This is a genomic window from Kitasatospora sp. NPDC096147, assembly GCF_044763225.1.
In the GTDB taxonomy this organism is placed as follows: domain Bacteria; phylum Actinomycetota; class Actinomycetes; order Streptomycetales; family Streptomycetaceae; genus Kitasatospora.
In genome coordinates, this window is sequence record NZ_JBIWFX010000001.1 from 44,785 (window position 1) to 373,737 (window position 328,953).

At 74.3% G+C, this 328,953-nt stretch carries 235 protein-coding genes and 4 pseudogenes; 101 read left to right on the top strand and 138 right to left on the bottom strand.

Features of this window, described 5'->3' with window-relative positions; translation table 11 throughout:
- Positions 1–164: 164 nt before the first annotated feature.
- Positions 165–335, bottom strand: a complete 171-nt coding sequence (locus ACIRBX_RS00210) for a hydrophobic protein (protein WP_402292803.1) — start codon at positions 333–335, stop codon at positions 165–167.
- A 1,234-nt stretch (positions 336–1,569) separates the two neighbouring features.
- Between ACIRBX_RS00210 and ACIRBX_RS00215 the strand changes: the two genes are divergently transcribed.
- On the top strand, positions 1,570–3,057 hold the full coding sequence (locus tag ACIRBX_RS00215) for an MFS transporter (protein ID WP_402292804.1): 1,488 nt from the start codon (positions 1,570–1,572) through the stop codon (positions 3,055–3,057).
- A 552-nt stretch (positions 3,058–3,609) separates the two neighbouring features.
- Positions 3,610–4,173 (top strand): YceI family protein, encoded by a 564-nt coding sequence (locus ACIRBX_RS00220; protein ID WP_402292805.1) that lies wholly within the window; start codon positions 3,610–3,612, stop codon positions 4,171–4,173.
- A gap of 511 nt (positions 4,174–4,684) precedes the next feature.
- On the opposite strand, the gene ACIRBX_RS00225 is transcribed toward ACIRBX_RS00220, so the two are convergent.
- From ACIRBX_RS00225 to ACIRBX_RS00235, 3 genes are all read right to left on the bottom strand, one after another.
- Positions 4,685–5,170 carry a hypothetical protein gene (locus ACIRBX_RS00225; protein WP_402292806.1) on the bottom strand — a complete coding sequence of 162 codons (486 nt, stop codon included), beginning with the start codon at positions 5,168–5,170 and terminating at the stop codon, positions 4,685–4,687.
- Between the two features lie 499 nt (positions 5,171–5,669).
- Positions 5,670–5,969: a DUF4193 domain-containing protein gene (locus ACIRBX_RS00230; RefSeq protein ID WP_402292807.1), complete on the bottom strand. Its 300-nt coding sequence runs from the start codon at positions 5,967–5,969 to the stop codon at positions 5,670–5,672.
- Positions 5,970–6,165: 196 nt separating this feature from the next.
- Positions 6,166–7,398: an alpha/beta hydrolase family protein gene (locus tag ACIRBX_RS00235; protein ID WP_402292808.1), complete on the bottom strand. Its 1,233-nt coding sequence runs from the start codon at positions 7,396–7,398 to the stop codon at positions 6,166–6,168.
- 263 nt (positions 7,399–7,661) lie between these two features.
- On the opposite strand from ACIRBX_RS00235, the gene ACIRBX_RS00240 reads away from it, so the two are divergent.
- From ACIRBX_RS00240 to ACIRBX_RS00250, 3 genes are all read left to right on the top strand, one after another.
- On the top strand, positions 7,662–8,858 hold the full coding sequence (locus tag ACIRBX_RS00240) for a sensor histidine kinase (RefSeq protein WP_402292809.1): 1,197 nt from the start codon (positions 7,662–7,664) through the stop codon (positions 8,856–8,858).
- Positions 8,855–9,556, top strand: coding sequence for a response regulator (locus ACIRBX_RS00245; protein WP_402292810.1), 702 nt, complete (start codon positions 8,855–8,857; stop codon positions 9,554–9,556). The genes ACIRBX_RS00240 and ACIRBX_RS00245 overlap by 4 nt, the downstream gene beginning before the upstream one ends.
- Before the next feature lie 102 nt (positions 9,557–9,658).
- On the top strand, positions 9,659–10,015 hold the full coding sequence (locus tag ACIRBX_RS00250) for a hypothetical protein (RefSeq protein ID WP_402292811.1): 357 nt from the start codon (positions 9,659–9,661) through the stop codon (positions 10,013–10,015).
- 48 nt (positions 10,016–10,063) lie between these two features.
- Here the strand turns inward: ACIRBX_RS00250 and ACIRBX_RS00255 are convergent, their stop codons facing one another.
- Positions 10,064–10,411, bottom strand: a complete 348-nt coding sequence (locus ACIRBX_RS00255; RefSeq protein WP_402292812.1) for a hypothetical protein — start codon at positions 10,409–10,411, stop codon at positions 10,064–10,066.
- 226 nt (positions 10,412–10,637) lie between these two features.
- Between ACIRBX_RS00255 and ACIRBX_RS00260 the strand changes: the two genes are divergently transcribed.
- Together ACIRBX_RS00260 and ACIRBX_RS00265 are read left to right on the top strand one after the other, a co-directional pair.
- Positions 10,638–10,943: a hypothetical protein gene (locus ACIRBX_RS00260; protein ID WP_402292813.1), complete on the top strand. Its 306-nt coding sequence runs from the start codon at positions 10,638–10,640 to the stop codon at positions 10,941–10,943.
- 272 nt (positions 10,944–11,215) lie between these two features.
- Positions 11,216–12,427 (top strand): MFS transporter, encoded by a 1,212-nt coding sequence (locus ACIRBX_RS00265; protein WP_402292814.1) that lies wholly within the window; start codon positions 11,216–11,218, stop codon positions 12,425–12,427.
- Between the two features lie 71 nt (positions 12,428–12,498).
- Here ACIRBX_RS00265 and ACIRBX_RS00270 read toward each other — a convergent pair whose 3' ends face one another.
- Together ACIRBX_RS00270 and ACIRBX_RS00275 are read right to left on the bottom strand one after the other, a co-directional pair.
- On the bottom strand, positions 12,499–12,933 hold the full coding sequence (locus ACIRBX_RS00270) for a DUF6210 family protein (protein WP_402292815.1): 435 nt from the start codon (positions 12,931–12,933) through the stop codon (positions 12,499–12,501).
- Positions 12,934–12,964: 31 nt separating this feature from the next.
- Positions 12,965–13,417: a VOC family protein gene (locus ACIRBX_RS00275; protein ID WP_402292816.1), complete on the bottom strand. Its 453-nt coding sequence runs from the start codon at positions 13,415–13,417 to the stop codon at positions 12,965–12,967.
- Between the two features lie 311 nt (positions 13,418–13,728).
- On the opposite strand from ACIRBX_RS00275, the gene ACIRBX_RS00280 reads away from it, so the two are divergent.
- Complete coding sequence (locus ACIRBX_RS00280) at positions 13,729–14,991, top strand: serine hydrolase domain-containing protein (protein ID WP_402292817.1); 1,263 nt, start codon at positions 13,729–13,731, stop codon at positions 14,989–14,991.
- Positions 14,992–15,423: 432 nt separating this feature from the next.
- Here ACIRBX_RS00280 and ACIRBX_RS00285 read toward each other — a convergent pair whose 3' ends face one another.
- The 9 genes from ACIRBX_RS00285 to ACIRBX_RS00325 all read right to left on the bottom strand — a co-directional run bounded on the left by ACIRBX_RS00285 (position 15,424) and on the right by ACIRBX_RS00325 (position 24,096).
- Positions 15,424–16,446, bottom strand: a complete 1,023-nt coding sequence (locus ACIRBX_RS00285; protein WP_402292818.1) for an SDR family oxidoreductase — start codon at positions 16,444–16,446, stop codon at positions 15,424–15,426.
- A gap of 38 nt (positions 16,447–16,484) precedes the next feature.
- Positions 16,485–17,741, bottom strand: coding sequence for a beta-ketoacyl-[acyl-carrier-protein] synthase family protein (locus tag ACIRBX_RS00290; protein ID WP_402292819.1), 1,257 nt, complete (start codon positions 17,739–17,741; stop codon positions 16,485–16,487).
- A gap of 11 nt (positions 17,742–17,752) precedes the next feature.
- Positions 17,753–18,022 (bottom strand): acyl carrier protein, encoded by a 270-nt coding sequence (locus tag ACIRBX_RS00295; RefSeq protein ID WP_402292820.1) that lies wholly within the window; start codon positions 18,020–18,022, stop codon positions 17,753–17,755.
- 26 nt (positions 18,023–18,048) lie between these two features.
- A complete protein-coding gene (locus ACIRBX_RS00300) occupies positions 18,049–19,341 on the bottom strand; it encodes an aspartate aminotransferase family protein (protein ID WP_402292821.1) in 1,293 nt (430 codons plus the stop codon).
- The gene (locus ACIRBX_RS00305) at positions 19,338–19,796 is read right to left on the bottom strand and encodes a type II toxin-antitoxin system RatA family toxin (protein ID WP_402292822.1); all 459 of its coding nucleotides are present in this window, start codon (positions 19,794–19,796) and stop codon (positions 19,338–19,340) included. Before ACIRBX_RS00305 ends, ACIRBX_RS00300 begins: the two co-directional genes overlap by 4 nt.
- Positions 19,783–21,066 carry a GNAT family N-acetyltransferase gene (locus ACIRBX_RS00310; RefSeq protein WP_402292823.1) on the bottom strand — a complete coding sequence of 428 codons (1,284 nt, stop codon included), beginning with the start codon at positions 21,064–21,066 and terminating at the stop codon, positions 19,783–19,785. Before ACIRBX_RS00310 ends, ACIRBX_RS00305 begins: the two co-directional genes overlap by 14 nt.
- A 5-nt stretch (positions 21,067–21,071) precedes the next feature.
- The gene (locus tag ACIRBX_RS00315; protein ID WP_402292824.1) at positions 21,072–22,205 is read right to left on the bottom strand and encodes an acyl-CoA dehydrogenase; all 1,134 of its coding nucleotides are present in this window, start codon (positions 22,203–22,205) and stop codon (positions 21,072–21,074) included.
- Between the two features lie 125 nt (positions 22,206–22,330).
- The gene (locus ACIRBX_RS00320; RefSeq protein ID WP_402292825.1) at positions 22,331–23,410 is read right to left on the bottom strand and encodes a cytochrome P450; all 1,080 of its coding nucleotides are present in this window, start codon (positions 23,408–23,410) and stop codon (positions 22,331–22,333) included.
- Between the two features lie 425 nt (positions 23,411–23,835).
- On the bottom strand, positions 23,836–24,096 hold the full coding sequence (locus ACIRBX_RS00325; protein WP_402292826.1) for a hypothetical protein: 261 nt from the start codon (positions 24,094–24,096) through the stop codon (positions 23,836–23,838).
- A gap of 164 nt (positions 24,097–24,260) precedes the next feature.
- On the opposite strand from ACIRBX_RS00325, the gene ACIRBX_RS00330 reads away from it, so the two are divergent.
- Positions 24,261–24,470, top strand: a complete 210-nt coding sequence (locus ACIRBX_RS00330) for a hypothetical protein (protein WP_402292827.1) — start codon at positions 24,261–24,263, stop codon at positions 24,468–24,470.
- 290 nt (positions 24,471–24,760) lie between these two features.
- Here ACIRBX_RS00330 and ACIRBX_RS00335 read toward each other — a convergent pair whose 3' ends face one another.
- From ACIRBX_RS00335 to ACIRBX_RS00345, 3 genes are all read right to left on the bottom strand, one after another.
- A complete protein-coding gene (locus ACIRBX_RS00335) occupies positions 24,761–26,029 on the bottom strand; it encodes a sugar ABC transporter permease (RefSeq protein WP_402293866.1) in 1,269 nt (422 codons plus the stop codon).
- A gap of 74 nt (positions 26,030–26,103) precedes the next feature.
- The gene (locus tag ACIRBX_RS00340) at positions 26,104–26,883 is read right to left on the bottom strand and encodes an ATP-binding cassette domain-containing protein (RefSeq protein ID WP_402292828.1); all 780 of its coding nucleotides are present in this window, start codon (positions 26,881–26,883) and stop codon (positions 26,104–26,106) included.
- A 14-nt stretch (positions 26,884–26,897) separates the two neighbouring features.
- Positions 26,898–28,001: a sugar ABC transporter substrate-binding protein gene (locus ACIRBX_RS00345; RefSeq protein WP_402292829.1), complete on the bottom strand. Its 1,104-nt coding sequence runs from the start codon at positions 27,999–28,001 to the stop codon at positions 26,898–26,900.
- Between the two features lie 265 nt (positions 28,002–28,266).
- Here ACIRBX_RS00345 and ACIRBX_RS00350 point away from each other — a divergent pair, with 265 nt between their 5' ends.
- Entirely contained in the window at positions 28,267–29,157 is an 891-nt protein-coding gene (locus ACIRBX_RS00350) for an aminoglycoside phosphotransferase family protein (RefSeq protein WP_402292830.1), read from the top strand.
- Between the two features lie 75 nt (positions 29,158–29,232).
- Here ACIRBX_RS00350 and ACIRBX_RS00355 read toward each other — a convergent pair whose 3' ends face one another.
- On the bottom strand, positions 29,233–30,456 hold the full coding sequence (locus ACIRBX_RS00355) for an endonuclease/exonuclease/phosphatase family protein (RefSeq protein ID WP_402292831.1): 1,224 nt from the start codon (positions 30,454–30,456) through the stop codon (positions 29,233–29,235).
- The gene (locus tag ACIRBX_RS00360; RefSeq protein ID WP_402292832.1) at positions 30,453–31,109 is read right to left on the bottom strand and encodes a M15 family metallopeptidase; all 657 of its coding nucleotides are present in this window, start codon (positions 31,107–31,109) and stop codon (positions 30,453–30,455) included. Before ACIRBX_RS00360 ends, ACIRBX_RS00355 begins: the two co-directional genes overlap by 4 nt.
- Positions 31,110–31,270: 161 nt before the next feature.
- On the opposite strand from ACIRBX_RS00360, the gene ACIRBX_RS00365 reads away from it, so the two are divergent.
- The 3 genes from ACIRBX_RS00365 to ACIRBX_RS00375 all read left to right on the top strand — a co-directional run bounded on the left by ACIRBX_RS00365 (position 31,271) and on the right by ACIRBX_RS00375 (position 34,491).
- Positions 31,271–31,957 carry a response regulator transcription factor gene (locus tag ACIRBX_RS00365; RefSeq protein WP_402292833.1) on the top strand — a complete coding sequence of 229 codons (687 nt, stop codon included), beginning with the start codon at positions 31,271–31,273 and terminating at the stop codon, positions 31,955–31,957.
- Positions 31,954–33,120 (top strand): sensor histidine kinase, encoded by a 1,167-nt coding sequence (locus ACIRBX_RS00370; RefSeq protein ID WP_402292834.1) that lies wholly within the window; start codon positions 31,954–31,956, stop codon positions 33,118–33,120. The genes ACIRBX_RS00365 and ACIRBX_RS00370 overlap by 4 nt, the downstream gene beginning before the upstream one ends.
- A 120-nt stretch (positions 33,121–33,240) precedes the next feature.
- Positions 33,241–34,491 carry a hypothetical protein gene (locus ACIRBX_RS00375; RefSeq protein ID WP_402292835.1) on the top strand — a complete coding sequence of 417 codons (1,251 nt, stop codon included), beginning with the start codon at positions 33,241–33,243 and terminating at the stop codon, positions 34,489–34,491.
- Between the two features lie 39 nt (positions 34,492–34,530).
- On the opposite strand, the gene ACIRBX_RS00380 is transcribed toward ACIRBX_RS00375, so the two are convergent.
- The 4 genes from ACIRBX_RS00380 to ACIRBX_RS00395 form a co-directional block, all read right to left on the bottom strand.
- Positions 34,531–35,901 carry a VWA domain-containing protein gene (locus tag ACIRBX_RS00380; protein WP_402292836.1) on the bottom strand — a complete coding sequence of 457 codons (1,371 nt, stop codon included), beginning with the start codon at positions 35,899–35,901 and terminating at the stop codon, positions 34,531–34,533.
- A 72-nt stretch (positions 35,902–35,973) separates the two neighbouring features.
- The gene (locus ACIRBX_RS00385; protein ID WP_402292837.1) at positions 35,974–36,255 is read right to left on the bottom strand and encodes a hypothetical protein; all 282 of its coding nucleotides are present in this window, start codon (positions 36,253–36,255) and stop codon (positions 35,974–35,976) included.
- Between the two features lie 188 nt (positions 36,256–36,443).
- The gene (locus ACIRBX_RS00390) at positions 36,444–37,535 is read right to left on the bottom strand and encodes a VWA domain-containing protein (RefSeq protein ID WP_402292838.1); all 1,092 of its coding nucleotides are present in this window, start codon (positions 37,533–37,535) and stop codon (positions 36,444–36,446) included.
- Between the two features lie 77 nt (positions 37,536–37,612).
- On the bottom strand, positions 37,613–39,037 hold the full coding sequence (locus ACIRBX_RS00395) for an MFS transporter (RefSeq protein ID WP_402292839.1): 1,425 nt from the start codon (positions 39,035–39,037) through the stop codon (positions 37,613–37,615).
- Between the two features lie 142 nt (positions 39,038–39,179).
- On the opposite strand from ACIRBX_RS00395, the gene ACIRBX_RS00400 reads away from it, so the two are divergent.
- The 5 genes from ACIRBX_RS00400 (at position 39,180) to ACIRBX_RS00420 (ending at position 43,455) form a co-directional block, all read left to right on the top strand.
- Positions 39,180–40,121, top strand: coding sequence for a LysR family transcriptional regulator (locus ACIRBX_RS00400; protein ID WP_402292840.1), 942 nt, complete (start codon positions 39,180–39,182; stop codon positions 40,119–40,121).
- Positions 40,122–40,151: 30 nt separating this feature from the next.
- Positions 40,152–40,595 carry a hypothetical protein gene (locus ACIRBX_RS00405; RefSeq protein WP_402292841.1) on the top strand — a complete coding sequence of 148 codons (444 nt, stop codon included), beginning with the start codon at positions 40,152–40,154 and terminating at the stop codon, positions 40,593–40,595.
- A gap of 238 nt (positions 40,596–40,833) precedes the next feature.
- A complete protein-coding gene (locus tag ACIRBX_RS00410; protein WP_402292842.1) occupies positions 40,834–41,058 on the top strand; it encodes a ferredoxin in 225 nt (74 codons plus the stop codon).
- A gap of 60 nt (positions 41,059–41,118) precedes the next feature.
- On the top strand, positions 41,119–42,339 hold the full coding sequence (locus tag ACIRBX_RS00415; RefSeq protein ID WP_402293867.1) for a cytochrome P450: 1,221 nt from the start codon (positions 41,119–41,121) through the stop codon (positions 42,337–42,339).
- Positions 42,340–42,522: 183 nt separating this feature from the next.
- A complete protein-coding gene (locus ACIRBX_RS00420) occupies positions 42,523–43,455 on the top strand; it encodes an aminoglycoside phosphotransferase family protein (protein WP_402292843.1) in 933 nt (310 codons plus the stop codon).
- A gap of 57 nt (positions 43,456–43,512) precedes the next feature.
- Here the strand turns inward: ACIRBX_RS00420 and ACIRBX_RS00425 are convergent, their stop codons facing one another.
- The gene (locus ACIRBX_RS00425) at positions 43,513–44,661 is read right to left on the bottom strand and encodes a DUF3103 family protein (protein ID WP_402292844.1); all 1,149 of its coding nucleotides are present in this window, start codon (positions 44,659–44,661) and stop codon (positions 43,513–43,515) included.
- A gap of 267 nt (positions 44,662–44,928) precedes the next feature.
- Between ACIRBX_RS00425 and ACIRBX_RS00430 the strand changes: the two genes are divergently transcribed.
- The 4 genes from ACIRBX_RS00430 (at position 44,929) to ACIRBX_RS00445 (ending at position 49,140) form a co-directional block, all read left to right on the top strand.
- Entirely contained in the window at positions 44,929–45,405 is a 477-nt protein-coding gene (locus ACIRBX_RS00430) for a YfbM family protein (RefSeq protein ID WP_402292845.1), read from the top strand.
- 296 nt (positions 45,406–45,701) lie between these two features.
- Complete coding sequence (locus tag ACIRBX_RS00435; protein WP_402292846.1) at positions 45,702–46,019, top strand: hypothetical protein; 318 nt, start codon at positions 45,702–45,704, stop codon at positions 46,017–46,019.
- 846 nt (positions 46,020–46,865) lie between these two features.
- Entirely contained in the window at positions 46,866–48,245 is a 1,380-nt protein-coding gene (locus ACIRBX_RS00440) for a CHAP domain-containing protein (protein ID WP_402292847.1), read from the top strand.
- Positions 48,246–48,618: 373 nt separating this feature from the next.
- Entirely contained in the window at positions 48,619–49,140 is a 522-nt protein-coding gene (locus ACIRBX_RS00445; RefSeq protein WP_402292848.1) for a GNAT family N-acetyltransferase, read from the top strand.
- A gap of 23 nt (positions 49,141–49,163) precedes the next feature.
- Here ACIRBX_RS00445 and ACIRBX_RS00450 read toward each other — a convergent pair whose 3' ends face one another.
- From ACIRBX_RS00450 to ACIRBX_RS00475, 6 genes are all read right to left on the bottom strand, one after another.
- Positions 49,164–49,448, bottom strand: coding sequence for a hypothetical protein (locus ACIRBX_RS00450; RefSeq protein WP_402292849.1), 285 nt, complete (start codon positions 49,446–49,448; stop codon positions 49,164–49,166).
- Positions 49,445–49,981: an RNA polymerase sigma factor gene (locus ACIRBX_RS00455; RefSeq protein ID WP_402292850.1), complete on the bottom strand. Its 537-nt coding sequence runs from the start codon at positions 49,979–49,981 to the stop codon at positions 49,445–49,447. Before ACIRBX_RS00455 ends, ACIRBX_RS00450 begins: the two co-directional genes overlap by 4 nt.
- A gap of 207 nt (positions 49,982–50,188) precedes the next feature.
- Positions 50,189–51,928, bottom strand: a complete 1,740-nt coding sequence (gene abc-f / locus ACIRBX_RS00460; protein ID WP_402292851.1) for a ribosomal protection-like ABC-F family protein — start codon at positions 51,926–51,928, stop codon at positions 50,189–50,191.
- A 221-nt stretch (positions 51,929–52,149) separates the two neighbouring features.
- A complete protein-coding gene (locus tag ACIRBX_RS00465) occupies positions 52,150–53,253 on the bottom strand; it encodes a C45 family autoproteolytic acyltransferase/hydolase (RefSeq protein WP_402292852.1) in 1,104 nt (367 codons plus the stop codon).
- A 52-nt stretch (positions 53,254–53,305) separates the two neighbouring features.
- Positions 53,306–55,144, bottom strand: coding sequence for an amidohydrolase (locus ACIRBX_RS00470; RefSeq protein WP_402292853.1), 1,839 nt, complete (start codon positions 55,142–55,144; stop codon positions 53,306–53,308).
- Positions 55,145–55,289: 145 nt separating this feature from the next.
- Complete coding sequence (locus ACIRBX_RS00475) at positions 55,290–56,729, bottom strand: purine-cytosine permease family protein (protein ID WP_402292854.1); 1,440 nt, start codon at positions 56,727–56,729, stop codon at positions 55,290–55,292.
- A gap of 146 nt (positions 56,730–56,875) precedes the next feature.
- Between ACIRBX_RS00475 and ACIRBX_RS00480 the strand changes: the two genes are divergently transcribed.
- Both ACIRBX_RS00480 and ACIRBX_RS00485 read left to right on the top strand, forming a co-directional pair.
- Positions 56,876–57,565, top strand: coding sequence for a TetR/AcrR family transcriptional regulator (locus tag ACIRBX_RS00480; protein ID WP_402292855.1), 690 nt, complete (start codon positions 56,876–56,878; stop codon positions 57,563–57,565).
- A gap of 355 nt (positions 57,566–57,920) precedes the next feature.
- Positions 57,921–58,460, top strand: coding sequence for an HAD domain-containing protein (locus ACIRBX_RS00485; protein ID WP_402292856.1), 540 nt, complete (start codon positions 57,921–57,923; stop codon positions 58,458–58,460).
- Between the two features lie 520 nt (positions 58,461–58,980).
- Here the strand turns inward: ACIRBX_RS00485 and ACIRBX_RS00490 are convergent.
- The 3 genes from ACIRBX_RS00490 to ACIRBX_RS00500 form a co-directional block, all read right to left on the bottom strand.
- The gene (locus tag ACIRBX_RS00490; RefSeq protein ID WP_402292857.1) at positions 58,981–59,262 is read right to left on the bottom strand and encodes a hypothetical protein; all 282 of its coding nucleotides are present in this window, start codon (positions 59,260–59,262) and stop codon (positions 58,981–58,983) included.
- A 256-nt stretch (positions 59,263–59,518) separates the two neighbouring features.
- Complete coding sequence (locus ACIRBX_RS00495; RefSeq protein ID WP_402293868.1) at positions 59,519–59,728, bottom strand: transposase; 210 nt, start codon at positions 59,726–59,728, stop codon at positions 59,519–59,521.
- Positions 59,650–60,312 (bottom strand): helix-turn-helix domain-containing protein, encoded by a 663-nt coding sequence (locus tag ACIRBX_RS00500; RefSeq protein ID WP_402292858.1) that lies wholly within the window; start codon positions 60,310–60,312, stop codon positions 59,650–59,652. Before ACIRBX_RS00500 ends, ACIRBX_RS00495 begins: the two co-directional genes overlap by 79 nt.
- 300 nt (positions 60,313–60,612) lie before the next feature.
- On the opposite strand from ACIRBX_RS00500, the gene ACIRBX_RS00505 reads away from it, so the two are divergent.
- Positions 60,613–61,320, top strand: coding sequence for a hypothetical protein (locus tag ACIRBX_RS00505; RefSeq protein ID WP_402292859.1), 708 nt, complete (start codon positions 60,613–60,615; stop codon positions 61,318–61,320).
- A 456-nt stretch (positions 61,321–61,776) separates the two neighbouring features.
- Entirely contained in the window at positions 61,777–62,397 is a 621-nt protein-coding gene (locus ACIRBX_RS00510) for an L-threonylcarbamoyladenylate synthase (protein WP_402292860.1), read from the top strand.
- 46 nt (positions 62,398–62,443) lie between these two features.
- On the opposite strand, the gene ACIRBX_RS00515 is transcribed toward ACIRBX_RS00510, so the two are convergent.
- The gene (locus tag ACIRBX_RS00515; RefSeq protein WP_402292861.1) at positions 62,444–64,021 is read right to left on the bottom strand and encodes a cytochrome P450; all 1,578 of its coding nucleotides are present in this window, start codon (positions 64,019–64,021) and stop codon (positions 62,444–62,446) included.
- 237 nt (positions 64,022–64,258) lie between these two features.
- Between ACIRBX_RS00515 and ACIRBX_RS00520 the strand changes: the two genes are divergently transcribed.
- The 8 genes from ACIRBX_RS00520 to ACIRBX_RS00555 all read left to right on the top strand — a co-directional run bounded on the left by ACIRBX_RS00520 (position 64,259) and on the right by ACIRBX_RS00555 (position 73,551).
- A complete protein-coding gene (locus ACIRBX_RS00520) occupies positions 64,259–65,863 on the top strand; it encodes a Re/Si-specific NAD(P)(+) transhydrogenase subunit alpha (RefSeq protein ID WP_402292862.1) in 1,605 nt (534 codons plus the stop codon).
- Between the two features lie 5 nt (positions 65,864–65,868).
- Positions 65,869–67,311 carry a Re/Si-specific NAD(P)(+) transhydrogenase subunit beta gene (pntB, locus tag ACIRBX_RS00525; protein WP_402292863.1) on the top strand — a complete coding sequence of 481 codons (1,443 nt, stop codon included), beginning with the start codon at positions 65,869–65,871 and terminating at the stop codon, positions 67,309–67,311.
- 550 nt (positions 67,312–67,861) lie between these two features.
- Positions 67,862–68,014 carry a hypothetical protein gene (locus ACIRBX_RS00530; protein ID WP_402292864.1) on the top strand — a complete coding sequence of 51 codons (153 nt, stop codon included), beginning with the start codon at positions 67,862–67,864 and terminating at the stop codon, positions 68,012–68,014.
- A gap of 454 nt (positions 68,015–68,468) precedes the next feature.
- Positions 68,469–69,218: a 2,3-dihydro-2,3-dihydroxybenzoate dehydrogenase gene (locus ACIRBX_RS00535; protein WP_402292865.1), complete on the top strand. Its 750-nt coding sequence runs from the start codon at positions 68,469–68,471 to the stop codon at positions 69,216–69,218.
- Between the two features lie 161 nt (positions 69,219–69,379).
- Positions 69,380–70,642 (top strand): isochorismate synthase, encoded by a 1,263-nt coding sequence (locus tag ACIRBX_RS00540; RefSeq protein WP_402292866.1) that lies wholly within the window; start codon positions 69,380–69,382, stop codon positions 70,640–70,642.
- A complete protein-coding gene (locus tag ACIRBX_RS00545) occupies positions 70,639–72,267 on the top strand; it encodes a (2,3-dihydroxybenzoyl)adenylate synthase (RefSeq protein WP_402292867.1) in 1,629 nt (542 codons plus the stop codon). Before ACIRBX_RS00540 ends, ACIRBX_RS00545 begins: the two co-directional genes overlap by 4 nt.
- Before the next feature lie 136 nt (positions 72,268–72,403).
- Positions 72,404–73,039, top strand: a complete 636-nt coding sequence (locus ACIRBX_RS00550; RefSeq protein ID WP_402292868.1) for an isochorismatase family protein — start codon at positions 72,404–72,406, stop codon at positions 73,037–73,039.
- The gene (locus ACIRBX_RS00555) at positions 73,036–73,551 is read left to right on the top strand and encodes a GNAT family N-acetyltransferase (RefSeq protein ID WP_402292869.1); all 516 of its coding nucleotides are present in this window, start codon (positions 73,036–73,038) and stop codon (positions 73,549–73,551) included. The genes ACIRBX_RS00550 and ACIRBX_RS00555 overlap by 4 nt, the downstream gene beginning before the upstream one ends.
- A 94-nt stretch (positions 73,552–73,645) precedes the next feature.
- Here ACIRBX_RS00555 and ACIRBX_RS00560 read toward each other — a convergent pair whose 3' ends face one another.
- Positions 73,646–74,344, bottom strand: coding sequence for a DUF6215 domain-containing protein (locus tag ACIRBX_RS00560; protein ID WP_402292870.1), 699 nt, complete (start codon positions 74,342–74,344; stop codon positions 73,646–73,648).
- 144 nt (positions 74,345–74,488) lie between these two features.
- Between ACIRBX_RS00560 and ACIRBX_RS00565 the strand changes: the two genes are divergently transcribed.
- Both ACIRBX_RS00565 and ACIRBX_RS00570 read left to right on the top strand, forming a co-directional pair.
- Positions 74,489–74,845, top strand: a complete 357-nt coding sequence (locus ACIRBX_RS00565; RefSeq protein WP_402292871.1) for a cyclic-phosphate processing receiver domain-containing protein — start codon at positions 74,489–74,491, stop codon at positions 74,843–74,845.
- Positions 74,846–75,089: 244 nt separating this feature from the next.
- Positions 75,090–75,659 carry an RICIN domain-containing protein gene (locus ACIRBX_RS00570; RefSeq protein ID WP_402292873.1) on the top strand — a complete coding sequence of 190 codons (570 nt, stop codon included), beginning with the start codon at positions 75,090–75,092 and terminating at the stop codon, positions 75,657–75,659.
- A gap of 60 nt (positions 75,660–75,719) precedes the next feature.
- Here ACIRBX_RS00570 and ACIRBX_RS00575 read toward each other — a convergent pair whose 3' ends face one another.
- Complete coding sequence (locus ACIRBX_RS00575) at positions 75,720–77,072, bottom strand: ABC transporter substrate-binding protein (protein ID WP_402292874.1); 1,353 nt, start codon at positions 77,070–77,072, stop codon at positions 75,720–75,722.
- 203 nt (positions 77,073–77,275) lie between these two features.
- Here ACIRBX_RS00575 and ACIRBX_RS00580 point away from each other — a divergent pair, with 203 nt between their 5' ends.
- Positions 77,276–79,636, top strand: coding sequence for a carbohydrate-binding protein (locus tag ACIRBX_RS00580; protein ID WP_402292876.1), 2,361 nt, complete (start codon positions 77,276–77,278; stop codon positions 79,634–79,636).
- A gap of 252 nt (positions 79,637–79,888) precedes the next feature.
- Here ACIRBX_RS00580 and ACIRBX_RS00585 read toward each other — a convergent pair whose 3' ends face one another.
- A complete protein-coding gene (locus ACIRBX_RS00585) occupies positions 79,889–81,088 on the bottom strand; it encodes a hypothetical protein (protein ID WP_402292877.1) in 1,200 nt (399 codons plus the stop codon).
- Positions 81,089–81,186: 98 nt separating this feature from the next.
- On the bottom strand, positions 81,187–81,756 hold the full coding sequence (locus ACIRBX_RS00590; protein WP_402292878.1) for an SMI1/KNR4 family protein: 570 nt from the start codon (positions 81,754–81,756) through the stop codon (positions 81,187–81,189).
- A gap of 142 nt (positions 81,757–81,898) precedes the next feature.
- Between ACIRBX_RS00590 and ACIRBX_RS00595 the strand changes: the two genes are divergently transcribed.
- The 5 genes from ACIRBX_RS00595 (at position 81,899) to ACIRBX_RS00615 (ending at position 94,195) form a co-directional block, all read left to right on the top strand.
- Positions 81,899–82,486 (top strand): hypothetical protein, encoded by a 588-nt coding sequence (locus ACIRBX_RS00595; RefSeq protein ID WP_402292879.1) that lies wholly within the window; start codon positions 81,899–81,901, stop codon positions 82,484–82,486.
- Positions 82,487–82,490: 4 nt separating this feature from the next.
- Positions 82,491–91,628 (top strand): hypothetical protein, encoded by a 9,138-nt coding sequence (locus tag ACIRBX_RS00600; protein ID WP_402292880.1) that lies wholly within the window; start codon positions 82,491–82,493, stop codon positions 91,626–91,628.
- A 93-nt stretch (positions 91,629–91,721) separates the two neighbouring features.
- Positions 91,722–92,486, top strand: coding sequence for a maleylpyruvate isomerase family mycothiol-dependent enzyme (locus tag ACIRBX_RS00605; protein ID WP_402292881.1), 765 nt, complete (start codon positions 91,722–91,724; stop codon positions 92,484–92,486).
- A gap of 513 nt (positions 92,487–92,999) precedes the next feature.
- Positions 93,000–93,554: a hypothetical protein gene (locus ACIRBX_RS00610; protein ID WP_402292882.1), complete on the top strand. Its 555-nt coding sequence runs from the start codon at positions 93,000–93,002 to the stop codon at positions 93,552–93,554.
- A 68-nt stretch (positions 93,555–93,622) separates the two neighbouring features.
- Complete coding sequence (locus ACIRBX_RS00615) at positions 93,623–94,195, top strand: DUF4240 domain-containing protein (RefSeq protein ID WP_402292883.1); 573 nt, start codon at positions 93,623–93,625, stop codon at positions 94,193–94,195.
- 28 nt (positions 94,196–94,223) lie between these two features.
- On the opposite strand, the gene ACIRBX_RS00620 is transcribed toward ACIRBX_RS00615, so the two are convergent.
- The 22 genes and pseudogenes from ACIRBX_RS00620 to ACIRBX_RS00725 form a co-directional block, all read right to left on the bottom strand.
- Positions 94,224–95,324 carry a FecCD family ABC transporter permease gene (locus ACIRBX_RS00620; RefSeq protein ID WP_402292885.1) on the bottom strand — a complete coding sequence of 367 codons (1,101 nt, stop codon included), beginning with the start codon at positions 95,322–95,324 and terminating at the stop codon, positions 94,224–94,226.
- On the bottom strand, positions 95,321–96,385 hold the full coding sequence (locus ACIRBX_RS00625) for a FecCD family ABC transporter permease (RefSeq protein WP_402292886.1): 1,065 nt from the start codon (positions 96,383–96,385) through the stop codon (positions 95,321–95,323). Before ACIRBX_RS00625 ends, ACIRBX_RS00620 begins: the two co-directional genes overlap by 4 nt.
- Before the next feature lie 67 nt (positions 96,386–96,452).
- The gene (locus ACIRBX_RS00630) at positions 96,453–97,310 is read right to left on the bottom strand and encodes a siderophore-interacting protein (RefSeq protein WP_402292887.1); all 858 of its coding nucleotides are present in this window, start codon (positions 97,308–97,310) and stop codon (positions 96,453–96,455) included.
- 89 nt (positions 97,311–97,399) lie between these two features.
- Complete coding sequence (locus tag ACIRBX_RS00635) at positions 97,400–99,118, bottom strand: ABC transporter ATP-binding protein (RefSeq protein WP_402292888.1); 1,719 nt, start codon at positions 99,116–99,118, stop codon at positions 97,400–97,402.
- Positions 99,111–100,937 carry an ABC transporter ATP-binding protein gene (locus tag ACIRBX_RS00640; protein WP_402292889.1) on the bottom strand — a complete coding sequence of 609 codons (1,827 nt, stop codon included), beginning with the start codon at positions 100,935–100,937 and terminating at the stop codon, positions 99,111–99,113. The genes ACIRBX_RS00635 and ACIRBX_RS00640 overlap by 8 nt, the downstream gene beginning before the upstream one ends.
- 98 nt (positions 100,938–101,035) lie before the next feature.
- Positions 101,036–101,260 (bottom strand): MbtH family protein, encoded by a 225-nt coding sequence (locus tag ACIRBX_RS00645; protein WP_402292890.1) that lies wholly within the window; start codon positions 101,258–101,260, stop codon positions 101,036–101,038.
- A gap of 36 nt (positions 101,261–101,296) precedes the next feature.
- Entirely contained in the window at positions 101,297–110,968 is a 9,672-nt protein-coding gene (locus tag ACIRBX_RS00650) for an amino acid adenylation domain-containing protein (protein ID WP_402292891.1), read from the bottom strand.
- On the bottom strand, positions 110,965–122,142 hold the full coding sequence (locus ACIRBX_RS00655) for an amino acid adenylation domain-containing protein (RefSeq protein ID WP_402292892.1): 11,178 nt from the start codon (positions 122,140–122,142) through the stop codon (positions 110,965–110,967). The genes ACIRBX_RS00650 and ACIRBX_RS00655 overlap by 4 nt, the downstream gene beginning before the upstream one ends.
- Positions 122,143–122,303: 161 nt before the next feature.
- Entirely contained in the window at positions 122,304–123,296 is a 993-nt protein-coding gene (locus ACIRBX_RS00660; protein WP_402292893.1) for an ABC transporter substrate-binding protein, read from the bottom strand.
- An 87-nt stretch (positions 123,297–123,383) separates the two neighbouring features.
- Positions 123,384–123,629: a phosphopantetheine-binding protein gene (locus ACIRBX_RS00665; protein WP_402292894.1), complete on the bottom strand. Its 246-nt coding sequence runs from the start codon at positions 123,627–123,629 to the stop codon at positions 123,384–123,386.
- Positions 123,630–123,667: 38 nt separating this feature from the next.
- The gene (locus tag ACIRBX_RS00670) at positions 123,668–124,999 is read right to left on the bottom strand and encodes a lysine N(6)-hydroxylase/L-ornithine N(5)-oxygenase family protein (protein ID WP_402292895.1); all 1,332 of its coding nucleotides are present in this window, start codon (positions 124,997–124,999) and stop codon (positions 123,668–123,670) included.
- Positions 125,000–125,116: 117 nt separating this feature from the next.
- A complete protein-coding gene (gene argB, locus ACIRBX_RS00675; RefSeq protein WP_402293869.1) occupies positions 125,117–125,917 on the bottom strand; it encodes an acetylglutamate kinase in 801 nt (266 codons plus the stop codon).
- A 229-nt stretch (positions 125,918–126,146) separates the two neighbouring features.
- Complete coding sequence (locus tag ACIRBX_RS00680; protein WP_402292896.1) at positions 126,147–128,459, bottom strand: collagenase; 2,313 nt, start codon at positions 128,457–128,459, stop codon at positions 126,147–126,149.
- Between the two features lie 889 nt (positions 128,460–129,348).
- Positions 129,349–130,695, bottom strand: coding sequence for an MFS transporter (locus ACIRBX_RS00685; protein WP_402292897.1), 1,347 nt, complete (start codon positions 130,693–130,695; stop codon positions 129,349–129,351).
- An 81-nt stretch (positions 130,696–130,776) separates the two neighbouring features.
- Positions 130,777–131,130 (bottom strand): ArsR/SmtB family transcription factor, encoded by a 354-nt coding sequence (locus tag ACIRBX_RS00690; protein ID WP_402292898.1) that lies wholly within the window; start codon positions 131,128–131,130, stop codon positions 130,777–130,779.
- 57 nt (positions 131,131–131,187) lie between these two features.
- The gene (locus ACIRBX_RS00695; protein ID WP_402292899.1) at positions 131,188–131,865 is read right to left on the bottom strand and encodes a hypothetical protein; all 678 of its coding nucleotides are present in this window, start codon (positions 131,863–131,865) and stop codon (positions 131,188–131,190) included.
- Between the two features lie 204 nt (positions 131,866–132,069).
- Positions 132,070–132,654 carry a hypothetical protein gene (locus ACIRBX_RS00700; RefSeq protein WP_402292900.1) on the bottom strand — a complete coding sequence of 195 codons (585 nt, stop codon included), beginning with the start codon at positions 132,652–132,654 and terminating at the stop codon, positions 132,070–132,072.
- A gap of 105 nt (positions 132,655–132,759) precedes the next feature.
- Positions 132,760–133,632, bottom strand: a pseudogene (locus ACIRBX_RS00705) (DUF1996 domain-containing protein); the annotation flags it as partial.
- Between the two features lie 48 nt (positions 133,633–133,680).
- Positions 133,681–134,451 (bottom strand): annotated as a pseudogene (locus tag ACIRBX_RS00710) (discoidin domain-containing protein); the annotation flags it as partial.
- 165 nt (positions 134,452–134,616) lie between these two features.
- The gene (locus tag ACIRBX_RS00715) at positions 134,617–135,297 is read right to left on the bottom strand and encodes a Tat pathway signal sequence domain protein (protein WP_402292901.1); all 681 of its coding nucleotides are present in this window, start codon (positions 135,295–135,297) and stop codon (positions 134,617–134,619) included.
- A 153-nt stretch (positions 135,298–135,450) separates the two neighbouring features.
- A complete protein-coding gene (locus tag ACIRBX_RS00720; protein ID WP_402292902.1) occupies positions 135,451–135,669 on the bottom strand; it encodes a hypothetical protein in 219 nt (72 codons plus the stop codon).
- 55 nt (positions 135,670–135,724) lie between these two features.
- The gene (locus ACIRBX_RS00725; protein ID WP_402292903.1) at positions 135,725–138,748 is read right to left on the bottom strand and encodes an ATP-binding protein; all 3,024 of its coding nucleotides are present in this window, start codon (positions 138,746–138,748) and stop codon (positions 135,725–135,727) included.
- 95 nt (positions 138,749–138,843) lie between these two features.
- On the opposite strand from ACIRBX_RS00725, the pseudogene ACIRBX_RS00730 reads away from it, so the two are divergent.
- Positions 138,844–139,527: pseudogene (locus tag ACIRBX_RS00730) on the top strand (aspartate/glutamate racemase family protein); the annotation flags it as partial.
- A 332-nt stretch (positions 139,528–139,859) separates the two neighbouring features.
- Here the strand turns inward: ACIRBX_RS00730 and ACIRBX_RS00735 are convergent.
- The 13 genes and pseudogenes from ACIRBX_RS00735 to ACIRBX_RS00795 form a co-directional block, all read right to left on the bottom strand.
- Positions 139,860–140,090 (bottom strand): annotated as a pseudogene (locus tag ACIRBX_RS00735) (VOC family protein); the annotation flags it as partial.
- A complete protein-coding gene (locus ACIRBX_RS00740; protein WP_402292904.1) occupies positions 140,015–140,431 on the bottom strand; it encodes a VOC family protein in 417 nt (138 codons plus the stop codon). The pseudogene ACIRBX_RS00735 and the gene ACIRBX_RS00740, both read right to left, overlap by 76 nt.
- Before the next feature lie 25 nt (positions 140,432–140,456).
- Entirely contained in the window at positions 140,457–140,882 is a 426-nt protein-coding gene (locus ACIRBX_RS00745; RefSeq protein ID WP_402292905.1) for an ATP-binding protein, read from the bottom strand.
- Between the two features lie 163 nt (positions 140,883–141,045).
- Positions 141,046–141,999 carry a LysR family transcriptional regulator gene (locus tag ACIRBX_RS00750; protein WP_402292906.1) on the bottom strand — a complete coding sequence of 318 codons (954 nt, stop codon included), beginning with the start codon at positions 141,997–141,999 and terminating at the stop codon, positions 141,046–141,048.
- Positions 142,000–142,337: 338 nt separating this feature from the next.
- On the bottom strand, positions 142,338–144,614 hold the full coding sequence (locus tag ACIRBX_RS00755; protein WP_402292907.1) for a M9 family metallopeptidase: 2,277 nt from the start codon (positions 144,612–144,614) through the stop codon (positions 142,338–142,340).
- A 799-nt stretch (positions 144,615–145,413) separates the two neighbouring features.
- Positions 145,414–149,616, bottom strand: coding sequence for a beta strand repeat-containing protein (locus ACIRBX_RS00760; protein WP_402292908.1), 4,203 nt, complete (start codon positions 149,614–149,616; stop codon positions 145,414–145,416).
- A gap of 226 nt (positions 149,617–149,842) precedes the next feature.
- Positions 149,843–150,286, bottom strand: coding sequence for an ATP-binding protein (locus tag ACIRBX_RS00765; protein ID WP_402292909.1), 444 nt, complete (start codon positions 150,284–150,286; stop codon positions 149,843–149,845).
- A gap of 113 nt (positions 150,287–150,399) precedes the next feature.
- Complete coding sequence (locus ACIRBX_RS00770; protein WP_402292910.1) at positions 150,400–150,795, bottom strand: STAS domain-containing protein; 396 nt, start codon at positions 150,793–150,795, stop codon at positions 150,400–150,402.
- A gap of 60 nt (positions 150,796–150,855) precedes the next feature.
- A complete protein-coding gene (locus ACIRBX_RS00775) occupies positions 150,856–151,749 on the bottom strand; it encodes a SigB/SigF/SigG family RNA polymerase sigma factor (protein ID WP_402292911.1) in 894 nt (297 codons plus the stop codon).
- 297 nt (positions 151,750–152,046) lie between these two features.
- Positions 152,047–152,253 carry a hypothetical protein gene (locus ACIRBX_RS00780; protein ID WP_402292912.1) on the bottom strand — a complete coding sequence of 69 codons (207 nt, stop codon included), beginning with the start codon at positions 152,251–152,253 and terminating at the stop codon, positions 152,047–152,049.
- A gap of 468 nt (positions 152,254–152,721) precedes the next feature.
- Positions 152,722–153,018 (bottom strand): hypothetical protein, encoded by a 297-nt coding sequence (locus ACIRBX_RS00785; protein ID WP_402292913.1) that lies wholly within the window; start codon positions 153,016–153,018, stop codon positions 152,722–152,724.
- 115 nt (positions 153,019–153,133) lie between these two features.
- Positions 153,134–153,457 carry a hypothetical protein gene (locus ACIRBX_RS00790; RefSeq protein WP_402292914.1) on the bottom strand — a complete coding sequence of 108 codons (324 nt, stop codon included), beginning with the start codon at positions 153,455–153,457 and terminating at the stop codon, positions 153,134–153,136.
- Positions 153,458–153,485: 28 nt separating this feature from the next.
- Entirely contained in the window at positions 153,486–155,201 is a 1,716-nt protein-coding gene (locus ACIRBX_RS00795) for a high frequency lysogenization protein HflD (RefSeq protein ID WP_402292915.1), read from the bottom strand.
- A gap of 437 nt (positions 155,202–155,638) precedes the next feature.
- Between ACIRBX_RS00795 and ACIRBX_RS00800 the strand changes: the two genes are divergently transcribed.
- Positions 155,639–157,087, top strand: a complete 1,449-nt coding sequence (locus ACIRBX_RS00800; protein WP_402292916.1) for a DUF4331 domain-containing protein — start codon at positions 155,639–155,641, stop codon at positions 157,085–157,087.
- 115 nt (positions 157,088–157,202) lie between these two features.
- Positions 157,203–158,513 (top strand): tetratricopeptide repeat protein, encoded by a 1,311-nt coding sequence (locus ACIRBX_RS00805; protein WP_402292917.1) that lies wholly within the window; start codon positions 157,203–157,205, stop codon positions 158,511–158,513.
- Here the strand turns inward: ACIRBX_RS00805 and ACIRBX_RS00810 are convergent.
- Both ACIRBX_RS00810 and ACIRBX_RS00815 read right to left on the bottom strand, forming a co-directional pair.
- Positions 158,503–159,858, bottom strand: a complete 1,356-nt coding sequence (locus ACIRBX_RS00810; protein WP_402292918.1) for a class I SAM-dependent methyltransferase — start codon at positions 159,856–159,858, stop codon at positions 158,503–158,505. The genes ACIRBX_RS00805 and ACIRBX_RS00810 overlap by 11 nt on opposite strands.
- Positions 159,859–159,984: 126 nt before the next feature.
- Positions 159,985–160,527 carry a hypothetical protein gene (locus tag ACIRBX_RS00815; protein ID WP_402292919.1) on the bottom strand — a complete coding sequence of 181 codons (543 nt, stop codon included), beginning with the start codon at positions 160,525–160,527 and terminating at the stop codon, positions 159,985–159,987.
- Between the two features lie 127 nt (positions 160,528–160,654).
- On the opposite strand from ACIRBX_RS00815, the gene ACIRBX_RS00820 reads away from it, so the two are divergent.
- Together ACIRBX_RS00820 and ACIRBX_RS00825 are read left to right on the top strand one after the other, a co-directional pair.
- Positions 160,655–160,900 carry a hypothetical protein gene (locus ACIRBX_RS00820; protein ID WP_402292921.1) on the top strand — a complete coding sequence of 82 codons (246 nt, stop codon included), beginning with the start codon at positions 160,655–160,657 and terminating at the stop codon, positions 160,898–160,900.
- Between the two features lie 243 nt (positions 160,901–161,143).
- On the top strand, positions 161,144–161,644 hold the full coding sequence (locus ACIRBX_RS00825) for a hypothetical protein (RefSeq protein WP_402292922.1): 501 nt from the start codon (positions 161,144–161,146) through the stop codon (positions 161,642–161,644).
- 110 nt (positions 161,645–161,754) lie between these two features.
- On the opposite strand, the gene ACIRBX_RS00830 is transcribed toward ACIRBX_RS00825, so the two are convergent.
- Entirely contained in the window at positions 161,755–162,702 is a 948-nt protein-coding gene (locus tag ACIRBX_RS00830; RefSeq protein ID WP_402292923.1) for an AraC family transcriptional regulator, read from the bottom strand.
- A 96-nt stretch (positions 162,703–162,798) separates the two neighbouring features.
- Between ACIRBX_RS00830 and ACIRBX_RS00835 the strand changes: the two genes are divergently transcribed.
- Entirely contained in the window at positions 162,799–163,539 is a 741-nt protein-coding gene (locus ACIRBX_RS00835; protein WP_402292925.1) for an SDR family oxidoreductase, read from the top strand.
- A 248-nt stretch (positions 163,540–163,787) separates the two neighbouring features.
- Here ACIRBX_RS00835 and ACIRBX_RS00840 read toward each other — a convergent pair whose 3' ends face one another.
- Complete coding sequence (locus tag ACIRBX_RS00840; protein WP_402292926.1) at positions 163,788–165,293, bottom strand: NAD(P)-dependent oxidoreductase; 1,506 nt, start codon at positions 165,291–165,293, stop codon at positions 163,788–163,790.
- A gap of 267 nt (positions 165,294–165,560) precedes the next feature.
- On the opposite strand from ACIRBX_RS00840, the gene ACIRBX_RS00845 reads away from it, so the two are divergent.
- Positions 165,561–166,634 (top strand): EcsC family protein, encoded by a 1,074-nt coding sequence (locus ACIRBX_RS00845; RefSeq protein ID WP_402292927.1) that lies wholly within the window; start codon positions 165,561–165,563, stop codon positions 166,632–166,634.
- 7 nt (positions 166,635–166,641) lie between these two features.
- Here the strand turns inward: ACIRBX_RS00845 and ACIRBX_RS00850 are convergent, their stop codons facing one another.
- A complete protein-coding gene (locus tag ACIRBX_RS00850) occupies positions 166,642–168,180 on the bottom strand; it encodes an AMP-binding protein (RefSeq protein WP_402292928.1) in 1,539 nt (512 codons plus the stop codon).
- A 133-nt stretch (positions 168,181–168,313) separates the two neighbouring features.
- Positions 168,314–169,045: a PIG-L deacetylase family protein gene (locus tag ACIRBX_RS00855; RefSeq protein ID WP_402292929.1), complete on the bottom strand. Its 732-nt coding sequence runs from the start codon at positions 169,043–169,045 to the stop codon at positions 168,314–168,316.
- A gap of 208 nt (positions 169,046–169,253) precedes the next feature.
- On the opposite strand from ACIRBX_RS00855, the gene ACIRBX_RS00860 reads away from it, so the two are divergent.
- The 3 genes from ACIRBX_RS00860 to ACIRBX_RS00870 all read left to right on the top strand — a co-directional run bounded on the left by ACIRBX_RS00860 (position 169,254) and on the right by ACIRBX_RS00870 (position 171,460).
- On the top strand, positions 169,254–169,790 hold the full coding sequence (locus ACIRBX_RS00860; RefSeq protein ID WP_402292930.1) for a DUF4240 domain-containing protein: 537 nt from the start codon (positions 169,254–169,256) through the stop codon (positions 169,788–169,790).
- Positions 169,791–169,843: 53 nt separating this feature from the next.
- A complete protein-coding gene (locus tag ACIRBX_RS00865; protein WP_402292931.1) occupies positions 169,844–170,389 on the top strand; it encodes an OsmC family protein in 546 nt (181 codons plus the stop codon).
- A 324-nt stretch (positions 170,390–170,713) separates the two neighbouring features.
- Positions 170,714–171,460, top strand: a complete 747-nt coding sequence (locus ACIRBX_RS00870) for a DUF6193 family natural product biosynthesis protein (RefSeq protein ID WP_402292932.1) — start codon at positions 170,714–170,716, stop codon at positions 171,458–171,460.
- Between the two features lie 137 nt (positions 171,461–171,597).
- On the opposite strand, the gene ACIRBX_RS00875 is transcribed toward ACIRBX_RS00870, so the two are convergent.
- Positions 171,598–173,418: a glycosyl hydrolase family 18 protein gene (locus tag ACIRBX_RS00875; RefSeq protein WP_402293870.1), complete on the bottom strand. Its 1,821-nt coding sequence runs from the start codon at positions 173,416–173,418 to the stop codon at positions 171,598–171,600.
- Between the two features lie 605 nt (positions 173,419–174,023).
- Here ACIRBX_RS00875 and ACIRBX_RS00880 point away from each other — a divergent pair.
- The 5 genes from ACIRBX_RS00880 (at position 174,024) to ACIRBX_RS00900 (ending at position 187,356) form a co-directional block, all read left to right on the top strand.
- Positions 174,024–174,896, top strand: coding sequence for a DUF4132 domain-containing protein (locus tag ACIRBX_RS00880; RefSeq protein WP_402292933.1), 873 nt, complete (start codon positions 174,024–174,026; stop codon positions 174,894–174,896).
- The gene (locus ACIRBX_RS00885; protein WP_402292934.1) at positions 174,893–179,833 is read left to right on the top strand and encodes a DNA-binding protein; all 4,941 of its coding nucleotides are present in this window, start codon (positions 174,893–174,895) and stop codon (positions 179,831–179,833) included. Before ACIRBX_RS00880 ends, ACIRBX_RS00885 begins: the two co-directional genes overlap by 4 nt.
- Before the next feature lie 73 nt (positions 179,834–179,906).
- A complete protein-coding gene (locus tag ACIRBX_RS00890; RefSeq protein WP_402292935.1) occupies positions 179,907–181,097 on the top strand; it encodes an AAA family ATPase in 1,191 nt (396 codons plus the stop codon).
- Between the two features lie 434 nt (positions 181,098–181,531).
- On the top strand, positions 181,532–185,215 hold the full coding sequence (locus ACIRBX_RS00895) for a DUF5682 family protein (protein WP_402293871.1): 3,684 nt from the start codon (positions 181,532–181,534) through the stop codon (positions 185,213–185,215).
- A complete protein-coding gene (locus ACIRBX_RS00900) occupies positions 185,212–187,356 on the top strand; it encodes a hypothetical protein (RefSeq protein ID WP_402292936.1) in 2,145 nt (714 codons plus the stop codon). The genes ACIRBX_RS00895 and ACIRBX_RS00900 overlap by 4 nt, the downstream gene beginning before the upstream one ends.
- 67 nt (positions 187,357–187,423) lie before the next feature.
- Here ACIRBX_RS00900 and ACIRBX_RS00905 read toward each other — a convergent pair whose 3' ends face one another.
- Positions 187,424–187,855, bottom strand: coding sequence for a VOC family protein (locus tag ACIRBX_RS00905; RefSeq protein ID WP_402292937.1), 432 nt, complete (start codon positions 187,853–187,855; stop codon positions 187,424–187,426).
- A gap of 277 nt (positions 187,856–188,132) precedes the next feature.
- On the opposite strand from ACIRBX_RS00905, the gene ACIRBX_RS00910 reads away from it, so the two are divergent.
- Complete coding sequence (locus tag ACIRBX_RS00910; protein ID WP_402292938.1) at positions 188,133–189,398, top strand: family 16 glycosylhydrolase; 1,266 nt, start codon at positions 188,133–188,135, stop codon at positions 189,396–189,398.
- A 101-nt stretch (positions 189,399–189,499) separates the two neighbouring features.
- Positions 189,500–191,194, top strand: a complete 1,695-nt coding sequence (locus ACIRBX_RS00915; RefSeq protein ID WP_402292939.1) for a beta-1,3-glucanase family protein — start codon at positions 189,500–189,502, stop codon at positions 191,192–191,194.
- A gap of 115 nt (positions 191,195–191,309) precedes the next feature.
- Here ACIRBX_RS00915 and ACIRBX_RS00920 read toward each other — a convergent pair whose 3' ends face one another.
- The 5 genes from ACIRBX_RS00920 to ACIRBX_RS00940 form a co-directional block, all read right to left on the bottom strand.
- Complete coding sequence (locus ACIRBX_RS00920) at positions 191,310–192,722, bottom strand: cellulose binding domain-containing protein (protein ID WP_402293872.1); 1,413 nt, start codon at positions 192,720–192,722, stop codon at positions 191,310–191,312.
- 75 nt (positions 192,723–192,797) lie between these two features.
- Positions 192,798–194,345: a beta-N-acetylhexosaminidase gene (locus tag ACIRBX_RS00925; protein ID WP_402292940.1), complete on the bottom strand. Its 1,548-nt coding sequence runs from the start codon at positions 194,343–194,345 to the stop codon at positions 192,798–192,800.
- A gap of 41 nt (positions 194,346–194,386) precedes the next feature.
- On the bottom strand, positions 194,387–195,136 hold the full coding sequence (locus ACIRBX_RS00930) for a carbohydrate ABC transporter permease (protein ID WP_402293873.1): 750 nt from the start codon (positions 195,134–195,136) through the stop codon (positions 194,387–194,389).
- Between the two features lie 92 nt (positions 195,137–195,228).
- Positions 195,229–196,200: a carbohydrate ABC transporter permease gene (locus ACIRBX_RS00935; protein ID WP_402292941.1), complete on the bottom strand. Its 972-nt coding sequence runs from the start codon at positions 196,198–196,200 to the stop codon at positions 195,229–195,231.
- Positions 196,201–196,234: 34 nt separating this feature from the next.
- Positions 196,235–197,539, bottom strand: a complete 1,305-nt coding sequence (locus ACIRBX_RS00940) for an extracellular solute-binding protein (protein ID WP_402292942.1) — start codon at positions 197,537–197,539, stop codon at positions 196,235–196,237.
- A gap of 313 nt (positions 197,540–197,852) precedes the next feature.
- On the opposite strand from ACIRBX_RS00940, the gene ACIRBX_RS00945 reads away from it, so the two are divergent.
- Positions 197,853–198,716 carry a GntR family transcriptional regulator gene (locus tag ACIRBX_RS00945; protein ID WP_402292943.1) on the top strand — a complete coding sequence of 288 codons (864 nt, stop codon included), beginning with the start codon at positions 197,853–197,855 and terminating at the stop codon, positions 198,714–198,716.
- 269 nt (positions 198,717–198,985) lie between these two features.
- Here the strand turns inward: ACIRBX_RS00945 and ACIRBX_RS00950 are convergent, their stop codons facing one another.
- The 8 genes from ACIRBX_RS00950 to ACIRBX_RS00985 all read right to left on the bottom strand — a co-directional run bounded on the left by ACIRBX_RS00950 (position 198,986) and on the right by ACIRBX_RS00985 (position 207,610).
- A complete protein-coding gene (locus tag ACIRBX_RS00950) occupies positions 198,986–199,933 on the bottom strand; it encodes a hypothetical protein (RefSeq protein ID WP_402292944.1) in 948 nt (315 codons plus the stop codon).
- A 118-nt stretch (positions 199,934–200,051) separates the two neighbouring features.
- Entirely contained in the window at positions 200,052–201,107 is a 1,056-nt protein-coding gene (locus ACIRBX_RS00955) for a methyltransferase domain-containing protein (RefSeq protein WP_402292945.1), read from the bottom strand.
- A 502-nt stretch (positions 201,108–201,609) separates the two neighbouring features.
- Positions 201,610–202,695 (bottom strand): HD domain-containing protein, encoded by a 1,086-nt coding sequence (locus tag ACIRBX_RS00960; protein ID WP_402292946.1) that lies wholly within the window; start codon positions 202,693–202,695, stop codon positions 201,610–201,612.
- Positions 202,696–203,075: 380 nt separating this feature from the next.
- Complete coding sequence (gene argB, locus ACIRBX_RS00965; RefSeq protein ID WP_402292947.1) at positions 203,076–203,945, bottom strand: acetylglutamate kinase; 870 nt, start codon at positions 203,943–203,945, stop codon at positions 203,076–203,078.
- A gap of 161 nt (positions 203,946–204,106) precedes the next feature.
- Positions 204,107–204,517, bottom strand: coding sequence for a MarR family winged helix-turn-helix transcriptional regulator (locus ACIRBX_RS00970; protein ID WP_402292948.1), 411 nt, complete (start codon positions 204,515–204,517; stop codon positions 204,107–204,109).
- Complete coding sequence (locus tag ACIRBX_RS00975) at positions 204,514–205,473, bottom strand: ABC transporter ATP-binding protein (RefSeq protein WP_402292949.1); 960 nt, start codon at positions 205,471–205,473, stop codon at positions 204,514–204,516. The genes ACIRBX_RS00970 and ACIRBX_RS00975 overlap by 4 nt, the downstream gene beginning before the upstream one ends.
- Positions 205,470–206,573 (bottom strand): FecCD family ABC transporter permease, encoded by a 1,104-nt coding sequence (locus ACIRBX_RS00980; protein WP_402292950.1) that lies wholly within the window; start codon positions 206,571–206,573, stop codon positions 205,470–205,472. Before ACIRBX_RS00980 ends, ACIRBX_RS00975 begins: the two co-directional genes overlap by 4 nt.
- Complete coding sequence (locus tag ACIRBX_RS00985) at positions 206,570–207,610, bottom strand: FecCD family ABC transporter permease (RefSeq protein WP_402292951.1); 1,041 nt, start codon at positions 207,608–207,610, stop codon at positions 206,570–206,572. The genes ACIRBX_RS00980 and ACIRBX_RS00985 overlap by 4 nt, the downstream gene beginning before the upstream one ends.
- 172 nt (positions 207,611–207,782) lie before the next feature.
- Between ACIRBX_RS00985 and ACIRBX_RS00990 the strand changes: the two genes are divergently transcribed.
- A complete protein-coding gene (locus ACIRBX_RS00990) occupies positions 207,783–209,531 on the top strand; it encodes an ABC transporter ATP-binding protein (RefSeq protein ID WP_402292952.1) in 1,749 nt (582 codons plus the stop codon).
- Positions 209,528–211,357: an ABC transporter ATP-binding protein gene (locus ACIRBX_RS00995; RefSeq protein ID WP_402292953.1), complete on the top strand. Its 1,830-nt coding sequence runs from the start codon at positions 209,528–209,530 to the stop codon at positions 211,355–211,357. Before ACIRBX_RS00990 ends, ACIRBX_RS00995 begins: the two co-directional genes overlap by 4 nt.
- A 16-nt stretch (positions 211,358–211,373) precedes the next feature.
- Here ACIRBX_RS00995 and ACIRBX_RS01000 read toward each other — a convergent pair whose 3' ends face one another.
- On the bottom strand, positions 211,374–211,832 hold the full coding sequence (locus tag ACIRBX_RS01000; protein WP_402292954.1) for a hypothetical protein: 459 nt from the start codon (positions 211,830–211,832) through the stop codon (positions 211,374–211,376).
- 78 nt (positions 211,833–211,910) lie between these two features.
- Positions 211,911–212,339, bottom strand: a complete 429-nt coding sequence (locus ACIRBX_RS01005; RefSeq protein ID WP_402292955.1) for a pyridoxamine 5'-phosphate oxidase family protein — start codon at positions 212,337–212,339, stop codon at positions 211,911–211,913.
- Between the two features lie 122 nt (positions 212,340–212,461).
- Between ACIRBX_RS01005 and ACIRBX_RS01010 the strand changes: the two genes are divergently transcribed.
- From ACIRBX_RS01010 to ACIRBX_RS01025, 4 genes are all read left to right on the top strand, one after another.
- Positions 212,462–213,241: a maleylpyruvate isomerase family mycothiol-dependent enzyme gene (locus ACIRBX_RS01010; RefSeq protein WP_402292956.1), complete on the top strand. Its 780-nt coding sequence runs from the start codon at positions 212,462–212,464 to the stop codon at positions 213,239–213,241.
- An 85-nt stretch (positions 213,242–213,326) separates the two neighbouring features.
- Positions 213,327–213,635, top strand: coding sequence for a DUF6980 family protein (locus tag ACIRBX_RS01015; RefSeq protein WP_402292957.1), 309 nt, complete (start codon positions 213,327–213,329; stop codon positions 213,633–213,635).
- Between the two features lie 81 nt (positions 213,636–213,716).
- Positions 213,717–214,967 carry a cation:proton antiporter gene (locus tag ACIRBX_RS01020; RefSeq protein WP_402292958.1) on the top strand — a complete coding sequence of 417 codons (1,251 nt, stop codon included), beginning with the start codon at positions 213,717–213,719 and terminating at the stop codon, positions 214,965–214,967.
- A 398-nt stretch (positions 214,968–215,365) separates the two neighbouring features.
- Positions 215,366–216,109, top strand: a complete 744-nt coding sequence (locus tag ACIRBX_RS01025) for an alpha/beta hydrolase (protein WP_402293874.1) — start codon at positions 215,366–215,368, stop codon at positions 216,107–216,109.
- 306 nt (positions 216,110–216,415) lie between these two features.
- On the opposite strand, the gene argJ is transcribed toward ACIRBX_RS01025, so the two are convergent.
- The 5 genes from argJ to ACIRBX_RS01050 all read right to left on the bottom strand — a co-directional run bounded on the left by argJ (position 216,416) and on the right by ACIRBX_RS01050 (position 236,107).
- Positions 216,416–217,561 (bottom strand): bifunctional glutamate N-acetyltransferase/amino-acid acetyltransferase ArgJ, encoded by a 1,146-nt coding sequence (gene argJ, locus ACIRBX_RS01030; RefSeq protein WP_402292959.1) that lies wholly within the window; start codon positions 217,559–217,561, stop codon positions 216,416–216,418.
- Positions 217,562–217,582: 21 nt separating this feature from the next.
- Complete coding sequence (locus ACIRBX_RS01035; protein ID WP_402292960.1) at positions 217,583–218,275, bottom strand: HAD family hydrolase; 693 nt, start codon at positions 218,273–218,275, stop codon at positions 217,583–217,585.
- Between the two features lie 98 nt (positions 218,276–218,373).
- Complete coding sequence (locus ACIRBX_RS01040; RefSeq protein WP_402292961.1) at positions 218,374–233,520, bottom strand: amino acid adenylation domain-containing protein; 15,147 nt, start codon at positions 233,518–233,520, stop codon at positions 218,374–218,376.
- A 99-nt stretch (positions 233,521–233,619) separates the two neighbouring features.
- Positions 233,620–234,654: an iron-siderophore ABC transporter substrate-binding protein gene (locus ACIRBX_RS01045; protein WP_402292963.1), complete on the bottom strand. Its 1,035-nt coding sequence runs from the start codon at positions 234,652–234,654 to the stop codon at positions 233,620–233,622.
- A gap of 88 nt (positions 234,655–234,742) precedes the next feature.
- A complete protein-coding gene (locus ACIRBX_RS01050) occupies positions 234,743–236,107 on the bottom strand; it encodes a lysine N(6)-hydroxylase/L-ornithine N(5)-oxygenase family protein (RefSeq protein WP_402292965.1) in 1,365 nt (454 codons plus the stop codon).
- A gap of 216 nt (positions 236,108–236,323) precedes the next feature.
- On the opposite strand from ACIRBX_RS01050, the gene ACIRBX_RS01055 reads away from it, so the two are divergent.
- The 3 genes from ACIRBX_RS01055 (at position 236,324) to ACIRBX_RS01065 (ending at position 239,021) form a co-directional block, all read left to right on the top strand.
- The gene (locus ACIRBX_RS01055) at positions 236,324–237,271 is read left to right on the top strand and encodes a methionyl-tRNA formyltransferase (RefSeq protein ID WP_402292966.1); all 948 of its coding nucleotides are present in this window, start codon (positions 236,324–236,326) and stop codon (positions 237,269–237,271) included.
- Between the two features lie 171 nt (positions 237,272–237,442).
- Entirely contained in the window at positions 237,443–238,498 is a 1,056-nt protein-coding gene (locus tag ACIRBX_RS01060) for an SMP-30/gluconolactonase/LRE family protein (RefSeq protein ID WP_402292967.1), read from the top strand.
- A 73-nt stretch (positions 238,499–238,571) separates the two neighbouring features.
- The gene (locus ACIRBX_RS01065; protein ID WP_402292968.1) at positions 238,572–239,021 is read left to right on the top strand and encodes a DUF5990 family protein; all 450 of its coding nucleotides are present in this window, start codon (positions 238,572–238,574) and stop codon (positions 239,019–239,021) included.
- A 235-nt stretch (positions 239,022–239,256) separates the two neighbouring features.
- Here the strand turns inward: ACIRBX_RS01065 and ACIRBX_RS01070 are convergent, their stop codons facing one another.
- Positions 239,257–241,311: a phosphocholine-specific phospholipase C gene (locus tag ACIRBX_RS01070; protein WP_402292969.1), complete on the bottom strand. Its 2,055-nt coding sequence runs from the start codon at positions 241,309–241,311 to the stop codon at positions 239,257–239,259.
- Between the two features lie 300 nt (positions 241,312–241,611).
- Here ACIRBX_RS01070 and ACIRBX_RS01075 point away from each other — a divergent pair, with 300 nt between their 5' ends.
- Together ACIRBX_RS01075 and ACIRBX_RS01080 are read left to right on the top strand one after the other, a co-directional pair.
- Entirely contained in the window at positions 241,612–242,121 is a 510-nt protein-coding gene (locus ACIRBX_RS01075) for an SgcJ/EcaC family oxidoreductase (protein WP_402292970.1), read from the top strand.
- A 149-nt stretch (positions 242,122–242,270) separates the two neighbouring features.
- Positions 242,271–242,417, top strand: a complete 147-nt coding sequence (locus ACIRBX_RS01080) for a hypothetical protein (protein ID WP_402292971.1) — start codon at positions 242,271–242,273, stop codon at positions 242,415–242,417.
- A 228-nt stretch (positions 242,418–242,645) separates the two neighbouring features.
- Here ACIRBX_RS01080 and ACIRBX_RS01085 read toward each other — a convergent pair whose 3' ends face one another.
- Positions 242,646–244,286, bottom strand: coding sequence for an AMP-binding protein (locus ACIRBX_RS01085; protein WP_402292972.1), 1,641 nt, complete (start codon positions 244,284–244,286; stop codon positions 242,646–242,648).
- A gap of 412 nt (positions 244,287–244,698) precedes the next feature.
- On the opposite strand from ACIRBX_RS01085, the gene ACIRBX_RS01090 reads away from it, so the two are divergent.
- The 7 genes from ACIRBX_RS01090 to ACIRBX_RS01120 all read left to right on the top strand — a co-directional run bounded on the left by ACIRBX_RS01090 (position 244,699) and on the right by ACIRBX_RS01120 (position 257,036).
- Complete coding sequence (locus ACIRBX_RS01090) at positions 244,699–246,036, top strand: hypothetical protein (RefSeq protein WP_402292973.1); 1,338 nt, start codon at positions 244,699–244,701, stop codon at positions 246,034–246,036.
- On the top strand, positions 246,033–246,617 hold the full coding sequence (locus ACIRBX_RS01095) for a hypothetical protein (protein WP_402292974.1): 585 nt from the start codon (positions 246,033–246,035) through the stop codon (positions 246,615–246,617). Before ACIRBX_RS01090 ends, ACIRBX_RS01095 begins: the two co-directional genes overlap by 4 nt.
- A gap of 201 nt (positions 246,618–246,818) precedes the next feature.
- Positions 246,819–249,449, top strand: a complete 2,631-nt coding sequence (locus ACIRBX_RS01100) for a hypothetical protein (protein ID WP_402292975.1) — start codon at positions 246,819–246,821, stop codon at positions 249,447–249,449.
- 5 nt (positions 249,450–249,454) lie between these two features.
- The gene (locus tag ACIRBX_RS01105) at positions 249,455–252,934 is read left to right on the top strand and encodes a hypothetical protein (protein ID WP_402292976.1); all 3,480 of its coding nucleotides are present in this window, start codon (positions 249,455–249,457) and stop codon (positions 252,932–252,934) included.
- Positions 252,934–254,826, top strand: coding sequence for a hypothetical protein (locus tag ACIRBX_RS01110; protein WP_402292977.1), 1,893 nt, complete (start codon positions 252,934–252,936; stop codon positions 254,824–254,826). Before ACIRBX_RS01105 ends, ACIRBX_RS01110 begins: the two co-directional genes overlap by 1 nt.
- Positions 254,827–254,914: 88 nt before the next feature.
- Positions 254,915–255,799 carry a hypothetical protein gene (locus tag ACIRBX_RS01115; protein ID WP_402292978.1) on the top strand — a complete coding sequence of 295 codons (885 nt, stop codon included), beginning with the start codon at positions 254,915–254,917 and terminating at the stop codon, positions 255,797–255,799.
- A gap of 7 nt (positions 255,800–255,806) precedes the next feature.
- Positions 255,807–257,036, top strand: coding sequence for a protein phosphatase 2C domain-containing protein (locus ACIRBX_RS01120; RefSeq protein ID WP_402292979.1), 1,230 nt, complete (start codon positions 255,807–255,809; stop codon positions 257,034–257,036).
- A gap of 78 nt (positions 257,037–257,114) precedes the next feature.
- Here the strand turns inward: ACIRBX_RS01120 and ACIRBX_RS01125 are convergent, their stop codons facing one another.
- The 5 genes from ACIRBX_RS01125 to ACIRBX_RS01145 form a co-directional block, all read right to left on the bottom strand.
- Entirely contained in the window at positions 257,115–258,749 is a 1,635-nt protein-coding gene (locus ACIRBX_RS01125; RefSeq protein ID WP_402292981.1) for an AMP-binding protein, read from the bottom strand.
- Between the two features lie 303 nt (positions 258,750–259,052).
- Positions 259,053–260,285 (bottom strand): hypothetical protein, encoded by a 1,233-nt coding sequence (locus tag ACIRBX_RS01130; RefSeq protein WP_402292982.1) that lies wholly within the window; start codon positions 260,283–260,285, stop codon positions 259,053–259,055.
- 228 nt (positions 260,286–260,513) lie between these two features.
- A complete protein-coding gene (locus tag ACIRBX_RS01135) occupies positions 260,514–262,439 on the bottom strand; it encodes a helix-turn-helix domain-containing protein (RefSeq protein WP_402292983.1) in 1,926 nt (641 codons plus the stop codon).
- 104 nt (positions 262,440–262,543) lie between these two features.
- Positions 262,544–265,351, bottom strand: coding sequence for a molybdopterin-dependent oxidoreductase (locus tag ACIRBX_RS01140; protein ID WP_402292984.1), 2,808 nt, complete (start codon positions 265,349–265,351; stop codon positions 262,544–262,546).
- Complete coding sequence (locus ACIRBX_RS01145; RefSeq protein ID WP_402292985.1) at positions 265,348–266,172, bottom strand: FAD binding domain-containing protein; 825 nt, start codon at positions 266,170–266,172, stop codon at positions 265,348–265,350. Before ACIRBX_RS01145 ends, ACIRBX_RS01140 begins: the two co-directional genes overlap by 4 nt.
- 273 nt (positions 266,173–266,445) lie before the next feature.
- On the opposite strand from ACIRBX_RS01145, the gene ACIRBX_RS01150 reads away from it, so the two are divergent.
- Together ACIRBX_RS01150 and ACIRBX_RS01155 are read left to right on the top strand one after the other, a co-directional pair.
- Positions 266,446–266,985 carry a hypothetical protein gene (locus tag ACIRBX_RS01150; RefSeq protein WP_402292986.1) on the top strand — a complete coding sequence of 180 codons (540 nt, stop codon included), beginning with the start codon at positions 266,446–266,448 and terminating at the stop codon, positions 266,983–266,985.
- A gap of 13 nt (positions 266,986–266,998) precedes the next feature.
- Complete coding sequence (locus ACIRBX_RS01155) at positions 266,999–267,715, top strand: DUF402 domain-containing protein (protein WP_402292987.1); 717 nt, start codon at positions 266,999–267,001, stop codon at positions 267,713–267,715.
- Here ACIRBX_RS01155 and ACIRBX_RS01160 read toward each other — a convergent pair.
- The 3 genes from ACIRBX_RS01160 to ACIRBX_RS01170 all read right to left on the bottom strand — a co-directional run bounded on the left by ACIRBX_RS01160 (position 267,683) and on the right by ACIRBX_RS01170 (position 271,578).
- Positions 267,683–268,225, bottom strand: coding sequence for a hypothetical protein (locus ACIRBX_RS01160; protein WP_402292988.1), 543 nt, complete (start codon positions 268,223–268,225; stop codon positions 267,683–267,685). The two genes, ACIRBX_RS01155 and ACIRBX_RS01160, sit on opposite strands and share 33 nt — an antisense overlap.
- A gap of 79 nt (positions 268,226–268,304) precedes the next feature.
- The gene (locus ACIRBX_RS01165) at positions 268,305–270,809 is read right to left on the bottom strand and encodes an FtsX-like permease family protein (RefSeq protein ID WP_402292989.1); all 2,505 of its coding nucleotides are present in this window, start codon (positions 270,807–270,809) and stop codon (positions 268,305–268,307) included.
- A gap of 1 nt (position 270,810) precedes the next feature.
- Positions 270,811–271,578 (bottom strand): ABC transporter ATP-binding protein, encoded by a 768-nt coding sequence (locus ACIRBX_RS01170; RefSeq protein WP_402292990.1) that lies wholly within the window; start codon positions 271,576–271,578, stop codon positions 270,811–270,813.
- Between the two features lie 111 nt (positions 271,579–271,689).
- Between ACIRBX_RS01170 and ACIRBX_RS01175 the strand changes: the two genes are divergently transcribed.
- A complete protein-coding gene (locus ACIRBX_RS01175) occupies positions 271,690–272,931 on the top strand; it encodes a sensor histidine kinase (RefSeq protein WP_402292991.1) in 1,242 nt (413 codons plus the stop codon).
- A gap of 56 nt (positions 272,932–272,987) precedes the next feature.
- A complete protein-coding gene (locus ACIRBX_RS01180; RefSeq protein ID WP_402293875.1) occupies positions 272,988–273,587 on the top strand; it encodes a LuxR C-terminal-related transcriptional regulator in 600 nt (199 codons plus the stop codon).
- 64 nt (positions 273,588–273,651) lie between these two features.
- On the opposite strand, the gene ACIRBX_RS01185 is transcribed toward ACIRBX_RS01180, so the two are convergent.
- The 3 genes from ACIRBX_RS01185 to ACIRBX_RS01195 all read right to left on the bottom strand — a co-directional run bounded on the left by ACIRBX_RS01185 (position 273,652) and on the right by ACIRBX_RS01195 (position 281,289).
- Positions 273,652–274,680 (bottom strand): ABC transporter ATP-binding protein, encoded by a 1,029-nt coding sequence (locus tag ACIRBX_RS01185; protein WP_402292992.1) that lies wholly within the window; start codon positions 274,678–274,680, stop codon positions 273,652–273,654.
- On the bottom strand, positions 274,677–277,685 hold the full coding sequence (locus tag ACIRBX_RS01190) for a hypothetical protein (protein ID WP_402292993.1): 3,009 nt from the start codon (positions 277,683–277,685) through the stop codon (positions 274,677–274,679). Before ACIRBX_RS01190 ends, ACIRBX_RS01185 begins: the two co-directional genes overlap by 4 nt.
- A gap of 100 nt (positions 277,686–277,785) precedes the next feature.
- Positions 277,786–281,289 carry an FtsX-like permease family protein gene (locus ACIRBX_RS01195; protein WP_402292994.1) on the bottom strand — a complete coding sequence of 1,168 codons (3,504 nt, stop codon included), beginning with the start codon at positions 281,287–281,289 and terminating at the stop codon, positions 277,786–277,788.
- Between the two features lie 394 nt (positions 281,290–281,683).
- On the opposite strand from ACIRBX_RS01195, the gene ACIRBX_RS01200 reads away from it, so the two are divergent.
- Positions 281,684–282,613, top strand: coding sequence for a hypothetical protein (locus ACIRBX_RS01200; RefSeq protein WP_402292995.1), 930 nt, complete (start codon positions 281,684–281,686; stop codon positions 282,611–282,613).
- Between the two features lie 54 nt (positions 282,614–282,667).
- Positions 282,668–283,876, top strand: a complete 1,209-nt coding sequence (locus tag ACIRBX_RS01205; RefSeq protein WP_402292996.1) for an IS701 family transposase — start codon at positions 282,668–282,670, stop codon at positions 283,874–283,876.
- A 136-nt stretch (positions 283,877–284,012) separates the two neighbouring features.
- Here the strand turns inward: ACIRBX_RS01205 and ACIRBX_RS01210 are convergent.
- Positions 284,013–284,886, bottom strand: a protein-coding gene (locus tag ACIRBX_RS01210; protein ID WP_402292997.1) for an IS5 family transposase whose coding sequence is annotated in 2 segments (ribosomal slippage) — positions 284,013–284,078 and positions 284,080–284,886 — 873 coding nt in all. Because the reading frame shifts where the segments join, the coding sequence is not laid out codon by codon here.
- A 411-nt stretch (positions 284,887–285,297) separates the two neighbouring features.
- Between ACIRBX_RS01210 and ACIRBX_RS01215 the strand changes: the two genes are divergently transcribed.
- Entirely contained in the window at positions 285,298–285,462 is a 165-nt protein-coding gene (locus tag ACIRBX_RS01215; RefSeq protein WP_402292998.1) for a hypothetical protein, read from the top strand.
- Between the two features lie 220 nt (positions 285,463–285,682).
- Here ACIRBX_RS01215 and ACIRBX_RS01220 read toward each other — a convergent pair whose 3' ends face one another.
- The 4 genes from ACIRBX_RS01220 to ACIRBX_RS01235 all read right to left on the bottom strand — a co-directional run bounded on the left by ACIRBX_RS01220 (position 285,683) and on the right by ACIRBX_RS01235 (position 288,613).
- A complete protein-coding gene (locus ACIRBX_RS01220; protein WP_402292999.1) occupies positions 285,683–286,075 on the bottom strand; it encodes a DUF6193 family natural product biosynthesis protein in 393 nt (130 codons plus the stop codon).
- Positions 286,076–286,884: 809 nt separating this feature from the next.
- Complete coding sequence (locus tag ACIRBX_RS01225) at positions 286,885–287,397, bottom strand: DUF4328 domain-containing protein (protein WP_402293000.1); 513 nt, start codon at positions 287,395–287,397, stop codon at positions 286,885–286,887.
- Between the two features lie 470 nt (positions 287,398–287,867).
- Positions 287,868–288,368 (bottom strand): hypothetical protein, encoded by a 501-nt coding sequence (locus tag ACIRBX_RS01230; protein ID WP_402293001.1) that lies wholly within the window; start codon positions 288,366–288,368, stop codon positions 287,868–287,870.
- A gap of 95 nt (positions 288,369–288,463) precedes the next feature.
- Entirely contained in the window at positions 288,464–288,613 is a 150-nt protein-coding gene (locus ACIRBX_RS01235) for a hypothetical protein (RefSeq protein WP_402293002.1), read from the bottom strand.
- A gap of 282 nt (positions 288,614–288,895) precedes the next feature.
- Here ACIRBX_RS01235 and ACIRBX_RS01240 point away from each other — a divergent pair, with 282 nt between their 5' ends.
- Entirely contained in the window at positions 288,896–289,558 is a 663-nt protein-coding gene (locus ACIRBX_RS01240) for a DUF6985 domain-containing protein (RefSeq protein WP_402293003.1), read from the top strand.
- Here ACIRBX_RS01240 and ACIRBX_RS01245 read toward each other — a convergent pair.
- A complete protein-coding gene (locus ACIRBX_RS01245) occupies positions 289,497–289,961 on the bottom strand; it encodes an ATP-binding protein (protein ID WP_402293005.1) in 465 nt (154 codons plus the stop codon). The genes ACIRBX_RS01240 and ACIRBX_RS01245 overlap by 62 nt on opposite strands.
- 132 nt (positions 289,962–290,093) lie before the next feature.
- Between ACIRBX_RS01245 and ACIRBX_RS01250 the strand changes: the two genes are divergently transcribed.
- Together ACIRBX_RS01250 and ACIRBX_RS01255 are read left to right on the top strand one after the other, a co-directional pair.
- Complete coding sequence (locus ACIRBX_RS01250; protein ID WP_402293006.1) at positions 290,094–293,234, top strand: AAA family ATPase; 3,141 nt, start codon at positions 290,094–290,096, stop codon at positions 293,232–293,234.
- A gap of 55 nt (positions 293,235–293,289) precedes the next feature.
- The gene (locus ACIRBX_RS01255; protein ID WP_402293007.1) at positions 293,290–293,886 is read left to right on the top strand and encodes a hypothetical protein; all 597 of its coding nucleotides are present in this window, start codon (positions 293,290–293,292) and stop codon (positions 293,884–293,886) included.
- 7 nt (positions 293,887–293,893) lie between these two features.
- Here the strand turns inward: ACIRBX_RS01255 and ACIRBX_RS01260 are convergent, their stop codons facing one another.
- Together ACIRBX_RS01260 and ACIRBX_RS01265 are read right to left on the bottom strand one after the other, a co-directional pair.
- On the bottom strand, positions 293,894–295,225 hold the full coding sequence (locus tag ACIRBX_RS01260; RefSeq protein ID WP_402293008.1) for a hypothetical protein: 1,332 nt from the start codon (positions 295,223–295,225) through the stop codon (positions 293,894–293,896).
- 125 nt (positions 295,226–295,350) lie between these two features.
- Entirely contained in the window at positions 295,351–296,550 is a 1,200-nt protein-coding gene (locus tag ACIRBX_RS01265; protein ID WP_402293009.1) for an ATP-grasp domain-containing protein, read from the bottom strand.
- Between the two features lie 504 nt (positions 296,551–297,054).
- Here ACIRBX_RS01265 and ACIRBX_RS01270 point away from each other — a divergent pair.
- Both ACIRBX_RS01270 and ACIRBX_RS01275 read left to right on the top strand, forming a co-directional pair.
- Positions 297,055–298,092: a cation diffusion facilitator family transporter gene (locus ACIRBX_RS01270; protein ID WP_402293010.1), complete on the top strand. Its 1,038-nt coding sequence runs from the start codon at positions 297,055–297,057 to the stop codon at positions 298,090–298,092.
- 182 nt (positions 298,093–298,274) lie between these two features.
- Positions 298,275–298,754, top strand: a complete 480-nt coding sequence (locus tag ACIRBX_RS01275) for a hypothetical protein (RefSeq protein WP_402293011.1) — start codon at positions 298,275–298,277, stop codon at positions 298,752–298,754.
- Between the two features lie 102 nt (positions 298,755–298,856).
- On the opposite strand, the gene ACIRBX_RS01280 is transcribed toward ACIRBX_RS01275, so the two are convergent.
- A complete protein-coding gene (locus ACIRBX_RS01280; protein ID WP_402293012.1) occupies positions 298,857–301,928 on the bottom strand; it encodes an AfsR/SARP family transcriptional regulator in 3,072 nt (1,023 codons plus the stop codon).
- A 487-nt stretch (positions 301,929–302,415) separates the two neighbouring features.
- Entirely contained in the window at positions 302,416–304,797 is a 2,382-nt protein-coding gene (locus tag ACIRBX_RS01285) for an excinuclease ABC subunit UvrA (RefSeq protein ID WP_402293013.1), read from the bottom strand.
- 214 nt (positions 304,798–305,011) lie between these two features.
- Here ACIRBX_RS01285 and ACIRBX_RS01290 point away from each other — a divergent pair, with 214 nt between their 5' ends.
- Positions 305,012–306,097 carry an S-(hydroxymethyl)mycothiol dehydrogenase gene (locus ACIRBX_RS01290; RefSeq protein WP_402293014.1) on the top strand — a complete coding sequence of 362 codons (1,086 nt, stop codon included), beginning with the start codon at positions 305,012–305,014 and terminating at the stop codon, positions 306,095–306,097.
- Positions 306,097–306,726, top strand: a complete 630-nt coding sequence (locus tag ACIRBX_RS01295; protein WP_402293015.1) for an MBL fold metallo-hydrolase — start codon at positions 306,097–306,099, stop codon at positions 306,724–306,726. Before ACIRBX_RS01290 ends, ACIRBX_RS01295 begins: the two co-directional genes overlap by 1 nt.
- A gap of 50 nt (positions 306,727–306,776) precedes the next feature.
- On the opposite strand, the gene ACIRBX_RS01300 is transcribed toward ACIRBX_RS01295, so the two are convergent.
- Both ACIRBX_RS01300 and ACIRBX_RS01305 read right to left on the bottom strand, forming a co-directional pair.
- On the bottom strand, positions 306,777–308,144 hold the full coding sequence (locus ACIRBX_RS01300; RefSeq protein ID WP_402293016.1) for a serine/threonine-protein kinase: 1,368 nt from the start codon (positions 308,142–308,144) through the stop codon (positions 306,777–306,779).
- 455 nt (positions 308,145–308,599) lie between these two features.
- A complete protein-coding gene (locus ACIRBX_RS01305) occupies positions 308,600–309,514 on the bottom strand; it encodes an SDR family oxidoreductase (protein ID WP_402293017.1) in 915 nt (304 codons plus the stop codon).
- 328 nt (positions 309,515–309,842) lie between these two features.
- Between ACIRBX_RS01305 and ACIRBX_RS01310 the strand changes: the two genes are divergently transcribed.
- From ACIRBX_RS01310 to ACIRBX_RS01330, 5 genes are all read left to right on the top strand, one after another.
- Positions 309,843–310,328, top strand: coding sequence for a hypothetical protein (locus ACIRBX_RS01310; protein ID WP_402293018.1), 486 nt, complete (start codon positions 309,843–309,845; stop codon positions 310,326–310,328).
- A gap of 88 nt (positions 310,329–310,416) precedes the next feature.
- A complete protein-coding gene (locus tag ACIRBX_RS01315) occupies positions 310,417–311,391 on the top strand; it encodes a hypothetical protein (protein ID WP_402293019.1) in 975 nt (324 codons plus the stop codon).
- Between the two features lie 389 nt (positions 311,392–311,780).
- Positions 311,781–312,287, top strand: coding sequence for a hypothetical protein (locus tag ACIRBX_RS01320; protein WP_402293020.1), 507 nt, complete (start codon positions 311,781–311,783; stop codon positions 312,285–312,287).
- A 268-nt stretch (positions 312,288–312,555) separates the two neighbouring features.
- The gene (locus ACIRBX_RS01325; RefSeq protein ID WP_402293022.1) at positions 312,556–313,842 is read left to right on the top strand and encodes a hypothetical protein; all 1,287 of its coding nucleotides are present in this window, start codon (positions 312,556–312,558) and stop codon (positions 313,840–313,842) included.
- 269 nt (positions 313,843–314,111) lie between these two features.
- A complete protein-coding gene (locus tag ACIRBX_RS01330; protein ID WP_402293023.1) occupies positions 314,112–316,145 on the top strand; it encodes a BTAD domain-containing putative transcriptional regulator in 2,034 nt (677 codons plus the stop codon).
- A 4-nt stretch (positions 316,146–316,149) separates the two neighbouring features.
- Here ACIRBX_RS01330 and ACIRBX_RS01335 read toward each other — a convergent pair whose 3' ends face one another.
- The 3 genes from ACIRBX_RS01335 to ACIRBX_RS01345 form a co-directional block, all read right to left on the bottom strand.
- The gene (locus tag ACIRBX_RS01335) at positions 316,150–316,566 is read right to left on the bottom strand and encodes a spore-associated protein A (protein ID WP_402293024.1); all 417 of its coding nucleotides are present in this window, start codon (positions 316,564–316,566) and stop codon (positions 316,150–316,152) included.
- A 65-nt stretch (positions 316,567–316,631) separates the two neighbouring features.
- Positions 316,632–317,021, bottom strand: coding sequence for a peptidase inhibitor family I36 protein (locus ACIRBX_RS01340; protein ID WP_402293025.1), 390 nt, complete (start codon positions 317,019–317,021; stop codon positions 316,632–316,634).
- 70 nt (positions 317,022–317,091) lie between these two features.
- Entirely contained in the window at positions 317,092–318,042 is a 951-nt protein-coding gene (locus tag ACIRBX_RS01345; RefSeq protein WP_402293026.1) for a hypothetical protein, read from the bottom strand.
- Between the two features lie 239 nt (positions 318,043–318,281).
- Between ACIRBX_RS01345 and ACIRBX_RS01350 the strand changes: the two genes are divergently transcribed.
- The gene (locus tag ACIRBX_RS01350; protein ID WP_402293027.1) at positions 318,282–318,605 is read left to right on the top strand and encodes a hypothetical protein; all 324 of its coding nucleotides are present in this window, start codon (positions 318,282–318,284) and stop codon (positions 318,603–318,605) included.
- A 33-nt stretch (positions 318,606–318,638) separates the two neighbouring features.
- Positions 318,639–320,345: a serine/threonine protein kinase gene (locus ACIRBX_RS01355; RefSeq protein WP_402293028.1), complete on the top strand. Its 1,707-nt coding sequence runs from the start codon at positions 318,639–318,641 to the stop codon at positions 320,343–320,345.
- Between the two features lie 24 nt (positions 320,346–320,369).
- On the opposite strand, the gene ACIRBX_RS01360 is transcribed toward ACIRBX_RS01355, so the two are convergent.
- The 3 genes from ACIRBX_RS01360 to ACIRBX_RS01370 form a co-directional block, all read right to left on the bottom strand.
- The gene (locus ACIRBX_RS01360; RefSeq protein WP_402293029.1) at positions 320,370–320,789 is read right to left on the bottom strand and encodes a VOC family protein; all 420 of its coding nucleotides are present in this window, start codon (positions 320,787–320,789) and stop codon (positions 320,370–320,372) included.
- A gap of 64 nt (positions 320,790–320,853) precedes the next feature.
- Positions 320,854–321,762 carry a GlxA family transcriptional regulator gene (locus tag ACIRBX_RS01365; RefSeq protein ID WP_402293030.1) on the bottom strand — a complete coding sequence of 303 codons (909 nt, stop codon included), beginning with the start codon at positions 321,760–321,762 and terminating at the stop codon, positions 320,854–320,856.
- Positions 321,759–322,343, bottom strand: coding sequence for a cysteine hydrolase family protein (locus ACIRBX_RS01370; RefSeq protein WP_402293031.1), 585 nt, complete (start codon positions 322,341–322,343; stop codon positions 321,759–321,761). The genes ACIRBX_RS01365 and ACIRBX_RS01370 overlap by 4 nt, the downstream gene beginning before the upstream one ends.
- A 238-nt stretch (positions 322,344–322,581) precedes the next feature.
- Here ACIRBX_RS01370 and ACIRBX_RS01375 point away from each other — a divergent pair, with 238 nt between their 5' ends.
- Positions 322,582–324,123, top strand: coding sequence for a putative Ig domain-containing protein (locus tag ACIRBX_RS01375; RefSeq protein ID WP_402293032.1), 1,542 nt, complete (start codon positions 322,582–322,584; stop codon positions 324,121–324,123).
- A gap of 62 nt (positions 324,124–324,185) precedes the next feature.
- Positions 324,186–324,749, top strand: coding sequence for a DUF6245 family protein (locus tag ACIRBX_RS01380; RefSeq protein ID WP_402293033.1), 564 nt, complete (start codon positions 324,186–324,188; stop codon positions 324,747–324,749).
- Between the two features lie 148 nt (positions 324,750–324,897).
- Here ACIRBX_RS01380 and ACIRBX_RS01385 read toward each other — a convergent pair whose 3' ends face one another.
- Genes ACIRBX_RS01385 through ACIRBX_RS01400 form a run of 4 tightly spaced genes read right to left on the bottom strand, consistent with a single transcriptional unit; the run spans position 324,898 to position 328,878 of the window.
- Positions 324,898–325,548 (bottom strand): 4'-phosphopantetheinyl transferase, encoded by a 651-nt coding sequence (locus ACIRBX_RS01385; protein WP_402293034.1) that lies wholly within the window; start codon positions 325,546–325,548, stop codon positions 324,898–324,900.
- Positions 325,545–326,387 (bottom strand): metallophosphoesterase family protein, encoded by an 843-nt coding sequence (locus ACIRBX_RS01390; RefSeq protein WP_402293035.1) that lies wholly within the window; start codon positions 326,385–326,387, stop codon positions 325,545–325,547. The genes ACIRBX_RS01385 and ACIRBX_RS01390 overlap by 4 nt, the downstream gene beginning before the upstream one ends.
- On the bottom strand, positions 326,384–328,639 hold the full coding sequence (locus ACIRBX_RS01395; RefSeq protein ID WP_402293036.1) for a dipeptide ABC transporter ATP-binding protein: 2,256 nt from the start codon (positions 328,637–328,639) through the stop codon (positions 326,384–326,386). Before ACIRBX_RS01395 ends, ACIRBX_RS01390 begins: the two co-directional genes overlap by 4 nt.
- Complete coding sequence (locus tag ACIRBX_RS01400) at positions 328,636–328,878, bottom strand: hypothetical protein (protein WP_402293037.1); 243 nt, start codon at positions 328,876–328,878, stop codon at positions 328,636–328,638. Before ACIRBX_RS01400 ends, ACIRBX_RS01395 begins: the two co-directional genes overlap by 4 nt.
- Positions 328,879–328,953: the final 75 nt, after the last annotated feature.

Consider the following 328,953-nt stretch of genomic DNA (forward strand, 5'->3'; position numbering starts at 1 on the left):
GGCGGGGGGCCGGCCCCCCCCCCCACCCCCGTTTTGGCCCCGCTCTGGCGGGGTTCTTGGCGCCGCGGGGGGGGGGGGGGCGCGGCGCGGCGGGGGGGGGGGGCCCCCGGGGGCCCCCCCCCCGCTCGATCCGGCCGGCGCCGGCGGTGGATTCGGGCCTGCTGCTACCAGCGGTACCAGCGGCCCCGGCTGCCCGAGGCCCCGGTACCGCGGGCCACGAACCCGACCAGCCACACCACCAGCACGATGATCGCGACCCACCACAGGGCCTTCAGCGCGAAGCCCGCCCCGAACAGCAGCAGGGCGAGCAGCAGGACGAGAAGAAGGGGAACCATCGTGACCTCCAGAGTCTGTGTCAGAGCTCCGGCTGCCCCGGCCCACGAGGACTATTCACACGAATGTTCCCACTGGTGGTGGGCAGGCGACCGTCGTACCCGCAGGTCCGCGAACGGTGCGGGCTGGTGCCAGGTGGTCCGCACGGAGGTGCCACCGAGCATTCGGTGGTCCGGGTCCGGCAACAGCCGGGTGGGCGCTTGCTACCGGACGCGGCGTTCGGTGCACGATTCCCGAGCCTACCGACCGGGCCCGGGTCTGCTTGCGGTGAGCGCACCGGTGGGGCCGGGTGTCGGAGTTCGGGCTGTGGCCTGGGCGGATGGGCTCTTCCGGTGTGGCCTGGTGGTCATCGGAAGTCCCGGCCGGCGGGGCTGGGGCGGGGGCGAGCGGGGTCAGGCGCGTGGCGACGAGGGTGACGGCGCCGTCGCGGCACTCCGCCGTGCCGTGGACGAGCAGCCCGGCCTTGCCGAGCGCGACCTTGCACCGGGGCCGCAGTCCCAGAGGTGGGCCTCGACTGCGACCGGGCGCCCGGCGGGCGTGTCGGCCAAGTCGGCGGCGGTCAGGGCACCGCAGGTACGGGCGGGCATGCTCGACGTACGGCCCTCCCGCCGGTACCGCGCCGGCAGATGCTCCACCGACCCGGCGAAGGCTGCGGCATGGGCGACCTCCTCGGCAAGCCGGGTGGCAGGGAACTGACGATCGGTCATGCAGGGCCCCTCGCAAGGGGTGTGGACGGGCCACGCGCAAGGAGCACGGACCGGCCAGTCTCCCCCCGCCCAGAGGACAACCGGAGTCCGGGCGGCGTCGGCAGCGAGCACGGGCGCTGCTTGCCTCCGCCGGGACCAGCGGAATTGCGCAGCCGACGACGAGGGGACTGCGGCACCGTGGCCGCTGTTCGACGAGTGCACCTCAGGGGAGAGCGTGACCGGGTTCGACAGCGCAGGCACGGTTCCTGCTGCACTGCGCGCCGCACTGTCAGTCGGTGGCGATCGCGGCAGCGCCCTGGCTCTGCGAGCCTCCACACTGCTTCTCCTCGGCTACTCCTGCGACGCCACCCCGATGGAGCTGTCCGTGCCGGTGCCGCCCTCGGCCTGGTGGCCGCGCGCAGGTAGGCGGGCGGAAAACTCGCCGGGCGGCAGCGCCTGGGCGCCGACGCGTGTGCCCGCAGCTTGGCCGGGCACACGCCTGGGCGGCGCCCGGAGGCACCGGGTGCGCGTCCGCTGGACGGAGGCCGCGATGTCCTCATCACAACGCCGAACCGCCGGTCCTGGCCCGGCCCCGGTCGAGACGGATGTGCCGGGCCGGCTCGACCGGCTGCCGTGGTCGCCGTGGCACTGGCGGATCCTGATCGGTCTAGGCACGGTGTGGATCCTGGACGGCCTGGAAGTCACCGTGGTCGGCAACCTGGCCGCCCGGCTCGCCGAGCCCGGCAGCGGCATCGCGATCAGTACCGCCCAGGTCACCACGGTGGCCGCCGCGCTGTACGTGGCGGGCGCCTGCTGCGGCGCGCTGTTCTTCGGCTGGCTGACCGACCGGCTGGGCCGCAAGAAGCTGTTCATGATCACCTTGGCGGTGTACCTGGCGGCGACGGCGGTCACCGCGCTGTCGTGGACGGCCTGGTTCTTCTTCCTCTGCCGGTTCTTCACCGGATTCGGCATCGGCGGCGAGTACGCGGCGATCAACTCGGCGATCGACGAGCTGATCCCGGCCCGGGTCCGCGGCCGGATCGACCTGATCGTCAACGGCAGTTTCTGGATCGGCGCCGCCCTGGGCGCGTTCGCCTCGATCGCGCTGCTGAACACCTCGCTGTTCGCGACCGACGTCGGCTGGCGGCTCGCGTTCGGGATCGGCGTGGTGCTGGGCCTGGTGATCCTGCTGGTGCGCCGGCACGTCCCGGAGAGCCCGCGCTGGCTGTTCACCCACGGCCGCGGGGAGGAGGCAGAGGAGATCGTCGCGGAGGCCGAGCGGATCGTCGAGCGGGAGACCGGCAAGCCGCTGCCGCCGGTGGACGAGCCGCCGATCCGGATCCGCGACCGCGGCCCGATCGGGTTCGTCACCATCGCCCGCACCCTGGTGACGACCTATCCGCGGCGCACGATCCTGGGCCTGTCCCTGTTCATCGGGCAGTCGTTCCTCTACAACTCGGTCACCTTCGGCTACGCCGCGATCCTGACCGGGTTCTTCGACGTCCCGGCCGGCGACACCGGCTACTACTTCGCGGTGATCGCGGTCGGCAACTTCCTCGGCCCGCTGCTGCTCGGCCACCTCTTCGACTCGGTCGGCCGCCGTCCGATGATCGCCGGCACGTACATCGGCTCCGGTGTCCTCCTGTTCGGCACCGCCTGGCTGTTCCAGCGCGGCTCGCTGGACGCCACCACGATGACCGCCTGCTGGACCGCGGTGCTGTTCCTCGCCTCCGCGGGCGCCAGCGCGGCCTATCTGACGGTCAGCGAGATCTTCCCGCTGGAGACCCGGGCGATGTGCATCGCGTTCTTCTACGCGGTGGGCACAGCGGCCGGCGGCATCTCCGGTCCGCTGCTGTTCAACGGCCTGGTGAGCAGCGGCCAGGTGGGAGACGCCTCACTCGCGTTCTGCATCGGCGCCGGCCTGATGGCGGCTGCCGGCCTGGTCGAGGCCGCGATCGGGGTGAAGGCGGAACGCCGGAGTCTGGAGTCCATCGCGGCCCCGCTCAGTCAGGTTGCCGAGCCCACGGCCAAGCGCTGACCACGCCGTGGCGGAGCGTCTCGGACGGGAGATCCTCGAACCGGATCGAGCACTGCTGCCCCTGCGCCTTCGCGGTACGGCTGAGTGGTGACGGCCGGCAGGTGACCGCAGCCGTGTCCCCCGCAGGCGAGGGACACGGCTGCGGGTGGAATCCCGTCCGACGCGCCGTCCGACGCGCCGTCAGGCGCGGGGCGGGCTGGTGGCGGTGTGGAGATGAGGTCGAACAACGCCCGGTCCACCGGACTCAAGCGGCCCGGTAGGGGCCGGAAGGACACCGGCGACGTGCTCGATCGACGGCTTCTCCGGCGTCCGGCCGAGCACTGCGGCCGGCTCCCGCAGGATCTGCGCCTCCACCGAGGATGCGGCGACCGAGCACTGTGGCCCGCCGGGGCCAGGGGGCGGTTGCGGGCCGGCGATCCGCACGAGCTCCCCGGTCGGGTGCAACTTCCGGTGGTCCCGCGCGTCGGTCCGGTCAGATGTCCGCCTCGCCCTACCGTGCTTCGTGAGCGATCCGGGCGGACCGCCGGGATCCCGAGCCAACCGGGAGAAGCCTTGACCACGACGACTGGCATCGGCCTTGCCGAGCTCACCGGGGACTACGTCCTCGACCCCACCCACACCCGCATCGGCTTCGTCGCCCGCCACGCGATGGTCACCAAGGTCCGCGGCGCGTTCCACCAGTTCGAGGGCACCGCACACCTCGACGGGACCGACCCGTCCAAGTCCACCGCCCAGGTGGTCATCAAGACCGAGAGCATCGACACCGGCGTCGAACAGCGCGATCAGCACCTGCGCACCAACGACTTCCTGGACGCACCGAACTTCCCCGACATCACCTTCCGCACCACCAAGGTCGAGCGGAAATCCGACACTGACTACCGGGTCACCGGCGACCTCACCATCAAGGAGACCACCAAGCCGGTCACCATCGACTTCGAGTACACCGGCAACGCCGTCGACCCGTACGGCAACCTGCGCGTCGGGTTGGAAGGCCAGGTGACCATCTCCCGCAAGGAGTTCGGCGTGACCTGGAACGCCGCCCTCGAAGGCGGCGGCGTCCTGGTCGGAGACAAGGTCGTCCTCGAGTTCGACGTCTCCGCGATCAAGCAGAGCTGACAGACCCACCACGCCCGGACTGCACAGCCCCGATCGCTCGGCGACAGCCTCAGGACCGTACGCCCCCGAGGTTGTCGCCCGGCCGGCTCCGGCAGGATCTGCGCCGCGACCCCGGACACCCTGACGGAGGCGGTGATGGCCGACGGGTTCCGGTGGGGGGCGAGTCCGGGCTGAGGACTCATCGGGTCCTCCTTGGTGCGGCGGCCCGCCGTGGCAACGGCCCGCCGTACGACGGCAGCGGCTGACGGGCAGTCAACGGGCCACGCAGTACCTTGCACTGTGGCGCGTCCGTAGGGCAGCCGGCCCAAGCCCTCCCTGTAGCCGAGCCATCCGAGGATCGACGCCAGGTGCCCGCACACCACGGCCCGCGGGCGCTCGCTCGACCCGGTGGCCGGCCACCACCTGCTCGCACCGGATGCCGTGGCCGGCCACGAGGTGCGGCGCCGAACCCGGTGCTGCGCGGTGCGCGTCCGCCCCGCGCTCGCGGGGACAACTTGGTAAGAGATGGCCGCTACGGCCGCCAGATGACGACGCCATCACGCACCACCAGCGGCACCGGCCGACGTGATTCGTAGAACCGGATGCTCCCCAGGTCCACGATGTCCGCACCGCCGACGGTGTTCCGACGGCTGTCGCCGGCCTTGGTCGCGAGCCAGCCGAGCAGCCGGCCCGTCAGGTCGAAGTCGTCCGGGTGGATCTCCTGCCGGCTGGTGAGGGCCCACACGCCGAACCAGGTGGTGCGCTCTCGGCGAAGGAGCACCGAGACGAGCGCGCCGTCGATCTTGAAGGCCTCGCCGTGGCCGGCCAGAAGGGGCCGGGGTTCGTCCTCGATGACGAGGTGGCCGTCATCGTCGTGGTACGCGTTCGGAAACTCCGTCACGATGCGAAGGGTCTCCGGCCTGGGGCCGAGACCGAGGTGCCATCGGAGCTCGGCGAGTTCCTCCTCCGACAGTTCGTCGAGGTCCAGTGCGAGCGTGAGTTCGTAGATGTCGGCCATGGCCGCAGACGCTAGTACCTGCCTCTGACCGTCCTCCCTCGCGGCTGGATCCGGCCGGTGCCGGGCGTCAGGCAATGGCCCGAGTTCGGTCCTCTGCCTGATGGACTCGGACTCTTCGCCAGAACGGCCTGAGCACCCGGAGGACGAGCCCCGGGCGCCACGTCGCTCGGCGGTGTCCGGCCGGCCGTCCTCCTCCGACCCCCTCCGCCACCGGGCCGGCACGGTGCCCTGCGGGTTCGGTGGGCGCGCCGGGTGCGGCCGCGCGGCGGCGCTTCCGGGCCGCCTCCACCTGACGGATCGTCATCTCCTCGACGGCGAGGTCGGCGGCGCTCGGTCCGAGGCCGTCTCCCTGAGGGTGGAACCGGGCGCGGTTGCGCCGCCACGCCCGGCTCTCCAGGACGCCGCGCACCGGGGCCGGACACCGCGACGGGACGGCCCGTGGGCCGTCCCGTCCTCCGCCGCGCCCCGGCCGACCGGGCCGCCGCCGCCCGTGGGTCACTCAGTCGCAGTCCCGGCAGATCGGCTGGTCGTTCTTGTACCGGGCGAGCCTGCTGCGGTGGTGGACGAGGAAGCAGCTGACGCAGGTAAACTCGTCACTCATCATCGGCTGCACCGCGACGGTGAGCTCCTCCCCCGACAGGTCGGCACCAGGCAGCTCCACGCCGTCGGCCGACTCGAGCACGTCCAGGGCATCGATGCTGGAGGCCGACTTGTCACTGCGGTGGGCCTTCAGCTCCTCGATGCTGTCGGTCGAACTGTCGTCATCGCCCTTGCGCGGAGCGTCGTAATCGGTTGCCACAGAAAAGGGGTCCTTGTCATCGAGAAACACTGGCCCGGGCCGGTTCGCGGAATCCGCGCCCCGGCCCGCGCCGAGTCCGGTACCGGACGGTGTGCGGAGTGTAACCGAGACGGGGCGGGCGGAACGGCCGACCACCCACAGACGCCCCCGGCAGCCTGCGCCCGCTGCCGGAGGGCAGGGGCCCGGGCGGGGCGGCTCAGCGCAGGACGTCCAGCTCCGGCCAGTCGTCGCCGGGCCGATCGAGGAAGCTGGTGGGCCGCCCCGCCAGGTACCGGGCGAAGAAAGCGGCGACGGCGGTGCGTTGGGCGGCCAGGGAGCGGCAGGGGTCGATGGTGCCGATGAGTGCGGCCACGTCGGGGAGTCGGAGGTGGCGGGCGATCCGGGGCAGGAGGACCTGGAGGTCGGTGTACGAGCCGTGGGCCGCGTCGCGCAGTCGCAGGGCGTGCCGGGGGCCGGTGGAGGCCGCCCAGCAGGTGGCCCAACTCGGTTCGTTCTGCAGGGTCTTGGCCCCGGAGGCCATCAGCAGGAAGGGCTTGGCGAGACCGCTGGTGGCGACGGGTCCGAGGAGGGCGCCGTCGAGGTCGGCCGCCGCGCGGACACCAGGTTCGTCGTGGGCGAGCTGGGCCGCGACGGAGCCGCCGAGGGACTGCCCGAGCACGCCGGTCCGGCCAGGGTCGGCGGCTTCGGCGAGACCGTCCGGGAGAGGACCGGTGACGGCACCGGGGCGGTCGCCGCGAGCGAGGGCGTCGAGTGTGCCGAGGACGAAGCGGGCGTCGGCGAGGCGGGCCTCGGAGTGCCGGGCGAGCAGCGCGGCGATGACGTCCGGGGTGAGGTCGTCGGGGAGCGGGAGGGCGCGTTCGACCCGGCCGCCGGGGAACTCGACCTGCTCGGTCTCGTAGGTGGAGTCGAGGGCGACCACGAGGTGGCCACGGCTCGCCAGTTCCTCGACCAAGGCGGTGCCGAGGGCACGCGAGCCGCCGTCGCCGGAGGAGAACAGGATCACGGGCAGCCGGCCGGCACGGCGGGCGACGGGCGCGCCGGTGCGGGCGTGGGTCCTGATCCCCCGCCAGTCGACGGCACCGGTCGGGACGCCGAGAGCCGGTGCGGAGTACGTGTCCCAGTCGGCCGCCGCAGCGGGGGGCAGCCAGCGAGCCACGGGCTCTCCGGCACCGGGCTGCGCCGGGTACCAGAGGGTGGCCATCAGCTCCCGGTAGGGCTTGCCGGGAAGCAAGGGGTCGGGGCGGCTGCGGTCGACCAGGTGCAGGGCGACGGTACCGATCGGCCAGGGCCCGGTCGGCGCGGGCAGGCGCAGCGGGATGGGCGGGCGAGGGACGGACCCGGGGCCGTGTCCCCGGGCAGGGGCGGCGGCCAGGGTGGTGAGCGCGGCGGCGCCGAGCGTGCCGAGCAGGACGCGGCGGGTCGGGGGCATGGGCGGGCTCCTTCGGTGGGGCGGATGCGAGGTCGCCACCAGGGTCCCGTCGCCGGGGGTACGGGGGCGCCCTGCCCGGGGACGATCGCGCGGGTGGGCGCGGGTCGCCCCGGGGCGGGTCCGCTCCTCCGCGCGGAGGAGGCCCCGGTATCCCGGAGTCTCCCCCGGTCTCCGCCGGTGGGCGGACGCCCCTGCGGGCGCGGAGCCCTAGCGTGGGCCTGCGGCGACGACCGCCGGACGACGTGAACGCGAGGAGGGGCACGATGGCCGAGGCCGGTGGGCTGCGGACGGGCCTGGCAGGTGCGCTCACCCAACTGCCTGCGCGGGTGCCGCCGTTGGTGGCGGACGCCCTACTCGCGGCGGCCCTGTTCGTGGTGACGCTCGGGCCGGGGCGGGTGGCGGACGGTCGGGGCTTCGCGTTGCAGTGTGCTCTGGTGCTGCCGCTGGTGTGGCGGCGGCGGGCGCCCCGGGCCGTGTTCGGGGTGATCGCGGCTGCGGCGCTCGTGCAGTGGCTGCTGGGTGTCCAACTGCCGGCCGATGCGGCGTTGCTGGTCGCCCTCGGGACGGTGACCGCGCGGGCTCCGTCGCGGTCGGGGTGGGTGGCGGCTGCGGTGGCGGTGGCCGGGGCGGTGCTGGCCGCGGCGCGCTGGGCACCCGAGGGGCGCTTCCTCGCCTCGGGCGCCGCGATGACGGCGGCGGTGGTCGCGAGCGCACTGCTCGGGGCGAACGCCCGGATCCGGCGGGCCGCGCGGGCACAGCGGCTGGCATGGCTGGTACGGGACCGCGACGAGCGGGAACGCCGGGCGGTGGAGGAGGAACGCGCACGGATGGCAAGGGAGTTGCACGACAGCGTGACCCACGGTCTGTCGGTGGTGGTGGCGCTGGCGGACGCGCTCGGGCACGCGCGGCCGGACGACGCCCGCGCCGTGACGGCCCGGATCGCGGAGACCGGGCGGCAGGCCCTGACCGACATGCGGCGGGCACTCGGCCTGCTCCAGGACACCCCTCCCCACACCGGAGCGGGCTTCGACGCGGGGCCCGGGGATGACCGGCGGTCGCCACCGGGGATCGGGCAACTCGCCGCGCTGTGCGAACGCACGCAGGCGGCCGGCCTGGTGACCCGCCTGCGGGTGGACGGCGAGAGCGCCGGGGTGCCGGCCGCAGCCCAGCTGACGGTGCATCGGATCGTCCAGGAGTCACTGACCAACGTGCTCCGCCACGCGCCGCAGGGGACGCGGGCCGAGGTGCGGGTGACCTGTGCACCGGCGGAGGTCACGGTCGAGGTGACCGACGACGGCCAGGCCACCGGGCGCAGAGGACCGGGCACGGGCGGGACCGGCCGGGGTCTGGCGGGGATGCGCGAGCGCACCGCGGCGTTCGGCGGGGAGCTGGAGGCTGGCCCGCGGCCGGGCGGCGGCTGGCGGGTCTTCGCCCGGCTGGATCCCGGGGGCACGCCGTGAGCGTCCGGGTGCTGCTGGTGGACGACGAGGAGCTGCTGCGGCTGGCCTTCGGCATGATCCTGCGCGCCGAACCGGACATGGAGCCGGTCGGGGAGGCAGCCGACGGGGCGGCAGCGGTGGAGCTGGCACGGCGGTTGCGGCCGGACGTGGTGCTGATGGACGTGCGGATGCCGGGCACCGACGGCATCGAGGCGACCCGGCGGCTGCTGCGCGAGGCACCCGAGGCGCGGGTCCTGGTGCTCACGACCTTCGACCTGGACGACTACGCCTTCGACGCGCTGCGGGCCGGGGCGTCCGGCTTCCTGCTGAAGAACAGCCGGCCGGAGGAACTGCTGCGGGCGATCCGCGACGTGGCCCGGGGCGACGCCGTACTCTCCCCCCGGATCACCCGGCGGCTGCTGGACCGCTACGCCCACGGGCTTCCCACCACCGGCCACCACGCAGGCGGCGGGGGCGGCACGGACGACGCAAACGGCGGGACCGGCGCGGGGCCGCTGAGCGCCCTGACCGCCCGCGAACGCGAGGTCCTGCTGGGAGCCGCCCACGGCCTGACCAACTCCGAACTCGCCACCACCCTCGGTCTCGCGGAACCGACGGTGAAGAAGCACCTCGGCCGGGTCATGGCCAAACTGCAGCTGCGGGATCGGGTACAGGCGGTGATCTTCGCCTACGAATCCGGTCTCGTCCGCCCCGGATAGGCGCGGACGGCCGTCGACCCGCGCACGTCCGTACCGTCAGGCGCCCACCGCGGCCGACCTTCGCTCGTCGACAGCCGGGAGCCGGGACGGCAGAATTCCGAGGTGACGAATCTGACCGATCTGAGCGAGCGCGAGTACTTCGCCCTGTTGTCCCGGCGGACCGGCCTGTACGTCGGCCGTCCGTCCTTCAGCAGCGTGGCCGCCTTCCTGGTGGGCTACGACCAGGCGGCGCGACGGCACGGCGGGCCGGGGCTGGACGGCTGGCGCGAATGGCTCATGGCGAACCATCAGGCCGCCGGCAACCTCGTCTGGCAGGCCCAGGTCCGGCAGATCGCCCTGCCGGACGAGGAAGCCGGCCGGGACCTGACGCCGGATCAGGAAGCACACCTTCTCCAGGTGCTCTTCGAGCTGCTCGACGGGTTCCTCGCCGAACGGGACGGTGCTGCCTCGGGGTCGTAGGCACCGTCCACGGCTTCCGGGGTCCGGGCGACGGCAGGACGCACGCCGTCAGGAGGACTCCGCCGGAGGGAAGAAGCGGGCGGCCCGGCGCAGCTCGTGCAGGCGCTCCAGGAGCACCGGCGGCCAGAGGCTGCCGTCGTACTGCGCCAGCGGGACGCCGGGCACCGGGCCCGGGTAGCAGGCGCGTTGCAGCCACTGCTCGTCGGCCGGGTACGCCCGCCGGGCCTGGGCCCCGATCTCGTCGCACCACCACGCGGCGGCGGCCAGCGACGCGCGGGGGCAGTCGGCGTCGTACGGGGCGGGGACCGGCATCACGAAGTCCGGGTGCAGCGCGGGCCCTTCGGGCGCTTCGGCGGCGTCGGTGCAGGTCGCGGCGGGGGCGAGGGTGGAGGACACGGCGGGAGCGTAGGCGCCGGTGGCGGCGGTGGGGCGGACGGCCCGCCGGGCGGTCGGGTGACGTGGCCCGGTCGGCGCAACGCGGGCGGGACGTGCCCGGGGACGTGGTGCCGGTGCGATGCCGGGACGGTGCCGGTTCGGTGCGGGCTGCTGCGAGGGTCGTGCCGGGCCGGACGGACAGGTGGCCGGCCCGGACCGTGGACAGCGTTCTCCGAGGAGTGGTCGCATGACGAAGTACGTGGGTTCCTCCCGTTCCGGGCAGCGCCGGTCGAGCCGCTGGGCCGGCCTCGCGCTCGCAGCCGCCCTGGCCTCGGCCGGGCTGGTCTCGATCGGCGCCGCGCCCGCCTCGGCGCAGACCTGCTGGGTCGAGGTGTTCTACGAGGGCCACTGGATCAGGGTCCAGGTGCCGTGCGGCACGTCGACCTGCACCGTCGAGGGCGACGCCGTGCAGCCGGGGTTGGCGCCGCGTCAGATCGGCGCCACCGTCCCGGGGAACGGACGGCAGGTGGGCTCGGCAGCACCCTGCGCCTGACGGCCGGGCACCGGAACGACGGTCGGGTGCCCCGCCGCAGTGCGGACTGCGGCGAGGCACCCGGCAGCCCCGCACCCCACACTCCCGCGCGACCTCCCCCGCCGGCTCGCCCGGCTGGTCACCGCCGCCCTCCGGGCCTGAACCGCGACCGGACCGGCCGCCGCTGCTCCGTTCGGCGGAGACCGGCACCCGCGGGCGCGGCGCTGCCCTCCCCCGGGCGGGGGCCACTGCTCTGATGGACCGTCAGCACGGCCGACGGAGAGGGGCCCGCAGTGGCAGCGGCAGGCAATGCGCAGGAGCGGGAGCGGGTCTCGACCGCCGCGTACGTGAACCTCGTGACGGCGACCGTCGGCTTCACCCTCACCTTCTGGGCGTGGAACCTGATCGCACCGCTGGCCGGTGAGTTCGACAAGACCCTGCACATGTCCTCGTTCGCCCAGTCCCTGCTGGTCGCGGTGCCGGTGCTGGTCGGCTCGCTCGGGCGGGTGCCGGTCGGAGCGCTGACCGACCGGTTCGGGGCGCGGCTGATGTTCCCGCTGGTCTCGGGTCTGACGATCATTCCGGTGCTGCTGCTGATCCCGGCCCGGAGTTCGTACGGGGCTCTGCTGGCCGTCGGCTTCCTGCTGGGGCTGGGCGGCACCACATTCGCGATCGGCGTGCCGTTGGTGAACTCCTGGTTCCCGCCGCACAAGCGCGGCCTGGGCGTCGGCGTGTTCGGCATGGGCATGGGCGGGGTGGCCCTGTCCGGGTACTTCACCCCCCGGCTGTGGAAGCACGGCGAGAACCTGCCCTTCACCGTGCTGGCGGTGGCCCTCGCCGTCTACGTGGTGCTCGCCCTGCTCCTCGTCCGCGACCGGCCCGGCCGGGCGGTGCCGACCGCCCCGCTCACCGCCCGGCTGGCGGCGGCGGGAAGGCTCCGGGTCACCTGGGAGCTCTCGGCCCTCTACGCGATCGGGTTCGGCGGCATCGTCGCGTTCGGCGTCTACCTGCCGACCTACCTGAAGACCTGGTACGAGCTCTCGCCCACCGACGCGGGCACCCGGGCGGCCGGCTTCGCCCTGGTGACGGTGGTGTTCCGCCCCATCGGCGGCTGGCTGTCGGACCGCGTGCACGCCGCCGTGGTCACCGCCTGGTCGCTCGCCCTCACCGCGCTGTTCGCGATCGTCCAGGCCTTCGACCCGGCACTGGCACCCGTCGGCACCATCGCCTTCCTGCTGATGGCGGCCGGGCTCGGCACCAGCAGCGGCGCGGTCTTCGCCCTCGTCTCCCAGGTCACCCCGCCGGCCCAGGTCGGCAGCGTGACGGGCATCGTCGGCGCGGTCGGCGGGCTCGGGGGCTTCGTGCCGCCGCTGGTGATGGGCGCGATCTACAGCGCCGAGGGCAGCTACTCGATCGGCTTCATGCTGCTCTCCGACCTCGCCCTCGCGGGCTGCGTGTACGCGGCGGTCCGGATGCGCTCGGTCCGCACCGACTCCCCCACCTGAGCCTCCCGGGGGGGCGACGGGCCCGGCCGTCAGGGCAGCGGGCCTGACGGACGGTCAGCGGCGCCGCCGGGTCAGTCGGAGTTGAACCACACCAACACCCCCGGACCGTCCGGCGTGACGACCGGCAACCACGCCTCGTCAGCCTCACCGATCCGGCTCTCGTCCAACCGCAGGGGGTACGGAGCCTCGACCGTCCCGTCGGACGCCCAGTACTGCACGGCCTCGACGGCCGCCCGCAGCCGGCCGCCCTCGGCATCGCCCTCCGGCCACCGGTACCCCCACGTGCCGGCGCCCCCGAAGTGCCCCTCGAACAGCTCGCGCAGGGCGGCCAGTTGCTCGGGCCCGTGCAGCGGCACCAGAAAGCCTTCGACCTGCCCCTGTCGGCACGTAACAACGCCGTACTGCTGGTGGTAGACGACCCTGGTGCCCGCTTCGACCACCACGAACAGCCAGCCACCGGCGCTCATGCCGTCGGGATCGAGGGCTACGTGGCGTCGGGGGCTCATGGCGCCAGTCTCCCGGGCCACCGCTGCGGGCTCAACGGGTTTGCGGTCCGGTGGCCGTGGCCTCGGGGAGAGCGACGAGCTCGATCTCGAAGGCGTCCTCGTTCGCCAGGTAGGCCGCGTAGTGCGACGGGCCCCCGGCGTACGGGTGGCGGCGCGGGAAGAGCAGGTGCCACCCGTGCTCGGGGGCCTCGGCGGTGAGGGCGTCCACGGTGGCGCGGTCGCGGACGTGGAAGGCCAGGTGGTTGAGGCCCGGGCGGTGGCGGTCGTGATGACCGGCACTGAGCGCCGGGGACTGCTCGACCACCAGGTAGGTGGAGCCGCTCAGCCAGCTGCGGCCGAGCGGCCAGTCCTGGTGGACGGTGTGGCCGAGGGCCTCCAGCAACCAGCCGAACGACCTCACGGCGCGGGAGAGGTCGGGGACCCAGAGTTCGACGTGGTGCAGGGCGCCGTGGGCCGGACGCGCCTGCGGGTGCGGCGTGGTCATCGGGTCACGGTAGCCGGGGGCATCGGCCGCACCCGACCGGGGGTGGCCGGGCCGGTGGGCGCGGAGGGAATCGGCACCGATGCGCCGTCGGTCCCGCCATCCATCCGCCGCGCCGCCCGGGCAAGGGAACGAACAGCGCCGAATTGTCTGTCACTCGACGGCTCAAGTCAATGGTCTTGGGGAGGATTTGACGTGCCGTCAGCGTAGTCCTCGCAGCCGGGCCGGTCCACCCCCGGAGGGGGACGTCCGGCACCGGGGGCGGTGCGAGGGTGGTACTCCGGGCCGGGAGGCGGACCGGGGAGAGGAACGTCATGGGTGGGATCGGCAAGCGGCGGCGGATCGGGGTACGGCTCGCCGCCGTGGCCCTGGCGGGGGCGAGCGTGGTGGCGGTCGCCCCGACCGCCGGGGCGGTGGACCTGGCGGGGACCGAGGCGGAGCGGCGGGCCCGGGTCGAAGGGCAGCAGGAGCTGCGGGAGTTAGTGGAGCACGGCGGGATGACCGCCGCGCTGGCGGAGATCCGGATCGGGCGCTCCACCTGGCGCGGTGCGGTCGGGGTGGCGGAGCTGGGCAGCGGCCGGCCGGCCCGGGCGGACGGCCGGTTCCGGATCGGGAGCGTGACCAAGACCTTCGTGGCCACGGTGGTACTCCAGCTGGCCGGGGAGCGCCGGCTGCGGCTGGACGACCCGGTGGAGCGCTACCTGCCGGGCGTGGTGCCGAACGGCGCGGCCATCACCGTGCGGCAGCTGCTGAACCACACCAGCGGCCTGTACAACTTCACCGAGGACGACCGCTTCCTGGTGAACGACGAGGCCGAGCTGGAGGACTACGCCTACGGCCGCTGGCGCTACCAGGACCACCGCGCCCGGCAGTTGGTCGCGGTAGCGGCCGAGCACGCGCCGTACTTCCCGCCGGGGCAGGGCTGGAAGTACTCCAACACCAACTACGTGCTGGCCGGGATGATCATCCAGAAGGTCACCGGCCGCAGCTGGCAGCGCGAGACGGAGCGGCGCATCGTCGAGCCGCTCGGCCTGCACGACACCCTCTTCCCCACCTCACAGACCGGGCTCGGCGGACCGTCCGCGCACGCCTACCTGGCCATGCCCGCCGGACCGGCCGACATCACCCGGTTCAACCCGAGCGTGGTGGACTCGGCCGGCAACGGCATCTCCACCACCGCCGACCTGAACCGCTTCCACGCCGCGCTGTTCGGCGGCAAGCTGCTGCGCCCGGCCCAGATGGCGGATCTGACCACCACCGTGCCGACCGGCACCCCGGGCGGCAGCTACGGGCTCGGCGTGCTCCGGATCGACCTCGGTCCGAGCTGCGAGCCGGCCTGGGGCCACGACGGCGGACTGCCCGGCTGGAGCACGCTGCTGCTCGGCAGCCGCGACGGGAAGCGGCAGTTCGCGCTCTCGCACAACCCGTTCGTCGGCACGGACGACTCGGCGAGCGGGCCCGCCATCGGCTCGCTGATCGTCAAGACGCTCTGCGACGAGCAGCGGCCGGCCGCACGCGGCACGGCGCCGTGGACGCCGCCCAGCACCGGGCCGGACCTGCTGGTCACCCCGCGCTGATCGCGGCGCACGACGCCGCCCTGACGGAGCCTCAGGGATCGTCCCGGGGCGAGCGAACGGGCGGGGCCGACGCAAGGTGGTCATCGAGTCCCGACCGGGCACGACGAGGTCGTCGCAGCCCCGGAGCACCGGCACGTCGGCACGTCGGCCACGGTGAACTCCCGTCCGCCGGAACGGTGGTGGACCGGGAGGTCCCGCTCCGCGACGATCACCTCGACGTCCTCGGTGCGGTGCCCCGCCGGCGAGCCGGTGGGGCACCGCACCGAGGAGCAGCTCGGCGCCGACCCGGACCCCGACGCCCGGTCCCGAGTCCTCGCCGTGCTCACCGCAGGGCTGCGGGCCCGCTGATCCGCCCGCGCCCGACGGACCGCCGCCGCGCCGGACCGCCTGCCCGCCGGACCGCCCGCTGACGCGGTGCCGCCCGACGGACCGTCAGGACCTCCCCGCGAGCAGCGTCCACGGCTGCGGGCGGGCCAGCGCGAGGCGCGGCTTGGCCTCCGCCCAGTGCCGGACGGCGGTGGCCAGGGCCGCGCCCGGATCGTCGACCCGGTGGGTGGGGACGAACGGCTCGGTCATCGAGGTGTAGCTCTGGAACATCGCCAGCAGCTTCACCGCCTGCGCCTGGAACGGCGAGAGGTAGCGGTCCGCCAGCGGCAGGAAGAACCGCTCCCAGCGCTCCACCGGCACCAGCGGGGGCGGCTCGACCGGAGCCACCCCGTGGGCGGCCCGGTACTCGTTGACGGTCTCCCGGACGACGTCCACCAGGGCGGACAGCCGCAGGCAGGAGGCACCCGCCGCGAGCACCTCGGTGCGCGGGGCGGCGGGCGGCTCGGCCAGCGCGGCGGCGGCGATCACCTCGGCGACCCGGTCGACCGGGCTGATCTCGGCGTGGCCGTCCGGGGCGCCGACCACCACGGCGGCCAGGCCGGAGACCAGCGCCTGGAAGATGGTGTACGGGCCCGAGAAGCGCGCGATCCGCCCGTCCGTGCTGCGGCCGACCACCAGCGGCGGGCGCACCACGGTGACCGGGCCCGGGTGTTCGGTGCGCGCCACCTCCTCGCAGCGGGCCTTGGACCACTCGTAGCCGTTGCGGTACCCCTCGAACTCCGCGCCGCGCAGGTCCTCCGGATTACGGGTACCGCCGACGTAGGCGGTGGAGACCTGCACCAGGTGGGTGTCCCGGTCCGCCAGCGCCAGGACCGCGCGCAGCGGGTCGATGTTCGCGGCCTCCGCCTCCGGGCGGCTGAGCGTCCACCGGGTGGAGGCCGCGGCGTGCACGATCACGTCCCAGTGGCCGGCCAGCTCGGCGGGCGGCGGCTGCTCGCCGATCCGCCAGGACAGCACGTCGTCGGCGGGGCGGCGGGCCACCGGCACCAGGGTGTGGCCGGAGGTCCGGAGCAGGTCGCCGAGCTCGGTGCCGACCACACCGGTGGCACCGGTCAGGAGGATTCGCATCGCGGGGTCCCAGGGGTAGCAGGGGAGGTGAGGGCGGGTCAGGCCGGGGTGAGCACCAGGCAGGCATTCTGGCCGCCGAAGCCGAAGGAGTTGGAGAGCACCGGTCCGGGGGCGATCGAGCGGGGCACCGAGCGGACCAGGTCCACCAGGCCGGCCTCCGGGCTGCTGCCCAGGTTGGCGATCGGCGGCACCTCGCCCCGGGCCGCGCAGAGCAGCCCGAGCGCCGCCTCCAGGGCGCCGGAGCCGCCGATCAGATGGCCCGTCACGCCCTTCATCGCCGTCACCGGCAGCGCCCCCGCGCCGAAGCACCGCTCGATCGCCCGGGCCTCGGCCCGGTCGTTGAGCACCGTGGAGGTGCCGTGCGCGTTGACGTGGCCGATGTCCGCCGGGCTCAACCCGGCGTCCGCGACCGCCCGTTGCATGCAGCGGGCGGCCATCCCGCCGTCCTCGATCGGGGCCACGATGTGGAAGGCGTCGCAGTTGTCCGCGTACCCGGCCACCTCGCCGAGGATCGGCGCGCCGCGCCGGACGGCCGCGTCCCAGCGCTCCAGCACCAGCACGGCGGCGCCCTCGGCCATCACGAAGCCGTCCCGCTCGGCGTCGAACGGGCGGCTGGCCAGCGCCGGTTCGTCGTTGCGCGCCGACATCGCCCGCATCTTGGCGAAGGCACCGACGATGACGGTCGTGACGGGGGCGTCCACTCCCCCGGCCAGCGCCGCGTCCAACTCCCCGTACCGGATCCGCCGGGCGGCCTCGCCGATCGCGGTGGTGCCGCTGGCGCAGGCCGAGGAGTACGTGGTGCAGGCGCCCCGGTAGCCGTAGCGCAGCGCCAGCCGGGAGGCGGCCGAGTTGGCCATGGTGCGCGGCACGGTGTGCACCGGCAGGTCACCGGGGCTGTCCCAGTGGTCGGTGGTGACCTGCTCCATGCTGGCCAGCCCGCCCATCCCGGTGCCGATCTGCACCCCGACCCGCTCGGGCGAGTGGCCGCCGCAGTCGGTGAAGCCGGCCGCCGCGACGGCGTCCGAGGCGGCGCAGAGCAGCAGGGTGGCGGCCCGGTCGATCTGCCGGAGCTCACGCCGGGTCAGGTACGCCTCCACGTCGAACGGCGGCACCAGCGAGGCGATCCGCACCGAGACCCCGCGCCGCACCAGCAGCTCGACCACGGCGGCGGTGGGCCGGGCCTTGAGCACCGACTCGTACGCCTCCTGCGGGCTGGTGCCGGCCGGGGTCTTCAGGCCGATGCCGGTGACCGCGACCCGGTGGCCGCCGTCCTCGCGCCGATGGTCCCGGGGCACCCGACGGGCCGTCACCGGGTGGCTGCCGTGCGGTGGTCGAGCAGCCGCAGGGCCAGCAGGTCGATCGCCCGGCCGACGTCCTCCGCGCCGGTCAGGTCCTCGACCGCGATCCGCAGCGCGAGCGCGCGCTCCAGCCGGGAGCCGATCTCCATCAGCTCCAGACTGTCGATGCCGTAGTCGGTCAGCAGGCTGGTGTGCTCCTGCACCTCCTCGACCTCGGTGCCGAGCACGTCGGAGATGGTCGTCCTGACCACCAGGGCCAGTTCCTCACGGGTGGGCATGTCCGTCCTTCCTGACGGTGCGGGGATCATCGGCCGGCCACCGCCGTCAGGGCAGCGTCCAGGATGCCGAGCCCCTCGGCGAGTTCGGCCTCGGTGGTGACCAGCGGGGGCAGCAGCCGGATGGTGGTCGGGCGGCCGAGACAGGGTGAGACCAGCAGGCCCAGGGCCGAGAGCTCCAGCACCATCGCGCCCGCCCGGGCCGGGGTGTCCAGGTCCAGGCCGCGCAGCAGGCCCCGGCCCCGGACCTCGCGGACCGTCGCCGGGTGCCGCGCCCGCAGCGCGTCGAGGCCGTCGGCGAGCAGCGCGGTGAGGGCCAGGCCGTGTCCGGCCTGACGTTCCATCACCGCCAGCGCGGGCGGCAGCGCCGCGCAGCTCAGCGGGTGGCCGCCGAAGGTGGCGGAGTGCAGGAACGGATCGGCGTCCAGCGGGGCGTAGAGCCGCTCGGAGCAGACCAGCGCGGAGAGCGGGACCACGCCCCCGCCGAGCGGCTTGCCCAGCAGCACGCCGTCCACCGGCAGGCCCTCGGCCAGCGCCACCGAGGGCGGGCCGCAGCGGCCCAGGCCGCACTGGATCTCGTCGGCGATCACCATCGCGCCGTGCGCGACGGCCGCCGCGCACCAGCTGCGCAGCACGTCCGGCGGGAGCGGGACGGCGCCGTTCTCGCCCTGTACCGGCTCGAAGACCAGCGCCGCCACCGGGCCGGCCGCCGCCTCCCGGGCGAACGCCTGCGGATCGTCCGGGTCCAGGTGGGCAACCTCCACGGCGCAGCCGCGCAGGCCCACCCGGTAGAGCGGACTGTGCGTCAGGGCGAGGGCGCCGAGCGACTTCCCGTGGAAGCCGCCGCGCACCGCCAGCACCTTGTCGCGGCCGGTGGCGAGGCGGGCGAGCTTGACGGCCACCTCCACGGCGTCCGAGCCGTTCAGCCCGAAGTGCACCTTGGGCAGCGTGCCGCCGAGGTGGGCGGCGAGCAGGCCGGCCGCCCGGGCCGCGACCGGATTGGCCAGGCTGCGGGTGGCGGTCGGCATGGTGTCGAGCTGCCGGTGGACGGCGGCCACCACCTCGGGGTGGCGGTGGCCGAGCAGGGTGACGGCGTAGGAGCCGAAGTCCAGGACCCGGCGGCCGTCCGAGAGGGTGACCCCGGCCCCCTCGGCGGCGGCCTCCACGGCTCCCCGGCCGGCGAAGCTGCCGGTCAGCGCGAGCTTGGCGGACAGGTGGCGGCGGAGCTGGTCGAACACCTCGGCGGCGTCGGTGGTGGCGGCGTCGGTGGCGGCAGCGTCGCCCTCCGTCGTCCCCGCGCTCGTGGCAGCGACCGTGGTCATGCCGGGACCACCTCCGCCGTGACCAGCCGGGCCCGGAGAGCGGCGATCATCTGCGCCGCATTGTCCCGCAGGGCGTCGGCCGCGAGCGGGTTGAGCATCTCCGAGAGCAGCGGGATGCCGATGTCGAAGTCGGCGTGGAGCGTCACCGTGCTGCCGCCGTCCGGTGTCTCCCGCACCGTCCAGTGGCCGGAGAACTCGCCGAGGTCACCGGTCAGTTGGTCGAAGGTGAAGCGCCGGGCCGCCGGGTCGATCACCTCCGCCTCGGTCCAGCGCAGCACCGAGCCCTCCAGCCGCACCGACCAGGAGGTGGTGCGGTGCAGCGCGTCGCGCTGCTCGACCACCCGCACCTCGTCCACGCTCTCCATGCAGTGCTGGTACGACTCGACGTCCACCACCGCCGCCCAGACCAGGTCCGGCGGTGCGGCGATCGGCAGTTCCACCTCAACGTGCGGCACGGGGTGACCTCTCTGATGCGGGGGTGTGGGTGTGGGCGGGCGCGGCGGCGTGCGGGCCGAGGGCCCGGCTCCGGGCGGCGGCCAGGGCCGGGGGCAGTGCGCGGCGCAGTACGGCCCGCCGGAGCGGGCCGACGTGCGTCATCGCGTACCACTGCTCGACCAGCTCGCAGCCGAGTTCGAGCTTCGGCTGGTAGGCGGTCTGGGCGAACCGGATGTGGGTGCAGCCGGCCTCGATGGCGTACCGGATCGCCGCGTGGTGCACCGCGTGGTACAGCCCGGCCTGGTGGGCGATCCGGTAGTCCAGGCCGATCCGGGCACCGGTGGCACCGGTCCCGGCGAACAGGCAGAGCAGGAAGGCGACCAGCCGCCCGTCTTCGAAGCAGGCCACCAGCCGCCGCCCGGCCGGGTCGCCGTCGTGCACGGCGGCCAGGAAGGCGGCGTCCAGCACGTCGAGCCGCTGGTCGGCGCGGTCCATCACCTGCCGGTAGAGGCCCAGCACCTCGGGCAGCAGGTGGGCGAAGTCGGTCAGCACCTCGGTCCGCAGCCCCGGCCAGCCGGCCGAGCGGCGCAGCTTGGCGCGCGCGTTGCGCCGGGCCTTCGCGGGCAGCCGGGCCAGGTAGTCCTCGAACCCGCCGTCGCCCAGCCGGAGTTCGGTGTCGGGGAGGGCGGGCACCGGGAAGAATCCGGCACCCTCCAGGGCCGGCCGCAGCCCGGCCAGCTCGATGGCGGCGAAGTCCTTGAAGACCACGGTGCCGAGCCGCTCGCGGCGGGCCAGCGCCAGCACGCCGCCGAGCAGGGCGTCCAGGGCGGGCCGGGGCAGCCGACGGTCGGTCAGCAGGTGCCCCTGCCCGAGCAGATGGCCGCAGAACAGCATCGGCACCCGCAGCAGCCCGGGGGCCGACCGCCGGACGGGGGCCAGTCGGCGCCGGTCCTCGGCCCCGACCACCTCGTCCAGCCGCAGCCGGGGGAACAGGCTGACGGGGAGCACCGCGAGGACCTCCGGCCCCGGGCTCGGGCCGTCTCCCGGTCCGCTCCCCCGCCCGGCCCGCGCCGCCCCACCGTCGTCCTGACGGAGCACCAGGTACCCGTAGCCGTCCGGGCCGATCGCGGACGCCTCCATCGCGCGCAGCACGTCCCGGGACCACATCGGGTCGTCCGGGGGCGCCAGGCGCTCCCACAGGCCCGCCGGGAGCCGGTCCACACCGCGCACCAGCTCGGTCCGGTACCGGGCGCGGACCGCCGTCACCGCCGCTGCCGCCGTCGCCGCCACCCCGGTCAGCCGATCCGCAGCGGACGGCCGTCCAGGTACTCGCGCAGCGGGCCGGCCATCCGGGCCCGGGCCGGCGGGTGGAAGGCGAGGGCCCCGGCCGCCGAGGCCAGGTAGCTGCCCTCGGTCGAGCTGACGAACGACATCCCGCCGAGCGCGGTCAGGCAGCTCCGGGTGGTCCGGGCGATGGCGTCCTCGGCGGCGTAACGGGCGGTCAGGGCGGAGACCAACAGGCCGTCGTCCCACGGCTGTTCCTCATCGGCCAGGGCTCGGGCCACCGCCTCGACCGCCAGCATCGCGGCCTCCGTCCCGCCGATCAGCGCGGCGGCGTCCTCCGGCGGGCCGGCCGGCCGGGTCAGCACCCGCTCGACCAGGGCGGAGGCGACGCCCAGGTACCCGGCGGTCAGCAGGAGTTCGAACCAGAGGAAGCCGGCCGTGTTGAGGTCGTCCGGCACCGCGTCGGCGGTCACCTCGGTCAGCAGCACCATCTCCGGGTCGATCGCGACCTCGGTCAGCACCACCTGCTCGCTCTCCGCCCCGGCCAGCACCGGATTGCGCCAGAACGGGCGCACCTCGATGCCCGGGGTCCCGGCCGGGATCAGCGCGACGGCCAGCCGCTCGACGCCGTCCTGGTCGGCCAGCAGCACCGAGGCGGTCAGCAGGTCCATCGAACGGGCCAGGCTGCAGGGCATCTTGCTGCCGTTCAGCACCACCCGGTCGCCCCGGCGTTCGGCGGTGATGTGGGGCTTGAGGATGTTCTGGCCGGCCCGGCCCTCGGCGAAGCCGGAGGCCAGCAGCAGGCCGTCGGCGGCGATCGCGGTGAGCAGCTGCTCCTCCGCCCCGCCGGGGACGGCGGACCGGACCAGGCCGGCCACCGAGAAGTGGTGCATCGTGCTGCCCACCGCGAGCGAGGGACAGCGGGCGCCGACCGCGCGCTGGATCCGGACCGCCTCCAGGGCGCTGATGCCCCGTCCGCCGAGGGCCCTGGGGACCAGCAGGCCGGGGCCGCCGGCCGTCCGGAAGGCCGCGAGGGCGGGGCTCGGGGCGGTCTCCAGCCGGTCCAGCGGGTGGGCCGCCAGGGCTGCGTCCAGGCCGGGCAAGTGGGCTTCCAGGACGGCTCGTTCACGCTGCAGGAAGGGCACGGAGAGCTCCTTGCGAGGGAGGGGGGAGGGTGACGGGGCCACGGCAGGTGGCCGGCCCCGCGAACGGCCGGAACCTGCGGGCGACCTCAGGAGGCCGCGGGGGCCACCGGGGCTGCGGGGGCGGGTCAGACGGTCAACGGCAGGCGGGTGAAGCCGCGCAGGCCGTCCCCGGTCCGTCTGCCCGGCGGCCCGGCGGCCCGCAGCTCCGGGAAGCGGCGCAGCATCGCGCGCAGCAGCACGGCGCCCTCCAGGCGGGCCAGTGCGGCGCCCACGCAGTAGTGCACCCCGGCGCTGAAGCCCAGCACCCGGCCGTCCACCCGGCCCACCACGAAGGCGTCCGGGTCGGCGAACCACTCCGGGTCCCGGTGGGCGGCGGCCATCACGGTGATCACGCTGGCCCCGGCCGGCAGCGGCAGCCCGCCGAGCTCGGTCGGCCGGGCGGCGATCCGTTCGGTCATCGGCACCGGGCCGTCCCAGCGCAGCGACTCCTCCAGCGCGGCGGGCACCAGATCGGGACGGCGGCGCAGCAGGGCCCACTGTCCGGGCTGGGTGAGCAGGGCGTGCACGGCCTGCCCGAGCAGGCCGGCGGTGGTCTCGAAGCCGGCCGCGAAGACCAGCACCAGGATGTCCACCAGCTCCCCCTCGGTCAGCCCCGCACCGTCCGACTCCCCGGCGCCGTCGGTCCGTTGGCCCCGGGCCAGGGCGGAGGCCAGGTCGTCGGCGGGCCGGGCCCGGCGCTCGCGCAGCAGTGCGGTGAAGTACTCCCGCAGTCCGCTGACGCCCCGGTCCGCGCGGGCCCAGTCCTCGGGGCTGCGGACGGGCTCCAGCAGCCGGCCGGCGTCGTCGCCGAGCTGCCGCAGCCGGAGCCGGTCGGCCGCCGGCACACCGATCAGGTCGCCGACCACGGCGACCGGGAGCGGCAGCGCGACCAGGTCCTGGAAGTCGGCGTCCGCACCGTCGGCGGCGGCCTCGGCGAAGTCGTCCAGCAGTCCGGCGACCGTCTCCTCGACCCGGAGCCCCAGTGCGGCGACCCGACGGGCGCTCAGTTCGCGGACCACCAGGCGGCGGAGGCGGTCGTGGGCGCCGTGGTTGGTGCCCAGCATGGAGGAGTAGAAGAAATCGGCGGCGGGGCGTCCCGCACCGTCCGGGATTCTCCGCTCGCACCATTCCCGGTCGGGCACCAGGAAGTCCGGGCTGGTGAGCACGGACTGGCAGTCGGCGAAATTGGTCAGGAAATGGGAGCCGATCGTCGGACTGTAATACACCGGGGCGCTCTCCCGGAGTCGGGCCAGCGCGGGGTAGGGATCCTCCCTGCCCTCGGGAGTGAAAACCGACAAGAGGATCGCCTCTGCATTCACCGGTCCGGCCTCGGGTCCCATCGATCGGAAAAGGCGTCAGACGCCCTCTCTGGTGCGGTTGCTGCGCAGCGTACCGGAATTTTCCCCCGGCATTTCCCGAGTCGCGGGAAGCGGTGACGCCCATCAGTTCGAGTACGTTCCCGCATTTCCCCGCAGGCCCGGCCCAGCGGAGGGGCGCCCGGGGCGGCGTGCGGCGGCGCGCACGCCTCCGGCACGCAACGGGTCCCGGCCGGAGCGCTCCGGTCGGGACCCGTCAGAGGGGATTTCGGTGGTCAGTGACCGGTCGGGACGACCAGCACCGCGCCGGGCCAGAGGTCGAGCTTGTTGCCGACGTTGGAGTCGGCGGCGGTCACCGAGGTGACGTTGGCGTAGTTCGAGGAGACCCCGCCGTTGTCGGCCCGGGAGCCCTGACCGATGGCGACGTTCCCGCTACCGGACTGACCGGTGGCGTTGGCCGCGAAGGCGGCGGTGGGGAGGGAGACCAGGGCGCATGCAGCAATGAAGGCGCCGAACGCCTTACCGAAGGTTCGCATGGGACCGATCATGGCAAACGGCCCACCCTCCGGGTCACGCCCGCTCACCCGTCCGGCCGGATCCTCAGACCGCAGGACGGCCGATGCCACCCGCATGGCGGAACCGAATACCCGTGCGGCGTAGTGGAGGTGACGCCCCGTCAGGCCGGGCCGTTGGGCCGGTCATGACCACTCCCCTGCGTCTCCTCGCGGTGCTCGGCACGGCCGCCACCGTCCTCCCCCTGCTCTCCGGGGCCGCTGCCGCCGCTCCGGCTCCGCGCGGGGTCCACGCGAGTACGGACGACACCGTGCTCAGCCGCAACGACGACGGCTCCGGCACCGGCTGGCTGATCGCCGCACAGCACACCACGGCCGCCGAGTACCTCCTCGGCTGACCGGGCCTGGCCGGGCCGGGCCGGAGGCTGACCAGGCCGGAGACTGGGCGCTCCGAGAGACCGGTCGGGATCGCAGCAGTCCTCCGGCGCGGTGGTCCTGACGACCACCGCCACCCCCGGACCGGCGCTCCCGGCCCTTCCCACCCGCCGTCGGCCTGGACCACCGCGTCCGCCTGCCGGTCGCCCGGAACGCCACCGGCTTCCGGGGCTCTCCCGTCGCCCTCACTGTGGCCGGTCCGACGACCGTCGACGGCTTCTTCCGACTGACCGCCCGGTGGCCCGACGGGCCGTCAGGCACGCCCCGCCGCGCGCTGGGTGCGGCGGGCCAGCGAGTCGACCACCACGGCGGCCAGCAGCACCGCACCGGTGATCATGAACTGGATCGCGTTGCTCAGGCCCTGGATGTTCATGCCCGACTGGATCGAGCCGATCACCAGCGCACCCAGCAGCGCCGACCAGGTCGAGCCGCGTCCGCCGAACAGGCTGGTGCCGCCGATCACGGCTGCCGCGATGGCGTTCATCAACAGGTTGCCGCCGCCGGAGGTCTGACTGGCCGACTGGATCTGCGCGGCCAGGAACAGCCCGCCGACGGCCGCCATGGTGGAGCAGATCGCGAAGACGCTGATCCGGATCCAGGACACGTTGATGCCGGCCCGCCGGGCGCCCTCGATGTTGCCGCCGAGCGCGAAGACCTGCCGCCCGTAGGAGGTGCGGCGGAGCACGAAGTCCAGCACCACGATGACCACCAGGAAGATCAGCAGCGCCAGCGGCAGGCCCTTGTACTGGTTGAGGGTGTAGGCGGCCAGGAAGGCGACCACCGCCAACAGCGCGGTGCGCAGCGCGATGTCGGCGGCCGGCCGGGACGGCACGCCCGCGCTCCTGCGGCGGCGGGCCTCCAGCAGGGAGGCGCCGAGGAAGAGCAGCACGGCCACGGCGGCGGCTCCGTAGGCGGCGGCCTGCTGGCCGTAGACGGTGCTGTACAGCCGGGAGACGATGTCGTCGCCGGAGAGGTTGACGGTGCCGCTGGAGCCGAGGATCTGCAGCATCGCGCCGTTCCACCCGAGGTTGCCGGCCAGGGTGACCACGAAGGCCGGCACCCCGACCTTGGCGAAGAACAGGCCCTGGATCACGCCGACCACCGCACCGCCGGCCACCGCGCAGAGCAGCGCCACCCAGGCGTTGACGCCGTGGGTGACGTTCATGACGGCGAAGATCGCGGCGCACAGGCCGCTGACCGAGCCGACCGAGAGGTCGATCTCGCCCAGCAGCAGCACGAAGACCACGCCGATGGCGATCATGCCGGTGCCGACGATCTGCTGCGAGAGGTTGGAGAGGTTCTGCGCGGAGAGGAAGCTGCTGTCCAGGCTGCCGAACACCGCCCAGATCACCACCAGGGCCAACACCACCGGCAGCGAGCCGAGTTCACCGCTGTGCAGCCGGCGGCGGAACTCGCCCAGATAGCCCCGGAGCCCCTCCTGACGGACGATCAGCCGCGGGTCGACGGCGGGGGTCGCACGGGCCGCGACGGGGACGGGGGCGTTGACCCCGCCCTTGGACATCCGGTCCTCGGGCAACGGACGGCGCTCACCGCGACCACCGCCACCGCCATTACCGCCACTGGGAGCCTGCTCGGTCATGACGCACCCTCCGTACCACGGGCCTGCCGACGGGTGACCGCGTTGTCGGTGGCCCCCGTGATGGCCGAGACGATCTCCTCCCGGCTGGTCGAACGCCGGTCGAAGACACCGTTGTTGCGCCCCAGCCGGAGCACCGCCACGGTGTCGGCCACCGCCATCACGTCCGCCATGTTGTGACTGATCAGCAGCACGCCGAGGTCCTGCTCGCGCAGCCGCTCGACCAGGTCCAGCACCTGGGCGGTCTGCTCGACGCCGAGCGCGGCGGTCGGCTCGTCCAGCAGCACCACCTTCGGCGAGCCGATCAACGCCCGCGCGATGGCGACCACTTGACGCTGGCCGCCGGAGAGCGAGGCGACCGGGATGCGCACGCTCGGGATCCTGATCGACAGGGTGTCCAGCAGGGCCCGGGAGCGCTGCTCCATCGCCACCTCGTCCAGCACGGTGAACCGGCGCAGCTCCCGGCCGAGGAAGAGGTTCCCCACCACGTCGAGGTTGTCGCAGAGCGCCAGGTCCTGGTAGACGGTCGCGATGCCCAGGTGCTGGGCGTCCTGCGGCCGGTGCACGGTGACCGGGCGGCCCTGCCACTCGATCCGGCCCTGGTCCACCTGGTGCACCCCGGCCACCGCCTTGACCAGGGTGGACTTGCCGGCCCCGTTGTCCCCGACCAGGGCCAGCACCTCCCCCGCCCGGACCTCCAGCTCGATGTCGGTCAACGCCTGCACCGCGCCGAACCGCTTGGAGACCCCGCGCAGGGCCAGTACGGTCTCGCCCGCCATGACGCCCGGCTCCCCTACTGGAGACCGGCGGCCTTGCAGGCGGCGGCGTAGTCGGCAGTGCAGATCTTGTCGACGGAGTACAGGCCGTCGGCGACCACGGTGGTCTTGATGTTGTCCTTGGTGAGCACCACCGGGGTGATCAGGTCGGCCTTGACCTGGTTGCCACTGCCGTTGGTGACCTCGACCGGGGTCAGCCCGGCGTCCGGCGTCCGGCCCTGGGCGAAGGCGACGGCGAGCTGGGCCGCCTTGTCGGTCTCCGGTTTGAACGGCTTGTAGATCGACATGGTCTGGGTGCCCGCCAGGATCCGCTGCACGGCGTCGAGTTGGGCGTCCTGCCCGGTCAGCGGCACGCTCAGGCCGGCCGCCTTGAGGGCGGTGGCGATGCCGGCCGCCATGCCGTCGTTGGCGGAGTAGACGCCGACCACGTTCGGTCCGCCGATCGCGGTGATCGCGGCGGCGGCCTCCTGGTTGGCGTTGTTCGGGTCCCAGTTGGGGGTGTCGTACTCCTTGCCGACCTTCAGCTTCCCGTCGATCGCGCTGTGCGCGCCGGCCTTGAAGTCGGCGGCGTTCGGGTCGGTGGGCGAGCCGTTGACCATGATGATCTGGCCGGCTCCGGCCTTGTCGCCGACGGCCGTGACCAGGGCCTGGCCCTGGAGTTCGCCGACCTTGCGGTTGTCGAAGGAGACGTAGGCGTCCACCGGGCCCTGCGCCAGGCGGTCGTAGGCGATCACCTTGACGCCCGCGTCGTGCGCCTTCTGCACCGAGGACTGGATCGCCTTGGCGTCCACCGCGTCCAGGATCAGCACCTTGTCGCCCTTGGTCAGGGCGGTGTCGACCTGGGTCTGCTGGGTGGTCGCGTTCTCGTTGGCGTTGTAGTAGTCGATCTGCGCGTCCGGGGCCAGCTCCTTGATCTTCTGCTCGATCAGCGGCCGGTCGAACTGCTCGTACCGGGTGGTCTTGGTCTCCGGCAGCAGCAACCCGATCCGCACCGTGCCCGGGTTCTCGGAGCCTCCTCCGCCTCCGGACGACTCCTTCGCGTCTCCGCAGGACGCGAGTCCGATGCCCAAGGTGACCGCTGCCGCTGCCGCACCCAGGCGGCGAAGCCCTCTGCTGCTCATGACGAAGCCTCTTCGGTTCGGGGCCGCCCCCACCACCCAGTGTCACCCCGTCCCGGCTACTCAGCGAAACCACCCTTGGGAGCACTGCACCGTCCGCCGCCGGACGTCACTGCGGGTGACCGGACCGGGCGGCGCCGAGGCGGAGCAGGACACCCCCCGGGCGCCTCCACCAGGCGGGCCCGCACGCTAATTCGCTCGCCGCGACCGCCCGTGACCTGCTCTGCTTCTGCCGACGGCACCGGAACGGCAGGAGCACGACACACCCATGCACGAGGACCAGGTGGATCTGACCACCGACGCGGCAGCCGCGCTGATCCTGGATCAGTTCCCGCAGTGGGGCGACCGGCCGATCCGGCTCCTGCGGTCGACGGGCACCGACAACGCGATCTTCCGGATCGGCGACGACCTGGCCGCGCGCTTCCCGCTCCGGCTGACCGACCCCGCCACCGCGCTGGCGACCCTCGAACGGGAGGCCCGGGCGGGTGCCGAACTCGCCGAGGTCTCGCCCGTCCCCGTGCCGCACCCCGTCGCCCTCGGCGAGCCCGGCGCCGGGTACCCGATGCCCTGGTCGGTCCAGACCTGGCTGCCCGGCACCGTCGCCACCGAGACCGACCCCGGTGCCTCGGTCGCCTTCGCCGAGGACCTGGCGTCCTTCGTCGCCGCGCTCCGCCGGGCCGACACCCGGGGGCGGACCTTCGACGGCGCGGGCCGCGGCGGGGTGCTGACCGACCACGACGAGTGGATCGGGATCTGCCTGACGGAGAGTCAGGGGCTGCTCGACGTGCCCAGGCTCCGCGACACCTGGGCCCGACTGCGCGAGTTGCCCCGCACGGGCGCCGACGCGATGTGCCACGGCGACCTGATCCTCGGCAACGTCCTGGTCGCCGACGGCCGCCTCGGCGGCGTGCTGGACACCGGCGGATTCGCCCCCGCCGACCCCGCACTCGACCTGGTCGGCGCCTGGCACCTGCTGGACCGGGAGCCACGGCGCGTGCTGCGGGCGGCGCTCGGCTGCGACGACCTCGAGTGGGAGCGCGGCAAGGCCTGGGCCTTCCAGCAGGCCATGGGCCTGGTCTGGTACTACGTCGAGAGCAATCCGGCGATGAGCGCCATGGGCCGCCGCACCCTCGACCGCCTGCTGGAGCCGGGCGCCTGACGCCGCCTCGGCTGCGGGCCGGACCTCCCACCGGCCGAGCCTCCCACCGGGCGATCCGACCACGAGCGGATCCGGCTACGGGCGGATCCGGCCCGCCAGCGGGAGGTGGTCGCTGCCGGTGGCGGGCAGCGTCCAGGTGCTGGCGTTCAGCTCGCGGGTCAGCACGTGGTCGATCCGGGCCACCGGGAAGGCGGCGGGCCAGGTGAAGCCGAAGCCGTCGCGGGCCAGCGTGAGCCGGTCGGTGAGCGGGGCCAGGGCGTGGTCGTCGGGGGCGGTGTTGAGGTCGCCGAGTACCAGCACCCGGGGCAGCCGCTCCGCCTCGACGGCCCGGCCGAGCTCCGCGATGTTCCCGTCGCGCTGGCCGGTGACGAAGCCGGAGAGGTGCGGCCGGACGGACTGCAGGTGGGCCACGTAGACCGCCAACGGGCCGAAGGGGGCCTGGACTTCGGCCCGCAGCGAGCGGTTCCAGCCCGGGTCGATGATCAGCCGGCCGGCCTCCGTCAGCGGGTAGCGGCTCCACAGGCCGACCGTGCCGGTGCTGATGTGGTGCGGCAGCTCCGCGCCGAGCACCTCCCGGTACGGCCGCCAGGCCGGCTCGGTCACCTCCTGGAGCGCGACCAGGTCCGGGTGCGCGGCCAGCAGCGCGCGGGCGGTGCCGGCCGGGTCCCGGTTGTCGGCGAGCACGTTGTGGGTGACCACCGTCAGCCCGGCGCCGCCCTGCGGCCCGCCCGGCCCGCCCGACGCGTCCGGCCCCTGAGCCGCCGTCAGCAGCGGGCCGAACATCGCTCCCCAGACCAGTGCCGCCGCCCCGCCCGCGCAGGCCACCGCGGGGGCCCGGCGCAGCGCGGCCCAGAGCAGCAGACCGAGGGCCGGCACCCCGCTCCACGGCAGCAGGCTCTCACCGAGGCTGCGCAGCCCGAAGCCCGGGTCCGGCAGCCAGCGGTGACAGGCGAGCGAGGCCGCCGTCAGCACGCCGAGCGCGGCCGGGAGCAGGTCCCGCCGCCAACGGGACACCGGGGAACCGGTCTTGGCGGCCACCGGGGCACCCGGCCCGGCCGGGTCCGAGTCGGAGACGTCCGCGCCGATGCCCTCCGGACCGTCGGCGTGCGAGCCGACGACGTCCTGGCCGACGCCGGGTGAGCCTGTGGTGTCCGGGCTGACGGCGTGTGAGCCGACCGTGTACGGGCGGACGCCGTGCGAGCCGACCGTGTACGGGCGGACGGTGTACGGGATCCTCGGGTCGAGGGCGACGGCGTCCTCTTCCCGCAGCAGACGGCTCCCCGCCGTACCGCCCCTCATCCGGCCGCGTCCGGGAGCATCGCCGGGCAGGTGCCGCCGGGGGTGGTGAGCAGTTCGTAGTGCCAGATCTCGTTCGCGTAGACCTGGCACAGCCCGAACTCCGGGCCGTACTGGGCCATCCAGTAGGCCGCGTCCGTCGCACCCACGTCCACCGCCTTGCCCGACACGTGGGTGGAGGCGTCCGGGGTGTTGACGTACTGCCGGGCCCGGTCCAGCGTCCCGTGCTCGACCACCGCACGGTCCAGCAGCCCCTGCTGGTAGTCCCGGCTGCGCCAGCCGGAGGTGACGAAGATCTCGATCTTCTTGGCGCGGGCGGCGACGGTGGCCTTCTGCAGGGCCTCCAGCAGCGCCGGATCCAGCTTGCCGACCGCCGGGACCTCCTTGTCGAAGGGGCTCACCCGGCCACTGCCGGGCATCGCGCCGTCGGCCACGCCCGCCGACGCCCCGCTCACCATCGCGGTGATCCCGCGCAGCCCGGCCTGGCCCGAACTCGCCACCCAGGCACCCGTGGTGCCCAGCACCGCCACCGCGACCGTACCGACCACCAGCCTGGTGCGCCGGCTCCGGCCGACGCGGGCGCCGCCCCCACCGGCCCTGTCGCAGGTGGGCCGCAGGCCCGCTCCGCCGTCCGTCCGCTGCGTGTCCGCTGCCATCCCGGCCTCCGTTCTCCTTCGGTCTGTGACTACGGGAGCCATTCGATCCGGAGGCGTGTTGCGTGGACGTACGCGCAGGCCGATACGTTTTCGATACGTCCGATGAGGTCCAATGGACCCTGTCGACAACGGTGTGAGCAGGGAAGACGGGAGAACGGCACGTGCGGGTCCTGGTGGTCGAGGACGAGATCTACCTCGCCGAGGCGGTCCAAGCCGGACTGCGGCTGGAGGCGATCGCCGCCGACGTGGTGGGCGACGGGGACGCCGCGCTGGAGCGCCTGGCCCTCCACGCGTACGACGTGGTGGTGCTGGACCGGGACATCCCCGGCACCCATGGGGACGAGGTCTGCCGGATCATCGTCGACCGCGGCCTGGGCTGCCGGGTGCTGATGCTGACCGCCGCCGCCCGGCTGAACGACAAGGTCGGCGGCTTCGAGCTGGGCGCCGACGACTACCTCACCAAGCCCTTCGACCTGGCCGAACTCGTGGTCCGGCTGCGGGCGCTGGCCCGCCGCCCGGCCGAGTCGGCCCCGCCGGTGGTGGAGCAGGCCGGGCTGCGGCTGGACGCGTTCCGCCGCGAGGTCTACCGGGACGGACGGTACGTCGCACTGTCCCGCAAGCAGTTCGCCGTGCTGGAGGTGCTGGTGGCCGCACGCGGTGGGGTGATCAGCTCCGAGGAGCTGCTGGAGCGGGCCTGGGACGAGAACGCCGACCCGTTCACCAACGCCGTCCGGATCACCATCTCCGGCCTGCGCAAGCGGCTCGGCGACCCCTGGCTCATCCACACCGTCCCCGGCGTCGGCTACCGCTTCGGCGAGCCCGCAGCCGGCGAGGGAGATCCCCGGTGACCCCGCGAGGCACCACCCGGCCCCGCCGGCTGACCGCCCGGATGCGGCTGACGCTCAGTTACACGATCTTCACGGTGGCCGCCGGGACGCTCTCGCTGGCGGTGATCTTCCTCGTCATGCGGTACTTCCCCAACTACCCGCTGATGTCCTCCAACCCGCGCTACCGCGCGGACGCGCCGTCCCGTCAGGAGATCCTCGACTCGGTGCTGCAGGCCGGCGGCTACGCGCTGGCGCTGATGACGGCCGTCGGCCTGGCCGGTGGCTGGTTCATCGCCGGGCGGGTGCTGCAACCGCTCCAGGACCTCACCACGGCCGCCCGGCGGGCGGCCGACGGAGCGCTCGGCCACCGGGTCGCCCTGCGCGGGCCGCGCGACGAGTTCACCGAACTCTCCGACGCCTTCGACGAGATGCTGGAGCGGCTCCAGCGCTCCTTCGAGGCCCAGCAGCGGTTCGCGGCCAACGCCTCGCACGAGCTGCGCACCCCGCTGGCCATCACCCGCACCATGCTCCAGGTCGCCGCCGCCGACCCCGGTGGCCAGGACTGGGGGCGGCTGGTCGGCCGGCTCCAGGACACCAACCAGCGCGGCATCGAGATCAGCGAGGCGCTGCTCCAGCTCGCCGAGCTCGACCAGGCCCCGCCCGAACTCGTCCCCACCGACCTGGCCGACGCTGCCCGGGACGCCCTGGCCACCGTCCGGGACGAGGCAGCCGCCCACCGCACCACCGTCACGGCCTCGGTCGCCCCGGCGCCCGTCACCGGCAATCCGGTGCTGCTCCGGCAGGCCGCGCTGAACCTGCTGCACAACGCGCTGCGCCACAACCACCCCACCGACGGCACCGTCGCCCTCACCACCGGCCCGTCCCCCGACGCACCCGACCGGATCCGACTCACCGTCACCAACACCGGCCCGCCGCTCACCCCCGAGACGGTCGCCACCCTCACCGAGCCCTTCCTGCGTGCCAAGGGCCGGACCGCCTCCACCGATCCGGCCCGCCGCAGCCACGGCCTCGGTCTGACCATCGTCAGCGCCGTCGCCGACGCCCACCACGGCACCCTCCGGCTCACCCCGCGCCCCGACGGCGGCCTCACCGTCACCCTCGACCTGCCCGCCGCACCCGCCCCCGTCGGCGGCGCCGCCCCGGACGTACGTCCGCCCGGGTGATCCCCGGGCCTCCGCAGCCGGTGGCCGGGGCCCGCGGCCCTACCCTGAGGAGCCGGCACCGACCCGGGCACCGGCCCCCGGTGCCGGTGCCGACAGCCGGACGCCCGGAGGGACCACGCCATGCGCGCTGCCCGCGTCACGCTCGCCCTGGCTCTGACCGCCGCTGCGGCGGCGGCCGTCGGTGCGGCTGCCGCCGAGCCCCCGGGCAGCGGCGGTGACCCGGCCCTGGGGGTGACCGGCGAGTCCCTGGTGTCGACCGCCGAGCCGCTGACCCAGCGTCACCTGCACACCGTCACCGACGCGGTGCAGGACTGGGCCGAATCCGGGCTGCCCGGCAGCGGCGGCTACGCGGGCACCGTGATCGATGCCGCCGAGGGCCGGGCCCGGGTCTACTGGAAGGGCGACGTACCCGGTGAGATCCGGGAGTTGGTGCAGCGGCTGACCCCGCCCGGCCTGGCCGTCGACCTCCGGAGCGGTCCGTACTCCCGGGCCGAGATGACGGCGGCGGTCGACCGCTTCACCGCCGCCGCGGCCCCGGACTCCTGGTCCTCGGTTGGGCCGAACGAGGACGGCAGCGGCATCACCGTCACCGGACCCCCGGCCGGCCCCGGAGACCGGTCCGCCGAGCGGGCCTCCGCCGTCGCGGGCCTACCGGTCACCCTCCGCCCCGGCGGCCCCGCCCTCCCGCTGGCCGGCAGCCGCGGGGGCGACGACTCCCCCTACTACGCGGGCGCGCAGGTGCGCACCGACAAGGCGGCGTTCTGCTCGACGGCCTTCACCGGGTGGAAGGGCTCGGCCCGGGTGGTCCTCACCGCCGCCCACTGCGGCCCGGGCCGGTACTACAACGGCTCCGACCGCTACGTCGGCGACCGGATCGCCGCCCACCAGGCCTTCGACATCGGCCTGATCGGCGTGAACGGCGAGGGCTCCGGCCGGGTCTACGACGGCGGCTGGGCGGACGGCCGGGGCAGCTCGCGCCGGGTCTACGGGCCGGGGCGCAACAACGTCGGCGACCTGGTCTGCCTGAGCGGCGCGCAGACCGGCTGGATCTGCGACGTCCGGGTGACGGCGGTGGACGTCCGGGCGAAGGGCGCGGACGGCGCCGTCATCCGGCCGGTGGACGTGGCGGAGTCCCGGGGCGGGGACCACCGGGCGATCGTCGCCAAGGGCGACAGCGGCGGCCCGGTGCTGGCCAACCCCTACGGACCGGAGCAGGACATGGAGGCCCGGGGCGTCGTGGTGGCCGGCGGCTCCGCCACCACGGTCCCCTGCCCACCCCGCTCCACCGCCACCCCGACCACCTGCTACTGGCAGGTCCTGTACGTCCCGATGACCCCGATCGTCCGGGAGACGGGCTTCACCCTCTCCTGAGCCCGCCGCCCGAGCGTCCCTGACGACCCGTCGGGCCCGTCAGCGGAGGATGCCGGCCCGGCGGGCGGCGGTGATCCAGCGGGGGAACTCGGAGAGCAGGCGGTCGTAGAGCTCGGCGTCCGGCAGGGTGGCGATGTCGTCCACCGCGAAGAAGCCGACGTTGTCGACCCGGCGGCCCGGGAGGCGGTCGAAGTGCTCCAGGACGCCGTAGTCCCCCCGGCCCAGACCGACGAACTGCCAGAACACCGGCTCCTCGACGGCCGCGCGCAGCTCCCGTTCGATCGCCTCGTTGCGGTAGACCCCGCCGTCGGAGAAGAACAGCACCAGGGTCGGCACCGGCAGCGGGTGACGCCGGACGTGGGCGCGGACCTCGGCGATCACCTTCTGCTCCTCGTTCTGGATGCCGACCGCCTTCATGTCCACCCGCCCGTCGGGCAGCGGCAGCCGCCGCCGACGGAACAGGCTCATCTCGCCGACCCGGACGTGCAGCCCGATCCACTGCGGCAGTTCACCGATCGTCAGGTCCGGCAGCCGGGCCGGGGCGGTGGCGAAGGTCCACGCCTGCATGGTGCCGTCGTCGTCCAACTGGGCGGCCACGGCGGCCATCCGCTCGACCACCTCGCCCACCACGCCCCGGGCGTAGAGCCGGGTCATCGAGCCGGAGGCGTCCAGCACCAGCAGCACCCGGGCCGTCAGGTCCTGGGCCCCGTGCTTGCGCAGGCTGACCGCGACCTGTTCCTTGCGCAGGTTCAGCCGCTTGCGCAGGTCCACCGGCAGCCGCTCCTCCCCCGGCAGCGTACGCGGCGCCCGGACGGGGGGCGGCGGTGCCTGAGGGCGGGTCAGGACCAGGGTCGGGGTCGGCGCCGGCGGTGGGACCGGCAGCGGGGCGGCCCGGACGGTGGTGCCGTAGGCGGCGGCCAGCCCGGCCGGGCCCTCGGTGTAGCCCTGCGCCACGGCGCGGAACTTCCAGCCGCCGCCCCGGCGGTAGAACTCCCCTGCCACCAAGGCCGTTTCGCGGTCGGCGGTCATCTCGAAGCGGGCGATCCCGGCGCCCGTCGCGGTGTCCGTCAGCAGCAGGGTGAGGCCCGGCACCCGGCCGAAGGCACCGCCCCGGGTACAGGCGGTGATCATGATCCGCTGCACCTCCGGTTCCACCGACGGGAGTTCGAGCTCGATCCGCTCGCCGCCGGGGCCGGTCCGCCCCCGGTGGTGGACGGCACCGGACGGGTGCCGGGGCCGGTCGTAGCAGACCTCGTCGGCCTCGCCCCGGACCCGGTCGGCAGCCGCGAGCAGCAGCGCGGAGACCTCGACCGCCGGCACCCCGGGGCCCGCCGTCCAGCGGAGTTCGGCCCGGACGGTGGTGGGCCCGATCGGCAGGTTGGCACCCTTGGTCAGCGATCTCGCGCTCATCGCCCCAGTGTGGCGCACCACCGCCCGCTGACAAGGGTGGGCGCAGCACGCGCCCACCCTCGCCCGGACCGGTCAGGCGGTGCAGACCACGGTGACCCCGGCGGCCCAGCCGTCCACCGCGTTCCCGGAGACCCAGCTGACCCCGCCGGCCGTGCACCGGCTGCGCGGATAGCCCGCCACGGCAGCCGAGTTGTACGCCGCGACGTAGGCGGACTGCACGGCCTGCCCGGAGTTGGCCCTGCCGCCGGAGGTGCCGGAGAAGGTCGCCGTGGTGGTGGCTGCGGCGGGTAGGGCGGCGGCCAGCAGGAAGGCGCCGGTGGCGGTCGCGGTCAGCAGGTGGCGGAGCGGCTTCACGAGTGTGTCCCTTCGGTGGTCTTCCGGTGCGGACGAGCGCACTCATTCAGGCACTCCTGGGGCGCGATGTCACCGGGTGGGACGTGAGTGGCGCCCGCATTGGCCGGATCCCGCCACCTCGCCGCTCGGTCACCCGACCCGAAGCTGCCACCGCCGCCGTCCACCCAGCCGCCCGCGCCGGACGGCGCCTACCGCATCACGAGCAGCTTGGTGCCGGGCACCAGCTTGCGGTTCACCGAGGTGGACTGGACGAAGACGGTGAAGTTCGGGTTGTCCCCCGGCTTCACCGTGGTCTCGGCGGCGGGCAGGCCGAGCAGCCGGCGCGCGGCGGGGCCGGAGTACACCCGGCCGGTCATCCGGCCGGTGGCCGGGTCCTTCTCGGCGACGGCGAGCTGCTTGCCGGCCTGGATCTTCTCCCGCTTGGAGAGCTCGTAGTAGGCGCAGCCGGTCCGGTAGGGGTGGCCGGCGGTGGTGACGAACTGACGGATCGGCAGCTGCTCGTCGACCGGGACGAGGATGTACGCGCCCGGGTCGAGGGCGTCCAGGGTGGCGTTCACCTCGTCGGCCTGGAGGTCCTGGCCCATCGCGAACAGGTTCTTGGTGCCGCGCACGCCCTTCTCCCGGCCGCGCAGGAAGCTGGTGGCGGCCGACTTGACGGTGCCGATCGCCTCCTCGACGCCCTCGGTGGAGTCGGCGTCCCAGATCGCGATGTTCCCCGCCGGGAAGCCGTACTCCTGGGCGGTGCGCTTGGCCAGCGAGTTGGGCACCAGGATGGCCGAGGTCCAGTGCTCCGGCAGTGCGGCCATCGCGCCGTGGATCCGCTCGGTCCAGGAGCGCAGCACCGAGGCGCCCCTACCGGCGGGCAGGTGGACGTGCATCGAGCCGATCTCGGTGAATCCGGAGGCGTTCTCCTCGCCGTCGGTGACGACCACCTGGAGGAAGGAGTGCTCGCCGTATCCCTCCCAGATGTTCTTCAGGTCGTCGACGGATTTCACCGCCGCCTCGATCAGGGCGGTGGCGCCGTTGTCCACCCGGTAAAGGCCCTGGAGGGACGGGAGGTGCTTCACGTCCATGTCCCAGACCAGATTGTGCACCTCGTGGTCGAATGCGTAGAGGCTGATCCGCGTCTCGTGCCCGAGCCGGTCGGACTCCTCCTGCAGGCCCTTCACGAACTCGTCCACCACGCGGATCAGTTGGGCCTCGTGCTGCCGCATCGAGCCGGACTTGTCGACCACCAGCGAGACGTGGTTGACCTTGTGCTTGATCCTGTTGACGGACATGTCTCTCCCCCGATGCGCAGATATCCGGAATTCCGCTTGGGCGCCTTTCCGGCGCTCCCTTCAGCGTTGGTTCCACCTTACGGCCGACCACTGACAGAAAGGGCCCGCCGGACGGCCCGGGGAAGCCTCCGGAGAATTCCGCGCACCGGTTTTCCGAAAGGCAGCAGCAGGGGCACCGCCAGCAGCAGCACTCCCCCGGCACCGAGCGCCGCGCGGGGGCCGAACAGACTGCCCAGCACGCCCCAGCCGGCCGTCAGGACGGCGGTGGCGGTCCGGGTGGTGACCGACCAGGCGGCCAGCACCCGGGTGGTGTGGCCGGGGTCGGTACGGCGCAGCCGCCAGGTGGCGGACAGCGGGTTGAACACGGCGCAGCACAGGATCAACCCGGCCTCGACGACCAGCACCACCAGCAGCCCACCGGTGCCCGGGCCGACCAGCACCAGGCCGAGCGGCCAGAGTGCGCGCAGCGTCCCGGACACCAGCAGCACCCTCCGCTCGCCGTACCGGGCGGCCAGCGGCCGGGCCAGCCGGGCCCCGAGCAGGCCGCCGAGCGCGGGCAGCGCGAAGGCGAGGCCGTACTGCCAGCCGGCGAAGCCGAGCTGACCGAGCATCAGCACGGCGAGCAGCGGCTCGGTGGCGGTCACCAGACCGTTGAAGAGGGCGGTGTGCAGCAGCAGCCTCCACAGCACCGGGTCGGCCCGCAGCAGCCGCCACCCCTCGAACAGCTCGGCGAGCGGAGCCCACCCCGACACCGGCGCCGGCACCGGAGCCGCTCCCGGGCCAGGAGCCGTCACCGTGGCCGAGGCGCTGGCCGAAGCGATGCCGGCTGGTCCGACCACGGCCGCTCGGTCCGCCACACCGCCCCGCCCCCGGCCCATCCACCGACGCCCCGCCCACCCACGCCCCGACTGCCGACGACCCGACCGCCGACGACCCGTCAGCCCGCACGGCGCAACCAGCACCAGCGCCGACGCCGAGAGCAGGTAGCTGACCGCGTCGGCAGCCACCGTCGCGACCGGCCCCAGCAGGGCGACCAGCGCGCCGCCGAGCGGCGGCCCGACCGCCGTGGCGGTCCAACCGGTGGCCTCCAGCCGGGCGTTGGCGCGCAGCAGCCGATCCGTCGGAAGCAGGTCCCGCAGGTACGCGCCCGAGGCGGCGCGGAAGGTGATGTCGGCCGCCGCGACCAGTGCCGCGACGGGTGCCAGCCACCACAGCCGGAGCACGCCGAGCGCGTACCCCAGCGGCACGGTCAGCAGGGCGGCGCACCGCACCAGGTCCGCCGCGACCAGCACCGGCCGCCTGCGCCGGTGCTCCACCCACGCCCCGAGCGGCACCGCCGCCGCGGCGCCGACCAGGGTCGCCGTGGCCGAGAGCAGCGCCACCTGGGCCGGCCCGGCGTGCAGCACCTGCACCGCGATCAGCGGGAACGCGCCGAAGGCCAGCCAGGTGCCCAGCGCACTCACCCCGTACCCGCCCCAGAACCACCCGAACCGACGCCCCATCAGCCCTCAGCACCCCCAGCCCGCTCCACTCCGCACAACCATCAGGCGACCTGCGGCATCAGAACTCACCGGATCCTCGGAGGTCAAACAACGGTCTCGCCCTCAGCCACAACCACCAGTTGTTGCCGTACAGTCTCCGAGCATGGACCTCGACACCGTCCGCACCTTCGTCTCCGCCGCCGACACCGGACGGTTCCAGGAGGCCGCCACCGAGCTGACGCTCACCCAGCAGGCGGTCTCCAAACGGATCGCCGCCCTGGAGCGGAGCCTCGGCGTGCGGCTGTTCACCCGCACGCCGCGCGGCGCGGCGCTGACCATCGACGGGCGGGCCTTCCTCCCGCACGCCCGCGAGCTGCTGCGCACCGCCGACCGCGCCCTGGCCTCCGTCCGCCCCGGCCGACGGGCTCTGCGGATCGACGTGCTGAACTCACGCGGCGCGGGCTCGGGGCTGATGCGCGGCTTCCACGCCGCCCATCCGGACACCGAGTTGGACGTGCTGATGCTGCTCGGCATCGAGGAGGCCGTCGAGGCGATCCGCTCCGGGGCGCTCGACGGCTCGTTCCGCGCGGTGACGATGCCGGGCCGGCCGCTGCCGCCGGACCTGCTCTCGCTCCGGGTGCTCGACGAACCGCTGTACCTGCTCACCGGCCCCGGCCACCCACTGGCCCGGGCCCGCTCGGTCACCCTCGCCGAGCTGACCGGCCACCGGATCTGGATGCCCGGCCTGCTGCCCGGCAGCGAGTGGGCGGCCTACTACGCCGAGCTCACCGCCGAGTTCGGCCTCACCATCGAGGCGACCGGTCCCAACTTCGGCTCGGACGCCCTGCTGGACACCATCGCGGACACCCCGGCCCTGGCCACCTTCATGGGCGACCACACCCGGCTGATCTGGCCGGCCGGCCACGACCTGCGCCGCATCCCGGTCACCGACCCGACCCCGGTCTACCCCCACTCCCTCCTCTGGCACCGCGACAACGCCCACCCCGCCCTGGCCGCCCTCCGGGCCCACCTCACCACCGGGGCCGGAGCGGCGGGCCACGACGCGCCGGGGACCTGGACCCCGGGCTGGACCCGCCGCACCTGAGACTCCCGGCCCGCCCGCTACGGTGCGCCCATGCACCCCGACATGACCCCCGATCAGATGCTCCGGGCCGTCAACGCCCTGGAGGCGGCCTGGAAGCAGGACGACCGCGCACTCACCACCCTGGCCCGCACCGGCCCCGGCGAGCCGATGCTCGCCCGCCTGGTCGCCCGCTACTGCGCCCAGGCCCTGGAACTGCTGCTGTCCGAGCGCCTGGGTCTGGCCGACCGGCCACCCGCCGAACGGGAGGGCGCCCTCGCCACGCTGGAGGAGGGCGTCTCCTCCCGGCTGCTGATCCAGTGGGGCTACCTGCTGGAGAGCTGGGCCCGGGCCACCCCCGACACCCCGGCGGGCAACGGCGGCCTCGCCCGCGCCGCCCTCCAGAGCCTGACCGCCTTCACCCACAACGGCGACCCCGGCAACGACGTACCCGCCCTCCTCGCACACCTTCGGGCGAACGCCACCACCCTCGGCTGACCGCTCCCGGACCGGCCCGGGCCGACCGAGCGGGCTGCTCTTCACGGGCCCAGCGGGCTAGGGATCGGTCCCAGGCATCCCAGGGCCGGGGAGTGACGGTGCCTCAGGAGCCGTCCGGGGACGGTTTCACGCCATTTCCGGTGTGATGCGCACAGGACCGTCGTATGCGATGCGTCCTGAGCTAGGGTGATTTGGTTGCCTAGGGAAACCGATTCACGAGACGGACCGAGGTGCCGCCATGAAGGTGACCGTTGATCAGGACCGGTGCTGCGGCTCCGGCCAGTGCGTGCTGACCGCCCCCGCCGTCTTCGACCAGAGCGAGGACGACGGCCTGGTCCGCCTGCTCGACCCCACCCCGGGCCCCGCCGACCACGCGGCCGTGCGGCTCGCCACCGCCCTCTGCCCGGGCGGTGCCATCACCCTGCCCGACCAGCCCGACCAGCCCGCGCCGACCACCGCCTAGCCCCGCACAGACCACCGCTCCACCCCCGCCGGATGCCGGAAGGAACGCTGCCCCGTGAGCATCGACACCCCCGCCCCGCAGCAGAGCCACGCCCGCCCCGCCCCCACCGAGCTGCCGGCCGCCACCGGCCGCTGCCCCTTCGACCCGCTGCCCGCCTACCGCGAGGCCGACCGCGTCGCCCCGGTCACCGAGGCCCGCCTCTGGGACGGCACCACCTGCCACCTGCTGACCGGCTACCAGGAGGTCCGCGCCGCCTTCGCCGACAAGCGCTTCAGCGCCGACGCCCGCCATCCCGGCTTCCCGTTCCTCTCCCCCGGCCGGCGCGAACTGACCAACCGCACGACCCCCAGCTTCATCCGCCTGGACGACCCCGAGCACGCCCGCCAACGCCGCCTGCTCACGGGCGACTTCATCATCAAGCGGGTCGAGGCGATGCGCCCGGAGATCCAGCGGATCGTGGACGAGACGCTGGACCGGATGATCGCCGGCGGCGGACCGGCCGACCTGGTCACCGCCTTCGCGCTCCCGGTGCCCTCCCTGGTGATCTGCCTGCTGCTCGGCGTGCCCTACGAGGACCACGACTTCTTCCAGCAGCAGAGCCGCAAGCTGCTCGACCTCACCTCGGACGTCGAGGAGGTGTCGGGTGCGGTCCAGTCGCTGACCGACTACCTGACCGGCCTCGCCGAGTCGAAGCAGCGCGAGCCCGACGGCGGCCTGCTGAGCCGCCTGGTCGCCCGCGACGAGGTCACCCTGGACGAGGCCGCCGCGATGGGCCTGCTCCTGCTGGTGGCCGGCCACGAGACCACCGCCAACATGACCGCCCTCGGCACCCTGGCCCTGCTCCGCCATCCGGAGCAGGCCGAACTCTGGCGCCGGGAGCCCGAGTTGACCAACGGCGCGGTGGAGGAGCTGCTCCGCTACCTGACCATCATCCAGCACGGCCTGCCCCGGGTCGCCCTGGAGGACATCGAGATCGGCGGCACCCGGATCCGGGCCGGTGAGGGCGTGATCCTGATGCTCTCCACCGCGAACCGGGACGAGGAGCTGTTCGCCGATCCGGACACCCTCGACCTCACCAGGGAGGCCCGCCGCCACCTCGCCTTCGGCTTCGGCGTCCACCAGTGCCTGGGCCAGCCGTTGGCCCGCTTCGAGCTCCGGATCGCCCTCTCCACCCTGCTGCGCCGCCTGCCCACCCTCCGGCTGGCCGTGCCCTTCGAGGAGCTGAAGTACCGCGACTCCTCCGCCATCCACGGCCTCCAGGAGCTGCCCGTCACCTGGTGAGCGCCCACCGCCCGAGCCACTGCCCGGCCCTCCGGCCGCGCCCGGCCCCGCCACCACGACGGGCCCGGGCGCGGCCGGACGCCCCGCCCCCTGTCCGGCGCCATCCTGACGCACCGTCACCAGCCCCGGCACCGCCGGGTTCGGGCCGCTCGCCGCACACTCCTTCGAGTACAGTGCACCCCCATGACCGCACCCACCCCGGACGTTCACACCGACGCCACCGAGGCCCTGCTCCGCGAGCTGCTGCGCGACCAGCACCCCGATCTGGCCGAGCTTCCGCTGCACGAGGTGGCGGGCGGCTGGGGCAACCAGATGTGGCGTCTCGGCGGCGAGTTGGCGCTGCGCGTCCAGCGGATGGACACCAGCCCCGCACCCCAGCTCAAGGAGCGCCACTGGCTGCCCCGGCTCGCCCCGCAGCTGCCGCTGCCGATCCCCGTCCCGCTCCGCGACGGAGCGCCGTCCGACCGCTTCCCCAAGCTCTGGACCGTGGTGACCTGGATCGACGGCACCCCGCTGGACCACGGCGGGATCACCCGCACCGACCATGCGGCCGACACCCTCGCGGACTTCCTGCTGGCCCTGCACCGGGAGGCACCCACCGACGCACCACCGGGCGAGGGAGGCTTCGGCGCCCACCCGGCCGACTGCGCCCCGGCCTTCGAGCACTTCCTCCGCGAGGCCGCCCCGCCTGCCGACCTCACCGACCCGATCCGGGCGGTCTGGGCCGACGCGGTCGCGGCCCCGGCCTGGGACCGCCCGCCGGTCTGGGTGCACGGCGACCTGCACCCCGCGAACGTCCTGGTCACGGACGGCACCCTGACGGGCATCGTCGACTTCGGCGCCCTGTTCGCCGGAGACCCGGCCTCCGACCTCGCCGCCGCCTGGCTCCTGCTCCCCGCCGACGGCGCCACCCGCTGCCTCGCCCGGTACGCCGGGTGCGCCCCGTACGACCTGGCCGACTCGGCGACCGTGCGCCGGGCCCGGGGGCTGGCGGTGCTCAAGAGCCTGTTCCTGCTGTCCATGGGCCGGGCCGGCGACCGGGGCCTGCCCGGCGGCAAGCCGCACTGGGGCCCGATCGGCCTCGCCGCCCTCGACCGCGTGCTGCGCTGGCGCTGACCTCCGCGCCGCACGCCGACGGCCCCGCCCCCACCGGGCGGGGCCGTCGGCCACGGGTCAGAGCTGCGAGACGAAGTACGGCTCGACCGTCATCCACCCGTTGCCACGGGCCCCGTTCAGCCGGCCGGAGCTGGTCCGGGCCAGGGTGTACCAGGACTCCACGTAGTCCGGGTCGTCCACCCACCAGGACTCGGGGAGGGCGGCCAGGACGGCGTTCACCAGGGGGATGTAGGCGCCCTGGTCCGCGATGGTGAGCAGGACGGCGGCCACCGCCTGGGCCAGCGCGAGGTAGTTGGTGTCCCCGTCGTCCTCCATCAGGACCACGTCGGCGAGGTTGTACTTGTAGCTCGACCAGTTCACCAGGATCTGGTTCGGGTAGTAGGTGGTGCCGTCGTACTGGAGGTACGGCATGGCCACGGAGTCGACCCGGACCTTGCCGTCCTGACCGAATCCGCTCACCAGGGCGAACATCTCCGCCGCGCCCTTGAACCAGGGCTCCTCGTCGTCGTTCACCCGCACCGAGGTGATCTTCGTGCCCCACCACCCCGCCGCAGCGGCCTGCCCACCGGCCTGCGCACCCGCCGCCGGGCTGACCCCGCGCGCCGTCAACTCCCGCTGCAGCACGGCGATCCCGGCCGTCAGCGCCTTGGCCGAGTCGAGGTCCACCAGGTACACGGGACGGCGCGGCACGGTCGCCGTGGCGAGCTCGTGCACCCGGCCGGTGCCGTCGTACGCCCGCAGGGTGCGGGCCCGGTCGGAGGTGGCGGCGGTCGCCACCAGCGGCGCGGCGCCCGCCGCCAGAGCCCCGCTCATCGAGGCATCGGCCAACTGGACCCGCAGCAGCGGGCCGAGATCGGCGCCGAGGCCCTTGGCGGCGGCGATGTCCCGGTCGGCCCGGGCCGTGGTCCCGGCCAGCCGTGCGGCTGCCGCGCCGGGGACGGCGGCGGCCAGCGGAGCGAGGGCGGCGGGCGCCTCGGCCACACCGCGCAGCCGCTCCCGCAGGGCGGGGTCGGCAAGGGCGATGGCCAGCGTACGGGCCACCTCGTCCTCCAGCACCGCGACCCGGGAGGCCGGGGCCTGGCCGGTGGTGCCGGTGGCAGGGTGCGGGGCCGGGGCGGCCAGGGCCTGACCGGCGCCGAGCGCGAGCAGCGGCAGGGTCGCGAGGGCGACGGCGGCACGGCGCAGGCGGGGGTGACTGCGGGGCATACGGGTTCTCCAGACTCGTCGGGTGAGGGCGTCGGAGCGGTGGAGCGGTGGAGCGGTGGAGCGGTGGAGCGGTGGAGCAGTGGAGCGAACAGCACGGACGACGGCACGGTGTGACCGATGGGTACCACCAAGACCGGCAGCGCCATGACAAGTGAAGGGCCAACCTGACGCCGCATCAACCCCCGCTACGGCGAACGCCTGGCCCGGAACACATGAACGCGCGTAGACCACCGGTCGGCCGACGGTGCCAACGCCTAGCATCCGGCCATGAGCATCAACGGACACTACGCCCGCCTCGCCCCCACCGACCTCGGCCGCGCCCTCGCCGACCCCGACGTGGCCGAGGAGTTGACCGGCCACCTGGCGGCCACCGGCGACCGGCTGCACGAGGTCGGCCCGTACTGGGACGCCATAGCCTTCCTGCTCCGCCGCCACGGCTTCCCCGTCGACCTGGTGGACGGCGGCGCGGAGCTCCCGGGCGTCCCGGGGCTCGGCTACGGCCCGCCGCGCTACCTGACACCCGACCAGGTCCGCTGCGTGGTGGGGGCATTGGACGGCATCAGCGCGGACACCCTCGCCGAAGGACTCAGCGGAGCGGAGCTCACCGCCGCCGAGGTCTACCCGATCGGCTTCTGGGAACGGGACGGCGCCCTGGACTCCGCCGTCGGCGCCTACCAGGACCTCGCCCGCTTCCTCCGCACCGCCGCCCGCTACCGACAGGCGGTCCTGTTCTGGACCGCCTGACCGGCCGTCACCCCCTCGTCCACCCGCACCGCCCCGGCGTGCACACCGGCCTCCGCCACAACCCCTGAACGGGGTAGCCGGCACCCCGACCTCCTGGGGAATGAATGGTCATCAGCATGACCAGCACGAATGACGCGCCCGTGACGCCGTCCGACGGCTGCGGGCGCCACTCCTGCTCACCACCCCGGGCCTGACCCGGATCAACGAGGCGGCCGACAACGGGGACGCACTCCGCCGGGCAACCATCATGTCTTCACGGCTTCACCGTCGTCCCCTCCGCCAAGATCGTGGGTGCGGTGGCCTACCACCGGACCGCGCCGGCCGCCGCTGTGCGGGCCCCTGACACCGCCGAGGGTGGCGCGACCGGTCAGAGCGTGGTGGACAACGGCCACGCCCTCCGCCTGATGCGCACCTTCACCCTGGCTGAGCGTGCCGACGTGCTTCTGACCGACACCCTGTTCGGTACCGCGCCGATCGCCCCGGAGCGGGCTGTGTCGTTCACGGTGGAGGCCGTGGAGGCCCGGAAATCCCTTGAGCGCCCCGACCGGCCTCCAGTCGGAGAGCATGATCGAGACTTCGGCGGTGCTCTCCTGGCAGGCCATGAGCGGGGCTGACAACGACGAGGTGACCGTGAACGGGAAGTCGGACACGGTTCAGACCCTCACTCACGCGGTGTCCGGCCTGACGGCAGCACCAAGCCCGCTGCCGCAGGGACGTCATCAAGGCTGATGACACTGCTGCCGCTGCCGTCGTCCCATTCGATCAGGAGCCCGGAGCGACCCTCGTTCCAAGACTCCGGCGTGTCGGCGTCATCCTCAGGGCCGGGATGCCGCTCTACGCAGCCCTCGCCATGCCGCTATCGCAGATGCAGGTACTGGCCGTCCGCCGTCCAGGCATCCCACTGCGACGGGTATGCGGAACACGTCTGCACGACCGCGTCAGCTTCCGACCCTCATCCGTACTCATCCGTCGATGGTCGCTCAGCACCAGGCGCCGTACCCGGCGCTCCTCGCGCCACCTTCGCCGAACTGCTCGCGGGCTGCACCACCGACCAGGAAGCCCTGGAGTGGCGCGAGGAGCGCCGGGTACGGCGCCTGCTGGCGAGCCTGGCGGCCCCTGCCCTGGCCCGCCCCTCCCTGACGATCCGTCAGGGAGGGGTCCTGGTGTGCGCCTTCGAACAGCCGCTTCGGCGGCCCGCACCCGGGCCGGCGGCGCCGCGTGGTCGTTGCCCGCCGCGCCTGCACCGAGGGCCGACCGCCCACCTTCGGGCAGCCGCACCCCTGGACCTGCCCGCCTGGCCCCGGATCGCGCCGGGCGGCCCAATTCGTCCACGGCCGGTTCGGGCCAACCCGATGGCCTTCCGGGCGTGGGTGGGCGGCGGCGAGAGTAGTGCCCGGCCGGGTCGCCGAGACCGCGGCCGCCACACCGGCCAACTCAACCGCCCTGAGGGGGACGTCGTCATGCCTTCTGCCCGTCTTTCCAAGCTCGCCCGCATCGGCCTGGCCGCTGCCACCGCCGCCCTCCCGCTCTCGTTCGCCTTCGGCACCGGCACGGCCTCCGCGTCCGTGGGCAGCAGCATCATCCAGATCGCCGCCGCGAACCTCGGCAACAGCGGCTCCGGCCTGAACAGCGCCGGAACCTACGGCTACTACAACAGCGCACACGAGGACTGGTGCGCCGACTTCGCGAAGTGGGTCTGGGCCCAGGACGGTGTCGACGTCTCCGGTCTCACCGCCGCTGCGGGTAGCTTCGCGACGTACCGCGGCGGCCTCTCCAGCACTCCTCACGTCGGTGACGCCGTCGTCTTCAACTACGACGGCAACGGCTGGGCCCAGCACGTCGCCCTCGTCTCCGAGATCAACGCGGACGGCAGCATCGGCACCATCGGCGGCAACCAGACCGGCGGCTACGTCACCAAGGGCCTGATCAGGAACGGCATGTACGGCAGCAAGACGGTCAGCGGTTACGCCTCGCCGAAGGGCGGCCGCGACGACACTCCGCCGTCGGGTGCGCCTGTGCAGGCGGGTCAGGTGACGTCGGTGATGATCAACGGGGTGGGACACGTGTTCCAGGTGACAGCGGCGGGTGGGGTGCGAATCAACGACGGCCACTACCCCGCTGGTGGTTGGGAGGGATGGAAGTCACTCGACGGGAGCCAGGTCGCCTCGCTCGCGTCCGCAGCCGAGGGCAACCGCGTCCACCTGTTCGCGGTCATGCAGGACGGCACACTGCGGGAGACGATCGGCGACTACGGCACCAACAGCTGGGGCGGCTGGCACACCCTCCCGGGCAGCCAGGTCGCCGGCCTGGACGCAATCACAGTGGCCGGCAAGATCCGTCTCTACGCCGTCCTCAAGGACGGCACCCCGCGCAGCGCCGACCTCGACCCCACCAGCGACACCTTCACCACCAACTGGTACGACCTGACCGGCGGAAACGTCAAGCAGCTGGCGAGCGTCGCCGTGGGCAACACGGTCCGGCTGTTCGCCCTGACCAACGACGGTCTGCTGCACGAGAACGACGGCAACTACCCCTCCGGAGGATGGAGCGGCTGGTCCAACATCGACGGCAGCGGCGTCAAGACACTGACCGCCGCCACCACCGGCAGCACAGTGCACCTCTACGCCGGCACCAACGACGGCCTCTTCCGCACCGCCGACGGCAACGCCCCCGGCAACTGGAACGGCTGGAGCACCCAATCCGGCAGCCTCATCGACCAACTCGACGCCCTCAGCGACGGCCAGAGCGTCCACCTCTACGCCCACACCACCGACGGCCTCACCCACAGCCAGGACGCCAACTACGGCAACTCCACCTGGGCCGGCTGGTACAACCTCTGACCCCCACCCAACCCACCCGGCCGCCCGACACCCACCGGGCGGCCGGACCCGTACCCACCCCAGGCCCTGTCGGGTCGAGGGTCGGCTCGGCGTTCGCCCGGGAGCCGACCGACGTGCCGCTGCACCCCGACTTCACCATGCCCATCTCCGACCAGAGCCTCGGCCAGCGGGACGCCCTGGACAAGTGGGACGCCGACGTCCCACGGGCCCTGTCATGGGCTTACCCCGGATTGCAGACTCTGGTGTCTGCCACCATGCCTGGCGGAATCCGGAGGTCCGGTGGCGGTCACGCTCCTGGCCCGGCCCGCTGCCCCCGCGTCATGATCGGAGCACTGCCGAGCCACCCCGCCGCATCCCACCGCCAGGAGCCCCGATGACCACCGCCGGCACCCCGTCGATCGCCCCGCACGTCCGCCGGGCCCGCCCCGACGACCTCCCCCGGATCGCCGAACTCGCCACCGAGCACGCCGCCTACGAACGGGCCGCCGCTCCGCCGTCCGACCTCGCCGACCGGCTGGCCGTCCTGCTCTTCGACGGACCGTCACCCCGCCTCCGCTGCTTCGTCGCCGTCCCCGGCACCCCGAGCGCCACCGCCCTCGACGACGCCCCCGGCACCGACCTCGGCCCGATCGGGTACGCCACCTGCTCCCCCGAGCTCTCCACCTGGGACGGCGCCGAGTACCTCCACCTCGACTGCCTCTTCCTCCGCGACGGCCACCGGGGCCACGGGCTGGGCGCCCGGCTGATGGACGCCGTCCTGGCGGAGGCCCGCACCCTCGGCCTCGCCCAGGTCCAGTGGCAGACCCCGCCGTGGAACACCGACGCGATCCGCTTCTACGACCGCCTCGGCGGACGCGCCACCACCAAGCAGCGGTACGCCCTCCCCACCACCTGACCGCCCCCGCCCACCCCTCACGGTCACTCCACCGCCCGCTCCAACCGGCAGGCACCACCCTCCTCACACCGACGTTCGAGCCGCCCGCGCGAGACGGTCTGCACCAGCCCCAGCACCCAGCAGGCCGGGCACCCGCGCAGGGCGACCACCCCGACCGGGAGCAGCAGCAGGCTCGGCCACCCAAGCACCCCCAGCAGCGCGAACGCCGCCACCAGCGAGCCGAAGCCGATCACCCCGCGCACCAGGTGCACGGACACCGAACGGCTGGCGTACGAAGGCGAGTCCGCCGTCACCTCGTCTCCCCTCACCTCGCCTCGCCTCCCGCCGCATCCGGCCCACCGGCCGGCGGGGCGTTCTCCAGCGCGGCCCGCAGCGTGGCGCGGGCGCGGTGCAGCCGGGACTTCATGGCCGGCGTGCTCAGCCCGAGCGCGTCCGCAACGGTCCGGCCCGGCAGGCCGCGCACGTCACGCATGATCAGCACCCGGCGCTGGTCGTCGGGCAGCGCCGCGACGGCAGCCGCCACCCGCTCCACCTCCAGTCCGGCCAGGGCGTCCTCCTCCGCCGAGGGAGCGAGCACCTCGACGCCCGGGCCGTCCACGTGCACCAGGTGGCGGGCCCGCCGAAGGCACTCGTTGCGCACGATCCGGAACATCCACGAGGCGAGCGCCGCGCTGGCCCGCAAGGTACCCACCTTGCGGAACAGCACGATCATCGCGTCCTGCGCGGCGTCCTCCGCGTCCTGGCTGCTGGCGCAGAGCGAGAACGCGAACCGCCGCACGTGCGGATAGGCACCGGCCACCAGGACGGCGATCGACGCCTCGTCACCTTCCTGCGCGGCCACCACCAACCGGTCCGCCGGCCACGCCCCGGCGCCTCCTGCCCTAACCACGCCGACCCTTCCGCTTCGCTGCCCGCAGCACCACCACACAGGTGCACACCAGCACCGCCAACACCACCGCACCCACCACGACTCCGGTCACCGGACCTCCTCCGCTACGGCGGCCCCGTCGACCGCTCGACCATAAGAGGTCGCGGCGGACCGAAGGATTCACCCTCCGGACGAGAACTTTCCCGGTCGGCTCCCCACTGCTCCTCGCCCACCCCCCGATGCCGTCCCCGGCACCGCCCGCCGACCGTCCCGGAGCTCCAGGCGCTCGCCCCCGAAGCGCTCCCGGAAGCCCCGGTCGTGGGAGACCGCGACCACCGCCCCCGGGTACGCGTCGATGGCGGCCAGCAGGTCCTCGACCAGGTCGAGGGCGAGGTGGTTGGTCGGCTCGTCGAGGATCAGCAGTTCTGCGGGCCGGGTGACCAGGGTCGCCAACTGGAGGCGCCGCCGCTGGCCAGCGGAGAGCGCGGCGACCGGCACGTGCAGGTCGGCCTCGCGGAACAGGCCGAGCGACAGCAGCAACTGCGCGTGCTCCTCGGGATGCCCGGGCCGGTCGGCGGCGAAGGCGGCGAGCAGCGGCAGGCCGCTGGAGCGGACCGGTAGCTCCTGCGCCAGGTAGCCCGTCCGGGCCGTACGGCGGACGCTGCCCGCGTCCGGTTCGACCTCCCCGGCCAGCACCCGCAGCAGGGTGCTCTTGCCTGCACCGTTCTCACCGGTGACCAGGAGCCGCTCCCCCGACCGGATCACCAACTCCCCTTCCAGGTAGAGCCGTTGACCCACCACCAGGCCATGCAGCTCGACCAGCGGAGCCTTTTCCCCCTCGACCACCGGGCTCCCCGGCCGCTCGGCCACCGCCGGCGTCGCCACGAACCGCAGCGGCTCGGGCGGGCGCACCACCGGGTGCCGCCGCAGCCAGGCCAACCGCTCCCGGGCCGCGCGCACCTGCCCACCGAGCTTCGACTCGCTGGAGCGCCGGTGCTTGCCGAAGCCCTGCTTCGGATCCGGCCCGGTCCGGGCCAGCCGGTCGCCCGCCGCCGCCACCAGCCGCTCCGTGCCCGCGACTTCCTCCGCCCACTCCGCGTAGCGCTGCTCCGCCCCGCGTCGGGCGGCGGCCTTCGCGGTGCGGTAGCCCGTCCAGCCGTCGCCGTACCGGCGGACGGTGCGCTCGTCACGGTCGACCTCCAGGATGGTGGTGGCGATCCGCTCCAGGAAGCCCCGGTCGTGGGTGACTGCGACCACCGTCCCCCGGTGGGCCCGCAGGTGCTCCTCCAGCCAGCGCACGGCCGCCGCGTCGAGGTGGTTGGTCGGCTCGTCCAGCAGCAGGAGCTCGGGGGCAGCCGCCAACACGCAGGCCAGCGCCAGCCGGGACCTCTCACCGCCGGAGAGCGAACCGAGCGACCGCTCCCGGGTGATCCCGGCCAGCCCGAGCCCGTCCAGCGCGGCGTCCACCCGGGCGTCCGCCAGGTAGCCGCCGCGCTCCTGGTAGCGGATCAACAGCTCGCCGTAGGCGGCGAGTTCGGCCTCGTCGGCGTCCGCGAGGGACGCCTCGGCCGCACCCAGCTCGCGCTCCATGGCGCGCAGCTCCGCCAACGCGAGGTCGACGGCGTCCTGCACGGTGCGGCGCGGATCGAGGTCGAGGGTCTGGGTCAGGTGCCCGATGCCGCCGGGAAAGAGGACGGTGACCTCTCCTGCGTCGGGCGGTTCGACGGCGGCGAGCAGCCGCAGCAGGGTGGACTTGCCGGAGCCGTTCTCCCCGACCACGGCCGCCTTCTCGCCCGGGCGGACGGTGAAGGAGACCTGGTCGAGGACGGTCCGGGTGCCGTAGGACTTGGTGACGTCCCGTACGGACAGCTGCGTCGGAGCGGTGGCAGCAGGCAGGACGGAGCGGGCGCGAGCGCGCATGGGGGATTTCCTCTGGGCGTGCGAAGGGTCGACGGGCTGGAGTGACGGCGGATGTGCCGTGCCCGGACTCAGACGAAGAAGAGGAAAGCCATGCCCTCACCGTAACAGGGCGCCCCGCAGGACCTCGATCCGTTTTCCCCAGCCCCTCCGGTGTGCAGCGAGAGGCCGGTGTGCGGTGGACGAGGTGACGCGCGGCGGCTGCGTGAACCGAACTCCCCTCCTCAGGCCCGCAGTTCGTACCAGGGGCGGGTGGCGTGCTCGGTCGGGGTGCCGTCCAGGACGTGGGCGGTGCGGGCGGCCGGGTCGAGCAGGACGGTGGCCAGGCTCGCCCAGCGCTGGCCGAGCGGGCCGGCCAGGTCGGGGAGGCAGGTGACGGGCGGTTCGCCCGGCCCCGTGACGAGGCAGCCGACCAGCTCGTCGCGCGCGGCCGTCGGGGCGCTCGCGCCGAGCAGCCGATCGGCCAGGAAGGCGTGCCGCTGGCCGGAGTCGGGCTGGTAGAGGTGGGTCTTCTCGTCAGCGGCGGGCGCGGCGGTGAGGAAGTGGTTGGTCCGCAGCCAGGTGCCCTCGGCGAGGGCGGGAGCCTCGAAGACCCCGACCGGGCTGAGGTCGAGCAGCACCGCCTGCTCCCGGTCGAACAGCAGGAAGGAGCCGGAGGAGGTGATCGGCGCGGCCCGCAGCAGCTCGACGGCGTGGGCGGCGCTCTGCGCCTCCTCCAGCACCAGCGCGGCCAGCACGTGCACCGGCACGCCGCCGAGGCGGTCGGCGCGGTGGCCGAGGATGTTGAAGTGCAGGGCGAGGCCGGCGCTGTTGACCCCGATCTTCGCCAGGATGCCGTGCTCGGTGAGGCCCGCGTAGTCGTGGCCGGCTCCGGCCGAGTTGACGGTGTGCCAGTACGGGCTGAGCTCGACGTGCCAGTCCCAGGTCTGGACACCGAGGTGGTTCGTCCCGCCGTCCGGGCCGGCGACCCGCCGCACCACCGTGGAGCACTCACCCGGCGGCACGACCGCCGACCGCGCCAGGATCTCGGTCCGGGCGTTCAGCGCGCCCAGCTGCCACGCCTCCATCCCGGCGCCCTCCGCGACGCCCTCGATCTGCTCCCGCAGGCCCGCGCGATGGGCGCCGACGGCATCCAGTGCCCGCAGGCCGTCGTCCCGCACCTCGGCGGGGGTGAGACCGGAGGCGGCGAACAGCCGGCCGTACGCCGCGAAGGCGCCGGGGAGGGTGGCGGCCAGCTGACGGCCGCGGCGCCGGCCGCGCTCGCGCGGGTCGGTGCCGGTGACGGCGACGTGCGGGCGGTGGTCGGGGCGGGCGAAGGGCTCGGTCATGAGGGTGTGCTCCTGGAGAAGGTGAGGGAACGTCAGCGGATGGAGGCGCCGGTCATCTCGGGCCCTGCCCGGCGGACGGCCCGGCGGTCGACCCGGCGGACGTGACAGCGGTCGGCCCGGCGGACGTCACGGCAGCCTCGGCGGCAGCCGGCTCGCCGACCGCCCCGACCGCCCCGGCGACCGCCCCGATGGCCACTACGGCGACCGCTTCGGCGACCGGTCGGCCGTCGGTCCCCGCCCCGGCCGTGGTGTGCAGCAGCGGCCGACCGTCCACCACGGTGGCCAGGACGGGGTTGGCCGCCTGCTGATCGGGCGTCAGGTCGAGCGGGTCGGCGGCGAAGACGGTGAGGTCGGCCAGGTACCCGGGGGCGATCCGGCCGAGACGGGCCTCCGCACCGGCGGCGACGGCCGTCGCCCTGGTCATCCCCGCGTAGGCCTCGCGGGCGGTGATGCCCTGACCGGGCTGGACGGGGGCGGTGTCCGGGCTGTCCACCGGGCGGCGCAGTTGGGCGTCGGCCAGCGCGGCCCGGGGGTCGCCCTCGCCGATCGGCCAGTCCGAACCGAGCGCGACCACCGCGCCGTGGTCCAGCAGGTCACGGGTGCGCCAGCCCCGGGCGGCGCGTTCGGCCCCGATCCGGGTGGACCAGCCGTCACTGAGGTCGGCCTTGGTCATCCGGGTGCCGTGGACGGGCTGGAGGCTCGCCACCACGCCGAGCTCGGCGAACCGGCCGAGCAGGTCGTCGGGCACCGACTCCAGGTGCTCGATCCGGTGCGGGGCCGAGAGGGGCCGGCCGGCCGCCTCGATCGCGTCCAGCGCGTAGCGGACGGCCCGGTCGCCGATGGCGTGGGTGGCGGTGGGGATGCCGAGGGAGGTGAAGTACCCGACGGCGCGGCGGTAGGCGGAGGGGTCCTTCCAGAGCGGCGCGCGGTTCTGCCCGTGGGTGTCGGGCTGTTCGAACCAGGCGGAGCCGTTGTCGGCGGTGCCGTCGAGCATGAACTTCACGCCCTCCACCCGCCAGCGGCGTCCGCCCCGCCCCTGGAGACCGGCGATCTCGCGCCACGTCTCCGGGGTCGAGTCGGCGGGGACCAGCGGCGAACAGCGGATCCGGAGCGGGAGTTCGCCGGTCCGTTCGATCTCCCGGTAGACCGCCTCGGAGGGGTCGGTGAAGTCGAGGGCGTGCAGGCCGGTCAGGCCGACGGCGGCCAGGCGGTGGAGCTGCTCGGCGACGTAGCGGGCGGCCCGGGGCAGCTCGACCTCGGGGTAGTGGGCGAAGACCAGGTCCATCGCCTGGAGTTCGACCACGTAGCCGGTCGGACGGCCGTCGGCGTCGGTGGCGATCCGGGAGGCGTCGTCGAAGGTCTCGGCGCCGGTCAGCCCGGCCCGCTCCACCCCGGCGGGGCTGACCACCAGCGCGTGGGCGTCCCGGGTCATCAGCGAGACCGGTACCCCGGGGAAGTGACGGCCGAACACCTCGCCGCTGGGCTCACCAGGGGCTTGGTCCGCGAAGACGTCCGGATCGAGGTCGTAACCGGTGACCCAGGCCGCCCCTCCCCCGCCCTCGGCGATCCGCTCCGCGACCCGGGCCAGCACCTGGTCGAGGGTGGTCGCGTCGGCCAGGCCGAGCCCGCTGCCGGTCTCGATCGCACCCCAGACGGGGTGGGCGTGGGCGTCGGTGAGACCGGGGGTGACGGTGGCACCGGGGAGGTCCAGCAGCCGTGTGGCGGGGCCTTGGTGACGGGTCAGCAGTTCCTCGCCGCCGACGGCGAGGATGCGACCGTCCCGGACCGCGACGACCTGGGCTCCGGCCGTGGCTCCGGCTCCGGCTCCGGCTCCGGCGGGGTGGTCGAAGTTCTGGATCCGTCCAGCCCGGAGGATCAGGTCGGCATGCATACGGGGTGCCTTTCGGTGGTGCGGTTCAGCGGGGCCATCAGTTCACCCCACTGAACGATTCACATCGTTCGTACCGTTCGTTCCCTCCGAACGGTTCACTTCATTTCCCGCGCCGGATGCGGCTCACCACCCCACCCGGCGCGGATCAGCGGGCCGGACGAGGAAGCGTCCCGAACACCCGCGCCAGCACCGTGTACGCCACCGCTCCACCGAGGACACCCACCGGCACGGCCAGGTTCACCCCGCCGAGTGCGTCCGCGACCGGCCCCGACCAGGTGCTCGCACCGGCGCAGAGCACGGCGCCACCGATCCCGACCAGCGTGGCGCACACCCCGGCCGGGTTGATCCCGGCCCGGTACCAGTGGGCACTGTCGGGCCGCTCGTCCAGCAGCGCCCGACCGTCGTAGGCGGCGCGCCGCAGCAGGACGTCGGCCGCGAAGACGCCCATGCACGGGCCGGTGACGACCACCACCAGCTCCATCATGGTGTTCACGGCGGTGAGGAAGTCGAAGACCAGCACGGCGAACAGGGTCAGCCCCGCACCCACCGCCCCCACCACCAGCACGGCCGCCGCCCGGGGCAGCCGGACACCGATGGACTGCACGGACAGGCCGGCGCTGTACGCGGTCATCGCGTTGTTGGCCACCGTGTTGCCGACCACCCCGAGCGCGAAGACCGGCACGAACCACCCCGGCATCACGCCCTCCAGGGCCCGCTGAGGATCCGTCATGTCGAGGCTGGTCGCGGCCAGCACGCCGACCACGGTGAACACCACGCTGGGCAGGTACGCACCGGCCGCCGTCCACAGCGCGACCGCCCGGGGGCTGCTCCCCCGGGGCAGGTACCGGGCCAGGTCGGGGCTGTTGGCGTAGGACAGCGGAGCGGAGGCCACCAGGGTGAACCCGCTCGCCAGCGCCGCCAGGTGGGCAGCACCGGTGAGCGGTTCGGCGGGGGCGTAGGACCAGTCTGCGCGCAGCACCACCAACACCGAGACCACCACGAACACCACCGTCAGCAGCACGGTCAGCGCGGGGTACAGCCGGACGATCGTCGCGTGCCCGAACAGCGCGACCAGCACCGTCGCCCCCGCGATCAGACAGACCACCACCGCCTCGACGGCCACCGTCCCGGGCAGGCCCAGGAGTTCGGGCAGGCCGAGGGCCGCGATCGAGGCGGCCGACCAGTTGAGCGCCAGGTAGAGCGAGGAGATCAGCCAGCCGGTGACGGCCACCACCGCCCGGTTCGCCCGGATCCCGTACATGGCCCGCGAGATCACCGACCCGGCGGTCCCGGCCGCCGGCCCGCTGATCGCGACGTATCCGGTGAGCAGCCAGAGCAGGTTCCCGGCCAGCACCACCGCGACGGCCTCGCCGAGCGGGAGTCCGATCAGCACCAGCGCTGCGCCGACCACGAAGCTGAGGTAGCTGACGTTGGGCGCGGCCCAGACGGCGAAGAGTTCGGCGGGGCGGCCGTGCCGTTCGCCGTCGGGCACCTGGTCGATGCCCCGGGTCTCGACCTGACCCGCGCGGTCGCTCCCGCGCCCGGGGCCGGGGCTCGCGTCGCGGGTGATGGGGGGTTGCGCCATGGGGGTGGCTTCCTTCGCTGGGAGGGGAAGACGGCAGTGTCTCCGCTGCCACCGCGCCCGCTGGGGGAGGTACGCGGTGGCCGTCCAGGTCTTATTGGCTTTGCCACCAATAGCCTGTTGGTGCGACATCCAATAGGCTGACCGCCATGACGTCAAGCCCCCGCCGCCCCGCCCGGGCCGCCACCGGCCCGCGCACCCGCAAGGCACCCGCCGAGCGCCGCGCCGAGATCCTGGACGCAGCCGCCCGGCTCGCCCTCACCGAGGGCCTGGAGCGCGTCACCATGCAACTCGTCGCCGACCACCTCGGCGTCCGCCCCGGCCTGATCGGCCACTACTTCCCCACCATCGAGACCCTCCTCGCCGAGGCCTTCACCCACGCCGCCACCCGCGAACGCCGCTCCCTCCTCCCCCCGGCCGAATCCGACCTCCCCCCGCTCCGCCGGCTCGCCCTCTTCCTCCACCGCGTCTCCGGCCCCGACTTCACCGACCTCGACCGCCTCTGGCTCAACGCCCGCCACCTCTCGCGCTACCGCCCGACCCTCCACCAAGCGGTCGCCGACCAGGAGGCCGAGATGCGCACCGAACTCACCACCCTCATCGAAGACGGTGTCGCCGCCGGCGAGTTCACCACCACCGACCCACCGGCCGCCTGCCTCCTGCTCCTCGTCGTCATCGACGGCCTCGGCTCCTACGCCAACGACACCACCGGCTTCACCCACCCGGCCCTGGCGGCCCTCCCCCGCACCACCGCGGAGCAACAACTCGGACTGACGCCGGGGACATTGACTCTCCAGCAGGACGCCGGCCGGGCCCGCCCTTGGCCTTCCGGCGCCTGAATGCTCTACTTCGCGCACCGCTTCCCCGGTAATCTGACGGAGGCTCACACCTCCACCAGATTGTACGAAATGCCCGGTTCTCAGGAAGTTGCACACAACGCCCCGCCCCAGTGACATCACCCCAGCTCACAGAGACTGCTCCCCGCACGCGCCGGGTTGGTCCCGTGGTGTGGGTGCAGGCCCAGCCGGGTTCGCACTGCTCCCCGCACGCGCCGGGTTGGTCCCCCGCCAGGGGGTGCACGGACCCCTCGCCGAACTGCTCCCCGCACGCGCGGGGACTGCCCCGGCGACCGTGTGCCGGACCTGCGTGAACTGCTCCCCGCATGCGAATGGTGCCCGGCGATATCGTGGCCCCGTGATCGGCCCTACGCAGCACCCACTCCTGTTCCTCGACGTCGACGGCCCCCTCATCCCGTTCGGTGCAGCGCCCGAGGAGTATCCGAGGTACACCACCGCTCCCGCTACGAACCCGCTCCTCGGTCGAGTCAACCCCGGACACGGGCCTCGGCTGGCGGAGCTGCCCTGCGAACTGGTCTGGGCGACAACGTGGTTGGAGGACGCGAACGACGACATCTCGCCGATCCTCGGCCTTCCCCGGCTCCCCGTGGTGCGGTGGCCGGAGCCGTCCGAGGTCGACGAACGGGACGAGCGGCTCGGGCTGCACTGGAAGACCCGTACCCTCGTCCAGTGGGCTGCCGGGCGTCCGTTCGCCTGGGTTGACGACGAACTCACCGACACCGATCGGGAGTGGGTGGACGCCCAGCACCCGGGGCCGACATTGCTCCACTGCGTCGATTCCCGCCGTGGGCTGACCGGCGACGACTACCTCACCTTGGACGCATGGCTCCGGCAGTGGGTCGGAGCAGAGGCCCGCAGGTCGCCCACTCGGCCATGACGGAACGCCGACCCCCATAGACCATCGGGAGATGCGCAGCAGGTGATGCCTGAAGCGCCGACCCGGGCGCCGCATGCCGGCCATCGGCCTCCCGGTGACCGGGATGCGACGACGGCGCACGTATCCGAGGTGGCCTCCCGAACCCGCCCGTGCACCAACGCATCACCGACCGGCACCGCGCGGAGAACGACCCGCTCGGACACGGCGATCGGCCAGCCAGGCCGTTTCTTTGCGATCATCGGATCGGTGTTCTGGTCGTGCCGTTGACAGACGCGCAGTCGGCGCGCATGGAGCCATTGCTGCCATACCGGACGCCGAAGAGGGGCGGGCGGTGGCGCGACCACCGGTAGGCAGGGCTTCGGCGTAGTCGGCGGGCATCCGTTTTCTGATGGCTCGAGTTCATAGGTGCGCGAGCTGGCTGCGTAGGTGACAACGGGGTTCTGGCACAGATCTTGGGGAGCGGTCGCGGAGGGTGACAGCTTCGTTCGATTGCAAGGAGGGGCGGCGACTCCGGGGACCGTCAGCGATCACGCATTCTGGTCCACCACCAGCGCGTCGTCGCCCACTCGCTGTAGTTGGGCTCCGGCAAGGTGCGGCGCTCGAATTCTTCATCGATACGCGTGATCAATCGGCCCAAGTCCCTTTGGGCTCCGGGTGGAAGGTGCAGCATCGCCCACTCCAGGTCATCACGGGCATCTCCCACCCCGGGCGAATCAAACGCGGAGGCGTTCAGGTAGCGTCCGGACTCCTCGAAAGCCCACTCGAAACACGAGAGTGCCTTGGCGACCGCGTTGGGCCACATCTCTTGGTCTTCGACCCGGCGGATCGCTGCACGTGTTCGTGCGGAGACACCAGGGACCCTCAGAACCGGATACTGCCATCGTGGCCGCCACCGCTCTGCACGGACGGCCTTGGGACGCCTACGCGGCATCGCCCTTTCGGATCAACATGAGGTCATCCTGCCACGGCCGGGTACCTGCATGCACTGGCGATATGCCAGCTGCCGCAGGGGTTCCTACGATCCGGCTCTCGCAGCTCTCGGGGAAGATCGCGAAGTGTTACTGGAGAAGGATCATCTTGCGGAGCAGTTCGAAGCCGGCGCGGCCGTAGAGCTGCCGCTTGATCTTCTTGATGCGGTTGACGGCGCCCTCGATGCTGCCGGAGCTCCAGTTGAGAGTGAGCCCTGCTGTCACCGCGTCGAGGTCTCGGAGGAGGTGGAGCGCGAAGCCGGTGAGACCCGGTAGCCGGCTGGCGTCGACTGCGTCAATCCAGGTGGGGGTGTGGAGCCAAGGCGGTCGGTGAGGATCTCGCCGAAGTCGCGGACGTGTCCGGCGGCCTGGTCCAGTTCGGGGCAGCGGGCCAGGACCTCCTTCAGGCCGGCCCGGTCCTCCTCGTTCAGAGTCGAGGGATGCCGGGTGAGCCAGCCGGTCACCTGCCGCACCGTCGGTGGCCGCGGCGGCGCCCCAACCGGAGCCCCACGGAGGGTGGCGATGTGGGAGCGGACCATCTGGTAGGTGACGGGCGCGTTGTCGGCGACCAGTTCACTGTGGAGGCGGGTGACGCTGGTGCATCCTGCGGCGAAGCGCCGCTCCAGGTAGGGCTTGTAGGAGTCCAGTCTGCTGGGCCGAGGGCGGTTCTCGCGGAAGGTGTCCTGCCAGCGTGCGGCGTTCGCGTACCGGAGGACAGTGTTGAGGCCCCAGCCCAGGTGTCGGGCGATCGCCCGGCGTGAGTGGCCTTGGGCCAGGAGCTCGTGAACCAGGGCGTGTGCCGCCTTCTTTCGCTCGGCGCGTCGGCCGACGGGCTCCGAGTCGTCGAACACGAGCGATTCCCAGAGCGATGCGTTGATCTGCATGACCAGCACGATCACCGACCACGGCCGACCACGGCCGAGGTCATCAGGAAGCTGATGGAGCGTCACGTTCGACTGCCGGGCAGCCAGGCGTACTCGGTCTCACACAACCCAGCCCCTCACAATCGAACACCACGGTGACGCTCCGCGACCGCTCCCCAAGATCTGTGCCAGAACCCACCACTCACGTATAAAGCCAGCGAGCGGACGGTTTCTACCCCAGGTCTACGCACCTCGGTGGCCTCGTGCCTTCCCGCACTATCGGGTGGAGCTCGTCGACTGCCCTGGGGGATGATCCCCTGCGTGAGTGAAGAGGCAGGTGCAGGCTCGGACGATGCTCGTGCGTGGGATGAGCGGCTGGGTTGGGCCTTCGGGCTGGTAGCGGATGATCCGGCCGCGAGAACCGCGGCGCTTGTGCGTCTGGTTGAGGCCCAGCGGAAGGTCGCGGAAGCACTCGGTCGGTCCAACGAGATGTGGCTGCTGACGCGGCCTCTGGGGGTGGACGAGCAGTACCAGGAGCCGGCCTTTCGGCGGGCGCGACAGAAGTATCAGCGGGCACAGCGGAGTTCGCTGCCTGATGGGGTGTGGAGTAGCGCGGCGAGTGGAGATCTCGCGACGGGGCCAGGGCTGCCCTATGCGCTGCTCTTCTTGGAGTGGGAGGCGAGGTATCCGCAGGAGTGGACCCGGCATGCGAAGTCGTGGGGTACGAAGCAGAGCCTGATCCGGGAAGTGGCCCGAGCCCACCAGGAGGAGGCGGTCAAGGCGAAGCTCACCGACCTGGTCGAGATCGTCGTCCGCCGCGCGTATCGCTGCAAGGACCGGGAGTACGTGCGGGTCGCCCGAGCCGTCGACAGCGCCGACTTGCGCGGCAGGCTCGATCGCGCCGTCGATTCGGACAGCCCATGGGCCAGGTGCCAGGCCGGGTATGTGCTGTGGCTCCTTGACCGCCCCGATCTGCCGAATACCCGTAATGTCTGGCGGGCCTGGGTGGCGGGTCAGGCCACCGTTTGATCCGACCGGGAAGGGTCCCGTGATCATGGAGTGCCCTACGCCCGTGACCCGCGTGGAAATCGTGCGCACGCAGTCACCCCCGCCTGGCTCGCACAGCTGATCCGGGACCACGGGAAGACCGAGGCCCTGCACCACATCGGCGACACCACCTGCGCCGAGGACACCTCCCCCGCACACCACCCGGGACGCGCCGCACCCTCGGCCTGGCCGATACGTCCCACCCGCTGCGGTGCATGTCCTCGGAGGAGACCATGAGCACCACCACCAGACGCACCGTCACCCACACCGGCTCCGGCGGCGCCCCCACCACGGAGCGCCGGGGCACCCCCCACGCCCGAGCCACCACACCACCACCCGGCACCCGGCACCCGCCCGGGCTCACCCGTTCGGAGCCTTGCGGTTCCGGCTGCCGCGCCAGCGCACCCGTCCACCGTCGGCATCCCGTAGGGTCGGGCAATGGCGAAGTACTTCGATGTGCATCCAGATTCCCCCCAGCCGCGGACCATCAGCACCGTGGCGGCCAGTCTGCGGTCCGGGGCCCTCATCGCGTACCCGACCGACTCCTGCTTCGCGTTGGGCTGCCAACTGGGCAACCACGACGGGCTGGAGCGGATCCGGTCGATCCGACGGCTCGACGAGCGGCACCACTTCACCCTGATGTGTGAGGACTTCGCGCAGTTGGGTCAGTTCGTACAGCTCGACAACAACGTCTTCCGTGCCGTCAAGGCGGCGACGCCGGGGAGCTACACCTTCATCCTCCCGGCCACCAAGGAGGTGCCGCGCCGGCTGATGCACCCGAAGAAGAAGACGGTGGGGGTCCGGATCCCGGACCACACCGTCACCAGGGCACTGCTGGCCGAGCTCGGCGAGCCCCTGGTGTCGAGCACGCTCCTGCTGCCCGGGGCGGAGGAGCCGATGACCCAGGGCTGGGAGATCAAGGAGGCGCTCGACCACGTCCTCGACGCCGTCCTGGATTCGGGTGACTGCGGGACCGAACCGACCACCGTCGTCGACTTCTCGGACGGCGAGGCGACGATCGTCCGGCGCGGGGCCGGTGACACCTCCCGCTTCGAGTGACGGCGCGCGATGGCGGCCCGGGACGCAGCGGCGGCGACCGGCCGGGTCACCGCACCCGCACGGGAAGGGACCTGAGGCCGTTCTGGAAGTTGGACACCAACCGGACCGGCTCCCCCGCCGGCTCCAGCTCCGGGAGGGTGGTGGCGATCTCCCGGACCAGGGCACGCATCTGGACCCGGGCCAGTTGCGCGCCCAGGCAGAAGTGCGGCCCGTCGCCGAAACTCACGTGATCCTGCGACGGGCGGGCCGCCCCTCCCGAGCGGGCCGCCCCGCCCCGGTCCGCTCCGAAACGGTCCGACTCGGAGCGCCCGACGTCGAAGCGGTCCGGGTCGAAGCGGTCCGGGTCGGGGAAGACCGCCGGGTCGCGGTTGGCGGCGGCGTGATACACCACCACCTTGTCGCCGCGCCGTAGTCGGCGGCCACCGAGCTCCACGTCGTGGGTGGCGGTGCGGCGGAAGGAGAGCACAGGAGGCCAGTACCGCAGCATCTCCTCCACCACGGCGGGGGTCCGGGCCGGATCGGCCCGTAGGCGCCGGTACTCCTCGGGGTGGGCGAGGAGGACGTGCAGGCCGCCGGGGACGCCGTTGCGCAGGGTCTCGTTACCCGCCACGGCGAAGAGGAAGAAGGTGGTCTCGAACTCCTCCTCGGTGAGCCCGGCTTCGACCATCCGGGCCAGGATGCTGCCGGGCCGCGGGCGCCTCGCGAGGCCGTGGGCGTACGCGAACATGTCGGCCAGGGCCGCCCGCGAACGCGGATTGACGGGGCGTCCGTCCGGTCGTACCAGGTGCTCCGGCCGGGGGCGGACGGCCACCGCGCTGCGGCCCAGCGCGCTCAGACCTGACGGAGCAGCACCGACTTCCGCACCGGCGTCGACCGCACCGGCACCGACCGGGGCCGGGGCGTGGGCGTGGGCAGCGTCCTGGTAGCCGATCACCCGGTCCGCCCAACCGGCCAGCAGGGCGCGATCCTCGTCCGGCACGCCCATGATCCGGGCCAGCGTCCAGACCGGGAGGTCGGCGGCGAGCGGGACCAGGTCGAGCGTCGCCCCGAGGTCCCGGGCTCGCCGGACCACCGCCGTGGCCCGCTCCTCGATGCCCGCCGTCAACTCGCGGAGCGCACGCGGCGTGAAGGCTCCGGCGACGATGCGGCGCAGCCGGGAGTGGTCGGGAGGGTCCTGGTTGAGCATCATGGTGCGGGCGAAGTCGAGGTCGGCGGCGCTGTCGGGATCACGGATCTGGGTGGCGCCCAGGTGTGAGGAGTAGGTGGACGGCGTACGGAGGACGTGCCGGACATCGGCGTGGCGGAGCACCGCCCAGTAGCCGGGACCGGACGGCCAGTCACCCACCGCCGGCTCCTCCACCCAGCGGACCGGCTCCCGTTCGCGGTAGTGCGCGTAGAGGGGGTAGGGCACCCCTTCGGCGTAGGTGGCGGGCAGGAAGATCCGGTTCGCCCGTTCCTGATCCTGCGTCCGCTCCTGGGCCTGCGTCCGCTCCGGGTCCCGCGTCCGGTCCCCCTCCCGAGCCGACACCGTCGAGCCCGCACCGGAGCCCACACCCACCCCTGCAACTGAGCCCGCGTCCGAGCCCAACGCCCGCTCCTCCGCCGGTTCCTGGTCGAGGGTCACGAGGCGAGACGGTACGGCAGTTCCGGCGATTGGTGAAGCACGTCACGGCTATGCCCCGTCCCCAACCGGGGCCCGGACGTGTAGGTTCCTGCACACCCTGAGCGCGCGACCGGCGCGCGCAGGGTCGACTGCTGCGCCCGCGTCGAAGCCACATCGCACTCGAAGCACCTCGCCACACATCGCACTCGAACACCCTCCCCTTTCAACGGCTCCATCCGACGAGAGAGATCACGAGAGATGTCTGCAGACGACTCCGCGCACCACCCTCCCCAGCACATCGGCGTGGCAGCCGAGTCGACGTCCGGGGAGACCCGGGTCGCGGCCACCCCGAGCACCGTCCGAGGCCTGCTCGCGCTCGGCTACCAGGTGGTGGTCGAGGCCGGGGCGGGTACCGGCTCCGGCTTCAGCGACGCGGCGTACGCCGAGGCGGGGGCCGAGATCGGCGACGCCTGGGCGGCCGAGCTGGTGCTGAAGGTGAACGCCCCCTCCCCCGAGGAGATCGCCCGGCTGCGCAAGGGCACCACCGTGGTCGGGATGCTCGCGCCGGCCCAGCGGCCGGAGCTGCTGGAGGCGCTGGCCGAGCGTCAGGTCACCGCGCTGGCGCTGGAGGCGGTGCCGCGGATCTCCCGGGCGCAGTCGATGGACGTGCTGAGCTCGATGGCGAACATCGCGGGCTACCGGGCGGTGATCGAGGCCGCGCACGTCTTCGGGCGGTTCTTCACCGGTCAGGTGACGGCGGCGGGCAAGGTGCCGCCGGCCAAGGTGCTGGTGGCCGGTGCGGGTGTGGCGGGGCTGGCCGCGATCGGGGCGGCCTCCAGCCTCGGGGCGATCGTCCGGGCCACCGACCCGCGCCCCGAGGTGGCCGACCAGGTGAAGTCGCTGGGCGGCGAGTACCTGCCGGTGGAGGTGGAGCAGGAGGCGAGCACCGACGGGTACGCCAAGGCCACCTCGGCGGACTACGACCGGGCGGCGGCCGAGCTCTACCACGCCCAGGCGCAGGACGTGGACATCGTGGTGACCACGGCGCTGATCCCGGGCCGGCCCGCGCCCCGGCTCCTGACGGCCCGTGACGTGGCGGCGATGAAGCCGGGCAGCGTCATCGTGGACATGGCCGCCTCGCAGGGCGGGAACGTCGAGGGCACCGTGGCCGGCCGCACCGTCGTCACCGGGAACGGCGTCACCATCATCGGCTACACCGATCTGGCCTCCCGGCTGCCCGCCCAGGCCTCCCAGCTGTTCGGCACCAACGTGCTCAACCTGCTGAAGCTGCTCACCCCGGCCAAGGACGGCCACCTGACGATCGACTTCGAGGACGTGGTCCAGCGGGCCGTCACGGTGGTCCGCGAGGGCGAGGTCACCTGGCCGCCGCCGCCCGTCGCGGTCTCCGCCGCACCGGCCGCGGCCAGGGCGGCGGTCGCCCCGGTGGCGGCCGAGCCGAAGGTGTCCAGGCTCGCGAACCCGGCGGTGCGGTACGGGCTGATCGGCGCGGGGATGCTGGCGGTGTTCGCGCTGGTCGCCTTCGCCCCGGCCCAACTGGGCCGGAACTTCACGGTGTTCTCGCTCGCCGTGGTGATCGGCTACTACGTGATCGGGCACGTGCACCACGCCCTCCACACCCCGCTGATGTCGGTGACCAACGCCATCTCCGGCATCGTGGTGGTCGGTGCGCTGCTCCAACTCGGGCACGAGAGCACGCTGGTGACGGTGCTCTCCGCCGTCGCGATCCTGCTCACCAGCATCAACGTCTTCGGTGGCTTCGCCGTCACCCGCCGGATGCTCGGCATGTTCTCCGGCTCGACCAGCTCCTCCTCCGCCTCCTCCGACTCCACCGAAAGGCGTTGAGCCCGATGACTTCGCTGACGGCCGCGAACGCCGCCGACCTGGTCGCCGCCCTGCTGTTCATCCTCAGCCTGGCAGGCCTCTCCCAGCACCGCACCGCCCGGTCCGGAGTGGCCTTCGGCATCGCCGGCATGGCCCTGGCGCTGGCCGCCACCGTGATCGTGGCGTCCCGTTCGATCAGCGCCGGCGCGGTGACCCTGATCGTGGTGTCGATGGCGCTCGGCGGGGCGATCGGCCTCTGGCGGGCCAAGCGGGTCGAGATGACCGAGATGCCCGAACTCATCGCGGTGCTGCACAGCTTCGTCGGCCTGGCCGCCGTGCTGGTCGGGTGGAACAGCTACCTGGAGGTGGAGGCGCACGGCGCCGCGCAGACCGCCGTGGCCTCGGACCTGCTGGGCATCCACCACGCCGAGGTGTTCATCGGGATCTTCATCGGCGCAGTCACCTTCACCGGGTCGATCGTCGCCTTCCTCAAGCTCTCCGCGCGGATCGCCTCCAGGCCGCTGATGCTGCCGGGCAAGAACGCGCTCAACCTCGGGGCGCTCGGCGCCTTCGTCGGGCTCACCGTCTGGTTCACCGTCAGCCCGGGCCTGGGCCTGGTCATCGCGGTCACCGTGCTGGCGCTGGCGCTGGGCTGGCACCTGGTGGCCTCGATCGGCGGCGGCGACATGCCGGTGGTGGTCTCGATGCTGAACAGCTACTCGGGGTGGGCGGCGGCGGCTGCGGGCTTCCTGCTGGACAACAACCTGCTGATCGTCACCGGGGCCCTGGTCGGCTCCTCCGGTGCCTACCTCTCCTACATCATGTGCAAGGCGATGAACCGCTCCTTCGTCTCCGTCATCGCGGGCGGTTTCGGCGTCGAGGCGCCGGCCGGTGGCGGCAGCGGCGAGGAGGAGGGCGAGCACCGCGAGGTGCAGGCCGCCGAGGCGGCCGAACTCCTGGCCGGGGCCCGTTCGGTGGTCATCACTCCCGGCTACGGCATGGCGGTCGCCCAGGCCCAGCACCCGGTGGCGGAGCTGACCCGGCGGCTGCGCGAGCGCGGGGTGCAGGTCCGGTTCGGGGTCCACCCGGTGGCCGGGCGGCTGCCGGGGCACATGAACGTGCTGCTGGCCGAGGCCAAGGTGCCGTACGACATCGTGCTGGAGATGGACGAGATCAACGACGACTTCGCGGCCACCGACGTGGTCCTGGTGATCGGCGCCAACGACACCGTCAACCCGGCCGCCGAGGAGGACCCGTCCAGCCCGATCGCCGGGATGCCGGTGCTCAAGGTCTGGGAGGCGGGGCAGGTGATCGTCTTCAAGCGCTCGATGGCCTCCGGCTACGCGGGGGTCCAGAACCCGCTGTTCTTCCGGGAGAACAGCAGCATGCTGTTCGGTGACGCCAAGCAGAGCACGGAGCAGATCCTGACCGCCCTGGACGCGCTCACCCCGGTCGGCGCCGGCCGCTGACCCGCCGGTCCCACCCACCGCCTCCGCCTGGGGCGGACCCCACCCGGGGTCCGCCCCAGGCGGAGGTGTCTTCCGACGGTCCGTCACCTGCTGCCGCCCCGGACCGAAGCCGTGACGAGGGTCACCACCGACGCCGCGGTCATCCGCACCCAGGCCCGGCCGGGCACCGCCGCGACGGTGCGGCAGCAATCCCACCGCACCTCTCCGCGGGTGCCGACGGCATCCGGCCCGCCGTCCACCGCCGTGCCCGTGACCAGCGGCGTCGCACCGATCCGAGCCCGCCCCCGAGGCCGCGCCGCCCCGTCCGATCCTCGTCCGACTCAGGTCCGACGGTCACGGCCGGACGGACGTGCGGAGCGGCGCCCGTGGTTCCGGCCCGTTCACATCCCGGCCCACTTCCCTTCGATACAGAGTCACATCTGCCATACGGGCTGATAATTGAAGGCAAGACAGGGCGATGTGATGTAGAATCAGAAGCACAGCAGGCGATCCGGGGGAACCGGCATCGAGGTGATGCCAACGGACGCCACTGACCCTTGGGGGACCCACCATGACGTACAACCTCGCCACCGCGCAGGCCACCATCGACCAGCGCCTCCAGGAGGCCCGCACCTTCCGGCTGGCCCGCGCACTGAAGCTCCGCGAGCGCGCCAAGCGCACCAACGAGCGCGCCCGTCAGGCACTGACCAGCCTGAACGCGTGAGCACCCCGATCCACGACGGGCCGTCACCAGCACCACGGTGACGGCCCGTCCGCCGTTTCCGGCCCACCCCCTCGACCGCCCCTGACGGGCCTGTCGGGCACGAGGCGGCAGCCCCGCCCCACCCCGCCGGTGAATCCTCCCGGCCACCGCCCATCCCCTCACCGGACGCGGCACCAGCCCGCCGCACACTCCGCCGCACACCCCTCGTGCAGCCCACCACCGACCCGGCGGCGATCCGGCTCCCCAGGCGAGCCGACCAGCGGTTTCCGCCCCTTCGGCCCCGGACGCCCCGCCGGCCCCGCGCGCCTGACGGGCGGTCAATCGACCCCACCCCGATCACCCGAAAACAGTTCGGTTAGGCTAACCTAAGTGCTGCGTCCGACCAGCGGTCCCGGCCCAGCCGGGGCCCGCCGCCCGGGCGCCGAAGCACCACCACCGGGAAAGGGACAGCGGCATGGCCGAGGACATACGTGAACTGGACGGCAGGATCGCCCTGGTGACGGGGGCCGCGCGCGGCATTGGCGCGGCCGTCGCCCGGGTGCTCGCCGACCGGGGCGCCCAGGTGGTGGCCACCGACATCCGCACCCCGCACGACGACGTGACCTACCTCGACGTCACCGACGGCGCCGCCGTGGACGCACTCGTGGACCGGGTCGAACGGGAGACCGGGCCGATCTCGATCCTGGTGAACGTGGCCGGCATCCTGCGCCCCGCGCCGGTGCTGGAGCTCACCGACGAGGACTGGGCGGAGACCTTCGCGGTCAACACCACCGGCGTCTTCCACACCTGCCGGGCCGTCGGCCGCCGGATGGCGGAGCGCGGCAACGGCGTGGTGGTCACCGTCGGGTCCAACGCCGCCGGCGTGCCGCGCACCCGGATGGCCGCCTACGCCGCCTCCAAGGCCGCCGCCGCGATGTTCACCAAGGTGCTCGGGCTGGAGCTGGCCCGCGACGGAGTGCGGTGCAACCTGGTCTCGCCGGGCTCCACCTACACCGAGATGCAGCGGCAGTTCTGGACCGACGAGCAGAGCGAGCGCCGGGTGGTCGACGGCGACCCGGACCAGTACCGGGTCGGCATACCGCTCGGCCGGATCGGCGCCGCCGAGGACGTCGCGGAGGCGGTGGCCTTCCTGGTCAGCGACCGCGCGCGGCAGATCACCATGCACGACCTGTACGTCGACGGCGGCGCCACACTGCGGGCCTGACGGCCCGTGAGCCCGGTGACTGAGCCCCAGCTCGTGAGCCCCGGCCCGTGAGCAGCCGCCCGGAGCGCGCCCCACAGCCGCACCCGGCCGGTCCCGCACCAGCCCCCGTCCACTTCCCTGCCCCCGGCACCGCAGCCACGCCGGACCATGAACGGAGCAGCATGACCACGGCCTACCAGGCCCCCGCCGAAGCCGCCGTCACCCCGGCGGCCACCACCGCGAGCGCCGCCGAGACCGTCGAGACCGCCCGGACCAGCCGGGCCACCGAGAGCGCCGAGACCCCGAGCGGTCTGCTGGCCGCCTATCGGCCCGGTCCCGAGCAGGCGTATCTCACCGGCCCGTACGGCACCCTGCTGGCCCGCGGCGCGGTGCGCCACGTCACCGACCCGGCCGAGGCGCCCGCCGCGCTGGCCGAGGCCCGCCGCACCCTCGGCGGCACCCCGCTGCTGGTCGGCGCCATCCCGTTCGCCCCCGGCCGCCCGGCCCGGCTGTTCGTGCCCGCCGAGGTGCGGCAGGCCGGCCCGGCCGCCGAGGACCCCGCCTTCCTGCTGCCGGCCCGCCGGACGGCCGCCGCCGCCCCGGCCTGGACCCAACGCCCGGTCCCCGACGGCCCGGTGTACGCGGCGGCGGTGGCCGAGGCGGTCCGCCGGATGCGCGCCGGGACCGGCCCGTCCAAGGTGGTGCTGGCCCGCACCCTGGAGCTGACCGCGCCCGGCGGGGCCGACCTGCCCGCGATGCTGGCCCGGCTGATCCACCGCGACCCGAACGGTCACACCTTCGCCGTACCGGCCGGCGGTGCCGCCACCCTGGTCGGCGCCAGCCCGGAGCTGCTGCTCTCCCGCCGGGGCCGCACCGTCGTCTCCAACCCGCTGGCCGGCTCGGCCGCCCGCTCCACCGACCTGGCCGAGGACATCCGCCGGGCCGCCGCACTGCTGGACTCCCCCAAGGACCTGGCCGAGCACGCCTTCGTCACCGACGCGATCCGCCGGGTGCTGGAGCCGTACTGCGAGGAGCTGCACGTCCCCGAGCGTCCCACCCTGCTGCGGACCGCCGCGATGTGGCACCTGTCCACCACCATCACCGCCACCCTGCGCGACCCCGAGGTCTCCGCCCTGGACCTGGCGCTGGCGCTGCACCCGACCCCGGCCATCTGCGGCACCCCGACCGACCGGGCCCGCGAGCTGATCGCCGAGCTGGAGCCCTTCGACCGCGGCCTGTACACCGGCGCGGTCGGCTGGGGCGACGCGAACGGCGACGGCGAGTGGGTGGTGACCCTGCGCTGCGCCGAGGCCGAGGGCGACGGGCTGCGCCTGTTCGCCGGGGCCGGTGTGGTGGAGGCCTCCGACCCGGCGGCCGAACTGGCCGAGACCACCGCGAAGTTCGGCACCTTCCTGCACGCCGTGGGTCTGGAGGACGGCAAGTGAGCAGCGCCTCCCACGAGCCCGACCTGCTCGGCGGCTGGCCCGCCGAGACCGCCGAGCGCTACCGCGCCGCCGGGTACTGGACCGGTGAGCGGCTGGACGAGATGATCCGCCGGCACGCGGCCGACCGGCCGGGCCGGATCGCCGTCACCGACGGCGAACGGCACTGGAGCTACGCCGAGTTGGACCGCCGGGCGGACCTGGTGGCCACCGGGCTGCTGGCCCGGGGGCTGCGCCGGGGCGACCGGGTGGTGCTCCAACTGCCCAACACCGCCGAATTCTTCGAGGTGTTCTTCGGCCTGCTGCGGGCCGGGGTGGTGCCGGTGATGGCGCTGCCCGCGCACCGCCGGGCCGAGCTGACGTACTTCTGCGAGTTCTCCGGGGCCAAGGCGCTGTTCGTGCCGGACCGCCACGCCGGTTACGACCACCGGGAGTTGGCGAGCGAGGTGCTGGCCGCACTGGCCGAGCCGATCGAGGTCTTCGTGGTCGGCGAGCCCGGCCCGCACCTGCCGCTGGACGAGCTGCGGGCCGCCGAGCCGGTGCCGGTCGCCGACCCCCCGGCCTCCACCGGGCTGGCCTTCCTCCAGCTCTCCGGCGGCTCCACCGGCCTGCCCAAGCTGATCCCCCGGGCGCACGACGACTACCTCTACAGCGTCCGCGAGTCGGCCCGGATCTGCGAGCTGACCCCGGCCTCGGTCTACCTCTGCGCACTGCCCGCCGCGCACAACTTCCCGCTCTCCTCCCCCGGTTCGCTCGGCGTCTTCTTCGCCGGCGGCCGGGTGGTGCTGGCACCGGACCCGAGCCCGGGCACCGCGCTGGCGCTGATCGCCCGCGAGCGGGTCACCCTCACCGGCGTGGTGCCGCCGGTCGCGCTGGCCTGGGCGGACGCCGCCCCGACCGCCGGGCACGACCTGTCCAGCCTGGAGCTGCTCCAGGTCGGCGGTGCCAAGCTCAGCGAGGAGGCCGCCCGCCGGCTCGGCCCGGCGCTCGGCTGCCGGCTCCAGCAGGTCTTCGGGATGGCCGAGGGGCTGGTCAACTACACCCGCCCCGAGGACGACGAGCAGACCGTGCTCACCACCCAGGGCCGGCCGATCAGCGACGCCGACGACGAGGTGCGGATCGTCGACGACCGGGACGAGGACCTCCCGGTCGGCACCACCGGCCACCTGCTCACCCGGGGCCCGTACACCATCCGGGGCTACTGGCGGGCCCCCGAGCACAACGCCCGCTCCTTCACCGCCGACGGCTTCTACCGCACGGGCGACCTGGTGCGCCGCACCGCCACCGGCCACCTGGTGGTCGAGGGCCGGGCCAAGGACCAGATCAACCGGGGCGGTGAGAAGGTCGCCGCCGAGGAGGTGGAGAACGTGCTGCTGGCCCACCCCGCCGTGCACGACGCCTCGGTGGTGGCGACCCCGGACGAGTACCTGGGCGAGCGCACCCTCGCCTACGTGATCCTCCGTCAGGACGCCGAGCGGCCCCGCCCCGCCCAGCTGCGCGCCTTCGTCCGGGCGGCCGGGCTGGCCGACTACAAGGTGCCGGACGTGATCGAGTACGTGGACGCCTTCCCGCAGACCGGCATCGGCAAGGTCAGCAAGAAGGACCTGCGCTCCTCCGCCGCCCAGTAGGCACGCCCGGTGGCCACGCACCGACAGCCGCCCGCCCGGCAGCGCCCGCCCGGTGGCCGCCGCCGCGTCGCCGCCGGTGCGTGGCCACCGCCCGCAGCCGCCGCCCTCCGGTACCGAGTCAAGGACCTTCTCCGCCATGGCACTTCCCACCATCGCCCCCTACCCCCTGCCCGGCCCGCAGGACGTCCCGGCACCCCGGGTCCCGTGGACCGTGGACCCGGCCCGGGCGGCCGTGCTGGTGCACGACCTCCAGCACCACTTCCTCTCCCGCTTCGCCCCCGGGGCCGAGCCGCTGGCCCCCGCCCTGGCCAACACCGCCCGGCTGCTCGGCCTGGCCCGGGCCGCCGGGGTGCCGGTGCTGCACTCGCACCAGCGCGGCGGGCAGACCCGCGAGGAGCGCGGGCTGCAGTTCGACTTCTGGGGTCCCGGCATGCCGGACTCCCCCGTCTCGCTGGCCTCGCCGGAGGCGGTCGCCCCGCAGCCCGGTGACGGGCACGTGACCAAGTGGAAGTACAGCGCCTTCGCCCGCACCGACCTGGCCGAGCAGCTGGCCGCCGCGGGGCGGGACCAGTTGGTCATCGTCGGCGTCTACGCCCACATCGGCGTCCAGATGACGGCGGCCGACGCCTGGAGCCACGACGTCCAGGCCTTCGTGGTGGCCGACGCCACCGCCGACTTCAGCGCGCAGCAGCACCTCGGCGCGCTCGGCTGGATCGCCGACAAGTGCGGTGTGGTGGTCACCACCGAGCAGCTCGCGGCGGCCCTGGGATGACGCTCGCCGTCCCGGCCCGGGCCCGGCGGGCATCCGTCCCCGCCGGGCTGCGGCCCCGGCACGCCGTGCCGACCGACGCGGGCCAGCTCTACGCGATCTCCCGGCCGTTCATGCTGACCGGCGAGCTGCGCCACCGCACCCCGCGCGACTACCGGCTGACGGCAGGTCAGTTCCTGCTGCTGACCGGTACGGACGGCACCACCGTGGACGGCTGCGCGGGGCTGCGCCCGCTCCCGCCCGAGACCGGCCGACCGGCCGCCGGGGTGCTGTACAACCTCTGCGTCCGCCCCGGCCGCCAGGGCGCGGGCCTGGGCACCGCCCTGGTCAGCGCGGTGCTCGCCGAGGCCCGCCGCCTCGGCCTGCACACCGTCTGCACCGCCACCACCGGCTCCGGTCTGCTCTTCGAGCGCCACGGCTTCACCGAGGTCGCCCCCGCCCTCGCCCCGGCCGCCTGGACCGCCACCCTGGACCCGTCCCGGGGCTCCCGGACCTACCTGCACGTCCCGCGCTGACCCGGCCGGCCCGCGCCGGGCAGCTGACCGCCCGTCACCCCGCACGGGGGGGGGGTGACGGGCGGTCAGGTGTGTCCGCAGGACGGCCCGCTGGTCAGGCGGACCAGCCCGGGAGGGTGGGGAGCACCGCCTCGGCCAGCCTGCGCAGCACCTCGTCGTCCGGGCTCCAGCCGTCCCGCCGGAAGAGGGCGATCTCGTAGGTGCGCCCGCCCGGGACGCCGGGGCGCTGCTCGACCACCAGGTGGCGGGAGGGACGCGAGTCGGTCGCGGCGGACTCCTGGCCGGGGACGACCATCACGCCCAGCATGCGGTCGCTGTAGGTGGCGGCGGCGTGGCCGAGCAGCGGCTCCGGCTCGGCCCGGTAGCGCTTGCGGAACTCCGTCTCGCCGACCGGGTCCGCACTGTCCGTCAGTAGGACCCCGGTGTCCCCCAGCCGTACCTCCACGACGGGCGTGCCGGTGAACCCGCCGGGCCGCGCACTGATCACCCGGTCGGCCGGACTCCCGAGCAGGGTGGGCAGATCGGCCCGGTTGAGCGCCGCGCAGAGCGCGGGATAGGCGGGGTGGTCCTCCGGCCGGGGCGCGGCGCAGGTGACCGGCTCCGGGGGCCACGCGTCCTCCTCGGCTCCGGACGGGGTCGCCGTCAACCCCCAGACGCCGCCACCGATCCCGACCGCCGCGAGCACCGTGACCATCACCAGCGGGAGCACGTTGCCACCCCGCCTCCGCTCCGCCGCGGCCACCTCGCCGGCCGCGCCCGTCCCGTCCCCGTGCACCGCTTCCCCTGCATCCACCGCTGTGATCGTCGTTCCGTTCCGTCCGCCCCGGCCACCGTGGCCGGGGGCTCCAAGAGCAGAGCGCAGCATACGGCCTGACCACCCGTGACCTGCACCGATTAAATGCCGGCAGGTCCCCGGACGGCGGGGCACAGTGTCCCGATGGACCGGCACCCGACCACCTCCACCGCCCCGAGCACCCCGGCCCCCGTCGTGCTCGGCATCGACGACCTACGCCCGCTCCCCTGGTGCACCCGGATCGCCCGGACCAGCGCGGAGGGCGTCCGGCTGCTGGCGGAGCACCGCGAGGTGGACGTCGACGAGCTGTGGCTGGACCACGACCTCGGCGGCGAGGACAGCATCATGCCGGTGGTGACGGTGCTGGAGGAGGCGGCCTTCCACGGCCGGCCGTTCCGGATCGGGACGGTGCACGTGCACAGCGCCAATCCGACCGGTGCGCAGACCGTGGTCCGCTCCCTGGAGCGCTGGGGCTACCGGGTCCGCCGGTCGGTCGCCTGACCGGACGTCAAGTGGTCGCCTGACCGGGCGTCAAGTCCCGCTCGGCGGAGGCTCGGTGGCCGGTCCCGACCGCCCTGCCGGCCCGGGACCAGGAGCTCTGACGGTCCCGGGACCAGGCCGGGACCGGGGCCTCATGTGCGGGTACTCACGCCGCCCCTACCGTGGAGGAGGCAGTCGGGGGACGGTCGGAAACCCTCCCGGCTGCCGGTCAACGCACACGCGAACCAGACGTTGTGAGGCACAGATGACCAGTCTCCGTATCGGCATCGGCATCGCCGCCGGCCTGAGCTCCCTCTCGCTGGCCCTGGTGGGCGGCAGCACCGCCCGGGCGGCCGACAGCCCGGCCCCGCCGGCCGTGGGCGGCACCGCCCAGGCCGGCCTGGCCGCCACCCAGTACCGGACCACCGCCCTGACCAGCGGCTACAACAACCGCTGCCTGGACGCGGACCTGAACACCATCAACGGGAACGGCACCAAGGTCCAGCTCTGGGACTGCAACGGCTGGTCGAACCAGACCTGGATCTGGACCCCGGTCTCCGGCCAGCCGGTCGGCTACTACTGGATCCAGACCGAGAAGAACTACCGCTGCCTGGACGCCGACCTCAACACCATCGGCGGCAACGGCACCAAGGTCCAGCTCTGGGACTGCAACGGCTGGGACAACCAGATCTGGATCTGGGACGGCCAGACCCTGCAGACCAAGAAGAACGCCCGCGTCCTCGACGCCGACACCAACACCATCAACAACAACGGCACCAAGGTCCAGCTCTGGGACCGCAACGGCTGGTCCAACCAGCGCTGGATCTGGCACTGAGTCACCGGCACCGCACGGCGGCGGGCTCCCCCCACGGGAGTCCGCCGCCTCGGCGTGCCGTCAGCGCACCACCTTGCGGCCGGACTGCTGGGACAGCTGGTCGGCGGCCTTGCGCAGCACCTCGGCCGGGTCGGCGCCCTTGAGCAGCACCTTGGTCTGGGCGTCCGTCACCACCTTGAGGGCGCGGGCGTAGTCGGAGGTGTAGTTGAAGGCCGGGGACGGGGCCTTCAGCGCCTCCAGGAAGACCTCTCCCTTGCGCTGCTCGCGGAAGAACGGCGAGGTGGTGTGGAAGATCGGGTCCTCGTACGCCTTGAGCAGGGCGGGGGCGATGCCCTTGCCCCGGTAGATGGCGACCTGGGACTCGGGGCGGGTCAGCACGTACTCGATGAAGGTCCAGGCGGCGGCCTGCTGGGTGCTGCTGCCGTTGATGGCCAGGTGGGTGGAGTTGACGGTGGCCGAGGTGCTGCCGCCGCGCCGCATGGCCGGGGGCAGCCGGACCGCCCACTTGCCGGCCTCCTCGGGGACGGTCTCCTCGATCACGCCGCCGAACCAGGTGGGCCAGGGCAGCACGGCGGCGGTGCCCTGCTTGATCGAGCCGATCAGGGCGGTCCAGCCGCCGGCCAGGTCGGAGACCAGACCGGCGTCGTTCATCTTCTTGATGATCGTCATCGCCTTGACCGCCTCGGGCGAGTCGAGGGTGATGTTGCCTTCTAGGTTGAAGTAGAAGGCACCCTGGAGCTGGAGCAGCAGCTGGAAGAAGTTGGCCGCGTCGGCCTGCGAGGCGGGCTTGTCGATGCCCAGCAGGTACTTGCCGGTCTTGGCCTTGATCTTCTTGCCGGCCTCGATCGCGTCGTCCCAGGTGTCCAGCGCGTTCGGGTCCACCCCGGCCTGCTCGAAGACGTCGGCGCGGTACCAGAAGCCGCCCGAGTTGGCCTCCCACGGCAGGGCGTTGACCCGGCCCTGGGGCGCGACGGTGGCCCACAGGCCCTGGGCGAACGCCTCCTTGTAGCGGCTGGCGCCGAGCGGGCCGAGGTCGGCCAGGCCGATCGGGAACTTCTCGACGTAGCTCGGCAGGTAGTCCACGCCGATGTGCAGGACGTCGGCCAGGCCGGCGCCGCCGGCCGCCATGCCGGTGTTGATCTTGTCCCAGATGGCCGGGTTGCCGATGTCCTGGACGGTGACCTTGATGTCCGGGTACACCGTGTTGAACGCCGGGACCAGCGCCTTGAGTTGGGCGGCAGGGCCCTGCCAGCTCCAGACCGAGATCTCGCCCTTGGTGGCGGAGCCGGTGTCGCCGGTGGCCTCACCGGCCTTCGGAGTGCCCTTCCCCGCGCAGGCCGCAACGCCCGACAGACCCAGGCCCACGGCGAGCGTTCCCCCGGCCCGCAGCACTCCGCGACGGCTTATGTCCATGTCAGAACCCCTTGACGACTTGCTCGGAGTCGGCTCCATTGCCGACGGGGCAGGAGGCTAGCAACCTTGCAAAGATGCTTGCAAGGTATTCATGGAAGCTTTCTGACGTATATGACATCGCAATCTTGCAAAACTAGGGAAAGCCCGATCCGGACTGCTAGCGTCCGCTCATCGCCTTCCGCCCCCCTCACGACGGAGCCCCCATGCGAGCCGCACGTCCCACCCGCCCCGCCCGTCTGACCACCCTCACCGCGCTCTCCCTGCTGGCCACCCTGGCCCCGCTCACCGCCGCCGCCCCGACCGCCTCGGCCGCCGTCCCCCGACCGACGCTCGCCAACACCGGCTTCGAACAGGGCACCACCGGCTGGAACTTCACCGCCGGCAGCGGCACCGCCACCAACAACCCGCGCACCGGCGCCCGGCTCGCCTACCTGGACGCGGGTGCCGGGAAGAAGATCTGGCAGACCGTCACCCCCGGCACGGCCGGCACCTTCGACTTCACCGCCTGGATCGCCACCGGCGGCTCGGGGGGCACCTTCACCGTCCGGGTCAACGGCGCCGTGGCCGGCACGGCCGCCCTCCCGGGCCAGTCCGCCTACACCCGCTACACCGTGCCCCGGGTTGCGGTGAAGGCCGGCGACAGCGTCGAGATCGCCTTCGAGTCCGGCTCCGCCTGGGTCAACGTCGACGACGTCGCCGTCCACCACAGCGCCCCGATCGCCGTGACCAACCCCGGCTTCGAACAGGGCACCACCGGCTGGAACTTCACCGCGGGCAGCGGTGTCGCCGGCAACAACCCGCACTTCGGCTCCAAGCTCGCCTACCTGGACGCGGGCACCGGTAAGAAGATCTGGCAGACCGTCACCCCGATCGCCGCCGGCAGCTTCGACTTCTCCGCCTGGATCGCCACCGGCGGCTCCGGTGCCGCCTTCACCGTCCGGGTCAACGGCGCCGTGGCCGGCACGGTGGCCCTGCCGAGCCGCTCCACCTACGCCCGCTACACCGTCAGCCGGGTGCCGGTGAAGGCCGGCGACAGCGTCGAGATCGCCTTCGAGTCCGGCTCCGCCTGGGTCAACGTCGACGACCTGATGCTCTCCCCCGCCGCCCCCGCCGACCCGGTGGTCACCTCCTCCGACCCGAAGGTGGCCGCCCTCTTCGACTGGGCCAAGCGCAAGGCCAACAGCTGGGTCCAGGTGCCGGGCACCACCGGCCCGCTGAACGTGGACGAGGGGCAGCCCGGCGGCTCCGGCAGCGCCACCTACGAATCCTCGTACTGGGCCGGCTACGCCCACCGCAGCGCGTACTACTCGCGCGACATGGCCCACCAGGTGGCCGGCGCCTCGGTGCTCGGCCTGAACGACGAGAACCTCACCATGCTCCGCGCCTTCGCCGCCTCGGCGACCCCGGAGCACAAGTACTACCCGGTCTGGGCGCTCAACTTCGACAACCAGACCTACCTGTCGATCGACTACTACAACCCGAACAACTTCGTCCGCGAGGTCCCGGCCGCCTTCGAGCTGGTCGAGAAGGCCGACAAGGCGTACCGCTGGAGCGGCGACTCCGCCTACGTCAACGACAGCGCGCTCTGGGACTTCTACCGGCACGGCACCAAGGAGTTCATCGAGCTGCACGACGGCGCCAAGCCGAACGGCGTCGCCGAGGGCACCGGCAACGGCATCTTCTCCGGCTCCGCCAGCTACGAGGAGCTGGGCAACGACCACTTCGCCGAGGCCGGCGACTCGATCGGCTCGCAGTACCAGGCGTTCCTGGCGATGGCCGCACTGGCCGGCAGCAAGGGCGACTCCGCCCTCGCCGCGCAGTACACCCAGAAGGCCGCCGACCTGAAGAGCTACTTCAACTCCACCTGGAGCGGCTCGGGTTCGGGCTCGGCCATGATCCGGGGCTACTCCACCAGCGGCACCTCCACCACCGGCTGGGGCAAGGAGAACAGCTGGTTCATGCCGATGAAGAAGATCACCACGCCCGGCGCCCGCAACGACGCCTACCTCGACTACATCGACCAGCAGGCGAGCGGCGCCGGCAAGCCGGACAACATCGAGGCCGTCACCTACCTGCCGGACACCTACTTCACCTACAACCGCAACGACACCGCGTGGAAGTGGATGCAGTACGTCTACGACCGCCGCGACGACAAGCACCCCGTGCTCCAGCAGGGCAACAACGGCGACTACCCCGAGGTCTCCTTCACCCTGGTCAGCCAGACCGTCGAGGGCCTGATGGGCGTCGAGCCCGACGCCCCGGCCCGTTCGCTGGCCACCGCCTCCCACCTGCCGACCGGCATGGGCTGGCTGAAGATCGACAACCTCCGCCTGGGCGCCAACTCGCTCTCGCTGCGCCACGACGGTGCCACCCGGTCCACCCTGACCAACACCAGCGGCCCGGACACCTACACCTGGGAGGCCCGCTTCCCCGGCACCGTCTCCTCGATCACCGTGAACGGCGTCGCCAGGCCGGTCTCCACCAAGACCGTCGACGGCACCACCTACAGCTACACCACGGTCGCGGTCGCCCCCGGCACCACCGCGCTCGCCCAGGCTTCCTGACCCCCGGTCAGCCCGCCGGACGAATCAGGCCGGTGACGCCTCCGACGAACGGAGGAGGCGTCACCGGCCTCTTTGACGACGGACCGACCCTCAACGGCCGACGCCAGTGCGTCGCTCGCGGTACCCCGTCCAGCCACCACTCCCATGGGGTGGCCGGGTGCGGCGGGGTCGCTGACGACAATCGAACGATATCAAACTCAAACCATCAGAACCAAACATGCCCAGGCTCGACCCGCCGCACCGGCGAGTCGGTCAGGCACGGCCCGGCTCGTGGCCGGCCTGAGCCCACAGGACCAGCTCGGCGAGGTCGTCGGAGACCTGCCGCCAGCTCTTCCGGGCGCTGCCGAGGGTGCGGATCTCGAACGGGACCACCACCGCCTCCCCCTCCGGGTGCGGGCCGATCTCCCGCATGCCGCCGAAGACCCGCTGCTGGGAGATCGAGGTGTGCCCGTCGAAGGCGGCCCGCGCGTACTCCAGCAGGGTGACCGGCCCCCCGGGCACGGCCTCCCGGGTGGCCCCGTCCTGGAACCCCGACTTCCGGTCCCCGTACGCGTGCTCCTGGAAGCCGGCCAGCGTCGCGATCACGGCGTCCGCCCGCTGCCGCAGGAAGTCCCGTGCCTCGGAGGGGAGTTCGGCGAACACCTCACCGAGCCGGGCCCGGCTCAGCACCACCGTGCCGTCCTTGATCCGCCCCTCGTCCCGCTCGTATCCCTCGTGCCCCTCATCCCCCTCGTGCCCCTCGGTGGCCCCGTCCACCTCGGCGGCCACGTGGTCGGCGAACGCCACCACCTGGGTGAAGGCCAGCTGGAGGTAGCCGTCCAGCTCCCGTCTCGCCCGGGCCCCGCCGACACCGCCCTGCTGCGGCGGGAAGTCCCGCAACACCTCGGCCGCGAAGTCCTTCGCCTGCACCAGCCGGTACCGCGCCGCCGGCCGGGCCGCGCCCTCGTCGACCGGTGCCGCCTCCCGGAGCCGGTCCAGGACGTACGGCAGGCCGCCCAGCGGAACGCCCACCGAGTAGTGCGCGGACAGCCCGTCCCCGTTCCCCTCGGTGCCGGCCTCCTCGCGGTACCCGTTGCCCGGAGTGATCCGCAGCGTGCCGCCGACCCGGGTGTACTTCAGCCGGTCGGCGGCAGCCGTGCTCAGCTCCACCGCGCCCGCCCGGTACAGCAACTCCCGTACCTGGCGGATCTCCTGGAGGGTGCTCTCCAGCGAGACCGCACCGTTGCGCCGGGCGTCGCCGACGCAGCTCCAGGCCGTCGTGACGAACTCGAGGCTGGAGTGGACCCGGCCGTCCGGCAGCGACCGGCGGTCCGACACCACGGTGAAGATCGGGATCTCACCCTGCCCGCTGCGGCGCACGATCCGACTGGTGGCCAGCAGGGCCTCCCCGGCGATCGGGGCTCCCTCCCCGTCCGCGACAGGAAGACAGATCTCGATCTCGAACCCGATCACCCGGTACTCCTCGGTCCCGTTGCACACGCCGGCCGCCACGGCCGGACACACACCGGACCTTCACGTACGGGACTACACGTTCGATAAACGACGGTCCGTCAGTTCCTGTCAGTGGACAGCCAGTTGGCGTACCAGCTCCGGAAATCCGGGTGCACCGGGACGAAGCCGGCCCAGTCGGTGTCCAGCCGCCAGACCTCGCCCGCGCACGGCCCGTTGAGCACCATCCGGAGGTAGACGCCACAGCCCTCCTCGGCCAGCAGCAGGGTGCCGGCGGTGGGCGGGTCGATCGCGTCGATCCGCCCCCGCAGCGGCCCGGCGAGCGGGAACGGCGCCGCCAGCCGTCCGGGCCGCCGGTCGTCGCTCCACTCCCCGTCCACCGCCCACTGGTCCCACTCCGGCAGTCCGACGGCCTCCGGGCGGGGCGAGAGCAGCGGCATCAGCCCGTGACCCGGACCGGCCGGGCCGTCGCCGACCTCCGTGACGAAGGAGCGGTAGTCGGCCGGCAGAGCGATCCCGTGGGCCCGTTCGAAGGCCCGCACCTCGTCCTCCGCCAACCGGGGCCGCAGTGCGTACCGGTGCGTCCCCGCACCGAACCGGCCCAACTCCGGATCCTGCTCCGCCCACTCGGCCAGCCGGCCCCGGATCGCATCCTCGTCCCAGATGTCCACCGCGCCACCGTAGTGACCGGGCGCCCGGCGCTCACCCGAATTTCCCGCGTGGCCAGGGCCGTGGTCGACATGACGGCCCATCAGATGATCAGCCTGCCGGACGCCTGCGGTCCTCCGCCCCGCCATCCGGCGGACACCTCCGGTGGCTACTCTCCCGGCCTGGACGGCCGGTGGGCCCACCGTGCCCGCGCTGCCGCTGGAGGAGACCATGAGCGACGAAGAACCGGCCCGCCGGGTGGCGCAGACCGCCACCAAGCGCCTCGCGGCCACCCAGGCGGTGGAGGGTGGTGGCAGCGCCGGGGCGGGCTTCGAGGTCGATCCGGAGAAGTACCGGGCGGCCGTCTCGCCGATGCTCGCCGCCGCCGAGCAGGTCCGGGCTCTGTACACCTCGTTGAGCGCCTTCCTGCCCTCGGCCGAGGCCGACAACCCGTGGGGCAACGACGACGCGGGCAAGAAGTTCGCCGAGGGCGACGAGGGCTACCTCAAGTTCAGCAGCAGCACCATGGAGGTGCTCAAGGGCCTGCCGGACGCCCTCAAGGGCGTGGCCGACGGGATGAAGGCGATGGCCGAGGGCTACGCCTCCTCCGAGGACGCCATCATCGACGCGTTCGGCTCGCTGGACGCTGTCGAGATCGCGATACCCCAGGCGCCGAACCTGCCCGGCACCGCCCCCGACAACCCCGTGCACATCCCGGTGACCCCGCGGACCATGCAGAGCGGAAGGCACTGACCCGATGGCCGTCGAACTCCCCGAACCCCTCCAGTGGGTACTCCTCCTGCTGGCCGGCTGCCGTTGGCCGGAGGCCGACGAGGACCTGCTCCGCAACATGGCCGAGCGCTGCCGCCAGGCCGCCTCCGACCTGACGGACGCCACGGAGAGTTCGAACGCCACGATCGGGCGGGCCCTCGAAGGACAGCACGGCGTGGCCGCCGAGGCGCTGGCCGCCTACTGGGCCAAGTTCGCCACCGGCAAGGGCACCCAGGAGGAGCCCGGCTACCTGCCCGGTGCCGTCAACTCGCTCAACGGCATGGGCGACATGCTGGAGACGATGGCCAACTCCGCCGAGACCGCGAAGATCCAGATCATCGCCCAACTCGGCATCCTGGCCTTCGAGATCGCCACCGCCGAGGCCGAGGCCCCGTTCACGGCGGGTGCCTCGCTGCTCCAGGTGCCGGTGATGGTCGGGATCAGCCGCACCGTGGTCACCACCATCCTGAAGACCCTGCTCAAGGAAATGATCGAGATGGCGGCCAAGCAGGCCGCCCAGATGGCCGCGATCAACCTGCTCGCCCAGGGCATCCAGATCGCCGAGGGCCACCGCAAGGGCCTCGACATGAAGGAGCTCGGCCAGAACGCGCTGGGCGGCGCGGTGGGCGGCGCCTCCGGTCACCTGATCGGCAAGGGCATCGGCGGCGCGGGCGCCAAGATGGGCGCCGAGCGGGCCCTCAACTCGACGGTCGGCAAGATGGCCACCGGTGCGGCGGTGGGCGTCGGCGCGGACGTCTCCACCCAGCTGATCACCACCGGCAAGGTGGACGGCGAGTCGCTGCTCGGCTCCGGCCTCTCCGGCGGCGCGGGCGCGGGCCTGCACGCGGGTGCGTCCGCCTTCAAGGGGCACATGAACGCCCCGAAGGGCGCCGACCTGCCGAACCTCGACACGGCGGGCACGGGCTCGCGGTCGCTGGACGGCGACGACGGGCAGCCGACCTTCTCCAAGCCCACCCCCCGTTCGGCGGAGGGCAGTTACCAGGGTCCGGGCGGCGAGGGCGGCGGAGGTGGCGGGGGCTCCACCAGCCGCTCGCTCGACGGCGGCGGCAGCAGCAACCATGGCGGCGGCTCGACCAGCCGCTCCCTCGGCGGCGACGACGGCGGCACCGTCGGCGGCGGCTCCAACTCCGCCACCGGCTCCGGCTCCCGCTCGCTCGGCGGCGCCGAGGGCGGTGCCGGTCCCCGGTCCAGCACCGACTCCGGCCCCGGTGAGTCCCGGGTCAACGGCCTGACGCCGTTCGGCTCCGGCCGGCCGGCCGAGGCACCGTCACCGACCGCCTCCCGCGGGGACTTCGGCGCCACCACGCCCACCGACCACGGGCCCACCGCGCGCTCCCTGGACACCTCCGGCCAGCGCTCCGACAGCGGCGAGTCCTCCGCCGTCCGCCCCGCAGTGCCCCGGCAGGACAGCCCCGTCACCGGGCACGAGCCGGTGGCCACCACCCCGGTGACCCCGCGCGAGCAGGCCCAGGTCCACGAGCCCACGCCCGTACGCAGCACCACCCCCGAGTTCACGCCCCGTCAGGAGCAGCCCACCCACCAGGCGGCCACCCCGACGGTGTCCCACGAACCGACAGCCCGCAGCACCACCCCCGAGTTCACCCCCCGCCAGGAACAACCCGTCCACCAGGCGGCCACCCCGACGGTGTCCCACGAACCGACGGTCCGCCAGGAACAGCCCACCGTCCACGAGTCGGTGACCACCCGTCCGGACAGCGGCGGGGTGCCCCCGCGCGAGCAGACGCCGTCGCCCGAGCCCGCGCAGGCCCGGAGCACTCCCGAGAGCGCCCCGCGCCAGGAGCAGCCGGCCCACCAGGCGCCCGCGCCCACGGTGTCCCACGAACCGACGGTCCGCCAGGAACAGCCCACCCTCCACGAGTCACCGGCACCGCGCAGCGCTCCGCCCCAGGAGCACACCCCCGTGGTGGAGCGGAGTGGCAACGAGACCGCGCCGCGCCAGGCACCGCCCGCCGACACCGGCAGCGTCGGCGGCTCCCGGCCCGCGTCGCCCGTCCACGAGCCCCCGGCTCCGGTCACCACCTCGCAGGCGAACGTGCCCTCCCGCGACTCCGTGATGGAGCCGTCCGGGCCGCTCTCCCAGCAGGGCGGTCCGGGGCCGATGCCCAGCCTCACCGGGATGCTCGGCGGTGGCGCACCGGGTCACACCACCCTGGACGGCGGCACCCGGATCGCCGGTGGTCAGTCCACCGTCCGCAGCGAACCGGAAGCGGTGGTGACCGGCCGGACCACGTCCGAGTCGGCCCCGGCGCCGACCCCGACGCCGCAGAACCCGGTCGGTGGCACTCCCCCGGTCCCGGGCGGTTTCGTCCCCGGCCCGGTCGGCGGGACCCACGGCACCCCCACCCCGAGCGGCGGCGGCAGCCGGCCCAACACGCCCGCCCCGGCGCCGAAGCCGCCCACCGCGCAGCCGAGCACCTCCACCACCACCGGCGGTGGCACCCTGCGACCGAACGCCGGCCGGGACGAGGGCAGCGCCCGTCCGCCGCGTCGGACCGCCCCGACGGACGATCAGGTCTTCGACGGCTTCCGCGAGTTCATGGGCCGGGTGGACGGCGACGGCACCCCCACTCCCGAAAGCGTGCCCCCGAAGCCCGCCGACACCACGACCGCAACCACCACGGCCACGACCGCCACGCCGCCCGTGCGCCCCCCGAGCACCGACGAGATCTTCCCGGTGCCCGGCAACCGGGTGCCCGTCACCGGCGACGGCCTCTGCCTGCTCAACTCCCTTGCGGTCAGCGCCCCGGGGCTGCCCGGCACCCAGGGAGCCGGCGCGGTCAGCCCGGCCCGCCGGCTCCAGACGGCGGTGGACCGGTACTTCACCGACACGCCGCCGGCCGACTGGCCGTCCGAGGTGCTGGCCAACTACCGCAACCACCAGCTCGGCCGGAACGACCTCACCGCCAACGACCTGCTCAACTACCTGCCGCGCGACGTCCGGGACGGCTACGCCGGAATGCCGATCGCCGACCTGCGGGAGATCGTCGGCGACCACCTGAACCACAACACCCCGCCGCCGACCCCGCGCGAGCAGGCCGCGCTGATGGGGACCATCCGTGACTGGCGCAACCGCTGGCTGACCACCGAAGGCGAGATGCTGCCGGCCGCTGCCGCCCACGCGCTCGACCTGCGGATGCGGGTGGTCGACCACGACGGGATCACCCTCGCGGTCTTCGGCCCGCCGGACGGTCAGCAGGTGACGGTCTATCACCGGGGCAACCACTACGACGGCAGCGAGCCGGTCGTCCCCGTCCCGCCGGCCCACCCGACGCCGAACGTCACCCCCGAGGGGTCCACGACCCCGGCCCCGGCGGTGAAGACGGAGGAGCCCACGGCTCCCAAGGACCCGGCCCAGCAGAAGAAGGCCGAGGAGCCCACCGCGCCGAAGGACCCGGCGACCGGGAAGAAGGCCGAGGAGCCCACTCCGGAGGTCAAGTCCGAGGAGAAGAAGGCCGAGGAACCGACCCCGGAGGTCAAGTCCGAGGAGAAGAAGGCCGAAGAGCCCACCCCCGAGGTCAAGTCCGAAGAACCGACCCCCGAGGTCAAGTCCGAGGAGCCGACTCCGCCGAAGGGCGACCCCGAGGTCAAGCCCGAGCCGCCCGCAAAGGAGGCCGCTGGCCCCCGGCCAATCGCGGGCAACGACCTGGTGGTCGGGCTCACCGGCAACGAGGCGGCCGTCCGGCAGAAGGTCATCGACGTCCTCACCGGTGTGGTGCCGGGCGACCGGGCCGCCGCCCGGGCCTTCGCCGACGCGCACTTCGGGCCGGCCACCCTGCGCCCGATGCTCAGCGCCCTCTCCCGGGGCGAGACCTGGACCGTCCCGCTGGACGGCAACGGCTTCAGCGGCAGCATCAAGCTCCGTGGCGAGGTCACCGAATCCACCCACCTGCGCACCGAGAAGATCGAGTTCGAGAACGGCGCCGACCGCACCGTCGCGCTCGGCGGCGGGCGGGACAGCCAGTGGCAGTCCAACATCGGGGTACTGGCCCGCCAGTCCGCCACCGGGGTCGAAGGCGCCGAGCTGGCCGCCTACTACCACGACCGGGGCCAGGGCGAGGTCAACCTCGACCTCGGCGGGATGGTGGCCCGCTCCAAGACCTCGGAGCCCGCCGACCTGTTCGAGACCAAGATGAAGCTGGAGCTCGACTTCGGCTCGCTCCGCCACGACCACCAGCCCGTCACGACCGCCCCCACCGGCGAGCACACGGCGGCGGTGGACCTCAGCCTGAACGTCGCGGTGCCGCAGCGCCCCGAGGGCGACGCGGTGGGCGAGCTCCGGACGCCGCCGCAGCGGCTGCTGGACGGCCGGGTCGGCGGTCAGGAGATCGTCCTCGACCTCTCCCCGCACGGCGGCCCGGACGGGAAGCAGCCCGTCGAGGCGCTGCTCGGCCAGGTCGAGAAGGCCGCGCAGCAGGAGTTCGGCAAGGACTGGCCCGCCATGCGGGAGAAGGTCCTCTCGGAGGTCGACTTCGGCCGCCTCCAGCGGGACCTGAAGTCGATGACCGCGGGCGAGCCGACCACCGTCACGCTCACCGACCGGCGCGGGAAGACCCTCGGCACCGTCGAGATCAACGCCAGGGTCGGCGAGCTGAAGCAGACCGGCACCACCAAGGAGACCGAGTTCAACATCGGCACCACCGTCCAGCAGGTCCGCAGCACCGCGAGCAACAAGGGCCACGCCGGTCAGTTCGGCCTCACCGGCGCGCTGCGGCCGGGGCCCGCGATCCTGGGCCTCGGCGGTGCCGGGCGGCTCGGCAAGGACCAGGTGCAGATCTCCGGTGACAGCCGGACCTCCCAGCTGACCAGCAAGTCGAAGGTGCCGGGCGTCCGTTACGAGGGCCCGGTGCACTTCGAGATGACCTTCAACGGGAAGGCCGAGACCCACCAGGCCGGCACGGCGGACGTCAAGCTCCTGGTGGACAAGGCCGACACCACCGCGCCCGAGCCGAAGGCCGAACCCAAGCCGGAACCCACCACCGAGAGCACGACCGACCCCAAGACCGACCCCAAAGCCGAGCCCACGACCGAGCCCACGACCGACGAGTCCGCACCCCCGCCGCCGCCCGCCACCCACGAGGTGACCAGCCCGCCCGCCTCGGTCTGGGACGGCGGCACTGACCGGGGCGGCCTCGGCGAGACCGTCGTGGTCCGCGACCTGGAGAGCACCGCCGCCCTGCGCAAGGCGGTGGACGCCCAGGGCCGGGAGCGGTTCGGCAAGGACTGGGACTCCGTCAGGGACCAGGTGCTCCAGGGCTTCAGCCAGCCCAACCTGGCCGCCAAGCTCACCGCCATGACCCGGGGCGAGCCGCTCCAGATCAAGGTCCCGGGCCGGGAGGACCTGGTGGTCACCGCCACCGCCCGGGTCGAGTCGATGACCTTCCGCCGCGAGGACGGCAAGGCCGAGCTCAACCCCGTCAACGAGACCGGCGCGTTCAGCGTGGACCGCCGACTGCTGTCCCGCACCGCCCTGGTGAACGGCCAGGCGGGCGGCACCGTCGCCAAGGCCGTCCCGGGAGCGCCCGGCGCCGACCTGCTGGGCACCGTGAACGGGCAGCAGCGCGAGCGGGCCGGCGCCCAGGGCCGCCAGGCCGACCGGGTGTTCGCCAACGGCAAGTACTCGGCGCCGCAGGTGATCTACGGTGCCGAGCTCTCCGTCGACATCCACTTCGGCAAGCCCGGCGAGAGCGCCGGCGGCAAGTCCGACACCTCCGCCCCGCTCAAGGTCGAGGTGGGGATGGACGCCCGGGACACCGTCAAGGTGCAGGCACCGCGCTCCGACGACGGGACGGTGGCCTTCCAGCGGCCCGCCGCCGACCCCGCCCCCGCAGGACGTGACGGTGCGTCGGACCGGGGTGGTGACCACGGCGGCGACCGCACCGGGGTCGAGCTCCCCCGGCCGGACGCCACCCACACCGCGCCGCCCCGGATGCTCGACCGGGGCGAGCTGAACGCCTCCTACGTCGTGCACAGCCTGGGCGGCGCCGACAAGGTGCGCACCGAGGTGGAGGGGGCGATCACCTCCAAGTACGGCAAGCCCTCCGAGGAGATGCAGCAGAAGCTGGACGCCACCTTCGACCGGGTCGCGCTCAAGACCCAGCTCTCCCAGCTGACCCGGGGCGGGAAGATCACCGAAACGGTCTCGGGCACCACCTGGAAGGCCGAAGTCACCGTCACCGCACGGGTGTCGGACGCCACCTACCACTCCAAGGCCGACAAGTACGAGTTCGAGTCCGGCACCCGCACCTCGCGCGGCCACGGACAGCTGCGGGACGGCCGCGAGCGCTTCGACGGCGGCGGGCTGCTCCGGATGAAGGCCCCGATCGTGGACGTGGCCGGCGGCTACACCTACCGGATGGACCGCACCTACGGGCACGGCGCCGAGACCGTCGGCTCGGCCTCGAACCGGGGCAAGCACGTCGAGCCCGCCGTCTTCTTCGACGCGCACACCACCTACGACGTGAAGGTGGAGTTCACCCGGCTCGGGGTGAACGACGGCTCGCACACCCAGCAGGTCGAGACGGTGGCCCGGGTGGCCGTCCCGACCCGCGACGCCGTGCCGGTCGGCGGGCCGGTCGAGCGGACCACCGACGCGCAGCCCAAGGGCTTCGTGGAGGGCCGCCGGCTCGACTCCTCGGCCATCGTCACCGACGTCCACGCTCTCCCCGCCCCGACCCCGGCCGCTCCCTCCCCGTCGAAGTCCGGCACCGATCCCGACCCGGCCCCCGGCCCGCGTCCGACCCTCGGCGACTCGATCCTCGGCGAGCTCGACAAGGGTGGGAAGGGCGCCAAGAGCGGCAAGGACTCCAACCCCTTCGGCAGCGACCGGGACGGCATCCACCGCAAGCTGGAGCAGGAGCTGACGCCCGACAAGCTCCAGGCCCGCCTCAAGGGCATGACCGCGGGCGACGAGATCGTGGTGCGCCACGGCCGCACCACCGTCCGGGTCGGCGCCGTGCTCCGCGACACCATGGAGCACCTGGGCGACACCGGCACCACCGAGTTCAACACCGGCACCGAGGTCCAGCGCTCCTTCGCCGACACCTCCGGCACCGCGCACGGCCACCAGGGCCTGCTGGGCGTCACGGCGGCGGTGCCGATCCCCAACACCCCCGTCTCGGTGACGGCCGGTCTGACCGGGACCGGCGGACGGGCCCAGGAGCACACCGAGACCGCCAACAGCAGCACCTCGGCCGGTGCGGCCACCAAGGCCAAGCTGCCGGGCAGTGCCTACCGGGGCGAGGCGGAGCTTCAGTTCACCATCACCCGGCGGCCGTTGATCGGGGCCTCGACCGTCGAGATGCGCACCGCCCCGATCGGCTTCGAGACCATCGTGGAGACCGGCGAGACGGTGCCCGTCCCCACCAAGGCCACTGACGACCCGTCGGCCCCGGCCTCGACCCCCGCGCCGACCTCGACCCCGGCGCCTGCGCAGCCGCCCCGGACGCTTGCCCCGGAGGCACCCGCGACCACCGAGGTGCGGGTGCCGCCGGAGCGGGTCTGGGAGGGCGGCCTGCGCGACGGCGACGTGCTGCGCCACCTCGGCGACGTCGGCGGCGTGCAGGACCTGGCGCGGCTGCGCGGGCCGGAGTTCTTCGGCCGCTCGGAGTGGGAGAAGATGGAGCCGGTGGTCGGGGCGGCGACCTCGCACAGCCAGCTCTCCGCGCTCTTCACCACCGCGAGCCAGGGCACCGAGGTGTCGGCCTCCGTCCCGACCAAGCGGGTGACACTGGGCGGCGGCAAGGGCGTCGAGGTCGGGGTGAAGATCGTCTCGCTGGAGCACCGGGACACCGACAAGGCCAACGAGTCCAGCCCGTCCAACTCCGCCTCCTCCGGCACCGTGCACTCCGAGCCGGTGGCGAAGAACGCCGGCGCGCAGGCCGCGGTCGGCGCCCGGATCACCGGGGACACCACCCACAACCCGGCGCTGACCGGCGGGGCGCAGCGGTTCTGGCGCGAGGGCGGCATCCACGGCGACTCCGGGCAGATCGTCGCCAACGGCAAGTACCCGGTGCCGATGGCCCGGTACCACGGGGCCGCCGAGATGGCGGTGACCTTCTTCGACGGGAAGCAGCAGCCGGTCACCGAGACCGGCGTCGTCCCCTTCACCGTGGACATCCCGCTCGCCGACACCACCAAGGTCGACCTGCCGGGTGACCAGTACCTGGCCTTCACCCCGGACAGCCACGGGGGCGAGTTGCGCTCCTCCGAGGGGTCCGGGCTGCTGGACGGCGTGCACCGCTCGCTCTCCGGCGGCGACGCGCCGTTCGACCACACCACCGCCACGCCCGCCGAGCGCGAGCAGTTGGCGGGCACCGTCCGGGTCGGCCGGGCCGCCTTCGGTGCGGAGTTCACCCCGGGCACCGAGGCCGGTGACGCCCACGTCAAGGCCACCGGCCGGCTGGTGGAGCTCGCCGGAGGCTCCTCCACCGCCACCTCCGCACTGCTCGGTGACCTGCTCGGCGCACCGCAGGGCGACCCGCTGACGGCCGATCAGCTCCGCTCGGTGATCGACTACGTGGAGCGAAAGCAAGCGGACGGCCCGGTCACCCTGGACGACCTGGTGGCCGGGGCGAAGGACGGCTTCCCCGACCACGACCCGTACGAGAGCCACCGCGAGACCTGGACCGACCACGGGCCGGCCAACGAACTGGTCACCGCCGCGATGGCCGAGGCGGCAGCCGCCGCCCGTCCGCTGCTCGAATCCGGCCTGCCGCCGGTCGGCAAGCTCTACCTCACCGTCTCCGGCGAGGGCGCCGGCCTGCCGCTGCGCCAGGAGTTCGACCTGAACGGCGACCCGGCCCAGCAGCTCGGCGCCATCGAGCAGTCCACCTACCTCGGCCCGGGCACCCGCCCCACCGAGGTCGGCGTCCGCCTCGCCGCCGACCCCTCCTCCGGCCACGCCTGGGACTACCGCATCACCGCCCGCCCCGAGGGCAGCCGCGAACTGACGATCCGCCACCACCCCCTCCCGGAGGCCACCCCCGACGACGACCCGCTCCGCACCGCCACCACCGCCGGCCGGACCGCCGCCACCGACTTCGCCACCACCCGGGGCACCGCCCCGGCCCCCGTCGGCGCCTGAGGTGGGCGCACCGACGGGGCCACCGTCAGGGGGCATCTCCCGTACGCGATATATCGGGTGCGGGAGTTCCGGTCCGGGTGATACAAGATCACCGTGACTGAACACCTTCACTTCTCCACCCTGCTGCGGATGATCGACGAGCGGTCCGCCGCGTTCCGCTCCGCCGTCGCCGCGGCCCCCGACCTCGGCGCCGACGTCCCGTCCTGTCCCGGCTGGACGCTGTACGACCTGGCGAACCACCTCAGCGAGGGGGACCGCTTCTGGGCCCACATCGTGCGGGACACCGCGCCGGGCGACGAGCGGCCGACCAAGGACGGGCTGGCGGCGCCGAGGGACCGCGAGGCCCTCCAGGCCTGGCTGGCCGACTCGACCGAGCAGCTGCTCACCGCGCTGCGCGAGGCCGGCCCGGACCGGGGCTGCTGGGCCTGGTGGGAGCCGCTGGCCTCGCCGCACACCGTGGCCGCCGCAGCCCGCCGCCGCGTCCCGGAGTCGATGATCCACACCTACGACGCCCAACTGGCCTCCGGCGCCCCGCAGGAGCTGCCGCCGACCGAAGCGGCCGACGCCGTCGAGGAGTTCCTCGCTACCGTCTGCACCGTCACGGCCCCGTGGCCGGGCGAGCCCGCCACCATGGACTACCACGCCACCGGAGCCGGCTCCTGGCGCCAGACGCTGGACGCCGCCGGCTCCCGCTTCACCCGCCTCAGCGCGACGGAGCCCGCCCCGGACGAGCCGACCGCCGCCGTCCACGGCACGGCGAGCGAGATCGCCCTGCTGATGTACATGCGCATCCCCGCCGACTCGCTCCGGGTCGAGGGCGATGCCGGCCTGATCCAGCGGCTGCAGGAGTGGGACTGAGGCGACGTCACACCCGGAGGCCGGCGGGCACGGCCGCCCCGGAAGCGGCCTGACCGTCGCCCCCGGACCGCCTCGGTGACCGGAGCCCGGCCGGCCCGACCGCTCAACCGCAGGACGGGCCGGCGGCGGTCCCCGGTCCCCCGGCCGGGCGGCCGACGGGTGCCGACGGACTCGCGCCCACCCGCTGCCGGACTCCGGCCTGCCGCCGGGTCAGGAGTTCGACCTGAACGGCGACCCCGCCCGCCGGCTCGGCGCCATCGAGCAGTCCACCGCGGCCCGCCCACCGAGGTCGGCGTCCGCCTCGCCGCCGACCCCTCCCCGGGCCAGGCCCGGGACTGCCGCATCACCGCCCGCCCCGAAGACAGCCGCGAACTGACGATCCACCACCCCCTCCCGGACGGCAAGGCCGGACCGGGGCGGCCGGACCGGGGCGGTCGGGTGCGGACCGCACCGGTCGGGCCGGCCCGTTGGTATCCTCCGGTGCTCGGTCCGTTCGAGTCATCGGGGGAACAGATGGGCCAACCGCCGTACCAGCCACCGCCGTTCAATCCGTACAACCAGGCTCCGCTGCCGCCACCGCCCGCGCCGGGGTGGCTGCCGCCGCAGCCGCAGGCGAGGAGGGCCAATCCGGTCGGTGCGTTCTTCCTCGCGCTGGTGGGGTCCTTCGTCGTCACGGGGCTCTACTGCGCGGTCATCTGGCTCAGCTACCAGGAGTTGACCCCGGACTGGGGGAACCTGCTCTACCTGGTGCACGCCGTGGTCAACGGAGCCGTCGTCGGCCTGCTGACCGGACTGGTGGGCCGCGACAGCGGCGGTGCCCGGGTCGCGGCGGCGGTGATCGCAGCGCTCGGCGCGTTCTTCGCCGTCGTCGACAGCATCCTGCTGGTGGTCCTCGACAGCGCGGGGATGCACGGCCTGGAGTCCTACCTGAGGTACGACCGGCTGGGACCGGTGAAGGCTTGGTGGGGGGCCCACGGCGACACCGAGTGGCTCGCGGTCCTCGGCCTGGTGCTCGCCGCCTCCGCCGCCTGGCTGCTCGCCTACCTGGTCGGCCGCAGGCGCCGCTGACCTCCGCTGCTCCCCGCCGCCCTCCCCGGGTGCCCGGCGTGTCAGTGGTGAGGGCGATCCTGTGCGGCATGGACGACGACACCTTCTGGGCCCTCATGGACGCGCTGAGCAGCCGCCCCGGCGACCGACCGGAGCGGCTGGACTGGCTGCGCGGGGAGCTGCGGCAGGCGCCGCCCGAGGAGGCGGTGGAGTTCCAGGCCCGCCTGGAGGCCGCGTGCGCGGCCGTGGCGACGGACGCCCTGTGGCGGGCGGTGCGCCGGATCGAGGGCGGCCTCTGCTCCGACGACGGCTTCGACTACTTCGCGCTCTGGCTGGTGGGCCAGGGGCGGGAGACGTACCGCGCGGTGCTCGCCGATCCCGACGCCCTGGCCGACGTGGCCGAGGTACGGGCCCTGGTGGGCCGTCACCTGCGCGAGTGGCACGACGACGAGTGGCCGGAGTGGGAGGAGCTCGACTACGTGGCCCAGGAGGTGTTCGAAGAACTGACGGACCGGCAGGACGACGGCCTGGAAGCGTTCCTCGACGCCCTGGACGCCGTCCAGGAGGCATGGGAGGAGGCCGAGGAGGAGGGCGCGACCGTCACGACGGCCGGCACGCCGAGGCTCGACGCCCTCTTCCCTGCTGCGGCGGCCGGTCCGTGACCGATGCCCGGGCGCATCGCGGTACCCGTCAGCGGCGGCGCCACTGGCGGGCGATCAGCCAGACCAGGTAGAGGCCGCCGACCACACCGGTGAGCACGCCGACCGGGAGCTGGGTGGGAGCCAGCAGCCGCTGGGCGGCCAGGTCGCTGAGGGCGAGCAGGACGGCGCCGAGCAGGGCGGAGCCGAGCAGGTTCGGTCCGGTGGCGCGGGTGAGGCGGCGGACGGCCTGCGGGGCGATCAGGGCGACGAACGGGATCGGGCCGGCCGCGGCGGTGGCGGCGGCGGTGAGGCCGACGCCGACCAGGACGACGGCGGCCCGGACGGGCTCCGCGCGGATGCCGAGGGCGGTGGCGGTGTCGTCGCCCATCTCCAGCAGCCGCAGCGAGCGGCCGAGCACCAGGGCGGCCGGCAGCAGCACGACCAGGACCACGGCCAGCGGGCCGCAGTGCTCCCAACCCCGGGCGTTCAGCGAGCCGGTGAGCCAGACGGCGGCGCTCTGGGCGTCGCTGAACGAGGCCCGGGCGATCAGGTAGGCGTTCAGCGAGGCGAGCAGCGAGCTGACGCCGATGCCGATCAGGACCAGGCGGTAGCTCTGGGCGCCGCCCTTGCGGGCCAGCAGGTAGACCGCGACGGAGGTGACCAGGCCGCCGACCACCGCGCCGCCGGCCACCGTCGCCGCGCTGCCGCCGATCACCAGGATGACGGCCAGCGCGCCGGTGGCCGAGCCGACGGTGAAGCCGATCACGTCGGGGCTGCCCAGCGGGTTGCGGGCCAGGGTCTGGAACAGCGAGCCGGCCAGCCCGAGGGCGGCGCCGACCAGCAGGGCGGTGAGCACCCGGGGCAACCGCAGCTCGGTGACGATGTACCGGGTGCCCTTCGGACCGGAGCCGAGCAGCGCATCGACCACGCCGGAGGCCGGGACGGGGAAGTCACCGATGCTCAACGCCCAGACGGTGCAGGCCAGCAGAGCGGCCGTCAGCAGCAGGCAGACCAGCACGGCGCGCGGGTGCAGCCGGAGCGAGTGGCCGCCGGGGAGGCGGAGCGCGCGCAGCGGGGTGGGGGTCTTCGCGGGGGCGGCCTTCACGGGAGCGGCCTCCGGGGGTGCGGCCTCGAGGGTCGTGGTGTTCACAGCTGGGCGATCCTCCGGCCCCGGACCAGGGCGATGAAGAGCGGGGCGCCGAGGAAGGCGGTGACCACGCCGACCTGGAGCTCGGCGGGGTGCAGGACGAGCCGGCCGAGGATGTCGGAGCCGAGCAGCAGGACGGGGGCGAAGACGGCGGAGAGCAGCAGCACCCAGCGCTGGTCGGCCCCGGCCACGTGGCGGGCCAGGTGCGGGACGGCCAGGCCGATGAAGGCGATCGGGCCGACGGCGGCGGTGGCCGCGCCGCAGAGCAGGGTGATGGCGAGCAGGCTGAGCAGCCGGGTGCGCAGCGGCCGGGCGCCGAGTGCCTGGCCGGTCTCGTCGCCGAGCGCGAGGGCGTTCAGCGAGCGGGCCAGGAACAGGGTGATCAGCGTGCCGACCGCGAGGAAGGGCAGGACCTGGCGGAGCACCGAGGAGTCGACCCCGCCGAGGGTGCCGACCTGCCAGAACCGGAAGCGGTTCAGGGTCAGCGGGTCGAGCAGGATCAGGCCGTTGACGAAGGCGGTGAGCACGGCGGTGACGGCGGTGCCGGCCAGCGCGAGGCGGGCCGGGGTGGCGGAGGCCCGCCCGCCGGAGCCGAGCAGCTGCACGACCAGGGCGGCGATCCCGGCTCCGGCCAGGGCGAACCAGACGAAGGAGTTGAAGCCCCGCAGCCCGAACAGCGCGGTGCCGGCCGCCACCGCCGCCGCCGCTCCGCCGTTGACGCCGAGCAGGCCGGGGTCGGCCAGCGGGTTGCGGGTGACGGCCTGCATCAGGGTGCCGGCCAGGCCGAGCGCGACGCCGACCACCACGGCCAGCAGGGTGCGCGGGATGCGGGCGTGGTGGACCACGATCCAGTCCTCGTCGGTGGGCTGACGGTGCAGCAGCACGTCGAGGACCCGGGCGGGCGGCACCCAGCGGGCGCCGACCGCGATCCCCGCCAGGGTCAGCAGGACCAGCAGGACCAGGCCGCCGAGCAGCCAGCCGACCCGCCGTCCGGTCGACTGCCCTCGCCGGACGGCCTCGGCCCGCCGGGGCGGGGTCGGGGCGGTGAGGGTCTCGGTGCTCATGCGGGTCCTAGAGGAGGTGCCGGGCGGAACGGAGCAGGAAGGAACGGAGCGGGGCGGGGTGGACGGCTCAGGCGTGCTGGTGCTCGTCGTCCTCGTGGTGGTCGTGGTTGGCGGTGCCGCGCTTCCAGTAGCCGTCCACGTCGACCTGCTGCTTCAGCAGGCCCCGGTCGTTGCGCAGGTGACGGCGGATCGGCTTGAGGGTGTTGGCCTCACCGGCCACCCAGCAGTAGCCCATGCCCTCGGGGAGGACGGCGGCGCGGATGGCCTGCTCCAGCAGGTCGGTGGTGCCGGCCTGGGCGGAGCCCCGGTGCACCCAGGTCATGGTGAGGTCGGTGGCGGTCTCGAAGACCTGCTCGTCCTCGGGGCCGGGCACCTCGGCGAAGGCGATCACCTTGACGCCGGCCGGCAGCATCTCGATCCAGCGGGCCAGGGCCGGCAGCGCGGTCTCCTCGGCGGCCAGCAGGTACCAGTCGTGGACGAAGTCGATGACCTCGGAGCCGCGCGGGCCGAAGACGCCGAGCTTCATGCCCGGCTGGGCCTGCGCCGCCCAGGTGGAGCCGACGCCGGTGCCGTGCAGCACCATGTCGATGTCCAACTCCTGCTCCGCCCGCCGGTAGTGACGGATGGTGTAGTCGCGGGTCAGCGGCTCGGACATGCCCTCGGGGGCGTCCACCCAGGTGTCGTCCACCACGACCGGCTCGACCGGGACGGTGGCGCCCTCCTCGGCGAAGCAGAGCTTCACGTGGTCGGTGGGCTGCTGCTCGCAGAAGCCCTCCAGGGCCTCGCCGGCGAAGGTGACCCGCACCGTGCCGGGGGTCACCCGGACCACCTGCTTCACTTCCAGGAAGCGGTACTTGAGCGGGTGCCGGACGATCCGCAGCTTGGGCGGGACGGTCACGGCGGGCTCGGCGGAGGCGATGGTCATCTTCGGCCCGTTCGGTGCAGGCGTACGCCGGCCCGCACGGGGCGGACCGGCGTACGAGGTACGGAGGCGATCAGTTCGATTAGGTTAGCCTAACCTTGGACTCCAAGACCAGCCGCAGCCGACGACTCGTCAGCGACCACCCGCCCGCCGTCCATCCGCACCACGCGGGGCAGTCGGGCGATGGTCTCCGGCCGGTGCGCGATCACGATCAGCGTGCAGTCCGCCCGCAGCTCGTCCAGCGCGTGCTCCAGCCGGGCCGCGGTGGCCGGGTCGATGTCGGCGGTGGCCTCGTCCAGCACCAGCACCGCCGGATCGGCCAGCACCGCCCGGACCAGGCCGAGGATCTGACGCTCCCCCGCCGACAGGTTCCCGCCGCGCTGGCCGACCTCGGCGTCGAGGCCGCCGGGCAGGTCGGCGATCCAGTCGGCCAGGCCCAGGTGCTCGACCGTCCGCTCGATCTGCGCCCGGGTCGGCTCGCCCTGCACCAGGGCGAGGTTCTCCGCCACCGTGCCGGTGACCATCCGGACCTCCTGCGGCACCAGCACCACCCGGCGCCGGAGTTCGGCCTCGGGCACCTCGCGCAGGTCGGTGCCGCCGAAGCTCACCGTGCCGCCGTCCGGCTGGTAGAGGCCGCAGAGCAGCTTGGAGAGGGTGGTCTTGCCGGAGCCGGTCTCGCCGACCACGCCCGTCCGGCTGCCGGCCGGGAAGGCCAGCGAGACGGCGTGCAGGGTCTGCCGGTCGGAGCGGTAGTGGTAGTCCAGCGCCTCGCAGCGCAGCTCGCCGTGGTCCGGCAGGGAGGCGGTGCCGGTCCGGCCCGACGGGGCGGTGGCGTCCAGCAGTTCGAGCAGCCGGGCCAGGCCGGTCTTGGCGCCCTGCACCTCGCCGACCAGCTGGGAGAGCTCGGTGAAGGAGTCGAAGAGGTTGCGGCTGGCCACCACGAAGACCACCACGGTGCCGATGGTCAGGGCGTCCTGGGTGACCATCCAGCCGCCGACCGCCAGCAGCACCACCATCGCCACGCCCTCGACCAGCGAGACCAGGTCGATCCGGTTCTCCACCAGCAGCGCCCGCCGGGCGGCGGTGACGGCGTGCGCGTTCTCCCGGTCGAAGCGCTTGGTCCAGCCGGTCAGGCCGCGCGAGGTCTGCAGCGCCTCACGGGCCGTCAGGGTCTCGCTGAAGGTGGCCGCGACGGCCGCCTCGGCGCCCGCCTTGCCGCCGAACGCGGCGCCCGCGTCGCGCTGGAACCAGCGCGTCACCAGCAGGGTGAGCGGCAGGAAGACGGCCAGCTGCACCAGCAGCATCAGCCAGGAGTAGCCGAGCAGCAGCACCAGGGTGAAGACCAGGGTGGCGCCGGAGGAGACCAGGTTGCGCAGGTGCAGCCGGACGAAGGCGGCCAGCGCGGCCACCTCGCCGGTGGCCCGGCGCAGCAGTTCGCCGCTGCGGTGGGTCTCCAGGAAGCGCAGCGGAGCGGTGGCGAGGTTCTCCACCGCCTGCTCGCGCAGCGTGCGGACCACCTCCTCACCGGACTTGATGAGCAGCAGCTCGCCGGCCCGGGCCAGCGCCAGCTGCGCCACCGCGAGCACCACCAGAAGCGCCACCGCGATGCCCAGCACCCGGCGGTCGCCGTCCAGCAGGGCGTCGGTGGCCAGGCCGATCAGCGGGGCGACGGCCACCAGCGCGGCCGAGTCGGCCAGGCCGACGCCGACCGCGACGCCCAGCTTGGTGCGGTGCGGGCGCAGGTACGGCGCCGCGCGGCGGAGCACCTGCTTCTGGTCGGCCTCGTCCTTGAGCACGGTCTGCTCAGCCACGGGCCACCTCCTCGGTACGGATCTCGGTGCGGGCCTCGGTGCGGGCCTCGGTGCCGTCCTCGGAACGCTCCTCAGCGGCGGAGTTGAGCGGGGCGTGCAGGGTGACCACCCGGTCGGCGGCGCCCAGCACGGCCGACCGGTGGGTGCAGAACACCACCGTGCGGTCGGCGGCCCACTCCCGCAGGCGCTCCAGCACCAGCTTCTCGGTGGTGGTGTCCAGGGCCGAGGTGGAGTCGTCCAGCAGCAGCACCTTCGGGTCGCCGAGCAGCGCCCGGGCGATCGCCAGGCGCTGGACCTGACCGCCCGACAGGGCGGTGCCGCCCTCGCCGAGTTCGGTGGCGTAGCCGTCCGGCATGGCGGCCAGCTGGTCGTGGATGCCGGCCGTGCGGCAGGCCTCGATCAGCGCCTCCTCGGGGAGGTCCCGGCCCAGCCGCAGGTTGTCGGCGACCGTGCCCGAGAGCAGCACGGGGCGCTGGGCCACGTACGCGATCCGGCCCCGGACCTCGTCCAGGGCGGCCTCCCGCAGGTCGGTCCCGCCGTAGGCGACGGTGCCGGTGGCCGGGTCGTCCAGCCGGACCAGCAGGCGCAGCAGGGTGGACTTGCCGGAGCCGGTGGCGCCGTCCAGGGCGAGGAACTCGCCGTGCGCGACGGTCAGGTCGAGCGGGGCGAGCACCGTGCGGCCGTCCCGCTCGGCGCTCACGCCGGTCAGGGTGAGCGCGCCGTCGGCGGGCAGCGCCTTCGCGGTGCCGGGGGCGGGCTCGACCACGGTGGGGAGGATGGAGAGCGCCTCGTCGATCCGGGCGGCGGCCACGTCGGCCTGGCCGCGCTCCAGCAGGCGGTCCACCAGGACCCGGGTGGCCAGCGTGACGATGGCCATCCAGGAGGAGAAGGCGACCAGCCCACCGACCGTCAGGGAGCCGTCCAGCACGGCGAGACCGCCGATGCCGACGCCGGCCGCCACCGCGATCCGCGGGACGAACGGCGCCACGGCGGCCCAGCTGGCCTCGATCCGGGCGGCGGTGACGGTGCGGTCCTTGACCTCGGCGCTGACCACGTGGTGACGGTCCACCAGGGGGCGGTGGCCGCCGGTGCCGCGCAGACCGGTGCCGACCTGGAGCAGGTCGGCCACCGCGTCGGCCCGGTCGCCGTGCGCCTTGGAGAGCTCACCGCTGGCGGCGGCGAAGCGCTTGGGGAAGTAGAGGTTGACCCAGACCAGGAACGGCAGGGTGGCCAGGGTGACCAGCAGCAGGCTGAGGTCGAGGGCGGCCAGCGCGGGCAGCACGACCACGAAGGTGGTGCCCAGCACCACCCAGATCGCCAGGCCGTGCACCCACTCGCGGACCAGGTCGGTGTCCCGGGTGGCCCGCATCGCCAGGTCGCCGTGGCCGCGCGAGGCGAGCGCGCCCCGGTCCAGCGAGGAGAGGTGACGCAGCAGGCGCGAGCGCAGGTCGGCGCCGACCTTGCAGTCCGCGTAGGCGGAGAGGAACTGCCAGCCGAACAGCCCGGCGAACTGCACCAGGGTGGTGGCCAGGGTGGCCAGGCTCCAGAACAGCAGCGCGCCGCTGTCGTCCTTGGTCAGGCCCTCGTCCAGCGCCCGCTGGACGCACCAGGGCACCGCCAGCAGGGCGAGCTGGCGGATCGCGGCGGCCACCATCGCGGCGGCCACCAGGCCCCGGTGCGGGCGCAGCGAGGCGCGCAGCAGTGCGCGGGCCCGGCGGCGGCGCTCGGGTGAGAGCGCGGCGGGGTCCAGGTCCTCGTCGGCGAGGTCCTCGGCGGTCAGTCCTCCGGTGTCGGCCGGGGCGATCTGATCGGTGCTCAACTGGTGTCCGTCTGTTCGGGAGCCGGTGCGTGGTGCGGGCTCGGTACGGGGCGGGGGCGGTGAGCCCCGGTGGACTCACCGCCCCCGGGTGCCGGGCGTCAGGAGGCGGCGGCCTCGGTGCGGGCGACCAGGCTGGCCGGGCGCATGTCGGTCCAGTTCGCGTCCACGTAGTCGGAGCAGCCCTGGCGGCTGTCCTCGCCGTGGACGACCGTCCAGCCGGCCGGGATCTCGGCGAAGGCCGGCCACAGCGAGTGCTGGTTCTCCTCGTTGACCAGCACGAAGTACTGGGCGGCGTCGTCCTCGAAGGGGTTGGTCGAGCTCATCGGGTGCTCCTCGGTGGGTAGGGAGGTGAGTGGTGGTCAGTTCTGGCAGGTCGGGGCGTCCGCCACCGGGCCGGCCAGCAGTTCGGCGAGCGCGGCGACCGTGGGCCGGGTGAGCACGTCGCCCAGGCCGACGGTGGTGCCCTCGAAGTCGGCCCGCAGGTGCTGGAGCAGCACCATCGCGAGCAGCGAGTGTCCGCCGAGGTCGAAGAAGTTCTCGTCGATGCCGAGCCCGGGCAGGCCGAGCACGTCCGCGAAGGCGGAGTGCACCAGCACCTCGGCGTGGGTGCGCGGCGCCCGGACGGGCCCGGTGGCGGTGAAGTCCGCACCGGTCGGCGTGGGGAGCGCCTTGCGGTCGAGCTTGCCGTTGACGGTCAGCGGGAGGGCCGGCAGGACCACGAACGCCGAGGGGACCATGTAGTCCGGCAGACGCTCCGTCAGCATACGCCGCACCTCGGCGGGCTCGACCACCGCACCCGGGGCGGGCACCAGGTAGGCGGCCAGCCGCTTGACGCCCGGGGTGTCCTCCCGGACCACCACGGCGGCCTGGGCGACGTCGGGGTGCAGCGCGAGCGCGTCCTCGATCTCGCCCGGCTCGACCCGGTAGCCCCGGATCTTCACCTGGTCGTCGACCCGGCCGAGGAAGTCCAGCAGCCCGTCCGGGCGCCAGGCGACCACGTCCCCGGTGCGGTACATCCGCTCGCCCGGGGCACCGAACGGGTCGGCGACGAAGCGCTCGGCCGTCAGGCCGGGGCGGTTGAGGTAGCCCCGGGCCAGACCGACACCCGCCACGTACAGCTCACCGGGGACGCCGACCGGCACCGGGCGCAGCGACGAATCGAGCACGTGCGCCCGGGTGTTCCAGATCGGACGGCCGACGGTGGCGGTGTCCGAGTCGGTGGTGCCGCCGCCGAGCGTGTTGATGGTGTACTCGGTCGGCCCGTACAGGTTGTAGCCCAGCAGGCCCGGGGTGTCGCGCAGCTTCGACCACAGGGTCTCGGCCACCGCCTCGCCGCCGAGCAGCACCAGCACCGGACGGTGCCGGTCCTCGTCCAGCAGCCCCTGGTCGACCAGGGCCTGGGCGTAGGACGGGGTGACGTTGATGACGTCGACGGCCTGCTCGGCGCAGTAGGCGGCGAGCGCCTCGGCGTCACGGCGCAGTGCCTCGTCCAGGACGTGCACCTCGTGGCCCTCGACCAGCCAGAGCAGTTCCTCCCACGACATGTCGAAGGAGAACGACACCGTGTGGGCGATCCGCAGCCGGCGGCCCTCCGCGAGCGCGACGGTCGGGTCGAAGATCGCCTCGCGGTGGTTCAGCTGCATGTTCGTCAGACCCCGGTACGGAGTGACGACGCCCTTCGGGCGGCCGGTCGAGCCGGAGGTGAAGATCACGTAGGCCGGGGAGTCCTGATCCACCGTCACGCCCAGCGGGCCGGTGGGCAGCGCGGCCAGCTCGGCCGCCACGGCCGGGTCGTCCAGCAGCAGACGGGGTACCCCGGGTGCCTCGGGCATCCGGGAGAGCGCCGTGGAGTCGGTGACCAGCACCACCGGGGCGGTGTCCTCGACCATGAAGGCGAGGCGGTCCTTCGGGTAGTCCAGCTCCAGCGGCAGGTAGGCGGCGCCGCTGCGCAGCACCGCGAACAGCGCGGCGACCATCTCCAGCGAACGCGGCAGCCCGAGCGCCACCACCTTCTCCGGCCCCGCGCCGTGGGCGGCGAACAGCCGCGCCAGCCGGTCGACCTGACCGTCCAGCTCCGCGTAGGTCCAGGAGCGGGAGCCGGAGACCAGGGCGGTCTCACCGGGCACCTGGGCGGCGCGCTCGGCCAGCAGGTCGGCCACCGTGGCGTCCGGCAGCGCGCGGGCCGTGTCCGCCCACTCCCCCAGCACCAGGGCCTGCTCACGGACCGTCAGCACGTCCAGGGTGCCGATCCGGCGGGCCGGGTCGGCGGCGACCTGCTCCAGCACCGCGAGCAGCCGCTCGACCAGCGCCTCGGCGGTGGCCCGCTCGTAGAGGTCGGTGGCGTACTCGAAGGCGATGTCGATCTGCTCCTCGGAGGAGATCTCCTCGAAGTTGAAGTCCAGCTCGAACTTCACCGCGCCCAGCTCGAACGGGAGGATGCGGCTCTTCAGCCCGAGCAGGCTGCCCTCGCCCCCGGCGCTGTGCTGGTAGCCCAGCATCACCTGGAACAGCGGGTGGCGGCCGGGCACCCGGGGCGGGTTGACGGCCTCCACCAGGCGGTCGAACGGGAGATCCTGGTGCGCGAAGGCGGCCAGGTCGGTGTCCCGGGTGCGGGCCAGCAGCTCGGTGAAGGTCGGGTCGCCGGCCAGGTCGTTGCGGAGCACGACGGTGTTGACGAAGAAGCCGACCAGGCCGTCCAGCGCGCTGTCCGAGCGGCCGGCCACCGGGGCGCCGACGGGGATGTCGGTGCCCGCGCCGAGGCGGTGCAGCAGGGTGGCCACGGCCGCCTGGAGCACCATGAAGGTGGTGGTGCCGGTCGCCTGGGCGGCGGCCCGCAGGCCCCGGTAGACGGCCGGGGGCACCTGGGCGTAGACGGTGTCGCCCGCCAGGCGGGCGGTCGGCACGCGCGGGTGGTCGGTCGGCAGCGGCAGCTCCTCGGGGAGCCCGGCCAGCGCCTCGCGCCAGTACCCGGCCTGACGCTCCGCCAGGCCCGGGGTGCTGCCGTCGCCGTCCAGCAGCTCCTGCTGCCAGAGGGTGTAGTCGGCGTACTGCACCGGCAGCGGCGCCCAGCCGGGCTCCGCGCCGGTCAGGTGGGCGGCGTAGGCCGCGTTGAGGTCCTCGATGAACGGGAGCATCGACCACTCGTCACCGGCGATGTGGTGGAACAGCAGCACCACCACCTGCTCGGCCTCGCCCAGCTCCAGCACCGAGACCCGGAGAGGGAGTTCGGTGGCCAGGTCGAAGCCGTACCGCACCTCGGCCTCGATGTCGGCGGTCAGCGTCCGCTCGGAGGACGGGCGGACGTGCACCTCGCCGGCCGGGGCCAGCACGGTCTGGAAGACCCCGCCGTCCCGCTCGGTGAAGACGGTGCGCAGGCTCTCGTGCCGCTCGGTGACGGAGCGGACGGCGGCCCGCAGCGCGGCCTGGTCCAGTGTGCCGCTCGTCCGGACCACCAGCGGCACGTTGTACGTGGCGCCGGAGCCGTCCAGGTTCTGCAGGAACCACATCCGGCGCTGGGCGTGCGACAGCGGCAGGTCGGCCGGGCGCTCGCGGCGGGCCAGCGCGGGGCGGGTGTCGGTGGCGTCGGTGCGCAGCGCCAGCCCGGCCGGGGTCGGCGCCTCGAAGAGGTCACGGACCGTCAGGCGGGTGCCCAGCGCGGCCTTCACCTTGCCGACCAGGCGGGTGGCCAGCAGCGAGTGGCCGCCGAGCTCGAAGAAGTGCTGCTCGGGCCCGACCTCGGCCAGGCCGAGCACCTCGGCGAACAGGCCGCAGAGCAGCTCCTCGCGGGCGTCGCGCGGGGCCCGGCCGGGGCCGGCCCCGGCGGTCTCGGGGGCGGGCAGCGCCGCGCGGTCGAGCTTGCCGTTGACGGTCAGCGGCAGCGCGTCCAGCACCACGAAGGCGGACGGCACCATGTACTCGGGCAGCCGGGCCGCGAGCTCGGCCCGGACCTCGGCCACGTCCACCGTGCCCTCGGGGGCGGGCACCAGGTAGGCGGCCAGCCGCTTGACGCCGGGGGCGTCCTCGCGGACCAGCACGGCGGCCTGGGCGACGGCCGGGTGGAGGGCGAGGGCGTCCTCGATCTCACCGGGCTCGACCCGGTAGCCGCGGATCTTCACCTGGTCGTCGGCGCGGCCGAGGAAGTCCAGCAGTCCGTCGGTGCGCCAGCGGACCACGTCGCCGGTGCGGTACATCCGCTCGCCCGGGGCGCCGAACGGGTCGGCGACGAAGCGCTCGGCCGTCAGGCCGGGGCGGTTGAGGTAGCCCCGGGCCAGACCGACGCCGGCCACGTACAGCTCACCCGGGACGCCGACCGGCACGGGCCGGAGGAAGGCGTCCAGGACGTGGGCCCGGGTGTTCCAGATCGGGCGGCCGACGGTGGCGGTGTCGGAGTCGGTGGTGCCGCCGCCGAGGGTGTTGATGGTGTACTCGGTCGGCCCGTAGAGGTTGTAGCCGAGCACGCCGGGGGTGTCCCGGAGCTTGGACCAGAGGGTCTCGGCCACCGCCTCGCCGCCGAGCAGCACCAGCACCGGACGGTGCCGGTCCTCGTCCAGCAGGCCGCAGTCCACCAGGGCCTGGGCGTAGGACGGCGTCACGTTGATGACGTCGATGGCGTGGGCGTCCAGGTAGTCGGCCAGGCCCTGGGCGTCGCGCCGCTGGGCCTCGTCGAGGACGTGCACCTCGTGGCCCTCGACCAGCCAGAGCAGCTCCTCCCACGACATGTCGAAGGAGAACGACACCGTGTGGGCGATCCGCAGCCGACGGCCCTCGGCCAGCGCCACCGTCGGGTCGAAGATCGCCTCACGGTGGTTCAGCTGCATGTTCGTCAGACCCCGGTACGGGGTGACGACGCCCTTCGGGCGGCCGGTCGAGCCGGAGGTGAAGATCACGTACGCCGGGGAGTCCTGATCCACCGTCACGCCCAGCGGGCCGGCGTCCATCCCGGCCAGCTCGGCCGCCACCGCCGTGTCGTCCAGCAGCAGAGGCGCGGCGTGCTCGGGCATCAGCGCGGCGGCCGTCGAGTCGGTGACCAGCACCACCGGGGCGGTGTCCTCGACCATGAAGGCCAGACGGTCCTTCGGGTAGTCCAGCTCCAGCGGCAGGTAGGCGGCGCCGGTCCGCAGCACCGCGAACAGCGCGGCGACCATCTCCAGCGAACGCGGCAGCCCGAGGGCCACCACCTTCTCCGGCCCCGCACCGCGCGCCGTGAACAGCCGCGCCAGCCGGTTCACCGTGGCGTCCAGCTCCGCGTACGTCCAGGACCGCTCGCCGAAGACCAGCGCCGTCTCGCCCGGCACCAGCGCGGCGCGCTCGGCCAGCAGGTCGGCCACCGTGGCGTCCGGCAGCGCGCGGGCCGTGTCCGCCCACTCCCCCAGCACCAGGGCGCGCTCACGGACCGTCAGCACGTCCACGTCGCGCACCAGCAGGGCGGTGTCCGTGACCAGCGCGGTGAGCAGGGCGGTCATCCGCTCGGCGTGCTGCTCGACGGTCTCCCGGTCGAACACGTCGGGGCGGTACTTGAACTCGAACTCCAGCGTCTCACCGGGGTTGGTGATGAAGATCAGCGGGAGGTGGGTGGCGTCCACGTCGGCGATCTGCTGGACGCCGAGCGCGGCCCGGATGCGGTCGCGCAGCGCGTCGTCGGCGGGGGTGTTGCGGACCACCTGGAGGGTGTCGAACAGCCGGCCGAGGCCGGTGTCCCGCTGGATCTCGCCCAGGCCGGTCTGGTGGTGCGGCAGCAGCTCGGTCTGCTCGCGCTGGAGCCGGGCGAAGAAGTCGGCGACCCGCTCGCCGCCGTCCAGCCGGGCCCGGACCGGCACGGTGTTGAGGAACATGCCGATGGTGGCGTCGATGCCGGGCAGCTCGGCCGGGCGGCCGGAGACGGTGGCGCCGAAGACCACGTCCTGACGGCCGGTCAGGCCGGCCAGCAGCAGCGCCCAGGCACCGGAGACCACCGTGTTCAGGGTCAGGCCGTGGCTGCGGACGTAGCCGGCCAGGCGGGCCGAGAGCTCCGGGGAGAGGCCGAAGGTGACCTGCTCGGGCAGCAGGGCGGCGCGCTCGCGGGCCTGCGGGGCCAGCAGGGTGGCCTCCTCCAGACCGGCCAGCGCGGTGCGCCAGGCTGCCCGGCCCTGCTCCTGGTCCTGGGCGGTCAGCCAGCGCAGGAAGTCCCGGTACGGCAGGCCGGGCTCGGGCAGCGAAGGCCCGTCCACGGTGCCGGTCAGGCCCAGGTGGCAGCGGGTCAGCAGCTCCTGGAGCACCAGGCCGGCCGACCAGCCGTCCCAGAGCAGGGCGTGGTTGGTGAGCAGGATGCGCTGGCCGCCACCGGGGGCGAGCACCGAGACCACCCGGAGCAGCGGCGGGGCGGTCAGGTCGAAGCGGGTGTGCGCCTCGGCCTCCACCAGCCGGGCCAGCTCGGCCTCGAAGGCGGCCTCGTCCAGCGCGGAGAGGTCGGCCTCGGTCAGCGGCACTTCGACCAGGCGCGGCAGGAAGGCCACCGGCCGGTCCAGGGCGTCGGCCAGGAAGCCGGCCCGCAGGTTGGGGTGGCTCTCCAGCAGCCCGGCCAGCGCGCCGTGCAGCACCGCGAGCGGCACCCGGGTGGAGAGCGCGATGACGTCCCGCGAGGTGTAGACGTCGAGGCCCTGGTCGTCGTAGCCGGCCTCGAACAGCAGGCCCTGCTGGAGCGGGGAGACCGGCCAGACCTCGGCCACGTCCAGCTTCGGCACGGTGGCGGCGACCAGTACGGCCTCCGCCTCGGTGACGGCCGGGAGTTCGGGCAGCTCGGGCCCGGCCTCGGCGCTCTCCCGCCGGTCGGCCAGCGCGGCCAGCGCGGCGGGGGTGCGCAGCTCGAAGACGTCGCGCGGGCTGATCGCCAGGCCCTCGGCGCGGGCGGCGCCGACCAGCCGGATGGAGGAGATGGAGTCGCCGCCGAGCCGGAAGAAGTCGGCGTCCGCGCCGGTCTCCGGCAGGCCGAGCACCTCGGCGAAGATCTCGCAGAGCAGCTCCTCGGTCTCGGTCTCGGCGGCCCGGGAGCCGCTGTCGCCGGTGAAGTCGAGGGTCTGCGCGGTGAGCGCGGCGCGGTCCAGCTTGCCGCTGATGTTCAGCGGCAGCTCGGCCAGCACGGCGAAGGCGGACGGCACCATGTACTCGGGCAGCCGGGCGGAGAGCGCGGCGTGCAGCTCGTCGGAGGACGGTGCGGCGGCACCGGCGGCGGGCACCACGTAGGCGGCGATCCGGCGGACGGCGCCGGGCAGCACCAGCACGGCGGCCTGCGCGACGGCGGGCAGCTCGGTGAGCGCGGCCTCGATCTCGCCGGGCTCGATCCGGTGGCCGCGGATCTTCACCTGGTCGTCGGTGCGGCCGAGGTACTCGATCACGCCGTCGGCCCGGCGGCGCACCAGGTCGCCGGTGCGGTACATCCGCTCCCCGGCGGCGAACGGGTCGGCGACGAAGCGCTCGGAGGTCAGGCCGGGGCGGTCCAGGTAGCCCCGGGCCAACTGCGGTCCGCCCAGGTAGAGTTCGCCGACCGAGCCGGCCGGGGCGGGGCGCAGCAGGCCGTCCAGCACGTAGGCCCGGGTGCCGCGCAGCGGGCGGCCGACCACCGGCTCGGCGGTGTCGGCCAGGTCGGCGAGCAGCGCGTCGACGGTGGCCTCGGTCGGGCCGTAGTAGTTGAGCGCGGTCAGGCCGGGCACGGCGCGCAGCTCGGTCCAGAGCTGCTCGGGCAGCGCCTCGCCGCCGAGCAGCAGCACCGAGGGGCGGTGACTGCCCGTCAGCAGGCCGCTGTCGATCAGCTGGCGGGTGTAGCTGGGGGTGTTGTCGAGCACGTCGATCCGCTCGGCGCGGGTGTACGCCACCACGGCCTCGGCGTCCCGGCGGTCGGCCTCGCCGAGCAGGTGCAGCTGGTGGCCGGCGAGCAGCCAGAGCAGCTGGTCCCAGCTGGAGTCGAAGGCGAACGAGGCGGTGCCCAGCACCCGCAGGCGGCGGCCCGCGGTCACCTCGGCGAACGGGCCGCCGAGGTGCTCCTCGGCCAGGGTGGCCAGGCCCCGGTGGGTGATCACCACGCCCTTGGGCTTGCCGGTGGAGCCGGAGGTGTGGATGACGTAGGCGGGGGCGTCCTGATCGACCGTCACAGCCGGGGCGGTGGCGGGGAGTGCGGCCAGCTCGGCGGTGAGGGCCGGGTCGTCCAGCAGCAGCACGGTGGTGCCGGGCACGGCGGGGAGCCGGCCGGCCACGGCGGTGGTGGTCAGCAGCACGGCCGGGCGGGTGTCGGCCAGCAGGTCGGCGAGGCGCTCGTCCGGGTGGTCCAGGTCCAACGGCAGGTAGGCCCCGCCGGCCCGCAGGGTGGCCAGGATCGCGGTGACGGCCTCGGCGGAGCGGGGCAGCGCCAGGGCGGCGATCCGCTCGGCGCCCAGCCCGTGCGCGGTCAGCAGCTGGGCCAGCCGGCTCGCGGCGCCGTCGAGTTCGACGAAGGACAGCTCGGCCGTGCCGCCGGCCAGCGCGGGGGCGGTCAGCGCGCGGTCGTGCGGGGTGGCGGCGGCCTGCGCGGCCAGGCGGTCGGTGACCGGCCCGGCCGGGACCTCCAGCGGGCCGCCGGAGACGGTGGCGGGCAGCGCGGCCCGCTCGTCCCCGGTCAGCAGGTCGAGCCGGGCCAGCGGGGTGGCCGGGTCGGCGGCGAAGGCGGCCAGCAGGGCCAGGAAGCGGCGGGCGGTGGCCTCGGCCTGAGCCGGGCTCAGCACGTCGGTGCGGTGGTCGAGTTCGATCCGCAGCTCGCTGCCGGGCAGCAGGGTCAGGCCGAGCGGGTAGTGGGTGGCGTCCTTGGCGCCCAGGCCGGTGACGGCCAAGCCCTCGGGAGCGCCGAAGGACTCGGCCAGGCCCTCGCCGCTGCCCTGGTAGTTCTCCACCACCAGCAGGGTGTCGAAGAGCGGGCCCTCGACGGCGGTCCGCTTCTGGATCGCGGCCAGGCCCAGGTGCTGATGGGCGATCAGGGCGGCCTGCTCGCGCTGCACCCGGGCGGTGGCCCCGGCCAGCGTGTCGGTGGCGTCCAGCCGGACCCGCACGGGCACGGTGTTGATGAACAGGCCGACCATCGCGTCCGCGCCCGGCAGGTCGTCCGGGCGGCCGGAGACGGTGGTGCCGAAGACCACGTCCGGGCTGCCGGTGAGCGAGCCGAGCAGCACGCCCCAGAGGGTGTGCGCGAGGTTTCCGAGCGTCAGGCCCTGGGCCCGGGCGGCGGCGGTCACGGCGGCCGACAGCTCCGGGCCGGCCGACAGCTCCACGGTGGCGGTCGGCGCGGTGGAGACGGCCGGGCCGACGGGGTGCGGCTGGTCGAAGCCGGCCAGCGCCTCGCCCCAGGCCGCCTCGGCGGCGGCGGTGTCGCGGGTGGCCAGCAGCGCCAGGTGGTCGCGGTACGGGCGGACCGCCGGGAGCGCCGAGGCGTCGCCGTCCGAGCCGTAGAGCGCCAGCAGCTCGCGGACCAGGATCGGCATCGACCAGCCGTCCAGCAGCAGGTGGTGACAGGTGATCACCAGCCGGACGGAGCCGGCGCCGAGCCGGGCCAGGGTGAGCCGGAGCAGCGGCGGGGCGGACAGGTCGAAGCGGTGCTGCCAGTCCTCGGCCATCGCGGCCTCGACGGCGGCCCGCTGGGCCTCGCCGGTGAAGGCGGTCAGGTCCAGCTCGCGCAGCGGGGTGGCCACGGTGCGCGGGACGAACTGGACCACCGCCTCCGGGTCCTCGTACCAGAAGCCGGCCCGCAGGTTGGCGTGCCGGGCCAGCAGCGCGTCCACGGCGGTGGCCAGCCGGGCGGTGTCGAGCTCGCCGGCCAGGTCGAGGTGGGACTGCACCAGGTAGACGTCCCCGGCCTCGTCGTCGTAGAGGGCGTGGAACAGCAGGCCCTCCTGGAGCGAGGACAGCGGGTAGACGTCCTCCAGGTCGGACGGGCCCGGCTGCTGGTCGGTCGGTTCGGCGGAGTTCGTCACGGTGCTCTCGGCGCTCTCGGGGTGCTCGGTGGTCTCGGTACGGGTGGTGTCGTCGGTGCTCACGGGCGGCGCCTCCGGCTCGGGCGGGCGCCGCCGCGCAGGCGGGCCTCCAGGCGGTCGATCTGGGCCTGCTTGAGGTTGACCAGGCCGAGGTCGGACGGGGTCAGGCCGCCCGCCCCGCCGTCGGCGCCGTGCCGGGCCAGCGCGTCCAGCGCGGCGAACCAGGCGTCGGCCAGCGCTTCGGCCTGGTCCTGCGTCAGCAGGGCCTCCGGCCAGCCGAGTTCGACGGCCAGCTCGGGGCGGCCGTCCGGGCCGGCCTGGACGACCGCGTCGATCTCCAGCGGGTACCCGGCGGCCTGGGCGGCGTCCGGGCCGGCGGCGGCGGTGACCACCGCGCGCTCCTCGGCCGGGGCGAACGGCCAGCCGCCGAGCGGGGCGCCCGCGCCGTCCAGGCGGCCCCGGTAGTTGAACAGCACCTCGGAGGCGCGGACCCCGGCCAGCTGGGCGGCGGTCTGCGGGTTGAGGTGGCGCAGCAGGCCGTAGCCGAGCCCCTTGTCCGGGGCGGCCCGGAGCTGCTCCTTGACCTGCTTGAGCACCCGCCCGGCGGCCTCGCCGCCGCCGAGGGCGGCGGCCGGGTCCAGCCCGGCCAGGTCGAGCCGGACGGGGTGCACGGTGGTCAGCCAGCCGACGGTGCGGGCCAGATCAGGCGCGGGGGTGCCGGTCAGCTCGGCGCCCCGGCCGTGGCCCTCCAGGTCGATCTGGAGCGCGGGGGCGGCCTCGGGGTGGGCGGTCGCGGCGCCGAGCGCCAGACCGGCCAGCAGCACCTCGTCCACGCCCGCGTTGAACGCCTGCGGCAGCTCGGTGAGCAGCGGGGCGGTGCGGTCGGCGGGCAGCGTGCGGCGCAGGGTGCGCAGCGTCGAGACGGTGTCCCGCTCCGGGTCGGCGGTCAGCGCGCCGAGCGCCCCGGCCGGGCCGGCCAGCGCGGTGCGCCAGTACGCGGCCTCGGCCACCCGGGGGCGGCGGTGCGCCTCGGCCAGCAGGGCGCGGGCCCAGTCGGCCAGGCCGTACGCCTCCGGCTCGGCGGCCGGGGCCAGCCCGGCGGCGGCCCGGGCGTAGCCGTCGGCCAGCTCGGGCAGCAGGGTGCGCCAGGAGACGCCGTCCACCGCGAGGTGGTGCACCGTCAGCAGCAGGCGGCCGTCCTGCGGTCCGGCGTCGAACCAGACCGCGCGCAGCACCCGGCCGGCGTCCGGGGCGAGCCCGGCGGCGGCCCGGTCGGCCTCGGCCGAGAGCGAGCCGAGGCCGGTGACCACCCGCAGGGTGGCCGGGTCGGTGACGGCCGGGGCCTGGGCGGCGGGCAGCACCTCCTGGGTCCAGACGCCGTCGGTGCGGTCCAGCTTCAGGCGCAGCGCCGGGTGGTTGGCGGCCAGCGCGGCCAGTGCGGTGCGCAGCGCGCGCTCGTCCAGCCCGGCCGGGACGGTGAGCAGGACGGACTGGTTGAAGCGGTCGATCGGGCCGCCGCGCTCGCGCAGCCAGTGCACCACCGGCAGGGCGGGCAGTTCGCCGTCCTGCGGGATCGCCACCGGGGCGGCCGACGGGGCGTCACCGACCGGCACGCCGGTGGCCGCCGCGGCCAGGGTGGCCGGGGTGGGGTGGGTGAAGATGTCCTTCGCGGTGATCTCCAGCCCGGCCTTGCGGGCCCGGCTGACCAGCTGGATGGAGACGATCGAGTCGCCGCCGAGGGCGAAGAAGTTCTCCTCCTCGCCGACCTCGGCCAGGCCGAGCACCTCGGCGAACACCCGGGCCATGGTGGCGGCCGGGCTGCCGCTGCCGCCGGTCGGGGCGGCGGCCGGGGCCGGGGTGCGGGACGGGTCGGGCAGCGCCTTGCGGTCGAGCTTGCCGTTCACGCTGAGCGGCAGTGCGGCCAGCACGGTGACCACGGCGGGCACCAGGTGCTCGGGCAGGGTGGCGGCCAGCGCCGAGCGGACGGCGGCCGGGTCGACGGCGCCGGTGACGTAGCCGAGCAGCTGGCGGGCGCCGCCCTCGGTGAGCGCGCGGGCGGTGACGGCGGCCTGGCCGACCCCGGGGACGGCGGCCAACGCGGCCTCCACCTCGCCGAGTTCGATCCGGAAGCCGCGGATCTTCACCTGGTCGTCGGTGCGGCCAAGGTACTCCACCTCGCCGTCCACCCGGCGGCGCACCAGGTCGCCGGTGCGGTACATCCGGCCGCCGTCAGCGAACGGGTCGGCGACGAACCGGCCGGCGGTCAGGCCGGGGCGGCCGAGGTAGCCCCGGGCCAGCTGGACGCCGGCCAGGTAGAGCTCGCCGGGGACGCCGACCGGGACGGGGCGCAGCCGGGCGTCCAGCACGTACAGCCTGGTGTTCCAGACCGGGCGGCCGATCGGCACGGTGCCGGCGCCGGACCAGGCGCGGTGGTAGGTGACGTCCACGGCGGCCTCGGTGGGGCCGTAGAGGTTGTGCAGCTCGATCTGCGGCCAGAGCGCGCCGAACCGGTCGACGGCGGCGGCCGGCAGCGCCTCGCCGGAGCAGAACACCCGGCGCACGCCGGTGAAGCCGTCCCGCAGCGCGGCGTCCTGCTCAGCGGCGGTGGTGAAGGCGGTCAGCATCGAGGGCACGAAGTGACAGACCGTCACCCCGGCGCGCGCGGCCAGGCCGGCCAGGTAGACCGGGTCGCGGTGGCCGCCGGGGCGGGCCAGTACGACCCGGGCGCCGGTCACCAGCGGGAGGAAGAACTCCCAGACCGAGACGTCGAAGCTGGCCGGGGTCTTCTGCAGGATCCGGTCCTCGGCGGTGACCCGGTAGACCTCGGCCATCCAGTCCAGCCGGTTGACGATCGCCCGGTGGGTGACCAGCACGCCCTTGGGGCGGCCGGTGGAGCCGGAGGTGAAGATCACGTAGGCGGCGTGGTCCGGGCCGGGGGCGGTGGGCTCGGCCTGCGGGCCGTCGGCGTCCACCGCGAGCAGCGGGGCACCGGGCAGCGCCGGGAGGTCGGTGCCGGGCACGGTGAGCACCGCGACGGGCGCGGCGTCCTCGACCATCGCGGCCAGCCGGTCGGCCGGGTACTCGGTGTCCAGCGGCAGGTAGGCCGCGCCGGACTTCAGCACGCCCAGCAGGGCGACCATCAGCTCGGCCGAGCGCGGCACGGCGACGGCCACGATCCGGTCCGGTCCGGCGCCCCGGGCGGCCAGCACCCGGGCCAGCTTCCCGGCCCGCTCGTCCAGCTGACGGTAGGTCAGCGTCGCGCCCTCGAAGTCGACCGCGACGGCCTCGGGGGTGGTGGCCACCCGCTCGGCGATCCGGGTCAGCAGGGTGCCGTCCCGGACCTCCCGGTCGGTGGCGTTCCACTCCCCCGCCAGGCCCCGGCGCTCCTGCGCGGAGAGCGGCTCGATCAGCCCGGCCGGCTGCGCCGGGGCGGCCAGCGCGGTGGTCAGCACGGTGAGCAGCCGCTCGCCGAACAGCCGGGCGGTGGCCCGGTCGAACAGGTCCTCGGCGTGGATCACGGTCAGCTCGGTGCGGGCGCCGTCGGCCGATTCGGCGAAGTTGAACGCCAGGTCGAAGCGGGCCGCGTGCACCGGGTCGGGCAGCAGCTCGGTGCGGGCGCCGAACAACGCGGTGTGCGCCTCGACGGCCTTGCGGTGCTGCACCATCACCTGGAACAGCGGGTGGCGGCCCAGCGAGCGCTCCGGGTTGACGATCTCCACCAGGCGGTCGAACGGCAGGTCCTGGTGGGCCAGCGCGCCGAACACCACGTCCCGGCTGCGCTCCACCAGGGCGTCGAAGCTCGGCGCACCGCTGAGGTCGTGACGGAGCACCAGGGTGTTCACGAAGAAGCCGACCACCGACTCGACGGCCTCGTCGGTGCGCCCCGCGACGGGGGTGCCGAAGGCGACGTCCGGCGTCCCGGCCAGGGTGCCGAGCAGCAGCGCGGCGGCGGCCTGGGTGACCACGAAGGGGGTGACGCCCCGGCGGCGGGCGTAGGCCAGCAGCTCGGTGTGCAGCGTCTCGGGCAGCGGCAGCCGGACGGCGCCGCCCCGGCCGCTCGGCTCGGCCGGCCGGGGCCGGTCGGCGGGCAGGGTCAACTCGGCGGGGAGGTCCGCCAGTTGCCGCGCCCAGTAGGCGCTCTGCTCGACCGCCGGGCCCTCGGTGGCGGCCAGCAACTCGGCCTGCCAGAGCGCGTGGTCGGCGTACTGCACCGGCAGCGGGGCGAAGTCCGGCTCCGCACCGGCCAGCCGGGCCGCGTACGCGTGGTCCAGGTCGCGCAGCAGCACGCCCTCCGACCACTCGTCACCGGCGATGTGGTGCACCGCGATGCTCAGCACGTGCCGCTCGGGCCCGGTGCTGAACAGGGTGGCCCGGACGGGGATCTCCTCGGCCAGCTCGAAGGCGTGCGCCCCGGCGGCGGCCACCGCGCGGGAGAGCCGGTGCACGGTGGTCTCCTCGACCGCGAACGGCACCCCGGCCTGAGCGGGCGTCAGGATCCGCTGGTACGGGCGGCCGTCGTGGTCCGGGAAGACGGTGCGCAGCGCCTCGTGCCGGGCCAGCACGTCGCCGAAGGCGGCGCGCAGGGCCTCGGCGTCCACCGCACCGTGGATCCGCACCGCGCACGGGATGGTGTACGCGGCGGTGGCGCCGTCCAGGCGGTACTGGAACCAGAGCCGGGCCTGCGCGGCGGACAGCGGCAGGTGCTCCGGGCGCGGCCGGGCGGTCGGCCCGGGGCGGCCGGCCGCGGCGGCGGCCAGCCGGGCCGAGAGCGCGGCGGGGGTGCGGGTCTCGAACAGGTCGCGGACGGCGGTCTCCACGCCGAGCCCGGCGCGCAGCCGGCCGGTCACCCGGGTGGCCAGCAGGGAGTGGCCGCCGAGGGCGAAGAAGTCCTCGTCCGGGCCGACGGCGGGCAGGCCGAGCACCTCGGCGAAGACCGAGCAGACCAGCGCCTCGCGCTCGTCCCGGGGCGGGCGGCCGGCCGGCGCCGCGAAGGCGGCGGCGTCCGGCGCGGGCAGCGCCTGGCGGTCCAGCTTGCCGTTGACGTTCAGCGGCAGCCGCTCCAGCGTGACGATCGCCGAGGGCACCAGGTACTCGGGCAGGGTGGCCGCCAGCGCCTTGCGCAGCACGGCGGTGTCCAGCTGCGCGGGGACGGCGTAGCCGACCAGGCGCTTGCCGCCGCCGGGGGCCGGGGCGACCACCACGGCGGCCTGCGCGACGCCGGGCAGGGCGGCCAGCGCGGCCTCGGCCTCGCCGGGCTCGACCCGGAAGCCGCGGATCTTCACCTGGTCGTCGCCGCGCCCGAGGTAGTCCAGCGAGCCGTCCGGGCGGTGCCGGACCAGGTCGCCGGTGCGGTACATCCGGGTGCCGGGCTCGCCGAACGGGTCGGCGGTGAACCGGCCGGCCGTCAGCGCCGGGCGGTTGCCGTAGCCCCGGGCCAGGCCGGGGCCGGCGATGTAGAGCTCGCCGGCCACCCCGGCCGGGACGGGCCGCAGGCGCGCATCCAGCACGTAGACCCGGGTGTTGCCGATCGGGCGGCCGACCGACGGGGTCGGGCTGTCGGCCAGGTCCGCGCCGAGGGTGTCGACGGTGTACTCGGTCGGGCCGTAGAAGTTGTGGCCGATCACGCCCTCGGTCTCCCGCAGCCGGGTCCAGAGCGCCTCGTCCACGGCCTCGCCGCCGACCAGGAAGAGCAGCGGCTTGTGCGCCGGGTCGTCCAGCAGGCCGGCCTCGACCAGCTGGCGGCCGAACGACGGGGTGACGTCCAGGGTGTCGATCCGGTCGGCCAGCAGACGGGCCGTCAGCGCCTCCGGGTCGCGGCGCAGGTCCTCGCCGTAGACGTGCAGCTGGTGGCCGAGGACCAGCCAGAGCAGCTGCTCCCAGGAGGAGTCGAAGGAGAACGAGGCGGTGTGCGCGGCGCGCAGCCGCCGCCTGCCGGCCGCCTCGACGGCGCGGGCGAAGACCGTGCCGCCGTGGTGTTCCAGCATGTTCGCCAGGCCCCGGTGCGGCACCTGGACGCCCTTGGGGCGGCCGGTGGAGCCGGAGGTGTGGATGACGTAGGCCAGGTCGTCGGGGTGCGGGGCCACCGGCTCGGCCGACAGCTCGCCCAGCCGCTCCGTCAGCACCGGGCCGAGGCCGTGCGCGTCCAGCACCGGGAGCTTGGCGGCCACCTCGGCGGTGGTCAGGGTGAGCAGCGGCTCGGCGTCCTCCAGCATCAGCGCGACGCGCTCGGCCGGGTGGTCGAGGTCCACCGGCAGGTAGGCGGCGCCGGAGGCCAGCACGCCCAGCAGGGCGGTGACCAGCTCGGCGGAGCGCGGCAGCGCGAGGGCGACCACGGTGCCCGGGCGGGCGCCCAGGGCGGCCAGGTGACGGGCGGTCAGCTCCACCCGGGCGGCCAGCTCGGCGAAGGTCAGGGTCAGCTCGCCGTCCACCACGGCGACGGCCCCGGGGGTGGCGGCGGCGGTGGCCGCGAGCACCTCCGGCACGGTGCCCTGCGGCAGCGGGCGGGCGGTGGCGTTCCAGCCGTCCAGCAGCTGGGCGCGCTCGGCGGCGTCCAGCACCTCCAGGGCGCCGACCGGGGTCTGCGGGGCCGAGGCGATGGCGGTCAGGAGGCGGAGCAGGCGGGCGCCGACGGTGGCGGCCTGGGTGTCGGTGAAGACGTCGGGGCGGTACTCGACGGTCAGCTGCGGGTGCTCGCCGGGGAGGGTGAGCACGGTCAGCGGGTAGTGGGTGGCGCCCCGATGGGTGAGGCCGGCGACCCGCAGCCCACGGGCCGTCAGGGCGTCCGGGTCCACCGGGTAGTTCTCCACCACGAGCAGGGTGTCGAAGAGCGTGCCCTGGCCGGCCAGCGCCTGGATCTCGGCGAGGCCCAGCAGCTGGTGGTCCAGCAGGGCGGACTGCGCCGCCTGGAGGCGGGCCAGCGCCTCGGCGACGGGCTCCTCCTCGCGCGGCTCGAAGCGCACCGGCACGGTGTTGGAGAACAGGCCGACCATCGACTCCACGCCGGGCAGGTCGGCCGGGCGGCCGGAGACGGTGGCGCCGAAGACCACGTCGGTGCGGCCGGTGAGGCGGCCCAGCAGGATCGCCCAGGCGCCCTGCACCAGGGTGTTGAGGGTCAGTCCGTGGGTGCGGGCGGTGGCGGTCAGCGCGGCGGCCAGCTCCGGGCCGATCGGCAGCTCCAGCTCCCGGCCTACGGCGGCCCCGGCGGCGGGCGCGCCGAGCGCGTCGGCCAGCAGGGTCGGGCCGGGCAGCCCGGCCAGCGCCTCCCGCCAGGCGGCCGCGTCGGCGGCCTCGTCCCGGGCGGCCAGCCGCTCCAGGTGGCGGGCGTAGGGGGTGGTGGCGGGCAGCGCGGCGATCGCGGTGCCGCCGTAGGCGGCCAGCAGCTCGCGCAGCAGGACCGGCATCGACCAGCCGTCAATGACGGTGTGGTGGCGGGTCAGCACCAGGTGGTGGTGGTCGGCGCCGAGGGTGACCAGGGCGCAGCGCACCAGCGGGGCGGCGGCCAGGTCGAAGCGGCGGCCGGCCTCCTGCTGCTCGATCTCGGCGAGGGCGGCGGCCCGCTGCCCGGCGTCGGCGATCGCGGTCAGGTCGTGGTGGGTCCACGGCACGCTGACCTGACGGGCGATCAGCTGCACGGGGCGGCCGAGCGCGTCGGTGGTGAAGGAGGCGCGCAGCGCGGCATGCCGGTTGACCACGCCGTCCACGGCGGCGGCCAGCAGCGCGCGGTCCAGCGGGCCGCGCAGCTGGAGCGAGGTGAGGGAGGTGTAGAGGTCGTCGGCGTCCTCGGCGCGCTGCTGCTCGGCGTGGAACAGCAGGCCCTCCTGGAGCGGGGAGAGCGGCAGGACGTCCTCGGCGCCGGGGTGCTCGGCGAGCAGGCGCTCGCGCTGCTCCGGGTCGAGCAGCGGGGCGGCCTCGGCCGCTGCCTCGACGGGCGCGGCGACGGCGGCGGCGTCCACGGCGGCGGCGATGCCGGCCACCGTGCGGCGCTCGAAGACCACCCGGGGGGTGATCGCGTAGCCGGCCCGGCGGGCCCGGCTGCCCAGCTGGATGGCGGAGATGGAGTCGCCGCCGAGGGCGAAGAAGTTCTCGTCCACGCCCAGGTCGGCGAGGCCGAGCACCTCCTTGACCAGATCGGCCAGCACCCGCTCGGTCTCGGTCCGGGGCGCCCGGCCGGTGGCGGTGGTCAGCTCCGGGTCGGGCAGCGCGCGGCGGTCGATCTTGCCGTTGGCGGTCAGCGGGAAGGCGTCCAGCACCACCATCGCGGCGGGCACCATGTACTCGGGCAGCGCGGCGGCGAGCTCGGCCCGCAGGGCGGCCGGGTCGGCGCCGGGGCCGGTCACGTAGCCGATCAGCTGCGGGCGGCCGGGGGCGCTCTCGCGGACCACGGCCACCGCCCGGGTGACGGTCGGACGGGCCGTCAGGGCGGCCTCCACCTCGCCGAGTTCGATCCGGAAGCCGCGCAGCTTGACCTGGTCGTCGACCCGGGAGAGGAAGTGCAGCGTCCCCTCCGGGGTGCGGCGCACCAGGTCACCGGTGCGGTACATCCGGGCGCCCCGGTCGAAGGGGTCGGCGACGAACCGGCCGGCGGTCAGGCCGGGGCGGCCGAGGTAGCCGCGCGCCAGCTGCCCGCCCGCGAGGTAGAGCTCGCCGGGGACGCCGGGCGGGACGGGCTGCAGGTGCGCGTCCAGGACGTGCGCGCGGGTGCCCACGAACGGGCTGCCGATGCCGGGCACGCCGGTGTGGTCGGCGGCCAGCTCGGCGGAGGTGGCCCAGATGGTCACCTCGGTCGGCCCGTACACGTTGGTCACCCGCCGGGTGGCCCGCGCCAGCCGCTCCGCCAGCTCGGCCGGCAGCGCCTCGCCGCCCACCAGCGCGTGCACCCCGTCCAGCGCGGCGAACGCTCCACCGCTGCGCGGGCCTCGGGCCTCGGCCCGCGTGGCACTGCCGATCCCCGCTTCGGATGCGAACTCGCCTGCGGCGAACGGGCCTTCGGCCGCACCAGGTCCCCGGCCGGATGCCGCCGGGTCGGCACTCGCGGCCGCAGCCTGCGCGGTGGCGGCGCCCGCGGTCGCCGCCAGCTCGGCCGCCTCGGTCAGCAGCAGGTGCCACAGGGTCGGGGTGGCCTGGACGACCTTCGGGCGGTGCTCGTCGATCAGGGCGCCGAGGGCCGCCGGGTCGAGCACGGTGTCGCGGTCGGCCAGCACCAGGGTGGCGCCGGTGGTCAGCGGGCCGTGCAGCTCCAGGCCCGCGATGTCGAAGGAGACCGTGGTGACGGCCACCAGGGCGTCCCCGGCGGTGAGTTCGAGCTGCGGGCGCATCGCGGCCAGGAAGCCGGCCAGCGCGCCGTGCCCGATCACCACGCCCTTGGGCTTGCCGGTGGAGCCGGAGGTGTGGATCACGTAGGCGGGGGCGGCCGGGTCCGGGGCGGTCACGGGGGCCGGGGTGGCGGCGGCCAGTTCGGCGGTCACCGCCGGGTCGTCCAGCACGACCACCGGGAGGCCGGCCGGCACCAGGTGGGCCACGGCGGTGGTGGTGACGGCGCAGACCGGGCGGGCGTCCTCGGCCATGTAGGCGAGGCGGTCGGCCGGGTAGTCCAGGTCCATCGGCAGGTAGGCGCCGCCGGCCCGGAGCACGGCGAGCGCGGCCACCGGCAGGGCGGTGGTGCGCGGCAGGGCCAGCGCGACGAAGCGCTCGGCGGCGACGCCGCGCGCGGCGAGCAGCGCGGCCAGCCGGCCGACCCGCTCGTCCAGCTGACCGTACGTCAGCGAGCCGTCCACGGCGCTCACCGCGACCGCGCCCGGCGCCTCGGCGGCCCGCTCGGCGAACAGCTCCACCACCGACCGGGCATCGGCCGGCGCACCGGTGTCGTTCCAGGTGGCGAGCGCCGCCAGCTCGGCGGCGGTCGGCAGCGGCAGCTCGTACAGCGCCCGCTCCGGCTGCTCCGCCAGCGCGACCAGCAGCGCGGCGCACCGCTCGGCGTGGGCCGCCAGCTCCTCCGCCCCGTACAGCGCGGGGTTGGCGTCGAACTCCAGGGCGAGCACGTCGTCCGGGCTCTTGGTGACGGCCAGCTGGAGGTCGTCCACCGGCCCGGCCGCCAGGTTGACGGTGTGTCCGGCCACCCCGGCGAAGTCCAGCGCCAGGTCGAAGGGCTTGATGTTCAGCAGCGGGCCGTAGAGCCGCTGCTCGGCGCCGACCAGGCCCAGGTCGCGGCGCAGCTCCTCGCCCCGGTGGTGCTGGTGGCGGCGGGCCTCCTTGAGCACGGCGGCGGCCCCGCGCAGCAGCGCGGTGAAGTCCTCGGTGCCGTCCACCGGCAGCCGGACGGGGAGGATGTTCACGGCGGTGGCGGCCACCCGGAGGGTGCCGGGGGCGGTGCGGGCCATGAAGTGCATGCCGATCACCGGCTCGGTGCTGCCGGTCATCCGGTGCAGGTAGGCGGCCCAGCCGGCGGTGGCGGCCTCGGCCCAGGTGGCCTTGGCGGTGCGGGCGGCGGCCAGCACGGCGGCCGACTGATCGGCCGTCAGCTCCAGCCGGTGGCGGATCACCGCGGCGGAGGCGGGAGCGGTCAGCTCGGTCAGGCCCGGGGCCCCGGGCAGGTCGGCGAACCGGGCGCTCCAGAAGGCCCGGTCCTCGGCCGCCTTCGGCGAGGCCAGGTACGCGGCCTCGGCCTCGGCCAGCACGGCGAGCGGGCGCAGCGGCGAGGGAGTGGGCTCGGCGCCGGTCGCCAGCTCGGTGTGGATCTCGGCGGCGCGGCGGGTCAGCATCGCGACCGAGTACCCGTCCACCACCAGGTGGTGGAACCACTGGAGCAGCAGGTGCCGCTGCTCGCCGGTCCGGGCCAGCGTGAGCCGGACCAACGGTGCGTCGGTGCCCAACTCGACCGGGACGGCCAGGCGTTCGCGCAGCACCGCGACGGCGGCGGCGTCCGGGTCGGCGGCGTCCCGGGTGTCCAGCCGCTCCAGCTGCCAGCCGGCCGGGTCGAAGGCGGCCGGCAGGCGGAGGGTGGTGCCGTCCCGCTCGGCGAGCCGGAAGTCCAGGCCCTCGGCCTCGGCCAGGGTCTGACGGAGTGCCGACTCCAGCAGCGCGGCGTCCAGCGGGCCGTCCAGCACCACGTACTGGCCGACGTTGTAGCAGGGGTTCTCCGGGTCGATCCGCTGGGCGGCCAGCACACCCGCCTGGGCGGCGGTCAACGGCAGGGCGGACTGCACGGTGGTCTCCGTCGGCTGGGTGCTCGCGTCGGCCATGGTCGGTCTCTCCCGGGGTGCTGGCGCTGCTCCCCCGGTGGCTGGGGGCGGTGCGGTGCGGTGCGTGTCGTGGTGGTCCGGCCCGGTCCGCGCTGCGGTGCGGAGGCCGGTCCGGGTGGCCGCCACTGCTCGGCGGCCACCCGGGGTCCTGCGGAGGGTGCTTACAGACCCTTGAGGACGGTCTCGATCTGGTTCAGCACGTCGATCGAGGTGCCGTAGCGGTCGGTGGTGGCGTAGCCGACCGGCACGACCTTGCCGGCCTTGACGGCCTTGAGGTTCTGCCAGGAGGGCTGCTTCTCCAGGTCCTTGGTGTCCTGCGGGACCTCACCGGTGGCCACCGTCTTGGGCACCAGGATGATGTCGGCGTCGCCGAGCACGTCGAGCTTCTCGGTCGAGTAGGTGACCTCGTGCTCCTTGTCGTCCGCCGAGGCGGTGGAGAACTGGGCGCCCGCGTCGGCCAGCACCCGGCCGACCCAGCTGCTCTTGGTGTCGACCAGGAACTCGCCGCCGCCGTAGGAGGAGGCGATGGTCCACTTCACCGAGTTGAGCTTGCCGGCGTAGTCGGCCTTGATCTTCGCGGCCTTGGCGTCGTAGTCCGACTTCAGCTTCTTGAACTCGGCCTCCTTGCCCACGGCGGTGGCGATCTTCTCCTGCGCGTTCAGCAGGTCGACCGGCTTGTCCACGGCGAAGTAGAGCACCGGGGCGCCGAGGCCCTCCAGCTTCTTGATGCCCCAGTCGAAGGCGCTGGCGCCCTCGACCACGATCAGGTCGGGGCGGAGCGAGGCGATCTTCTCGATGTTCAGCTCGATGCCGGAGCCGATCGGCTCGATCTTCGCGGCGGCGTCCTTCTGCGAGGGCAGCAGCTCGACCGGGTTGTTCTCGTCCAGGGTGGAGGTGCCGACCGGCTGCACGCCGAGGTCGAGCAGCGCGCCGGTGGCGTACGAGACGGTGACGACCCGCTCGATCTTGGCCGGCACGGTGATGCTGCCGTTGGTGGCCTCGATGGTCTTCGGGCCGGCGGCGGACGCCTTGGCGTCGCCGGCCGGGCTCGCGTCCTTGGCGCCGTCCGAACCGCAGGCGGCCAGCGAGAGCACGGCGGCGGCAGCGGTGGCCGCGGCGGCGATTCTGCGGCTGGTCAGGACACGGGTGTTCATGGTTCTCCTAGAAGGGTGGTGCACGGGGGGCGGTGAGGGGAGGTCAGGTGGTGCGGGGTGGCCCGGCAGGGGCTCAGGCGCAGGGGCTCAGGCGGTGAGCGCGGCGGCCCAGACGGCCAGGGTCGGGACGGGCGCCAGCTCGATCAGGTCGGCGAAGCCGAGCGAGGCGCCCCGGGTCCGCCAGGTCTCCACCAGGCTCATCAGCCGGATCGAGTCCAGGCCGAGGTCGCGCAGGTCGTCCTCGTCGCCGATGTCCTCCGGCTGCTCGCCGAGCACCTCGGCGAGGTCGGCCCGCAGGCTCTCCAGGTCGAGGCCGGGGGTGGTGGTGGGCATGGTGAAGTCCGTTCGCTCTGCGGTGGGGTGAGGAGGGGTCAGCGGACGCCGGCGGCGGCGCGCTGGTCGGCCTGCAGGCCGAGCTGGGTGCGGCGCAGCAGCAGCGAGTCGCTGATCTCGCCGGAGCGCACGGCCAGCGTGGAGAGCAGCGAGGAGGTGATGCCGTGGGTGTGCTCGGTGCCGCCCTGCAGGTAGATGCCGACCTCGACGTCCTCGGTGGTGAGCACCCGGTGGTCGCGGTCCACCCGGAGCCGGCCGGCCGGGTCGGTCAGGCAGTCGGCCGCCAGGTCGCCGAGCAGCTCACGCGGGTCGACGTGGGCGTAGCCGGTGGCCAGCACCACGGCGTCGGACTCCAGGGCGTACTCCTCGCCGGTGGCAAGGTTGCGCACCAGCGCGCGGGCGCCGTCGGCGGTGTGCTCGACGCCGGTCAGGCGGGTGGTGTTGAGCATCCGCAGGCGCTCCCGGCCGGCCACCTTCTCCTGGTAGACGGTGCGGTAGAGCTGCTCGATCAGGTCACCGTCCACCACCGAGTAGTTGGTGTTGGCGTGCAGGTCCAGCAGGCGCTGCTTCACCGGCTCGGGGGCGCCGTAGTAGTGGTCCACGGCCTCCGGGTCGAAGATCCGGTTGGCGAACGGGCTGTCGTCGGCCGGGCTGTAGCCGTAGCGGGTGAAGACCGCGCAGACCTCGGCGTCCGGGAAGGTGCGGTGCAGGTACTCGACGGCCTCGGCGGCGGACTGGCCGGCGCCGACCACGGTGAACCGACGGTGCTTCAGCTCGCCGAGCTGCGGGGCGCGGTGCAGCAGGTCCCGGGTGTGCCAGACCCGCTCGCCGGCCGTGACGCCCTCCGGCAGGCAGGGGGTGAGGCCGGTGCCGACCGAGAGGTTGCGGGCCAGGTGCACCTGGCGGTCGGCCGGGCCGGCCACCGCCTCGGTGACCACCTCGACGGCGACGGTGCGGCCGGCCTCGACCACCGGGCGGACCTCGACCGCGCTGCGGCCGTAGTCGACCGCGTCGGCGAACTCGGCGGCGCACCACTCCAGGTAGTCGTGGAACTCCAGGCGGGTCGGGTAGAACGACTTCTGGTTGATGAAGTCGGCCAGCCGGTCGCGCTCCTGGAGGTAGCAGAGGAAGGAGAACCGGCTGCGCGGGTCGCGCATGGTGACCAGGTCCTTGAGGAAGGCGACCTGCATGGTGGCGCCCTCCAGCAGCATCCCCCGGTGCCAGCCGAAGCGCGCCTGCCGCTCGACGAAGCGGGCGGCCAGCGCCTCCTGCGGGTTCCGCTCGTTGTGCGCCTCCACCGCGATGGCCAGGGCCAGGTTCGCGGGCCCGAAGCCTATGCCGATCAGGTCCTCGGTACGCAGACGCGACATCGTGTTCCTTCCGTTGAAGCCACTCAGAAATATTAAGGTAAGGCTTACCTAATCAACCTCTCGCACGACTGATCGAGAGTCAAATTCGGTAGGTGTACTGACTTTCCACCGCTCCCACTACGGGAGGACCGTGGTCCCCTCGCCGGAGCCCCCGAGGGCGGCCAGCAGGCTGTGGTGCACCCGGCCGTCCAGCACCTGGGCAGCGCCCACCCCGGCGCGCACCGCGCGCAGGCAGGCCTCCATCTTGGGGACCATCCCGCCGGTCAGCGAGGGCAGCAGCCCCTCCAGCTGGCCGGCCGTCAACTCCCCGATCACCTCGGGGGATTCCGGCCAGTTCGCGTAGAGGCCGGGGACGTCGGTGAGCACCACCAGCACCTCGGCGCCGAGCGCCACCGCCATCGCGGCGGCGGCGGTGTCCGCGTTCACGTTGTAGACGTGGCCGTCGGTGCCGCGCGCGATCGAGGAGATGACCGGGATCCGGCCGTCCGCGATCAGCGCGCGCACCGCCCCGACCTCGACCTCGACCACGTCGCCGACCAGGCCGATGTCCACCGGCTCGCCGTCCACCACCGCGTACCGCTTCACCGCGGTCATGGTGTGCGCGTCCTCGCCGGTCAGCCCGACGGCCAGCGGGCCGTGCTCGTTGAGCAACCCGACCAGCTCGCGCTGGACCTGACCGGCCAGCACCATCCGGACCACGTCCATGGTCTCGGGGGTGGTGACCCGCAGACCGGCCGTGAAGCTGGACTCCAGACCGAGCCGGTCCAGCTGCGAGCTGATCTGCGGACCGCCGCCGTGCACCACCACCGGGTGCACCCCGGCCCGGTGCAGGGCGACCACGTCCCGGGCGAACGCGGCCTTCAGGCCCTCGTCCACCATGGCGTTCCCACCGAACTTGACCACCACGATCCGGCCCATGAGCAGCGCGGACGGCGTCGGGCCGGCAGGACCCTCGACCAGTTGGCTGATCAACGAAAACCCCCTCGAAAAGACTTAGGTAAGGTTTACCTTACTGTCTCTTGGGAGCTCCCGTCACCACCCTGACCGTCCGTCATCGGCCGTCGGGCGCCCGCCGGAACGCCCGGTGCCCCGGCGGGCCGCCGGAGCGGCCCGTCGGGGCACGGGTGGGGGTCTTACGGAGCAGGGCTCAGTAGGCGGCCGTGACGGTCACTCCGGAGAAGCCCTGCTTGGCCTGCAGGCTGAAGTACACGTAGCCGGCGGGCGGGTCGGTGACGGTCAGGGTCTCCGCGTTGTCCGGTCCGGCGGATGCCGTGACGTAGGAGTTCTCGTAGGCCCAGCCGTAGGGGTTGTAACGAAGATCACCGTTGCCGGTGCCCCCGCTCGCGGTCACCCGCAGCTGCTTGGTGCCGGGCGGCACCAGGACGTAGAAGTGCGCGTGGTTCCCGGTGCCGGCCGAGACGTTGTTCCGGGCGCAGTCCGGTCCGAGCCGGCGGGTGTCCCCGCCGCACTCCGGCAGCACCGGTCCGGTCGGCACCGTGGCGCAGGCACCGGCTCCGCAGCGGTACAGCCACTGGTCGAAGTCGGCGTCCAGCCGGGTGCCGATGGTGTCCTTCAGGAAGGACCGGGCACCCTGCCAGTCACCGGCCCGGTAGCGGGCCAGCACCGTGTCGGTGTCACCCCGGCGCTGCTCCATCATGTAACGGACCGCCAGGTAGCCCCACCGGTAGGTGCGGTCCTGGTTGCCGTTGGCGTAGGTGGTGTCGAACAGCTCGCTCAGCCGGTAGGCGTGCGGCTCCCGGGCCAGCCGCATCGCGGCCTCGTTGGCCTCCTTGAGGTAGGAGACCGCCAGGTACTCGGCGAAGCCCTCGGTCCACCAGACGGTGGGGGTGGTGGAGCCCTCCTCGAAGGTGCCGTGCATGGTGAACCGGGCGTCCAGGTAGTGGGTGTACTCGTGGTTGAGGTTCCACACCTGGAAGCCGTCCAGCCACTCCGCCTCGTAGGCCACGAAGCGCGCCTGGTTGCCGGCCTTGGCCGGGTCGCCCTCCAGGTACATCCCGCCGTTGTCGGTCGCGATCCCGAAGATCGCCGCCGCCAGGGTGGTGTACTCCCACGAGTCGCCGAAGACGACCACCTCGATCCGGGAGTTGAGGTCACCGGCGACCGGGCCCTTGTCCCGGGCGATCCGGTGGAAGAACGCGTCCTGGGCCGTCAGGCTGGCGCAGGCGGCGGTCAGTTGGGCGGTGGTGGCGGCCTGGGCCCGGATCCGGATGGACGGGCTGCAGGTGAAGGAGACGGTCAGGTTGGCCGCCCCCAGCCGCTCGGGCTCCTCACAGGTGCCCCAGTACCCGCAGTGCTCCGGGTCGGCGTAGCGGATCGAGGCGACCACGGCGGCCCGCTGGTAACGGGTGTCGCCGGTGACCGAGGAGCGGTCCAGCAGGGTGCGCAGCATCGGCTGCAGCCGGGGCCGCAGGTCGGGGTAGGCGACGAACCGGCCCAGCTCGTTGACGGAGTGCCAGAGGACCCGCCGGTCGGGCCCGCCGAGCAGCGCCTGGTTGCGCAGGGTGAAGCCGTACAGTGCGTCCAGCACGCCCTTGTCGGCCCGCACCGCGTCCACGAAGCCGGCCTGGGTGTGGCCGGTGAACAGCAGGGTGAAGACCGGGTTCACGGACCAGGTCAGGCCCTGCTTGCCCCAGGTGGCCACGTCGTAGGAGTTGAGCAGTTCCTTGACGATGCCGAGGTAGCGGGTGCTCTCGCGCAGGCAGTCCAGCAGCACGGCGGCCCGGGCCAGCGGGTCGGCGTTGGCCGCGGTGACGTCGCGGGAGCGGGGGTTGGCGAAGAAGGTCTCCGCCGCCGAGCGGACGGCGGCGCGCACGGCCGTGCCGTAGCCGGGCAGTTCGGTGGTGTGGGTGGACTGCCAGAAGAAGCCGGCCTGGAGGTAGTACAGCAGCTGGACGATCTGGCCGCTGTTGTCACCCCGGTAGGCGGCGGCGGCCTCGCGGGCCGCGTTGGCCACGGCGGTCATCTGCGGCTCGGCGAAGGCGCGCCTGCCCTCGGCGGCCGGCAGCACGAACAGGCCGTTGACGCACCAGAAGTCGACGAACCTGACCAGCTGCACCAGGGCGGCCCCGGTGCGGTTCGCGAAGTCGGCACCGTTGCAGGCGGCGGCCTCCGTGTCCGCCGCTGCGGCGCCCAGGCCCTTGGCGGTCGCCGCCTTCGCGGGCTGCGACTGCTCGGGGGTGAGTTGGACCGGCGCCGGGTGCTCGGACGCCGGAGCGTCGTCCCGGGCCGCCTCGCCCTCGCCGGTGGGCGGGGCCGCGGTGGCCGGGCCGGGCATGGGGGCCTCGGTCCGTCCGGCCGGGGCCGGCGCGGGTGCCGAGGGGAGGGTCGGGGTGGCGGCCCGCCCGCTGGGGGCGAACAGGCCGATGGTCAGGAGCAGGGTCAGGGTGACGGTCAGGAGCCTTGCCAACTGCGGGAGTCGCCAGAGGCGTGAGGTACTCACGTGGGGGTACTCCGGAATGCTCGACCGGCCGCGTCGTGGGGTGCGTCCGGTGCGGTGTAGCGGCCCGGCGCGGGAGCCGCCCGTCGGCGGCCGTCCTCGCTCGGTGGGGATGGAAATAGCATGGCACATGTCACATCCCGTCGGGGTACGGATTTCGGCCACTTGTGTGTGGTTGCGTTCGGATCTGACCCTTGACGACGGCGAATCGCTTCGGATCCCGTGCGGAATAGCGCGATTCGGTGCGGAACCGTCCGTTCGGCACCACGAACCGACGACCGGGCACCGCCCGCCCCGGTGGTGACGGTCCCTCACCCACCGGCACCCGGCAGGCGGCGGAGCGCCAGGCCGCACGGCTCAGCGCCGCACCCGGCACGGCAGGCCCCGCCGGTGACGACCCCTCACACACCGGCCGCCGACACCGGCGAAGCGGCAGGCAACGCCGGAGCCGACCCGGCAGGCCACACCGCACGGCCGACCTCGCCGGTCACGACCCCACCCACCACCAACCCCGCACGCGACGGGACACCGGGGCCACACCCCTCGCCACCACACCGGGCGCACCCGGCCCCGCCGGTGACGACCCCTCACACCCCAGCCGCCGACACCCGCGAAGCAGCAGGCAACACCGAAGCCGACCCGGCAGGCCACACCGCACAGCCGACCTCGCCGGCCACGCCCCCCACCCACCACCAACCCGCACGCGGCGCGACACCGGGGCCACATCCCTCACCACCACACCGAGCGCACCCGGCCCCGGCAGTGACGACCCCTCACACCCCGGCCGCAGGCAACGCCGAAGCCGACCCGACAGGCCACACCGCACGGCCGACTCCGCCGATCGATCACGTGGCGGCGCCCGGCGAGCGGCAGGAGCACCGGGCCGCGCGGCTCAGCGCTGCACCGGGCGCGGCCAGCTCCGGTGGTGACGGTCGATCACGTAGTGGTGCCCGTGGGCGTATCCGGTCTCGTCGGGGTGGGCGTCGGCGAGGTGCGGGTGGCCGGAGGGCAGGTCGGTGTGCCGGTGCGTCAGTACCTCCGGGTCCCCGGCGGGCCAGAGCCGGACCGCCGCCACCGCCCCCACCAGCGCGACCACACCCGATACCCCGGCCGCCACCGGCAGTCCGGCTCCGGCGGCCAGCCGACCGGCCAGCGGGTAGGTCAGCAGCCAGCAGGCGTGCGAGAGCGAGAACTGCGCGGCGAAGGCGGCCGGCAGGTCGACCTCGGCCGCCGACCTGCGCAGCACCCGCCCGCCCGGGGTGAGCACCGCCGAGCCGGCCGCGCCGATCGCCGCCCAGGCCACCAGCAGCGCCGCCCACGCCCAACCCCCCTCCCCGGCCCGGAGGGTGACGGCCGCTCCGCCGAGCGCCACCGGCAGTCCGAACGCGGCGGGCAGCATCACCACCCGGTCGGTCAGCCGGCCCAGCACGCGCGGCAGCAGCAGCGCGGTGACCATCGAGCCCGCGCCGTACGCGGCCAGCGCGAGCGTCACCGCCTCGGCCGGGTGGTGGAAGTGGTCCCGGACCACAACCACCGTGTTCACGTAGACCATCGCCCCGGCCGCCGCCACCGCCAGGTCCAGCGCGAGCAGCGCCCGCAGCCGGGGCGTGGCCCGGAACAGCCGCATGCCGGACACCGCCCGCCCGCGCCGGCTCTCCCCCACCCGCTCCGCCCCGGGCAGCGCCACCGACAGCACCAGCCCGGCCGAGGCCAGGAAGCCGACCGCCGTCCCGGCGAACAGTCCGTGGAAGGAGACCACCGTCAGCAGCGCCCCCGCCAACGCCGGGCTGACCAGCGCCTCCAGGTCGTAGGCCAGCCGGGAGAGCGAGAGCGCGGCGGTGTACTCGCGCTCCTCGGGCAGCAGCTCGGGGATCACCGCCTGGAAGGCCGGGGTGAACACGGCCGAGGCGGCCTGGAGCAGAAGCACCGTCAGGTACACCTGCCAGACCTCGGTGACGAACGGCAGCGCCACCGCCACCCCGGCCCGCACCAGGTCCGCCCCCACCAGCAGCACCCGCCTCGGCACCCGCCGGGCCAGCACCCCCGCCAACGGGGCCACCGTCACGTAGGCGACCATCTTCACCGCCAGCGCGGTGCCCAGGACCACCCCTGCCCCCGCACCGGCCAGGTCGTACGCGAGCAGGGCCAGCGCGACGGTGGCCAGCCCCGTCCCGGCCAGGGCCACCAGCTGGGCGGTGAACAGCCGCCGATAGGCGGGGTGTCGCAGGACGGAGATCATCGGCCGGCCCCCGGAGGTGTGCTGCGGTGCGCTCCCCTCCAGCATAGGGAGATGTGCGCAGCTGCGCACGCATTCGCGCACTCAGTCGTGCGGCGGCAACGCCCCGACCTGATGGTCCGCCACGTTCAGCGCCTCGTCGACCAACCTCCGCAGGTGCCCGTGCCCCAGCGCGTACACCACCCGCCGCCCCTCCTTGCGACCCACCACCAGCCCGGCCGTCCGCAGCTTCGCCAGGTGCTGGCTGACCGCCGTCCGGGCGGCGCCCGTCGACTCGATCAGGGTGGTGACGTCCGCCTCCCCGCGCCCCAGCCGCTCCATCAGCGCCAGCCTGGTCCGGTCCGCCAGCAGCCCCAGCACGCCGGCGGCCACCTCGATCCGGTCCTGGCCGAGCGGGTGCACATGGCTCGCACCTGCGGTGTGCCTGCTACTGCTCATACGCTCCATCCTAGGGCCGCCGACCCGTGCGCACCCGCGCACCCGTCCGGTGCACCGTCAGCCGGTGGTGAGTGCCGCGGAGAGCTCCGAGAGGTCGAAGCCTCCCCAGGTGAACTCCCGCACCAGCTCCAGCCGCTCCTCGGTCAGCCGTGCCTTCGGCCGGCCGGCCCGGAACTCGTCGACCACCTGCCGGGCGGTCCCGGTCAGCCCGAACCGACGTGCCATCAGGTACGCCTTGACCAGCCGGCGTTCGGTGTCCCGGACGTACACGGTCAGATCGATCGGGCCGAATCGCAGCCGGTCCTCCCGGGTCGCCATCAGCTCGACCACCTCACCGGTGGTCAGCACCAGCAGCGGCCGCAGTCGGCGGACGTCCTCGACCAGCTCCGGCGGCAGCCCGTCGCCGCCGCCGTCCGTCCGGTACTGCCCCGGGGCCGGCGGGCCCTTCCTCTCGGAGCGCAGCGCAGTCCGGAGCGAGAACCGGAAGCCGAACTGCCCGAACTCCTCGACCGCCCGGTCCGGGTAGTCGGCCGAGACGTCGACCAGCACCTCCACGCCCGGGAAGTCGACGTGCCCCCGCCCGGGCTCCAGCACGGATGCCTTGGCCGCCTTCACCGTCAGTTCGGAGGTCAGCTCGCCGGGGAACGCACAGGTCCCCTTGCGTACCGTGAAGCCCTCACCGAGGACCTCGGCCGCGAGGCCGCGCGCGACGGCGGGGCCGGTCCACTTCACCATCCCGCACTCCTTCCGGCCGCCCTCACCGACGACACTCCCCGGTCCTGCTCCGGATGATCCCACGCTGCCGGAACCGGGATCCGCCGGTGCCCTTGACCGGCCTGGTCGTCCACACCTCACCGGGCCGGTGGCAGGCGGACGGTGGATGCCCCGAGCCGTGGGTCGGACATCGCGCCCGCTGTGACGCACCGTAGCCCGGCCGGCTCAGCCGCTGTGCTCCTTCCAACAGGTCATCACGGTGGTCGCCGCCATCACCGAGACGTCCGCCCGGCTCCTCGGCGGGACACCGAAGCCCTCCGGCAGGCTACCCACCTCCACCGTCAGCACCATCCCGTCCTTGCGGACCACGGTCGAACCGTCCGCCCCGGTGAAGGCCGCCTCCCCCAGCCCGGTCACCTCCACCGCCCGGCCCGCCGCACTCCGGGCCGCCTCGAAGTCGGCCGTCGCCGCCGCCCGGCCGCCGGACTCCCGCACCGAGAGCACCAACTCCCCCGCCGGGTACCGGTACGGGCACCGGTAGACCCGGCCGTCCCAGCTCCCGACCGGCGTGCTGACCGGCTCGCTGCCGAGCGCACCCGCCAACTGCCGCAGCACGAAACCCCCGCAGACCATCCGCGACGCCTCCGACGGGCCGGCCGCCGAAGCGGAGGGCGGGGCGTCCGCGTGGTGATGCAGTGCGGGGGCCCGGTCGGCGCCGCAGCCGGTCAGGGCGAGCAGTGCGGCCAGGGAGAGCAGTGCGGCCAGGGCGACCGACGGAAGGAGGGCGGCGGCGGGCGGACGACGGACCACGGGGACTCCAGACGGGGATCGACGGGTTGCTGCCGGTACTGCCGCGACCCGCCCGCCCGGACGGTGCGGAGGGCGGGCGGGCCACGGCGGCCGACGGCGGATCGGCTACGGCAGGCGGTACTGCGCGTTCAGAGCGGCGCCCTTCTGCGGCTGGTTCTGGTCGTAACCGCGCGGGTCGCACTGGAGGCCGCCCACGATGCAGTGGTTGACCAGGGCGGCCAGCGTGGCCGGGTCCCAGGCGTTGAAGAAGTCGTAGTGGAAGGTGAAGCCCCGCCCGCTGGAGAGGTGGAGCTGCGCCAGGTGGTTGAGGTCGGCCGGGAAGCCGACCTTGAACTCGATCATCGGCACCGCCACCGGGTGGGTGGCCGGGCAGACCCCGTTGATCGGGTACGCCATGTGGCTCTTGTGGTCGGGGGTGTCCAGGTGGATGCCGTTCCAGCAGCTCGGCGCCTGGTAGCGGATCGCCACGTCACCGCCGCCGGGGCAGGCGGTCGGCAGGTCGACGCTGTGGTAGCCGTCGCCGCACTCCCAACCCGCCACGTAGCCGGGGCTGGTGGCGAACTCGGTGGCACTGGCCGTCGGGCTGCCGACCACGAACCGCAGGCCCGGCGGGAACGGCCGGACGCTGGTGTAGTCGGTGACGGCGCCCTTGTAGTAGATGGTCTGGAGGTTGTTCGGCATCACCGGGGTGTTGCCGTCCAGCACCGTCGGCATCCAGTAGCCCGACTTGTCGCCGGGCGCCAGGCAGGTGGTGCTGCCGGCCTGCAGCGAGGCGAGCGAACTGCCCGCCGTCACCGTCGGGTTGCCCAGGAAGGTGTGCAGGTGCGAGGCACCGGCCCGGCCCGGGTAGACGATCGGGTCGTCCGGGAGGTTGTGCGTCGCGGTGCAGTTGGCCTGGAACTCGTGGAAGTACGCGTGCGGCGGCTGGTAGGTGGAGGGCACCACACCGGTCACCGGCGGATCGGCGAGCACGTAGCCCGTGGTGGGGGTGGTGACCTGCCCGTAGACCTTGAACTCGTAGAGCGAGTAGCCGTACCCGTTGGCCCGCTGGGTCGCGGTCAGCCGGACGTAGCGGCCGGTGCCGGAGACGGCCAGGCTCTGGGTCCCGCCGGTGGCGGCGGCGTTCTCGTACACCGTGCTCCAGCTGACCGCGTCCGGTGAGGTCTGGATCCGGAACGCCTTCGCGTACGCGGCCTCCCACTGGAGCTCGACCCGGCTCACGGTGGCCGGGCCGCCCAGGTCGATCTGGATCCACTGCGGGTCGCTCCACGCACTGGCCCAGCGGCTGGCGGGGTCGTTGTCGACCACCGCCCCCGCCGGGAAGTTGGCACTCTCGATCGAGGACGCCGTCACCGGCTTGGCGAGCGAGATCAGCGGGTCGGCGGCTGCCGCCGCGTGCCAGGTGGCGCCGGTCAGCCCGGCGAAGGCCAGCGCGGCGGTGAACGCCGCGGCCAGCACCGCGCGCGGGGCGCCACGGGAGAGGAATCGGGGTCGCATCGGACCTCCAGGTCGGGTGGGTGGGTGGGGGACTGCTACCTGACCGTTCCGGGAGAGCGCTCTCCCAGCACTGAGAGGGTGCTGCCTGACTGACGTGCTGTCAAGAGTCGTACGCATCGGGCCAGCTGAGGCCACCCCGGCCGACACCTCCTGAACCCGAACGGCCCGGGCGGCTCCGCCGACGCACATCCACATCCAGGCCCCGATCGACACCCCGGTCCACGCCGTCACCCGGGACACCGCCGGCCACGTCGGTGGCGGGTACGGCAACGGCACCCCGGCGGCCGACGCCGACGGCATGGCGTACGTCCACGGCCACCTCGACCCGTGCGGCGTCGACTCCGGCGACACCGAACGCTGCCCGCAGTCCCTGCGGCTCACCCTCCACGAGGGCACCGCCCCGCCCGCGCGCGCCGAAGCCCCGACCGGGAGGTCCGGCCGGGGCTGGGGCCCTTGCGGGGAGAGTCAGTTGACGTGCACCACCGGGCCGCCGGCCTGGCTGGTGTCGGCGACCGGGCCGTAGGAGGCGGAGAAGTAGCCCTCCCCCGGGCAGAGGCCGGAGCCGCCGCTCTTGACGAAGTACTCGTTGCGGAACGCCAGGCCGTGGGTGGTGTTGTCGGCCGCACCGGTGAAGCTGCCGCTCAGCTGGTAGGTGCAGGTGAGCGTGCCGAACCAGGAGTTGAGCACGGCGGTGGCCTGGATCGGCCCGGCCGTCCCGCCGTTCATGGTGACCGGGAGACCGGCCGCGTCGCTGATCGAGACGGTGTAGGGCAGGTTCCCGACCGTCAGGCTCTTCACCGAGGTGACGCCGGTGACGTTGGCCGTGCACGAGCCGAAGGTCTGGCCGGTCAGCGCGGCGGTGGCGACGCCGGGCGCGGCGGGGTTGGCGGTGACCCTGGAGGTGTACTGCGAGACGGCGCAGGTGACGCCGGTCGTGCCGGTGGCGGTGGAGTAGAAGGTGGCCTTGGTGCCGGCGGCGAGCGGGGCGGCGAGGACGTCCCCGACCGCGACGGCCGAGCCGGCGGCGCCGCCGGTGGTCAGCACGGCGGCAGCCGTCAGCGGCGGCGCGGCGGCCGAGGCCGGCAGGGCTCCGAGGGCCAGGGTGGCAGCGGCGGCGGCGAGGGTGAGGTGGGTGCGAGCGCGCATGGGAAAGCCTCTTTCTCGGTAGGGGCGAGAAGGTGAACTTTCATGGCCGGGCCGGGAGTTGGCATGTCCGGGCGGCGTCCCTACGTTGTAAGCCCGTGGCAGGTCGCGGTCAACCCTTGCTGACGAACTGTCAGCATCGCTGGATGGTCACCCTCAGCCCCGTCGGCAGATCCAGTGGCTCCGGCTGGCGGCGTACCTGCGCTGCTCACCGCTCGGTGCGGTCACCACCACCTCACCGTCGTAGTCGAGCCGCTCACCGGCCGCGACGAAGACGGCCCGGTCCAGCTCGACGTGGAAGTCGGGACCGAACGTGAACGCGGAGAGCATCAGCAACCGCGGGACCGGCGCGTTCCGTTCGAGGCGGAGTGTCATCCCGCGAGCCTGGCCCACCGGGCCGCCCGGTGTCGACCGGATTCCGGGCCGGCGGCTACGCCCGCTCCCCCGGGTACACCTCGGCGATGCTGCGGCGGGTGGTGTCGAGCTTCTTCAGCACGTGGGCGACGTGCTGCTCGATGGTGCGCGGGGAGAGGAAGAGGGCCTGGGCGATGGCCTGGTTGGTGGCACCCTCGACCAGCAGCTCGGCGACCTGCCGCTCGCGCGGCGAGAGGGCCGACCCGTAGCCCTGCCGGCCCCTGCCGGACCGGGCCAGGCCGAGCTCGCGGAGCAGGGGGCGGCAGCGGGCGGTGTCGGCGGTGGCACCGAGCCGGGCGAAGGTGTCGGTGGCGGCGGAGAGGTGGGCGGCGGCCCGCTCGCGATCCGGACCGGCGGCCAGCGCGCGGGCCAGCTGCTCGTCGGCCAGTGCGGTGTCGTACGGGCGGCCGACCGCCTGCCAGAGTGTCCGGGCGGCCTCGAACTCGACCGCCGCGCGCTCCGGCTGACGCTCCGCCAGCCACAGGCCCCGGGCCAGCCGGAGTTCGGCATCGGCGCCCGGCCCGTCCCGGCCGCGCAGCCCCTCCGCCGCCCGCTCCACCAGCTCGCCCGCCTCCCGCACCTCGCCGCAGGCCAGCCCGGCGGCCACCGCCACCGGCAGCAGCCCGGTCGCCCGGGCCCAGGCCCCGGCCCGGGCCAGCACGGTGACGGCCGGGGCGGCGGTGGCCCAGGCGTCCGCCGGGGCTCCCTCGGCGAGCCGGGCGGCGGCCAGGCCGGCCGCCGCCCGGACGGCCGAGGTCACCTGGGACTCCCGCTCGCCGGCCTCGACCGCGGCCCGGAACAGCCGCAGGGCCTGGGCGGTCCGGCCCCGGGCCGCGGCCAGCCGACCGAGGGTGAGGCTCTCCTCGGTGCCGGCCATCGCCATGTCCGGGTACTGGTCGCCCAGTTCGGCGAAGCGCTGCTCGATCCCGGTCCACCGGCCGGCCAGCACCTCCAGCCGCAGCAGGGCGATCCGGCTGTAGCACTCCAGGTAGGCGATGTCCGCCCGGCGGGCCAACTCCCGGCTCTCCGCCAGCAGTTCGGCCGCCCTCCGGTCGTGGCCGAGCTCGATGGCCAGCTCGCCGACGTTGTAGACCGCCCGGGTGGTCTGGCGCAGCACGTCGGTGTCGGACGAGCGGCGCGGCAGCCGCTCCAGCTCGGCCCAGACCGTCGGATCGCCGTCCCGGGCCAGCAGGGTGAGCCGGGTGGCCCGGGCGGCGGCCCGGACGGCCTGGTCCGGGCTGCCCTCCAGGGTGCGTTCGGCCCGCTCCAGCCAGCCCCGGGAGGCGGCGGCGGCCTCGTCGCGCTCGTTCATCGCCATCGCGGTCATCGCCCGGGCGGCCTTCTCCGGCATCGAGTCCAGCTCGCCGACGGCGCGGGCGATCTCCAGGTGCCCGGCCCGGTCGCCGCCGTGGTTGACCATCAGCAGGCCGAGGTCCATCCGGATCTCGCCCCGGGTGGCGGTGGGCAGCCGGGGGTCCGCCAGGATCGACCGCAGCACGGCGGCGTTGGCCAGGTGGTCCGGCCCGTTGACCGCGATCCGGCCGAGGGCCAGGGCGGTCCGGGAGCGGGCTTCGGCGGTGAGGTGCGGCTGTTCCAGCGCCTGGTGCAGCAGGGTGGCGGCGGTCCCGGTGTCACCGAGCGCGATGGACTGCTCCGCGGCCTCCTCGACCCGGGGCAGCCAGGCCTCCCGGTCCCCGGCCGCCAGCGTGTGGTGGGCGATCTGCACCAGCGGAGGGGGCGTCAGACGGCGCAGCGCCTCGACCGCCTGACGGTGCAGCCGGGCCCGCTTCGGCCCGGGCACGTGCCGGTAGACGACCTGCTGGGCGAGCACGTGCCGGAAGACGTACCGCCCGGTGTGCCCGGGTGCGCCGGGCCCGGGTCCGCCGGCTCCCGGTGGGCCGGCCACCGGTCCCCCGGGTCCCTCCCCGCCCGGGCCGGCTCCGTGCACCCCCGCCTCCGGGCGCCCGGCCTCGGGTGCGCCCGGCTCCCGTTGGGCGTCCTCGCGCCAGCCGGTCTCGCGCAGCACGGCTGCCTGGAGTGCCTCGGTCAGCCCCGCCGCCCCCCGCTCCGGGTCCAGCCCGGCGACGGCGGCCAGCAGTTCCTCGGTGGCGGGCACCGCGAGCACGGCGGCGGCGTCCACCATGGCGGCGCCGGTGGCCGAGAGGGTGGCCAGGCGTTCGGTGACGGCCTCGCGCAGGCCCCGGGGCACCTCGGCGTGGGCCAGGTCGGCGGCGGCCGCGGCCGAGCGGCCGGGCAGGCTCTGCTCGGCGAGGGTGATCAGGTCCTCCTCGGCGACCAGCGGCAGGCCCTCACTGCGCCGGTGGAGGGCGGCGGTCAGAGCGGGGGTGGCCTGCCCCCCGAGCGCGGCGGCGGCCAGTTCGCCGATCTCGGCCTCGGAGAGCGGGGCCAGCCTGATCACGGCGCCGCTGGTGCCGGGCGGCCGGCGGTAGGCGGCGCCGAGCACCGGGGTGCTCGGCGGCAGGTCCTCGGCACGGTAGGTGCCGATCAGGGCGAGCCGGTCGGGCAGGTCCCGGGCGAGCAGCAGGAGCAGCTCCCGGGTCGCCTCGTCCACCCAGTGCAGGTCCTCGACCACCAGCACGGCCGGGCCGATCGCGGCCAGGAACGCCCGGACCGCGTGGACCAGTTGGTACCGCTCGCCCTGGGCGTCCCGGGCCCGGGGCGGCGGGGGCGGCAGCCGGTCCGCCAGGTCGGGCAGCAGCGGGGCGAGGGCCCCGGCGGTGGGCGGCACGCCCTCGGCGGGCAGCCACCGGCCGCCCTTGCGCAGCGCGTCCATCACCGGGCCGTAGGGGAAGGGCTCGCGCAGCGGGTGACAGTGGCCGGTGAGCACCCGCCGGCCGTCGGCGTCCAGTGCCCGGGCGGCCTCGTGGACCAGCCGGGACTTGCCGATCCCGGCCTCCCCCTCGACCAGCACCACCGCCGGCGGGTGCCGCACGGCCGCGAGCAGGAGCCCGAGCTCCCGCTGACGGCCGACGAACCCGAAGCTCCTGCCGGGGGCCGGTCGCCCGGGGCCTGCTGACACGCGATCACCATCCCTGTTTCGGCCACGCTAGATCGGCCCAGGTCAGGCGGCAAACGGCGGTGCGTGGCGGGTGCGCGGTGTGACAGAGTGTCACGATGAGGACGATCGGACTGCTCGGCGGGATGAGCTGGGAATCGACGGCGGAGTACTACCGGCTGCTCAACGAGCTGACCCGGGAGCGGCTCGGCGGGCTGCACTCGGCGAAGTGCGTACTGCACTCGGTGGACTTCGCCGAGGTGGAGCGGCTCCAGGTGGCGGGCGACTGGGACGCGGCGGGCGAGCTGCTCGCGGCGGCGGCCCGGTCGGTGGAGGCGGGCGGCGCGGATCTGCTGCTGATCTGCACCAACACCATGCACAAGGTCGCCGACCGGGTCGCGGCGGCGGTGTCGATCCCGCTGCTGCACCTGGCCGACGCGACGGCGGAGGCGGTGCTGGCGGCCGGGGTGCGGCGGGTCGGTCTGCTCGGCACGGCGTTCACCATGGAGCAGGACTTCTACCGGGAGCGGCTGGCCGGCCACGGGCTGGAGGTGCTGGTGCCGGACGCGGCCGGGCGGGAGCTGGTGCACCGGGTGATCTACCAGGAGCTCTGCCTCGGCGTGGTCCGCGAGGAGTCCCGCGCCGGGTACCGGGAGGTGATCGCCGCTCTGGTGGCGGCCGGGGCCGAGGGTGTGGTCCTCGGCTGCACCGAGATCGAGCTGCTGGTCGGCCCGGACGACAGCCCGGTGCCGGTCTTCCCGACCACCCGGATCCACGCCGAGGCGGCCGTCACGGCGGCCCTCTGGCCGGGCGGGGCCGTCTTCCGGAAGGGGCAGCGGGTGCGCTTCCGGGCCGCCGAGGACTGGCAGGACCCGCCGCGCTCCGTGCTGCCCGAGCAGGTCGGCGTCCCCGGGGTGGTGCTCGACACCTTCGTCCGCGAGGGGGAGGTGGTCTACCCCCTGGAGCTGACCGGGCCGCCGCGGACGGTCGGCGGGCGTTCGGTGACCGGCCCTCCCGGCACCGACTGGCTGATGCCCGAGCACTTCCTGGAGCCGGACGGCGAGCCGGGCGCGTAGCGTCGCGGCCCACCACGCCGGTGTGACACCGCCGGCGCGGAGTGCCACCCGACGGGCCGTCAGCCGTCGTCGCGGCAGAGGCAGAAGGGGTGACCCGCCAGGTCGAACAGCACCCGGACGTGGCGCTGCGGCTGATGGTCCGCCAGGGTGGCGCCAAGGGCGAGGGCCTCGGCGACGGCCGACTCCGGGTCCCCCGCCTGGAAGTCCAGGTGCATCATCGGGCGCTGCGCGCCCTCGGCCGGGGGCCGTCGTCGCGGCAGAGGCAGAAGGGGTGGGCCGCCGGGTCGAACAGCGCCCGGACGTGGCGCTGCGGCTGATGGTCCGCCAGGGTGGCGCCGAGCGCGAGAGCCTCGGCGACGGCCGACTCCGGGTCCCCCACCTGGAAGCCGAGGTGCATCATCGGGCGCTGCGCGCCCTCGGCCGGGGGCCGGACCGGAGGCCGGTAGCCGTCCGCCTGCTGGAAGCCCGGGAACGCGCCCTGCGGCGAGGAGGCGGACGGCCGTGCCGGGCTCCTCGTGGCCGAGGTGCCGGCCCGGCAGCTGCCCGGGGAACCGGGCCGGCGCGGACGGGTCCGGCGCCTCGATCGTGGTCCCCCACCACGTGCCTGCGGTCCGTGATCCCGTACCCGCACCCAGGCGCGCGCGGCCGGGCCGCGGTCAGGCCGCCTCGGGCACCAGCAGCTCGGCGGTGACCTGGGTGCCGGTGGCCGTGCGGCGGATGGTGCAGCCGGCCGCGTAGGCCTCGACCAGCAGCAGGCCCCGGCCGGTGCAGTCCTCGGGGCCGGTGTCGGCCTGCGGGCGCCAGTGGCCGTTGTCCCGGACCTGGACGACCACGGTCAGGCCGTCGCTGGCGAGCAGCAGGGCGACCTCGGCGCTCCCGCTGTGCCGGACGGCGTTGGCCACCAGCTCGGTGACGATCAGTGCGAGGGCCTCCTCGATGCTGTCCGGCACTCCCCACTGCCGGGCCAGCACCTGGGCGAAGTGCCGCAGGGCCGGGACGGCGGCCGGGTCGGCCGGCATGGCACACGCTGCCGATCCCTCGCGGACGGCGAGGTCGGGGGCGGTCTGGTCGATGGCGATCATCTGCGACTCCTGAAGGCGGGTGGGGCGGGCCTCCTGCCGGACAGCCTCGCCCGAACCCGGCACCGGATCAACCGGGGTCGGCCAAGTCACGGATACCTATTTAATGCGCGGAGGCCCGCGTTCCGGCGCCGCGAACCGTCCGCCCCGGGGCCGCCGGACCCGCTCAGCCGTAGGTGCGGGACATCCAGGTCTGGAAGTGCGGGGCGCTGCTGATCAGCTCCCGGTAGGACTCCACGGCCGAGCGGTAGAGCGTCTCGGCCACCGCGCCGGCCCGGCCGTCCCGGCGCCAGACCAGCAGGTAGCGGGTCCACAGCGGGGTGCCGGTGAGCGGTTTGACCACCACGCCGGGGATGGGCTGGATGGTGGCCTGCACCACCGAGACCCCGAGGCCCTCGGCGATCATCCGCTGGAGCTGCACCTGGTCGCCGAGGAACTCGTGCACCACCGCCGGGGTGAAGCCGGCCGCCGCGCAGGCGGCGTGGAAGAAGCCGGGCCAGCCGGCCCCGTCGTCGGGGGTGAGGAACCACGCCTCGTCCGCCAGGTCGGCGAGCGAGACCTCGGGCCGGTGGCGCAGCCGGTGCCCGGCCGGGAGGGCCAGGAAGACCGGCTCGGTGATGATGCCCCGGTGCTCGACGGCGGCCGAGTGCGGGAGCTCCTGGCCGGGGTAGTCGACCGCGAGGGCGACGTCGATCTCCTCCTGCTCCAGCAGCTCGACGATGGCGGAGGAGGAGTAGACGCTGCTGACGGTCAGCGGCACCTCGGGCAGCTGGCCGCGCAACCGCCGGACCAGGCCGGGCAGGACCGGGGTGTTGGTGGCGGCCAGTCGCAGGGCCCGCCCGGTGGGGGCGGCGGACGGGGTCTCCTCCTCGCGGCGGCCGATCCGCTCCACGGCGGCCAGCACCTCGCGGGCCCGGGCCAGCACCTGCGCCCCGTAGACGGTGGGCTTCACCCCGGCGGGGGTGCGCAGGAACAGATCCTCGCCGAAGTGCCGTTCGATCCGGCCCAGTTGGGTGCTCACCGCCGGTTGGCTGTGCCCGAGCACGGCCGCCGCCCGCCCGAGGCTGCCCGCCTCGGCGATCACGCACAGGGTGCGCAGATGCCGCAGCTCGAGTTCCACGCTTCGGCCCCCTCTCCTCCGGGAGCACGTGCTCCCGCCGGGAGGTTATGGGAGATCCGGCGATTGGCCAAGGGCCCGGAACGAAACGGTTCGCAGGGCCCGGCACCCGCTCCGACCTGGTGAAACACCGGCCGAATCAGAGCGTCGGATTCCTGTTATCCGGACCGTTCCGCTTGGTCTCCTGAGGGACGGCTGCGGCTCCCGGCCGCAGCCGCCGGCGGCGGACGTGGCGGACGGCCCGGCCCACCGTGCTGGGCCGAGCCGTCCTCCTGTTGCCGGGCGGATCGGGTTACCCACGATCCGGTCCGCCCGGAGTACCACGGTGGTGCGGGGTCGGGTCAGAAGCTGGTGGTGACCGTCGCTCCGCTGAACGCCTGCTGGCCGTAGAGGCTGATGTAGTTCCAGCCGGCCTGCGGGTTGGTGATGGTCAGGGTCTCGGCGTTGGTCGGGCCGGTCGAGCGGGTGTAGTACGAGGTGTTGGTGGCCCAGTTGTTGTAGTTGTAGTACAGGTCGGCGTTGCCGGTGCCGCCGCTGCTGGTGATGGTCAGCTTGGGGGTGCCGGCCGGGAGGTAGACGTACAGGTAGGAGATGCCCCCGGCGCCGGCCGACAGGTTGGACCGGCCGCAGTTCTTGTCGAGCTGGCGGCTGTCCGCGTTGGTGCACTGCGGCACCGGCGGGTTGCTGAGGCTGCCGCAGTTGCCGGCGTTGCAGGCGGTCAGCCAGTTGTAGAAGTCGGTGTCGTAGCGGGTGCCGATGGTCGACTTCAGGTAGGTGTAGGCACCGGCGTAGTCACCGGAGCGGTACTTGGCGAGCACGGCGTCCACGTCGGAGCGGTGCGACTGGAGCATGTAACGGGTCGCCAGGTAGCCCCAGTTGTACGTGCGGGTCTGGTCGGTGTTGTCGTAGGTGGTGTCGAACAGGGTGGAGAGCGCGTACCGGTGGGTGCCCGCCTCGGTGATCGCGTCCGAGTAGGTGACGCCCCGGTAGTGGTAGGAGACGTACTCGGCGAAGCCCTCGACCCACCAGATGATCGGCTTCACCTGGCCGGCGTCGAAGTCGCCGTAGGTGTCGTAGCGGCCGTCCAGGTAGTGGGTGTACTCGTGGTTGAGGTTCCAGATCTCGAAGGTCGGGCGGACCCACTCGGCCTCGTAGGCGATGAACCGGGCCTGGTTGCCGGCCACCTCGGGCTTGCCCTCCAGGTACATGCCGCCGTTGTCGGTGTCGATGCCGTAGATGATCCCGGCGTAGGTCTGGTAGTCGCTGCTGGAGTCGAAGACCGAGACCTCGAGGTTGGTGTTGTTGTCGTTGGCCACCGGGCCGTTGTCCCGGACCACGTTGTGGAAGAACGCGTCCTGGTTGGCCAGGCTGGTGCAGGTGGCGGTCAGCTCGGTGGAGCTCATCTGCTGGGCCGCGATCTTCAGGCTCGGGCTGCAGGTGTAACGGACCGTCAGGATCGCGGCCTTGACCCGGTTCGAGAGGTCGCAGGTGCCGTAGTACGAGCAGTTGGCGGCGTCGTACTCGCTGGCCATCTCGGCCAGGCCGGCCCAGAGCGCGGCGGTCCGGCCGGTCATCTGGCTCTGGTCCAGCAGGTGCTTGACCAGCGGCCGGGCGGTCGGCTGGATCGGGGTGTCCTTGAGGAACCGGCCCAGCTCGCGACCGGCGTTGGAGACCAGGTAGCCGGTGTCGCCGCCGAGCTTGGAGTTCCACTTGGTGGCGAAGGCGTCCATCTGGGTCAGCACGCTGGTGTCGTTCTGCACCGCCGTGACGAACTCCGGCATCTGGTGGCCGCGCCAGAGCACCGTGTAGACGTTGTTGACCGCCGCCTTCATGCCCCAGTACGCGTCGTACGAGGTGCCGTAGTTGTTCAGCAGCCGCTTGACGACGTACAGGTAGCGGGCGTTCTCGCCGGAGCTGTCGATCAGCGTGACGGCCTCGCTGAGGATGTCGCCGTTGGCGTCGCTGACGTCGCCGGAGCGCGCGGACGCGTAGAAGGCGTCCAGCGCGGGCCGGATGGCGTTCTTCAGCGCGGTACCGTAGCTGCCGACCGACGCCGAGTCGTAGAACTGCACGTAGTAGCCGGCGCGCAGGTAGAGCACCAGCTGGGCGGTGGACGTGGTGTTGTTGCCGGGGTAGTTGACCGCCACGTCGCGCAGCGCGTTGGCGATGGTGACCATCTGCGCCTCGCGGAACGCCTTGTTGGCGTCGGTGCCCTTGAGGGTGAACAGCGTGTTCACGCAGTCCACCGTGGCGCCCTTGACCGCCGTCACCAGCGCGCTGCCGGTGCGGGAGGTGAAGTCCGAGGTGTTGCAGGCCGCTGCGGCCTGCGCGCTCGGGGCCGCCTGGGCCTTCAGCTTGGTGGTCGCCGCCTCCTGGGTGCGGGGGGCGGTGTGCGGTGCCCGCAGGCTGAGGTCGAGCTTGGCCTCGTCCTCGGCGTGCGCCACCCGGTCGCGTGCCGCGGTGGCCGTGGCCGGCTGCGGCGCGAGGCCGGTCTTGCTGCCGACGCTCGTCGAACTCGGCGCCTGGAACGGGCTGTTGGGGGCAGCCTGGACTTGGGCCGAGAAGGCGCCGAGCGCCATCGTGCAGGAGAGTGCCGCAGTGAACAGCACTCTGGGCATGCGTGTGAAGCGCATGGTGGGAGACCTCCGACAGCAGTGGGGGGTGCTGGGTGACATGTACCATTGCACGGATCTTGGCTGTACAGGAAGGGGATAACCCCCAACTTGTCGGGGCCATAACAGCGTTAGCCCTCGCCGCCGGAGGGGTACCCCGGACGGGGCGAGCGGGCTGCCGCGCACCGGGGCACCCGGCTCACGCACCACCAGCCGGAGTCGCTCGACGGCGCAGCGCGGCGCGTTCGAGTCCGCGCGCCTGGTGCGCGAGGGGCTGGAGGCCGGTCGGACAAGGGCACGCAGCGACGAGTCGAGCCGGGCGGCGGGGCACGCAGCGACGAGTCGAGCCGGGCGGCGGGGCACGCAGCAACGGGGCGCGGCGGTGGCACCGAGCTGGTCCGCGAGCAGGACGAGCGGCTCGCCGAGGGCCGTCGGGGGCGGCGCTGCCATTGGAGGTGCAGGTGTGCCAGCGGGCCACCCGGATGCCGGGGCGGCGGCGTGGACGCTGTACGCCGGTGCGGGCCTCGGGCCGGCGGCGACCGCTCGGACCCTGGGGTGGGGCCCCGGCCGTTCGTCGGCTGGACCGATACCTCAGCAAGGGCAGCGGCTGCCTGGCGTGGAGGAGCGGCACCACGGTCCCGTTCGCGAACCCCACCCCACGTCTCCGCGTGTCCTGCGGGCCGCACGGGAGCCGACCTGACACGGGGGCCGGGACCGCCCCCGCCCAACGCGAGCCGTCCGGATCCCTGCCGTGGTGGCGGGGATCCGGACGGCGATCGAGGACGGCGGGTTCAGGACCGGATGCTCACCCGTGCCGGCCGCGACGTACGCGCCGTCGGGCCAGGTACAGGCCCACGCCGGCCACCGTCAGGCCGAGCGCGTACCAGCCGAGTTCGGCCACCTGGGCGCCGGTGTCGGGCAGCGGCGGCGCACCGGGGCCCTGCGGGTGTCCTGGGGTACCGCCCCCGTCGTGGGGGGTGACGGGGGCGAGGGCCGTCGCACTCGGGGACCCGCTCGGTGCGGGCGACGACGACGGGGACGCCGTGGTGCTCGGGGATGCACTGGGTACGGGTGTGGACGGTGACGGGGACGGGGAGGCCGTGACGATCGGCGGCACCGTGGTCACCGTGGCGGTGGACGGCGGGGAGGTCACCGGCGGGCCGGCGGGCGGGGTGCCCGTCGCCACGGCCGTGTTGGTGATCCGCCCGGCTTCGAGATCCGCCTGGGTCACCGCGTACGAAGCGGTGCACGTCACCGACGCACCCGGCGCCAGGGACGCCGCGCCGACCGGGCAGGTGACGGCCGGGCTCGTCCCCGTCCCGGAGAACGCGGTCTCCGTGACCGCCACGTCCGTCAGGGTCACGTTCCCCGTGTTCGTCACCACGAAGGAGTACGCCACGCTCTGACCCGCGGCCGTGACCGTCGCCGGGCTCGCCGACTTCGCGATGGTCAGTGCCGGGGTCGGCTCCCCCGGCACGCTCGCCGAGGACGGCGGGGAGGTCACCGGCGGACCGACCGGTGGGGTGCCCGTCGCCACGGCCGTGTTGTCGATGGTGCCGCGGTCGATGTCGGCCTGCGTCACCGTGTACGACGCCGTGCAGGTCACCGATGCTCCCGGTGCCAGCGAGGCCGCGCCGGCCGGGCAGGTCACCGTGGGCGCGGTGCCGCTTCCCGTGAAGGCCGTCTCGTCGGCGGAGACACCGGTCAGGGTGACGTTCCCCGTGTTGGTGACCAGGAACGCGTAGGCGAGCGTCTGCCCCGGCGCCGTCAGCTGCGCGGCGTCCACCGACTTCACGATCGTCAGGGCGGGCGTGGGCATGGCGATCACGACCGCGTTGGAGGGCGGGGAGGTGACCGGCGGGCCGGTCGGCGGGGTACCGGTCGCCACGGCCGAGTTGGTCACGCTGCCGGCGTTCACGTCGGCCTGGGTCACGGTGTAGGAGGCGGTGCAGGTCACGGCCGCACCGGGGGCGAGGGAGGCCGCCCCTGCCGGGCAGGTGATGGCCGGAGCCGTGCCGGTCCCGGAGAACGCGCTCTCGGTGACGGCGACGCCGGTCAGCGTCACGTTCCCGGTGTTGGTCACCAGGAACGCGTACGCGACGCTCTGACCGGCGGCGCTGACCGTGCCCGGGTCCACGGACTTCACGATCGTGATCGCCGGCGCCGGGGTGGCCGTGACGATCGCGTCGGAGGGCGGCGTGGTGACCGGCGGACCGGTCGGCGGGGTACCCGTCGCGACGGCCGTGTTGGTGACCTTCCCGGCGTCGATGTCGGCCTGCGTCACCGCGTAGGTCGCCGTGCAGGTGGTCGCGGCACCGGGCGGGAGGGTCGCGACCGGGCAGCCGATGACCGGCGGTGTGCCGGTGCCGGAGAACGCCGTCTCGGTGACCGTCACGGTCCGCAGGGTCACGTTGCCGGTGTTGGTGACGAGGAAGCCGTACGTCACGCTCTGGCCGGCCGCGGTCACCGTGGTGGGGTCGGCGGACTTGACCAGGGTGAGCGCCGGCGCCGGGGTGTTCGGGACGTGCGCGGAGGAGGGCGGGGAGGTCACGGGCGGACCGCCGGGCGGGGTGCCGGTGGCCACGGCCGTGTTGTCGATGGTGCTGCGGTCGATGTCGTCCTGCGTCACCGTGTAGGTGGCCGCGCACAGGACGGACGCCCCGGGGGCGAGTGAGGCGGCGGCGGGCGGGCAGAGCACCGTCGGCGCCGGGCCGCTCCCGGTGAACGAGGTCTCGGAGACGCCGACGTCGGTGAGCGTCACGTTGCCGGTGTTCGTCACCAGGAAGTCGTAGCCGAGGACCTGTCCGGCCGCCGTGAGCCGGGAGGCGTTCACCGACTTCACGATCGTCAGCGCGGGGTTCTGCGCGACGGGCGTGTTGGTGAGCGTGCAGAGGACGGCCGGGCTGTTGAAGCCGTCGACCGTCGGCGGGAACGGCAGGGTAAACGTGCTTCCGCTGCCCGAGGCGACCGGCGCGTTGCCGTTCGCGGTGTCGACACAGCCGTAGGTCGTGGTGTAGTTCGCGAGGCTGCCGCCGGCCGCCCCACTCTCCCCGAGCGTGTACTGGGTGCCGGAGACGGCGATCAGCGGTCCCGCCGAGACGGGCTGGACGCCGGTGGCGGTACCGGTGGTCGTGGCGGTGTTGCCGTCGTCGATGCCGCCTCCGGTGATCGACAGCGTGAACTGGTCGTTCGAGGCGGCCGAGGAGACGAAGCGGCCCACGACGTCCTTCTGCAGCTCCACCGTCGGGTTGGTGGAGCAGGCCCCGAGGTCGACCGAGAGGAAGGCGTTGTCGGAGTACGGCTTCGGCCCGTTGATGAGCGCCCCGGAGTTGGGGTCGAGCTCCTTCAGGAAGGTGCTCGAACCGTCCGTGTACTCGACGAAGAGGTGGCCGCCGTTGTCGAACGCGATCCCGTTGTACGAGGCGGAGCCCGGGTTGTCGATCACACTGACCGTGGTGGAGGTCAGCCGGGTACCGGTGGCCGACCCGGTGGTCGGCAGCGGGCCGTCGACCCGGCCGATGGCGGCGGTGGTGCCCAGCGAGCTGAGGGCGTAGAGGTTGCCCGCCGCGTCGAAGGCGAGGTCGCCGTTGGAGCCGCCGGTGGCGCTGATCGGCAGCGGGAAGGTCGCGACGATCCCGGGGATCGCGGTGTGGGTGGTGGTGTCGAAGCCGTAGAGGGTCGCGGTCCCGTTCGTGTAGTCGGCGTAGTAGTAGATGCCGTTGGCGGGGTCGATCGCGCCGGCGACGAAGTTGTCGGCCGGTCCGGTCGCACTGCCGGTGTACGTGGTCCAGGTGTCCGTGGCCGTGCTGTAGCCGTAGAGGTCGACCGAGCCGGCGGCCAGCGGGGTCTGCCGGACGAGGTACGCGGCTGTGCCGCCTCCTCCGATGCCGAGGGCGTTGGCGAAGCCCGCCCCGGGGACGGTGCTGACCGCCGTGGCCGTCACGGTGGCCGGCGTGGAGCCCGCCAGGCTGGGCGCGCTGAGCGCCAGCAGCGTGCCGTTCGCCGTGGCGTTGGCGCCGCGCTGGTAGGCGTAGATGACCCTGCCGGTGCAGTCGAGCGAGTCCCCCGGGGCCCTGCGCTCGGGCACGGTGCTCGTGGTGCCCGGGGCGGGGGCGGAGCGGGCAGTGCCGTCCGGGGTCTCCGATGCCCGGGCGGAGGGCACCGGCGCGGTGGCGCGGGCGGCGACGGCCGACCACGAGGGCTGCCCACCAGGCTCAGCGGAGGCCGACGCCGAGGCGGACGGCGCTCCCGGGGCACTCGGGGCGCTCGGGGCCGGGGACTCGGCCCGGCCCGGGCCGACCTCGCCGGGCGCGGCACGCCGGGCGCGCTGCCCGGTGGCCACGGCGCCGTTCCACTGCAGGACCACCAGGCCGTTGCCGCCGGCTCCCCCGGCGACCTCGGCGGTGCCACCGGCGGCGGTCCCGGTGACGTACTGGATCTCGTCGCGGTGCGGGGCCTCGGTGGCGGCCCGTGGCTCCGGAGCAGCGCTGCCGCCGTCGGCCACCATCGAGGACTTCGCCGAGCGCCCGTCGGGGCCCGCGCCGCTGTCGGCGATCCGGACCTCGGAGTCTCCCCCGGCCTCGCTCTCGTGTTCGGGGGCGCCTTGGGCGACAGTGATCGCCGCCCGGCCACCCGCGCCGGGGGTGACGGCCAGGACCTGGCCGGCACCGACGGCGAGCTGCCCCGTGGTGTACCCGCCCGAGGCGCCCGTCCGCTCGCGGTTCGCGCCGGCGCCCGCGCCCCAGACCTTGGCGGACACGACGGAGACGCCTTCCGGCACCGTGAAGAGCTGGGGTTCGTCGCCGTACCCGAAGGCCGCGCAGTGCGCGAAGCCCTGGTCGGCCGCGCACTCCGTGGCCAGGGTGGCGGCATGGACTGACGGGCTGTCGGACAGGGCACCGAGGGCCGAGGCGGTCAGCACGGAGGCGATGACCATGCCGGTCAGCGACCGCCGCGCCAGGGCGGCGAGGGAGCGGCCTCGCCGGGCACGGCCTTGATGTGGGGACATCCGGAACTCCCAGGAACGGGGCTGCGCAGAGCGGCGACGATCGCACTGATTTGTACGATCAGCCGCTTATCCCACTCCCATGTGGGATTCGAGCCCCCGGAGCGCTCCCGTCATCCGTCCAGCCCAGGAAGAGAACCGCCAAGGCCGACATCCCGTCAGATCCGGCCGGTGGCCGATCGGCCGCGACATCAGCCCACCGGTGAAGGACCCGTTCCTCGGGAGGCGGTCAGGTGTGGGGCACGTCGATCTCGGCCCAGACGGTCTTGCCCGACGGGTGGGGGGTGGCGCCGGACCGGTCGGCGATCGTGCGCACGATGTGGAGACCGTGGCCGCCGGGAGTGGCCGGCCGGTGCGGTCCGTGCAGGGCGGGTAGGGTCCGGGAGGCGTCGCTGACCTCGACGCGCAGCCGGGACTCGGTCAGCTGGAGTACGAGCTCCTCGGGACCGTCGGCGTGCAGCAGGGCATTGGCGACGAGTTCGGCGACCAGCAGCACGATGTCGTCCGCTCCCGGCCACGACCAGTCGGCCAGGGCACCGGCCGTGAACCGCCGTGCGCGGGTGACCGGCCTGCTCTGCCCGGCGAGCAGCACGGACCGGCGCTGGCCGCCCCGCGGCACCGTCAGCTCGGTACCGGGCCGGCGGTCGTCGAGGGCCTGCCGGCTGATGGTCATTCGGTCGCCCCTTCGAGTTGACGGTCCTCGCCGCACCGCCTGCCCGCTGCGCCGCAGTTGATGCGGACGGGCGGCACGGCCCGTCCGGGCCGGACGGCGAGCGCGGACAGGGGTCAGCACACTTCCTCGACCGCTTCCCGGACGGTGGCGTACAGGTCGAAGGCGGTAGCGGCCCCGGTGATCTCCAGCAGTCGCTTCACCGGCTGCGACACCGCAGCCAGCCGCAGCCCGGTACCGGTGGCGAGCGCACTCGCCCGGGCGACCAGCAGCATGTTCAACCCCGAGGAGTCACAGAACGTGACGTGCTCCAGATCGACCACGACCAGCCGGTTCCCGCGCAGGCCGCTGTCGAGGGCCTCCTTGGCAGGCTCCAGCGATTCGATGTCGAGGTCCCCGGCGATGCGGCAGACCAGGACGCCTGCACCGCCCGGGCTCAGCTCGGTGCCCGGGCCGCCCTGGAGCACGGCCGCAGCGGCCCGGGCCGACGTGATGGGGTCGTACGACTTCATCTTCGACGCCTCTCACCTTCTGGGTGCCGGTCTGTGGCCGGGTGTGCGGGCCGGAGCCGCTCAGGCTGCGTCGAGTCCCTGGCGCAGGTGCTTGAGGATGCGGCTGAGGAGACGGGAGACGTGCATCTGCGACAGGCCGAGGCGCTCGCCGATCTGGGACTGCGTCAGTTCCTCGGTGAAGCGCATCGACAGGATCAGGCGGTCGCGCTCCGGCAGCGCGGCGATCAGCGGCTGGAGCGAGACCAAGCTCTCGACCATGCCCAGACGGTCGTCGGTGCCGCCGATCCGGGCGGCGATCGCCCCCGGGCCGTCGTCGTCCGGCCCGGCCGGTGTGTCGAGGGAGTCGGTGCTGTGCGCGTTCGCGGCCTGGAGTCCTTCGATCACCTCCTCCTGCGCGATGCCCAGGTGCTCGGCCAGCTCGGCCACCGTGGGTGCCCGGTCGAGGCGCTGCGAGAGCGCGTCCTGGGCCTTGGCCAGGGTCAGGCGCAGTTCCTGCAGGCGCCGGGGCACGTGAACCGCCCAGGTGGTGTCCCGGAAGTGCCGGCGCAGTTCGCCGAGGATGGTCGGGATGGCGAAGGTGGTGAACTCCAGGCCCCGTTCGGTCTCGAAGCGGTCGATCGCCTTGATCAGGCCGACCGCGCCGACCTGCATCAGGTCCTCGGTGTTCTCCCGGTGCGAGCCGAAGCGGCGTAGCGCGAAGCGCACCAGCGAGAGGTTCAACTCGACCAGCGAGGACCGCACGTAGGAGTACTCCCGGGTGCCCTCCTCCAGGGCGGCGAGGCGCACCAGGAGCACCCGGGTCAGGTCGCGGGCATCTGACGGCGCGACCTCCGCGAGGTCACCGAGCTCGGCGAGCTCCGGCGCGACCTCCCGCGGACTGCGCGCGGGTGTGACGGATGTGCAGTCCCTCGTCCGGGGCCCTGCTATCAGCAGCGGGTCTGCGCTCACGCCCATGTCGGTCCTCTCCCACAGCAGCACGGTCCGGACACGCCTGCCCCGTCCCGCCCTCCCCATGCCGCCCGGTTCCGTGAAGGAGTCATGGAGATCAGGTGCCCAGGAGGAGCGGCCTTCGCGAGCGCGTACCGACGGCCCGTCAACTCTGCCGCATGACCCGCACCGCGCGTGTCCGAGCACGGCCTGAGGGCCCGTCACCGGCCTGTGGCGGTGGCTCCGTCGGGTGGCCAACGGGCCCAACTGCCGGTCCCGGGCGACTACCTGACGGTGAGGCTGCCGGCCATGAAGGGATGGATGTCACAGAGGTAGGGGTAGCCCCCCCGGAGCGGTGGGGGCGGTCAACGTCGCGGACTTCCCCCCGTCGATGCGACCGGTGTCGAACGCCTTGCCGGTGGCGGTGACGGTGTGCGGGGCACTGTCCTGGTCGGTGACCGAGATCCGGGTGCCGGGGGCGACGGTGAGGTCGGCGGGGACGAACGCGAAGTCCCTGATGGCGATGTTCACGGCCGCCGTGGGGTCGGCGGGTGCGGACGGAGCCGGTTCGGCCGTGTTGGTGGAGGGGTCGCGACGCCGCCGGAGCTCGAACAGCCGACTGCCACCATCAGCCGGGCGGTGACCGCGGCGGCGGTCAGGGATCGGAAGGGCGAGAGGTCGGCCAACTCGTCCGACAAGGGGGTGTCGATGCGCCGATCCTCAGCCATCACGCCCCCATCTCCTCCGGCACCCGCCCACCACGGACGCGTCAGCCACTGCTGCGGCCCGCCCGGACCGGCGGATTTGCCCGCCGGACCCAAGGCTCACCCGTGCGGGTGATATCGCGGCCATGCCCGTGAACCGGAATTCTCGGACGGAATCGGGGGCGCTATTCGGAGCCGTCAACAGGGCGGATTGGTACCGATTCCGGAGCCATTCCGAAAGGGCTGCGGGTGACCCCGAACAGGGATCACCCGCAGTCACGAAAACGGAGGGAAATCAGAGGACGATGACGATTCCGCCGAGCCCGTACCAGAGGCCGTGGTAGTACCAGCCCCAGCCCCACCCGGGGTAGTAGCCCCAGTGGCCGTGGCTGGTGACGCTGACGCTGATGTGGCTGGTACTGGCGGTGAACTGCTGGTTGTAGCCGGTCGAGTAGGAGGACGAGGAGCTCGTGGAGACGCTGACCGAGCGCGCCTGGGCCGCGTCGGCGGACGCGGCGGTGGCGAGCGGGACGGCTGCCGCCGTCACCGCGAGCGAGCAGGCGGCAATCGCCCGCGCGAGGTTTCTGGTCATTGTTGGTCACCTCGAAAAAGGGGTCGGGTCTTTCCCTTCGTCAAATCTATGGCGAGCTCCTCGGAAAGGCCAGCCAGCAGAAATCGAATTCGCCTGGGCCCACTCCTCGGAGATTTCAGGACAGGTACCGGCGGTCTCCCCCGAGGTGTACGTAGAGCTCGGTCCAGCGGCGGTCCACGTCCGTGGGCGGTGCACCGTCGCAGTAGGGCTCGGTGCCGTGGGCGGTGTAGAAGCGCATCATCTCCAGCACCGCGCGCGGGTCGGCCTGCTGCCCGGCGGTGTACGCGGTGCCCGGCCGCTCACCCTGGTGCGGGAGGCAGGTCGGTGACGGCGTGCCGGGCCGGGCGTCGAAGCGTCCGTCCGAGGCCGGGCCGCAGGCGGCAAGCAGCGGGGCCAGGAGGACGGCCAGGCCCAGGGCACGGAGGAGGCGGGCGTTCACGGGGATTCGTCTCCGATCGCGATCGTGGTCACAGCGCGGCCGGCAGGCTGCGGACCACGAGTCCGAGCCCGACGGTCAGCACCAGCAGGGTGGTCAGCAGGCCGCTGTACGGCGCCAGTTGACGGACCGCACGGGCCACCGGTCCGTCCTGCACGGCGCCCAGCCGGTCGCCGACCCGCACCAGGAGCAGCCCCACCGCCGTCAGCGTCGCCGCCATCCCGAGTCCGTACGCCAGCACCAGGGTGGCACCGAACAGGGTGCGGCCGAGTGCGACGGCCCCGAGCAGCACCACCAGCGCGGACGGGCTCGGGACCAAACCGCCGGCGATCCCGAGTCCGATCAGACGGCCCCGGGACGGGGCGTCGGGACCGTGGTGGTGGTGATGGTGCCCACCGAACCAGCCGTGCCGGTGCCCGTGGTCATGGCCGTGGTGGGTGTGATCGTGGTCATGGCCGTCGTGCCCGTGCTCGTGGTCATGGCCGTGGTGGGCGTGGTCGTGGCTCACGGCGACAGGCGTCCGCGCCGCGTGATCGTGATGACCCACGACCGCAGCAGCGTGCGCGAGTTCCCGGTGCGACCCACCCGCACCATGGCCCACGTGCCCGTGCCCGTGCTCATCCCCGTGCCCATGACCGTGCTCATGCCCGTGGTGCCCGTGCCCGTGATCGTGCCGGTGCCCACCACGCGGCAGCCGCCGGACGGCGTCGCGCAACAGACTCACCCCCACCGCGACCACCAGGAGCCCGCTCACCACGCCGAGCCACCCGAGGAGTTCATCCCCCGCCAGCGACGAGAAGGCGGTCAGCGACAGCCCGATCACCAGCACTCCGGCCGTGTGCGTCCCGGTGACGGTCGCTCCCACGATGACCGCGTCCCGGGTCCGGCCGTGCCGCCCCGCCAGGTACGCGGCCATCACGGTCTTGCCGTGCCCGGGCAGCAGCGCGTGGCCGGCACCCAGCACCAGGGAGAGCAGGACGGCCAGCAGCCCCAACGGGACGGTGAGCCGCTGCGCCGCGCCGAGCCGCGCGAGCCGCGCGTCGAGGCCGGCCAGCCAGGCGGCGGGGCCCGAGCCCGCGACCGTGCCGGCGATCGCCCGGGCAGCCGAGCCGTCGCCACCGCCGGGCCGGAGCCGGAAGCGGGCGTGCGTCACACCGCTGGGTGTGTCGAGCAAGTCCCTCGGATAGTCACGCAGTTCGTCGGAGACCGACCGCTCGGGCACGTCGGAGTCCTCGACCGTCACGCCCTCGCCCCGGGCGGTGATCTCGTGCCAGCCGACCCGGGCCGGATCGTTTCCGGCGATCGCACGGATCTCCACCCCGCCGTCCGGGAGCGGCAGTTCGGCGTGCAGCCGGCACTCCACCCGGCTGCTCCGCAGACCTGCCGCACCCTCCTGGTACCCGAACCGGGCCGAGTCGGTGACCCAGGACAGCACAGCCGGCCCGGCGCTCACCCGAAGCGCCGCCGAGGTCCGGGCGCACTGGGCGTCGGCCCAGGCGGCCCGCTCGGTCTCGTCCGCGGTGCCGTCACCGTTCGCATCGACGCGCGACTGCTCCTGAAGGGTGGGGATCTCGGCCGTGTCGGTGAGGGCCAGCAGGTCGAGCCGCTCGGGGTGGGCGGTGAAGCCCAGGTAGTGGTTGACGGAGAAGTTCCCCAGCGGGTGGGCCTGGGCCACCGGAGCGGCGAGCCCGAGCAACAGCAGCGCACCGGAGGTCGCCGCAGCTGTCCGGGCAAGGGGTCGTGGCACGGGCACGGTGGTCCTCCGAGAGGGCTGGCGCCGGGGCCGGGGAGCCCTCGACGGGACGGCCGGGGCCGTGACCGGCCCCGCGCCCACGATTCGGGGCCGGTGGGCCACGGATGGCCACGGCCGTCCCAATGGCCCTGAAGGATCACCCGCCCGGCCCAGACCCGGAGGACATGTCCCACCGGCTCGTACATCCGCCCGAGCAGCTCGCCGAGCACACCCGGCCCGGCTGACACGGGCTCAGGGTCGGTCCTCCGCACGGCCGTACGGGTGGCACGCCTGCGCCGTACGGGTGGCCGGGCCAAGCCGTGCTGCGCCCACGGCCGAAGGTGCGGCGGGATGCCTCAACAGTTCGAAACCACCCGGCTCGCCCCGCATCCCCGGCTCCGCACCCCGACGGTGCGGGGCCGAAGCACCCCACGAACGAGAAACGGACCCAGATGAGCGTCAAGCGCCAACGTGCCCGCACCAGCTCCGCCGCCCGCTCCGCAGCGGTGCTGACCGCCATGGGCCTCGCGCTGGCAAGCACCACCCTGCTCGGGACCGGTGCGGGCGTCAGCACCGCCTCCAGCCACCGCGAGGCCCCGCTGATCGCCGCCGACCCGCAGGTCGACAACACCGACCTCTACGCCTTCACCAGCCCGGACGCCCCGGACACCGTCACCCTGATCGCCAACTGGCTGCCCTTCCAGGAGCCCAACGGCGGGCCGAACTTCTACCCGTGGGCGGAGGGGGCGCACTACGACGTCAACATCGACTCGCAGGGCACCGGCAAGCCCGACGTCACCTACCGCTGGACCTTCCACACCGAGGACGCCCGCGGCACCGACACGTTCCTGTACAACAACGGACCGGTGAACAACCTCACCGACCCGACGCTGCTGTTTCGTCAGTACTACACGCTCCAGGAGCTCCGGCCGGACTGCGACCCGGTCACCCTGGTCGAGCGCGGCCAGGTCGCCCCCTCGCACACCGGCCGGGCCTCGATGCCCGACTACGGGAAGCTCCGCGACCAGGCCACCGTGCAACTCCCGGGCGGTGGCAAGACGGTGGCCACCCAGGCGGCCGACCCGTTCTTCCTCGACCTGCGGGTCTTCGACCTGCTCTACGGCGGCGACCTCTCCGAGGTCGGCCAGAACACCCTGGCCGGCTACAACGTCAACTCGGTGGCGCTGCAGATCCCGAAGAGCCGCCTGGCCTACAAGGGCGACCCGACCCGCAACCCCGTGGTGGGCATCTGGTCCAGCACCGAGAAGCAGACCCTCAAGCTCAGCCCCGGCAAGGCCGATCCGGTCGGCAAGTTCGTCCAGGTCTCCCGCCTCGGCAACCCGCTGGTCAACGAGGTGGTACTGCCCTCCGGCCTCAAGGACGCCTTCAACTCCCTTCCCCCGTCCGAGGACCACAACCAGCCCGCCGTGGTCGCCCGGGTGCTCGAACCCGAGGTGCCCAAGCTGGTCCAGGCGATCTACGGGCTCCCCGCCCCGGCCACCCCGCGCACCGACCTCCAGGAGATCTTCCTGACCGGCATCGCCAAGGCCGCCAACGGTCCGCTCGCCGTCGACCTCAACTCCCAGCTGATGAACCAGGACATCGACCCGAACCGCTTCGTCCCCGCCGAGGAGCTGCGGCTCAACCTGACCACGCCCGTCACCCCGAACCCCGACCGCCTCGGGGTCCTGAACGGCGACTTCCAGGGCTTCCCCAACGGCCGCCGCCTCGGTGACGACGTGGTGGACATCGCCCTCCAGGTCGTCGAGGGTGCCACGCCGGGCAACTTCGTCCAGGCGCTCGCGGCGGGCGACAAGGTCAACACCACCGACAAGCCGTTCGGTGCCACCTTCCCGTACCTGGCGCTGCCCTACGACAAGGCCGTGAACCGGGCCGGCTGACCGGAACGGCGGTGCGGCCGGCCCACCCGACCGGGCTGCGACCGGCCGGCCGCACCGCCGCCCCACCCCGCCCCACCTCCGCCCGACCTGACCCGACCCGACCCCGAAGGCTCCCGTGCGCCGCCTGCCCCTCCTCCTCACCGCCCTCGCACTCGCCGCCGGCCTGACCGCGCTCGGCGGCGTCGACCGGCCCGAAGCCGGCCACCGCGCCCCAGCCCTGACACCGCCTCAGCCCACCGACGCCGCCACCGCCACCGACCCGCTCTCCCGGGCCATCGCCGCCGACCGGCAGCGGCTGCGCCGCCGGCCCGAGGACGCCTCCACCCTGGCCCGGCTCGGCACCGAGTACGTCGAGCAGGCCCGGCTCACCGCCGACTCCGGCCTCTACCCCCGGGCCGAGCAGGCGCTCCGGAGCTCCCTCGCCCTCACCCCGCAGGGCAACGTCGAGGCCCTCACCGGCCTCGGTGCGCTGGCCAACGCGCGCCACCTGTTCGACCAGGCCCGCGACCACGCCGAGCAGGCCATCGCCGCCAATCCGGCCCACTGGCCGGCGTACGCCGTGCTGGCCGACGCCCGGACCCAGCTCGGCGACGACACCGGGGCCACCGAGGCCGTCCAGCAGCTGCTCGACCGCCGGCCCGGCACCGCCTCCTTCACCCGCGCCGCCTACGAGTTCGAGCAGCACGGGCGCCCGGACGAAGCCCGCTCCGCCCTCGGCCAGGCCCTGACGTCCGCGCAGTCACCGGCCGACCGGGCCTTCTGCCGCCACCAGATCGCCGAACTCGACTGGAACGCGGGCCACTTCGAGGAGGCACTGACCGGCTACCGGCAGGCCCTGACCGACGACCCGGCCCACACCCCCGCCCTGGCCGGGCAGGCCCGGGCCGAGGCGGCCCTCGGCCGGACCGAGGAGGCCGTCCGCGACTACACCGCCGCGATCGCCCGCGTCCCGCTCCCGCAGTACCTGCTGGAGCTCGGTGAGTTGCGGGAGGCCACCGGCCACCGGGCCGAGGCCGAGGAGCAGTACCGGGTGCTCGCGGCCGAGCAGCGGTTGGCCGCCGCCAACGGCGTCAACGACGACCTCGCCCTCGGCCAGTACGAGACCGACCACGGCGACCCGGCGCGGGCCGTCGCGCTGCTGCGCGCCGAGTGGTCCCGCCGGCAGCACGTGCTGGTCGCCGATGCCCTGGCCTGGGCGCTGCACCGCACCGGGGCCGATGAGGAGGCACTCGGCCTCGCCGAGCGGAGTCTCCGACTGGGCTGGCACCACGCCCTGTTCGACTTCCACCTCGGCGAGATCGAGCGCTCCCTCGGCCACCCGGACCGGGCCCGCACCCACCTGGCCCGGGCCCTCGCCACCAACCCCGCCTTCCACCCCCTGCACGCCGCCACCGCCCGGGCCGACCTGGCCTCGCTCAGCCGCTGACCCGGGGGTGGCCGTACCACTCGGCCGGCCGGATCACCGGTGCGTCCCCGCCCGGACGACGGGCGAGCAGCTGGTCGACGCCCATCCGGCCTTCGGAGAAGGCCAGCGAACTGCCCGCCAGGTACAGCTCCCAGATCCGCACCGTCACCCGCCCGACCAGCCGGACGAACTCGTCGTGCCGCTCACGCAGCACCGCGGCCCAGTCGTCGATGGTCCGGGCGTAGTGCTCGCGCATCGCCTCCACGTGCACCACCTCCAGCCCGGCCCGCTCCAGCAGCGCGGCGGTCTCGCCGACCGGCCGCATGTGCATGTCCGGGGCGATGTACGTCTCGATGAACGCCCCGCCGCCGGGAGCGTCCGCTCCCCTGGACATCTGCTGGACCAGCAACCGGCCACCCGGGCGCAGCAGTTCGTGCAGCCGGCCGGCGAAGGCCGGGTACTCGTCCCGGCCGACGTGCTCGCCCATCTCGATGCAGCTGACGGCGTCGTGTCCGCCCGGCTCCAGGTCGCGGTAGTCGCACAGCCGCACCTCCACCAGCTCCGCCAGCCCTGCGGCGGCGATGCTGTCGGTGGCGAAGCGGTGCTGCCGGGCCGAGAGCGTGACGGCGGTGACCCGGGCCCCGTAGTGGCGGGCGGCGTGCCGGGCGAGGCCGCCCCAGCCGCAGCCGACGTCCAGCAGCCGGCTGCCCGGCCCGAGCTCCAGCTTCCGGCAGACCAGGTCGAACTTGGCCTGCTGGGCGGCCCGCAGGGTCTGCTCCGGTTCGGTGTAGTAGGCGCAGGAGTACGCCATCGCCGGCCCGAGCAGCAGGGCGTAGAAGTCGTTGGAGAGGTCGTAGTGGTGGCTGATCACCGCCCGGTCGCGGGCCCGGCTGTGCAGGGCGCCGCGCAGCCCGGCCCGCCCGCTCGGGCGCGGCGGCGGGGCGCCGATCGCGCCGAGCCGGGCCGCGGTGGCCAGCAGGCCGGGCAGGTCCCGGGCCGTCAGCCGTACCGGCGGACGGCCCGTCAGGTCGCGCCGCAACTGCGCCAGGACCGACGCGAGGTCGGCCTCCACGTCGATCTCGCCGAGGATGTAGGCGTCCGCCAGGCCGAGTTGGCCGGGCTGCCAGAGCAGCCGCCGCACCGCCCGGGGGTGGCGCAGCACCACGACCGGGGCGTCCTCGGGGCCGGTGACGCTGCCGTCCCAGGCCTTGATGCGCAGTGGCAGCGGCCCGTGCAGCAGTTCCTCCAGCGCCCGCCCGAGCACGGCCGCCACCGTCCTGCCGCCCCCGGCCCGCCGCCGCGCGGGCGCTCGCCCGCCTCCCGGTCCGGGCCCTGCCGTCGTGCTCGTCGTGCTGGTCGCACTCATCCGCCGCTCCGTCGTCCTGGCCCACCGGGGTGGACCGGCCTCTTCCGTCAGCAGCGGTTCGGCGCCGGGGGGCCGGTGGATTGGTCGGCGGATGCGACGACGGTGCGGGTACGGCCCACTCGGGGGTCAACTCCCGGCCCGGCCGCACCACACCGAGACCGGGTCGGCGACGGGCTCGCCCCGCACGTGGTCGTCGTCGCGTTCCAGGCAGAGCGCCGTCCCGTCCGTCGCCAGGACGTCGTACCGGCCGCCCTCCGGTGTGAGCAGGGCACCGAGGTCGGTACGGAACTCGGGCCAGGTCAGCCGCACCGCGACCACCATCGGACCCTCGGCGAAGACCACGGTCAACTCCGCGTCCGGCCCGGTCAGGGCGGGGGCCAGTTCCCTGACGGCCGCTTCGAGTCCGGCGAAGGGCACCACCCGGTCCGGCGCGCGGTCGGGGGCGGCCCGGCGCGCGGCCGCCGTCGCCGTCGGCGGCCCGAGCTCCACCAAGGGCGCGGGCGCGTCGCTCAGCGCGGCACCGAGCAGCCGCAGGGGCGCGTCCATGTGCTCCGCCCACCACTGTGCCAGCCCGTCGGCGTACTGCCGGAGCTCCCGCTCCGCCCGCCACCGGGCCGGCCGCTCCCGGGCCTCGGCCCGCTCCTCGGGCTGCCCTCCGCGTACCGCCATCCCCGTGCTCCGCCTTCCGACCGCCGCGCCCTACCCGTTCCACGCGCCCCGCGCGCGAACCACCATTCTCGCCCCGGCTCCGGGCCGATCCCTGCCCCGGCCTCCGTCACGCGGGTACTGTGACCCCATGACGCTGCGTCAACTGGACCCGCTGCTGCTCGACGCCGACCTCGCGGACTGGCTGGAGGCCACCGCCGCCAAGTCCGGCCTCAGCACGGCCGAGTACCTGACCGGCCTGGTCGCCGCCGACCGTCGGCACGGCGACGAGCAGGACCGCGCCGACCGCGCCGCCGCCCTGGTCCACCGCCGCTGGGTGGAGGCCGGCCGGCCCACTGCGGACGGGCTCGCCCTGGACGAGGTCCTCGGCCCCTGAGGACGTGGACCCGTCGGGCCAACCGGCCGACCGGGCCCGCCCGCTGAGGGTCGGTCAGCTCCCGCGCCCCGCGCTCCGCCGGGACCGCCACCCGACCGGGGCACTCCCCCGCAGCCACCGCCGCACCCCTCTGGCCGAACTGCTCCGCACCCGAAAATTCCCGCCCGCGACCCCTCCTCCGGCTGCCATGCTGTGCGGGCACCGCCGTCGTCACTCCACCGCGCGCCCGCCCGAGGAGCCGTCATGCCCCCCAGCCCCGCCCCGCTCCCCGAGCTACCCGCCTGGCCCGCGCTGCTAAGGGAGTTCGGCCGTCCCGCCGCCGCGCTGGCCCGGCCCCGTCCCGACTGGCTGGCCGTCGCCGGACACGCCGGTACCGACGGTCTGACCTACCAACTCGACCTGGACTACCACCAGGACCGCACCCTGCTGGCCCGGGTCACCACCTTCCGGGTGCCGCCGCCGCACCACCGGGTGTACTTCACCCCCGTACCCGCCTCCCTGCTCCTGGACTTCCTCACCGAAACCGCGCCGACCGGCCCCGGCACCCCGTCCGGCGAGCCGGTGGCCGGCACCGGGTGGCTGTTCGTCGACGGCAGCGCGCTGGAGGGACTGCGGCTGACCCACGGCGAGTACGTCCTCACGGTGGCCACCGTCGCCACCGAGATCGTGGCCGTGGCCAGCAGCGCCGACCTGCACGACGAGGCCGTCCACCTGACCCTGCACACCCCGCCGCTTCCCGGGTGACGCTGCGCCCCCGGGCCCGGCCCGGGCGGCCTCCGCAGACCCCGCCACCCTGACGGCCCGTCCGATCACCGAACTCCCGTTCCCCCGGGCGTGGTCGACCGTCCGGACGGTCAGCTCCGGCCGGTGGGCGAGGCCGCCCGCCGCTCCCGTCGATAAGCCCCGGGCGGGGCGCCGAAGTGCCGTTTGAACGCCTTCGCGAACGCGAACTCCGAGGTGTAGCCGGCCCGCTCCGCTACGGTGCCGAGCGGATCGGCGCTCTCGCGCAGACTGCGCGCCGCGACGGCCATCCGCCAGGTCGTCAGGTAGCTGAGCGGCGGCTCGCCGACCACCGTACTGAACCGCCGGGCGAACGCGGCACGCGACAACCCGGCGCGGCTGCCCAGCGATTCGACGGTCCAGGGGTGGCCGGGGTCGTCGTGGATCGCCTTCAACGCCGGCGCGATCAACGGGTCGTTCAGGGCCGAGGCCCACCCCCGGGTCCGCTCCCCCGGCAGCTCGGCGTACCAGGACCGCAGGATGTAGAGCAGCAGCAGGTCGACCAGCGCCGTGACCACCGAGTCCGAACCCGGCTGCGGCCGGTGCATCTCGGCACAGAGCTGGTCGACCGCCGATCGCAGCGCCGGATGCCGCCCGGGCCCGGCCGGCAGGTGGATGACCTCGGGGAGGTCGCCGAGCAGGGGGTGCGGCCGGGCGACGTCCAGGTGGTAGGCCCCGCAGACCAGCACGCTGCGTGCGCCGTCCTCCGCTCCCTCGATCGCGAACCGGCCCAGCGGCGAGGAGCGGTCGACCCGATCGGGTTCGAAGGCGACCGGCGTGCTGCCGACGGCGTCGCAGATCGCGTGGTCGGTGCCGCGCCGCAGGAACACCACGTCACCCGGCCCCAGCTCGATCTGCTCGCCGCCGACCGGCAGCAGCAGGCACCGCCCCTGGACCACGACGTGGAATCCGGCTCCGGAGACGGGCTGGAAGCGGACGCCCCACGGCGCCCGCGCGTCGGTCCGGACGACGGACGGGCGCCCCGTACGCAGGGCCGCGAGGGTGTCGCTGAGGATGTCCACGCGTCCACCCTAGTGGGCCCCCGGCGAGACGATCGGACAGGGAATCGAGAGTTCCGGCCATTCATCGTCTCTCTCGCTCCCCGTAGCGTCCTCCTCATGAACGACAACACCCCGCACACCACCCAGCACACCACCCAGCGCGTCATCGTCATCGGCGGTACGTCGGGCGTCGGCTTCGCCGTCGCCCGCGCCGCAGCGGACCGGGGCTCGGACGTGGTCGTCGCCTCCAGCAATCCGGAGCGGGTCGACCGCGCGGTGCAGCGGCTCGGCGGCCGGGCCGAGGGCGTCACCCTGGACGTCGCCGACGACACCGCCCTCGCCGCCTTCTTCTCCCGGATCGGCGAGTTCGACCACCTTGTCTACACGGCCGGCGAGCCCCTGGTCCTGAAGCCGCTCGCCGACCTCACCGGCGCGGAGGCCCGGACGTTCTTCGAACGCCGTTTCTGGGGCGCCCTGTTGGCCGCCAAGCACGCCACGCCGCACCTCCGTTCCGGCGGCTCGATCACCTTCACCTCCGGCGCCTTCGCCACCCGCCCCGCGCCCGGTACCTCGCTCGGTGCCGGCATCACGGCGGCCGTCGAGGGCCTGACCCGGGCGCTGGCCGTGGAGTTGGCACCGCTCCGGGTCAACGCGGTCCGCCTCGGCGCGATCCACACCGAACTCTGGGACAGCACCGTGCCCGATCCGGAGGCGTTCCTCCGGGCCCAGGGCAGCGCCCTGCCCGTGCAGCGGGTCGGCACTCCCGACGAGGCGGCTGCCGCCTACCTCCACCTCCTGCACAACGGCTACGCGACCGGCACCGTGCTCACCCTGGACGGCGGCGCGTCACTCGCCTGACCCGCTCCCCCCGTGGGCCGACCCGGCCTCGGGTCGGCCCCGGTCCCCCGTCGGCTCCGGGCTTGTGCCTCCGCCGGCCGATCGGACCGCTCACCCGGCGCGATCCGATCCGCTCCCCCGTCGTCCGTCTCCCTCCTCCGCGTTCCGCGCGGCGATCCGGGCGACGGCCGCCTCAGGCGGGATGACGGTGGCGGTGCCCCGGTCGCCGCCGGTCAGCGTCGAGGAGACCGGGTGCGTGGCGGTGGGGTTCATCCGGTCGGCGAAGGCCCCGGCCCGATCACGGCCAGCCAGCGGCGGCAGAAGTCCGGCGTGATCGGTTCGAAGATCTCCGGGCTGGACGCCTCGACCAGGAACCGGATCACCGCGTCGTCCTCCCCCAGTTCCACACCGTCGTGGAGGTGCACGGACTCGGCCCAGAGCGGGAGTTCGGCCAGCGGCAGCCGTCCGGCCAGCAGCCTGCCGAGGACGTCCGCGACACCGGCCCGGTCCGCCCGGACGAGGGCTCCGGACCAGGCGGGGCCGGGAGTGGCGCGCAGCAGGCCCTCCAGTCCGCCCCTCCAGTGCACCAGGTCGCCCAGGGCCGAGGCTCCGCCAGGATCCGAACCACCCGTCTCCTCACCCGGCCCGTACACCGCGTTGCCCTCACCCTGCTCGGACACCGCGCTCCCCTCCGCCGACACCGGCCCCGGCCCGGGCCCCCGCGCGAGCTCCGCCGCGAACGCGTCCACCAGGCGCCGGGACGCCTCCCGCATGGCCGAGCGCGTCATCCCGGCCGCGTGCGGCGACAGCGTGCAGTACGGGTTCCCGGCGAGCGGCGAGCGGTGGCCCGGGCCCTCCCGGTCGAAGACGTCGACGCCCGCCGCCGCCGGCCCCGCCGACGGGTCGCGCAGCACCCGGTCGAGGGCGGCCTCGTCCACCACACTGGCCCGGGCCGTGTTCACCAGCACCGAGCCCGGCCGCATCAGGCGGAGCTCGGCCTCCCCGATCAGCCCTGCCGTACCGGCCGTGGCCGGGACGTGCACCGAGACCACCTCACACTCCGTCAGCAGCTCCGCCAGCGAGGCGATTCGCCGCCCCGGCCAGCCCGCCGCCCGTTCCGCCGTGAAGCGCTCCGAACCGTGCGCCAGCACCTCCGCCCCGAACGCCCGCGCAAGCAGCGCCACCTGTCGGGCGACGGCGCCGGTGCCGACCACCCCGAAGCGGGCACCGGCCAGGCCGGTCGTGGGCAGGCCGGTCACGGCAGCCGCCCAGTCCCCCGCATGCAGGGCGGCCGAGCGCCGGGCGACACCGCGCAGCGCGTCGAGAGCCAGCGCGAGGGTGAGTTCGGCGACGGCGGCGGCGTTGGCCCCAGGGGTGGTCAGCAGCGTGACGCCCGCCTCCTCCGCCGCCACCCGGTCGAAGGTCTCGGAGCCGCTGGCGGCCCGGCCCGCCAGGGTCAGCCGACGCTCCAGGTCAGGGGCCGTGGCCCGGCCCAGGACGGTGCGGTCCAGCGGTATGCCGGCCCGGCACTTGAGCGCGTCGAAGCCTCGGCCGCCGTCCTCCAGCGCGCTCGCCAGCTGCGCCGCGTCGAAGCCGTCGAAGTCCAGCACGGGCCAGCGTCCGGCGATCCGCTCCCGCAGGGCGGGGTCGGTGAGCCGGCGCAGGTTGACGACCGGCTGGAGGCCGAGCGCCTCGAAGGCCGCCAGTTCGGCCACGGCCAGCTCGGGTGGTGCGGTGTCCACCACCAGCAGCCGCGCGGGGTGACGGGCGGTCATCTCGGCCACTCCTCTCGTCGGTGTCGCACCTTCCAGGTGGGGTGCGGAGTACCGCATCGTGACAGACCGGACCGCCGCCATGCCTGCGGATTCCCCCGCTCGGCCCGGCGCCTCCCACCACCACCGCCTACCGTCCGGGCGCCCTCGGCACGGACCGTCCACCCGGCGCTACCGGATTCCCGGACTCGGTCACGCGTTCGTGGCGGAACTGACAGGGTGTACGCAGCCGTCGCCTCCGGCGATCACGCGCGAATCGGAGTGAGCAGCATGAGCACGCACGCCGTACCGTCCGCCGACGGTACGACCCCGCCGTCGATGAGCGAGTACGAGGCAGAGGTCTGGGAAGGGCTCAACGACCACTGGGAGCGGCGCAACAACCGCCGGGGGATACCCAACTGGGCGAGCACCGCGGTCAGCCGGACCACCGAGGCCGCCGGCAACGCGGTGTCCCGGGTGGCCGGCGCGGTGCCGGAGGCGGTCAAGGCACCGATCCGCCGCGCCGGGGACGCCGTCACCGCGAAGGCGCTCCGGCCCGCCGTGGGGGCGGCGACGGCACTGCTCGGCCTGGTCAACGACTGGGCGCTGGAGCTCAACGACCCCAAGGGCGTCGAGCAGTTGGCCCGTAAGCGGGGCGTCGAGATCGACGGCTTCGCCGAGCTCCGCGAGCAGGACCTCAAGGTGTGCGACCGTCTGCTGACCATGAACACCCTGAAGTGGCGGACGGCCGGCGCCCTCGAAGGCGGCACGATGGGGCTGCTGGCCATGGTGCCGGTGGCGGGCATCCCCGTGGCCATGACGGCGGACGTCCTGGTGATCCAGGTCCTCAGCGCCTCCATCGCCGCCCGGATCGCCTACTCCTACGGCTACGACGCGAAGGATCCCCAGGAGCAGGAGTTCATCCAGCGCTTGGTCCGCCGGTCCTTCGTGGAGCAGGCGGCGAAGGCCAAGTCGCTGCGCGACACCGCCCGTGCGGCGGACGCGTTGAAGGGCCGGACGCGATGGTCGGCCAAGCTCCGCAACGACCACCAACTGATCGCCGCGCTGGAGAAGTTGATGCAGCAGCTCGGCCCGGCCGGCGCCCGGGTGCCGGTCAAGGACGTGGCCAAGGTGGTGCCCTTCATCGGGGTCGTGATCGGTGCCGGGATGAACGCCGCGATCCTCGGCCGGGTGGCCTCCGACGCGCAGCGGTACTGCCAGACCCGCTTCCTCTGCGACAAGTACGGCCTGCCGCTGCCCGCCGCGCTGGCCACCGATCCCGCCGACCCGACGGCCCCGGAGGACGGCCCCGGCGACGTGCGCTACGAGCGCTTCGCGGACGTCCCCGAGGCCGGCGCCGTCTGACGGCGGGTCAGTGCGCGAGGGTGGCGCGCAGGCGCTGCTTGTCCGGCTTTCCGACGGGGGTGAGCGGGATCTCGGCGACCAGGTGCAGCGCCTCCGGTGCGTAGATCCGGCCCTTGTGGGTGGTGACGAAGGCCCGCAGGTCGTCCAGCTGCGGCTGCTGCCCGGCCGCCGGGACCACCACCGCGTGGACGTGCTCGGCCTGCTGGGCGTCCCGCAGGCCGAGCACGGCGCACTGCGCCACGGCCGGGTGGGTGAGCAGCAGGTCCTCCACCTCGGAGGGGTGGACGTGCCCGCCCACCACGATGATCTTGTCCGAGCGGCGGTCGGTGAGGTAGAGGAAGCCGTCCGCGTCGAGGTAGCCGATGTCCCCGGTGTTCAGCCAACCGTCGTGCAGCACCTGGGCGGTGAGGTCCGGCCGCTTCCAGTACCCGGCCATCAGACCGGGCGAGCTGACCTCGATCTCCCCCACCTGCCCGGGCGGGAGCTCGGCACCGTCGGCGTCCCGGACCGCCACCCGCACGCCGGGCAGCGGGCGGCCGACCGGCAGCCGGCCGTCGTGGCCGGTCCGGTCGTGGTCCTCGGGGGTGAGGACGGCGATGTTCTGCGCCTCCGACATCCCGTAGCCGCTCCACAGGATCGGCCCGAACACCCCGATCGCCTCCTTGATCCGGGTCGGCGAGGCGACCGAACCTCCGTAGCTGACCCGGCGCAGGCTGGACAGGTCGGTCCGATCGATCGCCGGGTGGTCCAGCAGCCGGTGGAGCAGCGGCGGCAGGACCCAGAGGTCGGTGATCCGCTCGCGCTCGACAGCGGCCAGCACCTCCCCGGGGTCGAAGGAGCGCTGGAGGATCACCTCACCGCCGTGGTGGAGCGTCAGATCGCTGAGCACGCCGGCCAGGTGGGCGATCGAGCTGGCGGCGAGGAAGCGCGGGCGCCCGTCCACCGGGCCGAAGGTGCCGTCGAACGCCCTGCGGTAGGGGCCGTGCAGGCTGAGGATGCCCTTGGGGATGCCGGTGGTGCCGCCCGTGTGCCGGATGCCCAGCTCGTCGGCCGGGCCGATCGGCACCGTCGGGGGCTCGGCGGGCAGATCGGCCGAGGCGGCGATCACGTCCGCGCCGAGGGCGGCTCCGCCCGGCACCGGACCGAGCGTCAGGACGGTCGGCACGTCGACCAGGGCGAGCAGCCCCGGCGCGTCCGAGGCCCGTTCGGCGTCCACCAGCAGCACGGCGGTGTCCACGCTGGTGACGATCTCGGCGAGCACCTCCGCGCTCATCCCGTCGTAGAGGTTGACCACCCGGGCGCCCGCCACCCCGGCGGCGTGCCGGGCACCGAGCGCCTCGGGGGTGTTTCCCGTGAGCAGCGCGACGGTGGTGCCGGGGCCGACGCCCCGGGCGATCAGCTCGTGGGCGAGCCGGTACGCGGCGGCGGCGTAGGCGCCGGCGGTGATCCTGGTGCCGTCGGCAGCGGTGACGGCCTGCCGGTCGGGGTCCCGGGACAGCGAGCGCAGGACGAGGGCGGGGGCGCTGATGAACTCCGGTTCGGTCACGGCCACTTCACTCCTACTGTCGTCCGGCGTGCTGTCGTCGGTACCCGAATCGACAGCCTAGACCAGTGATCCGGACGGCGGACGGGTTTCCCCGGACCGCCTCCGCCCCGCTCCGCTCCACCTCGTCGACGTCCTAGACCTCGTGGCGGACGTACCACTCGGTGCCGGTCAGCTGCTCCCGCTCCGCGACGCTCACCGCGGCGAGCCGTCCGGGCAGCGCACCGCGCTCCACCTCGCTGCGGTGCGCGAAGATCGCGCAGAGCTTGGTGCGCACCCACGGCCGGACGTCCACGGCGGTGGTCACCTGCTCGTCCGGCATCGCGTACAGCACCCGGCCGGGCGCCAGCCGGCGGCCCAACTCCCGAGCCACGGAAGCCGGGTGGGTGGCTCCGTAGAGGGCGGCCGGCTGCCAGGCCGGTCCGGCCTCCGGGTAGAGCAGGCCGAGCCCGGCGGCCCGGGCCGCGAGCAGGGTGACCCGGTGGGTCTGCCGGTGGTCGGGGTGACCGCTGAGGCCGCCGTACGCGTCGTGGGTGAGCAGCACCTCGGGCCGGAACTCACGGATCTGCGCCACCAGCCGCCCCACCGCCTCGTCCAACGGCACGTCACACCAGCGCACCGCCCCCGGCGCGGACTCCGGCACCTTGGCGTCGGCGTACCCGAGCAGTCGGGGCTTGCCGGCTACCAGGATCCCCACTGCCTCGGTCAACTCCTCGGCCCGGTGGGTCCCTTCGGCCCAGGTGGCGGTGACCACCGCCGTCCGGGCACCGGCGGCGGCCCGCGCGGCCAGCACTCCCCCGGCCACCAGCGATTCGTCGTCCGGGTGTGCGAACACCGCCAGTACGCTGCCGGCCGTCTCGAGCTTCACGGGTCTCCCTGCCGTCGGGGTGGGTGAGCGGGTGGTCGCTCCGTCGGATCACAACGTCCACGAAGCAGCGATCGTGCCACCCCGTCCGACCGACCGGTAGGGTGGCGGCCCGCCCTCACCCGAAGGTGTCGCCCGGTCCGCCGGACCTGTCCGACCTGTGTGGCAGGGTCATGCGTGACCGACCCGACCGAGAGCCGAGCGTGCCACCGTGAATCCCGCGAATGTCCCCACCGCCTCCCCCGAGCACTACGCCCCCGCGATGTCCTGGGACCGCTTCTGGCAGCTGATCGACCGTCTGGGGGTCGCCGAGGACGGCCGGGTGGCGTGCGCGGAGCTGGAGGCCGCCTGCGCTGGACTCACCGAGACGCTGGCCGAGGAGCCGGTCGAGCAGATCCTCGGCTTCGGCGAGCGCCTGGCGGAGGCGCTGTACACCCTCGACCGCGCGGAGTTCGGCACCCTCCCGGTGGCGGGCCTGCGCACCGGCAGCGGGGCGCCCTTCCCGCAGTCCGACGACTCCTTCCTCTACTCCCGCGCCGCCGTGGTCGCGGCCGGCCGGCATACCTACGAGAGCGTGCTGGGCCACCCTGAGCGCTTCGCCCCGTTCACCGCGTTGCAGGCCGAGGAGCTCCTGTACGTCCACGAGGAGGCGTACGAGCGGGCCACCGGCGAGGAGTACGACGAACTGACCTTCCACTGCTACGAGAGCTGCTCGAACGAGGCGGCCTGGCCCGACCTCCACCGCTGACCCCGGCACCGCTCTCCAGCCGCGCCCCACCCGCGGGCCCTACGCTGCGGGCCATGACGCACACACCGACCACGACCACCCACCGCCCCGGCCTGGCCGAGCACCTGCGCGACAAGGGCGCGGCGATGCGCGAGGCCGCCGCCCGGCGGCCGACCGGTGCTGACTGGGACGAGGAGATCGGCGCGGTCTGCGTGGCCGACGACGCGACCGGAGTCCGCAAGGTCCGGATCGGCGACTGGTCGTTCCTCGGTGACGGCGGGCCGGACATCGGCGGCTTCGGCCTCGGACCGTCCTCGCCGGAGCTGCTCTGCGCGGTGATCAGCACCTGCCTCACCCACACCGTCCTCTGCCTGGCCGCGCTGTCCGACGTGCCGCTCGACCGGGCGGAGGTGCGGGTGAGCGCGCGCAACAACGACGCCCGCTTCTTCGGCGTACCGACCGACGCGCCCGCCGTCCCGTACGACCTGACCGCCGTGGTGGAGCTCCGCAGCACGGCCGCGCCGGAGACGCTGGCGCAGCTGCTCGCCGAGGCGGACGCCACCTGCCCAATGCTCCGGATGGTCCGCTCCCAGCACTCCCTGACGGTCAAGCACATCTGAGGCCCGCACTCCGGGGCGGCGCACTCCGCGAACGGCTCGCGAGGTCTCCGCCCCGGACAGTGCGGTCAGCTGCCCCGGACCGGTGCGCCGCCCGGACGCAGCACCGGGGCACCGACGGGGCGAGCGGCCGAGCCGCCCGCCGCGCCCTCGGCCCGACCGGCGAGCGGAGGCGACGGCACCGGCAGCCCCGTCTCCGCCGACCGTCACGCGCGGGTGGGTCGCCTCCCCCGGGCGAGGGGCCGGCGGCCCATCCGCCCGTTCGGCTTCCGGTCCGCCCCACGGGCCACTAGGGTTTCCCCGCCCACTCATGATCGGAGCCCATCGGTGCCGCCAGAACCGCAGCCGGCCACGCTCTACCCCGACGTGGCCGCGCACGGGAGCCTCGCCGCCGCGCTCCGGCCACCGGCCCGTCCCGGCGACCCGACGCCCTCCGCGCCCGCGCCCGCGCCCGCACCCGCACCGGTGGACGACCCCGCCGAGCCGCTGCTCCGCGCCACCCAGGCCAGCGTGCTGCCGCACCGCACCTCCCTCCAGGTGTCGGCCCACCGCTTCGAACGCCTGTGGTCCGTCACCGCCTTCGCGGCCAACGGGCTGGTGCTCTCCGGCAGTACGGCCGACCTCGGCCACCTGCCGCCGGTGCTGGCCGGCTGGGCGGACGGCACCCCGCTCGAACTCATCGGCCGTGCCGCACCGTTCGAGCTCCTCACCGGACGCCCGGAGGTCCCGGGCGGCCGGGCCGCCGACGTCGTCACCGCCGAGTGGGCCTGGCTGCGCCACGAGGCCCGGACGGCCGGACTGCTCGCCCTGGTCGAGGCCGCCCACGCCGCTCCGCAGCTGCGGGAGCTCTACCCCTACCTGGACCACGGCGCGCTGAGCTTCGCCCTCGGCCCCGATGTCCGCGACGCCGCACCGGAGTTCGTCGCACTGGCGGCCCCGCAGGCAGGCGGGCCGTACACCGTCCGGGAGAGCTGGAACGGGCCGGTCGTCGCCCGGGCCGACACCCCGGCCGACGCGATCGCCGTCACGGTCGCCCGCCTGCCCGGCTGGCGGACCCTGCTCTCGCTGCTCTGAGCACCCGCCCAGGGGGTGTCACCGGCCCCGAAGCACGACCGGAACCCGTTCTCCCGCACCGGATTCGATCGCCCTGGACATGCCGACGGCCCGCCGGTCACGGGGACCGACGGGCCGTCAGGTACGAGCGAGGGGGGTTACTTCAGGCCGGTGTTGATCGCGCCGACCAGCTCGCCGTTGGTGGTGTCACCGCTGAACTCCCAGAAGAAGGCGCCCTTCAGGCCCTGCGCCTTGGTCCAGGCCATCTTGGAGTTGATGGTGGCGGGGGTGTCGTAGCTCCACCAGTTGGTGCCGCAGTGGGCGTAGGCGGTGCCGGCCACCGTGCCCGTGGCGGGGCAGGTGTTCTTCAGGACCTTGTAGTCCTCGATGCCGGTCTCGTAGGTGCCGGCCGCCGCACCGGTGGCGGTGCCGCCCGGGGCGGACTGGGTGACGCCGGTCCAGCCGCGGCCGTAGAAGCCGATGCCGAGCAGCAGCTTGTCGGCCGGGACGCCGATCGACTTGAACTTGGCGATCGCCTCGGCGGAGTTGAAGCCCGCCTTCGGGATGCCGTCGTACGAGGTGAGCGGCGAGTGCGGGGCGGTCGGGCCCTTGGCGTTCCAGGCACCGAAGAAGTCGTACGTCATGACGTTGAACCAGTTCATGTACTGGGCGCCGCCGGCGTAGTCCGCCTTGTCGATGTTGCCGCCGGTGGAGGCGTCGGCGGTGACGGCCGCGGTGACGAGGTCGTTGCCGAACTCGGCGCGCATCGCCTGCATCATCTTCTTGAACGAGTCGGCGCCGCTGGTGTCACAGGTCAGGCCGCAGGCGTTCGGGTACTCCCAGTCCAGGTCGATGCCGTCGAAGACGTCGGCCCAGCGCGGGTCCTCGACCAGGTCGTGGCAGGACTTGGCGAAGGCGGCCGGGTTCTGCATCGCCTGGCCGAAGCCGCCGGACCAGGTCCAGCCGCCGAAGGACCAGATCACCTTGATGTGGGGGTACTGCTGCTTGAGCTTGCGCAGCTGGTTGAAGTTGCCGCGCAGCGGCTGGTCCCAGGTGTCGGCCTTGCCGTCCACCGAGAGCTCGGCGGTGTAGGCGCGGTCGTAGTCGGCGTAGGCGTCGCCGATGGTGCACTTGCCGCCCTGGACGTTGCCGAAGGCGTAGTTGATGTGGGTGATCTTCGCGGCCGAGCCGGAGGTCACCAGGTTCTTCACGTGGTAGTTGCGGCCGTAGACGCCCCAGTTGGTGAAGTAGCCGAGCTTGACCTTGTCGCCCGGGTCGATCACCGTGCCGCCGGTCTTGATCGGGCCGGGCGCGCTGGCCGGGCCGGTCAGGTCGGCGTTGTCGCGGGCCACCACGGTGTAGGTGTACGTCGTACCGGCCGTCAGGCCGCTGTCGGCGTAGGAGAGTCCGGTGACGGTGGCGATCTTCACGCCGTCCCGCAGGACGTCGTAGTTCTTGACCGCGACGTCGTCGGTGGCGGCGCCCCAGGAGACCTTGAGCGAGGTCTCGGTGATCTCGGAGCCGGTCGGGGTGCCCGGCGCCGTGGGCGCCTTGTTGGTGCCCGGGTTGTCGGTGCCGTCGCAGGAGCCGCCGTTCAGCTTGCAGCCGCTGGCGGTGCCGGGGCCGACGCCGTTGAAGCCGAAGGTCACGGTCGCGCCGGGGGCCAGGGTGCCGTTCCAGCCCTTGTCCTTGGCGGTCCAGCGGGTGCCGCTGTTGGTGACGGTGGCGTCCCAGGCGGAGCCGACGCTGGTGCCGGCCGGGAAGTCCCACTCGACGGTCCAGGAGGTCAGCGTGGTGGTGCCGGTGTTCTTGATGGTCCACGAGCCGCCGAAGCCGCTGCCCCAGTCGGAGCCCTTCGCGAAGGTGGCCGTGGCCGAGGTGGCCGCCTGGGCGGGGGTGGACAGGCCGACGACTGCGGCCAGCGGAAGCACCAGCGCGGTCAGGCCGGCGGCTGCCGTCCTGAACCTGCTCCTGGGCATGGTGGTTCGAGCGCTCAACGGGGCTCCTCGACGTGGGGGGTACGGACGAGAGGTGGGGAGTCCGAGCAGCCGCGCCACCGGCCCGGCTGCTGCGCCGACCTTAGAAAGGTCCGTACCAACTCGTCAATAGGTCCAGACCACTTGGGCTTTACCGTCCCTTTGCCCCGACCCGTCCCGCCGCCACCCACCCCTGACGGACCGTCAGCCGTCGGCCCGGCCGGCTCCCCGGACATTCCGCACCCCGTCGAACCGGGGGGGACCGGCCGAATTCCGGGGCCGTCCGATCCACCCGGCACCCACCGCTCACCGCCCCCTCGCACACCCTTCCACCAGGCACGGCGGAATTCCTCCCGCCGACACGGACGATCACCGGGCGCATTTCCCGGATTCCCGCGCATTCTCCACCACCCGGTATTTCCCGTTCCCCGCCGACACCCGGCCCGGCACCCGGTGCGGCGCCCACGACCGGCCCCCTGGGGCGCGCACTGTCCGTCCGAGCCGCTAGCTTTGCCGCAACACCGAACGGAGTGTCCGACAACCTCCGTCTCTGCGGTGGTTTTCGACGACTTGACACGTACGTGGCACGAGATCGAGGAGGGGTGCGCATGGGCTGGCTGGCGGCCGGCGAGGGGTACGAGATATCCCTGGTGGAAGGCAAGGTGACGGCGCGTTCGACGGGCGGACGGGCGGCGGGGCGGCAGTTGAAGTCGCTGCCGAAGGCGGTCCGGGAGCATCCGGAGACGGAGAAGCTGCGCCGCTTCGCCGAGTGGCTGGACCGGCACGCGGCCTCCTGCGTGGCGCAGGTGGACGCCTGGATGGTCTCCTCGCTGCCCGTGCCGACCGGGCTGCTGGCCCGGGTCTGGCCGGACTCCGCCTGGCAGGCCGCGCTGCGCGACCTGGTGGTGGTCGGCGCCGACGAGACCGAGGTCGGCCTGCTCCGCGACGTCACCCCCGAGGGTGAGCTGCGCCTGGTGGACCTGGACGGCGAGACCGTCCGGATCTCGCCCGCCACGGTCACCTTCCCGCACCCGGTGCTGCTGCCGGACCTGGCGGACCTGCGGGAGTTCGCCGCCGAGCTGGACGTCGTCCAGGGCGTGGAGCAGATCCACCGCGCCACCTGGGAGCGCCCGGCCGAGTTCGCCGAGAACGCGACCAGCGTCGACGAGTTCTCCGGCGGCCGGTACCCCTCCCGGTTCGGCCTGGCGGCCCGGGCCACCGCACTCGGCTACAAGGTGACCGGCGGCTACGCCTCCACCCGGATCCGGGACGGCCTGCGCACCGTCGAGGCCAACGTCTGGATCGGCGAGCCCTACTGGGACGGCGACTCGGAGACCGGCGGGCTCGGCTGGCACGGCCCGGACGGCCGCTCGCTGCCGCTGCGCGAGGTCGGCGCGGTGGCCTGGTCGGAGGGGATGCGGATGGCCGCGGCGCTCTACGCCGGGCGCTCCGTGGAGCAGCAGGAGGGTGAGGACGCATGACCGGGACCAGCACGAAGGACGGCGGGGCAGTGGGCGAAGGCACGGTGCTGACGGAGGCTCAGGCCGAGGAGCTGCTGCTGGCCGGTGCGGTGCTGCCGCCCGGCACCGAGGGCGCCGGGCGCCGCGCGGTGCCGCTGACCGCACGCACCTACACCCACCCGGCGGTGGACGAGCGGATCGTGGTCCGGCTGGTCGCGGCCGAGCTGGGCTCCGCCGAGGACCTGGCGGCCGGCTACCTCGGCCTGGCGCCGCAGGGCGAGCCCGCCGAGGTCGGCCTCGGGCTGCGCCAGGCGCTCGGCTTCCCGGAGTGGGTGCTCGCCCACCACCCGGCCGACGGGCACCACGCGCTCGGCGTGATGCCCGAGTTGGAGAAGATCGCCCGGCAGGCGAAGTCCAAGCCCAAGGCCGCGCTGGACGCCTACGCGGAGCTGGCCACCCGGCTGGCCGCCGCCGTGCCGCACTTCCTGCCCACCTTCCTGGAGCAGGCCGGCCGGGTCTTCCTGGGCGTGGAGAACGCCACCTACGCCGCGCAGCTCTTCACCAAGGCCCGCCGGGCCGAGGCGCAGCACGGCCTGGAGCTCGACGAGGAGCGCCTCGACGCGGTCTTCCTGGAGTTCGCCCTGGCCGGCGCACTGCCCGTCAAGGTGCTGACCTCGTACGGCAAGGAGCTGGCCGCCCGGGTGCCGGCCGCCGAGGCGTTCGAGCGCTTCCGCGAGCTCTGCGTGCGCCGCACGGCGGGCGGGCTGCAGCCCTCCGCCCAGATGGCCACCGACCTGCGCCGGCTCGCCAAGGCGGCCGGCCTCGACCCGGACACCGCCGAGGGCGAGTACCTCGCGGAGCTGCTGGAGCTGCCGGCCACCCTGCGGGCGGCGGGCGGCTGGTGGAAGGGGCACCGCAGCGCGTTGATCGCCCTGGGCAAGCGGGACGAGGCGGTGCGCGGCCGGCTGCTGAACCTGATGCCGACCGGCGACGACCGCGAACTCCCGGGCCTGTGGCTGGAGATCCTGGCCGAGTCGGGCGCGGACGCCGGTCTGGCCGACGCCGGGCTGCCCGAGGCGCAGCGCCCGGCCGACGGCAGCGTCGGCTGGTTCCGCCGGTTCACCGCCTGGCGGGACCGGGGCTGGCGCCGGGTCTCCCGGATCGCGCCGCTGTACCCGCTGGTGGACCGGATGGCCGACCGGCTGCGGGCCGAGCTGGCGGGCACCGAGGAGGTGCTGCCGCTGATGCTCTCCGACGTCGACCTGGTCGACCAACTCCTCGCCCTGGAGCTCCCCTTGGAGGAGCCGAAGGAGAACCACGCGCTCGCCCTGGAGGAGTGGGCGCAGCACCAGGACGGCCGCCGCGACCTGCTGGCGGTCGGCGCGGACGAGCGCTTCCACCCGGCCTTCCGGCAGGGGCTGAACCGGATCTCCGGCGACTCCGACGGCCTGACCGCCCTCGAGGTGCTGACCGACTCCCCCGGTGGCCGTCCGCTGCTGACCGCCTGGATGGCGAAGGTGGCCCGGGATTCGGCCGCCTCCGGCCTGCCCGGTCTGCCGGAGGCGCTGTCCCGGCTGCGCTGGCTGCCGGGCGGGGTGCTGGCGCTGGCCGAGGAGGAGGTCCGCGCGGCGGCCTCCTTCGACCTCGGGGAGACCCTGGCCAAGGCGCTTCGGGCCGGCATCATGGACGAACTCGGCTGGGGCGCCTGGGACGCGGCCACCTCGGAGCTGGTGCCCCGCAAGGACGTGGACGAGATCATCGTCGCGGACGGCTGGCCCTACCTGATCGCGGCCGGCCCGTCCCAGGCCCGGGTGCTCGGTGCCGACGGGGCGGTGCTCACCCACGACCTGCGGATCCCGGCCGGGGACTCCAGCGACCGGGACCGGGGCTACCTCTACACCGACGGCTCGCTGCTGGTGCAGTGGGAGTCGCGGGCGCAGAACCGCAACGCGGTGGGCTACTGGCACACCGCCGCCGACCACGTCTTCACCTTCGGCGAGCACACCGAGACCCGGGGCATGCGGACCACCTGGCTGGGCTCGCTGCGCAGCTTCGGCCTGCCGGTGGCCGGCGGTGGCTTCACCACCGGCAAGGGCGTGGTGAAGGCCGGGGACACCGCGCTGCCGGGCGACCGCTCGATCATCTCGGACGGCACCTCGTACTGGGTGTGGGCCGACCCGACGGGCGGCCACGCGCACACCTGGCGGGAGTACGACCCGGCGAGCGGCGCCGTCGGCCGGGAGTCGCTCCCCGCCTTCCTGGCCGACGCCACCAAGCACGACCCGGCCGGCACCCGCTGGCTGTCCGGCTGGCTGCTGCCGGCCCCGGACGCGGTGGACGGCCCGTCCTCCGCGCCGGTCGGCGGTCTGGTCGGCTGGCGGTCCGTCAGGCTGCCGGACGGCCGCTTCCGGGGCGAGGACGTGGCGGGCCGTCAGGTCCTCCTGCCGTCCGAGCTGCGGGCGCCCAGCGCGCTGGTGCACTTCCCCGGCGCCGAGGGGCCGACGGCCGTGGTGCGCGAGGGCTACCGGGCCAAGCTGTACACCGAGGACGGCGGGCTGCTCGCCGAGCTGCGCACCGACGACGAGCCGGGCGAGTTCGCCGCGGGCACCCCGCTGCTGCCGCCGATGCGGTACTGGCACCGGCTGCGCCCGCGCGACGAGGCGGGCTCGCTCGCGCTGCGCCGGATGGACGCCGCCACCGCCGGGACGCTGCTCAAGGCGGCCCTGGCGGAGGACCGCGAGCGTCCGACCTACCTGATCTACACCCTCACCCACCTGCTGCCCGAGGTGACCGACCCCGCGCTGCGGGCCGGGATCGCCGGGATCGTCCGCTACGCGGCCGGCCAGCAGAGCGTGCTGGACAAGGTGAGCGAGCGGCTGACCGAGGAGCTGGCGGGCGGCCCGAAGCCCTCCGCCCCGACCGGCCCGGCCGACACCGAGCTCTCGGCCGCACTCAGCGGCACCGGTCTGCTGGCCCGCTGGTGGGGCTACCAGACCACCCACCACGTGGCCGCCCAGCTCGCCGTGCTGACCGAGGCGGCCCGCCCGGAGTCGGCCGCCCGCCCGGCCGGCACCCTGCACGTGGACTGCCCGGAGATCCCCTACGAGGCGGTCTCCTGGACGCGGCTGCCCGCGCTGGCCGAGGTGGCCGCGCTACGGGCCGCCACCGCGCCGGAGGAGGAGCAGCGGACGGCCGCCGCCTGGTTCGCCGGGCGGCTGGTCGAGCTCGGCCTGCACGGCTCGGCGCCGACCTGGCGCAGGGCGGTGCTGCAACTGGCGGGCCGTCACCTGCTCGCCTCCGACGGCACGCACCGGCGCGGCACCGACGACACGCTGCTGGCGCTCGGCGACGGGGCCTTCCTGCTGTTCGCCGACAGCAAGCAGCTGGCGGACGGCTCGACCTCCTCCCAGGTGCTGTTCCACGACCCGGCGCAGCGCTTCGAGGTGCCCGCGCCGTACACCGTGCACACCATCGGCGAGGTCGGCAGCGGCAGCCCGGACGGCACGGCGGCGGCCGTGCTGGCCCTGGCGGCCGAGCGCGGTCCGGTGGAGTGGCGGCCGGAGGCGGCCGAGCGGTTCGCCGCGTTGACCGGCGTCACGCCCACGCTGGCCGCCCTGGTGACGGCCGGTCTGCCGCAGGTGGACTCCAGCGAGCGGAACTTCCTCCCCTCCGAGCTGCGGACCGCGCTCGGGCTGAAGGTGGCCGAGGCCGCCGTCGCCCGGGACGAGCTGCGCGCGCTGGCGACCGAGACCCGCCAGCACCTGGTCCGCTCGCTGCTGCCGGCCGACCCGGCCGGGCTCTGGGCGGACGGCCCGGACGTCGAGGCCGTGGCGGCGGTCTGGATCGGGGCCGTGGGCCGCCGGCTGGCCGTGCCGGAGGCACTGCTGGCCGAGGCGGTCAAGGGCCTGCGCACCTCCTGGGTGGCCGGCCAGGCGCTGGTCGCCGTCCTGGAGCCGGACGCCGCGCCGGAGTTGAACCGGGACCTGGAGTGGACGGTGCGCGGCGACCGCTGCGTGCCGGCCGAGGCGGGCGAGACCGGCTTCAACGCCAACGTGCTGACCGGCGCGGTGTCCACCGCCGCCTGGCTGGCCCACCGGCTGCCCGCCGGTGACCCGCTGCGGGCCGGCCTGCCGGCTGCCCTGGCCGCCGTCCGGGCCCGGCTGGCCCACCCGGGCCTGCTGCTGGACCTCGGACGGTACGTCAGCCTGCCCGACTTCAAGAAGGCGGCCGGTGCCCCGACCGAGGTGACCGACACCCACGAGCGCTACGGCGCGGTCATCATGGCCACCCACGACAACCAGCCCGCACCGGGCATCCGCACCGCGCTGCTGGACGCTTCCGGGCAGGACCCGTACCTGGCGGTGCTGCGCGGAGACGGGCAGCCGTTCGCCGCCGAGGTGGCACTGCGGCTGGCGGCCTCCGCCGACTTCGCCGCCCTGCTGGCCGACCCGGGCGCCCCGGCGGCCGGCGAGGCGGGGGCGGACGGCACCTGGTGGCCGCAGGACCCGTCCCGTTCGGTGCCCGACCTGGTGGGTGAGGTGTCGGCCGCGCACGGGCTGGGCGCGGACGCCGCCGTGCTCTACCTGATGCTGCTCGCCATGCCGGACCCGACGGACAAGAACACCGCCCGCTGGACCGGCTGGCGCCCGGCCCGGCTGAAGGCCGCCCGGGCCGAACTGGCCGCCACCGAGCTGGTGGTGACGGCCACCCGGACCAGGGCGGGGCGCTCGCTCTTCCTGCCCGGCGGCTGGACCGAGCGGCGCTCGCCGTACGTGCCGCTGGAGACCTGGAAGCTCGCGCTGCTCGGCGAGCTCGCCGCCGAGGACGTGCCGCTCGGCGCCCTGGTGCCGACCGCACCGCCGGCCGAGCTGTACCGCCGGGCCTGGCAGCGCATCCAGGACGGCGACCTGCCGCGCTTCGAGCAGCTCAAGGTGAAGCGCGCCGGCCGGCGCCGCTGACCCCCCGTCACACCCCCCCGGCCGGGGTGCGGCCCCCGCCGCACCCCGGCCCCCACCTCCTGAGGAACTCCTGATGACCACCGTCACCGTCACCGACCCGGCCACCGACCCGGCCGGGCAGCCCGCCCGGCAGGTCCTGCCCGCCGAGGAGAAGTACGCCGCCGAGCTGGCCTTCCTGGCCGCCCACGACCACGGCCCCCGCCCGCCCGGCTGGGCGCTCACCCCGTCCGCCGTGGTCACCTTCGTCTGCGGCAGCGACGGCGCGCTGACCCTCACCCCCGCCCGCCGCAAGGGCACCGGGCTGCCCGCCTCACTCACCGTCAGCCGCAAGTTCGTCGGCGAGCGGGCGCTGGTCGAGCGCTGCGTGGTGACCCTGGCCGGTGAGCGCGGCCTGCTGCTGGTCGGCGAGCCCGGCACCGCCAAGTCGATGCTCTCCGAGCTGCTCTCGGCGGCCGTCAGCGGCACCAGCGAGCTGACCGTCCAGGGCACCGCCGGCACCACCGAGGACGCCTTCCGCTACGGCTGGAACTACGCGCTGCTGCTGGCCCAGGGCCCGACCCCGCAGGCGCTGGTCGCCTCGCCGGTGCTCACCGCGATGCGCAGCGGGAAGGTGGCCCGGATCGAGGAGGTGACGCGCTGCCTGCCGGAGGTGCAGGACGCGCTGGTCTCGATCCTCTCCGACCGCCGGGTCTCCGTCCCCGAGCTGTCCGGCACCCCCGACGCCACGGTGCCCGCCGTGCCCGGCTTCACCGTGATCGCCACCGCCAACCTCCGGGACCGGGGCGTCTCGGAGATGTCCGCCGCGCTCAAGCGCCGGTTCAACTTCGAGACGGTGGAGCCGATCGCGGACGCGGCGGCGGAGACCGCGCTGGTGCGCGAGCGCGCGGGCTCCGCCGTGGAGCGGGCCGGGGCCGCGTTCGGCGTGGACGACGCCGTGCTGGACGCCCTGGTCACCGTCTTCCGCGACCTGCGCTCCGGCCGCTCGGCGGAGGGTTGGGACGTGGAGCGGCCCGGCACCGTGATGTCGACCGCCGAGGCCGTCCAGGTCGCCTCCTCCCTCGGCCTGGCCCGCGCCTACCTCCCGGGCACCTCGGCCGACGCGCTCGACCTGATGCCCGGTCACCTGCTCGGCGCCGTCCGCAAGGACGACCCCGCCGACCACGCCCGGCTCCTCGGCTACTGGGACGGCCCGGTCCGCCGCCGCGCCGAGGACGGCTCCGCCCTCTGGCGCCGGCTCTGGGACCTCCGGGAGAACCTCCGGTGACGACCCCTCCCACCTCCCGGCCCCCGACGCCGGGGACCGGCACCCCGGGTCCGGCGGAGCCGCACCCCTCCGCCGGGCCGGGCCCTCTGCACGGAGCACCCCCTGTGACCTCCCCGCACCGCACCCCCGCCCCCCGCGGCCTCACGCCGCCGCGCCCCGGCCCGGCCGCCCCGGCCTCGCCGGGCAACCCCGCCGCACCCGCCGCGACGGCCCGGCCGAACGACACCCCCGCCACCCCACCCGCGCCGACCGAGGCACCCGGACCACGCGCCTCAACAGCCCAACTCACCGACCCTGAGCGGCCGTTCCCCGAGCGACTCGGCACAGCCGCCTTGCGCAGCACCACCGACCACACCGGAGCCACCCTGCGCGACAGCGTGGCCGCACCCGCCGGAACAGCCCATCCGAGTGACACCACCGACACCCCACCCGCGCTGACCGGAGCAGCCGACCCGCGAGCCGCGATGGCCGAACTCACCGACCCGGACGGGCCGTTCCTGATCGGCGTGCGGCACCACAGCCCCGCGCTGGCCGCCGTCGTACCCGAGCTGCTGACGGCTGCCGCACCGAAGGTGCTCTGCGTCGAGCTGCCCGCCGACTTCGACCGCTGGCTGCCGCACCTGGCCGACCCCGGCACCGTCGCCCCCGTGGCGCTGGCCGGGGCCGGAGCGGACGGCCGGCTCGGGTTCTACCCGTTCGCGGACTTCTCCCCCGAGCTGGCCGCGATCCGCTGGGCGCTCCGGGAGGGCGTCGAAGTCCGATGCTGCGACCTGCCGTTGGGCGATCCCGGCTGGTCGGCCACCGGCCCCTCCGAAGGTGCGGGCGACCGCCCCGGCCCGTCCTGGGCCGACGGCCTGGCCGCCGGGAACACCGGGCGGGCCGGTGACGACCTGTGGGACCGCACCGTGGAGGTCCGGGCCCCGGGCAGCACCCCCGAGGCGGTCCGCCGGGCCGCCCTGGCCGTCGGCTGGGCACTGCGCCAGGACGCCGCCGAGCGCGGCGGTGTCCCCGCCGTGGACCTGGCCCGCGAGGCGCACATGCGCGCGGTGATCGCGCGGGCCGCCGAGGGCGACCGACGGGTCGCCGTCCTGGTCGGCTCCTTCCACGCGGCCGCGCTGACCTCTGCGTCCGTGCGCAGCACGGCGGTCGGCGCCGAAGGTGACGGGCTGTCGAGCCCGGCCGCCGTCACCGGCCGCCCCGCCGCCGGCGACCCGGCCCGCGAGGCCGCCTCCGGCACTCCCGGCAAGCCTTCCGGGCAGTCCCGGACCACCCCGCCGGCCGCCCCCTCCGACCCGGCGGGCACCCCGGAGGTGACCACCTCGCTGGTGCCGTACACCTTCGGTCTGCTGGACGCCCGCTCCGGCTACCCCGCCGGCATCCGGGACCCGCGCTGGCAGCAGGCCGTGCTCACGGCCGGCGGCGATCCCGAGCAGGTGCGGCAGGCCGCTGCCCGGACCATCACCGAGGTCTGCCGTGAGCTGCGTGCCGCCGGCCACCCGGCCGGGACCGGCGAGGCTGCCGAGACGCTGCGGCTGGCCGGTGACCTGGCCCGGCTGCGCGGACTGCCCGCGCCCGGCCGGGGCGAGCTGCTGGAGGCCGTCAACACGGCCCTCGGCCAGGGTGAACTGCTCGGCCGGGGGCGGGCCTTGGCCCGCGCTCTGGAGACCGTGATGGTCGGCACCGACCGGGGCCGGACGGCCCCCGGGACGCCGCGCTCGGGCCTCGGCCCCGCCGTGGAGGCCGAGCTCGCCGAGCTACGCCTGCCGCACCCGGACGACCCGGACTCCCGCGAGCTCCGCCTCGACCCGCTGCGGTCCTCCCTCGACCGCCGCCGCGAGACCCTGCTCCAGCGCCTGGAGGTCTGCGGGGCCGGCTACGCCGACGCCGTCGAGGTCTCCGGCACCGGCGACGGCAGCGCCCTGACCACCCGCTGGCGGGCCGCCTGGACGCCCGGCGTCCCGGCCCGGCTGGACCTGGCCGGCGTGCGCGGGGTGACAGTCGAGCAGGCCGCCGCCGGCACCCTGCGCGAGCGGGCCCGGCAGCAGGCCGCCGACGGCGGGCCGAGCTGCGCCCAGCTACTGGACGGGCTGCGCGCGGCGGCCGTCTGCGACCTGCCCGCGCTGGTCGCGGAGCGGCTCGGCGAGGCGGCCGAGGCCCTGCCCGCCGCCGCCTCGCTGCCCGAACTCCTGGCCGCGCTCGACCTGTTGGAGGCGCTGCGGCGGGGCCACCTGCCCGGCACCACCGACGAGAGCCGCGCCGAGTCGGCCACCCTGGCCGAGACCCTCCTCGACGCCGCCGTGCGCGGCCTGCCCGGCCTGGCCGGCAGCGAGGAGCTCGCGGACGCGGCCGCGCTCACCGCGCTGGCCACCCGGGCCGCCGAGCACCGGCTCGGCCTGCGACTGGACGGCGCGCTGGCCGAACTGGCCTCCACCGGCTCGCCGTTGATCCAGGGTGCGGCACTGGCCGCCCGGGTGCTGCTCGACCTGGACGCCCCGGAGCTGATCGGCACCCGCACCGCCGGCTGGATCGACACCGCCACCCACCCCGAGGCCCGGCGTCGGCTCGCCCGGCACCTGGCGGGGCTGCTCACCGCGGGCGGTCCGCTGCTCCAGTACGCCCCCTCCGCCCTCGTCCCGCTGCTCGACCGGGTCGACCTCCTCCCCGACCAGGGCTTCCTGGACCGCCTGCCCGCCCTGCGGGCCGGCTTCGACGCACTCAGCCCGGCCGCCCGTGGCCGGCTGCTGGGCGAGGTCACCGAACGCCTCGGCGAGAAGCCCGACCTCTCGCTGGCGGCGGCACCCGGGCTGCTCGCCCTGTGGACGGCCGCCGACACCGCCGCCACGACCGCCCTGGCCACCCTCGGCCTGAGCAGCCCCGGCCTCGGCACGCTCGGCCTCGGCAGCCCGACCGGACAGGCCGACCGGCCGGGTTCCGAGCCGGCCGACCCCGGAGCGGCCACGGCGGACACCGGGCTGACGGACCGTCCGCACGCCGACCAGAAGGCCCTGCTGGCCCCCGCCGACCGCTGGCGGCTGCTGCTCGGCCGCGAGCCGGAGAAGCTCCCCGACGGCGCCCGCCGCTACGCCAACGCCCTGGACGAGCTCTACGGCGCGGGCCGGGGCGAGGGCTCCGCCGATCTGCCGACCGGTGACGGCGGCGGGAGCGATGCCTCCTTCCCGACCGCCCGCGAGTGGTCGGAGGAGCTGGCGGCGCTGTTCGGCGCCGAGGTCCGCGAGGAGGTGCTCGGCCAGGCGGCCGACGCCGGACGGCTGGACGTGCTGGCCGAGCTGGACCCGGCCTCGGTGCGCCCGTCGGTCGAGCTGCTCAGCTCGGTGCTCAACCTGGCCGGCGGTCTGCCGGAGGCCCGGCTGGCCGCGCTGCGTCCGCTGGTGCGCCGTCTGGTGGAGGAGCTGGCCAAGGAGTTGGCCACCCGGCTGCGTCCGGCCCTGCACGGGCTGGCCAGTCCGCGCCCGACCCACCGGCCGGGCGGGAAGCTCGACCTGCCGCGCACCCTGCGGGCCAATCTGGCGCACACCCAGCGCCTCGCCGACGGCCGCACCGTGGTCCTGCCCGAGCGGCCGGTCTTCTCCACCCGGGCCCGCAAGGAGGCCGACTGGCGGCTGGTGCTGGTGGTGGACGTCTCCGGCTCGATGGAGGCCTCCGTCATCTGGTCCGCCCTGACCGCCGCCGTGCTCGGCGGGGTGCCGACCCTCTCCACCCACTTCCTGGCCTTCTCCACCGAGATCGCCGACCTCACCGAACGGGTGGACGATCCGCTCTCCCTGCTGCTGGAGGTCCGGGTCGGCGGCGGCACCCACATCGCCAAGGCGCTGGCCCACGCCCGCTCCCTGGTGACGGTGCCCAGCCGCACCCTGGTGGTCGTGGTGAGCGACTTCGAGGAGGGCGGATCGGTCGGCGGGCTGCTGGCCGAGGTCCGCGCGCTGGCCTCCTCCGGCGTCCACCTGATGGGCTGCGCGGCGCTGGACGACACCGGCGCCCCGCGCTACTCGGTGCCGATCGCGCGGCAGCTCGTCGCCGCCGGGATGCCGGTGGCCGCCCTCAGTCCCCTCGCCCTGGCCCGCTGGGTCGGCGACCGTCTCCGCGGGGAGCACCGATGACCGCTGCCGACACCACCGTCCTTCCGCCCGCCGCACCGAAGTTGACGGCCGCCGCCGTCGGGGCGCTGACCTCCCGGCTGGCGAAGAAGCTCGACGCCACGGTGGCGCAGTACGCGGCACTCCCGGTGGAGCCGGCCGAGGGCGGCGGGGTCACCGTCCGCTGCGGCGAGGACGCCCTGGTCACCCTGACCCCGGGGCCGGACGGAGTGCTCCGGACCGACGACCAGGCCGCCTGCGGGTGCCTGCTGGCACCGCGCTGCCTGCACCGGGCCGCGCTGCTCCAGCTCTGCCCGCTGGCCGACCCGGCCGCCGAACCCGTTCCCGGGGCCGGTGCCGGCGCTGATGCCGGGGCCGGCGCCGGCGCTGATGGCGGGGCCGGTGCCGGTGCTGATGTCGCGTCAACTGTCGCGCCGGTCACCGCCGATCGGCCGGAGCACGCGGGGACCCCCGGGGCAGCCGCAACCGACGGGGCCGCATCCACCGAGCCCGAGGCCCCCGTGCTCGCCACCCCCGCCCAGATCGCGGCGGCCGACGCCCTGTGGGCAGCCGCCTCGGCAGTGCTCGCCGCCGGACTGCCGTCCGCCGGTGCGGTGCCGCAGGCCGAACTCCTGCGCGCCGCCCACACCGCCCGGCTGGCCGGGCTGCTCCGGGCGGAGGCGGCGGCACTGCGGGTGGTGCGCGGCCTGCGCAGCGCACGGGCCCGTACCGGCAGCCGGCCGCTGGCCGACCTGGCCGCCGCGCTGCGCGAACTCCTGCTCACCACGGCGCTGGTCCGCGCGGGCCGGGGCGATGCCGCGCTAATCGGCACCGCCCGGCGGGCCTACCAGGCGGGCGGTGCACTGCGGGTGCACGGGGTGTTCCGCGAACCGGTGCTGACCGCCACCGGCTACGGCGGCGTGGTCACCCACCTGGTGGACCAGGACGGCGCCTGGTACTCGGTGGCTGACGTCCGCCCGGGCGGGCCGGGCCGGGCCCGGGGTGCGGCGACCGCCCCGGTGGCGATCGGCGCCGCCGCGATGGACCACCGCGGGCTCTCGCACGGCGGTCTGCTGATCTCCGGCGCCACCGTCTCGGCGGACGGCCGGCTCGGCTCCGGCAAGGGCGTCAGGGCCAACGCCGTCCCCGGACTCCCGTGGACCGCAGGCCCGTTGGCCTCGCTCTTCACCCGCCCGCTCCCCGACGCCGCCGCCGACCGTCTCGGCGACGGCCCGTTGGCCGACCCGGCCGACGACGCCCGCCAGCGGACCCCGATCGGCTGCGACGTGGTGCTGCTCGGTGCCGCCGGTGACGCGGTACTGGCCCGCGCCGTCACCCCGGCTCCGGGCGGGGATCCGGACGGCCCCGGCGGCGCACAAACGGCCACCACCCTTGGCGCCGAAGGGAGTTCGGGCAAGCTCGGCGCTCTCGCCGCACCCGGGGAGGGGCCCGCCGGAATCCCGGAGACTCCCGACCCGACCGAGCCGAGCTCGCCGAGCGACCCGACCGGCGAACCGGGCAGCACCGTGTACCACGCCTACGGACCGGTCCTGCGGCTGGCCGCCGCGCACGGCCACCCGGAGCTCTCCCACACCGAGAACCTGCGCCAACTGGCCAGCCACCCCGGCACCTTGGTCCGGGTGCTCGGCCGGGTCGATCCCGACCGGGTGGCCACCCTGCGGGTGCTGGCGGCGGCTCCGGTGCCGGGCGCGGACCCGGGCCTGACGCTGCGCCTGCCCGCCGCCTGGAACGGCCGGGCGGACCTCGGCTACGACCGGCTGGTGGGCAGTCACTTCCCGGCCGACGCCGAGCCGGCCGGGCCGGTCGCCACCGGACCGGACCCGCTGACGGACGCACCGCTCTGGCGGCTGCGGCGCCTGGTCGAGCTGGGCGTGGCCGGCGGTCGCCGGGCGGTCGCCGAGTCGGCCCGGACCGGCGGAGGCGCGGCGGACGCGGCGGCGCTCACCCGCTCCGGCTTCCCGCGGGCGGCGGCCCTGGGCACCGCCCTGGCCGAGGCGGCGGACCGTCGCGGCCGCGACGTGTTCGGCCGGCTGACGGACGACGCGGGCGACGCGTACGCCGAGAGCTGGCTCGCCGCCTCGCTCCACCTCACGCTCGCCGAGCGCGAGTTGGTCCGCAGCTCCTGGCGCACCCCGGAGTACTGAACGGGCCCGGGGCGGGTGGCACCGAGACCCGGTGCCACCCGCCCCGCGTGCTCAGCGTTCTGCGGGCTCAGCGCTCCGACAGCTCCGAGGGCGCCTCCTGCACCGTCCAGCCGTTGCCGTCCGGGTCGGTGAAGGACATGAACGAGTTCCACTCGCCCCCCTTGCCCTCGGCCCAGCCGGTCTCGCCGAGGTGCTGCACCGGGCCGACCGCCACCCCGGCCGCGACCAGCGCGGCGTGTGCCGCCTCGATGTCGGTGACGCAGAACTGCACGCCCTGCAAGGTGCCGGGAGCCATCGCACCCGAGCCGGGGGCGCCGGGCATCCCCGACATCATCACGATCGAACAGCGCGATCCCGGCGGGGTCAGCTGGATGATCCGCACCCCGGGCGCGACCTCGCTGTCCAGGTCGACGGTGAAGCCGATCTTCTCGGCGTAGAACTCCTTGGCCCGGTCCAGGTCGGTGACCGGGACGGGGACGACCTCGAGGGTCCAGTTCACGGCGGTTCTCCTTGCTCGCGCGGGTGGTTGGGCCCACCGTGCCGCAGACCGCACACGGAACGCACGGCGCAACGCCGGACCACGGCACAAGAAAGCGCTCTCAAAGCCACAGAAGCCCCCACTCCCACGCGCCATCTGACGGACTTTCACAGGATGGCAGGTCAGAGCCCTGCTCCTGACGTTGCCATGACGACTCCCCCTCCGTACCATTCAGGCGAACACGGCAAGGCCACGTCTTTTCAGAGAGCGCTCTCACCCCCACAGAGAGGTGCCATCCATGGCTGCCACACTCCGCAGGCACCGCCGGCTGCTCGGCGTCCTGCTGCCCGCCCTCGCCGCCGTCCTCACGCTGGCCGGCCCCACCGCCGCCCGCACCGAGCCGGCCCCCGCCACCGTCGCACCCGCCGCCGCTGCCGCCGTCACCACCTGGGCGGACGAGTTCAACGGCCCCTCCGGCGCCGGGCCCGATCCGGCCAAGTGGACGACGGAGACCGGTGGTTCGGGCTACGGGAACCACGAGCTCCAGTACTACACGGCCGGCAACGCCAACGCCGCCCAGGACGGCCAGGGCAATCTGGTGATCACCGCCCGGCGCAACACCAACACCAACCTCGGCTGCTGGTACGGCACGTGCCAGTACACCTCGGCCCGGCTGAACACCGCACAGACCTTCACCCAGGCGTACGGCCACTTCGAGTCCCGGATCAAGATCCCGCGCGGCCAGGGCATCTGGCCCGCCTTCTGGATGCTCGGCAACGACCTCGGCTCGGTGGGCTGGCCCAACAGCGGCGAGATCGACATCATGGAGAACATCGGCCGCGAGCCCTCCACCGTGCACGGCACCCTGCACGGCCCGGGCTACTCCGGCGCCGGCGGCCTCGGCTCCGCCTACACACTGCCGAACGGTCAGGTCTTCGCCGACGCCTTCCACGTCTTCGCGGTCGACTGGAGCCCGAACTCCATCACCTGGTCGGTGGACGGCCACGCCTACGCCACCCGCACCCCGGCCGACACCAACGGCAACCGCTGGGCCTTCGACCACCCGTTCTTCCTGATCCTCAACCTCGCGGTCGGCGGCGACTGGCCGGGCAGCCCGGACGGCTCCTCCACCTACCCGCAGACCATGACGGTCGACTACGTCCGCGCCTCCACCTCCGCCACCGGCCCCACCCGGACCGGGCAGATCTCCGGCATCGGCGGCATGTGCGTGGACGTGGCCGGCGCCTCCAACGCCGACCGCACCCCGATCCAGCTGCACAACTGCACCGGCAACGCGGCGCAGCAGTGGACCACCGGCGACGGCACCGTCCGCGCGCTCGGCAAGTGCCTGGACGTGAACGCCTCCAACAGCGCCGACGGCACCGCGATCCAGCTCTACACCTGCAACGGCACCGGCGCCCAGCAGTGGAGCATCAACGGCGACGGCACCCTCCGGGCCCTCGGCAAGTGCCTGGACGCGGCGGGCGGTTCCTCCGCCGACGGCACCCGGCTGATCCTCTGGACCTGCAACGGCGGCGCCAACCAGCGCTGGACCCTCGGCTGACCCACCCCCTCCCCCTCCCGCTCCTCCGCTCCGCCTCTTCTTCGCAGCGTCCACCCTCCGCCCTCTTCCCACCCCCACGCGAAGAACGGACACCCCCACCCATGACGCACCGTCACCACCGCCCGCCGCTCTCCCGGCGCGGCGTGCTCACCGCCGCAGGGGCGGCCCTGGCCGTCCCCGCCCTCGGCGGCCTGCTGCGGGCCACCGCCTCCTCCGCCAACGCCGCCACCACCCCCACCCTGGCGCTGGACCTGGCCAACACCACCGGCAGCAACACCGTCTACGCCTACGTGGTCGGCCGCGACCCCTCGGCCGGCGGCAGCTGGGCCTTCCTGCGCTCGGACGGCGTCTCCCTCTACCGGCCGCCGAACCCGCCCGCCAACCAGACCCCGCTCGGCGTGGACTGCGCCATCGCGCTGAACGGCTCCGGCGCCGGGCCGCGCCGGGTCACCCTGCCGCGCCTGGACAGCGGACGGATCTACTTCTCGGTCGGCGCCAAGCTGACCTTCCTGATGAACACGGGCGGCGGCCTGGCCCTGCCCTCGGTCTCCAACCCGAGCGACCCGAACATCGACGTCCGGCACGACTTCTGCGAATTCACCTACAACGCGGACCAGTTGTACGCCAACATCACCTTCGTCGACATGGTCGGCCTGCCCATCTCGTTCCGCCTGGAGACCGGCCAGGGCACCCAGACGGTGGCCGGCCTGCCCACCGACGGCCTGGCCCGGGTGGCCGCCTCGCTCCGCTCGCAGTCCGCCGCCGACGGCAGCGACTGGAGCCGCCTGGTGGTCAACCGCAACGGCGCCGACCTGCGGGTGCTCAGCCCCAACCTGGCCATCCGGGGAAACACCTCGCTCTTCGCCGGGTACTTCGACGCCTACGTGGACCAGGTCTGGAGCAAGTACCGCTCCACCGACCTGCGGATCGACACCCAGTACACCTGGGGCACCGTCACCGGCCGGGTCTCCGGCGAGACCCTGACCTTCCCGGGGGTCGGCTCCTTCGGCCGCCCGTCCACCCTGTCGATCTTCTCCTGCAGCGACGCGCCGTTCACCACCGGCAACGACCTGATGGGCAATCTGAGCGCCCGGCTGGCCGCCGCGTTCAACCGCACCACCCTGCTGGACAACGCGCTCCAGCCGACCAACGAGAACCCGGCCGCCTTCTACACCAAGCCCCGCACCAACCACTACGCCCGGATCCTGCACACCACCACGGCCGACCGGCTCGGCTACGCCTTCCCCTACGACGACGTGCACCCGGCCGGCACCGACTTCGAGGGCAAGGTGCAGTCGGGCGACCCGCGCCTGTTCACCATCACCGTCGGCGGCTCCACCAGCGGGCCCAACCCCTCGCCCAGCCCGACCCCGACCGCCACCGGAGGCACCGTCAGCGCCTTCTCGACCGTCCAGGCCGAGGCGTTCCGGGCACAGAACGGCGCCCAGGTGGAGGCCTGTTCGGACACCGGGGGCGGCTCCGACGTCGGCTGGCTGGCCAACGGCGACTGGCTCCGCTACAGCCTGGACTTCGGCTCCGCCGGAGCCACCCGCTTCTCGGCCCGGGTCGCCTCCGGCGCCGCCGCCGGGGTCAGCGGCCTGGTCCAGGTCCGGCTCGGCAGCCCGACCGCCGCCCCGGTCGGCAGCTTTGCCCTGGCCAACACCGGCGGCTGGCAGGCGTGGCGCACCGTCCCGGCCGACATCACCCGGACCACCGGGGTCCGGGACGTCTACCTGACCTTCGACAGCGGGCAGCCCGCCGACTTCGTCAACCTCAACTGGTTCAGCTTCGCCTGACACCCCCTCAGCGGGACGTCCCGCCCTTCGCTCGGGGCGGGGCGGGGCGTCCTCCCCCGGAACGGGCACTGCCCGCCCCGGCCGTGGTCGGCCGGAGCGGGCAGGCAGGCGGTCGTCAGCTGCCGGGGACCGTGTCGGTGAAGGTGGTGCCGGCCGCGCGGTAGCCGGCGATCTTCGCGGTGACCTGGGCCGGGGTGAGCACCTGGTCCTTGACGAAGTAGACGTAGTCGACCTGCTGGTCGTAGGAGCGCGGGGTGCTGCTGGTCTGGCCGTTCAGGTCGATCAGCCAGTGGTTGAAGTCGATCCACTGCGGCGTCTCGGGCAGGTACGGCTCGCCGTGCTGGGCGAACGGCTGGCCGTCGATGTAGTAGGTGATGCTGGTGTTGTCGACCGTCAACTGCAGGTCGTGCCAGCCGTTGTAGGACTGCCGCGCCTCGCCGTGGGCGTTCACCGCGTTCCACGGGTCCGGGTTGTAGGTCTCCCAGGAGGTGGTGTACATGATGTTGCCCTGCTCGCCCCAGCCGCCGTTGGGCAGGTACTCGAAGTCCTGCTCGCTGTAGTTCGGGTCCATCGGGGCGTTCAGCGGCGTGAAGGTGAAGAAGGTCTGGTTGACGTGGTCGCCGTCCGGACCGCTGACCGGGGTGTCGCTGAACTTGACCCGGGCGGCGTACGTGCCGTTCTTGAACTTCCGTGCCGTGGTCTGGAGTTCGGTCTCCCTCGTACCGGCCGCGGTCCCGTCGGTGGTCAGCCTCAGGTTCATGATGCTGTTGCCGCCGGAGGACTGGAAGGTGATGTCCTGCGGCGACCAGGTGGCGCCGGGGACACCGGGGCCGCCCTGACCGGACTTGACGGTCCAGCCGTGCTGCTGGACGGCCGGCTCGGTGCTCGACCCGTAGTTGAAGTCGTCGAACAGCGCGGGCGCGTTGGGGTCGGTCGGGGGCTGGGTGGTGGGCGGCGGCGTGGTGGGCGGCGTGGTCGGCGGAGCGGTCGGGTCGTTGCCGGCCGGGGCGGTGCCCCAGACCACGGCGCCGCCGCGCTGCACGGTGACCTTCGGCGCGTCCGCCAGGGTGGTCTGCGCACCGTTGAAGGAGTAGTCGTCGGACTGGGTGAGGGTCTGCCAGTCCGCGCGGTAGAAGCGCAGCTGGATGTCCCCGGTGCTCTGGCCGGGGGCCAGCGAGCCGGCGCCGGCCGTGAAGCCGATCTCCAGGTAACGGTCCGCCGTGGCGGTCGGGTTGGCGAGGGTACCGAAGGTGCCGGTGATGTTGCCGCAGCCCTTCACCGCCCAGGAGCAGGCGAAGCGGTAGCTGACGTTCGGGCCGTCCGCCTTGAAGTAGTACCGCAGCGTCACCCCGCTCAGCGGCACCGTGGTGGTGCCGGTGTTGGTGAGCGTCAGCCACGGCTCGGACTGGTCGGCGGTGGCACCGGTCGCACTGGTGCGGTACTGGGCGGAGAGCGAGTCCGTCGCGGCCGAGGCCGGGACGGCGACGAGCGCGGCGCCGGCCAGACCGGCGGCGACGCAGACGGCCATCGCCGTCCGGACGCGGGCGGGGATGCGGAGTCCTGTGGACACGGGAGTTCCTTCGATGTGGGGGGAGTGGGGGGACTACTGCGGGACGGAACTGCGGGTGGTGCGGTTGATCCCCAGCGCGTGCAGGCGGGGCCCGTGGTCGCGCAGGGCGGGCAGGAAGTCGGTGGTCCAGTCGCTGGACGGGTTCCACGCGCGGTCGGCCAGCGCGCAGAGCCGGGGGAAGGTGAGGTAGTCGGCCTGCTCCGGCGTGACCACGAACTCGCTCCACAGCTGCGCCTGGGTGCCCAGCACCCGGGCCCGCTCGGCGGCCGTCCAGTGCTCCGGCGTGGGCTCGTTGTCGTGCACGGCGCGCAGGTCGACGACCGCGTCGGCCTGCCCGAGCGGTTCGTCCGGCGCGTCGGACTGCGGGTAGTCGAGGTAGGTGGAGCGGTGCGGGGCCATCACCACGTCGTGGCCCCGGCGGGCCGCGTCGAGCCCGTGCTCGCCGTCCCGCCAGGCCATCACGGTGAACTCGGGCGGCAGCGCCGAGTCCCCGCCCTCCGCCCAGGCGAGCGGGCGCCGGCCCCGCTCCAGCAGGTGGCGGCCGATCCGGCCGAGGAACCAGCCGTGCAGCTGCGCCGGTGCGGCCAGGCCGAGTTCGGCGGCCCGGCGCCGGGCGGCCGGGCTCCGCTCCCACTCCGTGGTCGGGCACTCGTCGCCGCCGACGTGGACGTACGGGGAGGGGAAGACCTCCAGCACCTCGTCGAGCACGGTGCGGCAGAAGTCGAAGACCTCCTCGTGCACGCCGAGGATGGTGTCGCACACCCCCCACTCGGTCCACACGTCCAGCCGGCGCCCGGGCACGTTCCCCAGGTGGGGGTAGGCGGCGAGGGCCGCCCGGGTGTGGCCCGGCATCTCGATCTCGGGCATCACGGTGACCCCGCGGTCGGCCGCGTACCGCACCAGGGTGCGCAGCTCCCCGACCGTGTAGGAGCCGCCGTGCGGCCGGTCGTCGAAGCGCTCGCTGCCGGCCTGCCCGAGCATCGACCTGGCCCGGCGGCCACCGACCTCGGTGAGCAGCGGGTACGCGGCGCTGGGCATCCGCCAGCCCTGGTCGTCCGTCAGGTGCAGGTGCAGGACGTTCAGCTTGTGGAAGGCCAGCAGGTCGACGGTGCGCAGCAGGAACGGCAGCGGCTGGAAGTGCCGGGCCACGTCGAGCATCGCGCCGCGCCAGCCGAACCTCGGTACGTCGGTGAGCTCCAGGCAGGGGATCCGCCAGGCGGTGCCGCGCACCGGGTGGTCCAGCAGGGCTTCGGACGGCAGGAGTTGACGCAGGGTTTGGATGCCGTGCAGCAGACCGGCCTGGCGGGCGGCGCGCAGCCGGACGGCGTCGGGGGTGACGGTGAGGTGGTAGCCCTCGTCGCCGAGGACGGCCCGGTCGGACGGGGTGAGGCTGAGCTCCACCACGTCGGTGGCGGTGCCGGAGGCGGCCGGGGCGAGCGGCAGGCCGGTGGCGGGGGCCAGCAGGGTGCGCAGCAGGTCCGCCGCGTTCAGGACTCCGCCCGAGGCCCGCACGGTGGTGGCCGGGCCGAGGGTGAAGGCCCCGGGGGCGCGGACGAGCAGGCCGGGCTTCGGGATGATCACGGTGGGGGTTCTCTCCAGGAGGCGGTGGGGGCGGGGCGTGGTCAGCCCTTGACGGCGCCGGCGGTCATTCCGGAGGTGACCTTGTTCTGGAGCACGAGGAAGACCAGCAGCACGGGGAGCATGAAGAGCGAGGAGGCGGCCATCGTGGCGCCCCAGTCGGTGCCGAAGACGTTGGCGAAGGAGGAGAGCCAGACCGGCAGGGTCCGGGCGTCCTGGTTCTTGATGATCAGGGTGTTGGCGAAGGCGAACTCGTTCCAGGCCGTGATGAAGCCGAACAGCGAGGTGGAGAGCAGCCCCGGGGCGAGCAGCGGCAGCGTCACCCGGCGGAACGCACCGGCCCGGCTGCACCCGTCCACCTGGGCGGACTCCTCCAGCTCCACCGGGATGGCGGCCAGGAACCCGCGCAGCGTCACGATGGTGAACGGCAGGGTGGTCATGAAGTAGACCAGGGTGAGCATCGACAGGCTGTCCAGCAGGTCGGTGTCCCGGGCGATCACGTACATCGGGATCAGCAGCGCCTCCCAGGGCGCCATCTGGGCGATGAAGACCATCAGGATGAAGGCCCGGCGGCCCCGCCAGCGCATCCGTCCGACGGCGAACGCCGCGAGCAGCGCAACCACCAGGGACATCAGCACGGCGGCGGCGGTGACCAGCAGGCTGTTGCGCCAGAAGGTGCCGAATCCGGCGGCCCGGACGGCGGTGCGGAAGTGGTCGAGCGTGGGGTGCAGCGGGAGGAACGAGGGGGTGTCGGCCTGGATGTCGGCGGTGGGCTTGAGGGCGGTGATCGCCATCCAGTACACCGGGAAGACCGAGACCGCGAGGACGGCCAGCGCGGCGGCGTTGAGCGGGATGCGCCGCAGGGCGTGACGGATGGTCAGGGCGGTCACAGCGCCTCTCCTTCCTGACGGAACATCCGGCGCAGGTTGAACACCAGGGCCCCGGCGAGGATCAGCACGGTGAGGGTGGAGACGGCCGAGCCGAGGTCGTACTTGTGCAGGGACTGGGCGATCTGGAACGCGTACACCGGGAGCGTGGTGGTGGCGTCGCCCGGGCCGCCCTGGCTGATCACCCAGATCTGGGCGAAGCACTTGAAGGTCCAGATCACCTCGAGCGAGGTGACCAGGGCGAACAACGGCCGCAGCACGGGGAAGGTGACCAGGCGGAAGGTCTGCCAGGCTCCGGCGCCGTCGAGGCGGGCCGCCTCGTACAGCTCGGCGGGGATGGTGGTGAGGCCGCCGTACAGGGTGAGGGCGGCGAACGGGACGGACTGCCAGACCACCAGGGCGACCAGGATGGCGAAGGTCGAGCCGCTGTGCGCGAACCAGGCGTAGTCCCGGAACGAGCTGAAGCCGAGCTGGTCAAGTGTCCAGTTGACCACTCCGAACCGGGACTGGAACAGCCACTGGAAGATCGTGGTGGCGGCGATCACCGGCGTCGCCCAGGTGAGTACCAGGGCGCTCATCACCGCGAACCGCATCCGGCGGCCCAACCGGGCCAGCATCAGGGCGATCAGGGCGCCGAACAGCATGATCAGCGCGGTGTTGAGGGCCGTCCACCCCACGGTGCGGCGGACCACCGTCCAGAACTCCGGATCGGACAGCACCTGGCGGTAGTTGGCGAAGCCGACCGAGCCGGCCCCGCCGTGGATGAGCTCGGCCATCCTGAAGTGCTGGAAGGACATCAGGACGTTCCGGGCCAGCGGGTAGAGCAGCAGGAACGCCGTGCCCACCAGCGTCGGTGCGATCAACAGGTACGGCCAGGCCGTGGCGAGCCGGCTGCGCCCCGTGGGGCGGCGGGCCGGCGGTGGTGCCGTGGGGGCGGTCGGCCGGGGGACGGCCTCGGGTGCGGTGAGCACGGCGTGCGACTCCCGTCTGGGGTGCGGTCGGGGGTCAGTGCGAGCTGTTGAGCGCCTTGGTGACGGCGGCCGAAGCGGTCTTGCCGGCCACCGCGGGGTCGGCGCCGGTGAGCACCTGGGTCATGTACTGCTTGATCGGGTTGTTGGCCTCGACCGCCGCCCAGTTGGGCGAGTTGGGGGTGGCGTGGCCGTTGACGGCGCCGGCGGCCATCGCCGAGGCGCCCTCGTTGCCGGCCAGCACGCCCGCCAGCGAGGTCCGGTTCGGGACGTAGCTCATCTCCTTGGCCATGTCCGTCTGCCACTTCTCGCCGGCCAGCGCCTTGACCACCTCGTAGGCGCCGGCCTGGTGGCGGGACGACTCGGGGATGACCAGGTCGGAGCCGCCGGTGAAGACCGCACCGGGCTTGGCCGCGGTCTTGCCGGGGATCGGGAAGAAGCCGAGCTTGTCCTTCAGCGCCGGGTTGGCCTTGACGATCGCGGCCGCGCCGCCGGGGGTCGAGATGAGCTGCGCGGTCTTGCCCTTGGCGAACACCTCGGCCTGCAGCGGCTTGGCCTCGTCGGCGTCCTTGGGGCCGCTGCCGAGGGCCTGGAGCTGCTGGTAGAAGGCCATGCCGGCCTTGGCCTCCGGGGTGTCCAGCGAGCCGGCCCACTTCCCGTCGGCGCCCTTGACCGCCAGGTCGCCGCCCTCGTCCCAGACGAAGCCGGCCAGCGCGTACCAGGTCTGGCCGCTGAGGTAGATGCCGTCGTTGCCACCGGAGTTGAGCTTGGTGGTGGTGGCGATCCACTCCTCCCGGGTCTTCGGCGGGGTGGTGATGCCGGCCTGCGCGAAGAGGTCCTTGTGGTAGATCACCACCCGGTTCGCCGCGTACCACGGGATGCCGTACTGCTTGCCGTCGATCTTGCCCGGCTCGGCCAGGCCCGGGATCCAGTCGCCGCCCTGGAGGTCGGCGGTCCGGTCGGTCAGGTCCTTCACCCCGCCGCTGGCCGCGTACTGGGCGACCTGGGTGTTGCCGACCTCGATGACGTCGGGGGCGTCCTTGCTGGCCAGCGCGCTGGTGATCTTCTGGCCGATGCCGTCCCACTCCTGGATCTGGACCTTCAGGGTGGTGCCCGGGTGGGTGCTCTCGAAGTCGGCCTCGAAGCGCTGGAGGAAGCCGTCGGTGACGCTGTCCCGCATGATCCAGACGGTCAGCTCGGACGGCGCACCGGCCGAGTCCCCGCCGCCCGCGTCGGCGGAGGAGCCGCACGCGGAGAGGGCGGACAGTGCCAGGACGGCGGCCGAGGCACGGAGCGCGGCGGTGGGGCGGGAGCCGGAGGGGGAGGACGCGGGGGATCTCACGGGGAACGTCACCTCGAATGGGAGCTACGGAACTTACCAGTTGCCGACTGGACCGGCACTGGTAAGAGAAGTTCGCAGATACCAGTAGGTGCGTCAAGGCCCCTGCACCCCAAGAAATTTGACTCCCCGTCCCGAAGTCGGGGCTCACTGGTAAGACGCTGGTCACGAACGGACCGCGCCACAGCTGGCCGGCAACCGGCCGGACCGCGCCGGTGAACGGGGCCCCGGCGGTGCTCCTGGGGCAGCTGGCCAACTGGTCAACATCTGGCTAGTCTCGGCTGGACACGTCCGACCGCACGAAGGGGGAGCAGGCATGGGCGGCGAGGACCCCGGTCCCGTTCTCAAGCGCACCCGCGTCCGCGAGTACCTCAGGAACCTCGTGGAGTCCCACGCCCCCGGTGACCCGATCCCCTCCGAGCGCACCCTGTGCGAGCAGTTGAGGGTCTCCCGCCCCACCCTGCGCGCCGCCGTGGACGAACTCGTCACCAGCGGCCTGATCGTGCGCGAGCACGGCCGCGGCATGTTCGTCGCCCCCGCGAAGATCACCCAGGAACTCGCGATGGCCGAGGACGCCGGTGCCTTCGCCCTCCCCCGGGCCGCCGGCGTCTGGGCCAGCCGGGTGCTGGAGTTCTCGGTGGTCCAGGCCGGTGCCCGGGTCGGCCGGAAGCTGCACCTCTCCCCCGCCGCCGACATCGCCTACATCGCCCGGCTGCGCCTGGTGGACGGCGAGCCGATGGCCATCGAGTACCTGCACGTGCCGGCCTCGCTGGTACCGGGCCTCAGCCCCGCCGACATGGAGAGCGGAGACTTCTACGAGCTGCTCCGCGACCAGCACGGCGTCCGGGTGCACCAGGCCGTCCAGTCCATCGAACCCACCGTCACCAGCGACCGGGAGGCCCGGCTGCTCGACGTGCCGGTGCTCTCGCCCGCCCTGCTCTTCGAGCGCCTGACCACCGACCGGACGGGCCGGCCCGTCGAGTACGTCCACTCGCTCTACCGGGGCGACCGCTACCGCATCGTCTCCCAGATCTCCCTCGCCGGCCCGGACGGCCCCACCCCCGCGACGGCGCCGGACGCCTCCCGGCACCACCCGGGCATCCCGCCCGGCGACCTGACGAGCGGCCTGGGCGGCCTGACCGTCACCGTCGGCGCCTCCAGCCGGCCGTCCGCCGGCTAGGGCGTCTGCTCCGGATCACCGTGCCGGCCGGGGACGGCGGCGAGGCGGCTGACCGGGTCGGAGTCCGGCGAGGTCGACGGTGGCGGTCTCGTCGTGGCGGATGGCAAAGCCGCGCCACTGCTCGGGTCTGCTGACGCACCGTTCGACGGTGGTGCGGCGCTCATGCGGTGACACGGTAGTGGCCGATGGGTCCGCCGAGGCGTGTGCGGTGGGCGACCCCGTCTGCGGTCTGACGGTCCGTCGGCCGGACGCCCGACGGGCCGGGCGGCTCAGCCGCAGTGGCTCCAGCCGCTGGTCCAGCTGGCGCCCTGGTAGGAGCCGCCCCACTGGACGCAGGTGTCCGGAGCCCGCTTGGTCACCGGACCGGCGTACGAGGCGAAGGAGCCCGGGTTGCTACCCGAGGCTCCGCCCTTGACGGCCAGCGTGGCGTTCATCGGCACCGGGCCGGCCGGCTTGTTCACCACCGTGGTCACGCAGTTGTCGCCGGTCGCCGCCTTGTACATCAGGTAGATGGTGGCGCCGCCGAGGCTGTGCGAGTCGATCACGTTGAACCCGCTGCCGCAGATCTGCGCCGGGGTGTACGACTTGCCGGGCGTGGGCGTGGTCTGCGGCGGCGTGCCGGTGGTCGGGGTCGGCTGGGGCTGACCGGCCGTCGGCTGGGGCGCGGACGGGGCCGGCGGCGCGGGCGGCTGGGGAACCGACGGTGCGGCCGTGCCGGGCTGTGGTGCCGCGCCGGTCCCGGGCTGGGTGGGCTGGCCGGCCGGGCGGGAGGAGGTCGCCGAGGCCGGGCCGCTCGTCCGGGCGGACGGCGTGGCGGTGGCCGGCGCCCCGGTGGCGGACGGGGTGGCCCCCGGCGTGCCCGAGGGCTCCGCCACGGCCGTCGGCGCCCCGGACGGCAGTGACGACCCGGGCGGTCCCGGCTCCGCCATGGCACCCGACGGGGCGTCACTCCCGTCCGCCGCCGATCCGGTGTCCTCCCCGGCGGCCACCGCACGCCCGCCGCCCGTCCCGGCGTGCTTCCCGCCGGGCAGCGCCAGTGCCACCATCCCACCGACCGCGGCGGTGGCGACCACGCCGACCGCCACCGCACGGATCTGCCGACGGCGGCGGCGCTGCTCCTCGTGACGGTCGGCCATCGCCTGCCAGTCGGGCTCGGCGGTGGTGGTCACCACCGGCTCACCGATGCCGCTCGGCCAGGGTCCCCGTTGCTCCGTCATGGGCCGAAATAATAGAACACCCGTCAGTTGCCGCAGCTCGCGGGCCCTTTGGAGAGCCTGTGCGGACCTGGTGAAGCCGCTGCCCGCAGCCTCCCGGTGATCCGTCAGCGGGGCGTCCTCAGGCGAGTTCGTTCGGCCAGCGCGGTCCGCTCTCGGGGTCGTTCGCCCAGACGTACTGCCGGTGCGGGGTGACCGTCATGCCGTAGTCGTACAGCATCGGACTCCCGTACAGCTCCCACCGCTCCCAGGCTTCGGCGACCTCCTGGACGAGCCGCCTCGGTCCGCCCTGGCGGGACTCCTTCCCCAGCACGGCCCACGACCGTTCGTTGTCGTGCAGCCGCACCTCACCCCCGGCGTCCACCGCGATCCGGAGGTCCGGAAGCGCCACCCGCAGCGCGAACCGCAGGTGCCAGTCCCGGCCGAGCGGCTCCGGATCGTACGGGAGGACCGCCGCCGCCCCGGGCTGCCCGCGCCGCACCGCGTCGAAGTCCCGCTCCGCGTCCGGGGATTCGGTCCGCGAGGCCATGAACTGGGCCAGCCCCTGCACCCACCCCGTGGCCGAGCCGTGGTCCTCGGCGACGGTCAGCGCGAGGTGCCCGAGGCGGCCCCAGGGGGTGACGATCCGTCCGCCCGGGCGGCACTGCTCCACCCAGGCCCAGGGCACCCGCCCCACCGCATAGGTGGCGATCACCCGGTCGAACGGCGCAGCGTCCGGCGCTCCGGCCGTCCCGTCCCCCACCCGGACCTCCACCCGGCGGCCGGCCAGCCGTCGGCGCGCGGCGGCGGCGATCCCCGCGTCCCATTCGACGCTCACCACCCGCCCCGGGCCGACCCGCTCGGCGGTCAGCGCCGCGTTCCACCCCGTGCCGGTGCCCAACTCCAGGACCCGGTGACCCGGTTCGAGCAGTGCCGAATCGAGCATGTCCACCACCACGGCCTGGCAGGACAGGCTGGAGCTGGGCAGCCCACCGGTCACCTGGGTCACCGCCGCCGCGTTCGGGTCCCCGTACACCAGATCCGTCCACCCCGGCCCGTCCACCCCGGCCTCGACCGGCCGGTACTCCCGCCCGTCCCACCGGTACAGCACCTCGGGCGCGTACTCCGCCCGGGGCACCGCCGCCACCGCCGCCCGGACCCACGGCGACCGCTCGGGCCAGGCACCGGCCCGCTCCATCCGCGCGTCCAGCGACGCCTGTGCCCCACCCGGACCGACCGTCACCACGTGCGCGGGCCCTACTTCTTGTGCTTGCCGTCACCCGGGGGCGGGGGCGGTACCTGCCCGTCCGAATTCCCGGGCGGCGGCGTGCCCTTCCCGGGGTCGACCGGTGCCTTCTCGTGCTTTCCGTCACCCATGATTTCTCCCCCACTCCGTCCACCAACCACCCGCTGCGGCCGGGGCCTTCATCATGCCGGGCGGACGGGTCGCACGGTAGGGCGCACAGGGGTGGACCGGGCTCCGCCGGATTGACGGACAACCCGATCGAGTGAGCGGACCCTTTCATTCCCCCCACCGCGCCGCATTCCCCACCAGCACGCCGGGTCGGAATTCGGCGCCGGGGCGCACGGAGCTCGGACAGGCGTGAGCCCCACCGGGAGGGAGTCGTAGGCGGCGACGACGTCGGAGGCCCTCCGCACCGGCGGCCCGAGCAGCACGAAGGACTCCACCCCGGAGCCGGTCAGCCGCCCGCCCCGGGACGTCGTGCCCGGTCTCCCGGTGGTGGCCCGTCCTGCCAGCGGATGCGGAACTCGGTCGGGAGGCGGCGCAGTCGGGCCAGTTCGGCGGCCAGGTCGGGGGCGGCGGTCCCGACCGGTTCGCCGTCGACCAGGGGTGCCGAGACGTAGATCTTGCGCAGGGCGTGGCCCCACTCGTCCTCGTCCCCCGCCGCGCCGCCGGTCCGCACGGCGAGGCGGTGGGCCTGGTAGCGCACCAGCCGGCCCTCCGCCCCGGTGGCGGGGCAGGCGTCGAGGGCGGTCCAGAACTGAGCGTCGGTCAGCCGGGCCAGCCCGGCCGGGGTGAGCGGGGTCCGGTCGAGGAGCCGCTCCGCCAGCCGACGGACCACCGAGACCGGGCCCACGTTCTCCCAGGAGGTGTGCAGCCGGGCCTCCCCGGCGACCAGCCCGACCAGCACCCCGGCGCTCTCGCGGTCGGCCGACACCGCCTCACCCGCCTCACCCGCCAGGCGCAGCCGGGCGAGCAGCACGGCCGGGTCGGCGTCGAACCGGCCGGCCGCCCGGCCGCTGCGGACGAAGGAGTCCAGGTGGTCGAGGTTCATCAGGCCCGGCCGACCGGTGAGCGGCGTGACCGGCTCGCCGTCGAGGACGGCCACCACGGCCTCCGGGTCGATCCCGTGCCGCTCCAGGAGGCCCCGCAGCGGCTCCGCCCGGAGCAGCTCCGCCCCGAGGGCGTGGTGCTCCAGGCCGCCGACGCCCTCGAAGGTGTGACTGAGCGGCAGGTGGCCGATGTCGTGCACCAGCGCGGCCACCCGCAGCAGTTCGTCCCGGGGACGGAAGTGGGCGACCAGCGAGAGCACCCCGAGGGAGTGCTCCAGCCGGGAGTAGGACTGCAAGGTGCAGAGGGAGGAGGCCCCGGCGTGCGCGACGAAGTGCAGCCGCCGCACCGGCTCACTGCGCAGCAGCTCCACCTCCACCGGCGCCAGCCGCACGGGCACCCGCCACAGCGGGTCGCTGAACTCCGCTGCCAGGCCCAGCACCCCGCTCCGCACCGGTCGGACGGTCTCGCTCTGCTCCGGGTGATCGGTCATCGACTCACCCTAGGGACCGCGCGGCGGCGGAGCGACGGCTTTCCGCCCGGGCGGCAGAGCTGACAGCCGCCGGCTCGGAGGGGACACCCTGCGTCAGGGGCTCGCTCCCGACGACGACCACCGCCTCACCCCGCACTCGGCCGAACGCACGGCGGCCCTCCGGGCCATGGTCGCGGTCGATCCGCCCCGGAGCCGCCGCGCGCTCCTCCTGGGCCGGTGGGACCGCCAGTCGGGCGTCCGCCTACTGGGCACCCGTCAAGTGCCGCTCCTCCCACCGGCCGTGGCCCGGCTCGCGGCGCCGGGTGACGCCCCGCCGGGGCGCGTCGAGGTCCGCGCGGGCGGCCACCGAACGGCCGGCCACCGCCCGCGCGGGCCGAACCTCAGACCGGTACCGGTACCGATACGGGAGCAGGAGCCGCCGCCGGCTCGGGCAGGATCAGGGTGCCGCCGCAGTCCGGCGCGAAGGCGTCCAGCACGGCGTGCGGCTGCCGGCCGTCCAGGATGCGGGCGGCGGGGACGCCGGAGCGGACGGCGTCCAGGCAGGCCTCCGCCTTCGGGACCATCCCGGCGCTCAACTGCGGGAGCAGCGAGGCCAGTCGGCCCGTGGTCAACCGGTCGATCAGGCTCTCCGGGTGCGGCCAGTCGGCGTACAGGCCGGCCACGTCGGTGAGCATCAGCAGCAGCTCCGCCCCGAGGGCGACCGCCACGGCGGAGGCGGCGGTGTCCGCGTTGACGTTGTACACCCGGCCGTCCACTCCTCCGGCGACGGAGGAGAGCACCGGGATGCGCCCGTCCGCCAGCAGGGTGCGCAGCAGGCCGGGCTCGACCGCCGCCACGTCGCCGACCAGGCCGATGTCCACCCGCTCGCCGCCCACCACCGCGTACCGCTTGACCGCCGTCATCGTCCGGGCGTCCTCGCCGGTCAGCCCCACCGCGTACGGGCCGTGGGCGTTCAACAGCCCGACCAGCTCACGCTGCACCCGGCCCGCGAGCACCATCCGGACCACGTCCATGGCCTCCGGGGTGGTCACCCGCAGCCCGGCGGTGAAGCTGGACTCCAGCCCTTCCCTGGCCAGTTGGGCACTGATCTGCGGTCCCCCACCGTGCACCACCACCGGCCGCAGCCCGGCCTCCCGCAGGGTCACCACGTCCCGGGCGAAGGCCGCCTTCAGCTCCTCGTCCACCATGGCGTTCCCGCCGAACTTCACCACCACCACACGGCCCTGGTAACGCGACAGCGACGACGGCACGGCGGGGCCTCCTACGGCTCACGGGCCGGAACGACATCCGGGCGGCCCCTTTATCCCGCCGCCGGATGACCGGCTGCGGACGCCGTGCTGTCGCCGAGGCAGGCGCTCCCTGAACAGCCGGGGCCACCACCCGACCCGGCGCCGCCCTGCCCCGGCGCCCGCTACGCCAACCGGCCGAGCAGATCGGCGAGTTGGGCCCGTTCGTCGCCGCTGAGCGGGGCGAGCACCGAATCCTCGACCGCCGTGAGTTCGGCGGTGAGCTCGGCCAGCAGGGCGTGGCCGGCCGGGGTGAGGGAGACCTCGACCCGGCGGCGGTCGCGCAGCGACCGGGTGCAGACGGCGCAGTCGGCGGCCATCAGGTCGTCGACCACCTTGACGATGTCGCTGGGGTTGATGTCGAGCCGGGCCGCCAGCTCGCCCTTGGAGAGCGAGCCGGCCGAGAGGGCTTCGAGGACCGCGACGTGCCACAGGCGCAGGCCGCGTTCGGCGACCCGGGCGGCCAGGCTGGCGCGGGCGTTGCGACCGGTGGTGGAGATCAGGAAGGTGGTCAGGCCGAGCAGTCGGGTGGTCATCGGTCCGGGTCCTGGGTCTGGTGCGGGTGCTGGGTCTGGTGCGGGTGCTGGTCCGGGTCCTGGGACCGGGCCGGGGGCCGGCTCGGGGACGGCGCGGGAGAGGACGGGGCCGGTGGCACCGGCTTGCGGGCGGCGCGGACCACCATCGGGGTGCCGGTCTCCGGATCGGGGAGCACCCGGCAGCGCAGCCCGAAGACCCGCTCGACCAGCTCGGCGGTGAGCACCTCGGCGGGTGCGCCCTCGGCGGCCACCGTGCCGTCGGGGCCGAGCACCACCAGGTGGGTGGCGTAGCGGGCGGCCTGGTTGAGGTCGTGCAGGACGGCCACCACCGTGTGGCCGCGCTCCTCGTGGAGCTCGGCGCAGAGGTCGAGCACCTCGAACTGGTGCGAGATGTCGAGGAAGGTGGTCGGCTCGTCGAGCAGCAGGATCGAGGTCTGCTGGGCCAGCACCATGGCCAGCCAGACCCGTTGGCGCTGGCCGCCGGAGAGGTCGTCCACCGGACGGTCGGCCAGGTCGAGCACGCCGGTCTGCCGCATCGCCTCCGTCACGGCGCTCTCGTCCTCCGCCGACCACTGGCGCAGGAAGCCCTGGTGCGGGTACCGGCCGCGGGCGACCAGGTCGGCGACCGAGATGCCGCTGGGCGCGTTGGCGGACTGCGGGAGCAGCCCGAGCCGGCGGGCCACCTCGCGGGTGCGGTAGGCGGTGATCTCCCGGCCGTCCAGGTGGACGGCGCCGGCCGACGGCCTGATCAGCCGGGCCAGGGCCTTGAGCAGGGTGGACTTGCCGCAGGCGTTCGGGCCGAGGATGACGGTGAAGGACCGGTCCGGGATGCTCACGGTCAGTGAGCTGGCCACCGTGCGCTGGTCGTAGGCGAGGGTGAGGGATTCGGCGCGCAGCCGGGAGGTGCCCGCCGCGTGCGCGGGAGCGTCGACGGGGCGGTCGGACGTGACGGTCATGTGCGGCTCTTTCGCGATTCGCCGATCAGCAGGAGGCAGAGGTAGAGGCCGCCCAGGGTGCCGGTGGCGATGCCGACCGGCATGGGGGCGGGGGCGAAGACCCGCTGCACCGCGAAGTCGCTCGCGGCCAGCAGCAGGGCGCCGGTGAGGGCGGCGGGCAGCAGTCCGCCGCCGTGGCCGGGGGCGCCGACCAGTCGGCGGGCGAGTTGCGGGGCGGCCAGCGCGACGAACCAGATCGGGCCGGTGACGGCGGTGCCGACGGCGGCCAGCGCGACGCCGAGCAGCAGCAGGACGGCCCGGGTCGGGCCGGTGCGCACGCCCAGCGCGCGGGCGGTGTCCTCGCCGAGGGCGAGCATGCCGAGCCGGCGGCCGTACCAGAGGGCGGGCGGCAGCAGCAGCGCGACGGCCACGGCGACGGCGGTGACCTGGGGCCAGGTGCGGCTGTTCAGGCTGCCGATCAGCCAGCTCTGGGCGGCCATCGCGTCCTCCAGGCTGGCCCGGGTGATCAGGTAGGAGTTGACGGAGAGCAGGATGGCGCTGGTGCCGATGCCGATCACGACGAGCCGGAAGCCGGGCAATCCCTTGCCGGAGGAGAGGAGTTGGACCAGCAGGGCGGTCGCCAGGCCGCCGGCCAGGGCGCCGAAGGCGGTCTCGGTGAGGCTGCCGTGCCGCACCACGATGACGATCAGGGCGCCGGTGGCCGCCCCGTTGGTGAGCCCGATGACGTCGGGGCTGCCGAGCGGATTGCCGGTCAGTCCCTGGAGGAGGCCGCCGCTGACGGCCAGCGCGGCACCGACCAGCAGGGCGAGCAGCAGCCGGGGCAGGCGCAGCGTGTTGACGATGAAGTCGGCGCCGCCCTCCGCGCCGGTGAGCGCGCCGTACACCTCACCGGGTGTCAGCCGCACCTCGCCGATCGCCAGCGCGAGCGCGGCGACCGCGAGCAGCAGGACGGTGAGGCCGGCGCACACCGCCACGGTGCGCGGCACCACCCGGACCGACCAGGGGCCGCCGCGCAGCACCGGGTGCCCGATCAGCGGCGCCGCCGCCGTCGTCCCGGCAGCTACGGGGGCGGCGGGGACGGCGGCCTGACGGGGGGTCACAGCAGCACCAGCTTCCGGCGGCGGCACAGGGCCAGGAAGAGCGGGCCGCCCAGCACGGCGGTGACGATGCCGACCTGGATCTCGCCGGGTGCTCCGACCACCCGGCCGGTCACGTCGGCGGCCAGCAGCAGCACCGGGGCGAGCACGGCGGAGTAGGCGAGCACCCAGCGCTGGTCGGGGCCGACCAGGAAGCGGGCCACGTGCGGGACGGCCAGGCCGAGGAAGGCGATCGGACCGGCGGCGGCGGTGGCGGCGCCGCAGAGCAGCAGCACGGCCAGGCCGCCGAGCGCCCGGGTGCGGCCAACGGCGACGCCCAGGCCCCGGCCGACCTGGTCGCCGAGGCCGAGCGCGTTGAGCGCGCGGGCCAGTGCGACGGCGATCAGGGCACCCGTCAGGACGAAGGGCAGCACGGCCTGGAGGACGTCGTAGCGGCGGCCGGCCAGCGAGCCGACCGTCCAGAACCGGAACTCGTCGAAGACCTCCGGGTCGAGCAGCAGCACGGCCGAGTCGAAGGCGAACAGCACGGCGGTCAGCGCGGCGCCGGCCACCACCAGCCGTTCGGGGGTGGCCACGCCGCGGCCGCCCGAGCCGAGCAGGTAGACGGCGACGGTGGCCACGGCGGCGCCGATCAGGGCGAACCAGACGTAGCCGAGCACGCTGCCGACGCCCAGGAAGCCGATCGCCACCACCACGCCGGTGGCGGCGCCGAGGCTGACGCCGAGGAGGCCCGGGTCGGCCAGCGGATTGCGGGTCAGCGCCTGCATCAGGGCACCGGCCAGGCCGAGGGCGGTGCCGACCAGCAGGGCGAGCAGGGTGCGCGGGATGCGGTAGTCGTGGATCACTGTGGCGGCGTCGCTGGCGTCCGGGTGCCAGAGCACCCGCCAGGTCGAGCCGAACGGGATGTCCCGGGTGCCGACCCAGACGCTGAGCAGACAGAGCAGGAGGAGCACCCCGGCGGCCAGGGCCAGCCCGAGAGCGCGCCAGAGCGCCGGTGCGGGCCCGGGGCCCGGCCTGGCGGCCGACGGTTCGACATTCATAGTTAGGTAAGGCTAACCTGTCTGTTTGGTGGAGGTCAATACTCGAACAAATGCCTGACTGGCCGTCAGAAGTGCTGGCGGGGACGGGTCTTGTGAGTGGGCGACCGGAACCGCCAGGGACATTAGATCAGCCTTACCTAACCTCCCGTCAGCCAACCCCGGAAGGACCCCCATGCCCACAGCAGGACCCGACGGAGGCAGCGTCCTGCGCGGCGCACTCCGTGGCCAGCGCCGGCTGCTGACCGGCGCCTCGCTGCTCGGCATGGGCCACCAGGCCTGCGAGGCCCTGGTGCCGGTGGTGATAGGCGCGGTGATCGACCGGGCGGTGGCCACCGGCGACGGCTCGGCCCTGCTGCGCTGGCTGATCCTGCTCGCCGTGCTCTTCCTGATCCTCTCCACCTGCTACCGCACCGGCGCCCGGCTGGCCGAACGGGCCGGCGAGCAGGCCGCCCACCGCCTGCGGCTGACCCTCACCACCCGGGTGCTCGACCCGTACGGCGGCGCCGAGGCGGGCCACCTGCCCGGCGCACTGGCCGGCATCGCCACCGGCGACGCCAAGCGGGTCGGCGTGGTCGGCACCGTGCTGCCGTTCGGGGTGGCCGCGCTGGCCGGACTCGGCGTCAGCGCGGCGCTGCTGCTGCGGATCTCGGTGCCGCTCGGCCTGCTGGTGCTGCTCGGCATCCCCCCGCTGCTCTGGCTCGGCCACCGGATCAGCCGCCCGCTGGAGCGGCGCAGCGGTGTCGAGCAGGAGCGCGCCGCCCGGGCCGGCGGCATCGCCGCCGACCTGGTGACGGGTCTGCGGGTGCTCAAGGGCATCGGCGCCGAGGCCGCCGCCGTGGCCCGCTACCGGACGGTCAGTCAGGACTCGCTGGCCGCCGCGCTGCGGGCCGCCCGCAGCCGGGCCGCGCACGACGGGGCACTGCAGGCGCTGACCGGGGTCTTCATCGTGCTGATCGCGCTGGTCGGCGCGGTGCTCGCGATGGACGGCCGGATCAGCGTCGGCGAGCTGGTCGCGGCGGTCGGGCTGGCGCAGTTCCTGCTCGGCCCGTTCCAGGTGCTCACCTGGGCCAACGGCGAGTTCGCCCAGGGCCGGGCCTCGGCCGCCCGGATCGCCGAGGTGCTGGCCGCTCCCCCGGCCGTCGCCGGCGGCGCCGACACCCCGCCCGCCGACCGGGCCGACGCTGACACCCCGTCGGCGGCCACCCCCCTGCCCGGCTCCGCGCCCGCCCCCGCTGCCGGGGGGCTGCGGCTGCGCGGCGTCGGGTTCGGCGCCCTCGACGGCCTGGACCTGGACGTCACGCCCGGCGAACTGCTCGGCGTGGTGACGGACGACCCGGCCGCCGCGGCCGACCTGCTGCGCTGCCTGGGCCGGGAGACCGATCCGACCGCCGGCACCATCGAGCTGGACGGCACCGGCCTGACCGTCCTCGACCCGGCCGAGCTGCGCCGCTCGGTCCTGGTCGCCCACCACGACGCGGTGCTGTTCGCCGGCACCGTGCGGGAGAACGTGCTCGCCTCCCCCGACGGCGCGCTGACCGACGCCGTGCTGAGTGCCTCGGCCGCCGACGAGGTGGCCGCCGCGCTGCCCGCCGGTCTGGACACCGAGGTCACCGAGGGCGGCCGTTCGCTCTCCGGCGGGCAGCGCCAACGCGTCGCGCTGGCCCGGGCCCTGGCCGCCTCGCCCGATGTCCTGGTGCTGCACGACCCGACCACCGCCGTGGACTCCGTCACCGAGTCCCGGATCGCCGACCGGCTGCGCGAGCTGCGCCGGGGCCGCACCACCGTGCTGGTCACCACCAGCCCCGCCCTGCTGGCCCGCGCCGACCGGGTGGTGGTGCTCACCTCCGGCGCCGTCACCGCCGACGGCACCCACCACGAACTGACCGCCGACCCCGCCTACCGGACCCTGGTGCTGGCATGACGACCACCGCAGCGAACCCGACCACGACCGCCCCCTCCGACACCTCCCCCGCCTCGTCCGCCTCGTCCGCCGAACGGGAGTCGCTCCCGGTCGCCACCGGGGCCGAGACCCGGGCCGTGCTGCGCCGCCTGCTGCTCCGTCAGCGCGGCCTGACCGCCGGAGCGCTGGCCGTCCTGCTGCTCGGCACCGGCATCGGCCTGCTGACCGCGCCGCTGCTCGGCCGGCTGGTCGACCTGGTGGTGGAGCGGGCCGGCTCGGGCGCGCTCACCACCCCGCTGGTGCTGCTGGTGGCGGTCGCGCTCGGTCGCGGGGCGGCCGTCGCGTACGGCACCGCCCTGGTCGCCCGGCTCGGCGAGGTCGTGCTGGCCACCGTGCGCGAGGAGTTCGTCGAGCGGGCGCTGCGGCTCCCGCTGGAGCGGGTGGAGCGGGCCGGGGTCGGCGACCTCACCTCGCGGGTCACCGGGGACGTCGCGCTGGTGGCCAGGACGGTGCGGCAGGCGCTGCCCGAGTTCGCCCGCTCGCTGCTCACCATCGTGCTCACCCTGGTCGCGCTGGCGGTGCTGGACTGGCGGTTCGCGCTGGCCGTGCTGGCCGCCGCGCCCGTGCACTGGCTGACCATGCGCTGGTACCTGCCGAAGGCCGTGCCGATCTACGCGGCCCAGCGGTCCGCCGCCGGGGAGCTCCAGCAGCAGCTGCTGGACGGGGTCGGCGGGGTGCGGACGGTGCGCGCGCTGCGGCTGGCGGAGCGTCAGGTGGCGCTGGTGGAGCAGCGCTCGGACGCCTCCGTCCAGCTCTGGATGCGCGGCACCCGGCTGGTCACCGGCTTCTTCTCCCGGCTCAACCTGGCCGAGTTCATCGGGCTGGCCTCGGTGCTGGTGGTCGGCTTCCACCTGGTGGACACCGGCGCGGTGAGCCTGGGCACCGCCACGGCGGCGGCGCTCTACTTCCACAGCCTCTTCAACCCGATCAACGCCGCCCTGGTGCTGGTCGACGACGCCCAGTCCGCCGGGGCCGCGCTGGCCCGGCTGGTCGGCCTGTCCGCCCTCCCCGCCGAGACCGAGCCCGCCGCACCGGCCGTCCCGGCCGACGCCTCGGTCGCCGTCACCGGCCTCGACCACTCCTACCGCAGCGGCCACCCGGTGCTGCACGACGTCTCCCTGACGGTCCGTGACGGCGAGCGGGTCGCGCTGGTCGGGGCCAGCGGGGCCGGCAAGACCACCCTGGCCAAGCTGGTCGCCGGGGTGCACCGGGCCTCGGCCGGCAGTGTCCGCCTCGGCGGCGCCGAGCTAGCCGAGCTCGGCCCGGCCGGGGCCCGCCGCACCGTCGCGCTGATCAGCCAGGAGGTGCACGTCTTCGCCGGACCGCTGGCCGACGACCTCCGGCTGGCCCGCCCCGACGCCACCGACGCCGAGCTGCGCACCGCCCTCACCACCGTCGGCGCCCTCCCCTGGGTCGACGCCCTTCCCGAGGGCCTGGCCACCGTGGTCGGCGACGGCGGCCACCGCCTCACCGTCGCCCAGGCCCAACACCTCGCGCTGGCCCGCCTGGTGCTCGCCGATCCGCCGATCGCCGTCCTGGACGAGGCCACCGCCGACGCCGGCAGCGCGGGCGCCCGCGAACTGGAGGCCGCCGCCGACGCCGCGCTCACCGGCCGCACCGCCCTCACCGTCGCCCACCGCCTCACCCAGGCCGCCACCGCCGACCGGATCGTGGTCCTCGACCGCGGCCGCGTGGTCGAGACCGGCACCCACGCCGACCTCGTCCACGCCGACGGCCCCTACGCCGCCCTCTGGTCCGCCTGGTCCGCCGAACGCGACCGCCACTGACCCGGCGGATCCCGCCCTACCCGCCCGCCCCCAGGTCAGCCCGCATGGCCACCTGGAGGCGGGCCAGGGCGGCCAGGTACTCCCGCATCCACGGCTCCGCCCGCTGCGGGAGGTCCGGAGCCGCGACGGCGAGCTCCCGCAGCTCCCGAGCCTCCCGGTCGAACTCCTGCGCGCACGCCAGGACCGCGTCCGGCGCCAGCACCGCGAGCTCGTACCGCGCGGCGTAGCAGGAGGCGTACGCCACGAAGGCCCGGTGCCCGCGCTCCTCGGCGCCCAGGTCCCGGGCGAGCGAGAGCACCCGGAGCTCCGTCCGGGCCTCGGCGTGCGCGGCCAGGTAGCGCGCGTACACCTCCCGCTTGGTCCTGAGGCGCTCCCTCCCCTCCTCCCGCCGCGAGCGACGCCCCTCCACCAGCAACGCGGACCCGAGTGCGATCACGGCACCGAGCAACGTCCCGAACAGTGGTAGCCAGGTCATCCACCGACCGTACGGCAGCAGGTCGCCACCGGCCCCGGCCGATTCCGGCCGACCTCGCACCGGCGAGGCCGGGCCCGCTCACTGTGCCGTGCCCGCCAGCAGCCAGCGGCGGACCGGGACTTCGAGCAGCACCCGGCCGCAGTCGGGGCGCCAGGGGGCGGTGACGTCCCAGTCGTACTTGGCGGCGAAGGCCGCCACGATCCCGGGCGGGAAGTCGCCCTCCTGACGGACCGTCGCCTCGCCCTCCGCCACCACCGGGTGGTCGCCGCCTTCCAGGGAGAGCGAGACGGACGGGCGGCGCAGCACGTTGCGGACCTTGACCGAGAGGGCGTCCGAACCGATCCACCAGACGCCGTCGCGGTGGACGAACCAGACGGGGGTGGAGTGCGGGGTGCCGTCGGCCCGGACGGTGCAGAGCCAGGCGTTGCGCTCCACCGCCAGGCGTTCGAGGACGGCGTCGGACAGCGGTGCGGGGGCTGGTGCTGGTGCTGGTGCTGGTGCGTTCACCTCCTCATCCCACCCCGTCGGCGCCGCCCGCGCCACGGGCCTTCGTCGTACGCCGGTGGTCCTAGGACGATCATGAAAAAACCGGGCGCGTCCCCCGGTGCACAGGTGATACACAGTCACCCGTGACACAGCACCCCGACTTCACCGCACTGCTCCGGCTCATCGAGGAGCGCTCGGCCGCCTTCCGCGCGGCCGTCGCCGCCGCCACCGACCTGGACACCGCGGTACCCAGCTGCCCCGGGTGGACGCTCCACGACCTGGCGCAGCACCTCGGCGGCGGCGACCGCCTCTGGTCCCACAACGTCGCGGCGGGCCCGGCCGAGGGCCCCTCCGCCGAGGGCCTGGCCGCCAAGCAGGAGCCCGCGCCCCGCGCACCGGAGGCGCTGGCGGCCTGGCTGGCGGACGGTACCGAGCAGCTGCTCGCCGCGCTGCGCGCCGCCGGCCAGGACGGCCCGTGCTGGACCTGGTGGGGCGACGGCCTCACCCCGCAGACCGCCGGCGGCGTCGCGCGGCACCGGGTCCAGGAGTCGGCCGTGCACACCTACGATGCCCAACTCGCCGTCGGCGCACCGCAGGCACTGCCGGAGCAGATCGCGCTGGACGGCGTCGAGGAGTTCCTGGAGACCTGCGTCGCCACCGACACCCCCTGGCCGCACCAGGCCGCCACCGGCGACTTCGAGACCGCCGAGGGCCCCACCTGGCGCCTCACCCTCGACGCGGCCGGCGCGGCCCCCGTCCGGCTCGCCTCCGACCGGGACCACGAGGCCCCCACCGGCTCGGTCCGGGGCACCGCCTCCGACCTGGTGCTGGCCTTCTACGGCCGCATCCCGGTGGACGCGATCAAGGGCGACGGCGACCAGGAGCACTTCCACCAGCTCAAGGCGTGGGACCCGACGGCCTGATCCGGCCCGCCGACGGCGCGTCACCGGCCCGGCCGGCGGCGCGCCGTCGACCCCGTCACGCCCCTGCGGAGCAGAATCGGTCGGCATGACCCGGCACTGCTGCGAGACCATGACGTTCCAGGTGGAGCGCCGCTGCGAGGACCACCCGTACCGCTTCGACTGCCCGGACGCCCTGGTGGAGTTCAGCCCGAAGTTCGGGGAGTACGGGCTGATCTTCCACGACGGCGGTTCGGCGGTCAGCGTCATCGACTTCTGTCCGTGGTGCGGCGCCCGGCTCCCGGAGTCCCAGCGGGACCGCTGGTACGAGGAGTTGGAGCGCCTCGGGATCGACCTCGACGAGGACGAGGTCCCGCCCGAGTACCAGGACGACCGCTGGCTGCACCCTGGGTGGTGACAACCTCCGTGCCCGCGCGGTCGGCTGACCGGGTGTCATGTCGGCCGGTGGCCGCGGCTCTGACAGGCTGTCGTCCGGCGGGTGATCATCCCGCTGCTCCGTACGTGCCTGACGCACCACCTGATCTGCGAGATGTCGATGAGCGCCATACTGATCCTGCTGTTCCTCCTGTTCGCCTGGGCCATGATGGCCGACCGGCTGGCGCGCTGGAGCGTCACCGGGCCGCTGGCCTTCGCCCTCGCCGGGATGGCGCTGACCCGTGGCGACGACCCGGCCGTGCCGATCGAGCTGGACGCGCACGGCTTCCAGCTCGCCACCGAAGTCGTGCTCGCCGTCCTGCTGTTCACCGACGCGACCGAGTCCAAGGACTACGACCGCTCCCGCTCCTCGGGTGAGTGGCGCCTGCTCACCCTGGCCCTGCCGGCCTCGATCGCCCTGGCCACCCTGCTCGGCGCCCTGCTCTTCCCCGACCAGGGCTGGTGGCTGCTGCTGGTGGTCGCCCTGGTGGTGATGCCGATCGACCTGGCGCCGATCTCGGCCGTGCTGGCCGACTCCCGCATCCCGCTGCGGGTGCGGGCCGCGCTCAACCTGGAGGCCGGGCTCAACGACGGCCTGATCTCCCCGGTCTTCCTGTTCTGCCTGGCCAATCTCGCCTCGGCCCCGGACGCCTCGGTCGGCTCGCTGCTCTGGAGCACCGCCAAGGGCGCGGGCCTGGCCCTGCTGGTCGGCTGCTTCTGGGGTCTGGCGGCGGCCCGCCTCGCGCCGCTGGCCACCGCCAAGGGCTGGACCGGCCCCGAGACCCTGCCGTTCGCCACCCTGGCCCTGCCGTTCCTCGCCTACAGCTCCGCCGTCCTGATCGACGGCAACGGCTTCGTCGCCGCCTTCGTGGCCGGAGTCTGCTTCGCTCCCGCCGCCCACGCGCTTGGCGCGGGGACCGTCCACCTGGTGCGCGACACCAGCCATCTGATGGCCTTCGCGGTCTGGTTCGTGCTCGGGGCGCTGGCCGCCGATCAGTTCGCCGACGGGGTCTCCTGGTCGGTGCTCGGCTACGCGGTGCTGGTCCTCACGGTGGCCCGGGTCCTGCCCGTCCTGCTCTCGCTGGGCCGGCTGGACTTCAGCTGGGCCGAGCGCGCGGCCATCGGCTGGCTCGGCTCGCGCGGCGTGACCTCGATCGTCTTCGGCGTCCTGGCCGCCACCCACCTGGACGAGTCGCGGGGGCTGTTCGTCATCGACGTCATGTGCACCACCGTGCTGCTGAGCATCGTGCTGCACGGCGCCACCCTGCACCCGGTGGCCCGCTGGTTCGAGCGACGGACCCCCGTGTCCGGCTGACCCCGGACACGGCACGGCCCGGACCGAGCGGTCACGACGGACGGCGGGACGCCGACCGCCTGAGGCCCCGTCAGGCGGTCGGCGTCCTGCGGCCCCGTGGCGTGTCCGACCCGGCCTGCACGACCGACCCGCAACGTCCGTCGGCCCACCCCGCTCTGACGCGCGGCGGCCGGACGGGCACCCCGGCCGGGAGGCCGGGTCCGTCCTCGGCGGCGAAAACCGTTTGGTGGTCGGGGCGGGTGCTGGTAGTTTGCCGCTGACCGTGTGACAGACCGAGGAGGTGGTACCCGTGAACGCAGTATCGACATGGGTGCTCCCCTGCGGGGTCACGGTCGGGCGGTAGGAAGACCGTCCGGGAGCGCCGTTCTCAAGCCCTCCCGAAAGGCACCACCGTGCACCTGCACTTCAGCTCCGAACAGCGTCTCGACGGCGGCGTCCTCGAACGCGACTTCACCCTCGGCGGCATCCCCGGCACCCTCTGGACCCCCGAGCCGGCGCCCAACCCCACCGCCGCCCCCACCCCGCTGATCCTGCTCGGCCACCCCGGCGACCTGGGCCGGATGCGCCCCCGGCTGCTGGGCCGCGCGGCCCAGGCGGCGGCCGACGGCTTCGCCACCGCCACCATCGAACTCCCCGGCGCCGGTGAGCGTCCGCGCCTGCCCGCCCTGGAGCGGGCCAGGACGGAGCTGCGCCGGACGATGCAGGCCGGCGAAACGGTCGGCCCGGACGTCATCGACGCCCTGGTGCTCCCCCTGGTCGACGCGGCCGTCCCCGAGTGGCAGGCCGTGCTGGACGCCCTGCTCGCCCTGCCGGGGCTCGGCGGCCCCGTCGGCTTCTCGGGCGGGGTGATCGCCGTCGTCACCCGGCTCGCGGTGGTCGAGCCGCGCCTGACGGCCGCCGTCCTGTTCGCCGGCAGCTTCGTCCCGGCCGCCACCCTGGCGGAGGCCCGGCGGGTCACCGTGCCGCTGCACGTCCTGCTCCAGTGGGACGACGCGGGCAACGACCGGCAGGCGTCGCTGGACCTGTTCGACGCCTTCGGCTCGGCGGAGAAGACCCTGACCGCCAACCTGGGCGGCCACACCGGCGTGCCGCAGCACGCGGGCGACGCGGCCGCCGCCTTCTTCCGGCGGCACCTGCGGTAACGCCAACCGGGACCGTTCGGCCTGACCCGAACTGCCGTGCACCGGCCGGACGGAACTCCCCTCCCGGGCCCCCGACCGCCGCGAGGCGGCCGGGGGCCCGGGCTCCTTCCGACGGGCCACGCCCGGTCCGAGGACGGAGTCCGGGTGACCGGCGCGGGCCGGGGCACGGGGTCCTGCGGCGGGTTCGATGATCCGGATGAGGATCCGTACCTCGGACCGACCTGATCCGTCCCTGGATTCCGCGCCCGAGCTGACACCTGCGCAAGTCCCTGGAGACGAACGGGAGTCGGCCCGGCCGACGGGACGTCAGGTGGTGTAGTCGGCGTTGATCCGGACGTAGCCGTCGCTCAGGTCGCAGCCCCAGACCCGCGCCCGGGCCTCACCGGTCGCCAGCGAGACGTGGATGACCACCTCCTCGGCGGTCATGATCCGGGTCAGCCGGTCGAGGTCGGGGGCCGCCTCGGGGTAGACCACCAGGTCGCCGAAGCGGATCACCACCCGGTCCGGGTCGATGTCGGTGTCGTCCTTGCACTTGCCGACGGCCATCGCGACCCGGCCCCAGTTCGGGTCGGAGCCGTGCACGGCGGTCTTCACCAGGGGCGAGTTGACGATCGACTTGGCCACCCGGCGGGCCTGGGCCTCGTCCCGGGCCCGGTCGACCACCACCTCGATCAGCTTGGTGGCGCCCTCGCCGTCCCGGGCCACCTGCTTGGTCAGGCTCTCCGCGACGGTGTACAGCGCGGCCTCGAAACCGGCCAGGTCCACCTCTCCCGCCTGGCCGTTGGCCAGGATCACGGCGGTGTCGCTGGTGGAGGTGTCGGTGTCGACGCTGACGCAGTTGAAGGTGCGGTCCATCACCCGGCGGAACAGCGCGTCGAGTTCGGCCGCCGGGATGCTCGCGTCGGTGAAGTAGTAGGTGAGCAGGGTCGCCATGTCCGGCTCCATCATGCCGACGCCCTTGGCGATGCCGACCAGCACGGCGGGGCCGACCTCGGCGCGCACCAGCTTGGCGTGCGTGTCGGTGGTCATGATCGCCTCGGCCACCGCCGCGAAGTCCGGCTCGTCGGTGGGCTTCACCTGCGGGACGCCGGTCCGGATCCGCTCCATCGGGTAGGGACGGCCGATCACCCCGGTGGAGCCGACCAGTACCTCCTCCGGGGCGCAGCCCAGCAGTTCGGCGGCCAGCCGGGTGAGCTCCTCGGCGTCCTGCCGCCCGCGCTCGCCGTTGGCCACGTTGGCGTTCTTCGAGACGGTGACCACCGCGCGGGCCGCGCCGTCGGCCACGTGCTCGCGGCTGAGCAGCACGCTCGGGCCGGCGAAGCGGGAGCGGGTGAAGACGGCGGCGGCGGTGCAGGGGTGGTCGGAGGCGACCAGGGAGAAGTCCCTGGTGGCGTCCTTGATGCCGATGTTCGCCACGTAGGTGCGGAATCCGCGGGGGTTCAGCTCGGACACGGGGGCTCTCCTGGGGGTGGGTCAGGCGGTGGACAGGCCGCAGGCGTTGAGGACGAGGTGGAGCCGGCGCTCGGCCGGGTCGGTGAGCGGCGGGACGAGCAGGGTGGGCAGGCCCGCCTCGACGGCGGCGCCGTCGTGGCCGGAGCGGTCGCCGACCATCAGGGCCTGCTCGGGGCGCAGGCCCAGGCGGGTCAGGGCCGCCCGGAAGATCGCCGGGTCCGGCTTGCAGACGCCGACCTCGTAGGACAGCACGAACTCGTCCACGTACCCGTCGAGTCCGGCCTCGGCGAAGGCCGGGCGGACGTCGAAGTGGATGTCGCTGATCACGGCCACCCGGAGGCCCGCCGCCTTGACGGCGGCCAACACCTCGGCCGTGTCGGTGGCGAACCGGGCCGCGGCCGGGTCGGCCAGGTCGGCGTACAGCCGGTCGGCCAGCGGCCGGTCCAGCCCGGCCGCGTCGGTCCAGCGGAGGTAGGCGGCCCGGTAGGTGGTGGGCGAGGCGTCCGCTCCGCGCCAGCCCTCGGCCACCTCGGGGCGGTGGCCGGCCTCGGTGAGCGCGCTGCTGATCCCGGCCAGCCCGGCCGGGTCACGGTCCAGCGCGCGGAGCGCACCGGAGATCCAGTGCGCTCCGCCCGGCCCGGATCTGACGGGGCCCCACTTCGGGACGATGAGCGTGCCCACCCAGTCGAACAGCACGGCTTCGAACGCGGGCACGGCTCCCCCTGGCCTGGCGGTGATCATGGTCACCGCCAGGCTTCCACCCTGCTGAGCTGCGGTCAACCGGCAATCCGCACGGTCGCCGCGGCCCTCCCTCAGTCGGAGCAGGGGGTGGTCATCAGGGCGGCCAGCACGGTGAGCGGCAGGTCCGGATCGGCGGTGGCGGCCCGGAGCAGCGCGAGCAGTTCCCGGGCCAGTGCGGCGGCCTTCTGCGGGCCGAGGCGGTCGGTGGCGTGGATCAGGGCGCAGTGCACCTCGCCGTCGCCGCGCGGCTCGTGGAAGCTGAGGGTCAGCTCGGCCGGTGTCCAGCCGGTCGGGATCGCCTCCAGGGTGCCCATCCCTCCCTCCAGGGCCGCGAGTTCGGCCGCCTCGTGGTGGATGACCATCACCTGCGGCGGCCGACCGGCCAGGTCGGTCGCCCGGAGCACCTCGGCGAACGGGAGCTCCTGGTGCTCCAGCGCGGCCAGCGTGCTCTCCCGGACCCGGCCGAGCAGAGCGGTGAAGCTCGGGTCCCCGGCGGTGTCGGTGCGCAGCACCACGGTGTTGAAGAGGCAGCCGACCAGATCGGCGAGCTGGTCGTCGGTGCGGCCGGCCACCTTGGTGCCGACCGGCAGGTCGGTGCCGGCGCCGTGGGCGGTGAGCAGGGTGGCCAGCGCCGCGTGCAGCACCATGTACATGCTGGTGCCGGTGGCGGTGGCCAGCCGGTCCACCGCCCGGTGCAGGCGCTCGTCCAGGGTGAACGGGGTGTAGGCGCCCCGGTGGGTGCGGACGGCCGGGACCGGACGGTCGGCGGGGAGCGCGAGGCGGGTCGGCACTCCGGCCAGGGTCTGCTGCCAGTAGGCGAGTTGGCGGTCGGCGAGGCCCGTGGCCAGCACCGCGTGGGCCCACCGGGTGTAGTCGGCGTAGTCGACCGGGAGCGCCGCCCGGTCGGGGGCGGCGCCGCCGAGCCGGGCGGCGTAGGCGGTGGTCAGGTCGCGCAGCAGCGGGACCACCGACCACTCGTCCACCGCCAGGTAGTGCAGTGTCAGCAGCACCGCCTGGGCGCCGGTGGGGTCGGTCAGCAGGTGCACGCGGAGCGGGGCGCCGTCGGGGAAGACCGCGCGGGCGGCGGCCAGTTCGGCCGCCCGGGCCGCCAGGTCGGTGCACGAGGAGACCTCCAGGCGCGGTCCGCCGACCGGGAGTTGGCCGCCCTCGCCCGCCGAGGTGCGCAGCGGGGCGTGCCGGGCCACCAGGTCGGCCAGGGCCTCGGCCAGCGCCGCCGGGTCCAGACCGCCGGGCGAGCGGAGCACCAGGGCGTGGTCCCAGCCGGGGTGCACCGGGCTGGCGTGCCAGCGCTGCACCGGGGCGAGCGGCAGGGGGTCGGCGGAGCCGGTGGGCCGCAGGGCCGGGCGGGCGGTGGCGGGGGTGCCGAGCTTGGCGGCGAGGCCGGCAACGGTGGGGGCGTCGAAGACGTCGCGGACGCCCAACTCCACGCCCAGCTCCGACCGCAGGCGCCCGACCAGGCGCATGGAGGCCATCGAGTGGCCGCCGAGGGCGAAGAAGTTGTCGTGCCGGCCGACGGTCGGCAGTTGCAGGACCTCCTCGAAGACCCGGCCGACGGCCTGCTCGGCCGGGCCCTCGGGCCGGTCGCCGCCGGCCAGGCGGGCCCAGTCCGGCGCGGGCAGCGCGGCACGGTCCAGCTTGCCGTTCGGAGTGAGCGGGAGCGGGCCGTCCAGCGGGATCAGCGCGGCGGGGAGCATGTACTCGGGCAGGGTGGCGGCGAGCGCCTCGCGCAGGGCGGCCAGGTCCGGCTGCTGCCCGGCGGCGGGCACCACGTAGCCGGTCAGCCGGACGATGTCGCCCAGCCGGTCGGGCACCACGGTGGCCTGGGCGACGGCCGGGTGGGCGGCCAGTGCGGCCTCGATCTCGCCGAGCTCGATCCGGAAGCCGCGGATCTTCACCTGGGTGTCGACCCGGCCGAGGAAGTCCAGGTTCCCGTCCCGGCGCCAGCGGGCCCGGTCTCCGGTGCGGTACATCCGGGCGCCGGGGGCACCGTACGGGTCGGCGGTGAAGCGGGCCGCGGTCAGGCCCGGGCGGGCCAGGTAGCCCCGGGCCAACCCCCGTCCGGCGACGTAGAGTTCGCCGACCACGCCGGGCGGGACGGGGCGCAGGCCGTCGTCCAGCACGTAGCAGCGGGTGTTGGGGTCGGGCGCGCCGATCGGCACCTGCCCGGTGCGGCGGCCGGCCCGGGTGGCGGGCCAGAGGGTGGAGTTGACGGTGGCTTCGGTGAGCCCGTAGGCGGCGATCAGGTTGACCCGGCCGGCCCACCGCTCGATCAGGTCCGGCGGCACGGTCTCGGTCCCGACCAGGATGGTCGAGCCCTCCGGGAGTTCGCAGCCGGGCGGCAGGGCGGAGACCAGCGAGGGCGGCAGGATCAGCTGGTCCACCCGCTGGGCTGCGAGGAAGTCGGTCAGTGCCGGGCCGGCCACCCTGGCCTCCTCGGGGATCAGCACCAGCCGGCCGCCGTGGCAGAGCGCCATGACGAGTTCGAAGACGAAGACGTCGAAGCCCACCGAGGCGAACTGGAGCACCCGGCTGTCGGGCGTCAGGCCCATCCGGTCCACGGCGGTGGCGACCAGGCTGGCGATGCCCTCGTGCGGGACCACCACGCCCTTGGGGCGGCCGGTGGAGCCGGAGGTGTAGATCACGTAGGCGGCCTGGTCCAGGGTGACCGGCGCGGCCGGCGGGGCCTGGGCGGCGGCCAGTTCGGCCGCCACCACCGGGTCGTCCAGCAGGAGCAGCGGGGCCACCGCGGGGATCTTGCCGACCACCGGCTCGGTGGCCACCACCAGGGCGGCGGCGGAGTCGGTGATCAGGTGGGTGAGGCGGTCGGCGGGGTGGGCCAGGTCCAGCGGGAGGAAGGCGGCACCGAGCCGCAGGGCGGCCAGCACGGTGGCGATCAGCTCGGCCGAGCGCGGGACGGCGACTCCGACCACGCTCTCCGCGCCCACGCCCCGAGCCGCCAGCAGGGCGGCGATCCGCCCGGCCCGGTCGGCCAGCTCGGCGTAGCTCACCTCCCGGTCCCGGTCCACCACCGCGACGGCGTCCGGCCGTTCGGCCAGCCGGGCGGCGAACAGCGCGGGCAGCGACAGCTCGTCCACCGGGCGGCCGGTGGCGTTGAAGGTCTCCAGCACCAGGGCCCGCTCACCGTCCCGGAGCACCTCGGCCCGGGACAGCGGCCGGGCCGGGTCGGCCAGCACGGCGGTGAGCAGCAGCTCCAGCCGGGCGGCCAGCTCCTCCACGGTGCGGCGGTCGAACAGCTCGGTGGCGTACTCGATCCGGCAGTGCAGCCGGTCCTGCTCCCCGAACTGCTCGGTGAAGCTGAACACCAGGTCGAACTTGGCCGTCCGGGTCGGGTGCGGCAGGTACTCGGCCCGCAGGCCGTCCAGGGCCAACGGGGCTCCACTGCGGGTGTGGTGGGCCACCATCACCTGGAACAGCGGGTTGCGGGAGGTGGAGCGGGCCGGGTTGACGGCCTCCACCACGCGCTCGAACGGGAGGTCGGCGTGCGAGAAGGCGGCCAGGTCGGTGGCCCGGACCCGGGTGAGCAGCTCGGCGAAGCTCGGGTCACCGGTGAGGTCGGTGCGCAGCACCAGCGTGTTGACGAAGAAGCCGACCAGCTCGTCCAGCGCCTCGTCACCGCGCCCGGCGATCGGCGCGCCGATCGGCAGGTCGCTGCCGGCGCCCAGGCGGTGCAGCAGGGCGGCGACGGCGGCGTGCAGCACCATGAACATGCTGGCGCCGTGCTCGCGGGCCAGCGCGCGCAGCGCCCGGTGGGTGCCGGGGCTCAGCTCGACGGCCAGGTCCGCGCCGTGGAAGCCCGGACGGGCCGGCCTGGGGTGGTCGGTGGGGAGCTCCAACTCCTCCGGTGCGCCTGCCAGGGTCCGCTTCCAGTAGGCGAGTTGGGCAGCAGCCAGACTCTCCGGGTCGTCGTCGGCGCCGAGCAGCTCGCGCTGCCACAGCGCGTAGTCGGCGTACTGCACCGGCAGCGGGGCCCACACCGGGGCCCGGCCCGCGCGGCGGGCCGCGTAGGCGGTGGTGAGGTCGCGCAGGAACGGGCGGTCGGACCACTCGTCGGTGGTGATGTGGTGCAGCAGCAGGACCACCGCACGGTCGTCCGGGTCGATCTCCAACACCAGGGCGCGGAGCGGGAGTTCGGTGGCCAGGTCGAACGGCCGGGCCACCGCGGCGGCGATCAGGTCGGGCAGCAGCTCCTCGCTGGCGGGCAGCACCGTCACCTCGGGACGGGCCTCGGCGGCGGGCAGCAGGTGCTGGTACGGGCGGCCGTCCCGGGTGCGGAAGAGCGTGCGCAGCGGTTCGTGGCGGGCCGTCAGGTCGGCCAGTGCGGCCGTCCAGGCGGCCAGGTCGAAGGAGCCGCGCAGGCGGAGCACCAGCGGGAAGTTGTAGGCGGCCGAGGTGCCCTCCAACTGCTGGATCAGCCAGAGGCGTTGCTGCGCGGCCGAGAGCGGGAGCTCGGCCGGGCGCGGGCCCGCCACCAGGGCGGGGCGGGCGGCCCGGCCGGCCGAGCGGTCGGCGCGGGCCACCAGGTCGGCCACCGTCGGTGCCTCGAAGAGGTCACGGATGGCGAGTTCGGCCCCCAGCACGGTCCTGGCCCGGCCGATCAGCCGGGTCGCGATCAGCGAGTGGCCGCCGAGGTCGAAGAAGTCGGCGTCGATGCCGACGCTGCCCTCGGGCAGACCGAGCACCTCGGCGTAGAGGGCGCACAGCGCGCGCTCCCGGTCGGTGCGCGGGGCCCGGCCGGCGCCGGTGGTCCCAGCGAGGTCGGGGGCGGGCAGCGCCCGGGTGTCGAGCTTGCCGTTGACGGTCAGCGGCAGTGCGTCGAGCAGGACGAGGGCGGCGGGCACCATGTAGTCGGGCAGGGTCTCCCGCAGGTGGGCCCGGAGCTGATCCGGCGTCACCCCGGTGGCCGGGGCGGCCTCACCGGCCGGGACGGACGGGGACGCGGTGGGGACGGACGGGGCTGCGGCGGGGACGGCGTAGGCGATCAGGCGCTTGCCCTCGCCGACCACCACGGCGGCCTGGGCGACGGCCGGGTGGGCGGTCAGGGCGGCGGAGATCTCGCCGAGCTCGATCCGGTAGCCCCGGATCTTCACCTGGTCGTCGGTGCGGCCGAGGAAGTCCAGCAGGCCGTCCGGGCGGCGCCGCACCAGGTCCCCGGTCCGGTACATCCGCTCCCCCGGCCTGCCGAACGGGTCGGCGACGAAGCGGGCGGCGGTCAGGCCGGGCCGCTCGTGGTAGCCCCGGGCCAGGCCGGTGCCGGCGATGTAGAGCTCCCCGGGGACGCCGGGGGCGACCGGGCGCAGCATGGCGTCCAGCACGTGGGCCCGGGTGTTGCGGATCGGGCGGCCGACGGTGGGGGTGGGGCTGTCGGCGGTGGAGCCGCCGAGGGTGTTGATGGTGTACTCGGTCGGGCCGTAGAGGTTGTAGCCGTAGGTGCCGTCGGCCTCCCGCAGGCGGTGCCAGAGGGTGTCCGGCACGGCCTCGCCGCCGAGCAGCACCAGGGCGGGCCGGTGGCCGTCCAACAGGCCCTGCTCGACCAGCAGTTCGGCGTAGGTGGGGGTCACGTTCACCACGTCCACCGCGTTCGCGTCGCAGTACGCGACCAGCTGTTCGGCGTCCCGGCGCAGCTCCTCGTCGCAGACGTGCACCTCGTGGCCCTCGACCAGCCAGAGCAGCTCCTCCCAGGACATGTCGAAGGCGAAGGAGACGGTGTGCGCGATCCGCAGCCGCCGGCCGCCGGCCGAGGCCACGGCGGGGGCGAAGACCTCGCTCTGGTGGTTGAGCTGCATGTTCGTCAGACCCCGGTAGGGGGTGACCACGCCCTTGGGGCGGCCGGTGGAGCCGGAGGTGTGGATGACGTAGGCGGGGTGCTCCAGCCGGCCCGGGCGGCCGGGCTCGAAGCCGGGCAGCTCGGCCAGCGGTCCGGCGGGCAGGGCCGCCAACTCGGCCAGCACGTCCGGGTGGTCGAGCAGCACGGGCTGGGCGGCCCCGGCCAGGGTGGGGGCCACGGCGGTGGTGGTGAGCAGGCAGAGCGGGCGGGTGTCGTCGAGCATCAGCCGCAGCCGGTCGGCCGGGTGGTCGAGGTCCAGCGGCTGGTAGGCGGCTCCGGTGCGCAGCACGGCGAACAGCGCGGCCACGGTGCGGGCCGAGCGCGGCAGGGCGAGGGCCACCACCCGCTCGGGGCCCGCTCCCCGGGAGAGCAGCAGTCGGGCCAGCCGGTTGATCTCGGCGTCCAGCTCGGCGTAGCTGAGCCGCTCCTCGCCGCAGACCACGGCGGTGGCTCCGGGGGTGCGCAGGGTCTGCTCGGCGAGCAGCTCGGCCACCGTGCGGTCCGGCAGTGGCTCCCGGGAGCCGGCGGTGTCGGGTGCCTCACCGGGCAGCAGCAGGTCCAGCCGGCCGACCGTGGTCGCGGTGGCCAGGCCCTCGGCGAGGCGGGCCAGCACGGTGGTGTAGCGGTCCAGGACGGTGCGGGCGGCCTCGGCCGGGAACAGGTCGGGGCGGGCGGCCAGGGTGACCCGCAGTCGGGCCTCGGGGGTGACGATCAGGGTGAGCGGGAAGTGCGTGCCGTCCACGTTCGCGACCCCGGTGATGCCGTGCTGGGCCCGCAGGGCGGCGGCCCGCTCCTCGCCGTCGGCCGAGCGGAGCACGAAGAGGGTGTCGAACAGCCTTCGGTGGCCGGTCCGTTGCTGGATCGCACCGAGGCCGAGGTACTCGTGCGGCATCAGCTCGGCCCGCTCCGCCTGGAGGCGGCGGAGCAGCTCGGGCACCCGCTCGGCGGGGTGCAGCGCGACCCGGGTGGGCACCGTGTTGAGGAACATCCCGATGATCCCGGCCACCTCCGGCACCTCGGCCGGGCGGCCCGCCACGGCGGTGCCGAAGACCAGGTCCGAGCGGCCGAGGACGGCCGACAGGGTCAGCCCCCAGGCGGCGCTGAGCAGGGTGTTGAGGGTGAGGCCCTGAGCCCGGGCGGCGGCCCGCAGCCGCTCGCTGGTCGCGGCGTCCAGCCGGGCGTGGTGGTCCTGCGGGATGACCGGGCCGGCGTCCCGGCCGGTGGGTGCGGTGAGGGTGGGCTCGTCCAGACCGGAGAGCGCGCGGGCCCAGGCGTCCAGACCGGCCTCCGCGTCCTGCCCGGCCAGCCAGGCCAGGTGGTCACGGTAGGAGCCGGGCTGCGGGAGGCCGGTGGCGTCGCCGGAGCGGGCGTAGAGGGTGAACAGCTCCTCCAGGAACAGCCAGGCGGACCAGCCGTCCCAGAGGATCAGGTGGTGGGTGACCACCAGGGTGTCCCGGCCGCCGCCGCGCCGGATCAGCAGCAGGCGGCAGAGCGGCGGCTCGGTCAGGTCGAACCGGCGGCGCCGGTCGGCGGCCAGCAACTCGGCGGCGCGCTCCTCCTGTTCGGCCTCCGGGAGGTGGGCCAGGTCGGCCACCGCGAGCGGCACCTCGGCCTCGGCGACCAGGTACTGCACCGGATCCGGCACGCCGTCGGCGGTGAAGCCGGCCCGCAGGCCGGGATTGCGCTCCAACAGCGCGCGGCAGGCGGCACGCAGGCGGTCCGGGTCCAGGCGGTGGTCCAGCTCCAGGGTCTCCTGGGAGAGGTAGACGTCGAGGGCGTCGCCGCTGTCGTAGCTGGCGTGGAAGTACATGCCCTCCTGGAGCGGGGAGAGCGGCCAGACCTCGCTGACCTTCCGTCCGGCGGTGCGCTCCACGCTCGCCAGCTGATCGGCGGTCAGCTCCGTCAGCGGGGCGGGGGCAGCGGGCACGGCAACGGCGGGTGCGGGAGCGGCGGGTGCGGCGGGTGCGGGTACCGGAGCCGGTGGTGGTGCCGCTGCGGTCAGCTTCGCCAGCAGGGCCTGGAGGGCCGGGTCGGTGCTGCCCTGTTGGGCCAGCAGGGCCTGGAGCGCGGCGGCCTCGGCGGCGCCCAGGGTGAGGTCGGTCGGTTCGGTCACGGCGGCGGACGGCTCCGGCTCGGTGGGGAGGGGCTCGGTCGGCAGTGGTGCGTCGGCGAGCGGCTCGGTGGCGGACGGCTCGTCGGGGAGGAGGGCCGCCAGCGCGGCGGGGGTGCGGGCGGTGAAGACCTCGCGCGGGCCGACCGGCAGGCCCAGTGCGCGGGCCCGGGTGGCCACCGCGATGGAGCCGATGCTGTCGCCGCCGAGCACGAAGAAGTCGTCCTCCGGGCCGACCTCCGGCACCCGGAGCACCTCCGCGTAGACGGCGCAGAGCGCGCGCTCCAGCTCGCCGGCGGGAGCCCGGGTGGCGGCGGCCCGGCCGGCCGCCGGGGCCGGATCGGGCAGGGCACGCTGGTCGAGCTTCCCACTGGGCGTCAGCGGCAGCTCCGCCAGCGGGAGGACGGCCTGCGGCACCAGGGCGGCGGGCAGCACCTCCGCCAGCGCGGCGCGCAGCGCGCCGCCGTCCAGCACGGTGCCGGGCAGCACCGCCCCGGACGGGACGGCGTAGCCGAGCAGCGCGCCGTCCCGGGCGATCACGGCGGCCCGGGCCACGCCGGGCAGCGCGGTCAGCGCGGCCTCGATCTCGCCGAGCTCGATCCGCTGCCCCCGGATCTTCACCTGACGGTCCGTCCGGCCCAGGTACTCCAGCGCCCCGTCCGGGCGGCGGCGCACCAGGTCCCCGGTGCGGTACATCCGCTCCCCCGGCCCGCCGTACGGGTCGGCGACGAAGCGCTCGGCGGTCAGGGCCGGCCGCCCGTGGTAGCCCCGGGCGAGCTGGACCCCTGCGAGGTACAGCTCGCCGGGCACGCCCTCGGGGACGGGGCGCAGGAAGGTGTCGAGGACGTGCAGCCGGGTGTTCCAGACCGGGTGGCCGATCGGGACGGGCCCGGCGCCGTGCCCCGCCTCGAAGTGGGTGACGTCCACGGCGGCCTCGGTCGGCCCGTAGAGGTTGTGCAGCGGCACCCCGCCGGAGACCTCGGCCCACCCGGCGGCGGTCTCACCGCCCAGCGCCTCGCCGCTGGCGAAGGCCCGGCGCAGACTGCCCGCCCAGTCCGGCCCGCCCGCCGCCCGGACGGCCTGCACGAAGGCGGTCAGCATCGAGGGGACGAAGTGCAGCGTGCTGATCCGCTCGGCCCGGACCAGCTCCGCCAGGTAGCCCGGGTCCTTGTGGCCCTCGGGCTCGGCCAGCACCACGGCCGCGCCCTCGCAGAGCGCCCAGAAGAACTCCCAGACCGAGACGTCGAAGCTCGACGGGGTCTTCTGGAGCACCCGGTCGGTGGCGTCGAGCCGGTAGCGGTCCTGCATCCAGGCCAGCCGGTTGACGATGGCCCGGTGGGTCACCGCCACGCCCTTGGGGCGGCCGGTGGAGCCGGAGGTGTAGATCAGGTAGGCGGGGTGGTCCGGCCCGGCCTGCCGGGCGCCGGGCGCCGGCGCCGGGTGGGTCTCGGTCTCCTCGACCAACAGCCGCTCCACCATGGGGAGTTCCGGCACCGGCACCCCGGCGGTGGTGACCAGCAGGCGGGCCCCGGAGTCCGCCAGCATGCCGGCCAGCCGCTCGGCCGGGTAGTCCGGGTCCAGCGGCAGGTACGCCGCGCCGGAGCGGAGCACCCCGAGCAGCACCACCATCAGCTCGGCCGAGCGCGGCAGGGCGACCGCCACGAAGCTCTCCGGCCCGGCACCCCGGGCCCGCAGGCGGCAGGCCAACTCCTCGGCCCGTCGCTCCAGTTCGGCATAGCCGAGGGTGCTGCCCGCGAACACCACGGCGGGCGCGTCCGGGGTCCGCGCGGTCTGCTCGGCGATCAGTCGCGGCAGGGTGGTCTCCGCCACCGGGTGGGCGGTGGCGTTCAGCGCGGCCAGCTGGTAGCGCTCGCGGTCGGAGAGCAGGTCCACAGCGGCCAGCTGCCGGTCGGGGGTGGTGGTGACGGTGGCGAGCAGGGTGGTCAGCCGGGCCGCCACCGCAGCCGCCTCGGCCGCCGGGATGCGGGCCCCGTCGTACTTGAGCCGCAGCTCCAACTGCTCGCCGGGCAGCACGATCAGCGCCAGCGGGTAGTGCACCGTGTCCCGGACCTCCACCCCGGTGATCCGCAGCGCGTCCCCACCGTCCCCGCCGTCCCCGCCGTCCTCGTCGGCCGCGTCGAGGGCGGCCGTCGGGTGGTTCTCGAAGACCACCAGGGTGTCGAACAACTCACCACCGCCGGCCAGGCGTTGCAGCTCCGCCAAGCCGAGGTGGTGGTGGTCCAGCAGGGCGCTCTGCTCCTCCTGGAAGCGGGCCAGCAGCCCGGCGAGCGGCTCCTCCGGGCGCAGCCGCACCCGGGCCGGGAGCGTGTTGCTGAACAGGCCGACCAGCTCGGCGCTGCCGACCACCTCGGTGGTGCGGCCCGAGACCGTGGTGCCGAAGACCACCTCCTCGCGGTTGCCGAGTGCACCGAGCAGGACCGCCCAGGCGCCGTGCAGCACGGTGCTCAGAGTGAGGCCGCGCGAGCGGGCGAAGCCGGCCAGTCCGGCGGTGAGCTCGGCCGGGAGGCGGACCTCGACGGTGCCGTGCGCGGCGTGGCCCGCCTGCTCGGTCGGCTGCTCGGGCAGCAGGTGGAACGGCTCGACCGGGCCGGCCAGTGCGGTGCTCCACGCGGCGCGGGCGGCCTCCCTGTCCCGGGTGGCCAGCCAGCCGAGGTAGCCCTCCGGAGCCGGGGCGGGCGGCAGGTCGGCTCCCCGGTACGCGAGCAGCAGGTCACGCAGCACCAGGGCCACCGACCAGCCGTCGGCGACGATGTGGTGCAGCGTCAGCAGCAGGCGGGTGCGGCCGGGCGTGCGCAGCAGGGTGCCCCGGAGCAGCGGCGGCTCTCCGAGGTCGAACCCGGCCGCCCGGTCCTCGGCCAGCGCGGCCTCCAAGGGGGCGTCGCCCCGCCGGACACCGGGCCGCCCGACGTGGCCCGGACTCCCGGACGCTGCAACGCCGTTCGGGCTCCCTGGCTCGGCAGCCCGCTGTGCGGGACGCACCGCTCCACCGGACGACTGCCCGCCCTCCAGGTCTCCACCGCCCCCGGATACCACCTCATCACGGGCACCGTACGGCACGCCGTCGGAGGACGCACCGACCTGCGCGACCACCGCACCATCGGCCCGGCCAAGCGCTCCGCCGGACGGCTGCCCGCCCTCCGGGTCTCCACCGCCCCCGGATGCCACCTCATCGCGGGCACCGTACGGCACGCCGTCGGAGGACGCACCGGCCTGCGGGACCTCCGCGCCATCGGCGACCACCGCACCGTCGGCCCGGCCAAGCGCTCCGCCGGACGGCTGCCCGCCCTCCGGCACGCGGGCGGTCGGCCCGGAGCCGCCGGCCGCCACCGCACCCTCCACCAGGCCCTCCGGCGCACCGGAGGATTCCGTGTCCCCGTCCTCCGCCGCATCGCCTGCGTGCGCCGTCCCGTCCGGTCCCTTGGACTCCAGTTCGCGCCAGGGAAGTTCGGCCGACGGCGCGATCCGCTGCACCACCCGTCCGTCCGGCAGCTGGTGGAAGCCGGCCCGCAGCAGCGGGTGGTGCTCCAGCACCGTGCGCAGCGCACCGTGCAGCCGCTCGCCGTCCACCTCTCCGGCCAGCTCCAGCACCTCCTGCACCAGGTACCGGTCCTCGGCCCCGCCGTCCAGCGCGGCGTGGAAGAAGAAGCCCTCCTGGAGCGGGGAGACCGGCAGCGCCTCCCGGTCCAGCTCCACCGCCGGGGCCTGCGGCAGCTCGGCGCCCTCGGTCGCGGCGGCAGCCAGCGCGGCGACCGTGCGCAGCCGGAAGACCTGCCGGGGGGTGATCGAAATGCCCTGGCCGCGCGCAGCGTTGACCAGTTGGATGGCGACGATGCTGTCACCGCCCAGCTCGAAGAAGCTGTCGTGCACGCCCACCTCGGGCAGCGCCAGCACCTCCCCGAACAGCCCGGCCAGCGCCGCCTCCAGCGGGGTGCCGGGCAGCGAGCCGGAGCCGGAGCCGCCCGCCGTCCAGTCCGGGGCCGGCAGCGCCCGGTGGTCCAGCTTGCCGTTCGGGGTGAGCGGCAGCGGACCGTCCAGCACCACCACCGCGCTCGGCACCAGGTACTCGGGCAGCTCCCCCGCCACGGCCACCCGGGCCGCCGCGACCTGCTCCTGATCGCCCACCAGGTAGGCGACCAGCCGCTTCACACCCCGGTGGTCCTCCCGGACCAGCACCGCCGCCTGGGCGATGCCGGGGTGGGCCATGAAGGCGCTCTCCACCTCGCCGGGCTCGATCCGGTGGCCCCGGATCTTCACCTGGCCGTCGGCCCGGCCGAGGAACTCGAGGTTCCCGTCGGCGCGCCAGCGGACCCGGTCGCCCGTCCGGTACATCCGGGCCCCGGGCTCGCCGTACGGATCGGCGACGAACCGACCGGCGGTCAGCGCGTACCGGCCGTGGTAGCCCCGGGCCAGGCCGCGCCCGGCCACGTACAGCTCACCCTCCACGCCGACGGCGACCGGCCGCAGGGCCTGGTCGAGTACGTAGCAGCGGGTGTTCGGGTCCGGGCGGCCGATCGGGACGGGGCCGCTCCAGCCGGAAGTGGCGGGCCAGAGGGTGGAGTTGACGCTCGCCTCGGTCAGGCCGTAGGCGACCACCACGCTCAGCCGGTCGGACCAGCGGGCCACCAGCTCCTGCGGCACCGCCTCGGTGCCGACCACCAGCACGCCGCCCTCGGGCAGCGCGCAGCCGGGCGGCAGGGCGGCCACCAGGGAGGGCGGCAGGATCATGTGGGTGACCCGGTGCTCGGCCAGGTAGTCCGTCAGTGCGGGCCCGGCGACCCGGCGTTCGGCCGGGACCAGCACCACCTGGCCGCCGACGCAGAGCGACATCACCAGGTCCCAGACCGTCACGTCGAAGCCGACCGAGGCGAACTGGGCGACGCGGCTGTGCTCGGTGATGCCGATCCGCTCGGTGGCGGTGGCGATCAGGCTGCCGATCCCGTCGTGCGGCACCAGCACGCCCTTCGGGCGGCCGGTGGAGCCGGAGGTGTAGATCACGTAGGCGGCCTCGTCCAGGGCGATCTCCAGGCCCGGCGAGCGCGGGTCGGCGGCGGCCAGCCCAGCCTGCACCTCGGGGGTGTCGATGGCCAGCACGTCCACGCCGGAGGGGAGTTCGGCCGCCAGCTCGGTGGTGGTCAGCACCGTCCGGGCGCCGGCGTCGGCCAGCATGTAGGCGATCCGCTCGCTCGGGTGGTCCGCGTCCAGCGGCAGGTAGGCCGCCCCGGCCTTGAGCACCGCGAGCAGCGCCACCACCAGCTCCACCGAGCGCGGCAGGGCGAGCGCGACGGGCTCCTCGCGGCGGACGCCGCGTGCCAGCAGGAGGTGCGCCAGCCGGTTGGCGGCGGCGTCGAGTTCGGCGTAGCTGAGCTGCCGGTCCTCGCAGACCAGGGCCGGGGCGTCCGGGCGCCGGGCGGCCTGCCGCTCGAAGGCGGCCGGCCAGCTGAGCTCGGGGCTGTCCACCGGGTCGGCGCCGAAGTCGGCCAGCAGCTCGGTCAGTTCGGCCTCGGCGAGCAGTTCGATCCGGCCGACCGGGAGCTGCGGATCGCCGGTGAGGGCGTCCAGCACCCGGAGCAGGCGGCGCTGGTGTCCGGCCAGCTCGGCCTCCGCCGCCTCGTCGGCCGGGGTGTCCAGGGCGAGGTCCAGCCGGATGCCGTCACCGGACAGCGTCTCGCCGAAGGTGATCGCGAGGTCGGCCGCCGGGCCGAGCCAGAGCGGGCGGAACTCCGGGGCGTGCCCGGTGAAGCCGAGACCGGTGCCGACCGGCAGCACGTTCACCGTCGGGCCGGTGAGTGCCGCGACGCCCTCGGCGAGACCCAGCTCGCGGGCCAGCTGCTCGGCCCGTAGCCGGCTGTGCGGGAGCAGCTCGGCTATCCCGCCCGCGACTTCGGTGACCAGCTCGGCGACGGTGGTGCCGGGGCGGACGGTCACCCGCAGCGGCAGGATGTTGGACAGCATGCCGGGCACCTCGGCCGGCCCCCCGTCCGGCCGGGCGGCCACCGGCAGGCCGATCAGCAGATCGCTCTCCCCCGTGCTCCGGTGCAGGTACGCCGCCACGGCGGCCACCAGCAGCCGCGAGGTGCGCACCCCCATCCCCCGGGCCGCCGCCCTCAGCCGCTCGACCCGCGCCACCCCGAGCTCCACCTGCCGGGACACCCGCTCGGCGGGCCCGGCCTGACGCTCCGCCAGGTCGGCGACGGAGTCGGCCGGGCCGGTCACCTCACGCACGCCGCCCAAGCCCGGCACCGGCCCGGTCCCGGCCTGCTCGACGAGCCCAGGAACCCCGCCGGGCACCGGAGAAGGAACGGAATCCGAGGCCGACCCGGCCGGACCGGTCACCTCACGCGCACCGGCCGAACCGGGCACCGGCCCGGTCCCGGCCTGCTCGACGAGCCCAGGAGCCCCACCGGGCACCGGAGAAGGAACGGAATCCGAGCTGGAGCCGGCTGTCAGCGCAGCGCCCGGGGCGGCGGCCCGCCCCCCTTCCGCCGTGGCGTCCGACCCCGACGGCCCACCCAGGCCTGCGGTCGAGCCCCCCGGCTCGCCGTCGGCCCGGGTGGTACGGCTCCGGGAGCCGGCCAGCCGGGCGGGCTCCGGCCGGTCCGCCAGCCGGGTCCGCCAGTACGCCAGGTCCTCCTGGTGGGCGGCGGAGGCGAGGTAGGTGCGCTCGGCGTCGGTCAGCCGGGACAGCCGCCAGTCCGGGGCCGGGGCGGTCGGGTCCTGGTAGAGCACGGCGGCGCGGCGGGTGATCAGGGCCACGCCGGTGCCGTCCACCGCGATGTGGTGGTAGACCTGGTACCAGCGCACCAGGTCGTCGGCCAACCGGAGCAGCGCCTGCCGGTGCAGCGGCCCGGCCGCCAGGTCGAACGGCCGCACCCGGTCGGCCGCCATCCACCGCTCCGCCGCCGCGTGCGGATCCTCCTCACCGCGCAGGTCCACCAGCACCGGCTGCTCCACCTCCCGCTGCCGGTCCGGGAGTTGGACCGGACCTGGGGCGAACCGCACCCGTAGGCACTCGGCCTCCCCCACGGCCTGCCGGGCGGCCCCGGCCAGCCGGTCCAGGCCCACCGCGCCGTGCAGGTCCAGGTAGTAGGCGGCGTGGAAGGCGGTGCTCTCCGGCGCGTACTGCCGGGCGAGCCAGATCCCCTGTTGGCCACCGGTCATCGGCAGGCCGGGCGCCCCGTCCCACTCGGGTGCCTCGGTCCGGTCGGGCTCGGCAGCAAACATGGTGGATCGCCTTCCTGGATGGACTGGTGATGGTGCGTCACGGACGGCGGCGCCGGAGGGCGGAGAGGCGGCAGCCACCTCCCCGCCCCGGTGCCCGCCCTACTGCTTCGCGGTGAGCAGCGGCTCGATCTGGTCGATCGCGTACGGGATGGAGAGCACGGTGTTGAAGGAGAACGCCGCGCCCACGTCGGGGTCGGTGTACGGGACGAAGAGGTCCCGCTTCTCCTGGTGCACCTTCAGCTTCTGGTAGAACGGCTCGCCCTTGATCCGGTCGTTGGCGGCGGTGCTGGAGGTGACCCAGACCAGCCGGTCGGTGTCGAGCACGTCGAGCTTCTCCGCGCTGAGCTCGGCCACGTTCCAGCCCGGCTTGGCGAGCCCGTCGATCTCCGGCTTCAGCTTGAAGCCCAGCTCGTTGAAGAAGATCGCCTTCGGGTCGGTCTTGGTGAAGGCCGAGTACTTGCCGGCCTCGAAGCTGTCGGCGATGGTGAGCGTCTGCTGCGCCCACTCGGGGTGCTTGGCCTTGACGGCCTTGAACCGCTCGCCGATCGCGGCGATCTTCTGCTCCGCCTCGGCCTCCTTCCCGAGCGACTTGCCGATCTGCCGGGTCATCACCTGCCAGGGCGCGGCGTAGTCCTGGTGCTCCTTCGGCTGGGCCACCACCGGGGCGATCTTGCGCAGGGTGTCGTACTGCTCCTGCTTCATGCCGGAGTACTGGGCGATGATCAGGTCGGGCTTCAGCCCGGCGATCTTCTCCATGTTGTACTCGTCGCGCTCGCCGACCACCTGGGGCGGGGTGCCGCCCCAGAGGTCCTTGGCCCACGGCCACTTGCCGTAGGGGCTCTCCTTGAACCAGTCGACCGCACCGACCGGCTTGACCCCGAGCGCGAGCACCGCGTCCTGGTCGGACAGGCCGAGGGTGACCACCCGCTTGGGGGCGGCCTTGATCTCGGTGCTGCCGTACTTGTGCTGGACGGTGACCGGGAAGCCGGCGCCGCCGGCCGCGCCGGTGGTGCCGGGGGTCCCGGTCGGGGTGGTCTGGGCGGAGGGCGTGGCGCTGCTCCCGCAGGCGGCCAGGGTGAGGGCGGCGAGGGCGGCGACGGCCGCGTGCGGGAGGCGTCTTGCGGAGTGGAGCACGGTCTTCCTTTCGAGGACGGACGGCGGCGGGCACGGCGGACCGGCCCTCCCCGTCCGGGAATTGCGGAGGGAGGTGGTACCGGGTGGTTCAGCTGGTGGTGGCGGCGGCCCGCTGCGCGGGCGGCGTCGGCGTCGGCGTCCGACCGGCCGCGGCGGCGCGGTGGGCGAGCACCGAGTCGAGGATCTCGCCGACCCGGATCGCGGTGTTCGACAGCAGCGAGGAGGTGATGCCGTGGGTGTGCTCGGTGCCGCCCTGGAGGTAGAGGCCGCACTCCACCCCGGGTCCGGTGAGCAGCCGGTAGTCCCGGCCGACCCGGGGCCGACCCTCGGCGTCGCGCAGCACGTGGTCGGCCAGGTCGCCCAGCAGGGCCAGCGGGTCGGGCTGGTGGTAGCCGGTGGCGTAGACGACGGCGTCCGCGTCCAGCGGGGTGGTCTCGCCGGTCACCAGGGACTCGACGGTGATCCGCACCCGGTCCGGCCCGGCCTGCACCTCGACCGGCCGGGAGGCCTTCAGCATCCGCAGCCGCTCGGTGCCCAGCACCTTCTCCTGGTAGACCCGTCCGTACAGGTCGTCGATCAGGTCGAGGTCCACCACCGCGTAGTTGGTGTTGCGGTGGTAGCCCATCAGCCGGCGCTTGGTCTCCTCCGGGGCGGTGAAGTAGTCGTCCACGGCGTCCGGGTCGAAGATCTGGTTCGCGAAGGAGCTGTCGTCGGCGGGGCTGTAGCCGTAGCGCGAGAAGACCGCGCAGACCTCGGCGGCGGGGAATCGGCGGTGCAGCAGGCCGACCGCCTCGGCAGCGCTCTGCCCGGCCCCGACCACCACGAAACGGCGGGGCTCGTCGGGGTCCAACTTCTCCACCCGGTGCAGCAGTTCACTGGTGTGCCAGATCCGCTCGCCGGCCTCCACCCCGTCCGGGAGGCGCGGGCGCAGCCCGGGGGCGAGCACCAGGTTGCGGGCCCGTTGCAGCGTCTCGGTACCGTCGGCGGCCCGCGAGCGGACCTCCAACTCGGCGACCACGCCTTCGCGTTCGACCGGGCGCACCCCCACCACCGCATGGCCGTAGTCGACCTGCCCGGACAACCGGGCGGCGGCCCATTCGAAATAGTCGTGGAACTCGATCCGCAACGGGAACAGGCTCTTGTGGTTCACGAAGTCCACCAGGCGCCCGACGCTCTGGAGGTAGCAGAGGAAGCTGTAGCGGCTCGCCGGATTCCGTAACGTCACCAGGTCCTTGAGGAACGAGACCTGCATGGTGGCGTCGTCGATCAGCATGCCGCGGTGCCAGCCGAACCGGGGCTGCCGCTCCAGGAATCGCGCCGTCACGGCGGAGATTTCCGGGGCGGTTGCGTTGTGCTCCTCGAGGGCCGCGGCCATCGCCAGGTTGGAGGGGCCGAAACCCACACCCACCAGGTCGAGGACCGGCGGTGCGCCGTCGGGAAGAGCCTGTGACATGTCGCTCCCATTCGTGCGGGGCCGGCAGGACCGGGACCTAACTTAGGTAAGCCTAAGTTAATGTGCAAGTGCCCATGTCGAGTCACCCCCAATCGTCCGACCGGCTGACCCGACGACAACTGGCCATTCGACGGCCTGAGTTCGCATTCGTTGCACGACTTAGGTAAGCCTTGCTTTACTGGCATCACCGCCAGCCACTTCCGAGGAGGAACCTCCATGCGGGTCGTCATGTTCGGCTATCAGACCTGGGGCCACCGCACCCTCCGAGCGCTCCTGGAGTCCGAGCACGACGTCGTCCTGGTGGTCACCCACCCCGCCAGCGAGCACGCCTACGAGAAGATCTGGAGCGATTCGGTCGCCGAGCTGGCCGAGGCCCACGGCGTCCCGGTGGTGGTGCGCAACCGGCCCGACGACGAGGAGCTCTTCGCCCGCCTCAAGGAGGCCGACCCGGACGTCATCGTGGCCACCAACTGGCGCACCCTGATCCCGCCGCGGATCTTCCAGCTCCCCCGCCACGGCACGCTCAACGTGCACGACTCGCTGCTCCCCAAGTACGCCGGCTTCTCCCCGCTGATCTGGGCACTGCTGAACGGCGAGACCGAGGTCGGGGTCACCGCGCACCTGATGGACGACCGACTGGATGCCGGGGACATCGTGCTCCAGCGCTCGGTGCCGGTCGGCCCCCGGGACACCACCACCGACCTGTTCCACCGCACGCTGGAGCTGTTCGGCCCGATCACCGTCGACGGACTGGCCGAAATCACCTCCGGGCGGACCGACTTCACCCCGCAGGACCGCAGCGCGGCCACCTTCTTCCACAAGCGTGCGGAGGAGGACATCCGGATCGACTGGCGCTGGCCGGCCGAGGACCTGGACCGCCTGGTCCGGGCCCAGTCCGCCCCCTATCCGGCGGCCTTCACCCACCACCGCGGGCAGCGGCTGGAGATCCTGGCCGCCCGGGTGTCCGAGCAGCGCTACGGCGGCACCCCCGGCCGGATCTTCTACCGCGAGGGCGACGCCGTGGTCATCGTCGCCGGCCCGGACGCCCGCACCGGCCGGGCCCACGGCCTGGCCGTCACCAGGGTCCGGACCGCCGACGGACGGGAGCTGCCCGCCCTCGACCACTTCACCACCATGGGCGGCTACCTCACCGAGCGGCCCTGACCGCCCTCGGCCGGCCAAGTACCCGACACAGTAGGCACGTTCCCTCCCCCGGATCCTTACCGGAGGGTCACTCCCCCACTTCGCCGGACGGCCCCGCACGGTGCTGCGCGGACCGGCCCCGGTGTGGTGGAGTGGGCGGCATCAGCTTCCACGGGGGAAGGACGATCCGTCATGCCCGAAAACCTGTCACGACGCACCCTGTTCGGCCTCGGCGCCGCCGTCGGCGCCGGGGCCCTGCTCGGCCTGCCGGCCGGCCCGGCCTCGGCCGCCGACAGCACCGGCGAGGGCTGGGGCCCCGACTGGCCCACCGGCTCCACCGCGCCCGGGGCGGACGACCCCGGCCGCTCCGGCGCCGCTCGCCCCTCCGGCCACTGGCCGGACCGCTTCGCCCTGCCCAACGGCTTCCGGCCCGAGGGCATCGCCATCGACGACCGGGGCCGGGCCTACTTCGGCTCGCTGGCCGACGGCCGGGTACTGCGCTACGAACTCGCCACCGGCCGAGGAGAGTTGCTCTACCCCGGCCCGGCCGCCGGGACGCCCTCGCTCGGTATGAAGGCGGACGGGCGGGGCCGGCTGTTCACGGCCGGCGCCTGGGGCGGCGACGCCCGGGTGCTGGACACCCGGAGCGGGGAGGTGCTGGCCTCGTACCAGCTCTCCACCGACCTGGCGAACACCTTCGTCAACGACGTCGTCCTCACCAGGGACGTGGTCTGGATCACCGAGTCGCTCAAGCCGGTGCTCTACGGTCTCCCGCTCGGCCCGGGCGGACGGCTGCCCCGCCCGGACCAGGTGATCCGCCGTCAGCTCACCGGGGACGTGGACCACGTGCCGGACGAGATCAACGCCAACGGCATCGAGACCACCCCGGACGGCCGTGCGCTGCTGGTGGTCAACATGACGACCGGCGCCCTCCAGCGGATCGACCCGGCCACCGGCCGCACCGCCAAGGTCGATCTGGGCGGCCAGAGCCTGCCGTTCGGCGACGGTCTGCTCCGCCGGGGCCGGGACCTCTACGTGGTGCGCAACCAGGCCGACGAGGTCACCGTGGTCCGCCTCGACCCGGCCGGCCGCCGGGGCACCGTCACCCGCCGGATCACCGACCCGCGCTTCCGGGTGCCCGCCACCGTCGCGGCCCACGGCGACCGGCTCTACCTGCCGAACGCCCGCTTCGGCACCGAGCCCACCCCGGACACCGACTACGACGTGGTGGCCGTCCGGCTGCACTGACACACCTGACACACCCGCACCACCACCGCCGGGGTCCGCCGCACCGTCGGACCCCGGCGGCACAATGACCGGCATGCAGATCCACCTCGAGGCACACGACCTGCCCGGCCGCGACTGCCCGCCCGGGCCCGGCTTCCCCGGCTACCGCGAGATCCTGGTCGGCCTGCAACGCAAAGGCCGGGCAGACGAGTTGCTCGACCCGGTCCCGGGGGACGCCCCCTCCGCCCGCTGGACGGCCGAGTGCACCGCCAAGGGCCTCGACGACCTCACCGGCCCGTACGTCCAGGGCCGCCCCGGAGCGCGGTTCCTCTACCTCACCTGGACCGGCGTCACACCCACCGGCACCCGGGAGCTGTTCCGCCGCGCCAAGCTGATGCTGGACGGCGTACCGCCCGAGGTGCTCCGACAGGCCCTGACCACCGGTCACCTGACCGGCCGCCTCGGCCTGACCGACCGGCTCGGCCACCCGCTCTGCGCGGCCGTCCGCCCGCCGCTGATGAGCTGGACCGCCGCATCCGACTGACGCCACGTCAAACCGCCGGATGACAACCCTCCTGGCGCACGCACGACGGCAGCGCTCCCGGATCGGTGACCGGTGTCGCCCGGTGAGTGCGCACATCCGGCCGCACCGCATACCCGCCGGTCCGCTGGAGTCCGGCCGACACCGGGCGCTGCACCGACCGACTGCCACCGCCAGATGCCCTGCGGGCCGCCCGCGCCCTCGCCGAGGACACGGGCGGCCCGGGGCCGTCACCGGCTCAGCCGGTCAGGATGCCCGGGTCGGAGAGGCCCGCCACACCGGTCTCCACCACTCCGGCGAACCGGCGGACGAAGTCGGCCGTGGTGTTCGCCGTGACGGTGACGTCGTACCAGCGGGTGCCCGCGCTCAGGTCCAGCGAGACGGTGACCGTGGCGCCCTTGGCCACCGAGACCGTGCGGGTGGTGTTGCCGTAGGCGTTGGCCACCGTCAGGACGGTGGTGGCGGTGCCCGCGTTGGTGCAGGTCAGGTCGAGCTGTCCGGTGCTGCCGTTGTGACGGGCCGTCACCTCCGGACCGGCCGTCTTGCCCGGGTTGCGGAAGCGGCGCAGGAAGCCGTTCGGCCCGTGCACGGTGAGGTCGGTGACCCCACCCGAGTAGGTGGTGTTCCAGGTGTCCGCGACGGAGGCTCCGGCGCCGGCGGTGTAGGTCCACGGGGCGTCGGTGCGGTTGGCCGAGGTCACGTAGAACTGGGCGCCGGTGGACGGGCCGCCACTGAAGGTGAGCTTGAACTTGCCGGCCGCGACGTCGGCCGAACCATCCACGTACGGGGCGTACTTGAGCGGACGGGTGGGCTTGCGGCCCGGCTCCTGCCGGGGCATCGAGCCGACCGCCGGGGCGACCGCCAGGAAGTCGCTGTGCCGGTTCCTGTCCGGCGGGTAGTAGGCCGCCGTGGAGGGCAGCGCGGCGGCGGAGCCGCTCCGGGAGAAGTCGAAGGCCGAGGTGAGGTCGCCGCAGACGGCCCGGCGCCAGGGCGAGATGTTCGGCTCGTTCACCCCGAAGCGCTTCTCGATGAAGCGGATCACCGAGGTGTGGTCGAAGGTCTCCGAGCAGCTGTAGCCGCCGGTGCTCCAGGGCGAGACCACGATCATCGGCACCCGGGGCCCGAGACCGTAGGGGCCGGCCACGTAGCCGGTCTTGCCGGGGAAGTAGTCCAGCGTGGTCGGCACGGTGGACAGGCCCTGGGCGGCGCCGGACGGCGGGTACGGCGGGACGACGTGGTCGAAGAAGCCGTCGTTCTCGTCGTAGGTGATGAACAGTGCGGTGCGGGCCCACACGTCCGGGTTGGAGGTGAGCGCGTCCAGGACCTGCGAGACGTACCAGGCACCGTAGTTGGCGGGCCAGTTGGCGTGCTCGGAGAACGCCTCCGGCGCGGCTATCCAGGACACCTTGGGCAGCGTGCCGGCCTGCACGTCGGCGCGCAGCCGGTCGAAGTAGCCCTCGCCCGCCTTGGCGTTGGTGCCGGTGCGGGCCTTCTCGTACAGCGGGCTGCCGGGCTGGGCGTTGCGGTAGCTGTTGAAGTAGAGCAACGAGTTGTCGCCGTAGTTGCCCCGGAAGGCGTCGTTGATCCAGCCCCAGGAGCCGGCCGCGTTCAGGCCGTCGCCGATGTCCTGGTAGACCTTCCAGGAGACCCCGGCCGCCTCCAGCCGCTCCGGGTAGGTGGTCCAGCCGTAGCCCGCCTCGGCGTTGTTGATGACCGGGCCGCCGCCGGTGCCGTCGTTCCCGGTGTAGCCGCTCCAGAGGTAGTAGCGGTTCGGGTCGGTCGAGCCGATCAGCGAGCAGTGGTAGGCATCGCAGATCGTGAAGGCGTCGGCCAGCGCGTAGTGGAACGGGATGTCCTGCCGGGTCAGGTAGGCCATCGTGGCGGTGGTCTTGGCCGGGATCCAGTTGTCGTACTTGCCCTTGTTGAACGCCGACTGGCCGCCGGCCCAGTCGTGGTTGAGGCCCTGGAGGTACTCCATGCCGAGCTTGGCGGAGTTCGGACGGAACGGCAGGGTGACCTTGCCGCCGCTGGACTGGTTCCACACCGACTTGCCACTGGGCAGCGTCACCGGGCGCGGGTCGCCGAAGCCCCGGACGCCCTTCATGGCACCGAAGTAGTGGTCGAAGGACCGGTTCTCCTGCATCAGCACGACGATGTGCTCGACGTCCTGGATGGTGCCGGTGCCACCCTGCGCGGGGATCGCGGCAGCCCGGGCGATGGAGTCCGAAAGCATGGTCAACGCGGCGGTGCCACCGGCGAGTTGGAGGAACCGGCGGCGATCGATGTTGGTCATGGGTGGCTGTGACCTCGGGAGGGTGAGGGGGAGGAGATCTGGCGGCCCCAAGGAAAACGCTCCTCGGGGACCGCCCGGCGGACCCTTGATGGCTGCCCGCGGTACACCTGGCGAACGCCTGCCAACGCGCCGAGTTGTCCTGCTCTGCAGAGCCGGTTGTCTGGCCATGTCCCACGGCCGTACGCAACCCTGTCCGCCCCTTTCCGCCCCCTTCCGCTCCCTCGCACCTCTCCTGTACCGGCGCTGCCCGGCCGATCGAGAGAGTGGGGGCACCGGCCACCGAGCAGAACCGGAGCACTGATGAACCGTCACCGCAGCACCCGATCCCGGGTCTTCGCGGCCACCACCGTCACCCTGGCCGCAGCGGTCACCGTCACCGCCGGGGTCGCCCGGGCCGGCGGCGACGACCGGCGGGGCAAGGCCGGGGTGCGCGAGATAGCCGCCCTGTTCGACCAGTGGAACGCCGCGCTGCGGACCGGCGATCCGGCCGCGGTCGCCGACCGCTACGCCGAGGACGCGGTGCTGCTGCCCACCGCCTCCCCGCGGATCCGCACCAACCGGGCCGAGATCACCGACTACTTCGTGCACTTCCTGCGGAAGAAGCCGCGCGGCGAGAAGGTCCGTTCGGTGGTCAACGTCCTGGACAGGGACTCCGCCATCGACGCGGGTGTCTACCGCTTCCACCTGACCGACCCGAAGACCGGCGTCACCGAACCGGTCGAGGCGCGTTACACGTACGAGTACGAGAAGCGCCACGGGAAGTGGTTGATCGTCAACCACCACTCCTCGGTCCTCCCCGCCGAGGGCTGAGCGGCCCACCGCACCGCCGGCGGACGCGCACGGTTTTCCTCCGGAGTGTCGCGGAACGCTGAACCGTTTCGCCACCCTCCGCACTCCCTAGGGTCTTGTGCGCCGGGAACCCCACCGGCATCGAGCACTCGTCCCCCCGAGGAGTCCCCGTGCGTCTTCGTCGCACCCTCCGGTCCACCGTCGCCCTGATCATGGCCTTCGGCGGTCTCGGCCTGGTCACCGCCACCCCCGCGACCGCGAGCCCGTGCGAGGGCGACCGGGCCGCCGTCCACACCCAGCACCGCCACTGCGGCTGACCGCACCTCTCCGGCAGCCGACCCCCAACGGCCGCTCCGGGTAACGATCCTGAGGGTGGTCCGGACCGCGAGGCCGCCGCCCGGGGCCTGGGCCAGCGTGGCGGCCCCACCGCCGTCGGCGCCCGGCTCCAGCCCGACCACCCGGTCGTCGGGGCCTGGGCGTCGGGGCCCGGGCGACCGGCTCGTCGTCCTCCGCCGGCAGGACACGCACACCCGCACCCTCATCGGTCAGGCGCGCCCGGCCTCCGCCACCCGGTGCAGGCCCAGCAGGTCGATCGCCCGTTCGCGCATCTCGACCTTGCGGACCTTGCCGGTGACGGTCATCGGGTACTCGTCCACCAGGTGCAGGTAGCGCGGGATCTTGTGGCGGTCGATCCGACCGGCGCAGAAGGCGTGCAGCCCGTCGTGGGTCAACTCCACGGCCCCGGGGCGGAGTCTGACCCAGGCCATCAGCTCCTCGCCGTACCGCTGGTCGGGGACGCCGATCACCTGGGCGTCCAGGATGTCGGGGTGGGTGTAGAGGAACTCCTCGATCTCGCGCGGGTAGAGGTTCTCCCCGCCCCGGATCACCATGTCCTTGATCCGCCCGGTGATGGTGAGGTAGCCCTGCTCGTCCATCACCGCAAGGTCGCCGGTGCGCATCCACCCCTCGGCGTCCACCGCCTCGGCGGTCCGCTCCGGGTCCGCCCAGTACCCGAGCATCACCGCGTATCCCTGCACCAGGAGTTCGCCAGGGGTGCCACAGGGGACAGTCTCTCCGGTCCGTGGGTCCACCACCTTCACCGTCAGGTGCGGGCCCGCCCGGCCCACCGTCGAGACCCGGCGCTCCAGCGAATCGTCCAACCTGGTCTGGGTAGAGACCGGCGAGGTCTCGGTCATCCCGTAGCAGATCGACACGTCCCGCATGCCCATCCGCTCCACCACCTCCTTCATCACCTCCACCGGGCACGGCGAGCCGCCCATGATGCCCGTCCGCAGACTCCCGAGGTCGTACTCCGCGAAACCCGGCTCGCTCAGCTCCGCGATGAACATCGTCGGCACCCCGTACAACGACGTGCAGCGCTCCGCCTCCACCGCCCGCAGCGTCGCGGCCGGATCGAACGCAGGCGCCGGGATCACCACGCACGCCCCGTGGGTCAACGCCGCGAGATTGCCGGCCACCATGCCGAAGCAGTGGTAGAACGGCACCGGCACGCAGATCCGCTCCTGCTCCGTGTACCCGCACAGCAGACCCGTGAGGCGGGCGTTGTTGAGGATGTTGTGGTGCGACAGGGTGGCTCCCTTGGGGTGCCCGGTGGTGCCGGAGGTGTACTGGATGTTGATCGCCTGGTCGGCGCGGAGCTCCGCCGCCACCGAGCGCAGCACCTCCGGGTCTCCGGCCGGGAGGTCCTCCCACTCCGGCGACCCGATCAGCAGCACGTCCACCAACTCCGGACACGACGGCCGCACCTCCGCCAACATCCCCGCGTAGTCCGAGGACCTGAACGACCGCGCCGCCACCACCGTCCGCACCCCAGACTGCCGCAGCACATACCCCACCTCATGCGACCGGTACCCCGGATTCACCGTCACCAGCACCGCACCCACCCGAGCCGTCGCAAACTGCACGAACACCCACTCCGGACAGTTCGGCGCCCACACCCCCACCCGATCACCCGCCACCACCCCCAGACCCACCAACCCCAGAGCCACCCGCTCCACCTCGACCGCCAACTCCCCGTACGTCCACCGCCGCCCACTCGGCACATCCACCAGAGCCTCCCGCCCCGGAGACTCCGACACCACCCGCTCGAACACCTCCCCGATCGTCAGATCCAACAACGGAACATCGGTCGGACCGACACTCACACTCGGCTGAGGCACCGTCATCACGGCAGGCTCCTGGGCTCGTTCATGACAGGAAATCCGATTCTAAGGACCGCCATCCGCCGGCTCCTGGCCGACATGCAGGAATTCTGACTTTGTCCATGACAGGCACTTCGCCCCCGAAAGCGAGCAGTGGACTGTACAACTTCCTCGGCAGGATGGTGAGTTCAAAATCGGACAACGAAGATTGGACAATCACTTCATCCGACGGGGTTCGAGATTTTATACTCCTGCCTGACGATCCGTCAGATGACGGATCGACCTTGTGGCCTGATCCGGCGCCTCTTCGCAACGGCCTCGGCATGCCACAGCCCGGTCGGGGAGGGGCGGGCCCAGGATGCCGAAGGCATCGAGACCATCAGCAATCGACGAACAACTCGCATCTGAACTACGCCAATTGGCGGATGAGAAACGATTGTCACCGCGCTGCGACCTGCTGCGCGAGCTGGCGACGGCCCTGGAGTCGGGCAAGGACCTGTCCCAGTGGTCGGGGGGAAGCCTGGTCGCCGTCTACGCCACACCCGGAGCTCTGCTCCCCCGGACCGACCGGCAGGCGGTGTGGGTCGGCTGGATCCGCTCCACCGCCTCCGTCCAGATGTTCCTGCCACTGATGGTGACCTGGAGCGGCCTGGGCTTCGCGGTCTGGGCCTACGGACAGCAGCGGAGCCGAACCACGGGGCAACTCAACGGCACGTTCCTGGAGTTGTGGCAGCAGGGATTCGGCGGACAGCTGCCGACCCTGCTGCGCTTCGACTTCTTCGTCGCCTACACCGTCGGCCTGCTGCTCGCCCTGGTCGGACTCACCCTCTGGAGGCAGCGGTGGGAGGAGCGCACCGAACGGGAGGACCAGGAGCTGCTGCGCCGGCTCGCCGACGTGCTGGCCAGGACGGAGGCCCGGGCGACCGCCCTCGCCCACACCGAGCCGGTCACCTTCGTCCAACAACTACAAGGAGCAGCAGCAGAGTTGAGGTCCCTCCTGGCACAGTCCTCGGACGCGCAGGGACGTGCGGTGGCACTGCTGCACCAGGCCACCGCCGCGACCGGCGAGCTGGCCCGGGCGGCGGACGGCCTGATGGGGGCGGTCACGACCGTCGAGGAGCGGGCCCGGCAGCTGACCGATGCCACCACGCGGGCGGCCGTCGCCGCCGAGGGCGTGCAGCGGGAGACGACCAGGCTGCGCGAGTCGATCCAGGAGGAGTCCGCCGGATTCACCCGGTCCGTCGCCGAGGCGGTCGCCTTGGCGACGGCGGGTCTGGAGGCCACGGCCGGGCGGATGGCGGACGGCACCCGGGAGGTCCTGGAGGCGTCCGCGCGGGCATCGGAGGAGCAACTTTCCCTCCAGAAGATCGAGTTGCAGAGCGCGGCCGAGCGGCACGCGGAGGAGCTGACTGCCCGTGCACAGGCGGCGGAGCAGGACGAGCAGGTCCGGCGCGCGGCCCTGACCAGCGCCGTGGCCGGGGTGGCGGCGGCGGCCGTCGCGCTCTCCCGGCAGGTGGAGGCGTTCCCTGCCGAGCTGGCGACGGCGGCCCAGGCCGGGGCCGAACACATCGGGAACGCCTACGAGCTGGCGGTGGTGGCGCTCTCCGCGTCGCTCCACGCCGAAGTACGGGACAGCAGCCTGACCTTGGCCGAGCGGGTGGACGAGCTGGACGCGCTGCTGACCCGGCACGCGGCCACGCTGGGGCAGGGCCGGGCGCCCGGCCCGGAGCAGCCCGACGGGCCGTCGCCGGAGGACGGACGGGAGCCGTGGTGAGCGGGCGCGGGGACGGGCGGCTGTCTCCGGGGCTGATGGCCGGATGGCTGTTCGCCGACGTGCTGTTGATGCTGGTGGTCGTGGTCCTCGGCGGTCAGCCGGTGACCAGTGCGGCGCCGGGCCCGACCGCGTCACCGTCCGGCGCCCCGTCCTCCGCGGCACCGTCCAGCGCCACCCCTACGCCCTCCCCCACTCCCTCTCCGGCACCGTCCCGCACCTCCGCTCGCGGCCTCGACCCGGACAGCAAGTCGGTCACGGTGACCGACGTGGACGTGGCCGGGGTGCTGAACGGCACCCCGCGCGCGCTGGCCCAGGTGCGCGAGGGCGTGCTCGGCCAGCTCGACCGGTACGCCGGACGGCGGGCCGCGATGGTCTTCGTCTGGGGGACGGCCGCGGACTGCGCGGGCTGCGCCGTGCAGGAGCAGCGCAGCAGCCGGCTGGCGAAGCAGGTCGCACCGGGCGTGCACGACTGGGCCCCCACGTTCTTCCCGGAACAGAACCCGCAGTTGATCCGCCCGTACTTCGACGGCGGCGGCACACCGAACTCGGTGCGCCTCGAACTCTTCTTCCTCACGGACTGACCCGACCCACGGACTCGCCCCGACCCACGGACCGACAGCACCCCACGGACCGGGAACACGCACGGACCGAGAGCACGCACGGACCCGCCGCCGCGTCACGGACCGGCGCCGGGTCCGCCCGAACCGACCCCGCACGACCCGTCCTCGCCACGGGTCGCACCCTCAGAGCGAGCCGTCCGCACCCGGCGGCAGGGAGGCACCGTGTCCCAGCAACTCTCACTCCCCGACCTCGCCCGACGCGCCCGGGCCGTCCTCGACCACCTGAACGCCCCGCCACCGGACGGGGCCACCGAGGAGGAGGAAGCCGCCCGCGAGCGGCTGCGCCGCGCTGCGGACACCCTGACCCGGCGGGTGGCGGCGCCGGTCGCGTTCGGCGTGGTCGGCCCGTTCAACGTGGGCAAGTCGCTGCTGCTCGGCACGATGCTGCGGTGGCCCGGCCTGCTGCCGGTGGAGGACCAGCCGACGACCGGCAACATCACGGTGCTGACGCTGCGTCAGGGGACGGCCGGGCAGGGCACCGGGCTGCTCGGCACGAACGCGACGGTCAGCTTCATGAGCCCCGAGCGGCTGGCCGCCTCGGTGCAGGAGATCGTCGTCTCGATGGTGGACCGGATCCACAAGGACCGGCCGGACCTCGGCGCGCAGGCCGCGCTGGCGGGATTCGACCCGGTGCTCGGCCCGAACGGCTGGTCGGCGTTCGACGCGTGGCACCGGCGGCTGTGGGAGCAGCCTCCGGCGGGCCAGTCGCTCAGCACGGTCGATCCGGTGCACCAGGGCGCGGCGCGCGAGCTCTGCCGGATCCGCGACGCCCACCGCGGCCAGCAGGGGCTGCTGGGCTCCTCGGTGTCGGTGGCGGTGGCCCGGGTGCGCGGGGCGATGGAGCTCGACCCGCCGACGGCGCCGACCGGGCAGCCGCCGCTGCCCCGGCAGCTGAACCTGCGGCTGGAGACGATCTCGGAGGACCTGGCGGCCCTGCACGCCTGTCTCCCGCTGGTGGAGCGGATCGAGCTGAGCATCGCGGTCGATCCACAACTCTGGGATCTGGAGCAGGAGTTCGGCGCACCCGTGGTCCAGCTGGTGGACTTCCCGGGGATCGGCGCGGCGGGCTCGTACGGCCGCGACCGGCACCTGAGCCGGGAGGCGCTGAAGGACATGCACTCCATCCTGGTGGTGCTCCCGACCGACAAGCTGCCGTCGAAGGACGCCCAGGACTTCTGGAACATGCTGACGGCCGATCAGCGCACCGGCCCGGCCCTGGAGACGGCGGCCCTGGTGGCGGCCGGCAAGTTCGACGGGATCGCCCGCCCGATCGTCAACGGTGTCCCGGACGGCCTGGCCGCCGGGCTGGACCGGGTGTGGTGCCTGCGCTCGCTGAACGCCTTCGCGCCGGAGTTCGTCGGTACGAAGGCCGCGACCGACCGCATCCACCTGGTGTCCCCGGCCCGGGCACTGCTGCGCGAGGGCCAGTCGCTCGACGGCGTCTCCCCCAGGACCCTGGCGGTCATCGAGCACGTCCGGATCAGCGAGGCCGCCGAGCGCGGGCTCGGCTGGGAGCGGTACGCGGACGACCTGGACCGGGCCGCGCCGGGCAACCCCTGGACCGTACGGCTCCGGGCCTACGAGGAGGACGGCGGCATCGGCGCGCTGCGCCGGGCGATCGCCGGACACGTCAAGCGCTACGGGGGCGCGCAGAAGCTGGAGCGCGCGCGGCGGGCCGGCGACGAGGTGCTCGCCGCCCTGAAGGACCTGCGCAAGCTCCGGCGCGCCCGGTCCCCGCTGCCGCAGGACGCCTACCTGGAGGCCGCCGAACGCTTCCAGGAACTGCGCGAACTGCTCGACACCGTGTCCTCCGACTTCGCGGCGATGCGGACGGGGGCGACCGCGGGCGGGTACCGGCTGGTCGGGCCGCCGCCGCCCCGGGCCGATGCGGTGGCCGCGCAGGTCCGCGCGGCGGTGGCCGACGGCGAGGGCTGGGCGGTGGTGCTCAACCGGGCCCGGCTGAGCACCGACCTGCTGGTGCCCCGCACCCCCGCACCCCGGCCGGCGGCGCCCGACGACTTCGTCGATCCGCTGGCTCCGAAGCCGTCGGAGGTCTCGGCGGCCGGTCATCCGGGGGACAGCACCGAGGCGGTCGAGCGGGACTTCCTCGCCGTGCTGAAGCGCTTCAGCACCGGTGGCCAGGAGCTCGTCCGGCTCTGGCTGGACGACTGGCTGGCGTACTGGGAGCCGGAGTTCGAGCCGCTGCGGGAGTGGATCGACTCCGACGCCGACTCGGCCGCCCTGCTGCCGTCCCTGTTCATCGCCCGCACCGGTGATCCCGGGGCGCTCGGCATGTTCTCCGACCGCCTGGGCCTGCGCGCTCTGGTCGAGGGTCTCAAGGCCCACACTCCCAGGCTCTTCGAGGGAGGAGTGCAGGAGGCCGGGGAGCGCTTCCCGCTCCAGCGCGCGCACGCCCAGCCGTGGCACTCCCGGGCGATCGTGCAGACCCTCACGGCCGACGAGCGCAACCGGCATCCGCTCGCCGTGCTCCAGATGCGGGCCGAGGTCGCCGATGCCGCCGCCGACCACACCACCCTCCGCCTGCACCAGGCGCTGCGGCGGGTCCAGGGCTTCCTGCAGCAACGCCTCGACCTGATCGCCACCGGCCTGTTGGAGCCGGGGGCGTTCGAACCGGGGCCGCCCCCGTCCGCCCGGGAGGAGCCCGACGGTGACCCGTCCGGACCCGGCCCGGACCCCTACCGGGGGCAGGACGGCGGCGCACCGGACGCGCCCGCGCCCACCGTCGACGACCTCTTCCGGTACTGGAACCCGACCGACCCGCAGGGGGCTTGAGCGCCATGAGCAACAGCGAGATCACCATCGTCTTCTCCGCTCCGGCCGAGGACGGTCCGGGCGACGCCCCCTACGGCACCGGGCCGGTCCGCCCGGCCGCACCGGCCCGGGTGGTGCCCACCGGCAGCGCGGCCTTCCGGCTGGTCCCCGACGCCAAGGGGTACCTGCTGCCGGACGTGGCCCTGGAGCAGACCGGTCCGGCCATGCACCTCCAGGCCACCCTGCCCGCCCAGGTGGAGGTGCTGGACCCGGACGGGATGCCCGTGCCGGCCCCGCTGGCCGCGGCACTCACCCGGCCCTGGTCCACCGCCGCGCCCGTCACGGCCACGGTGGACGGCCTGCTGCGGATCTCCCACGGCGACCGCGTACCGGTGGGCCTGCTGTTCCCGCCCGCCGAGGACCCGGTGCGGCTGACGCTCCGTTGGACGGTCGCCTACCGCCGGACCGGCACCCGGCCGGACGACGGGCTGGTCGCGAGCGCCTCGGCCTCGGTGGTGCTGGAGTTCTGGCCGCCGGGCCGGCCGCTGCCCAGCGAGCCCCGGGCGGTGCCGGAGTACCTGCCGCTGCGCGCGGCCGACACGGTGGCGGGCGACGGCTGGATCGCGGCGGTCGACTTCGGCAGTACCGCGAGCACCGTCACCCTGGTGCTCGACGTCAACCCCTCGGGCCTGGTCGACCCCGGTCAGCACCGGGTGCTGGCACGGGAGTTGCGCGGCCTCGCGGCCCCCGACGAGTCCGTACCGAAGGCCTGGCACGAGCAGCTGAAGCGGCTCCGCGAGCAGTACCTCGAACTCGGCGGGCTGGGCGGCGTCCGGGTCACCGGGGAGGCCCTGCTGACCCGCCTCGACGATCCGGCGGCCACCGCCCGCCTGCTGCTCTGGATCGAGCACCTGCGCGGCCAGAGCCGTGACCCCGAGCTGCGGGCCTGGTTGGCGGACCGCGTCCACCGGGCCGTCACCGCGGCCGTGGCGACCCCACCGCTGGCCTTCAACCAGCTGGGGCCGGTCGAGTTCACCCCGATCGAGGGCGGCAGCTCGACCATGGCACCGCCCAGCGAGCTGCGCGACTACCCTCCGGACGGCAACGACGTCCAGGTCTCACAGCACGGCGGGAAGGGCTACGCCCTAGCCCCCGAGGGGCAGGGCACCTGGCGCGGTCTCAAGCGCCGCCTGCTCAACCCGGCCGGGCCCACCGACCTGCCGGACGGGCCACCCACGGTCCACCTGACCCAGCACCTGCTGTACCTGCTGATCAAGCGGGCCGAGCAGCAGCGGCACGGGAGCGCGTCGGGGCGGGCCCCGCACCTGGGCAAGGTCCTGCTGACCTACCCCACCTCCGCGTTCCCCGAGGCCCGCGCCAAGCTGCGCACCCTGGTCCAGCGCGGTCTGGGCATCGCCGACGTCCAGCTGACCGTGGACGAGGGCCTGGCGGCCGGCCTGTACTTCCTGATGCGGGACCTGACGGCCAATCTGGACCTCGGCCTGGAGAAGCTGCGCGCGTCCTCCCGTCCGGTCGTCGGCGTGGCCGGCGGCTGGATGCGGACCATGCTGGTGGTCGACATCGGCGGCGGCACCACCGACATCGCCCTGCTGGAGTTCGTCCTCCGGGACCGGACCCACCCGCTGGAGCCGGCCGAGGCCTTCGTCTCCGGACGCAACTACGAGCTCGAGCCGCGCGTGCTCGGCACGATCGGCGACCGGCAGCTCGGCGGCGACCTGCTCACCCTGCACGTCTTCTACTGGCTCAAGGCGCGGCTCTTCGACGTGCTCCACCAGCACCTGATGGCGGTGGGCCTGACGCCCGGTCAGCTCGGCGCCGACTCCGACGGGCTGTCGGCGCTCGTCGCCCGCGAGGTCAGCGGCCACCCGTACACCATCGTCCGGCCCGAGGTCGGCCAGGTGCTGCGGCGGGCGGTGCCCACGCACGTCCGCGAGCGCGGGGTCGACCTGCCGCTCAAGGAGAACGCGCGGGCGGCGCGGCTGGAGGCGTTCGCCACCCTCTGGCGGGTGGCCGAGCGGGTGAAGCGGGCCCTGGGCGGGGACCCGGAGACCGAGATCCAGGAGGACGGGGACGACCTCCTCTTCCCCGACCCGGAGTTGAAGAGCCTGCTGGAACGGATCGACAAGCAGCTCACCGACCGGCCCGAGATCCGGCTCCCCAAGGAGGAGCTCCGTCTGCTGATCACGCCGCCGCTGCGGCAGGTGGCGAGCATGGCCGCCGGCCTGGTCGGCGACGCGTTCAAGCGCCGGACCGAAGAGGAGCCGATCCTCGACCAGGTGGTGCTGTGCGGGCGCAGCAGCGCGATGCCGCTGGTGCGGCAGACGCTGACCGAACGCCTCACCGAGACCCTGCCCGGGAACGACCGGACCCCCGGCTGGGACCCGAGCCGGCTGACCTCCGAGTCCGGCTTCCTCACCAAGCAGGCCACCTCGATCGGCGCGGCCTGGCTGAGCGACATGCAGGCCCGGGTGGGCGTGAACCTGGCCGGCGCCGGGCCGCTGCCCCGCTCCGAGCTGGCCTTCCTCCCGCGCGGGCTGCTCTCCTCGCTGCCCTGCGACTTCGTGGTGCGCGCCATGGCCGGCGGCAGCAACCAGCCGCTGTTCCACTCCGGCACCTACTACGAGCAGTTGGACGCCTCGGGCACCCTCGGCCTGGTCTCCGGCTGGCGCCGGGTGCTCCGCCAGGCCCAGATCATCCGGCCGCGCCACGGCACCAACGACCTCACCTGGGCCACCTCCGACATCCAGCAGCGGGCGGAGTGGGCCGGCTGCGACCTGCGCACCCCGGTCTGGGACTTCGACGGGCAGCCCGCCATGCAGATCCGGTTCGTCGTGGACGAGCGGCTGACCTTCGCCGTGGAGTTCTGCCACGGCGGGCGCGAGCACTACGCCCTGCCGGACCGGACCGGCCTGGAGCAGGGCACCTTCCTCAGGCTCATGGAGCACGACCTGCCGGGCATCCGGCTCGGCGAGCGCCCGGCCGACGGCACCGTCCGGATGGACGCGCCGGTCATCGCCTCCCCGCACGAGTGGGGCAGTGCCGGGTACGCCCCGACCGAGCTCTTCCCCGCCGGGGCGAACCACGGGGAGCAGACCCTGCTCTCGTACTTCGAGGAGCTCTTCCACATCGGGGACCAGCCGGACCCGCTGGTGGAGCCGACGCCCGGCCGGTTCACCACGATGGACCTCGGCCCCGGCGCCGTCCAGCACCTGTACGTCTACCTGGGCGACCCGCAGGGCGGCGAGCCCCGGCTGATCGACCGGCTGCGCATCCCGGCGGGCAATCCGGCGGCCGGGGTGGCCCGGCTGACGGTGTCCCTGGACGCGCGCGGGGTGCTGCGCCTGCACCGGGGCGTGCTGCCCTCACCCCGGGCGGCCAGTATCCGCGAGGCCGAACGGCAGCCCGGCTGGGTGCACCGGCTCCCGATGGAGCGGCGCGGGACGAGCGACATCGCGGGCTGGGACCCCGAGAGCGGAGAGCACTGATGAGCGGCGACCGGATCGGCGGCGGGACGGACGGATCCGACGGGGGAAGCGTCGGCGACCGGGCCGACGGTGTCCGGGGCACCGCGCACGACACGCTGGCCGAGGCGGAGGAGGTCCGCCGCGCGGGGCAGACCGTGCGGAGCGCGCTGGCCGACGCCGCCCGGCGGGTCGGCGGGGAGTCGGAGGACGCCCTGCACGCGTTCGCCCTGGATCTGACCCGGGCGGCGGCGGTCCTCCAGGAGGTGGCCCGTGCCTCCGCCGAGGTCCGTCACCTCGTCGCGACGGTCGGCGTCCGCCTGGACGCGGCACAGGACGAGCTGCACCGGGCCACCGGTCGGCTGGCCGGGCGCTTCGACGAGCTGGAGCGTGCCCGGGCGGAGCTGGTCGACGCGGAACGGAGCGAGGCATCGACCGCGGTGCTGCTGCTGACCACCCGTCAGAAGCATCAGGCGTGCCTGCGCCGGGCCGAGGAGCAGCGCACCCTGGCTGCCGAGCTGGATGCTGACGTCCTGCGGCTCCGGGCGGAGGCCGAGTCCCTCCGGGAGGGCTCCGCCCGGAGCCAGGCGGAGCGGGACCGGGCCCGGGCCGACCTGCGGGAGGCCGAGCGGCAGAAGGCCGAGGCGGACGGGGAACTCGCTTCCGCCCAGCGGGAGTTCGAGGAGCAGCGGAGCGCTGCCGAGGCGCTGCGCGGCCGGGCCGCGCAGCTGCACGGCCGGGCGGTCGAGGAGCACGACGCGGCCCGGCACGACGCCGAGGAGCTGGACCGGCAGACCGCGCAGCTGCGCGCGGACACGGCGGTGCGGCAGGACCAGGCCGCCACGACCCTGACCGGGCTGGACCGGGTGCGGCACGAGCGGGAGCAGGCGGACGCACGGCTGAGCCTGCTCCGGGCCGAGCTGGCCGCCGATCGCCGTCGCCTCCTCCAGGTCGAGCTGGCGCGGCAGGCCGAGGAGTCGTGGAGTGAGATCCAGGGGGACAGCGGCGCGTTCGGTGGTGACCCCAGCCCGAACGATCCGGACGCCGAAGGGCTCTGGGCACGGATCCACCTGGCTCTGCTGCGGCTGCCGGACGAGGAGCGCCTGGGGCTGTCCCGCCGGTTCGCCGAGACGGCGCACCGGTTCGGCGCTCAGCCGGGTGGGACCGGACCGGACGAGGGCGCGCGGCCCGGGGCGGCCGTCCCGGTGCTGGAGCGGGGCGGCCCGGCCTCGGAGCGCCCCTGGGTGTGGCTCGACCGGCCGCAGTGGCCGGATCTGGACGAGACGGCCCGGGAGCAGGTACGCGGCCTGCTGACCGAGGCCCACGGCCGGGCCGCCCCCGGCCGCGCTCTGCCCCCGGAGTTCTCCGGGACCCCGGACCCGGAGCACCTCGTGGTGGCGCAGGCGGTGCGGGTGCAGCAGGCCCTCGAACTGCTGGCGCTCGACCCCGGCCTGGGGCGGCTGCTCGACACCCCCGCCCACGACTGGCAGCCGTGGACCACCGAGGGTCTGCGCAGCCGGGCCGTCAACCTGCTCGCCGAGCTGGCCGTGTGCGTCTCCCGCACGCGGCCCGGCCCGGAGGACCGCCCGGTGGTGCAGCAACTCGTCGAACTGGACGAGCTGCTGGCGATCCATCACCGGGCCCCGGCACTGCCGGGCAGCTGGTGGTGGCGGTGGCGGCGGGCCGACCTGGCGAGCCTGCGGGCCCGGGCGCAGCGGGCGGGCCTGCGGGTGTGGACCGAGGACGACGAGTTCACCGAGCTCCTGGTGCTCAAGCTCTCCGAACCTCGCCTGGAGCGGGTGCTGCGGCGGCCGAGCCCGGTGCTGCAGTGGATCGCAGCGGTGCCGGTGGTGGACGAGGTCACCCGGAAGCCGGTCTGCCGGGGCCTGGTGGTGTGCGGGGAAGTCCATGGCTGACGGGCGGTCAGAAGCCGGATCACGGCTGCCCGTCGTCCGCCCGGGGCGGCCGTCCGGCCCGTCGGCGGGTGCGGCACGGGCGGCACGGGTGCTGTCCGCGCTGCCGGTGGCACGGGCGCACGGTCTGACCACCACCCTGGCCGCCGACCTGTCGGCGCTCGCGGCCGGGCGGACGCCACCGCTGCGCCTCGCCGTGCTCGGCCGCGCGCCGCTCGCGGACGGGCTCCGCGAGCGGTGCCGGCCGCTGCTGCGCCGGGAGGCGGTGGACACCGACGCCTCCCCCCGGGAGGCGCACCTGCTCTGGTACGCGGTGCCGGACGCCCGCTCCCCCGGCACCGCGCATCCGTCACCGGCACCGCCCGGGGCGCGGCTGACCCGTCTGCTGACGGGCCCGGCCGCCCCGCGCGCGACGGTGGTGGTCCTCGCCTCGGACGACTGGGGCGGTCTGGGCGTCACCTCGGTGGAGGAGTGGCACCGGGAACGCTTCGCGGCCTGGCCCGCCCCCTGGCCGTCGCTGCCGGTCCGGGCCGTGCTGCCGGTCTCCGGCCGGCGAGCGGGGACGGTGGACGGGACGGCCGCCCTGGTGGCACAGCTGCGGAGCCCTCCGGGCGAAGCCCCGGCCGACCGTCGGACTGCCGACCACCGGGCGTCCCTGATCGCCGAGTTGACGACCCTTCGACTGGTGACGGCGCTGCGGGCCTTCCTGCTGGCCGAGTCGCCGTCGCCCTGGCCGCACCCGCCGCCGCACTCGGCAGCGCGGTCGGCACCGCAGTCGGCACCGCAGCCCGACGGCGGCGTGGCCGCGCCGCCGTCGGATCCGGAGGCGCTGTGGCGGCGGTGCCACGTGGCGACCGCACTGCCGGCGGCCCGGCGGCTGTACCGGACGTACCGGACCCCCGGCCACGGCTCCGGTACGGCGCTGCCGGCCACCGGCGAAGCAGGACCCGAGAGAGACGATCGACGAGGAGTGTGAGCGAAGGATGAACGTTGTGTCCGGCATCGTGATCGCCGTGCTTGCGGCAGGGATCATCGGGTGCCTCATTCTGCTGTACCGCCTGCGAGAGACCCTCGGGAAGCAGTCGGCCGCGCTCGCCGAGCTGAACCACCTGCCTGCCAGGGTCGACGTCCTGACCAAGCAGCTGGCCGCGGCCCAGCACCACGTGGCCGTGGTCACCGCCGAACGGGACCAGCTCGGCGGCCAGTTGCGCCTCGCCGAGGACCGGATCCGCCACGGTCTCGGCGAGCTGGACAGGCTCCGCGCCGCCCTCGCCTTCCACACGGACGCCGTGCCGGAGGAGCTGCAGTCCGGCTCGCCCGCCGTACCCCGGGAGCTGCCGCTGGGCCAGGACGCCGCAGCCGACGGCGTCGTGGACGGCGCCGATCTCGGACCCCTGGTGGTGCGGGCGGCCTCGGTACGCGGCACCCGTCGCCGGGAGGACCGCGAGCACCGGCGCGACGCCGTACGGCTGCAGATGGTCGACGGCTTCGGCACACCGGTCCTGCTCAGCATCGTGGCGCCCGGAGCGCCCCAGGGGCTGCTGTCGCAGAGCGGTGCGACGGCGGCCTGCCGGGCGCTGGCCACCCGGCTGGCCACCGGCGCGTTCGCGAGCGGCGTGGACGTCTTCGACCAAGGCCAGGACAAGGAGACCGCGGCGCTGCTGCGGGCGGCGCTCGCCGGCGTGGCCGAGTCGGTGCGGCTGGTCGCCCGGAGCACGGCGGCCGAGGTGGCCGGCAGCGACCCGGAGCAGAACGCGGCGACCTCCCTCTACGCGGTGATCACCCAGCTCGGTGACCGGGACCGGCGGCAGCACGTGGTCTTCGGCACCGGCGACGCGGTGCTGCTCCAGCTGGCGCCTCCGCAGCCGGACGGGTCGGGCCCGGTCTGGCGGCGTGCTTTCGAGCCGTCGGTCGCCGCCCGGAGGGCCCTGCTGCCGCCGGCCGGCAACGCACCCGTCGAGCTGCACTGGGGCCGGTTCTCCACCGTGACCGGCGACATCCTCGCGCTGGCCTCCCGGCCCATGGCGGAGCTGCTCGTCAAGGACCCCTCGGGCGCCTGGTTCGCCCGCCGCTGGTCGGGCCGCCGACCCTATCTGACCACCTTCCTCTCCGACACGAACGCCGCGATCCGCTCCACCGGTGGCGACCGCACCCTGGTCTGCCTCTGGGACCACGGCAGCACGGCCTACGCCCAGTCCCTCCCCGAGGGCTGAGCCCCGGCCGGGCCGGGCCCCCGACGGGGCCCGGCCGCCCGCCCGGCGCGTCGGCCGCGCACCGGGCGGGCGGGCGGGTCAGGCGTGCACGGTGCCGGCCGCCTGGTGCAGGCCCAGCAGGTCGATCGCCCGTTCGCGCATCTCGACCTTGCGGACCTTGCCGGTGACGGTCATCGGGTACTCGTCCACCAGGTGCAGGTAGCGCGGGATCTTGTGGCGGTCGATCCGGCCGGCGCAGAACGCACGGAGGGCCTCCTCGGTCAACTCCACGGCCCCGGGGCGGAGTCTGACCCAGGCCATCAGCTCCTCGCCGTACCGCTGGTCGGGGACGCCGATCACCTGGGCGTCCAGGATGTCGGGGTGGGTGTAGAGGAACTCCTCGATCTCGCGCGGGTAGAGGTTCTCGCCGCCCCGGATGACCATGTCCTTGATCCGCCCGGTGATGTTGAGGTAGCCCTGCTCGTCCATCACCGCCAGATCCCCGGTGCGCATCCAGCCCTCGGCGTCCACCGCCTCGGCGGTCCGCTCCGGGTCCGCCCAGTACCCGAGCATCACCGAGTAGCCCCGGGTGAGCAGTTCGCCGTGGGTCCCGCGCGGGACGGTCTCCCCGGTGTCCGGGTCCACCACCTTCACCGTCAGGTGCGGTCCGACCCGACCCACCGTCGAGACCCGGCGCTCCAGCGAGTCGTCGAGGCGGGTCTGGGTGGAGACCGGCGAGGTCTCGGTCATCCCGTAGCAGATCGACACATCCCGCATGCCCATCCGCTCCACCACCTCCTTCATCACCTCCACCGGACAGGGTGAACCGGCCATGATGCCCGTCCGCAGACTCCCGAGGTCGTACTCATCGAACCCCGGCTCGCTCAGCTCCGCGATGAACATCGTCGGCACCCCGTACAACGACGTGCAACGCTCCGCCTCCACCGCCCGCAGCGTCGCGGCCGGATCGAACGCAGGCGCCGGGATCACCACGCACGCCCCGTGGGTCAACGCCGCCAGGTTGCCCATCACCATGCCGAAGCAGTGGTAGAACGGCACCGGCACGCAGATCCGCTCCTGCTCCGTGTACCCGCAGAGCTCGCCGACGAAGTGACCGTTGTTCAGGATGTTCCGGTGGGAGAGCGTCGCGCCCTTCGGGAAGCCGGTGGTACCGGAGGTGTACTGGATGTTGATCGGCTGATCAGGGGTCAGCCCCGCCCCCAGGGCCGCCACGTCTCCGGCCGGGAGGTCCTCCCACTCCGGCGACCCGATCAGCAGCACGTCCACCAACTCCGGACACGACGGCCGCACCTCCGCCAACATCCCCGCGTAGTCCGACGACTTGAACGACCGCGCCGCCACCACCGTCCGCACCCCAGACTGCCGGAGCACGTACCCCACCTCATGCGACCGGTACCCCGGATTCACCGTCACCAGCACCGCACCCACCCGAGCCGTCGCAAACTGCACGAACACCCACTCCGGACAGTTCGGCGCCCACACCCCCACCCGGTCCCCCGCCACCACCCCCAGACCCACCAACCCCAGAGCCACCCGCTCCACCTCGACCGCCAACTCCCCGTACGTCCACCGCCGCCCACTCGGCACATCCACCAGAGCCTCCCGCCCCGGAGACTCCCGCACCACCCGCTCGAACACCTCCCCGATCGTCAGATCCAACAACGGGACGTCGGTCGGACCGACACTCACACTCGGCTGAGGTACCGTCAGCATGCGAAGCTCCTGGGCTCGTCGGGCAGTGCGGCCCCGAATTCTACGGCCGCTCCGGCCGATCGGACCGTCCCCGGCGGGCCGGCCCGACCACCCGGGAGGACACCATGCACCGTGGGACCGGTGACGACGGGGCGGTGCCGATCCCGCGCCCCGAGGTGACCGGATGGTCCGGAGCCACCTGGACCGACCGCACTCCGTGGCGGGTGCGGCTCGGCTGGCGGCTCCGGAGCATCCTCCGCAGACCGGTGAAGGGGCCGCCGGACAGCCGGCGCGGCTGACCGGCGGCCGGGGCACCGGCCGGCGTCAGCGCTTCCAGACCGTCGCGCGCCAGGTGTTCGGAGCGCCCGTGGCGTCCGTGCCGACGGCGAAGCCGGCGATCAGACCGGCGTCGTTGACCGAGAAGGCCGCGCCGTACGGACCGAGCGGCCCGGCCGGCAGGGGGACGACCGTGCCGTCGGGCTTCCAGAGCAGCGCCTTGTCGAGGGCAGGGTTGCCGGCCGGGGGCCAGGCGTAACCGACGGCCGTGCCACGGTTGTTGACGCCCAGCACCTCGCCGGCCGCCTCGGCCGGATTGGCAAGCGTGGTCCGGGTGCCGTTCGCGTTCCAGCGTGTCGGCGCGCCGTTGGGGTCGCCCTCCAGCGAGGCCCCGACGGCGGTGGCCGCCCGGTTGACGTCGTAGACCCGGCCGCGTCCCGCGTCGCGGACGGTGCCGTCGGCCGCCCAGACCAGCACGTGGTCGTACTCGGTGCTCCCGGCGGAGCGCCCCAGACCGAGGATCACCCCGTTGTCGGTGATCTCACTGGTGCGGGCCCCGACGATCCCCGCCGGGAGCGGCAGTGTGCTGACCGCACCTGCCGCGTTCCAGCGCACCGGCCGGGCGGGGCTGCCGGCGGCGTCCCGCTCGGCCCAACCGACCGCCGTACCGGCGTTGTTGACCGAGGTCACGGTGCCGCTGCCGTCACCGGGCGGCAGCGGCAGCTGGATCCGCCGGCCGTCCGGCTGCCAGCGCTGCGGGCGGGGACGGGAGTCCGCCCCGTACACGTCGCCGACCACGACCCCGTGGTCGTTCACGTCCGCCGCGTGGCCGCCCGGGGAGCCACCCGGCAGCGCCAGCCGGGAGGGGAGGGTGCCACCCGGGGCCCACCGGACCGGGTGGAGGCTCGACGCGCTGTCGTAGGAGTGGCCGACCACCCAACCCGCGTCGCTCAGCGCGGTCGTGGTGCTGAACCGCTCACCGGCCAGCGGTGCCAGCCGGGCGTAGCCGGGCAGGCCGGGACGGCCGGGGTGCCCCACGTCCCACCGGATCGCCAGCGGTCCGGTGGAGCCGTCCTGGTAGTACTCGCCGACGATCGTGCCGTTGCCGTTCAGCCCCTTGGTGAAGCTGTGCAGCGCACCGGCCGGGATCGGGAGCAGCCGCGAGGTGAGCGGAAGTTCGGTCGGGGCGGCGGCTGCCAGGGGCACCGGGCCCAGCAGGAGCAGGGCGGTGGCCGCCGCGGTGGCGAGGGCGGCAGGACGGGGAACGCGCAACCGGGTCATCCGGGGTCTCCTGTCTCGGTGAGGACGCGGACGACGTGGGTGTCGTCGGTCCGAAGCCGGGAGGGAGCCCGTGGCGCGGCTCAAGTCTCCAGGACGGGAGGCCAGTTGGCAGGCCGATCGCCGAAACGGCTGGATTCGTACACCCGTCCACTGCACCGAATCCCCCTGCCCGGGACGGCCGGCGGCCGGCGGCGCCTCGACCCGGCGGGTTCCGGCCACCGGGCATCGTCAGCCCTCCTCCGGAGTGCAGAGCAGGGCGGCCCGGAGGTCCAGCCGGTGCTCCAGCCGAGTGAGGCTGCGGCCGGTCAGCTCCTCGATCCGGCGGATGCGGTAGTGCACGGTGTTGACGTGGATGTGCAGGGCCTCCGCCGTACGGGACCAGGAGGCGTTGTGCCGGAGGAAGGTGTCCAGGGTGTCGAGCAGGGAGACCGGATTGGCCCGGTCGTGGGCGACCAGCGGGGCCAGCAGGCGCCACCGGAAGGCCGCCCGCACCTCCGCCGGGATGCCCCCCAACAGGGCAGCAAGAGAGCCGAGTTCGGCACTGCAGCCGACCGCCCCGCCGGCCCCGGAGGCGAGCGCGTAGCGGGCCTGTACCAACGCGGCCACCAACTCCTCCCGCACCGGCCCGACCGCCGGACCGACACCGGCCCGCAACGGCCCGTATCCGGCGAGCAGACCCTCGAACCGGGGCCAGACCGCCCGGAGGGCCGCCGTCACCTCGTCCGCCGGTGCGGCCACCAGCGCGACCGCGACGCCCCGGCCACGGCGCCGGGCCTGCGGCCGCGCGGTCCGGGCCGAGGTCGGCTCGGCCGGACCGACCGCGAACGGCGTGGCGGCTCGCCCCACGCCCCCGGGCTGCGCACCGCCGACGAGCACGGCCCCGAGCGTCGCACCGGACGGAGCGGCACCGGACGGAGCCGCCTCGAGAGCGACCGACTCGTACGGACCGCCCCGGAAGGACTCGTCCCAGCGGCCACCGGCTGACGGGACGTCGGCCTCCGACCACCCGGCCGCCGGGTACGACTCCTCGGGCGCGGCGGCGAACGGCAGGCCCGCCAGGTGCAGGGCCTCCGCGAGGACGGCGACCGCCCAGCCCTCCGGGGTGCCCTCGGCCCGGACCACCACCGGGGCGAGCGCCGTCCGGGCGGGCAGCCGACAGAGCGTCAGGGCTTCGGCCAGGCCGGGGCCGCCGTCCGGCCCGAGCAGGCCGACCAGCCGGGCGGCGGTGCGGCGCTGGGCCGCCGTGGTGGCCCGGGCCCTGGCCGCCGACGGCGCGAGCAACTCGGCCAGGCCGTCCAGCACGGTGCGCACGGCCGGCCCGGGCTCAGCGACGGTCCGCAGCTGCCAGCCGTCGAACGGCGTGTCACCCGGCGGACCGACCGGGACGGAGCCCCCGCCCCGACCGGCGCCGGCCGCCGCCACCACCTCCTCGGCCACCGCCACCGACGAGGCGGCCAGCACCCGCCCGGAGCCGGTGAGCAGCGCACAGCCCGGCAGCCCCAGCCGGTTCACCGCCCGGGCCAGCACCTCCCCCAGCACCCCGCCCGGCGCCCTCGCCGCAGCGCCCGCCGCCGTGACACCCCCAGCCGACCCCCCGGCCACCACCCCACCCGAGGATCCGTTCAGGAGCCCACCCGATACCCCGTCACCCTCCCCTGACGGACCGTCGACCCCCGCCCGGGCATCTGCCGCCAACAATGCCAGCAGGTCCCGCCGGACGGCGGCCGGCAGGGCGGCGGCGCCCTCCGCCGGGGCTCCGAGCTCGCCCCAGAGCCGCAGGTAGACCCGGTCGGTGACGGACCGGAAGCTGGTGCCGGCCGGGACGGAGAGCAGCGGGACGCCGTGCAGGCGGCACGCCTCGGCCAGCTCGGGCGGCACGGCGCCGTGCGTGCCCTCGCCCGCGAGCAGCGCGGCGGCGCCCGCACTGCGCAGCGCGTTGGCGAACCGCAGGGCCGCCGAGGTGGCGGCCGGGCCGTCCTCGGGCCGCCACCAGACCAGCCCGGTGAGCACCAGCTCGCCGCGCTGGAGGTAGCGGGCCGGGTCCTGGAGGTCGGTGGAGGTGACTCCGGTGACCTCGACGGCCAGCAGCTCCGGGGGCGCCCAGGCGGCTTCGATGTGCAGGTCGGCCAGGTCCAGCAGGTCCCCGACGATCATGTGGTGCTCCTTGTGCTCCGCGCCCTGGCCAACCCTCGCCGATACCAGGAGATCACGCAGTTCTGCATGGTAGATGCAAGTCGTTCAGCCGTCTCTCCCTCTTGTCACTTCCTCTGACCAGGCGCTCCTCCCGGCCTCCCGCCCTCGGACTCCCCTACAGTCGGCGCCGCCCGGCGGGCCTGGTGCAGCGCCCGCCAGACCCGGTCCCGGAGGAACGGCGCCTCGGTGAAGCGGATGCCGGTGGCGTCCCGGAGCGCGTTGGCGAAGGCCGGCGGCACCGGGTTGAACGGGCTCTCCGACATCGACTTCGCACCCAGCGGGCCGATCGCGTCGGAGGTCTCGCTGAAGTGCACCTCGGTGCGCGGCACGTCCGCGTACGCGGGCAGCCGGTAGCGCCGGAAGGCGGCCGTGGTCACCTCGCCCCGCTCGTCCAGCAGCACCTGCTCGAACAGCGTCGCACCCAGCGCCTGGGCCACTCCGCCCTCCACCTGGCCCCGGCACTGGAGCGGGTTCATCACCTTGCCCGCGTCCGCGCCGTGCACGCTGCGCAGGATCCGGATCTCCCCGGTGTCCGGGTCGACCGCGATCCGGAACCACTGGGAGTTGAACGCCACCGAGCGCGGCGAGCCGCCGAAGTGTCCGTCGGCGGCGAGCTCCACTCCCTGGCCGCGGGCGACCTCGTAGACCTCCTTGAGCGGCACCGTCCGGCCGTCGCACTCCACCGCCTCGGCGCCGAGCCGGACCTGACTGCGCGGGGTGCGGGCGTACTCGGCGGCGAAGCTGACGATCCGTTCGGCGAGCGCGTTGGCGGCCTTCATCACCGCCTTGCCCGCCACCACCGTGCCGGCCGAGCCGAACGCCCCGGTGTCGTGCCGCACCAGGTCGGTGTCGGACTGCCGGATCGTGATCCGGTCCACCGTGGTCCCGAGCGCGCCCGCGCCGATCTGCTGGTGCACGGTGGTGGTGCCGTTGCCGAATTCCGCCGTCCCGACCGCGATCCCGTACGTGCCGTCCTCCCGCAGCTCCACCCGGGCGTCGGCGAAGTGGCCGCCCGGCGGGCCGCAGGCGATGGCCGCCATCGCGAAGCCCTGGCCCACCAGCCATCCTTCGGGGGCGAGGTCGGCACTGGTGTCGTCCGCCAGCGCGTCCCGCACCACCTGGAGGCACTGGTCCAGGCCGTAGCTGGCGATGTGCAGGTCCTCCTCCTCACCGAGCGGGCCGTCCATGTGCTCGCCCGGGCCGATGACGTTCCGCTCCCGCAGCACCAGCGGGTCGAGGCCGAGCCGCCGGGCCAGCTCGTCCATCGCCGACTCCACGGCGAAGGTGACCTGGCCCAGCCCGTAGCCCCGGAACGCCCCGGCCGGCACGCCGTTGGTGTAGACCGAGTAGGCCTCGACCTTCTTGTGCGGTGCCCGGTAGACCCCCATCGACTCGCCGATGCTGTGGAACATCACCGCCGGGCCGTGGTTGCCGTAGGCACCGGTGTTGGCGACCACCCGGTACTGAAGGGCCGTCAGGGTGCCGTCCCGCCTGGCCCCGAGCTTCACGGTGATCAGGAACGGATGGCGGGTGGTGGCGCCGTGGAACTGCTCGGCCCGGGTGAACTCCAGCTTCACCGGCCGCCGCAGGTGCAGCGCCGCCAGCACCGCGATGTCCTCGGTGAGCATCTCCTGCTTGCCGCCGAAGCCGCCGCCGACCCGGCCCGCGACCACCCGCACCCGCTCCATCGGCAGGTCGTACAGGTCGCACAGGGCCCGCCGGGTGAGGAACGGCACCTGGGTGGAGGAGCGCACCACGATCCGCTGCTCGCCGCCGTCCTCCGCGTCCTCGAAGTACACCACGCAGCCGTGCGTCTCCAGGCTGGCGTGCTGCACCCGCTGGGTCCGGAAGGTCTCCTCGTAGACCACGTCGGCCTCCGCGAAGCCCTGCTCCACGCTGCCCAGTTCACCGTGCGCCTCGCCGCAGACGTTCTGCTCCGGACGGGCGATCCGGGACTCCGGGCCCTTGGGGTGGATCACCGGGGCACCGGGCCGCATCGCCTCCTCGGGGTCCAGCACGTACGGGAGCTGCTCGTACTCGACCACGATCCGCCGGCAGCCCTCCTCCGCCGCTCCCTCGCTCTCGGCCACCACCGCGGCGACCCGCTGGCCGACGAAGCGCACCACGTCGTCCAGCACCCGGGTGTCGTCCGGGTCCTCGGTCGGGTGCTCGTGCCGGGCCGAGGAGTAGAGCTTCGCCGGGGCGTCCTCGTGGGTGTAGACCGCCACCACGCCGGGGACGCGACGGGCCGCCGAGGTGTCGATCGAGACGATCCGGGCGTGCGGGTGCGGAGAGCGCAGCAGCTTCAGGTGCAGCAGGCCCTCCACCTCCAGGTCGAAGGTGTAGCGGGCGGTGCCGGTGACCACCTGCGGGCCCGCCGGGGCTCCCGGGCTGCGGCCCACCGCCTTCCCGGCGCAGGGGAGTTCGGTGTGCCGGACGCCCTTGATGGCGTCCTCGATCGCCCGGTAGCCGGTGCAGCGGCAGAGGTTGCCCTTGAGCGCCCTCGGCAGGTCGGCCCTCTTCTCCTCGTCGAAGGACTCGGCGGAGGTGGTCATCAGGAAGCCGGCCGTGCAGAAGCCGCACTGGAAGCCCTGCGCGTCCAGGAACCGCTGCTGCGCCGGGTGGAGCTCGCCGCCCTCCTCGGCCAGGCCCTCGACGGTGGTGACGCTGCGGCCCTCGGCGCGGACCGCCGGGTAGAGGCAGCTGTGCACCGGCTCGCCGTCCACCTGGACGGTGCAGGCGCCGCAGTCCCCCGCGTCACAGCCCTTCTTGACGCCGAACCAGCCGCGCTCGCGCAGGTAGGTGCGCAGGCACTGGCCGGCGCGCGGCTCGGCCTCGTGGTCCTGTCCGTTGACCTTCACGGTCCAGCTCATGCGGCGGCCTCCTCGGTCAGCTCCCGGCGGATCTCCTCGGCGTGGCGCAGCGTCATGTGCCGCCGCCAGTCGGGGAGTCCGTGGATGTCGTCGAAGTACTCCTCGTCTCGGATGCCGTCGGCGACCGCCTCCCGGACGGCCGCCGCGTTCGGCTCGGGCGGGAACCAGAAGCGGAACGGGCGCACGGTGGAGGCGGTGACGGTCAGAGTGAGCGAGCCGTCCTGCGGGTCGAGGGTGCCGATCACCAGCACGCCGGAGCGGCCGAGGCCGTAGAGCGAGGACTGCCGGAAGGCGGTCCGGGCGGCCAGCGCCCGGGCCGGAAGGGTGATCGAGCGCAGCAGCTCGCCGGGCTCCCGGACGGTCCTGCCGGCACCGACCACGAACGCGGCGGCCGGGACCCGGCGGTGGCCGCCGTCCTGGCCGCGCAGCAGGCAGACGCCGTCCAGTGCGGCGGTCAGCGAGATCATCGGGCCGGCCGGCAGGCCGTTGCAGAGGTTCCCCCCGACAGTGGCCAGGTGCCAGATCTTCCAGGAGGCCAGGAAGGCCCGGCAGCACTGCTCCACCAACGGGGCGGCCCGGTGGGCGGCCGTGGCGCCGTGCCGGGACAGCTCGGCGATGGTGCAGGTGGCCGCGATCTCCAGGCCGCCGTCGGGGGTCGCGGTAAGCGCTTTCCAGCCCATCCGGCTGAGGTCCACCAGCCGCCGCAGGTGCGGCTGCGGCTCGGAGAAGAGGTAGGTGCCGCCGCCCAGCCAGGCATCCCCCGGCCGCCAGGTCCCGTACTGGCGGGCGTCGCACACCTCCGTCACCGTGTGCAGGTCCATCGGCACTCCTCCCGTCCGTCCCGGCCACACCGGCCCGGCCGTTCTGACCGGCCGTCAGGGTGATTGAAGCCGCCGCCGCCGGACGGGCACGAGTGGGCCGTAACACCAGGCCAGGCGGTCTTGCCTGGGTGATCCTCCAGTTCGGCGACTGCCAGCCGAATCACTCGTTCAGCTCGCAGCTGCGAGGTGGTATGCGCTTTCCCATGGGTATCGGCGACCACCGGGGGGTACCACCCCAGCAGGTCGGCGCGGCCCGGCCGGAAGGAGCCGTCCATGAGCCAGCCCACCGCCGTCACCACCACCCCCGCCGTACCCGCCACCGCCACCGTGGCCGCCACCACCGGGCCTGCCGGTGCCGCAGCCGCCGTCCGGCTGCGCGGACTGTTCGACCGCCCGGCCGACCTGACGGTGGCCCAGCTGCGAACCCTGCACTCCGCCCCGGTGCACCGGGCGGCGGTCAGCTTCGACTGCCTCGGCAGCGGCGAGCAGCAGCACGCCTTCGAGGGGCCGCTGCTCTGGGACGTCCTCCGCACCGCCGGCCCGCTGGTCGACCTGGTCGGCCGCAAGCAGCGGCTCCGCCTCCTGCTCACCGTCAGCGGCGCCGACGGCCACTTCGCCGTCGTCTCCTGGGCCGAGATCGACCCGGATTTCGGCGGCCAGCGCATCCTGCTCGCCACCGCGATCGACGGCACCCCCCTGGACGGCCCGGGCCCGCAGCTCGTGGTGCCGGCCGACCGCTGCGGCGCCCGCTACATCAGCGCCGTCACCGAGGTCCGCCTCCTCCCGGCCCCCGATCCGGCCGCGCTGCCGTGAGAGGCTCGGCTCCGTGACCTACGCCTCGGCCTCCTCCGCCCCTCCCACCAGGTTCGAACCCGGCCGGACGGTGGTGCGGCGCGGGCTGTATCCGGACGGGCGGATCGGGTCGCTGCAGTGCGGGCGGGTGGTCGCCGACGACGAGCGCGGCCTGGTGATGTGGGCCCCCGCCGGGTCGCCCACCATGCACCGGCTGACCCTGGACGGCCGGCCGACCCGGGCGGTGCCACTGGCCGAGGAGATGCGCCTGCCGACCAGGCTCGCCCCCGCCACCTGGCAGCCCTACGGCACGCTCATCCTCACCCCGCCGGACGCCGCGCACTCGGTGTGGTGGTCCTTCGACCCCGACGGCACGTTCATCGGCTGGTACGTCAACCTCGAAGCCTCGGTGGGCCGTTGGCACGGTGGCACCGACCATGTCGACCAGGCCCTCGACCTCCTGGTCGCCCCCGACCTGAGCTGGCGCTGGAAGGACGAGGACGAGTTCGCCGAGCAGACCGGCCACCCGCTGTTCTGGGACGGGGCGGGGGCGGCGGCGATCCGGGCCGAAGGCGAGCGGCTCATCGCCGTAGCCGAGGCCGGCCGCTTCCCGTTCGACGGCACCTGGTGCGACTTCCGTCCCGAGCCCGGGTGGGTCGGCCCCGAACTCCCGTGGTGGTGGGACCTTCCCGCCGCCCCGGCCGCTCAGGGCTCCCCGTCAGACAGCAGCGGCCGGGCAGTGGTCCAGTAGGTCGGCGAAGGCCGCGTCCAGCTCGTCGGCGGGGAAGGTCCGCAGCACGGTGCCCAGATCGGCCGAGGCGATCGGGTAGTGGACGGCCAGCTGCGAGAGGTCGTCCCAGTCCTCCCAGCGGTGGGCCCGGAGCAGGTACCGGCCGCAGCGGTTGCAGCGCATCCACGGCACCAGTACCAGCCCGGCCGACTCCCCCTCCCCCGGCAGGAGTTCACCGCCTTCGCCGCCCTCCCCGTCCAGCAGCCGGACTGCGGCCGGGGCACCGTCGCCGAGGCAACGCAGCAGGCCCGGGGCCAGCAGCTCGCGCTGCCCCCACTGCTCGGTGAACACCGCGATCCGGGCCCGGTCCTCGCCGCCGACCGGCGTCTGCGAGGCGAGCAGCCCTTCGATCAGCAGCCGCAGCCCGGCCTCCTGCTCACCGGTCTCCCAGCACTCCTTGACCTCCTCGGCGGCGGTCTCCGGGAGGAGGTCGGCGAGTCGGTGCCACCGGTCCCTGTCCACGTTCGTCATGGTCAAGACCCTAACCCGCCCCGTACGACCCCCTCCCACCCCCTCGGCCACCGCAGCAGCCGCAGCGCCCACCGCACCGTCAGTCCGGCCGCCGCACCGACGGCCGGGCGGCCAGCACCGAGGCCACCACTGCCAGCCCCACACAGGCCGCCACCACCGAGACCACCGGACCGGCCGGCAGCAGCAGTTCGACCGGCCGCCCGAGGTCGGCGGTCAGGCCGGCCCGGACACCGAGCAGCGCCGCCACGGCCACGGCCGCGCCCAGCCCGGCACCGATCCCGGCGACCAGGGCGGCCTCGGCAGCGACCACCCGGCGGACCTGACCCGCCGTCGCCCCGGAGAGCCGGAGCACCGCGAAGTCGCGCCGCCGACCGGAGACCGCCAGCACCAGGGTGTTCACCACCGCCAGGCCGGTGTAGCCGACCGAGACCGCGATCAGCAGCAGCACGAAGATCCGGATCAGCCGGTCCTCCCTGGCCGAGGAGTCCGACTGGTAGTCGGCCCCGGCCACCGCCGTGGCGCCGAGCCCGGCCAGGGTGCCCCGTAGTTCCTCCGGCCGGACGCCGTCGACCAGCGCCAGCCCGGTGAGGGTGTCCGGGTCGTGGGCCCGGACGACGGATCGGGGCAGCACCAGACCGGGAGTCTCCAACTCGCCCACCACGGCGACCACTCGGTGCGATACGGCCCGGCCGTCCGCGAAGGTGACCGCCACGGTGTCGCCCACGCCGGGCGTCGCACCGCCTGCCGCACCCCCTCCCGCACCACCGGGTGCACCGTCCACCTGCCCACCCGGCGGCCCACCCGCCTCGGTGGCCACCGCCGTGCCCGGCGCACCGAACCCGGCCAGCGAGCCCGCCAGCACCTTCGGCCGGAAGGCCGCCGGATCGACCGCCGCGACCAGCCCGGCCGCGCCGTCGATCCGGACGTCGATACTGGTGAACGCCGTGGTCCGGTCGGCCGGCAGCGCGTCGAGCACCGCGTCCGACAGGCCCGGCGTCCCGTCCGGACGCACCACCGTCTGATGCTGGGCCGCACCGGTGCCCCGACTCCGGTACGCCTCGGCCATGGTGCTGCTCTGACCGAGGATCAGCACCGCGAACCCGACCGTCACGATCACCGGCGCGGCCGTCGAGGCGGTCCGCCGGACGGCACCGAGCGCGCTCTCCCGGACCAGCATGCCGGTCGCGCCGCCGCCCCGCCCGAACCACCGGGCCGGAAGCCAGCCGCCCACCCACTCCGCCGTCCACCCCACCGCCCGCACGACCGGCGGGACCACGGCGGGGGCCAGCACGGTCACCGCCGTGAGCAGGGTCATCGCGGCCAGCAGCGAGCTGGTGACCATCGACTGCCCCTCCGCGCCGACCACCACCGCCACCAGGGCCGCGCCCGACAGCGCCAGCGCGCCCCCGATCACCCGGCGGACCGGGCCCATCGGGCGCCGGTCGTCGCCGGCCTCCCGCAGCGCCTCCACCGGCCCGACCGTCCCGGCCCGGCGGGCGGCCGACCAGGCTCCGCCGGCCGCCACCAGCAGCCCGGCGGACCAGGCCAGCAGCGGCGGCCAGGCGGTGATCACGGTACGGAAGTCCGGTGGCTCGAAGCCCACTTCGGCCAGCAGGCCGCCGAACACCGGCGCCAACGCCACCCCGGCCGCCGCACCGACCGCGCCCGCCACGGCGGCCACGCCCAACGCCTCGCCGAGCACCGCCCGCCGGACCTGACGGGGTGTCGCTCCGACCGCCCGGAGCAGACCGAACTCCCGCCGCCGCAGCCCGGCCGAGACGGCGAAGGTCGAGGCCGTCACGAAGACCGAGGAGAACGCCGCGAGCGTCACCGTCGCGGACAGCACCTGCGCCCCGATCTCCCGGACGCCGGACCGGCTCGGCCACTCCAGCGCCGTCCGCCGCTCGCCGGCGAGCACCTCCCCCACCTCTCCCAGCTCCCGCACCACACCCGACACCGCGTCAGCGACCCCAGCGACCCCGGCCACTCCGACCGCCCCGACCGCTCCGGCGTCCTCCCGCACGCCGATCAGCCGGACGCCGCCCGCAAGGCGCTCGGCCTCCGCGTCGGGCACGTACAGACCGGTGCCGTCCACCGTCCCGGTGACGGTCCGCACGGACGGTCCGGCGGCGGTCAGGACGGTCACCCGCGCCCCGGCGGCGACGCCCAGCGAGCTCCCCGCCACCAGCTCGCCCGCCGCTGCCGGGGGCCGGCCGCTGCGCAGCGGGTAGGGGGCGAGGGCCGCCGCCGACCAGGCGTTGCCCTGCCGGTCGTCGCGCTCGGTCCGGCCCACCGGCCGTCCGTCCAGCACCAGTTGGGCGTAGAACGGCCGGTCCGGGATCACCTCCGCGACACCGGGCAGGGCCCGCAGCCGGGCGTTCAGCTCCCGGACGGTCTCGGCCGTCCACGGCGTCTCGCCGCCCCGGACGTAGACCGGCGCACCGGCCAGCCGATCGGGGACCACCGGACCGGCGGAGAGCTGGACCAGCAGGGCCGCCGTGATCATCGCGACGCCCGCCGACAGCGCGAGGAAGGTGGCGGCGAAGGCCGGCCAGCGGTGGCGCAGTGCGGAGAGTGACAGCACCTCAGACCTCCCAGCGGGTGGTGCGGGTGGCGATCCCGGTGGCGTCGAGGCCGTCCGCCAGGTCGGCCACCCGGCCGTCGGCCAGGAAGACCACCCGGTCGGCGACGGCTGCCGCCACCGGGTCGTGGGTGACCATCACCACCGTCCGACCGTGCCGGTCCACGGCGGCCCGCAGCAGGCGCAGCACCTCCCGGGAGGAGGCGGTGTCCAGCGCGCCGGTCGGCTCGTCGGCGAACAGCACCTCCGGTCCGCTCACCAACGCCCGGGCGATCGCCACCCGTTGCTGCTGCCCGCCGGAGAGCTGACCGGGCCGGTGGCCGGCCCGGTCGGCCAGGCCGACCTCGGCGAGCGCCCGGCGGACCGCGCCCCGGTCCACCCGGCGGCCAGCCAGCCGGAGCGGGAGCGAGACGTTCTGTTCCGCCGTCAGGGAGGAGACCAGGTTGAAGGACTGGAAGACGAAGCCGATCCGCTCCCGGCGCAGCAGGGTCAGGGCGTGCTCGCCGAGCGGTCCGAGCTCCGTGCCCGCCACCCGCACCGACCCCTCGGTGGGCCGTTCCAGACCGGCCGCGCAGTGCAGCAGGGTCGACTTGCCCGAGCCGGACGGCCCCATCACCGCCGTGAAGCTCCCCGCCGGGAAGCCGAGGGTCACCCCGTCCAGCGCGGTCACCGCGCCCTCCCCCAAGCCGTGCACCCGGCGCACCGCCCGCAGGCTCACGGCCTCGGGCCCGGCTCCGGTGGCGGGGGCCCGTTCAGTCAGATGGATCGTCATGGCCCTCAGCCAACCGCCCGGGCCGGGCCCCGCACACGGGCACGGGGTGGAGTCCCGGGGGTAGATCCAGCACTACTGCCCGCGCCCGGCGTGATCGCTAGAGTCGGCGCCGTGACCGTACGGACCGCCTGGCAGGCCATCACCCGGAACCCGGTGCACTTCCTGGGCTCCTCCTGGCCCTGGCGGTCGCTGGGCTATCTGGTGTCCGGCGTGCTCACCGGTGCGGCGACGGGCGTGGTGCTGTTCGCCCTGGTGCTGGGCGGGGCGATGCTGGCGATCGGGCTGGTCGGCTTCGGGCTGCTGTTCGCCGCCGGCCTGTCCGGGGTGGTGGTGGCCCGGCTGGAGCGCTGGCGGCTGCGGCTGGTGGACCTCGACCCGGCGCCCGATCCGCACCGGGCCCCGGACCGGCCCGGGGCCCGGGCCTGGCTGGCCGTCCGGCTGCGCGAGCAGCAGACCTGGCGCGAGCTCGGGTACGTGGCGGTCTCGGTGCTCGCCCTGTGGTGGCTGGACCTGGGGGTGCTGGTGGCCTCCTTCCTGCTGCCCGCGATGGCCGTGATCGAGATCGTGGTCGACCCGTACCTGCCCTGGTTCGGCCTGGTCTTCCTGCTGCTGGCGATCCCGGTGCTGCTGCTGGTGGCGGCCTTCCCGGTGACCGTCTGGGCCGGGGCGCGGGCGGCCTTCGCCCGCTCGGTGCTCGCACCCCGGGAGCTCGAACTCGGCGCCCGGCTGGGCGAGGTGTCACGCTCCCGGGCCCGGCTGGTGGACGCCTTCGAGGTGGAGCGCCGCCGGATCGAGCGCGATCTGCACGACGGCGCGCAGCAGCGCCTGGTGGCCCTGACCATCGCGCTCGGGATGGCCCGGCTGGACCTGGTCGAGGGCTCGCCCGCCGCGCTCGGCGTGGCCGAGGCGCACGAGCAGGCCCGGCTGGCGCTGGCCGAGCTGCGCGAGCTGATCCGCGGCGTGCACCCGCAGGTGCTGACGGACCGTGGGCTGGCGGCGGCCACCACCGAGGTGGCCAGCCGCTCACCCCTGCCGGTCGGCGTCGACATCGCACTGCCCGGCCGGATGCCGGCCGCCGTCGAGGCGACCGCGTACTTCGTGGTGGCCGAGGCACTGGCGAACGTGGCCAAGCACAGCGGAGCCGGCCGGGCCGAGGTCCGGGGCCGGCTGCTGGGCGAGCTGCTGGTGGTGGAGGTCAGCGACGACGGCGCCGGGGGCGCGGCCCCAGCCGCGGGCAGCGGGCTCGCGGGGCTGGCCGACCGGGCCGCGGCGGCGGACGGCACACTGTCGGTGTCGAGCCCGATCGGCGGGCCGACCGTGATCACCCTGGAGATCCCTTGTCCGAGCGGGTAGCCGTCCGTGTCGTGGTGGCGGAGGACGCGGCGCTGCTGCGCGGTGGGCTGGTCGGCATGCTGGAACGCTTCGGGCACACCGTGCTGGCTGCCGTCGGTGACGCCCCGTCACTGATGGCGGCGGTCGCCGAGCACCGGCCGGACATCGTGGTGACCGACGTCCGGATGCCGCCCGGCTTCACCGACGAGGGCCTGCGCGCCGCCGTCGCCCTGCGCGCCGAGCGACCCTCGCTGGCCGTGCTGGTGCTCAGCCAGTACGTCGGCCAGACCTTCGCCGCCGAGCTGCTCGACTCCGGCCGGGGAGCCGGTGTCGGCTACCTGCTCAAGGACCGGGTGGGCGAGGTGGAGGAGTTCGTCGGCGCGGTGGAGCGGGTCGCCGCCGGCGGCACGGTGATCGACCCCGAGGTGGTCCGCCAGCTGCTCGGCCACCAGCGGGACCCGCTGCAACGCCTGACGGCCCGTGAGCGGGAGGTGCTCGCACTGATGGCCGAGGGCCGGTCGAACGCGGCGATCGCCGCCCGGCTGGTGGTCGGGGAGGCTGCGGTGGCCAAGCACATCGGCAACATCCTGGCCAAGCTGGACCTGCCGCCCGCCGACACCGACCACCGCCGGGTGCTCGCCGTCCTGGCCTACCTCCGGGGTGAGCCGACCGGCTGACGGACGCTCGGGCCGTCCCGGGAGGGCCGACCGACCGCCGCAGCGGCGTCGCTCCCGGCCCTGGTCACCCCTCCCGGCGCGGCTCGCCGGCCCGACCTCGGTCCCGCTCCTGCTCCTGCTCCTGCTCTCGGTCTCGGTCTCGGTCCGGCCAGACGGTGAGGTGGTCGTGCTCCAGGACAAGCCGCACCCGGTGCGCCAGGCCGAGCGAGCTGACCACCTCGCGGGGAAGCTGAAGGCGGCCGGCCCGGTCGAGTACCGCGTACTCGTGCGCCTCGGCACCGCCCCCGTCTCCTCCCTCTCCCTCTCCCTCGGCGACGGAGCGCAGCACTTCGGTGGAGATCCGACCGTCCCGGATCCGAACGGTGCGCCGGACCTGGTCGGCCACCAGGGCGTCGTGGGTGACGATCAGGACGGTGGTGCCGAGCTCGGAGTTGGCGGTCCGCAGGGCACCGAAGACCTCCTCGGAGGTGCTGCTGTCCAGCTCGCCGGTCGGCTCGTCGGCAAGCAGCAGGTGCGGGCGGTTCGCCAGCGCGACGGCGATCGCCACCCGCTGCTGCTCGCCGCCGGACATCGCGGCGGGAGTCCGCCCGGCCGCCTTCGCGATGCCCATCAGGTCGAGCAACTCCATGGCACGGGAAGCTCGTTGGCGGCGCGGCAGCCCGGCGTAGGCCATCGGGAGCTGGACGTTCTCGCGGGCCGTCAGGTACGGGAGCAGGTTGCTCGCGGTCTGCTGCCGGACCACGCCGACGGTGCGGCGGCGGTAGGCCGTCCGGGCCCGGCGCCCCAGGCCCGCGAGGTCGTTGCCGGCCACTCGGACGCTGCCCGCACTCGGTCGGTCCTGGCCGGCCAGGATGCCGAGCAGGGTGGACTTGCCCGAGCCCGAGGCCCCGACCAGTGCGAGGAGTTCACCTTCCTGGACGGTGAGGTCGAGCCCTTGGAGCGCCTGGATCTCGGTGCCGCGTCGACCACCACTGCCGCCACCGCTGCGGTGGATCCGCACCAGGCTCTCGCAGACCACCATCGGGCGGTCGGCCCCGGCGCCCTCCTGACGCTCCGGCAGTTCGGTCGGTCGATCGGCCGTTCGGACGGTCACAGTGCCTCTCCCAGTCGTAGGACGGTCCCCAGGCCCCGGCGGCGGAGGTTCGCCGCCTCCAGGGCGGCGGCTGCCAGCAGTAGCGCCGCCAGCGCGGCGCCCAGCCCCACGGTCACGGTCCAGTCGGCCCGCACGGCCGGCTCGAACGGCCCTCCGGTCAGCGCCCGCAGGTCGAGGCCGGGGCCGAGGGCGGCCGGGAGCAGCAGGCCGAGGGCAGTGCCGCCGATCACCGAGGCGAGGAACAGCGGTAGCAGTTGCAGGAGTTGGAGTGCGGTCAGGGCGCCGCCACCGAGCCCCAGGGTGCGCAGGTAGGAGGTGGTGCGGGCGCGTTCGGCGGAGCCGAGCACCAGCTCCAGGGCGACCGCGCCGAGCGCCAGCAGCAGCCCGGCCCCGGTGGTGAGCCGGAAGGCGAGTCCGAGCGAACGCACCAGCCCGTCCTCCCGGAGGGCGCCCGACTCCTCGTCACGGTCCCGCAGTTCGACCGCCGGTCCGGCCACCCCGGCAGGGGCCAGTGCCCCGGCGGCGGCAGCCCGGACGGCGGAGGTGCTCATCGGCGGTCCGCCGACGGCCGGGTGGAGCAGCAGGGCGGACGGATGGCCGCCGCTGACGGGCAGCTGCCGCTCGGCCGACGGGTCGGTGAAGACCAGGACGGCCGAGGGCGACGGCCCGCTCCCGAGCACCGGCCCGAGGGCCGGATCGCGCAGCGCCTCGGCGGGCAGGGCTCCGACCACCTGCACCCGGAAGTTGGTGGTGCCGAAGGCCGCGACCTCGAAGACCCCGTCGGGGTACGCACGGGCAAGCCCGGGGTCGGCCAGCACCGACCACACCACCGCCGCACCGGACGGGCCACCACTCCCACCGGCCACCGTCCCCGCTCCGACTCCACCCACCGATCCGGTCGAGGACCCACCGGCCGCACCGCCACCGGCCTCCCGCGCCACGCCCTGGGCCGTTCCCTGCCCCGTTCCCTTTCCCGTTCCCTGCCCCGTTTCCAGTCCCGCTCCCTGAGCCGTTCCCTGAGCTGCCCTCAGGGCGGCAGCCAGCGGCGAGGCGGGAGCGGCGGCGCGCAGTGCGACGGCGTCCAGGGCCACCAGCTCGGCCGCCGGGACGGTGGCGCCGCTCTCCTGGGAGGTGAGCTCGCCGCTCGCGGCGGTGACCAGCACCCGCCGGTCCACGGTGGGGAGGTGGACGAGCTCGTCGGGGAGCCGGTCACGCGGGCCGACCAGGGCGGCCGGTGCCCCGCCCGTCCGCCAGGCGGCGGTCTGGGCACGGCTGTCGTCCAGGGTGCGCGCGACCATCCCGCCGAAGACCCCGCTTCCGGTCGCCAGCACCAGGACCAGCAGCGCCAGCGCCGCCGCTCCGCTCTGCGCACCCGCCCGGGCCAGCGCGACCAGCGGCACCAGGCCGGTGGAGCGGCGGGCCCAGCGGGTGCCGCGCAGCAGCAGCGGGGGCAGCGCGCGGACCAGCGCGACCACCATCGCCAGCGCCAACAGCACCGGCACCAGGGCCAGTTGCAGATCGACACCGTCCCCGCCGAACGCGCCCCGGCTGCGCAGCGCGGCCAGTCCGCCGACCGCCGCGAGCAGCACCAGCGCCTCCAGGACCAGCCTGCGCGAGCGCGGCAGCGAGCCGGACCGGCCGACGGTGGCGAGCAGGACGGCGGCGGGGGCGCACCAGATCAGGAGCGCCGCCACCAGCACCGGTCCGGCCGGGCCGGGCGTGGCGCCCGGCGGGAGCAGGGCTCCCGCGAGTGCCCAGCCGACGGCCACCCCGAGGCCGACCGGCAGTGCGGCCTCGGCCAGCAGCCGACCGGCGATGCCCGACAGGCTTGCCCCGCGCGTGAGTTGGAGGCCGAAGGCAGCGGACCGCCGCCGGATGCCGAGCCGCGCGGCGGCCACGGCGGTGGCCACCACCACGGTGAGCAGACCGGCCAGCGCGAAGCCCTGGAGCTGCTCGGTCCGTGCGCGCTGGAGCGCGAAGGCGTCGAGTTCGGGTGTCAGCCGGTCGATCAGCTCGGGCTTGGCGATCAGGTGTCCGTCCGACCGGCAGGCTCCGCCACCCGTGACCGCCGTGCAGAGCCTCCCGGCCTCGACGGCCCGCAGCTCGGTCAGTGCCTTCCGCAGCCCGGTGAGCCCCGTCGGCGTGGCCGTCCGGGCGGAGCGGTCGACGGTCACCGCCAGGTCCCAGTCCAGCGTGAGCGGTACCCTGCCCCGGCTCTCGACCTGTTCGATGCCGCCGGAGCTGGTCAGCAGCTGCCCGTTCAGCTGGCGGCCGAGCAGGGAGTGCACCGTCGCGGGCCGGACCAGCAGCGGGTACTGCTGCCAGAGCCGATCCGCGCCCCGATCGGTGCGGAACACCCCCACCAGCACGACCGGTGTGGCCCAGCCCTCGCCCTTCAGCTCGAACCGCTGACCGACCGTCAGCCCCAGGTCCGCCTGCCCGCCCTCCGAGACGGCCACCTCGACCGGCTCGACCGGAGCTGCCGACCCCACCGCTCCCACGGTGACCGGATCCGCCGCCGGCCGGCTCGGGGCCCGGCCCCGGACGTACTCCACCGGGCTGCCCGCCCCCGGCTGGGCGTAGGCGAGGGTGAGCAGCGGCGGCAGGCCGTGGAAGGTCGGCACACCCGGGCCCTCGGCGGCGGCGGAGGTGGTGACCGCCCGACCCGGCGCGGTGCCCAGCAGGCCCGCGAGCGGCTGCGCCGCAGCGCCCCGGAGGCCGTCGCCGATCTCGTTCAACGCCTCGTCGAGGGTGCCCCGGCCGACGGCCGCCGGGCCCTGGGTCTCGTAGTCGGTGATCGCCTCGCTGGAGGACCGGACAGCCAGCAGCGGGCCGCTCTGCCCCGCACGTTCCAACCGGGCGGCCAGGGTGTCGGCCGCCATCCGGTCGAACTGCGGCGGCCAGCTCAGCGGGAGCGCCGTGAGCAGCACGGCCAGCAGCGCGAGCACCACCGCGACCGGCCACCCGGTCCGGGCCTCCCGCCGGATCAGACGCAGCGTCAGCACACCGATCCCCCCGTCCCGTTCCACCGGCCCGAGCCCGCCACCACGGCGCGCACCCACCCATGCACCCGCACCCGCACCCGCACCCGCACCCGCACCCGGGTCATCCGTGCTCCCCCGCCCTCAGCACCCGTACCAGATCGACCCGGGCCAGCAGCCGGGTGAGCACCAGCACCGCGAGCGTCAGCAGCAGCCCGCTGCCCAGCGCGGTCAGCCCGAGGGCCGGCCACCCCGGGCCGGTCAGCACCGCCGGGTACAGCGGCCCGGCCCCGTCGTCCAGCACCATCCAGGGCAGCAGCCCGGTCAGCCCGAGCCCCAGCAGCCCACCGAGCAGGACGGGCAGCGCAGTGACCGCCACCTGCTCGGCCCTCAGCAGCGCGACCAGTTCGCCCCGCCGCACGCCCAAGGCGCGCAGCACCGCGAACTCCCGTCGCCGGGCCCGGGCGGTCCCCACGGTGTGCAGGGTCAGCGCGGTCACCGCGAACAGCGGCGCGGTCAGCAGCACCAGCACCCAGGCACTGCGCAGCCCGGTCCGGAACGCGTCCTCGTGCAGTGCCCCGGCGACCTGCAGCACGCTCTCCGCCCGGCCGAAGGTGCCTCGCCCGTCGAGCGCGGCCCGGGTGGCCTCCGGGTCGGCGCTGCGCAGCCACCACCGGCTGTCGGCCGGCGGCGCCAGGCCCGCCGCCGCGCGGGCGGCGGCCAAGGCCGGCAGGTCCATCAGCAGGTGACTCCGTCCCGGCACGTCGCCGGGCAGGGCGTCCAACTCTCCCGTGATGCGGACCTGTTGGACCACCGCCGAGCCACGCTCCCAGGTCAGCGGCAGGGTGTCGCCGACCTCGGCGCCCACCGCATCGAGCAGCGCCCGGTCGGCGACCGCAGGCAGCACCGACGGGACCGCAAGCCCGGGGCCAGCGGCGCCACCACCCTGCGCGGGCAGCACCACGAACGCGGCCTCCCGCGCCCCCGGGTCCGGGCCCGGCAGGACGGCGGGCGTCTGGGACCGCAGCACCGCGCCCAGCAGCTCCGCTCCACCGCCCCGCCAACTGCACACCGCCGCCCGGTCGTCCGCCGCCCGGGCCGGCGTGTACGGACTGCCGTCACCGGTCGCCGGGCAGCCGACCGCCGTCGGATCGGCGAAGTCGGTACCCGAGCGGTACCACCGCCGGTCCTCCGGGAGCGCCAGCTCGGTGCGTGCTCCGAGCGCCACGGACTCACCCGCCACGGACTCACCCACCGTGGACTCACCCACCGTGGCACCGCCACCCACGCCGCCGGCACCAGCCCCACCGGCCGGGCCGACCGGGCCGACCGGGCCGACCGCGCTGATCCGCGAGACCCGTAGGTCCAGGGTGGCCCGGCCGCCCAGGTCCGCCGGGAACCGGACGCCGAGCCGACTCACCGTCAGGGGGTGGGCGCGCCGCGCTCCGTCGGCCAGGGGCAGCGCCAGTACGTGCGGGCGGCCGTCGGCGGTCAGCGGAGCGGCCAGCTGCTCGGTCAGCCCCTGGGCGTCCTGTACCCACAGCAGGAGCTGTGCCCCGGTCAGCGGGCGGTCGGCACCGGCCTGCACGACGGCCTCCAGACCGTCCGGCCGCCCCGGCACGGCCAGCCCTCCGGCCGGGGCGGTCAGCGGGGCGAGCAGGGTGGCGACCGGGCCGGCCGCCTGGTCGGAGCGGAGCAGCGGCAGCCCGTGCGCCCCGGCCACGGCCGTGTCCACCGCCACGGTCTGCACCGCCGTGCCGCCGACGTACGCCTGCCGCTCGGCCACCGGGGTCAGCCCGGTGACGCCGGGGAGGGCGGCCAACTCCGCCTGCCGCAGCGGCGCCGGGCCGGACACACCGGTCAGCCGCAGGTCGGCGCCGACCGCGAAGGCGGCCCGATCGCGGTCGCTGGCGGGGAGCGCACCCAGCACCCCGGCCGCCAGACTGCCGCAGGCGACCGCGAGCACGGTCGCCAGCACCGGCACCGACTGCCGACCTGCCTCCCGGCTCAACTGCCAGGCACCGAGCGGGAGGACCAGCCCCCGGGCCCGCCGCGCCGTCCGCTCCAGCAGTCGGCCGGCCAGGGGGAAGAGCCGCAGCAGCAGGACGGCACCGGCCACCGCCATCACCATCGGGGCGACCACCAGCACCGGATCCGTCGCCGAGCCGAGGCCAATGCCCGGACGGTGCGCCACCAGGCCCTGGTAGTGGCGCAGTTGGAGGAAGGCCAGCACCGCCGGGACCAGCAGGGCCAGGTCCACCCCGGCCCGCTGGACACCCAGCCGCCGACCGGCGCCCGCCCCGCCTCCGCCGCGCCGCACCCACCGGTCCGGGCCGGCCGGTTGCACGGCGAGCGGCAGCAGCAGCGCCGTCCCGTGCACCAGCAGCGCGAACCCGGCCGCCCACCACGCCGTCCGGGCCGCCTCGGCCGCCGCACCGGCCAGCCCGGCCACACCGGCACCACCGGCACCACCGGCCCCGTCGGCCCCCGCTCCCCCGGTGACCCGCAGGACCACGCCGAGCAGCGGACCGGCCAGCAGGAGCCCGCCGAGCCCGGCCGGCACCGCGGCCGAGGCCCACTCACCGGCCGAGACCGCGAGCAGCCGCACGGCTCCGGCGCCCCGGGCGTGCCGGAGCGCGCGGTCGGCGGCGAGTGCGTCGGCCAGCCGACGGGCCGTCAGCATCAGGACCAGGGCCGCCAGGGCGGCCAGCAGGGCGAGCGGGACGGCGGCCTCGGAGCGGGCGGTCAGCGCGGGTACGGCCTGACGGTCCAGGGCGGCCGGGAAGTCGCTGCGCACCCGGGTCTCGGCCAGCGCCTGTGTCCCGCCCCGGTAGACCGAGCGGGCCGTGGTCGAGCCGGCGAAGGCGGCGATCCGCTCGCGCAGCGCGAGCAGACCGGGCAGCTCCAGCCCGTCGACCTCCGGCCAGGCCAGCCAGACCGCCAGGGTGCGGTCGGCGAAGCCGGGCAGTGAGGTCAGCCGCGCGGCGTCGGCGAGCAGCAGCTCCGGTGCCTCGCGGTCGGCCCCGCCCAGGTGGGACCAGATCACCGCCGCCGCCGGGTCCGGGCGGTAGACCCCGGTGACGGTGAGCCGCAGCGGGCCGCCGGAGACCGGATCACGGACGGTCGCCGTGCTGCCGGTGTCCAGGCCGAGGCGGTCGGCGGCACTCTCCGGGATCGCCACCGGAAGACCGGTGCCACCACCCTCGGTGGGCCAACTGCCGCTGCGCAGCTGCGCGTAGCGGCCGGGATCGGGCAGCGCCACGGGCAGCGCGGCGAGGGTGGCATCGGTGGCGGACAGCCGTCCGGCGGGCGGCAGGAGGAGGTCCACGGCACTGACCGCCCGGACCGCGCCCTCGGTCCGGTACGGCGTTCCGCCCATCGTCCGCTCCAGCGCGGCCCGCACCGCGTGCTCCCCGGCCGGCATGCCCGAGGCGCTCCAGCGCGCGTCCACCTCCACCACGCGGCCCGGGTCCCGGGCGAGCCGTTCGCGCACCCCGGCGGTGGCCGCCGCCCCGGCGAGTCCGGCCACGGCGGCCAGCACGGCCGTCGCCACCAGGATGCTCACGGCCGCCGAGACCAGCACCAGACCGTGCTGTCCGAGCCGGCGCCCGACCCCCGTCAGTGCCATCCCACTCCCATCGCCACCCTCCGGTGTCGAGGGGCGGGTGCCAGGCGTTCCCATCCGGAACGGAGCTGACGTTCTATCACAGCAGCCACCCAGTGGTCTGTACCAATCCGACCCGTGGCCGGGGTGCCCCCGTCGGACCCGCAGCTCGCCGCCAAGGCCGGGCCGAACGGGCACCGCACGCCTGCCCGAGCGGTCACCCCGGCCGGGATGACCAGGGCACCCGCCGCTGCCCCGGAGCTCCGGCGCGCCCCCTCCGCCGCGAGTCGGTCACACCGACCGATTGACAGCCCGAAGTCCCGCCCCGGACCACCGGCCGGCGGTAACGTCGCGGGCCCGAGCGGGCCACCGGGCGATCCGGTGCACCGCTCCGTGGAGCGATCCGTGGGAGGCAGCCGTGTACCGCGACACCCGACCCGACCCCGCCGCCAACCTCCAGAGCGTCCTGCGTGGTCTGACGGACGATCAGAAGGACTACCTGCGCCGCCCGGCGCCCCAGCCGGGCGCGGCCCCGCAGCAGGTGACCGACGCCGAGGCGCTGGCCGAACTGGCGGTGCTCAACGGCATCGCCCAGCGGGCCGCCGCCGAGCTCCGGCAGGACAGACTCCTCAACGAGGACAGCCTGCCCGACACCCTCCTCCAGCACCTGCTCGCCCTGTCCCGGGAGATCCGCCGGGTGACCGAGGGCCACGAGATGCTCGCACCGCAGGCCGCCCGCGCAGCCCTCCGCAACTGGGCCCGGGGCGACGGCAAGGAGCACGCACTCGCCTTCCACGACCTGCGGACCCGCCTCGCCGCCGTCCTCGCCACCCAGGACGCCGACGCCCTGGCCGCCCAGCAGCCGAGGGTGCGCACCGCCCCGCCGCCACCCGCCCCGCGCAGCAACGCCGAGATCCTCCGGGACGAGCTCGCCGAGACCATCGGCCGCAAGGCACCGAACGGCGAACACGCCACCGTCAAGGCCATCCTGGTCATCGGCGGCCGGGCCTACCGGGGCCGGAACGACGGCTCCCGGGTCAGCCAGGTCACCTACGACCTGGTGACCAGGCGGCTGGACCGCCTGGAGAAGTGGACCCCGACCGGCTGTGCCGAGGTGCACGCGCTGGACGCCTTCGTGGTGGACCGGAACTTCGCCACCGAGGCCCTGGCCCTGGCCGCCCTGACCGGCGCCCCGCCCGCCTACCCGGACGGCTGGATCGCCGCGATGGACGCCCGGGGGCGGACCCCGGACGCCCGCTCCTGGGAGAAGCGCCTGCCCTGCGACAACTGCCGGCAGTGGCTGGCCGCCCTCGGCATCCAGGCCGACACCAGGGGCGCGCTGAGCTAGTAGTGCTTTGTTAGGTGTCTTGCCAGGTGCGGGAGTTGGTAGTTCTCTGCGGGTATGAGGGCTGTGGAGCTTGCGGTGTGGCGGGGCCGGTTGGAGGAGTTCGCGGCTGAGGTGTTCGCGCCGTTGGCCCGGTCCGATCAGCGGGTCAAGGGCGGGCTGTATCTGCGGGGCCTGTTGCTGGAGGGCCGGCGCAAGTCGATGCAGCCGATGGCCGCGCGCCTTGGGGTGGACCATCAGCGGCTGCAGCAGTTCATGACGTCCTCGACCTGGTCGGCCCGTGAGGTGGGGGTGCGGTTGGCGTGGCGGGCGGTTCGGGCGGTTCGGCCCGAGGTGTGGGCGGTGGACGACACCGGCTTCCCCAAGGACGGCACCGCATCCCCCGGGGTGGCCAGGCAGTACTCCGGCACGTTGGGCAAGGTCGGCAACTGCCAGATCGGCGTCAGCGTCCACGCCGTCTCCGACACCGCCTCCTGCCCTCTGTCCTGGCGCCTGTTTCTGCCCCAGTCCTGGGACGAGCCGCAGGCGGCCGTCCGCCGGGCGGCCTGCCGCATCCCCGAGGACGTGCGCCACCGGCCGAAGTGGTGCCTGGCACTGGACATGCTCGACGAACTCGCCGGCGCGGGCCTGCGGCCCGCGGTGGTCGTCGCGCACACGGCCTACGGCGCGAACGCCGACTTCCGCCGCGGCCTCGAGGACCGCCGCCTGGCCTACGTGCTGCAGGCCAAAGCCGAGATGACCGCCTACCGCCAGGACGACGAGCCGCACCAACCGGTCTACGGGGGCCTGGGCCCGCGGCCCCTGCCGCGCTACCGCACCCGGCCCGTCCCCTTGCGTGAGCACGTGCAGGCCGCCGGACGCGACGCGGGGCGGAGCATCACCTGGCGCAAGGGCTCAAGAGCGGCGATGAGCTCCCACTTCGTCCTGCTGCGAGTCCGCCTGGCCGGGCGGCGTCCCAAACCCGCCCCGGACGGCACGATCCCCCTCACCTGGCTGATCGCCGCATGGCCCGACGGTCAGGCCGAGCCGGTGAAGTACTGGATCTCCAACCTGCCCGCCGCCATCCCCGCCAAGGACCTGATCCGGCTGGCGAAGTCACGCTGGCGCATCGAACACGACTACCGCGAGTTGAAGACCCGCCTGGGCCTGGACCACTTCGAAGGCCGCTCCTACACCGGCTGGCACCGCCACGTCACCCTCGTCAGCGCCGCCCACCTGTTCCTCACCGAACAGCGCACCCACCCAAAAGCACCGTCCAGGGCCTGACCTTCCATCAGACCCTGGACCTCCTCCAACACCTCATCGCCACCTGGAACGGAACCTGCCCCACCTGCCGACAACCCACCCCATGGCAGCCCTACGACACCACCTAACAAAGCACTACTAGGCACTGTCCTGGCGATCATGAGCGGTGCCGGATGACGAGTGCCGCGGCGGTGAGGGAGCCGAGGTAGACGTAGGCGCCCTTTGTCATATCTGGTGGCGACCGCGCGGAACTGTCTCAGCTTGTTAATGGCCCGCTCGACGGTGTAGCGCTTTTCGTAGCGCTCCTCGTCGAAGCCTGGTGGTCGGCCACCGACACGTCCGCGCCGCAGGCGACCGGCCGCCTGGTCGGCCTTCTCCGGGATGACGTACCGGATTCCGCGTCCACCCAGACGGGAACGGGTCCGGCGGTTGCCGTAGCCCTTGTCGGCGCTGACACCGGCGGGTGTCGTGCGTGTCCGTCCGACGGTCAGCCGGGGCACCCGGATCCGCGCCATGACGGCCTCGAACCGGGTGCAGTCCACCCCCTGACCGGGCGTCAGGACGAGCGAGAGAACCCGGCAGCGGCCGTCGGCGCTCCGGTGGACCTTGGTCGTGAGGCCGCCGCGCGAGCGGCCGAGCGCCTCACCTCCCGCACCACCTCCGCCGGCAGGGCGACCAGGTCGGCCCGGATCCGAGCGATCCCGACCGCCCGAGTCAAGCGCCCTTTGGCATGCGGGGGCGGTGCGTGCCGCGTGCCGGTGCGCACGAACGGATGCGGAGTCCGCCGACACGTCCCAGTCGATCTCTCCGGCCGCGTCCGCCGACCAGCGGCGATGCCGCTCGTGAACGGTCCCCCACGGCCCGTACCGATCCGGAGGGTCACCCCACTGCACCCCAGTCCGGATCCGGTACGGCACCCCGCTCACCACCCGCCGGTGATCCCGCAAGCGGCCACAACGCCCATGGCCCACCGGCAGAAGCGGCTCAAGCCTCTCCCACTGGGCACCCGTCAGATCACCCCCACGTCCCACAGTCCTATCAACGACTCAACTGATCACCAGGACACTGCCCAGGACACCGCCTACCGGCTGTGGGACCAGGACCTGATCGAGCAGCACAAGCCGCACTACTCCAAGAACCCCGCCACCGGAAGCCGAGAAGGGTGTCCGCGCTCATCCCGTACGCCAGAGACGGAGCGCGCGGCAATCGCGCCGCAGGAGGGAACTACGGACCGTGGGCACGGACCTCCCGCCCGGTGTGCTGGTGTCCCCGCTGGGATGCAGCCACACCGCGCGGCACCTTTGACGATGCGCGCCGGAACCCCGCGAGGAATCCCAGGTGGGGACAGGTGCGGCTCCGCTATCGTCTCCTGACCGCCCATCAGCACCCAGACCCGGGCCGCGCTCGACCAGCACGACTGGGGCAGCTCCCTCCGGCCTCTGGTGGACAAGTACCTCCTCGAACTCGACGAACTGTCCCACCTCGCCGAGACAGCGCACACAGACCCGAACGCCGCGACGGTGGAGACGGCAATCACCGACATCGTCGACCTCGCCATCGGCCCTGCCAACCGCAGCCTCCGGACCGGCATCGACCTCTCCGCGTGAGGCAGCACCGGGCCCGGGCGACGGCGGGAGCGGGTGTGAGCGGGCCGTGGTCGGCCGGCCGGTGACGCCGAGAACGTGGACGACAGGCTCCGACCGATCGTCCTGCCCGACCCGATCGTGGCCATCCGTGGGTCAACCCCGACCTGGCGCGACAGCCGAATCAGCATGAGTCCGGCACTTCGGGACCAAACAACGGGGTGAAACACCCTCTGAAGCAGGCTCAGATCTCTTTCTCGCAAGCAATGAGTTCCTCCGGAGTGCCGACGAAAGCGGGCCCGCACCCGGGCGGCAGGAGCTCCACCACCATCGCAACTGCCTTTGCAGCCGTCTCCGCAGGCCCGACGGCTTGCGAACGCAGAGGCCCCGAGACCCAGTAAGTGCCGCCAGCAGCGGGCTGGATGTAGGGGATGTCCCAGGTCCACCCGAATTCGGTGCACCGACTGAAGTGCAACTCGCCCATACCGGTCCAGGGGAACAGCTGCCGCAGGCTCGGCTCAGCGTGGGCGAGGTCCAGCAACTCCTGGCGTACGCATCCGTCATCACGGACCGTTTGCCAGCCCTCTTCGACCCTGTCCGCGCTCGATGGATTCGTTGTCATCCAGCCATCATCCACGTCGCATCCAGCGCCTGTAACACGATCACGGCGTCGGCTCGCTGAGCCTTCGCCGGCAGATGAGCGCACACGCGAGCGAGACGAGTGCGTCATGGAGCTCGAGGCGTCGTTCCCAGCGGGTGGCGAGGCGCTTGAATTGGTGGATCGGGACGAAGGGCTGCTCCACCACGTGACGGAGCTTGCCCAGACCGCGGATACCGGGCTCGCCCCGGCGGGAGATGACGGGCGGGATCCGACGCCTGGCCGAGGTCGAGGGGGGTGTTCTGGGCGCTGGCGGCCACCGCGCCGTTCATGCCGGGGGCGGCGCGGTGGGCAGCGGCCGGGTGTGGAGCATTGACGTCCTCTACCTCGACGCGGCCAGCCGCCCGGCCTGCCGCTGAGCACGTGTGAGCGGCTTGGCCGCAACGGCCGGGCCCCCTTCACGTGTTGTGGGCGGTGGTCAGTGTTGAAGGCGTCCTTGGCGTGTTCGCCGGTCTTGTGACGGGTCGTCATTTCAGTTGAGTGTTGTGGTGGGTGGTCTGGGGTGTTGTGGGTGATGTGGGACGTTGCTGGCGGGTATGGAGGGTTCGGCCCTGCGGGTCCTTGATCGTTCAGGAGGGTCCCGGTTGCCTGCTCGGCCACCTCAGCGCCGGCGGCACCATGGACGGCCCGGTCAACCGCACGGGCGGCGAAGCCGATCCGGCCTTCCGGCCGGGGGCGTAGCTGCGCAGGCAGGAGAGGGACCGCGCCGACGGCAAGCTGACGCCCCACCAGATTGTCCTCCTCGACGCTCTGCTTGACTGCGGACGGCAAAGATACGTGACGGGTGGTCAGATCGCGGTGGTCGGCACTGCCGCAGCGGATCCCGCGGTGATCCGGTCAGCCTGAGCGGCGGTGATCTCCCGGATCACCAGCAGCAGCATGACCCCGGAGACAGCGGTGAGCACTGCGACATAGGGGGAGAACATCGGATTCGGCAGAGACCGAGTAGCGAGCAGCCCCACCGCGACTTTGATCAGCCGGGCCCACCACCATCCCTCGACCAGCCAGGCGCGGCCGGCGAGCCCGCTGGCACGGCGGACATCGAGCGTCACCCGGCGCGGGATCCACAGCATGGCCACTGGAATGAGCCACCCGCCGACTGCGAAGCCGGGGCTGTACCGGTGGGTGCCGGGGGCGAACACCTCTGCGTTGCGTCGGCACCGGCGGAGCCAGTAGATCACCGTGACCAACGAAGCCGCGCTGAGGAGTGTCATGACCGGCACGGCCTGCGGGAACGTCTGCGCCGCTCCCTCTCCGGTCGCCACCAGTAGGGCCTGCGCCAGCAACTCGATCCAGATCACTGCCTGTGCGACGGTCGCCGGCACTCTCGGGTCCCGCACCGTTAGCGTCACAGGAGTGGGTGCCGCACTGGGTATCTCGGTTTGCATGGTGGTCCGTTCAGGAGGACTGCGGTGCTGGTCACCTGCAGAGACGGCAGAAACCTAGAGGCGCTGCGGCAGCCTAGTCCACCGATTTGACCACGGCGCCATGCCGCCCGGGCGTGTGTGGGGAGTGGCCTCGGTGTGGTGCGGCTTGGCGCCGGGGCTTGGCGGGCTGGGCCCGGGGGGTTCTGGCTGCACCGTAGCTGACCGTCTGTCACCCGGACCGCTCGCACCTCCGATCCCGCTGCAGCGCGGCCTGCCCCGCAGCGTTGCGCGACGTTGAAGATGCGTATGAACGCGACATGGTCGCTGTCGACGAAGCCGCGTGAAATGGCCCCGGCGGCCGTCAGGCCGCCGGGGTCATCGTGAACGCGGTGGCGGTTTCATGCTCACGGTGTCGCGTGGGTCTTGGCTGCAGCCGGACAGTCGTGTCGGTGAGGTTGGGGTCCCGCGATGTTGAGGATGGGGTCTTCTCCTTCGGGGATTTCGAAAACGAAGACGACACCGGAGGAGGTGGCCTTGATGGCGCATTGGTTGCCGAAGGTCAGGGGCGTGTAGGGCTGCCAGGCGCAACCGGCGTGGTCGAGAGCCGCGATCACGTCCGCGTACTTGGGATGGCCGGGGAACGTCTGCTCGGTGACCAGGCCCGCAGGGAGCTCGACGACGTCCCGCCAGGTCTGGAGGCAGATCAGGATGATCTTCTGGCAGCGGCAGACGCTGAGCTCAAGGTCGCCAAAAGCGAGCAGACGCGGCCAGGATCGCCGCTTCCCGACGAGCACCTCAAAAGGCTCGCCGAGCGCCTCGGCCACCGCGTTCCAGTCTGCGCCGTTCGCGACCGGACCCAGCTGTCCCGAGCAGGCGAGTTCCGTCAGGACGTCGAGCAGCTCCATGAGGCGGGAGCCTGTCATCTGCGGAGATGGACTGTCCAACGGCTTTTGGTGGTGATGGGCTGCTGTGGGTGCCCGAGTCCGGCAGCTGCCCTCGGCTACTCGCTCGCGTGGGTCTCGGTGACGGCCAGTCGATCGGAGGACTCGTCGACGATGCCCTTTTCCTGGGTGAAGGCGGCGATCAGGGACTGCCAGGCGATGTTGTTGACCGAGCAGGTGGGTGAGGTGACAGATCCCGGGCCGAGCATGGTGGGTCACCGCTGGCTGGCTGCCAGCAGTTTGTCGGCATGGTGGGCCAGCAGCGGCAGGAGGATCGAGTAAGGCGAGCGGGGCTTGCCTCGTCTGAGCCGGTTGGCGAGGTTGGCCGGATCGGCTCTGGTGGTGCTGCGGCCTGGTGCTGCGAAGGGTGGACGGAAGCAGGGAGCGAGGCAGGGCTCGCTGCCTGTGACCTGTGACCAGATGAGTGCGGAGAGGGCCTCGTGCAGTTGGTCTGTCGGGGCTGCCGGCTTTCGTTTGCCGGAGCCGAGGCCATGTCCCCCAACGGCCACGAGACCTCCGTCTCGCCGACCAGCCACGTACCGATCCAGCTACGCAGTCAGCCGTCGGCCAGCCGAAGACGATCGCGCTCGGCGGCATCACCCGCGTACTTCACCAACATCTCGTCCACGCCGCATACATCGGACCCGATCAAGGCCCCAGACGATGACGACGCGAAGGTCGACTTCGAGACGGCCATCAGCGCGTTTCTGAGGCTTGACGAGTCGGCTCCGAGGTCCGCGTCAGGGCCGGTCTTCCAGTACTACCTGGATGTGAAGACCGAGGTGGACGGCGATGAGGACTTCGTGTCCATCGCCAGCCCGGAGGACGTCTGGTCGCATGTCCGGCTCGGAGGTGAGGTGTCGGTTCAGCGGGAGGATGCCCACGGCGACCGGCAGGTGTACGTCTCCGTGGAGTGCGAGTGCGCCTGGGAGCCCGAGCACGGTCTGCAGATCGTCTTCCGCCGGGGTTCCTCGGTCTCGAAGGTAGGCCCGTTCGACAGCCACCTCACCAATGTCTCCGCTTTCGACCGTGCGGATCTCGCTGATGTCGTCTACTGCCGGCTCGGCCAATGGGCCTTGCTGATGCCTGGCCTCACCGGTTCTCCTTCGCCAGGAGCTCAGGTCGTTGGCGGGTCCGGTAGGAGTCGCCGATGAGGGTGAGGACCTCGGCGTGGTGGACCAGGCGATCGATCATCGCGGCGGCCACGATGTCGTCGGAGAAGGTCTCTCCCCGGCGTCCGAAGGGCAGGTTGGATGTCACCATGACCGAGCCTTGCTCGTAGCGCGAGGCGATGAGCTGGAAGAACAGGTTCGCCGCGTCCTGGTCGAACAGGATGTATCCCACCTCGTCGATGATGATCAGCTTGTAGCGGCGGATCTTCTTCGACTCGGCCTCCAGGCACCCGACTTGGTGGGCGTCACTGAGGTGGGTGATCCAGTTGCTGGCGGTGTCGAACAGGACCGAGTGGCCGGCTTGAGTGACCTTCACTCCGAGGCTGATGGCCAGGTGGGTCTTGCCGATCCCCGGCGGGCCGAGCAGGACGACGTTCTCCGCCATCGCGACGAACGTGCCGGCGGCCAGGGCGCGAGGACGTCGCGCCGCAGCGAGGGCAGGCGATCGAGATCGAAGTCCCTTTCTCTACAAGACATTTGAGGTATCGTCACATTCTCCGAAGTCCGAGGGGGCTGCATGAGCGCGGTGGACTGGTCCTGGGTGTCCCAGGAGCGTGACGGCATCCTGTGCCACGGGCGGACCGACGGCAGGCCCTACGCGGTCCGCCTCCCGGTCGTCGTCGGCCCGGCCACCGCAGCACCGCCCACCGCGCCCATCGGCCGGGACGACGACCTCGCCGCCCTGCGCTCCACGCTCACCGGCACCACCGGCACCGGCACCGAGCAGGCGTGCGCCGTCCTTACCGGCCCACCGGGCGTGGGCAAGAGCGCGCTGGCCCGGTGGGCCGGCCATGCGCTGCACACCGACGGACACTTCCCCGGCGGGCTGCTCAGCGTCGCCCTGCACGGCTCCGACCACACCCGCCGCCTCCCGCCCGGCCGCGCCCTCGACCACCTGCTGCGCGCGCTCGGCCTGCCACCCGCGCACATCCCCGCCGAGACCGCCGACCGCGCCGTGACGCTGCGCCGGACGCTGGCCGCCTACGCCGCCCACGGCCGCCGGGTACTGCTCCTCCTGGACGACCTGGCCGCCGCTGACGACCTCACCCCGCTGCTGCCGGAGCCCGGCACCGCCGGCGTCCTGGTGACGGCGCGTCAGGCCCCGCCGGGCCTGCCGAGCGACGTCACCACCCACGCCCTGGCACCCCTCGGTACGGCCGCCTCGACCGACCTGCTGCGCCGGGAGTTGGCCACCCGGGGCGTCCGGGTGGCCTCCGACCCCGCCCAGGGGCTCGACCTGCGCCGGCTGGCGAAGACCTGCGACGGGCTACCGGCGGCGCTGCGCCTGGTCGCCGCCTCGATGGCCCGGAGCGGGCGGACGGCGGCCGAGACCACCCGCGAGCTCGACCGCCACCGGTCCGACCTGTGGCCGGCCGGTGTGACGCCGGGCCTGGCCGCCGCCCACCGCCTCGCCCTGGACCGGCTCGACGCCGGGCCGACCCGGCTGCTGCGCCTGCTGCCGCTGATCCCGGCACCGGACTTCTCGGCCGCGACGGCCGGGCACCTCGTCGGCGGCACCACCGAGGCGACGGCGGCCGACCTCGCCGTGCTGCTGACGACGGGCCTGGTCGAGCGGACCGGTGACCGCTGGCGCACCACGCTGCGGACCGACGACCACCTGGCGCTGCCCGTCCCCTCCGACCCGGAGACGGCCGAGGACGCGGCCACCGAAGTCGCCCGGGCGCGGGACGCGTTGGTGCGTGCCCACACCGATCTGGCCCGCGCTGCGGGCGGTCGGCTGAGCCCGCTGCACGGCAGCCGAGGCGCTCCGCAGGTCTTCGCCGACCGGGCCGACGCGCTCGCCTGGCTGGACGCCGAACACCCCGTCCACGCCGGCCTGATGCGGCAGGCGGCGGCCACCGGCGGCCCGCATCCCGTGGCCGGCCTCGTCCAGGCCCTCGACCCGTACCTGGAGCACGGGCTGCGCCACGACGAACTCACCGACGCCGCCCGGTTCGCCCGCGCCATGTCCGACGAACTCGGCGACCACACAGGCCAGTTGACAGCCCTGGTGCGGCTGGGCCGGCTGCGCTGCCTGGAAGGCCGGTACGAGGACGCGCTGGCCGCCTTGCGCGAGGCCGCCGAGGGCGCCCGGCGGATCAGGCGCTGGGAGGTGGCTGCAGCGGCACTGGCCGGCCTGGCCGAGGCGTGGCGGGCGGTCGGCCGCTGGGACGAGGCGACCCGGGAGGGGCGCCGTGCCGCCGCGCTCGCGAACCGGACCGACCACCCGGAGATCGAGTACCGGGGCAGCCTGCACGCCGGGATCGCCCTCGCCGAGAAGGGCTTGGGGAAGTCCGCCGCCAAGGACCTGAGCCGCGCCGTCAGGGTCTCCGAGGCCGGCGGCGACCAAGGCAGGATCGGCGTCGCCAACCTCCAACTCGGCTTGGTGGGCGTCGATCTGCTGGGTCGGGGACCGGCCGGCAGTGCGATGCTCGCCCTCGCCTTCCACGCGTTCCACGAGGCCGGGGACGAGTGGCGCCACCACGTCGCGGTCGGGCTGACCGGCCGGGTCCTCGGTGAGGGTGACCAGCAGTACCTGTGCGATTCGGCGCGCGAGCTGGCCGCCCTGGGAGACGAGCATGCCGCCCACCAACTGCTGGAGGAGGCGGCCGACGCCCTCCACGACGGCGGTCGGCACGAGCAGGCCGCGACGGTCTGCCGGGCACTCGCCAACTTCCGCGCCCGCACCGACGACCCGGTCGGCCACGCCCGCGCGCTGACCTCCCTCACCGCCTCGCTCCGCAGCCTCGAACAGCACGAAGCCGCCGTCGCGGCGGCGGTCGAAGCCGTGGCCCTGGCCCGGGAGCCAGCTCAAGGGGCCGTGCTCACCGCCGCGTTGACCGAGCTGGGCCGGACCCTGCACACGGCCGGGCGGGCGCCGGAGGCCGTCGAACCGCTACGCGAGGCGGTGGCCGTCGCCCGGGAAGGTGACGACCCGTTGGCCGAGGTGTGGGCGTCCGCACTGCTCGGTTCGGCTTTGCAAGCGGTGTCGAACCACCGGGACGAGGCCTCCGCCGCCGCCTTCCGGGAGGCCCGCAAGGCGGTGCGCCGCATCCAGGAGCCCCTGCACCGGACGGTCGTCTACCCGGCCCGGGCGGAGCGGCCGGCCCTGCCGATGGTCACGGTGCTGGAGGCCACCGTCGGCCCCGGCGCCGTCCCACCGGGTACCGCCGCCCGCCGGGCGGACGCGGACGGGCTACCGGCGGACGCGGCCGGACCGGGGAAGGGGCCCGCCGTCCGGAGCGCCGGCGCGGCGGTGCGGGACAAGGAGTTGCACCACCGCGCGGCCTCCGGTGCCTACGCGATGGCGTGCCTGTCGCTGTCCGGTGCCGCGGCGGCGGCCCTCACCCTCGGCGGCCCTTGGGCCGGCGCGGCAGCGACGGTGGCCATCGTGAGCGCGGTACTCGCCCTGGTGGCCGCCGTGGCCTTCCGCAGCGCCTCCGGCGCGGACCTGGCCACCCCGGCCCACCTCGCCCTCCAAGTCGGCTGGACCCTGCTCGCCCCCGCCATGCTGGTGCTGCACGTGGTCTCCCTGGTGCGCGGCGAACTCCCGCTCCTGGGCACCGTCCCGAGCGCCGCCACCTTCGTCTGCTACGTGGCACTGGCCTCCCTCACCCGCCACGCCGGCCGGCAGGGCCGGGAGGCACTGGGCGTCTAGGCGCCACCCCCGACCTATTATCGTCAGATCGACATTAAATGGCTACACTGCCCCCGTGGACATCCGAGAACACCGACGCCGAGCGCGGTATGTCGAGGGGGAGATCAACCGGATCGGGGACCTGCTCGGTATCCCCGTCCGCTCCAGGGTCACCCTGGTCAACCGAGACGGCGGGCATCCCTTCGTGGTGGTCTCCCCGAGCGGCGGCTACCAGCACCTGGCCTTCGACCGAGGCGAGTTGGTCACTTCCCGGCGCACCTGCGACCTCGACGAACTGCTCTACTGGGCGATCACCGACTGTCTGCGCGGCTCGGCCGCCGAGTGGCCGCTGACGGCCTCCATGCTGTACGCGATCTCCCCGGCCTGGGCCGAGCGGTGGCGGGCGGAGCTCGCCGAGCACACCCCCGGCGAAGACCTCCCGGACCTGCCCCCCGCCCCCTTCGAACCGGGCTCCCGCCCGGTCCGGCACCCGCCGGAGCATCGGACCCACGGCGACTGGCGCAAGCCCCTGCCGCTGGGCAGCGCGCCCGCCCACCTCGACCGGCCGGCGCCGGCCACCTTCGGCAGCGGGCGGCCCGCCGAGCCGTCACCGTGGACCGCGCCGGAGCCTGCCGCCAGGCACCGGAAGTGGATCGACCGAACGGTCGGCTGAGGCGGCGTCAGCCCAGTGGTGTGGTGCGGCGCAGGGTCAGCGCGCCCGCCGTCTCGGCCCCCTCGCGGGCGGAGACGGCGGAGTCGGCCCGGGGCGCGGCGTGGCGGACCAGGATGCCGGCCGGGCGGGCTCCGAACAGGAGCGGGGCCAGCACGAGTTCGCGTTCGGCTGGAACGGCGCCGGGCAGGGTGACCCGGGCGAGGGGCTCGCGGCGCTGCACCACGTAGCACCGCCCGGGGTCGGCCAGCCGCCGCCGGAGTTCGGCGGCCCACTCGGCGTCGCCGTACGCCGGGCCGAAGGCGATGCCCTCGCCGCCGTGGGCGGCGGCGGGCTTGCAGACCAGCCGGTTGCGCTGGGCCAGTGCCCAGTCCAGGCTGCAGGCGTCCAGGATCCTGGTCTCCGGGATGTGTGCGCGGACCAACTCCCGCTCCGCGGCGGTCAGCAGGGCCCGGGCCCGGGCGTCGAAGAGCAGCGCCAGGTTGGCCTTGCTGTCGTACAGGGCGGCGGCCGGGGAGCCGATGAAGTCGACCTTGCCCGCCGCGTCCAGCTGCATCAGCCGCCGGGTGACCGCGGGCGGCACGGAGCGCCGCGTCTGTTCCCAGGGGTGGCCGGCGAGCACCACGTGCATCCGCTGACCCTCGAAGTACGCTCCCTCATCGGTGAGTTCGAGGTCATGCACCGTCCCGGAGCCGATCCGGTACCCGCCCGACCGGATCAGGTCGGCCAGGTACCTGTCCCCGGTCGGCCCGGCCGGGCCGTCCGTGACCGCGAAGACGTGCAGCGGGCCGTCCCCGGTGGCGCGCAGCAGCGAGCCGAAGACCTCCAGCCAGATCCGCGCGGTGTCGGCCCTGTGCAACCGCAGGCCCTCCCCCGCCAAGTGCCGGGCGAAGCCGGAGCCGGCGGCAGCCGCCGCGTGGCGGGCGCAGGCGCTCAGGCCGGCCGGCGCGGCGGCCACGTCGAGCCCGACCAGCCGCAGGCCGCCCTCGGTCACCAGCAGGTCGGGCCGGAGGAAGGCGGTCGCCACCTTGGCCAGGTGCGGGTGCTCCAGCGCCTCGGCGATCAACTCGGCCTCCTCCGGCGGCAGTCGGAGGTAGCCGAGCCAGGCGGAGCGGTCCCCGCCGAAGGCCCGCTCGGGGAAGGCCGTGATCAGCTCGGCCAGCCGCAGGGCGGTGGTCTCGGTGTCGGCGACGACGTCCGTGGTGAGCACCGGGGGCGCCGCGCCGTCGGCCTCCGCCGCGCCGGTCGCGGTGTACGCCGCCCAGCCGGCCACCGCCCGCCGGTCCAGCCCGGACCAGACGGCGGCGGGGGTGGTCGCCGAGGAGGGCCAGATGGCGGTCACGCGTGCCTCCCGGCGGTGCGCGGTGCGTCGGACGGGGTGCGGTTCGGGTGCTGCTGCGACGGCTGCGACACGGTGGCACGTCCTCTCTACGGGTCGCGGAAGGCTGACGGGTGGTCAGGGGCGGGCTACGTCCCGGAGCAGCCCGCGGGCGTGGCGGTGAGGGTGCGGACGGCGCAGTCCAGCCGGGACTCCAGCTCGTCCCGGGTGTCCGCGACCGCCAGCACGTAGCCGTGCCGGTCGGCGGCTCCGGCGGCCGGCACGCGCCGCCCGCCGGCCGTGGCGGTGATCCGCACCTCGGCCACCCCGGGCAGCGAGGCGACCAGCTCGGTACTGGTCTCGGGGATCGGCAGCGCGCGGTCGAAGGTGACGTACCGGATGCCCGCCACCTGGGGGTGCTCGCGTCCGGGGGGCGTCGGCAGGCCGAGCACGGCGGCCATGGTGAGGGCGTACACGTCCTGCCCGAGGGCCAGCTGCTGGAGGTCGCTGATCCGGTCGCCGCCGGGGTGGCCGTGCGACTCGATCAGCCGGGGGCCGTCCCCGGTGAGGATCACCTCGGTGTGCGAGGGGCCGTAGCGGTAGCCGGTGGCGTCCAGGGTGGCCCGCACCAGGTCGGCGACGGCGGTGCACTCCGCCTCCGGGAGGCGGACCGGAAGGGTGTGGCCGGTCGCCACGAAGGGCGGCACCCCGGCGGTCCGCCGCTCGGTGACCGCGACGATCCGGTGCCGACCCGCGACGCTGATCGCCTCCACGCTGAACTCGGCCCCGGTCAGGTACTCCTCGACCAGGTACGGCCGGGTGCTGTCCAGGGTCGTGCGCAGGAACGCGGTGGCGTCCTCCCGGTCGCTCAGCAGCCGCACGCCCGCACTGCCGCTGCCGTCCACCGGCTTGACCACGCACGGCAGCCCGATCCGCTCGATCCCGACGGCCAGTTGGGCCGTGGTGCGGCCCAGCACGTGGGCGACCGGCTTCCCGGCCCGGTCCCCGACCAGCGCCCGCAGCAGCGCCTTGTCCCTGAACGCCACCAACGACTCGGGCTCGTTCCCCCGCCACCCCAGCGCCCGGTTCACCTCGGCCGCAGCACCCGCCCCCAGCTCACCGAACCCGAAGCAGCTCACCGGCCCCGCGAAGCCGAAGCCCCGCAGCGCCGCCACCAACTCGTCGCGCGAGCGGGTCCACCCGGTCTCGATCACCGGCCAGTCCCCCGCCTCCCGCCCGGCCCGCCCGGGCTCCACCACCACCACGACGGCCACTCCGAGGGACTCGGCAGCGGCGATCGCCGCCTCACGGGGGCCGAGCAGCACGGCGGTGGACTTGGTCACGGGCATGGTCCCGGAGCCTTTCGGTAGCAGCGGAAGAGGTGCGGCGGTCACACCGATCCTCCGCTGCCCGCCTACCGACCCGCTCCCGTTCCCTTCCGGGACGGATCCGGGAGCCACCGGGAAGCAGACGGGAACGGAACGGGAAGCCGGGCGCCCGGCCGACCTGACGGGGTGCCGGCGGCGGGCCGACGGTGACCTGACGGAGCGTCGGCGGGGCCGGTGACAGGCGCCGCCGGGTGCCCGATGGTGGAGGAGCAGCGCGTTCCGGTCACCCGTACGGCCCGGCGGTCGGCTCCCCCACTGGCACGGGGAGCACCCGCCGGGCCGCCGGTGTTCGGGGGCGCGACAGCGCGTCCGGACAGCGCTTGCCGCCGCTGCTGCGCTCTGATGTTTCCGCAGGTCAGGGGCGTCTTAACGGAGGTGAAAACCGTCATCAGCGCAGCCTTTGCCAAACCCCCCGGGGGTAGGTTTCACTTCCCCCGTCGAACACCGAGACGAGGGGGTACGGACATGGCGACGAGCCATGAGCACGACCACGGTCACCAGCACGGAGGCGGACACGGCGGTGGGCACGGAGACGGACACGGCGGACACTCGCACGGTGTCTCCGCCGACGCGGACCGGCGCTGGCTGGGCATCGCGCTCGCACTGATCACCGTCTTCCTGGTGGTCGAGACCGCCGTCGGCCTGATCTCCGGCTCGCTCGCGCTGCTCTCGGACGCCGCGCACATGCTCACCGACGCGGTCTCGATCGTGCTGGCCCTGGTGGCGATGCGGCTGGCCGCCCGGCCGGCCAAGGGCGGGTTCACCTACGGGCTCAAGCGGGCCGAGATCCTCTCCGCCCAGGTGAACGGACTGACCCTGATCCTGCTCGGCGCCTGGCTGGCGTACGAGGCGGTGCGGCGCCTGGTCAGTCCGCCCGAGGTCGAGGGCGGTCTGGTGGTGGTCACCGCGCTGGCCGGGATCGTGGTCAACGTGGCCGCCGCATGGTGCATCTCGCGGGCCAACCGCAGCTCGCTCAACGTCGAGGGCGCCTACCAGCACATCCTCAACGACCTCTACGGCTTCATCGCCACCGCCGTCTCCGGCGTGATCGTGCTGACCACCGGCTGGGCCCGGGCCGACTCGATCGTGACGCTGATCGTGGTCGGGCTGATGTTCAAGGCCGGCTGGGGTCTGCTGCGCGAGTCCGGCCGGATCTTCCTGGAGGCCGCCCCGCCGGGGGTCGAGCCGGACCGGATCGGCGACGCACTCGCCTCCCACCGGGGAGTCAGTGAGGTGCACGACCTGCACGTCTGGACCATCACCTCCGGCCAACCCGCGCTCTCCGCCCACGTGCTGGTCACGCCCGAGCAGGACTGCCACGCCGTCCGCCGGGACCTGGAGCACGAGCTGGCCCACGACTACGGCATCACCCACACCACCCTCCAGGTGGACCACGCCGCCGAGCGGGTGCTCAGCCTGTCGGCCGCCGCACCCGGGCCCGCCGCCGGCCACTGCGCCGACCCGCACGGCCCCGTCCACCACGACGGCACCCACCCGCACTGAGTGTCGCGGCACCGGCCGGGCGTCCGGCGGTGCCAGGATGGTCCCCGGACCGGCGCCGGGCCCTGACGCTGCCCCGCCCAGTCCAGCTCCGAGAGCGAGGCGGCCGACGTGATGACCACCCCTCAGGCCCCGGCGCGCCACCCCGCCGGCCCGGAACGCCGAGCGGGACAGGGTGGTCCGGAGTGAGCGACCGGGCCCGGACGGTGCTCGCGTTCTGCTTCTGCGCGGCCTTCCTGACAGGGTGTGTCCTGGCCGCCGGTCTGGTCTGGACGCGCTGGCTCTCCCCCGAGCACGACCAGGCGCTGGTCAAGGCCAGGGAATCGGTGCTCAGCGTCTCCCGCGGGGCCGTCGCCGAGCTGGACCGCACCTACCGGCAGGCCGCACCCGGCGAGGCCGTGGCCCTGGCCCGCTACGCCGCCATCGCGTACGGGACGGCGCACGGGGCCACCGTCCGGACGGAGGACGCGCCGGGTGCGGTGCGGCTGACCGTGGACCTCGAACGCTATGCCGACGTCAGCTTCTTCGGTGCCCCGGTCGGCGCCAAGGTCCGGTCCTGCTTCGACTGGACCCTGCCGGCGGGGACGGCCGCCGCCACCGTGCGGGACGTGCCGTGCCCGCTCTCGGCCGACCTGGACGCCGTCCTGATGGTCCGTCACCTCTGATCCGACCGGCCCGCGCCGACCGACCCCGGTCCGCTCCGGCCGTCACGGCACCAGCCGACACAGCACAGGTCGTCGCAGCGCCCGCCGTCACGCCTCCAGCCGTCACGCCGCCCGGCGACGCTCCGGGACACCGATGGCGTCGAACAGCGCGTCGGCCAGCCGGAGTTCGGCAGCCGCCCGGGAGTGGTCGCCGAGCAGCCGCCAGGCGGCGGCCAGGCCCGCCCGGGCGTTGGCGGCCTCCAGGCGGTGGCCGGTGGCCTCGGCGCGGGTCAGGGCGCTGCGGTGCAGCGCCAGGGCCCGGCGGGGGGAGCCGCCGCGCCGTTCGAGCGCGCCGAGCAGGTTCTCCACCGTGGCGCTGCGCACCGGGCCGGCGTGCTCGCGGATCAGCGCCTCGGCTCGGCCCGCGAAGGCGGCGGCCTGGGCGGTCTGGCCCAGGCGCTGGTGGACCTCGGCGGCCACGGCGTGGGCCAGCGCGAGGTCCTCGGGCCGGTGCCGTTCGTCGCCGCGCTCGACCGCACGGTCCACCGCCTGCCGGGCCGCCGCCGACTCGCCCCGGGCCAGCCGGGTCCGGGCCAGCTCGGTCAGCGCGGCGATCTCCTCGGCGGCCGGACCGAAGCCCCGGGTCAGCCGGACCGCCCGCTCGGCGGCCGAGACCGCCCCCGGCAGATCGCCGAGCCAGCGCCGGACGGCGGCCAGATCGGCCCCGGCGCCGTGCCCCTGACCCGGCGTCACCGCCGCGCCACCCTCCGGCCCGCCGAACAGCGCGACCGCGCGCTCCAGCAGCTCCAGCGCCTCGGTCAGCCGCCCCTCGCACCCGCGCAGCAGGCCCAGCTGGTGCAGCGCCGCCGCCTGGCCCGTCACCTCGCCCAGCTCTCCGGCGAGGTCGAGCGCCTCGGTCGCGGCCCGCACCCCCTCGGGGAAGCGGCCGAGCCGCCGGAGCACCACGGCCAGGTCCTCCAGGCCCAGCCGGAGCCGCTGCCGGTCACCGGCCCGCCGGGCCGCCTCCACCGCCAGGGCGGCCACCAGGTGGTGATCGGCGTGCCGGCTGCGGGAGCCCAGGTGCAGGACCAGGCTCTCGGCCAGCCGGCCGGCCCGCTGGTGGTGGCCGAGCCGGACGGCCTGCTCAAGGGCCGGCAGCAGCGCGTTCTGCTCACTGTCCAGGTACTCCTCCGCACCGTCCGGCCCGGCCAGGTCGGGCAGTGCGGCGACGGACGGGGCGGTCGGGGTGGACCAGGCGTGGTCGGGGTAGCGGACCCGGCAGGCCGTCTCGGTGGCGGCCACGTAGTAGTCCAGCAGCCGTTCGAAGGCCACGTCCGCCTCCGCCTCCGCCTCGGACGCGGCCTCCGCACCCTGGTCACGGGTGGACAGGCGCCGGGCGAACTGCCGCACCAGGTCGTGCAGCGCGTATCGGCCGAGCTCATGCTGCTCCACCAGGTGACTGTCCATCAGCTGCTCCAGCAGGTCCTCGGCCTGCTGCGGGCCGAGGCCGAACAGCGCCGCCGCCCCGTGCACGTCGATCCCGCCCGTGCACCGGCCGAGCAGTCGGAGCGCACGGCGGTGCCGGTCGCCCAGCTCCTGGTAGGAGAGCCGGACGGCGAGCTCCACGCTGCGGTCCCCGGAGCGCAGCTCGTCCAGCCGCCGGGACTCGTCGGCCAACCGGTCGGCGAAGTGACGGACGGTCCACAGCGGCCGGTTGCGCAGCCGGGCGGCGGCGATCCGCAGGGCGAGCGGGAGGTGCCCGCAGCGCTCGGCCAACTCCCGGACCGCGTCCGGGTCCTGCCCGGTACGGGCGGTGCCGAGGGTGGCGGTGAGCAGTCCGGCGCTCTGCTCGGGAGTGAGCAGGTCGAGCGAGACCGCCTCGGCGCCGTCCAGCCCGTCCAGCCCGACCAGCCGCCGCCGGCTGGTGACCAGCACCCGGCAGCCGGCCGAGGCGGGGAGCAGCGGGCGCACCTGGGCGGCGTCGGCGGCGTTGTCCAGCACGAGCAGCACCCGACGGCCCGTCAGGGCGGAGCGCCAGAGCGCGGACCGGCCGGCCAGACCCTCCGGCAGGCGTTCGCCGGGCACCCCGAGGCAGCGCAGCAGGGTGCCCAGCACCGCCACCGGATCGCAGGGGCGCTCGCCCGGGGCGAAGCCGCGCAGGTCGGAGTAGAACTGGCCGTCCGGGAAGTCCGGGGCCAACCGGTGCGCGGCCCGCACCACCAGGGCGGTCTTGCCGCTGCCGCCCATCCCGTCCACCACGAGGATGCGCACCGCACCGGGCCCGGCGGCGGACGGGCCCGTGAGGGCCTCGCCGGGCCGTTCGGTCAGCCGGGCGAGCTCGGCCTCCCGGCCGGTGAAGTCCGCCAGGTCGTACGGGAGGGTGCAGGGCGCCGGGGCCGCGGCCCCGGTGACGGGGGCGGGCTCGGCCGCCCGGACCGCGCCGGTCGGTTCGGGGCCGCCGCGCAGGATCGACTGGTGCAGGCGGCTGAGCTGCTGGCCCGGCTCCACCCCGAGCTCCTCCACCAGCAGGGCCCGGGTGGTCGCGTACTCGGCCAGGGCTTCGGCCCGGCGCCCGGAGCGGTGCAGGGCCAGCATCAGCTGGCCCCGGAAGGTCTCGCGGAGCGGGTGATCGGTGCACAGCTCCCGCAGCTCGTGGACCAGTTGCCCGGATTCGCCGAGTGCGAGCCGCAGGTCGAGCAGCTGCCCGACGGCCGCCAGCCGGCGCTCCTCCAGCACGGCCGAGGCGGCGGCGATCACCGAGCCGCCGTGGCCCGCCAGCACCGGGCCGCGCCAGAGCGCCAGCGCCGCGCGGAGGTGGTCGGCGGCCTCGGACAGCCGGTCGGTGTCCAGCGCCGCGCGGGACTGCCGCAGCAGCAGGGTGAACCGGCTGAGGTCCAGCTGCTCCTGGCCGATCTCGGCGCGGTAGCCGGGGCCGTCGGTGAGCAGCAGGGCGGGGCCGCCGGGGATGCGCTGGCGCAGCTCGGCCACGGCCTTGCGGATCTGGTGCGCCGCGGTGGCCGGCGGCTCCTCCTCCCAGGCTGCGGCGACCAGCCGGCCGACCGGGACCGTCCGGCCCGGGGACAGCAGCAGCACGGTCAGCACCCGGGTCGGGATCGGTCCGCCGACCCGCAGGCCGACCCCGCCGAACCGGACCTCCAAGGGCCCCAGGACTCCGAACTCCGGCTGCTCTCCCATCGGGCCCCGTCCCCTCTGCCTGCACCCCACCGACTCCGCATGGTGACACCGCGTCAGCGCGACTGCGAACAGATCGGGCCCGACTTTCCCAAGTCCGCGGACCACCTGGCCGGCGAAGCGGTCAGGACCACGGCCGTCCGTCGGCACAGGTGACGCCGCATCAGCGCCTCGGCGGCCCGGCCCGGCCAGCAGGCTGGGGGCGGCGGCCGGCTCCGCCGGGGTACGCAGCACGACCGCTCAACGATCCGGCCCGACCTTCCCGGAACCGCACAGCCCGGCGAAGCAGGCAGACCCACGACCGGGTGAGGTGCACGGTGAAACCGCGTCACCGCGGCGGCGGCCCTGGCCAGCCAGCGGGCTGAGGGCCAGCCGGCTCCGTCGAGGTGCGCAGCACGACCGCTCAACGATCCGGCCCGACCTGCCCGGAACCGCGCAGCCCGGCGAAGCAGGCAGACCACGACCGGCTAGCGGCACAGGTGACACCGCGTCAGCGCGGTGGCACCGACGGGTCGGGCCGGAGTGCGGCGGCGAGGGCCTGGCCGGTCAGCGAGCCGGGGGTGGCGGCCAGGTCCGCCGGGGTGCCCTCGAAGACCAGGCGGCCACCCGCGTCGCCCGCGCCGGGGCCGACCTCGATCACGTGGTCGGCGTGCGCGATCACCCGCAGGTTGTGCTCCACCACGATCAACGTCGCGCCGCCCTCCACCAGTTCGTCGAACAGCCGGAGCAGCCGGTCCACGTCGGAGCCGTGCAGGCCGGTGGTCGGCTCGTCCAGCACGATCACCTGCCCGCCGCCCGCCCCGGCCTCCCCCAGGTGCTTGGCGAGCAGCAGCCGCTGCTTCTCCCCGCCCGAGAGGGTGTCCAGCGTCTGACCGACCGCCAGGTAGCCGAGGCCGACCCGGTCCATCCAGGCCAGCCGGGCACCGATCGCGGGGTGGTCCGCGCACAGCCGGCCGACGGCGGCCGGGGTCGAGGCGAGCAGGTCGGCGATGGTCGCCCCGCCCACCCGGACGGCCAGGGCCTGCGGGTTGAAGCGGGTGCCGCCGCACGCCTCGCAGGGCGTCGAGACGTCGTCCAGGTAGGCCAGTTCGGTGGTGACGGAGCCCCGGCCGCCGCACTCCGGGCAGGCGCCCTTGGAGTTGAAGCTGAACCAGGCGGGCGCGAGCCCCGAGGCCGCCGCGAAGATCCGGCGGACCGGCTCGGACAGCCCGAGCTGGCTGAGCGGGGTGGACCGGCCGCCGCCGCGCGGCGGGTCCTGGCCGATCACCACCACCTCCGGGTGCCGGTGCGGCAGTTCGTCGGTGATCAGCGAGGACTTGCCCGAGCCGGCCACCCCGACCACGGCGGTGAGCCGGCCCAGCGGCAGCGCGACGTCGAAGCCGCGGAGGTTGTGCGCCCGGGCGTCCGTGACGGTGAGCGAGCCGCGCGCCGGACGGACCTCGGTGCGCAGCACCACCGGTCGGCGCAGCGCCCGGGCCGTGGGGGTGTCGGCGCGCAGCAGCTCGGCCGGGGTGCCCTCGAAGAGGATCTCGCCGCCGTGCTCGCCCGCCCCGGGCCCGAGGTCGACGAGGTGGTCGGCGAGGGCGATCACCTGCGGGTGGTGCTCCACCACCAGCAGGGTGTTGGCGGCGTCGCGCAGTTTCAGCAGCAGCTCGGTGAGTCGGCGCACGTCGTGCGGGTGCAGGCCCGTGCTGGGCTCGTCGAAGACGTAGGTCACCGAGCTGAGCGGGCTGCCCAGGTAGCGGACGATCTTCACCCGCTGGGCCTCGCCGCCGGACAGCGTGGCGGAGACCCGGTCCAGCGTCAGGTAGCCGAGCCCGACCGAGCGCAGCGCCTCCAGCCGCCGCCCGGCCTCGGCCAGCACCGGGGCGACCCGGGGGTCGTCCAGCGTGGTGACCAGCTCGTGCAGGGAGTCGACGGAGAGCGCCGTCCAGTCCGCGATCGACCGGCCGTCGATCAGGCTGGCGAGCGCGGCGGGGTTCAGCCGGGCGCCCCCGCAGTCCGGGCAGGCCCGGACGCTGATGACCCGGCGCATCGCCTCGTCCGTCTCCCGGGACCGGGAGGCGGGCGGATTGCGGATGAAGACGTCCCGCATCCGGGTGACGACACCGTCGAACCGCGCCGTCTTGGGGAACTCCGGATCGGGGTTCGGGAGCTTCATCGCGTCCGCGTACAGGAAGTCGTGCATCTCCTGCTCGGTGTACTCCCGCAGCGGCTTGCTGCGGTCGAACAGGCCGCAGTACGCGAACCGCTTCCAGCGGTAGGTGCCCGGCCGGAAGGCCGGGAAGCGCACCGGCCCCTCGTCGATCGACCGGTCCAGGTCGAGCAGCTCGTCCAGGTCGACGTCCCGCGCCACCCCGAGGCCCTCGCAGCGGGGGCACATCCCGGCCGGGTCGTTGAAGGAGTACGCGGGCGAGTAGCCGGCCGAGGGCTCGCCGGTCCGGGAGAACACCAGCCGCAGCAGCGGGGCCAGGTCGGTCGCGGTGGCCACCGTCGAGCGCGCGTTGCCCGCGAACCGGCGCTGGTCGATCAGCACCGTGAAGGTCAGCCCGTCGATCCACTGCACGTCCGGCTGGGCCGACTGCGGCAGCCGGTTGCGCACGAAGGCCGGGTACGAGTCGTTCACCAGGCGCTGCGCCTCGGCCGCCACGGTGTCCAGCACCAGCGAGGACTTGCCGGAGCCGGAGACGCCGGTGAAGACGGTGAGCACCTCCTTGGGGATCCGCACGCTGACCTTGCGCAGGTTGTGCGTGGTGGCCCGCCCCACCGAGATCCACCGCCCGCGCCCGGCTCCGCTGCGCCCGCCGTCACCACGGTCGTGCCCCTGGTCGCCACCGTGCTCGCCGCCCCGGTCGTCGGACTCCGGCCGCATCGCATCCTCCGTCGTCCCGTCACAACCCCGGGGAGCCTCCCCGTCCCACCACCCTACGAACGGTCCCGGCCGGACGCACCGTCAGCATCCGCGCGGCGTGACCCCTTCCACACCCGCCGTGCCCCGACGCGCCCGGGCGGTAGGGCGCACCGGACACCCGGAGCTGCGTAGGCTGTCGGGGCTGTCACTCGTCCGTCGTAAGGAGACACAGAGCATGCCGCAGCAGGTGCAGGGCGTCGTCGCACGCGCCAAGGGTGAGCCGGTCCGCTTGGAGACCATCGTGGTGCCGGACCCGGGGCCGGGCGAGGCGGTGGTGAAGATCCAGGCCTGCGGGGTCTGCCACACCGACCTGCACTACAAGGAGGGCGGCATCGGCGACGAGTTCCCGTACCTCCTCGGCCACGAGGCGGCCGGCGTGGTCGAGTCGGTCGGCGAGGGCGTCACCGAGGTCGCCCCGGGTGACTTCGTGGTGCTCAACTGGCGTGCGGTCTGCGGTCAGTGTCGCGCCTGCAAGCGCGGCCGGCCGTGGTACTGCTTCGCCACCCACAACGCCAAGCAGAAGATGACCCTGCTGGACGGCACCGAGCTCTCCCCCGCGCTCGGGATCGGCGCCTTCGCCGAGAAGACCCTGGTCGCCGCCGGGCAGTGCACCAAGGTCGACCCGGCCGCCTCGCCGGCCGCCGCCGGTCTGCTGGGCTGCGGTGTGATGGCCGGGCTTGGCGCGGCGGTCAACACCGGCGCGGTCGGGCGCGGTGACACCGTCGCGGTGATCGGCTGCGGCGGAGTGGGCGGCGCGGCCGTCGCGGGCTCGCGGCTGGCCGGGGCGTCCCGGATCATCGCGGTGGACGTGGACGACCGCAAGCTGGAGCTGGCCAAGGGCCTGGGCGCCACCCACACCGTCAACTCCCGCTCGGTGGACCCCGTGGAGGCGATCCGCGAGCTGACCGGCGGCTTCGGCGCCGACGTGGTGATCGACGCGGTCGGCCGCCCGGAGACGTACCGGCAGGCGTTCTACGCCCGCGACCTGGCCGGCACCGTGGTCCTGGTCGGGGTGCCGACGCCGGAGATGAAGCTGGAGCTGCCGCTGCTCGACGTCTTCGGCCGGGGCGGTGCGCTGAAGTCCAGCTGGTACGGCGACTGCCTGCCGGAGCGGGACTTCCCGCTGCTGATCGACCTCTACCTTCAGGGCCGGCTCGACCTGGACGCCTTCGTCAGCGAGACCATCGCGCTGGACGGCGTCGAGGGCGCCTTCGAGCGGATGCACCGCGGCGAGGTGCTGCGTTCGGTGGTGGAGTTCTGATGGCCGCCCGGATCGAACACCTCGTCACCTCCGGCACCTTCTCGCTCGACGGCGGCACCTGGGAGGTCGACAACAACGTCTGGCTGGTCGGTGACGACCAGGAGGTGCTGGTGATCGACGCCGCCCACGACGCCGACGCCATCGCCGCTGCGGTCGGCAAGCGCCGGGTGGTGGCCGTGGTCTGCACCCACGCCCACGACGACCACGTGAACGCCGCCCCCGCGCTGGCTGCCCGGACCGGCGCGCCGGTCCTGCTGCACCCGGCCGACCTGCCGCTCTGGCAGCTCACCCACCCCGACCGCTCCCCCGACGGCGAACTCGCCGACGGGCAGCGGCTCACGGTGGCGGGCACCGAGCTGACGGTACTGCACACCCCGGGCCACGCCCCGGGCGCGGTCTGCCTGTACGCCCCGGAGCTCGGCACCGTCTTCACCGGCGACACCCTCTTCGCCGGTGGCCCGGGCGCCACCGGGCGGTCCTTCTCGGACTTCCCCACCATCATCGGCTCCATCACGGACAGCCTGCTCAAGCTGCCGCCGGAGACGGTGGTCCGCACCGGCCACGGCGACACCAGCACCATCGGCGCCGAGGCCCCGCACCGGGCCGAGTGGGTGGCCCGAGGCCACTGAGCCCACGTCAGGAGGGCGGCCCGGCCGCCCTCCTGACCCGCCCGGCCCGTTCAGCGGCGGGGGAAGCGGACCAGGCCCACGACGAGCGCCGCGCATCCGATGATGTACGCCCACGCGCCGGTCGCGTACACCGAGAAGCGCATCCCCGTACTGACCAGGATCCCGACCAGCAGGACGAGGCTGACGAGGGTGCTGACCACGTGCAGGCGGCGGGGCCAGCGCGGCAGCGGCCCGGGGCGGGTCCGGCGCGTGGCGATCAGCACCGCGACGCAGACGCCGACGCTGAGCACGACGCCCGCGACCCACGGCCAGGAGCCCCGGGTCAGGTTGGCCACGGCGCTGGACGAGAACTCGTTGCGGTAGGTGCTGGGCGGCAGGCAGATCCCGAGCACCAGGCCCGCGATGGCCACCCAGAACGGGGCCGCCCGCCCCTGCGGTACCGGCGCGCTCACGGCGGGCCCGGCCGCAGGAACCGGGGCGGGCAGCGTGAGGGCGCTGTGCACGGCGTGGCCGGCGGTCGACGGTGGCCACCCGGCGGTCGGGGTGGCGGGCACCGGGATGGTCGGCTCCACCGTCCAGGCCGGGACCCCGTGGGAAGGCCCGGGCTCCGGCTCACCGGGCACCGGCCCGAGCTCCTCGATCAGTTGGGCCACGGTGGGGCGCTGGGCGGGGTCCTTGGCCAGGCAGCGCACGACGACCTCCAGCCCCTCGGCCGGCAGGCCGGAGACGTCCGGTTCCTCGTACGCGATCCGGAAGTTGAGCGCCTGGGCCGAGCCGCTGCCGAACGGGCCGGTGCCGGTCGCCGCGAAGGTCAGCACGGCACCGAGGGCGAACACGTCGGTGGCGGCCGTGACCGGCGTGCCCAGCAACTGTTCCGGTGCCATGAACCCGGGCGTGCCGACGGTCATCCCGGTCCGGGTGAGCGCGGTGGCCTCGGCGGCCACCGAGATGCCGAAGTCGACCACCCGGGGGCCGTCCGGCGCGATCAGGACATTGGACGGCTTCAGGTCGCGGTGGACCAGACCCGCCGCGTGGATGGCCTCCAGCGCCTCCGCGAGGCCGGCTCCCAACGCCCGTACCGCCTCCACCGGCCAGGGACCGTGCGCCGCCACCGCCTCGTCGAGCGGTGGCCCGGGGATGTGCGCGGTGGCCAGCCAGGGCAGTGCGGCGTCGGGGTCGGCGTCGACCACGGCCGCCGTGAAGAACCCGTTGACCTTGCGCGCCGCCGCCACCTCGCGGGCGAACCGGCGCCGGAAGCCCGGGTCCTGGGCGAGTTCGGGCCGCACCACCTTCACCGCCACCAGCCGCCCGCTCGGCGACCGGCCCAGGTAGACCTGGCCCATGCCACCGCCACCGAGGCGGCCGGTGATCCGGTAGCGCCCCAACTGCCGTGGATCGCCCGGCTCCAGCGGATTCACCCGTCACTCCCCCTCACCACGGCACCGCGTACCGTCCCCGCGTGATTACACACCAGGACGGTGCGTACGCGCAGCCCCGCACGCGCGGCGACACCGCGCCGGTGTCACCGTCGGCGGTGCTTCCGACGCGCCGGCCGGTCCGCCGAGTACGGTGGGAAGCAACGGACTTGACGCGGCGCCAGCGGCGATGCACCCGAAGACGGCCTCCGCTGCCGCACCCACCGCCTCCGCCGCCGACCCGACCCGACCGGCACCGAGGGCCGCAGCGTAGCCGGCAGGCAGCTTCGGCTGCACTGGTGAACGGCCTCCCGACGGCTCATGACCCGATCCGGGTCCGCATCCCCGCGGTCCACCGCCGGGCCCGTCCTGCGGACGGCCGGACGGGCGGACGGGCGGACGGACGGACGGGCGGACGGGCGGACGGGCGGACGGGCGGACGGGCGGACGGACGGGCGCTACAGCGGCTCGCCCAGCGGGCCGTGCTCCTCCTCCAGCTCGGCGGCCCAGTGGGCGGCGAAGTCCGGCCGGCTGCCGTCGGTGTCGGTGAAGCCGTACTCCCGATAGAGGCCCCAAGTCGCCAGGGCCCGGCCGGACTTCGCCATCACGTCGGGGTCCGCCGCCAGCGCCGCGACGGCTCGGCCGAGGTAGGCCGGGGTCTCCGAGTGGGCGAAGTCCGGGTCCTGGGCGACGGCGTCCCGCCAGTTCCGCTCGGCGACGCCGAACAGGTCGAGCATCGCCTCGGAACGCAGGAAACCGGGGGTGATCGCCACCGCCGCGACGCCGTACGGCCGCAGCTCGGCCGCCTGGGCGACCGCCAGCCGGATCACCGAGGACTTGGCCAGGTCGTAGAAGAAGGAGCCCCGGTAGCGGGCGGTGTTGCCGTCGGTCACCTCGACAACCAGGCCGGACCGGCGGGCCACCATCAGCGGCAGGGCGTACCGGCTGGTGATGACGTGGGTCTCCACCGCCTGCCGGAGCAGGCGCAGCCCGGTCTCCAGGTCCTGTTCCCAGAGCGGGTGTTCCCAGTCGGTGAGCGGATCGCCGCCCCAGACCGAGTTCACCAGCACGTCCAGCCGGCCGTGCTGCTCGGCGGCGATCCGCTCCACCAGGGCCCGGACCTGCCCGGCGTCCGCGTGGTCCACCCGCACCGGAACGCCCGTACCGCCCGCCTCGGTGACCAGGTCGGCGGTCGCCTCGATGGTCTCCGGGCGGTCGAGCTCCGAGCGACCGTCGGCCGTGCTGCTCCGCCCGGTCACGTAGACCGTCGCACCGGCCGCGCCGAGCTGCACGGCGATGCCCCGACCGCCGCCCCGGGTGCCACCCGCGACCAGGGCGACCTTGCCGGCCAGCGGGCGGTGACGGGTACTCATGTGTCCTCCTGGGTCTGCGGAAGGCAATTCTCGCCACCTCGGGCGGGCCACGGCACCCCGTTTGACCCGAATGCCGGAATCCCGAGGCCGAGAAGGGGTCACCCATTTCCCGGATGGCGGTGATCCACATCATGTTCGCCAACGAAGTGACCGATGATCCGATCCCTCCCATCCGCTCCAGGGCGACGGCTTCCGCGATTGGCCAAAAAACGATCTTGGACATCCTCCGGAGTCCCATAAAGTCATGATCATGAAAACGGAGGACCGAGCCGCACCGTCCCCCGCTTTCGCCACGACGCATACGCACGACAGAACACGGAAGAATCCAATGCTCTCTGCCCGCAAGGCACTTGTCACCGCGACCATGGCGATGTCCGCCGTCGTCGGCGCCCTCGCCACGGCTTCGCCGGCGAACGCGTCGATCACGACCGGCTCGTACACCGTCGACGGCTGTGACGCCCAGTGCCTGGTGCTCTACTTCAACACCGGGTACGCCGGCTCCCACACGGTGATCCACTCCACCACCCCCGACGCCGGCGAAGGGGTCTACGACCTCTCGGTCTACACCTTCCAGAGCTCCGGCAAGGGACAGGGGACGAACCTGAAGAACAACGCGGCCTCGGCCAAGGCCCGTATCTGGGGCATCAAATCCAGCGTGACGGTCTATTTCAACAGCGGCTACGCGGGCCCCTGCGACAAGTTCCACAAGACCGAGTACCCGGTCGCCTGGCAGCTCTCGAACACCTACAACGAGAACGCCTCGGTGTACTTCCGGAACGTCGAGGTCAACCAGAACTGCGTCAACTTCGGCTGAGCCACGTCGTGAACCGGTGACGGCCGCACACCCGTGCGTCCGTCACCTTCCCCAGGAAGAGAAGTGAATGACCGTGAGGAGAAGGGGATTGCCCCCCGGGACGTCGCGCGCGCTGGTGTTCGTCGCAGCCGCCCTCCTGGCGACGGCCTCCTGTGGGACGGCCGAGCAGGACCGGGCCGACCGTGAGCCCGCAGGCCGGAACCCGGGGGCTGCCGCCTCCGCTCCCGCCGCACCGTCCACACCCGCCGCACCCGCCGCACCCGCCGCGCCGTCCGCGACCTCCTCGGGGACGCCCGACCGCACCCCGATGCCCGTCGAGCGGTACGCCCTCACGGCGGAGCAGTCCGGGGCGATCGACCGTGCCAAGGTGCTGCTGGCCAACGAGTGCCTGGCCGGCTTCGGCCTGGACTTCCGGATACCGGACCGACCTCCGCCGCCCGCCGAACCCTCCCGGCGCTACGGCATATCGGACCGCGCGGCGGCCCGCGAGCGCGGCTACCACCTCCCGCCACCGCCGGCCGGCGCGGCGGCTGCGGACGGGCGGCCCACCGAGGCGCAGGAGGCCGTCCTGCTCGGCGAGACCCGGGCGGGCGCACCGCAGCCGACCGGCCCCGACGGCCGCCCCGTCCCGCCCGGCGGCTGCTACGGGGACGCCGAGGCCCGGCTGGACGGCGGCCCGCGTCCCGAGGCCGACCTCGCCGCCGCCGCGGCCGTCGACACCGAAGGCTTCCGGCGCTCGCTGGTGGACCCGGCGGTGGTACCCGCCTTCCAGGCGTGGTCGTCCTGCATGGCACGGCACGGTCACCACTACCGGGACCCGCTGGCCTCCGTCGGGGACCGGGCGTTCGACACCCCGGAGCCGACGGAGCGTGAGAAGGCCGTGGCGCTGGCGGATCTGGACTGCAAGACCGAGACCGGCCTGCTGCAGACCTGGAGCGCGGCGGAGGCCGCCATCCAGACCCGCATGATCGAGGAGAGGTCCCCGGCGATGACCCGGCTCAGCGCCTTCCAGCAGCGCAAGATCGGCCTGGCCCGCGAGGCGATCGCCCGCCTGGGCGGCTGAGCGCGGCCCGCTGCTTGCCGGGTGCACGCACCACCAGCAGCACGGGCGGCACGGGCGAGCGGGCACGGGCGCGTCTTCCTCGGGTCGGCGGGACGGGGCGGGAGGTCTTCGCTCCGTGCGTCTCCGACCCGGGCGGAACTCCCGGGCCGGAGACGTCCCGTGGCCATCGTCGGTCACTCCCGTATCACCGCCGTCACACCTGTACCGGTCCGGGCGCAGCCGGGCCCGGTACAGGTGTGACGGCGGAGTGATCCGGCCGGTACGCGTCCCTCCTAGGTTCGTCCCGGCTCCGGATCCCAGGACACCGACGGCCGCCCCGCCCCAGCCGGCGGCACCCACCACCCCCGCCGTGCGGCGTCGATGCACGACGGCCTTCCGGAAGGACCCCCGTGACCCCCAGCAAGACCGCTCGTCCCACGGCCCGCAGGCGCCTGCTGCGCGCCGCCCTGGTCGGTACGGCGATCACCTGCGCGCTCGGCCTCACCGCCACCACCGCGTCGGCCGCCTCCACGGTCGCGCGCTTCACGCTGGCCGAGCCCGACTGGACCGCCGGTGACAGCGCGTCGGCGGACAACGGCATGTCGCAGCTGGTGCTCCAGTCGGACGGCAACCTGGTGCTCTACAAGTTCACCGGGGCCGACAGCTACCCGGCCTGGGCCTCCGGCACCCGGGGCAAGGGCGTGGTCCGGCTCGGCTGGTCGCAGTCCGGCTACGTCAAGCTCTACAACTCCTCCGGCGGCATCGTCTGCACCATGGGTGCGCTCAACCCGGCACCCGGCGGTCGCGCCGAGCTCCGCAGCGACGGCAACCTGGTCTTCCTCAACACCAACGGCAAGGCGACCTGGAGCACCGGCACGTCGAGCGGCACCGGCAACCTCAACTACTGCTACACCTGACCGGACCGGCCCTCCGGCCACCGGCACCGGGCGCCGCCCCGGGACCCCTCCGGTCCCGGGGCGGCGCCCTCGGCGTCCCCCCATCGGGCACTTCCACCCCCCGTGCGACAATTTGATGATCCGTCATGCGGTGTACTCTGCGCGTTGCCGCAGGTCAGCAGTGGGACCGGCGGGTCCGTGGCAGTGCGGTCAGCCACGGATCGACGGGCGCAGGGCGGAGGGGGATCCGGGATGTCGATGGCAAGCACGGGTGGCGAGGGGCAGTGCGGTGCCCCGTAGGCCGCGACCGATCGACCCCGACGGCGGGCCGCTGCAGGCGTTCGCGTACGAGCTGCGGTGCCTGCGGCAGGCGGCCGGGAATCCGACCTACCGGGCACTCGCGGCGACGGCGGGGTTCAGCGCCACGACGCTGAGCGACGCCGCCGGCGGCGTCCGCCGGCCCACCCTGGACGTGACGCTGGCGTACGTCGGCGCCTGCGGCGGGGACGTCGCGGCCTGGGAGAAGCGCTGGTACGCGCTGGACCGCCGGCTCGCCGTGGACACCGGAGCCGACGCCCGGCTCCAGGCGACGGGCATCGGCACCGGCACCGGCACCGGCACCGGCACCGTCCCGACCCCCCGGGCCGGGCTGACCGTCTCGGAGGTGACCGGGCCGGCCGACGGGGACGCCGAGGAGCTCGCCCCGGAGGTGGAGGCGTTCGGGGAGCAGGAACTGACGCGCGATCAGGCCGGCGGCGAGCCGCCGGGGCGGTCGCGGGCCTGGCTGCCCGCCGCAGCGCTGGCCGTGGTCCTGCTGCTGGCCGGCCTGCTGGTGGCCTACGTGGGCCTCCAGCGCCGGGTGGACGACGCCCAGCCCGCCGCCGGTGCCGGCTGTCCGTCCGGCCGGGCCGACGGGGCCACCTTCCAGGGCACCACCTACAGCGGCAGCACCCGGGTCCGCAGCGGGGCCTCCCGCAGCACACCGGTGGTCGAGGAGGTCCCGCCCGGCTGCACGCTGCGGTTCAGCGGCTTCTGCATCGGCGACCCGGAGACGGACCTGACGGCCGGGACGCCCGACACCCGCTGGTTCAAACTGGCCGGCGGCGGGCTGGTCGCCTCGGCGGTGGTGCACGGCAATCCGCCGTGGGGGGCGAAGCCCGAGCCCTGCCCGGGCGAGTTCCCGGCCCCCTCGTCGATCTCCCTGACGGTCGCCGCCAAGCCCGGCGACCCCGAGACCGTGGAGCTCAGCGCCAGCGGCGCGCACCTCGGCGTGGTGGGGTTCGCCGGGTACTTCGCCGACGGCGGCCAGGAGGTGCCGGTGCCGCGCTGGCACCAGCTCGGCCTGATCGGCGTCGGTCCGGACGGCTTCGTCCTGCCCTGGCGGCTGCCGAAGCCGACGCCGGGTCAGGAGCCGCTCCACCTGGTGGCCGTCGCCTGCCTGGGCGGCGACGGACCCACCGACGTGATGGACGCGCTCACCCTCTCCCCGGCGGCTCCCACCGACCCGCGCGCGCTCCCGCTGGGCCAGGAGGACCGGGTCGCGGTCGCCCGTACGGCCTGCCACTACCCCCGCTGATGGACCCCGGGACCGCGCCGGACAGCGGCCGGACGGTCCGACGCCCTGTCGGGGCGTTGTCCGGACAACGCCCCGACAGCGTCCGGACAACGCCCTGACCAGCCCCGGACGGCGGACCGCCGCGCCGTTGTCCGGAGTTGACCGCCCGTCACCGGCTGGGCGGCGCCGGACGGACGGTCACCGTATTGGATCTTGCCCGTCAGCACGGTGCGCCCGGCGGTCCCGCCCCGCACCGTCCGGTAGCACCGACGGCACAGGAGTACGGGCGAGTGGAATTCGGCATCCTGGGACCCCTAGTGGTCCGCGACGGCACGCGGACGCGCACCGTCCCCGGCGGCCGGCAGCGGGCCCTGCTCGCCGCGCTCCTGGTCCGGCACGGGCAGCCGGCCTCGGCGGAGTTCCTGACCGAGGCGGTCTGGGACGGGTGTCCGCCCGGCAGCGCCTCCTCGGCCCTGCGCAACTACGTGATGCGGCTGCGCCGGACGCTCGGCGCGGCGGGTGAGCGGATCGAGACCACCACCGGCGGCTACCGGATCACCCTCGACCCGCAGGAGTTCGACCTCCGGCGGTTCACCGTCCTGCGCGACGAGGGCATCGCCGCGCTGCGCGGTCGGGACTACGAGCGGGCCGCCACCCGCCTGGACGCCGCGCTCGCGCTCTGGCGCGGCCCCGCCCTGGCCGACGTGCCCTCGGACACCCTGCTGCGCAAGGAGGCCGGCTGGCTGGCCGAGGCCCGGCTGGATGCCGTGGAGGCCCGACTGGAAGCCCGACTGCGGCTCGGCGGCGACGTCCGGGCGCTCACCGGCGAGCTCCAGGCGCTGACCGCCGAGCACCCGGAGCGGGAGCTGCTCTGGGCCCAGCTCATGACGGTGCTGTACCGCAGCGGCCGGCAGAGCGAGGCGCTGGCCGTCTACCAGCGGGTGCGGCGGACCCTGGTCGAGGAGATCGGCGTCGAGCCCGGCAGCGAGCTGCGCGAGGTCCACCAGCGGGTGCTGCGCGGTGACCCCACCCTCGACGGACCGGCCCGGCCCCGTCCCGAGCCGGTCACCGTCACGACCGCCGTCACGACCGCCGTCACGACCGCCGTGACGACCGCCGCCACGTCCGCCGTCGCGACCACGGCCACCGGTCCGGCCCCGGACGGCGAAGCACCCGCCGCCGACGGCCCGCAGCCCGACCGGACCGCCCCGTCGACGTTCGCCGTGACCCCCTGTCAGCTCCCCGCCGCGCTGCCCGACTTCACCGGCCGGGCCTGGGAGACCTCGCTGCTCACCGGCCGGCTCACCGCGCCGGACCGCACGGCCCCGTTCACCGCCGTGCTCTCCGGGCAGCCCGGCGTCGGCAAGACCGCCCTGGCCGGCCAGGTCGCGCACGCCACCCGGGCGGCGTTCCCGGACGGCATCCTGTACGCCGAGCTCGGGGGGACGGACGACCGCCCGGCCCGGCCCGCCACCGTGCTCCGGTCCTTCCTCCTCGCGCTCGGCGTCCCCGCCGACCTGATGCCGGCCGGTCTGGAGGACCGGATCTCGCTCTACCGCTCGCTGCTGACCGGCCGTCGGATCCTGGTGGTGCTGGACGACGCCCGGGACAGCGCCCAGATCCGCCCGCTGCTGCCCGGTGCCCCCGGCTGCGCCTCCCTGGTCACCACCCGCTTCCGGCTCGCCGACCTGGTCGGGGCGCTGCCGCTCCAGTTGGACGTGCTGTCGGTGGCGGAGGCCGAGCTGCTGCTGCGGCGCCTGGTCGGGACCGCGCGGGTGGCGGTCGATCCGGACGCGGGGGCCCGGGTGATCGCCGCCTGCGGCCGGCTGCCGCTGGCCCTGCGGATCTGCGCCGCCCGGCTGTGCGCCCGGCCCGGCTGGACCGTCCGGCACCTCGCCGACCGGCTGGCCGACCGGCCGGGCCTGCTGGACGAGCTGCGGGTCTGCGGCCTGGACGTCCGGGCCAGTGTCGCGCCCAGCTACCGGGCCCTCGAACCCGCCGCCGCCCGGGCCTTCCGGCTGCTCGCCACGGCCGCCGTGGACGACCCGGTGACGACCGGTCAGGCCGCCCGGGCCCTGGGCCTTCCGCTGCCGGTGGCCGAGCACCTGCTCGAAATGCTGGTCGACGCCCACCTGCTGGTCACCGACCTGCCCGGCCGGTACCGCTACCCCACACTGCTGAGGGCCTTCGCCCGCGAGCAGGGCGGCCGACCGGCCGGCACCGTGCCGGCCCAGCAGGAGCGGCACGCCACCGACCGACCGACCGCGCTCGTCGCCTCCGGACGGGGCGGGCCGGCCGACCGGCCGACCGCTCCGGCCTGGTGACGGCTCAGCCGCAGTGGACCTCGAACTGCACCAGCGAGTCGTCGCCGATCTGGGCGACCCAGTCGATGCACCGGCCGGGCGCGCTCGCGTACACCGGACCGGCGTAGGTGCCGTACTCGGCGCCGTCCTTCTGCCAGGGGCTGTTCAGCGGCGTGCTGGGCCGGAGCGAGGCGAGCAGGTAGATCTTCGCGCCCGGGTTGGTCCGGACCGTCACGGCGCAGTTCTTCCCGGTCGAGCCGTTGTAGGTGAGGAACGCGGTGCCGCCCCTCAGCGGGAACGAGTCGATGACGCCGTAGCCCGAACCGCAGACCCCGTTGTAGGTGGCGGCCTGGGCCACCGAGGGGACGGCGGCCAGGGCACCGGCCGTGGTGGCGGCGGCGACCGCCACGCGGGCGAGGTTGTGTCGGACGGTGTGCTTCATGGGTGTCGGTGCTCCAGGGTGACGGTGGATCAGATGAGCAGGGCGGAACGGGACGGCGGCGGGTCTCAGCAGTCGGAGGCGAACTTCACCGAGGCGTTCTCGTTGTAGGTGTTCACCAGGTTCGCCGCGTTGCGGTAGTTGAACATGTCGGCCGGGCCGCCGTAGTTCGAGTAGAAGTTCACCCAGACCGTCATGCAGACGTTGGAGACGGCCGAGGCGGCGTTGTTCTTGACGCGCTGCCCCTGGCCGTTGCCGGGGGCGGTGAAGGTGCGCCCGGCGAGGTCGGGGATGCTCTGCTGGATCACGTAGTGCGAGCCCTTGAAGTCGGAGTTGAAGAACAGGCAGAACTGGCTCTCGCCGCAGTCGCGCACCGCCGCCTGCGCGTTGGTGGCGAAGGCGGGGACGAGCAGGGCGGCGCTCAGCGCGGCTGCGGCGAGCTTGAGGGTGCGCTTCATGGGTGTCTCCGGTGTTCGGGACGGACGTACCGGGCGGGCGCCCGGACGTGAGCGGTGGGGGCCGGCCGGGTCACTGCTCGCGCAGCACGGCGGCGGCCTTGGTGAGCTGTGCGGTCTTCACGGTGAGGGCCGTCGCGAAGTCGGCCTGCTGCCGGGCGATCGACTCCTTCTGGAGGCCGGCCTCCACGCCGGACCAGGCCTCGACCAGGCCGACCCGCTGCTTGCAGGCCACGTCGGCCGTCGCCACCCGGATCTCCAGCGGCGTCGGCGTATCCCCGAGGAAGCGCGGGTCGCTCATCGCCTGCATCGGATCGGGGTACGCGTGGCCCTCGTTCCTCATGCACGCGGACCACTCCTCGAACAGCCGGGTGACCTGCGGCACCGCCATGCTGTCCTTGAAGGTCTGGAGGTTGGCCCGCTGGGCCACCGGGCTCGGGCCGAGGTCCCCCGCCCCGGCCAGGCCCCGCTTCGCCTCGTCGTAGCAGCCGCCGGGCGGGACGGCCACGCCGTTCACCCGAAGCTCGGGGCCGCCCGGGCCGGACTCCTCCGGCCGGTGCCCGGTCAGCACCTGCTGCTGCTCGGCGGAGAGCGGGGTCGGGCGGACGGGGTGGGTGCGCGGGTCCCGGTCGCCCAGGTGGTAGCCGTTCGCCTCCGCCTCGGCCCGGTCGGTCAGGCCGTAGCGGCGGTCCGTGAAGCTGCGCGGGCCGGTCGACGGCCCGGTGGGGTTGACGGCGTAGTCGAGACCGAACCGCCGCAGACACGCCCGGCGCAGCACGACTCCGGCCCGGGCCAGGGTGTCGGCCTCCGCCTCGGAGAAGAGGTACGCCTCGATCGGCAGCTGCGGCTCGGTGCGCTCCGGGGGTGCCGACGCGTCCGGTGCGGCCTGCGTCGGCACGGCGGACGCCCGGACGGACGAGGTCGGCGCGGCCGGGGACGGCACGGCCGGTGCCTGCGCGGCCGGCCGCCCGGGGGCCGAACAGCCGGTCAGGGCGAGGCAGATGACGCCCGCCAGCCCGGCCAACCGCGCACCCGTGCCCCCGGCGGTCGTGCGCCCTCGCCCGGTGGGTTTCCCGCCCGTCGTCCGCATGTCGCCCTGCGCCCCCTTCCGCCCCGTCGGCAGGAGGCCACCCGACCGGCCCCCGCCCTCGGCACCATCGTGGAGCGCGGAGGTATCACCGTGGTCTCATCCCCGTCATGCCCGACATCAGGACGACCACCAACTCCGCGACCTGGCACCACGTCTGACGGTGCGCCACTAGGATGCGGGCCATGGCCAACTTCCGTTCGCTGCACTCCCGCGACTCCGCGCTGTCGATCGGCTCGGTGGGTTCGTTCCTCTCGATCGGTTCGGTCGGGTCGGTGCTCTCGGTCGGCTCGGTCGGCAGCGTGCTGTCGGTCGGCTCGGCGGGGTCCTCGATGTCGGCCTTCTCCGCCGCCTCCTGGCTGAGCGTCGGCTCGCTGCTCTCGGCCCGCTCCTCCGGGTCGGTGCTCTCCTGGCGCTCGCACCGCGCCGCCCTGGCGGTCGGCGCGGCCGTCGCCGCCACCACCGTGCTGGCCGCGTACGGGCGGCGCGGCCGGACCTGACCGGACGACGGCCGACCGAGGGGGAGGTAGCGGGTGGGGCTGGGCGGGCTGAGACCGGGGGACCCCCGGCAGATCGGTGGGTGGACGCTGGTCGGCCGTCTCGGTGCGGGCGGCATGGGCGTGGTCTACCTGGCGCAGGGCATCGACGGACGGCTGGTCGCGGTGAAGCGGCTGCGCGAGGAGCTGGCCGAGGACGCCGCGTTCCGGGCGCGGTTCCGGCGCGAGGCGGCCTCGCTGCTGCGGGTCCGCGGGACCTGCACCGCCGGGGTGCTGGCGGTGGAGACCGAGGCGAGCACGCCGTACGTGGTGATGGAGTACGTCTCCGGGCCGACGCTGTCGGAGCACGTCGGTGACCACGGCCCGCTGCGGGCCGAGATGGCGCAGGGCTTCGCGGCCGGGCTGGCGGAGGCGCTGCTGGCGATCCACCGCGCCGGGCTGGTGCACCGCGACCTCAAGCCGGCCAACGTGCTGTTCTCCGAGCACGGCCCGAAGGTCATCGACTTCGGCATCGCCCAGGCGGCCGACGCCACCGTCCTGACCCGGATCGGTGAATCCCTGGGCACCGTCGGGTACATGGCACCGGAGCAGCTCCGGGGCCAGGCCGGGCCGCCCGCCGACGTCTACGCCTGGGCGCTGACCGTGGCCTACGCCTGCACCGGGCGTCCGCCGTTCGGCACCGGCCCGACCGAAGCGGTGCTGTACCGGGTCATGCACGGCGAGCCCGATCTCGACGGGGTGCCGGCCGCGCTGCTGCCCATGCTGACCCGGTCGCTCGGCGGATCACCCGAACTCCGGCCCACGCCCGGGGAGTTGCTCACCGAGCTGACCGGCACCGCGCCGACCGGCCCGGCGCCCGCCGCCGCACCGCCGGGTCCGGAGGCGGAGACGGCGGCGCTGCGCACCGTGCTGGCCACCGCCTGGCAGCTGCCCGCGCCGTCCCCGGCGGCGTGGCCACCACCGGCCTCCGGGCCACTGCCGGGCTCCGGGCCACTACCGGCCTCCGGGCAGCCACCGGCGGCGTGGCCACCGCCCCGGCTGATACCGTCACCGCCCCGGCGCACCGGGCGGGCCGCCGCCGTCGCGCTGGCGGCCCTGCTGGTGGCGGCCACCAGCCTGGCGGTCTGGGCCGCGCTCCCGGACGGCGGCTCCGGTGGGCATCCGTCCGCCTCGGGCAGCGGCACGGCTGCGGGCTCCTCGCCCGGCCCGTCACCGAGCCCGTCACCCACTCCCTCGCCCAGCCCGAGTCCGAGCCGGTCCGGGGGCGCATCGAAGAGCCCGAGCGCCACTGCGGCGCCCTCGCCCTCGACCGTCGCCTCCCGGTCCGCCACCCCGACCGGGGGCGGCGCGGCCGTGCTGCCCGACCAGATCGCCAACATCCACAGCGACCTGTGCATCGACACCAACGGCCCGCAGCAGGTCGGCCTCGAACTGGTGCTCCGTGACTGCGACTTCTTCAGCGGCCAGTTCTGGTCCACCGAGCGGAGCACCCTGCACCTGGTGAACCCGCCGAGCGGTCTCTGCCTCGACACCGACGGCCCGCCCGCCGCCGGGGCGCTGGCCGTGCTGAACACCTGCGGGAACTACACCGGCCAGCAGTGGCGCTACGACGCCGCCAACGAGTGGTACGTCAACCCCACCAGCAACCTCTGCCTGGACACCAACGGCCCGCCGGACGTCAACGTCGCCCTGGTCCTCAACTACTGCGGCAACTACACCGGCCAGCACTGGGAGCCCTTCTGACCCACCGCCGGGCGGCCCGAGCGGTCAGAGCACCAGGTCGTCGTGCTCGTCGAAGATCCAGCCGTCCTCGTACAGCACCTCGAACAGGTGGCCGTCGGCGTCGGTGAAGTACCCGCTGTGGCCCCAGGCGTTGGCCCCGGCCGGGCGGGTGACGGTGGCACCCAGCTCGGCCGCCCGGGCCATCACCGCGTACACCTCCTCCGCGCTGCGGGCCACGTAGGCCAGCGCGAAGCCGGCGAAACCGCCGGGCCCCCGGTCGGGCAGCCGCGCGTCGGCCGCGAAGGCCTCGCGGGACTGGAAGGCGACCGCGACCCCGCCGAGCTCGAACAGCGCGAACTCGTCGGAGCCGGCCTTCGAGCGCTCCCAGCCCAGCCCCTGGTAGAAGGCGACCGAGGCGGCGACGTCGCGCACGCCGAGAAGGATCAGGTTCAGTCGTCGGCGCATGTCGTCTCCCTGGAAGGTGCCCGTACGGCGGGCATTGTGCCAGCGGCCGCCGACAGCACGGTGATCACCCCTGCCGGGCCCGCAGCCGCCGCAGCATCCGGGCGTCCTGGAAGCCGACCTGGCGGGCCGCGGCCTCCACCGTGCTGCCGTGGGCGATCAGGTGCTCGGCGCGCTCCAGGCGCAGCTCCTGCTGGTAGCGGAGCGGGGTGAGGCCGGTGGCCTCGGTGAAGCGGCGGGTCAGGGTGCGCTCGCTGAGCCCGGCCGAGGCGGCCAGGTCGGCCAGGCCGAGGCGGCTGGCGAAGTGGGTGTCGATCAGGTCCTGGACGCGGTGCACGGAGTCGGTGAGGTGGGAGCGGTGCCGCAGCGCCGCCCCGGCCTGCGGCTCGTCGCCGTTGCGCCGGGCGTAGACCACCATGTCGCGGGCCACCCGGGCGGCGGCGGCCGGGCCGTGCCGGACCGCCAGCAGGTACAGCGCCAGGTCGATGCCGCTGGCGATGCCGGCCGAGGTGACCACCCCGTCGTCCTCCACGTAGAGCACGTCGCGCACCACCGTGGCGGCCGGGTGGCGGTGGGCCAGCTCCTCCTGGAGGTCGTGGTGGGTGGTGCAGCGCCGCCCGTCCAGCAGTCCGGCCCGGCCGAGCGCGTCGGCCCCGGCGCAGACGCTGGCCACCGTGCCGCCCGCCGCGTGATGGGCCGTCAGCCGGGCCAGCGTGTCCGGGCGGAGCGGCCCGGTGCGGGCCAGCGACTCCGAGCGCCAGCCGGGCACCATCAGCAGGTCGCCCGGCCCGAGCGCGGGCCAGTCGGTGCGTGCCCGGACCGGCAGGCCCTGGGCGGTGGGCACGTCCTCCTGCTCGGCCACGTGGACGATCCGGTAGTCGTACCCGAAGTCGGCCGCGCTGGCGAACACCTGGGCCGGACCGGCGAGGTCCAGCAGGTGCATGCCGGGGACGAGCAGGAAGACCACCTGGGTCACGATCCGGTCAGCTCCTTCACGGTGGCGACCCGGGCGAAGCGCCCGGCGAGGGCGTACTCGGTGCGGGCGATGATCTCGTCGGTGGACAGCGTACGCGGATCGGCCAGCACCTCGGCCAGGCTGCGCCCGGCGGGGGCGTCCCGGTGCGCGATCGGGTGGGTCGCGGTCGCGTCGACGGCGAACACCACCTCGTAGCCGAGGTCGGCGGCCACCCTGGTGGTGGTCTCGCAGCACTGCTCGGTGCGGATGCCGCAGACCGTCAGGGCGCGCACGCCCCGCAGGGTCAGCAGCTGCTGGAGGTTGGTGGTGGTGAACGCGTTGTGGCTGGTCTTGGTGAGGACCGGCTCGCTCCCGGCCGGCTCCAGGCCGTCCATCAGGTGGACGAAGCCGTTGGCCGGGTCGAAGACGGTGCCGGTGCCGGGGTCGCTGTGCAGCACCCAGACCACCAGGTCGCCCCGGCCCCGGGCGTGGTCCACCAGCTCGGCCACCTTGCCGACGATGCCGGGCTCCGAGACGGCGGCCCAGTCCTCGCGCTGCCGGAAGGACTCCTGGACGTCGATGACGATCAGTGCGTTGGTCATGGCTCCATCCTGGCCGCCGGGCCCCGCCCGCCCAAGGCACCATCAGGGCCCGATCCGGACCGATCCGGTCAACAGCCGGGGCAGCTGGAGCGGCCAAACGGAGCAGCCCGCTCCGGTCGTGTGCCCCAACCACCATTCCTGCCAGGGGTGTTGACGCATTGAGGCGGGCATGGCATTTTTCACCGGCCTGAGTGTGCGCATCCGTTCGTGCGCTCGGCGTTCCCCCACAAGGAGACCCATGTTCAAGGGACTTACCGCCGGACTCGGCACGGCCGCGATCGTCGCGGGCCTGCTGACCTCGGCCGTCACCCCGGCCCAGGCCGTTCAGGCGGGCGATCTGACCTCCACCATCGCCCTGAGCAACTGCTCGGCCTCGCTGGTGCGTTACCCCTCCTCGGTGTCCACCGACCGGGCGCTGATGCTCACCAACGGCCACTGCCTGCCGACCATGCCCAACGCGGGCCAGGTGATCCAGAACCAGACGGCCAGCCGCTCCGGCACCCTGCTGAACGCCGCCGGCTCCTCGCTCGGCACCGTGAACGCCGACAAGGTCCTGTACGCCACCATGACCGGCACCGACGTGGCGCTCTACCAGCTGACCGACACCTACGCGTCGATCACCTCCAAGTTCAACGCCACCGCGCTGACCATCGCCGACACCCACCCGGTCAACGGCTCCTCGATGTTCATACCGTCCGGGTACTGGAAGCAGACCTGGAACTGCTCGATCAACGGCTTCGTGGGCACCATCCGCGAGGACCAGTGGACCTGGCAGGACTCGATCCGCTACTCCACCGGGTGCAACACCACCCACGGCACCTCGGGCTCGCCGATCGTCGACGCCACCAGCCGGCAGGTGGTGGGCATCAACAACACCGGCAACGACGACGGCGCCATGTGCACCATGAACAACCCGTGCGAGGTCAACCCGGACGGCACCACCACCGCCACCAAGGGCCAGAGCTACGGCCAGCAGGTGTACTGGTTCACCACCTGCCTGGGCACCAACCGCGCCATCGACCTGAGCGTCAGCGGCTGCCTGCTCACCAAGCCGGCCGGCACCTCGCCGACCGTCACCAACCCGGGCAACCAGACCACCGCCCTGAACGGCGCCGTCGACCTCCAGATCGGCGCGACCGGCGGCACCGCCCCGCTGACCTTCACCGCCACCGGCCTGCCGGCCGGCCTGTCGATCTCCTCCTCGGGCCGGATCACCGGCACCGTCACCACGGCCGGCTCCTCGACCGTCACCGTGACCGCCAAGGACGCCGGCAACCGCACCGGCTCCACCAGCTTCACCTGGACCGTCAACGGCGGTGGCGGCGGCACCTGCACCCCGGCCCAGCTGCTCGCCAACCCGGGCTTCGAGTCCGGCAACTCGGCCTGGACCATCTCCTCGGGCGTGATCGACAACTCCACCACCAAGCCCGCCCGCACCGGCTCCTACAAGGCCTGGCTGAACGGCTACGGCTCCGCCCACACCGACTCCGCCACCCAGACCGTCACCATCCCGGCCGGCTGCAAGGCGACCCTCGGGTTCTACCTGCGGATCGACACCGCCGAGACCGGCACCACGGCCTACGACAAGCTCACCGTGTCGGTGAACGGGACCGCGCTGAAGACCTACTCCAACGTGGACAAGACCGCCACCTACACCCTGCGCACCTTCGACCTCTCGGCCTACGCCGGCCAGAGCGTCACGGTGAAGTTCAACGGCGTCGAGGACGCGTCGCTCGCGACCAGCTTCCTGATCGACGACACCTCCATCGCCACCAGCTGACACACCCTCAGCCACCGGCCCCGGCAGGCCCGTTCGTCAGCCGGGGCCGGTAGCGTGCCCGCATGACGGACGACGGACCGCCCGTGACGGTGGAGCAGATAGCCGCGGCCCTGGCCGCGTTGGACTACTACGACGGGGAGAACACCCCGCAGGCGCACGCCCGCTACGCCGCCGGCTACCCGGACCCCGAGGCCTACCGGGCGGCCCTGCTGAACGCCCTGCTGGGGTCGGTGCAGGCGGAGGCGATGCTGACCGACATGACCGACCTCCCCGACCAGGACCGGGAGCGGTCCTGGATGCAGCAGATCTCCTCCGCCGGGGCGGCGGAGGACGACCTGCGGCAGATCACCTTCGTCACCTGGCAGCTCTGGCGGGCGTCCTTCCCGCTGTCGGTCTTCGCCCGCAGCGACGCCGCCGGACCGGTGGCGATCGCCGCCGCGTACACCGCCGAGGCGGCACAGGCCCTGACCAATGCGATGAGCGCGGGCTGGGACGCCCTGGCCAGCGGGGACTTCGCCTCGATCGACGCCCAGCAGCAGATGATGCTGCACGCCCGGGACCGCCTCCGGGCCGCCCTCGGACACGTCGAGGACCACCTGGCCGTGGTCGAACGCGACGAGCCGTAGCGGCTGCCTCCCAGGTGGCCCGGCTGTGACACCGGTACGGCCCGGCCGCTCGGCCGGACGTCGTCGGCGAGCCCCCCGGGGGGCCGGGCTGCTCCGGCGACGACCGCCCGGCCCCGCCGAGGGGACCCCCTCTCGGACCGACGGCCGGTCAGAAACCCGGCTCGGCCGTGGCGGTGAGCAGCAGGGTGGGGCTCGCGGCCCAGCGGCCGGCGAAGGAGCGCGGGGCACCGGAGGTGGCGGGGACACGCAGGTACGCGTGCCAGCTGCCGTCGGGGCTGAGGGTGAGGTCGGCCTCCTCGAAGCCGAGGTTGCGCCGGGTGAGCGGGTACCAGGCCTTGAACACGCTCTCCTTGGCGGAGAACAGCAGCCGGTCCCACGGGAGTTCGGGATCTCGGCGGTGCAGGGTGGCCAGCCGGGTCCGTTCGGCGGGCAGCGAGACCGCCTCCAGCAGGCCGGGGCCGAGCGGGGCGCGCGGCTCGGCGTCGATGCCGAGGGTGGGCAGCGCGGTCCGGCGGGCCAGCACGGCGGCCCGGTAGCCGGTGCAGTGGGTCATCGAGCCGACCAGCCCGGCGGGCCACTGCGGCTCACCCCGGGGGCCCGGCAGGATCGGCACCGGCGGCTCGCCCAGGGCGGCCAGCGCCCGGCGGGCACAGGCCCGGACGGCGGTGAACTCGCGCAGCCGTCCGGGCACCATGTGCTCCGTCAGGGCCCGCTCCGGGGGCAGCAGCCGGGCCTCGGCGTCGTCCTCTCCGGTGCTCTCCGCCCAGACCGCGCCGGCCGGCAGCAGCGCTCCGATCACCGGGCCGGCCCCGGCTGCGGGAAGACCGGCCGCAGCCCGCTCGGGCCACCGCGCGGCTTCCACTCCCGGGGGTAGCCGAGCGAGACCTCCTCGAACCGGACGCCGTCGTGGAAGGTGGTGCGGGGTATGTGCAGGTGCCCGTAGACCACCACGCTCGCGCCGAACCGCAGGTGCCAGTCGTGGGTGTGCTCGGTGCCGCACCAGAGCGCGAACTCCGGGTAGCGCAGCACCTGGGTGGGCTCGCGGCGGAGCGGGAAGTGGTTCACCAGCACGGTCGGCAGCTCCGGGTCCCGGGCGGCCAGCAGCCGCTCGGTCTCGGCCAGCCGGGCCGCGCACCAGGCGTCCAGGCCGGGGTACGGGTCCGGGTGGAGCACGATCTCGTCGGTGCCGACCACCCCGGCGGCCCGGGCCACCGCGAGCGCCTGCTCCTTGGTGGTGGTGCCGCGCGGGCGGAAGGTGTAGTCGTAGAGCACGAACAGCGGGGCAATGGTGACCGGCCCGCCGTGGCCGCGCCAGACCGCGTACGGGTCCTCCGGCGTCAGCACGCCCAGCGAGCGGCAGAGTTCGACCAGGGCCCGGTAGCGGGCCTCGCCGCGCAGCTGCACCGGATCGTCCGGCGTGGTCCAGAGCTCGTGGTTGCCGGGCGCCCAGATCACCTCGGCGAAGCGCTCGCGCAGCAGGCCCAGGGTCCGGCGGACGTCCTCGAAGCTCTCCGAGACGTCCCCGGCCACGATCAGCCAGTCCTCCGGCGAGCCGGGCCGCAGCTCCTCGGCCACCTTGCGGTTCTCCGGGTAGCCCACGTGCAGGTCGCTGACGGCGTACAGGGTGCCCTCGGTCATGCCGGTACCTCCAGGGTGGTCACGGCCGCCAGCAGGCGACGGGTGTAGCCGGCGGCCGGGTTGGTGAACACGTCGGTCACCTCGCCGGTCTCCACCAACTGACCGTCCGTCATCACCGCGACGCGGTCGGCCAGATGGTGCACCACGCCGAGGTCGTGCGAGATGAAGAGCATCGCGAGCCCGAGGTGCTCGCGCAAGTCGCCCATCAGGTCGAGGATCTGGGCCTGCACCGAGACGTCGAGCGCGGAGACCGGTTCGTCGCAGACCAGCACCTCGGGCGCGGGGGCCAGGGCCCGGGCGATGGCGACGCGCTGCCGCTGGCCGCCGGAGAGCTCGGCGGGGCGGCGGGTGAGCAGCGCGGCCGGCAGCCCGACCTGGTCGAGCAGCTCGGCGGTCCGCTCCCGGCGGGCCCTCCCCCGGGCCACCCCGCTGCGGGCCACGGCCGCGCCGATCACCCGCTCGACGGTGTGCCGGGGGTCGAAGGAGCCCAGCGGGTCCTGCGGCACCGCCTGTAGCCGCAGCCGCTGCGCCCGGCGCCGCCGCTCGGGCAGCTCGCTCCAGGGGCCGCCGCCGAGGCGGACCGTCCCGGAGTCGGGCCGCTCCAGGCCGAGCACCATCCGCGCCACCGTGGTCTTGCCGGACCCCGACTCCCCCACCAGCCCGAGCGTCTCCCCGGCGGCCAGCGTCAGCGAGACGCCGCGCACCACCGGGCGGCCACCGAAGCTCTTGGTGACCTGGTCCACCTCGATCAGGGCGCTCCGGGCGGCCGACGCACCGTCAGCCCGCCCGGGGGCGGCAGCCGGGAGCCCGGCCGGACGCTCCGTCAGGGTCACCTCGGCGGCACGGGACGCGGCCGGCGCGGAGCGCGCCACCGCCGAGCCCCCGTCGGACGATGCCGAAACACCCTGCCCCGCCACGGCCACCGACGCGAGCACGCCTCCGGCCGGGACCGACTCGGACGACCGAACCACGCCACCACCCACCGGCTCAGCCGACACGGAGTCGACCGCCGCTGAGCTCCCCGCAGCCTCCACCCGGGCATCGACCGACGCCGAAACACCGAGCCCCGCCACCGCCACCGCCGCGAGCACGCCTCCCGCCGGAACCGGCCCGGACGACCGAACCACACCACCACCCACCGGCTCAGCCGACACGGAGTCGACCGCCGCTGAGCTCCCAACAGCCTCCACCCGGGCATCGACCGACGCCGAAACACCATGCCCCGCCACCGCCACCGCCGCCAGCACACCTCCCGCCGGAACCGGCTCCGCCGACGGGCCGTCAGGCCGCCCGCCCGGGGCAGTTGCGGGCCGCTCCAGCACGGGGTGCCAGCAGCGGGTGCCGTGGTGGTCGATGGCCGGCAGGGCCTCCAGGCAGGTGCGGTCGGCCCGGTCGCAGCGGGCGGCGTACGGGCAGCCGTCCGCCGTGGGCCCCGGGCGGTCCAGGACCGGGACGGCCAGGCGGCGGCCCCGGGTGGCGGGGCCGGGGACGGCGGCCAGCAGGGCGCGGGTGTAGGGGTGGCGGGGATCGGCGAGCAGGCGGGCGGTCGGGCCGCTCTCGACGATCCGGCCGCCGTACATCACCGCGACCCGGTCGGCCGTCCGGGCCACCACCGAGAGGTCGTGGCTGATCAGCAGCAAGGCCGTTCCCGCGCGCCGGAGTTCGGCCAGCAGCTCCAGCACCTGGGCCTGCACGGTGACGTCCAGCGCGGTGGTCGGCTCGTCGGCGATCAGCAGGTCCGGCGCCCCGGCCAGCGCCGAGGCGATCAGCGCCCGCTGCCGCAGTCCGCCGGAGAGCTGGTGCGGGTACTGCGCGGCCCGCCGCTCGGGCTCCGGCACTCCGGCCCGGCCGAGCAGCGCGGCGGCCAGCGAGGACCGTTCGGCGCGCGGGGCCAGCCCGTGCACCCGCAGCGGCTCGGCGACCTCCGCGCCGACGGTGTGCAGCGGGTCCAGCGAGGTCAGCGCGTCCTGGAGCACCAGGCCGATCCGCCGTCCCCGTACGCCGCGCCAGCCGGCCTCGCCGAGCGTGCCGAGGTCGGTGCCGTCGAACTCCAGCCGACGGGCCGTCACCACCGAGCGCGGGCCGGTGAGTCCGACCAGGCTGCGCGCGGTGACGCTCTTGCCGGAGCCGGATTCGCCGACCACCGCCAGGCACTCGCCCCGGTCCAGGGAGAAGGAGACGTCCCGCACCACGGGCGGGGCGGCGGCGGAGCCGAAGCGCACGCCGAGCCCCTCGACGGTGAGCAGCGTCATGCGGCGGACCTCCCGGTGAAGCGGCGCTGCGCGCGCCGGCCGACGGCGTTGACCGCGAGCGCGGTGAGGGTGATGGCAGCCCTGGGGAAGACCCCGATCCACCAGGCGGTCCGCAGGAAGCCACGGCCCTGCGGGAGCACCGCGCCCCGGTCCAGGGAGAAGGAGACGTCCCGCACCACGGGCGGGGCGGCGGCGGAGCCGAAGCGCACGCCGAGCCCGTCGACGGTGAGCAGCGTCATGCGGCGGACCTCCCGGTGAAGCGGCGCTGCGCGCGCCGGCCGACGGCGTTGACCGCGAGCGCGGTGAGGGTGATG

Excerpts from the sequence above, each read along its gene's own strand:
- ACIRBX_RS00210 (WP_402292803.1), bottom strand. The coding sequence starts at position 335 with ATGGTTCCCCTTCTTCTCGTCCTGCTGCTCGCCCTGCTGCTGTTCGGG.
- ACIRBX_RS00215 (WP_402292804.1), top strand. The coding sequence starts at position 1,570 with ATGTCCTCATCACAACGCCGAACCGCCGGTCCTGGCCCGGCCCCGGTC.
- ACIRBX_RS00225 (WP_402292806.1), bottom strand. The coding sequence starts at position 5,170 with ATGGCCGACATCTACGAACTCACGCTCGCACTGGACCTCGACGAACTG.
- ACIRBX_RS00235 (WP_402292808.1), bottom strand. The coding sequence starts at position 7,398 with ATGCCCCCGACCCGCCGCGTCCTGCTCGGCACGCTCGGCGCCGCCGCG.
- ACIRBX_RS00240 (WP_402292809.1), top strand. The coding sequence starts at position 7,662 with ATGGCCGAGGCCGGTGGGCTGCGGACGGGCCTGGCAGGTGCGCTCACC.
- ACIRBX_RS00260 (WP_402292813.1), top strand. The coding sequence starts at position 10,638 with ATGACGAAGTACGTGGGTTCCTCCCGTTCCGGGCAGCGCCGGTCGAGC.
- ACIRBX_RS00270 (WP_402292815.1), bottom strand. The coding sequence starts at position 12,933 with ATGAGCCCCCGACGCCACGTAGCCCTCGATCCCGACGGCATGAGCGCC.
- ACIRBX_RS00275 (WP_402292816.1), bottom strand. The coding sequence starts at position 13,417 with ATGACCACGCCGCACCCGCAGGCGCGTCCGGCCCACGGCGCCCTGCAC.
- ACIRBX_RS00280 (WP_402292817.1), top strand. The coding sequence starts at position 13,729 with ATGGGTGGGATCGGCAAGCGGCGGCGGATCGGGGTACGGCTCGCCGCC.
- ACIRBX_RS00285 (WP_402292818.1), bottom strand. The coding sequence starts at position 16,446 with ATGCGAATCCTCCTGACCGGTGCCACCGGTGTGGTCGGCACCGAGCTC.
- ACIRBX_RS00295 (WP_402292820.1), bottom strand. The coding sequence starts at position 18,022 with ATGCCCACCCGTGAGGAACTGGCCCTGGTGGTCAGGACGACCATCTCC.
- ACIRBX_RS00300 (WP_402292821.1), bottom strand. The coding sequence starts at position 19,341 with ATGACCACGGTCGCTGCCACGAGCGCGGGGACGACGGAGGGCGACGCT.
- ACIRBX_RS00325 (WP_402292826.1), bottom strand. The coding sequence starts at position 24,096 with ATGCGAACCTTCGGTAAGGCGTTCGGCGCCTTCATTGCTGCATGCGCC.
- ACIRBX_RS00330 (WP_402292827.1), top strand. The coding sequence starts at position 24,261 with ATGACCACTCCCCTGCGTCTCCTCGCGGTGCTCGGCACGGCCGCCACC.
- ACIRBX_RS00335 (WP_402293866.1), bottom strand. The coding sequence starts at position 26,029 with ATGTCCAAGGGCGGGGTCAACGCCCCCGTCCCCGTCGCGGCCCGTGCG.
- ACIRBX_RS00340 (WP_402292828.1), bottom strand. The coding sequence starts at position 26,883 with ATGGCGGGCGAGACCGTACTGGCCCTGCGCGGGGTCTCCAAGCGGTTC.
- ACIRBX_RS00345 (WP_402292829.1), bottom strand. The coding sequence starts at position 28,001 with ATGAGCAGCAGAGGGCTTCGCCGCCTGGGTGCGGCAGCGGCAGCGGTC.
- ACIRBX_RS00350 (WP_402292830.1), top strand. The coding sequence starts at position 28,267 with ATGCACGAGGACCAGGTGGATCTGACCACCGACGCGGCAGCCGCGCTG.
- ACIRBX_RS00355 (WP_402292831.1), bottom strand. The coding sequence starts at position 30,456 with ATGAGGGGCGGTACGGCGGGGAGCCGTCTGCTGCGGGAAGAGGACGCC.
- ACIRBX_RS00360 (WP_402292832.1), bottom strand. The coding sequence starts at position 31,109 with ATGGCAGCGGACACGCAGCGGACGGACGGCGGAGCGGGCCTGCGGCCC.
- ACIRBX_RS00375 (WP_402292835.1), top strand. The coding sequence starts at position 33,241 with ATGCGCGCTGCCCGCGTCACGCTCGCCCTGGCTCTGACCGCCGCTGCG.
- ACIRBX_RS00380 (WP_402292836.1), bottom strand. The coding sequence starts at position 35,901 with ATGAGCGCGAGATCGCTGACCAAGGGTGCCAACCTGCCGATCGGGCCC.
- ACIRBX_RS00390 (WP_402292838.1), bottom strand. The coding sequence starts at position 37,535 with ATGTCCGTCAACAGGATCAAGCACAAGGTCAACCACGTCTCGCTGGTG.
- ACIRBX_RS00395 (WP_402292839.1), bottom strand. The coding sequence starts at position 39,037 with ATGGGGCGTCGGTTCGGGTGGTTCTGGGGCGGGTACGGGGTGAGTGCG.
- ACIRBX_RS00400 (WP_402292840.1), top strand. The coding sequence starts at position 39,180 with ATGGACCTCGACACCGTCCGCACCTTCGTCTCCGCCGCCGACACCGGA.
- ACIRBX_RS00405 (WP_402292841.1), top strand. The coding sequence starts at position 40,152 with ATGCACCCCGACATGACCCCCGATCAGATGCTCCGGGCCGTCAACGCC.
- ACIRBX_RS00410 (WP_402292842.1), top strand. The coding sequence starts at position 40,834 with ATGAAGGTGACCGTTGATCAGGACCGGTGCTGCGGCTCCGGCCAGTGC.
- ACIRBX_RS00420 (WP_402292843.1), top strand. The coding sequence starts at position 42,523 with ATGACCGCACCCACCCCGGACGTTCACACCGACGCCACCGAGGCCCTG.
- ACIRBX_RS00425 (WP_402292844.1), bottom strand. The coding sequence starts at position 44,661 with ATGCCCCGCAGTCACCCCCGCCTGCGCCGTGCCGCCGTCGCCCTCGCG.
- ACIRBX_RS00430 (WP_402292845.1), top strand. The coding sequence starts at position 44,929 with ATGAGCATCAACGGACACTACGCCCGCCTCGCCCCCACCGACCTCGGC.
- ACIRBX_RS00440 (WP_402292847.1), top strand. The coding sequence starts at position 46,866 with ATGCCTTCTGCCCGTCTTTCCAAGCTCGCCCGCATCGGCCTGGCCGCT.
- ACIRBX_RS00445 (WP_402292848.1), top strand. The coding sequence starts at position 48,619 with ATGACCACCGCCGGCACCCCGTCGATCGCCCCGCACGTCCGCCGGGCC.
- abc-f (WP_402292851.1), bottom strand. The coding sequence starts at position 51,928 with ATGCGCGCTCGCGCCCGCTCCGTCCTGCCTGCTGCCACCGCTCCGACG.
- ACIRBX_RS00465 (WP_402292852.1), bottom strand. The coding sequence starts at position 53,253 with ATGACCGAGCCCTTCGCCCGCCCCGACCACCGCCCGCACGTCGCCGTC.
- ACIRBX_RS00470 (WP_402292853.1), bottom strand. The coding sequence starts at position 55,144 with ATGCATGCCGACCTGATCCTCCGGGCTGGACGGATCCAGAACTTCGAC.
- ACIRBX_RS00475 (WP_402292854.1), bottom strand. The coding sequence starts at position 56,729 with ATGGCGCAACCCCCCATCACCCGCGACGCGAGCCCCGGCCCCGGGCGC.
- ACIRBX_RS00480 (WP_402292855.1), top strand. The coding sequence starts at position 56,876 with ATGACGTCAAGCCCCCGCCGCCCCGCCCGGGCCGCCACCGGCCCGCGC.
- ACIRBX_RS00490 (WP_402292857.1), bottom strand. The coding sequence starts at position 59,262 with ATGTGGCCCAACGCGGTCGCCAAGGCACTCTCGTGTTTCGAGTGGGCT.
- ACIRBX_RS00500 (WP_402292858.1), bottom strand. The coding sequence starts at position 60,312 with ATGCAGATCAACGCATCGCTCTGGGAATCGCTCGTGTTCGACGACTCG.
- ACIRBX_RS00510 (WP_402292860.1), top strand. The coding sequence starts at position 61,777 with ATGGCGAAGTACTTCGATGTGCATCCAGATTCCCCCCAGCCGCGGACC.
- ACIRBX_RS00520 (WP_402292862.1), top strand. The coding sequence starts at position 64,259 with ATGTCTGCAGACGACTCCGCGCACCACCCTCCCCAGCACATCGGCGTG.
- pntB (WP_402292863.1), top strand. The coding sequence starts at position 65,869 with ATGACTTCGCTGACGGCCGCGAACGCCGCCGACCTGGTCGCCGCCCTG.
- ACIRBX_RS00530 (WP_402292864.1), top strand. The coding sequence starts at position 67,862 with ATGACGTACAACCTCGCCACCGCGCAGGCCACCATCGACCAGCGCCTC.
- ACIRBX_RS00535 (WP_402292865.1), top strand. The coding sequence starts at position 68,469 with ATGGCCGAGGACATACGTGAACTGGACGGCAGGATCGCCCTGGTGACG.
- ACIRBX_RS00540 (WP_402292866.1), top strand. The coding sequence starts at position 69,380 with ATGACCACGGCCTACCAGGCCCCCGCCGAAGCCGCCGTCACCCCGGCG.
- ACIRBX_RS00550 (WP_402292868.1), top strand. The coding sequence starts at position 72,404 with ATGGCACTTCCCACCATCGCCCCCTACCCCCTGCCCGGCCCGCAGGAC.
- ACIRBX_RS00555 (WP_402292869.1), top strand. The coding sequence starts at position 73,036 with ATGACGCTCGCCGTCCCGGCCCGGGCCCGGCGGGCATCCGTCCCCGCC.
- ACIRBX_RS00565 (WP_402292871.1), top strand. The coding sequence starts at position 74,489 with ATGGACCGGCACCCGACCACCTCCACCGCCCCGAGCACCCCGGCCCCC.
- ACIRBX_RS00570 (WP_402292873.1), top strand. The coding sequence starts at position 75,090 with ATGACCAGTCTCCGTATCGGCATCGGCATCGCCGCCGGCCTGAGCTCC.
- ACIRBX_RS00575 (WP_402292874.1), bottom strand. The coding sequence starts at position 77,072 with ATGGACATAAGCCGTCGCGGAGTGCTGCGGGCCGGGGGAACGCTCGCC.
- ACIRBX_RS00580 (WP_402292876.1), top strand. The coding sequence starts at position 77,276 with ATGCGAGCCGCACGTCCCACCCGCCCCGCCCGTCTGACCACCCTCACC.
- ACIRBX_RS00600 (WP_402292880.1), top strand. The coding sequence starts at position 82,491 with ATGGCCGTCGAACTCCCCGAACCCCTCCAGTGGGTACTCCTCCTGCTG.
- ACIRBX_RS00610 (WP_402292882.1), top strand. The coding sequence starts at position 93,000 with ATGGGCCAACCGCCGTACCAGCCACCGCCGTTCAATCCGTACAACCAG.
- ACIRBX_RS00615 (WP_402292883.1), top strand. The coding sequence starts at position 93,623 with ATGGACGACGACACCTTCTGGGCCCTCATGGACGCGCTGAGCAGCCGC.
- ACIRBX_RS00625 (WP_402292886.1), bottom strand. The coding sequence starts at position 96,385 with ATGAGCACCGAGACCCTCACCGCCCCGACCCCGCCCCGGCGGGCCGAG.
- ACIRBX_RS00630 (WP_402292887.1), bottom strand. The coding sequence starts at position 97,310 with ATGACCATCGCCTCCGCCGAGCCCGCCGTGACCGTCCCGCCCAAGCTG.
- ACIRBX_RS00645 (WP_402292890.1), bottom strand. The coding sequence starts at position 101,260 with ATGAGCTCGACCAACCCCTTCGAGGACGACGCCGCCCAGTACTTCGTG.
- ACIRBX_RS00655 (WP_402292892.1), bottom strand. The coding sequence starts at position 122,142 with ATGGCCGACGCGAGCACCCAGCCGACGGAGACCACCGTGCAGTCCGCC.
- ACIRBX_RS00660 (WP_402292893.1), bottom strand. The coding sequence starts at position 123,296 with ATGAACACCCGTGTCCTGACCAGCCGCAGAATCGCCGCCGCGGCCACC.
- ACIRBX_RS00665 (WP_402292894.1), bottom strand. The coding sequence starts at position 123,629 with ATGCCCACCACCACCCCCGGCCTCGACCTGGAGAGCCTGCGGGCCGAC.
- ACIRBX_RS00670 (WP_402292895.1), bottom strand. The coding sequence starts at position 124,999 with ATGTCGCGTCTGCGTACCGAGGACCTGATCGGCATAGGCTTCGGGCCC.
- argB (WP_402293869.1), bottom strand. The coding sequence starts at position 125,917 with ATGGGCCGGATCGTGGTGGTCAAGTTCGGTGGGAACGCCATGGTGGAC.
- ACIRBX_RS00685 (WP_402292897.1), bottom strand. The coding sequence starts at position 130,695 with ATGATCTCCGTCCTGCGACACCCCGCCTATCGGCGGCTGTTCACCGCC.
- ACIRBX_RS00690 (WP_402292898.1), bottom strand. The coding sequence starts at position 131,130 with ATGAGCAGTAGCAGGCACACCGCAGGTGCGAGCCATGTGCACCCGCTC.
- ACIRBX_RS00695 (WP_402292899.1), bottom strand. The coding sequence starts at position 131,865 with ATGGTGAAGTGGACCGGCCCCGCCGTCGCGCGCGGCCTCGCGGCCGAG.
- ACIRBX_RS00715 (WP_402292901.1), bottom strand. The coding sequence starts at position 135,297 with ATGCGCGCTCGCACCCACCTCACCCTCGCCGCCGCCGCTGCCACCCTG.
- ACIRBX_RS00720 (WP_402292902.1), bottom strand. The coding sequence starts at position 135,669 with ATGACACTCCGCCTCGAACGGAACGCGCCGGTCCCGCGGTTGCTGATG.
- ACIRBX_RS00745 (WP_402292905.1), bottom strand. The coding sequence starts at position 140,882 with ATGATCGCCATCGACCAGACCGCCCCCGACCTCGCCGTCCGCGAGGGA.
- ACIRBX_RS00755 (WP_402292907.1), bottom strand. The coding sequence starts at position 144,614 with ATGCCCAGAGTGCTGTTCACTGCGGCACTCTCCTGCACGATGGCGCTC.
- ACIRBX_RS00760 (WP_402292908.1), bottom strand. The coding sequence starts at position 149,616 with ATGTCCCCACATCAAGGCCGTGCCCGGCGAGGCCGCTCCCTCGCCGCC.
- ACIRBX_RS00765 (WP_402292909.1), bottom strand. The coding sequence starts at position 150,286 with ATGACCATCAGCCGGCAGGCCCTCGACGACCGCCGGCCCGGTACCGAG.
- ACIRBX_RS00770 (WP_402292910.1), bottom strand. The coding sequence starts at position 150,795 with ATGAAGTCGTACGACCCCATCACGTCGGCCCGGGCCGCTGCGGCCGTG.
- ACIRBX_RS00775 (WP_402292911.1), bottom strand. The coding sequence starts at position 151,749 with ATGGGCGTGAGCGCAGACCCGCTGCTGATAGCAGGGCCCCGGACGAGG.
- ACIRBX_RS00785 (WP_402292913.1), bottom strand. The coding sequence starts at position 153,018 with ATGACCAGAAACCTCGCGCGGGCGATTGCCGCCTGCTCGCTCGCGGTG.
- ACIRBX_RS00800 (WP_402292916.1), top strand. The coding sequence starts at position 155,639 with ATGAGCGTCAAGCGCCAACGTGCCCGCACCAGCTCCGCCGCCCGCTCC.
- ACIRBX_RS00810 (WP_402292918.1), bottom strand. The coding sequence starts at position 159,858 with ATGAGTGCGACCAGCACGACGAGCACGACGGCAGGGCCCGGACCGGGA.
- ACIRBX_RS00815 (WP_402292919.1), bottom strand. The coding sequence starts at position 160,527 with ATGGCGGTACGCGGAGGGCAGCCCGAGGAGCGGGCCGAGGCCCGGGAG.
- ACIRBX_RS00820 (WP_402292921.1), top strand. The coding sequence starts at position 160,655 with ATGACGCTGCGTCAACTGGACCCGCTGCTGCTCGACGCCGACCTCGCG.
- ACIRBX_RS00825 (WP_402292922.1), top strand. The coding sequence starts at position 161,144 with ATGCCCCCCAGCCCCGCCCCGCTCCCCGAGCTACCCGCCTGGCCCGCG.
- ACIRBX_RS00835 (WP_402292925.1), top strand. The coding sequence starts at position 162,799 with ATGAACGACAACACCCCGCACACCACCCAGCACACCACCCAGCGCGTC.
- ACIRBX_RS00840 (WP_402292926.1), bottom strand. The coding sequence starts at position 165,293 with ATGACCGCCCGTCACCCCGCGCGGCTGCTGGTGGTGGACACCGCACCA.
- ACIRBX_RS00845 (WP_402292927.1), top strand. The coding sequence starts at position 165,561 with ATGAGCACGCACGCCGTACCGTCCGCCGACGGTACGACCCCGCCGTCG.
- ACIRBX_RS00865 (WP_402292931.1), top strand. The coding sequence starts at position 169,844 with ATGACGCACACACCGACCACGACCACCCACCGCCCCGGCCTGGCCGAG.
- ACIRBX_RS00875 (WP_402293870.1), bottom strand. The coding sequence starts at position 173,418 with ATGCCCAGGAGCAGGTTCAGGACGGCAGCCGCCGGCCTGACCGCGCTG.
- ACIRBX_RS00880 (WP_402292933.1), top strand. The coding sequence starts at position 174,024 with ATGGGCTGGCTGGCGGCCGGCGAGGGGTACGAGATATCCCTGGTGGAA.
- ACIRBX_RS00885 (WP_402292934.1), top strand. The coding sequence starts at position 174,893 with ATGACCGGGACCAGCACGAAGGACGGCGGGGCAGTGGGCGAAGGCACG.
- ACIRBX_RS00890 (WP_402292935.1), top strand. The coding sequence starts at position 179,907 with ATGACCACCGTCACCGTCACCGACCCGGCCACCGACCCGGCCGGGCAG.
- ACIRBX_RS00900 (WP_402292936.1), top strand. The coding sequence starts at position 185,212 with ATGACCGCTGCCGACACCACCGTCCTTCCGCCCGCCGCACCGAAGTTG.
- ACIRBX_RS00910 (WP_402292938.1), top strand. The coding sequence starts at position 188,133 with ATGGCTGCCACACTCCGCAGGCACCGCCGGCTGCTCGGCGTCCTGCTG.
- ACIRBX_RS00915 (WP_402292939.1), top strand. The coding sequence starts at position 189,500 with ATGACGCACCGTCACCACCGCCCGCCGCTCTCCCGGCGCGGCGTGCTC.
- ACIRBX_RS00920 (WP_402293872.1), bottom strand. The coding sequence starts at position 192,722 with ATGGCCGTCTGCGTCGCCGCCGGTCTGGCCGGCGCCGCGCTCGTCGCC.
- ACIRBX_RS00930 (WP_402293873.1), bottom strand. The coding sequence starts at position 195,136 with ATGGCGATCACCGCCCTCAAGCCCACCGCCGACATCCAGGCCGACACC.
- ACIRBX_RS00945 (WP_402292943.1), top strand. The coding sequence starts at position 197,853 with ATGGGCGGCGAGGACCCCGGTCCCGTTCTCAAGCGCACCCGCGTCCGC.
- ACIRBX_RS00950 (WP_402292944.1), bottom strand. The coding sequence starts at position 199,933 with ATGACGGAGCAACGGGGACCCTGGCCGAGCGGCATCGGTGAGCCGGTG.
- ACIRBX_RS00955 (WP_402292945.1), bottom strand. The coding sequence starts at position 201,107 with ATGGAGCGGGCCGGTGCCTGGCCCGAGCGGTCGCCGTGGGTCCGGGCG.
- ACIRBX_RS00960 (WP_402292946.1), bottom strand. The coding sequence starts at position 202,695 with ATGACCGATCACCCGGAGCAGAGCGAGACCGTCCGACCGGTGCGGAGC.
- ACIRBX_RS00970 (WP_402292948.1), bottom strand. The coding sequence starts at position 204,517 with ATGACCACCCGACTGCTCGGCCTGACCACCTTCCTGATCTCCACCACC.
- ACIRBX_RS00975 (WP_402292949.1), bottom strand. The coding sequence starts at position 205,473 with ATGACCGTCACGTCCGACCGCCCCGTCGACGCTCCCGCGCACGCGGCG.
- ACIRBX_RS00985 (WP_402292951.1), bottom strand. The coding sequence starts at position 207,610 with ATGAATGTCGAACCGTCGGCCGCCAGGCCGGGCCCCGGGCCCGCACCG.
- ACIRBX_RS00990 (WP_402292952.1), top strand. The coding sequence starts at position 207,783 with ATGCCCACAGCAGGACCCGACGGAGGCAGCGTCCTGCGCGGCGCACTC.
- ACIRBX_RS00995 (WP_402292953.1), top strand. The coding sequence starts at position 209,528 with ATGACGACCACCGCAGCGAACCCGACCACGACCGCCCCCTCCGACACC.
- ACIRBX_RS01000 (WP_402292954.1), bottom strand. The coding sequence starts at position 211,832 with ATGACCTGGCTACCACTGTTCGGGACGTTGCTCGGTGCCGTGATCGCA.
- ACIRBX_RS01015 (WP_402292957.1), top strand. The coding sequence starts at position 213,327 with ATGACCCGGCACTGCTGCGAGACCATGACGTTCCAGGTGGAGCGCCGC.
- ACIRBX_RS01040 (WP_402292961.1), bottom strand. The coding sequence starts at position 233,520 with ATGTTTGCTGCCGAGCCCGACCGGACCGAGGCACCCGAGTGGGACGGG.
- ACIRBX_RS01050 (WP_402292965.1), bottom strand. The coding sequence starts at position 236,107 with ATGTCACAGGCTCTTCCCGACGGCGCACCGCCGGTCCTCGACCTGGTG.
- ACIRBX_RS01055 (WP_402292966.1), top strand. The coding sequence starts at position 236,324 with ATGCGGGTCGTCATGTTCGGCTATCAGACCTGGGGCCACCGCACCCTC.
- ACIRBX_RS01060 (WP_402292967.1), top strand. The coding sequence starts at position 237,443 with ATGCCCGAAAACCTGTCACGACGCACCCTGTTCGGCCTCGGCGCCGCC.
- ACIRBX_RS01065 (WP_402292968.1), top strand. The coding sequence starts at position 238,572 with ATGCAGATCCACCTCGAGGCACACGACCTGCCCGGCCGCGACTGCCCG.
- ACIRBX_RS01070 (WP_402292969.1), bottom strand. The coding sequence starts at position 241,311 with ATGACCAACATCGATCGCCGCCGGTTCCTCCAACTCGCCGGTGGCACC.
- ACIRBX_RS01075 (WP_402292970.1), top strand. The coding sequence starts at position 241,612 with ATGAACCGTCACCGCAGCACCCGATCCCGGGTCTTCGCGGCCACCACC.
- ACIRBX_RS01085 (WP_402292972.1), bottom strand. The coding sequence starts at position 244,286 with ATGACGGTGCCTCAGCCGAGTGTGAGTGTCGGTCCGACCGATGTTCCG.
- ACIRBX_RS01105 (WP_402292976.1), top strand. The coding sequence starts at position 249,455 with ATGAGCAACAGCGAGATCACCATCGTCTTCTCCGCTCCGGCCGAGGAC.
- ACIRBX_RS01110 (WP_402292977.1), top strand. The coding sequence starts at position 252,934 with ATGAGCGGCGACCGGATCGGCGGCGGGACGGACGGATCCGACGGGGGA.
- ACIRBX_RS01120 (WP_402292979.1), top strand. The coding sequence starts at position 255,807 with ATGAACGTTGTGTCCGGCATCGTGATCGCCGTGCTTGCGGCAGGGATC.
- ACIRBX_RS01125 (WP_402292981.1), bottom strand. The coding sequence starts at position 258,749 with ATGCTGACGGTACCTCAGCCGAGTGTGAGTGTCGGTCCGACCGACGTC.
- ACIRBX_RS01130 (WP_402292982.1), bottom strand. The coding sequence starts at position 260,285 with ATGACCCGGTTGCGCGTTCCCCGTCCTGCCGCCCTCGCCACCGCGGCG.
- ACIRBX_RS01135 (WP_402292983.1), bottom strand. The coding sequence starts at position 262,439 with ATGATCGTCGGGGACCTGCTGGACCTGGCCGACCTGCACATCGAAGCC.
- ACIRBX_RS01140 (WP_402292984.1), bottom strand. The coding sequence starts at position 265,351 with ATGAGCTGGACCGTGAAGGTCAACGGACAGGACCACGAGGCCGAGCCG.
- ACIRBX_RS01145 (WP_402292985.1), bottom strand. The coding sequence starts at position 266,172 with ATGGACCTGCACACGGTGACGGAGGTGTGCGACGCCCGCCAGTACGGG.
- ACIRBX_RS01150 (WP_402292986.1), top strand. The coding sequence starts at position 266,446 with ATGAGCCAGCCCACCGCCGTCACCACCACCCCCGCCGTACCCGCCACC.
- ACIRBX_RS01160 (WP_402292988.1), bottom strand. The coding sequence starts at position 268,225 with ATGACGAACGTGGACAGGGACCGGTGGCACCGACTCGCCGACCTCCTC.
- ACIRBX_RS01170 (WP_402292990.1), bottom strand. The coding sequence starts at position 271,578 with ATGACGATCCATCTGACTGAACGGGCCCCCGCCACCGGAGCCGGGCCC.
- ACIRBX_RS01180 (WP_402293875.1), top strand. The coding sequence starts at position 272,988 with ATGCTGGAACGCTTCGGGCACACCGTGCTGGCTGCCGTCGGTGACGCC.
- ACIRBX_RS01195 (WP_402292994.1), bottom strand. The coding sequence starts at position 281,289 with ATGGCACTGACGGGGGTCGGGCGCCGGCTCGGACAGCACGGTCTGGTG.
- ACIRBX_RS01205 (WP_402292996.1), top strand. The coding sequence starts at position 282,668 with ATGAGGGCTGTGGAGCTTGCGGTGTGGCGGGGCCGGTTGGAGGAGTTC.
- ACIRBX_RS01230 (WP_402293001.1), bottom strand. The coding sequence starts at position 288,368 with ATGGAGCTGCTCGACGTCCTGACGGAACTCGCCTGCTCGGGACAGCTG.
- ACIRBX_RS01235 (WP_402293002.1), bottom strand. The coding sequence starts at position 288,613 with ATGCTCGGCCCGGGATCTGTCACCTCACCCACCTGCTCGGTCAACAAC.
- ACIRBX_RS01240 (WP_402293003.1), top strand. The coding sequence starts at position 288,896 with ATGTCCCCCAACGGCCACGAGACCTCCGTCTCGCCGACCAGCCACGTA.
- ACIRBX_RS01245 (WP_402293005.1), bottom strand. The coding sequence starts at position 289,961 with ATGGCGGAGAACGTCGTCCTGCTCGGCCCGCCGGGGATCGGCAAGACC.
- ACIRBX_RS01250 (WP_402293006.1), top strand. The coding sequence starts at position 290,094 with ATGAGCGCGGTGGACTGGTCCTGGGTGTCCCAGGAGCGTGACGGCATC.
- ACIRBX_RS01265 (WP_402293009.1), bottom strand. The coding sequence starts at position 296,550 with ATGCCCGTGACCAAGTCCACCGCCGTGCTGCTCGGCCCCCGTGAGGCG.
- ACIRBX_RS01270 (WP_402293010.1), top strand. The coding sequence starts at position 297,055 with ATGGCGACGAGCCATGAGCACGACCACGGTCACCAGCACGGAGGCGGA.
- ACIRBX_RS01280 (WP_402293012.1), bottom strand. The coding sequence starts at position 301,928 with ATGGGAGAGCAGCCGGAGTTCGGAGTCCTGGGGCCCTTGGAGGTCCGG.
- ACIRBX_RS01285 (WP_402293013.1), bottom strand. The coding sequence starts at position 304,797 with ATGCGGCCGGAGTCCGACGACCGGGGCGGCGAGCACGGTGGCGACCAG.
- ACIRBX_RS01290 (WP_402293014.1), top strand. The coding sequence starts at position 305,012 with ATGCCGCAGCAGGTGCAGGGCGTCGTCGCACGCGCCAAGGGTGAGCCG.
- ACIRBX_RS01295 (WP_402293015.1), top strand. The coding sequence starts at position 306,097 with ATGGCCGCCCGGATCGAACACCTCGTCACCTCCGGCACCTTCTCGCTC.
- ACIRBX_RS01305 (WP_402293017.1), bottom strand. The coding sequence starts at position 309,514 with ATGAGTACCCGTCACCGCCCGCTGGCCGGCAAGGTCGCCCTGGTCGCG.
- ACIRBX_RS01310 (WP_402293018.1), top strand. The coding sequence starts at position 309,843 with ATGCTCTCTGCCCGCAAGGCACTTGTCACCGCGACCATGGCGATGTCC.
- ACIRBX_RS01335 (WP_402293024.1), bottom strand. The coding sequence starts at position 316,566 with ATGAAGCACACCGTCCGACACAACCTCGCCCGCGTGGCGGTCGCCGCC.
- ACIRBX_RS01340 (WP_402293025.1), bottom strand. The coding sequence starts at position 317,021 with ATGAAGCGCACCCTCAAGCTCGCCGCAGCCGCGCTGAGCGCCGCCCTG.
- ACIRBX_RS01350 (WP_402293027.1), top strand. The coding sequence starts at position 318,282 with ATGCGGGCCATGGCCAACTTCCGTTCGCTGCACTCCCGCGACTCCGCG.
- ACIRBX_RS01360 (WP_402293029.1), bottom strand. The coding sequence starts at position 320,789 with ATGCGCCGACGACTGAACCTGATCCTTCTCGGCGTGCGCGACGTCGCC.
- ACIRBX_RS01370 (WP_402293031.1), bottom strand. The coding sequence starts at position 322,343 with ATGACCAACGCACTGATCGTCATCGACGTCCAGGAGTCCTTCCGGCAG.
- ACIRBX_RS01375 (WP_402293032.1), top strand. The coding sequence starts at position 322,582 with ATGTTCAAGGGACTTACCGCCGGACTCGGCACGGCCGCGATCGTCGCG.
- ACIRBX_RS01380 (WP_402293033.1), top strand. The coding sequence starts at position 324,186 with ATGACGGACGACGGACCGCCCGTGACGGTGGAGCAGATAGCCGCGGCC.
- ACIRBX_RS01390 (WP_402293035.1), bottom strand. The coding sequence starts at position 326,387 with ATGACCGAGGGCACCCTGTACGCCGTCAGCGACCTGCACGTGGGCTAC.
- ACIRBX_RS01395 (WP_402293036.1), bottom strand. The coding sequence starts at position 328,639 with ATGACGCTGCTCACCGTCGAGGGGCTCGGCGTGCGCTTCGGCTCCGCC.
- ACIRBX_RS01400 (WP_402293037.1), bottom strand. The coding sequence starts at position 328,878 with ATGACGCTGCTCACCGTCGACGGGCTCGGCGTGCGCTTCGGCTCCGCC.